The organism is Idiomarina sp. (assembly GCF_019431395.1).
Taxonomy (GTDB): domain Bacteria; phylum Pseudomonadota; class Gammaproteobacteria; order Enterobacterales; family Alteromonadaceae; genus Idiomarina.
Genome location: NZ_CP080268.1, coordinates 286,591 through 747,963, shown reverse-complemented (window position 1 = coordinate 747,963; position 461,373 = coordinate 286,591). Strand labels below are relative to the sequence as shown.

Annotated in this window: 426 protein-coding genes, 13 tRNA genes, 2 other RNA genes, 10 pseudogenes and 1 riboswitch (1 of these 452 only partly in view); of the genes and pseudogenes, 166 read left to right on the top strand and 285 right to left on the bottom strand. The window is 48.8% G+C overall.

Annotated elements, in window-relative coordinates; all coding sequences use genetic code 11:
* Window positions 1-86: 86 nt before the first annotated feature.
* Together pgl and zwf are read right to left on the bottom strand one after the other, a co-directional pair.
* Entirely contained in the window at window positions 87-782 is a 696-nt protein-coding gene (gene pgl / locus KZ771_RS03660) for a 6-phosphogluconolactonase (protein ID WP_053952284.1), read from the bottom strand.
* Window positions 783-796: 14 nt separating this feature from the next.
* A complete protein-coding gene (gene zwf, locus KZ771_RS03655) occupies window positions 797-2,266 on the bottom strand; it encodes a glucose-6-phosphate dehydrogenase (protein WP_290654376.1) in 1,470 nt (489 codons plus the stop codon).
* Window positions 2,267-2,429: 163 nt separating this feature from the next.
* On the opposite strand from zwf, the gene hexR reads away from it, so the two are divergent.
* Window positions 2,430-3,275 (top strand): transcriptional regulator HexR, encoded by an 846-nt coding sequence (gene hexR, locus KZ771_RS03650; RefSeq protein ID WP_133540457.1) that lies wholly within the window; start codon window positions 2,430-2,432, stop codon window positions 3,273-3,275.
* A gap of 12 nt (window positions 3,276-3,287) precedes the next feature.
* The gene (gene gap / locus KZ771_RS03645; RefSeq protein ID WP_290654375.1) at window positions 3,288-4,298 is read left to right on the top strand and encodes a type I glyceraldehyde-3-phosphate dehydrogenase; all 1,011 of its coding nucleotides are present in this window, start codon (window positions 3,288-3,290) and stop codon (window positions 4,296-4,298) included.
* Window positions 4,299-4,470: 172 nt separating this feature from the next.
* On the opposite strand, the gene KZ771_RS03640 is transcribed toward gap, so the two are convergent.
* A complete protein-coding gene (locus tag KZ771_RS03640) occupies window positions 4,471-5,259 on the bottom strand; it encodes an RNA-guided endonuclease TnpB family protein (protein WP_290654374.1) in 789 nt (262 codons plus the stop codon).
* A gap of 11 nt (window positions 5,260-5,270) precedes the next feature.
* Window positions 5,271-5,663: a transposase gene (locus KZ771_RS03635; RefSeq protein ID WP_290654373.1), complete on the bottom strand. Its 393-nt coding sequence runs from the start codon at window positions 5,661-5,663 to the stop codon at window positions 5,271-5,273.
* A gap of 13 nt (window positions 5,664-5,676) precedes the next feature.
* Between KZ771_RS03635 and KZ771_RS03630 the strand changes: the two are divergent.
* Window positions 5,677-5,853 (top strand): annotated as a pseudogene (locus KZ771_RS03630) (transposase); the annotation flags it as partial.
* 198 nt (window positions 5,854-6,051) lie between these two features.
* Here KZ771_RS03630 and KZ771_RS03625 read toward each other — a convergent pair.
* The gene (locus KZ771_RS03625; protein WP_133539202.1) at window positions 6,052-7,323 is read right to left on the bottom strand and encodes a sugar MFS transporter; all 1,272 of its coding nucleotides are present in this window, start codon (window positions 7,321-7,323) and stop codon (window positions 6,052-6,054) included.
* A gap of 162 nt (window positions 7,324-7,485) precedes the next feature.
* Between KZ771_RS03625 and KZ771_RS03620 the strand changes: the two genes are divergently transcribed.
* Genes KZ771_RS03620 through KZ771_RS03610 form a run of 3 tightly spaced genes read left to right on the top strand, consistent with a single transcriptional unit; the run spans window position 7,486 to window position 11,218 of the window.
* The gene (locus KZ771_RS03620) at window positions 7,486-8,874 is read left to right on the top strand and encodes a GH1 family beta-glucosidase (RefSeq protein ID WP_290654372.1); all 1,389 of its coding nucleotides are present in this window, start codon (window positions 7,486-7,488) and stop codon (window positions 8,872-8,874) included.
* Window positions 8,868-10,202 carry a glycoside-pentoside-hexuronide (GPH):cation symporter gene (locus KZ771_RS03615; protein WP_133539204.1) on the top strand — a complete coding sequence of 445 codons (1,335 nt, stop codon included), beginning with the start codon at window positions 8,868-8,870 and terminating at the stop codon, window positions 10,200-10,202. The genes KZ771_RS03620 and KZ771_RS03615 overlap by 7 nt, the downstream gene beginning before the upstream one ends.
* Window positions 10,203-10,219: 17 nt before the next feature.
* Window positions 10,220-11,218 (top strand): LacI family DNA-binding transcriptional regulator, encoded by a 999-nt coding sequence (locus KZ771_RS03610; protein WP_290654371.1) that lies wholly within the window; start codon window positions 10,220-10,222, stop codon window positions 11,216-11,218.
* A 74-nt stretch (window positions 11,219-11,292) separates the two neighbouring features.
* Here KZ771_RS03610 and katG (KZ771_RS03605) read toward each other — a convergent pair whose 3' ends face one another.
* Window positions 11,293-13,464, bottom strand: coding sequence for a catalase/peroxidase HPI (gene katG, locus KZ771_RS03605; RefSeq protein WP_290654806.1), 2,172 nt, complete (start codon window positions 13,462-13,464; stop codon window positions 11,293-11,295).
* Between the two features lie 132 nt (window positions 13,465-13,596).
* Window positions 13,597-14,016: a DUF3293 domain-containing protein gene (locus KZ771_RS03600; protein WP_290654370.1), complete on the bottom strand. Its 420-nt coding sequence runs from the start codon at window positions 14,014-14,016 to the stop codon at window positions 13,597-13,599.
* A 150-nt stretch (window positions 14,017-14,166) separates the two neighbouring features.
* On the opposite strand from KZ771_RS03600, the gene KZ771_RS03595 reads away from it, so the two are divergent.
* From KZ771_RS03595 to KZ771_RS03565, 7 genes are all read left to right on the top strand, one after another.
* The gene (locus KZ771_RS03595) at window positions 14,167-14,448 is read left to right on the top strand and encodes a hypothetical protein (RefSeq protein ID WP_290654369.1); all 282 of its coding nucleotides are present in this window, start codon (window positions 14,167-14,169) and stop codon (window positions 14,446-14,448) included.
* 211 nt (window positions 14,449-14,659) lie between these two features.
* Complete coding sequence (locus KZ771_RS03590; RefSeq protein ID WP_290654805.1) at window positions 14,660-16,282, top strand: BCCT family transporter; 1,623 nt, start codon at window positions 14,660-14,662, stop codon at window positions 16,280-16,282.
* Window positions 16,283-16,342: 60 nt separating this feature from the next.
* Complete coding sequence (locus KZ771_RS03585) at window positions 16,343-18,196, top strand: DUF294 nucleotidyltransferase-like domain-containing protein (RefSeq protein ID WP_290654368.1); 1,854 nt, start codon at window positions 16,343-16,345, stop codon at window positions 18,194-18,196.
* Between the two features lies 1 nt (window position 18,197).
* Window positions 18,198-18,947: a 3'-5' exonuclease gene (locus KZ771_RS03580; RefSeq protein WP_290654367.1), complete on the top strand. Its 750-nt coding sequence runs from the start codon at window positions 18,198-18,200 to the stop codon at window positions 18,945-18,947.
* A gap of 103 nt (window positions 18,948-19,050) precedes the next feature.
* Entirely contained in the window at window positions 19,051-20,493 is a 1,443-nt protein-coding gene (locus KZ771_RS03575) for a methyl-accepting chemotaxis protein (protein WP_290654366.1), read from the top strand.
* A complete protein-coding gene (locus tag KZ771_RS03570; protein ID WP_290654365.1) occupies window positions 20,430-21,041 on the top strand; it encodes a methyl-accepting chemotaxis protein in 612 nt (203 codons plus the stop codon). Before KZ771_RS03575 ends, KZ771_RS03570 begins: the two co-directional genes overlap by 64 nt.
* Window positions 21,042-21,136: 95 nt before the next feature.
* A complete protein-coding gene (locus KZ771_RS03565; RefSeq protein ID WP_290654364.1) occupies window positions 21,137-21,754 on the top strand; it encodes a hypothetical protein in 618 nt (205 codons plus the stop codon).
* 27 nt (window positions 21,755-21,781) lie between these two features.
* Here the strand turns inward: KZ771_RS03565 and prpF are convergent, their stop codons facing one another.
* The 5 genes from prpF to KZ771_RS03540 all read right to left on the bottom strand — a co-directional run bounded on the left by prpF (window position 21,782) and on the right by KZ771_RS03540 (window position 28,359).
* Window positions 21,782-22,960, bottom strand: a complete 1,179-nt coding sequence (gene prpF, locus KZ771_RS03560; RefSeq protein WP_290654363.1) for a 2-methylaconitate cis-trans isomerase PrpF — start codon at window positions 22,958-22,960, stop codon at window positions 21,782-21,784.
* A gap of 12 nt (window positions 22,961-22,972) precedes the next feature.
* Complete coding sequence (gene acnD, locus KZ771_RS03555; RefSeq protein ID WP_290654362.1) at window positions 22,973-25,570, bottom strand: Fe/S-dependent 2-methylisocitrate dehydratase AcnD; 2,598 nt, start codon at window positions 25,568-25,570, stop codon at window positions 22,973-22,975.
* 1 nt (window position 25,571) lies between these two features.
* The gene (gene prpC, locus KZ771_RS03550; protein ID WP_290654361.1) at window positions 25,572-26,696 is read right to left on the bottom strand and encodes a 2-methylcitrate synthase; all 1,125 of its coding nucleotides are present in this window, start codon (window positions 26,694-26,696) and stop codon (window positions 25,572-25,574) included.
* 89 nt (window positions 26,697-26,785) lie between these two features.
* Entirely contained in the window at window positions 26,786-27,664 is an 879-nt protein-coding gene (gene prpB / locus KZ771_RS03545) for a methylisocitrate lyase (protein WP_133539216.1), read from the bottom strand.
* Window positions 27,661-28,359 carry a GntR family transcriptional regulator gene (locus KZ771_RS03540; protein WP_290654360.1) on the bottom strand — a complete coding sequence of 233 codons (699 nt, stop codon included), beginning with the start codon at window positions 28,357-28,359 and terminating at the stop codon, window positions 27,661-27,663. Before KZ771_RS03540 ends, prpB begins: the two co-directional genes overlap by 4 nt.
* Window positions 28,360-28,528: 169 nt before the next feature.
* Here KZ771_RS03540 and KZ771_RS03535 point away from each other — a divergent pair, with 169 nt between their 5' ends.
* Window positions 28,529-30,703 (top strand): EAL domain-containing protein, encoded by a 2,175-nt coding sequence (locus tag KZ771_RS03535; protein WP_290654359.1) that lies wholly within the window; start codon window positions 28,529-28,531, stop codon window positions 30,701-30,703.
* 152 nt (window positions 30,704-30,855) lie between these two features.
* Window positions 30,856-32,409, top strand: coding sequence for a peptide MFS transporter (locus tag KZ771_RS03530; RefSeq protein WP_290654358.1), 1,554 nt, complete (start codon window positions 30,856-30,858; stop codon window positions 32,407-32,409).
* A 217-nt stretch (window positions 32,410-32,626) separates the two neighbouring features.
* On the opposite strand, the gene KZ771_RS03525 is transcribed toward KZ771_RS03530, so the two are convergent.
* From KZ771_RS03525 to KZ771_RS03470, 12 genes are all read right to left on the bottom strand, one after another.
* On the bottom strand, window positions 32,627-33,088 hold the full coding sequence (locus KZ771_RS03525) for a hotdog fold domain-containing protein (protein WP_133539220.1): 462 nt from the start codon (window positions 33,086-33,088) through the stop codon (window positions 32,627-32,629).
* A gap of 20 nt (window positions 33,089-33,108) precedes the next feature.
* On the bottom strand, window positions 33,109-34,929 hold the full coding sequence (locus KZ771_RS03520; protein WP_290654357.1) for a tetratricopeptide repeat protein: 1,821 nt from the start codon (window positions 34,927-34,929) through the stop codon (window positions 33,109-33,111).
* A 30-nt stretch (window positions 34,930-34,959) separates the two neighbouring features.
* A complete protein-coding gene (locus KZ771_RS03515; protein WP_290654356.1) occupies window positions 34,960-36,000 on the bottom strand; it encodes a sensor domain-containing diguanylate cyclase in 1,041 nt (346 codons plus the stop codon).
* A gap of 162 nt (window positions 36,001-36,162) precedes the next feature.
* Window positions 36,163-38,388, bottom strand: a complete 2,226-nt coding sequence (locus KZ771_RS03510) for an NADP-dependent isocitrate dehydrogenase (RefSeq protein ID WP_290654355.1) — start codon at window positions 38,386-38,388, stop codon at window positions 36,163-36,165.
* 75 nt (window positions 38,389-38,463) lie between these two features.
* Window positions 38,464-38,904, bottom strand: coding sequence for a VOC family protein (locus tag KZ771_RS03505; protein WP_290654354.1), 441 nt, complete (start codon window positions 38,902-38,904; stop codon window positions 38,464-38,466).
* A 104-nt stretch (window positions 38,905-39,008) separates the two neighbouring features.
* Entirely contained in the window at window positions 39,009-40,763 is a 1,755-nt protein-coding gene (locus KZ771_RS03500) for a thiamine pyrophosphate-binding protein (RefSeq protein WP_290654353.1), read from the bottom strand.
* Window positions 40,764-40,855: 92 nt separating this feature from the next.
* Complete coding sequence (locus KZ771_RS03495; RefSeq protein WP_290654352.1) at window positions 40,856-41,527, bottom strand: SprT family zinc-dependent metalloprotease; 672 nt, start codon at window positions 41,525-41,527, stop codon at window positions 40,856-40,858.
* Window positions 41,528-41,544: 17 nt separating this feature from the next.
* Window positions 41,545-42,354 carry an ion transporter gene (locus KZ771_RS03490; protein WP_133539228.1) on the bottom strand — a complete coding sequence of 270 codons (810 nt, stop codon included), beginning with the start codon at window positions 42,352-42,354 and terminating at the stop codon, window positions 41,545-41,547.
* A 25-nt stretch (window positions 42,355-42,379) separates the two neighbouring features.
* A complete protein-coding gene (locus tag KZ771_RS03485; protein WP_290654351.1) occupies window positions 42,380-43,177 on the bottom strand; it encodes an undecaprenyl-diphosphate phosphatase in 798 nt (265 codons plus the stop codon).
* Window positions 43,178-43,249: 72 nt separating this feature from the next.
* Window positions 43,250-44,629, bottom strand: a complete 1,380-nt coding sequence (gene lysC, locus KZ771_RS03480) for a lysine-sensitive aspartokinase 3 (RefSeq protein WP_290654350.1) — start codon at window positions 44,627-44,629, stop codon at window positions 43,250-43,252.
* 73 nt (window positions 44,630-44,702) lie between these two features.
* Window positions 44,703-44,869: riboswitch (Lysine riboswitch) on the bottom strand.
* Window positions 44,870-44,914: 45 nt separating this feature from the next.
* Window positions 44,915-45,973 (bottom strand): diguanylate cyclase, encoded by a 1,059-nt coding sequence (locus tag KZ771_RS03475; protein WP_133539231.1) that lies wholly within the window; start codon window positions 45,971-45,973, stop codon window positions 44,915-44,917.
* A 67-nt stretch (window positions 45,974-46,040) separates the two neighbouring features.
* Window positions 46,041-47,090, bottom strand: coding sequence for an NAD(P)-dependent alcohol dehydrogenase (locus tag KZ771_RS03470; protein ID WP_290654349.1), 1,050 nt, complete (start codon window positions 47,088-47,090; stop codon window positions 46,041-46,043).
* Window positions 47,091-47,236: 146 nt separating this feature from the next.
* Here KZ771_RS03470 and KZ771_RS03465 point away from each other — a divergent pair, with 146 nt between their 5' ends.
* Entirely contained in the window at window positions 47,237-50,140 is a 2,904-nt protein-coding gene (locus tag KZ771_RS03465) for a ligand-binding sensor domain-containing diguanylate cyclase (RefSeq protein WP_290654348.1), read from the top strand.
* Between the two features lie 60 nt (window positions 50,141-50,200).
* Here the strand turns inward: KZ771_RS03465 and KZ771_RS03460 are convergent, their stop codons facing one another.
* The 4 genes from KZ771_RS03460 to KZ771_RS03445 are packed head-to-tail and all read right to left on the bottom strand — an operon-like array spanning window position 50,201 to window position 55,514.
* Window positions 50,201-51,574, bottom strand: a complete 1,374-nt coding sequence (locus KZ771_RS03460; protein WP_133539234.1) for a phospholipase D family protein — start codon at window positions 51,572-51,574, stop codon at window positions 50,201-50,203.
* Window positions 51,571-52,740, bottom strand: coding sequence for a VWA domain-containing protein (locus KZ771_RS03455; RefSeq protein WP_133539235.1), 1,170 nt, complete (start codon window positions 52,738-52,740; stop codon window positions 51,571-51,573). Before KZ771_RS03455 ends, KZ771_RS03460 begins: the two co-directional genes overlap by 4 nt.
* Entirely contained in the window at window positions 52,730-53,560 is an 831-nt protein-coding gene (locus tag KZ771_RS03450; protein WP_133539236.1) for a MoxR family ATPase, read from the bottom strand. The genes KZ771_RS03455 and KZ771_RS03450 overlap by 11 nt, the downstream gene beginning before the upstream one ends.
* Entirely contained in the window at window positions 53,547-55,514 is a 1,968-nt protein-coding gene (locus KZ771_RS03445) for a PAS domain-containing protein (protein ID WP_290654347.1), read from the bottom strand. The genes KZ771_RS03450 and KZ771_RS03445 overlap by 14 nt, the downstream gene beginning before the upstream one ends.
* A gap of 91 nt (window positions 55,515-55,605) precedes the next feature.
* Between KZ771_RS03445 and KZ771_RS03440 the strand changes: the two genes are divergently transcribed.
* Window positions 55,606-56,073, top strand: coding sequence for a hypothetical protein (locus KZ771_RS03440; RefSeq protein ID WP_133539238.1), 468 nt, complete (start codon window positions 55,606-55,608; stop codon window positions 56,071-56,073).
* Between the two features lie 8 nt (window positions 56,074-56,081).
* Here KZ771_RS03440 and KZ771_RS03435 read toward each other — a convergent pair whose 3' ends face one another.
* Together KZ771_RS03435 and KZ771_RS03430 are read right to left on the bottom strand one after the other, a co-directional pair.
* Window positions 56,082-57,149, bottom strand: coding sequence for an alpha/beta hydrolase (locus KZ771_RS03435; RefSeq protein ID WP_290569378.1), 1,068 nt, complete (start codon window positions 57,147-57,149; stop codon window positions 56,082-56,084).
* A gap of 13 nt (window positions 57,150-57,162) precedes the next feature.
* Window positions 57,163-57,486, bottom strand: coding sequence for a DUF3392 family protein (locus KZ771_RS03430; RefSeq protein WP_133539240.1), 324 nt, complete (start codon window positions 57,484-57,486; stop codon window positions 57,163-57,165).
* Window positions 57,487-57,632: 146 nt separating this feature from the next.
* On the opposite strand from KZ771_RS03430, the gene xthA reads away from it, so the two are divergent.
* Window positions 57,633-58,442, top strand: coding sequence for an exodeoxyribonuclease III (gene xthA / locus KZ771_RS03425; protein WP_290569374.1), 810 nt, complete (start codon window positions 57,633-57,635; stop codon window positions 58,440-58,442).
* Window positions 58,443-58,459: 17 nt separating this feature from the next.
* Entirely contained in the window at window positions 58,460-59,095 is a 636-nt protein-coding gene (locus KZ771_RS03420; RefSeq protein WP_133539242.1) for an energy-coupling factor ABC transporter permease, read from the top strand.
* On the opposite strand, the gene yfbV is transcribed toward KZ771_RS03420, so the two are convergent.
* Window positions 59,092-59,526 (bottom strand): terminus macrodomain insulation protein YfbV, encoded by a 435-nt coding sequence (gene yfbV / locus KZ771_RS03415; RefSeq protein WP_133539243.1) that lies wholly within the window; start codon window positions 59,524-59,526, stop codon window positions 59,092-59,094. The genes KZ771_RS03420 and yfbV overlap by 4 nt on opposite strands.
* Window positions 59,527-59,663: 137 nt before the next feature.
* Between yfbV and KZ771_RS03410 the strand changes: the two genes are divergently transcribed.
* From KZ771_RS03410 to KZ771_RS03390, 5 genes are read left to right on the top strand one after another with little or no spacing between them, the layout of a single operon-like run.
* The gene (locus tag KZ771_RS03410) at window positions 59,664-60,218 is read left to right on the top strand and encodes a PTS glucose transporter subunit IIA (RefSeq protein WP_290569373.1); all 555 of its coding nucleotides are present in this window, start codon (window positions 59,664-59,666) and stop codon (window positions 60,216-60,218) included.
* The gene (locus KZ771_RS03405; RefSeq protein WP_290654346.1) at window positions 60,215-60,559 is read left to right on the top strand and encodes an arsenate reductase; all 345 of its coding nucleotides are present in this window, start codon (window positions 60,215-60,217) and stop codon (window positions 60,557-60,559) included. The genes KZ771_RS03410 and KZ771_RS03405 overlap by 4 nt, the downstream gene beginning before the upstream one ends.
* Window positions 60,560-60,573: 14 nt before the next feature.
* Complete coding sequence (gene dapE / locus KZ771_RS03400; protein ID WP_290569369.1) at window positions 60,574-61,719, top strand: succinyl-diaminopimelate desuccinylase; 1,146 nt, start codon at window positions 60,574-60,576, stop codon at window positions 61,717-61,719.
* Window positions 61,716-62,456 carry a M15 family metallopeptidase gene (locus tag KZ771_RS03395; protein WP_290569366.1) on the top strand — a complete coding sequence of 247 codons (741 nt, stop codon included), beginning with the start codon at window positions 61,716-61,718 and terminating at the stop codon, window positions 62,454-62,456. The genes dapE and KZ771_RS03395 overlap by 4 nt, the downstream gene beginning before the upstream one ends.
* A complete protein-coding gene (locus tag KZ771_RS03390) occupies window positions 62,420-62,587 on the top strand; it encodes a DUF2897 family protein (protein WP_290569364.1) in 168 nt (55 codons plus the stop codon). The genes KZ771_RS03395 and KZ771_RS03390 overlap by 37 nt, the downstream gene beginning before the upstream one ends.
* On the opposite strand, the gene purC is transcribed toward KZ771_RS03390, so the two are convergent.
* From purC to dapA, 3 genes are read right to left on the bottom strand one after another with little or no spacing between them, the layout of a single operon-like run.
* Window positions 62,584-63,297 carry a phosphoribosylaminoimidazolesuccinocarboxamide synthase gene (gene purC / locus KZ771_RS03385; protein ID WP_290569362.1) on the bottom strand — a complete coding sequence of 238 codons (714 nt, stop codon included), beginning with the start codon at window positions 63,295-63,297 and terminating at the stop codon, window positions 62,584-62,586. The two genes, KZ771_RS03390 and purC, sit on opposite strands and share 4 nt — an antisense overlap.
* A gap of 19 nt (window positions 63,298-63,316) precedes the next feature.
* On the bottom strand, window positions 63,317-64,405 hold the full coding sequence (bamC, locus tag KZ771_RS03380) for an outer membrane protein assembly factor BamC (RefSeq protein WP_290654345.1): 1,089 nt from the start codon (window positions 64,403-64,405) through the stop codon (window positions 63,317-63,319).
* Entirely contained in the window at window positions 64,405-65,295 is an 891-nt protein-coding gene (dapA, locus tag KZ771_RS03375; RefSeq protein WP_133539250.1) for a 4-hydroxy-tetrahydrodipicolinate synthase, read from the bottom strand. The genes bamC and dapA overlap by 1 nt, the downstream gene beginning before the upstream one ends.
* 168 nt (window positions 65,296-65,463) lie before the next feature.
* On the opposite strand from dapA, the gene bcp reads away from it, so the two are divergent.
* Window positions 65,464-65,937, top strand: a complete 474-nt coding sequence (gene bcp, locus KZ771_RS03370; protein WP_290654344.1) for a thioredoxin-dependent thiol peroxidase — start codon at window positions 65,464-65,466, stop codon at window positions 65,935-65,937.
* Window positions 65,938-65,947: 10 nt separating this feature from the next.
* On the opposite strand, the gene KZ771_RS03365 is transcribed toward bcp, so the two are convergent.
* Entirely contained in the window at window positions 65,948-67,030 is a 1,083-nt protein-coding gene (locus KZ771_RS03365) for an AI-2E family transporter (RefSeq protein WP_133539252.1), read from the bottom strand.
* A 255-nt stretch (window positions 67,031-67,285) separates the two neighbouring features.
* On the opposite strand from KZ771_RS03365, the gene KZ771_RS03360 reads away from it, so the two are divergent.
* On the top strand, window positions 67,286-68,608 hold the full coding sequence (locus KZ771_RS03360) for a M48 family metalloprotease (RefSeq protein WP_290654343.1): 1,323 nt from the start codon (window positions 67,286-67,288) through the stop codon (window positions 68,606-68,608).
* On the opposite strand, the gene KZ771_RS03355 is transcribed toward KZ771_RS03360, so the two are convergent.
* Entirely contained in the window at window positions 68,609-69,073 is a 465-nt protein-coding gene (locus KZ771_RS03355; RefSeq protein WP_290654342.1) for a TlpA disulfide reductase family protein, read from the bottom strand.
* Window positions 69,074-69,193: 120 nt separating this feature from the next.
* Between KZ771_RS03355 and arsC the strand changes: the two genes are divergently transcribed.
* The 3 genes from arsC to KZ771_RS03340 are packed head-to-tail and all read left to right on the top strand — an operon-like array spanning window position 69,194 to window position 70,538.
* Entirely contained in the window at window positions 69,194-69,541 is a 348-nt protein-coding gene (arsC, locus tag KZ771_RS03350; RefSeq protein ID WP_290569353.1) for an arsenate reductase (glutaredoxin), read from the top strand.
* Window positions 69,538-70,137 (top strand): NAD(P)H:quinone oxidoreductase, encoded by a 600-nt coding sequence (gene wrbA, locus KZ771_RS03345; protein WP_290569351.1) that lies wholly within the window; start codon window positions 69,538-69,540, stop codon window positions 70,135-70,137. Before arsC ends, wrbA begins: the two co-directional genes overlap by 4 nt.
* Window positions 70,134-70,538 (top strand): DUF2069 domain-containing protein, encoded by a 405-nt coding sequence (locus KZ771_RS03340; protein ID WP_365996500.1) that lies wholly within the window; start codon window positions 70,134-70,136, stop codon window positions 70,536-70,538. Before wrbA ends, KZ771_RS03340 begins: the two co-directional genes overlap by 4 nt.
* Here KZ771_RS03340 and hda read toward each other — a convergent pair.
* Both hda and KZ771_RS03330 read right to left on the bottom strand, forming a co-directional pair.
* Window positions 70,535-71,275, bottom strand: a complete 741-nt coding sequence (gene hda, locus KZ771_RS03335; RefSeq protein ID WP_133539257.1) for a DnaA regulatory inactivator Hda — start codon at window positions 71,273-71,275, stop codon at window positions 70,535-70,537. The genes KZ771_RS03340 and hda overlap by 4 nt on opposite strands.
* Window positions 71,275-72,354, bottom strand: a complete 1,080-nt coding sequence (locus tag KZ771_RS03330) for a DUF2066 domain-containing protein (RefSeq protein ID WP_290654341.1) — start codon at window positions 72,352-72,354, stop codon at window positions 71,275-71,277. Before KZ771_RS03330 ends, hda begins: the two co-directional genes overlap by 1 nt.
* A 161-nt stretch (window positions 72,355-72,515) precedes the next feature.
* On the opposite strand from KZ771_RS03330, the gene KZ771_RS03325 reads away from it, so the two are divergent.
* On the top strand, window positions 72,516-73,805 hold the full coding sequence (locus KZ771_RS03325; protein WP_133539259.1) for an MFS transporter: 1,290 nt from the start codon (window positions 72,516-72,518) through the stop codon (window positions 73,803-73,805).
* 2 nt (window positions 73,806-73,807) lie between these two features.
* Here KZ771_RS03325 and pgm read toward each other — a convergent pair whose 3' ends face one another.
* The gene (gene pgm / locus KZ771_RS03320) at window positions 73,808-75,448 is read right to left on the bottom strand and encodes a phosphoglucomutase (alpha-D-glucose-1,6-bisphosphate-dependent) (protein WP_290654340.1); all 1,641 of its coding nucleotides are present in this window, start codon (window positions 75,446-75,448) and stop codon (window positions 73,808-73,810) included.
* Entirely contained in the window at window positions 75,448-75,936 is a 489-nt protein-coding gene (gene seqA / locus KZ771_RS03315; protein WP_290569342.1) for a replication initiation negative regulator SeqA, read from the bottom strand. Before seqA ends, pgm begins: the two co-directional genes overlap by 1 nt.
* A gap of 113 nt (window positions 75,937-76,049) precedes the next feature.
* On the opposite strand from seqA, the gene KZ771_RS03310 reads away from it, so the two are divergent.
* The 6 genes from KZ771_RS03310 (at window position 76,050) to KZ771_RS03285 (ending at window position 79,582) form a co-directional block, all read left to right on the top strand.
* On the top strand, window positions 76,050-76,829 hold the full coding sequence (locus tag KZ771_RS03310; protein ID WP_133539262.1) for an alpha/beta fold hydrolase: 780 nt from the start codon (window positions 76,050-76,052) through the stop codon (window positions 76,827-76,829).
* A gap of 102 nt (window positions 76,830-76,931) precedes the next feature.
* Window positions 76,932-77,147 (top strand): DUF2788 domain-containing protein, encoded by a 216-nt coding sequence (locus KZ771_RS03305; RefSeq protein WP_133539263.1) that lies wholly within the window; start codon window positions 76,932-76,934, stop codon window positions 77,145-77,147.
* A gap of 27 nt (window positions 77,148-77,174) precedes the next feature.
* Window positions 77,175-77,498, top strand: a complete 324-nt coding sequence (gene ybfE / locus KZ771_RS03300; RefSeq protein WP_133539264.1) for a LexA regulated protein — start codon at window positions 77,175-77,177, stop codon at window positions 77,496-77,498.
* Between the two features lie 3 nt (window positions 77,499-77,501).
* The gene (fldA, locus tag KZ771_RS03295; RefSeq protein ID WP_133539265.1) at window positions 77,502-78,032 is read left to right on the top strand and encodes a flavodoxin FldA; all 531 of its coding nucleotides are present in this window, start codon (window positions 77,502-77,504) and stop codon (window positions 78,030-78,032) included.
* Window positions 78,033-78,091: 59 nt separating this feature from the next.
* A complete protein-coding gene (fur, locus tag KZ771_RS03290) occupies window positions 78,092-78,538 on the top strand; it encodes a ferric iron uptake transcriptional regulator (protein WP_133539266.1) in 447 nt (148 codons plus the stop codon).
* Between the two features lie 3 nt (window positions 78,539-78,541).
* The gene (locus KZ771_RS03285; RefSeq protein WP_290654339.1) at window positions 78,542-79,582 is read left to right on the top strand and encodes a saccharopine dehydrogenase NADP-binding domain-containing protein; all 1,041 of its coding nucleotides are present in this window, start codon (window positions 78,542-78,544) and stop codon (window positions 79,580-79,582) included.
* A gap of 72 nt (window positions 79,583-79,654) precedes the next feature.
* On the opposite strand, the gene glnS is transcribed toward KZ771_RS03285, so the two are convergent.
* The 6 genes from glnS to KZ771_RS03255 all read right to left on the bottom strand — a co-directional run bounded on the left by glnS (window position 79,655) and on the right by KZ771_RS03255 (window position 84,516).
* On the bottom strand, window positions 79,655-81,334 hold the full coding sequence (glnS, locus tag KZ771_RS03280) for a glutamine--tRNA ligase (protein WP_290654338.1): 1,680 nt from the start codon (window positions 81,332-81,334) through the stop codon (window positions 79,655-79,657).
* 62 nt (window positions 81,335-81,396) lie between these two features.
* A complete protein-coding gene (locus tag KZ771_RS03275) occupies window positions 81,397-82,335 on the bottom strand; it encodes a biotin-dependent carboxyltransferase family protein (RefSeq protein ID WP_133539269.1) in 939 nt (312 codons plus the stop codon).
* Window positions 82,328-83,041, bottom strand: a complete 714-nt coding sequence (pxpB, locus tag KZ771_RS03270; RefSeq protein WP_133539270.1) for a 5-oxoprolinase subunit PxpB — start codon at window positions 83,039-83,041, stop codon at window positions 82,328-82,330. Before pxpB ends, KZ771_RS03275 begins: the two co-directional genes overlap by 8 nt.
* A gap of 27 nt (window positions 83,042-83,068) precedes the next feature.
* A complete protein-coding gene (locus KZ771_RS03265) occupies window positions 83,069-83,845 on the bottom strand; it encodes a 5-oxoprolinase subunit PxpA (protein ID WP_365996499.1) in 777 nt (258 codons plus the stop codon).
* A gap of 1 nt (window position 83,846) precedes the next feature.
* Window positions 83,847-84,242, bottom strand: coding sequence for a hypothetical protein (locus KZ771_RS03260; protein ID WP_133539271.1), 396 nt, complete (start codon window positions 84,240-84,242; stop codon window positions 83,847-83,849).
* Between the two features lie 13 nt (window positions 84,243-84,255).
* The gene (locus KZ771_RS03255; protein WP_133539272.1) at window positions 84,256-84,516 is read right to left on the bottom strand and encodes a hypothetical protein; all 261 of its coding nucleotides are present in this window, start codon (window positions 84,514-84,516) and stop codon (window positions 84,256-84,258) included.
* A 78-nt stretch (window positions 84,517-84,594) separates the two neighbouring features.
* Here KZ771_RS03255 and KZ771_RS03250 point away from each other — a divergent pair, with 78 nt between their 5' ends.
* Complete coding sequence (locus tag KZ771_RS03250; protein WP_290569326.1) at window positions 84,595-85,056, top strand: hypothetical protein; 462 nt, start codon at window positions 84,595-84,597, stop codon at window positions 85,054-85,056.
* Window positions 85,057-85,070: 14 nt separating this feature from the next.
* Here the strand turns inward: KZ771_RS03250 and KZ771_RS03245 are convergent, their stop codons facing one another.
* The 7 genes from KZ771_RS03245 to KZ771_RS03215 form a co-directional block, all read right to left on the bottom strand.
* The gene (locus tag KZ771_RS03245; protein WP_133539274.1) at window positions 85,071-85,841 is read right to left on the bottom strand and encodes an SDR family oxidoreductase; all 771 of its coding nucleotides are present in this window, start codon (window positions 85,839-85,841) and stop codon (window positions 85,071-85,073) included.
* A gap of 6 nt (window positions 85,842-85,847) precedes the next feature.
* On the bottom strand, window positions 85,848-86,948 hold the full coding sequence (locus KZ771_RS03240) for a phosphotransferase family protein (protein ID WP_290654337.1): 1,101 nt from the start codon (window positions 86,946-86,948) through the stop codon (window positions 85,848-85,850).
* Window positions 86,941-88,176, bottom strand: coding sequence for an acyl-CoA dehydrogenase family protein (locus KZ771_RS03235; RefSeq protein WP_290654336.1), 1,236 nt, complete (start codon window positions 88,174-88,176; stop codon window positions 86,941-86,943). Before KZ771_RS03235 ends, KZ771_RS03240 begins: the two co-directional genes overlap by 8 nt.
* Window positions 88,177-88,459: 283 nt before the next feature.
* Window positions 88,460-89,692, bottom strand: a complete 1,233-nt coding sequence (locus tag KZ771_RS03230; protein WP_133539277.1) for a hypothetical protein — start codon at window positions 89,690-89,692, stop codon at window positions 88,460-88,462.
* Window positions 89,693-89,865: 173 nt separating this feature from the next.
* Window positions 89,866-91,710, bottom strand: a complete 1,845-nt coding sequence (locus KZ771_RS03225) for a hypothetical protein (protein WP_290654335.1) — start codon at window positions 91,708-91,710, stop codon at window positions 89,866-89,868.
* Window positions 91,711-91,788: 78 nt separating this feature from the next.
* Window positions 91,789-91,923: an EAL domain-containing protein gene (locus KZ771_RS03220; protein ID WP_133539279.1), complete on the bottom strand. Its 135-nt coding sequence runs from the start codon at window positions 91,921-91,923 to the stop codon at window positions 91,789-91,791.
* Window positions 91,924-91,952: 29 nt separating this feature from the next.
* On the bottom strand, window positions 91,953-93,488 hold the full coding sequence (locus tag KZ771_RS03215; protein ID WP_133539280.1) for an EAL domain-containing protein: 1,536 nt from the start codon (window positions 93,486-93,488) through the stop codon (window positions 91,953-91,955).
* Between the two features lie 118 nt (window positions 93,489-93,606).
* Here KZ771_RS03215 and KZ771_RS03210 point away from each other — a divergent pair, with 118 nt between their 5' ends.
* The 3 genes from KZ771_RS03210 to KZ771_RS03200 are packed head-to-tail and all read left to right on the top strand — an operon-like array spanning window position 93,607 to window position 96,033.
* Complete coding sequence (locus KZ771_RS03210) at window positions 93,607-94,302, top strand: GPP34 family phosphoprotein (RefSeq protein ID WP_290654334.1); 696 nt, start codon at window positions 93,607-93,609, stop codon at window positions 94,300-94,302.
* 19 nt (window positions 94,303-94,321) lie between these two features.
* Window positions 94,322-94,978 (top strand): hypothetical protein, encoded by a 657-nt coding sequence (locus KZ771_RS03205; RefSeq protein WP_133539282.1) that lies wholly within the window; start codon window positions 94,322-94,324, stop codon window positions 94,976-94,978.
* A gap of 38 nt (window positions 94,979-95,016) precedes the next feature.
* Window positions 95,017-96,033: an alpha/beta fold hydrolase gene (locus tag KZ771_RS03200; RefSeq protein ID WP_133539283.1), complete on the top strand. Its 1,017-nt coding sequence runs from the start codon at window positions 95,017-95,019 to the stop codon at window positions 96,031-96,033.
* Between the two features lie 60 nt (window positions 96,034-96,093).
* Here KZ771_RS03200 and dps read toward each other — a convergent pair whose 3' ends face one another.
* The 9 genes from dps to sdhC all read right to left on the bottom strand — a co-directional run bounded on the left by dps (window position 96,094) and on the right by sdhC (window position 106,672).
* A complete protein-coding gene (dps, locus tag KZ771_RS03195; protein WP_290654333.1) occupies window positions 96,094-96,618 on the bottom strand; it encodes a DNA starvation/stationary phase protection protein Dps in 525 nt (174 codons plus the stop codon).
* A gap of 176 nt (window positions 96,619-96,794) precedes the next feature.
* On the bottom strand, window positions 96,795-97,667 hold the full coding sequence (gene sucD, locus KZ771_RS03190; protein WP_011234743.1) for a succinate--CoA ligase subunit alpha: 873 nt from the start codon (window positions 97,665-97,667) through the stop codon (window positions 96,795-96,797).
* Window positions 97,667-98,833 carry an ADP-forming succinate--CoA ligase subunit beta gene (sucC, locus tag KZ771_RS03185; protein ID WP_290654332.1) on the bottom strand — a complete coding sequence of 389 codons (1,167 nt, stop codon included), beginning with the start codon at window positions 98,831-98,833 and terminating at the stop codon, window positions 97,667-97,669. The genes sucD and sucC overlap by 1 nt, the downstream gene beginning before the upstream one ends.
* Before the next feature lie 139 nt (window positions 98,834-98,972).
* A complete protein-coding gene (odhB, locus tag KZ771_RS03180; RefSeq protein ID WP_290654331.1) occupies window positions 98,973-100,556 on the bottom strand; it encodes a 2-oxoglutarate dehydrogenase complex dihydrolipoyllysine-residue succinyltransferase in 1,584 nt (527 codons plus the stop codon).
* A gap of 13 nt (window positions 100,557-100,569) precedes the next feature.
* Window positions 100,570-103,374, bottom strand: coding sequence for a 2-oxoglutarate dehydrogenase E1 component (gene sucA, locus KZ771_RS03175; protein ID WP_133539287.1), 2,805 nt, complete (start codon window positions 103,372-103,374; stop codon window positions 100,570-100,572).
* Between the two features lie 92 nt (window positions 103,375-103,466).
* A complete protein-coding gene (locus KZ771_RS03170; RefSeq protein WP_133539288.1) occupies window positions 103,467-104,180 on the bottom strand; it encodes a succinate dehydrogenase iron-sulfur subunit in 714 nt (237 codons plus the stop codon).
* 9 nt (window positions 104,181-104,189) lie between these two features.
* Window positions 104,190-105,956 (bottom strand): succinate dehydrogenase flavoprotein subunit, encoded by a 1,767-nt coding sequence (gene sdhA / locus KZ771_RS03165; protein ID WP_290573537.1) that lies wholly within the window; start codon window positions 105,954-105,956, stop codon window positions 104,190-104,192.
* Window positions 105,957-106,304 carry a succinate dehydrogenase, hydrophobic membrane anchor protein gene (sdhD, locus tag KZ771_RS03160; protein ID WP_133539290.1) on the bottom strand — a complete coding sequence of 116 codons (348 nt, stop codon included), beginning with the start codon at window positions 106,302-106,304 and terminating at the stop codon, window positions 105,957-105,959.
* Window positions 106,298-106,672: a succinate dehydrogenase, cytochrome b556 subunit gene (gene sdhC, locus KZ771_RS03155; RefSeq protein WP_133539291.1), complete on the bottom strand. Its 375-nt coding sequence runs from the start codon at window positions 106,670-106,672 to the stop codon at window positions 106,298-106,300. The genes sdhD and sdhC overlap by 7 nt, the downstream gene beginning before the upstream one ends.
* 364 nt (window positions 106,673-107,036) lie before the next feature.
* On the opposite strand from sdhC, the gene gltA reads away from it, so the two are divergent.
* Window positions 107,037-108,317, top strand: a complete 1,281-nt coding sequence (gene gltA / locus KZ771_RS03150; RefSeq protein WP_133539292.1) for a citrate synthase — start codon at window positions 107,037-107,039, stop codon at window positions 108,315-108,317.
* 352 nt (window positions 108,318-108,669) lie between these two features.
* Complete coding sequence (locus KZ771_RS03145; RefSeq protein WP_290654330.1) at window positions 108,670-110,016, top strand: lysine 2,3-aminomutase; 1,347 nt, start codon at window positions 108,670-108,672, stop codon at window positions 110,014-110,016.
* Here the strand turns inward: KZ771_RS03145 and kdsB are convergent.
* The 5 genes from kdsB to KZ771_RS03120 are packed head-to-tail and all read right to left on the bottom strand — an operon-like array spanning window position 110,013 to window position 116,009.
* Window positions 110,013-110,780, bottom strand: coding sequence for a 3-deoxy-manno-octulosonate cytidylyltransferase (gene kdsB, locus KZ771_RS03140; protein WP_290654329.1), 768 nt, complete (start codon window positions 110,778-110,780; stop codon window positions 110,013-110,015). The genes KZ771_RS03145 and kdsB overlap by 4 nt on opposite strands.
* Window positions 110,777-110,974 (bottom strand): Trm112 family protein, encoded by a 198-nt coding sequence (locus tag KZ771_RS03135; protein WP_290654328.1) that lies wholly within the window; start codon window positions 110,972-110,974, stop codon window positions 110,777-110,779. The genes kdsB and KZ771_RS03135 overlap by 4 nt, the downstream gene beginning before the upstream one ends.
* A gap of 9 nt (window positions 110,975-110,983) precedes the next feature.
* On the bottom strand, window positions 110,984-111,961 hold the full coding sequence (lpxK, locus tag KZ771_RS03130; protein ID WP_290654327.1) for a tetraacyldisaccharide 4'-kinase: 978 nt from the start codon (window positions 111,959-111,961) through the stop codon (window positions 110,984-110,986).
* Between the two features lie 3 nt (window positions 111,962-111,964).
* Window positions 111,965-113,710 (bottom strand): lipid A export permease/ATP-binding protein MsbA, encoded by a 1,746-nt coding sequence (msbA, locus tag KZ771_RS03125; protein WP_290654326.1) that lies wholly within the window; start codon window positions 113,708-113,710, stop codon window positions 111,965-111,967.
* Window positions 113,711-113,768: 58 nt separating this feature from the next.
* Entirely contained in the window at window positions 113,769-116,009 is a 2,241-nt protein-coding gene (locus tag KZ771_RS03120; RefSeq protein ID WP_290654325.1) for a DNA internalization-related competence protein ComEC/Rec2, read from the bottom strand.
* A gap of 83 nt (window positions 116,010-116,092) precedes the next feature.
* Between KZ771_RS03120 and KZ771_RS03115 the strand changes: the two genes are divergently transcribed.
* Complete coding sequence (locus tag KZ771_RS03115) at window positions 116,093-116,608, top strand: DUF2062 domain-containing protein (protein WP_133539299.1); 516 nt, start codon at window positions 116,093-116,095, stop codon at window positions 116,606-116,608.
* On the opposite strand, the gene KZ771_RS03110 is transcribed toward KZ771_RS03115, so the two are convergent.
* Genes KZ771_RS03110 through KZ771_RS03100 form a run of 3 tightly spaced genes read right to left on the bottom strand, consistent with a single transcriptional unit; the run spans window position 116,605 to window position 119,772 of the window.
* Window positions 116,605-117,846: a lipoprotein-releasing ABC transporter permease subunit gene (locus KZ771_RS03110; RefSeq protein ID WP_133539300.1), complete on the bottom strand. Its 1,242-nt coding sequence runs from the start codon at window positions 117,844-117,846 to the stop codon at window positions 116,605-116,607. The two genes, KZ771_RS03115 and KZ771_RS03110, sit on opposite strands and share 4 nt — an antisense overlap.
* Entirely contained in the window at window positions 117,840-118,541 is a 702-nt protein-coding gene (lolD, locus tag KZ771_RS03105; protein WP_290654324.1) for a lipoprotein-releasing ABC transporter ATP-binding protein LolD, read from the bottom strand. The genes KZ771_RS03110 and lolD overlap by 7 nt, the downstream gene beginning before the upstream one ends.
* Window positions 118,534-119,772: a lipoprotein-releasing ABC transporter permease subunit gene (locus KZ771_RS03100; protein ID WP_290654323.1), complete on the bottom strand. Its 1,239-nt coding sequence runs from the start codon at window positions 119,770-119,772 to the stop codon at window positions 118,534-118,536. The genes lolD and KZ771_RS03100 overlap by 8 nt, the downstream gene beginning before the upstream one ends.
* 95 nt (window positions 119,773-119,867) lie before the next feature.
* On the opposite strand from KZ771_RS03100, the gene KZ771_RS03095 reads away from it, so the two are divergent.
* The 5 genes from KZ771_RS03095 to KZ771_RS03075 all read left to right on the top strand — a co-directional run bounded on the left by KZ771_RS03095 (window position 119,868) and on the right by KZ771_RS03075 (window position 127,409).
* Window positions 119,868-120,497 carry a PilZ domain-containing protein gene (locus KZ771_RS03095; RefSeq protein WP_133539303.1) on the top strand — a complete coding sequence of 210 codons (630 nt, stop codon included), beginning with the start codon at window positions 119,868-119,870 and terminating at the stop codon, window positions 120,495-120,497.
* A 67-nt stretch (window positions 120,498-120,564) separates the two neighbouring features.
* Window positions 120,565-124,050 (top strand): transcription-repair coupling factor, encoded by a 3,486-nt coding sequence (gene mfd, locus KZ771_RS03090; protein ID WP_290654322.1) that lies wholly within the window; start codon window positions 120,565-120,567, stop codon window positions 124,048-124,050.
* Complete coding sequence (locus KZ771_RS03085) at window positions 124,047-125,135, top strand: CsiV family protein (RefSeq protein ID WP_133539305.1); 1,089 nt, start codon at window positions 124,047-124,049, stop codon at window positions 125,133-125,135. The genes mfd and KZ771_RS03085 overlap by 4 nt, the downstream gene beginning before the upstream one ends.
* Before the next feature lie 31 nt (window positions 125,136-125,166).
* Window positions 125,167-125,649, top strand: a complete 483-nt coding sequence (locus tag KZ771_RS03080; protein WP_133539306.1) for a MarR family transcriptional regulator — start codon at window positions 125,167-125,169, stop codon at window positions 125,647-125,649.
* A complete protein-coding gene (locus tag KZ771_RS03075) occupies window positions 125,649-127,409 on the top strand; it encodes an ExeM/NucH family extracellular endonuclease (RefSeq protein WP_290654321.1) in 1,761 nt (586 codons plus the stop codon). The genes KZ771_RS03080 and KZ771_RS03075 overlap by 1 nt, the downstream gene beginning before the upstream one ends.
* On the opposite strand, the gene KZ771_RS03070 is transcribed toward KZ771_RS03075, so the two are convergent.
* Window positions 127,364-128,389: a hypothetical protein gene (locus KZ771_RS03070; protein WP_290654320.1), complete on the bottom strand. Its 1,026-nt coding sequence runs from the start codon at window positions 128,387-128,389 to the stop codon at window positions 127,364-127,366. The two genes, KZ771_RS03075 and KZ771_RS03070, sit on opposite strands and share 46 nt — an antisense overlap.
* A gap of 46 nt (window positions 128,390-128,435) precedes the next feature.
* On the opposite strand from KZ771_RS03070, the gene msrB reads away from it, so the two are divergent.
* Window positions 128,436-129,572 carry a peptide-methionine (R)-S-oxide reductase MsrB gene (gene msrB / locus KZ771_RS03065; RefSeq protein ID WP_290654319.1) on the top strand — a complete coding sequence of 379 codons (1,137 nt, stop codon included), beginning with the start codon at window positions 128,436-128,438 and terminating at the stop codon, window positions 129,570-129,572.
* Between the two features lie 10 nt (window positions 129,573-129,582).
* On the opposite strand, the gene asnB is transcribed toward msrB, so the two are convergent.
* The 5 genes from asnB to KZ771_RS03040 are packed head-to-tail and all read right to left on the bottom strand — an operon-like array spanning window position 129,583 to window position 134,710.
* A complete protein-coding gene (gene asnB, locus KZ771_RS03060) occupies window positions 129,583-131,598 on the bottom strand; it encodes an asparagine synthase (glutamine-hydrolyzing) (protein ID WP_290654318.1) in 2,016 nt (671 codons plus the stop codon).
* Window positions 131,599-131,616: 18 nt separating this feature from the next.
* Window positions 131,617-132,684 carry an aspartate carbamoyltransferase gene (locus tag KZ771_RS03055; RefSeq protein WP_290569992.1) on the bottom strand — a complete coding sequence of 356 codons (1,068 nt, stop codon included), beginning with the start codon at window positions 132,682-132,684 and terminating at the stop codon, window positions 131,617-131,619.
* Window positions 132,685-132,688: 4 nt separating this feature from the next.
* A complete protein-coding gene (locus KZ771_RS03050) occupies window positions 132,689-132,811 on the bottom strand; it encodes a hypothetical protein (protein WP_279513220.1) in 123 nt (40 codons plus the stop codon).
* Window positions 132,811-134,232, bottom strand: a complete 1,422-nt coding sequence (locus tag KZ771_RS03045) for a sodium:solute symporter family protein (protein ID WP_290569996.1) — start codon at window positions 134,230-134,232, stop codon at window positions 132,811-132,813. The genes KZ771_RS03050 and KZ771_RS03045 overlap by 1 nt, the downstream gene beginning before the upstream one ends.
* Complete coding sequence (locus KZ771_RS03040; RefSeq protein WP_243734491.1) at window positions 134,225-134,710, bottom strand: hypothetical protein; 486 nt, start codon at window positions 134,708-134,710, stop codon at window positions 134,225-134,227. The genes KZ771_RS03045 and KZ771_RS03040 overlap by 8 nt, the downstream gene beginning before the upstream one ends.
* Before the next feature lie 216 nt (window positions 134,711-134,926).
* Between KZ771_RS03040 and KZ771_RS03035 the strand changes: the two genes are divergently transcribed.
* A complete protein-coding gene (locus tag KZ771_RS03035) occupies window positions 134,927-135,304 on the top strand; it encodes a 2-amino-4-hydroxy-6-hydroxymethyldihydropteridine diphosphokinase (protein ID WP_290569999.1) in 378 nt (125 codons plus the stop codon).
* Window positions 135,301-136,008 carry an SDR family NAD(P)-dependent oxidoreductase gene (locus KZ771_RS03030; RefSeq protein WP_290570001.1) on the top strand — a complete coding sequence of 236 codons (708 nt, stop codon included), beginning with the start codon at window positions 135,301-135,303 and terminating at the stop codon, window positions 136,006-136,008. The genes KZ771_RS03035 and KZ771_RS03030 overlap by 4 nt, the downstream gene beginning before the upstream one ends.
* A 255-nt stretch (window positions 136,009-136,263) precedes the next feature.
* Here the strand turns inward: KZ771_RS03030 and acnA are convergent, their stop codons facing one another.
* On the bottom strand, window positions 136,264-138,936 hold the full coding sequence (acnA, locus tag KZ771_RS03025; protein ID WP_133539315.1) for an aconitate hydratase AcnA: 2,673 nt from the start codon (window positions 138,934-138,936) through the stop codon (window positions 136,264-136,266).
* Between the two features lie 277 nt (window positions 138,937-139,213).
* Between acnA and tesB the strand changes: the two genes are divergently transcribed.
* Window positions 139,214-140,074: an acyl-CoA thioesterase II gene (tesB, locus tag KZ771_RS03020; protein WP_133539316.1), complete on the top strand. Its 861-nt coding sequence runs from the start codon at window positions 139,214-139,216 to the stop codon at window positions 140,072-140,074.
* 121 nt (window positions 140,075-140,195) lie between these two features.
* Here the strand turns inward: tesB and KZ771_RS03015 are convergent, their stop codons facing one another.
* Both KZ771_RS03015 and udk read right to left on the bottom strand, forming a co-directional pair.
* The gene (locus KZ771_RS03015) at window positions 140,196-141,404 is read right to left on the bottom strand and encodes a NupC/NupG family nucleoside CNT transporter (protein ID WP_290654317.1); all 1,209 of its coding nucleotides are present in this window, start codon (window positions 141,402-141,404) and stop codon (window positions 140,196-140,198) included.
* An 11-nt stretch (window positions 141,405-141,415) separates the two neighbouring features.
* Window positions 141,416-142,048, bottom strand: a complete 633-nt coding sequence (udk, locus tag KZ771_RS03010) for a uridine kinase (protein WP_290654316.1) — start codon at window positions 142,046-142,048, stop codon at window positions 141,416-141,418.
* 213 nt (window positions 142,049-142,261) lie between these two features.
* Here udk and KZ771_RS03005 point away from each other — a divergent pair, with 213 nt between their 5' ends.
* On the top strand, window positions 142,262-145,042 hold the full coding sequence (locus KZ771_RS03005; RefSeq protein WP_290654315.1) for a pitrilysin family protein: 2,781 nt from the start codon (window positions 142,262-142,264) through the stop codon (window positions 145,040-145,042).
* A gap of 53 nt (window positions 145,043-145,095) precedes the next feature.
* Here the strand turns inward: KZ771_RS03005 and KZ771_RS03000 are convergent, their stop codons facing one another.
* Complete coding sequence (locus KZ771_RS03000) at window positions 145,096-145,551, bottom strand: DUF3429 domain-containing protein (protein ID WP_290654314.1); 456 nt, start codon at window positions 145,549-145,551, stop codon at window positions 145,096-145,098.
* 74 nt (window positions 145,552-145,625) lie between these two features.
* Here KZ771_RS03000 and KZ771_RS02995 point away from each other — a divergent pair, with 74 nt between their 5' ends.
* Window positions 145,626-146,948 (top strand): DASH family cryptochrome, encoded by a 1,323-nt coding sequence (locus tag KZ771_RS02995; RefSeq protein WP_290570550.1) that lies wholly within the window; start codon window positions 145,626-145,628, stop codon window positions 146,946-146,948.
* Here the strand turns inward: KZ771_RS02995 and KZ771_RS02990 are convergent.
* The 3 genes from KZ771_RS02990 to KZ771_RS02980 form a co-directional block, all read right to left on the bottom strand.
* Window positions 146,941-147,852: a sensor domain-containing diguanylate cyclase gene (locus KZ771_RS02990; protein ID WP_290570548.1), complete on the bottom strand. Its 912-nt coding sequence runs from the start codon at window positions 147,850-147,852 to the stop codon at window positions 146,941-146,943. The genes KZ771_RS02995 and KZ771_RS02990 overlap by 8 nt on opposite strands.
* Before the next feature lies 1 nt (window position 147,853).
* On the bottom strand, window positions 147,854-149,455 hold the full coding sequence (locus tag KZ771_RS02985; protein ID WP_133539323.1) for a sensor domain-containing phosphodiesterase: 1,602 nt from the start codon (window positions 149,453-149,455) through the stop codon (window positions 147,854-147,856).
* Window positions 149,456-149,525: 70 nt separating this feature from the next.
* A complete protein-coding gene (locus KZ771_RS02980) occupies window positions 149,526-150,080 on the bottom strand; it encodes a DUF6436 domain-containing protein (protein ID WP_290654313.1) in 555 nt (184 codons plus the stop codon).
* A 273-nt stretch (window positions 150,081-150,353) separates the two neighbouring features.
* On the opposite strand from KZ771_RS02980, the gene KZ771_RS02975 reads away from it, so the two are divergent.
* Window positions 150,354-151,079, top strand: coding sequence for a nucleoside-binding protein (locus tag KZ771_RS02975; protein WP_290654312.1), 726 nt, complete (start codon window positions 150,354-150,356; stop codon window positions 151,077-151,079).
* A 1-nt stretch (window position 151,080) separates the two neighbouring features.
* On the opposite strand, the gene KZ771_RS02970 is transcribed toward KZ771_RS02975, so the two are convergent.
* The 5 genes from KZ771_RS02970 to KZ771_RS02950 form a co-directional block, all read right to left on the bottom strand.
* Window positions 151,081-151,641: a porin family protein gene (locus KZ771_RS02970; RefSeq protein ID WP_290570540.1), complete on the bottom strand. Its 561-nt coding sequence runs from the start codon at window positions 151,639-151,641 to the stop codon at window positions 151,081-151,083.
* 150 nt (window positions 151,642-151,791) lie between these two features.
* Window positions 151,792-153,972: a TonB-dependent receptor gene (locus tag KZ771_RS02965; RefSeq protein WP_290570538.1), complete on the bottom strand. Its 2,181-nt coding sequence runs from the start codon at window positions 153,970-153,972 to the stop codon at window positions 151,792-151,794.
* A 3-nt stretch (window positions 153,973-153,975) separates the two neighbouring features.
* Window positions 153,976-156,051, bottom strand: a complete 2,076-nt coding sequence (locus tag KZ771_RS02960) for a cytochrome D1 domain-containing protein (RefSeq protein ID WP_290570536.1) — start codon at window positions 156,049-156,051, stop codon at window positions 153,976-153,978.
* 143 nt (window positions 156,052-156,194) lie between these two features.
* Window positions 156,195-157,553: an MBL fold metallo-hydrolase gene (locus tag KZ771_RS02955; RefSeq protein WP_290570534.1), complete on the bottom strand. Its 1,359-nt coding sequence runs from the start codon at window positions 157,551-157,553 to the stop codon at window positions 156,195-156,197.
* Window positions 157,554-157,580: 27 nt separating this feature from the next.
* On the bottom strand, window positions 157,581-158,495 hold the full coding sequence (locus KZ771_RS02950) for a M14 family metallocarboxypeptidase (protein WP_290570532.1): 915 nt from the start codon (window positions 158,493-158,495) through the stop codon (window positions 157,581-157,583).
* A gap of 143 nt (window positions 158,496-158,638) precedes the next feature.
* Between KZ771_RS02950 and KZ771_RS02945 the strand changes: the two genes are divergently transcribed.
* Window positions 158,639-159,820 (top strand): MFS transporter, encoded by a 1,182-nt coding sequence (locus KZ771_RS02945; RefSeq protein ID WP_290570530.1) that lies wholly within the window; start codon window positions 158,639-158,641, stop codon window positions 159,818-159,820.
* Between the two features lie 2 nt (window positions 159,821-159,822).
* Here KZ771_RS02945 and KZ771_RS02940 read toward each other — a convergent pair whose 3' ends face one another.
* A complete protein-coding gene (locus KZ771_RS02940; protein WP_133539331.1) occupies window positions 159,823-159,969 on the bottom strand; it encodes a DUF3149 domain-containing protein in 147 nt (48 codons plus the stop codon).
* A gap of 88 nt (window positions 159,970-160,057) precedes the next feature.
* On the opposite strand from KZ771_RS02940, the gene KZ771_RS02935 reads away from it, so the two are divergent.
* Window positions 160,058-160,258 carry a hypothetical protein gene (locus KZ771_RS02935; protein WP_133539332.1) on the top strand — a complete coding sequence of 67 codons (201 nt, stop codon included), beginning with the start codon at window positions 160,058-160,060 and terminating at the stop codon, window positions 160,256-160,258.
* On the opposite strand, the gene KZ771_RS02930 is transcribed toward KZ771_RS02935, so the two are convergent.
* Window positions 160,255-161,121 carry a mechanosensitive ion channel domain-containing protein gene (locus KZ771_RS02930; protein ID WP_133539333.1) on the bottom strand — a complete coding sequence of 289 codons (867 nt, stop codon included), beginning with the start codon at window positions 161,119-161,121 and terminating at the stop codon, window positions 160,255-160,257. The two genes, KZ771_RS02935 and KZ771_RS02930, sit on opposite strands and share 4 nt — an antisense overlap.
* 91 nt (window positions 161,122-161,212) lie before the next feature.
* Between KZ771_RS02930 and KZ771_RS02925 the strand changes: the two genes are divergently transcribed.
* Window positions 161,213-161,599 (top strand): BON domain-containing protein, encoded by a 387-nt coding sequence (locus KZ771_RS02925; protein ID WP_290570525.1) that lies wholly within the window; start codon window positions 161,213-161,215, stop codon window positions 161,597-161,599.
* A gap of 17 nt (window positions 161,600-161,616) precedes the next feature.
* On the opposite strand, the gene KZ771_RS02920 is transcribed toward KZ771_RS02925, so the two are convergent.
* From KZ771_RS02920 to KZ771_RS02910, 3 genes are all read right to left on the bottom strand, one after another.
* Window positions 161,617-162,129: a protein disulfide oxidoreductase gene (locus KZ771_RS02920; protein ID WP_290570523.1), complete on the bottom strand. Its 513-nt coding sequence runs from the start codon at window positions 162,127-162,129 to the stop codon at window positions 161,617-161,619.
* A gap of 65 nt (window positions 162,130-162,194) precedes the next feature.
* Window positions 162,195-163,214, bottom strand: a complete 1,020-nt coding sequence (locus tag KZ771_RS02915; protein WP_290654311.1) for an NAD(P)-dependent alcohol dehydrogenase — start codon at window positions 163,212-163,214, stop codon at window positions 162,195-162,197.
* A gap of 76 nt (window positions 163,215-163,290) precedes the next feature.
* Window positions 163,291-165,246 carry a ligand-gated channel protein gene (locus KZ771_RS02910; protein ID WP_290654803.1) on the bottom strand — a complete coding sequence of 652 codons (1,956 nt, stop codon included), beginning with the start codon at window positions 165,244-165,246 and terminating at the stop codon, window positions 163,291-163,293.
* Between the two features lie 170 nt (window positions 165,247-165,416).
* Here KZ771_RS02910 and KZ771_RS02905 point away from each other — a divergent pair, with 170 nt between their 5' ends.
* From KZ771_RS02905 to KZ771_RS02890, 4 genes are all read left to right on the top strand, one after another.
* Window positions 165,417-166,307 (top strand): LysR family transcriptional regulator, encoded by an 891-nt coding sequence (locus tag KZ771_RS02905; RefSeq protein WP_290570517.1) that lies wholly within the window; start codon window positions 165,417-165,419, stop codon window positions 166,305-166,307.
* A gap of 36 nt (window positions 166,308-166,343) precedes the next feature.
* On the top strand, window positions 166,344-166,931 hold the full coding sequence (locus KZ771_RS02900; RefSeq protein ID WP_290654310.1) for a DUF938 domain-containing protein: 588 nt from the start codon (window positions 166,344-166,346) through the stop codon (window positions 166,929-166,931).
* 84 nt (window positions 166,932-167,015) lie between these two features.
* Entirely contained in the window at window positions 167,016-168,473 is a 1,458-nt protein-coding gene (locus tag KZ771_RS02895; protein WP_290654309.1) for a deoxyribodipyrimidine photo-lyase, read from the top strand.
* Window positions 168,442-168,591 (top strand): DUF2256 domain-containing protein, encoded by a 150-nt coding sequence (locus KZ771_RS02890; RefSeq protein WP_133539339.1) that lies wholly within the window; start codon window positions 168,442-168,444, stop codon window positions 168,589-168,591. The genes KZ771_RS02895 and KZ771_RS02890 overlap by 32 nt, the downstream gene beginning before the upstream one ends.
* On the opposite strand, the gene KZ771_RS02885 is transcribed toward KZ771_RS02890, so the two are convergent.
* From KZ771_RS02885 to KZ771_RS02865, 5 genes are all read right to left on the bottom strand, one after another.
* The gene (locus KZ771_RS02885) at window positions 168,588-169,031 is read right to left on the bottom strand and encodes an N-acetyltransferase (RefSeq protein WP_290654308.1); all 444 of its coding nucleotides are present in this window, start codon (window positions 169,029-169,031) and stop codon (window positions 168,588-168,590) included. The genes KZ771_RS02890 and KZ771_RS02885 overlap by 4 nt on opposite strands.
* Window positions 169,028-169,657, bottom strand: coding sequence for an OmpA family protein (locus KZ771_RS02880; RefSeq protein ID WP_133539341.1), 630 nt, complete (start codon window positions 169,655-169,657; stop codon window positions 169,028-169,030). Before KZ771_RS02880 ends, KZ771_RS02885 begins: the two co-directional genes overlap by 4 nt.
* A gap of 116 nt (window positions 169,658-169,773) precedes the next feature.
* Window positions 169,774-171,036, bottom strand: coding sequence for a hypothetical protein (locus KZ771_RS02875; protein WP_290654307.1), 1,263 nt, complete (start codon window positions 171,034-171,036; stop codon window positions 169,774-169,776).
* Window positions 171,036-171,413 (bottom strand): photoactive yellow protein, encoded by a 378-nt coding sequence (pyp, locus tag KZ771_RS02870; protein ID WP_290570503.1) that lies wholly within the window; start codon window positions 171,411-171,413, stop codon window positions 171,036-171,038. The genes KZ771_RS02875 and pyp overlap by 1 nt, the downstream gene beginning before the upstream one ends.
* Before the next feature lie 76 nt (window positions 171,414-171,489).
* The gene (locus KZ771_RS02865) at window positions 171,490-172,095 is read right to left on the bottom strand and encodes a DUF502 domain-containing protein (protein WP_290654306.1); all 606 of its coding nucleotides are present in this window, start codon (window positions 172,093-172,095) and stop codon (window positions 171,490-171,492) included.
* A gap of 77 nt (window positions 172,096-172,172) precedes the next feature.
* On the opposite strand from KZ771_RS02865, the gene KZ771_RS02860 reads away from it, so the two are divergent.
* Together KZ771_RS02860 and KZ771_RS02855 are read left to right on the top strand one after the other, a co-directional pair.
* Window positions 172,173-172,610, top strand: coding sequence for a YqaA family protein (locus KZ771_RS02860; RefSeq protein WP_290570499.1), 438 nt, complete (start codon window positions 172,173-172,175; stop codon window positions 172,608-172,610).
* A 30-nt stretch (window positions 172,611-172,640) separates the two neighbouring features.
* Entirely contained in the window at window positions 172,641-173,567 is a 927-nt protein-coding gene (locus tag KZ771_RS02855; protein ID WP_290570497.1) for a D-2-hydroxyacid dehydrogenase, read from the top strand.
* A 20-nt stretch (window positions 173,568-173,587) separates the two neighbouring features.
* Here the strand turns inward: KZ771_RS02855 and KZ771_RS02850 are convergent, their stop codons facing one another.
* From KZ771_RS02850 to KZ771_RS02815, 8 genes are all read right to left on the bottom strand, one after another.
* Window positions 173,588-174,964 carry a histidine kinase dimerization/phospho-acceptor domain-containing protein gene (locus KZ771_RS02850; protein WP_290570495.1) on the bottom strand — a complete coding sequence of 459 codons (1,377 nt, stop codon included), beginning with the start codon at window positions 174,962-174,964 and terminating at the stop codon, window positions 173,588-173,590.
* Complete coding sequence (locus tag KZ771_RS02845; protein ID WP_290570493.1) at window positions 174,955-175,617, bottom strand: response regulator transcription factor; 663 nt, start codon at window positions 175,615-175,617, stop codon at window positions 174,955-174,957. Before KZ771_RS02845 ends, KZ771_RS02850 begins: the two co-directional genes overlap by 10 nt.
* 15 nt (window positions 175,618-175,632) lie before the next feature.
* A complete protein-coding gene (locus KZ771_RS02840; protein WP_290570487.1) occupies window positions 175,633-176,292 on the bottom strand; it encodes a tetratricopeptide repeat protein in 660 nt (219 codons plus the stop codon).
* Entirely contained in the window at window positions 176,279-177,085 is an 807-nt protein-coding gene (locus KZ771_RS02835; protein WP_290654305.1) for an SDR family oxidoreductase, read from the bottom strand. Before KZ771_RS02835 ends, KZ771_RS02840 begins: the two co-directional genes overlap by 14 nt.
* Window positions 177,082-177,750: an iron-containing redox enzyme family protein gene (locus tag KZ771_RS02830; protein WP_290654304.1), complete on the bottom strand. Its 669-nt coding sequence runs from the start codon at window positions 177,748-177,750 to the stop codon at window positions 177,082-177,084. Before KZ771_RS02830 ends, KZ771_RS02835 begins: the two co-directional genes overlap by 4 nt.
* On the bottom strand, window positions 177,734-179,125 hold the full coding sequence (locus KZ771_RS02825; protein WP_290654303.1) for an AMP-binding protein: 1,392 nt from the start codon (window positions 179,123-179,125) through the stop codon (window positions 177,734-177,736). The genes KZ771_RS02830 and KZ771_RS02825 overlap by 17 nt, the downstream gene beginning before the upstream one ends.
* Window positions 179,122-179,721, bottom strand: coding sequence for a thermostable hemolysin (locus KZ771_RS02820; protein ID WP_290570479.1), 600 nt, complete (start codon window positions 179,719-179,721; stop codon window positions 179,122-179,124). Before KZ771_RS02820 ends, KZ771_RS02825 begins: the two co-directional genes overlap by 4 nt.
* A gap of 137 nt (window positions 179,722-179,858) precedes the next feature.
* On the bottom strand, window positions 179,859-180,218 hold the full coding sequence (locus KZ771_RS02815) for a diacylglycerol kinase (protein ID WP_290570477.1): 360 nt from the start codon (window positions 180,216-180,218) through the stop codon (window positions 179,859-179,861).
* A 121-nt stretch (window positions 180,219-180,339) separates the two neighbouring features.
* Between KZ771_RS02815 and KZ771_RS02810 the strand changes: the two genes are divergently transcribed.
* Window positions 180,340-182,343, top strand: coding sequence for an LTA synthase family protein (locus tag KZ771_RS02810; RefSeq protein ID WP_290570475.1), 2,004 nt, complete (start codon window positions 180,340-180,342; stop codon window positions 182,341-182,343).
* On the opposite strand, the gene KZ771_RS02805 is transcribed toward KZ771_RS02810, so the two are convergent.
* A complete protein-coding gene (locus KZ771_RS02805; RefSeq protein ID WP_290654302.1) occupies window positions 182,333-184,225 on the bottom strand; it encodes a diguanylate cyclase in 1,893 nt (630 codons plus the stop codon). The genes KZ771_RS02810 and KZ771_RS02805 overlap by 11 nt on opposite strands.
* Before the next feature lie 94 nt (window positions 184,226-184,319).
* On the opposite strand from KZ771_RS02805, the gene KZ771_RS02800 reads away from it, so the two are divergent.
* Window positions 184,320-184,784: a DUF4199 domain-containing protein gene (locus tag KZ771_RS02800; protein ID WP_290654301.1), complete on the top strand. Its 465-nt coding sequence runs from the start codon at window positions 184,320-184,322 to the stop codon at window positions 184,782-184,784.
* An 89-nt stretch (window positions 184,785-184,873) separates the two neighbouring features.
* Here KZ771_RS02800 and KZ771_RS02795 read toward each other — a convergent pair whose 3' ends face one another.
* The 6 genes from KZ771_RS02795 to KZ771_RS02770 all read right to left on the bottom strand — a co-directional run bounded on the left by KZ771_RS02795 (window position 184,874) and on the right by KZ771_RS02770 (window position 190,837).
* Window positions 184,874-185,857: a sensor domain-containing diguanylate cyclase gene (locus KZ771_RS02795; protein WP_290570469.1), complete on the bottom strand. Its 984-nt coding sequence runs from the start codon at window positions 185,855-185,857 to the stop codon at window positions 184,874-184,876.
* A gap of 81 nt (window positions 185,858-185,938) precedes the next feature.
* The gene (locus tag KZ771_RS02790) at window positions 185,939-187,357 is read right to left on the bottom strand and encodes a PepSY-associated TM helix domain-containing protein (protein WP_290570467.1); all 1,419 of its coding nucleotides are present in this window, start codon (window positions 187,355-187,357) and stop codon (window positions 185,939-185,941) included.
* Window positions 187,354-187,902, bottom strand: coding sequence for a hypothetical protein (locus tag KZ771_RS02785; RefSeq protein WP_290654300.1), 549 nt, complete (start codon window positions 187,900-187,902; stop codon window positions 187,354-187,356). The genes KZ771_RS02790 and KZ771_RS02785 overlap by 4 nt, the downstream gene beginning before the upstream one ends.
* Before the next feature lie 22 nt (window positions 187,903-187,924).
* On the bottom strand, window positions 187,925-190,123 hold the full coding sequence (locus KZ771_RS02780; RefSeq protein WP_290654299.1) for a TonB-dependent receptor: 2,199 nt from the start codon (window positions 190,121-190,123) through the stop codon (window positions 187,925-187,927).
* A 78-nt stretch (window positions 190,124-190,201) separates the two neighbouring features.
* A complete protein-coding gene (locus KZ771_RS02775; RefSeq protein WP_290570461.1) occupies window positions 190,202-190,579 on the bottom strand; it encodes a YchJ family protein in 378 nt (125 codons plus the stop codon).
* A gap of 18 nt (window positions 190,580-190,597) precedes the next feature.
* Window positions 190,598-190,837: a helix-turn-helix transcriptional regulator gene (locus KZ771_RS02770; RefSeq protein WP_290570459.1), complete on the bottom strand. Its 240-nt coding sequence runs from the start codon at window positions 190,835-190,837 to the stop codon at window positions 190,598-190,600.
* Between the two features lie 143 nt (window positions 190,838-190,980).
* Between KZ771_RS02770 and KZ771_RS02765 the strand changes: the two genes are divergently transcribed.
* The 4 genes and pseudogenes from KZ771_RS02765 to KZ771_RS02750 all read left to right on the top strand — a co-directional run bounded on the left by KZ771_RS02765 (window position 190,981) and on the right by KZ771_RS02750 (window position 196,414).
* The gene (locus KZ771_RS02765) at window positions 190,981-193,215 is read left to right on the top strand and encodes an EAL domain-containing protein (RefSeq protein WP_290654298.1); all 2,235 of its coding nucleotides are present in this window, start codon (window positions 190,981-190,983) and stop codon (window positions 193,213-193,215) included.
* A gap of 78 nt (window positions 193,216-193,293) precedes the next feature.
* Entirely contained in the window at window positions 193,294-194,670 is a 1,377-nt protein-coding gene (locus KZ771_RS02760; protein WP_290654297.1) for a M24 family metallopeptidase, read from the top strand.
* Between the two features lie 82 nt (window positions 194,671-194,752).
* Window positions 194,753-195,607 (top strand): annotated as a pseudogene (locus KZ771_RS02755) (cation diffusion facilitator family transporter).
* Window positions 195,608-195,610: 3 nt separating this feature from the next.
* The gene (locus tag KZ771_RS02750; RefSeq protein ID WP_290654296.1) at window positions 195,611-196,414 is read left to right on the top strand and encodes an NAD-dependent protein deacetylase; all 804 of its coding nucleotides are present in this window, start codon (window positions 195,611-195,613) and stop codon (window positions 196,412-196,414) included.
* A 53-nt stretch (window positions 196,415-196,467) separates the two neighbouring features.
* Here KZ771_RS02750 and arfB read toward each other — a convergent pair whose 3' ends face one another.
* From arfB to KZ771_RS02715, 7 genes are all read right to left on the bottom strand, one after another.
* Window positions 196,468-196,878: an alternative ribosome rescue aminoacyl-tRNA hydrolase ArfB gene (gene arfB / locus KZ771_RS02745; RefSeq protein ID WP_290654295.1), complete on the bottom strand. Its 411-nt coding sequence runs from the start codon at window positions 196,876-196,878 to the stop codon at window positions 196,468-196,470.
* The gene (locus tag KZ771_RS02740) at window positions 196,871-197,125 is read right to left on the bottom strand and encodes a type II toxin-antitoxin system RelE/ParE family toxin (RefSeq protein ID WP_290654294.1); all 255 of its coding nucleotides are present in this window, start codon (window positions 197,123-197,125) and stop codon (window positions 196,871-196,873) included. The genes arfB and KZ771_RS02740 overlap by 8 nt, the downstream gene beginning before the upstream one ends.
* Entirely contained in the window at window positions 197,115-197,366 is a 252-nt protein-coding gene (locus KZ771_RS02735; RefSeq protein ID WP_290654293.1) for a type II toxin-antitoxin system Phd/YefM family antitoxin, read from the bottom strand. Before KZ771_RS02735 ends, KZ771_RS02740 begins: the two co-directional genes overlap by 11 nt.
* 66 nt (window positions 197,367-197,432) lie before the next feature.
* Complete coding sequence (locus KZ771_RS02730) at window positions 197,433-197,951, bottom strand: DUF1543 domain-containing protein (protein ID WP_290654292.1); 519 nt, start codon at window positions 197,949-197,951, stop codon at window positions 197,433-197,435.
* 9 nt (window positions 197,952-197,960) lie between these two features.
* A complete protein-coding gene (locus tag KZ771_RS02725; protein WP_290570437.1) occupies window positions 197,961-198,173 on the bottom strand; it encodes a DUF1653 domain-containing protein in 213 nt (70 codons plus the stop codon).
* A 22-nt stretch (window positions 198,174-198,195) separates the two neighbouring features.
* Window positions 198,196-198,996: a class III extradiol ring-cleavage dioxygenase gene (locus KZ771_RS02720; RefSeq protein ID WP_290570435.1), complete on the bottom strand. Its 801-nt coding sequence runs from the start codon at window positions 198,994-198,996 to the stop codon at window positions 198,196-198,198.
* Window positions 198,997-199,236: 240 nt separating this feature from the next.
* Window positions 199,237-200,076 carry a hypothetical protein gene (locus tag KZ771_RS02715; RefSeq protein ID WP_290570434.1) on the bottom strand — a complete coding sequence of 280 codons (840 nt, stop codon included), beginning with the start codon at window positions 200,074-200,076 and terminating at the stop codon, window positions 199,237-199,239.
* Between the two features lie 298 nt (window positions 200,077-200,374).
* Here KZ771_RS02715 and KZ771_RS02710 point away from each other — a divergent pair, with 298 nt between their 5' ends.
* The gene (locus KZ771_RS02710) at window positions 200,375-201,661 is read left to right on the top strand and encodes a hypothetical protein (RefSeq protein WP_290654291.1); all 1,287 of its coding nucleotides are present in this window, start codon (window positions 200,375-200,377) and stop codon (window positions 201,659-201,661) included.
* A 199-nt stretch (window positions 201,662-201,860) separates the two neighbouring features.
* A complete protein-coding gene (locus KZ771_RS02705; protein ID WP_290654290.1) occupies window positions 201,861-202,556 on the top strand; it encodes an inovirus-type Gp2 protein in 696 nt (231 codons plus the stop codon).
* Window positions 202,557-202,619: 63 nt separating this feature from the next.
* Here the strand turns inward: KZ771_RS02705 and KZ771_RS02700 are convergent.
* Together KZ771_RS02700 and cadR are read right to left on the bottom strand one after the other, a co-directional pair.
* Window positions 202,620-202,772: pseudogene (locus tag KZ771_RS02700) on the bottom strand (JAB domain-containing protein); the annotation flags it as partial.
* Between the two features lie 15 nt (window positions 202,773-202,787).
* Window positions 202,788-203,195, bottom strand: a complete 408-nt coding sequence (gene cadR, locus KZ771_RS02695) for a Cd(II)/Pb(II)-responsive transcriptional regulator (protein WP_004364961.1) — start codon at window positions 203,193-203,195, stop codon at window positions 202,788-202,790.
* A 95-nt stretch (window positions 203,196-203,290) separates the two neighbouring features.
* Between cadR and KZ771_RS02690 the strand changes: the two are divergent.
* From KZ771_RS02690 to KZ771_RS02660, 7 genes and pseudogenes are all read left to right on the top strand, one after another.
* Window positions 203,291-204,187 (top strand): annotated as a pseudogene (locus KZ771_RS02690) (cation transporter).
* A 3-nt stretch (window positions 204,188-204,190) separates the two neighbouring features.
* Window positions 204,191-204,703 carry a signal peptidase II gene (lspA, locus tag KZ771_RS02685; protein WP_004863699.1) on the top strand — a complete coding sequence of 171 codons (513 nt, stop codon included), beginning with the start codon at window positions 204,191-204,193 and terminating at the stop codon, window positions 204,701-204,703.
* A 21-nt stretch (window positions 204,704-204,724) separates the two neighbouring features.
* A pseudogene (locus KZ771_RS02680) lies at window positions 204,725-204,994 on the top strand (transposase family protein); the annotation flags it as partial.
* A 69-nt stretch (window positions 204,995-205,063) separates the two neighbouring features.
* A protein-coding gene (locus tag KZ771_RS02675; RefSeq protein ID WP_290654289.1) for an IS3 family transposase occupies window positions 205,064-206,217 on the top strand; the annotation gives its coding sequence in 2 pieces (ribosomal slippage) (window positions 205,064-205,319 and window positions 205,319-206,217; 1,155 coding nt in all).
* Between the two features lie 92 nt (window positions 206,218-206,309).
* Window positions 206,310-206,618, top strand: a pseudogene (locus KZ771_RS02670) (integrase core domain-containing protein); the annotation flags it as partial.
* Window positions 206,619-206,712: 94 nt separating this feature from the next.
* Entirely contained in the window at window positions 206,713-207,069 is a 357-nt protein-coding gene (locus KZ771_RS02665; RefSeq protein ID WP_290654288.1) for a hypothetical protein, read from the top strand.
* A gap of 171 nt (window positions 207,070-207,240) precedes the next feature.
* Window positions 207,241-208,446, top strand: coding sequence for an IS256 family transposase (locus tag KZ771_RS02660; protein ID WP_290569042.1), 1,206 nt, complete (start codon window positions 207,241-207,243; stop codon window positions 208,444-208,446).
* Window positions 208,447-208,544: 98 nt separating this feature from the next.
* Here KZ771_RS02660 and KZ771_RS02655 read toward each other — a convergent pair whose 3' ends face one another.
* The 12 genes from KZ771_RS02655 to KZ771_RS02600 all read right to left on the bottom strand — a co-directional run bounded on the left by KZ771_RS02655 (window position 208,545) and on the right by KZ771_RS02600 (window position 222,731).
* A complete protein-coding gene (locus tag KZ771_RS02655) occupies window positions 208,545-208,988 on the bottom strand; it encodes a hypothetical protein (protein ID WP_011234467.1) in 444 nt (147 codons plus the stop codon).
* A 214-nt stretch (window positions 208,989-209,202) separates the two neighbouring features.
* Window positions 209,203-209,556: a cupredoxin domain-containing protein gene (locus tag KZ771_RS02650; RefSeq protein WP_034818182.1), complete on the bottom strand. Its 354-nt coding sequence runs from the start codon at window positions 209,554-209,556 to the stop codon at window positions 209,203-209,205.
* Window positions 209,557-209,593: 37 nt separating this feature from the next.
* The gene (locus tag KZ771_RS02645) at window positions 209,594-211,855 is read right to left on the bottom strand and encodes a heavy metal translocating P-type ATPase (RefSeq protein ID WP_290654287.1); all 2,262 of its coding nucleotides are present in this window, start codon (window positions 211,853-211,855) and stop codon (window positions 209,594-209,596) included.
* A 79-nt stretch (window positions 211,856-211,934) separates the two neighbouring features.
* Complete coding sequence (locus KZ771_RS02640) at window positions 211,935-212,393, bottom strand: hypothetical protein (protein ID WP_006956218.1); 459 nt, start codon at window positions 212,391-212,393, stop codon at window positions 211,935-211,937.
* Between the two features lie 27 nt (window positions 212,394-212,420).
* The gene (locus KZ771_RS02635) at window positions 212,421-212,792 is read right to left on the bottom strand and encodes a hypothetical protein (RefSeq protein ID WP_034818188.1); all 372 of its coding nucleotides are present in this window, start codon (window positions 212,790-212,792) and stop codon (window positions 212,421-212,423) included.
* A 57-nt stretch (window positions 212,793-212,849) separates the two neighbouring features.
* A complete protein-coding gene (locus KZ771_RS02630) occupies window positions 212,850-213,188 on the bottom strand; it encodes a P-II family nitrogen regulator (RefSeq protein WP_034818190.1) in 339 nt (112 codons plus the stop codon).
* Window positions 213,189-213,281: 93 nt separating this feature from the next.
* Complete coding sequence (locus KZ771_RS02625; RefSeq protein WP_290654286.1) at window positions 213,282-213,659, bottom strand: hypothetical protein; 378 nt, start codon at window positions 213,657-213,659, stop codon at window positions 213,282-213,284.
* A gap of 99 nt (window positions 213,660-213,758) precedes the next feature.
* Window positions 213,759-216,884 carry an efflux RND transporter permease subunit gene (locus tag KZ771_RS02620; RefSeq protein WP_290654285.1) on the bottom strand — a complete coding sequence of 1,042 codons (3,126 nt, stop codon included), beginning with the start codon at window positions 216,882-216,884 and terminating at the stop codon, window positions 213,759-213,761.
* A complete protein-coding gene (locus KZ771_RS02615) occupies window positions 216,877-218,406 on the bottom strand; it encodes an efflux RND transporter periplasmic adaptor subunit (RefSeq protein WP_290654284.1) in 1,530 nt (509 codons plus the stop codon). Before KZ771_RS02615 ends, KZ771_RS02620 begins: the two co-directional genes overlap by 8 nt.
* A gap of 1 nt (window position 218,407) precedes the next feature.
* Window positions 218,408-219,697, bottom strand: a complete 1,290-nt coding sequence (locus KZ771_RS02610) for a TolC family protein (RefSeq protein ID WP_290654283.1) — start codon at window positions 219,695-219,697, stop codon at window positions 218,408-218,410.
* A gap of 659 nt (window positions 219,698-220,356) precedes the next feature.
* Window positions 220,357-222,003, bottom strand: a complete 1,647-nt coding sequence (locus KZ771_RS02605; RefSeq protein ID WP_290654282.1) for a 2Fe-2S iron-sulfur cluster-binding protein — start codon at window positions 222,001-222,003, stop codon at window positions 220,357-220,359.
* The gene (locus KZ771_RS02600) at window positions 222,000-222,731 is read right to left on the bottom strand and encodes a hypothetical protein (protein ID WP_290654281.1); all 732 of its coding nucleotides are present in this window, start codon (window positions 222,729-222,731) and stop codon (window positions 222,000-222,002) included. Before KZ771_RS02600 ends, KZ771_RS02605 begins: the two co-directional genes overlap by 4 nt.
* Before the next feature lie 331 nt (window positions 222,732-223,062).
* Here KZ771_RS02600 and KZ771_RS02595 point away from each other — a divergent pair, with 331 nt between their 5' ends.
* Window positions 223,063-223,809, top strand: coding sequence for a MauE/DoxX family redox-associated membrane protein (locus tag KZ771_RS02595; protein WP_290654280.1), 747 nt, complete (start codon window positions 223,063-223,065; stop codon window positions 223,807-223,809).
* Between the two features lie 26 nt (window positions 223,810-223,835).
* Here KZ771_RS02595 and KZ771_RS02590 read toward each other — a convergent pair whose 3' ends face one another.
* The 9 genes from KZ771_RS02590 to KZ771_RS02550 all read right to left on the bottom strand — a co-directional run bounded on the left by KZ771_RS02590 (window position 223,836) and on the right by KZ771_RS02550 (window position 230,473).
* On the bottom strand, window positions 223,836-225,146 hold the full coding sequence (locus tag KZ771_RS02590) for an APC family permease (protein WP_290654279.1): 1,311 nt from the start codon (window positions 225,144-225,146) through the stop codon (window positions 223,836-223,838).
* Window positions 225,147-225,167: 21 nt separating this feature from the next.
* Window positions 225,168-225,602 carry a DUF4440 domain-containing protein gene (locus KZ771_RS02585; protein ID WP_053954065.1) on the bottom strand — a complete coding sequence of 145 codons (435 nt, stop codon included), beginning with the start codon at window positions 225,600-225,602 and terminating at the stop codon, window positions 225,168-225,170.
* Window positions 225,603-225,619: 17 nt separating this feature from the next.
* Window positions 225,620-226,468 (bottom strand): CopD family protein, encoded by an 849-nt coding sequence (locus KZ771_RS02580; protein WP_234972503.1) that lies wholly within the window; start codon window positions 226,466-226,468, stop codon window positions 225,620-225,622.
* The gene (locus KZ771_RS02575) at window positions 226,465-226,815 is read right to left on the bottom strand and encodes a copper resistance CopC family protein (protein WP_011234483.1); all 351 of its coding nucleotides are present in this window, start codon (window positions 226,813-226,815) and stop codon (window positions 226,465-226,467) included. Before KZ771_RS02575 ends, KZ771_RS02580 begins: the two co-directional genes overlap by 4 nt.
* A gap of 26 nt (window positions 226,816-226,841) precedes the next feature.
* Window positions 226,842-227,585, bottom strand: coding sequence for a copper resistance protein B (locus tag KZ771_RS02570; protein ID WP_290654278.1), 744 nt, complete (start codon window positions 227,583-227,585; stop codon window positions 226,842-226,844).
* Between the two features lie 11 nt (window positions 227,586-227,596).
* Entirely contained in the window at window positions 227,597-229,360 is a 1,764-nt protein-coding gene (locus KZ771_RS02565; RefSeq protein WP_290654277.1) for a copper resistance system multicopper oxidase, read from the bottom strand.
* On the bottom strand, window positions 229,350-229,568 hold the full coding sequence (gene tatA / locus KZ771_RS02560) for a twin-arginine translocase TatA/TatE family subunit (RefSeq protein WP_290654276.1): 219 nt from the start codon (window positions 229,566-229,568) through the stop codon (window positions 229,350-229,352). The genes KZ771_RS02565 and tatA overlap by 11 nt, the downstream gene beginning before the upstream one ends.
* A gap of 2 nt (window positions 229,569-229,570) precedes the next feature.
* The gene (locus KZ771_RS02555; RefSeq protein WP_100690648.1) at window positions 229,571-230,062 is read right to left on the bottom strand and encodes a DUF411 domain-containing protein; all 492 of its coding nucleotides are present in this window, start codon (window positions 230,060-230,062) and stop codon (window positions 229,571-229,573) included.
* 66 nt (window positions 230,063-230,128) lie between these two features.
* Window positions 230,129-230,473, bottom strand: a complete 345-nt coding sequence (locus KZ771_RS02550) for a hypothetical protein (RefSeq protein WP_290654275.1) — start codon at window positions 230,471-230,473, stop codon at window positions 230,129-230,131.
* 75 nt (window positions 230,474-230,548) lie between these two features.
* Between KZ771_RS02550 and KZ771_RS02545 the strand changes: the two genes are divergently transcribed.
* Window positions 230,549-230,749, top strand: coding sequence for a hypothetical protein (locus KZ771_RS02545; RefSeq protein ID WP_006956255.1), 201 nt, complete (start codon window positions 230,549-230,551; stop codon window positions 230,747-230,749).
* A gap of 316 nt (window positions 230,750-231,065) precedes the next feature.
* Here the strand turns inward: KZ771_RS02545 and KZ771_RS02540 are convergent, their stop codons facing one another.
* From KZ771_RS02540 to KZ771_RS02520, 5 genes are all read right to left on the bottom strand, one after another.
* Window positions 231,066-232,289 carry an integrase domain-containing protein gene (locus KZ771_RS02540; RefSeq protein WP_290654274.1) on the bottom strand — a complete coding sequence of 408 codons (1,224 nt, stop codon included), beginning with the start codon at window positions 232,287-232,289 and terminating at the stop codon, window positions 231,066-231,068.
* Window positions 232,290-232,482: 193 nt separating this feature from the next.
* Window positions 232,483-232,842, bottom strand: a transfer-messenger RNA (tmRNA) gene (gene ssrA, locus KZ771_RS02535).
* Between the two features lie 108 nt (window positions 232,843-232,950).
* Complete coding sequence (gene elbB / locus KZ771_RS02530) at window positions 232,951-233,604, bottom strand: isoprenoid biosynthesis glyoxalase ElbB (protein WP_290654273.1); 654 nt, start codon at window positions 233,602-233,604, stop codon at window positions 232,951-232,953.
* Between the two features lie 35 nt (window positions 233,605-233,639).
* Window positions 233,640-234,761, bottom strand: coding sequence for an NADH:flavin oxidoreductase (locus tag KZ771_RS02525; RefSeq protein ID WP_290654272.1), 1,122 nt, complete (start codon window positions 234,759-234,761; stop codon window positions 233,640-233,642).
* Between the two features lie 94 nt (window positions 234,762-234,855).
* The gene (locus KZ771_RS02520; RefSeq protein ID WP_290654271.1) at window positions 234,856-235,992 is read right to left on the bottom strand and encodes a peptidase C39 family protein; all 1,137 of its coding nucleotides are present in this window, start codon (window positions 235,990-235,992) and stop codon (window positions 234,856-234,858) included.
* 97 nt (window positions 235,993-236,089) lie between these two features.
* Between KZ771_RS02520 and purM the strand changes: the two genes are divergently transcribed.
* Window positions 236,090-237,145, top strand: a complete 1,056-nt coding sequence (purM, locus tag KZ771_RS02515) for a phosphoribosylformylglycinamidine cyclo-ligase (protein ID WP_290654270.1) — start codon at window positions 236,090-236,092, stop codon at window positions 237,143-237,145.
* Between the two features lie 9 nt (window positions 237,146-237,154).
* Window positions 237,155-237,793, top strand: a complete 639-nt coding sequence (purN, locus tag KZ771_RS02510) for a phosphoribosylglycinamide formyltransferase (protein WP_290654269.1) — start codon at window positions 237,155-237,157, stop codon at window positions 237,791-237,793.
* A gap of 27 nt (window positions 237,794-237,820) precedes the next feature.
* On the opposite strand, the gene KZ771_RS02505 is transcribed toward purN, so the two are convergent.
* Window positions 237,821-238,525 carry a DUF3108 domain-containing protein gene (locus KZ771_RS02505; protein WP_290573287.1) on the bottom strand — a complete coding sequence of 235 codons (705 nt, stop codon included), beginning with the start codon at window positions 238,523-238,525 and terminating at the stop codon, window positions 237,821-237,823.
* Between the two features lie 216 nt (window positions 238,526-238,741).
* Here KZ771_RS02505 and fadE point away from each other — a divergent pair, with 216 nt between their 5' ends.
* A complete protein-coding gene (gene fadE / locus KZ771_RS02500) occupies window positions 238,742-241,195 on the top strand; it encodes an acyl-CoA dehydrogenase FadE (protein WP_290654268.1) in 2,454 nt (817 codons plus the stop codon).
* A gap of 129 nt (window positions 241,196-241,324) precedes the next feature.
* Window positions 241,325-242,896, top strand: coding sequence for an AbgT family transporter (locus KZ771_RS02495; protein ID WP_290573291.1), 1,572 nt, complete (start codon window positions 241,325-241,327; stop codon window positions 242,894-242,896).
* An 8-nt stretch (window positions 242,897-242,904) separates the two neighbouring features.
* Here the strand turns inward: KZ771_RS02495 and KZ771_RS02490 are convergent, their stop codons facing one another.
* From KZ771_RS02490 to rnhB, 4 genes and pseudogenes are all read right to left on the bottom strand, one after another.
* Entirely contained in the window at window positions 242,905-244,128 is a 1,224-nt protein-coding gene (locus KZ771_RS02490) for a multidrug effflux MFS transporter (protein ID WP_290573293.1), read from the bottom strand.
* Window positions 244,128-245,918 carry a 5'-nucleotidase C-terminal domain-containing protein gene (locus tag KZ771_RS02485; protein WP_290654267.1) on the bottom strand — a complete coding sequence of 597 codons (1,791 nt, stop codon included), beginning with the start codon at window positions 245,916-245,918 and terminating at the stop codon, window positions 244,128-244,130. The genes KZ771_RS02490 and KZ771_RS02485 overlap by 1 nt, the downstream gene beginning before the upstream one ends.
* Window positions 245,919-245,943: 25 nt before the next feature.
* Window positions 245,944-246,895: pseudogene (locus KZ771_RS02480) on the bottom strand (2-oxoglutarate and iron-dependent oxygenase domain-containing protein).
* A gap of 71 nt (window positions 246,896-246,966) precedes the next feature.
* Complete coding sequence (gene rnhB, locus KZ771_RS02475) at window positions 246,967-247,524, bottom strand: ribonuclease HII (protein WP_290654266.1); 558 nt, start codon at window positions 247,522-247,524, stop codon at window positions 246,967-246,969.
* 83 nt (window positions 247,525-247,607) lie between these two features.
* Between rnhB and KZ771_RS02470 the strand changes: the two genes are divergently transcribed.
* Complete coding sequence (locus KZ771_RS02470) at window positions 247,608-249,179, top strand: AbgT family transporter (RefSeq protein WP_290654265.1); 1,572 nt, start codon at window positions 247,608-247,610, stop codon at window positions 249,177-249,179.
* A gap of 3 nt (window positions 249,180-249,182) precedes the next feature.
* On the top strand, window positions 249,183-249,974 hold the full coding sequence (locus tag KZ771_RS02465; RefSeq protein ID WP_290654264.1) for an SDR family oxidoreductase: 792 nt from the start codon (window positions 249,183-249,185) through the stop codon (window positions 249,972-249,974).
* On the opposite strand, the gene KZ771_RS02460 is transcribed toward KZ771_RS02465, so the two are convergent.
* Window positions 249,971-251,266 carry a PAS domain-containing methyl-accepting chemotaxis protein gene (locus tag KZ771_RS02460; RefSeq protein ID WP_290654263.1) on the bottom strand — a complete coding sequence of 432 codons (1,296 nt, stop codon included), beginning with the start codon at window positions 251,264-251,266 and terminating at the stop codon, window positions 249,971-249,973. The two genes, KZ771_RS02465 and KZ771_RS02460, sit on opposite strands and share 4 nt — an antisense overlap.
* A 111-nt stretch (window positions 251,267-251,377) precedes the next feature.
* Window positions 251,378-251,782, bottom strand: a complete 405-nt coding sequence (locus KZ771_RS02455; RefSeq protein ID WP_290654262.1) for a VOC family protein — start codon at window positions 251,780-251,782, stop codon at window positions 251,378-251,380.
* Window positions 251,783-251,892: 110 nt separating this feature from the next.
* Here KZ771_RS02455 and KZ771_RS02450 point away from each other — a divergent pair, with 110 nt between their 5' ends.
* Window positions 251,893-252,801 carry a DMT family transporter gene (locus KZ771_RS02450; RefSeq protein WP_290572512.1) on the top strand — a complete coding sequence of 303 codons (909 nt, stop codon included), beginning with the start codon at window positions 251,893-251,895 and terminating at the stop codon, window positions 252,799-252,801.
* A 381-nt stretch (window positions 252,802-253,182) separates the two neighbouring features.
* Here KZ771_RS02450 and KZ771_RS02445 read toward each other — a convergent pair whose 3' ends face one another.
* The 9 genes from KZ771_RS02445 to KZ771_RS02405 all read right to left on the bottom strand — a co-directional run bounded on the left by KZ771_RS02445 (window position 253,183) and on the right by KZ771_RS02405 (window position 266,982).
* Window positions 253,183-254,232 carry an endonuclease/exonuclease/phosphatase family protein gene (locus KZ771_RS02445; protein ID WP_290654261.1) on the bottom strand — a complete coding sequence of 350 codons (1,050 nt, stop codon included), beginning with the start codon at window positions 254,230-254,232 and terminating at the stop codon, window positions 253,183-253,185.
* Window positions 254,233-254,642: 410 nt separating this feature from the next.
* On the bottom strand, window positions 254,643-256,241 hold the full coding sequence (locus KZ771_RS02440) for a dihydrolipoyllysine-residue acetyltransferase (protein ID WP_290654260.1): 1,599 nt from the start codon (window positions 256,239-256,241) through the stop codon (window positions 254,643-254,645).
* 12 nt (window positions 256,242-256,253) lie between these two features.
* Window positions 256,254-257,231, bottom strand: a complete 978-nt coding sequence (locus KZ771_RS02435; RefSeq protein ID WP_290654259.1) for a transketolase C-terminal domain-containing protein — start codon at window positions 257,229-257,231, stop codon at window positions 256,254-256,256.
* Window positions 257,231-258,418, bottom strand: coding sequence for a thiamine pyrophosphate-dependent dehydrogenase E1 component subunit alpha (locus tag KZ771_RS02430; RefSeq protein ID WP_290654258.1), 1,188 nt, complete (start codon window positions 258,416-258,418; stop codon window positions 257,231-257,233). Before KZ771_RS02430 ends, KZ771_RS02435 begins: the two co-directional genes overlap by 1 nt.
* A gap of 154 nt (window positions 258,419-258,572) precedes the next feature.
* Window positions 258,573-259,616 carry a succinylglutamate desuccinylase gene (astE, locus tag KZ771_RS02425; protein ID WP_290654257.1) on the bottom strand — a complete coding sequence of 348 codons (1,044 nt, stop codon included), beginning with the start codon at window positions 259,614-259,616 and terminating at the stop codon, window positions 258,573-258,575.
* 12 nt (window positions 259,617-259,628) lie between these two features.
* Complete coding sequence (locus KZ771_RS02420) at window positions 259,629-260,339, bottom strand: DUF599 domain-containing protein (protein WP_290654256.1); 711 nt, start codon at window positions 260,337-260,339, stop codon at window positions 259,629-259,631.
* 125 nt (window positions 260,340-260,464) lie between these two features.
* Window positions 260,465-263,635, bottom strand: coding sequence for an efflux RND transporter permease subunit (locus KZ771_RS02415; protein WP_290654255.1), 3,171 nt, complete (start codon window positions 263,633-263,635; stop codon window positions 260,465-260,467).
* Between the two features lie 5 nt (window positions 263,636-263,640).
* Window positions 263,641-264,876: an efflux RND transporter periplasmic adaptor subunit gene (locus tag KZ771_RS02410; protein WP_290654254.1), complete on the bottom strand. Its 1,236-nt coding sequence runs from the start codon at window positions 264,874-264,876 to the stop codon at window positions 263,641-263,643.
* 141 nt (window positions 264,877-265,017) lie between these two features.
* Window positions 265,018-266,982 (bottom strand): monovalent cation:proton antiporter family protein, encoded by a 1,965-nt coding sequence (locus KZ771_RS02405; RefSeq protein ID WP_290654253.1) that lies wholly within the window; start codon window positions 266,980-266,982, stop codon window positions 265,018-265,020.
* Window positions 266,983-267,182: 200 nt separating this feature from the next.
* On the opposite strand from KZ771_RS02405, the gene KZ771_RS02400 reads away from it, so the two are divergent.
* Window positions 267,183-268,100 carry a GGDEF domain-containing protein gene (locus KZ771_RS02400; RefSeq protein WP_290654252.1) on the top strand — a complete coding sequence of 306 codons (918 nt, stop codon included), beginning with the start codon at window positions 267,183-267,185 and terminating at the stop codon, window positions 268,098-268,100.
* Here KZ771_RS02400 and tilS read toward each other — a convergent pair.
* The 8 genes from tilS to dnaQ form a co-directional block, all read right to left on the bottom strand.
* Complete coding sequence (gene tilS, locus KZ771_RS02395; RefSeq protein WP_290654251.1) at window positions 268,083-269,429, bottom strand: tRNA lysidine(34) synthetase TilS; 1,347 nt, start codon at window positions 269,427-269,429, stop codon at window positions 268,083-268,085. The genes KZ771_RS02400 and tilS overlap by 18 nt on opposite strands.
* A 12-nt stretch (window positions 269,430-269,441) precedes the next feature.
* A complete protein-coding gene (accA, locus tag KZ771_RS02390; RefSeq protein ID WP_290654250.1) occupies window positions 269,442-270,398 on the bottom strand; it encodes an acetyl-CoA carboxylase carboxyl transferase subunit alpha in 957 nt (318 codons plus the stop codon).
* A 14-nt stretch (window positions 270,399-270,412) separates the two neighbouring features.
* The gene (gene dnaE / locus KZ771_RS02385) at window positions 270,413-273,916 is read right to left on the bottom strand and encodes a DNA polymerase III subunit alpha (protein ID WP_290654249.1); all 3,504 of its coding nucleotides are present in this window, start codon (window positions 273,914-273,916) and stop codon (window positions 270,413-270,415) included.
* Window positions 273,917-274,002: 86 nt separating this feature from the next.
* The gene (locus KZ771_RS02380) at window positions 274,003-275,292 is read right to left on the bottom strand and encodes an NAD(P)/FAD-dependent oxidoreductase (protein ID WP_290654248.1); all 1,290 of its coding nucleotides are present in this window, start codon (window positions 275,290-275,292) and stop codon (window positions 274,003-274,005) included.
* Between the two features lie 95 nt (window positions 275,293-275,387).
* Window positions 275,388-277,580 (bottom strand): M3 family metallopeptidase, encoded by a 2,193-nt coding sequence (locus tag KZ771_RS02375; protein WP_290654247.1) that lies wholly within the window; start codon window positions 277,578-277,580, stop codon window positions 275,388-275,390.
* 183 nt (window positions 277,581-277,763) lie between these two features.
* Window positions 277,764-277,840, bottom strand: a tRNA-Asp gene (locus KZ771_RS02370).
* A 147-nt stretch (window positions 277,841-277,987) separates the two neighbouring features.
* Window positions 277,988-279,334, bottom strand: coding sequence for a TIGR03503 family protein (locus tag KZ771_RS02365; RefSeq protein WP_290654246.1), 1,347 nt, complete (start codon window positions 279,332-279,334; stop codon window positions 277,988-277,990).
* Window positions 279,313-280,023 carry a DNA polymerase III subunit epsilon gene (dnaQ, locus tag KZ771_RS02360; RefSeq protein ID WP_290572488.1) on the bottom strand — a complete coding sequence of 237 codons (711 nt, stop codon included), beginning with the start codon at window positions 280,021-280,023 and terminating at the stop codon, window positions 279,313-279,315. The genes KZ771_RS02365 and dnaQ overlap by 22 nt, the downstream gene beginning before the upstream one ends.
* Window positions 280,024-280,075: 52 nt before the next feature.
* On the opposite strand from dnaQ, the gene rnhA reads away from it, so the two are divergent.
* The gene (rnhA, locus tag KZ771_RS02355) at window positions 280,076-280,549 is read left to right on the top strand and encodes a ribonuclease HI (protein ID WP_290654245.1); all 474 of its coding nucleotides are present in this window, start codon (window positions 280,076-280,078) and stop codon (window positions 280,547-280,549) included.
* A 2-nt stretch (window positions 280,550-280,551) separates the two neighbouring features.
* Here the strand turns inward: rnhA and KZ771_RS02350 are convergent, their stop codons facing one another.
* Window positions 280,552-280,944, bottom strand: a complete 393-nt coding sequence (locus KZ771_RS02350) for a rhodanese-like domain-containing protein (protein WP_290654244.1) — start codon at window positions 280,942-280,944, stop codon at window positions 280,552-280,554.
* The gene (locus KZ771_RS02345) at window positions 280,937-281,716 is read right to left on the bottom strand and encodes a methyltransferase domain-containing protein (protein ID WP_133540245.1); all 780 of its coding nucleotides are present in this window, start codon (window positions 281,714-281,716) and stop codon (window positions 280,937-280,939) included. The genes KZ771_RS02350 and KZ771_RS02345 overlap by 8 nt, the downstream gene beginning before the upstream one ends.
* Window positions 281,717-281,777: 61 nt before the next feature.
* Between KZ771_RS02345 and gloB the strand changes: the two genes are divergently transcribed.
* Genes gloB through KZ771_RS02330 form a run of 3 tightly spaced genes read left to right on the top strand, consistent with a single transcriptional unit; the run spans window position 281,778 to window position 284,755 of the window.
* Window positions 281,778-282,539 (top strand): hydroxyacylglutathione hydrolase, encoded by a 762-nt coding sequence (gene gloB / locus KZ771_RS02340; RefSeq protein ID WP_290654243.1) that lies wholly within the window; start codon window positions 281,778-281,780, stop codon window positions 282,537-282,539.
* 53 nt (window positions 282,540-282,592) lie between these two features.
* Window positions 282,593-284,239 (top strand): LysM peptidoglycan-binding domain-containing protein, encoded by a 1,647-nt coding sequence (locus tag KZ771_RS02335; RefSeq protein ID WP_290654242.1) that lies wholly within the window; start codon window positions 282,593-282,595, stop codon window positions 284,237-284,239.
* 3 nt (window positions 284,240-284,242) lie between these two features.
* On the top strand, window positions 284,243-284,755 hold the full coding sequence (locus KZ771_RS02330; protein WP_290654241.1) for a hypothetical protein: 513 nt from the start codon (window positions 284,243-284,245) through the stop codon (window positions 284,753-284,755).
* Between the two features lie 10 nt (window positions 284,756-284,765).
* Here KZ771_RS02330 and ligA read toward each other — a convergent pair whose 3' ends face one another.
* Genes ligA through smc form a run of 3 tightly spaced genes read right to left on the bottom strand, consistent with a single transcriptional unit; the run spans window position 284,766 to window position 291,311 of the window.
* Complete coding sequence (ligA, locus tag KZ771_RS02325; protein WP_290654240.1) at window positions 284,766-286,784, bottom strand: NAD-dependent DNA ligase LigA; 2,019 nt, start codon at window positions 286,782-286,784, stop codon at window positions 284,766-284,768.
* 26 nt (window positions 286,785-286,810) lie between these two features.
* Window positions 286,811-287,815 carry a cell division protein ZipA gene (zipA, locus tag KZ771_RS02320; RefSeq protein WP_290654239.1) on the bottom strand — a complete coding sequence of 335 codons (1,005 nt, stop codon included), beginning with the start codon at window positions 287,813-287,815 and terminating at the stop codon, window positions 286,811-286,813.
* Between the two features lie 34 nt (window positions 287,816-287,849).
* Window positions 287,850-291,311: a chromosome segregation protein SMC gene (gene smc, locus KZ771_RS02315; protein WP_290654238.1), complete on the bottom strand. Its 3,462-nt coding sequence runs from the start codon at window positions 291,309-291,311 to the stop codon at window positions 287,850-287,852.
* Window positions 291,312-291,428: 117 nt separating this feature from the next.
* On the opposite strand from smc, the gene cysZ reads away from it, so the two are divergent.
* Both cysZ and KZ771_RS02305 read left to right on the top strand, forming a co-directional pair.
* Window positions 291,429-292,169 carry a sulfate transporter CysZ gene (cysZ, locus tag KZ771_RS02310; RefSeq protein WP_290654237.1) on the top strand — a complete coding sequence of 247 codons (741 nt, stop codon included), beginning with the start codon at window positions 291,429-291,431 and terminating at the stop codon, window positions 292,167-292,169.
* A 90-nt stretch (window positions 292,170-292,259) separates the two neighbouring features.
* The gene (locus tag KZ771_RS02305; RefSeq protein ID WP_290654236.1) at window positions 292,260-292,697 is read left to right on the top strand and encodes a hypothetical protein; all 438 of its coding nucleotides are present in this window, start codon (window positions 292,260-292,262) and stop codon (window positions 292,695-292,697) included.
* Here KZ771_RS02305 and rmuC read toward each other — a convergent pair.
* Both rmuC and KZ771_RS02295 read right to left on the bottom strand, forming a co-directional pair.
* Window positions 292,582-293,889 (bottom strand): DNA recombination protein RmuC, encoded by a 1,308-nt coding sequence (gene rmuC / locus KZ771_RS02300; RefSeq protein ID WP_290654802.1) that lies wholly within the window; start codon window positions 293,887-293,889, stop codon window positions 292,582-292,584. The genes KZ771_RS02305 and rmuC overlap by 116 nt on opposite strands.
* 12 nt (window positions 293,890-293,901) lie before the next feature.
* Window positions 293,902-295,425 carry a fumarate hydratase gene (locus tag KZ771_RS02295; protein WP_133540254.1) on the bottom strand — a complete coding sequence of 508 codons (1,524 nt, stop codon included), beginning with the start codon at window positions 295,423-295,425 and terminating at the stop codon, window positions 293,902-293,904.
* A gap of 145 nt (window positions 295,426-295,570) precedes the next feature.
* Between KZ771_RS02295 and pabB the strand changes: the two genes are divergently transcribed.
* From pabB to KZ771_RS02280, 3 genes are all read left to right on the top strand, one after another.
* Window positions 295,571-297,016: an aminodeoxychorismate synthase component I gene (gene pabB / locus KZ771_RS02290; protein ID WP_290573676.1), complete on the top strand. Its 1,446-nt coding sequence runs from the start codon at window positions 295,571-295,573 to the stop codon at window positions 297,014-297,016.
* On the top strand, window positions 297,013-297,627 hold the full coding sequence (locus KZ771_RS02285; RefSeq protein WP_133540255.1) for a CoA pyrophosphatase: 615 nt from the start codon (window positions 297,013-297,015) through the stop codon (window positions 297,625-297,627). Before pabB ends, KZ771_RS02285 begins: the two co-directional genes overlap by 4 nt.
* A 113-nt stretch (window positions 297,628-297,740) precedes the next feature.
* Complete coding sequence (locus KZ771_RS02280) at window positions 297,741-299,114, top strand: L-serine ammonia-lyase (protein WP_133540256.1); 1,374 nt, start codon at window positions 297,741-297,743, stop codon at window positions 299,112-299,114.
* Window positions 299,115-299,131: 17 nt separating this feature from the next.
* Here KZ771_RS02280 and cysB read toward each other — a convergent pair whose 3' ends face one another.
* Entirely contained in the window at window positions 299,132-300,106 is a 975-nt protein-coding gene (gene cysB / locus KZ771_RS02275; RefSeq protein WP_133540257.1) for an HTH-type transcriptional regulator CysB, read from the bottom strand.
* Between the two features lie 72 nt (window positions 300,107-300,178).
* Here cysB and KZ771_RS02270 point away from each other — a divergent pair, with 72 nt between their 5' ends.
* From KZ771_RS02270 to yciH, 3 genes are read left to right on the top strand one after another with little or no spacing between them, the layout of a single operon-like run.
* The gene (locus KZ771_RS02270; RefSeq protein ID WP_133540258.1) at window positions 300,179-300,889 is read left to right on the top strand and encodes a HAMP domain-containing sensor histidine kinase; all 711 of its coding nucleotides are present in this window, start codon (window positions 300,179-300,181) and stop codon (window positions 300,887-300,889) included.
* Window positions 300,890-300,930: 41 nt separating this feature from the next.
* Window positions 300,931-301,686: a hypothetical protein gene (locus tag KZ771_RS02265; RefSeq protein WP_290573677.1), complete on the top strand. Its 756-nt coding sequence runs from the start codon at window positions 300,931-300,933 to the stop codon at window positions 301,684-301,686.
* A 3-nt stretch (window positions 301,687-301,689) separates the two neighbouring features.
* A complete protein-coding gene (gene yciH, locus KZ771_RS02260; RefSeq protein ID WP_290573678.1) occupies window positions 301,690-302,025 on the top strand; it encodes a stress response translation initiation inhibitor YciH in 336 nt (111 codons plus the stop codon).
* Here yciH and KZ771_RS02255 read toward each other — a convergent pair.
* Both KZ771_RS02255 and KZ771_RS02250 read right to left on the bottom strand, forming a co-directional pair.
* On the bottom strand, window positions 302,006-303,688 hold the full coding sequence (locus tag KZ771_RS02255; RefSeq protein WP_290654235.1) for a SpoIIE family protein phosphatase: 1,683 nt from the start codon (window positions 303,686-303,688) through the stop codon (window positions 302,006-302,008). The two genes, yciH and KZ771_RS02255, sit on opposite strands and share 20 nt — an antisense overlap.
* Complete coding sequence (locus tag KZ771_RS02250; RefSeq protein WP_133540262.1) at window positions 303,688-303,993, bottom strand: STAS domain-containing protein; 306 nt, start codon at window positions 303,991-303,993, stop codon at window positions 303,688-303,690. The genes KZ771_RS02255 and KZ771_RS02250 overlap by 1 nt, the downstream gene beginning before the upstream one ends.
* Before the next feature lie 107 nt (window positions 303,994-304,100).
* Here KZ771_RS02250 and KZ771_RS02245 point away from each other — a divergent pair, with 107 nt between their 5' ends.
* The gene (locus KZ771_RS02245) at window positions 304,101-304,895 is read left to right on the top strand and encodes a response regulator (protein ID WP_133540263.1); all 795 of its coding nucleotides are present in this window, start codon (window positions 304,101-304,103) and stop codon (window positions 304,893-304,895) included.
* A 187-nt stretch (window positions 304,896-305,082) separates the two neighbouring features.
* Here KZ771_RS02245 and KZ771_RS02240 read toward each other — a convergent pair whose 3' ends face one another.
* Complete coding sequence (locus tag KZ771_RS02240; protein WP_290654234.1) at window positions 305,083-306,381, bottom strand: amidohydrolase family protein; 1,299 nt, start codon at window positions 306,379-306,381, stop codon at window positions 305,083-305,085.
* Window positions 306,381-309,461: an amidohydrolase family protein gene (locus tag KZ771_RS02235; protein ID WP_290654233.1), complete on the bottom strand. Its 3,081-nt coding sequence runs from the start codon at window positions 309,459-309,461 to the stop codon at window positions 306,381-306,383. The genes KZ771_RS02240 and KZ771_RS02235 overlap by 1 nt, the downstream gene beginning before the upstream one ends.
* Before the next feature lie 149 nt (window positions 309,462-309,610).
* On the opposite strand from KZ771_RS02235, the gene KZ771_RS02230 reads away from it, so the two are divergent.
* The gene (locus KZ771_RS02230) at window positions 309,611-310,081 is read left to right on the top strand and encodes a cytochrome c (RefSeq protein WP_133540266.1); all 471 of its coding nucleotides are present in this window, start codon (window positions 309,611-309,613) and stop codon (window positions 310,079-310,081) included.
* Here KZ771_RS02230 and KZ771_RS02225 read toward each other — a convergent pair.
* A complete protein-coding gene (locus tag KZ771_RS02225; RefSeq protein ID WP_290571532.1) occupies window positions 310,078-310,725 on the bottom strand; it encodes a cytochrome b/b6 domain-containing protein in 648 nt (215 codons plus the stop codon). The genes KZ771_RS02230 and KZ771_RS02225 overlap by 4 nt on opposite strands.
* 73 nt (window positions 310,726-310,798) lie before the next feature.
* Between KZ771_RS02225 and KZ771_RS02220 the strand changes: the two genes are divergently transcribed.
* Window positions 310,799-311,173 (top strand): response regulator, encoded by a 375-nt coding sequence (locus KZ771_RS02220; protein WP_133540268.1) that lies wholly within the window; start codon window positions 310,799-310,801, stop codon window positions 311,171-311,173.
* Here the strand turns inward: KZ771_RS02220 and tyrA are convergent.
* The 7 genes from tyrA to ffh all read right to left on the bottom strand — a co-directional run bounded on the left by tyrA (window position 311,170) and on the right by ffh (window position 316,971).
* On the bottom strand, window positions 311,170-312,342 hold the full coding sequence (tyrA, locus tag KZ771_RS02215) for a bifunctional chorismate mutase/prephenate dehydrogenase (protein ID WP_290654232.1): 1,173 nt from the start codon (window positions 312,340-312,342) through the stop codon (window positions 311,170-311,172). The genes KZ771_RS02220 and tyrA overlap by 4 nt on opposite strands.
* 38 nt (window positions 312,343-312,380) lie before the next feature.
* Entirely contained in the window at window positions 312,381-312,974 is a 594-nt protein-coding gene (locus KZ771_RS02210) for a DNA-J related domain-containing protein (RefSeq protein ID WP_290654231.1), read from the bottom strand.
* 519 nt (window positions 312,975-313,493) lie between these two features.
* Entirely contained in the window at window positions 313,494-313,859 is a 366-nt protein-coding gene (gene rplS / locus KZ771_RS02205; protein WP_290571525.1) for a 50S ribosomal protein L19, read from the bottom strand.
* A gap of 31 nt (window positions 313,860-313,890) precedes the next feature.
* Window positions 313,891-314,637 carry a tRNA (guanosine(37)-N1)-methyltransferase TrmD gene (gene trmD, locus KZ771_RS02200; protein ID WP_290654230.1) on the bottom strand — a complete coding sequence of 249 codons (747 nt, stop codon included), beginning with the start codon at window positions 314,635-314,637 and terminating at the stop codon, window positions 313,891-313,893.
* Window positions 314,638-314,647: 10 nt separating this feature from the next.
* Entirely contained in the window at window positions 314,648-315,199 is a 552-nt protein-coding gene (gene rimM / locus KZ771_RS02195; protein WP_133540120.1) for a ribosome maturation factor RimM, read from the bottom strand.
* Between the two features lie 40 nt (window positions 315,200-315,239).
* Window positions 315,240-315,488, bottom strand: a complete 249-nt coding sequence (gene rpsP / locus KZ771_RS02190; RefSeq protein ID WP_105306804.1) for a 30S ribosomal protein S16 — start codon at window positions 315,486-315,488, stop codon at window positions 315,240-315,242.
* Between the two features lie 118 nt (window positions 315,489-315,606).
* Entirely contained in the window at window positions 315,607-316,971 is a 1,365-nt protein-coding gene (ffh, locus tag KZ771_RS02185; protein ID WP_290654229.1) for a signal recognition particle protein, read from the bottom strand.
* A gap of 191 nt (window positions 316,972-317,162) precedes the next feature.
* On the opposite strand from ffh, the gene ccsA reads away from it, so the two are divergent.
* Complete coding sequence (ccsA, locus tag KZ771_RS02180; RefSeq protein WP_290654801.1) at window positions 317,163-317,957, top strand: cytochrome c biogenesis protein CcsA; 795 nt, start codon at window positions 317,163-317,165, stop codon at window positions 317,955-317,957.
* A gap of 80 nt (window positions 317,958-318,037) precedes the next feature.
* A complete protein-coding gene (locus KZ771_RS02175) occupies window positions 318,038-319,336 on the top strand; it encodes an HlyC/CorC family transporter (protein WP_290654228.1) in 1,299 nt (432 codons plus the stop codon).
* A gap of 34 nt (window positions 319,337-319,370) precedes the next feature.
* Here KZ771_RS02175 and KZ771_RS02170 read toward each other — a convergent pair whose 3' ends face one another.
* The gene (locus KZ771_RS02170) at window positions 319,371-320,006 is read right to left on the bottom strand and encodes a hypothetical protein (protein WP_290571551.1); all 636 of its coding nucleotides are present in this window, start codon (window positions 320,004-320,006) and stop codon (window positions 319,371-319,373) included.
* 134 nt (window positions 320,007-320,140) lie between these two features.
* Window positions 320,141-321,751 (bottom strand): glutamate--cysteine ligase, encoded by a 1,611-nt coding sequence (gene gshA, locus KZ771_RS02165; RefSeq protein WP_290571515.1) that lies wholly within the window; start codon window positions 321,749-321,751, stop codon window positions 320,141-320,143.
* Window positions 321,752-321,908: 157 nt separating this feature from the next.
* Here gshA and KZ771_RS02160 point away from each other — a divergent pair, with 157 nt between their 5' ends.
* Together KZ771_RS02160 and KZ771_RS02155 are read left to right on the top strand one after the other, a co-directional pair.
* Complete coding sequence (locus KZ771_RS02160; RefSeq protein WP_290654227.1) at window positions 321,909-324,506, top strand: response regulator; 2,598 nt, start codon at window positions 321,909-321,911, stop codon at window positions 324,504-324,506.
* A 13-nt stretch (window positions 324,507-324,519) separates the two neighbouring features.
* Complete coding sequence (locus tag KZ771_RS02155; protein ID WP_290654226.1) at window positions 324,520-324,693, top strand: hypothetical protein; 174 nt, start codon at window positions 324,520-324,522, stop codon at window positions 324,691-324,693.
* Between the two features lie 38 nt (window positions 324,694-324,731).
* On the opposite strand, the gene KZ771_RS02150 is transcribed toward KZ771_RS02155, so the two are convergent.
* The 9 genes from KZ771_RS02150 to KZ771_RS02110 form a co-directional block, all read right to left on the bottom strand.
* Complete coding sequence (locus KZ771_RS02150; protein ID WP_290654225.1) at window positions 324,732-325,865, bottom strand: sodium ion-translocating decarboxylase subunit beta; 1,134 nt, start codon at window positions 325,863-325,865, stop codon at window positions 324,732-324,734.
* A 7-nt stretch (window positions 325,866-325,872) separates the two neighbouring features.
* On the bottom strand, window positions 325,873-327,669 hold the full coding sequence (gene oadA, locus KZ771_RS02145) for a sodium-extruding oxaloacetate decarboxylase subunit alpha (protein WP_290654224.1): 1,797 nt from the start codon (window positions 327,667-327,669) through the stop codon (window positions 325,873-325,875).
* A gap of 44 nt (window positions 327,670-327,713) precedes the next feature.
* Window positions 327,714-327,971: an oxaloacetate decarboxylase subunit gamma gene (locus KZ771_RS02140; RefSeq protein ID WP_133540113.1), complete on the bottom strand. Its 258-nt coding sequence runs from the start codon at window positions 327,969-327,971 to the stop codon at window positions 327,714-327,716.
* A 125-nt stretch (window positions 327,972-328,096) separates the two neighbouring features.
* Window positions 328,097-328,173 (bottom strand) — tRNA-Arg (locus KZ771_RS02135).
* A 20-nt stretch (window positions 328,174-328,193) separates the two neighbouring features.
* Window positions 328,194-328,270: transfer RNA gene (locus KZ771_RS02130), tRNA-Arg, on the bottom strand.
* 35 nt (window positions 328,271-328,305) lie between these two features.
* Window positions 328,306-328,398, bottom strand: a tRNA-Ser gene (locus KZ771_RS02125).
* A 202-nt stretch (window positions 328,399-328,600) separates the two neighbouring features.
* Window positions 328,601-328,792 (bottom strand): carbon storage regulator CsrA, encoded by a 192-nt coding sequence (csrA, locus tag KZ771_RS02120; RefSeq protein ID WP_133540112.1) that lies wholly within the window; start codon window positions 328,790-328,792, stop codon window positions 328,601-328,603.
* 119 nt (window positions 328,793-328,911) lie between these two features.
* Window positions 328,912-331,515 carry an alanine--tRNA ligase gene (gene alaS / locus KZ771_RS02115; protein WP_290654223.1) on the bottom strand — a complete coding sequence of 868 codons (2,604 nt, stop codon included), beginning with the start codon at window positions 331,513-331,515 and terminating at the stop codon, window positions 328,912-328,914.
* 84 nt (window positions 331,516-331,599) lie between these two features.
* Complete coding sequence (locus KZ771_RS02110; RefSeq protein WP_243734545.1) at window positions 331,600-332,088, bottom strand: regulatory protein RecX; 489 nt, start codon at window positions 332,086-332,088, stop codon at window positions 331,600-331,602.
* A 50-nt stretch (window positions 332,089-332,138) separates the two neighbouring features.
* Here KZ771_RS02110 and KZ771_RS02105 point away from each other — a divergent pair, with 50 nt between their 5' ends.
* Window positions 332,139-332,864: an SIMPL domain-containing protein gene (locus tag KZ771_RS02105; RefSeq protein WP_290654222.1), complete on the top strand. Its 726-nt coding sequence runs from the start codon at window positions 332,139-332,141 to the stop codon at window positions 332,862-332,864.
* A 60-nt stretch (window positions 332,865-332,924) separates the two neighbouring features.
* Window positions 332,925-334,793, top strand: coding sequence for a GGDEF domain-containing protein (locus KZ771_RS02100; RefSeq protein ID WP_290654221.1), 1,869 nt, complete (start codon window positions 332,925-332,927; stop codon window positions 334,791-334,793).
* On the opposite strand, the gene KZ771_RS02095 is transcribed toward KZ771_RS02100, so the two are convergent.
* The 8 genes from KZ771_RS02095 to KZ771_RS02060 form a co-directional block, all read right to left on the bottom strand.
* Entirely contained in the window at window positions 334,732-335,736 is a 1,005-nt protein-coding gene (locus KZ771_RS02095) for an agmatine deiminase family protein (RefSeq protein ID WP_290654220.1), read from the bottom strand. The two genes, KZ771_RS02100 and KZ771_RS02095, sit on opposite strands and share 62 nt — an antisense overlap.
* A gap of 1 nt (window position 335,737) precedes the next feature.
* A complete protein-coding gene (rluB, locus tag KZ771_RS02090) occupies window positions 335,738-336,610 on the bottom strand; it encodes a 23S rRNA pseudouridine(2605) synthase RluB (protein ID WP_290654219.1) in 873 nt (290 codons plus the stop codon).
* Window positions 336,603-337,172 (bottom strand): SMC-Scp complex subunit ScpB, encoded by a 570-nt coding sequence (scpB, locus tag KZ771_RS02085; RefSeq protein ID WP_290571549.1) that lies wholly within the window; start codon window positions 337,170-337,172, stop codon window positions 336,603-336,605. Before scpB ends, rluB begins: the two co-directional genes overlap by 8 nt.
* The gene (locus tag KZ771_RS02080; protein WP_290654218.1) at window positions 337,153-337,965 is read right to left on the bottom strand and encodes a ScpA family protein; all 813 of its coding nucleotides are present in this window, start codon (window positions 337,963-337,965) and stop codon (window positions 337,153-337,155) included. Before KZ771_RS02080 ends, scpB begins: the two co-directional genes overlap by 20 nt.
* Before the next feature lie 23 nt (window positions 337,966-337,988).
* Window positions 337,989-338,612 (bottom strand): L-threonylcarbamoyladenylate synthase, encoded by a 624-nt coding sequence (locus KZ771_RS02075; RefSeq protein ID WP_133540107.1) that lies wholly within the window; start codon window positions 338,610-338,612, stop codon window positions 337,989-337,991.
* A 14-nt stretch (window positions 338,613-338,626) separates the two neighbouring features.
* On the bottom strand, window positions 338,627-339,457 hold the full coding sequence (locus tag KZ771_RS02070) for a PHP domain-containing protein (protein ID WP_290654217.1): 831 nt from the start codon (window positions 339,455-339,457) through the stop codon (window positions 338,627-338,629).
* Entirely contained in the window at window positions 339,457-341,481 is a 2,025-nt protein-coding gene (locus KZ771_RS02065; protein ID WP_290654216.1) for an NADPH-dependent 2,4-dienoyl-CoA reductase, read from the bottom strand. The genes KZ771_RS02070 and KZ771_RS02065 overlap by 1 nt, the downstream gene beginning before the upstream one ends.
* Before the next feature lie 69 nt (window positions 341,482-341,550).
* Window positions 341,551-342,303 (bottom strand): hypothetical protein, encoded by a 753-nt coding sequence (locus KZ771_RS02060; RefSeq protein WP_290654215.1) that lies wholly within the window; start codon window positions 342,301-342,303, stop codon window positions 341,551-341,553.
* A 126-nt stretch (window positions 342,304-342,429) separates the two neighbouring features.
* Between KZ771_RS02060 and KZ771_RS02055 the strand changes: the two genes are divergently transcribed.
* From KZ771_RS02055 to KZ771_RS14300, 11 genes and pseudogenes are all read left to right on the top strand, one after another.
* Window positions 342,430-343,968: a carboxypeptidase gene (locus tag KZ771_RS02055; RefSeq protein WP_290654214.1), complete on the top strand. Its 1,539-nt coding sequence runs from the start codon at window positions 342,430-342,432 to the stop codon at window positions 343,966-343,968.
* A gap of 316 nt (window positions 343,969-344,284) precedes the next feature.
* Window positions 344,285-345,895 (top strand): anthranilate synthase component 1, encoded by a 1,611-nt coding sequence (locus KZ771_RS02050; protein WP_365996498.1) that lies wholly within the window; start codon window positions 344,285-344,287, stop codon window positions 345,893-345,895.
* Window positions 345,895-346,524, top strand: coding sequence for a gamma-glutamyl-gamma-aminobutyrate hydrolase family protein (locus tag KZ771_RS02045; protein WP_290654213.1), 630 nt, complete (start codon window positions 345,895-345,897; stop codon window positions 346,522-346,524). The genes KZ771_RS02050 and KZ771_RS02045 overlap by 1 nt, the downstream gene beginning before the upstream one ends.
* Window positions 346,521-347,534, top strand: a complete 1,014-nt coding sequence (gene trpD / locus KZ771_RS02040; protein ID WP_290654212.1) for an anthranilate phosphoribosyltransferase — start codon at window positions 346,521-346,523, stop codon at window positions 347,532-347,534. The genes KZ771_RS02045 and trpD overlap by 4 nt, the downstream gene beginning before the upstream one ends.
* Window positions 347,527-348,984, top strand: a complete 1,458-nt coding sequence (gene trpCF, locus KZ771_RS02035; RefSeq protein WP_290654211.1) for a bifunctional indole-3-glycerol-phosphate synthase TrpC/phosphoribosylanthranilate isomerase TrpF — start codon at window positions 347,527-347,529, stop codon at window positions 348,982-348,984. Before trpD ends, trpCF begins: the two co-directional genes overlap by 8 nt.
* On the top strand, window positions 348,981-350,180 hold the full coding sequence (gene trpB / locus KZ771_RS02030; protein WP_290654210.1) for a tryptophan synthase subunit beta: 1,200 nt from the start codon (window positions 348,981-348,983) through the stop codon (window positions 350,178-350,180). The genes trpCF and trpB overlap by 4 nt, the downstream gene beginning before the upstream one ends.
* Window positions 350,177-350,977 carry a tryptophan synthase subunit alpha gene (trpA, locus tag KZ771_RS02025; protein WP_290654209.1) on the top strand — a complete coding sequence of 267 codons (801 nt, stop codon included), beginning with the start codon at window positions 350,177-350,179 and terminating at the stop codon, window positions 350,975-350,977. Before trpB ends, trpA begins: the two co-directional genes overlap by 4 nt.
* A gap of 19 nt (window positions 350,978-350,996) precedes the next feature.
* Window positions 350,997-351,539 (top strand): septation protein A, encoded by a 543-nt coding sequence (locus KZ771_RS02020; RefSeq protein ID WP_290571474.1) that lies wholly within the window; start codon window positions 350,997-350,999, stop codon window positions 351,537-351,539.
* On the top strand, window positions 351,539-351,841 hold the full coding sequence (locus KZ771_RS02015; protein WP_290654799.1) for a YciI family protein: 303 nt from the start codon (window positions 351,539-351,541) through the stop codon (window positions 351,839-351,841). The genes KZ771_RS02020 and KZ771_RS02015 overlap by 1 nt, the downstream gene beginning before the upstream one ends.
* An 8-nt stretch (window positions 351,842-351,849) precedes the next feature.
* Window positions 351,850-352,698, top strand: a complete 849-nt coding sequence (locus tag KZ771_RS02010; RefSeq protein WP_290654208.1) for an alpha/beta fold hydrolase — start codon at window positions 351,850-351,852, stop codon at window positions 352,696-352,698.
* A gap of 43 nt (window positions 352,699-352,741) precedes the next feature.
* Window positions 352,742-354,005: pseudogene (locus KZ771_RS14300) on the top strand (MgtC/SapB family protein).
* 176 nt (window positions 354,006-354,181) lie between these two features.
* Here KZ771_RS14300 and katG (KZ771_RS01995) read toward each other — a convergent pair.
* Entirely contained in the window at window positions 354,182-356,446 is a 2,265-nt protein-coding gene (gene katG, locus KZ771_RS01995) for a catalase/peroxidase HPI (protein WP_290654206.1), read from the bottom strand.
* A gap of 409 nt (window positions 356,447-356,855) precedes the next feature.
* Here katG (KZ771_RS01995) and KZ771_RS01990 point away from each other — a divergent pair.
* From KZ771_RS01990 to KZ771_RS01965, 6 genes and pseudogenes are all read left to right on the top strand, one after another.
* Window positions 356,856-356,933, top strand: a pseudogene (locus KZ771_RS01990) (hypothetical protein); the annotation flags it as partial.
* A 62-nt stretch (window positions 356,934-356,995) separates the two neighbouring features.
* A complete protein-coding gene (locus KZ771_RS01985; protein WP_290654205.1) occupies window positions 356,996-358,333 on the top strand; it encodes a methyl-accepting chemotaxis protein in 1,338 nt (445 codons plus the stop codon).
* A complete protein-coding gene (locus KZ771_RS01980; RefSeq protein ID WP_290654204.1) occupies window positions 358,333-360,381 on the top strand; it encodes an EAL domain-containing protein in 2,049 nt (682 codons plus the stop codon). The genes KZ771_RS01985 and KZ771_RS01980 overlap by 1 nt, the downstream gene beginning before the upstream one ends.
* Before the next feature lie 299 nt (window positions 360,382-360,680).
* Entirely contained in the window at window positions 360,681-362,171 is a 1,491-nt protein-coding gene (locus KZ771_RS01975; RefSeq protein ID WP_290571464.1) for a SulP family inorganic anion transporter, read from the top strand.
* Between the two features lie 22 nt (window positions 362,172-362,193).
* A complete protein-coding gene (locus KZ771_RS01970; RefSeq protein ID WP_290654203.1) occupies window positions 362,194-363,045 on the top strand; it encodes a universal stress protein in 852 nt (283 codons plus the stop codon).
* A gap of 10 nt (window positions 363,046-363,055) precedes the next feature.
* Window positions 363,056-363,910, top strand: a complete 855-nt coding sequence (locus tag KZ771_RS01965) for a patatin family protein (protein WP_290654202.1) — start codon at window positions 363,056-363,058, stop codon at window positions 363,908-363,910.
* Here KZ771_RS01965 and KZ771_RS01960 read toward each other — a convergent pair.
* From KZ771_RS01960 to KZ771_RS01945, 4 genes are all read right to left on the bottom strand, one after another.
* Window positions 363,896-364,528, bottom strand: a complete 633-nt coding sequence (locus KZ771_RS01960) for a class I SAM-dependent methyltransferase (protein WP_290654201.1) — start codon at window positions 364,526-364,528, stop codon at window positions 363,896-363,898. The two genes, KZ771_RS01965 and KZ771_RS01960, sit on opposite strands and share 15 nt — an antisense overlap.
* A 9-nt stretch (window positions 364,529-364,537) precedes the next feature.
* On the bottom strand, window positions 364,538-365,398 hold the full coding sequence (locus KZ771_RS01955) for a diguanylate cyclase (RefSeq protein ID WP_290654200.1): 861 nt from the start codon (window positions 365,396-365,398) through the stop codon (window positions 364,538-364,540).
* A gap of 230 nt (window positions 365,399-365,628) precedes the next feature.
* Window positions 365,629-366,105 (bottom strand): hypothetical protein, encoded by a 477-nt coding sequence (locus tag KZ771_RS01950; protein ID WP_133540088.1) that lies wholly within the window; start codon window positions 366,103-366,105, stop codon window positions 365,629-365,631.
* Between the two features lie 91 nt (window positions 366,106-366,196).
* A complete protein-coding gene (locus KZ771_RS01945) occupies window positions 366,197-366,916 on the bottom strand; it encodes an SGNH/GDSL hydrolase family protein (protein WP_290654199.1) in 720 nt (239 codons plus the stop codon).
* A gap of 80 nt (window positions 366,917-366,996) precedes the next feature.
* Between KZ771_RS01945 and KZ771_RS01940 the strand changes: the two genes are divergently transcribed.
* From KZ771_RS01940 to KZ771_RS01930, 3 genes are read left to right on the top strand one after another with little or no spacing between them, the layout of a single operon-like run.
* Entirely contained in the window at window positions 366,997-367,230 is a 234-nt protein-coding gene (locus KZ771_RS01940; RefSeq protein WP_290571445.1) for a hypothetical protein, read from the top strand.
* Window positions 367,231-367,289: 59 nt separating this feature from the next.
* Window positions 367,290-368,255: a threo-3-hydroxy-L-aspartate ammonia-lyase gene (locus KZ771_RS01935; RefSeq protein ID WP_290654198.1), complete on the top strand. Its 966-nt coding sequence runs from the start codon at window positions 367,290-367,292 to the stop codon at window positions 368,253-368,255.
* Window positions 368,256-368,265: 10 nt separating this feature from the next.
* A complete protein-coding gene (locus KZ771_RS01930) occupies window positions 368,266-369,393 on the top strand; it encodes a DSD1 family PLP-dependent enzyme (RefSeq protein WP_290654197.1) in 1,128 nt (375 codons plus the stop codon).
* Between the two features lie 5 nt (window positions 369,394-369,398).
* Here KZ771_RS01930 and KZ771_RS01925 read toward each other — a convergent pair whose 3' ends face one another.
* The 3 genes from KZ771_RS01925 to KZ771_RS01915 are packed head-to-tail and all read right to left on the bottom strand — an operon-like array spanning window position 369,399 to window position 373,510.
* Complete coding sequence (locus KZ771_RS01925; RefSeq protein WP_290654196.1) at window positions 369,399-370,286, bottom strand: TIGR01777 family oxidoreductase; 888 nt, start codon at window positions 370,284-370,286, stop codon at window positions 369,399-369,401.
* A 46-nt stretch (window positions 370,287-370,332) separates the two neighbouring features.
* The gene (locus KZ771_RS01920) at window positions 370,333-372,840 is read right to left on the bottom strand and encodes an FtsX-like permease family protein (protein WP_290654195.1); all 2,508 of its coding nucleotides are present in this window, start codon (window positions 372,838-372,840) and stop codon (window positions 370,333-370,335) included.
* Window positions 372,830-373,510, bottom strand: coding sequence for an ABC transporter ATP-binding protein (locus KZ771_RS01915; protein WP_133540081.1), 681 nt, complete (start codon window positions 373,508-373,510; stop codon window positions 372,830-372,832). The genes KZ771_RS01920 and KZ771_RS01915 overlap by 11 nt, the downstream gene beginning before the upstream one ends.
* Before the next feature lie 3 nt (window positions 373,511-373,513).
* Between KZ771_RS01915 and KZ771_RS01910 the strand changes: the two genes are divergently transcribed.
* Window positions 373,514-374,143, top strand: coding sequence for an arylesterase (locus tag KZ771_RS01910; protein WP_290654194.1), 630 nt, complete (start codon window positions 373,514-373,516; stop codon window positions 374,141-374,143).
* Window positions 374,144-374,724: 581 nt separating this feature from the next.
* On the opposite strand, the gene KZ771_RS01905 is transcribed toward KZ771_RS01910, so the two are convergent.
* The 6 genes from KZ771_RS01905 to gltX form a co-directional block, all read right to left on the bottom strand.
* Window positions 374,725-374,800: transfer RNA gene (locus KZ771_RS01905), tRNA-Glu, on the bottom strand.
* A 28-nt stretch (window positions 374,801-374,828) separates the two neighbouring features.
* Window positions 374,829-374,904 (bottom strand) — tRNA-Glu (locus KZ771_RS01900).
* A 31-nt stretch (window positions 374,905-374,935) separates the two neighbouring features.
* Window positions 374,936-375,011: transfer RNA gene (locus KZ771_RS01895), tRNA-Glu, on the bottom strand.
* Window positions 375,012-375,042: 31 nt separating this feature from the next.
* A tRNA-Ala gene (locus tag KZ771_RS01890) sits at window positions 375,043-375,118 on the bottom strand.
* A 137-nt stretch (window positions 375,119-375,255) separates the two neighbouring features.
* Window positions 375,256-375,909, bottom strand: coding sequence for a carbonate dehydratase (gene can / locus KZ771_RS01885; RefSeq protein WP_133540079.1), 654 nt, complete (start codon window positions 375,907-375,909; stop codon window positions 375,256-375,258).
* A 23-nt stretch (window positions 375,910-375,932) separates the two neighbouring features.
* Window positions 375,933-377,342: a glutamate--tRNA ligase gene (gltX, locus tag KZ771_RS01880; RefSeq protein ID WP_133540078.1), complete on the bottom strand. Its 1,410-nt coding sequence runs from the start codon at window positions 377,340-377,342 to the stop codon at window positions 375,933-375,935.
* Window positions 377,343-377,581: 239 nt separating this feature from the next.
* On the opposite strand from gltX, the gene KZ771_RS01875 reads away from it, so the two are divergent.
* Window positions 377,582-377,657: transfer RNA gene (locus tag KZ771_RS01875), tRNA-Val, on the top strand.
* 34 nt (window positions 377,658-377,691) lie between these two features.
* Window positions 377,692-377,767 (top strand) — tRNA-Val (locus tag KZ771_RS01870).
* 9 nt (window positions 377,768-377,776) lie between these two features.
* Here the strand turns inward: KZ771_RS01870 and KZ771_RS01865 are convergent.
* Complete coding sequence (locus KZ771_RS01865) at window positions 377,777-378,646, bottom strand: LysR family transcriptional regulator (RefSeq protein ID WP_290654193.1); 870 nt, start codon at window positions 378,644-378,646, stop codon at window positions 377,777-377,779.
* Window positions 378,647-378,777: 131 nt separating this feature from the next.
* Here KZ771_RS01865 and KZ771_RS01860 point away from each other — a divergent pair, with 131 nt between their 5' ends.
* Window positions 378,778-379,896, top strand: a complete 1,119-nt coding sequence (locus KZ771_RS01860) for an S-(hydroxymethyl)glutathione dehydrogenase/class III alcohol dehydrogenase (protein ID WP_290654192.1) — start codon at window positions 378,778-378,780, stop codon at window positions 379,894-379,896.
* A gap of 22 nt (window positions 379,897-379,918) precedes the next feature.
* Window positions 379,919-380,752 (top strand): S-formylglutathione hydrolase, encoded by an 834-nt coding sequence (gene fghA / locus KZ771_RS01855; RefSeq protein ID WP_290654191.1) that lies wholly within the window; start codon window positions 379,919-379,921, stop codon window positions 380,750-380,752.
* Here fghA and KZ771_RS01850 read toward each other — a convergent pair whose 3' ends face one another.
* The 4 genes from KZ771_RS01850 to KZ771_RS01835 all read right to left on the bottom strand — a co-directional run bounded on the left by KZ771_RS01850 (window position 380,753) and on the right by KZ771_RS01835 (window position 384,888).
* A complete protein-coding gene (locus KZ771_RS01850) occupies window positions 380,753-381,274 on the bottom strand; it encodes a DUF2919 family protein (RefSeq protein WP_290654190.1) in 522 nt (173 codons plus the stop codon). It lies immediately after the preceding gene.
* Window positions 381,219-381,413: a DUF2061 domain-containing protein gene (locus KZ771_RS01845; RefSeq protein WP_133540073.1), complete on the bottom strand. Its 195-nt coding sequence runs from the start codon at window positions 381,411-381,413 to the stop codon at window positions 381,219-381,221. The genes KZ771_RS01850 and KZ771_RS01845 overlap by 56 nt, the downstream gene beginning before the upstream one ends.
* A 96-nt stretch (window positions 381,414-381,509) precedes the next feature.
* The gene (uvrB, locus tag KZ771_RS01840; protein ID WP_290654189.1) at window positions 381,510-383,537 is read right to left on the bottom strand and encodes an excinuclease ABC subunit UvrB; all 2,028 of its coding nucleotides are present in this window, start codon (window positions 383,535-383,537) and stop codon (window positions 381,510-381,512) included.
* Window positions 383,521-384,888: an MATE family efflux transporter gene (locus tag KZ771_RS01835; protein WP_133540071.1), complete on the bottom strand. Its 1,368-nt coding sequence runs from the start codon at window positions 384,886-384,888 to the stop codon at window positions 383,521-383,523. The genes uvrB and KZ771_RS01835 overlap by 17 nt, the downstream gene beginning before the upstream one ends.
* Window positions 384,889-385,033: 145 nt before the next feature.
* On the opposite strand from KZ771_RS01835, the gene KZ771_RS01830 reads away from it, so the two are divergent.
* The 3 genes from KZ771_RS01830 to KZ771_RS01820 all read left to right on the top strand — a co-directional run bounded on the left by KZ771_RS01830 (window position 385,034) and on the right by KZ771_RS01820 (window position 387,170).
* Window positions 385,034-386,224, top strand: a complete 1,191-nt coding sequence (locus KZ771_RS01830; protein ID WP_133540070.1) for a pyridoxal phosphate-dependent aminotransferase — start codon at window positions 385,034-385,036, stop codon at window positions 386,222-386,224.
* 763 nt (window positions 386,225-386,987) lie between these two features.
* Window positions 386,988-387,064, top strand: a tRNA-Asn gene (locus KZ771_RS01825).
* A 29-nt stretch (window positions 387,065-387,093) separates the two neighbouring features.
* Window positions 387,094-387,170, top strand: a tRNA-Asn gene (locus KZ771_RS01820).
* A 134-nt stretch (window positions 387,171-387,304) separates the two neighbouring features.
* Here KZ771_RS01820 and KZ771_RS01815 read toward each other — a convergent pair.
* Both KZ771_RS01815 and KZ771_RS01810 read right to left on the bottom strand, forming a co-directional pair.
* Window positions 387,305-388,195: pseudogene (locus KZ771_RS01815) on the bottom strand (glycosyltransferase family protein); the annotation flags it as partial.
* Between the two features lie 23 nt (window positions 388,196-388,218).
* On the bottom strand, window positions 388,219-388,746 hold the full coding sequence (locus tag KZ771_RS01810; protein WP_290654188.1) for a phosphatase PAP2 family protein: 528 nt from the start codon (window positions 388,744-388,746) through the stop codon (window positions 388,219-388,221).
* Between the two features lie 202 nt (window positions 388,747-388,948).
* On the opposite strand from KZ771_RS01810, the gene rsxA reads away from it, so the two are divergent.
* The 7 genes from rsxA to nth are packed head-to-tail and all read left to right on the top strand — an operon-like array spanning window position 388,949 to window position 394,832.
* The gene (rsxA, locus tag KZ771_RS01805; protein WP_133540068.1) at window positions 388,949-389,530 is read left to right on the top strand and encodes an electron transport complex subunit RsxA; all 582 of its coding nucleotides are present in this window, start codon (window positions 388,949-388,951) and stop codon (window positions 389,528-389,530) included.
* Window positions 389,530-390,132 carry an electron transport complex subunit RsxB gene (rsxB, locus tag KZ771_RS01800; RefSeq protein WP_290654187.1) on the top strand — a complete coding sequence of 201 codons (603 nt, stop codon included), beginning with the start codon at window positions 389,530-389,532 and terminating at the stop codon, window positions 390,130-390,132. The genes rsxA and rsxB overlap by 1 nt, the downstream gene beginning before the upstream one ends.
* Entirely contained in the window at window positions 390,133-391,758 is a 1,626-nt protein-coding gene (gene rsxC, locus KZ771_RS01795; protein WP_290654186.1) for an electron transport complex subunit RsxC, read from the top strand. It begins immediately after the preceding gene.
* On the top strand, window positions 391,758-392,834 hold the full coding sequence (gene rsxD / locus KZ771_RS01790) for an electron transport complex subunit RsxD (protein ID WP_290654185.1): 1,077 nt from the start codon (window positions 391,758-391,760) through the stop codon (window positions 392,832-392,834). Before rsxC ends, rsxD begins: the two co-directional genes overlap by 1 nt.
* Window positions 392,824-393,492, top strand: a complete 669-nt coding sequence (gene rsxG / locus KZ771_RS01785) for an electron transport complex subunit RsxG (protein WP_290654184.1) — start codon at window positions 392,824-392,826, stop codon at window positions 393,490-393,492. The genes rsxD and rsxG overlap by 11 nt, the downstream gene beginning before the upstream one ends.
* Window positions 393,485-394,177 carry an electron transport complex subunit E gene (locus KZ771_RS01780; protein WP_290654183.1) on the top strand — a complete coding sequence of 231 codons (693 nt, stop codon included), beginning with the start codon at window positions 393,485-393,487 and terminating at the stop codon, window positions 394,175-394,177. Before rsxG ends, KZ771_RS01780 begins: the two co-directional genes overlap by 8 nt.
* 19 nt (window positions 394,178-394,196) lie before the next feature.
* A complete protein-coding gene (gene nth, locus KZ771_RS01775; RefSeq protein WP_290654182.1) occupies window positions 394,197-394,832 on the top strand; it encodes an endonuclease III in 636 nt (211 codons plus the stop codon).
* On the opposite strand, the gene KZ771_RS01770 is transcribed toward nth, so the two are convergent.
* Window positions 394,829-395,764, bottom strand: coding sequence for an OmpA family protein (locus KZ771_RS01770; RefSeq protein ID WP_290654181.1), 936 nt, complete (start codon window positions 395,762-395,764; stop codon window positions 394,829-394,831). The two genes, nth and KZ771_RS01770, sit on opposite strands and share 4 nt — an antisense overlap.
* A 144-nt stretch (window positions 395,765-395,908) precedes the next feature.
* On the opposite strand from KZ771_RS01770, the gene rnt reads away from it, so the two are divergent.
* Window positions 395,909-396,544: a ribonuclease T gene (gene rnt, locus KZ771_RS01765; protein WP_133540060.1), complete on the top strand. Its 636-nt coding sequence runs from the start codon at window positions 395,909-395,911 to the stop codon at window positions 396,542-396,544.
* A 72-nt stretch (window positions 396,545-396,616) separates the two neighbouring features.
* Here rnt and KZ771_RS01760 read toward each other — a convergent pair whose 3' ends face one another.
* Together KZ771_RS01760 and KZ771_RS01755 are read right to left on the bottom strand one after the other, a co-directional pair.
* A complete protein-coding gene (locus KZ771_RS01760; protein WP_133540410.1) occupies window positions 396,617-397,222 on the bottom strand; it encodes a peroxiredoxin C in 606 nt (201 codons plus the stop codon).
* A gap of 116 nt (window positions 397,223-397,338) precedes the next feature.
* Complete coding sequence (locus KZ771_RS01755) at window positions 397,339-397,680, bottom strand: Grx4 family monothiol glutaredoxin (protein WP_133540409.1); 342 nt, start codon at window positions 397,678-397,680, stop codon at window positions 397,339-397,341.
* Window positions 397,681-397,900: 220 nt separating this feature from the next.
* Between KZ771_RS01755 and KZ771_RS01750 the strand changes: the two genes are divergently transcribed.
* Window positions 397,901-398,482 carry a Fe-Mn family superoxide dismutase gene (locus tag KZ771_RS01750; protein WP_290654180.1) on the top strand — a complete coding sequence of 194 codons (582 nt, stop codon included), beginning with the start codon at window positions 397,901-397,903 and terminating at the stop codon, window positions 398,480-398,482.
* Between the two features lie 70 nt (window positions 398,483-398,552).
* Here KZ771_RS01750 and fadR read toward each other — a convergent pair whose 3' ends face one another.
* A complete protein-coding gene (fadR, locus tag KZ771_RS01745) occupies window positions 398,553-399,263 on the bottom strand; it encodes a fatty acid metabolism transcriptional regulator FadR (RefSeq protein ID WP_290654798.1) in 711 nt (236 codons plus the stop codon).
* A 139-nt stretch (window positions 399,264-399,402) separates the two neighbouring features.
* Here fadR and dsbB point away from each other — a divergent pair, with 139 nt between their 5' ends.
* Window positions 399,403-399,921, top strand: a complete 519-nt coding sequence (dsbB, locus tag KZ771_RS01740; protein WP_290573142.1) for a disulfide bond formation protein DsbB — start codon at window positions 399,403-399,405, stop codon at window positions 399,919-399,921.
* Between the two features lie 4 nt (window positions 399,922-399,925).
* On the opposite strand, the gene KZ771_RS01735 is transcribed toward dsbB, so the two are convergent.
* The 11 genes from KZ771_RS01735 to KZ771_RS01685 all read right to left on the bottom strand — a co-directional run bounded on the left by KZ771_RS01735 (window position 399,926) and on the right by KZ771_RS01685 (window position 409,537).
* Window positions 399,926-400,357: a YcgN family cysteine cluster protein gene (locus tag KZ771_RS01735; protein WP_290573144.1), complete on the bottom strand. Its 432-nt coding sequence runs from the start codon at window positions 400,355-400,357 to the stop codon at window positions 399,926-399,928.
* A 10-nt stretch (window positions 400,358-400,367) separates the two neighbouring features.
* Window positions 400,368-401,411, bottom strand: coding sequence for a lytic murein transglycosylase (locus tag KZ771_RS01730; protein WP_290654179.1), 1,044 nt, complete (start codon window positions 401,409-401,411; stop codon window positions 400,368-400,370).
* On the bottom strand, window positions 401,408-401,653 hold the full coding sequence (locus KZ771_RS01725) for a YcgL domain-containing protein (RefSeq protein ID WP_290654178.1): 246 nt from the start codon (window positions 401,651-401,653) through the stop codon (window positions 401,408-401,410). The genes KZ771_RS01730 and KZ771_RS01725 overlap by 4 nt, the downstream gene beginning before the upstream one ends.
* Before the next feature lie 34 nt (window positions 401,654-401,687).
* Complete coding sequence (gene rnd / locus KZ771_RS01720) at window positions 401,688-402,851, bottom strand: ribonuclease D (protein ID WP_290654177.1); 1,164 nt, start codon at window positions 402,849-402,851, stop codon at window positions 401,688-401,690.
* Window positions 402,848-404,518 carry a long-chain-fatty-acid--CoA ligase FadD gene (gene fadD / locus KZ771_RS01715; RefSeq protein WP_290654176.1) on the bottom strand — a complete coding sequence of 557 codons (1,671 nt, stop codon included), beginning with the start codon at window positions 404,516-404,518 and terminating at the stop codon, window positions 402,848-402,850. Before fadD ends, rnd begins: the two co-directional genes overlap by 4 nt.
* 82 nt (window positions 404,519-404,600) lie before the next feature.
* A complete protein-coding gene (locus KZ771_RS01710) occupies window positions 404,601-405,500 on the bottom strand; it encodes an alpha/beta hydrolase (protein ID WP_290654175.1) in 900 nt (299 codons plus the stop codon).
* Window positions 405,500-406,081 (bottom strand): Slp family lipoprotein, encoded by a 582-nt coding sequence (locus KZ771_RS01705; protein ID WP_290654174.1) that lies wholly within the window; start codon window positions 406,079-406,081, stop codon window positions 405,500-405,502. Before KZ771_RS01705 ends, KZ771_RS01710 begins: the two co-directional genes overlap by 1 nt.
* A gap of 62 nt (window positions 406,082-406,143) precedes the next feature.
* Window positions 406,144-406,446: a hypothetical protein gene (locus KZ771_RS01700; protein ID WP_290654173.1), complete on the bottom strand. Its 303-nt coding sequence runs from the start codon at window positions 406,444-406,446 to the stop codon at window positions 406,144-406,146.
* Window positions 406,447-406,534: 88 nt separating this feature from the next.
* Window positions 406,535-407,281: a tRNA (adenosine(37)-N6)-threonylcarbamoyltransferase complex dimerization subunit type 1 TsaB gene (gene tsaB, locus KZ771_RS01695; RefSeq protein WP_133540399.1), complete on the bottom strand. Its 747-nt coding sequence runs from the start codon at window positions 407,279-407,281 to the stop codon at window positions 406,535-406,537.
* A complete protein-coding gene (locus tag KZ771_RS01690) occupies window positions 407,274-409,193 on the bottom strand; it encodes an ATP-dependent DNA helicase (protein ID WP_290654172.1) in 1,920 nt (639 codons plus the stop codon). The genes tsaB and KZ771_RS01690 overlap by 8 nt, the downstream gene beginning before the upstream one ends.
* An 86-nt stretch (window positions 409,194-409,279) precedes the next feature.
* Window positions 409,280-409,537 (bottom strand): hypothetical protein, encoded by a 258-nt coding sequence (locus KZ771_RS01685; RefSeq protein ID WP_290654171.1) that lies wholly within the window; start codon window positions 409,535-409,537, stop codon window positions 409,280-409,282.
* 392 nt (window positions 409,538-409,929) lie between these two features.
* Here KZ771_RS01685 and hisG point away from each other — a divergent pair, with 392 nt between their 5' ends.
* From hisG to hisIE, 8 genes are read left to right on the top strand one after another with little or no spacing between them, the layout of a single operon-like run.
* Complete coding sequence (hisG, locus tag KZ771_RS01680; protein WP_290654170.1) at window positions 409,930-410,823, top strand: ATP phosphoribosyltransferase; 894 nt, start codon at window positions 409,930-409,932, stop codon at window positions 410,821-410,823.
* 11 nt (window positions 410,824-410,834) lie between these two features.
* Window positions 410,835-412,148, top strand: coding sequence for a histidinol dehydrogenase (gene hisD / locus KZ771_RS01675; RefSeq protein WP_290654169.1), 1,314 nt, complete (start codon window positions 410,835-410,837; stop codon window positions 412,146-412,148).
* Window positions 412,145-413,218, top strand: a complete 1,074-nt coding sequence (hisC, locus tag KZ771_RS01670) for a histidinol-phosphate transaminase (protein WP_290654168.1) — start codon at window positions 412,145-412,147, stop codon at window positions 413,216-413,218. Before hisD ends, hisC begins: the two co-directional genes overlap by 4 nt.
* Entirely contained in the window at window positions 413,215-414,291 is a 1,077-nt protein-coding gene (hisB, locus tag KZ771_RS01665; protein WP_290654167.1) for a bifunctional histidinol-phosphatase/imidazoleglycerol-phosphate dehydratase HisB, read from the top strand. Before hisC ends, hisB begins: the two co-directional genes overlap by 4 nt.
* Window positions 414,288-414,881 (top strand): imidazole glycerol phosphate synthase subunit HisH, encoded by a 594-nt coding sequence (gene hisH / locus KZ771_RS01660; RefSeq protein WP_290573167.1) that lies wholly within the window; start codon window positions 414,288-414,290, stop codon window positions 414,879-414,881. Before hisB ends, hisH begins: the two co-directional genes overlap by 4 nt.
* Complete coding sequence (gene hisA / locus KZ771_RS01655) at window positions 414,875-415,612, top strand: 1-(5-phosphoribosyl)-5-[(5-phosphoribosylamino)methylideneamino]imidazole-4-carboxamide isomerase (protein WP_290573169.1); 738 nt, start codon at window positions 414,875-414,877, stop codon at window positions 415,610-415,612. The genes hisH and hisA overlap by 7 nt, the downstream gene beginning before the upstream one ends.
* The gene (gene hisF, locus KZ771_RS01650; protein WP_290654166.1) at window positions 415,594-416,379 is read left to right on the top strand and encodes an imidazole glycerol phosphate synthase subunit HisF; all 786 of its coding nucleotides are present in this window, start codon (window positions 415,594-415,596) and stop codon (window positions 416,377-416,379) included. The genes hisA and hisF overlap by 19 nt, the downstream gene beginning before the upstream one ends.
* A gap of 9 nt (window positions 416,380-416,388) precedes the next feature.
* Entirely contained in the window at window positions 416,389-416,997 is a 609-nt protein-coding gene (hisIE, locus tag KZ771_RS01645) for a bifunctional phosphoribosyl-AMP cyclohydrolase/phosphoribosyl-ATP diphosphatase HisIE (protein ID WP_290654165.1), read from the top strand.
* Here the strand turns inward: hisIE and KZ771_RS01640 are convergent.
* The 17 genes from KZ771_RS01640 to KZ771_RS01560 form a co-directional block, all read right to left on the bottom strand.
* The gene (locus KZ771_RS01640; protein ID WP_290654164.1) at window positions 416,994-418,370 is read right to left on the bottom strand and encodes an MATE family efflux transporter; all 1,377 of its coding nucleotides are present in this window, start codon (window positions 418,368-418,370) and stop codon (window positions 416,994-416,996) included. The two genes, hisIE and KZ771_RS01640, sit on opposite strands and share 4 nt — an antisense overlap.
* 13 nt (window positions 418,371-418,383) lie before the next feature.
* A complete protein-coding gene (locus tag KZ771_RS01635; protein WP_290654163.1) occupies window positions 418,384-419,169 on the bottom strand; it encodes an alpha/beta hydrolase in 786 nt (261 codons plus the stop codon).
* 9 nt (window positions 419,170-419,178) lie between these two features.
* On the bottom strand, window positions 419,179-419,583 hold the full coding sequence (locus tag KZ771_RS01630) for an MAPEG family protein (RefSeq protein WP_290654162.1): 405 nt from the start codon (window positions 419,581-419,583) through the stop codon (window positions 419,179-419,181).
* An 86-nt stretch (window positions 419,584-419,669) separates the two neighbouring features.
* The gene (gene adk / locus KZ771_RS01625) at window positions 419,670-420,317 is read right to left on the bottom strand and encodes an adenylate kinase (RefSeq protein ID WP_290654161.1); all 648 of its coding nucleotides are present in this window, start codon (window positions 420,315-420,317) and stop codon (window positions 419,670-419,672) included.
* 116 nt (window positions 420,318-420,433) lie between these two features.
* Complete coding sequence (htpG, locus tag KZ771_RS01620) at window positions 420,434-422,347, bottom strand: molecular chaperone HtpG (RefSeq protein WP_133540384.1); 1,914 nt, start codon at window positions 422,345-422,347, stop codon at window positions 420,434-420,436.
* Between the two features lie 87 nt (window positions 422,348-422,434).
* Window positions 422,435-423,046, bottom strand: coding sequence for a recombination mediator RecR (gene recR, locus KZ771_RS01615; protein WP_290654160.1), 612 nt, complete (start codon window positions 423,044-423,046; stop codon window positions 422,435-422,437).
* Between the two features lie 23 nt (window positions 423,047-423,069).
* Entirely contained in the window at window positions 423,070-423,396 is a 327-nt protein-coding gene (locus KZ771_RS01610; protein ID WP_133540382.1) for a YbaB/EbfC family nucleoid-associated protein, read from the bottom strand.
* A gap of 12 nt (window positions 423,397-423,408) precedes the next feature.
* Window positions 423,409-425,268 (bottom strand): DNA polymerase III subunit gamma/tau, encoded by a 1,860-nt coding sequence (gene dnaX / locus KZ771_RS01605; RefSeq protein WP_290654159.1) that lies wholly within the window; start codon window positions 425,266-425,268, stop codon window positions 423,409-423,411.
* A gap of 22 nt (window positions 425,269-425,290) precedes the next feature.
* Window positions 425,291-425,818: an adenine phosphoribosyltransferase gene (locus KZ771_RS01600; RefSeq protein WP_290573235.1), complete on the bottom strand. Its 528-nt coding sequence runs from the start codon at window positions 425,816-425,818 to the stop codon at window positions 425,291-425,293.
* A gap of 6 nt (window positions 425,819-425,824) precedes the next feature.
* On the bottom strand, window positions 425,825-426,202 hold the full coding sequence (locus tag KZ771_RS01595; RefSeq protein ID WP_290654158.1) for a response regulator: 378 nt from the start codon (window positions 426,200-426,202) through the stop codon (window positions 425,825-425,827).
* 51 nt (window positions 426,203-426,253) lie between these two features.
* Complete coding sequence (locus tag KZ771_RS01590) at window positions 426,254-426,376, bottom strand: hypothetical protein (protein ID WP_279513248.1); 123 nt, start codon at window positions 426,374-426,376, stop codon at window positions 426,254-426,256.
* Between the two features lie 125 nt (window positions 426,377-426,501).
* Window positions 426,502-427,788: a hypothetical protein gene (locus KZ771_RS01585; protein ID WP_243734572.1), complete on the bottom strand. Its 1,287-nt coding sequence runs from the start codon at window positions 427,786-427,788 to the stop codon at window positions 426,502-426,504.
* A 15-nt stretch (window positions 427,789-427,803) separates the two neighbouring features.
* Window positions 427,804-428,418, bottom strand: coding sequence for an energy transducer TonB (locus tag KZ771_RS01580; protein ID WP_133540376.1), 615 nt, complete (start codon window positions 428,416-428,418; stop codon window positions 427,804-427,806).
* Between the two features lies 1 nt (window position 428,419).
* On the bottom strand, window positions 428,420-428,821 hold the full coding sequence (locus KZ771_RS01575) for a biopolymer transporter ExbD (protein WP_290573197.1): 402 nt from the start codon (window positions 428,819-428,821) through the stop codon (window positions 428,420-428,422).
* A gap of 12 nt (window positions 428,822-428,833) precedes the next feature.
* Complete coding sequence (locus tag KZ771_RS01570) at window positions 428,834-429,358, bottom strand: MotA/TolQ/ExbB proton channel family protein (RefSeq protein WP_133540374.1); 525 nt, start codon at window positions 429,356-429,358, stop codon at window positions 428,834-428,836.
* A 4-nt stretch (window positions 429,359-429,362) separates the two neighbouring features.
* A complete protein-coding gene (locus KZ771_RS01565; RefSeq protein ID WP_290573201.1) occupies window positions 429,363-430,733 on the bottom strand; it encodes a MotA/TolQ/ExbB proton channel family protein in 1,371 nt (456 codons plus the stop codon).
* Window positions 430,730-431,518 carry a DUF3450 domain-containing protein gene (locus KZ771_RS01560; RefSeq protein WP_290573205.1) on the bottom strand — a complete coding sequence of 263 codons (789 nt, stop codon included), beginning with the start codon at window positions 431,516-431,518 and terminating at the stop codon, window positions 430,730-430,732. Before KZ771_RS01560 ends, KZ771_RS01565 begins: the two co-directional genes overlap by 4 nt.
* A gap of 499 nt (window positions 431,519-432,017) precedes the next feature.
* Here KZ771_RS01560 and priC point away from each other — a divergent pair, with 499 nt between their 5' ends.
* Together priC and KZ771_RS01550 are read left to right on the top strand one after the other, a co-directional pair.
* Window positions 432,018-432,524, top strand: coding sequence for a primosomal replication protein PriC (gene priC / locus KZ771_RS01555; protein ID WP_290654157.1), 507 nt, complete (start codon window positions 432,018-432,020; stop codon window positions 432,522-432,524).
* Between the two features lies 1 nt (window position 432,525).
* Window positions 432,526-433,428, top strand: a complete 903-nt coding sequence (locus KZ771_RS01550; protein WP_290654156.1) for a histone deacetylase — start codon at window positions 432,526-432,528, stop codon at window positions 433,426-433,428.
* A 29-nt stretch (window positions 433,429-433,457) separates the two neighbouring features.
* Here the strand turns inward: KZ771_RS01550 and ffs are convergent.
* From ffs to KZ771_RS01535, 3 genes are all read right to left on the bottom strand, one after another.
* Window positions 433,458-433,554, bottom strand: an RNA gene (gene ffs / locus KZ771_RS01545) — signal recognition particle sRNA small type.
* Between the two features lie 92 nt (window positions 433,555-433,646).
* A complete protein-coding gene (locus KZ771_RS01540) occupies window positions 433,647-434,393 on the bottom strand; it encodes an enoyl-CoA hydratase (RefSeq protein ID WP_290654155.1) in 747 nt (248 codons plus the stop codon).
* A 60-nt stretch (window positions 434,394-434,453) separates the two neighbouring features.
* Complete coding sequence (locus KZ771_RS01535) at window positions 434,454-435,542, bottom strand: ketoacyl-ACP synthase III (RefSeq protein WP_290654154.1); 1,089 nt, start codon at window positions 435,540-435,542, stop codon at window positions 434,454-434,456.
* 157 nt (window positions 435,543-435,699) lie between these two features.
* Between KZ771_RS01535 and KZ771_RS01530 the strand changes: the two genes are divergently transcribed.
* From KZ771_RS01530 to KZ771_RS01515, 4 genes are read left to right on the top strand one after another with little or no spacing between them, the layout of a single operon-like run.
* Window positions 435,700-436,263 (top strand): YajG family lipoprotein, encoded by a 564-nt coding sequence (locus KZ771_RS01530; RefSeq protein WP_290654153.1) that lies wholly within the window; start codon window positions 435,700-435,702, stop codon window positions 436,261-436,263.
* Window positions 436,264-436,297: 34 nt separating this feature from the next.
* Window positions 436,298-436,909: a peptidylprolyl isomerase gene (locus tag KZ771_RS01525; protein ID WP_347813156.1), complete on the top strand. Its 612-nt coding sequence runs from the start codon at window positions 436,298-436,300 to the stop codon at window positions 436,907-436,909.
* On the top strand, window positions 436,909-438,240 hold the full coding sequence (locus tag KZ771_RS01520; RefSeq protein WP_290654152.1) for an MFS transporter: 1,332 nt from the start codon (window positions 436,909-436,911) through the stop codon (window positions 438,238-438,240). The genes KZ771_RS01525 and KZ771_RS01520 overlap by 1 nt, the downstream gene beginning before the upstream one ends.
* Window positions 438,230-439,174 carry a 2-dehydropantoate 2-reductase gene (locus KZ771_RS01515; RefSeq protein ID WP_290654151.1) on the top strand — a complete coding sequence of 315 codons (945 nt, stop codon included), beginning with the start codon at window positions 438,230-438,232 and terminating at the stop codon, window positions 439,172-439,174. Before KZ771_RS01520 ends, KZ771_RS01515 begins: the two co-directional genes overlap by 11 nt.
* Here the strand turns inward: KZ771_RS01515 and ribBA are convergent.
* Genes ribBA through glyA form a run of 4 tightly spaced genes read right to left on the bottom strand, consistent with a single transcriptional unit; the run spans window position 439,117 to window position 443,090 of the window.
* On the bottom strand, window positions 439,117-440,229 hold the full coding sequence (ribBA, locus tag KZ771_RS01510; protein WP_290573221.1) for a bifunctional 3,4-dihydroxy-2-butanone-4-phosphate synthase/GTP cyclohydrolase II: 1,113 nt from the start codon (window positions 440,227-440,229) through the stop codon (window positions 439,117-439,119). The genes KZ771_RS01515 and ribBA overlap by 58 nt on opposite strands.
* Before the next feature lie 8 nt (window positions 440,230-440,237).
* A complete protein-coding gene (gene ribD / locus KZ771_RS01505; protein ID WP_290654150.1) occupies window positions 440,238-441,365 on the bottom strand; it encodes a bifunctional diaminohydroxyphosphoribosylaminopyrimidine deaminase/5-amino-6-(5-phosphoribosylamino)uracil reductase RibD in 1,128 nt (375 codons plus the stop codon).
* A complete protein-coding gene (gene nrdR / locus KZ771_RS01500) occupies window positions 441,358-441,807 on the bottom strand; it encodes a transcriptional regulator NrdR (RefSeq protein ID WP_105306918.1) in 450 nt (149 codons plus the stop codon). Before nrdR ends, ribD begins: the two co-directional genes overlap by 8 nt.
* Before the next feature lie 26 nt (window positions 441,808-441,833).
* Complete coding sequence (gene glyA, locus KZ771_RS01495) at window positions 441,834-443,090, bottom strand: serine hydroxymethyltransferase (RefSeq protein ID WP_133540363.1); 1,257 nt, start codon at window positions 443,088-443,090, stop codon at window positions 441,834-441,836.
* A 196-nt stretch (window positions 443,091-443,286) separates the two neighbouring features.
* Between glyA and ettA the strand changes: the two genes are divergently transcribed.
* Window positions 443,287-444,951 carry an energy-dependent translational throttle protein EttA gene (gene ettA, locus KZ771_RS01490; protein ID WP_290654149.1) on the top strand — a complete coding sequence of 555 codons (1,665 nt, stop codon included), beginning with the start codon at window positions 443,287-443,289 and terminating at the stop codon, window positions 444,949-444,951.
* Between the two features lie 11 nt (window positions 444,952-444,962).
* On the opposite strand, the gene KZ771_RS01485 is transcribed toward ettA, so the two are convergent.
* Genes KZ771_RS01485 through radA form a run of 4 tightly spaced genes read right to left on the bottom strand, consistent with a single transcriptional unit; the run spans window position 444,963 to window position 448,856 of the window.
* Window positions 444,963-445,721: an ABC transporter ATP-binding protein gene (locus KZ771_RS01485; protein WP_290654148.1), complete on the bottom strand. Its 759-nt coding sequence runs from the start codon at window positions 445,719-445,721 to the stop codon at window positions 444,963-444,965.
* A 1-nt stretch (window position 445,722) separates the two neighbouring features.
* Entirely contained in the window at window positions 445,723-446,697 is a 975-nt protein-coding gene (locus KZ771_RS01480) for an iron ABC transporter permease (RefSeq protein ID WP_290654147.1), read from the bottom strand.
* Window positions 446,681-447,499, bottom strand: a complete 819-nt coding sequence (locus KZ771_RS01475) for an ABC transporter substrate-binding protein (RefSeq protein ID WP_290654146.1) — start codon at window positions 447,497-447,499, stop codon at window positions 446,681-446,683. Before KZ771_RS01475 ends, KZ771_RS01480 begins: the two co-directional genes overlap by 17 nt.
* The gene (radA, locus tag KZ771_RS01470; protein WP_290654145.1) at window positions 447,489-448,856 is read right to left on the bottom strand and encodes a DNA repair protein RadA; all 1,368 of its coding nucleotides are present in this window, start codon (window positions 448,854-448,856) and stop codon (window positions 447,489-447,491) included. The genes KZ771_RS01475 and radA overlap by 11 nt, the downstream gene beginning before the upstream one ends.
* Window positions 448,857-448,918: 62 nt before the next feature.
* Between radA and KZ771_RS01465 the strand changes: the two genes are divergently transcribed.
* Window positions 448,919-451,444, top strand: coding sequence for a PilZ domain-containing protein (locus KZ771_RS01465; RefSeq protein ID WP_290654144.1), 2,526 nt, complete (start codon window positions 448,919-448,921; stop codon window positions 451,442-451,444).
* Here the strand turns inward: KZ771_RS01465 and serB are convergent.
* Window positions 451,433-452,080, bottom strand: coding sequence for a phosphoserine phosphatase SerB (gene serB / locus KZ771_RS01460; RefSeq protein ID WP_290654143.1), 648 nt, complete (start codon window positions 452,078-452,080; stop codon window positions 451,433-451,435). The two genes, KZ771_RS01465 and serB, sit on opposite strands and share 12 nt — an antisense overlap.
* Window positions 452,081-452,107: 27 nt before the next feature.
* On the opposite strand from serB, the gene KZ771_RS01455 reads away from it, so the two are divergent.
* The gene (locus KZ771_RS01455) at window positions 452,108-452,749 is read left to right on the top strand and encodes an AhpA/YtjB family protein (protein ID WP_243734570.1); all 642 of its coding nucleotides are present in this window, start codon (window positions 452,108-452,110) and stop codon (window positions 452,747-452,749) included.
* Here KZ771_RS01455 and KZ771_RS01450 read toward each other — a convergent pair.
* Complete coding sequence (locus KZ771_RS01450) at window positions 452,735-453,502, bottom strand: TatD family hydrolase (protein ID WP_290654142.1); 768 nt, start codon at window positions 453,500-453,502, stop codon at window positions 452,735-452,737. The genes KZ771_RS01455 and KZ771_RS01450 overlap by 15 nt on opposite strands.
* 6 nt (window positions 453,503-453,508) lie before the next feature.
* Window positions 453,509-455,104 carry a peptide chain release factor 3 gene (prfC, locus tag KZ771_RS01445; protein ID WP_133540354.1) on the bottom strand — a complete coding sequence of 532 codons (1,596 nt, stop codon included), beginning with the start codon at window positions 455,102-455,104 and terminating at the stop codon, window positions 453,509-453,511.
* Between the two features lie 216 nt (window positions 455,105-455,320).
* Between prfC and KZ771_RS01440 the strand changes: the two genes are divergently transcribed.
* Window positions 455,321-457,012, top strand: a complete 1,692-nt coding sequence (locus tag KZ771_RS01440) for a methyl-accepting chemotaxis protein (RefSeq protein ID WP_290569837.1) — start codon at window positions 455,321-455,323, stop codon at window positions 457,010-457,012.
* A gap of 6 nt (window positions 457,013-457,018) precedes the next feature.
* On the opposite strand, the gene KZ771_RS01435 is transcribed toward KZ771_RS01440, so the two are convergent.
* From KZ771_RS01435 to KZ771_RS01405, 7 genes are all read right to left on the bottom strand, one after another.
* Entirely contained in the window at window positions 457,019-458,224 is a 1,206-nt protein-coding gene (locus KZ771_RS01435; protein ID WP_290569838.1) for a phosphopentomutase, read from the bottom strand.
* Window positions 458,225-458,239: 15 nt separating this feature from the next.
* A complete protein-coding gene (gene deoA / locus KZ771_RS01430) occupies window positions 458,240-459,574 on the bottom strand; it encodes a thymidine phosphorylase (protein WP_290654141.1) in 1,335 nt (444 codons plus the stop codon).
* Between the two features lie 3 nt (window positions 459,575-459,577).
* Window positions 459,578-460,306 carry a deoxyribose-phosphate aldolase gene (gene deoC / locus KZ771_RS01425; RefSeq protein WP_290654140.1) on the bottom strand — a complete coding sequence of 243 codons (729 nt, stop codon included), beginning with the start codon at window positions 460,304-460,306 and terminating at the stop codon, window positions 459,578-459,580.
* Between the two features lie 15 nt (window positions 460,307-460,321).
* Window positions 460,322-460,777 (bottom strand): ribosomal protein S18-alanine N-acetyltransferase, encoded by a 456-nt coding sequence (gene rimI / locus KZ771_RS01420; RefSeq protein WP_290654139.1) that lies wholly within the window; start codon window positions 460,775-460,777, stop codon window positions 460,322-460,324.
* Between the two features lie 7 nt (window positions 460,778-460,784).
* Window positions 460,785-461,123: a hypothetical protein gene (locus KZ771_RS01415; RefSeq protein WP_290654138.1), complete on the bottom strand. Its 339-nt coding sequence runs from the start codon at window positions 461,121-461,123 to the stop codon at window positions 460,785-460,787.
* Window positions 461,124-461,199: 76 nt separating this feature from the next.
* Window positions 461,200-461,275: transfer RNA gene (locus KZ771_RS01410), tRNA-Trp, on the bottom strand.
* An 88-nt stretch (window positions 461,276-461,363) separates the two neighbouring features.
* Window positions 461,364-461,373, bottom strand: the end of a protein-coding gene (locus KZ771_RS01405) for an HDOD domain-containing protein (protein WP_290654137.1). It continues 851 nt past the right edge of the window; the window shows 10 of its 861 coding nt (coding positions 852-861); its start codon lies beyond the right edge, outside the window; the stop codon is at window positions 461,364-461,366.

Sequence of the window (461,373 nt, the reverse complement as noted above, 5' to 3'; positions counted from 1 at the left end):
ATCTTTTTTGGTCGCTTGCGTGCGAGTAGCTTGCGCCTCAGGCGCAAGTTACATGGCTATCTGGTAGCTTGCGCCTCAGGCGCAAGCTACGCTGCGTAGTAAACCTCAGTGGGGACTTGCTGCTGGTGCAAGAATTCACCGATAGGCAAAATAGCCTTTCCACTCTCTTCGACCTGTTTAAACACTTGCAGCTTGTTTTCGCCACAAAAGTGCAAATAAATATTGCGACTGTTCATGATACGTGACTTGGTTAAACTAACCCGTGCATACGGCGCCTTAGTTGGCTGCGTTGCAATAACCGCATCATTAGCCGTTAAGCCTTGTTGCAGCTCGGCGCAATCCGGAAACAGCGAAGCGGTATGACCATCATCGCCCATACCTAAAATAATCACGTCAAACTCAGGCAGTTCGTTTAACTGTTCAGACAAAACAGGGGCTGCATTCTGAGCCTTTTCATGACCCGTATACAAGCTAATATAATGCGCTTTAGCCGCTTTGTTTTTTAATAGCACGGTCTTGATTAGCTTATCGTTGCTGTCATTAGAGTCGGGTAATACCCAACGCTCATCGGCCAACATAATGGTCACGTGCTTCCAGTCGATGTCAGTTCGGGATAACTTTTCGAATAAAGGCTTAGGTGTATTGCCACCCGAAACCACGAGATAGGCATGCCCGCGCGCTGCGATAGCATCACTGAGTTGCGCACTAACGCGTTGGCAAAGCTGTTCAGAAAGTTGTTCGTTACTGGCAAAGGTTTTCACTGATTTGTCCTCGTTATTCATCTTTTTTAATCTCTTTATTCGTCCCATTCACGACCATCTTGTGCCAACAGACTCACCGAAGCGACCGGACCCCAGCTTCCCGCAGGGTATGGCTTAGGTGACTCGTCGGTGGTCTCCCATGCAGCAATAATGCCGTCAATCCAATTCCACGCTTGTTCGACTTCCTGGCGATGCACGAATAAGTATTGATTACCGTGCATCACTTCCAGTAATAAGCGCTCATAGGCATCCGCGATACGCCTTTTCTTGAAGGTTTCGTCAAAGCTCAAGTCCAGGGTGGTCGCTTTTAGCTGCATCTGCTTACCCAGCCCCGGTATCTTGTTGATCATCTCAACTTCTACACCTTCGTCGGGCTGTAAGCGGATAACCAGTTTATTTGGGGGCAAGTCAGGCAATGTTTCGTGGAAAATATTATGTGGTTGCTTTTTAAACGTAATAACGACTTCACTGCGTTTTTGCGGCATGCGTTTACCCGTACGCAGATAAAACGGCACACCGGACCAACGCCAGTTATCGATATAGGCTTTTAACGCGACAAAGGTTTCGGTTTCGCTGTTCTCTTTAGCACCCTCTTCGTCCAGGTAACCGGGTACTTTCGTTTCGCCGGCAAAACCTTTCGCGTACTGGCCTCTTACGGTCAATTGCTGACTATTGCTGGCATTAATAGGTCGTAACGACTTCAGTACCTTGAGTTTTTCGTCGCGGATGCTCTCGGCGTCCAAACGCGACGGTGGCTCCATAGCAATAAGCGATAACACCTGCAGCAAATGGTTTTGTACCATGTCACGTAACTGACCGGCATCATCGTAATAACTCCAGCGGCCTTCCACACCAACCTGCTCTGCTGCCGTTATTTGAATGTGGTCGACCGCGTTATGATCCCAGTTGTTGGAAAACAACGAATTGGCGAACCGCAACGCTAACAGGTTAAGTACGGTTTCTTTACCCAAATAATGGTCAATACGATAAATCTGGGTTTCGTTAAAATACTGGCCGACTTCTTCGTTAATGTCTTTTGATGACGACAAGTTATGACCGATGGGCTTTTCCAGTATCACCCGCGTTGGTTCAGCAGTCAGGCCTACGTTGTGTAGCCCTTTACAAATCGTGGCATAAAGCGCAGGCGGCGTGGCCAGGTAAAAGATGCGCTGATGCTGTTTTTGCTCAAGGCATTGCTGCAGCGATTGATAACTCGCGTTATCCGAGAAATCCATGCAGACATACTGAAAGCGCTTACAGAAGCGCGCCATCGAATCATCGTCACGCTCGTTTTCCGCCACAAATTGCTTCAGCACGTCGCTAACACGCTCGGTAATTTGTGCCGCCGGCATGTCTTCGCGGGCGACCGCAATAATGCGGCTTTGTGGTTCGATAAGTTGAGCACGTTCCAGCTGATACAAGGCCGGGATTAACTTACGCCGGGACAAATCCCCAAGCGCTCCAAAAAGCACCATGTCACAACAGTTCGGGCAATCATTTGGCATTGCTTTTGTCCACTTTCAGTTGAATGGTTTGAAATCGTTTTTTATTAATTTTTGTAATTTTACTACATTTCTATTCACACTTTAGCAACGTTTAGGTTAGCATGGCAAATATTAATGTAATTAAATTACAAAAACGAACAACGCTTTGTTGGAGCTTTTGCCCATGAATATAGTGCAAACGGTGAAGGATCGCCTGTCAGACTTGAGTAAAAATGAATATAAGGTAGCGCAGCAGGTATTGCTCGATCCCGAAGCTATTATTCATGTATCGACGGCGACGCTGGCTAAACAGGCCAATGTCAGTGAGCCCACCATTAACCGCTTTTGTCGCCGCATTGGCTGCAAGGGCTACCCTGACTTTAAGTTGCAACTAGCACAGCAACTGGCTAAGGGCGCCTCGTACGTTAACTCGCAAATTGACGATGACGATAACGTATCCACGGTTACCGATAAGATATTTTCGTCGACACTTTCTGCGCTTGCCAATACCCAGCGCACTTTGGACCACGCAGCCATCGAAAAAACCATTAGTTACCTAAAGGATGCTCGCAAGATCTCGTTTTTTGGATTTGGCGCATCAGCATCGGTCGCTCATGACGCACAGAATAAGTTCGCCCGTTTTACCACGCCGGCGATTTTCTCTGATGATGTATTGGTGCAAAAAGTCGCTGCCCTGAACAGCTTACCGGGCGACGTTATCGTTTGCTTTAGCCACACCGGACGTACCAAAGCGCTATGTGAAATTGCGCAGCTGGGCTATGACAATCAGGCCACGGTTATTGGTATTACTGCCAAAGGCAGTCCCCTGGCTAAGTACTGCCATGTCGTGGTTAGTACCGAAGTCCCTGAAGATACCGATCAATATATGCCCATGGCATCTCGTATTGCGCAGATGGTGCTGATCGATGCCATCGTCGCCGGCTTTGCGCTTGCGCATGGCGAGGAAATTAAACAACAACTAGCCCGGGTTAAAGCCGGGCTCAAAGATTCACGTTTTCCACCGCAGTAAGAAGGATTCATTATGACAATTAAAGTTGCAATTAACGGTTTTGGCCGTATCGGTAAAAACATCGCCCGCGCTATCTTTGAAAGTCAGCGCAATGATCAGTTTGAGGTTGTCGCCATTAACGATTTGGGCGCTCCTGCTACGCTGGCACATTTATTAAAATTTGATACCGTGCATGGCCAGTTTAATGCTGACGTTCGTGCCGACGAAAACGCCATCTATATTAATGACCACAAAATTAATGTTTATGCCGAGCGTGACCCTAAAAATTTACCCTGGCAGCAATTGGGCGTAGACGTGGTGATGGAATGCACCGGCTTATTTACTAATCGTGACGGCGCCGGACAACACCTGACAGCGGGAGCTAAAAAAGTAATAATTTCAGCGCCGGCAAAAGACGTTGACGGTCTGTTCGTGTATGGTGTTAACCATCAGGATATGAAGCCTGATATGTCTATTATTTCTAATGCGTCTTGCACCACCAACTGTTTGGCGCCGATTGCTCAGCCGCTTAACGAAGCCCTGGGTATTGAAAGCGCACTGATGACAACGGTTCACTCATACACCAATGATCAATGTCTGCTGGATGCCTACCACAGTGATTTACAGCGTGCCCGTGCCGCTGCGCAGTCAATGATCCCATCAAAAACCGGTGCAGCCGCAGCCATTGGTAAAGTTATTCCAGAGCTTGATGGCAAGTTCGACGGCCTTGCTGTGCGGGTTCCAACACCCAATGTGTCACTCGTAGACCTTAGTTTTATTGCCAATCGCGACACCAGCGTTGAAGAAGTCAACAAAATTGTACAGCAAGCGGCTGCAAAATCGCCTCTGAGTGCTGTACTCGATGTTAACGAGTTACCTTTGGTGTCGAGCGATTTTAACCATAACCCGGCATCCAGTGTTTTTGATACGCACCAAACCCGGGTCAACGGACGTTTAGTTAAAGTGATGGCTTGGTATGACAACGAATGGGGCTTTAGCAACCGTATGCTGGACAATGCAGCCCATTTGATGTCGATCAGTTAAGTATTTATTAAGGTTTTTTATTGTAATAATTTGTGCTGATTCATTGACCATGTTAATTTCTTGTTCTACTTTATAAAAGCGCTTACATTAAAAAATGTAATATTCGTCTAAAATAGCTAACAACAAGAATGTGTGACTGCTCCCCGCCCTAACGGGCGAGGCTTCCAAATTCTCAGGCAGCAACCGGCGCGTGGCCGGATTTACGCAAGCCTCCATTGGCAGGAACCGACAGTCCTTCGGCTCTTAGTTTGATAACACCCTGCTGGCGGATATTGATCGCGGCGTTTACGTCGCGTTCAAGCTCTGCTGTACAAGCAGGGCACGACCAGTTACGCACCGACAACGGCAAGGTGTCTACCTTGTGCCCACAGCAGGAGCAGGTCTTGGAGCTGGCGAACCACTGGTCGATTTTGACCAGATGTTTGCCCTGCTCCTTCGCTTTGTATTCCAGTTTCTCCAGTTTCTGAATCAGGCCGGACCAGCTTGCGTCTGCGATGTGCTTGGATAGCTTCCGGTTCTTCAACAGGTTCTTCACTTTCAATGTCTCGACCACCACCGCTTGGTTTTCGTCAATGAGTTGTCGGGACAGGTTGTGCTGAAAATCCGCACGGGTATTCGCTAGGCGCTCATGCGCCTTAGCCAGTTTCAGGCGTGCTTTCGTACGTCCTTTGCTACCTTTCTGGCAACGGGATAAGGCTTTCTGCTTGCGTCGCAAATTAGATTGGGCGCGTTTCAGGAAACGGGGATTCGCCGTCTTGTTTCCTTCGGAGTCGATAGCAAGATGGGTTAGCCCCATATCAACGCCCAGCACGGTATCAACGCTATGCAATGGGGCCGGTGTTTGCAAGCCATCTTCAACCAACAGCGAGGCGTAGTACTTCCCTGTTACCGAGCGCGACAGCGTTACGCTCTTGAGCTTTCCGTTTAGCTCACGGTGAACCCGCGCCTTAAGCGGCTTCATCTTCGGCACTTTTATCCAGTTCTCTCGCCAGCACTCACACTCGTGCAGTGGTAGCTGGATTGTTTACCGTGTTTGCGCTTGAACCTCGGGTAACGGGCGGGAAGCTTCGGGTCAAAAAAGTTCTGGAAGGCTTTATCAAGGTTGATGCACGCTTGCTGGAGTGCAATCGAATCAAAATCCTTGAGCCAATGATACTTGCGAGATTTTTTCGCCACCGCCAACAGCGGCTTAAGGTCTTTCTTGGCTTTGAGCTTCAGGCCGTGACGTTTGTACTGTGAGCTGATGATATGCAACGCCTTGTTGTACACGAACCGCATAGCACCGAACTGGCGGTTGAGAAATTCCGCCTGTTCAGGTGTCGGATATATGCGTACCTTCGTGGCCTTTAACATTTCAGCGCTCATTGGTATGGTTCAATTATTATAATCCAGTAAATCGGTTTCATCACGCCGGATACGAATACTCAATGCCCACATACCCCGGCAAAGCAAAAGCGCAGCGCTCTGGTCACGCTCTTACTTTGCCTGTAGTGCAGGCGGGGCAACTATCGAAACACTGAGAGAGTATGTGCAGAGTCAGAGTACACCAGAATAGAACCGCTACGCGGTTCCCGCTTGTATACCCAAAGGGCACACTGTCCCCGCCCGATTGGGCGAGGGTTTACGCGGAGTTGTGCTAACTTAGGCCAAATTTTGTTTTGTTCAGCCGATGTTGGCTGTTGATCCGAGGCGGGCGAACAGCCCACCGCAGTTGATAGTGCAAGCGCAATAGCGGTGGTAAGGTAAGCGCGTTTCATGAGTCGGCCTCCTGTTTGCGTGCAACAGATTTAAACGCTTGGGGTTTATAGCCGCGCAAGCCATAAAATGCGATATAGACATAACACAGTAGCGGCAGAATAAAGGCGAGCTGGACGCTGGTTGCATCAGCTAAGGCGCCCTGTAGCAGTGGTATAATTGCGCCCCCGACAATGGCTAAACACAAAATGCCAGAACCCTGCCCCGTGCTTTCTTTAAGGTTTTGCAGCGCCAGGCTGAAAATGGTTGGGAACATAATGGAGTTACACAAGCCAACAAACAGCAGCGACCACATGGCTAACGCGCCACTCGTGTTAATGCTGGTGGCGACTAATACAACCGCGACACTTGCGTTGAACAGCAATACTTTATTACCAGCAAATTTCTGCATCACCGCCGCGCCAATGAAGCGCCCTACCATGGCACCACCGAAGTACCAGGAGATATAGTGGGAAGCCTGCGACATGGACATGTTGCCGATATCAGATTGTGACAAATATATCGCCAGGAAACTACCGATAGCCACTTCGGCGCCGACATACACAAAAATACCAATGGCGCCCAGTACCAAGTGACGTTGCCCCCAGGCACCGCCTTTGGTTGGTAATGGTGCGGCAGCATCAACTTTACCCATATTCGGTAATTTCAATGCGGCAAAAACAATCGCCATAATGATCAGGGCTGCGGCTAAAATAAAGTACGGTGTTGAGACCGTATCTTTACTCACACCCGTTACTTCGGGATCTGCCACGCCACCAAAGATAAGCCATGCACCAAACAATGGCGCGACGGTAGTGCCGAGCGAGTTGAATGCCTGCGTCATGGTCAGGCGGCTTGAGGACGTTTCCTCTGGTCCCAGGCGGGTTACATAAGGGTTGGCAGCGACCTGTAGTATGGTTACGCCGGACGCCAAAATAAATAGCGCGAGCAAGAATAAACCGTAGATTTCGAGCATAGCAGCCGGGTAAAACAGGACACAACCGGCACCAGCAATTAGCAGACCGGTAACGATACCCATTTTATAACCAATTCGACCCACCATCAGACCAGCCGGCACTGAGATAATAAAATAGGCACTAAAGAAGCAGAACTGAATCAGCATGGACTGGGTGTTATTCAGATCGAATAACAGCTTTAGATAGGGTATCAGAATGTCGTTGAGACTGGTGATGAAGCCCCAGATAAAAAACAGCGAAGTAAGCGCGGTTAGTGCAAAACGATAGTTGGTATTGCCCCCGCCCACTGTCGCTGAGGTTTGCGGCGTTGTCATAATTCCCTCTTGTTTTATTTTATTTTTGACGATGGCTTGCAGACCATCTAGTATGATGTAAGCGCTTTCATTTGTAACGCACTTTATAACATAGTTTATGGGTTTAGCAATGGAAAACCAGCTTTTAATGATGACTACGTATGCAACCCAATTGAGAAAAAAATGATAAAACTACAACTCGACAAACATTCGCCTTTATACTCACCGGATTTTGTTTTTGGCGTAGCCACTTCGTCATTCCAAATTGAGGGCGACCGCCATGGTCGCGCTGATTGCATATGGGATACCTTTTGTGCGCAAGAGGGAAAGATTCATGACGGCAGCAATGGCGATCGTGCCTGTGAACATGTAAAACACTGGCAACATGACGTGGATATTATTGCAAGTCTGGGCGTTGACTCATACCGGCTTTCTGTGGCCTGGGCTCGGGTTATAAATGCGGATGGCAGTGTTAACCAGGTGGGCTTGCACTTTTACGAGCGGTTAGTTGATGCGCTAACCGAGCGCGGCATTAGCACGCATATCACGTTATACCATTGGGATTTGCCACAGTACCTTGAAGATCAGGGCGGCTGGCTTAATCGCGATACCGCTTATCGCTTTGCTGAGTATGCCGCTGTTGTTGTTGGCGCGCTCGGCGACAAGGTTGCCAGCTATTCCACCATAAATGAACCTTTTTGTAGCGCTTATTTAAGTTATGAGGCTGGTATTCATGCGCCGGGGCCAAATCCAGTCAGCCATGATTCGGGCAATCGCCGTAAAAATGGCCGTCAGGCAGCGCATCATTTATTGTTGGCGCATGGGTTGGCGTTGCCGCGCATGCGGGAACTCGCACCCCAGGCTGAACACGGCATTGTACTTAATTTCAGTCCCTGCCACGGCGCTTCTGATGCAGCCGCTGACCAGGCCGCTGCTGCAACCGCCCATGATTATCATAACCGTTGGTATCTACAGCCACTGCTGCAGGGTTCTTACCCTGATTTACTAGAACGCCTGGCCGCAGATGAACGCCCGCATATAGAGCCCGGTGATTTAACACTAATGTGCCAACCACTAGACTTTTTAGGCGTTAATTACTATACCCGAACCACCTTCAAAGCCACCGCAGATGGTTGGTTTAAGGATGTTCCGCCTAGGGGTGACGAATTGACCACCATGGGCTGGGAGGTTTATCCACAGGGCTTGACAGAAATCCTCACCAAGCTTAAAAAGAGTTATCCTAATCTGCCACCGATCTATATTACAGAAAATGGTGTGGCTTACGATGATATTGTCGAGAATAACCACATTCATGACAACAATCGTATCGATTATTTTCAGCAACACCTGAACGCGGTTGAGGACTGCATAACGCAGGGCGTTGAAATCAAGGGTTACTATATTTGGAGCTTAATGGATAACTTTGAATGGGCCGAGGGCTATACCCAACGCTTTGGTATCGTCCATATCGATTTTGATAGCGGCGAAAGACAGCTAAAAGACAGTGCTAAAGCGTGGCAGCAGCTGCTGCGTTCGCGGCAACAAGTTATTGCACCCGCAAGTTCATGTTAAGCCGTCGCGAAAAGGTCGCTTACGGCCTGGGAGATACCGCCAGTAACATCATTTTCCAAACGGTTATGTTGTTCCTGGCTTTTTTTTATACCGACATCTTTGGTATTCCGGCAGCCGTTGTTGGCACCATGTTTTTGGTAGTGCGCTTAGTCGACGCCATCACAGACCCTTTAATGGGCTTAATTACCGACAAAACGCGTTCTCGGCATGGCCAGTTTCGGCCTTATTTAATCTGGATGGCACTGCCGTTCGCCTTTTTTAGCGTGATGGCTTTTACCACGCCCGATGTCAGTGTCGACAGTAAAATTCTTTACGCCTACGTCACCTACTGCTTATTAATGTTGGCATATACCGCCATTAACATCCCCTACTCTGCCCTCGGCGGCGTGCTAACGGCCGATCCGCTGGAACGCGTGTCAGTGCAATCTTACCGGTTTGTGTTTGGGATGTTAGGTGGATTGCTGGTAACCACCACCACCTTGCCATTAGTAGAATGGCTGGGCGGTGGCGACAGCGTCATAGGTTATCAGCTGACCATCGGTGCGCTAAGTGTTCTCGGCATATTGTTGTTTACCCTTTGCTTTTTAGGTACCAAAGAACGCTTAAAAGCCCAACAAACTCGGCATATGGGCCTGAAGGACGGCCTCAAAATCCTCTGGAAAAACCCTCAATGGCGCCGTTTGTCTTTAGCTGCTGCCCTGGTTTTAACCGGAATCGCGCTAAAAAACACCCTCGCTATTTACTATGTAAAATACTACTTATTACGCGAAGACATGGTTACTGTGTTTATCAGTATTGGTATGGTGGGTAACATCTTAGGCTGTGCCATTGCCCAGTATGTCACGCGTTACATCGATAAAGTCACTGCCTATGTCAGTATTCAGGTGATTGCCGCTTTCGTTTGTGCCGCCGCCTTTTTTGTGCCGGCACAGGATATCGTATTAGCCACAGTGCTGTATTTTTTCTGGGGGTTCTTTTTGCAAATGGGTACTCCCATGCTGTGGGCGAAAATGGCTGATGTCGTCGATTATGGGTTTTATAAGTTCGGTGTGCGCGCCACTGGTATGGTTTATTCATCCATCATCTTTTTTATTAAACTGGGCCTGGCTTTAGGCGGCGCTATTGGCGGTTGGTGGCTGGCATTTTATGACTATGTGCCGGACCAAGCCCAAACAGCAACTACCCAGCAAGGTATTCTAATCGCGTTTGCGCTGTTGCCGGCATTGGCTTCATTATTAGTAGCAATTGTGATGCGTGGCTACACCTTAACGCAACCACGGGTACAGGCAATAAACCGGGAATTACAACAAACCACAGCGGGTCAGTAACAGGAGTTTAAACAACAATGGCAACCATCTACGAGGTATCAAAATTGGCGGGCGTATCGCTGGCTACGGTATCTCGCGTGTTAAACAAAAACACGCCGGTTAAAGAAGAGACCCGCCTCAAGGTATTGGCGGCAATGGAACAGCTAGGCTACCAACCTAACTCTGTTGCCCAATCGTTGGCTTCTAACCGCTCAAATAGCATCGGTATCGTGGTGCCCGAATTGAATGGTCCGTTCTTCGGTACCTTACTCAGTGACATCGAAAATCAATTTCGCCAAGCCGGCAAACACGTCATTATCGCAGCCGGCCACAGTGATGAAAAATTAGAGCAGGAAAGTATTAGTTTTTTGCAAAGCCGTAACTGCGATGCACTGATTTTGCATGTTGAAGCGGTCAGCGACGATTATTTGGTCGAACTGATGCAGAAGAAAGTTCGGTTTGTGCTGATTAACCGTTTTGTCGCACCGCTTTACGATCGCTGTATTACCCTAAACAACCAACATGGCGGCTATTTAGCAACGCGCCATATTTTGGAGCATGGCCATACTCATATTGGTTATATTTCAGGGCCTATGTGGAAGCACGACGCCGACCAACGCTACAAAGGTCATGTTCGTGCCCTAACCGAATTTGGTATCGAGCCATCAGAGCAGCTGGTTTACGAGGGCGACTACCATGAGTCCAGCGGCGCGAAAGGCGCGCGTGTGCTACTGCAAAACAACCCATCGATAACGGCGCTGGTTTGCGCCAATGACGAAATGGCTGCGGGCGCTATGACTGCCGCCCGCGAGGCCGGCCGAACATTGCCGGATGACCTGTCAATTATGGGCTTTGATAACGTTAACTTCTCCCACTATACCTTCCCCAAACTCACGACCATCGACTACCCGGTTGGCGGTATGGGCGAAATGGCCGCACAATTAATCTTAAAACGCGTTTACCAACAAAAAGTGGATGCCATTCAAACCGTATTCGAACCGAGGTTGGTAGAACGCGACTCGATACAACATGTTTGAGCGTTTTCAATAAAAAAGTGCGCCGAAGCGCACTTTTTTGTTTTTTCGTTAGTTTGTCGATTAACGCGACAGCTTTAGATATCAAAGCGGTCGGCATTCATCACTTTAACCCAAGCTTTGGCGAAGTCGCGAACGAACTTCTCCTGGTTATCATCTTGCGCATAAACTTCTGCGTAAGAGCGTAAGATTGAGTTAGAGCCGAACACCAGATCCACCCGCGTTGCCGTCCATTTAACGTCGTCAGTTTTGCGATCGCGGACTTCATAATGGTCACCCGCTTTTTTCCAGACATTGTTCATGTCCGTCAGGTTAACAAAGAAGTCATTACTCAACACACCGACGCGATCCGTAAATACACCGTGTTTAGACTCGCCATAGTTTGCGCCTAACGCACGCATGCCGCCCATAAGTACCGTCATTTCCGGTGCGGTAAGGCCCATCAGATGGGTGCGATCCAGCAGTAATTCTTCCGCCGGCACATCGTAATCCTTTTTCAGGTAGTTACGATAACCATCGTGCAATGGCTCGAGTGGTTCGAAACTTTCGGCATCGGTTTGCTCATCAGTTGCATCGCCACGACCCGCCGCAAAGGGCACAGAAATATCGTAACCCGCTTCTTTAGCCGCTTTTTCGACCGCTGCGGTGCCGCCGAGTACGATGAGGTCAGCGATACTAACCTTCTTGTCCAGCCCGCTTTGGATATCTTCTAACTTAGCTAACACCTTCTGCAGTTTTTCCGGTTCGTTACCGTGCCAGTCTTTTTGCGGTGCTAAGCGAATACGCGCACCGTTGGCGCCACCACGGTAATCGGAGCCACGAAAAGTGCGAGCACTATCCCACGCCGTTGTAATCAGCTCGTAGGACGTCAGGCCACTGTTTAGCAGCTTCTGTTTAAGTTCTTCGACTTCGCTGTCGCTTAGGCTGTAATCCACCTTAGGAATCGGATCCTGCCAAATTAAATCTTCGTCCGGCACATCAGTACCCAGATAACGATCTTTTGGTCCCAAATCACGGTGAGTTAGTTTAAACCAGGCGCGTGCAAAGACTTCAGCAAAATAGTCGGGATCGTTATAAAACTTTTCGGCAATCTTGCGATAATCCGGATCCATTTTCATTGCCATATCGGCATCTGTCATAATAGGGTTGTGACGGACCGACGGATCTTCAACATCAACGGGTTTGTCTTCTTCTTTAATATCGATAGGCTCCCACTGCCACGCACCTGCAGGACTCTTTTTAAGCTCCCACTCATAGTTAAACAGCAGATAGAAGTAACCATTGTCCCACTGGGTCGGATTAGTCGTCCAGGCACCTTCGATGCCGCTGGTTACCGTGTCACGCCCCATGCCTTTGCCGCCGCTATTGCGCCAGCCAAAGCCTTGCTCTTCGACGTCAGCCGCTTCTGGCTCTGGACCTAAGTTTTCCTCTTTACCATTACCATGACATTTACCTACCGTGTGGCCACCCGCCGTTAGTGCGCAGGTTTCCTCATCGTTCATTGCCATGCGCTTAAAGGTTTCACGCACGTCTTTAGCGGTGCGTAAAGGATCGGGGTTACCGTCTACACCTTCCGGGTTTACGTAAATCAGACCCATTTGTACAGCTGCTAAGGGGTTTTCCAGCGAGTCTCGTTTGTCGTCAGAGTCATATCGGTTCTTGGTTGCATCCAACCATTTCTTCTCACTACCCCAATAAATATCTTCTTCCGGGTGCCAAATATCTTCACGCCCACCGGCGAAGCCAAAGGTTTTTAAGCCCATTGATTCGTAAGCCATGTTACCCGCAAGGATAAATAGGTCGGCCCACGACAGTTTGTTGCCGTATTTTTTCTTAATCGGCCACAACAGGCGACGTGCTTTGTCCAGACTCACGTTGTCAGGCCAACTATTGAGAGGCGAAAAGCGCTGGTTACCAGTACCACCACCGCCTCGACCGTCGGCTAAACGATACGAGCCCGCAGAGTGCCATGCCATACGGATCATCAGACCACCATAGTGACCCCAATCGGCTGGCCACCAATCCTGGCTGTCGGTCATCAAGTCTTTAAGGTCTTGTTTTAATTCTTCCAGATCGATTTTTTTAAATTCTTCCGCGTAATTAAAATCTTCATCCATCGGGTTAGCTTTAGTGTCGTGCTGACGCAAAATCTCCAGCTTCAGCGCATTTGGCCACCAATGGGTATTGCTTTTGCCTTCGTTGGTCATGCTGCCGTGCATGATTGGGCACTTACCTGAACTCATATCAATATCCCTTCCGTTCATTTTTTGTTTAATTTAATCGTTCTACAGCTTACGCCGTTTTCCACTTATTAGATTTATAGCAGGCAGGTGAAGATTGACAAAGGTCAGATTAGCGGTCGTTTTAATCGGTTTAAGCGATTAAACTTCGTCACATATTAAAATTTCCGCGCGAAAACGTGGCTCCTGAAGCCAGACGATGGCGTGTTGCGAAAATTCCTGCCCCAACGCTAATGCATCTTGCTTGCTCAAGTTAGCAACCAAAAAACCCCGTTCATCAGGCCATTTCTGTTGAGGATCCTCTGCCACCGTTTTAGCACACAGATGCGCGTCAGACATCGATTTAAGTCGTTGCAACAAACGTTGACTCGCTCGGCGGTTGTCAGCTTCAGGCGTTTTCTTACTCTTAGGGTTGTATGCGGTTACAATACAGAAGCTGGAGTAGCCGGGATAAATTTCTCTCAGCGCAAGCTCTGCTTCGCCGATGCGGACGCACAACACCGGACTGGTTAAAATCGTGTAGTCAGTATTCTTATAGGCCTTTAACAGCTCACTATCCAAAGTTAACCTCAAACGTTACAAAGTAAGTTACAAAGTAATTAGTCAAAACGTAAAACTTTCGTAATCTAGCACATGTCTATTAAACACTGCGCTACACTCATCTGTATGAGTAGAATAAAACTAACACAGTTTTTACTGATAGTATTATCGATGTTAACCCTAAGTGCCTGCGGCTTTCCGCGGGCAGCTGATGATTACCTGGAAAAACTCGAATCATTAGCCGTTAAAATCGAACAACTGGCGCAACAACCTGCGGTATGTCAGTCACATGTTGACCAAATTGAATATCGCTATGGCCACTTAGCCCCCGGAAAGAACACCTTTCTGGAAGCTGATTTCACCCCTGACGAGTCGCATCAATTTCAGCAGCTAATCGAGCGCATTGAAGCCGCTAATAAAAAGATCATTCGCAAAGGTAACCCTGACTGTTAATTGTTAACAAATTGTATAAAATTGCTTCAAAACCATTGTTTTCCCTGCCCCGCCTTCTATACTAGTTTTGTAAATCTATGTAATCTATTTAAAATATTCTGCGTAGTACTCTTTACACTTATTACAAAGGGGATAAGGAATGACCAAAAAAGAAGAAGACGTACTCAGCGGTAAAAAGGACGTTGAGCGCGAGCGTCAAGCCGATGACCCGATGATTCCGGATGGTGAAGTTAATCCCATCAATACGGATTATCAGGTAGGGCAAGACAATGTGGTCATGAAAATCGGTCCGTTTGGATTGGATTTCCATAACCGCGTTTTTGCTATTTCGGGCTTACTCATTGTCGCGTTTGTTTTTATTACGCTGGCTTTTCAGAATCAAGCTGAGCCAATCTTTACCGGCATGAAGGATTGGTTGACCGCTAATCTAGACTGGTTTTTTATAAGCGCCGCTAACATTTTCGTTATTGTCGCGTTAGCCTTGGTATTTTCACCCTTAGGCCGAGTAAGAATAGGCGGCACCGAAGCTAAACCTGATTTTTCGTATTTGGGTTGGTTTTCGATGCTGTTTGCCGCCGGTATGGGTATCGGACTCATGTTTTACGGTGTGTCAGAGCCTATTACCCATTTCAGTACCGCACTTGGCGGAACTGAGACAGGTGCCGACGGGCTACGTACCGACTGGGCGCCCTTAGGTGGCGCAGAAGGGAACGAAGCTAAGGCAGTTGCTTTGGGCATGGCCGCGACTATTTTCCATTGGGCGCTGCACCCATGGGCAATCTATGCGATTCTGGCGCTTGGCCTAGCCATATTCTCGTTTAACAAAGGTTTGCCACTAACCATCCGTTCAATCTTTTATCCTATTTTAGGTGAACGCGTTTGGGGCTGGCCTGGTCACATTATCGATATTATCGCGATATTGGCGACACTGTTCGGCTTAGCCACTTCGCTGGGGCTTGGTGCTTCGCAAGCGGCATCAGGTTTTAACTTTTTGTTTGGCTGGGATGAAGGAAATACCACACAAGTACTGTTAGTTGTTGGTATTACTGCCGTAGCGCTTGTGTCGGTGCTTGCAGGGTTAGAGTCAGGTGTACAACGTCTGTCGCAGATCAATATGTCGTTAGCGGCAATACTGATGCTGTTCGTCATTATCGTAGGCCCTACGGTTGCGATCCTGACAGGCTTTGTCGATAACCTGTATAACTACATCGTTAACCTGCCCGCGCTATCCAATCCTATTGGCCGTGAAGACGCAAATTATTCACAAGGCTGGACAACCTTCTACTGGGCGTGGTGGATAGCATGGTCGCCGTTTGTTGGTATGTTCATCGCACGGGTTTCACGTGGCCGTACCGTTCGTGAATTCCTCATCTCTGTGCTATTGATTCCATCGTTAGCCTGTGTGTTCTGGATGAGCGTATTCGGTACTGCCGCCATTGAGCAATTTCTGTCAGGCGCTGAGGAAGTTGCCAACGTCGACTTGTCGTTGCAGCTGTTCGTTATGCTGGAAGGCTTACCCTGGACCGGTATCACCTCGTTTGTTGGTATCATTTTGGTGATGGTATTCTTTATCACCTCATCGGACTCGGGTTCGCTGGTTATCGATACCATCAGTGCCGGTGGTAAAGTCGAAGCTCCCGTACCTCAGCGAGTATTCTGGTGTACGTTCGAGGGCTTGGTTGCCATTGCATTGATTCTTGGCGGTGGCTTGGTTGCACTACAAGCTATGTCAGTGTCAGCCGGATTACCCTTTACCCTGGTACTATTAGCTGCGACTTATGCACTAATTCAGGGCTTGCGCTCTGAGCCCCGGGTTGGTAAAACCTCAAAATAACTAGCTTATGATAAAGTGGCACCTGTTTAGGGTGCCACTTCCTACCAAAAAGGTGCTTTTATGGAAGCTGAGCACGTCGAAATACTCAATTTTTTACGTCAGTATTCTCCCTTTAACCAACTACCGGAAGAGGAATTACAGTTAGCTGCACAACATACATCAGTAGCTTATTTCCGTGCCGAAACACAAATTCTTGAATTTAACCAACCCATCGATTCGCTGCATGTTATTCGTAGTGGTGCAATAGAAACTTACCAGCGCGATGGCTCCTTATTTAACCGGCTTGATGAAGGCGGCTTTTTTGGCGAAGCAGGCCTGTTACGTAAGGGGCGGGTACGTTTTCCGGTAAAAACAATCGAAGACACCCTGCTCTATTATATTCCCGGCGAACTGTTTAACCGCTTTTACGACGAGTATGACGCCTTTGCTGATGCCGTCGAGGTTGAAGAGAACCGTCGTGTGAGTCATGCAGTAAAAGAAAAAAATACCCATGGGTCGTTGGCGGCCCGGGTTGAGAAACTGGTTGCTCGCGAAGCCGTAGCCATTGATATGCATGCATCGATACGCGATGCAGCATTAAAAATGACGGACGAAAAAGTCTCGTCACTACTCATCTATGACGAAGCTAAACAAGACAAACCAGTAGGTATTATTACTGATAAGGATTTGCGCAAACGGGTGCTGGCGGCTGACAAAGATCCGTCCGCGCCGGTGGCTGACATTATGTCGTCCGATTTGGTTTTTATTCCGCACAATAAGCGTGTTTTTGAAGCGTTACTAACAATGCTACGCACCAACCTGCACCATTTGCCGGTACTTAAAAACACCAAGGTCATGGGCGTTATTGCCTTGTCGGATGTGGCACGACACGAATCGCAAAGCAGTTTATACGTGGTATCCAGTATTTTTAAACAAAACTCCATCGAAGAGTTATCGCAGCTGGTACCTGACGTCTACAAAAGTTTTGTGCGGATGGTCGAAGAAGATGCTAATTCCAGAATGATCGGCTCAGCAATGGCAACCATCGGACGTACTTTTAAGCAACGTCTATTAGAGCTAGCTGAGGAACGCCTCGGTCCGCCACCAGTGCCCTATTGTTTTTTGGCTTTGGGTTCAATGGCGCGCGATGAACAGACTATCGTTACGGATCAGGACAATGCCTTGGTGCTGGATGACAGTTTTGACCCCAAGCAGCACGACGACTATTTCTTGCAACTCGCGCAGTTTGTTTCTGACGGTCTGCATTCTTGTGGTTATACCTATTGCAGTGGCGATATCATGGCCACCAACCCGAAGTGGCGACAACCGTTATCGCAATGGAAGGCCTATTTTAACGACTGGATTGATAATCCATCGCCGGAAAAATTATTGCATTCGTCCATCTTTTTTGATCTCGATGGTGTTGGCGGTAATAAGCGTTTTGCCAACGAACTCAACAAATTAATCCGGCAAAAGGCGCCTCGTAATAAGCGCTTTTTAGGCTCGATGGCACGTAATGCGCTAAATCGCACGCCTCCACTGGGCTTTTTTAAAGACTTTGTGATGGAAAAGGATGGCAAGCATCGCGACAGTATCAACACCAAACGCCGTGGCACTGGACCCGTTGCCGACCTTATTCGCGTGCACTCACTGGCGATTGGTGCCAAGCGTCAAAATTCGTTTGCACGGCTGGAAGAAATCATCGACTCAGAAATACTACCTAAAGGCCGGGGACCGGATTTACGTGATGCGTTGGAGTTGATTTCTATGGTACGTATTCGACATCAAGCGCTCGCACTGGAGGCAGGTGAAGTGCCCGATAATAATGTAGCCCCGGAAGATCTTTCTGATTTTGAAAGGAAGAACCTAAAAGATGCCTTTCAGATCTTAAGTAACGCGCAAAAATACCTGCGCTACCGTTACTCGGGAGCATAACATGCTGTACCTTGCCCCTGGCCAGGAAAAAAGACAACAGCGTGATCAGATAGACTGGCCTGAGCGGTTTAAGACTTTGGCCAACCAGGCTAAAACGCCCGCGCTAAAACGCTACTATGAAGCAGGTATCCCTGCACCGGACACCCCCATTGCCGAAGCCCCTATGGTTGCGGTTGATTTCGAAACCACCGGTATGGACGTTAGCCAGCACGGTATTGTCAGTATCTCTGTTATACCGATGACACGCGACCGTATACACCAGGGCGCAGCAAAAACCTGGCTGGTAAAGCCACGTCGCGTTCTCACTGAGCAGTCAGTTACCATCCACGGCATTACCCATAGTGCGATAGAACAGGCGCCTGATTTAGAAGAAGTTATCGAGCCGTTGCTGGAAGCCGTTGCGGGCAAGGTGTGGGTAGTACATTACCACGGTATTGAACGGCCATTTTTACAAGATGCGTTGCTAGAACGACTGGGTGAGAGTATCGAGTTTCCACTGATTGATACCATGGAGATCGAAGCACGCTTTAGACGCCAGCAACGGGGCATTATCGATCGACTGATAGATAAGTTTAAAGGCCGCCAGCCACCCTCCATTCGTTTGGCGGATAGTCGTGAACGCTACCACCTACCCTTTTATGCGCCCCACGATGCCATGACCGATGCGCTCGCCTGCGGCGAGTTACTGCAAGCTCAACTTGCGTATCATTTTTCTGATAACAGTTTATTATCCGACGTTTGGCTACCTTGAGCAGAAACTACTACTTAGTAGATACCCATTGAACGCAAAGGATTTTCAGTTTCACTTTTTATAAAATAACTGTTGGAAATTTCTCCTTAGGATGAGAGTGCTTATGAGCTGGTTACGAAATCTATCGATGCGCAATAAATTGTTGCTGTTAATTCTTCCCTCGCTGTTTATTATGCTGTTACTGGCAGCGGCAAACTTATGGACGAGTTATAGCGATTATCAGGAAGCGCATCGTATTGAACGTTTAGCCGAAATCACTTCAGCCAGCGCACCCGTAGTGGTCGAGCTACAACGGGAACGTGGCATGAGTGCACTTACCATGGCCTCAAATTATGCTGACAGCAATGTTCGCCAATTACGGCAACAGCGCCAGGCCAGTGATCAAGCAATCAGTCGTTTTCTAACCACCGTTAAATCCGTTCAGCAAGAATTGGCATTGCGCCAATCAACCGTTGACCGTGTGGCAACACTCAAACGTAATGCGTACGAACAGTGGCGCAGCCGCATCGATAGCAAGCAAATGAAACGCCCACAAATGATGCAAAACTATACCGGCTTAATCAGCACCATGATGGGGTTAATTGATGACGTTGTTGCTGAATCATCGCAGGCACAAATAACCCGGTTGCTGGCGGTCTATTCGTTAACCGCAAACGCCGCAGAATCTGCAGGTCAGGAACGAGCCGCTATTGCAGCATACCTGGCGGGAGGTCAGTTTAATTTAGACGATTTAGCTGCAATTCAGCAGTTCTCCGGCCAGCAACAAGCGTTGCTTGATAACGCATTTTATTCTGCCAATTCAGCGTTAAAACCAACCATCGATGAGTTACGTCAGTCCTCAGCGTTAAGCAGTGTAAAAACCGTGCGTTCGCAACTCGTTGATGAAAACGTATTTTCGAATGTTAGTAGTAATGACTGGTTTAGCACCAGCACCCGTTACATTACTGCGATTAACGAAGCTAAAAGTGAGATTTTGAACACCGTTACGCAGATGGCAAAACGGTTAGCGGCTGATGCCTTTAGCGCGTTATTGATTATGTCGCTGGTTACTGCCGCCGTTATCGCGGTAATAGCTGTTCTGGCAACATTGATTCTGCGCGGCATCTACAGTCAGGTTGCTGAACTACTGCACGGCATCGATTTTGTGATGACTAACAAAGATCTTAGTCGCAAAGTGGACAGTAAAAGCTCTGACGAGTTAGGCCGTATTGGCAGCGCCTTTAATGAGCTGCTGACCAAATTCAGTGAGTCATTACAAAAGATTGACCAAATGAGCGTGCAGTTGGCGACTGCTACTGAGGAAACCAGTTCCACTGCCGAGCAAAATGCCGAGCAAATTGGCAAACAACAAAAACAAATCGAGCAAGTTGCGACCGCAACCGAAGAAATGAGCGCGACCGCAGCGGAGATTAGCGAGAATATCCAACGGGTTGCTGATGCCGCTGATAACTCACTGCAGAGTAAAGAAAAGGCGCAGCGGCCGTGCGCGAGAGCATTACCTCCGTACGAGCGCTGGCGGAGGCTATTGGTAACGTTGGTCAGGTAATAAGCCAGTTGCAAGAACGCAGCGTTGATATAAATCGCGTTATCGATGTTATCAATAACGTTGCCGAACAAACTAACTTACTGGCGCTTAACGCAGCTATTGAAGCAGCTCGTGCGGGTGAACACGGCCGTGGCTTTGCGGTAGTTGCCGACGAAGTCCGTCAATTAGCCAGTCAAACGCATAATTCGACCCAGGAAATTGCTGACATGTTGTCTAATTTCCGCTCGCTGTCTGATACTGCTTACAATGATATTAATCAAAGCCAGTCTATTGCCGAAGCTACCGAAGAACAGGCTCAGGAGTTGGATCGGGCATTCCAGGTGATTGCCGAAGATATCAACAGTATTTCTGAAATGTCGACACAAATTGCTACTGCATCAGAAGAGCAGGTAAACGTCGCCAAAGATATTGCCGGTAACATGGAATCAGTAAACGAGGTATCGTTGTTAACCCTGACCGGTTCTCAAGAAATTAAAGCCGTGACACAAGAGCAGGCTAAATCTGCGCGGGAACTGCAGGATCTGGCGATGGAATTTAAGACCGCATAAATTGTTCGTAAAGCGAGTGGTATCTTTGTAATGTTCGTGTCAGCGTATAACATCTCACAAAATCGGTAGAATAAATATTAGCTAATGGTCTAACTATGAAAAATATTGTTTTAACGTCAATTATCGTCGCGGCAGGTATCACGCTCGGATCGAACGCTGCCGTAGCCCAGTCGGTTGTAAAGCCGGCACCACAGGTGACCACTCAGGCTCAGGCTGAATTTTTTGCCGCAATAAACAAGCATTGTGGTAATTCATACGCGGGCGAAGTAACCGTTGATACGCCCGTAAGTGACGGCTTCGAGGGGCCATTGATAATGCATGTGCGTAAATGTGGCGAACAGCGTATCGAAATTCCGTTTCATGTTGGCGATGACCATTCACGCACCTGGGTCTTAACGCAGACAGGCTCGGGCATTAGCCTTAAACATGATCACCGCAAACCCGACGGCAACTATGACCCGCTAACCATGTACGGCGGCCATACGGTCGATAAAGGCTACCCGACTGCACAGTCGTTCCCGGCTGACGCCTACTCAAAAGAATTATTTATTGAATTAGGTGTGCCGCAGTCGAATACCAATATTTGGCAAATGTATATTCATGAAGACACATTTACCTACCGCTTAATTCGCGAGGGCAGAGAGTTTCGGGTGGATTTTGATCTGACAAAAACCGTCGACACTCCCCCTACTCCATGGGGTTATGCCGACTAACAAGGTAAGCTCGTGCCGAGGCACGAGCTACAGAACATCTCCCGGAATACGCACGTTACCTTCCATTAAAACGCGTGCGCTACGGCTCATAATGGCTTTTATGGCTGTCCATTGACCATTAACCTGCTTACATTCGGCGCCCACTTGCAAGGTACCCGAAGGGTGGCCAAAGTTAACCATGGTACGGTCATTACCACCCGCCGCCAGGTTAACAGTAGTGCCCGGAATGGCTGCGGCAGTTCCGATAGCCACTGCGGCTGTGCCCATCATGGCGTGATGCAGTTTGCCCATCGACATGGCTCGCACCAACAGATCCACGTCACTGGCGGCAATTTTCTTACCACTGGAAGCGATATAGTCTTTTGGAGGTGCCACAAAAGCCACTTTTGGGGTGTGTTGGCGGTTAGCCGCTTCAGCGACATCGTCAATCAACCCCATTTTCACTGCACCATGCGCGCGAATGGTTTCAAAACGCTCCAAAGCCGCAGGGTCGCCGTTAATGGCTTCCTGCAGTTCGGTGCCATCATAGCCAATTTCTTCTGCATTCAGGAAAATGGTCGGAATACCGGCGTTAATCAGCGTTGCTTTTAGGGTGCCAATACCGGGAACTTCTATATCATCGATCAGGTTACCGGTCGGAAACATCGACTCGCCGTCTGCTGACGGGTCCATAAACTCTACCGGCACTTCCGCTGCCGGGAAGGTAACACCATCCAGCTCAAAATCACCGGTTTCCTGCACTTCACCGTTGACCATAGGCACTTTATTGACGATAGTTTTGCCAATATTGGCCTGCCAAATCCGGACTTCGCAAACTCCGTTTTCAGGAATGCGTTCAGGCGCTACCAAACCGTTGGCAATGGCAAAAGGCCCCACAGCAGAGGACAAGTTACCGCAGTTACCGCTCCAGTCGACAAATGGCTTGTCTATGGACACCTGACCAAACAGGTAATCCACGTCATGATCCGGCTGTTCGCTTTTAGATACGATGACCGTTTTACTGGTGCTGGACGTCGCACCCCCCATGCCATCGGTGTGCTTGGCGTACGGATCCGGACTACCAATGACACGCAATAAAATGGCATCGCGCACTGCGCCCGGTTGCTGTGCTGCTTCAGGCAAGTCCTGCAAACGGAAAAATACGCCCTTTGAGGTCCCGCCACGCATATAGGTGGCGGGAATTTTGATTTGTGGTTTAAACGCCATAGCTCGAACTCCTTAGCTTGCTTCCGCTTCTAAAAAGTCCTGGGCAAAGCGCTGTAATACACCACCAGCCTCGTAAATCGAGACTTCCTCTTTGGTATCCAGGCGACAAATAACCGGTACTTGCTGTGACGACCCGTCCTTACGGTGAATGGTCAGCTGCAATACGGCCCCCGGTGCTGGTGTGCCTTTCACGTCGAAGGTTTCAGTACCGTCAATATTCAAGGTTTTGCGCGTGGTGCCCTCTTCAAACTGCAGTGGCAATACGCCCATTCCAATTAAGTTGGTACGGTGAATACGTTCAAAACCTTCGGCAACAATAACTTCAACACCCGCTAAGCGAACACCTTTCGCTGCCCAATCGCGCGATGAGCCCTGACCGTAATCAGCGCCGGCCACGATAATCAGCGGCTGCTTATTGTTCATGTAGTGCTCAATAGCTTCCCACATGCGCACGACTTTGCCTTCCGGCTCAATACGCGCCAGTGAACCCTGAATCACGTCACCATTGTCGTCACGTACCATTTCGTTAAACAACTTCGGGTTAGCGAAGGTGGCACGCTGTGCGGTTAAATGATCGCCGCGGTGGGTAGCATAAGAGTTAAAGTCTTCTTCCGGCACGCCCATTTTAGTCAGGTATTCACCTGCAGCACTGTCAGCCATAATGGCGTTGGATGGCGACAAATGATCGGTAGTGATGTTATCACCCAGTACCGCCAACGGACGCAGACCGGTTAACGTATTCTCTGCGGCTAATTCACCTTCCCAATAAGGGGGACGACGAATATAAGTGCTCATTTCGCGCCAATCATACAACGGATTGTTCTTCTCGCCGTAGTCGACACTCAGATTGAACATGGGGTCATAGACCTTGCGGAACTGCTCAGGCTTAACGCTCTCTTTGACGATACGGTCAATTTCTTCATCGCTCGGCCAGATATCTTTAAGCGTTACCGGGTTACCATCGTGATCATACCCCAGCACGTCTTTTTCGATATCAAAGCGGATAGTGCCGGCAATCGCATACGCCACAACCAACGGCGGCGATGCCAAAAACGCCTGCTTAGCATATGGATGAATACGTCCGTCAAAGTTGCGGTTACCCGACAATACCGCGGTTGAGAACAGATCACGGTCGATGATCTCTTGCTGAATTTTCGGATCCAGCGCGCCACTCATACCATTACACGTGGTACAGGCAAACGCCACCACACCGAAACCTAAGTCTTCCAGTTCAGGCAGTAGCTGCGCCTCTTCCAGGTACATCTTTACGGTTTTAGATCCCGGAGCCAATGACGATTTAACCCATGGCTTACGCGTTAGGCCAAGCTTGTTAGCGTTACGCGCAATCAAACCCGCTGCAATCATATTGCGTGGGTTACTGGTGTTGGTACAACTGGTAATCGCCGCAATAATTACTGCGCCGTCAGGCATTTTGCCCTCTTCCGGCTGTTCAATATGTTTGGCTACGCCGCGCTCGCTGAGCTCAGCTGCCGGTAGTAAGGCATGCGGATTAGACGGGCCTGCCAGGTTACGCTCGACTTTTGACAAATCAAAACGTAAGACACGACCGTATTCGGCAGTTTTCAGGCTATCGCCCCACAAGCCGGTTTGCTTGGCAAACTTCTCGACCAACTCTACCTGGTCATCGTCACGACCGGTCAGTTTCAAATAATCGATAGTTTGGTTATCGATATAGAACATTGCCGCGGTGGCACCGTATTCCGGTGTCATGTTAGAGATGGTGGCACGGTCGCCAACAGTCAATGCCTCTGCACCTTCACCGAAGAACTCAAGGTAAGCGCCAACCACTCGTTCACGACGCAAAAACTCAGTCAGCGACAACACTAAATCGGTGCCGGTAATGCCCGGACGCAATTTGCCCGTGAGTTCAACACCTACGATATCAGGCAAACGCATATAAGAGGCGCGGCCCAGCATCACGCTTTCGGCTTCCAGACCACCCACGCCCACAGAAATAACGCCTAAAGCATCAACCATCGGCGTGTGGCTGTCGGTACCTACACAGGTATCAACAAAAGCAACGTTGTCACGAACCTGCACCACGGGCGACATTTTCTCCAGGTTAATCTGGTGCATAATGCCGTTACCCGGCGGTATCACGTCGACGTTTTTAAACGCCGTTTTAGTCCAGTTAATAAAGTGGAAACGGTCGTCGTTACGGCGATCTTCAATCGCGCGGTTTTTCTCAAACGCGTCTTTTTCGAAGCCGGCATGCTCAACCGCCAGTGAATGGTCGACAATCAGCTGCGTTGGCACGACCGGGTTCACTTTGGCCGGATCGCCGCCTTTTTCGGCGATAGCATCGCGTAGACCGGCTAAGTCCACCAGCGCTGTTTGTCCGAGAATGTCGTGGCAAACGACGCGTGCCGGGAACCACGGAAAATCATGCTCTTTCTTGCCGTAAATCAGCTGCTCTAACGACTGCGTTAAAATCTCCGGCGGGCAGCGACGTACCAGGTTCTCTGCCAGTACCCGAGAGGTGTATGGCAGTTTGTCGTAAGCACCCTGTTCAATGGCTTCAACGGCTGCCCGAGTATCGAAATACTCGAGCGTGGTGCCGTCTAGTTTTTTACGGTATTCATTGTTCATATTAACGGTCACCAATAGCTGGAACTGGACGCGCCTCTGGACCGGTGTAGTCCGCAGACGGACGAATGATACGGTTGTTGGCACGCTGTTCTTTAACGTGCGCGGTCCAGCCGGTTACCCGTGATATAACAAAAATTGGCGTAAACAGTTTGGTTGGAATGCCCATGTAGTTGTAGGCAGAAGCATGGAAGAAGTCCGCATTCGGGAACAACTTCTTCTCGCGCCACATGACTTCTTCACAGCGTACAGAAACATCGTACAAACGGCTGTCGCCGACTTCTTCAGATAATTTCTTAGACCATGCTTTGATGATGTCGTTACGCGGATCAAACTCTTTGTAAATGGCATGACCGAAGCCCATGATTTTCTCTTTACGCTCTAACATGCCCATCAGCGTTTGCTCGGCATCGTCGGCGTCTTTCATGTCTTCGATAAGTTCCATTGCTGCTTCATTCGCACCACCGTGCAGTGGGCCACGCAGTGAACCAATCGCACCGGTAACACACGAGTGAATGTCAGACAATGTTGAGGCACAAACACGCGCAGTAAAGGTCGACGCGTTAAATTCATGCTCTGCGTATAGAATTAGTGAGGTGTTCATCACGTCAGCATGCAGCTGTGACGGTGTTTTGTCGTGCAATAAACGCAGGAAGTGCGCGCCGATAGACTCTTCTTCTGAGTCCGTATCGATACGAACGCCGTCGTGAGTAAAGCGATACCAGTACAGCACGATGCCAGGGAAAGTAGCTAGAAAACGTTCAATATGGTCATCGGCTTCGTCGAAGCTCTCTTCTGTTTCCAGGTTACCCAGCATTGAACAGCCGGTACGCATAACATCCATTGGGTGTGCTGACTTTGGAATACGCTCCAATACGTCTTTGACTTCCTGTGGCAATACGCGCAGTGACTTTAAGCGTTTACGGTAGTCGTCAAGTTGCGACTGAGTTGGCAATTCGCCTTTTGCCAGCAGGTAGGCCACTTCTTCAAAGCTGACTTTTTCGGCCAGTTCTTTAATGTCATAGCCGCGATAGGTTAAGCCTGAACCACTTTTACCTACTGTACATAGCGCCGTTTCGCCGGCTGATTGTCCGCGCAAACCTGCGCCGCTTAGTTTCTTCTCTGCCATGGTAATTTCCTTTTTTCAATCTTGTTTGACTTGCGCCAGAGGCGCAAGCTACTGGCCCTGGTAACTTGCGCCTTTGGCGCAAGATCGGGTTATTTTTTAAATAGCTGATCGAGCTTTTCTTCGAAGTCGTGATAGTTCAGGAATTCATACAATTCCGCTCGCGTTTGCATATCATCGACAACCTCTTTCTGGTCGCCGTTCGCTAAAATACTATTGTAGACGTTCAGTGCGGCTTTGTTCATGGCACGGAATGCACTTAGTGGATAAAGCACAATTTCCACGCCCACATCGGCCAGCTCTTGTTTGTTAAATAAAGGCGTTGCACCAAACTCGGTGATATTGGCCAGCACCGGCACATCGAGTGCGTCAGTAAAGGCCTTGTAGTGTTCCAGCGTGTGCACGGCTTCGGCAAAAATTGCATCCGCACCAGCTTCGACACAGGCTTGTGAACGCGCAATCGCTGCCTCGATACCTTCCTGCTGGAACGCGTCGGTGCGAGCCATGATATAAAATTGATCATCGATACGTGCATCAACAGCCGCTTTTACACGGTCAACCATTTCCTGCTGGCTCACAATTTCCTTATTAGGACGGTGGCCACAACGCTTTTGCGCAACCTGATCTTCGATATGAAAACCTGCCGCTCCGGCACGACTCATTTCTTTTACCGTACGGGCAATGTTAAACGCCCCACCCCAACCCGTATCGGCGTCCACCAACAAAGGCAAGTCGCTGGCACCGGTAATACGACGAATGTCTTCACACACGTCGTTCAAAGAAGTCATGCCTAAGTCAGGTAAACCAAACGACGCATTTGCCACGCCTGCACCCGACAAATACAATGCTTTGTGGCCGACTTTTTCTGCCATCATGGCAGTGTAGGCATTAATAGTACCGACAATTTGCAATGGCTTTTCATCGGCAACGGCACGGCGCAATTTCGCGCCCGGGCTTTGTAATTGACTCATGATACTTCCTTATGTGCTTGTAGTTTTGTTTCAATGTTTTTGCGTGATGCGCTGATATGGCGGCGCATCAACAAATCGGCAAGTTCGCCATCACGGTTAGCAATAGCGGTAATAATCGCTTTGTGTTCGTCAAAGGCCCGCGACACCCGCGGGCCGTTCATACCCAGCTGCACACGGTACATGCGCACCAAAAAATACAACTCGTCACAAAGCATATTAATTAAATACTGATTTTTACTGGCCAGAATAATGCGATAATGAAAGTCCACATCGCCCGCCTCCTGATAATAACTTTCGCCTTCACGGACGCGCTGATCTTTAAGGTGTTGCTCTAATAACTTAGACAACGCATCGATTTCCTCGTTTGCCATTTTTTCCGCAGCTAAACGACAGGCTAACCCTTCTAATTCTTCGCGTATTTGATACAAGGCAATGAGGCTTTCATAACTTAAGGTCACTACTCGCACACCTGCATTCGGCGTCCGCTCAACCAGGTGACAGCGCTCCAGCCTTGCCAGTGCTTCACGCAACGGCGCGCGGCTTACATTAAATTGTTTGGCTAGGCCCGTCTCGGTTAATTTACTACCGGCGGCAATATCACCCTCGACTATGGCTTGTTGCACGGCATACAAAACCCGATCAGCCGACGTTACCGGTGATCTTAATGGGTTTTGTGGATCGTAAATTACTGTCATAATTAGCCGTTTTTTATGATGAAAGAAATTCGACAGCATTATGTCGACAATGCGAAGGATATTAGCGCCAAATGGAAATTTTTTCAATGACAACTCTAAATATTGTCGACAATGTTGACGCGATAGCAAAAAACTCACCTGCTAGCTCTTATTTGCTACACTGCCCACTATGAACGATTTATTGGCACAGTTTTTTGATCTGAACCAGTTTAGCCAGGTCCCTTTGGCCGGCGAGTATAATAATTGGTTAGTCGCACTATCATATATAGTTGCGTTTGTTGCCTCTTTTGCTGCACTTAAAATTTTTGCGCGCGCTCTGGGACAACGCAATGCGCTGCGGCGTGAAGGGTGGCAACTTGCTACAGCATTCGTCGCCGGCATTGGCGTTTGGAGTATGCACTTTATCGGCATGCTTGCCTTTGAGCTGACTGTGGTGATGAATCACGGAGTTGCACTCACGCTGCTGTCTATCCTGCCGGCCATCGCAGGCAACTATGCAGCTTACTCGCTGCAACTCCAGATCAAACGCTTAGGCGAGCGCAAACGTTTGTCCGCGTTGCGCGAAAAATCATTGATTGTCGTATCTGGTAGCTTGCTGGGTGCGGGCATCGGCTTGATGCATTACATTGGTATGGCAGCAATGCAGCTACCCGCTGAGCTGCGTTATGATGTCGGTTGGTTTGTAACCTCAATCGTGGTCGCTGTAGTCTTAGGTGTTATCGCGATGACTACTTATCGCCATTACCTGCTGTCCGGCAGTCACGGAAAACGCTCGAACCGACTGCAGTTGAGTACGGCCCTAATCATTGCCGTAGCAATTTCTAGCATGCACTACATCGCCATGATTGCTGCAAGATTTTACCCGACATCCGCAACAGCATTGAATACAGGTTCCAGTCATGCTCAACATCAGTGGCTTATCTACGCGATAGCGCTGTCGGTCATCTTAATCGCTTTATTTGCGTGGCTTTCCTCGGCGTTGGATAAACGCTTACAGAATACCAGTCGCGCGATTCGACAGTCTGATCGTAAAATTCGTGAGCTTGCCTTTAATGATTCGTTAACAGGCCTGCCCAACCGTCGCTCGCTACTCGAGTATTTAGACAGCCAGCCGGCACAAAATCAGCAAGGCGAATGCCTCGCATTATTTTTACTGGATATCGATAAGTTTAAGGTGCTTAACAACACGCTCGGGCCAACGCTCGGCGACTTGCTGTTGCAGTCAGTAACACACCGGCTAGAGCGTATCCCGATGGACGTTCATATGGTGGCGCGCCCTAGTTCTAATGAATTTGCCGCAGTCGCTCGAATCCCATACGATGGCAATCCTGCCTCTGCCCAATCAAAAGCGTTGGAATTAGCGCGTTTAATGCAGGACAACCTGCAGCAGCCCTATTCGTTAAAGGATTACCGCCATCGTTGCTCACTAAGTATGGGACTCACCTTACTCAACGACAGCGCAGTGTCGGCGGAAAACCTGTTAGTACAAGCCGCCTTGGCGCTCTCCGAGGCCAAACGTTCGGGCTTAGGTCAAATACAGCTATATCATCGCGAAATGGCTGAGGCCATAGAAAAGCGCGTGCGTATTGAAGCTGACTTACGTTATGCAATTGAAAACAACGAACAGCTAGAACTATACCTGCAGCCGCAATTAAACGCGCAGCGTAAGGTCATCGGCGCGGAAGCTCTGATTCGCTGGCAACACCCCGAGTTTGGTTTTGTGTCGCCGGCAGAGTTTATTCCACTGGCCGAAGAGACAGGATTAATCATTGGTCTGGGTGACTGGATTAACGAACAAGCCTGTCAAATTATTAAGCAGTGGCAACAACTTGGCTTTAATCATTTAGTGTTATCAATTAACGTTAGCGCGCCACAGTTCCAACAATTGGACTTTGTCGACAAGCTCAACACACTCATTCATCACTACCAATTACCGCAGGGCAGTTTAAAGATCGAGTTAACGGAGAGCGTATTGATGCAAAACGTTGACGATGTAATTAACAAAATTGATGAACTCAAGCAATTGGGCATTCAGTTTGCGCTCGACGATTTTGGCACCGGTTACTCATCACTATCCTACCTAATGAAATTGCCATTCGATGTGCTCAAAATCGATGTGTCTTTTGTGCGTGACATGTTTGAATCGCCACAAAAAGAAGCCATCGTACAAACCATCGTTCAGCTGGCCCATAATCTGGGCTTAAAAGTCGTTGCCGAGGGTGTCGAAACGGAAAAACACTTTGACTACCTTTCGTCGTTAGGTTGCGACTATTTCCAGGGCTACTTGTTTAGCAAACCGGTGGCAGAGTCTGAGTTCAGGTCCCATTCGCTGATACTCGAATAGCTAGCGCAAAAATAATTCATTTTATCGTTTTTGGTTCCAATCTGTGGCCTTGCCTTGTAAAGTAAGGCCACTTTTTTCGACTGCGACTTTAGTCGAAATACGTTGCTAGTTAAATAAACAGTTGTTTTTAAATAATAAAATGGATAACAAGAATGGATCCTAAAAATATCGTCGATAAAGACGCAAGCTTCTTTGGTCAACCCGGCGGCTTGCAAACCCTGTTCTTTACCGAAATGTGGGAGCGCATGAGTTATTACGGCATGCGCGCGCTGTTAGTACTATTTATGACGGCTAGCCTGCAAGAAGGCGGTTTAGCTATCACGGTAGCCTCAGCCACCGCCATTTACGGCCTGTATACCGGCGCAGTCTATTTTATGGGCTTACCCGGCGGCTGGATTGCCGACCGCTTACTTGGCGGCCAACGGGCAACCTGGTATGGCGGTATTATCATCATGCTGGGTCACATCGTGCTGGCTATTCCTTCTGTGGCCAGTTTTTATATCGGTATGATTTTGGTAGTTCTGGGTACTGGCCTGCTGAAACCAAACATCACTGCCATGGTAGGCCAACTATACAGCTCTAACGATGATCGTCGTGACGGCGGTTATACTCTGTATTACATGGGTATCAACATTGGTTCAATCATCGGCTACTTTGTTACCGGTTATTTACAAGAAAATGCAGGTTACCACTGGGGCTTTGGTGCCGCAGCTGTTGGTATGGCACTAGGCTTGATCCAATACAAAATAACGCAACCTAAATTGAAAGGTGTCGGTGCCGAGCCACCCAAGCCATTATCACCGCAAGGTGCAAAACGCAGCTGGGGTATCATCGTTGCGCTACTCGCCGGCTTAACTGTATTCACCGTGGCTGCATTAAAAGGCATTGTCACCATCAACCCGGTTATCGTTGCCGAGAATGTTGCCATCGTATTCACCGTTATCTTCTTCGTCTACTACCTGTCGATCTTCTTGTTTGGTAAGTTAACAAAAGACGAAATGAAGCGCCTCGGTGCCCTGTTCCTGGTCTGTATTGCATCGACTATGTTCTGGGCAGGCTTTGAGCAAGCTGGTTCATCATTCAATTTGTTCGCTCGTGATTTGACCGACCGCGTTATCGGCGACTTTACTATTCCAACCACCTGGTTCCAGTCGCTTAACTCGATATTCCTGGTTACCCTATCGCCGTTTTTTGCCGCGTTATGGATTAACTTGAGTAAGCGCATGATCAACCCATCGTATGGCTTTAAGAGTGCGCTGGGTCTGATTATTATGGCAACCGGCTTTATCGTGATGTTCTTTGCCTCACAAGCCGCTGCCAGCGGCCTGAAAGTAGCGCCTTATTGGTTGGTAGCGGTTTACTTCATTCACACCGTCGGCGAGCTTTGCTTAAGCCCTGTTGCATTAAGTGCGGTAAGTAAACTGTCACCAAAACGTATGGCCGGTCAGTTGATGGGTGTGTTCGTTTTAACCTACGCTATGGGTAACGTTATCGCCGGCTTGCTGGCAGGCGGGCTGGACCCTGAAAACCCGCAGGCGATGCCGGAACTATACTGGACCATATTCGTATTCGGCGTCAGCGTCGGTGCAGTAGTTTTTGTCCTGGCATTCTTTACCCGTAAGTGGGAGAAACTTGCGCCAGACGACGGCGAAGACGACCACCCTGGTGCGGTTATCGACGCCAACGAACCTGTCGGTAAGCCTTAGCCTTTAATTCTGCCCGCGACCCCTTCGCGGGCATTTAGGCCGAATAGCCATCGGCCTGGTTGATATGGGCACCTCTCGCCCAAGAATGTTGGAGGGCATGGATGCCCGGAAACAAGCCACACGGACGTGCTTGGAGCGGTTCTTGGGCGAGAGGTGCCCGTGTCAAGCAAAAGCCGATGGCTACTCGGCCTCGCCTCACTTGCGCCAAACGCGCAAGCTACTTTTTATTTGATACGTAGATGGTGATGTGGCCTTTGGCGACGACGGTGTCGTCAGCTCGGCGGGCGACAACTTCAATCAATTGGTCGCCGGGGTGCCAGGTTTGTTCGCTGGCTTTTGCTTCGATGGTAACGTCACTGGTTGTTTTCGCCAGATACTCAACGTTCATGCCTTTTGGCAACCAACGCAAATGCTTGGGGATTGATGCTTCGGCAACGGCTCCCATGGCCATTTCCATGCCGTTGCAAACGGCAATAGCATGCACCGTACCAATGTGGTTTTGCACCGCTTTGCGTTTTTTAAACGTTAACTGACAAAAGTTAGGTTCGAGTACCTGAATACGCGGTTTGATGGTAGCAAAGTACGGTGCTTTGCGGGCAAACATGGTCGAAAAAAGCCAGCGGCCGCCGGGATATTTCAGGCACTTTTTATACAATCTAAGTAAGTAGTTATCAGTCACTTTTCATTACCTGTATGCGGTTAAGACGGCATAATATCGCATGGAATGGTGATACGTTCATCATCCGCGTCAAACGGGATGGTGCCGTGCCAGCAATAACTCGGAAAAATCACACACATGCCCGGTTGCGGACAGACGGCTTTATCAATCTGTTCTTTTCCTTCCAGACCCAGTGAGGTTTCGCCAAACTTTATCCAGCCCTTTTTATCAGGGTCATCTGCGCTGACTTGCTCAGGCACACTTAAATAAGTACACATCGAAAGCCACCCTTCCGGGTGAACATGATTGGTATGAAAGCCCGTTTTGAATAGCTTAACAGACCAACTACCACTAAAATGATAGCTTCCGGTTTTACGTGCGGTGACGGGGTGGGTCTTATCATCAGGCAAAGATGCTAAATAATCATCGATATAACGCGTCAGACTTTGTTTATAGGCGTTAATGACAGGGTCATCCATTGCCAATAGTGAGCCGACGGTTTGTGTGCCGCCCCGCACAGACTGGTCCAGTGGTTGATGTTTAGTTTTATGCAATTCTCGAATGCGTTGCGTTAACACATCCCAAAACTGTTCCAGCGAATCATAACCATCAGGTGTTGGTAAAAATCCAACCTTAACGTAGCGCTGGTAATCGTTCAGGTAATCAAATTTTTGGGTGTCGCCACTGAGTTTCCAGCACAAGCCTTTGTAGGCGTGCACCTCCTGATCTAACGGCTGGTTTTCGTGCGCACGATCGAGTAATGCTAATGCTTCCTGATAACGTTGTTGACGCAGGTATAAATTGGCCTGGTCAATCAGGTAGCGTGGATGGCGCGGTTGTTGCTGTAACGTTTTGTCGTAACAGACTTCTGCTTGTTGCCAATCGCCGGCACGAAGCAGCGCGCCACCTTTTAGGTGCAACAAGCTGTGTACTTCGCCAAAGCGCTGCAGAAATTCATCAAGCAAAGCATTAGCCTGTTGTTCCTGCTGCGCCCTGTATAAATGCGATAAATAGGAATAAGCCAGCGCCAGAGAGTCGGGCTGGCGACTTAGCGCCTGGTTGAATGATTGTAAAAATAACTCGTTGTTACCATGCTCCCAGTAGAGTTTATTGAGTGCCTCATGCGCGGGAACAAAATCATTTTGTAGCTCTAATACCTGTCGTAAGATTTTTTCTGCTTGCTCGTAATCACCATCGTCGTAGGCTAGACAACCGATCTGGAACAAGCGTTGTGGCTCATTAAATCTCCCTTTGAGCTCTGCATAAATTTTACGCGCCTCTACGGTGTGTTCGATATAGCGGTAAACCAACGCCAGATTGAATAATAACGTTGGCTCGTCCGGCCAGCGTTTCAGTGCTGTTCGGATAGTTTTTTCGGCAGCGTCAAACAATTTGTAGTCAAGCTCAGCACGCCCTTTTAACAAGTAGGCTTTTAAATAGTCAGGCTTTTGCGAAACCGCTTTTTCAGTCGCATGTGCAGCAGCCAAATAATCACGAGACTGATAATGCACTGACGCCAGGTTGTACCAAGCATCAACTAAACTGCTGTCTAATTGCAATGCTTGCAGATAATAACGCTTAGCTGCCCGCAGCTGCTGGCTGGACTGCAAAAAGTTGGCAAAATTCGATAGCACCGAGGGCTGCTTTGGATTGAGTTTTAAACTTCGCTCAAAATAACCCAGAGCTCGGGCGGGCGCTGCCTGTTTTGTTGCTAACGCCAGTAAATGCAAAATATCAGGATGATTGGGTGATTGCTTATCCAGTTGCGTTGCTATTTGCTCCGCGACTGAAAACTGCTGGTTTTGTAAGGCACTGACCGCTTGCTGAAACTGCTGCGCCAGAGTTGATTGATTTTGCGCCATAACGCCTATACTGCCCGCTAGCTAACATTATTATAAGAATCTATTTACAATAACATAACTTTTAACGCTGTTGCTTACGTCGCGATTTTTTATTTGATACATCGCTTGGTCAGCGAGCTTCAGCCAGTCTTCAAGCCTTCGATTTTGTTCGTTAGCCGTGACGATACCAATACTCGGGCCAGCATAATCAATAACTCTGTTGAGCGTTCTAAACCGCCCGCTAGTTAGCGACGCAAGCAACTTATGCAGGATCACCTCGGACTGCTGTGCGTCATCTGAATCTGCCTCTTGCACCACCGCAAATTCATCACCACCAATACGAGCGACGATTGCCGTTGTCGGTAAATGCGATATCAGCGCTTGTGCAATGGCGATTAAAAAGCGATCGCCCTCGTCATGACCGTATAAATCGTTAATCGCTTTGAAACCATCAAGATCAATATAGGCAACGTGCAAAGGTCGTTTAACGGTTTTCTGTAACTCTATTACCTGGCTGGCTAAACCGCGGCGATTCCATAACCCGGTCAGTGGGTCGGTATGAGCGCTTTGGCGCAGCTCGGTTTGTTCGTGTTGCAAGCGTTCGATCATTAAATCCCGCTCGACTTGCCGGGCGATCAGTGAAGTGAAAATATCAAATAATTGGCTGGTTGCTTCTGATGGTTTTTGTTGTTCGGTACTTGCTGCACATAACGTACCGTAAAGCTCTTGTTGCTCGCCAACGTATACCGGACGGCTAACGTAACTTGTTATGCCCAACTCACTGGCAGCTTCAGAGTCGCCCCAGCATTGGCTTACGTCGTCGGTCTCGTATTGTCTTTGTTCGATTGCTCGCCGACACAAGGTATCGCTCCAGGGGACTTCTAATCCCTCAGGAATAGACAAACTGCCTGAATTGATGGCATGCATGATTGACTGCACACCGCGCTCCTCGTCAACTCGAGTCAAATAAACAGACTCAAACGAGGTCACGGTCTGTAAAATTCTAAGCAGCGACGGCGCCAGGCTGTCTGTTTGCTTGGTGTTACGCAACGCCTCAGCTAAATCTGCCAACGCCAGTTTTTCATCAACCAAATCAACGCGCCTATAACGTGAAGTTCGTTATGATGGTAGCAAAGTTATCCAGTATGTTCGAACTGAGTCGGATAGACGGATATATAAAGGGCGCGGTAGCGCCGCTCGATGAGCGAACACAAACCACGCCTCAGGAGTTACCTAACGGCTTTTGCCTAAAAGTTACAGGCTGGCAAGCGCCTCGTTAAGGATTGAACAAGGACGCATTGCGGCTGATACTTTTTCAGGGTTTGGCTGGTAGTAACCGCCAATATCAACTTTTTTACCCTGAATGCTGTTCAGCTCATCAATGATCGCCTGCTCGTTACCGGAAAGTTTCTCCGACAGCTTAGCAAAACGCTCTTTAAGTTCAGCGTCATCGTTTTGATTCGCTAACGCTTCTGCCCAGTACATGGCCAGGTAGAAGTGTGAACCGCGGTTATCAATTTCACCCGCTTTACGCGATGGTGACTTGTTTTCTTCCAGGAACTTCGCCGTAGCAACGTCCAGACTATCCGCCAACACTTGCGCACGTTGGTTATCAAAAGTACGGCTCAGGTGTTCAAGCGAAGCAGCCAGTGCCAGGAACTCGCCTAACGAATCCCAACGTAAGTGGTTTTCTTCTACAAACTGTTGCACGTGTTTAGGCGCAGAACCACCCGCTCCTGTTTCGAATAAGCCGCCACCGTTCATTAACGGCACAATAGACAACATCTTAGCTGATGTACCCAGCTCCAGAATTGGGAACAAGTCAGTCAGGTAGTCACGCAGCACGTTACCGGTAACCGAGATGGTGTCCTTGCCGTCTTTTACCCGTTGCAGGGTGTGACGAGTGGCTTCTACCGGCGCCATGATTTGAATATCAAGCCCATCGGTATCGTGCTCTTTCAGGTATTCTTCGACCTTTTTGATTAACTGCGCATCGTGAGCACGGTTGCTGTCTAACCAGAACACGGCCGGCATGCCACTTAAACGAGAACGGTTTACTGCCAACTTAACCCAGTCACGGATTGGCGCATCTTTAACCTGACACATACGCCAGATGTCACCCTTCTCAACGTTGTGTTCAAAGACAACGTCACCCGCTTGGTTCAATACTTTGACAACGCCGTCTGCGGCAATTTCAAAGGTCTTGTCATGTGAACCGTATTCTTCGGCTTTTTGCGCCATCAAGCCAACGTTCGGTACCGTACCCATGGTTGCTGGATCAAAAGCACCGTTTTCTCGGCAGAAGTTAATGGTTTCCTGGTAAACACCCGCATAACAACGATCAGGGATCATAGCTTTAGCGTCTTGGCGACTGTCATTTTTGTCCCACATTTTGCCCGAATCACGAATCATTGCAGGCATTGACGCATCAATGATGACGTCACTCGGTACGTGCAGGTTAGTAATACCTTTGTGCGAGTTAACCATAGCCAGCTCAGGCTGTTTCGCGTAAACCGAGTTTAAATCTGACTCGACTGCGTCACGTTGCTCTGCGGTTAACTTATCCAATTTGTTGTAAAGGTCACCAATACCATTACTTGGATCAAACTCGATTTCTTTCATCAGGTCGGCATGTTTTTCTAATACGTCTTTAAAGTAAACACGCACCGCATGACCGAACATGATCGGATCTGACACCTTCATCATGGTGGCTTTTAAGTGCAACGACAGCAGTACGCCCTGCTCTTTGGCCGCCGCCGTTTCTTTTTCAAAGAACGCCTGTAACTGCTTCTTGCTCATAACCGCCGCATCGACAACTTCACCTGCCAGTACCGGTACGGATTCTTTTAATACCTGCTGCTGACCATTGGCTTCTAAAACAATTTTAAAGCTGTCATCTTGTGCCGAAGTGGTTGACTTTTCGCTACTGTAAAAGTCACCGTCATTCATGTGTGCAACGTGTGACTGCGAATCTTTCGACCACGCGCCCATGCGGTGAGGGTGTTTCTTCGCATAGTTTTTAACGGCACTCGGTGCACGACGGTCAGAGTTACCTTCACGCAACACCGGATTAACCGCACTGCCTTTGACTTTGTCATAGCGCGCACGAATGTCTTTTTCTTCGTCGGTTTGCGGATCAAACGGGAAGTCAGGTAACTTGTAGCCTTGTTCCTGTAATTCTTTAATACATGCCGTCATCTGTGGAATAGACGCACTGATGTTTGGCAGCTTAATGATGTTGGCTTCTGCCGTTTTCGCCATTTCGCCTAATTCTGCTAATGCGTCAGACTGACGTTGTTGCTCGGTCAGATACTCGGGAAATTGAGAGATAATACGACCTGCCAAAGAAATATCACGGGTCTCTACCGCAACGCCAGCGGCCTTAGTAAAGGCTTCAATAAAAGGCAACAGCGAATATGTTGCCAGACGCGGCGCTTCGTCCGTCTCAGTGTAAATAATCTTTGCTTTATCAGTCGACATAGTCATTCCTATTCGTTGGACCAAAGTAAAAATCGTTAAATAAGTGGCGCGAATTATAGAGGATTTAGGGTCTAATTACCATTCGCCCGTATTTTCCATCGACGCCCAAGGCTCTTGTGGCGCAAGATGTTCGCCTTCCTGTAACAACTCAACAGAAATATTATCCGGTGACCGCACAAAAGCCATATGACCGTCTCGCGGCGGCCGGTTAATAATCACACCGTTGTCCATTAGCCGTTGACAAGTTTCATAAATATTAGCGACACGGAATGCCAAATGACCAAAGTTACGCCCGCCGTCATAAGTTTCCGGATCCCAGTTATAAGTCAGTTCCAGCATCGGTGATTTGGTTTCCTCCGCCCGTTCTGCATCGTCAGGCGCAGCCAGAAAAACCAGCGTAAAGCGGCCTTTCTCATTCTCTTTACGGTACATTTCTTGTAAGCCGAGCAGCTCACAATAAAAGTGCAACGACTGTTCTAAATTATGCACTCGAACCATGGTGTGTAAATAACGCACAGTTAACTCCTTTTCTGTTTTGTTACCGCTGTTACGAATTTCTCTAACTGTTAGATTAGTTAGCCACCTCAAGTCTCCAACAAATAACCCTAAGCCAGCCCCCGTTAACTGAACTTTCGCATTACTGCGCGGGTGCCGATACGCAACTTTTGCGCTAGCGGAAAGCGCTTAAAGGTAGACTTTGCCGTACCCGACGTGAAGGCCGTTTGTTTGCTGTAATCAATGGCAGCGTCGACGATAACGGGTTTGCCCTCTTCGGCAAATCGCACGGCGTTTAAAATCCCATCATCGATTGCTTCATCGTTGTTAATTAATACGTACTCTGCGCCAACACCTTTTGCTATTCCTTCGAAGTCGGCACGGCCCAATGTCGTGCAGGGCTTACGGTTGTACGGCATGGCCTGCGCCTGGGCAATTTGCGACAGTTCGCCGTCATTAAAAACGAAATACATGACGCCGAGCTTGTGCTTTGCTGCGGTCAGAATTTCCATACAGGTCATCATAAAACAGCCGTCACCGACGATGGCGAAGACTTGTTTTTCGGGATGGCTAAACTTAGCGCCAATAGCTGCCGGCACCGCATACCCCATCGCATTAAAATCAGTCGGCGTCAGTAAGGTGGCAGGCTCTGCTAAAGGATAAAGCTCGGCGGTTAAGAAGGTATGGTTGCCGTCGTCCAATACGGTGATGGCATCGTCGTCCATGTGCTGTCGCAGGTGATTAAAAAAGCGTGCGGGATTAACACGGCCATTACTGTCGTGATCAAGCCATTGCTGCTGATAATCTGCTTTGCGCTTCTCGATACCGTTAACCAAACTAATGTTTTTTTCGCGTTTTTTGTCAGCTTTCAATTGTTCTAATAGTTCATCCGTAAACGCTTGCGCATCGGCGACGATAGCCACTTTAGCGGGATAATTTTGGTTAAATACGGCGCCATCGATGTCCACGTGAATTAATTTATCGGGCACTTCGGCACTAAAACTGCCGGTCGGTATTTCGGAAAACCGCGTGCCGATGGCCAGTAACGTGTCACATGAGTCAAATGCCCATTGTGCCGCCGGCACGGCTGATGGGCTGAAGCCAAACCCAGCGTGTAGCGGATGATTATGAGGGAAGGAAGATAACCCCTGTAGCGTCGTCGCGACCGGCATTTGCAGTTGTTCGGCTAGCTGTATTAATTGTTTTTTTGCATGGCGCGCGCCCCAACCAATAAACATCGCCGGGTATTTGGCTTCGCGCAGCAGCTTTGCAGCCTTACTAACTAACTCCGGTAGATCGTCATTTGCGAGAACCGGTTGCTGCTCTAAAAAGTCCGCATACGGAATCGGTTTTGGCACTCGGTCAGTAAACAATTGTAGGTTAACCGGTATTTCGACCAACACCGGACCCGGCTTGCCGCTAATCGCTTTTTGATAAGCGCGGTAAATGGTTTCCACGATTTCGTTTTGATGGCCCACCCGGTACGCCGCCTTAGTCAGCGGTTTAGCAAGCTCCATTTGGTCAACACCGTGCAGCTGAAAACGGTTACCCGTATCGGTACGAACGCCACCGGACAGGATCAACATGGGTATGCCGTCTAAGAACGCTTCGCCAATGCCACTTGCAGCATGCGTAAAGCCGGCTGCGGGGACAATCGCTAACACACCAATTTCGCCACTTCCTGCTTTAGCTGCACGACTAACACCGTCAGCCATGAACGCCGCGCCGCCCTCGTGAGTCACCAACACCGGTTCGATTTGCTCGCTGCTGTTAAGCGCGTCATAAAGCTCAGTATTATGCACGCCGGGTATGCCAAAGGTGTGTTTAATGCCCAATTGTTCCAGTGCAAATACCGCCAACTCTGCTGCATTTTTTTTCATCGTTATTGCTCCAGGTGCTGTATGCTTAAATCGAATCCAGCGCCCGGTTCGATAAATCGTTTCATGATTTACTGACGACGGTTCAGCTATTTTTATTCGTTGTGATTTAGCCGATGCCGTCTTTCACTCCAGTCAGGCAAGAATTTATCCATCAAAGCATAAAATCTTGCATTATGGTAGCGTTCGTACAGGTGAGTTAGCTCGTGCACCACGACGTATTCGAGGCTTTGCGGCGATTTTTTAACTAAGTCAAAGTTAAGCCAGATTTTCTTTGTTCGAATATTGCAACTCCCCCAGCGCGTTTTCATTTTGCGCACGCCAAAATCACTCGCTTGCACCTGCATTATGGGTTGCCAATGCAACAATAGCTCACTAATTTGCTGTTTCAGCTGGCTCCGGCACCAGCGCTCAAGTCGTTGTGTGACTGCGCTTTCGTCATCGGGCTGCGCTAGCTGTACGATGATTTCATCGTCAACGATAGTCACCTTGCTTGCACCTTGTCTTAATGCCAGCCGATAATCACGGCCGCGATAGGGAATCATTGCGCCATCGACGAGCGGTGCAGAAGCCAACTCCGGGCGCTCGGCAAACCGTTGCTGTTGTTCTGTTATCCATTCACTGCGGGACTCAATAATGGCGACGATATCTTCGTGTGGCCACTGCCGGGGCGCAGATACATGAACCTGGGTTGCGTTTTTGATCTTTAAATAGAGGTGTTTTGTGCGCTTTCGCTCAATCACAACCTGATGCGGTCCAATTTGCAAACTTCACCTCCGTTTAACTAGCGATCTTTTAACAACGCTTTGAGTTCCCGTATCTCACGTTGCAAATCAGCCATGCTCGGTTCCGGCTCCTGTTCACTGGCCAGTTCTTCGCGTAAGCGGTCAGCTTCGGCACGGCTCTCTTTATCCATCACGTTAACGACAATACCTATCACCATGTTTAAAAATGCAAACGCCGTTAAAAAGATAAACGACATGTAAAACATCCAGCTGAGTGGATACACTTCCATGGTTTCGTACTGAATATCAGTCCAGTCTTCGAAGGTCATCACCCGGAACAGCGTCAACATGGATATCGCGATGTTTTCCCACAAAAACGGATTGATATCAGCAAACAAATAACTGCCAACCGCTGCGTAAATGTAAAAAATGATGAACATTAACAGCACCACATAGCCCATCTGCGGCAAGGCTTTTAGCAGTGATGTAATCAGCGTGCGTAGTTCAGGGATTATGGAAATCATCCGCAGCACCCGGAAAATACGCACTAAGCGCGCTAACAGGGCTAGCTCAGAGTCGTTAACCGGAATTAAACTAACCACCACAACCAGGGTATCGAAAACATTCCAGCCGTTTTTAAAGAAATTACGTTTATCGTGGTCAGCAATAAAACGGATGCTAATTTCAACCACAAAGAATACCGTAATAAACCAATCCAGGCCGAGCAGCAGTTGGTTCATGATTCCCGGTAGTTCGTAGGTTTTCGCGCCAATTTCTAAGGCTGAAATAATAATCACGCTAATGACCGCAAATTCGAACAAACGGTTACTCTTTAGCGTTACCAGGCGACTTTTCAGATTCTCGTACATTAGCTTCTATTCACCTGCTTGGTAATCACACAAATAGCCAATACAACACACCGGCTAGCATTAGTCGGTAAATCACGTAAGGCCACATACCGAAAGCATTGAGCCACTTTAAAAATAAGTGAATTGCAGTAATGGCGGTAATAAACGATGCGATGCCACCAATTAAAAAGCCTGTCCAGTCAACCGCTATCGACTCGCTCCAGATGGTTAACAATTTAATTGATGCAGCCGCAATGGTTATCGGGATAGCCATAAAAAACGAAAATTTAGACGCCGTTTCGCGGTCTAACCCCATAAACAAGCCCGCAGTGATGGTAGCGCCTGAACGAGAGGTGCCCGGAATTAACGCCAATGCTTGAGCCAGCCCCACAATGATTGCATCTAACCAACCAATATCGGTGAGTTGCCGCTGGCCTCTGCCCCAACGATCGGCCGCTGCTAGTAGCACAGCGAAAACAACTGTGGTGGTAATAATCACACCCACCGCACGTAACACAGAGTCAATGTAATCAAGCAAGAACACGCCGGCAACGCAGGCGGGTATGGTGGCCATAACAACCATCCAGCCCAAGTGGCTTTGGCCGAGGTTACGCCGCGCGGGAATTGAGCGAAGCCCGTCAACAAGCAATGTTGCAACGTCTTTTCTGAAGTAAAGAACTACCGCAAGCAAGGTGCCGACATGCACTGATAAATCAAAACCGACGCCTTGGTCGCTCCAGCCCGTCAGCGCGGGCATTAAAATGAGGTGTGCCGAACTCGATATCGGCAAAAACTCAGTAATTCCCTGCACAATCCCTAGTATAATGGCTTGCCACAAATCCATGAGATACCCTGTAAAATCACGTGATACTGCAAAAATTTAGGCAGGCATTATAGACTGAATAAACAGCCAGCGTCATAGCTTTGCATGTAATTTTTTTACCACCGTATCGGCAGCTTTATCGTCCACTAAAAAGCAAAGATTATGATGACTAGCTCCCTGACACACCATACGGATAGTTGCCGGCGAAGCGGCTTGCAGAACACTCGGCGAAATATCGCCGAAATGACCGATGTCATTGCCGATGACAGCGATAAGAGTGAGTCCCGATTCAATATTAACGTGGGCAAACTGCTGCAATTCAGTCAGCATAGCCTCCGCTAACACGGTATCGCCATTAGCTTTAGAGCCTTCTTCATCCAGCGTAATGGCAATACTCACCTCAGACGTAGTAACCAGATCAACACTAACGTCGTAGCGCGCTAAAACATCAAATAGCCGCGCCAAAAAACCAGTAGCATGCAACATATCAACGCTATGCACAGTCAATAGTGTTTGATTTCTGCGCAGCGCCAGCGCTCTAATCGACGGCCTTTCAACCGGGGTGGCAGAAATCAAGGTTCCGCCCTGCTCGGGTTTGCGGCTATGACCGACAAAAACATCAATACCATGCTCTATAGCAGGCTTTAAGCTTTTAGGGTGTAACACTTTTGCGCCAAAAGTCGCCAGCTCAGCGGCTTCAGCAAAGCTGATTTCAGCTAATGGACGGGCATCTTCGCACACACGTGGATCGGTGGTGTAGATGCCTGCGACATCTGTCCAGATATTGAGGCGTTGCGCTTGCATAGCGGCCGCAAATAGCGCCGCGCTGTAATCACTGCCACCTCGACCCAACGTGGTGGTATAGCCCTCAGGCCCCGAACCAACAAACCCTTGCGTAACCATTGCATCACCCGCTTGCAAACGTTGCTGCAGTGGCTGACAGGCTTGTTGCATAGCAACCCAATCAGGACTTGCCTGACCATGGCGTCCATCGGTAGGTAAGAAGTCACGCGCGTCAACGCATGTTGCGCTGCCGTTGTACTGACGCCAGATTGCCGCAAACAACTCACTGGAACAGCGCTCACCAAAGCTTAAAATGAGATCGCGCCGGCGTAAAAGCGCTATTGTAGATGTCGGACACGGAGCGACAATAATGTCGATGAGTTGCTGATGCAGTTGCTGTAAAGCCTCGGTACAGCGCGTATCCACATGAGCCTGTTCGGCTATGTGTTGATGCCGCTGGATGATTTCATCAGCCAGCCGCTGACGTTCCACCAGCGTTTGTGATTCACTTATTGCAATAAGGCGATTGGTAATGCCTGCGCAAGCACTAACCACCACCAACGTAGGTGCTTTTTCTGCACAAATAATAGCGACGCATGCGCGAATCGCATCGGCATCGGCCATACTGGTGCCGCCAAACTTTGCGACTTGAATAATAGCGACCTGTTTAGATATGGGGGTTACTGACATGATCTGACCCTGAACAAAACAACACAACACAACGTTCAGAGAGCTTGCAACGATATACTGGCTACGTATAGAGGACTGCAGAAGCTCTCCACCAAATGGTGACAGCTACAGGTGTTCAAACCCGATAGCCGATAGCAACTTACCCCACAATTGCTACCTCGGCGGCCACTCCCCTGATTGAGTCACCCCGGGTGGGTTATTCTGACTCAACGACCTGAGTGCCGCGCCTCTTCCTGCGCTTAGTAAATCACAAATACTCTGCAAAAATCAATTCAAACTAACCGTTCAGGTGTACATTTCGATACGATTTCGACCATTATCTTTAGCTTTATAAAGTGCTTTATCGGCATGACCAAGCAGGGTTTCTGCATCGTAGCCCGGACGCCAAACTGCGATACCCCCACTAAAGGTTACCTCATGCTCACAAATTGGCGTGTCCGCAATAAGTTCCCGTAGCCGCTCGGCTAATTGGTATGCTTGCCGGCTACTGGTATTGGGCATCAGTACGGCAAATTCCTCGCCACCCCAGCGTGCCAGAAAGTCCTCACTACGTAGGTTTTGCTGTAAATAAGTTGCCAATGACTGCAACACAGAATCACCAAATAGATGCCCAAACTGATCATTTACGCGTTTAAAATGATCAATATCGACAAGCAGCAACGCAAACGGCTGTTGTTTGCGCTCAGCATCAACAACGTATTTATGTAACTGTTGGTCGAAACGCTGACGGTTGTTCAACCCTGTTAACTTATCCGTGTTAGCGATGATTTCTAGCTGTTCACGGTTTTGCTGTAACTGCAACATAGCATCAGCTCGGGTACGTTCATAAAACCTGAACAGCATGATGTGTGCAATCAGCACTTCAATAACGTTCAATACACCGCCAAGTGATAGTTGGTATGTGAGACCCGCCTGAACATGCCCGTATACGATATAGGTGGCATAGCTAAAGAATACGATGGATACCAGGGTTCCCATGCTGCGGCCAAGCAGAAAAAATGCCACGGGCGGTATTAACGTTGCCCATACGATACCGTAGTTATTACCACTCCAGACCGTCAGGAACGCCCAAATAATTGTGATGAACAGGATGGTTACTGCCCAGCCTGCCACTTTTACATTCCCTGTTTTACGAAAATACCAGTAAATACAGAGCGATAACGTTAAGCCGATAGCATCAATAAAGGCGATTTCTTTAGCATCGAAAAGAAATAGGTTCAGCGCGGTAACAACGCCGGCAAGTATGCAGACAAATAGAAGTAAGTGATAAATGAGCTTGGCACGGTGAAAGTCGCCGTGATGGCGTGGAATATGAGAAAAGTTTTTATACCAAAACGACAACATAAGATACTGATACCTCGATAGAAGTATCAGTATCTTTTAGGTATTTGAGCATTAAGTCAAATAAAACTTATTTCTTTTTCAGTGAATTCATATCAATTACAAAGCGGTATTTTACGTCGCCTTTCTTCATTCGCTCATAAGCTTCATTGATGTTCTCGATATCAAGCATTTCGACATCACAGTGAATGCCATGCTCACCGCAAAAGTCGAGCATTTCCTGAGTCTCAGGTAACCCACCGATTAACGATCCAGCAATGACGCGACGCTTTAAGACCAGCGCCCCCGCCTCTAGCGGCGGTTCAACTGATTCAAGTAAACCAACAATGATGTGTGTGCCATCATACTTCAAACAGTTTAAATACGGGTTCAGGTCATGTTTTACCGGCACCGTATCAAGCATGAAGTCAAAGCTTTCAGCAACATCCTGCATTTGTTGTTCGTCAGTCGAGATCACCACATGATCAGCGCCCTGCTTTTTCGCTTCTTTCACTTTAGATTCAGAGCGAGTAAAGATGGTCACTTCTGCCCCTAATGCCTTAGCAAACTTAACGCCCATATGGCCTAAGCCGCCCATGCCAATAACGCCCACTTTGTCACCTTTTTTTACACCATAATGACGCAGCGGTGAATAAGTCGTTATACCGGCACATAGCAATGGCGCGGCTTTAGCCGGATCAAGCGACTCCGGTACTTTTACGACAAAACGATCGCTGACGACGATACCTTCTGAGTATCCACCATAAGTAACCGAGCCATCGTGCAGGTCTTCGCCGTTATAAGTTGGTACCATGCCGTTTAAGCAATACTGCTCCAAGCCATCATGACAAGCTGAACAGTCACGGCATGAATCAACCAGGCAACCTACGCCAACCGTGTCCCCCGGTTTGTACGCTGTCACCTTAGCGCCTACCTCAGTAACCCGGCCGATAATTTCGTGCCCGGGTACGACAGGATAGACAGAGACACCCCAGACAATTTCAACATAGTGAATATCGGTGTGGCAGACACCGCAATAATCAATCTCAATCGCGACGTCATCATCTCTCAATTGACGACGCTCAATCGGATGCTCGGCCAGACCTGAGGTTTCCGATTTTGCTGCATAAGCTTTTACCATAATGAAATTCCTTATTTGAGGGTGTAACTGAACACAACTGCAATGTAATACTAATAAGGCATGGCAATGGATCCATAGCAAACGTTGCATCTAGCTGCATCGCGGCATACTATGAAATCTTTACAATAAAAATAATAGTGTTTCACATGCGTCAGGTGTTCTTCTTTTTTACTGTTTTATCCATTGTTTTAGCGGTTACCAGTTCGCCGCGCGTTCATGCGCAATCCGATGCACAGTATAACTTACCTGACCTGGCAGACAGCAATTCGTTACAACACTATGTACGGCAGGTTTGGACGACTCGTGAAGGGTTGCCGCACAATTCAGTCAATGCCATGGTACAGGATCAAAGCGGCTACCTGTGGCTGGGCACCTGGCAAGGCCCCACGCGCTTCAATGGCCGGGATTTTGAAATTTTTGACGATGTAAGAGTTACCGGCCTACCTGATATTGGTATTTATACCGTCGCACTCAACCGATGCAATGGCAGTTTGTACGTGGGTGGTGCACGCGGCGGCATCAGCCGTTATGACGAGGGTAGTTGGCGCGAACTGGAGCCGGCTCCGCCCTTTATCAACCAGCTTTCAATTGATGACCAATGCAACTTATGGGTGGCGAGCAGCGAACAAGGATTGCTGTTTTATGAAAATGACGAACGCTCGGTAGCTTTTACCACAGAGCACGGACTGCCCTCCAATGCGGTTTACCAAAGTGTCATCGACGCTAACGACAACCTTTGGGTCGCGACCAATAAAGGACTCGCTGTAAAAACAGCCAACAGCACACAGTTTACTGTAATTGATTCAGTGCCGGGTAACTTGATCCGAGAGTTGCATTTGGGTCCTGATGACAAATTGCTGGTCGGCACAGAACAAGGTCTTTATCGACAACAATCAGATAACGACTTCGTACCTTTTATACCAGAGTTGAAAGCAAGTATCAGCACCATTCACCACAGCCCTGATGGCTACCTATGGATCGGCACCTATCGTCAGGGTGTATGGCGCTATGACGGTCGTAGGCTAGATTCACTCAACGTTGAAAACGGTTTACCAAACAACCACGTGTTGGATATACAAAATGACCATGAGGGAAGTATCTGGGTATCTACCCACGGTGGTCTGGTTCAATTTCGTGATGCGTTATTCAACACCTACTCTAAAGCCCATGGCTTAGCTGGCAACTACGTTAGAGCCGTTTATCAGTGGCAAGGTGCCTTGTATGTTGGTACCAGCAATGGTGTCAGTCGTATCGATGCCGAGGGCGTTCACACTGTTGGCCCTGCTACTGACATTCCTAATCAATCGGTTCTATCGCTGGCAGAGTATCAGGGCAACCTGGTTATCGGTACCTACACTGGCGGAGCATATGTCTGGAACGGAAACACGATAGTTGAGCATTGGCACAGCGAAAACATTCTGCCGGACAATGAAGTTCGGCAAATCGCAGTGCACCCGGACATAGGAATTGTAATGGGCGGCCCCGGTGGCCTAACCCATATCCATAACGACAATATCAGCTACGTCACCCAGGTTGATGGCCTTAAAAATAACTACACCACGGCACTATCGTTCGATCACCAGGGCCAGCTTTGGGCAGGCTCTGTCAGCGGGGTTGTTAAGATAGCCTTGCAGAATAATGGCGATCACTTTAGTTACCAAATTGAACCGGTAGACCTGTCGACATTAAATGATGCCGAATTGGTGTTTCAAATTCAGGAGTACCAGGGGTACCTATGGTTTGCCAGCGATCGAGGGCTTATTATCTACAACGCGGATGACGATAGTTGGCGTATTTTTAATCGCGATACTGGTTTACCTTTTGATAATTATTTATCCGTCGCCTTTGATGGAGCCGCAAATCTGTGGTTGGGAACTAACCGCGGTGCACTTTTAATCCCCCATGATGCGTTTACCGCGACTTTGAGCAATCCGCAAAAGCCACTCATCTATCACCGCTATACCGAGGTCGATGGCATGAGTAACTCACAGGTCAATAGCGGTGGTCCCGCCCTGTTTAGAACCAGTGACGGGAATTTATGGTTTGCCACGGCGACCGGGGTATCTGTAATTGACCCGGGCTCGATCAGTAAACTTGCGGCAACGCCTCCGCCAACCGTTATTGCTACTGTTACCGCGGATGGCGAGACACTGAGCTATGGCGAGCGCGTGGCAGCCGACACCCAGCGTCTTGCTTTTGATTACGCAGGGCTGGGTTACTTGATGTCAGAACAGATACGCTATCAAGTACGATTGGTCGGTTTTGATCAAGATTGGGTAAACAAAGGTCGTTTTACTACCGCAGAATACACCGCCCTGCCAGCCGATGATTATTTATTTCAGGTGCGAGCAGCCTACCCCGGCGGAGAATGGAGTAAACCCGCGACATTTGCATTTAGCCAATCAGAACACTTCTGGCAACGACCAATGACCTGGCTATTATTAGGGCTAGGCACTCTCTTGTTGGCCGGGTTTATTGTTCGCGCTCGACTGCGTTATTTGGATCGCAGCCGACAGCGGCTTGAAGCAATGGTAAAAGAAAAAACCACGGAGTTAGAAGCTATCGCACGCCAGGATCCGTTAACAGGATTGGGCAACCGCCGCGCATTTGATGAGCGTTTAAAACTCGAAGTTAAACGCAGTGCCCGTTCTGGTGGCTTACTATCCTTAGCCATTATCGACGTAGATTATTTTAAACAGGTTAACGACGAGTTTTTACATACCATTGGTGACCAGGTACTGATAGAGCTTGCCAGACGCTTGCGGCGAATACTTCGGGATATTGACTACGCTGCCCGCTGGGGTGGAGAAGAGTTTGCCGTGCTGCTGCCCGATACAGGCTTAGAACAAGCCTATGATGCAGCAGAGCGAATACGACTGGCGATAGAACGCCATGATTTTTCACACTTAATCGGTGATAAGCAATTAACTGTCAGTATTGGCGTTGCAAGTAATCAACACTATCCCGATCACAGCAGTCTGCTTGTTGCTGCCGATAAAGCGCTTTACGAGGCCAAGAATAAAGGCCGAAACCGAACCGAGAAGAAATAAAAGCGCGGTACCTCTGGCCACCTGGAGCAGCAAGTACAGCGCCGGATTATGTAACGAGATTCATAGTAAATGTTCTACCGGCAGGCGCGCTGTAAGCCACACCATCAAACGGCGCGCCACACCAGCTTTGGGTTCGCGGTAGTAACGCCTGGCCGGCACACAGCTTTTATCCAGCCAGTAAAGTTTATAAAAGCGGTTGAGCCGTGGTTGAAAGGTTTTAAACGGCAACTCATTGGCAAACATAGCATTGATTTGTTTGGCTATAGTTGCCGAGGCAATTACCAGTCCGGCCTCGGTGTTTATCTGCGCCGAGCGTGGGTCGAAATTGAACGAACCGACAAACACCTGGCGTTCATCGACAGTGATAGTTTTTGCATGCAAACTGGTCGCTGAGCGGCGAAAATAGGGCAGGACTTTCTTCTGCTCCTGTGTATCTTCCAACCGCCGTAACTCATAGAGTTTTATGCCTGCCATTAATAAACGCCGACGACTGCGTTGATAACCGGCATGTACCGCCGGCACATCGGTAGCAGCCAGTGAGTTGGTCAATACCTGAATATCAACGCCCTGCTCGCTCAACTGCTCAAGCTCCTTCACGCCGTTGGAAGTAGGAACAAAATAAGGAGATACCATGCGCAGTTGCTGTTTTGCCTGACCCAAAACGCGTGTCATCTGTTGTGTGACCAAACGTAACGGTTTGCGGTCGATACTGGCCTTCAGCGGGTCGTCACTAACCCAGTTAGCTTGCGCCTCAATCCATTGACGTTGCGTCAAATTGGTACTCAAGGGGTCGTTTAGTACATAATCTCGCAATTGTTGTACTTGTATCTGTTGCTGATGGCGTTGCCAACGTTGCAGAAAGGCTTCGGTCGGACTGCGACCGGGAATATTTGCAATATCAACCGCCAGGTCGCAACCCCAGTAACTTGCCCAGTCTTGCTGTATTTGCCTTACGACGTCGCCCTGCACGAGTACATCTAAATCCGAAAATAACTCGCCCGCATGCACACCAAAGTACTCATCACCGACATTGCGGCCGCCGACAATTGCCATGCTGTTATCGATAACCATCGCTTTGTTATGCATGCGTCGGTTAACCCGTTTAAAATCGAGAAAGTAATTGAGCCAACGTAACCGTCGGTGGCGTAACGGGTTAAAAAGCTTAACCGCAAAATTGGGTAAACGCTGCAAATCACGAAGCAGCCGCTCGACGGCACTACTATGAAAATCATCCAGCAATAAGCTGACCTTCACGCCACGGCGACTTGCTTTGACCAATTCATTCAGCAACGTAAGCCCGCTTAAATCATCGCGCCACAAGTAGTATTGCAGATTAATACTCTGCTGCGCCTGTCGGCACAACCGTATCCGCTCAAGTAAGCTTTCATGCGCTGTCTCCAGCAGTAAAAATTGCGCCGCCAGCATTTTCGTCATTTGATTAACTCGGTCGCACGTTGCAAACCCGCCAGGGTAAGCGGTTGCATTCGTCCCTGCATGATTTCATGAAGCATTTGAATTGAAGGATAATAGCGCCAATGTGACGACGGCTGCGGATTAAGCCAGACGGCGTTAGCGAACTTCTTCAGCAGACGTCGCAACCATACTTCGCCGGGCTCCTCGTTCCAATGTTCAACACTTCCGCCCGGATAAGCAATCTCGTATGGGCCCATGGTAGCATCACCGACCAACACCAGTTTGTAATCCTCGCCGTAGGTTTGGATAACTTGTTCAGTCGGCACTTGTTCACTACGGCGCCGGCGATTAGTCCGCCATAAGCCCTCATAGGGGCAATTATGAAAATAAAACAGTTCAAGATGCCTGAACTCATTTTTAAGTGCAGTAAACAGTTGTTCTACCTGGTAAACGTGGTCATCCATCGAACCGCCGACATCAATTAGTAGCAATAATTTAATCGCATTGTGCCGCTCAGCCTGCCATTGCAGATCCAGCAGCCCACCCTGACGAGCTGTAGCCGTCAATGTCGCATCAATATCAAGTTCGGTTGGCGCGCCAGTGCGGGCAAACTGCCGTAAATTACGCAACGCAATTTGGAAGCCGCGCTGCTCAAGTTGCGCCTCGTCATCAAGATCGCTGAATTCACGTTTGTCCCATACTTTTGCCGCGCTACGATTACGGTTACCCTGCTGCCCGACTCGAATACCGCCCGGGTGATAGCCATAAGCTCCAAACGGTGAGGTTCCGCCTGTGCCAATCCATTTAGAGCCCCCCTGATGGCGCTCCTGCTGCTCTTGTAAGCGCTCCTGAAATGTTTTTAATAACTCATCGAGCGACCCGAGTTGCTTAATTTTTTCTTTGTCCTCAGCCGAAAACTCACGTTTTAGTGCATCTTCGAGCCACTCTTTGGGTATACTTTCTGCGATATCCGTATTTTTAACGCGCTCAACATAAGCCGCAAAGGCACGATCAAAACGATCGTAAAAACGCTCGTCTTTAACCAGTATCATGCGACTCATATGGTAAAACTGATCAACATCGGCAAAAATCACGCGTTGCTCAAGTGCCTGCAATAAATCGAGCCACTCGGTGATCGTTGTTTTTACCCCTGCTCCACGCAGCAGCTGAAAAAACTCAATTAACACGACGCAGCCGTTCGATTAACTCAACATCCTGCTCGTGTTTTAATAACGCGCCGGTTAACGGCATGGCACTTTGTCGTTGTCGAGACTCAGCCAGTTGTTGTGCGCTGATATCTTCAGCAAGTAACAACCGCAACCAATCCAGCAGTTCTGATGTTGATGGTTTTTTCTTTAAACCCGGCGTGTGTCGCAGTTCAAAAAACATTCCCAGCGCTTCATTCAATAACTTTTGCTGTAGGTCGGGAAAATGCACCTGCGCAATTTGCGCCAGCGTGTCCTCGTCGGGGAACTGAATAAAATGGAAAAAACAACGCCGTAAAAATGCGTCCGGTAAGGCTTTTTCATTGTTTGACGTTATCAACACGATAGGACGTTGCTTTGCCTCGATATGCTCACCCGTCTCGTAAACGTGAAAAGCCATTTGGTCGAGTTCATGTAATAAGTCATTCGGAAACTCAATATCGGCTTTGTCAATTTCGTCGATGAGTAGCACCGGTCGCTGTTCGGCGGTGAACGCCTGCCACAGTTTGCCCGGACGAATATAGTTGCTGATATCATGCACCTTATCGCTGCCAAGTTGACTGTCGCGTAGCCGTGAAACCGCATCATATTCGTACAATCCCTGTTGAGCCTTAGTGGTCGACTTTATCGACCACTGAATAAGATTGGTGCCTAATGACGTTGCCAGTTCCTGCGCCAGCCGGGTTTTGCCGGTTCCCGGTTCGCCTTTTAACAATAGCGGTTTTTGTAAGGTTACAGCGGCATTGACTGCGCTGGCTAACTGCTCAGAAACGATATAGCTATCGGTGCTACGAAATGCCATGTTGAGTCCTGTTTTTGGTGGTACTAATGCGCGTTAGTACACGCGCGAGATCTTCTTTCACAAAAGGTTTCGTTACGTAGTCGTCCATCCCCGAATGCAGCGCCTGGGTGCGTGTTTCCGGGAATGCATTCGCGGTTAACGCAAAAATATGCGGTTGTTTAACATCCGTTAATTGGCGTATTTTTCTGGTCGTTTCCATGCCATCCATCACCGGCATGTGCAAATCCATAAAAATGGCATCGTAGGCAGTCTGCCCTAATCGCTCAATCGCCATTGCACCACTGGTCACCGCATCAACTTGCTGTCCCAGTGTTCGCAGCATCTCACAAACAATCATTTGATTAATGGTGTTATCGTCAACCACTAAAATAGCAAACTTTTCTATCTCTGGTAGCGGCAGTTCTGACAGCTCCTGCTCATTAGGCGCCGCGCCAAGGTGCACACTCATTGGCAGGCATACGGTAAAACAAGATCCCTCGCCTGGTTCGCTGTCTACCTGAATTGTTCCGCTTAGTAACTGCACCAGATTACGCACAATAGCCAAACCCAGGCCGCTGCCTTGTTGCGATCGGGTTAAGCCATCGTCCTCTTGTTCAAACAGCTGCCAGATCCGCTGGGTATCGCGAATACCAGCACCGCTATCGATAACGCTAATTTCCAGCTCGCCCCGACGCTGAGTTTCCGGTAGCCAACGTGCCCGCAAACAAATTTGGCCCTGTTCGGTAAACTTAATTGCGTTGCTGACCAGGTTACTAATAATTTGAATAATCCGGGTATGATCCATGATGGTTTGCTTGGGTAACTGATCACTGATATCCAGCTTAAATTGCAAACCTTTCTCGCTAACTCGTTGCTCAAATAACGAAGCCACGTGCTGCAAAATCCGTTCAACGCTGTGGGTTCCGAGCTTAATTTTTAATTGCCCTTCCTCTGCCCGGGTTAAATCTAATAAGTCGTTGAGCGTATTTAACAGGTAGTCTCCGCTGTTTTTTATGGTTTTTAATAATCGCTTCTGATAATCCGTAACCTGTGTATTTTCCAGTACTGACGCTAAGCCGAGAATACCATGCAGCGGTGTTCGAACCTCGTGAGACATATTGGCCAAAAATACGTTTTTTGCATGCGCTACGCGACGCGCATCGATCTCGGCTTGTTTTTGCTCAGTAACATCAGTCACAGTGCCCGCGTAACGTGTCGCCCGCCCCTGATTGTCACGTTCGATAATTCGGCCACGATCCAGTACATAAACCCAACGGCCGGAGCGGTGCAATATACGATGCTCACTCTCGTAAAACGGCGTAATACCATCTAAGTGGTCTTTAATGGAACGCCATACACGGTCATAGTCATCGGGGTGCAGGCGGCTTGACCAGGTTTCCACCTGTTTCTCTAGCTCATCGGGTTCATAACCGAACATTTTTGCCCAACGCTCGTTAAATCGCGTTTCATTGGTCTGTGGATTCCACTCCCAGGTACCCAGCCGTGTTGCATCGAGTAGTAACGACAAGCGGTTGCGTTCTGTTTCGAGTTTTAATTCCAGCGCCTTGCGCTCGGTAATATCAATTAAATAGCCAAACAGAACATTAATGCCCTTCTGCTCGTCACGTTTAACCACTGTGGTATCGGTTACCCACACATAATGCCCGTCTCGATGACGTATACGGTAGTCCTGATGAGTAAGGCGATAATCGGTTTTTCCTGACTTCAGCAATTCGACTTCGTCATTAACACGCGCTAAATCATCCTCGTGGATAAGGTATTTAAATTGCACCTCGCGGTTAAGAAACTGCGCCTTGCTGTAGCCAAATACGGTGGCAACGTTATCCGAAACATAACGTACCGGCCATAGCTCGGTATCTTCCCAGACAAACAGCGTCAACCCCGTACCAGCATTGATCAGCTGTTCAAGGTTTTGATTAGTAACGGGTTCAGGCTGGCCTATTGATTTACTCATGGCTGATATGTTGCTTTACTCAACAACTGCGCTAAGGGTACACTGAGATTAACAATAAAAATAACGAACATACAGTTTACGATAAAAATTCATGGCAACGGACGTCAATCAGTGGCAAACACAGCTTCTAGAACAAGTCGATAAGCTCATCGCTGTCGCACGTCAGCAGCTGGTGCAACAACAACCGCGCGATGTTAAAGTGCGGGGGCCCGAGTATTGGCAGCGTTATGCCAAACATCATTATGTAAAAGCTGCCGAACTGATTAAACACTCCCCTTTTGACGCCGCTAAACACTTTCGTCGTGCGGCTTTGCTGGGTCACGGTAAGGCGATGCTCTATCTCGGCCAATTGTTTTTACAGGGTGAACACTTACCGGCAAGTCCTTTTCACGCATGTTGTTGGCTAACGTTAGCCGAAAAAGCAGGACAGCCGACAGCCTCTAAACTGCTCGAGCAATTAACCCCGCGCCTGACCGCACATGAAATCAATCTTGCCCGACGCCTAGCTGCCGAACGCTTCGAACAACTCTGCGACGCCAGCTTTACTCATAGCAACTAAATCCAAGGCTACTGCCACAATTGTAAGCGCTGTTTGATTTTGCCACTGGCAATCAGTTCGGCAAGTTCTTCACCCAACGCCTGCCCTGCCGCTATTGCTTTGCGCCAATAGTCAATACGCTCCGCCACCGGCAGTTTCTGAAAATCTGTACGATCCGGTATTTTGCCGTAAGGCAGTGACCGTACAAACTCATCCGTGGGAGATATAAAAACAACGTTTGGCCACTGCTTGCCGCTGGTGCGACGTTTTTTTAGACGCTTATCAAACCACCCCGGGATCGCCTCGGAATGAAAGTGCGGATAAAGCACCAAGCCGTTAACCCGCGACAAGTCGAGGTCAAAATGATAGTCGGTAATACCGCCATCACGATACATACCCGCCGGCGCTCCCGGTATATCCTTAACGCCCTCTAACACTAAAGGAATCGAACCCGTTGCCAATAAAGCCGGGGCAAAATTTTGCTGACTCAGCGACACAAAACGTGTAGGTAAATCATCCCAGTGCTTACAAAAATCGAGATCCGACTGGGGATGATGAAACATCACGCGTTCGTAATATCGACCCAGCGCGCGCCGATTAACCGAGTTAGCCAACGCTGATGATAATAATCCCCATAGTTGTCGACGACCTTCTGAGGCAGTACTCCGTAAACAGCGAGCGACAATAAAGTGATGCTGTACGTTAGTCTGGTTAAGGATCGAAGTCACCGCATGGTCAGGGACGTATTCCGCCAACAGCTTTTTGGCCTCGGTAGTAATTTCGGCGCGATCCGGGTTTTCACTATAGGTCTGGGTGCTATACAAGCGCGCAAACAATTCGCTGGCAGCTACCGGATCAGGCTGTCCCAACGCCGCAAAACGCCAAGCGCCCGCCGACGTCCCCAGGGTCTTTAACGGTTGCTCCTTGCCGGCAAAAAAATCGCCAAATAAAAACCGATCTAATCCCTGCAATATAAACCACTTCGGCCCACCCGACGCGCCTAATAATAAGTCTACATCGTTGGCCTGCAGACCCTGCTGCTTGATATGTTCGTAGGCGCTTGCGCCAGCTCGTATAGTTAACAATGGCGTGCTCATAACATCCTGTCTTTTATAATTGTTTTTTACGTTCGGCTAAAACACCAAGTAGTAGTAAAATGGCGAGCGTTGCAGGTGCAGTTAGATGCAACGGAATACCGTGCAACCATGACGACAACAGTGGTGTAAACCAAATCAATAAATAGCCATAGCCAAAGGCACAAACCAACACAAAGATAGCCGCACGAAACACAAAATGTAACCCTGATATTTGCCGGCGAATCACCTGATTGACTTCGTTGCCATAGATAACCAGTAAGGTCGCAACAATCATAGTGGCGATTTGGTATAAATGAGGCCGAACCATTAGGCCTAGCTCGTTTAATAACTGCAACACGTTGTATCCTATTACTTATTGTTACTTTCTCTGCGCCAGCGAGTATACGATTTTTTAAAACATGACGCATCTAAAGCTGGTCGCACGTAACGACTGGGTTTGTTATTATCGGCACCATCGTAGCCATTATATGAGTTAACCAACAGATGAAATTTATTTCTTTTAACATCAACGGTATTCGCGCTCGCCTTCACCAATTACAGGCGTTAATCGAAAAACATCAGCCTGACGTTATCGGCTTACAGGAAACCAAAGTCCACGATGACCAGTTTCCACTTAGCGACGTTGAAGCCATGGGCTATCACGTTATTTATCATGGTCAAAAAGGCCATTATGGCGTCGCCTTAATGAGCAAAAAGCCATTGCAAAATCCGCAGTTTGGTTTTCCTACCGACGACGATGAAGCCCAGCGTCGAATGATTATGGGCGACTATCCGTTAGACGACGGTCGCAGCGTTCGCGTGCTCAATGGTTACTTCCCGCAAGGCGAGAGCCGTGACCACCCAACTAAGTTTCCTGCTAAAGAAAAGTTCTATCAGGACTTAATGGCGTATTTAGAAAACTCACTGGATGCCAGCGAGCCGGTCATTATCATGGGTGACATGAATATCTCTCATCAGGATATCGATATTGGTATCGGTGAACAAAACATGAAGCGCTGGTTAAGAACGGGTAAATGTAGCTTCTTACCTGAAGAACGTGACTGGCTTAACCGTTTGCTTGATTGGGGGCTAACCGATACTTATCGTAACCAGTACCCGGACGACACCAATGAATACAGCTGGTTTGATTATCGCTCACGTGGCTTCGACGATAACCGTGGCTTACGTATTGATTTGATCCTCGCCACCCGGGCATTGGCCGAAAACTGTATAGATAGCGGTATTGATTACGAGCTACGCGGCATAGAGAAGCCGTCCGATCATGCGCCGATTTGGAGTTCATTTAGCGTCTAAACGGCGGTAACCATCAAATGACCTGGGTCATTCATGGGGCGGCGCTACTCGTTGTCCTCCTCAGCATAATGAACAGCAACTGGGCTTTGCTTCGGCAGAGCTCACTGTTGCAGCATCTCAGCCTGGGAGGTATGGCGGTACTCAGCTTTATCTGGACGTTTTCGGCCGAGCTAGAGCAAGGTCTTAGCATTCACTTCCTTGGAGTTACCGCATTAACCTTAATGTTAGGTTTTCGCCGTGCTGTGGTAGTCGGAGCGGGCATCGTGTTGCTAAACCTTTGGGTTAGCTCCTATTCTTTAAGCAGCATTTCTGCACTTTACTTAAGTCATATCGTTGTTCCGGCACTTGTAACTTACGTGGCGTATGCGATTGTGTACCATCGGCTCCCCCGCCATCCGTTTGTTTATATCTTCGTAAATGCCTTTATTACCGCAGCTAGTGCGATTGCTGCCGCGCACATGGCACACGCAACCTGGGCACTGAGCAGTGGTTATCTGAGTTGGGATAATATCTGGCAAAACTATTTGGTCATCACGCCACTCGTTATGTTCCCGGAGGCACTACTGAACGGGATGGCAGTTACGCTGATGGTGGTTTACAAGCCAGAGTGGCTAAAAACCTTCAGTGACCCAGTCTATATTGACGGCAATTAGTGCTCATGAGGCGGCAGGGTGTCCAACGCCTTACGAATAATAACACCCAGGTCATAATAGTCGGGGCCTTTTCTGCCCTGCGGCTGACACACCTCACCACTAGCCTTTAGCTTGTTCTGTAGCTCTTTATACCAAGCTTTTAAGCGCGGTGATAACGGTTGCCGCGCGCGCCACCCCAGCCAGTAGACCCCCTGTAGCGGCAATGACAGCATGATAAGCGAAAGCAAAATCCCCTGCGCCAACTGCTCTGTGGGCATAAACTGATAAAACAATGCACTATTTAATACTGCAATCGCAGGTGTCCAACGTTCACCTAATCGCGTAACTGGAATAACACGCGACTCTGTGAAAGCTGCGGTGACAGAATGGTGTGGCCAAACCTTTGCGTAATCCCGACCGTCTTTTAACACCGTAATAAAACTTCGCTTCATAATACCTCGCACTCATTGTGGCGTTATTATAAACAATATCGGAATGATTGTACGATTACTGCACAAAAGATTTTTTCTTTAAAATTCAATGATATAACAACTTACATTACCGTAGTGCACAAAGATATCCACAGATAATGTGGATACAGTTGCAGGGACTGCCAAGGTTTGCCAATATACCGTTTTATTCTGGTACTAAGCGAGTGATGACGTTGCCAACTGAGCTACTACCGATCACATCCCCTGCGAATGGTCGATTCTGCACGGTCGATGAACATGCATCCGCGTTTTCACGCAATCAGCTATTTGGCCAGGGTCCAATGATTGACGTCACCAGCAACCAAATCGTTGCGCCTTTTAACGCCACCGTTAAAACAATCAGCAGCAGCGGCGACTTTATGCAGCTCATGGCAATGGGTGTCAGTGCAGCAGTCACATTAACGCTCATGTTTGGACATGGCGAACACTTTCAGGTACATCAAGCGCTTAGCCGGCACGTCCGCGACGGTGATACGGTGAACAAAGGTCAGTCGTTATTAACCCTCAACCAGGCGCTTTTGCGCGCAGGAGAGCCACACCAGTCTCGCTTAAGTCTTTTTATACAATGCCCGGCAACCTTAACCTGGCCAACTTCCGGCACAGCCACTGCGCTGGACAGCATTATTTTTGAAGAGGAACAAGACAAATTATGATGACGGTTTTCGGTATTAAAAACTGCGATACAGTTAAAAAAGCAACCGCCTGGCTCGAGCAAAATAACATTGCTTACACCTTTCACGATGTTCGCCAGCACCCTGTAGATGTTGATACCGTATTGGCGTGGCTGCAACAGGTGCCCGCCGAGAAACTCGTGAATAAGCGCAGCACAACCTGGCGCCAACTGACGGATGAGCAACGCCAACTGAACAGTGATGACGCCGCGGCGCAGCTTATTGTCGATAATCCAACCTTGTTTAAGCGGCCGCTGGTTGAAGATACCCAGGGTATACACGTTGGCTTTAAAGCAGACGACTGGCAAACTCGATACCAATAATCAGGAATCACGTTATGAGTGAAACGTTAGCGCTGGCAAAAGACTTAATTGCCAGACCCTCGATAACACCGGCTGATGAAGGCTGCCAACGCGTGATTGCAGAACGGCTGGCTGCATTGGGCTTTGATTGCGAAACCTTGGTTTTTGAGGACACCACAAACCTGTGGGCGCGTCGCGGAACCGGCAAGCCGGTTTTTTGCTTTGCCGGCCATACTGACGTAGTCCCACCCGGTGATCCGAATGACTGGGACACGCCTCCGTTCGAGCCAACGCTAAAAGACGGAATGCTTTATGGTCGGGGCGCGGCAGATATGAAAGGCAGTCTGGCGGCAATGGTAGTCGCCGTTGAGCAGTTTCTGGCCAAAAATCCGCAACCATTGCCCTTCGATCTTGCCTTTTTAATTACCAGCGATGAAGAGGGTCCGTTTATTAACGGCACTAAACGCGTCATTGAGACACTGGAGCAGCGCAACGAAAAAATTACCTGGTGTATTGTCGGTGAACCGTCCAGTACCGATCGCGTTGCCGATATTATCAAAAATGGTCGTCGTGGCAGTTTAACAGGTGACTTAGTAGTGCATGGCATACAAGGCCATGTTGCCTATCCTCATATGGCACAAAACCCGGTTCACGAAGCAGCGATCGCACTGCATGAGCTGGCATCTGAACAATGGGATAATGGCAACAGCTATTTTCCACCGACAACGTTTCAAATATCGAATATTCATGCGGGTACCGGTGCAGGCAACGTCATTCCCGGCCGCTTAGACGTGCAATTCAACTTTCGTTTTTCTACTGAGTTAACTGCAGCACAAATTAAGCAGCGGGTTAGCGAGCTTCTTGATCGCCATAAGTTGAATTATCAACTTACCTGGAAACTCAATGGACCACCCTTTTTAACTGAGCCCGGCACCCTCGTTGACGCTGTGCAAACGGCAATTAGCCAGCAGTGTCAGCAACCGGCAACGTTGTCCACCGCCGGCGGCACATCAGACGGTCGCTTTATCGCGCCAACCGGCGCGCAAGTTATCGAGTTAGGCCCCGTCAACGCAACCATCCATAAGGTCAATGAGTGTGTCAACGTCGATGACCTGGACAAGCTAACGGCTATTTACTGCCATACACTGGTTGCGCTTAATCAAAGCCTGGATCAATCATGACCATGCCCCAGTTGTCATTGTCAGTACAGCAACTCTGCGGACAAGATCAGAGCCATGTGGTTGCTATACCCGCAGAGAATGGCTTGCTTCACCCGTCAACTGTATCGGCATACCTTGAGATGCGTGCCGCGGCGAAAAGTCAGGGCATAATTTTAGCAATCGCCTCCGGCTTTCGCTCATTTGAACGCCAACTGAGTATTTGGAATCGGAAATGGTCGGGAGCGCTCATGCTTCGCGATCAATCTGGCCGGGAGCTGGACGTAACTGCATTAACAGATGATGAAAAGTTGGCCGCGATCCTTCACTGGTCGGCATTGCCGGGCTCTAGCCGTCATCATTGGGGAACCGACCTAGACGTTTATGATCCTACTGAATTTACCAACACCGATCGTCAATTACAGTTAGTCCCGTCTGAATATTGCGACCCGCAGGGGCCTTGCTTCTCGCTTTGGCAATGGCTGACAGAACACGCCAGTGAATTTGGCTTTTTCTTCCCTTATGCGCGGTATCAGGGCGGCGTTGCGCAAGAGCCCTGGCATTTAAGTTACCGGCCGCTCAGTTGCCGGCTATTACCTCAGCTGACACCAGCCGTACTCAAACAGATAATAGCATCGACAGACATCGCCGGGCAGTCAGCGATTTTGGCTAGTATCGATCAAATTCACCAACAATACATTGATAACATTTGCGAGGACAACGGATGGACCAATACATGGTGTGGCTACTCATCCTTTTAGTGATTGGCGTAATCGTAAGTAATTTGATGGTGCTTAAATACACCAGTAAGTTCAAATGGCCGGGCAATAAAAAGCCGGATGAAAAAAATTCACCCGGCAATAACAGCGACGAAAATAAAGGTGACGACTAGCTAAGTTCTACACCCAGACGCTGAGCGACTTCACGGTATGCCTCAACGACACCGCCCAAGCCCTGACGGAAGCGGTCTTTGTCGAGTTTTTCGCGTGTTTTAGCGTCCCACAAGCGGCAGCCGTCTGGGGTAAATTCATCGCCCAGCACCAACTGCCCGTCGACTACACCAAATTCAAGCTTGTAATCCACCAACAGTAAACCAGCCTGTTCAAACAGCGATTTAAGTACCGAATTGACTTTGAACGTGAGGGTTTTCATTTGCTCTATTTGCTCTTTGCTTGCCCAGCCAAAAGCCTGTATATGATACTCGTTAACCATCGGGTCATGCAGCGCATCGTTCTTCAGGAAGAACTCAAACGTTGGTGGATTCAGTTCCTTACCTTCCTCTACGCCCAAACGGCGAACCAGAGAGCCTGCCGCAATATTGCGAACAACGCACTCAACCGGGATCATATCCAGTTTTTTAACCAGTGACTCATTGTCACTCAACAGTTTGTCCAGTTGCGTCGGAATACCCGCCTCTTCCAGCCGCGTCATAATAAAATGATTAAAGCGGTTGTTCACCATGCCCTTGTCGTCGAGTTGCTCGACCTTCTCGCCATCAAAGGCTGAGGTGTCGTTGCGAAACTCTAAAACCAATCGGTTGGGATCATCGGTTTGGTAAACAGTTTTTGCTTTGCCGCGGTACAACTCACTGCGTTTTTCCATGACTGGACAGACCCTTATATTAACGTTGATTTTGCTCTTGCAAGGCAGTTGCAAAAGCGTCTTCGATAGCCTGTAACCAGGCTGCTGGTACCACTTCGCCATCTTTGACGACAGTCATCGCGGTATCATCATTATATTCTACCAAACGAACTTCGTATTCGCCTTCTTCAACATCAAGCGCATCGTAATCATCGCCGCCCATAAAGAGGAAGCCGCTGTCAGGTGCACTGTATTCGACAAAATACGTTCCTGCATCACGGTTAAGGTCATCAACAGTCAAGCCGATAGCCTCTAATGCTAGTCCGGCAAGCGGCCAGGCATTCTCAAAGTTCATGCCGATAATAAAGGCAGGTTCCTGATTGTTATTAGAAGCCAACGATAAAGGCACGACCTGATTACCCTGATCAAGCACCGCTTGTTGCTGCAGACGATTGACCTCAGAGATGATTGCGTTGAGCAGCATGACTTCGGTATTGGTTTGGCGAATGTCTGACATTGCCACCGTCTGGCCATCTTGTTGCTCTGTCGCGTCAACTAGATCAATGGTCAGTGAGGTTGTACGTTGATGTTCTGCCGGCTGCTGTTGTAACTGGTAGCGGAACGAACGCTGTAACTGACGCGTTTCACTATCAGTAAAGTCCCAGAAGCTGGTATCGTCATCAATCTCCACGGCACGGCTTACAGGTTCAGTTAACCAGCGATGTTCCGCTTGCTGTTGCCAGCTAATGCCACGACGCTCTAAAACACGCTCCGCCGCTCGCCAGACGAAATCAGCAACTGAACGTCCCATACCGTCGACGACATCAAAATACACCGTAGATTGTTGTTCATTCTCCAGCACGCGACTACCCAAGGCTACCGGTCGCACTAAACGCGGGGACATGACATTGACGTTGCCACCAACAGCACCGGGATACTGCTTCTCGGTTTCTACGCGATAGTCTCCAGGGTTAGCTGGCTGTTCTAATTGTCCGGGAATGGTTAACGACGCTGACTGATTGATTTCAACATAATCAAAGTCACCACTAGCCTGCTCTTTTGGCCCACTTGAACACGCTGAAACAGCGATGGTTGCGGCTACAACAGTAGCAACGCGCGTAAATTTCATTATGACTCCTGAGAATTTAATAAATCGAGGTCGGCAAGTACCGCTTCTATTTTTTCTTGGCTATGCGCTTCCGGTGGTGTTAATGGCAGTCGGTAATTAGCGCTACACCAACCCATTAGCGCCAATGCCCACTTAACCGGTATCGGGTTAGATTCAATAAATAGCACCTGATGCAACGCGTCCAGCTCAGCATCGATTTGCTCAGCAGCACTGCGGTCTCCCGAAGTGGCAGCACTAACCAGCGCTTTCATCTTAGCCGGAACAACATTGGCGGTTACACTGATGACCCCATCACCACCGGCTAACATAAATTCACGCGCAGTTGGGTCATCACCACTTAGCAATATGAACTCATCACCACAGCGCTGTCTTAATTCCTGCACGCGCGCAACATCGCCGGTGGCCTCTTTGATACCCACGATGTTGTCGATTGTTGCCAACGCTTCAATCATATCGGGTGTCATATCCAATGCGGTACGACCCGGCACATTGTACAAAATTTGCGGTTTATCGCTTGCTTCAGCGCAGGCTTTGTAATGCGCAACCAGCCCCGCAAGCGAGGGCTTGTTGTAATAAGGGGTAACGTTTAGAAATCCGTCGACGCCCAGGTGACTCATCTTCTCCGTCAACTGAACCGCTTCACTGGTCGAGTTAGAACCGTTTCCGCCAATGACGCTAATGCGCCCATCAGCCAGCTCGACCATTGCGCTGACAACATCAATATGCTCTTCATGGCTTAACGTCGTCGATTCTCCGGTGGTCCCTACCGCTACGATAGCGTCGGTGCCTGCCTCACAATGGCGATTAACTAAATATTCCAGCTCGCTGTAATCGATATTCCCATATTTGGTAAAAGGCGTGACCAACGCGACGATACTACCCTTTAGCATATCTGCTCCGTTTAAAAATTTTCGGCTTCTAATGGTAAAGGTACACCACCATAAAGACAAGACTAGGAACATAGCTAAGCACTTTGGTTCCATCTATTTTTAATCCAAAACCTGCTAATGTATCCTATAACAAAAAGCGGATATGTAATTGCAACCAAGGAGTAGTCTATGGAACGTTTAAAATCAGGTGATAAAGCACCGGCATTCGAGTTGTTGAATGCAAATGAAGAAAAAGTCGCTCTGGCTGATTTATTAAATCAATACCGGGTACTCGTATATTTTTATCCAAAAGCAATGACCCCTGGCTGCACGGTTCAAGCTCAAAATCTTCGGGATGCCAAAGAGGAATTAGCAAAACATAACGTTATTTCGGTAGGTATTAGTCCGGATGCTCCTAAACGACTGGCTAAGTTCACAGAGCGTGACGAACTTAACTTTACCCTGCTAAGTGATGAGGATCATAAGGTGGCTGATCAGTTTGGCGTGTGGGGTCCGAAAAAGTTTATGGGTAAGGAATACGACGGCATTCACCGCATTAGCTTTTTGATTGAGCAAGACGGTAAAATTAGCCACGTGTTTGATAAATTCAAAACAAAAAATCACCACGACGTGGTTCTCGAGGCGTTAGCCGACAACAATTAATTTGTCGGCATTAATTTGTTGACTTAGCCTCGTATATTGTATTTTCTATGCCACTGGACCACGCCGTTAATACCGCTTTAACCAGGCTGGCCAGTGGGATAGCGAAAAACACGCCCCAGAACCCCCAAATTCCGCCAAAAACCACCACAGCGGCAATAATGTAAACAGGATTAAGGCTAACGGCCTCTGAAAACAGTAGCGGAACCAACACGTTTCCATCCAGCGCCTGTATTATAAAATAAGCCACCGCAATCCAGGTAAACGTAGAGCTGGGCCCAAACTGAAAAAACGCCACCAACAAAACAGGAATGGTAACCAGTGCGGCACCAATGTATGGAATTAGCACCGAAAACCCAACCATGATTGACAACAGGGCTGCATAGCGCAAATCAAAGCTAAAGAAAGTAATAAAACTAACTATCGCGACCACCACCACTTCAATCGCTTTACCACGAATATAATTCATGATTTGCAGGTTCATTTCCTGCCCCACCTGGCTGATTAGCTGGCGGTTAGAAGGCAAGGCGCGGCTAAGATGAGACATCAACTCGTCTCGATCTTTCAACATAAAAAAGACCAGTAACGGTACTACGATTAGGTAAACCAGTACTGACATAGCGCTACTTAGTGAACTCAGCGACAACGTGACTAATTGTTCACCCAAACCAATCGCCCGCCTGCGCATGCCCGCCACCAGCTCGTTAATTTGCGCCTGATCGACAAACGCGGGAAACAACTCAGGTAGCTTATGTAACCAGATCTGCAGATTAGTCAGCATCTCGGGTAATTCAGTAATTAGTGTGGTGCTTTGCTGCCAGATAACTGGGACCAGGGTGACCACTACCAGTAACGCAATGGTGACAAACAACGTAAAGGTTATGATACTGGCTGTTAGGCGCGATAACCCCATATTCATTAGTCGCGACACCGGCCAGTCCAACAGGTAAGCCAAAGCCAACGCAATTAGTACCGGTGCGAGCAAGCTGCCAAAGAAAACAATGGTAGCAACTGCAAATACTAACAGTAAAAATAAGGTAACCGCATTCGGGTCAGAGAACTTGCGATTATACCACTGCTTTAAATAGTCCAGCATCGTGACACGACTCCTTTACGTAAGACTAAATCATATCAGCCCTTGCATTCTTTCCATAACCCCATAGAGTAAAAAGGAACTATTTTTTATTTGTTTACTCATAGCAACAGATTGTTGGTTACACAAGAGCGGTACATGCCATCCTTTCGTCTTCTATTCACGACACTACTTAGCACATTGCTAATGTTTAGTGCTGCGGTCGCAGCGCAGGACCACTCACGCCTACCCCAAATGGGAACCACCGGCGCGGGATTTATGACTATTGAACGAGAGCGAGTAGTTGGTGATTATTATATGCGACAGGTTCGGGCGCAGGCACCTATTATAAGTGACCCGGTATTAGACAGCTATCTGGCTGACCTGGGTAACAGTCTGGTGGTAAATTCAGATAACGTCCGCTACCCCTTTAATTTTTTCTGGATTAATAACGCCGAGATCAATGCGTTTGCATTTATGGGCGGTTACGTCGGCGTCCATACGGGGTTAATTCAGGAAGCGCGCAATGAATCAGAAATCGCGGCGGTGCTGGGGCACGAAATAGCGCACGTAACCCAACGCCATATTGTGCGGCGCATGCAAGAGCAGCAGCGCAGTATGCCAATGACTATTGCCGGGTTGGTCGGCTCAATTTTGTTGGGCATGGCCAGTGCGGATGCAGGCGCAGCAGGACTGTATGCCACCATGGGCATGAGCCAGCAGTCACAGATTAGTTACACCCGTTTGTACGAGCAGGAAGCTGATCGAATCGGCATGTCGGTGTTGGCAAGTGCTGGTTTTGATCCTGCCGGCGCACCCAGCTTTTTTGGTCGTTTGGCAGAAAAGTACCGCTATGTCAGTAAGCCGCCGGAAATGTTAATGACCCACCCGCTCCCTGAAGCGCGCATTGCTGATACCCGTGCCCGGGCTGAGAATATGCGCCGCGTTGACGTAGCCCCTAGCCTGGACTTTCACCTGGCCAAGGCGCGAGTCGATGCCCGCTACACGCGCGCAAGTACGCAGTCGGAATTACTCGACATGGCGCAAAGTGATAATCCGATGATGCAGCGCTACGGTCAATATGCGTTAGCTATCCGGGCATTGGACAGCGGCGAAGCTGAAAAGGCTGAACGACTCCTGCGACCATTGCTACAAGAGTCGCCGCGCAACCGCTTTTACCTTGACGTACAAACCGATATTTTATTGCAGCAAGAGCGTTTCGACGATGTCTTAACACTACTGCGAGAGGCTTATCAACGCAGTCCGAATGAGCAGGTGATTACGCTTAATTTCGCTAATGCGGCAATAGAAGCTGGTGAAATTGGGCTAAGCATTGATCTGTTGCGCCACTTTTTGCTGCAGAACCCGGAGCACGTGCTTGCCCTGGACTTATTGACTGCCGCTTACGAGCGCAGCGCAAATCGTGCCGCAATGTACGAAACCCGAGCGGAAGCACTCGCTCTCAGAGGCAACTTTAAATTAGCAATTGACCAATTACATACTGCGCATAACCACACTAACAGTGACATCACGCACAAACGACTTAATGCCCGCATTGATCAGTTGCGGGCGCAACTCGAGCAAGCACAAAACCTGATGTAATCACTGTTTTACTGCTTCACGTAGCGAGGCTAGTGTCTGTTCCCCCATCATCGGTCCCTTAACGCTCCCGTCGGCAAAAATGACGTAGGTAGCAGGTAGCATTTTAGGACGTTCGAATGGGAATTTTGCGGTAGGTTGTGCTAATGCCAATGGATAATCGATGCTATGCCGTTCCGCCAGCGCTTTAATTTGCTGGTTATCCAGCGGATCAAAACTAACCCCTACTAGCTGCAGATTTGATGTGGATTCTATGTCCTGATGATAAAACTCATTTAACTCCGGCAGTTCGCGCAAACAAGGAGCGCACCACTCGGCAAAGTAATTGACCACCACCGGCCCTTGTAAATTATTCCAGTCTAATTCTTGTTCATGGGTAGTAACGACATCCGGTGCTTTTGAACACCCCGCTAACAATGTTGTTAAAACGATTGCTGTGCCGGCCAACGGCTTTAACCAGTTTTTCATTATTATTATCCTGTATTGTGCAGTCTTTGCCTTGAGTTAAAGCTTTGCGGTACTATCTACCGTAAGTACACTAACATCGTTACGCTAGCTTGCCTTAAAAAACGGAGAACAGTCAATCCTATGAGCACCGTTACTATTTTTCATAATCCGCGTTGTTCCAAGTCACGCCAAACCCTCGAAATAATTAAAGATAAAGGGATTGAGCCGGAGATCGTTGAATATTTAAAGACGCCCCCTAATGCCGCTGAAATAGAACGTATTCTGACGCTGCTGAATAAATCACCGCGCGAGTTAATGAGAACCAAGGAGTCCGTTTATAAAGAATTAGGTCTGGCGGATGAAAATGACAATAACAAGTTAGTTACCGCCATGGTCAATAACCCGAAGCTGATTGAACGCCCTATTGTTATTGCCAAAGATAAAGCCGTTATCGGGCGTCCTCCGGAAGCCGTATTGGATATTATATGACCACAACTACTGAGCCTTGTAACGTCTTAATACTCTATTTTAGCCGTGGCGGCGCCACCCAACAACTTGCTGACGCAATTGCCGAAGGTGTCGCACAAGCCGGCGCTGAAGCGCTACTGCGAACGGTTGCAACGGACAATGACGCAGCCTGTAGCAGAGATTTAACCGTGTCGACCGACGACTTGGCTACTTGCGATGCGCTGATACTCGGTAGTCCGACGCGTTTTGGTCATATGGCCTCGGCTTTACAAAAGTTTTGGGAGTCTACCAGTAATCAATGGCTTAAAGGCGTCCTTATCAACAAGCCCGGCGCCGTATTTACATCAACGTCATCGCTGCACGGTGGGCAGGAGTCGACGTTGCTGTCGTTAGCTCTGCCGTTATTGCACCATGGCATGTTGTTAACCGGTGTGCCTTATTCAGAGCCGAGTATTCATGGTCGGGAAGCCGGCGGTTCGCCATACGGTGCAACGCTGTTTAACGAAGATGGTAAATTACATACCAACGAGCGAAAGACCGCCACAGCACTTGGTAAACGCATAGCTCAAATCGCGCTTGCCTGCCGCCAGACTCAGTTTGAGGACAGTCACTCATGATGCCTACACAACCCGGTTTTTATCGTGTTCTAACGCAGCTTTGCTATTGGCCGTTGCTGGCATTTGTGGTCCTATGGCACACAATGCTGACACCAGATAATTCTGTATCGCTGCCACTACCACTGGCATTACTGTTCTGGGTCATACCTCTGTTACTGCCGTTACCCGGACTGGTCAAAGGCAAACCTTACACCCATGCGTGGTTTAACTTTATCCTGATGTTTTACTTCTTACACGGTTTAACAGCCATTTATACGCACCCGAATGAATTCTGGTATGCCGTAACTGAACTGCTGTTAACAACCGGTGCGTTTATTGGAGCAACAGGCTTTGCCCGAGCTCAAGGGCGCGCCCTGGGGTTAGGATTAAAGAAGCAAAAGAAAAATAATAGCGACGACTAAATAGTCAGAGCCTGCTTAACAAACGGAATTGTTAAGCGCCGTTGTGCTGCAATTGAAGCGGTATCCAAGGTATTGAGCGAGCGCAACAAGGCTCGCATATCCCGGCCCAGCCGGTGCAACATGAATAACGCGACATCCATAGGTAAATCTAATCCTCGCCAGTGAGCCCGCAATATGAGCGCACGCGCTTTGTCATCATCACTGAGCGGCTGTAATTGGTAGGCTGTTGACCATTGCAAACGTGATTTAAGATCAGCCAGTTCCACATCCGTCTGCACAGCCGCCTGAGAAGCAGACATCACTACTCGGGTGGTGCCGCGATCCAGTACGCTATTAAGCAATGCGAATAATTCAAAGCACCAGTCAGATGCCGTCAGCACATGATCAATATCGTCTAATAGCAGTAACTGAAAGTCATTGGCGCCATCTAGTAACGAACGGGGTTCAGTCACATCAGCAAATTCAGCAACCGGCAGATACATAACCCGGGTTCCCGCAGCTGACGCAGCGGCAACTGTTGCATGTAATAAGTGACTTTTACCACTCGCTACCGGCCCTGACAGCCAGCTAAAACGGTCAGTACTGTCTGGCTCATTGGTTTGCGAGGCTAACTGCTTTAACCAGGCAACCGCTTCGCCATTGGCTCCCGCAAAGTAGGTACTGAACAGTTCATCGTCAGGTAGCTGCACCTGAAGCGGTAGCTGTTGCGGATGATGTCGGGCCGCTCTTGCCACCATTAATCTCCCACCCATTGGTAAATCGTTTGCTGGCGAAGTTCGGGATTTACGAAGGGGCTAATTTCTTGTGTTCTGAGGCGTCCATCCAGTTGAATACTCTGCAATAAGTTATCCTCGCTACCACGAACTGTTACCACAAAATCAGTTTGTTCCCTGGCATAACGATCCAGCTTTATCGCATCGACCGACGGGATCGATTGCAGAAACGATTCTACCGCCAACACCTGTTGCCAGTTCTCCAGACCGGCAATCGATAACGGTACTTGCACCAGTGATTGCTGATCTGAATTTATCACGCTGTACTCGGCAGCCAGTGTTTGCGCCAGCTCAGCAATAAAAGGCTCGGCCAGCCAATCGGTGCTGGACGCATAAACGATACCTTGCAAACGTTTGTCATCAACATCAACACGCCAGTCAAGTTGATAGCGCTTATCTGCATCTTCTGCCTGCGGGTTTTCAGTAACTCGCACCACCGCAAAACCATCCGTTGCATAGCGTGTACTCGCGGTTTTTATGGGACCAATAAAGCGTCCCCAAACGTCCGTTACACTAACTTGCATTGAATCGGTTAAATCCAGTATTGGCAACTGAATAGGTATCGCTAATTGTTTAGCCTTTGAACGCAGTTGCTGAGTAAAGACCGATTCGTCAGAACTCCCTATCATCTCGCGCTTACCGCGTGTATCAGTCGCCATCCACAGTAATAATTGTGGTCGCCGACTACCCCAGTAGGGCATCGAGTGCGCCGCGAGTAGGTCGCGTAATTTTTGCCCGTCGAACGTTGCCGTTAATTTGGTTTGACTGCCTTCACGCTGATAACCATATTGCACCAACAAGTCGTTGACATTGCGACTGGCTGCATTAATCGCGGGGTCATCAACCAGTGCAGGTTGGCCGGTCACTTTGATAATAACCTGGCGGAATGCATCGGTAAGCGCTTGCTGACGTAATCGCGAGTTTTGCGAACCGACATCGACTGTCGCAGAATATAAGTTCTCGATAAGCTTAGCCTGCACATTGCTGCTTGCCAGCAACAAGGCCATCATCATCGCTACCAGCACGCCAGTTAATCGATCCATACCCTACCTGTAATTACTCATCTTTGTGTGCATCTTAAACAGCCCCATTACTTACGGCAAGTGACAACTTGTGGATAAGCCTGTGGGAATCGTAAAACCTTGCTAGTCAAACCGGATCAGGGTCGCTAGAATAGCGATAAATTCTCTAACCAGGGTCGGCCATGCTTAAAAAGCAACTTCGAGGGATCAGCTCTTTACTAACCAGTGTCAGTTTGATTGGTGTCTGCGTCGGTATGACCAGCACCCTGCTTAGTTTGCGCGCCACAATAGAGGATTTTGGCACCCTGGTTACCGGCTTTATCATGTCGGCATACTTTATCGGTTATCTGTTTGGCTCCACGCGAGCACCAAAAGATATTCGTCGTGTCGGCTATATCCGTTCATTTGGTGGGCTGGCAGCGCTGGCTGCCTTCAGTGTTTTAGTGCAAGCCATTTGGGTGGACCCGGTGGTTTGGTTTGTGATGCGTTTTATAACTGGTTTTGCCATCTCCGGCGTGTTTGTCATTGCCGAAAGTTGGCTCAATACCATGGCCGATAACCGCAGTCGCGGTACCTTGCTATCGATCTATTTGGTTATCATCTATGCCGGACTTATCGCTGGCCAATTGATTTTGGGGGTTGCTGATCCAGCCGGCTTTATTGGATTCGCCATTGTCGCACTATTAATCAACCTTTCTTTGATACCTATTTTGGTCAGTGTGACCGTTGAACCCACAACTCATGAAAACAAAAAAGTTCCAATCAGCATGCTGTTTAAAACGGTACCCCTGGGTGTCGTTAATGCTTTTATAATGCAAGCCTGCTATGCCATGTTTTATGGTATTGGACCCATGTACGCCTCTTATATTGGTCTTAGTATCGTACAAATCACCTTTTTCATGTCTGCATTTATCGTCGGCGGACTGCTTTCACAAGCCCCCTTCGGGTTATTATCGGATCGTATCGACCGGCGTTTCGTTATTACCATTTGTGCCGGCGGCGGCGCGATCAGCGCAGTCATCCTGTCGCAGTTAGGAGCGGGTAATGCCATGCTTATCTACCTGGCAGTGGGAATATTAGGCGCCTTTATTCTGCCGCTTTACTCACTGGGTATGGCACATACCAATGATTACCTGGAGAGAGACCAAATGGTTGGCGCCACTGGTGCCATTATCAAAATTGGTGGAGCAGGTTCGATTATCGGTGCGCCTGCCGTAGCGGCTTTGATGCAGTTCGGTGCGATAAACTTTTTCTTCTTACTATTGGGTGCGTTGACCGCGTTTGTCGGGTTGTATTCACTCTATCGCATTACTCGCCGAGCCAAAGCCGAAGACCAGTTGCACAGCAGTTTTGCGGTATTGGCACCATCGCAAACGTCGGATGAATTGTTAACTTCGATGGCAGAAGAAATGCCGGAAGAAGAAGAGCAGGACTCGGACGACGTTGATGGCAACGCCGTCCTTAAACGTTAACGTTATTTATTAAGAAGCTCGGTAACCCATTGCTGAGCTTCTTCAATAATTTGTGTTAGGTGTTCCTCGCTAACAAAGCTTTCCGCATATATTTTATACACGGGCTCGGTACCCGATGGGCGTGCAGCAAACCAACCATTACCGGTGTTTACTTTTATGCCACCAAATTGCGCATCGTTACCTGCCGCTTTAGTTGCGATCGACTGGACGACTTCGCCGGCAAATTCGGGTAGCTTAATTTTGTAAGCTCGAATACCGGCAAACGCTTTGTTTTGCTCGGCAGTTGATGGCGTATCCACACGACCATAAAACGACGTACCGTGCTGCTGGCAGAGCTCATCGTAATATTGTGCCGGGTTTTTGCCTGTTTTAGCCAAAATCTCGGCCGCCAGTAACACCATCACGATGCCGTCTTTGTCGGTAGTCCAGACATCGCCCCGGCGATCCAGCAAGGTTGCACCGGCACTTTCCTCTCCTGCAAAGCCGATCGTGCGGTTAGCCAGCCCCGGCGCAAACCACTTAAAGCCCACCGGCACTTCCAGCAATTGTCTGCCACGTGCATTAACCACCCGGTCAATCATCGCACTCGATACCAGGGTTTTGCCTATTGTAACGTCAGCGTCCCAGTCACGATGCTGGCATAAATAATCGATAGCGACCGCTAAATAATGGTTCGGATTCATCAAGCCGTGAGTCGGTGTGACAATACCATGACGATCGTAATCAGGGTCATTACCGCCGGCAAGATCGTACTGTTGGGCGTGTTTTAGTAATCCGGCCATTGCCGAAGGCGATGAACAATCCATGCGAATTTGGCCGTCTTTATCCAGCGTCATAAAACTAAACGCAGGGTCAACATGGGCATTGTGTACATCAATGGTTAAACCATAATGTGTGGCTATCTGCTGCCAATAACGAGCCCCGGCGCCACCCATCGCATCAATCCCCAATCGCAGGCCGGCGTTTTTAATAGCCTGCATGTCGATAACCGTATCCAGTTTAGCAATATAGTCAGCACGCCAGTCACAAAAAACGAGTTTTGGATGCTCAAGTACGTCCTCGGATTCGCAGGTATTAACCCCCATTAGTCCTGACGACAACAACGCGTTGGCATATTTCTCGATACGCTTAGTCACTTCACTATCTGCTGGTCCGCCATGCGGTGGGTTGTATTTAAACCCGCCGTCTTGCGGCGGGTTGTGCGACGGCGTAATCACCACGCCATCGCATTGATGCGCGGTGTTCTCGCGGTTATAGCTCAAAATGGCATGCGATATTGCCGGCGTTGGCGTGTAGTCATGATCGGTTTGTACGCGAACTTCTACGCCATTACCCAGGAACACATCCAAAGCGCTTAAATAAGCAGACTCTGACAGCGCATGGGTATCTTTACCCACCAGAATAGGTCCGGTTATCCCCTGCTCCTCGCGGTACGCGCAAATCGCTTGCGCAATTGCCAGTATATGCGCTTCGTTAAAGCTTCTTTTTAGTGCGCTGCCACGATGACCCGAGGTACCAAAACTGACTTTTTGCGCAGGGTTACGCGGATCAGGCTCATACACATAATAGGCACTGGTTAACTGTGCAATGTTAATTAGATCATCCGCCGTTGCCGGCTGACCGGCGCGTTCATGCATAACCATTACAAAAAGTCCCTTATTTTTTCAGCATCACTAACATCATAACCGAGTTGCTCGGCAACCTGCGTTAACATTGATTTTTTCTTGGTGGTGTTGTTATTCGTCACCACCCAAAACGGCGAGCCCGGTATGGGTTTTGGGTTAGTGCTGTTGCCGGTCGTCAGTAGTTCGTCCTCAGAGCGGCCAAAGTACTGACGGTCCCGACCTCTAATCGACAATACCTGCTCAAACTGGCTTGGGTGACTACGATACAGCATGCTCAGGATATGTAAGAATCGTGCGACAACGCTTTTTTGAACATTAACATCCTGCTTATTTAAGCGGTCAAACACGCTCTCTGTGTTAACCGTCTGCGACCTTTGCTCCGGAACATCTGCAACAGCCGATAAGCCCAACAAACGGCGCAGAATATCGGAGGCGCTCTCGCCAATCTGCTGTGTATGACCGGCGATGTACGCGTATAAATCGTCTTCGACTTCAATCCGTTTCATGAATGGCACTACCCTCTACTCTATGTCCCGCTTGCCGTTGTTTACTTTATAAAGTGGCAAGTCCAGTATAAACTCGCAAAATTACCGCAAAGTTTAGCATTAAAGGCAGACGGATGGCAGAGTCAGTAACACTAGAATATCAAACCCTGGGCGACGCTCAGAAACCCGCAGTCGTGCTTATTCATGGCTTGTTTGGCGATAAAGATAACCTGAAGAGTTTGGCTCGCGACCTACAAGACGATTATTACTGCATCATGGTCGATGCCCGCAACCATGGTGACTCTCCTCATTGTGCTGAAATGACCTACAACCTAATGGCTGCAGACGTTCTGACGACGGTGGATGCGCTTGATGTCCAACAGTTTGCTGTAGTGGGCCACTCTATGGGCGGCAAAATTGCCATGCAGCTGGCTATGGATAACCCGAACCGCGTAACCCGCGCCGTTTTTGCCGATATCGCGCCGGCTGATTACGATGGTACCCATGACGATATTTTAACGGCCCTGCAGCAGGTTGATCTGCAACAGATTAGCAGCCGCAGTGACGCTGATAAACAATTAGCAAAATCCATTTCGACGCAAGGCGTACGACAATTTTTATTAAAAAATCTACGCAAAACCGACGCAGGCTATGAATGGCGCTTAAATATTAACGGCTTGATTGACCAATACAGTCGTATTGCAGGTAATGTCAGTGACGGCCAGTACGATGGCCCGGTACTTTTTATCAAGGGTGGTGACTCAAATTACTTAACCGAAGCTCACCGCGACGCCATTACACAACGCTTTAGTGACGTCGACGTTAAAGTCATCGAGGGTACCGGGCATTGGTTACATGCCGAGAAACCTCGTATTTTCAATCGCCTGGTGGCTGACTTTTTAGCCGCTGATTAACCCGTCAGCCGGCATCAGAATCCCCCGTAGCGGGGTCGCCAGCTACGCCCCGCTATGCTAAACTATGTGCGTTTTTAACCAGCCTTGGGTGGTACATTAACGATGTTGGCTGAATATTACGAAGAAATTGAGATTTTGGTGACCAACATAACGTTGGCCATTTTATTCTTATTAATTGGCCTTGCCATCCGCGATGTTCTGAAGCGCTCTGCGGTGCCAAAGTTTGGCCGATTTATCGTATGGCTGGTGTTGTTCCTAGGTTGTTTCGGCTTTATTGCCAAGGGCATTATTCAAGTTTTTTGGGAGTCCGGTCTGTAATACAGTTAACCGACTAATCAACGAGACATGGCAAAAGCAAACAACGATAAAGTAACGATCGATCTTTTCGTCGATCAGCCCCGCCGCGGTCGGCCTCGCACCAACCCACTGCCACGCAGTGAACAGTTGCGAATTAATAAGCGTAAACAGTTATTACGCGACCGCCAGCAGGGCAAAAAACGTATTGAATTAAAAACCGATCAGCAGTTGCACCAACAACTGACCAAACTGGCCGAATCCGTCGGCTGTAGTCGTGGTGAGTTCGTTGAGGCTATTGTGAAAGTCGCGCTGGCAGATACACAACAAGTATTGCCAGCTGTCGTTAACCTTATCAACTCAGGTGAAAATTGATTTATGGCAACCGTTGGCATTTTCTTTGGTAGTGATACGGGAAACACCGAAGCTGTCGCTCAGATGATTCAAAAAGAGCTGGGTAAAAAGCTTGTTGATGTAAAAGATATCGCCAAGTCCAGTAAAGAAGATATTGCAGATTATGACCTGCTACTTTTTGGTATTCCGACGTGGTATTACGGCGAGGCTCAGTGCGACTGGGATGACTTTTTCCCGGAATTGGAAGAAATTGATTTTACTGACAAACTCGTGGCCATCTTTGGCTGCGGTGACCAGGAAGATTACGCTGAGTATTTTCTTGATGCCATGGGTATGGTTCGCGATATCGTTGAAGCGCGCGGTGCTGTAGTCGTTGGTCATTGGTCAACTGAAGGCTATAACTTTGAAGCATCAAAGGGTATGGCAGACGATAATCATTTTGTCGGTTTAGGCATTGATGAAGATCGTCAGCCCGAACTAACCAAAGAGCGTGTTCAAAAGTGGTGTGCTCAGGTTTACGAAGAAATGTGTCTGGCGGAACTAGCAAACAGCTAGGCCTTCAGGGTATGCTGACTTGTAGCAGCTAACAAAAATACGGATTGGCGACTCAGATTATGGCAACTAACGACGAACAGCTTAAAAAAGCCGGGCTCAAGGTGACTTCACCGCGGATGAAAATCCTCGAGATCCTTAAAAAGCCGGAAAATCAGCATATTAGTGCAGAAGATGTCTATAAAATTCTGCTAGAGCAAAAGGACGAAATCGGCCTGGCGACAGTGTACCGGGTTCTGAACCAATTCGATGACGCCGGTATCATTACCCGTCACCACTTTGAAGGCGGCCGCTCAGTATTTGAATTGAGTGCCAAAGATCACCATGATCATTTGGTCTGCCTGACTTGTGGTCATGTTTTTGAATTTGAAGACGACATTATTGAAGATCGCCAGGTGCGCATTGCAGAGCAAAATAAAATTAAGCTAACCAACCACAGCTTGTATTTATATGGCGAATGCCAACGCGGCGAAAGCTGTGAATACAAGCTAGCCGCCGAGGCTGATTAGTTTATGGCATTGCGCTGGATGATCTACGGCGCTTACGGCTACTCGGGCAAGTTGATTGCCCGACAAGCCAAAAAACGCGGATACTCCCCTATTCTCGCAGGTCGTAATGGTGATGCATTAGCCGAGTTTGCTCAACACCTGCAGTTGTCTTTTAAAGAATTCCCCCTTAACGATGTTAACAGCATCAAAGCCCAACTAGCCGACGTTGACTTGGTTGTTAACTGTGCCGGCCCGTTTAGCCGCACCGCTGCGCCGCTCATGCACGCGTGCATTGCCAGTAAAACGCATTACCTGGATATAACCGGCGAAATTGATATTTTTGAATACGCCCACAGTTTAAATGAACAAGCCAAGCAAGCCGGTGTGGTGTTATGCCCGGGTGTCGGCTTTGACGTGATCCCCACTGACTGCGTTGCTGCCCGACTCAATGCACAAATGCCGGATGCAACCCATTTAGCATTGGGCTTTGACTCCGGCTCGCGCATGAGTCGCGGTACAGCAAAAACCAGCGTCGAACGTCTCGGCCAGGGTGGTGCAGCTCGCATCAATAGTTTAATCGAAACCGTGCCACTGGCATGGAAAGATCGTGAAATCGACTTTGGCTCAGGCAAAAAGAAAGTCGCGATGACAATTCCCTGGGGTGATGTATCGACTGCGTTTTACACTACAGAAATCCCCAATATCGAAGTTTATATTCCGGCCAGTCCTCGTTTGGTCAAACGTTTACGTCGCCTTAATTGGGTACGCTTTATATTCAACTGGCAATGGGTGCAGAAAAAACTCAAGGCAAAAATTGACGCACAGAGCGAAGGCCCTGACGACAAAGAGCGAGACAAGAACCCAACCTATGTTTGGGGAGAGGTTAGTAATGCCCGTGGCGACCGCAAAGAAATGCGGGTAAAAGTTAAAAATGGTTATTCCGTTACTGCCGAGGGGGCTGTGGAAATGGCTATTTACACGCTTGAGCACGCTGATAAAGGCGGCTTCTATACGCCTTCACGGTTGTATGGCGCAAAATTGCTGGATCAGTATCTTATTGATTAGGGTTTAGAAAAAACGGTTTATAAAAAAACGGCCTGGCGGCCGTTTTTTTGGTTTAGGGAGCAAATATAGCTATTAGGCGGTTTGTTGTTGCTCTATTTTTGCCCAGCTATCACGAAGACCCACGGTCTGGTTAAAAATCAAGCGACCTTCTTTTTCCGCATCCTGATCTAAGCAATAATAACCTAAGCGTTCAAACTGATACGCTTTCTGCACTTGTGCGTCAGCAAGGTTAGCCTCAACATAACCGTTTTTAATAACCAACGACTCTGGGTTCAATGTCGAAAATAAGTCCTCTTCCGCCGCTGGATTAGGTACCTGAAACAGACGGTCGTAAACGCGGAATTCTGCCGACTTTGCGGTTTCGGCAGAAACCCAGTGAATAACGCCTTTTACCTTACGTCCATCAGCCGGGTCTTTGCCCAACGTATCCGGGTCATAGGTACAGTAAACCGTTGTTACGTTACCCTCTGCATCCGTTTCTACCCGATCTGCGCGGATAACGTAGGCATTACGCAAACGTACTTCTTTGTCCAGCACTAGCCGTTTAAATTTCTTATTGGCTGACTCACGAAAATCTTCACGCTCAATGTAAACAGTTTTGCTAAAGGTCACTTCGCGTGAACCCATCTCCGGGTTGTTCGGATGATTTGGCGCGTTCAGTGTTTCGGTCTGCTCTTCCGGATAATTCTCGATCACGACTTTAATCGGATCCATTACTGCCATCGCGCGCGGTGCATTCTCATTGAGGTCATCGCGGATACAGGCTTCCAGCATGCCCATTTCGACTTGGTTGTCCATCTTGGTCACGCCGATACGACGGCAAAACTCGCGAATTGATGCTGGTGTATAACCACGGCGTCTCAGGCCGGCAACACTGGGTACGCGTGGGTCATCCCAACCCGTGACTTTGCCCTCTTCAACCAAGGTGTTGATAATGCGCTTACTCATTACCGCGTATTGCAGGTTTAAACGGGAAAACTCGATTTGCTGTGGGTGACAATCAATACTGATGTTGTCCAGCACCCAGTCATACAGGCGTCTATTATCCTGAAATTCCAACGTACACAACGAGTGAGTTATGCCTTCCAACGCATCCGAAATACAGTGCGTAAAGTCATACATAGGGTATACGCACCACTTGTCACCCGTCTGATGATGATGAGCAAAGCGGACGCGATAAATAACCGGGTCGCGCATACACATAAACGGTGAGCTCATGTCAATTTTCGCGCGCAAAGCGGCTTTGCCCTCTTCGTATTTACCTGCCGTCATATCGGCAAAATGCTTGAGGTTATCCTCTACAGCGGTGTCACGATAGGGGCTATTCGTACCAGGTTCTTTAAGCGTGCCGCGCATTTCGCGCATTTGCTCCTGGCTGGAGAAGTCAACGTAAGCCAAACCTTTTTCTATCAGTTCAACGGCGTAGGCGTGGAGCTGATCAAAATAGTTTGAGGAATACTTGGGCTCGCCGTCCCAGTCATAACCCAGCCAGGCCACGTCTTTTTTGATTGATTCGACGTAATCGACTTTTTCTTTCAGTGGATTGGTGTCGTCAAAACGCAGATTACAGGTACCCTGGTAATCTTCAGCAATACCGAAATTAAGCACAATCGATTTGGCGTGGCCGATATGCAAAAAGCCATTCGGTTCCGGCGGAAAACGTGTTTTTATTGCGGTATGTTTACCCGATGCCAAATCTTTATCGATAATTTGACGAATAAAGTTACTCGGCCGGTGCTCGGTATCTGTCATTTGACTGAAATCTCCAACTACAACATCATTGTGAAAGTTAATAGCGCGTATGATCGCAGTTTCTAATCATTCTGACAAGCTAGCTGCACATCAAAAAAACGGTAATAACGCGCTAATTGCTGTTGTACCTGGTCAATCTCGACTCGACTGAAGCGCACTTTATCGCCGGGACGACACTGCGCCAAACGACTAATATCAAGCGGGCTGATGGTGCCAAGTTTAGGGTAGCCACCCAGGGTTTGTCGATCACACATCATGATAATAGGTTCGCCATTAGGGGGTACCTGCACCGAGCCAATATTAATTCCTTCGGACACAATACCTTTGCCCTCATAGTTTAGTGCCTGCCCTTTTAGGCGCACCCCCATGCGATTACTGCTACTATCGACGGTATAGTCATGAAAACAAAAGTTTTCTCTGACTGAAGTTGGGAACTGGTCATACTGGTTGCCCGGCAACAATCCCAGAGTAGGAGTCTTACTGTAGTCCGGTTGGTACTTCCAGCTTACCCGGCGACTGACAAAACGCCCCGCCCGCGGCGCCGACAGCGTTTGCCCGGCCTGCACCGGACTGCCGTCTTGCTGAGGACCACCAATTTTTTCCCGCATTACAGTCGCAACACTGCCCCACTGCGGCTCTGCGCTAAAGCCACCGGCAACAGCCAGATAAGCTCGTAAGCCGTGCTTCGCCATACCGACTTTTAATACTTGTCCCGCCTTGGCCTGATAGTTTTGCCACACAGCAAGAGGCTGCTCGTCCAGTGTTAACGGAACTTCTGCGCCGGTAATAGCAAATTGGGTGGGTTGCTCAAACTGCAACGTTGCGCCACCGAGCGTAATCTCAAGTTGTGCAGCGTCAAAGCGATTATCCAGTAATTTATTAGCCCACAAAAACGCGTTTTCGTCAGCGGGACCGCCGCGTGTTAAGCCTTTGCTTAAGTAACCAAAGCGCCCAAAATCTTGCAGCGTCATCAACAATCCGGGTTCAAGTACCTTAATCATTTAGCGCCTCCAGGCTTCCACCGGCCTCTAAAAAAGCCGCTTTGGAAATCGCTTTGAATTGCACCTGATCACCCACGTTGAATGCACTTAATATTCCCTGTTCAGGTTGGTAAAGAGGGGTCGCGGTACGCCCGATAATATTCCAGCCACCGGGGGAGTCGACCGGATAAATTGACGTTTGCTGTTCAGCAATAGCGACACTACCAGCAGGAATTTTTTCGCGCGGCCGCTGTAGCCGCGGTGTTACTAAGTCGTCTGGTAATATTCCCATGTAGCCAAAGCCGGGAGCAAAACCCAGTGCAAAAACGCGAAACGGCGCGGCCGTATGGCGCTCAATAACGTCGTTTTTACTCAATCCATGCTGTTGCATAACACGCTGAATATCAGCGCCAACTTCGTCACCATAGTAAACCTCAACGGTATGCAGTTGGCCCTGTTCGTCCGTGTCATCCACAATAAGTTCTGTTAATAAATCATTCACTGACTCACGCAATACCGTTTCGGACAGCTGCGTTACGTCATAATAGATCAGTAGCGTCGAATAGGCCGGCACCAAGTCCGTAATCGGCAACGCCGACTGCTGAAGAAGCTGTTGTAATGCAATAACCTGTTGATTCGCCGGCAAACTGATGACATCAGAAAACTGCACCATCAATGCATCAGCTCCTGCGTTTAACAAACGTGGAAATTCACCCTCATCAGTCATCGGAGTTATACCCTTTGCTCTGTATCTTTAAACGTTAGCACAGCCACTGTCAGTTAATAGCTCTCGCAACTTTTTAATCGTCGAAATGGCATTGGGGTTATCGCCATGTACGCATAAGGAGTCAATTTTAATGTCGAGCGGAAAACCGCCGACGCTAATAATTGAATCCCCACAACTGAAGCGCCTGGCTTGCTCAACAATATCTTCATCTGCACCATAAACCGCGTCATCATAACGACGCGAACGAATGCGACCATCGTCATCGTAGGCACGATCTGCAAACCCTTCAAATAATAGTTGCACACCGAACTCTTCAGCCCGCGACTGCCAGGCGTCATTATCGGGAGTCGCCATAATCATCAATGGTAATGCGTGCGCACGATTATTCTGTAATGCCTTAATCGCCTCACATACCGCATCAAAGGTTGCGCCATCACTCAACATGTCGTTGTATAGCGCACCGTGTGGTTTAACGTAGTGCACGCTATCTCCATGACCCTGCGCAATAGCCTGCAGTGCGCCTACCTGGTATTGCACCAGGGCGGTAATTTCTTCTGGTTTACAGGCCATATGACGACGTCCGAAGCCAACCAAATCCGGGTAGGCAGGATGCGCACCAATACGAACCCCATGCTTTTTAGCTAGTTTGACGGTTGTCGACATAGTCAGTGGGTCCGATGCATGAAAACCACAAGCCACGTTTGCCCAGTCGATGTGGGGCATAATTAACTCATCAGCCCCCATCTGCCAGGGGCCAAAGCTTTCGCCAATATCAGCGTTTAAATGAATCGTTTTGTTGGTCATACTACTCAGTCTTTTGTCGCGCTTCCACGTCGCCCAATAAACGCGTAAAGCTGACACAAAATATGTAAAGTCCGATACCAATGGTCGCGATTTGTAGTGAAGGTAGCATCAGTACCAGTAATTGATGTTTTGCGAATATAGCCGCCGAGCCGGTAAGACCCATGGTCGTTACGCCCTGTGCGACTAACGTAACCGGCCCCAGCCAGGATTCCAGTTTGCGTAGTTTTAACAAGGCAAAGATTCCGCCTAAAACTAACCCCCAGGCAATCGGAACGCCGAGTTTGTACCAACCTAATTGGTAGTCAGCAATCGACGCCACGAGTTGATCTTGTGTTGCGGTGTAAAAGAATAAGCCGACCGCGCCGGCTAAAATTACAATTCGTTTAGATAAATTCATTGAGCGTTGGATCCTAGATTGCCAAGCTAATTAAAAACAATACGATACCGATAATCGGTACCCATAAAATCGGCGACTGGTACCAACGCAACGGTGGTACATCATCGGGCGATTTAGAGCGTGGTGCCGGCTGGCGATAAAGCCAGATGATGCCCACCAGCATAATCACTGCACCCACTGCACGTACCGTGGTATCCTCGTCACTCACTACGCCGAGAACTGCTAACAGTAATCCCGTAATAGTGACCAAAATGGCCAACACACGTTGCCACATAAAGACTCCTTGTTGTTATTGTTCTTTGGTCGTAGCATTACCTTAGCGTCTTTTCCGTTACCATAAAAGTTACAACGCATGAGTCTGTTAAAAAAAATCGCTTTAATCTTAATGGCCGCTGGTGCTACTTTTGCATTAATTGTGGTTAGTGTCATCGTTTATCAATACACAGCGATGGAGCCTCCGTTACCCAACGATACCGACTGCGAAATGCAGCGCTTATTACAAACCTCAGAAAATGCTGCCGAGATTCATCACTATTATTGCCAACGCGGTGCAGGTAAAGAATGGCAAGGACATGAACTGTGGTTAGTTGAGCCGGCCAGTGATCGCTGGCAACGGATGCTAACAACCGCATCTCCCCAATGTCTGGCACTGACGATTGAGCGCCAGACACTGTTGGTTGACCACGATGGCGACAAAGGAGAAATGAATCTGGCTGAGCCGGTTTTTATTTATAAGGATTTAAACAGTCAGAGTCAGACGCTGGCCGTCGATATTAACAATAAGCCGACAGCCAACTGTAGTGAAAATAACTGAGAATTAACTGAGAATTAACTCAGTTTAAGCACCCACTTAAGTGGCAGGCGCTTCATCAAAAATGCCATCAATGCCCATGGCCAGCGGGGCACGTAGGCTTTCACCGGCTCTTTATTGATAGCTTCTGCCAGTAATCTGCAGCCGGTTTCAGTATCGACCATAAACGGCGTATTTTTTACCTTTTCGTTTATTTCCGAGCGAATGTAGCCAGGATAAATGGTTGATACCTTTATCGGACTATTACTACCATAAGTTTTCATTAAATCAGCACGAATGCCCTCGGTTAACGAGGCTAAACCCGCCTTGGTTGCCGCGTATACCGTCATTGCCCGCGGCATGCCGCGGAACGCGCTCATCGACGATATCGTAACTAAGTGGCCCTGCTGTTGCTCTCGCAAAATGGTCATGGCCGCTTCACATTGTGCCAGCGCGGCAACAAAGTTGGTTTCAGCGGTGGCTTTGTTGGCATGAAAGTACCCGGTGCCTAACGCTGCACCTTTGCCCATCCCGGCATTGATAATAAAGCGATCAATACTGCCAAATTCCTGCTTAAATTCATTAAAAACGCTGAACACGTCATCGTGTTGATTAACATCCAGTGCTTTAATCGATACTTTTATGTTAGCGTTTTGCTGCTCCAACTCGGCTTTTAGTGCTTCCAACCGGTCAACTCGACGCGCACAGAGGCATAGGTTTCGGCCTTGCTTTGCAAATTCCCGCGCCATGCCCTGCCCCAGCCCTGAACTGGCGCCCGTGATCAAAATCGTATTTCGTTGTTGTGCCATAACAGATTACATCGCTTTTTTATGTTGTTTTATGCGTTTGCGGCAGCGCCACAGGAGGTAATTAACCAAGAACCAAAAATTTTTAAAGGTCTTGTTAGTGGTTTGCTTGTGGTGATAACGGTAATAAATTTGCTGCGCAATAACCGCAAGCCGGAACATACCGAACACCTCGTAAAAAACAAAGTCGTCGACATCGACGCCGGTTTTTTCGCAGTAATAATCGATGATTTGTTGACGCGTTAACATGCCCGGATAGTCACTGGGTTGACGTTTAGTTGCCCGCGCAATTTTATCATCGTCAGCCTGGATCCAATACGCCAGAGCATTGCCGAGATCCATTAACGGATTACCCAGAGTTGCCAGCTCCCAGTCCAGAATGCTAATGATATCGGTCGGATCGTCGGGGTTTAAGATTAAGTTATCCAGCCGAAAATCATTATGCGTTAAGCAAATCGTTTCGCTATTGGGTTTGTTGTCCTTTAGCCAACGCATGACCGGTCCCGCACCAACTACATTCCAGGTTTTCGCCTTTTCGTAACGACCACACCAACCACTGACCTGACGGTCTGTATAGCCTTCGCCTTTGGCTATTTTGCGCAAACCGGTACTGTCGAGGTCAACGTGATGCAGTTCAATTAACTTATCCAGTGCATTGGTATTAAGCTGCTTTGCCTGTTGCGGACTGAGTTCCAGTTCGCGGGGGAAGCGTCGTCTGGGGATAATACCAGTGACGTGTTCCATCACGTAAAATTCCGCGCCAATCACCGACTCATCGGTGCAATGAGCCAACATGCGTGGCACATAAGGAAAAGCCGGCCGCAGTTTCTTCTGCAGCCGATATTCGCGTCCCATGTCATGCGCAGACTTTGCTTTGGTACCTGCCGGCGGACGTCGCAATACCAATGTTAAACCGAGGTAATCCAACCGATAAGTCCAGTTAGAGGCGCCGCCGGTGTATTGGGTTACCTTTAACTCGCCCCGCTCGTGCGGCAGTTCATCTGCAATGTGCTCAGCCAACCAAGCGTCTAATGCGGCAACCGGCAACGCTTCCTCGTCACGCACTTGGCTTGCCTTGTCTAACACAGAGTCCAAAACAGCATCAGTCATGGCGCCGTCCCTGCCATTGTTTGAGTTCAGTTTTTGCAATCGTTGCACGATGCACCGCATCAGGACCATCGGCGATGCGTAAGGATTTTGCTACTGCCAGCAATCCCGGCAACGGCGTGTCATGGCACATCGAGGCACCACCAAATAACTGCATGGTTTCATCCACAACCTGTTGCAACACATTCGGTGCAACCAACTTAATCGCAGATATTTCTTTAATGGCCTTTAATGCACCGATATTATCGATTTGCCAGGCAGCATAGAGTGTCATTAATCGCGCTTGATCGATGGCAACACGCATATCCGCTAACCGTTCGGTATTACCGCCGAGTTTGAGTAGCGGCTGGCCAAAGGCAATTCGCGTCGCACCGCGCTCAATGAACAGTTCCAATGCACGCTCCGCCGCACCAATGGCGCGCATGCAATGATGAATACGCCCCGGCCCTAAGCGCCCCTGAGCAATCTTAAAGCCTGCCCCCGGGCCGACGATGATGTTTTCTTTGGGTACCCTGACATGATCAAATATTACCTCGCCATGACCGTATGGTGCGTCGTACTCTCCTAGTGCCGGTAGCATCCGTTCAATGTTGACTCCGGGCGTGTCTAAAGGCACCAGGATCATCGTGTGGCGCTGGTGTTTATCCGCGTCTTCATCAGTGAGCCCCATCACAATCGCAATTTCCGCCTGCGGGTGGCCCAACCCCGTACTCCACCATTTACGTCCGTTAATTACCCACTCATCACCATCTGCGACAATCGTGGTTTGCATATTAGTCGCGTCCGATGACGCCACATCCGGCTCCGTCATACAAAAAACTGACCGGATCTCACCATCCAGCAACGGCTGTAACCAACGGCGCTGTTGGCTTTTATCACCAAAATGATAAAGCACTTCCATATTGCCGGTATCCGGCGCATTGCAGTTAAAAATTTCCGGCGCCAACAAGCTTCTGCCCATGCGTTCGGCCAGCGGCGCGTATTCTAGTGTGCTTAACCCGGCGCCCAGCTTGTCATCTGGCAAAAACAGATTCCATAAGCCCTGCTCACGCGCCATTTGCTTAAGCTCAGCCACGCGCGGCGGCACCTGCCACTCGCGCCAATTCGGGGTACCATTTAAGCGAAAATTTTCTTTCTGGTACTGGCTCTCGTACGGCTCGATAAATTCACGCATGAAGGTATCGAGGCGCTGTAAATAATCCGCAGTCTTAGCACTGTAAGAAAAGTCCATAATGTCCGTTCCCAACTATTCGTTAACAGCATTGTAGACTTGAAAGTGTGAGTGGTACAACCAGAGTTGGGAATAGACTTTCATCATAAATTTGTCGGAGCTGAAAGCTTATCCATGAGTATTTACCTAAATCTCTTTTACTAGGCTTTTCTTTAGCTGAAAACTGCGTTGCGAACACCCTACAGTTAACTTACTTATAATAGCTTTTAGGTAACCAGTTCTAGCCCCCGGAAAAGTCTAAAATCAAATGTCGTCATTTGGGTCTTACCCCAATCAGTGACTTTTATTCAAGTGACTCTGTGTGTAACACCTCGCCTTCAACATTCGTTACTTTTATTTGACTACTGGACGGCGAAATAAAAATACCTGAAGCTTCATTCTCCGTTGAGATGACTATGCGATCGGCGGGAACCTCATCGTCTTCACCGACTCTGTAAACCTCGACAGTACAAGGGTAGCTTTCTTCACACCAACTCATATCAACGCGCATCAACTCCCGACCCAGACGAGCCCAGTCTGGGCGGTTTAAGCTATACTCTGTTCTCGGCCAGATCACATTAACGTCGTATTTTTCAGGATTATGTGACCAAAATCTCTGTTCACTATCCATTAATAAAACGGGTGCATCAAAAGAATGATTCTCCACAAGCCATGTGTAAGTCTCCGACTCAAATTTCTTCTCGCTTTTTTCAGCAATCTCGGTCTGGTTTATCGTTAATGGATCCAGCTCTAATGATTCCTTTAAATAATATGCGAGCCAGCCATCTTCGTTAATATGATTATAACCGACGTGGATAATAACTTTAGCGTCTGGAGTATTGTCGAATATTTTCTCGCGAAGGTTCTTGGCCGCACTTTTTTCTCTTGCTTCCGTTCCCCCTTGCATTTCAGAACCATAGTCATAAGAAACCAACTGAAAACCCAACTGCTGAGCATGCAATAGCAAATTTGCAAAGACGGGTTCTACCGTGTAAAAACCAGCCTTCTCAAATACATATTCCTTAGCCATTTCATTTTCTGCATTTTCCGATAAAGCTTCTAGCGCTAAATAACGATACCCTTGTTCCCACAATCCCTCTAGTAATCGATACGTCAATACACGGTGCTGAGGAATATGATGCGCTTCATTGATCATTACAATTTGATGTTCAGCTGACTTTTTTACAATCGCATCCACTGCATTTGGGATGCTTAAGCCCTTTATCTCTTCATGCAATTTTTTAGGTGTTGAGTCGCGCTTATCAAATGCCGCCAACGCTTGCTGGTGCTGACCTATAAATGAATACGTGGTACCACGCTCTTGAAGTAGCATGTCATACACCGCTTCATTATCTGCAAACTCTACGGAAAGCTCTTTGAGCGCATTAATCTGCTGGCTCAACGTTTTTCCATTTGTGGCCTCGAAAACTCTATCGAATGCCTTGTTGACTTCTTTTATATACTCTTCGTGAGATTGTTCGTCAGCAGAGCATGTGAAGCCCGTAAGCAAAGCGGCGACAAAAAATAAAGTTCTCATGATCTATCCTCCATGAATGGCTACTTTACATATATTGAATTGAATTAAGTTAATTTAGTCTAGTCGGTTAGTCACTTTGACTACTTTCTAAAGCAGCAATTCAAGTATCTCTCAGCCACTAAACCAGTTATGATGAAAATTTAGTAACTCCGGTGCCCAAATTAGGAACAAATTCATATATTCTTAGCAATCAAATCCGCTTTCAAAAGCCCGCCTTTGGTAAACAATTTGGCTGAAAATTTAGGGTTCCTGCGTGACTTATACGCCTCCAGTATTTTCTTCAGGCCAGCGGCTTCCAGCAGTGAGATGTTCACTTCGGTATCCATTTCAGCAGACTCAACAAAGTCATTAGAAAAGCTGGGGGCAACAATGAGCACTTGTGCAACCCGCTTACCCGCGCCTTCGCAGCGTGTGACATAGGCTTTCACTTGGCGGGAGGTCGTGGAGTACTTAGCAAAGTCCCCTTTCTTTGAGGTTTTCGCTTCACCGATAATAATATCGTCTTCACTCAACGACAGAAGAATGTCAGCTTTATCTTTGGCGGTATTGATGTCGCGTCGTAAGTCTTCGTCAACTGTTAAGCCAAGCTCTTCGAATATGGCTTTGGTGACCTCTTCAAACTTAATGCCTATGTCAGCCTCGGCTATTTCAATGTTCTTCTGCTTTAAAGCGGCTAAGTCTCGTCTTGCCAGGGCTTCGTAATTTTCTACCAGCTTATCTGTCGCATCAGCAAAGCTTTCAAGAATAACCTGTCTCGGGTCGCCTCTGCGCGTTATGCCCATGTCAGACTTCAGGCTCTTAACCTGCTCGTTCGACAGCATAAATAGTATATCGTATGGGGTTATTGCAAGAGCACGAAGCTTCTCAACGTCTATATCCTGATTAGGCTCAAGTTCAAACTCTTCCTTTAACATTTTCGGCAATTGAGGAAGGTGCTGACTAAGCGTTGAAAACAGCGACTTGTACCCTGTTGCCGATAAAATATTAAATTCATGCTCTGTAGAGGAGTTCAGCGCCCCAATAATTAGGCTGCAACGCTCCTCGAGCGTAGTGCCAAGCTTGTCGAGTGCGAGCTGCAAGTCCTCAATGAGTGTCTTCAGACGCTCTTTTTTCTCAGTCACGCCGGACTGTTCGCCGTGCATGTCATCACTCAGAATTTGACTGACCGATAAACCCATTTTGAAAACGGTATCAATTTTTTCATCACGGCTGACACCGCGAATACGCTTGTCATGGCTTTTCAGAATATTGGAGAGCTCGGCATCAGAGAATGTCCGCAAAATTCGTAGAAGATGCTTGTCTGCAAGCTCTTTAGATTGGATACGGTGTAACAACGCAACTATTTCATCGGGCACATAAACGGTCTGATGCTTCTTAGATACGAAAGCAATGCCTATTTCACGTAGCTGATTCAGACAGTCAGAAACGCCCGTTTTGGGAATGGGATCGATTAAATGCTCAATGGCAACACGGTTGTCGGCTGTTACATCCAGTTTATGCGCGAGCACATTCAGTATTCCACGCTCTTCATCAGTAATTTTACCTTCGCGGTTCGAGCGTTCATCATTATGCAGTGCTTCGTACAAACAGGCGTAGTAAATGCCCAGGCGTTTCGGTTCGTCATAAACCTCTGTTTGTTCAGCTGCTTCAAACAGTGATTTCAGACTTTTCGCCTGCGCGTCAATTTGTTTCCATTCTTTTTCATACAGATGCTCGACCCACGACAACCTCGCTACGCAATTACCATCGCGACTGAGGATATTAACCAAAAGCGCTGCCTGTGCACCACTTAGCGCAAGCTGAGACTTTACTTCCCGTTGGAAAAGCGGCTGAGCCAGTCGAAATAACTGAGTAACTTCGCCACTAGGCGCGTTTTTAATTTCCCCGTCAATGTTTTTAAATTGCTTAGCGACCTGCTTATCATGTGAGCTCGCCTCCGTGCAGATGCGATCCAGAAAATTAATAAACTTAGACTTCTCAATCTGGTTAACAGTAGATAGAACGCTGGAGAGTTTCATTACATACCATTCCTTGGTTAGATAAAAATACTACTAACTAACTTACTACCGTATAACAATATTGCAACCCTGCAATCTTTACGAAAAATAGCGCTCAATACTCTCAGCAGGCTTACCAAACAAATAACCTTGAAAATGCTGGCAGCCCATCTTTTGCAGACGCTTGAATTGCTGTTCGGTTTCCACGCCCTCGGCAATGACAGTGAGATTCATACTGCGACCCAGGCTAATAATAGTCTCGGTTAGTAATGCACCTTTGCTACTGCATCTAAATCACGTACAAAAGCCCGATCTATTTTTAATTCGTCAAGCGGTAGCCTTGTCAGATAAGCTAACGAGGCATAACCAGTACCAAAGTCGTCAAGCGAAATCGATACACCCAGTTCACGCAAACTAGCCATTTGTTCAATAATAAAGTTAATGTCGTCAGCAATAAGGCTCTCTGTCAGCTCAAGACATAAGTTTCCGGGGTTAGCGCCGGTGCTTTGCAGAATATTTTTTACCCACGCGACAAAGTCCCCCCGGCGAAACTGAACAGCGCTGACATTCACTGAGATTTTAACGTTTTTACTGTAATGTTGAGCTGCCAACTTCACCAGCTTTTTACAGCTTTTTTCTAACACCCAATCGCCCAAGGCGATAATACTGTCGTTGGCTTCAGCAATCGGAATAAAGTCATTCGGTGAGAGTGATTTGAACTTAGGATGTTGCCAGCGAAGAAGCGCTTCAAAGCCAATAATACGTTGATTTTGATCGACCTGTGGCTGTAACGCTAACGTCAGCTCTTCATTTTCGACAGCATGATTAAGCGCTTGTGAGATTTCCAAACGCTTCTTAACCAATGATTCCATCTGTGAGTCGAAAAAACTAATCGCATTGGTATTAGACCTTTTCGCCATTTTAAGTGCGATATCCGCCTGGCGCAAAAGTTCGTCTCCAGATAATGTTCCGGGACACTGAAAAAGCGTGATTCCACTACAAGCTGTTAGCTGGTGCGAGCGTCCTTCCAGGATTAATGGCGCTTTTAATTTTTGAAGAATCTGAGTTGCCATTAACTCGGCTTCTGCAGCAACAGCATCCAGTGAAGATGAAGAACAAGGTAACAGAAGCGCGAACTCATCTTTACCCAAACGAGCAAGGTCATCCGGAGATGAACTGAATTTCTGCAAAGCCTCCGCGCAATTTGTCAGCACCCGATCACCAACACTGTAACCCAGGCTATCGTTAATACTGTGAAACTTGTCTATATCGACAATAAGTAACGCAGCGGCGGATTTTTCACTGCTGGTGCTGCGCATAACACTGGTTATTCGCTCAAGTAGCAAACGACGGTTTGGCAAACCTGTCAGTGAGTCATAATACGAAAGTCGCTGCACTTCCGCCTCGGCGATGTCTAATGAACGCATATCCGCATCCATACAGAACATAATAGGCTCGTCATTCGGCAGCGACACAACAGTATGGCTTGAATAGACAGGCACTGTGGAGCCGTCTTTATGCTTGAGGTTCAAACGAGCTGGCGGAATCCCTTCTTCATTGTCAAACATCCAGGCAACGGCCTGCTTGACCTCGTCACGCATATCCTGAGGGATAATTAAGTCAAAGAGGCTACGCCCAATCGCTTCGCTCGCTGAATAGCCGTATATTTTTTCTGAAGCCGCATTCCAATAGACTACAGAGCCATCCACACGATAGCCTTGAATAGACATAGCTTGCGTATCATCGAAGAGCTTATGAAACCGTGCCTCGCTAATTTGCTTGTCGCGGTCATTCGTCATAAAAATTGGCCGTTGCTTTATTTACCAATGAGAATTAGAACTTAACATAAGTATAGAAGATGATTGATAAATTTGTTAAAAATGTTCTGTCAACAGGTATAAAGCGATAGGTAACACCATGCCAGAAAAATTAAAGCTCTACGAAGCCATTATGCTGCTCGCATTGTGCGAGGAAAAAGGCACCATGAATGGCATGTACGTGGAGTATGCCACCGCCGGAGCTATAGCTGCTGAGTTATTAATGTTGGGCCGGATTAAGGCTGATGAAGCAAATAAAAACAAAGTCATGGTGCTCAATGACAGCCCGACGGGCGATACGTTGTTAGATGAAGCCTTAGCGATGATCGCTGAAGCGAAGCGCCCGCGTAAACTCAAAGACTGGGTACAAAAAATCGGCGGCATTAAAAACCTGAAACATAAAGTTGCACAAGCATTAGCTGATGACGACATTGTGTCTCATGAAAAAGAGAAGGTGTTGTGGCTGTTCGAGCGCCAGGTTTACCCCGAAGTAAACCCGCAACCAGAGCAGGAATTGCGTCAGGCCATGCGTGATGCGGTACTCAGTGATAGCGAAGATATTGAGCCTCGCATCGCTATTGCCGTTGCATTAGCCAATAGCGCCAAGCTACTGCCACAGATTTTTAGTAAGCAAGAGCTGAAAGACCGCAAGCAGCGCATCAAACAACTAGAGAATGGCGAACTGGTATCTAAAGCCGCCAAAGAAGCGGTTCAAGCGATTGAAGCCGCTGTTATGGTAGCTGTTATGATGCCCGCCATCACTGCTGCAACGACGCCCGGCACTGGTTCCTGTTAGTCAATTAAAAGGAATTTGCATGACACTTCTTAAAAACCTCCGTCTCTGGCAGGCGGTATTAATCGCTGTCGCTTTCAGTTTTGCTGTCAGCTTTACGGCTTTCAACCTGCAGACACGAGTCACCGAGATCGCGCCGGATGCCCAGAGTGGCATTGTCATCATGTACTCACTTATCTTAAACACGGTGCTGTGGTTAGTTTTGTCCTTTGCCATGTTCTACTTTCTACAAGGACTCGCACAGAAGTACTGGTTTAAATCCTTTGTCAGCGGTGCATTGTCGCTTTTATTTATCGGCTACGCGGGCTATATGAGTGTGAGCGCGATGCAGCTAAGTAACGCTCTCATTGCGGCAGCCGATCCATCGACGCCATCGCAGCGCCTGGCCTCCCTCGCTGATGCCAAATTGGGCTATGGCTACGAACTAGACAACAGACTCGCAGCAAATCCATCAACGCCCGTCGACACGCTGCGGGCACTATATCAACGAGAGAATCAAATCGGCACAGACATAAAACTGGCACGCAACGCCAATACACCTAATTCGATTTTGATTGAACTATCTAAGCGTAAAGACACTAATCAGCGCAATGCCATTATCAGAGCACTCGAAGCCAACCCAAAGGTCATTAATGGTGAACTGCGTTTTGACGCTGCGATGACACTGCAGGTTAAATAGCTTCATAAAACACAGCCCGTTAATAGGAATCCGCGTCAATGCGCTTTAGAAAACCTTTAAGCACTATTTGTATTGCTTTGCTACTCAGCATGGCCTCGGGTTGTGCGCACTTTATCGAGCAAAAAATACTTTATCCTGGCGACGGCGGCATGGTTGTTGAAGGTGTTAGCGACCGCGAGCTACTCGAAATTTATCATCTGCAAGCGCGTGAGATTGCCGGCCAACGACGTTTACCCTTTTACTTCGGCGATGCCGAAGCATTAACGGCTGATTTTATGCCGCCAAAGATGGATTTCACTTTTCGCTATACCAACGCGCCAAAAGGCATCGAACCAGTACGTAAATACAAACTAGAACTTGAGTCCCCTCCAAAGGATTTTCCATCTGCCAAAGGTATTATAATTCTGCTACACAGCTACAGCACTAATGCCCAATCGGTTTTCTTTGACAGCGTGGCGCTGCAGCTTCAGGGTTATCATACCGCCAGCTTTGACCTGCTTGGGCATGGTCAAGCAGGTCAACAGCCAGTGAGCTTTGGTGCGGCAGATCTAAAGCGTTTACATCGTTTAATCACGACGCTTAAACAACAGTATCAGTTACCGGTCATTCTCTATGGAAAATCCTATGGTGCATCTATTGCCGCGCAGTATATTGCGTCGTATGGCAGTATCTCCGGGTTTATTGCTGTCGCGCCGATGACTGATTTTACGCCCGCAGCCACGCGAGTGGCCAAAAGCTCAAGTCCTTTGCTTACTAAGCTCGTTTCTGACCAGTGGCTGCAAACTACCTTCGAGAACGTGCTGACTGAACGGCAAACGAATTCACGCCAGTTATCAACGCCGCGCATTTTATTACGCCAAACGACCGATTCTTTACCCCCAACGCTCATTTTAGCCGGAGGGCTAGACAAGATTAGCGATCCCGAGCAAATTAAAGCGCTTGCCACCATTGATGCCGTCAAAGTCAAATACTTCGACAATCGTGGCCATATTGAGATGATGATTTTTGATAATCAACTAAACGACAGTATTAAACCGTGGCTGAACAACCTCTAGACAACAAAAAACCCAGCACAACGGGTTGCTGGGTTTGGTGCGTTGTCTAGAGCAGTTATATTAACGGTTAAGTTCACCGCTTGCCGATTCAATGTGAGCGCGAACAAACCACTGGAATTGCTCAAGATCACCCAGTTGGCCGGTTAACAGGTCTTCTGATACGGGATCAAGCTCGGCGAGTTTATCAATTGCCTTACGATGGTCTTCGTTAACGCCATTATAGACTTTATCGAGTGCACCTAAATGATCTACAACAAGTCCTCTGCCAATATTGTATTCATCCCAGCGACGACGGTCGACGATTGATTGCGGTGTGCCAACAGGTACGCCGCCCATGGTTGCGATACGCTCGGCTATGGTATCGGTCATTTCACGCACAGCATCAACCTGTGGATCGAGCATTTCGTGCACACCGATAAAGTTCGGGCCGACAACATTCCAGTGCACATGCTTAAGGGTTAATTGTAAATCGAGAAGTGCAACCAAGCGGTCATCGAGTAGCGCGATAGTATCTTTTGCCGACTGGCTATCAACACCCGGAGCCGTAAATTCGGCAACTTTCGTTGATGCATTACTCGAGCTCATTATTCCTCCTACTCAGTATGTATGTACTATTACCTACGCACAAATTTACTGAGTAGATCGGTAACTCAGCCAAAGCAATTAACGATAGAACACAAAAAAGCCGACGTTCGTGCAAGCGTTTAGCTTGTTTGAACGTCGGCTTTTGTACTTGCGCCAGAGGCGCAAGCTACGGGCTATTACCAGCCTGTTTTCTCTGCTACAGCTTTGCCGATGTCGGCCAGGCTGCGTACAGTTTTAACGCCTGCAGCTTCTAGTGCAGCGAATTTCTCGTCAGCAGTACCTTTACCGCCGGCAATGATGGCACCAGCGTGGCCCATGCGTTTGCCCGGAGGCGCAGTAACACCAGCAATGTAAGAAACAACTGGCTTAGATACATTGTTTTTAATGTACTCTGCCGCTTCCTCTTCTGCTGTACCGCCGATTTCACCGATCATTACGATAGCTTCGGTTTCTGGATCTTTTTCGAACAGTTCCAGAATATCGATGAAGTTAGAACCCGGGATAGGGTCGCCACCGATACCAACACAGCTAGACTGACCAAAACCTGCGTCAGTAGTCTGCTTAACCGCTTCGTACGTCAATGTACCTGAACGCGATACGATACCCACTTTACCTTTCTTGTGGATGTGGCCAGGCATGATACCGATTTTGCACTCGTCCGGCGTGATAACACCCGGGCAGTTTGGACCGATCATGCGCACGCCTTTGTGCGTCAGATATTCTTTAACGTAAAGCATGTCCAGCGTCGGGATACCTTCGGTAATACAAACAATCAGTTCGATACCAGCGTCTGCTGCTTCGATGATTGAGTCTTTACAGAAAGGCGCTGGTACGTAGATAACTGATGCTGTCGCGCCAGTTGCTTCTACTGCTTCACGTACAGTATTGAATACAGGCAGGCCTAAGTGTTCTTGACCACCTTTACCAGGGGTTACACCGCCAACCATTTGCGTACCGTAAGCAATTGCCTGCTCAGAGTGGAAAGTACCCTGACCACCAGTAAAGCCCTGGCAGATTACTTTGGTGTTTTTATCGATCAAAATGCTCATTATTGACCTCCTGCCGCAGCAACCACTTTATCGGCAGCATCAGACAAGCTCTCTGCAGCGATAATGTTCAGGCCACTTTCTTTCAGTTTATCTCTACCCAGTTCAGCATTGTTACCTTCAAGGCGAACAACTACTGGTACTTTAACGCCGACTTCCTCAACCGCGCCAATGATACCTTCTGCGATCATGTCACAACGAACGATACCACCGAAGATGTTAACCAATACGGCATTAACAGAGCTGTCAGACAGGATGATTTTGAACGCTTCAGAAACACGCTCTTTAGTCGCGCCGCCACCAACGTCAAGGAAGTTAGCAGGTTCGCCACCGCTCAGTTTAACGATGTCCATAGTACCCATCGCCAAGCCTGCGCCGTTAACCATACAACCGATGTTGCCGTCTAACGCTACGTAGTTAAGTTCCCATTTCGCTGCTTGCGCTTCACGCTCGTCTTCTTGTGACGGATCGTGCATTTCACGCAGCTTCGGCTGACGATACATCGCGTTGCTGTCGATACCAACTTTAGCATCCAGACAGTGCATGTTGCCTTCGTCAGTGATAACCAACGGGTTAATCTCTAACAGTGCCAGGTCGTATTTTTCGAACATTTCGGCAAGACCCAGGAAGATCTTGGTGAACTGCTTAACCTGGTCCGGGTTTAGACCCAGTTTAAAACCTAACTCACGACCTTGGTATGGCTGTGCGCCAACGGTAGGGTCGATTTCAGCTTTTAAGATTTTTTCTGGTGTTTCTTCTGCTACTTTCTCGATTTCAACACCACCTTCGGTTGATGCCATGAACACGATTTTACGTGAACCACGGTCAACAACTGCACCCAGGTACAGTTCGTCAGCGATGTCAGTGCAGCTTTCAACTAAAATCTTAGCAACCGGCTGACCTTTTTCGTCGGTCTGGAAAGTTACTAAGTTTTTACCTAACCACTGCTCGGCGAATGCGCGCACGTCATCCAGGCTTTTAACCAGTTTTACGCCGCCCGCTTTACCACGGCCGCCTGCGTGTACCTGACACTTAACAACCCAAGTGTCACCGCCAATACGTTTTGCCGCGTCGACTGCTTCATCAGCAGTGTCACAGGCAAAACCTTCAGATACTGGCAAACCAAACTCTTTAAAGAGTTGCTTACCCTGATACTCATGCAAATTCATGATGCTCTTCCGATTCGTTGAAACAACAAAAGCAGCTTACCTGCTGCCTACCCGAATACCGCGCCGAATTTTAACAGAAAACGGCACAAAAAATAACAGCCGCAAGTCAAAATGACGTTGCGGCTGTGGCTCAGCGTCTTTAGATATCCAGGATCAGACGTTGAGGATCTTCTAATAGCTCTTTAACAGTGACCAGGAAGCCAACCGATTCTTTACCATCGATAATGCGGTGGTCATAAGACAGAGCCAAATACATCATTGGTAAGATCTCAATCTTACCGTCGACAACCATGGGGCGCTCCTGGATTTTATGCATACCCAGAATCGCACTTTGCGGTGGATTAAGAATAGGTGTTGATAACAGTGAACCAAACACGCCACCGTTAGTAACGGTGAAGTTGCCACCTTGCATCTCATCCAACGTTAGCTTGCCGTCACGTCCTTTAATTGCCAGTTCACGGATACCTTTTTCCATGTCCGCGATCGACATCTTGTCGGTATCACGCAGAACCGGTGTTACCAAACCACGTGGCGTTGATACCGCAATGCTGACATCAAAGTAGTTGTGGTAAACGATATCATCACCGTCGATTGACGCGTTCACATCAGGGAAACGCTTAAGTGCTTCAGTCACAGCTTTGATATAAAAGCCCATGAAGCCAAGGCGCGTACCGTGTGTTTCTTCAAACACGTCTTTGTACTTTTTGCGTAAGTCCATGATCGGTTTCATGTTGATTTCGTTGAACGTGGTCAACATGGCCGTGTCGTTCTTCGCTTGTAACAAACGTTCTGCGATACGCTTACGCAAACGTGTCATTGGTACACGTTTCTGGTCACGATCACCTGCCGCTGCTGGTTGCGCAGATTGTTGCTTGCTGCTGTCTGACGACTTAGACGCTGACTTAGATGCACCGTCTTTAACGTGCTTTTCAACGTCTTCCTTGGTGACACGTCCGCCTTTGCCGGTGCCTTTAACATCACTTGGCTTGAGGCCGTGCTCGCCTAATAAACGACGCACCGCAGGGCCAGCGACTTCGCTGTCACCGCCGTCATCTTTACTTTCAGCAGAAGACTCTGACTTGCTGTCGCCTGATTTGCTTGCACTGCCGCCTGAAGAGGCGCCGGCTTCCACAACACCGATAACGTCATCAGCGCCTACCGTTGCACCTTCGTCGTGTTCAATCTTAACCAAAACGCCGTCTGCTGGTGCTACAACTTCAAGCACTACTTTGTCGGTTTCAATATCGACTAGGTTCTGGTCACGCTTAACTTCGTCGCCTTCTTTAACATGCCAGGCAGAAATAGTTGCGTCAGATACTGATTCTGGTAATTGCGGAACGGTAACGTTCATTTTCTCGCCTGAGCCTTTCTTATCGGCAGAGCCAGAGTCTTTACTCTCGCCTTTGTTCTGGTCTTGCTTATCAGCTTTTTTATCGCTGTCGTCTGACTTCTCTTCTTTGCCAGAGTCACCGCTCGCTGCACCGTCACCTTCTTCAATTTTACCGATGACTTCTTCAGCAGTAACAGTGGTGCCTTCTTCGGCAGTAATCTCACCCAGCACGCCGTCCGCTTCTGCGACGACTTCCAGCACTACCTTGTCGGTTTCGATGTCAACCAGATTCTGGTCACGCGACACTTTATCGCCAGGTTTTACGTGCCATGTTGCGATGGTGGCATCGGCAACAGATTCGGGTAATTGAGGAACTTTAATATCAATCGCCATGGTTCATCTTCACCTATTTAGTGGTTAGCGCTTCGTCAACGAGTTTTTGTTGCTGTTTGTTGTGTTCAGTTAAATAACCCACTGCCGGAGCCGCAGAGGCATCCCGACCCGCGTAGGTAAGCTGAGCACCGGAAGGAATTGCAGCCCAGAAATGGTGTTGGCTGTTATACCAAGCGCCCTGGTTCTGAGGTTCTTCCTGACACCAGACAAAATCTTTGACGTGCTGATAGTCTTTCATGATCTCGGCCACTTCTTCGGCCGGGAACGGATATAATTGCTCGATACGGATAATGGCAACATCGTCTTGCTCACGCTTACGACGTTCCTGCAGTAAGTCGTAGTAGACTTTACCGGCACACATTACCACGCGTTTGACCTTCTTCGGATCCATTTCATCGATTTCCGCAATCGCGTTCTGGAAGCCGGTATTAGCCAGATCATCCATCTCTGAAACGGCTAATGGATGGCGTAATAACGATTTTGGCGTCATTACAATTAACGGACGACGAACCGGCCGTAACTGTTGACGACGAATCATGTGGAATACTTGTGCCGGCGTAGTCGGCACACAGACAGACCAGTTATGGTCGGCTGATAACTGCAGGAAGCGTTCTAAACGCGCCGAGGAGTGCTCTGGCCCCTGCCCTTCATAGCCGTGCGGCAGCAACAATGTCAGACCACAGAAACGTCCCCATTTTTGCTCGCCCGAGCTTAAGAACTGATCGATGACAACCTGAGCACCATTAGCGAAGTCACCAAATTGTGCTTCCCACATAATCAATGATTTAGGCTCGGCTGTCGCATAACCGTATTCAAACGCCAAGACTGCCGCTTCAGACAACACTGAGTCATAAATTTCGATCTGACCCTGCTCGTCCTTTATATCGTTTAATGGCATGTACACGCTGCCATCGTCTTGATTATGCAATACTGCGTGACGATGGAAGAAGGTACCACGGCCAGAGTCCTGCCCGGTCAAACGAATGTGAATATCGTCGTTAACCAGGGTTGCGTAGGCGAGACTCTCAGCGAAACCCCAATCCATGGATTTGTCGCCTTTGGCCATTTTTTGACGTTCCTGATAGACCTTAGCCACTCGTGAGTTTAGCTTATGTTCTTCCGGGTACGATGAAATCTTCTCACCTAATTGTTTTAACGTTTTCGCACTGACCTTGTAGTCGTACTCAACATCCCAGTCGTTACCAATATATGGTGTCCAGTCAACTGAATGCTGACGCATTGGACGATGCTCATCAACTACCACTTCGCCTTTATCCAGCGCATCGCGGTAATCCTGAATCCATTGCTTGGCATCGTCTTCGCTAACGGTATTTTTACCGGCTAGCTTTTGTGCGTAAAGCTCGCGAGCCACTGGGTGCTTTTTAACTTTGGCATACATCAGCGGCTGTGTTGCACTCGGCTCGTCGGCTTCGTTATGACCGTGACGGCGATAACAAACTAAATCGATAACAACGTCACGTTTAAAGGTATTGCGATAATCCAGTGCCAGCTGTGTTACGAAAACCACGGCTTCAGGGTCATCCGCATTAACGTGGAAAATCGGCGCCTGAACCATTTTTGCAATATCTGTGCAGTATTGGGTTGAGCGCGCGTCTTCGCGTTTCGACGTGGTAAAACCAACCTGGTTATTAACAACGATGCGAATTGAACCGCCAACTTGGTAGGCGCGAGTTTGCGACATGTTGAAGGTTTCTTGCACTACGCCCTGGCCCGCAATCGCCGAGTCGCCATGAATGGTAATCGGCAGTACCTTTTTACCTTCCGGATCTTTGAGGCGATCCATGCGCGCACGCACTGAGCCCATCACTACCGGATTAACGATTTCAAGGTGCGACGGGTTAAAGGCTAGCGCCAGGTGAACATCGCCACCCGGTGTTTCAAAATCTGATGAAAAGCCCATGTGATACTTAACATCACCTGAGCCTTTGTTGTTGCTGTGTTTACCAGCAAATTCGTCAAACAAGTCTTGTGGCTTTTTACCCAAGACATTGACTAATACGTTGAGGCGTCCACGGTGAGCCATACCGACGACTACTTCTTTAGCACCCTGCTCACCTGAGCGAGTAATCAGTGCTTTTAGTAGCGGCACCAGGCTATCGCCACCCTCTAACGAGAACCGCTTAGCACCCGGGAACTTAGATCCCAGATACTTTTCAAGACCATCTGCGGAAATCAGTTCACGTAAGATCTTGACTTGTTCTTCTTGACTAAATTTAGGTTGTCCGAGCACGCCTTCTAAGCGCTGCTGGATCCAACGTTTTTCTTCAGTCGAGACGATATGCATATATTCCGCACCGATCGAGCCACAGTAAATCGACTCCAGTGCGCTATGAATATCTTTTAACTTCATGGTTTCGCTGCCGGCGGCAAGCGAACCCACATTAAACTCTCGCTCCAGATCGTCTTTGGTCAGGCCATGAAAATCGAGCGATAAATCAGGAACATTCTCCTGCTTCCACAATCCAAGCGGGTCTAGATTTGCGTGTTGATGACCGCGAAAACGGTACGCGTTGATCAGCTGCAGGACTTTAACTTGCTTTTGGTCAGCGGGAGCACTTCCAGTGCCAGCTTGCTTAAGCTTATTCTTAGCGAGTGTTTTAAACTCGTCACGAACATCGCTTAGCTTTACATCAACTGCACTATCAGTTTTAGGCAGCGAATCGAAGATATTACGCCACTCATCACTCACTGCAGTTGGATCATCGAGGTACGCCTCGAACAATTGTTCGATATAGGCGACGTTTCCTCCGGCTAGATGCGAAGATTCTAGCCACTCACGCATTACACCCTCTTGCATTGCGTTTCCTTTCCACTAAATTCTGCTCAAACTATGAAAGAATAGCCACCCTAATCCAGAATGGCTATTCACAACATCACCCGTTTGTCCTGTTACACCGCCCGGCTTAGCAACATCGACTTGATGTGGCCAATGGCTTTGGTCGGGTTTAAGCCTTTAGGACAGACGTTGACACAGTTCATGATACCGTGACAACGGAATACACTGAAGGCATCATCCAGCTCGTCCAAGCGTTCCTCTGTCGCCGTATCGCGGCTATCGATCAAGAATCGATACGCATGCAACAAGCCAGCAGGACCAACGAACTTATCCGGGTTCCACCAGAATGATGGGCATGAAGTTGAGCAACATGCACACAAAATACATTCGTACAGGCCATCAAGCTTAGCACGGTCTTCAGGTGACTGCAGACGCTCGCGCGCTGGTGGTGTTTTATCGTCATTGATCAGATACGGTTTAATCTTTTCGTACTGCTGATAAAACTGACTCATATCCACGATTAAGTCGCGAATAACCGGCAGGCCCGGCAATGGACGAATAACGATCTTATCTGACTTTAACGACGACAAGTGAGTAATACATGCCAAGCCGTTTTTGCCGTTGATATTCATGCCATCAGAACCACAAACACCTTCACGACACGAACGACGGAATGCCAGTGTTGGATCCTTCTCTTTTAACTTAATCAGCGCTTCCAGCACCATTAAATCCTGATTATCTTCAACTTCCAGTTGATACTCTTTCATGTGTGGCTTGTCGTCCACATCAGGATTATAACGATAAATTGAGAACGTATAGGTTTTCATAAACCCCCCTTAATAAGTACGAGCTTTCGGAGGGAAAGCTTCACGCAGCTTAGGTGCCATATTGACTTCACGCGTAACCATGTCTTCTTTCTCTGGACGGAAAATGGTGTGAACCAACCAGTTTTCGTCATCACGGTCAGGATAGTCAGCACGGCTGTGCGCGCCACGGCTTTCGGTACGGAACGATGCCGAAACTGCCGTAGAGTAAGCTGTTTCCATCAAGTTATCTAACTCAAGACATTCAACACGCTGAGTATTGAACTCCTGCGAACGGTCATCAAGACGTGCACTTTGCAGACGTTCGCGAATTTCGCGAAGCTCTTTTAGACCTTCCTGCATTGCGTCGCCTTCGCGGAATACCGAGAAGTTCATCTGCATGCACTGCTGCAAGTCTTTCTTGATTTGCGCCGGATCTTCGCCTTTGTCGGTGCTTTCCCAACGGTTATAACGAGCCATTGCCTGGTCCACATCATCACTTGATGCTTCACGAGCCTCGACGTTAGCTGCCAGATGTTCGCCCAGGTGCATACCCGTAGCGCGTCCGAATACAACCAAGTCAAGTAGCGAGTTACCGCCAAGACGGTTAGCCCCATGCACTGATACACAGGCAATTTCGCCACAAGCAAACAAGCCCGGTACATGCGCAGTTTGACCATTATCATCAACGCTCAGTACCTGACCGTTAACGTCGGTAGGAATACCGCCCATCATGTAATGACAGGTTGGAATGACCGGAATCGGTTCTTTAACCGGATCGACGTGTGCGAAGGTACGTGATAAATCACAAACACCCGGCAAACGACTTTCCAGGGTTTCTTTACCCAAGTGATCCAGTTTCAGTTTGATGTGTGTGCCCCAAGGACCTTCACAGCCACGACCTTCTCGGATTTCGGTCATCATCGCACGTGAAACCACGTCACGTGATGCCAAATCTTTAGCGTTAGGTGCGTAGCGCTCCATAAAGCGCTCACCGTCTTTATTTAACAGGTAGCCACCTTCACCACGGCAACCTTCGGTTACCAGAGAGCCAGCACCGGCGATACCCGTTGGGTGGAACTGCCACATTTCCATGTCTTGTACCGGTACACCCGCACGCAATGCCATACCAACACCGTCACCGGTATTGATGTGTGCGTTTGTGGTTGAGGCATAAATACGCCCTGCACCACCGGTTGCCAACACAACAGCCTTAGCTTTTACAAAGTAAACCTCACCGGTTTCGATGTTCATGGTCGTTACACCACAAACCGCACCGTCTTGGTTCTTCACGATATCCAGTGCATACCACTCAGAAAATACCGTGGTCTTATTTTTTACGTTCTGCTGATATAGCAGATGCAACAGTGCGTGACCAGTACGGTCAGCTGCTGCCGCAGTACGTGCCGCTTGCTCGCCGCCGAATTCTTTCGACTGACCACCAAACGGGCGTTGGTAAATTTTACCGTTTTCGAAGCGCGAGAAAGGCAATCCCATGTTTTCCATTTCTAAAATGGCTTCAGGACCTGCCTTACACATATACTCGATTGCATCCTGGTCACCGATGTAGTCTGAACCTTTAACGGTATCAAACATGTGCCATTGCCAATCGTCCTCGTGAGCATTACCTAAAGCAACGGTAATACCACCTTGCGCAGAAACTGTATGTGAGCGCGTTGGAAACACTTTCGACATCAACGCACAGCTCATTCCCTCTTGGGAAATTTGCAGCGCCGCTCGCATGCCTGCACCGCCGGCACCGATAACCACTGCATCAAATTCTAGAGTTTTAACGTTCACTTAAACACCCCACAGTACAAACAAGCCAGTGAGCCAAACGACGATTAAACCGACGCTGAACACGAATTGAATGAAAGCACGTACGCCTGACGCCTTTACATAGTCCGTCAGTACCTGCCAAATTCCAATCCAACCATGGATCAGCACTGCCGTCAGGGTTAATAATGTGAACACTTTCATCCACACATTAGAGAACAATCCGCTCCAGTTTGCGTAGGTGACATCCGCAGTTGATACGAAGAAACCTGCCATAAACAGAGAGAATAAAAAGATGATAACGGATGAAGCGCGCAATAAGATGTAGTCATGCGAGCCGCTACGTCCGAATGTTCCAGCTGCGTTTACCATAACCATACTCCTACCAAAACTGCCCAGACAATCGACAGTACGATAGCGATGTTAGCACTGCTGCGGCCCGATTCGAGCTCTTCCCAGTAGCCTAAGTCCATCACCCAGTGACGAATGCCAAGAATTATATGGAATCCTAACGCTGTCAAAATACCCCAGCCAATGAACTTAGCGATAAAGCCAGTCATTAAGCTTTCGATTTGCATGAAGCCTTCCGGACCACTCAACGATGTCGCGAATGCCCAGGTAAGAAATGCCAGTGCAATCAACATAACAACACCGGAAACACGGTGTAAGATGGATGCTTTGGCAGCGGCAGGAAGTTTGATGGTTGATAAATCTAAATTTACAGGTCTTTCTTTTTTCACGATAGATTGCCTTTTAATAAAGCAGTAAAGAAATGTAAAAGAATGCCCGGCGCATCGATAGAGTCCAAATGCTACCTCGACGGCAGTGAGTATATCTAGCCTGCCAAGCAATTACAATGACAAAACTAGTAACGTAAAGAGACAATTTTTGGATTATTTAAGTAAAACCATAGCAAATGCGACTAAAGTCTAATGCGGTTAAATTTCCTCAGCGCAATGTAATCTTTAGTTAACCAATTGACCGTATAAAAAGGTTGAGTTAACGCAAGCGCCTCTTTACAAAAATTGACATTTGGCACCATTTTCGAGTTAAATTAGCGCACTTTTTAAAAGTATATCAACGTAGAAGCAAGGAGAATTCCTTATGGCTGATCGTAAAGCCACCTTACAGATTGATGGACAGTCAATCGAACTGCCGGTGTTGTCACCCAGCGCAGGCAAGGATGTAGTCGATGTCCGCACTCTTGGAAAACATGGTTATTTCACCTTTGATCCAGGCTTTCTGGCAACGGGCTCTTGCGAGTCGGCTATCACCTACATCGACGGCGAACAAGGTATGTTGTTGCACCGTGGGTACCCTATCGGCGAACTAGCAACACAAGCAGACTACCTGGAAGTTTGCTACATGCTGTTACACGGCGAAGCACCGAGCTCAGACCAGTATCAAGAATTTAAAAAGACCATTACCAAGCACACTATGGTGCACCAGGGTCTGCATAACTTCTTTAACGGCTTCCGTCGCGATGCTCACCCAATGGCGATGCTTTGTGCAGTAACCGGCGCTTTATCATCGTTTTATCACGATGATCTGGACATCCATGACCCGGACCAACGTTTACGTAGTGCCTATCGCCTGATTGCCAAGATCCCGACTATTGCGGCAATGGCATATAAGTTCAGCATTGGCCAACCGTTCGTTTATCCGCGCAACGATTTAGGCTATGCCGAAAACTTCTTAAACATGATGTTCTCGGTACCTGCAGAAGATTACGAAATCAGCCCGGCAGTTGCCAAGGCAATGGATCGTATCTTTATCCTGCATGCGGACCACGAGCAAAACGCATCAACCTCAACTGTGCGTTTGGCCGGTTCATCAGGTGCTAACCCGTATGCATGTATCGCAGCCGGTGTTGCTTCTCTGTGGGGTCCTGCTCACGGCGGTGCTAACGAAGCTTGCCTGCGCATGCTGGCAGAAATTGGTTCGGTAGAGAATATTCCTAAGTACATCGAAAAAGCTAAAGACAAAAACGACCCGTTCCGTCTGATGGGCTTTGGTCACCGTGTTTACAAAAACACTGACCCGCGCGCTACAGTAATGCGTGAGTCTTGCCACGAAGTACTGAAAGAGCTAAACCGCGACGATCCATTATTGGATGTTGCAATGGAGCTGGAACGTATTGCTCTGGAAGACGACTACTTTATCGAGAAAAAGTTGTTCCCGAACGTAGACTTCTACTCAGGCATCGTACTAAAAGCGATCGGTATCCCAACTAACATGTTCACGGTAATCTTTGCATTATCTCGCACAGTAGGCTGGGTATCTCATTGGCACGAAATGATGAGCGAGAAGAGCCAGAAGATCGGCCGTCCTCGTCAGCTTTACACAGGCCACACCGAACGCAAATTCGACCCAATCAAAAAGTAAAATTCACCTTACTTTTAAAAAGCGCCCACGCGGGCGCTTTTTTTATGTCTGCGTGCCGCAATATAAGCTGAAGGAGGTTCGGGGTGGATGCGGCGACAAGGGGATTTGAAGCCCTGTTTGAGAAAGTGTCTGGCGCCATGGATGGCGCCAGTCAAGCCCCCCAGGGATGGGTTCACGGGCGTCTTTCGCAAACAGGGTTCAAATACCCCAGCCACATCCCCCCTCCGGACCTCCTTCAACGGCTTATAATCATTCGACATCAAACTATTCTATCGCACTGTTTTCGTGCAATATCGCTTCGATTTAATTATAATACAGCGCAATTTTAGAGAATAACGAAACAGAGAGGCTTATGCAGCAAGTAGTCAACGTACAGGAACCCGTCATTACTCCGCGTCGCTTCAAAGTTTACCAACATCGCCAGTTGGACAAAATTGAAGCACTGAACAAAGTGCCTGAAGATATGCGCTTCGAAATGAAAGTTGTAGCCAATGTGCTGCCCTTTCGGGTTAATGAATATGTTTTCAACGAGCTCATTGATTGGGAAAATGTACCTAATGATCCGCTGTTTCAACTGACCTTTCCGCAAAAGGATATGTTAGAGCCGAGTGCGTTCCAGCGCATGGCTGATTTGATGTCCGGCAAACACAGCACCAACGAGGTGTTTGATCTGGCGACACAACTGCGGCAGGAAATGAACCCGCACCCTGCCGGACAAATGCAGATGAACGTTCCGCACGTTGACGGAGAGCCGTTACCCGGGATGCAACACAAATACCGCGAAACGGTATTGTTTTTTCCCGCACAGGGCCAGTACTGCCACTCTTATTGCACATTCTGCTTCCGCTGGGCCCAGTTTGTCGGTAAGGCAACCCGATTTAATTCTAATGATGCCGATCAGTTACACCGTTATTTAGCACAGCACAAAGAAGTAACCGACTTACTGGTTACCGGCGGTGACCCTATGGTAATGCGCACGCGCAAGCTTCAACATTACCTGGAAGACCTGCTCAAGCCCGAGTTTCAGCATATTAAAACCATCCGCATAGGCACCAAAGCGCTGACGTTTTGGCCCTATCGTTTTATCACCGACCCGGATGCTGACGACTTACTGCGTCTATTAGAGAAGCTGGTTAATGGCGGTAAACATATTTCCATTATGGCGCACTTAAACCACCACAACGAATTGCGCACCGAAGTTTGTCAGGAAGCGATCCGCCGTTTGCGCAGTACTGGCGTACAAATTCGTTGTCAGGCACCCTTGTTACAGCACATTAACGATGACCCGGATGTATGGGCCGAGATGTGGCAAAAACAAGTCAGTCTGGGCATGATTCCGTACTACATGTTTGTTGAACGAGATACCGGAGCGAAGCGTTACTTTGAAGTGCCGTTAGAACGCACCTGGGAAATATTCCAGAAGGCGTACCAACAGGTTTCCGGTATTGCCCGTACCGTGCGGGGTCCGTCAATGAGTGCCGGACCTGGTAAGGTGGAGATTCAGGGCGTCACTGAGATCGCCGGTGAAAAAGTTTTCGCACTGCGCTTTATTCAGGGTCGCAACCCGGACTGGGTGCAGCGTCCATTCTTTGCTAAGTACGACCCTGATGCGACCTGGCTACATCACTTAAAACCGGCTTTCGGTGAAGAAAAATTCTTCTTTGAAGACGAATACGCCAACATGTCAGCGATGGACTAGGCACCATCGCTGCTTAAACGCCGGGCGGCCTCCAGGTCTTCCGGCGTATCAATGCCGGCTAACGGTGTTTTAATCGCTTCAGCAACATGGATCCGTTCACCATTCCACAACACCCGCAATTGCTCTAATGACTCCAGCTGCTCAAGCGGCGATGCCGGCCACTCGATATAACGCCGCACAAATCCAGCTCTATACGCATAAATGCCAATGTGACGATGGTAGACATCCGGCCGTAATGTTTCTGCAGTACGGTCAGCATTAAAATGCTCACGATCCCACGGAATAGCAGCGCGACTAAAGTACAACGCATAGCCCGCCGCATCCCGCACCACTTTAACCACGTTAGGGTTAAAAATATCGCTACTCTCGTCAATCGGCACCGACAGCGTTGCCATTGGCGCTTGCCGCTGATTAGCTAAGTTGTCGGCAACCTGGCGAATAATCTCTGGTGGTATAAAAGGCTCGTCACCCTGCACGTTCACCACGATTTCGTCTTCGGCCAGCGCTAAATGCTCAATAACTTCGGCTAACCGCTCAGTTCCTGACTGATGATCAGAGCCTGTCATCATCGCGCGTCCGCCAAAACTCTCCACCACGTCTTTAATTCTGACATCATCAGTTGCCACAATGACTTCTGCGGCACCACTTTGCTCTGCCCGCTCTACCACGTGCTGCACCATAGGTTTTCCGTTGATGTCGGCTAATGGTTTACCCGGCAAGCGTGACGACTGATAACGTGCGGGTACTATTACGGTAAAGCTCATTTTTGCACCTGCTCCAGTTCGTCGGTATCCAGACTGCGCGCGCGATCGGCAATTAATACCGGTATGCCCTCATCAATCGGATAGGCCAGGCGTTCACCACGGCAAACCAACTCATTATTCTGTTCTGCAAAAATTAATTTGCCCTTACAGTTCGGGCAGGCAATGACTTCTAATAAGCTTGCATCAATCGTCATCTTATTTCCTCAGGCAGCAAGTTTTCGTAAGCGTTGTTCCAGTTTAGCGCACAAAGCGTCTGGTAGCTTCGCGGCAATAGGCTGATAAAACCAATTCTCACGCGCAAAGTCACGGCATTTGGCCGCGTCTTTTTCTGTCATTAATACCGGTTTTTCACCAAAACGGGTTAAATCCTCAGCTCGGTACTGGTGATGATCAGGAAACTCGACACACTCAAGCGGGCTAATACCCTGTTGCCTCAGTCCATGAAAGAATCGGTGCGGATTACCAATACCGGCTAACGCATAGCAATCCTCACTCGGCGGCTCCGCCTCTGCATCGTCGATAACGCGTCGCCAACCCGTTGGTTCAACTTCACACACGTATTGCGCGAAGGGGTGCTGAGCATACAATGATATAACCCACTCAGCCCCTTTAAGGCGCCATGGTCCCTCACGTAGCGGTCCACACGGCAATAGCCAGCCGTTACCCACACCACGTTCGGCATCAATTAAAATCAATTCGATATCACGCTGCATAGCATAATGCTGCAGCCCGTCATCGCTGACAATCACATCCACCGACGCGTCCGAATTGCATAAGGCTTTGATCGCCGCAGGCCGATCCGGTGATATCACCACAGGGCATTGTGCCTTGCGCTTGATCATTAAGGGTTCGTCGCCAACAGTCTGCGCAGAGTCGCCTGCGCTGACCGTATGGGGAAAACTCGTGTTTGCGCCGTAGCCACGGCTGACAATACCCGGATGATAGCCCTGCGCTTTCAAGTACTCGACCAGCGCCAGCGTCAACGGCGTTTTACCGGTGCCGCCGACACTAAGATTGCCGACCACGATCACGGGAACCGGGGCTTTATGCATCTTTAAAATGCGGAATCGATATAACGAGCGACGCAGGTTAGTAACCAGCCAAAACAGCAGTGATAGCGGCGTTAAAAGATACAACAACGGATGTAACCGCTTGTCGTACCAACGATGCTGAAGCCACATCAATTACACCCCGCTAAACTGCAAGTTGTAAAGCTGATAATAAGCGCCTTCTTGTTGCAATAATTGTTGATGATTACCGCGTTCGATAATACGCCCACTATCCATTACCAGTATCTCGTCAGCGTTTTCAATAGTCGATAACCGGTGTGCAATAACCAGCGACGTACGATCTTTTCGAAGCGCACCAAGCGCCTGTTGGATATGACGCTCAGACTCGGTATCCAGCGCCGATGTCGCCTCATCCAAAATCAAAATTGGCGCATCCTGCAGCAACGCCCGCGCAATCGCAATCCGCTGTCGCTGACCGCCTGATAACATCACGCCGTTTTCACCAACAATGGTATCCAGCCCTTGTGGCATATTGTCAGTGAACTCGGTTACATAAGCCTGCTCAGCGGCGTTGATGATATCGTCGCGCGATACCGTTTTAGCAGCGCCATAGGCAATATTATTAGCTATGCTATCGTTAAATAAAGTGACGTGTTGCGATACCAATGCGTATTGGCGCCGCAAGCTTTTTAATTTGTAGTCCTGAACGTTGTGCCCATCGAGTAGGATCTCGCCTTCGTTAACGTCATAAAAGCGGGTTAACAGACTGGAGATCGTCGACTTACCGCTACCGGAGCGTCCAACTAAGGCAATGGTTTTGCCCTCGTTCAAGTTAAAGTTAATGTCTTGTAGTGCTGGCTCGTCACCCTCTTTATAACTAAAGGTCACGTTTTTAAATTCGATATTGCCATGCGCCCGGTTTAACTGGCGGGTACCATTATCAACCTCAACAGCCGTATCCAGCACATCAAAAACGCTGGCCGCAGCGGCAATTCCACGCTGGAAATCACTGTTAATATTGGTTAGCTGCTTAAGGGGACGCAACAACATGATCATCGCGGTTAACAAGGTGGTAAATGCGCCCGGCGAGAGTTTCTCCAGCATTTCCGGGAAGCTTGCTAAAATCAGCACCATGGCGAGGCTAAGCGACGCAATAAACTGAATAATTGAGGTGCTGATAGCGCGGGTATTTACCAGCTTCATGTTTTGATTGCGGGTGTTGTTATTAATGTCGGCAAAACGTTTTGATTCGACTTTTTGCCCTTCGTGCATGACCACAACTTTGTGCCCGTTAATCATTTGTTCTGCGGTAGTGGTAACGTTACCCATCGCGGTTTGAATACGACTGCTAACTATACGGAAACGTTTAGAGACGATTCCGACAATCTTCGCGATTAACGGCCCGACCACCAAAAACACCAGCGACAACTGCCAACTGTGATAAAACATCAAACCCAATAAACCGATCACAAACGCACCATCTTTGACCAGTACTAACACCGCCCGGCTGGTCGCTTCTGCCACCTGCTGGGTGTCGTAAGTAATCTTCGATATCATTTCGCCGGTCGAGTGCTGGTCATGAAATGAAACCGGCACCTTTAGCAAATGGTCAAATAACTGCTGCCGCATACGCGTAACCACTTTAAAACCGACGTAGTTGAGAAAGTAGTTGCTGGCGACATTAAACAGGCCGCGAATGATAAAAAATACCGGTACGATCAAGCCACCGATAAACAGGATGCGGGAGTTACCCTGGCCTAAACCATCATCGATAAGTGTTTTGATTTGCGAGAAAAACCACGTATCGACAGCGGAAAAACCAACCATTCCTAAAATCGCAATGGCAAAGGTAAGTTTGTAAGGCTTTATATAACTCAGTAAACGTTTAAACGTTTTCTTTTTTAAACTCTGAGAGTCCATGCAGTCTCGATAAGTTGCTAAATACCCCCGCATTCTACCCGTTTTATGGTACTGGTGGCTAGTCATGTGTCTGATACAGGCGTCGTTGACGTTTTGCGGCAAAAGGCAACCTTAACCGCCAGCGGGAGCCATCACTTACCACCGTCATTTGGCCTACATCTTTGCTGTTAAACCATGGCCTTTGCATATGATTAAAACGGCTTACGGTGTAACGGTGCGGAAAATTAAAGCCTTTGTGCTCACCGTTACTCATGAGTATCAATGACGGTCGCGTTTGTTTTAGCATTAGCCAACCACTGGAGGTTTTGCTGCCGTGGTGCGCAGCAACTAACACATCGACGGCGGGAAAACCGACTGACTCAGCAATTTTTCGCTCAGCCGCAAACTCAATGTCGCCGGGTAGTAAGAGTCGGAAGTTTTTATACTGCAGTACCATTACACAGGATTGGTCATTCGACTTGGTAATGGCGTGATCCCGTCGCGGCCATAATACCTGCCACTGGATATCATTCCAGCGGCCCTGCATGCCCTGTTCACAAGGCTGTCGGGTTAGTGCACCAAAGCGACTGACCTGGCTGTAATGTTGCTTCAAATACGCTAACCCACCACTGTGATCGCGGTCACTATGGCTAACCCAGATCCCTTCAAGTTGCAGTTGTCGGTACTGCAAAAATGGTTCAATGACTGTAGCGGCCAAACTATAGCCACTGCCATAGCTATTGCCGGTATCAATAAGCCAGGCTCGCCCTTGTCGCTCAACTACCACAGCCTGCGCCTGACCGACGTCCAACACATGCACAAATAAAGACTCACCCCGTGTTCGGCTTTGATAAAACGCCAGTAATGTCAGTGGTAGCGTTGTCAGCAGGACTAGTTTTAATAACCGACTCGATAGCGGCAACAGCACCAGCAAAAGTAACAAAAACAGCACGTAGACCGGCAGCTCAATTGGCGGTTGCCACCAACTCCACGACCACTGCGTTATGACTTTTAACAAGGGGGCCGCAAGGGACAAAGGCAGCGTAGCCAGATACCACAAGTTGTCAGCAAACTGATGAGCAAACGAAATTTCTGCGACCGTCCCAATCAAGGTCAATGGCAGCATCCACAAGCTGATCACTGGTAACAGTATTAAATTAGTTAACGGAGCTACCAATGAAACCCCGCCAAACCAATGCAGTGACAGCGGCGCCATGACCAACAAAAACATACATTGTAGTCGCAGCAGAGCCAGGGTTTTAGATGATTGAGGGCGGTGTCGCCAGCGCCACAGCGTGGTCAGAATGGTAAACAACGCCGTTACCGATAGCCAAAAACCGGCGTCCAGTAGTGCCAGTGGATCAACTAACAACAGCAGCGCCACCGTGCGTAATAACAGTTGAGCAGGCGTGACGTGCACTGCAACCAGCCGGTGTAAAACAACGACGGCAAACATGATTAAGGCTCTAACCGTAGCAATTGAAAAATCAGCTAACCAAGCGTATGCCGCCGCAATTAACAACGCCAACAGCCAGCTCAACGCCTGCACCGACTGCTGTTCCAACGCCATCCCGGGCCTTATTATCGGTAACAAACGCGACACCCCTACGCGCCCGAGAATCAGACCGGCCCAACCCACTAAACTCAGGTGTAACCCCGAAATTGCCAGCGCATGCATTAAGCCAGCAGACTGCCATTGGTTGCGCTGCTGCTCGCTCAACAGTTCGCGCACACCGATTGCAAGCGCCGCCAGCACACCAGCGTGTGGACTATCAAGAGCATTAAAGGTGCGTACCAGGCGGGCGCGAATATTGCTGGCGTTGGCGATCAGTTCACTGGTTTTAACTGAGCCCCGTGCGATAATATTCTGGCGCTGCATGGCTGCCAGATAGTCGCGACTGCCCTCATTCCAATAATTTTTAAAGCGTTTAAGCGATACCGTAAATCGCCATGTTTGCCCTAAGCCAACCTGTTTCGCACGATCACCATACCAGCTGAGCAGAAGCTTACCGTGCGGCAACGAATTTTCCTCATCGCCATCAATCAACTCGACGACAAAACGTGTGTAGTGCGGGTAGTGTCGGGGAATTTCGACAACCCTTACAGTTACCTGCTGTGCCCCTTCCAAATCAGTCAACTGCGCACTGCGTTCAGCATAAGAATTTAAATTTGCAGTTACTACCCCAATACCGCAAAATAGCGCCACAATCGCGGTTGCAACAAACCGTGCAGGCGGTAACATAGTACCTATTGCCAACGCCAGAACACTGGCAACCACCGCCCAGGTGGCGGTTCCGGAAGTCGGCAGGTATAAACTCATTGCGACTCCCGCAATAAAAATGAGTAGACAACGGTCCATCGTTGCTCCTGATCAGTGGTCATCAATTAGTAACAGGTAGGTGCATGGCTCGACGGGTCATTAAAAAAATGATGCCGGATCACGACAAAATCCGACGCTCGCGAGCAATTAAACTGTTCGGCAGTTTGTTGCACGATGGCAACTTATGGCATTTGAACCGTCGCTCTGCCTCCGGAGCCTTTGCAGTTGGTTTGTTTACCGCTTTTATTCCGGTGCCTTTTCAAATGTTGCTGGCCGCCGCCGCGGCAATCATTTTTCGGGTCAATTTGCCGTTGTCAGTCGGGTTAGTCTGGATTTCTAATCCCATTACCATGCCGCCGTTATTTTATTTGTGCTACCGGCTGGGTAACTGGCTATTATCGGCGCCCCCGCATCCTTTTACCTTTGAATTGAGCTGGGAGTGGTTGATAGGCAGTATCTCCACTATTGGCCCGGCTCTCATTACTGGTTGTTTAGTGTTAGGAACGCTTGCCAGTGTCAGCGGTTATTTGGGCATCCGTTTGCTCTGGCGGCAATCGGTGGTCAAAGCCTGGCGCCGTCGCCCCGGCGCTCGTCGTTAGTGACTGCTATGTAATGCCCGGGCAGGTTGTACACGGGTGGCTCGCCACGCCGGATACAAGGTTGCCAACAAGCTCATCAGTAAGGCGACACCGGTTACCAGGGCAACATCTTTCAGCTGCAGTTCAGAGGGTATGCGGCTGACAAAATAGACATCATCATCCAGAATTTTCATGGCAAAAACCGATTCTAATATCGCCATAATATCCGGTAAACTCCAGGCCAAACCAATACCCAACAGAGCACCCCAGAACACACCAACAAGCCCGTTTTGCAATCCCTGCCAGACAAATGTAAGTATGATTTTGCTGTCTCTTAGCCCCATGGTTTTTAACATCGCAATCTGCGACTGTTTTTTAGTAACCGTCAGCACCAGGGTCGAAACGATATTAAAACAGGCCACCGCCATGACCAGTACCAGCACCAGGTAAATAACAGTACGCACTAATTCAATATCGCGATACAAATGCCCATGCGTCCGCATCCAGTGACTGACATAAACCAAAACCGGCAACTGGTTACCCACCCGCTGAGCTACTTGGTCGGCGTTGAATACATCGGCCACGCGCAAACGAATTCCGCTAACTCCACTGGGTATTGAGGCCAGCGTTCTGGCCGTTTCTAATGAGGTGTAAGCATTCTGATGGTCTATTTCACCACCAAATTCAAATAACCCCACCACGGTTAGACGGTGTCGCTTGGGTGCCTGAAACGCCTGTTCCTGGTGTTGCGCTACCAGCATGGTCAACGCGTCTCCCACCTCAACGCCCAGATCCTCAGCCAGTCCACGTCCCAGCACAACACTCGACGGTGTTGCATAGAGTGAGGATAGCGCCTGTGGGGAGATAAAATCATAAACGCCGCTTAGTTTATCGGGCGTTGAACGAGGTTCAGCAATGCCCTGCAACACAACACCTTTAAAGGTGTTACCAACCTGCACCATGGCTGTTTGCTGAATGACCGGTGTTACCTCTAAAACCTCAGGGTCACGACTAATGATATCAGCAATCGCTTGCCAGTCATCGAATTCACCTTCTACACGCTGGTACTCAACATGCGGAACCACGCGCAGTAGTTGGTCCTGCAGCGCTGATTGAAAACCGTTCATCATAGATAACGCAGTAATTAAAACCGCACAACCCAACACAATTCCCAGCGTTGATGACGCCGAAATAAAAGAAAGAAATCCGGTCTGTTTACTTTGGCCCCGAAAACGACGCGCCAGTATCCAACTTAACACGGCGCATCCTCATGTACATCTGTCACCAAGTGGCCGCGGCTTAATCGTTCAGTACGCTGTAATTGAGCGGCCAGATGTTCATCGTGGGTCACGATAATGAATGCCGTACCCTGTTCTCGATTCAATTCCAGCATAAGTTGGTAAACGGCCTCTGCGGTTTCTCCATCCAGGTTGCCCGTGGGTTCATCAGCAATGACCAATTTAGGTCGGTTAGCAAACGCTCTGGCAACCGCAACCCTTTGCCGTTCGCCGCCGGATAGTTGTGCGGGACGATGTTCCAGGCGATGTGCCAGACCCACCCGCTCGAGCAATTCAGTCGCACGTTGTTTTGCTTCTGCGGTTGGCCGACCTTGTATCAGCAGGGGCATGGCAACGTTTTCCAGCGCATTGAACTCAGGTAATAAATGATGAAACTGATAAACAAAACCGACGTTCTGGTTGCGCCACTTCGCCAGTTGCGATGCAGACCATCGCGTCACGTCCTGACCGTCAAATAGCACCGCGCCTGAGGTTGGCCGATCCAAACCCGCCAAGATGTGCATCAAGGTACTTTTGCCCGACCCCGACGCACCAACAATCGCAACCATTTCGGCAGCATCAATGGTAAAGTCCACGTCGTTTAACACTTGAACCTGACCACTTCCGTCATCATAGACTTTATTAATGTGTTGCCCCTGCAATAACACCTTAGTCATAGCGCAACGCCTCCGAAGGTTGAGTCTTTGCTGCCACTAATGCCGGGTAAACACTAGCCGCCAAACATAAAATTAATGACGCCACCGCGACGGTAATAACATGTACCGGCTCGATAACAACGGGCAGTCCGGCGGGGCTAATCGCCATAAGATTTATGCCCAGAGCCAGCAGGATGCTATCAAGATAATAACTAACGGCCAGCCCGGCGCTTACCCCAACCAGTGTGCCCAGTATGCCGTTATAGCTGCCTTGTAACAGGAATACCCGGCGCACCTGTGCCTGCGACAGCCCTAAGGTTTGTAAAATGGCTATATCCTGGCGTTTTTCATTGATGACCATAACCAATGCAGACAGCGTATTAAACGCGGCGACGGCTATAATGAGTGCCAACATTAACCACATCATGCGTTTTTCCATCGCTACCGCATCAAATAACTGACCAAACTGTTCGCGCCAGTCCGTTACCTGATAATCCGTTGCCTGACGAAAGTCAGCCGCAACCCCGGGCGCAGCAAAAGCGTCATCTAACTGCAGTTGAAAGCCCTGTACCGATTCTGCCGGTCTTCGCATTAGCCGATTGAGATCGCCGGCAGCTGTCACCACCAGGCCGTTATCAACCTCTGACTGTAATGAAAAAATACCGCTGACGCGGAATTGTCGTTGCGCAGGGACCATACCGAATGGCGTGTAAACCGCGCCTTCTGCAGTGATAAGGCGTACACTGTCGCCCAGGGTGACGCCTAATTTATTAGCCACTCCCTGCCCTAAAACGATATTGTAATTGCCCTGTTTCAGACTTTGCCAGTCTCCTGCCCGCAACGATGACGTTAAGCGTTCAGGTAGTCCGGAATCTGCCCCTGATGGTTCAGAACTTGCTAAACGTCCACGAGCGGCTACCACCACCATATCTGTGCGGCCTTGCAATACCGCTTGTGTCTGCACCAGTGGCAATGATTGTTGCACGTGAGCGTGAGCCGGCAGCGCCTGCCGGGCTTGACGCCAGTCTGTTAAGGGGTGTGATTTAACCAGACTAACCTGCGGTACCGCGCCCAGAATACGGTTCTTTAGTTCGCTTTCGAAGCCATTCATTACCGACATTACCACCACCAACGCCATGATACCCAGCGCAATGCCGCCGAGGGCGAACCGGTTAATAAATCGGGTAAAAGCCGAGCTCTTTTGTGCCCTGCCATAACGCCAGGCCAGAAACAGCGTAACCGGTCGAAACATCAGCCTCTCAAAATCTATTGTTGCTTATTAATTACGAGCAAGGATAATGAGTTGTGATAAGCCTGACAACAAAAAGGGCAGAATAAGGGCAGAACATGGCAAATTCCCCGTTATCTCAGACACAACAAATCGGCGATTTCTTTACCGTCGCTGAATCGTTCCCCGTCAATCTTCATCAGCTTGAGGAAGCTGCCGTGGTGCCGGACGAGTGGGAATTTGAATCAGAGATGCCGGAATTATTTACTATGGCGTCTAATATGGCCGGTAGTGATCAGGATTTACTACAACAACTAAAAATGGACAGTCATCAGTCGCCTGTTTTAGTGCAAGTGCTTGAACAAATGAACCAGCGCATGATCACCATGCTGGGCTATTTGTTGCGTTACGAAGATGACCCCAAACACCGTTTTCAGGGCACCGAATTCGGCGGCGGCGGGATTCGCTTAATAACTCCGGATCCTATCGATAACGACACCCTGTTCCGGGCAAAATTATTTTTTAAAAACGAGTCTCTGGCTATCTACTGCTATTTGCGTTGCAGTGCCTGCGAGTCACTCGCCGACGAACCGGGTTACAGTGCCACCTTTGAGTTTGAGCGGATTCTGGAACAGGATCAGGAACACCTAATACGCGCAAGTCTGCACTCACAAAGTCGCCAGTTAAAACGTCGCGCCCAAGAGCGCGACCAAAGTAAGAATAACAGCGACGACAATAAATCTGACTAAACAGACATCCAAAAGCGTTGCCAAATCGGTATAATGCCCGAGTCTTTTCATGGGTAGTTGGAATATCATGGCTGAAGTTTCTGTATTTAATCCTCCGTTTCCAGACACCAGTGAGCGCGATATCAGTTGGGTCAATTTACGCGGCAGTAGCGAGGCACTGGCACTTGCCCGTTTAATTGATCTGACCCCCGGGCGCGTTTTAATTGTCACCGCCGATGCCAATCAGGCTCACCGCCTGGAGCAGGAGGTACGCTATTTCGCTGGTGAGAACACGGAATACCATGACGACATAACGCTGTTCCCTGACTGGGAAACACTACCGTATGACAGTTTTTCGCCACACCAGGATATTATCTCGGAACGTTTGAGCGTGCTGGCAAGGTTACCCAGCGCTAAGCGTGGCGCACTCATCGTTAGTGTTAACACGCTAATGCAACGCATCGCGCCAACAAACTTTGTAAAAAGTCAGGCACTTAACTTTACCGTCGGCCAGACACTCAATGCACTGGCCTTACGCGAGGAGCTGGAGAAAGCAGGTTACCGCAGCGTCAACCAAGTGATGGAGCATGGCGAATTTAGCTCCAGGGGCTCGATTCTGGATTTGTTCCCGATGGGCAGTTCAACGCCTTACCGGCTGGACTTTTTTGACGACGAAATCGACAGCATTCGGCCATTCGACCCTGAAACACAATTATCGCAGGAGCCCGTCAACCAAGTAAGATTACTGCCTGCACATGAGTTTCCATTAACCAAAAACGGTATCGAACGGTTTCGTAGCCAATTTCGCGAGCGCTTCGAGGTAACCACCGAACGTGATTCGGTTTATCAACAAGTCAGCAAATCACAATTACCCGGCGGTATTGAATACTATTTGCCATTGTTCTTCGAACAAACAGCATCGTTATTCGACTACCTGCCTGACGACACCGTACTGGTATCTTTTGGCGATATTCAGGGCGCGTTAGAGCGTTTATGGACAGACATCAGCCATCGCTATGAACAACGCCGCTACGACAAGCTCAGGCCGCTGCTGCACCCGAATGAATTGTTTTTGCCAGCCAACGAGGTGCATGCTGGGTTCAAGCGTTTACGACGTATCCGTAGCGCTATCCCTGCAGATAAACCCACGCCGGGTGCGATTCAGTTTACCACCGAGATGGTTATCGACATTGCCGCGGATCATCAGCAAAAACAACCTTTTGCCAAACTCAAACAACGTATCGGCGAAGCACTGGATAATAACGAACGTTTGGTATTTTCGGCGGAAAGTGCCGGGCGCAAAGAAACACTGCGCGAAACCGTTGCACGACTCGGTTGGCAGCTGGCATCGTTTAGCAGTTTTGATGACTTCATCGCCTCCGGTGAGCCACTTGGGCTGATCGTCAGCCCGGTCATTAATTCGTTTTATTTACCTCAGGATAGTCTGTGGTTTATTACCGAAACGGAATTATTCGGCAATAAAGTCGCCCAGCGACGCCGCCGTGACCAAAAAGCCACGATTAGCCCAGACACACTCATTCGCAATTTGGCCGAACTGCAGGTTGGACAGCCCGTGGTGCACATCGACCATGGTGTCGGTCGTTATCAGGGTTTGACTACCTTAGACGCCGGCACAGTAACCACCGAGTTTGTCACCATTGAATACGCCGGCGGATCAAAGCTTTACGTACCAGTATCATCGCTGGATGTGTTAAGTCGTTATAGCGGCGGTGAAGACAACCATGCCCCGCTGCATAAACTCGGCAATGACAGCTGGGAAAAAGCCAAAAAGCGTGCAGCAGAAAAAGTTCGCGATGTAGCTGCCGAATTGCTCGACGTCTATGCCCGTCGCGAGGCCAAGCCCGGCTATGCATTTGCCATTAATGACGAAGACTATCGCCGTTTTGCCGATAGTTTTCCGTTTGAAGAAACCATTGATCAACAACAGGCGATTGCCGCCGTCACTGCGGATATGCGCACGCCAAGAGCGATGGACCGACTTATTTGTGGCGACGTTGGCTTTGGTAAAACCGAAGTTGCCATGCGCGCTGCGTACATTGCCGTTAACGACAGCAAGCAAGTGATGGTGTTGGTACCTACCACCCTGCTGGCGCAGCAACATTATGAAAACTTTAAAGACCGTTTTGCCGACTGGGCTGTTCGGGTAGAAGTCTTGTCCCGCTTTAAAACAGCAAAGCAATCTAAGCAAATACTGCAGGACTTAGAGGACGGCAAGGTTGATATTGTTATCGGCACCCACAAATTGTTGCAGGACAACATCAAATGTCACGACTTGGGGCTATTGATTGTCGATGAAGAACACCGCTTTGGTGTTCGCCAAAAAGAGACCATAAAACGGCTGCGCGCTGATGTCGACATACTCACGTTAACTGCAACGCCAATACCCCGGACCCTGAACATGGCGATGAATAACATTCGTGATTTATCGATTATCGCTACCCCGCCGGCTAAACGACTAGCGGTGAAAACCTTTGTCCGCGAATACGACGACAGCACCGTACGCGAGGCTATTCTGCGCGAAATCTTGCGCGGCGGTCAGGTTTATTTCCTGCACAACAACGTCGAGACCATCGAAAAAACCGCCCGCGATATTGAAAAGCTGGTTCCCGAGGCTCGTATAACGGTGGCACACGGGCAAATGCGAGAACGTGATCTCGAACGTATTATGTCGGACTTTTATCACCAGCGCTTTAACGTGCTGGTATGTACGACCATTATTGAAACCGGCATCGACGTGCCCAGCGCCAACACCATTATCATGGATAGAGCGGACCACCTGGGTCTGGCGCAAATGCATCAACTGCGGGGCCGTGTCGGCCGCTCTCACCACCAGGCATACGCTTATTTGTTAACGCCTCACCCCAAGCGCATGACAAAAGACGCGGCCAAACGCCTAGAAGCTATTTCGCAGTTGGAAGACTTAGGTGCCGGCTTTATGCTGGCAACGCATGACCTTGAGATTCGTGGCGCCGGTGAGTTACTGGGTGACGAACAAAGCGGGCAAATTGAAAGCATTGGTTTTACCCTCTACATGGACATGCTTGAGCAAGCAGTACAGGCCCTTAAAGACGGCAAAGAACCGTCGCTGGAGGGCTTAACCCGCCACCGCTCGGAAGTTGAACTGCGCGTGCCGGCGCTGCTACCGGATGATTACATTCCCGATATCAACAATCGGCTGAGCCTTTATAAGCGCATCGCCAGCAGTGATACTGAACAGCAACTGGAAGAGATCCAGGTCGAGCTCATCGATCGCTTTGGCCTGCTGCCTGACGCTGCTAAAAACTTAATCCGTCAAACCAGCCTGCGTAATCACGCAGAAAGGTTAGGAATTCGTAAAATCGATATGGGAAATCAAGGCGGTGTGATTGAATTTACTGATAATACCAATGTAAAACCGGAAGTTATTATCGGCTTAATGCAAACAGCGCCTAAGCACTACAAACTGGACGGCCCTAATCGACTGCGGATTACCCAACCGCTGGAGGATACTCAAAGCCGGCTAAAACTGGTAGAGTCGTTGCTTAGCGATTTTTCTCAGGAGCAAACCGAATGACGCGACGGCAGATACTGACCACCCTGCTTTTGCCCCTTGGGCTGTTAGCAAGCGCAGGTTCAGCCTTTGCAAAACTACCGGACCACAATTACTGGCGCTGGTTTGAGGTAGAGGTACTGCTGTTTAAACACACTGTCGAGCAAAACATCAACGAGCAGTTTCCGTTGGCTATTGAGCCAATTGCAGTGTCGTCAGCTAATGACTTGTTAGGTGCGCACTACAACCGTGACTTTACTGCGCTGCGCACTGGGCTGGGTGAGTGTGACTCATGGCCTGAGTTCGGTCAGTTCAATGATTTTTCCTGGCGTTTTGACTGTTACTACAGCGACGAAAATCAATGGGTAACTATACCCGGCAACCCGTTTGCACCGCCCAGTAACTTGTCCTTAACCGATACTACTGCGGTTGTCGTTGACGGCAACGGCGGTAATATAGAAACCGCTCGAAGCGCATTTCTATTACCCTCTGCAACCCACGTTCTTTCTGAGACGCGCACCGAACTGGCCCGCAAAGGACTCGCCAAGCCGCTGTTACATGTCGCCTGGCGGCAACCCGTATTTACCGAAAAGCAAAACTACAAATTCCGATTATTCGGTGGCAAACAATTCAGTGATGAGTTTCGCTATGATGGCTACAAAAAAGAAGCGACAACAGGTACTGATAACAACATGGAGCGTTCGCTAATAGAGCGCGTGCAAACGCTGTTATCTCAGGTCGATAATAATCAGCTACGGTTTAAAACTGACGTACCCGAAAACCCACCACGACTGGACAATTCCTCTTATCCGCAAAGCGTATGGGAGCTCGATGGATTGCTGCATATATTTTTAATTGGTAATTACCTGCATATCGACAACGAATTTAACCTGCGCGAGGTTGCACAAGCTGAGTTGATACCAGAGGGTTTATCACAACAAGCGAAACACGCATTGTCGGGTGAATCTGTTGAACAGTCTTTTTTGCGAGCATTCAATTTTGATCAACGCCGCCGGGTAATCAGTCACGAAACACATTACTTTGACCATCCAAAAGTTGGTATGGTAATACAAATTCGCCGCACAGATTTATCAGCGCCGCGTTACTGAACTTAATTTATTCATACTTAGGGATTGGGTTATGGAAAAATACGAAGAACTCTTGCTCGCCTTGCGTAAAGTGATTCGGGCCATTGACCTGTATTCAAAACAACTCAATAAATATTCCGGACTGACTGCTCCACAGCTACTGATTTTACGTGAAATTGTCGCCCGCGACGGCATCACCGCCAGTGAAGTCGCGCAAAACATCACGCTCAGCCCGGCAACGGTATCTAACGTGATTGAGCGTATGGAGCATCGTCGTTTGATCCACCGCCACCGTAGCGACACCGACAAACGGCGGGTACTTTTATACTTAACTGAAGAAGGCCGTTCGCTGCTGCAAAAAGCACCACAACCATTGCAGGAAGACTTTATAGAAAAGTTTCAGGCCCTGGACGAGTGGGAACAGTCGCTACTGTTATCTTCGATGCAACGTATCGCGGCCATGATGGATGCAGAACGCTTAGACGCTGCACCGGTATTGGAAGTCGGCAGCTACCATAAAATGGACACTGAATAATGAAGAACTGGATTTATGCTACAGCCACCGTTGCCTTGTGTGCCCCGGTTGCAACATTGGCGCAAGAAAAAAACTGCGATATCAGTGAAGAACTCACCTCGATATCAACAATTCAGGGCGCTAATGACCAGTCGGACAAGATCGGTGAGCAACTCACGACAATGGGTATCGTAACCCAAAACCTCGCCGCGCCCGAACAGCTCGGTGGCGTTTACATTCAGTCACCTGAATCGCTACAAGACGATGACCCAAAAACATCGGAAGGTCTGTTTGTTAGCGCCAACAGCACCACCTTTGCCGACCTGAAAGTAGGCACTTTGGTCAAACTATCAGGACAGGTCAGCGAACAAAATGGTTTGACTCAGCTGACCGACGTCACTGAATTATATGAATGTGGTCAACAACCTCAGGTTGCACCGGTCACTGTTACACTGCCCTTTTCATCACGGCAGCAAGCAGAAGCTCACGAGGGGATGTTGGTAACCGTAAATGGGCAAAAGCCGCTGACCATATCGGGTCATTACCCGTTAGCCCGCTATGGCTATTTTGACGTATCTTCAGGCCGTTTATTTACACCGACTCAGGTAGCTTTGCCCGGCTCTGAGGCGGCTGCAGTGGCAGAGGCTAATGAACTCAACCGACTGCAGATTGACGATAATAGTCAGTTAGAGCCAAAGTCGTTGCCGCACCAACAGCTATTCCACGGCCCCCAACAGAGTCTGCGCAGTGGCGCCACCCTTAAGCCACTGTCTGGTGTTTTGTCGCAATTTCGTGATGACTACCGACTGCAACCAACAAAACCACCGCAACTGGCGCAACGTTCACGTATCACGGCGATTTTACCTAAACGCAAAAACGAGGTGCGAGTCGCCAGCTTTAACGTCTTGAATTACTTTAATGGTGATGGCATGGGTGGTGGCTTCCCCACCGAACGAGGCGCCAAGACCCCGCAACAATTGCAACGCCAGCAAGCTAAAATTGTAGCTGCCATTGACGCACTGGATGCGGACATCGTTGGCCTGATGGAGGTCGAAAATGATGGCTTTGAGCAGCACAGTGCAATACGGCAGTTAACCGATGCGGTAAACGCAGTAAGCGACATTAATTATGCCATTGCACAGCCGCACTCGGCCCGTGTTGGCACTGACCAAATCAGTGTCGGCATTTTATATAACGCCGAACGCTTCAAAACCTCGACCCATGCACTGACGTTAACCCAGGGGCCTTTCCGGCGCGGCAGCCGGGTGCCGTTAGCGCAAGTATTTACCGATAAAATTACCGAGCAAACATTCACCACAGTGGTCAATCACTTTAAATCCAAAGGTAGCTGCCCCGATGACGGCGTTAATGCTAATCAACAAGACGGACAGTCCTGCTGGAACGCTCTGCGAGTTGAATCCGCAGCGACACTGCTAGACTGGATTGAACAGCAACAAATGCCGCAACCGATTCTATTGGGGGATTTTAACGCGTACTATTACGAAGATCCGATGCGCTATTTCACCGACAACGAATATCAAAACGTATCCGAAGCAGATGACTATTCCTACGTTTATGACAGCCAGGCCGGTGCGCTTGATCACATCATAATACACCCTGAGCTGGCACCAAAGTTAACACGCGTGCAGCACCTTAACTTTAATGCTGACGAGCCGATAAGTTATGACTACCGTGATGATCAGTACTACCAACCCGGTCCTTATCGTGCGTCCGATCACGACCCACTGTTAGTTGATCTGGTTTTTGCGTCACCGGATTGATCAGTACGCGGCAAATAGGCGTTGGTGGTGCCAAAGTGCACCTCCAACTCCAGCCCCAGCATCCAGTGACCCTGCCGCCGTTCAGCCAGATACTCACGCGGCCAATGATAACCAACCCAGGTCTCAACAAATAACCACTCACGTAAATAACGTTGTCGGTTTAAAAAGCGTAAGCCGTAGTCGTTAATTGGTACCTCGTAGTCAGTTTGCCCCTCGATCCAGGTTTCTAGTGCCAGCGCTTTGTCTTCGCCATACAATTTGTAGGCTCGCATAGTCGAACTCCAGCGTAAGCCATTAGTTTCTTGTGCAAAGGTAGCTAACGACGACCAACGCGCTAACATGCTGTCAGTCAAACTCGCTTCAAGATCAACTCGTTGCGCCACGCCAAAACCATCGCTATCCCGCCAAAACGCCGAGCTCTGAAACCGCGCCAACGCCGATTCACCCAGCGCAACATCGGTCATGTAACGGCCGCGAACGTAGGTATCGAAGTCTAAACCACCCCGAATACCGACACTGTAAGAGACGCGATGTCTCTCGTTCATGTGTGGATCAAACCCCAACCCAACCAACCATTCCTCGTCCGAGCTGGGGGAACGAATAATCGATGGACGCCCTGCTGAGCCCTCGTCGATAAACTCATCGCTGTCAACTCGTCCAATAAAGGCTGACAGCTCTTCTTTTGCATGGGGTAAATTAACCCGGGCACGAAAACGTGATTTGACTTCAAAGCCATCGTAGCCGCTCCATTGCGGTGCGATTGATAGACGGCCGTAGGAGGAATAAGGTTGCTGGAAACGATCTTCAGCAAAGAAGCCGTCAATCCAGCGTGCGGTTTCATCAACCGAGATCTCCAGTCCCGCTCTAAACCCATCCAGCCAGGCATCCTGCTCTTGCTCATCTGTTTGCGTCTGCGCTCCGGCAACAAATGCAGACGAGCACAAGGCAAAAAAATTGATTGCCAAAGCAAACTTTTTCACTGCTTTGTACCTATAAACTTAGAGTAGTTCCAACGTTGGAGGTTGTATGCGCTACCACGTAACATTAGGTGCCTGTCTGCTGTTCTTCAGTAGTTTCAGCATGGCACAAAACTCAGCAACAGAAAAGCAACAAAATGAACAAGTTGCAACGCTCGCGGGCGGTTGCTTTTGGTGTGTAGAAGAAGCTTTTGAACAATTAAACGGTGTCCGCGAAGTCGTGTCTGGCTATGCCGGCGGCACTGAAAAAGACCCGACTTATAAACAAGTATCTGGCGGTCAAACCGGCCATACCGAAGCAGCTCAGATTTATTACAATCCTAATATCATCAGCTACGCAGGCATTTTGCAAAAGTTCTGGCGCATTATGGACCCGACCGACGCTGACGGTCAGTTTGTTGACCGCGGTAAGCAGTATCGCCCGGAAATATTCGTACATAACGAACAACAGCGGCGTATTGCTGAGCAATCCAAACAATGGCTTATCGAAAACGGTCCGTTTAAAGACCCCATCGTTGTGCCGATAACCGAGTTCACCAACTTTTATCGTGCCGAAGAATACCATCAGGACTACTACGATAAAAATCCGATACGCTACAAAGTCTATACCTACAATTCCGGTCGTTATGACTTTGTCGAGAAGCACTGGGGCGATACCAGCGATATTGATTATCAGCAGTTCACTAACGCTAACCCCGGCGGTGAGGATACAGCTTCGTCTCAGTCGGCTAGTGACAAACCGTGGGTGAATTTTAATAAGCCAGCTACGCAGCAATTACGTGAGCAGTTGACCCCTATCCAGTATGCCGTCACACAGGAAGACGAGACTGAGCCGGCGTTCGACAACCGCTATTGGGATAACAAAGAGCCCGGCCTGTATGTTGACATCGTCAGTGGCGAACCACTTTTTTCTTCAAAACATAAATACAAATCCGGAACCGGCTGGCCAAGCTTTACCCAGCCGATTACCAGCAATGCAGTGGTGGAAAAAGAGGATAACAGCTGGTTTTACACGCGCACTGAAATTCGCAGCCGCTATGCCGACTCCCATCTGGGCCACGTATTCGAAGATGGACCACAGCCAACAGGGTTGCGTTACTGTATGAATTCCGCCGCGCTGGAATTCATTCCGTTAGCTGAAATGAAGCAACGCGGCTATGGTGAGTATATTAAATACGTCGAATAAGCTGCGTAGCCTAAGCTATCCAGCCTAACTCCTGCGCCCTTTGTGCCGCTTGCTGCGGTACATCGGTCGCAACAAAGTGGTGATGTAGTACCTGCACGCCCAACATATGGTTGATGACGGCATCTAGTTGAACTTGTTCCTCAGCAGGCACATCGTCATCCTGATGTCGCTCAAAGGTTCTGACGACCTGCTCGTAATCCAGCAAACCTGCCGACTTTACCGCCTCTTCGTTTAAAAACTGCTCGGCCAGCTTTTCTACGGCCTGCCACTTTTCCGGGTCGGTGTGGGCCGGCGGCGCCATAAAGGCGAACTTCTCGCGCTTGTACAAAGTTTCAGGAAGAAGTCCTTTCATTGCCTCGCGCAACACGTATTTTTCTTTATTACCTTTAATGCGCAAATGCGGCGGTACGGTAAACGCATATTCGGCTAAATGATGGTCAAGGAACGCCGGTCGCGCTTCCATTGAGTTTGCCATATCAACGCGGTCACCACCCCAGGTCAGTATTTGCCCTTCCAGCATGGTTTTGATCCACACATACTGTGCCCGATCTAAGGGGTGACGCCCGTCTAACATGGTTTCGTCAAGCGTATCAGCTATCGCTTTGCTGGGATCGTATTCGCTTACCTGCTCGCGCATTGTTGCAGACATTAACGGTAACGCGACGCTGCTGCACGACAGCCACGGCTGCACACAACTGGGGGTAAAGCCCATTTTCTGATTAAACGCATCGCTGACAAACTCTTCCCGTGCCAGCATCGCGCCTTTAAACAGTTTATTGTTCTTCTCTAATAGCTCTTGCCATTCTACCCGCTCGACTTCCGGCAAATGATCAAGGCCATGTAAAAACATGTCTTTACGAAACGCTGGGTAGCCGGCAAAAAGTTCATCCGAGCCCTCTCCCGTCATTACCACTTTGTATCCGGCTTCGTGCACTTCCTTACTCATCAAGTATTTCGCCACGCCCAACGTGTTATAGATGGTGCGTTCGGTATGCCACAGTGTTTTTACAAAATGGTCATATAAGTCATTGGCTTTAAGCGCCATGATATGGTGGTCGGCATCAGTGGCCTCTGCCATTTCGCGGGCAATCGGGGTTTCGTCATAAGCGTCAGAGTCAAACCCGATGGTAAACGCTTTTACCGAGGTTTGTGTCGATGCTGATGCTAAGCCCAGAATCGCACAGGAATCGATACCTCCCGACAAGTAACAACCGACCGGCACATCAGCGGTCATCCGGTGCTGTACGGCTTCCAGTAATTTAGCCCGCACACCTTCGATATACTGTTCTTCGTCGACGTCATCGCCTGGATAATCATGTTCGTTAGGAAAGTTCACGTCCCAGTATTTATGTTCAGAAATACTCAATTTACCGTTGTTTCGTTGTATTTTTACCACATAACCCGGCTGCACTTGATTGATTCCGGTAAACGCTGTGGACCCCGGTACCATCACTTGAATCAACTGGTGATATAGCCCTTCGGGAGAAAACTCGCGCTTAACATCAGGGTGCGCGAACAAAACTTTTAGCTCTGAGCCGAATACAACGCCGTGCTCGGTCTCTGTCCAGTATAAGGGTTTAATACCAAAGCGGTCGCGCACTAGATAAAGACTATCGTCCTGCTCGTCAAACAAGCCAAACGCAAATTCACCACGCAGTTCACTTAGCGTATGCTCTAGCCCATAGCGTTCAAATAAGTGTAAAACAATCTCAGAGTCACTCTTTGAACGAAACGCTGCTCCCCGTGCGGTCAAGTCTGCACGAATACGTTTAAAATCATAGAACTCGCCATTGTGTGTCAGCATCAGTCGTTTATCCGCAGACATAAAAGGCTGACGACCTCGTTGTTCATTCAGGTCAATAATCGAGAGTCGGGCATGACTAAAACCAACGCCGTGTTCCTGTTTAACTTGATAACCATAACCATCAGGGCCGCGATGATGCATAATCGCGGCCATATTCACTAACGTCTGCGCGTCGATTGAACGATCCGTTTGGTGATGAAAAACTCCAGCAATTCCGCACATTCTTTGCTTTTCCTTTTATTAAACGACATCAATAACGCGCTCTGCGCGCTGCACCATACAAGTCAGTAACGCCATCCGTAAAAATACCGCTCCGCGAGCCTGGCTGAAGTACCAGTTATGCGAAGTATGATCGAGATCGGTATTCAACTCAGCACCGCGAGCCAACGGATGTAAAATAATGGCATCTTCTTTTAGCGGCGATTGGGCGCTTAACGAGAACGTTTTACCATAGGTATTAAAGGTCTCACCCTCCCACGAAATCGCATTAATATAAACCACGTCAAGATCCGGTAACACGCTATTTAGATCAGTCGCTGTGGCTACCTTAATACCCGCCTGCTCTATTTGCTCACGCTGAGCCTGACCAAATAACTCATCGGTTACCGTCTGGTCATGAATAATCACCAGTTCCTTCACTGCATTAGGGAATTTACAGAGCAATTTTATCAGGCTGCGCACGGTACGCATTTTATCCGGCACGCCAATAATGCCGATGCGTACCGCATGCTCTGCCGCTTGCTCAGTCACCAGTTCAGGCTTCCACTTGAACATCGCATACAAATCCGCCATCGCCTGCGTCGGATGCTCATCACTACCGTTACCTGCGTTGATAATCGGAATGCGCAGCGAATCGATCATTTCCTCCAGCGAGCTTTCATTATTATCCCGTAACACCACACAGTCGCCGTAGTTATTGAACATTTCAGCAACGTCGGCCAGACACTCGCCTTTAGCGATACCAGTGGTAGAACGATCGGTAATCGACATGATGTCACCGCCTAAGCGATGCCAGGCACTTTCAAACGATAGCCGCGTACGCGTGCTTGGCTCATAAAATGCGGAAATTAATATCTTGCCCTGTAGCGAGGTGCTGAAACGCCGTGGATTCGCTTCATATTTTGCCGCCAGTCGAAACAACTGCAGCAACCCGTTCTGGGTAAATTGGTCTGACGACACTATGTGTTGATTCGCCAGCTTTAACAGATAGTCGCCATCTTCCTGAATGACTCTGAGTAATGCCTTGGGGTGTGCATCACCGCAGACATCCGGCCGCTCCCTTTCAAACGACACATCTTTTATGTTCATAGGGCTACCATATTGTTTTAGAAAAATAATCTTTTACGAACAGCGCCAGCAAAATGATCGGTGTTAAACACGATAATGCCAGCGCAGCGATAATCAAAATAGCAAAAGCGAGTTCCGGTAATTGCATTACCCGCCCTCCTCGTTTAGCTGTTGCCAGTCAAATAACGACTGAGCGCGCCATACTCCCAGCGCACAAATTAATCCGGATACGGCGCAGGAAATAAGCGCAGCAACATAAAAACCGACCATAAAATAGCCAACCAACCCCAGTCCGGTGCCTGCCGCCATCGCCAGCGCTGCATATCCGCCACTAAGCCGGCGACTATAAAGACCCAGTACAATGGGCCAAATGGTGCTGGCGACAAATGCACCAGCAAAGTTCAATAATGCGCCCAGCGTAGCGATTCGGGGTAAGCAAAACAGCCAGGTCATTACACCCAAGCCTAAAATACAGTAACGGTTAAAGCGTAACAGGCTTTTGTCAGACGCATTCGGACAGAGCTTTTTATGGAATAAATCCTGCGTGACAAGATCCGAGGTTGCGGCTAACAGTGAATCGAGACTGGACGCCAAAGCTGAAAAAATAACGATAAAGACCAGCACAGCGCCCGTCGTACCCAGTACTGCAGCCGCTACCGTTGGGCCAATCATGTCAGCGCTGGGCGGAAAAATTCCCAGTTGCGGCGCAGCTAAGGCAATGAAACCTGTCACAATGGGAATCGGCAACCACATCAGGCCGCCGGTAAGGTAAGCTTTGTATGCCACGCCTTGTTTGAACGATAAAGCCCTTGACCACCAAACGTTCGAATGGAAGATCTCGCCTAGCCCGAAAAAGATATTGTTAAATAAAAACATGACCGCTGCCGGAAACAGCAAATCCAGCAGTTGCGGATGCTCGGCGGACAAGTTTTGATGAATGCTGTCCAGGCCGACATTGTTGATCAACCAGAACGCAATGGCGCTAATGCCGACGATAATAATCAGCGCCTGAATAAAATCGGTAGCAATAACAGCACGCATACCGCCGAATAAGGTGTAGCCGACGCAAATAATCAAAATTGCCGTCATGCCAATGTGGTAGTCGAGGCCACTTAATGACTCGAGTAAAATGCCGCCGGCCATGCCTAAACTAATCAGCCAGCCAAATGCATAAACCACTGAAATGATGATAAACACCCACCATGCTGCCTGACCATAACGTAGCCGCACAAAATCGCCCGAGGTATAGCCATTGGGCAATAACTGCTTGATGCGTTTAGCCATAGGCGCAAACAGCAGTAACCCCAATGCCGCGAAGGAGTACCCAATCATTCCCCAAATGCCAAATTGGTAGGTCAACTGCGGCGCTACCAACGTGGTATTACTGGTGACCCAGGTTGCCATAGCGGTGGCCGCAGCAAAAGCGAAGCCAACGTTACGACCGGCTAAGGCAAAGTCCTCATGGGTTTTGTTTTTGCGCCCGAGCCAAAAACCAAAAACCACCCAAAAAATACCAAACAGAACGACAATGGTGAGTCCTACCGAGGTATCCAGAGCAAACTCAGTCATGAGTAGCACCTCGCTGAACCCGGCGGTGAAAGGTCAACAAGACGACCACCAGCACGATGAACAACAGCAAACCGACAAAAAACAGGCCCAGCGCTTGCCATAAGGGATAATGATTCACCTTAACTTGAATTACATTGCTGGGGGCTTCGATATTGTCCGCCCGGGCTCGGAGGTAATAGGTGCCGTTACTGAACCCTGTCAGCGATAGTTGTTTAAAATCGCCCAGCGCGGGAAAGTGCGTTACGGCCTGATCAAAACCGGCAGAAGTCGATGATTCGATGACTAGATTCTTAACCACCTCGCTATTTGATTCACTGACGGAAACCGTAAAATAGCCTTCGCGGACAGTATCTTCAGGACCAGACAGGGTCAGTGATTGCGCAGACACAAGCCGCGGCAATAGCAGCAATAAACACAAACTCAACAATGTAACAACGCATTTAGCGATGCCAGGCTGTCTGGTTTTCAGGCTAACCATAAAGTCCGCTTTGGCTTGCAGTACATGAATTTCAGGCTATCAGCCCCCCACGTTTATTTCAACTTTAGTCATAATCGCGCCTATACGCATGCAAACTTTAGTTAACAATCGCGAATAAACATTGCAAACAAAAACCATTTTTCGCAGGCTACCGTAGTAATATGACTAATTAACTCATACGACTAAGCCACCGGCGGATCAGGGAACAACAACAGCATGAAGTATCTTTGCAGCCTCGGCTCAAATATCGAACCCGAGCTTCACTTTTCTCGCGCTAAACATTATTTGGCAAAACTGGCAGACGAACTGGAATTCTCCAGAGACATCACCACCAAGCCCGTCGGCATGAATACCAATCACCCGTTTTTAAACGCGTTATTCATACTCGAAACAGCACTTACGCCGACCGCACTAAAAGCGGAATTTAATCAGATTGAAATTCTGCTGGGCCGCGATCGTTCCGATCCACTTTGCAGCGTTAAAGACCGTCCAATTGATATTGATATTTTGGGCGAACTTGGTGATAACCCGGAAGTGCCCGACTATTTGCAACAGCTGATCCCGGATTTAACAGCAGTAGGAGAAACAAAGTGAGTAAGGTCGCATTGATTACCGGCGCCGGCCGGCGGTTTGGCTATGAGCTCGCCAATGATTTATTGGATCAGGGCTATACGGTGTATGCCCATTATAATTCGTCTAAACAGGGTGTTGAGCAACTAGAGCAGCGCGGTGCCATCGGCCTGCAAGCTGACTTCAGTGATAGTGCAGCCATCGACGGCATGATTGCCACGGTAAAAGAGCAAGCTCAGCACATCGATCTGTTAGTTAATAATGCCTCGTGCTTTTTTAATAACAGCGATGTTGACGATGACACTGATAAGTTACAGGCTGTCTACGCGGTTCATGCTATTGCGCCCTACAAATTAATCACGGGCTTACAAGACTTACTGTCAACAGCCAACGACGGCTTGGTGATCAACATCACCGATATCTACAGCGAGCGCCCATCAACCGACTACATTGCCTACTGCGGTGCCAAAGCAGCACTAGCCAACATGACCCTGGCATTTGCCAAGTCGCTAGCCCCTAATATCCGTGTCAATGCCATCCAGCCAGGCCCAATTCTGTTCCTCCCGGAACACGACAGCGACCACCGTAAACAAGTCCTGGCAGAAACCCCACTGACCGTCGAAGGCGGCCTGCAACCCATGATCGACACCGTCAAATTCTTCCGCGACAACCCGTTCCTCACCGGCGAATCCATCAAAGTCGACGGCGGCCGCGCGCTGAAGATCTGAACAGGTGTCGGTGGGGACGTTGGGCGGCGGTGATGACGTTGCGAGAAATGCGGCTGGTGATTGACCGCAGCGACGAGGATGGCTTTTTAGTGCTTCAGCACCCCCATCTCAGGGGGACGCTGCAAGTACGTCCCCCCAGAATAGGCGTGCCGTGAAGTCTAAAAAGCCCTGTTGTCACCCTTTCGCCATCCGACGGCAACAAAAAAACCGGCGCGAGGCCGGTTTTTGTTTGCTCTCGCGCCCTAGCGCGAGCGACTAGTTTTTGAGCATTTGGCGGAGTACGAAGTGCAGGATACCGCCGTTTTTGTAGTACTGCATTTCGTTGCCGGTGTCGATGCGGCATTTGACTTTGAACTTAACCTCTTCGCCATTCTTGCGTTTGGCGACGACGTCGAGCATTTGTCCTGGTTTCAGGTCTTTGCTCAGGCCGTGAATTGAGATCTGTTCTTCGCCGGTTAAGCCGTGGGCTTCGACGCCTTGACCGTCTTCGAATTGTAACGGCAGTACGCCCATACCAACTAAATTAGAACGGTGAATACGCTCATAGCTCTCGGCGATAACCGCTTTTACACCTAACAGACGCGTACCTTTGGCAGCCCAGTCACGGCTGGAGCCGGTGCCGTACTCTTTACCGGCCAGCACCACCAACGGTGTATCGTTCTCCATATACTTCATGGCGGCATCGTACATCGACATTTGCTCGCCAGTTGGTACATATTGAGTAAAACCACCCTCAACGTCGTCCAGCATTTGGTTTTTAATGCGGATGTTAGCGAAGGTACCACGCATCATGACTTCGTGGTTACCACGGCGCGAACCGTAAGAGTTAAAGTCTTTAACCTCGACGCCGTTTTCCTGCAAGTATTTACCTGCCGGTGAATCCGGCTTAATCGCGCCAGCCGGCGAAATGTGGTCAGTGGTGATCGAATCTGCAAATACCGCTAATACGTTGGCATCGTTGATGTCCTGCGGATCTTGCAGCGGCTGATCAATACCGTCAAAGAATGGCGGGTTTTTCACATAGGTTGAATCATCCTGCCAGTCGTAGACTTTACCTTCGGCAACATTGATCGCACGCCATTCGTCGTCGCCTTTAAAGACTTCCGCATATTCTTTACGGAACATCTCGTTATCGACGGTTTTAACCGCTTCGGCAATTTCAGCGCTCGTTGGCCAGATGTCTTTTAAGAACACAGCGTTGCCATCTTTGTCCTTACCCAGCGGCTCTTTGCTTAGGTCTGTACGCGTGGTACCGGCCAGTGCGTATGCAACGACTAACGGCGGTGATGCTAACCAGTTAGCTTTTACATCGGGGTGCACGCGACCTTCGAAGTTACGGTTACCCGACAATACTGAAGAGACCGTTAGGTTACCTTCGTTGATTGCATCGCTGATTTCGTCATCCAGTGGACCCGAGTTACCGATACAGGTGGTACAGCCATAGCCGACCAAGTGGAAGCCGAGGTCTTCCATGTACGGCGTAAAGCCTGCTTTTTTCAGATAGTCAGTAACAACCTTTGAGCCGGGCGCAAACGATGACTTAACCCAGGGTTTACGATCCAGGCCTTTTTCTACTGCTTTCTTGGCCAGCAAGCCCGCAGCCATCAATACACTGGGGTTGGACGTATTGGTGCAAGAAGTAATTGCAGCAATGACCACGTCACCGTGCGACAAGCTGTAATCTTTACCTTTAACCGGTACTTCTTTGTCTGTTTCGTTGGCCTGACCGTTGGTTTCCAGAATCAGGTCAAAGTTACTACCCAGCTGTTCCATATTGACCCGGTCTTGCGGGCGTTTAGGTCCTGCAAGCGATGCTGTCACGCTGCTTAAGTCAAGCTCCAGAGAGTCAGTAAATTCTGGCTCGTTATCATTGGAACGCCATAAACCCTGCTCTTTGCAGTAAGCTTCGACTAGTGCCAGTGTTTCGTCATCACGGCCTGACAGGCGCATGTAATTGATCGTTTCATCGTCAACCGGGAAGAAACCACAGGTTGCGCCATATTCAGGTGCCATGTTTGAAATCGTTGCACGGTCAGCCAGAGGCAGGTTATCAAGACCCGGGCCGTAGAACTCGACGAATTTACCCACTACGCCGCGTTCACGCAGCATTTGCGTTACGGTCAATACCAAGTCGGTCGCGGTCACGCCTTCCGGTAGTTTACCGGTCATGCGGAAACCAACGACTTCGGGGATCAGCATTGAAACGGGTTGCCCAAGCATTGCGGCTTCGGCTTCGATACCGCCGACACCCCAGCCCAGCACGCCAAGTGCGTTAATCATGGTGGTATGAGAATCTGTACCAACCAGGGTATCAGGATACGCTACGGTGCGGCCGTCCTCTTCTTTGGTCCATACACTTTTACCCAGGTATTCCAGGTTAACCTGGTGACAAATACCGGTGCCGGGTGGCACGACACGGAAGTTTTCAAACGCGCCTTGTCCCCACTTAAGGAACTCGTAGCGCTCCTTGTTACGATCCATCTCCATCCGCACATTCTGTTTAAACGCTTCTGGTGTGGCATATTTATCGACCATCACCGAGTGGTCAATGACCAGGTCAACAGGTGATAACGGATTGATGATTTCAGGATTGTGACCGGCTTTATCGACCGCATCACGCATTGCAGCTAAATCCACAATGCCCGGTACGCCGGTAAAGTCCTGCATCAGGACGCGCGCCGGGCGGTACTGGATCTCGCGGTCGATTTTCTTTTCTTTTAACCAGTCGACCATCGCTTTCAGATCATCGCCGGTTACGGTTTCGCCATCTTCGTTACGTAACAGGTTTTCCAGCAACACTTTCATTGATGCCGGCAATTTATCGATATTTCCTAATGACTTGGCTGCCTTAGGCAAGCTGTAATAGTCATAACTTTTGCCCTTAACATCCAATGTACTTAACGTATCCAGACTATTTTTGCCTGACATAGTACTCTCCCATTCGCATTGAGCGTTGTTTTAGCCAATAGATACCATCAACTATAGTCAATGCAAAATCAATCGGCCATTGATTTTGTTGTTAATAGTCAAACACAATCAACAAAAACTCGCCAGCCCTGACGGTTATGTATTATTCGATAAGCATTTATTTTTACTATTAATTGTTTCTATAGAACATAGTCGATAAAGACGAAATCAGATCAATTGGGTACACTATTACTCATTGTATCAATGAACACTTAGTAAAGCACAGGGAAGCAAGGCAATGAGCCAAGTATTAGATAATTTGTTAAACCTTCTGCAGTTAGAAACTATCGAGCAAGGTATTTACCGCGGCAATAGTCAAGATTTGGGCTTTGGCGCTGTGTTTGGTGGTCAGGTTATTGGCCAGGCCCTGTCGGCAGCTAAAGAGACACTGCCTCCTGAACGTGGCGCGCACTCGTTTCACAGTTACTTTTTGCGCCCGGGTGATGCTAAAAAGCCAATTGTATACGATGTAGAAGTCATTCGTGATGGCAAAAGCATCTCCACGCGTCGCGTCAAAGCGATACAAAACGGCAAACCCATTTTTCATATGACCGCTTCGTTTCAGGAAGACGAGGTCGGCTTTGAACATCAGGACACCATGCCGGAAGTCCCCGGTCCTGAGGGGCTGGTATCAGATATTGATATCTACAAAGAGCATCAGGATTTAATTCCTGCGCCGATCCGTAATAAGTTTATTTGCGAAAAGCCAATCGAAATGCGCTTTGTGACCGCCTACAACCCGTTCAAACCGGAAAAAGACGAACCCAAGCGCTACGTTTGGCTTAAAGCCAACGGCGAAATGCCGGCTGACCTGCGCGTGCACAAATACCTATTGGCGTACGCCTCAGACTTTAACTTTTTGCCCACGGCATTGCAGCCACACGGCATGAGCTTTGCACAACCGAACATGCAAGTTGCAACCATTGATCATGCCATGTGGTTCCATCGCGATTTCCGCATGGACGATTGGTTGCTCTATGCTATCGACAGCCCATCGGCGAGCGGTAATCGTGGCTTAGTCAGAGGGCAAATCTATACACGTGACGGCACACTGGTTGCGTCTACTATTCAGGAAGGTGTGATGCGGCGCCAACGCTGACGCGTTGGCTTGCTTGGCGCTGCCGTGCAGCTTGCTTGGCAGCGCTTCGCGCTTTGCTTGACATGGCCTGTGGCCATTTGCCTGGCGGCACCGTTGGTGCCTTGAACGCCGTGACCTTGGCTTAGGTCAGTGACACGAAGAAGCCAGCGATTGCGGCGCTCATCATGTTTGCCATTGTTGCCGCGAGTAAAGCGCGCATGCCCAAACGAGCTATATCATGGCGTCGACTTGGCGCCATACCGCCTAACCCACCGAGCAGTATGGCGATTGAGGAGAAGTTGGCAAAACCACACAACACGAAAGTAATAATGACTTGCGCGTGTTCACTTAGCTGATCTTTGTAGTTAACAAAGTCCAGGTAGGCGACAAATTCGTTAATCACCAGCTTCTGGCCAATAAAGCTACCGGCAATTTGTGCCTCGTCCCAGCTGATACCCAGCACATAAGCCACCGGCTGGAACACATAACCAAAAACTTCCTGCATGGTCAGTCCGGGGTAACCAAACCAGCCACCGACCCAGCCAAATATACCATTCACCAAAGCGATTAACGCAACAAAGGCTAACAGCATCGCACCAACGTTCATGGCAAGCTGAAGACCACTGGAAGCCCCTGATGCGGCTGCATCAATTACGTTGGCAGAGTTGTCCTCGACTTCAACTTCTTCCAGATCATTACGCGGAGTTTCGCACTCCGGAATCATCATCTTAGCCATCAAGAAGCCCGCGGGCGCAGCCATGAAGCTTGCTGCAATAAGGTATTTAAGCTCAACTCCGACTCCTGCATAGCCGGCCAATACCGACCCGGATACCGAGCTCATACCACCGACCATGACAGCAAATAACTCACTACGGGTCATGGTTCCGATAAAGGGTCTGACCATCATCGGCGCTTCCGTTTGGCCGACAAAAATATTAGCTGCCGCCGACATCGACTCGGGGCGGCTGGTATTCAGTAATTTTTGTAAGCCGCCACCCAGAATACGAATAATCCACTTCATGATACCCAGGTAATAAAGCACCGAAATCAGTGACGAGAAGAAAACAATAACGCTGAGTACCTGGATAGCAAAAACAAAGCCAAATTCTTCTGATGCCAGGCCGCCAAACAAAAAGTTAATACCGGCGGAGGTGTAGCCAATAACCGCCGAGACGCCTTGAGCAAAGCTAAACAGCATCTCGCGCCCAAGGGGCACGTAAAGCACAAAGCCGGCAAGTGACATTTGAATAGCAAACGCACCGATAACGGTGCGCCAGCGAATATTCTTGCGATTGGTTGACAGTAAGTAAGCAACCAGAAGGATAACGGCAATGCCGAGTAAACTATTCATATAGGACCAACTTATTCTGCCAGCAACTGGCGTATTTTTGTTTTTATAATGTCGATAGCGATCTCGTTTTGACCACCGCGGGTGACAACCAGATCAGCGTACTGCTTGGACGGAAAAATGTGGTCGAAAAATGCCGGACGCACATACTGCTCATATTGTTCTGCAACTGACTGCAAAGTACGGCCACGCTCTTCTATATCACGCTTGATGCGGCGCAGCAGACAAATATCTAAGGGCGTATCCATAAACACCGCAATATCGAATTCCTGCCTTAACGCGGGGTCAGTTAACAGTAATATTCCTTCTACCATTATCACTTTAGCAGGAGCAACACGAATACTTTCTGGTAGGCGGGTGTGCGTTGTATGGCTGTACTGCGGCATGTCAACGGCCTCTTCGCGGCGCAGTTGCTGGATATGCTGCAATAATAAATCATGCTCAAACGCCGAGGGCTGGTCATAATTGGTCAGCACTCGCTGCTCCATGGTCATATGACTTTGATCCCGATAGTAGGCATCCTCGGCAAGAATAGCGATACCATCACTACCCAGTTCCTCGACCAGTTCGTGATAAACCGTCGAAGCAAACAAGCTTTTACCCGAGGCTGAGGCCCCTGCGATTGCAATAACTGTCGTCTTACTCACAAGCGTGTGTTTTCCCTTAAGCTTTTCTGACCGCGCGCAATTATCCTTGATTGTTATCACAATTAAAAGCCTAGTGTCCGAAATGCTTTGTCTAATTTCGTTACAATTTTGTAACGCATCTTGCTACAGCTCTACAAGTAGTCCCGCTATAGTAGCTTGGCTATTTATTGTATGACGTTATGTTCGAGAGAACGTTCTAAGGAACTTTTACGAATGAAAATGATAAAAACTTTAACGGCAGTGGCTGTTAGCGCAGCGTTACTTGGCGGATGCCAAATGACACAAAGCGCCAATGCTACGACCCAAACTGAACAATCGGTAAATCAACAACAGTTTCCTGAAATCGAGGTAAGCTACGAAACATTCAAACTGGACAACGGCTTAACAGTAGTTGTGCATGAAGACCGTAAAGCCCCTATCGTTGCCGTCAACGTGTGGTATGCAGTGGGTTCTAAAGACGAGAAACCCGGCAAAACCGGCTTTGCTCACCTATTTGAACACCTGATGTTTAATGGCACAGAAAACTACGACGACGAATACTTTGGCCCGTTTGAGCGCGCTGGTGCAACAGAAATGAACGGCACCACCAACAATGACCGCACCAACTACTTCCAAAATGTTCCCACCCCGGCCTTAGATATGGCGTTGTGGATGGAATCTGACCGCATGGGTCATTTGCTGGGGGCAGTCACTCAGGAAAAGTTAGACGAACAGCGTGGCGTTGTACAAAACGAGAAACGCCAGGGCGAAGCACAACCTTACGGTCGTGTCTGGGGCTACTTAGCAGAGCAAACCTTCCCTGAAGGTCACCCCTATTCATGGTCCGTTATTGGCTCGATGGAAGACTTAAACAATGCTTCGTTAGATGATGTCCACCAGTGGTTCAAAGACTATTACGGCGCCTCCAACGCAGTATTAGTGTTAGCCGGTGACATTGATGTCGAAACCGCTAAAGAAAAAGTAGAAAAATATTTTGCTGATATTGCACCCGGTAAACCGCTGCAAAAGCTTGAAGCCTGGGTTGCTAAGCGCGAAGGTACTAAACGTGCCACCATGCAGGATGACGTGCCGGCTGCGCGTATTTATCGTATCTGGAATACCGCTCAGTTAGGTACTGCAGACCATGAATACCTCAGCTTACTGTCAGATATTCTGGCTAATGGCAAAAACTCGCGTTTATACGAGCGCTTAGTATACGAAGAGCAAATTGCCAGCTCAGTTGGTGGCTTCCAATTCGGTCGTGATTTGGCCGGTCAGTTCTTTATCACTGCTGACGCCAAAGCAGGTGTCGACCTGGACCGCGTAGAAGCCATTATTGACGAAGAACTTAACCGCTTGTTAACTGAAGGTCCGACACAGGAAGAGTTGCAACGCACCAAGTTCAGCACCACCGCAGGTTTTGTGCGTCGCGTCGAAAAAGTGGGTGGTTTTGGTGGTAAATCTGATTTACTTGCCTCAGGCGAGGTTTACCATGGTGACCCCGGCTTTTATGCGAAAGAAATGGACTGGCTTAAAAATGCCACCGTTAGCGATTTACAAGCAGCTGGTAAACGTTGGTTAACTGACGGCGACTTCATTCTGCACGTACAGCCACAACCTGGTTATCAGGCCGGCGAAGCGCAGGCAAGCCGTGACCAACTTCCGGACGTTGGTGATCTGCCAACACTTGAGTTACCGGAATTAAATACCTTTACGCTGTCCAATGGTCTGGAAGTATATCTTGCCGAACGCCACGATACACCTACCGTTGAAATGCGTTTGGTTGCTGACGCCGGTTACGCAGCTGATGCAGGCACTCACGCCGGTACCGCCAGCTTTGCCATGTCGATGCTTAAAGAAGGCACCGAAAATTACGGCCCTATGGAGCTTGCCGCAAAACTGGAAAATCTGGGTACGGGTTTGAATGCATACGCCAGCTTAGACACCTCAACCATTAGCCTGAACAGCTTGACCGTTAACCTGGAACAAAGCTTAGGCTTGATGAGCGAGATTATTTTGCGGCCGACCTTCCCACAAGCGGAAATCGATCGTAAACGCTCTAACTGGCTTGAAGACATTCGCAAAGAACAGGCTCGTCCGCAAACTCAGGCTCTGCGCGTTGTACCCGGTTTAATGTTTGGTGAAGACCACGCTTACAGCCAGCCGTTAACGGGCTCAGGTACTGTTGACTCAATCAACGCGTTAACACGCGACGATTTAGTCGACCATGTACAAACCTGGTTACGTCCGGATAACGCCCGACTGGTTATTGTTGGTGACACCACAGAGGCGCAGATTAAGCCGTTACTGGAGCAGCAACTGGCAGACTGGCAGGCTCCGGCGAGCGCTAAGCCGAGCAAAGTCTTAGAACGCCCTGCTGCGCAGGAACAAGCGCGGGTATTCCTGATCGATAAACCCGGCACACCGCAATCATTGATCATCGCAGGTCAATTAGCCCCATCGGGTACGGTAGATAATGCTGATACTATCGATGTCATGAATACCATTTTAGGCGGTAGCTTTACCAGCCGCTTAAACATGAACTTGCGTGAGGACAAAGGTTGGTCATACGGAGCGCGCTCCATGTGGTTAGACAACCTGGGTCCGGGTCTGTTGATCGCCTTAGCTCCGGTACAAACGGATAAAACCCAGGAGTCAATTGAGGAAATTGTTAAAGAATTTACTCAATACGAGGGTGAAAATCCTGCTACTGCTGACGAGTTAGCGAAAGTAAAAGCTAATAAAGTAGCTAAATTGCCGGGCGCTTACGAGACCAAAGGTCAATTGATCAATGCAGTCAGTGACACATTGAACAAAGGCAAAGACATGCAGTACTTAGAAGCCTATGCGCAACGTGTTTCAAATATCGATTTGGATAGCGTTAAGCAAACTGCTGATAGTGTGCTGCGTCCCGACGCCATGACATGGGTTATCGTTGGTGATTTAGAGCAAATCGAAGAGAAAGTACGTTCGCTAAATCTGGGCGAAGTCACGATTCTTGACGACGTAAAATAACAGCACCTTAAAACTGAAAAGTGCAGGACCCGTGTCCTGCACTTTTTTTGTGTTTAAAAGATATGATTACCCAGCACCAACAGCTGACAAACAATAACGCCGGTGGTAAGAATAAGACGCATGGGGTAATAGCCTGACTGCGTTGTCATTAGTGTGCCTCGGGCCAATGTACGCTCAAACACAAGCACCAACGCAAAACCGACCATCTGCACCAACAATGCCCAAAACACGCTGTCGAGCAATAATGTTAACCAGGCCAGCAACGCAAATAGATTACTGAGTAACAACAAGCTATTAGTCGCTTCACTATCCGCCCTGTGAATCGCTCTTCCCCAGAGCGTGCCCGACATAAAGCTTAAAATGATGGCACCATAAGTCAGTAGCAGCGTCATCGGTGACACCGGTATCGGTAGGTTTAGTGCCATTAATTCGGCCAGTGCAGAAATCAAGAACGGAACAAGCCCGGCATAACCCAAAAGTTGCATCAGTTTTGTTTTTGCAGATTCCATCAGAACACGTCCATTTTGTTAGTTTTTGCGTAATTGACTGTTATAACGAGAATTAACCTGGTTAAGTTTAGTTGATGAGTAAAACTTATTCCCGTTCGCTTTATTGGTTTACCCATGACCTGCGCTTATCGGATAATATCGCTTTGCAAACCGCACAACGTCAATCAGACGCACTGTGCTACTGCTATGTTATTGATAAAAATAGCCTATCGCGCGGCCGCTATGGTATGCCCAGTCTTGGTCAGCAACGCCTCAGTTTTATTTGGCAGTCACTGCAAGATCTAAAGCACCAATTAGAACAAGCCGGCCACCAACTGCTGATTCGTGTGGGAGAACCACTGGACGAAATCAGCCAGTTAATCAGCCAATACCAACCAGAAGCGGTATTCGCCGGGCTTCAAAACGGCGTCTATGAGCGACGCCGGTGGCAACAACTGCAAAAGCAGTTTCGGTTTATTGCATTCAACGCATCAGCCAATAGTACCCTGTTGAGTGAACACCACCTGCCCTTTGACGAGCAACAGTTTCCCGCTTCTTATAGCCAGTTCCGGCGGCGTCTCGAGCCTTTGTCATTAAGCATTACTGCGAAGCCGGAGCAGCCAACAAATTTTGACCACAAAGCAATGGGCGGCTCGACGGCGCCCCCACTTGAGCTTACCCAAAACCTGTCTGACACCTGGCTAAGCGGGGGGGAGTCTGCGGCACAACGTCACCTGCACAGCTATTTTAGCAGCGCGGCACCGGCAACCTATAAACAAACCCGTAATGCTCTGGACGGTTTTGAACAATCGACCAAGTTGTCAGCCTACCTTGCTCACGGCAACCTTTCGCCACAGCAAGTGATTAACCGATTACGCAAGTACGAAGCAGAGCACAGCGAAAACGAATCGACCTACTGGATTGTCTTTGAATTACTGTGGCGGGAATATTTTTTCTGGTATCTACGGCATTACCAGGGGCGTGTCTTCGCCGTCGGTGGCATTAATAATATCAAGCCGCAGACGACATTTTATCCTGCCCGGTTTAAACAATGGTGTTGCGGCACTACCCCCTTCCCATTAGTTAACGCCTGTATGAAGCAACTCAACCAGACCGGTTATATGTCCAACCGTGGCCGTCAAATCGTCGCCAGCTGTCTGGTTAACGAATTAGCTATTGATTGGCGCTATGGTGCCGCCTATTTTGAACAACAATTACTGGATTATGATATAGGTTCAAACTGGGGCAACTGGCAATACATTGCGGGAGTTGGCGCTGACCCACGCGGCGGTAGGCATTTTAACCTGGACAAGCAGACTAATCAGTTTGACCCGGATGGCGAGTTTATTGCACGTTGGCAAGGCAATACCACGCGCTCGATGGACAGTACTGACGCTGCAGATTGGCCGATTAGTTAGCCGGCTTAGCCAACACCACCGCGTTTTTACCTGCGCTTTTTGCCTGATACATAGCCTTGTCAGCCATATCGATAATGCTTTCGACCGTATGCCCCTGAGAGAGTTGGTCGCACTGGCATAAGCCGATAGATAAAGTAACAGGCAAGTGTTCTGACGCGATACCCGAGACTAATTGTGTGCGTAACCGCTCCATCATCTGTTGGGCATTTTCTGCTGAAATCATCGGATGAATGGTGGCAAACTCATCGCCACCAATACGGGCAACATGATCAGAGTGACGACTGCACGAGGTAATCATCTTACCAATAGCCTGCAACACCTCATCGCCATATTGATGACCAAACTTGTCATTCACCTCTTTAAAGTCATCCAAATCGATAAAACCGACCGCGAAAGGCGTGCCATGCTCAGCTAGCTGTTGCAGTTCTTCATTCAGTTGAGCCACAAACGCACGGCGGTTCATCACGCCGGTTAAGTGGTCGGTTAAGGCCTGGCGCTTTTCAAATTCCAGCTCGCGGCGGATCTTCTCTTCGGCTTGTTGCTGGAGGGTATAATCGCGAACAATGGCAACGCCGTAAAGCGCACCGTCGACATCCATTTGATTAAGCATGATATCCACGTAAAACGTGACACCGCTGCGTTTTACCGCAGGAAACCGCAGGCCATTGCCCATAGAGCGTTTACCCGGGTGCTCAAAAAAGTGCTTTAAATGCCCGGCATGCGCCTGTCGAAACTCGACCGGAATGAGTTGATCAAGCGGCAAATCAATCAAGCCACTTGAACTATAATCAAACATAGTTGCTGCGGCTATATTGGCGGCGACAATAGTCCCTGTCTGGTCAATGACCAGTGCACCATCCGGAATGATTTCTAAGAATTCACGAAAGGTCTTTTCAATTTCCATATTAATTCAACCACTGCGATATGTGCGGCGCCGGCCTACCGATGTAATAACCCTGCAAGTATTCTATTTGTTGCTGAGTCAGATAGCCGTTAATGGCTTCGTTTTCGACAAATTCAGCCACCATCGGGATATTCAGTTCGCGGCAGATACTGATCATGCCATTTAAAATACTGGCATTGCTTTTATCTTCCAGAATGTTCTTGATGATACTGCCGTCAATTTTTAAATAATCAGGATGCAGTTGAATCAAACGCGAAAAGTTTGAATAACCCACACCAAAGTCATCAATGGCTATTTTAGCTCCTCGCTGACGGACTTGCTGTGCAAATTCCTCGACCGCCGAAAAATCCTCGGTCGATTCGGTCTCTGTGATTTCAAAAATCAGTTGCGCTGCGGGATGTTGGTCGAGAGTTGTCAGGATGAATTCCACGGTCTGCGGATTAAGGATATCCTCGATAGAAACATTAACCGATATCGCAACCTGATGACGTTCCGATTGCACCATCGCCTGTTGCACAACCGAGCGGGTGATTTGACTGTAATAACGCGTGGTTTTCGCTTTGTCTAGAAACAAGCCTGGCGGTAGGTCATTTTTACCGTCACGTAAGCGCACCAGCGCCTCATAATAATCCACGTGCTGACCATTACTACTCTTTATCGGCTGGTAATAATTAACAAAGTTATCATTATCCAGCGCAGCCTGAATCTTCGGCATCCAATTAATTTGGTGCGAATGGCTAAAGTCACGCTCTTTAACACACTCTATTTGGTAACCGGAGAACACTTTTTTAGCTTTAGCCAGAGCGCTCTCCGCCAGTTGAATAAGCTTTTTGCGGCCAACTCCCATACCCAGTGCAATATCAATTTCAACATCGCCGCCATCAACTGTGAACTGCGCTTTGGCAAGCGCATCGTAGTATTGTTGCAGGTGAACTTCAAACAGGTTTGGGATCATTCTAAAATCGGCGGCAATGGCAAACTTATCGCCATAGAGTCGGTAAATATTCAACCGACTCTCGGATAAGTACTGAGCTGACCAATTGCTGAATGCGCGCAGTAACTGGTCACCAAACTCGAGGCCATAAAAGTCCACAAACGAACGAAATTTGCGAATATCTAATATCGCTAAACATTGTGCCCGAGCTTTTTTCAGGTCATTAAGCAAATCAACACGGGTTGCCAACCCGGTTACTGCGTCAAAACGCGTTTCGTTGAGGAGTTCATCCAGATAGACTTCGCGGGAGATATCCTGTAGCAACAAGACAATTTCTGACAACTGTTCATTTTCGAATAACGGAATAGTCAAGCACTTAAACCAGGCACCGCTGTCCTTGTCAGTTGTCGTTGCGGAAACCAACCGCACAATGCCATTCCAGCTCTGCTTAAACTCAATCGCGTAGTTTATCCGATCGGTTAATTGGTCACGGTTGGATGGCTCAATAAATTGCGTAAAACGTGTGCCAATAACGGCAGCATCAGTGTGTAACTGCTTCTGAAGTGACTCGCTGATAAAGACAACTCGCCCGTGCGCATCCAAGCGTGCACACAATGCGGAAGATTCTAATGCCGCAACATATTGCGAGAGCAATTGTTGATTATGCACCAACGACCCCTTAACAACGACTGTAATGTGAATTTTTTATTATTATCGTTCTACTCTAACCCGACTGGAATTAAATTGCGACATTGCAATAACAACCATTTGCAACTGTGTTTACCCAGCCACCGTTGGCTTTTAACTTGTTGCTGTTGATTTCGGGTAGCAGTTGTTCGACAAAGCTCGTTTCAGTAGTACAAAACGCGCCATCAGCGTATGGTCCCAAATACACTAACTGCCGGTTAGCGTTATAAATAATCACCGCTGGTGTTGACGGTAGCAGTGTTTTTAATTCGGGGTATTGATCGATATCAATGGTGATATTGTGACCTCCTTGCACATTGACTGAACGTTCTATGGCTTGCTGGTGCCCGCGTGTACGCCAGTTGCACTGGCAACTCTGCGCGAACACGTGAAAAACCGATGAACTCAGGTCAGGCGCAATGTGTTGTAACTCGCTAGCCAGCCGCTGCTCAAAGTCATTACTACTGACCTGCTGCTGTAAACGGCCCTCGGCATCGAACCATACCAAGCGCGCCTCCAGCAGCCACCAAAGACCAACCAGAACGGCACCAAACCAAGCTACGATCAACAGCCACAGGCTGCGCTGACGCCAGCGTTTAGACAGCAAAGCGCTCCACCTGCTGACGCAACCGTTCTGCCGCCTCAGCCATTTGCTGCGCTTTGCGATCGTTACTATCGACCAAACGCTGCTCCTGATCGGATACCATGCGCAAGCAAAACACCGGTAAACACGCGGTGTGCGGAAAGAACCCAGGGGTAGGCGGCCATGAAAACCTCTAATACAACAAAGACAGACGCTATTACGTTAATCACTCTGTGACTGGATTAATCGTCTGAGATAAATATAATGACGCCTTTTTAGACAATTGGCCACTTTTTTATGTATGAACGTTCAAAAATAGTTAAGCGCATCGCAACCCCGTCAATCGCTCTGTCGGCTTTGTTGGCCACCACGCCGATAGCGGCAGAACAATATTGGTCTGATACCAGCTTAACTTACTTGTATGGCGACGATTACGAGGTTGGCGATAGTGATCGGCAAGTGCTTACCCTTGAATACGTCTCGGGCTATAGCTGGGGCAAATTGTTTAGCTTCGCTGATCGGTTAGAATCGGGAAATGGTGATACCGAAACCTATATCGAGGTTTCACCCGAAGTTTATCTTACTGAGTACAGCGACAGTTGGGTTAGTAACATCAGCGCTACTACCACGGCAGAAATCGGAGATGGCTTTACCCACTACCTTTATGGTTTGGGTGTCGCTTTCAATGCCCCGGGGTTCGACTACCTAGAGCTGGACGCTTATCGCCGCAATAACGACGGGTTCGCCAATAACTACCAGTTAACGGCAACCTGGGCCACCTCCTTTAGCTTAGGTAATAGCCGCTGGTTATATGATGGTTTTATTGACTATGCTTCAGGAATTTCCGGCGTTGGTCCGGCAAACCTTAACTTCACCTCGCAGCTGAAACTGGATATTGCCCCCTACCTGGAATTAAAAAGCCCACTTTACGTGGGCCTGGAATATGTTTACTGGCGCAACAAGTTTTATATTGAGGGAGTAAACGAGCATAATCCGAACTTGCTGCTAAAGTGGCACTTCTAAGCTAAAAACGGTAAGTCATGCCCAGGTTAATGGACGATAATTCAAAGTAATCTTCGTCCATTAGCCTCAACCAATCCAAGTAAAAACCCAGCTGTTGTGATGTTTTTACTTCAAAGCCGGCACCCACACTCAAGCCGCTCTCTGCACCCGATGTGCCACCACTGCTAATTTCGCTGCGTGACCAACCAGCCAACGCATATACCGACAATTGATTGGTTAACTGCGCCTGCGGTTTTGCCAATAAACTGACCGCGTAATCTAATTCCACTTCGCTATTAATCGACGTACCCGGCATAACTTCATAACTGATGGTGTCGTTGGCTACGCCAAAACCTAAACGTGCCTCGACCGCCACATTAGGATGAATCGTCTGCCCAACCGCAAAGCTCAGCACATTAGGTTTAGCAGTCGGAATGTCCGCCGCTCCCGAATCCGCACTGAACTGGCTACCCTGCACCGCAATGTAATAATCATTCCATTGCATGGGTTGTTGCGCCAAAGCGGACGTTGACGCCAGCGCAGACAAAGTAACCAATGATAGCTTTTTAAATATACCTTGCATTATTTCCTCTTCCTTAAGGGGCCAAAAGTTTCCCTATGATAGCACTCCATATAACAAACAACAGGTCTGTCCGGCGAATTCCTTTGTCAGAGATAAACGACTAACTTAAGGAGATTTAGCCTGCTGTTACAGTCTAAATTTGGTAAAGTCTTAAAAGTTCAACGCGAAGTTGAGTGCCAGATGTCTTTCAGCAGCCTTCAGTCCGCTGATAGCAGGGTTATCGGGCTCGTAACCCTGAACACTGCTGTAATGCCAATAGTCACGATTAAACACATTAAACAGCCCTATATTTATATCGATATTATTAGCCGGATACCAACTCACTAACCAGTCTACCGTCGCGTAACCCGCGCTTTCATACAAAGGTTCGGCATCACTACTTTCAAGCTCGGGTTGTCCATCATATGCGGTGAGTACCCAACGGCTTTGCCAGTCACCAGAACCGGGCTTATAACTTAGTTCAAACACGCCATGAGCCGGCGCAACACCGGCTAACTCTCTGCCGCTTCTGTCATCTTCCCCGGTGCTGTAAGAAAGTGCGACCTTGCTTGCCCAGCGAGGGTTCCAATTTTGCTGCCACTCTAGTTCAACTCCTTTGATAGAAACACGATCCCGGTTAACGGATTGAAAAATCAACAACCCCTGCTGCGGATCAACCCCCTGCGGCGCCCGTGACTCGATAAAATCCCTGTAGCTGTTGTCGTAAACGGCTAACTGCCAGCGGCCCTCATCAAAACGTTGTCTAAATCCAGCTTCCAGGCTGTAGCCACGTTCTGCCTTAAGATCAGGATTGGAGATAGCCAACACCCCAAACTGAGGATAATACAAGCCGACATTCACGTCGGCAAAAGGTGGCGCGCGATAGCCTCGAGCGTACTGTGCAAAAACTTCGCTACGCTTGCTACTCTGCCATAATAACCCAAGTTTTGGCAGCCACGCATCCTCGCTTAAATCGGTTACGTCGGCTTGCGGGTAGCGCTCAGCGAACAAAGCATCGGGCTGGTTTTCTAACTCATAGTATTCATAGCGCAGCCCTGGGATTAACGTCACGTTGGGCATTAATTTGGGCATTAATGCAATCTCGTTATGCACGTAAACGCCCAGTTCTCGAACTTCGGTGGTAGGGAAGTCACGTAACGGGAATTGTTCACCCAGTAATACTTTTGTGGATTCGGCAGTCTCCAAGTTTAGTTGCTCAGCATCACGTAGATCAGTATACGTTGACTTTAGCCACTCAAAACCGTAGCCCAATTGTTGATCAACATCACCGATACGCAAGCTACTGGCAAAGTCTGCGCCAACACCATACAGCCGATGTTGGTAGGAAAAATCGCGCTCAATAAATAATGCGGGATCCGCTGACAGTCGCTGTTCATCCGTGTATTGTTGCGCCTCACTGTTTTGTATGAACAACCGTGACTGCATCGAGTCAGCAAAATCCAGATCCCGGATGTCATATTCAAGTAATGCGCGCCATTGCTCTCGTTGATCATCAGCCTGCATCGCTGTGGTGTTAGTAAGCCTTCCGGTACCGATGATTGATTCAATTTGGGTGTCACGTTCATCATTAAGCGCATCAACACTTAGCTTTATTTCACCAGCGGCTAAACGCGATTCAAAACTCAGTAAAACCGCTTGTTGGCGATGATGTTGAGGATCAACATGGCGTTCTTCACCATATTGAGCAGCGGCACCTAATAACCAACGATTTCCGTCTTTTTCAGCTGCAACAGCTGTCATCAGGCGCGCCTGATTTTTATCGCTATCAAAACCGCTACGAAAAACACCGGCAAACGATTCACCCAATAGCAAGTCATCTGCATCCAACAATTCAATCGCAACTACACCGCCTAACGCCTTACTGCCATATAGTGTCGATGCCGGGCCACGCAACACCTCGACTTGGTTAACTAAGCCTAATTCAAGCAATCCTCGCCCACTATTAGAAAAGCTACCTACAGCAAACTGCTCCGCTACAGGAACCTGGTCGACAATAATTGATGTGCGATTTCCGCCAATGCCACGCACTCTAAAGCCGTCATTGCCAAAGCGTGTACTGCTCTCATCAACACTAACACCAACTTGGTAGCGAACCATATCTGCCGCATCAATGACCAGATTTTGTTGCAACTGTTGCTGATCAATTATGCTGACAGTTCCTGCAACGTCAGAAACTGCCCGCGGCTGGCGTGTTGCCACCACGGTAATACGCTCAATCGACGCATCATTAACTTGTTGGTTGTCTGTTTGCTGCGCAAAAACAACGGGGCTAAATAGCCCCGTTGTCACAGCAAACAAAACACCCGCTAAACCCATGTGTTTTTGCTGCATCGTTTAATACACCTCGTTTCGTGTATTGTAGTTATTAAACTTACCGGTCGGTGTAACAATCTTCTCACCTTTGATGACGTGCTTAAGTTTGCGCGTTTTATCATCAACAATGACGATTGCTGATTGTTCTTCCATGCCACTCCAAACAGAGAACCAAACTTCGTCACCTGCCTTGTTGTATTCCGGCTGTACGATACGTTTTGGTCCCGAACCCAAATCCGCCCACTTGGCAATTGGCAGCACCTCATAACCAGCATCGAGATTATTGATATCAAAGACGGCAACCGACTGAGAAACTTCTTCATCTGGATTCAACGGTGTATCAACCCAAAGGTTAGACGATTTTGGATGGGTTTTTATAAATAGTGAACCACCGCCCTGACCTTCTAAGATGCGGGCTACTTTAAAAGCGTTGTCAGGATGACCTTCCGGGTCGGTGCCGATCAAGGTGATGTTGGCATTACCCAGTGCGCTTGTTGCCCAAACCGGACCATGTTCAGGATCGACAAAGTTTGCGCCCCGTCCCGGGTGTGGAATACGTTCAACGTCAACCAGTGCTTCGAGTTCACGTTCCAGCGCATCCACTACGGCAATTTTGTCATTCTCGTTAGCAGCGGTTAAAAAATAACGACCACTCGAATCCCAACCACCGTCGTGTAAGAAAGGTGCGGCATCAATGGTAGTTACCTGTAAGTTATCCATGTCTGAATAATCGACAAGTTTAATCTGACCGGTTTCTTTAACGTTAACGATAAATTCCGGGTGTTTGTGTGAACCCACAATCGCAGCTACCCGTGGTTCCGGATGATATTCCTGGGTATCAACCGTCATGCCGCGAGTCGATACTATTTTATGCGGTTCTAGTGTCTGTCCATCCATTAACACGTAATGGGGTGGCCAATAAGCGCCGGCTATCGCAATCTTGTCTTCATAGCCCTTAAAACGAGAGTTTTCGACTGAACGCGCTTCTAAGCCAATTTTTATTTCAGCAACAACAGACGGGACTTCCATGTACAAATCAATCAAATCAATCTTGCCATCGCGGCCAATGGTCGTGAAATAGCGGCCTGAACTGGATGCGCGCGAAATATGCACTGCATAGCCGGTTTCTACATAGTTCAGTACTTTTTTGCTATCCCCATCTATAATTGCGACTTGTCCCGCGTCGCGCAGAGTAACAGCGAACATGTTGTCGACATCATAATCGTGTTGCGGTTGTTGAGGACGATCCTCTGGTGCGACATGTACCACCCAGCTGTCCTTCATTTCCGGCATACCCCATTCTGGCGGCACTGGCGGTTCGTGCTGAATAAAACGCGCCATCATATCGACTTCTTCCGCAGTCAATTCGCCGGATGTTCCCCAGTTTGGCATACCAGCAGGCGAACCATAATTTATAAGCGCTTTGAGGTATTCAGTACCTTTTTCCTGCGTAATATCGGTTGTCAAAGGAAGCCCTGTTGCCCCTTTTCGTAAAACGCCATGACAGCCAGCGCAGCGTTGAAAGTAAATTTCCTGCGCTTGGGCGAACTCGTCCTCAGTCATTGGCGGCGCACCCGGAGTTACCACTTGCTTACCACCTTTCATCGCAGTGGGCGCACCTTTATACTGCATCTCAGCGGCTGTTGCTTCGGCATGAGGGTTTCCCGCTGCGCGGTCTTTTAAGCCCAACTCAACGCGCATAGCATCGACATCTGCCACGCTCACCGAGCCAAAATCATTACCCCAACTCGACAGCACATGGTTCGCAATGGCCGCTATCTCATCATCTGATAAATGCTGCATTGGCGGCATCATGGCGTTGTATTTGTTGCCATTCACCTCGAGAGGGCCCGACATACCTTTTAATACCGTTCTTACCACATGCATTTTGTCGTCAGCTAAGTGCGGGTTATTTGCTAACGGAGGAAAGGCACCGGCTAAACCGGTTCCATTTGCCTGGTGGCATGATTGACAATTTTTTGCGTAAGCCTCTTCGCCATCTTGAGCTGTTGCTGGCGTTACCAGCATAAAGGTCGCGCTAATCGCGACCGACATCATTGAGAGTTTGGGTAGGTATGTTTTTATAAAAGTCGCCATTGATAGCCCTCCTTTGGACCTGGACACGGCATCTAGCAATAGATTTGTGTTATTCCCAGACCCAAATTAGGCGACTTTTTATTCTTTAGCTATTAACTAAAGTGAGTGTTTTCAGGTTCTTATGTGATATCCACAAGTGGGTATCACAGGTGATAAACGCCCTGATAGTCCGCAATGTCGACGTCAAAGTTAGTTGTCTGCGACAAGTGATCACGAAACGCTTCCATCGCGTCAGGTTCGCCATGAACCAATTGAATCGGCGTGTCAGCACGCAATTCAGATGCTTTCAGCCAGTCTGTGAGTTCACTGTAGTCAGCATGCCCTGACAAGCCGTCAAGTTGCCGCACACGTGCTTTAACCGGCAGCCAGCTGCCATGTACCTTGATTGATTCCACACCTTGCAACATCTTCGCACCGCGTGTGCCACCTGCCTGGTGCCCGCTAAATAAAACTGTGGCGCGATGGTCGGCCAGCCAGCGCTTAAAGTGATGCAAGATACGACCACCGGTGGCCATGCCGCTACCGGCAATAATAATATGCGGTCCATTTTGCGACGCGATAGCCTTTGACTCATCCACACTGCGAGTATAGATAACGGTGTTAAAGGCACGTTGACAGTCATCATTGCTTAACCGATGGAGTTGGTGATGCCGCCGATAGATTTCAGTCACGTTAATGGCCATCGGCGAGTCAAGAAAAATAGATTGTTTAGGAACCCGCCCTTCTGCCATCAGCTTAACTAATAGGTGTTGCATTAGTTGCGCTCGGCCGACAGAAAAAGCCGGAATCATCAGTACCCCGCCGCCCGATGAGCATTCGTTAACGACTTCAGCCAGCTGCTGCTCGGCACTATCTGTAGCTTCATGGCGACGATCACCATAAGTCGATTCAAGTAATAACAGATCAACTGCGGGTAGTTTTTCGGCAGGATACATCATGATGTCGTTGGGCCGGCCTATATCACCGGAAAAGGCAACCCGTTTACCTTCTGCCTCTATAATAACGCTGGCCGCACCCAGAATATGACCGGCCGGTTGCAAGGTAACCTGGATATCACCAATCGCAAACTGCTGATGGAACTCAACACTTTTAAATAGTTTTATACTGGCATTGGCTGTTGCTTCGTCATATAGCGGTTGTGGATCTTTATGCTTACTCAAGCCATGCTTACCCAGGAACTTGGCATCTTCTTCCTGAATCCGACCACTGTCAGCCAACATTATCTGGCAAAGTTCGGTGGTTGCCTGATGCGCAAACACAGGACCTCGGTAGCCTTCTTTGTAGAGCACTGGGACAAAGCCGGAGTGATCCAAATGCGCATGCGTTAGCACCACGCCGTCGACGTGGTTTATGCCCATCGGCAAAGGCTGCCAATTGCGTTTGCGCAGCCATTTATAGCCCTGAAATAACCCACAATCGACTAAAATACGTGTGTTTTCGGTCTCGACTAAATACTTGGAGCCGGTGACTGTTTCTGTACCACCTAAAAAAATGATTTTCATAACCGGCCTCCTCAGCCTATTTGCGACCTACTGTAAAAACTTTAACCCGCCGACTACCGCTGCAACCTGCGCCTGATTGCATTCTTGCGGTGTAGCACGGGCGCTATCAGGATAAACCTCAGTAGTGGTGGTGTACATCGCATTGGTCATGCTAATGCATAAACCCAACGAATTAACCGGAAAGCTGATTAAACCCTCGGTATCAACCGTTGCACCAATCAGTTTGCCATCCTCATCGGCATCGGCAATGTGGGTCACCTGCCTGACTTCGTTTAATACCGCTCGCTGAAAATCCAGTTGCAGGTTTTCTGAGTCACCCACCAGGTAAAAGCCATCCGGAATGTTCCAGTTAGTGTTGACCTCGCCCTCGCGCGCCGCTTTCGCTGGACGAAACTCCGAGTTATCGCTGTCAGTGGTTTCATGCAAATCTATATGTGCCAGGATATCGACATCTGCCTGTTCCAGGTGCTCCATTACCAGTGCACATTCTTGCGCCGGACTGTCACCAATAAACGAGCGATTCGGATCGACTGCATCAGGATTCCAGCGATTAATGGTTTCGTATCCCCAGGGACTCAAGCAGGGAAACACCACAAAATTAAAGTTCTTGCTGTAGTTTTCCAATTCGGTATCGATAAACTGCAACGCGCCCTGTACACCGCTGGTTTCGTAACCGTGCACACCGCCAGTAACTAACACCGTTGGGTTTTCGCTATTCCAGTTTTTATTACGCACAACAAACAACGGATACTGCCCTACCGAGTAATCCAGGCTGCCATATTGTTGAATATCAAAGCGTGGCGCCATGGCCTCCAGTTTTAGCAGTACCTGTTCGCGATAATCGCGTTTTTTAGTTTGTGCCTGTAACCACTGGATCTTTTCTTCTTCACCCCAGGGCTTGCCTGGCGTACCAATAGGATAAATACGGTTTTGCTCGGTCATGTTCACTCCTTATTCAACGACGTTGGCATGCTACCAGACTAACATAAATCACCTTGGTGATAGCGATATTTACCCGCTTAAGGTACTATGCCAAGGCCTGATTATCCTTGTTTCTTTCAGCTGCAAAGAGATCCACGAATCCAATGTCGTATTCCAGATTGCAAATTTATACTGCAATATTCGCCATGGCCATCGGTACTTTCGCTATTGGTATTGGCGAATTTGTAATGATGGGATTGTTGCCCAACATCGGCGCTGATTTCGGCACATCATCCCAGCAAACCGGGCATTTAATCAGTCTTTACGCGCTCGGTGTTGTGGTTGGCGCGCCAGTAATCACGCTGTTGTTTTCCCGGCTTGCCAAAAAGCCGCTGCTAATTGCCTTAATGAGCCTGTACGCCGTCAGTAACATCGCCAGCGCTTACGCCGAAAGCTTTACGCAATTGCAGTGGTTACGCTTTATTAGCGGTTTGCCACACGGTGCCTACGGCGGCATTGTATGCCTGTTAGCAGCCGCAATGGTCAGAAAAGATCAGCGCGGTATGGCAGTGACTCTGGTGATGATGGGATTAACCATTGCCATTTTAGTAGGCAACCCACTGGCAACCTGGTTTGGTCAGCTGCTCGACTGGCGTGTTGTATACCAGGGCGTCGGTATGACCGCACTGGCCGCTGCGATGCTAATTGTTGTGGCCGTGCCCGCTATCAATGCCGGCGAGTCCACTCGCACGCGAACTGAGTTAACTGCGCTAAAAAATAAACAAGTGCTGCTGACTCTGGCTATTGGCAGTATTGGCTTTGGCGGCATGTTTTCCGTATTGAGCTATTTGGCCCCCACCTTGTTAGAAGCGACTCAGGTTAACGAAGGCTGGATACCTATCGCTTTGCTCATTTACGGCGTGGGTTCTTTTGTTGGCAGTTTAGTCGGCGGCTGGGCTACTGACGTCAATATGAAGTGGGCTATTGGCGGTGCGCTCGCCTGGGCAACCGTGGTGCTGTTTATTTTTCCGTTCAGCATCAATGAGCTGGTAACTATTTTACCGATGGTATTCTTACTTGGCACCACCGCTGCGTTAGTACCAACCTTGCAGGTTAGGCTAATGGATGTTGCCGGACAAGCGCAAACTCTGGCGGCGTCACTTAACCATGCCGCATTTAATATCGCCAATGGCGTGGGCGCCTATTTAGGCGGCCTCGCCATTGTATCGCCATTGCAGTGGCAGGGTACCGGATGGGTCGGGTGCCTGCTGGCAGCAACGGGTTTGCTGGTATTTTTTGTCACTAAACATCACAGCCGTAAAGTTAATTACGCCGAAAGCCTTTAAAATTACGAGTGCCGCTGTTTATTTTCTGCGGCAACCATTTTCTTATAAAAGAAAATAGCGTAAAAAATACAAAGGCCAATAACGATTCCAAGGCCCACAAAAGAGATAAAGATTACCGGGTCTTTAAAAAATTCCTGCCATAAGCTCATGACGGTACTCCTTGTAAATTACCCTATTGAGTTTATGGTTTTAGTTTATAAAACTTACTCACTTAACCAATTGATATGGATCAATCTTATGAGCGAACAGAAACCCAGTGAAACCGACCCTATGGGCGTTGCTATTGGTGTTGGCGTGGCCGTCGGCACCGCCATTGGCGTGGTGATGGATCAAATTGCTTTAGGTGTCGCGCTAGGCATAGCTTTTGGTGTGGCTTATGGGGCTACCCTTAAACGCAAACAAAGTACAGAAAAGGCTAAGGATAACAACGACGATTAAGTTGTCGGAATAATTCGGCTAAAATCATTAGCACTAAAAACATCGCTGAGAATACTTTGTTCGAGCCAATTGCGCCCTTCTGCCCGGGTGGGCACACGTACTACCAAAGTAATGTCTTCCGGGTCCTCAACCTGCAATGTTACCCGTGGTTCAACTGCCGGTGTGTCCAGGCCGGTACGGTAACTAATGCGGTCAAAATGTCGTTTTACGTCGGCAATATAGTCTTTACAGTAAGCCTGTGACACTCGCAGCAACTCCTGCTGTGCAAGCTGCCAGTTATCGGTTCGCTTAAAAGGGACGGTAAAGGTATGCAGCACATAGTCTTTACTGTAGCTTTCGTTAATCACCGGCTCCGTAGCAAATAAAGAGTTGGGAATAACAATCATGCGGCCACTGCGCTGTTGCATGTATTTACCCGGCCCAACCTCTAAAATCGTAGTCGTTAACAGGTTTTGGTCAATCACATCGCCGCGATATTCTTTTATTTGAATACGATCGCCTAAATGAAACGCGTGCGCGCCACCTTTGATCAGAGTACCACTAATACAAATAATCAGCTCTTTGGTCGCGATAACCAAAGCCACCGCAATCGCAACCAATGACAACGCAAAGGTTCTGAGTTCATTACTCCAAATCATGAACAGCCCGAACAACAGCACCAACAATAGCCCATTCCTTAACTGCACCAGCCAGCGGCGGCGTAAATCACTGGAATTGACGTTACGGCGAATAAAGCGGCGCAATACCCAGCGTGCAAACACCACCACAGCGATTAAAACCGATGTACTGAGTAATAGCCGTAAAAGGGAATCTGAAGCCTGAAGTTGCTCCACAATTTGGTTAACGATTTGCTGTAAGTTCATGACTCTCTAAGTAAATTGTCGTAAAGATGGTGGCGAATTCAATGACTTGAACTATAGTTTTTATTGGGTTTCAAGGAAAGGAGAATTTGTAATGAAAAAGATGACTTTAGCGACAGCGACGTTATTGGGTTTATTTACTATCGCCGGTTGCAGTCAGGAATCTGCTGACAGCAAAACCGAAGATGCAATGGATTCGGCGTCACAGGCTGCCGAGGATATGGGCGAAGCGGCAAAAGCACAAATGGAGCAAGCTGGTGACTACCTTAGTGATGCGCAAATTACTGCAAAAGTTAAAACCGCACTGTTCGATAACGGTGGTATTGACAGCGCCAACGTATCGGTAGAAACCCGCGACGGTACGGTCTACCTATCCGGCACGCTTGCCAGTGATAACGCTGTAGAAACCGCGGGGCAACTGGCTGCGGGAGTTGAAGGTGTTGAGGACGTCGAAAACGATATTGTTGTCGGCGGTAATTAAGACGAGTAATAGCTGTATTAGCGAGCCAGCATCAGTCTGGCTCGCATGCCTAACGACGTGGTTAGCCCGGTCGTTACTGACTGAACCTCACCATCACGAATAATCAGTATGGTGGGTGTTACCGATACGCCCCAGCGCCTTGCCAGCACACCTGTCTGATCATTAACCGTGGCAAACTCATAACCTTTTTGTTGCGCAAATTGCATAACTTTTTCGTCAGCACCGGAGGAAAAAGCCACAGTAACAACGTCGTAATCCTCCGCAATACCATCAACCATCGGTGAAACAACCTTGCAATAAGGGCACCAGGTCGCCCAAAAATAAACCAACACAGGCGCTTCCTTTGAGCGTTCAATAATATCGACGGTGTCGCCCTGCAATGTCCTCAATGTGGCGCTTTGCTCAGGGACTGTGGTCTCTATATCTGTAGAGCGGTACCAGTCGACAAGCATCGCGATAATAAATATCGCAACAAAATAACCCACCGTTTTAGCGATGCGTTTAGCCCATACTGAATTTTTAAAGGCCACAAACAACTCCAACTACCTGTAGTGCACTTGTTGTGGCCTAGCTTATCACTAATTAACGATCTGTTTTAAAACGAAATGCAAATTTTACCAAAGTGTTTGCCCGCTTCCTCATAACGAAATGCGTCGGCTAGTTCATCCAGTTTGAAGGTCTTATCAATGACCGGCTTTATACCGTTGACGTTAAGCGCCCGCACAAAGTCTTTCTGATTGTCACGACTGCCCACAATAAGTCCCTGTAAGCGTGCTTGCTTAGCCATTAACCGCGTCGTCGGTATTTCACCCTCGTTACCGGTTAGCACACCAATCAGGGCGATATGACCGCCAATCGCCACGGCGTTTATTGATTGCGGCAAGGTGCCCGGACCGCCGACTTCGATAACATGATCAACACCACGACCATGGGTTAACTTACGCACCGTTTTGCCCCATTCGGGATCGTCTTTATAGTTGATGAGGTAGTCGGCGCCCAGCTTTTTATACTGTTCTAATTTTGCATCCGACGACGAGGTCGCAAAAACGGTGGCGCCCAGACTTTTTGCGATCTGGCAGGCAAACACCGACACCCCACCACTACCTAACACCAGTACCGTGTTGCCGGGTTTGATATTGCCATCAACCACCAAAGCACGCCAGGCAGTTAATCCGGCAGTGGTCAATGTCGCTGATTGCTCGTGACTAAACCCCTGCGGCTGCTCAGTAAAAAAGTGCGCCGGGCAAACCACAACCTCGCGGGCATAGCCATCGACTCCATCTCCCGGCGTTGTGCGAAAATCACCAATCGGCGCCGGCCCGCTGAGCCAGTATGGGAAAAACGTCGATACCACGTTATCGCCAACGGAAAAATCCTCGACGCCCTCGCCGACGGCTTCAATCACACCCGCGCCATCTGACAGTGGAATGCGCCCCTCTTCGGTTGGAATAAATCCGGCAGCGACGCCAAAATCGTGAAAATTTAAAGAGCTCGCTTTGATACGGACGCGAACTTCACCCGCCCCCGGCTGGCCGGGATCGTCTATTTTTGTCGCTTCGATATTATCCAGGCCGAAGGGTTGTTTAAGTTTTAACGCAGTAATTTGCTCAGCCATTAGGTTCTCCCCATCGCATAAAAAGGTCACGCCTTACTATAATTGCGTGACCCGCTTTTAGATCAATAAGGTTACCTTAAAAACTTACCGCAGCCGACAGCCATAAGCGCCGCCCGTCTTCAACGTATCCATAGTCCGCAACCATGATCTGTTCGTTAAAGACGTTGTAAAGACCGGCGCTTAATTTTACTGCGGGCGTTAGCGCATAATTCACTCCCAGGTCAGTCAACGTATAAGATGGCGCAATCAAGCTATCTTGCGACGGCCCGGTCACCGGCTGGCTCTCTTCGCCGCGATAATGCACACGTATCCAACTGTTGGTCTGCTTATTCCAGGCATAATCCATAGATAACTGAATCAGATGTTTCGGTAATTGATTTAACGGACTACCGGCATATTCGCCGGTTTTTTGTTCTGAATCCGTATAGGTATAGTTACCGGATAACTTCCAGCGACGCGTAAATTTGTGGCTGGCACTCAATTCCACCCCTTGCGTCACCGCTTCATCCACGTTAACTCGCGTAGTCGGTAAACTACCGAATTGATTCGGCCCGGCATCACAAATTGTCTGGGGACACGCAACGCGAGTAATTTTATCCTTAAACTCGTTATAAAAAACGGTGATATTACCGCTACCATGGCGCCATTGCCGGTACCAACCCAGTTCATAATTTATCGACTCTTCCGGCTGTAAGTCAGGGTTACCGTAGACGTTACCACCGCGGCTGACCTGTCCCCATTGCGGCGTGATTTCTCGCAGTCCGGGAGCTCTGAAGCCGGTCGAAATACCGACTTTAAGCGTGCTGCGGTGATTTGCCGTCCAAACCCCATAAATACGCGGGCTCCAATGACCACCAAAGGTTTTATCCTCGTCGTAACGCGCGCCAACCGTTATTGCAAACGCTGGTGCCAGTCGCCATTCATCCTCCGCAAACAGTGACCACTGATAACCGTCAACAAAGGTTAAATCGCTAATCTGATTGGTGGTTAAATCGGTCAGTTCTTCTTTATAGTAAGAGCCGCCCAAACTCAGGCTATGTTGCTCATTTAGCGGTAGTGACCAGAGTGTTTGAAAATCCAGGTTATCGACGCTGATCAAGCGTGACTTATTATCAAATTCGTCTTTTTTAAGGTAACTCCGCGAGCTACCAAAATCCCAAAATGCATTGTGCGCTAAGGAAATTGACTGCCCCTGATAATCGGTTGTCGATGATTCAGGACAACCGCGACGACCACACTCCTCGCCTGCTGCCAGCGGTTCAACGGTTTTACCTAAGGTTGCATCCAGGGTTTGATTCTGGCTGACTGCTTCCAGTAAAAACTCGTGGGCTTTGCTCGGTGTGAACGCCAGTTTAGCCGTAATATTATCTGCCTCACGGCCGCGGAACCCCTCGTATATGGCATCTTCTTCACGTTTGCTGAACTGCCCGTATAACTGAACCCCAAGCACGTCGTCAATCAGAGAGCCAGAAGTGAACAAGTTCGTTTGGTAAATATTCCCCGACTCATCACGTTGTTGCAGGGTGGCGTCAAAGCGAACTTCTGAGCGCCACTCGTCAGGCGTTTTACGCGTGATAATATTAATAACGCCACCAATGGCATCAGAGCCATAAAGTGACGACATCGGTCCGCGTATAATCTCAATTCGTTCGATAGCAGCCAGCGGCGGCGTCCAGGCACCCTCTACCCCGGGACCATCGCTATTGGGGCGCGTTTCACGCGATGTTTGCCGCTGTCCATCCACTAATATTAAGGTGTAATCTCGCCCCATACCGCGAATAGAGACATCCTGACGGTCTCCACCTCCGGTTACGATAACGCCAGGTGCGTCTGTTAGTGCATCGGTTAGATCGCGGTAGAAGCGTTTAGATATCTGACGCTTATCAATAACGCTAATCGATGCCGGCGCATCCTTTAACAACTGCTCTCCGGCCGACGCGGTTATCACCATGGTTTCCATGACCTTTTCCTGCTTGTGGTGATGCCGCTTATCCTGGGCATGAGCCGGTAAGGCCACAGTAGCTGCCGTCATTGCCATGGTTATTGCTGCAGCAATTCTTGTCTGCGTGCATCGCGCAATTGACATTTCTCATTCTCCTGATAAGTTGTTAATGCGAATTATTCGTGTTTGCTATAATACGCATTGTAAACACGTAAACCATCGCAATCTGTTAAATTCAGGATTAAGGAACACTTAAAGGAATGAACCAGCGCCTCTTAAAAGCAGTACGGGTATTTAACCAAACAGCATGTACCGGCAGCATGAGCCAAGCGGCACGCGAGCTCAATATGACGGTATCTGCCGTCAGTCAACAGTTACAAAAATTGGAGGAGGAAATTGGCCTGTCGCTTTTTGTTCGTAACACCCGCTCGATGTCATTAACCGAGGCCGGTGAACTGTATTACCAAACCACCCGAAAAATTGCAGACGAAGCCGAGTTGATGCAGTCAAAATTGGCGATGCTGAAACAACAACCGCAAGGCGTTATCAAGTTAGTCGCTCCGGCCGGTTTTGGCGGCGGTTTGCTGAGTGGGCCGTTAAAGCAATTGATGAGCGAGTTTCCCGACATGGGTGTGCATTTAACATTAACCGATGAGCCCTGTAATTTAGTACGCCAGGGAGCCGACCTAGGCCTGTGTATCGGCCCGTTAAGTGACTCGCAGATGGTGGCAAGACAATTAGCTGAATGGCAGATGTGCTTGTGTGTGAGCCGCCAACACCCCCTGGCCGACTCTCCGCCTAAACATCCTTCACAGTTGCACGCTCATGATTACATTAGTCATATTCGCGAACAAAACATGATTAGTCAGCTATCGCACCCGGGTGGCGAGTTATTTGAATTAAAACAACGCCGACTGATGGTTAATAATATGCAGTCACTTATTCAAATGATAAAAGATAACGTGGGTTTCGGCTTAGTGCCAAAGATCGAGGTTGAACAGGCACTTGCTGACGGCGAGCTGGTTGAGTTACTGACTGACTGGACTGTACCTAACTATACTGTGCATGCAGTGACGCCTCAGCGCGATTTTATTCCTGCTAAAACACAAACCGCGATTAAGCTGTTAAAGGCGCACTTTGATAGTCTATGATAGGCCTAGTCATTGATTTGAAGAGCAAGGTTACCTATGTCGCTGCCATTTTCTCAAGCCTGTGAAAATAACAAAGACCCGATACTGAGTGTGCTGCGAGATGCTTTTATGTACTCATCGCGGGTGCTCGAAGTCGGCAGTGGCACGGGTCAACATGCGGTTTTCCTTGCCCGTCAGTTGCCCCACCTTAGCTGGCAACCCAGTGATCGAGGTGACTATTTAGCAGCGGTTAAGATGCGTGTTGCGGCAGAGCCCGCAAAGAATCTGAAATCACCGGTTCACTTTGATGTCTTTGACGACGCACCAACGGGTGACTACGACGCAGTCTTTACTGCAAATACCTGCCACATCATGCCTAAGCCTGCCGTAGCCGCATTTTTTAAACACTTTAGTACTGATTTACCCGCCGTTAGCCAACTGTGCATTTATGGTCCGTTTATTGTTGATGGTAGCCACACCAGTGACAGTAATTTTCGCTTTGATTTATCTTTACGCAGCCAGAACCCGGCAATGGGAATTCGTCACCGCGAGTGGATTACAGCACTGGCTGCAGAGCAAGGCTTTGAGCTTGCTCAAGTACACCCTATGCCGGCCAATAATCAGTTGCTGGAATTCAGGCGTTAGTTACCCACTCGATACCGGTTATCTGGCGTTTGATCTGTCGACTTAACTTGTACGTTATAGTGTTTTTATCCGAACAAGTTTTCTATGTCTCTATCTGTTGTCTGGCTAAAACGTGATTTACGTTTGCACGATCATGAACCTTTGCAACGTGCCATAGCGAGAGGCCGGCCGGTCTTGTTGTTGTATGTATTTGAGCCCGCTATGATGCGCGACCCGCACTTAAGCGAGCGGCACTTTCGTTTTATTACGCAGAGCCTGGATGACCTCAGGCGTCAGTGTCCGGATATCGCGCTGTGGGTAAAACGTGCGCCGGTTTTAGAGGTGTTAAAAGCGCTGCACCAGGAATTCGGTATCTCAGCACTATTTAGCCATCAGGAAGTCGGCCTGGATTACACCTTTAAACGTGATCTCGCGGTTGCTGAATGGTGCAAAAACCGCGGCATTGATTGGTCAGAGTCGCCAACCGGCGCCGTTGTCCGCGGCTTAACTCATCGCAGAAATTGGGATAAACACTGGCATCAGGTGATGCGTGCTAAAGCCCAGCATCCCGATGTAAATAATGCCCAATGGTTAATTGATGTGCCGACATCAGACACTCTGCCGACCGAATGGCAGCAACCCGACGAAAATTTTCAAACCGGTGGCGAAACTAGCGCCTGGGCAACGCTTAACGACTTTTATGCCGGCCGTGGCCAGCATTACTTCCGTCAGTTATCCAGCCCATTAACCGCCGAAACAGCCTGCTCGCGGCTGTCACCCTATTTAGCCTGGGGTAACATCAGTTTACGGCAGGTTTACCATACTGTGCTCAAGTCATGGAAACGTCCGGGCTGGCGGCGCACGCTCATGGCTTTCAGCTCCCGACTGCATTGGCATTGCCACTTTATTCAAAAATTTGAGAGCGAGTCCGAAATGGAATTTCGTCATCTTAATCCCGGCTATAACGATATGCCACTCACCACCGGCGACCAGGCACAACAGCACCTGAAAGCCTGGCAACAGGGGCAAACGGGTATACCAATGGTTGATGCTTGTATGCGCTGCCTGCAGACCACGGGGTATATTAACTTTCGTATGCGCGCCATGCTGGTGAGCTTTCTGACTCATCACCTGGCGCTCGACTGGCGCTTAGGGGTTACCCATTTGGCACGATTATTTTTGGATTTTGAGCCCGGTATCCATTATGCCCAGTTTCAGATGCAAGCAGGCGTTACCGGTATTAATACCATTCGGCTCTATAACCCCATTAAACAAGGGCAGGAAAAAGATCCCGAAGGGCAATTTATCAGTCGCTGGTGCCCGGAACTGGCAGAGTTGCCGGTAAATTTTATTCACCAGCCCTGGGAACTTACCGCCATGGAACAGCAACTCTATGATTTTAGCCTGGGTAAGGATTACCCTGCCCCCATTATCGATGTCGATGCGGCGGCAAAAACGGCCCGCGACAGACTCTGGAGTTGGCGTAAAAAACCACAAGTTCTTGCGCATAAAAAAAGGATACTTAATCGCCATGCCGCACCAAAAACAAAATTTACCAAGTAAAATTTGCCCGGTTTGTGAGCGTCCTTTTGTTTGGCGCAAAAAATGGCGGGATTGTTGGGACGAGGTGAAGTATTGCTCGGAACGTTGCCGACGACAACGCCACAAACAGACGAATTAAAGCTGTTTACTCATTATTAAGCGGTCTTCGCCCTTGCCAAGGTAGTCAGCAACTTCGTCAAGCACACTAAAGCCGGCTTTTTGATACAGACCTACCGCTTTGGTGTTAGTTGGCGCAACACTCAGTTCCATAGTCTCATAGCCCTCTTGTTTGGCAACGACCATACTGTGTTGCAACAGCGCTTTGCCCAGCCCCAGCTGTTGGAAGTCTGTTGCTACCAATAGCGACATCAGCATCACGCGTTGTGGATCCAGTGGCACCATCATACTGTACCCCGACGCAACGTCGTCGTTCTGCGATACCAACAGCAACTGCGGCCACTGCCGATAAGCCTGGTAAAACAACAGTTCTGGATATCCTTCGGCACCATAAAGCTGCCGCTCATAAAGCGACAGCTTGTGCAGATCGGTAACCTCCGCCAACCGAATTAAACTGCTCATTGCTGAGTATTCGGAATGATTTTCAGCTCGACCCGACGGTTTTGCTCACGCCCACTGGCCGTATTGTTGTCAGCAATCGGCTGATTTTCGCCATAGCCATAGGTCGTTAAGCGGCGCTGATCGATACTATTACCGACCAGATAGTTGCGTACTGCCATAGCGCGATTTAACGACAACTGTTGGTTGTAGGCCGCATCACCCGTGCTATCGGTGTGACCCTCAACCATCATGGTGGTTTTTTCGTATTTTTTCAGCACTTTAGCTACGTCATCCAATACCGGATAAAAGTTCTGTGAAATACTGGCACTGTCCGTTGCAAAGGTAATGTTACCGGGTAACTGCAGGCGTATATTGTCACCCTCGCGAATAACCTGCACGCCACTACCGGATAATTCGTCGCGGAACTCTTGCTCCTGCTTATCCATGTAGTTACCGATGGCGCTGCCGGCCAAAGCCCCTACTGCAGCCCCCCATACATAGCGGCTTTTATCATGATCACCAGTACCCTTACCAAGTAACGCACCGGCTACTGCACCAATTGCCGCACCTTTTTGAGTGTTGTTCATGTTGGCACAACCGGCAACAACAAACGAAGATAATGCAGTCACTAAAATCAGTTTTTTCATTGCGACACTTCCTTCTTGCCTAAACTGATAATCACTTTAGCATAATCAAAAATTTTCGCTGTAATGGTTTACAGCATCTTTACAGACATTAAATTTTAGGCGTTGTCACGCGCTACTTAGCGGCTCATTAAATCCGCTTGCAGATCCCAGTCAATCTCTTTACCCATGTCATTAACAGGCACATCGCCGGAGACTGCAAATTTGCGTGGCATTTCAGCATCATCAAGCTTTTCTGCAAGCCACGACTGCACCTGGGCGATCAATGCTTCCGTCGGCATATTCAACGCTTGTTGCTCAGCCACAATTAGCGCTTTTAAACCGCTGTCACTGTCACTTTCGATTAATCGAACCCGCGCCTCTTTAATACTCGGATGCTCTGCCATCAGCGCAGCGATGCGCTTAGGGTAAACGTTATAGCCGTTAACTTGTACGGCATGGTCCTTGCGCGCTAGCGGTTTAAAATGACGCTCGTCAAACCATTCAAGTTCATCCGGAACTGCAACGCTGTCATTGGTCGAAATATCGACGACATGCTCCAGATCCCGGCGCTGCCAACGTGGCAATAATTCATACCAACCGTCGCGCATAATGCGCACGCCCAAGCCCGACGTCTCGCTACTGCCATAGACTTCGATTATTTGACTCAAGCCCTGCTGGTGTAACTGTTGTAAAACATCTGACGCCACCGGCCCGCTGGAACAAACCGCATGTGCTTGTTGCGGGAAGCCCACATTGGCTTGTGCTAACTGCCGATACCAACCTGGGAAACCAACTAAAAAGTCACCGTTAGTTAATCGCTGACCCTGCGTTAACGTGAATGCTTTTAACCCTCTGATGACGGGGACATGCATCACTTCCGGTAATAACACAGAAAAGATAAAGCCATAGATATGGTGAGGGGGAACGGCACTTATAACGCGCTTTATCTGTGCATCGTTGTCACCTAAGTTATCACCTAAATAGCTCGCAAAATATTCAGCTTCACGGTAAAGGTCATCCCAGCGCTGGCTACATTTCTTAGGCTGTCCGCTCGAACCTGACGACGAGAAGGTAATATCCTTGCTGCCCTGCTCTCTGCTGGTCTGTACCACCTCAGCCCACTCGCCCAAACTAGACACACGGAGCAAGTAATCTTCCAAACCCGTGCTATCCAGCTGAAAAAAGTCAACCACGCGACTGGCAATCGACATCCACTCAAATGAGTCGACTTTAACTTCGTTATCATTGCCCTGAGCACGCGACGCGGTAGTGATAATCGTATCTGACTTCCACTGACGCCCCTTCCAGAGCTGGCTGTCTTTTTTACGGATCTTGGCCAGTTCATCGGCGGTCAGCGCGCCGATGATGGCAATAATTGAAGCCTGCGATAAGGTACTCATTACAGACGCTTCACAAAAACCCAGTAGCTATCGCCTGACAAGGCTTTCTTCATGTGCACTTTTACTTTAGTCGGCTTCATTTCATAATCGAAGGTGTATTCGAACATGGTGTTTAAGTCACCGTTCTTAACACCCTCATCAAACTTACCTTTAAACTCTTTACTGTTCGTACACGGCGCTACGTCAGTAAAAAAGTTCTTGCCCACTACCGCTGATGGATCACGGCCGGTGATATCACCTTCGGCAGCGTTGTACTGAATAATCTTGCCGTTGCCATCCAGTTGAATAGCGCCAAATGCAACGTCATCTAATTGACCTTTATCCATCGACGCTAGTTTATTTTCGATATCGTTAGATCCAAACTGCACGATTTCCATTCAATTCTCCTAATTTTGCGAATGCTCACCTTCTTTTAGAAGAACGGTTGCCATTTAGATCAGCGGTTAAAGGAAATTAGTTTGATTTATGATCGCGATTTTTGCCTAACCCGGCACTAATTGTCATTTGCAGCGCGTCCGCAGGCTTAAGATCGATAGATTCGACGCAATTTTTCGGCACCATAATCATATAGCCACCCACGTTGTAACTCATCGGTAAAAATACCGCGACTTGATCATCGTTGAGCATCTTCGAGAGGCGGTCATCGTTGTCACCACTTTTTTTCGTCACAATGCCAATGAGACGAGTTTCACTGTTTGGCAATGTCACCAACACCACCGACTCTTCAGCAAAATCTTTACCCGACATCATCTCAAAGACATCGTTAACGGTGCCGTATAGACTACGCAGCAAAGGCAACTTGTTCATCAACATTCCAGGCAGTTGCCATACCCAGTTCATAAAACGCCAGCGGGTACTAAAACCGATTAATACGGTTAACACCAAAAAACTGATAAATGCCAGTCCCGGAAAGTAATAGGTCTCGCCCAGTACCGCCTTCCAAATAGGTGATAGCCAGGTTTCTATTGTTACCAATAGCCACTGCACCAGGTAAACGGTGACAATAATCGGCAACAGAATCGCAAGTCCTTTTAATAACGACTGAATAATAATTTTCATGGCAATGAGTCCGTCCTCTGACGAGTTGCTGTTACTATAAACCTAGCTAAACGCTATCACTGAAACCACGGATTTGCATGGAATTTACAGATACCTTGTTATCATTTGGCTACCTAGGTCTGTTTTTGTCGGCCTTTATTGCTGCCACATTATTGCCGATGGGCTCAGAAGCGGTGCTGTTGACGCTGGCTTACCAGGGCGGCGAGCCATTAAGCCTGTTAGCAGTTGCCACCACCGGTAATGTACTCGGTTCCTGTGTTAATTACGCCATCGGGCGCTGGGCTCATAACCGACTGGTTAAATCCCCTGCAGATAAGAGCCAGCAACGGTTAAAGCAAGCCGAGAAGGTTTTCAATCGTTTTGGCTGGTGGTCATTACTTTTTGCCTGGCTGCCCATTATCGGTGATCCACTGACCTTGGTGGCGGGCGTATTAAGAACACCAATCAGTTTATTTATCATGCTGGTAACACTGGGTAAACTGGCTCGCTATGCGGTTGTTTTAAGCTTGGTTTAATTAAAAACACATATTTTAGAGGACGTTGCTATGAAAGCAGTAATTCTTGACGCGGATTCATTGGGTGAAGGCATTGACCTGTCGCCACTCGAACAACAGGTTGATGAATTGGTATGTCATCCACTAACCGCGCCACACGAAGTTAACCAGCGCATAGCTGATGCGGATATCGTCATCACTAACAAAGTGGTACTCAACGACGACACGCTGCGCACTGCTAACCAAATTAAACTTATCTGCGTGCTCGCGACGGGGATGAATAACATCGATCGCGACACCGCCAACGAGCTCGGTATTGCAGTAAAGAATGTCGAAGCTTACGGAACCCCCAGCGTGGTTCAGCATACCTTGATGATGATGCTGTCTCTGGCAACTAAAATGCCCATTATGCAAAAACGGATGGCAGCGGGTGACTGGCAGCAGTCACCGTTATTTACCTTGCTGGATCCGCCGACCTATCAACTGGCCGGCAAGCATTTAGTTATTGTGGGCTCAGGCGAACTGGGACAAGCAGTAAAAAAACAAGCCGAAGCTCTTGATATGCGCGTCACCTTTACTGCACGACCGGGTAAAACAGACGACTCACGCCCAAGTTTTGATGCACTTTTGCCTGAAGCTGACGTTATTTCGCTTCATTGCCCGCTAACCGAGGACACAAAAGGCTTGCTTAACCGCAATAATATCAAGCATTGCCAGCCTCATACTTTAGTCATTAATAATGCCCGGGGTGGCGTTGCTAACGAGCACGACGTGCTGGAGGCCTTACGTAAACGCCGGATTGGCGGCTATGCAACGGACGTTCTTCCGCAAGAGCCGCCAAAAGAAGGTCATCCGTTGCTGGATGCGTTAAATGAGCCCTTGAACCTCATTGTGACGCCGCATAACGCCTGGACATCTCCAGAGGCACGGCAACGGATTATTGAATTAACGGCTGAAAATATCTCAGCGTTAGAGTGATAGGGCACTACTAGCCCACATTAGGGTTTTCTGGAGATTACAGGCTTTTCAACCAATGCTTGATCAACCTCAACTTTTGCAACAAAGCAATCGTCTTCAAGCGCAAGAGTCAACTTTAACTCTAACTGTTTAGCTAAATTACTGACAATACTCAGGCCTAACCCAGCACCGTCCTCTCTTAACTGCCCACCACGATAAAAGCGCTCGGTCAGCCGTTTAGCGTCAACGTGGTGGGATTTTTCAATACGATTGCGTATTGTAAAAAGAGAGCCATCACAGTTAATGTCAATCGACGATTGAGGTGCTGCATATTTAATTGCATTATCAACAAGGTTACTGAATAACATCGTTAGATAACGCTCTTCTGAACGCCATAAAACGGTGTTGGGAAGATTGACATCCATTACTAATCGACGCGCATCAGCCCACTGATAATAATCTGAAATAACCTGCCGAAGAATAGCGGCAGCATTAACCTGCTTCCAATGCTGCGGCGGTAGCTCCGTCTTCGAGAGTAAAAGCAGACTTTCAACCAAACTCACTAATCTATCCGTACTGGCTAACAGAGATTCCAGCTCTTCTTTTTGCTGTTGAGTTGAAGCCTTTTGCCATTGGTTTTGCAACTGCGCTTTCAGGCTCGCCAGTGGGGTTCTGAGCTCATGCGCGGCATCCGCAGAAAATTGTTTTTCCCGCAGGAATGTTTGCTCAATACGCGTCAGATAATGATTTAACGCCCCTTTCACCAACGACACTTCCTCAGTGTCATTCGACTCAATAAACGGCCTATAATCGTCTGAGCGCTTGCGCCTAAGTGCTTCTGCCAGCCTTCTGAAGCTGGCAAAGTTTTGGTTTATGGTCCACCAACCTAACCACAACATTAATGGCAATAAAGTTAAGATAGGCACAACCATATCGGTCGTCAGATCACCGCGTATTTCAGAACGAAATTCATCTTGCTGCAAAAGAAGAATTCGATAATCTCTAGCCGGCGAACTCAAACCGAAGCTATGCCAAAGTTCATTATCTACCGTCTTAACTGAAAAACCTTCTTTAAAAGAGATAACGGAGGGATCCAAAGATCCTTTCGTTTGCATTATGCGCTTACCGTCAATCGTCTCAATACGATAGGAGAGCTTGTCTTCGTATGAATGCGCATTTATACGACTAATCGTTATATCACGCGCTACACTAGCTCCATCACTCGGCAACAATGCCAATAGCGTTTTTGCCTGCTGAACCATCTCTGCATCAAATAACTCATCAACCTCGTGACTTATTTCTGCGTAAATCCATATGGCAGATACCGTCGCGCTTAACAAATAAACCGCAGAGACAGCAACAAGGATTCGCCGGCGTATGGAGTTAAGTTTCGTTTTTACCCTACTCGTTAGCCACATGCTAAACGATATCCTACGCCGCGAATGGTCTGAATCCAGCCCTTATTGCCAAGCTTTTTGCGCAAGTTGTGGACATGCACCTCCAGGGCGTTGCTCTCTAACTGTTGTTCGTTACGAAACACAACCTGCTCTAATTTATCACGACTATGCACGCGCTCAGGTGACGCCATCAATGCGCGTAATAACTCAAACTCCCGTCGGGATAAATTAACCGGTTGCTCTTGTACCCATACCTGAAAATTTGCCTCATCAACGCGGATAGGTCCAACAACTAATTCAGGGATAGCATAGCCTCGTTGACGTCGCACCAGTGCGCGCAAACGTGCCCCGAGTTCATTCATATCAAAGGGTTTGACCATATAATCATCCGCGCCGAGATCTAACAGTTTGACGATCTCCGAACTGTCATCACGGGCAGTCAGCACTAATATCGGCATCACTTGCCCTTTTTTACGCAGTGCCGACAGCACCCGACTGCCATCTAAGTCAGGTAGCCCTAAATCCAGAACTACCACGTCATAAGATGTGCGCTGGCTCTCACTAATAGCGGCAGCACCGGTTCGTACCCATTGCACTGAAAATTGCCGTTCAGACAATCCGATTTCAACGGCCTGTCCCAACATGGCATCGTCCTCTACCAACAATAAGTCCATGCACTATCCTTGCTATTATTTTTCGCCGTTAATTCGCGCCAACAGCTGTTTAATTTCTTCTCGGCGGAACTCGTCCGCGAGCGGTCTATCAGGTCTCGGTGCCGCAGCGAGTGCTTTGTTAGCATAGTGTTCAGCTTTTATATAATCGCCCTGTTCAAACCAATAATCGGCGTAAAAGTAATTCGGGTCAATGCCATCCGGATTTATTGTTAAGGCTTGTTCTAACAGTTCCTGCGCTTTGTCCTCATCGCCAAACCCAAACGGCCACCCCGGTACCTTATAATACAGCGTGCCCAGCGACGCGTAGGCCGAACCGTCCAGTGCAGTAGGTTCTAAATCAAGGGCTTTCTGCAGCGATTTACGCGACTCTTTTGCCAGACTCAATGCGCCTAAGCCACCTTTGGCCCCGGCATACGTACTTTTGATAATACCCAACCAAATATGTGCAGGCGCTGAACTGGGCTCCTGTGTTACCCATTGCTGGGCATCAGCAACTAATTGTTCAAACGCTTTTTCCTGAGCATCGTCTTTTAGCTCATAATTGACCGTTGCCCAGCGTTGCTGCAGGTCATGTAACCGTTGCTGACTGCTATCACTAAGCTCCAGCGCGGATGAAGATACCGGCAAGCTTAAAAAGCCGGCAACGACCAGGGCAGTAAAGTTAATTTTTTTCATGACGGTATTCCTCGATGAGTTGATACAACATATTTCGTGTTTTGCCTAAACTGCGACTCACTTGTTCCGGCCATAGCCCGTTTAAACGCACCAATAAACGCTCCGGCCAACCGAGAGTTTGCAGTAACTGTTGTCGCTCAATTTGTTTAACTAATTGCTGCGCAACCTGTTGCGGCTGATCTTGTGCTGTATTAAGACGCTGATTTAAGCGATTTAGTACGCCGTGATTAAGCGACGTTTTTAAAGCTCGTGGCGCTGCATACATGACGCGTACATCAGATGGTTTTAATTCGCGTTGCAGGGCTTGCGTAAAACCACGCAAACCAAACTTACTAGCGCAATACAACGCTTGCCCCGGAAAACCTATAGCACCGAATACCGAGCCCACGTTTAATGCCCAGCCCTGCTCATTACTAAGCAACGGTAACAGCTGATGGGTCAGCGCCACGGGCGCGGTTAAATTGGTACTAATAACTAGCTCGATATCCTCTGCAGACGCATCCCGGAATAATCCCTCATGCGTTACTGCAGCATTATTAATAAGCCCGGTCAGAGGGCGCGCCTGTTGCTGTATGAACTGGTATAGCCGCTGCCGTTCGCTGTGTGCGGTTATGTCAGCAACAAAGGGAGTCTGTTGCAGCCGGGCTGCCAATGCCTCTAGCTTTTCCGCAGACCGCCCCACCAAAATTAAGTGCGCCCCCTTCTTGCCAAACGCTTCTGCCAACGCTTCGCCCAGCCCTCCGGAGGCCCCCGTTAACACGATCGTTTGCCGGGACCAATCAATGCTTTTCATGCTGATTCTCCGGCCAATTCAGGTAACGCCCGGAACATGTCACCGTAAAGTCGATAGACATGCTTTGCGGTCTGGATAATGACCTGTTGTGCTTTTTCATCGGTGACTTTATTCATCAGCTGTTCAAAGAACTGAACGTGCTCGAGGTCAAGGTCGCCATGCGATAACAGATAGCTAAAAGCCGAATGAGGTAATCCCAGCGCTGCTTTAATTTTACCCGCCGCTTGTGTCGCCAGCTTGACGCTGGTTCCTTCCAGCACATGCGCCATACCAAAAAACGCCGCCGGATGATCATCATCGATAGCCTGATAAACCAATGACACCATTGCCCGTGTTGCAGTGTGCGGTACGCTGCTTTGGGCAAGCTGCACATCACCACCAGCCGCTTTAATATCATTGAGGATCCAACGCTCGTGACCGTACTCCTCATTGATATACTCAATAACCGCTTTACGTAACCACTCATCATTGAACGAGAGTCTGCTACCACAACGCATCAGTAGCGGCGTGGTGTGCTTAACATGATGATAGGCCTGCGTTAAAAAGGCACGATAGCGATCCAATGTAATGTCACCTTGCAAGGCCTGCTGAATTGCCGGTGCGTTCAGTAAATAGCGTTGTTCATTCTGCGTTTGGTCACATAAGGTGTTAAAAAATTTCATCACGTACCTCGTTAATCGATGATTTATGTTGAGCACCAAAAAGCTGTTGCGCTAATGTCTGGAGAGCCTGACGCCGCAGGCGCCCGGTTCCCGTTAACAAGCCATTGGTTACAGTAAAAGGTTCAGTCAGTTCTATGTGGCGCTTAACACGGGCATAATCCGGCAACAGTCGATTAACCCGATCAACCGCAGCATCGACCTGTGCTTTGGTAGTGGAAGGCATTAATACCAGTAAGGCGGTCAAAGGCATTTGTTCATCGCCTATAACAGCGCTCTGATAAATACCCGGCTGGCTGCACAACTCAGACTCAATCCATTCAGGATCAATATTGCGGCCATAGTCGGTCACAATAATATGTTTGCGCCGGCCTAATATTGTTAGTCGGCCCTGGTCATCAAATTCGCCCAGATCACCGGTATAAATTTGGGTCGGAAACCAACTGCTTTGATCATTCCAGTAACCCAACATGGCATTGCCTTGCACGACCAATTCACCGTTATTCAGCGTTACCTGAGCATGACTTAGCGGTTTACCGACAGTTCCCGGAGCAATTGACTCGGGAGTATTAAGTGATACCACCGAACCGAACTCTGATAGGCCATAGCCCTGTACGATGGGAAGTTTTAACGCTAATGCTCTGTGCTCCAACGTGCGGCTTAAACGCGCACCGCCTACGGCCAATAACTTAAACGATTTGGCATTGATGAAGCCGCGTTCCAAACCGGTAACCACGGCATCCAGCAAGGCGGGCGTCAGGATTAAACTATCGGGCTGATATTGCTTAAGCGCCGCGAAAAAGGACTCTAACTGTAGCGATGACGATCCTTTTAAACCGAGTGTCTCGTTACTTAGCAGCACCACTTCGGCACCTAGCCATAACGCCAGGTAAACGCCCGCAACGTTTTCCAGTAAAACTGCGAGCGGCATAATAACCAGATGCCGTTTAACATCAGCACCAGCAACTCGTTCGGCTAGCGCCGCCACCGTGGTTAATTGGTTCTCGACCGAAAGGCACACGCCCTTGGGATCTCCAGTACTTCCGGAAGTAAAGGTAACCTTGCTGGTAGCAGGTGGCAGCGGCTTAGCGGAATTGGCTTGTTGCTGTAAATACTGTTGTTGTCGTTGGCTAAAAAATGGCGGTACCGGAATACAGACTTTATTGGCCAGCATTAACGCTAAGTCTTCTATCACCCAAGTCATTGGCTCAGATACGGCCAGCAGGAATATCTGCTGCGACCGTTGATGTAGTTGCTGCGCCCGCAGTTGAACTAACCTTACCAATTCGGCATAACTCAGTTGTTTAGCCTCTGAGCGAATTGCAATGGCGTTAGGGTTGGCCTGCGCTTGATAGTGCAAGCGTTCAAATAGCGCGTTCATACTCTGGCCTCAGGCAGTTTGGTTGCAGCAGCCACTGGTGTTGTCGCCAGTTGCTCAAACACACTGCCTTGCGTTAACCAACCGGCCAGCACAACCGGTTGGTGTTGGTAATAACTTCCCCAGAGCTCTCGTACTGATTCGGGCAACGCACTTATTTGTGCTGTCTCCAATGCAGTCAACGCAACACCAATGCGGCGGAAATATTTCTGCAAAGCACGGGTTGCAGTAAAAATAACCGCGCTGCGCTGGATATTGCCTAATAGCTTCACCACTGCGCCAAATAAATGCGGTAAGTAACTTGCTGCCAGTGCCGCCATGGAGCCGACTTCGGCTAGTTGTTCTGCTGCAGGTAATGGTCGGCTACTCACTTGGTACGCGTGCAGTGGCTGATTCAAATACGTTTGCGAAAATAAACGTTGCTCGTCGGCTAGTTGCACCCCGCATGCTGCTACCAGCACCTCATCATCAAACACGGCAATCAATAAACGCGGCAGTGTTCGCAGGCAGGCATTAAAGTTCAACCAATAACGGTTACAAATAAACGTTTCTACCTGCTCACGTAACGGATGGTCCGGCAAGATCCAGCAGTGATGCATAGCGATACTCCTTAAGTCAGTCGGGCGACTGCAACAGCGTCAATGGCATCACTTTATTAATCGAGACTTAAGGAAAACTTAAATTGGGTTTAAGAATTGTGGTTTGTGTGGTTGGTTAAAAGTTCCAATTTATTTAATCAGAAAAACAAAATACTTATCCAGGTTATCATCAACAGTAACAAAGCAAAAAATACCGCTGCTGAGGCGATATCTTTGGCACGCCCGCTGAGTTCATGGAATTCAGCGCCAACTCTGTCAACAACGGCTTCTACTGCAGAGTTTAATAACTCGGTAATTACCAAAATAAATAACGTCATGAGCAGTAATAACCGCTCAGCGGTTGATGCATCGACGAGGAGTGCAACCGGAACCAATAACGCACAAAGCAGTGCTTCTTGCCGAAATGCAGCTTCATAGCGCCAGGCGGTTTTAATCCCTCTTAGCGAGTTAAATGTTGCTTTCCAAATGCGCGTCACACCGGTGTAACCTGATTTCATGCTCTATCCTTTAATTGCATTACCTGCAGGGCGTATAGATATTATTAAAACAGTCTTAAGATTATCTTAAGACTTGCTTGTTAGCGTCGTCTTTCTTTAATAAAGAGAAAGACTTGTTTATATGCGCGCAATAAAAAACTTAAGCCGCTCGCTGGCACTATTTAAACCACTAGGTTATTTCACCGTAATCGCGTTGGTGCTGTTAAGCGTGTCACGCCTAATTCTCGCGAGCCTTTATGTCAATCGTGTCGAAAATGCTGTCAGCTGGTCAGAGTTTTTTCTATTGGGCCTTCGTGCCGATATCATACAAGTCGGCTACTTTACCCTCATCCCCTTGCTGGTTTTATTGCCGTTTATTACGATCTTGCACAAACCTGCGGCGCAACGCTGGTGGCGACGGCTGCTTACCCTTTGGGTATTATTCGATACACTCATCTTATGGTTTATGGAAGTATCCACGCCGGCATTTTTGGCGCAATATGATACCCGCCCTAACCGTCTGTTTTTTGAGTACCTTGCGTATCCTAAAGAAGTTTTTTCAACACTAATCCACGGCTTTGCCGGATGGCTTGCTGCCGGTATTGTGTCAACGCTAATCTTTATTGTCATTAGCTATCGTTGCTTCCGAACAACAGAGTATCGCTTTAAACCGCGTGCAGTGAGTCGTCGATATGTAATGCTAATATTGCCTATACTCGTTGTCAGCTCGGTATTGGGTATTCGCTCAACATTGGCCCACCGTCCTGCAAACCCCGCTTTTTTTGCCGTAACGTCAGATGCGATGGTAAATTCACTTATCCTGAACTCAACCTACACCGTTGAATATGCGCTATATAACTTAAAGCACGAAGCCGCAGCAAACACGGTTTATGGCGATCTAACGCCCAAGCAGGTGGTCGAGGAAATCAGGCAGACACCCCATTTAAAACAGCTAGAGTTTCCATTTCCTGACTACCCTACGGTGCACTATCAACAGGCCACACGCACGCGCTTGCGCCCCTTGAATATCGTCATTATATTGCAGGAAAGTCTAGGTGCTACCTTTGTTGAGTCGCTCGGTGGCCTGCCCGTCACACCTAATCTTGAGCGCTTAAAACAGCAAGGTTGGTGGTTTGAAAACCTCTACGCGACGGGGATTCGTTCGGTGCGTGGTATCGAGGCCGTTATTTCCGGCTTTTTGCCAAGCCGTGCCCGTTCAACCGTTAAACTATCGGCTTCACAACGGCAATTTTTCACCCTCGCCGATTTACTTAAGCGCAAAGGCTATCAAACCGAATTTATCTATGGCGGCCAATCGCACTTCGACAATATGGCCAACTTTTTTGTTGGCAACGGCTTTGACTCGATCATTGATCAAGATGACTACCCTAACCCTAAATTTGTTGGTAGTTGGGGCGTCAGTGACCAGGACTTACTGAATAAATTACACCAACGGTTATCGCAAACGTCAGCTGATAAACCTCAGTTTACCCTGGCTTTTACCTCTTCCAACCACGAGCCTTTTGAGTTTCCTGATGATCAAATTGTACTTGCTGAACAACCCAGGAACACGGTGAATAATGCGGTTAAATATGCCGACTATGCATTGGGCGAATTTATTAATCGCGCACAACAAAGTGACTATTGGGAGAACACCTTGTTTTTGGTCGTTGCCGACCATGACACGCGAGTTTACGGCGATGAACTGGTTCCCGTTAGCAAGTTTCACATTCCGGGATTAATCTTAGGTGCAGACATCGAGCCCCGAAAAATTTCCGCTGTTAGTAGTCAAATAGATCTTGCACCGACGATGTTATCATTGGCAGGTGTCTCTGCTTATGTGCCAACCGTAGGGCAAGACCTGAGTGCGCCAACGATGCAGCCAGCGAACCGCGCAATGATGCAGTTTGGTGATAATTATGGTTGGCTCGAACGGACTAAAAGCGGTGAGCAGTTGACCGTCTTACAAGTTGATCGTTCGATACAACAATTCGAATATAGCCGATCGTCACATAGGTTAACGCCGATAAAGCAACGTCCAGACACAACACAAATAAAAAAAATCACCGCGTATGCCATGCTACCGTCAATTCTCTACCAACAGCGCGCCTATTTTGTTCCCGAACTGGCAATTGCTAGTCAATAAAAAAGCAATTTTTGCCGGCACGCTTAGCACGGTATAACTGGCGATCGGCCTGTCGGATAACATCTTCGGCAGAGCAATCTGTCGTCAGTGGCGCGGCGCCCATACTGACTGTAAGCACATGGGGTTCAGTCGCTTTAAACTCGTGTTCAATAGCTTGGTTGACGACACATGTGCGCCAAGCCTCCAATAGTTCACGAACCTCATTGATATCACTCGTGGGGATAATCGCAGCAAGCTCTTCACCACCGTATCGGTAAACTCTAAAATCAACGTTCTTACTCAGGCAACCGGCAATTTTCTTTAATGCCTGATCGCCCGCTTCGTGACCATAGTTATCATTATATGGCTTAAATTCGTCGATATCTGCCATCATTAAGTAGGCCGGTTCCCCGATTCTGATAGCTGCCGCCAGATCCTGGTCAAACGCGCGGCGATTAAACAGTCCGGTCAGGCCATCTAAGTGCGCCAGGGCATCTAATTTTTTGTTGGCTTCGGCCAATTCTGCTGTGCGCATCTCGACTTTTCGTTCAAGCTCGTTCTGCGCCTTGATAAAACGCGACGCCATCGTTTTAAAGCCATCCAGCGCCTGCTTTACTTCGCCGCGTGCGTTAATATCAGCGGAGCGATGCTGTAGCGCTTGCTGGTAATCACTACGTCCTATCATCGATGCCATCGTTGCAACTTCCTGTAACGGTTTGGTTATCTCGCGGCGAATCAGCCAATAGGTCATCAGCAGGATTAACAAGACTAGGCCAACCCCGGCAAAGATTAAACGCACGGGCAATACCATTGCCTCGGCACGAATATCTGCTAATGGATAGAGTGTTACATGCCACCAATCGGGCCCTTCGATCTGATCGATGATCAACAGTTGCTCTTCAACACCACGCTCAATAACAACCGGCAATTGGGTAAATGAATTTGCATTAATAACCTCGCTGACCGCTTGATAAATCGGTTCCTGATAGGTGTCTTTTGTCAGTGTGCTGCGACTTTGCATGGCTTGCTGCGACAAGTTGGACGCCGCTATCAAGTCACCCTTAGCATTAAGTACCAGATGTTCAGAGCTTGAACGTTTTTTTGCGGTCAAATCTTCCAGCAAGCGACCTAATGCCACATCGAAGCTGGCGTTGACTAAATGCTGACCATTACGATCCACCGGGCGCTGGTAGGTAATAGTCCAGACATCGGCTGAAATATCATAATATAAGCCGGTCCAGTTAGGCCGTCGTTCAGGGTTTTTACTCTGTAAGGTCGACTCCACTACCGAAAAATCCGTAATAACCAAGTCCTTGTCGGCTAATAACCCCCAGGGCGACTCTTTTGAGTACATGACAATAATATTTTCAGGCATCGAAAAATGCGTATTACCGACCACGTTTTGCCATGCAGGCCCTACTGCATCGAGCGTATGCTGCGCTGCAATCACGCGAGTTTTCAATTCATCTGTTATCGGCTGCGTGCGCGGACCTAAAAATGCGCTCAAGTGTTGAAAGTACTCACCGCTTTGCAAGGTACCCTGATCAAATTCAGGTTTAAGTCTGAGTACGCCTGGTGATGTTTCCTGATACCAACGATCAAACTGCACCATTCGTTCAGGTTGGTTTTGCATCAGCTGGTAGCGCTCCAGAAATTCCTCACTGAGCACTTCAGCATGCCTTTCGATACGTTCAAAGAGCACCTGGTTGCGCTCTAACGTCGGTGCTAGATCCTGTTGCATCAGGTCGATGACGCGTTGCCGGGCGTTTTGGTAGGTTGCGGTAAAAGTAACCGCTGAGGCGATAATGACAATTGAGATTGCCCACAAGCTGATTTTTACCAGTAATGCGGTGGTCAGTCGCTCATGCCGTTGTAATCGTCGATGTTGGTGACGTCGTTCCATTTAGAGCAATCGTTATTTTTCGCTTAACTTAACAAAAGTTTTAAGCTGATGCTATCATACACATAAAAATAACAATAATTTATAGGTAAGCACAATGAAAGAAATCAAGTGGGGTTTAGTTTTTATCGTCGCCATCATCGTTTGGATGGTCATCGAAAAAGCAACCGGATTACACGGCGAACACATTCAATATCATGCGGTATTTAGTAATGTCTTCGCTATTGTTGCTATTGTTATCTTTATTTTTGCACTGCGCGATATTCGCCGGGCGCAGCCTGAAGGTCCGGTAACCTGGTTAAAATTATTCCTGGCCGGGGTAAAAATATCGGTGGTTATTGCGGTACTGTCACCACCAACACAATTTCTCATCCATTCGGTTATTTCGCCGGAGTTTTTCCCCAACATGCGTGAGTACGCCATTACTTCTGGCATGATGAGTGAAACACGCGCCAACGAGTACTTCTCGTTAGTCGCTTACATGTTTCAATCGGCAGTATTCGCCTTTGGTATGGGAGTGATTACCAGCGCCGTCATTGCGTTTTTCTTAAAGCGCAAGTAGCAGGCTTACCGCTAACGAGTGCGGGGTTGGGCTGGTGATTGATACTCCTTACCCAATCCCGCACTCGTTGGCTTCGTGTTTTATGTTCATTATACTGCACGAGTCATGTAAGTATTACGACCCGCGCGTTTGGCTTCGTACAACGCATCGTCAGCAGCTTTTAATAAGGCATCTGCGTTTGCCGGGAGGGTTGTTGCGGTAGCAACGCCTGCGCTGATTGTAATTCGATGGTCATAGTTATCGATGTGAAAATGTGCCGCAGATATATTTTCTAACAGCCGCTTTACCTGTTGCTGGGCATCTACCTCCTCCATTTTAGGCAGCAATACCACAAACTCTTCACCACCATAGCGGGCTACCAACGCGTCTTGCGCCTCAAAAAAATCCGCTAGTTGGCCAGCTACAAGCTGCAAACATTTATCGCCCAAACTATGACCAAATTGATCGTTAAACTGTTTAAAATGGTCGATATCCAAGTAAACCAGTGATAGCGGTTCCTGAGTCGTATTTGCCTGCGCTACGGCTTGGTTAAACTGCTGATCAAAATGGCGCCGGTTCGCCAATTCGGTCAGGTCGTCGGTAATCGACAGCCGTTCGAGTTTTTCGACTGCTGCGTTGAGCTGCTGCGTGCGCTCCTTTACCTTTTCATCCAACAACTTGTTCATTGCAAGCAACTCTTTCTGCGGATCAAGAAAATCCGTCAAATTATGTGCACTTCCCCAGATATGGGTAATTTCTCCCGCGGCATTCTTTATTGGCACGATGAGTGTTCGAAATAAGTATTCTTTACCGTTTACCCAAGGGCGTTGCTCAAACTGCAGGGATTCGCCAGTTTTTACCGCTTGATAGTACCCCGCCAGTAGTTCATCAGCATTACCTATACTCTCGGCTAATTGCCGAATAGAGGCGCCGGCAACCTGTCTTGGCTCGACCCGTTGTGCGGCCGGATTAGCAATAATAATGATGAAGTCGTTATCTACAACTTCTGCGATCCAAAATGGATTAAGTGACTTTTCATAAAGCTGTTCAAAAAAATGCTGAAGCTGTTCCGTCTGCTGAAATAAAGGTTCCATCGGCGTGAGTTCTTGAATAATCGTTAAATGTTGTTTTACCACCGTTATCGTTAGCGGGCAACGTTCGATTTTTTGAAGAACTCATAACTTTACGCGTTTTAGCCTTAGCAATAGTAACACTGCACTTACGAGTAAGCCGCCGTTTATCCAGATTGCGGCAGGCTGCGCGAGGGTAACCCCAAACGTGACAACATGAGCGGTGACCAATGCCAACAGCATAGTGAACGTCGCTACTAAAAACTGTTGCGTTACCTGCTGTGGCTGTTTGCGCCAGGCGCTGTAGACAACACTAAGCAACAGCACCACCCAAAATGTCAGCGTTGCAGATACTCCGCCAACGATACTTAACAACGCTGTCAACGTCATAGCGAGGGGTGTTCCCCAAACTATCGCGGCCCAGTAATCATTTAACGCATCTTCATGCTGACGTTTTTTCAGCCATATATTAACGCCCGACACACAGATAACAGTCAGTGCCAGGCCCAATACACCATAAACAATCTTCATCCATTCACCGGCAAAATGACCGAAGTGCAGGCGATAGACCGAGAAGATAGCCTCCTGACCCGCTTTGCCATCAGCATAACCGACCGCATCAATATAGTTACCCATGGCGTCAAACCGATATTGTTCGGAGTAGATTAACTTATCCTGGTGTTGAGCCCCCATCAGCAAATATTGATCAGCCTCACCCGGACGTTCAAAGGTAATAAATAGCGGCTGGGCTTCCGGCGCTACGCGTTTAAGTTCTGTCAACGCACGCGGTAAATCCATCTCCCCGTTATAGCTTTCGACCTCTGGCGTAGCACCGAACACATCCGCAAATAAGGCCATTTCATCGCCTTTGTACTGTGTCTCAGCATAAAAATTCGTCATCAATAAGGCCAAGCCAAAGTAGGCTCCGGTCAAGGCTATCATCAAATGAAACGGCAGCCCCCAAACGCTCAGTCGATTATGCAAATCCGCTTCACCCTGCTGGCCGTTACCGCCCCGGCGCCAGCGAAACGCGTCTTTAAACATACGGCGATGCGCAAACACGCCGGTCAGGATCAAGCCGGTCAGTAGTGCTCCGAATACACTAACCACAATCATTCCGAAGCTGTGAGGTAAGTGCAGCTCCGCATGTAACTCAGCAATCATGTTGGTAAACGGATGCTGCTTTGGTGGACCTAAGGTCCCGTCTTCATTGATATACCAGGACTGTCCATTGGCATTAATATATAACCGCGGAATATCCACGGTCGGTAAGCGCATCGTGGTCAGACCCTGAAATTGATCCTGCTCAGCTAACACCTGTTCGTAAGCACGCTGCAATGCAGCGGCATCATAATCCAGGGTTTCCTCAATGGTAGGCTGTTCCCATCGAGTAAGCTCCTGGCTGAACACCGCAAGTGTGCCCGATAAACAAATCCAGTAAAGTAACACCGCACTTAACAGTCCAAGCCAGGAGTGGCTTTTAAGTGAACGTTGACTAAATGCTCGCGTTATCGAAAAGTTCATCGGTAAATACCCCAGCTACACAACGCAACAATTGCTACCATTACCAGTATCGGCCGCCACCAGCGACTATCTGCCAGCACCCAAAAGCTAAAGCCAGCCCAGACAACCGGCATGATATAAATTCCAAGCGCCATAAAGTCAACGCGAGCCCACGGCAACAAGCCCGTCACAAGCGTCGTTGACTGCATCGCAGTCAGGCCAGCCAACGGTATCGTTGCCAATGCCAACACCAGGTGTTTAGGTAATGCTTTGGCCGCCGCACCAAAGTTTAACGGTAAGCGGGGTCTGCCGGGAGCTGCTTTCAGTGGCTTATTCTGGCGATTTAACACTACCAACAGCCAAGCTAACGGCGACAGCGCTAACAGCGCAAAGCATACGGCAAAAATAATACCGTGTGAAATTGCCCATAGCGGCACACTGGCTGCTAAAAGTATCCACCCCAATAACGTTAATAAGGGGTGTGAACGTGATTGGCGCCAGCAATAATAAAGCAGCGTCACTGACGCTGCTGCAAGGGTAATGGCAAGCAGTGAAAACACTGACATTCCTTAATCTTTAGGGTAATAATTAAAAATCGACTGAGACCGATAACTTAACATTACGAGGCTCGCTTAACACCAGATAATTTGAGCCCGGGAAGCCACCAACAGATGCCCAGTAATTCTCGTCAAATAGGTTTTCTACCCGCAACAGTACATCAATTTCGGTTACACCGACCAGAAAGCTATAGCGTCCGCCTACGTCCCAGCGCTGCGATGAGTCAACAGTGTACTGATTAGCCGCGTCGGCATATTGCTCACCGGTGTATATTGCACGCGCATCTAAGGTAAGTCCCGGTAGGGCTTGGACATCCCACTCGGCATTTACATTGACCTGAAGATCCGGCACACCAATGGCGTCATTGCCGTCGTAAATACCATTTTGCGTGCGCGATTGTTCCGCATCTGTGAATACCGCCCCACCCAATAATCGTACGTGGTCAGTCAACATCCCGAAGGCGGACAATTCAATACCCTGGTTGGTTTGTTCGCCGCTTACCGTAAAACGATTATCGACAATCAATGAGCTGGGCTTTTTGGTCGAGTAGGCACTCAACGTGCCGCCAAATCGGCCACTATCATATTTAACGCCCGCTTCGTATTGTTTGCTGCGAAACGGCTCAAACACCTCGCCGGCATTCTCAATAGCAGTTCCGCCGCTATTTGCCGGTGCAATAGCGCCCGGCTGCAAACCCTCGATATAATTTGCGTATAACGACCATTGTTCAGTCGGTTTTACCACGATACCGGCCATTGGTGTTAAACGCGAATCATCGTAGCCAGACAATGGCGCACCGGTGTTGTAGTCATAGCTCTGTGTATCAATCGTCTGCTGCCTTGCACCTAACGTCACCAGCACCTTATCCTGGTTAAACGATAAAATATCAGCAATCGCAAAGCTTTGATTATCCGTACTCTCGGTAACTAACGGTGCCGCCAGGTCACCACCAACAAAAAAGTCAGCGGCCGGCTGTGGTGCCGTTTGTGGTTGATAGAAATTACCTGCAAATCCTGCGAAGGAAGAGAACGCATAAGCGTTTTCAGAATCGGACGAAAACCAGGAGCCGGACAATACCAGTTGATGGTTAATAGCCCCGGTCACAAATTCACTGCGCAAACCCAGCTCGTATGAGCGGACATTGTCTTCTCGCACGTTATCAAAACGATACGCGCTAAAGTCTCCGTCAGCAGTGGCTGTCGGGTTAGCGAGCACATTGTCCTCTTTGCCGTTACGAAAACCGGCTGCAGCCCACGACGTCATCGCAGGTGTCAGGTCATATTCCGCTCGCACCGCGCCAAACAGCTGGCGTTCATTAGAAAATGTCCAGCTTTGCGCAAAGTTAACGTCAGCTTCAGGTGGTTCAGGTATTTCTGCAGTCGGCGTCACGCTTGGACGCGGTGCATCAATGTGGTGATCCTGATAGCCCAGGTCCGCCGATAAGCGCAATTTTTCGCTATCATAATCAACACCCAGAGACACCACCGATAAATCCCGACCCTGGTCCTCAATCGCTGTTTCACCATCGCGTTCAACAACATTAACCCGCACGCCCGTGCTTTCGTTTTTATCACCAAAGCGGCGTCCAATATCAACCGCACCGTAAACATGGCCATTGCCTTCAATACCGGTGGTTAAGCGAGTAAGAGGCTGTTCGCCCGCTCGCTTCGGAACCACATTAACCGAACCACCTAAGCCACTCCCACCGGGGGCTGCGCCGTTTAGGAAGGTGTTAGCACCACGAAAAACTTCTACGCGTTGCAGTAGCTCAGCCGCAACGTACTGGCGCGGTAAAATGCCGTACAATCCGTTGTAGGTCATATCATCCGAATAGACCGGAAAGCCACGCAAAATATAAACTTCCTGGAAGTTGCCGAAGCCTTTAGCGACTCTAACTACCGGGTCATTTTTCATCACGTCGCCCACGCTAACCGCCTGTTGGTCACGGATTAGCTCTTCGGTAAAGTTTAATGCGCTAAAAGGTGAGTTCATCATATCAAGGTTGCCAAGAATGCCGGCACGACCGCCGCGCGCAACCTGACCACCAGGATACACATCATTCAGTTGCACTTGCGAACCATCGACTTTGATACGCTCAATCGCAACGCTATCATCAGCGGTTTCTGTTGTGGACTGTTCCGACTCTTGTGCAACGACCGTCAACGACAACAAACTAACAGCAAGGGCAAGCGACAAACGTGACAATGAAAACGAACCAAAAGATGACATGACACAACTCCGTAAAGACAATCTGAAATTGCGTAAATGCTATTCGTTCTCATTTATATTTGCAAGTAGGAATTGTTCTTATTTCACTTTGCCACTAACATAAAACCACTGACCGTTTTCGCAGATGAAATCAGATAGTTCTTCCATAAACCCGATCTCGCCCTGTTCATTATAAAATGCGCGGAAATGAACCTTACCACTATTGGCTGTTTTTTCGCTGCTGAGTATCTGCAGTTTTACCCAGTGCGGTTGGTCATCAAGGTTTAATGTTTTTGGTCGAGTTTGTGGGTGCCACGTTTTAAGCAAATACTGATTCAACTTCAGCACGAAAGCGCTATATCGGGATCGCATCAGTTGTTCTGGGGTTTGCGCTAGCTGAATGTTTTGGTGCAAGGGTTGGCAGCATGTTGAATAGCCCTTTGAACTGCCGCATGGGCATAATTCATTTGAGGTCATTATGGTTGCACGCCTATCTTACGGCTTTTTAGACAAATACTGCTCTGCCCGTAACCACAGTTCCGACGGCAGACACTCCAGCGTATCAGCAATTTTCCTCACTGACGAGACGGATGGATTAGCCGTACCCCGCTCTACCCGGGAAATAAACGAACGCGCCATGTCAGCACCGTTTGCGAGCTGTTCCTGCGACAAACGCTGCTCGACACGCTTAACTTTTACCGCCATACCAAAAGCTGTCTTAATATCAATTGCCATAAAATGAAATATAGAAATAAACTATGGTTATAGTGACATTAAAAGCCTGTTTATAGAACACTCAATGAGATACCGCTTGACTCATATAATCATCAGTGCAATTCTCTTGATCTTAGTCAATAATTTTACGCGGAATCAATAAGATGAGATCACTTTTTGCAGTCGGTCTTATCGTTGCAGTAACGGCATTTGTGGTACCGAGCTCAGCGAATACAGATAATAGTGAGGCGTCGCAGACACAGGTTATCAAACCTGCCCCACACTACAAAACCATCCGCTACGCTGGTTCAAAATATTATCCCCCACTTGAATGGCTAGACAGTGACGACTTACCGCAAGGCTTTATCACTGACCTACGCATCGCTATGGCGGCCACCGACGGTTCTTCGGCCTCATTTGATCTGATGTTGTGGCAAAATGCGCTTAGCGCAGTCAAAAATGGTGACGCTGACGCAATAGCACTGATCCCGTCTAACCGCCGGGCAAAGGATTTTGATTTTACTCAGCCCTTTCACTACGTCGCTCATGGTATTTTCTCGCACGAAGATGGCGTGCAATATACCCAGATTGACCAGCTAACCAATAAAATCATTGCCGTTGCCAGCGGTGCCTATGCTCAAACACAACTGCAAACAATGGCGGGCGATTATGAATTGCTTAACACAGCGGATGAACTCGACTGTTTAAAACAGGTGGCGTTAAAGAACGCTGACGCCTGCATCGAGGTATCAACAACTTCTGATGAACTGATTGCGATGTATGATCTACCAGTGCAATTATCCAGCGGCCCTTTTTGGCCTCAGCCCTATGCATTCGGGGTAAAAAAAGGTAATACCAAGTTACTGTCTCAGCTAAATCAGCAACTCGCCACTGTTATTGTTAATGGCGATTATGAGCGAGTTTATAAACAGTGGGCACATCAGATTGAATCGAAACCGCATGGCCTGCTCGATATCATTTACCACCATGCCCTTTGGTTTTTTGTACCACTGGCCTTATTAGCCACACTAACACTGTGTTGGTCATTTACATTACGTAAAAAAGTCGCACAAAAAACCCGGGCATTACGAGCGGAACTTGATCATAACCGCCAGCTCCAACAGCAAATCGAATTTAACGCAGCGCATGACAACATAACCGGACTGCTCACTCGCACCGCTTTTTTTAATGAGATTGACCAGCAACTTCAGGCTCAGCAAGACAACGCTGAAGTCACCTTAATTATCACGCAAATCAGTAACCTGGAATCGATGATTACGGTATTTGGTTATGATACGGCATTTACCACGGTTGCCCGGCTTGGGGAGCGTTTAAACACGCTGCCTAATGCAATCAGTGCGCATTTTGGTTCAGGCCTGTTTGCGATTGCCGTCAATGATTCCGAACAAGTTGAGCAGGTTATTGATAACATTGTCGAACCGCTGTTTACTGATGCAGCCGAAATCGAACCTCATTTGGTGTTTGGTTACGCAGACACTCTTTGTTCAATTGACTCAATAAAAGCGGCTGAGCTGGTACGTCGAGCGATAACTGCATTAACCTATGCGCAGCGTAAAAAACTGAAAGTATCGCATTACCGTGATTCGATTGAGCCTGACGCCAACAACCTGCGCCTGCTTAACGATTTTCAAAAGTTTGGCTGCCGACAGTTTGTGCTGCATTTTCAACCACAGCTTGATCTGGCCAAACAATCCGTATCTCACGTAGAGGCGTTAATTCGTTGGCAGCACCCCGAATTAGGCTTAATTCCGCCGTATCAGTTTATTCCGCTGTTAGAAGAATCCGGCGGTATCAAGCAATTGACTCGCTGGGTTATTCAACAGGCCGTTAAGCGGCTCAAGCAGGGTGAAAGCGCTAACGCGTCAAAGCCACTAATGATTAGCGTCAATATCAGCTCGCACGATTTAGTTGATGAAGATTTTCTACCCTTCGTGCGTAAAGTTATTGGTGATATCAATCCATCCCACTTGGTTTTCGAGATAACCGAAAGTGAATTGATTGAAGAGTCTGAGCGCGCTCGTGAGGTTATTCAAAAACTGGCCTCTATGGGCATCGGCTCGGCCGTCGATGACTTTGGCACCGGCTACTCATCATTGGCCTATTTAAATGATTTATCGGTGCAGGAAATTAAACTGGATCGCTTGTTTGTTAAAAACATCTGCAGCAACAAGCGCAGTTATAAAATCGTTAAATCAACCATCGACCTGGCGCACGATCTGGGTTTATACACGGTCGCAGAAGGCGTCGAGGACAAAGAAACGCTCGAGCAACTTAAACAACTGGGTTGTGACCGCATCCAGGGCTACTACATCGCCAAACCCATGCCGGAACAGGAGTTGAACCTGTTTTTGGAGTCGTTTAAATCGCCCGGTTCCTAGATTCAATTAACGACAGCGCTACTCAGATACGCCAACTTGTGCAAAACTAGCCAATAAAAATAAAAAAAGGAATGGCTTATGTTTACCCGTATGTTGGCGCCAATTGCCGGTGTGCTGTTACTACTACCTACGTCAACCCAGGCAGTTCAGGCTCAGGGCCGAGTCATAGAATCTGCCGGGCAGTACTCTGTAGTATCCCATCGAGAGCGAGTTGCGCCTGTTAATGACATGACGGAGAAGCGTTTAGCTACGTTGCTGCCTAAATTAATGGAAGAAACTGAGCTTGATATGTGGCTGGTCATCAATCGCGAATATGCGGAAGATCCGGTTTATTTCTCGCTGGTACCGCAGCCAACCTTTGCTGCACGTCGCACTACCATGCTGATTTTTAATCGGCTGGCGGATGGTACCGTAGAAAAACTGTCGGTTAACACCTACCCATTCGGGTCGCCGTACGAGTCGGTTTGGTCCGGCGGCGATTTAGACGAGCAATGGCGGGCGTTGGCAAAACTGATTGTTGAGAAGAATCCACAACGTATCGGCATCAACGTATCCCGCGACTGGCCGGTAGCTGACGGACTAACTAAGGGCTTGCACCAACGTTTGCTGGATGTCTTACCTGTTGATTATGCATCGCGGTTAACCTCTGCCGAGGAGCTGGTGGTGCGTTGGGTTGAAACCCGCACAGCGCAAGAAGCCAGTATTTTAAGTACAGCCGTTGCGCTGGCCCGCGGTGTCATTGCTGAAGCGTTTAGTAATAAAACCATTACTCCCGGAGTCACCCACACCGACGACGTCGCGTGGTTTATTCGCCAACGCTTTGAAGATCTTGGTTTAGACGCATGGTTTATGCCTTATGTGACCTTCCAACGCGAAGGTAGCCAATGCACCGATGACATGCCCTTTTGCAGTAACGGTAAAGGCGTGATTGAGCGCGGTGACGTGCTGCACACCGATGTGGGAATTTGCTATCTGACCATGTGCACCGATACCCAGGAAATGGCTTACGTGCTAAAGCGCGATGAGACTGATGCCCCCACCGGCCTTAAAAGCGCCCTGGCAACCGGCAACCAATGGCAAGATCTGTTAACCACTGAATTTACTGTAGGCCGAACCGGCAACGAAGTATTAGCAGCCACCATAGAAGCCAGTCAAACCACCGGTATTAACAGCAGCACCTATACTCATCCCATCGGTTTTTACGGCCATGCGCCCGGTCCAACCATCGGCATGTGGGACAACCAGGGCCCGACGCCGGTGCGCGGTGACTGGCCATTACACGCCAATACTGCGTATGCGATAGAAGGTAACATCAAGCAGTCAGTGCCCGAATGGGATGATCAAACCGTACAAATTATGTTAGAACAAACGGCGTTCTTTGCCGGCAATAAGGTTGACGGCAAGAAGGTTACATATAGTGCCGGCCGGCAAACGCAGTGGCACTTGATTCGCTAACACGATTTGACTGACAAACAACGGAGTTCTTTTGAGTCATCACCACAATCATTCGCACGGCCATAGCCATGATCATAGCCATTTGCCATCGGAGCGGTTGGGCTGGGCCTTTGTGCTCAATTTTGTCTTTACCATCATTGAGTTTATTGGTGGGGTATTAACGAACAGTACCGCCATCTTAGCGGATGCCGTGCATGATTTAGGCGATAGCATCTCGTTAGGGCTTGCCTAGATTTTGAGCAAGTTGGGCAATAAACAAGCCAACCACCGCTTTACTTATGGCTACAAACGCCTGAGTCTGGTCGGTGCATTTATCAATGCCGTGGTGTTAATTGCCGGCTCGGTGTGGGTATTAACAGAAGCAATCCCGCGCCTGTGGAACCCCACCATGCCAGTAGCCGAGGGCATGATCGGGCTGGCGATATTGGGCATCGCCGTTAATGGCTTTGCGGCCTATAAATTATCTGCGGGTAAAACGCTCAACGAACGAGTCATCAACTGGCACCTGTTAGAGGATGTACTAGGCTGGGTCGCCGTCTTAATCGTCGCCATTGTGTTGCTGTTTGTCGACTGGCCGATTTTGGATCCACTGCTATCCATTGCCTTCACGCTGTTTATCCTGGTTAACGTGCTACGTAACCTTTGGGCAACCATCAAATTATTCGTACAGGCCAACCCTGACCATGCACTTTACCGAGATGTCGAGCAGGTGTTAGCGGACCTGCCGGACGTCACCGATATCCACCACCTGCACTTTTGGTCACTGGATGGCGAGTCCCACGTATTAACCGCACATTTAGTGGTCGCGCGCGATTTAACCGCCGCCGAATACAGTGAATTGAAAGCTCTGATCGACCATCGCTTAGCAGCCTATAAACTCAGCCACACCACCATCGAGCTGGAGTTTCCCAGCGAGAACTGCCGGGATGAGCTTTAACCGATGTTGGACGACCGAGAAAAACTTCAGCAGTTTTTAGCAAAAAACAAACCGTTGACCGTATTGACCGGCGCCGGTTTAAGCACCGCGTCGGGGATCCCTGACTACCGTGACCATAACGGCAACTGGAAAAGCGCTCCACCGATGCAGCATCGTGACTTTATGACCGACGAAGCGTTGCGCAAGCGCTATTGGGCGCGTTCGCTGCACGGCTGGCCGGTGCTTTATAATGCACAGCCGAATCCAGCACATAAGGCACTTGCACAGATGCAGAATGAGGGGCTAATCGGCACCATTATTACCCAAAACGTTGATGGCCTGCACCAAAAAGCAGGTGCCACAGACGTCATAAATTTGCATGGCTACGCTAACGACATGATTTGCATGGACTGCGGCGCTCGCTCGCCGCGCATCGACATGCATGAGCGCTGCCTGGCGCTCAATCCGGAGTTTGCCGACCTCGATGCCACTGCATTACCCGACGGCGATGCCGACATCGACGTGGATTTCTCCCGTTTTTCGATTGCCGACTGCCTTAATTGTGGAGGCCTACTCAAACCGGATGTGGTGTATTTTGGTGATACCGTACCCAAAGAACGCGTCGCCAAAGCTCGACAAGCGCTAGCCGAAAGTGCCGGATTATTAGTAGTCGGTTCATCACTGATGGTGTTTTCCGGTTACCGCTTTGCCCGACAGGCAAATGAACAAGGCCAGCCCATTGGCATACTAACCCGCGGCAAAACCCGCGCTGATGAGCTGGCAACCTTGAAGATCGACGCAAATATCAGTGATGTACTGGTCACGTAAATAACTAGTCTCTCGCACCATTAACGTTACCAGCATTTAAATAAGTCAGCGCGTTAAAAGTCTTTCTTCCGCAGGGCCTTCTTCTGGCCCTGTTGTTTTTTCTTCTGTATACGCTTTTCTTTCGCCGCACGACTGGGCTTAGTGGCAATACGTTTTTTCTGCACCCGCGAGACGCTGCGAATGAGCTCAATCAACTGCTCCAGCGCCAACTCACGATTACGCACCTGACTGCGCGTTTCTTGCGACTTAATAATGACTTTGCCGCTTTGCGTAATACGGTGATCAGCGCGTTTTAACAGCCGCTGTTTATAAAAATCCGGTAACGAAGACGCCTGAATATCGAAAATCAGCTGCGCGGCGGTGGCAACTTTATTGACGTTTTGTCCACCCGCACCGCTGGAGCGAATAAACTGCCACTCAATTTCATGCTCCGGAATTTCGACGCGTTGTGAGACTTTAATCATGGTATTGCCATCGTGTTGAAAGTAAAATGTAAATTAACTCATCATCGACTACCTCATAAACTAACCGGTATCCCGCTGACCGCAGCTTAATTTTGTAGACAGCGTCGTAACCACTTAACTTATCAGCTAAAACTCGCGGCTGCTTCAAACGATCTGCCAACTTTTTTTTGAACTGGCTCTTAACCGCCGAACCCAGCTTATTCCACTCTTTTAAAGCCGCTGGAATAAATTTTAACTTATAGGTCATCCAACGATACCGAGACGGCTTGATCTTTATCGTTACGACGCTCCTCTACGAGCTTACCAAGTTCGTAATCCTCGATGGTATCCATTAACGCTTCATAGGTTGCGGCAGGAATCAGATAAGCAGCCGGCTTGTTGTGATTGAGTACTGCGACCGGTGAGCCGCTTGCCTCTGCAATCAAAGCCGATGGGTTTTTCTTTAATTCTGAAATACTGACAGAAAAGTCAGCGAGTACTTGACGCATTATGACCTCTATTTAGATCTATATTATGGTCATATAATAGCCTATATTTTGGGCCGTCACCACACTTTAAGGTAACGGCTGGTAGCCCTTCCAGTCCGGCACTAACGCCTGCTGCTGGCCATCGTGATGCAAGTGGACGTGATAATTATCGACGAGATCCACACACAGGCAATCATCCACCGCAATTAGGTCATCTTTGTGTAGCTGCTCTGCGCCCGCAAGTCCGGTGGCCATGACCTGCGCTTTCGCTAATTGTTTTGCCGTAGCGGCAGAATCAGCAACCACCACCGTAAAATCATGAAACTCCGCTAATTTACCGTCGAAATAGCCGCCAAAGTTTACGAAATAGAGTTTTCTAGTCGTATCAGACTGAGGTTCTTCTGCCAATTCAATGCGGTAGCCATCGACATGGTGAAGGTGCACATAACTGTCCAGATGTAAGCCTTTTTGCGTACCGAACCAGCCGGCGCGAATGGCCGGATACGTTTGTTCGATACGTTCACCCACCACAAAGCGTACATCGTGTAGTTCAATATTAGCGCCCGGTGCAGTGCCACCAATATAGGTTAAATATAATTTTTGCATGCCGCTCGACTATTCCTTTACTAACCGAAACCGAGGCACCGATTGCCCTTCAACCTCGACCGATTCGGTAAACATATCATAGGGCCGCACCCACAGTTTTTGCTCACCATAAAGCGGCTGGTAAAGTACCAGCGTTTCTTCGGTTTCGCTGTGGGTTACCGTATCAATGACGCGATAACGGTTACCTTTGTAGTGCGCGTAAATACCTGGAGTTATTTTCATAGGTTAAGGTAAATCATTCCTATTAGGTTAATTGCCAGTAACACATCCGCGCCTCTTTATGCAGCGCGCTGACAGAAATTACTTCATCACAAGCTCTGCCTGCCGCGCCATAGCAAACATGCAGAGGTAATAAATGCTCTTCACGCGGATGACAAAACCTCGCGTGAGGTGCCTCATGCCAATGGCTCAGCTTTTCCGAGCGTTGTTGCTCCGTCAGCGCACCACTGCTACAGACATACTCAAGCCATTGCTGGAATTCCGCATTTTTACGATCGGCGCCGGTATCACCCTGGGCAAAGAACGCTTTCATATTATGAAATGAAAAACCGGAGCCGAGAATTAGCAAGTTATCGTAATCAAGATGGGTTAGCGCATTACCCAATCTGATATGAGCTTCAGCATCAAGTGTATTCATCAACGACAGTTGCACGCAAGGGATGTTCGCTTGCGGGAACATCAGCTTCAGCGGCACAAATAGTCCATGATCAAAACCACGTTCTGGCTCGCCCACCGACTCAATACCGGCTGCGGTGATTGCACCCAGCAGTTCCTTCGCCAGACCCGGTTCGCCGGGAGCCGGGTAACTGATTTGATATGATTCCGGTGGAAAGCCATAGTAATCATAAATCAACTCGGGCTGCTGTGCCGTCGTTACATGCGGGATATCGGCTTCCCAATGCGCGCTGACCACGACAATCGCATCGGGTGTTGGCATCCGCGCTGCAATATCCCGCAACGCGTTGTTAAGGCTATCATGACTATCGTCTTGCGCTAATAACGGCATGGGCCCACCGCCATGGGCAATGTAGAGAATTTGTCGCATGTGAACGTCCTCCTTGTTATCGACACCGAGCAGCACGGCGGGTTAACCCCAATGCTGCTTAAACCACCTGATCATCTGGGCCACGATTTGTTCTGGTCGAGGTACCGAGCTTTCTAATTGCTAATTCCCACTCGCGCCAGAGGCGCGAGCTACGGATACGACACAGGTAATAAATCATTTAATATAAAGCAGACAAGCTTTGGAATACATAATGGAATACTAAAAGTCGAGCTTGATGAATCAGCTGTCTCCTCGTTCCTTATTCAGCTTTTTCTCTTGCCTCTTAGCTTTCTTTCCGAGCTGCTCACTTGACTTATTATAGTCATCGAGCTCACCTAGGTTAGTGATTTTCTGCAAATTACGATACTTTTTCACAGTACCATACATCTGCTCAATATTTTCTTCTAAGGCACCTGCGACCAGCTTAAAATTATTGCGAGTGTCCTCATCAAATTCTCTGTCAATCAGGCCATCTAGATCCTTCGCCAATGCCTGTAATGCAATACCTCGAGCTATCGCTTTCGCTGAGTACTTGTCAATGAACTCATCTAACACAAATTTCCGTATTCTCTTCAGACTTTGATTCTCTCGATTACGCTGTGTTGTATTGATGTCCTTTGCTTTCTCGAGGCGCTTCGCATATTCCTCCTGAATATGCTCTTTATGCTTTTGAATTTCATCCTCATAGTAATCACGAAAGTTATCAATACCCATTTTTATAATTGAGTCTAAGCCATCCGAAATCAAGTAACCTTTGGACACCATAAATCGATCAAATTCGCGTCGTGTGCTATGTTCGATCCAAGCCGATATAGCCACTTTATTTTGCTTTTTTTTCTTTCTATTACGCCGACTGGTTAATGCACTTTTTATTCTTTTAAATCGTTTTTCTCTTGGGTCATTATGAGCCGTGCTCTGCTCCCAAAGTTTATTACCAGTAACTAAATAAGTAACCATTGCGTTATCTAAGCCAACAGTAGATTTCAAATAATTGGATAGCCACTGCTGCTCTTCATCATTTCTTATTCCTAACGCGTGGCATAAGTCAAAAGACTCTTTCTCTATCTGTTCTTCATTCATTACGTCCACACCTTCACTTAAATAAATATAGATGCTATTTTAACACTTGTCACTTAGTGATGTCACTTCGTGATTTTTAATAAATACATATAGGTAGCTATTTAAACACATGGACCAAAGCGCGAATACAATATTAGACCGTTTGTTTCATCAAAATCCACAAGACCGAACTATATCAAGCGATAGTCAGCGGCCGTTGACGTCATACGCTAGGTTAGTGCTTTATATACTTCATTATAGGAAAGCAGACGGGATACCAACTAAGAACTACTATAACGAATTCGGTATTAGCTACCACTTGGTTAAGCAAGCAATAGAAAGCCTGACCGAACGCAAAATAATAACCACATATCATGCTAATGGTACTTCTGAAGTCTTGGTTAAGTGCTTCCGAATAAAAGGCAACCCCAAGTCTAATCAACTAATAAAACCACCTAAGCCACTTCACGAATTTATAAAATCTGGAAGGCTTTCTTTGCCTAACAAGAAGCCTGAAAAACTCAGTGTCCCCGAACGAATGGTCTTAGCCTTCCTTGTTTATAAGTCTGATACAACTGGAGTGACTCAGGGCTTTTTTAATAGTGACATCTGCAATTCGACAGGCGTATCACGGGATCAACTTCTTCGTATACTCAAAAAGCTGAAAGCGAAAAAAATCATCATCAAAACAATTCCCGGCTACAATGGCAGCCGCTCTTTAAAGCGTCTACCCACCGTTTACTTCATTAACCGAGCATATCGTTTTGTTAACTCTAACCATTCTTCATATTGGAAAAACGAACAGCTTTTAGCGGCCAATCACCCTTTTAGCTTATCGTCAGCAGCAGAATGCGTTCGTACTAACTCATATCAAGCATGGATAGCGTGGTTTGACAAATTGGCTCATAAGCTGGGCTCTGTAGACATGCTTCGTTATGTCACTAGTAATAGCAATAGTAAGCACCGCCTAGCACTCATTTTACTGGATGAGCGCAGGACGCTAGACGATATTGATAGACAGCATATTAGTTGGGCTGTTATGGAGACCGCAGAAATAATCTTAATTAACGAATTCAGACACTCCCCTGGGTTAATAGAGCAACTAAGAAAGGACCCCAACTCATTGCAACAGGGAGAAAGAAAGAGCTTACGCGATATGCTAAACAATCGACTCCTGGAGATTTTTCTTGACGAAGAATCCCATTATCGGAAAGTGAGCAAGATATTTCTTCGTATCGCCAAGCGAGTCAAAATTCAACAGAAAGCATTAGAAGCGGAGAGTACCGAAGCGGCCCAATCTGCTATCGCTGACGATCAGTATGAATCTGAGGCAAGAGAGCTGTTAAGAAGCGCTCGAGACTATTTAGCTGAATGGTTAGTCAAATCAGCCGTTGAGGTTGCGTTTAATACTCAAAGGTTCATCACCGACCAGGACTTGTTTAACGCCGAAAAAAAGAATCCGCAATTTGGATGCCGCTTGTTACTTACTCACAGCACTAATGCCGAACAGTCAGACGTGACGTTGTTATTAGGCGAGGTTGATCATAGTGCTCCTGCTAAGTTAGCTGTGCACCCTCTTCCGCCAAGTCATAGGGAACCACTGTGATTTTAATTACAAAACACCGCGTAGCCGAGTAATGTGCTTGGCTGTAATAGTAATATAAGTAACCAGTACATCATTCATTGGTACGTCTAGTAACCAATGCTTAGCCAGTGATAGGTAAGCCCCAAGCTTACCGTCTGACTTATGGTTAAAGATTACAGGATCAGATCTCCTATGAGCTTAACTGCAACTGGAGGTCTAAATGACAAATCGTAAGCGTAGTAAATACAATCACAACCTGAAGCTCTACCATGAACCAACATACAAAGGGTTTAAACTTAAACGAAGCAATGCACCTTACATTGAACAGAACCTAGACGGGCTCTATGCAACGATGATAAGTGCGTTAAACCATCATCACAGAACACTAGCGGTTCGTTTTGACCTTAAGGTTCCTTTATCAGGGATACCTATTGAAGTAGATAACCCCATCAAACGCTTTATTGACGCTGTAAGAGCTCGCATAAACAGGCATCTAAAACAGAAATTTAAACGGGAAGGTCGTTTTCGTTCATGCAGGCTTCGCTACGCCGTGAAAGTGGAGCAAAAAGTAATGGCACTACACGAGCATTACCACGTCATTCTCTTCGTTAATAACGACGTTTTCAGGTGTATAAAAAACCTTGGGCCCAACGACGACTCGGCTCTTGGAAAAATGATAAGAGACTCGTGGCATTCGGTGGTCAAATTGGATGAGCGTTCAACAGAGGTACTCATACACAGTTCACCAACGCCCAACCGCCACTTAACAGGTGACGTCTCCAGCGACAACCCAGTTATGAGAGCCGCATTCGAGCATTACAGCTATATCTGCAAGGAAGACACCACGCTATACAGAATGAATCGCCCATCGTTTTATTCGAGCTCTAAGCTGGCAAAAAATAAAGCGCCAGCATAAGGCACCAAGCAACGTAGCAGAGGCCCAGGGAAAACCTCTGCTACGTGCTTAGTTGCATTACATCTACAACAACCCCCTTTCAGCAAACGAAACCGTGTCTTGACCTACTACGATGTGGTCAAGCACGGGGACGTCTATGTGATTGAGTGCATCCTTGATACGCGTGGTCACACGCTTGTCAGCTTCCGATGGTTCAGTCAGGGTAAGCGGATTATCTGGTTGATGCTTCACCTACTGCTGGTGCATGTTTCCTTCGCTAATTCCAGCAAGAACCCCACACGCCTCAACTTCCCGGTCATCGTTGCAACTCGCTCTCAGTGAAACGAGTTGTTTCTCAAGCGCTTGCAGAGCGGTTATCTGCGACCGCACATGAGAGATGTGATCATCGAGCAAGGCGTTGACGGCGGTACAAGGCTGATGAGGGTCGTCCTGATAGCTCTGTAGTTCGTGAATCTCAGCCAGTGACAGGCCCAGGATTCTGCAGCGACGGATGAAGGCCAGCCCCTCACCATGCTTCTCGGTATAGACACGGTAACCGTTGTCCTGCCGATCAGGCGGCGGCAACAAGCCCTGCTGTTCATAGAAGCGGATCGTCTGTGTTTCGACCCCTACCAACTGCGCCAACTGACCAATGCGCATCAGCCTCCTCCCCAACGGATTCTTTACTCTATTGACCTTATAGTAGCTTTATAGTTTAAAATGGTACCACAACATTGTTCAAGTGGAGTCGTATCATGAGCAAATCCTGTGGTGGCGCCTGTGGCGGTGATGCAACGTCCGCAGCGGATACCGATATACAGGCCTCCTCCGAGGCGCCAGGGAGATGGGTCAGTGTTTATGCCGTGCCGAAGATGGACTGTCCATCAGAAGAACGAATGATTCGCCTGGCCCTGAACGGCTTTGAGGAGATTCGGGCGCTGTCCTTCGACTTGTCGAACCGCCGGCTGAAGGTCGTGCATGATGGCGAGTCGAGCCCGTCACCTCGAAACTGAAGACCTTGGGGCTAGGCGCCTCGCTTCAGGAAACCGTCGCTGCAAATCCGGAGACCATCAAGGCCGCCGAGTTGTCGGCAGCTTCTGCTAAGCAAGACTCCGGGACCCCTGCGCTGGTTGCTCGGCATCAATGCACTTCTGTTCGTGGTGGAAATGACTGCCGGTCTGATCGCCCAGTCCACCGGCCTGATTGGAGAGTCCCTGGATAATTTTGCCGATGCGGCCGTGTACGGGCTTGCCCTTTATGCGGTTGGTCACAGCGTGAAAATGCAGCTACGTGCTGCCCATCTTGCGGGTGTCCTGCAACTGATCTTGGCTGTTGGCGTACTCATAGAGGTGGTGAGACGCTTTGTATTCGGTAGTGAGCCTGAATCGCTGGTGATGATGGCTATCGCATTCGTCGCATTGATTGCCAATACCAGTTGTCTGCTGCTCATATCCAAACATCGGGAAGGCGGGGCGCACATGAAGGCAAGCTGGATATTCTCGGCCAACGACGTGGTGATCAACCTGGGGGTCATCACCGCCGGCGCCCTGGTCGCGTGGACCGGTTCCAATTATCCGGATCTGATTATCGGCACCATCGCGGGGGGCATTGTACTTAACGGTGCCAGACGCATTTTGGCGTTGAAGGGTTAAATAATGCTCATTATTGGCAAAAAGCTCTCGCCGTATGCCCTATTGTCCATATCGGGCCTGCTGGCAGCGTCTGATCAGGCTGTAAAGTGGCTGGTGCAGCAATCAATGGCCTATGGCGAGTATGTTTCGGTGACCCCGTTCTTTAACTGGGTGCACCTATGGAACACCGGTGCCGCATTCAGTCTTTTTGCGAATGGTGGAGGCTGGCAGCGCTACTTTTTTATCGGAATCGCGGTAGTGGTCTCGATTTTTCTGATCAAGCTGATCCTTGAAAATCGTCATAAAGGAGAAGCCATCGCTTACAGTCTTATCCTCGGTGGCGCCATGGGCAACCTGATTGACCGGGTCTTTCGCGGCTATGTTGTGGATTCCTTTGATTTCTATTGGCGAGACTGGCATTGGCCGGCCTTCAACCTGGCTGATATTGCAATTGTCCTCGGTGCCTTACTTTTCGTTTCCAGCAGCTTGTTGGGTAAAAAAGCAAACACCAATGCCGAGCCGGATGGATCTGACTGACACCTACGCCTATACAACACCATGACCGAACTTCCCGACAACATCCTTCACCTGCCGCAATACCAAGTACTGGGCTGCAAATCAACCGACGACGAAATGCACTTCCAGGTGGACGTGCCCGATCCCATCGCCTGCGAGGAATGCGGCGTGCAGGGTGAGTTCGTGCGGTTCGGCAAGCGTGATGTTACCTATCGTGATCTGCCCATCCACGGCAAGCGGGTCACTCTCTGGGTGGTCCGCCGCCGATACACCTGCCGGGCCTGCAAGACAACATTCAGGCCCCAGCTACCGGTGGTAAGGCCTGAGACTTCCCGACACCTTTTATGGTAACAATGTAACTTAAACCATAAGAGGAAAAACATGGGTAAAGGTATTCGATACTCAGATGAGTTTAAACAAGAAGCAGTGAATCAGGTCTCGGTCCATGGTTATAGCGTTGCCGACGTTTCAGAACGTTTGGGGATCAGCACAAAGACGTTGTATGGCTGGCTAAAACGCTTCTCTAAGCCAACCGAAAAGCGAGAAGAAGAGGAAGACCTTCGTGCCGAGAACGCGCGGCTAAAACGGGAGCTGAAACGCTCCGAGCAAGAAAGGCATATATTAAAGGAAGCAGCGGTGTTCTTTGCCGGCGAGTCAAAGAACGGTACCGATTCATAAAATCTCGTTCATCACGCTATCCTGTCAGGATCATGTGTCGTGCGTTGAGCATTCACCCCAGCGGCTACTATGATTGGCTTAAGTCGCCGGTCAGCAAGCGTGAGCGCGAAGACCAAAAGCTATCACAAAAGATAAAGCAGTTTTGGATTGAGAGCGGTGGCTTTCACGGCTACCGGAATATCTATCTGGATTTTCGTGATGCCGACGAATACTGCGGCCGCGATCGAATTTTACGACTCATGCAAAAAGAAGGCATCTGCGCACAACGCGGTTATAGCGTACCAAGCGGTTACTACGGTGGTAAAACCGACATCGTTGCTGATAACGAGCTAAACCGAGAATTTAATGTCGATCATCCCAATCAGTGGTGGGTAACCGATATTACCTATATCAAAACCCACGAGGGCTTCTTGTTCCTGGCTGTCGTCATGGATTTATTCGCACGGAACATAGTTGGCTGGTCGATGAGCGACAGAATGACTGAAGATCTGGCTATGCAGGCGATAACCGCTGCGTACTGGCGTCGAAAACCGAAGCAGCAGGTAAAACTTCATTCCGACCAAGGCTCTCAGTATTCCAGTCGCCAGTTCAGAAAGTTACTTAATGCATACGATATTAAGCCAAGTATGAGTCGACGTGGTAATTGCCATGACAACGCAGTGGCAGAAAGCTTTTTTAGTAATTTAAAGAAGGAAAAAATACGCCGTCGTATTTATCCAAACCGCGCCGAAGCAAAGCAGGCGGTATTTCATTATATCGAGATGGTTTATAATCCAACTCGACGCCATACGAAAAATGACAGAATGTCACCGAACAACTTCGAGCGTGAATATTTTAGGCAGGTAGAAGGTGTCTAGAAAAATCAGGCCTTACCATTACTACCTATTAAAAAATAGAAATACGATTATAACTAGTATTCAAATAACGACTTGACACTTAGAAGGGCATCCAGGGCAGCCATTATACGAGCAGGAAGTTCCGTCAGACGCTCTGGAAATGCCAGATAAAACAAAGCTTAAGCCGACGGGGCAACTGCTGGGATAATGCGCCAATGGAGCGCTTTTTCAGAAGTCTGAAGATAGAATGGATGCCGACATATGGTTATCGTTCATATACTCAGGCACAAAATCATATACTGAAATATTTAATCGGGTATTACAGCCAACTTCGGCCGCATCAGCATAATAACGGTTTGAGCCCGAATCAGGCAGAGCAAAAATACTGGATTAACTATAAACCGGTGGCCAGTTTTTCTTGACCACTACACCCTTTTCGTTTAAATAGTAGTCAGGAATTATCTATGACTCTCGTTCCACCCATGATCAATTTTTAAATTCAGACAGAGAAATACTATGAATAACTTAAACACACAAATTAGATTTTTTTTAATAGTACTTACGACACTACTTTTAAGTGCTTGCAGTAATACGGGCATAAATCATGACGTTTTTATGAGAGGTCAAATTGTTGAAAAAACGGATCAGAAGATCGTTGTTTGCGTTGGCAGTAAGCATGGCGCATCAATTGATCAAGAATTGAATGTAATTCGATTTAATCCTAAGCTTTCAACTATTGAGGGAGAAGATCCCTATAAAATGGAAAGGGTAGGTAGGGTTCGTATTAAAGAAATTATCAACGAGCATTTTGCTAGTGTTGAGCTAGTCTCTGGCGAGGTTAAAGTTAATGATATGGTTGAATTAAAAAAGTAAACTACCAGTTCCAGAGTAGCTCTGCTCAGAGCTACTCTTTTCATAAAAAGTGAAGTGACCAAAATACAAAACTGAAATTCCACTCGAAACCAGAAAATTTACCGTGAACCAGAGAGTGTAAAAATATCTGTGTAAATGGCATTCTTAGCAATATCGAAGAAGGATATCAGAATGCCAATATCAGACAAACTCATCGATCAGCTGCTTGATGGCTGTGACTCACCCGACGACATTTTAGGTGAAGCTGGGCTGCTCAAGCAGCTTACCAAGAAGGTCGCTGAACGCGCTTTAGAAGCCGAGATGCAAGCCCATTTAGGCTACGCCCCAAATGATGCGGCCGGCAATAACAGCGGTAACTCCCGCAACGGTAAAACCAAGAAGGCTGTTCGTAGCACCAACGGTGACGTCGAGCTGGATATTCCCCGTGATCGCAACGGTAGCTTTGAGCCTAAACTGGTTCGCAAAGGTGAACGTCAGCTTAACGGATTCGATGAGCGCATCGTCGCGCTCTATGCCAGAGGCATGACTACCCGGGATATCCAGGCTTACCTTGAAGAAGCCTACGGTGTTGAAGTATCTCCCACATTCATATCTCAGGTTACAAACGAGGTGATGGACGAAGTAAAGGCCTGGCAACATCGACCACTGGCAAAGCTTTACCCGGTCGTTTACCTTGATTGCCTGGTGGTTCGCAGCCGTGACTCTGGCGTTGTTCAAAATAAGTCAGTCTACCTGGCGCTTGGTATTAACACCGACGGTGAAAAAGAGCTCCTTGGCCTGTGGATGGCGCAAACCGAAGGCGCTAAATTCTGGTTATCTGTGATGAACGAGCTTAAAAATCGCGGCGTCGATGATATCTTTATCGCCTGTTGCGATGGCCTGAAGGGCTTCCCCGAAGCCATTGAAGCGGTTTACCCGAAGACTCAGGTACAGCTGTGCATCGTGCATCAAATTCGTCACTCTCTGCGTTACGTAAACTGGAAGCAACGCAAGATCATCGCAGCTGACTTAAAGCTAATTTATGGTGCTGCCACCCGCGCTGCAGCAGAGCAGGCGCTGGAAGAGTTCGCTGAAAAGTGGGATGAAGAGCATCCGACCATAAGCCGCTCATGGCGGGCAAACTGGGAACGCTTAAGCGTATTCTTCGAATACCCGGCGGAGATACGTAAGGCTATCTACACCACTAACGCCATCGAATCGCTGAACGCGTCATTGCGTAAAATTACCAAGACTCGCCGGTCGTTCCCGAATGATGAGGCCATCATGAAGGTATTGTACTTAGCCTTGCATCAGGCATCGAAAAAGTGGACGATGCCCATACGCAACTGGAAACCGGCCATGGCGCAATTCGAGATCATGTATCAGGATCGGATTTAACAGTGCAAACAGCCATTTACACAAAATTTTTTACAGTCTCGCGGCTACTTATTCCTATAAATAACCGCACTTAATCTTAAGCGAATGCCTTATATCGCTTAACTACCCTGCTTCATTTCCTCACTTTGGTGTTCCATCATTTGCTCCATCATCTTTTGCATCATATCCATTCGATGCTCCATCATTTTCATTTTATTCATCATATTCTCTTTGCCCATTTGCTCTGCTTTGTCTCCCTTTTTATGTTCTCCTTTGTTCATGCCTTTATCCATCCCATGGTTCATCATTTGCATTCCCTTCTGCATTGACTTCATGTGTTCTTCCATTAGTTTTTTACGTTTCTTGGGATCGGATTCGCTTTTTATTTTTTCCATAGCTTCGCGCATTTCTTGCATGTGCTCATTCATTGATGTCATTTTTTCATGATGCATCATTCCACTCATTGAACCTGTTTTATCATCACCATGTTTATGCTGAGCATCAGCAAAGACAGGAGAGGCCATTAAAGCTGTGATAGTTAAAGCTGAAAGTACTTTTTTCATTCTATTACCCTCTTGATTATGACCAAATTGTATTGGTTTCATTAATTTGACGTTATTTCACTATAATTAAATCTTGGAACCCACGCTGACGTAGATCCCATATAACGGCAGTATTCATCGCCGAATTCTTCAATGCCTTCGATGAAATTGAATTTCATCGAATCTAACGGGAAACTTTTAAAGCTCATATTGTGACCTGGACGTTTTAAGCCATTTAACCGACAACTAGCTTTCCCCGATACATTTGCATCTGGCAATGAAAGTCGTACTCTCCGGGTTCCAGCGCTGGTATTTGAATTGGCTTTAATTTGTTAAAAGGCAACGTTTCACTGATTTCCAGGTCAGGGATAAGCAGAGTTTCAGAGCAAGGCGATTGATCCTTCCGCAGAAACCTGAGTTCAACCGGCTTACCTTCAGGTACGTTTATTCTCGAAGGCGAGTAGGTGCCGTTTTCGACGGCAATCACCCAATCACCTTCTCCCAGCTTCATCTGCTTGGGCGTGTAAAGCCAAAACCACCAGACGATCAGTGCGATCAGAGCGATACCAGCAATATTAATAAATAACATATTTATTCTCCTGAATGCGCCAATGTTAAAAGGTGCATTAATATTTCTTGGCTTTGAAAAAGCGTAACCGGTTAGCGTTGCTCACTACCGTAAGCGAAGAAAAAGCCATTGCTGCACCTGCAATAACCGGGCTCAACAGCATTCCAAAAAATGGATACAGAACACCTGCGGCAAAAGGAATACCTGCTACGTTGTAAATAAAAGCACCAAATAAGTTTTGTTTAATGTTGCTCAGTGTGGCCTTGCTCACCGCGACCGCATCGGCAAGCCCGTGCAACGACCCGCGCATCAATGTAATATCAGCACTTTCAATAGCGACGTCCGTTCCCGTGCCAATCGCGAAGCCTACATTGGCAATAGCTAGTGCTGGCGCATCATTAATACCATCTCCCGTCATGCCAACGATTTCGCCTTCCATCTGCAGCTCCTGAACCTTTTTTGATTTTTCTTCCGGCAGAACTTCAGCGAAAAATTCTTTAATTCCTACTTTTTCAGCAACTGCTTCTGCTGTCGCGCGATTATCACCAGTAAGCATCACTACTCGCACACCGTTATCTTGCAAACGTTTAATGGCGGCTACGGAGTCGTCTTTTATCGGGTCGGCAACTGCAATAATTGCAGCTAACTCATTATCAACGGCAAAGTACATAGGCGTCTTAGCTTCAGCAGCTAAGCCTTGGGCTTTTTCAACAAAGTTACCGAGCTCAACTTGACGTTCACGCAACAGCTTTTCATTACCGAAAAGGAGGGACTTCCCGTCAACTTCTGCCTCCACGCCATGACCAGCGATGGCGTTGAAGTTCGAGACCTTACTTGTCTTAATCCCTCTTTCCCTGGCTGACTCAACTATCGCCTGTGCTAGCGGATGTTCAGAGCCAGACTCAAGTGTCGCTGCAAGTTGCAGTACGGTTTGCTCATCGTACTCACTCGCTACTAATACGTCGGTGACTTTAGGAGAACCAAGTGTAATGGTGCCCGTTTTATCCAGGATCATAGCCGATACTTTCGACGCTGTTTGCAATGCTTCGCCATTGCGAATCAGCACACCTGCCTCTGCGGCTTTTCCTACACCCACCATTACCGACATAGGCGTCGCCAGGCCTAATGCGCAAGGGCAAGCAATAATCAAGACAGTGGTCGCTGATACCACAGCAAAGGCCAGTGCCGGCTCAGGCCCAAAGTTAAGCCAAGCTAGAGCACTGATAACAGCGATAATCATAACGACTGGCACAAAGTAAGCTGAAATAATATCGGCAAGACGACCGATTGGGGGCTTAGAGTTTTGCGCCCGTTTCACCATGTTAATAATTTGAGCAAGTGCTGTATCTTTTCCGACTCTTGTCGCTTGAAACAAAAAGGAACCACTTTTATTTATCGTGCCCGCCACAACGTCATCACCAACTGATTTTTCCACGGGCATGGGTTCACCCGTTAGCATAGATTCATCAACGGTGGTACTTCCCTCTATAACTTTTCCATCAACAGGGATTTTTTCTCCGGGACGAACACGTACTACGTCCTCCTCGAGTACGTCTTCGATAGCGATATCCAATTGTTTATCGTCACGAATCACCCTTGCGGTTTTCGCCTGCAAACCAATGAGACGTTTTATGGCTTCGGACGTGCGCCCACGAGCTTTCAGTTCAAGTGCCAGCCCCAAATTGATCAAACCGATAATCATTGCGGTCGCTTCAAAGTATACGTGACGCGCCATTTCCGGAACCAGGTGCGGAACCAATACAACCACCATGGAATACAACCAGGCGGTACCAGTACCAAGTGCGATCAGCGTATCCATATTAGCGGAATGATTTTTCAAAGATTGCCAGGCACCGACGAAGAAGTGTTTGCCCGAAAAGTAAAGTACACCTAACGTTAGAATACCTACGACTAACCATGTCACACGCTCTGTGGCAGTGGTCACCGTCATTTCACCAACAAAAAGGCTATAAATCATGAGAGGTACACCTAACGACAGCGCAACGGTCATCTCCCGCATCAGCCGCTTGTAATAAGCCCAGTCGGCTTGCTCTTTTTCTGCCAACGCGTCACCGTCACTTTCGGACGTGGCTACTTTAGCGCTATACCCCGCCCTCTCTACTGCTTTCACTAAAGCGCTCGGATTTGCTGTTCCAGTCACACTGACCGTTCGCTGGGCAAAGTTCATCTCTGCATTTTCCACGCCGGATACAGACTTTAATGCATTTTCGATTTTGCCAACACAACTCGCGCAACCGGCTCCCTCGATAATGAGTTCCTCAATGGAACGACTACGAACGTCCTCAGTTTTTACACCCATACCAGTGCTCCTTATTGACGGGAAACGAGCCAAGCAACAGCTATTTCCCGCAAAGTACCAACGATAAAACCGTCACTCACTACATATCCGAAAATCGATTCGCAGTTTGCACCATTCGTTTAATTTCATTTTCTTCAACGTTCTTTACCGTTTCTAGCAGCTCTTTTGCGCTATCTATATCAACACGGGAATATAGGTGTTCATACAGTTCTATGACTTGCTCATGATGGTTTACAACCTTCTCCATAATGTGATCGGTATCTAACTCTTTAAAAGGCGAATCACAGTGTCCATGCTCAACGATGGGATGTTTCCCAATATAGTCATAACACCAAGTGTCTAATGCATTTAGGTTGGCTGTATTCAAAAAACCTTCAACCATTCGCTCTAAGCTAGCTTCATGACCCGACACGTAGCTTAGAATCATCCGAGCTCGTTCATCTTGGTTTTGTTTAGAGCAGTGAGTCACACACTCCTTCAGGTTTTTGTGGAAATCAACGGTCCAACTCAGTACATCTTTGATTGTTTCTATTTGCATTTTTTACTCCTTACCTATAATTAATTGTTACTTTCGTTTGCTTTTGGTACGTGGCGGGCTTCTGTGGCAACTCCACGGTGTATGCTCTGCATTATCTTTAATATTTTGATCAATAAATTTGTAGTATTCCTCTTTCAAGTGAGTCCACCAGCCACTATTTATTTCAACACCAAATATTCCGAGCTTTTCCTCTATCATAGTCAAATCGACTTTAGAGGCATCATAAGCGACCGATAACAAGTTCTGGTCAGAGTCGTAGGCAACGCTATCAAGACCAACCAAGCGATCGATTTCGTTAATCGCTTCGCGAACTTTTTTCACACTCTCAGTGTTTAGCTTTAACGTGCGATTGACTAAGTTAATTTCCCGCACTCCGGCTCTATGATCGTTAGTTGACATCAGTACTGTCCTATTTATTAAAACTACCAATATGCTTCAGTCGACGTTGCCGCGATATTAACGTTGTAACGAGAGTTCTTTATCAGTCGCTGCTCGTTTGTCGTGAACCCAAAGCAATTCATCTATTGGCGAGATACAGACTAAGCCCTCGTTAGATACCCCGGTATGGGCCGCTTCAACTACCAAAAACGCAACGTCACGCGCGTCATCACTGTTCACATAAACTTCGAGCTGTACGTGCTCAACTAAGTGATCATCGTTATAACTATCGAAGTAATAGCCTCGACCTCGAACAGGAAACAATGTAAAGCCGCTAACGCCACACCCAACCAGAGTCTCCTCCACTGCGTCTTGCCGAAGTTGATCAAAAATAGCGGTGATTTTAGATAGGTTCATATATTCTCCTACAAGCCTTAAGTCACTTAACTTAAGAGCTCTATCTAGCATGATTAAATTTCGAAAAAAGTTTTAATTGAAATTCAGCAGGAGCTATTTCGGAGGATTAAAAATATCAAAAGACATTTGCTTAACATTCCCTTCATATGAAAGAGGATGCTGCAAGTAACCAATTGACTTTATTGGCAAATTGAACGGAATTAATACTAAAGGTGAGCTTGCAGAGTTGCACCCCGCATCCATTAAACATGTATCAGCAGAGTCAGTTAAACAATAACAGCACGTTTTACTGGCAGGTTGTTCGTCGTCATCACAATGAATGTTGCTTTTTCTCTCGTTTGCAACATCTGCCTGATTAACGTTGATTACGTGCTCTGCGCTGGAGGCAGTATTATAGACAGGAGCAGCTGGGAAGGATAGTTGAATCACTATTCCTAGCATAAGCACAACTAAAAATTTTGTTTGAGCCATATGTGTGTCCCCAATCCCGAATTTTAACCTAGCATACTTGTTAGCGCACATCATTGATCAAGATCAATGATGTGCGTCTCTTAACTAAAATAATTGGTCTTATACACGCTTAACCTTTTGCCCACGCCACAAGTAGTAAACAGCGGGTAACACGAGCAAGGTTAGAATAACAGCGCTGATCATTCCTCCAACCATCGGGGCGGCTATTCGGCTAACCACTTCAGCACCAGTTCCTGTACTGAACATGATAGGCAATAGACCAGCAATTGTAGAAACCGCCGTCATCATGACAGGACGAACACGAAGCCCAGCCCCTTCCATTACAGCGCGAGAAACACCGTCTTTAGTCAAAGCTTTACCTTGCTCTAGTTGGCGTTGTTCGTATTCGTTATAGGACTGATTAAGATAAGTCAGCATTAATATCCCTATTTCTACAGTGACACCTGCTAGAGCTATAAAACCAACCGCTACAGCAACTGAGAAATTATAATCTAAAAGATACATTAGCCAGATTGACCCCACCAATGCGAGAGGCAAAGTTCCCAATATAATGGCTATTTCTGTAGCGTTTCGAAAGTTCATATATAAAAGAACGATAATAATCGCGAGCGTTAACGGAATCACGTAAGTCAGTTTTTCCTTTGCCCTTTCCATATATTCGTACTGCCCGGACCAGGTAACTGAATACCCTGCTGGCAACTCGAGTTCTTGTTCTACAACCTTCATTGCTTTTTCAACATAAGTGCCGACATCAACTCCCTCAATGTCGACAAAAGTCCAGCCATTAAGTCTCGCGTTCTCACTTTTAATTGCCGGTGGTCCGAGTTCAACGTAGACATCAGCCACATCCGCCAAACTAATACGCTGCCCGTCTGGCGTAACTAAAGGTAGCGTCTTTAATTCTTCCGGTGAATCGCGGTAATCTTGAGGGTAGCGCAGGTTTATCGGGTAACGTTCGAGCCCTTCAATGGTCTCTGAAACATTCATCCCGCCAATAGCCGTGGCAACAACCTGCTGAACATCTTCAATGTTCAAGCCATAACGTGCAGCCTGCTCTCTTTTTATGTCAACTTTGACATAACGTCCACCTGCCACTCGCTCTGAATAAACAGAAGCAGTGCCATCTACATCATCAAGTATTGCTTCAAGCTGCTGGCCGATCGCCTGAATTTCATTAAGATCAGCTCCGGCAACTTTTATACCTACCGGCGTTTTGATACCTGTCGATAGCATATCAATGCGAGTTTTAATGGGGTAAACCCACGCATTTGTCAGCCCCGGAAACTTTACAAGCGCATCCAGTTCTTTTTTCAACTTCTCAGTGGTCATACCGTCTCTCCACTGATCTTTCGGTTTCAGTTGAATAAAGGTTTCAACCATCGTTAGGGGTGCCGGATCAGTGGCGGTATCCGCTCGACCAATTTTGCCAAAAACCGTCTTCACTTCCGGTACCGTTTTTATGAGCTTGTCGGTTTGCTGCAACAGCTCCCTTGCTTTACCAATTGATAATCCGGGATAGGTAGTGGGCATATACATCAAATCGCCCTCATCCAAATCTGGAATAAATTCACTACCAATTTTGTCAATCGGCCAGACACCAACGGCCAGGATAACAAGCGCTCCGACAACTGCTGTCTTGGGGTATTTCAAAATGCCTTTTAAAAGCGGTTTATACCCGGCAATCAATAACCGGTTAAGCGGGTTTTTCCCCTCAGGTGTTACCTTTCCTCTGATAAAATATCCCATCAACACGGGGATAACGGTAACCGCTAAGGCTGCACTGGCTGCCATTGCGTAAGTTTTCGTGAAAGCAAGCGGAGAAAACATCCGCCCTTCCTGGGCTTCTAAGGTAAATACCGGCATAAAGCTGACGGTAATAATGAGCAAGCTAAAGAAAAGAGCAGGGCCCACCTCTGAAGCAGAGGCGGCAACCACCCGCCAGCGGTTCTCTGCTGTCAGTGGCGTTTTTTCCATATGCTTATGCATATTTTCAATCATGACGATGGCACCATCGAGCATAGCGCCAATAGCGATTGCGATCCCTCCAAGTGACATAATATTCGCGTTAATTCCTTGCCAATACATGACAATAAACGCGGTTAAAATACCCAAAGGCAAGCTGATAACGGCAACCAGCGAGGAGCGGACATGGAAGAGAAATATCACACAGATAAACGCGACAATAGCGAGTTCTTCTATTAAACTTTTCCAGAGACTTTCCACGGCATCCGAGATAAGCCCCGAACGATCATAGACAGTGACTATATCGACACCTTCTGGTAGCCCAGACTTTAATTCTTCCAACTTTTGTTTAACGCCATCAATCGTTTTTTGGGCATTTTCTTCGAAACGCATTACCACAATACCACCCACGGCTTCTCCCTCACCGTTGAGTTCGGCGATACCGCGTCTCATTTGGGGGCCCACACCCACATCAGCAACGTCTTTAAGCAATAATGGCGTGCCATTTTCATCAACGCCAAGCGGGATACTCTCTAAGTCTGACACACCATCAATATAGCCTGAGGCCCGGACCATATACTCAGCTTCCGCCATTTCAACCACCGACGCCCCCACTTCCTGATTACCTCGCTGGATAGCATTTTGTATGTGAGCAAGAGGAATATCGAATGCGCGCAGCTTCTCCGGATCCACTTTCACCTGGTACTGCTTTACCATCCCGCCGAGGGCGGCAACTTCCGAAACCCCCTCGACCGTTTGCAGTTCATACTTTAAAAACCAATCCTGCATACTGCGTAACTCACTCAAATTGTGGTTACCCGTACGATCAACCAAGGCATACAAATACACCCAACCAACCCCTGTTGCATCAGGGCCTAATTGCGGTCTTGCATTAGAAGGCAGTGTCGGAGCAACCTGAGACAAATATTCCAGTACTCGCGAACGCGCCCAGTAAGCGTCTGTATCTTCGTCAAAAATGACATACACATAGGAGTCGCCGAAAAACGAATATCCACGGACGGTTTTAGCGCCGGGGACAGACAGCATAGCGGTTGTTAATGGATAGGTTACTTGATCTTCTACCACCTGCGGCGCTTGACCCGGATAGCTGGTTTTAATGATCACCTGGACATCCGACAAGTCCGGCAGTGCGTCTACGGGCGTATTCTTAACCGCAAAAGCACCAACACCCACGAGGATTAATGTCGCCAGAAGAACGAAAAAACGGTTACTCACTGACCATCGAATGACTGACTTAATCATGGTTATGCTCCTGCTCTGTCACTTGTTTTTGCTCAGGAATATGAATCGATGTGAGCTGGTACTGTTGCTTCCCGACTTGCGTTATTTCCGCATGCAAGGATAACCCCGTGCTAAGCTGAGAAAGTTCAACATCCGAAGCAACATCGAAGTCCATCGTCATTGCAGGCCAGTCCCATTCAGAAATCTCACCGTGCTCCAGCGTAACCATCGAGTGCTGAGGCATAACATTTTTAACGGTTGCTTCAACCCAGACAGCTTCGACTGATACAGCTTCATTTAACATAGTGTCGTGGCTCTCGCTATCAGTGTTAGAGTCGTGGTTCATACGTTTAAAGTCGGAAGATTTACTGGACTCAGAATCAATCAAAAACTGAGCTGAAGTAACGATGTCATCACCTGCCATAAGACCCGATAAAATTTCAACTCGCGAGCTCCCTAACCGCCCAACGTCAACATTAACTGATTTAAATTTCCCATCACCCAGTGCCAGTACAACTCGGTTCGAACCACCCATTCGGATAAGCGCTTCTTTAGGGATGATTAAGTTTTTGTCGCCTAAACCAGCCTTAATGTTAAGATTCGCAAACATGCCCGGTTTTAAAAAACCATCTGGGTTGTCGAAGAGAATTCGAACTTGTCCCGTCCGAGTTTTAGGGTTAAGTGACGGATAGACATAATCAACCTTTCCTTGCCAGTCTTTACCTGGAGCATACTCAAGGTTCATTTGAACGTCATTGCCTACCTCAACCTGGTTCAATTGCCTCTCAAAGACTTCTGCAATAACCCAAATTTTATCCAGTTGAGCAATGGTCATTAAATTCATACTCGGCGTTACAAACGCACCTTCACGCACAGTCAGTCTATCCAATACCCCGGACTGCTTTGCTTTTACCGTGATTGTTTTCTGAATTTTACGAGTTTCTTTTAACTTCTTAATCTCAGATTCAGAGACTTGCAGAGCTCTTAAGCGTTCTTCAGCGGCATCAATTAGCACCTGATTACCTCTTTGCGAGGCCAATACAAGCTCCTCTTGCGCATTAACCATTTCAGGAGAGTAAATACTGTATAAAGGCTCGCCGGCTTTAACCGAGTTACCAACCGCTTTTACGAAAAGCTTCTCAATCCAGCCTTCAACACGGGGATTTACTGTTAATACTCGGTCCTCATCAAACTGAACATAGCCAACTGTTTCGATATCTAGGTTGAGTCTCGAGGACGTGACGGTTGCAGTTGTAACCCCAAGGTTATTAATAACGTCGGGATCAATTCTCACCGTACCAGGTGAACTCTCTTCTGCATCATCGCCATAGTAAGGAATAAGGTCCATCCCCATTGGAGACTTTCCTGGTTTGTCTCGACGATAATTGGGATCCATCGGAGCCACCCAATATAACGGCTCTTTTTCTGCATTGCCCGATGAACGATCAGACACTTCAGTCGATTGCATTACATAGCCAATAGCGCCAGCGCCAACTGCAAAGCCTACAGCTAAACTTATAAGAGATTTGGTGACTGTTTTCATTTTACACTCCTGAAAGTAATAAGTAGTTTGCTTCGGCAATCAATTTTTGGCGGTTGATGGCGATTGCTAATGCATCAATTTTTGCGTCGATTTCCGCAATCTGTGACCGTACCGCCTCGGCAAAGTCGCCATCATCATTGTTGTAGGCAGTCAATGCGGCTTCAGACTGGGCGGACATTTGTGGAAGTAGCTCTTCGTGATATAGGGCAGCACGTTCATTCAAACGGTTCAGTTGTAAAAACGTACTGCGTAAATTGGCTATTAACTGCCTGGCAATCAATAACTTCTCAGTTTTTTTCGCTTCCGTTCTAAACTTTGCTGAGCGTACCTGCTTATCCTGTTTGTTATCAGTAAATAAAGGGACATCGAACGTAACCCCGGCTGACAGCAAGTTGGCACGGTCATTGCCGCTTGGATCGTCGTTTCTATGGCCATATTTCAGATTGGCTGACCATTGCGGTTTATAACCTTGCTGAGCGAGCTCGACAGACGTCTCCGACGCCAAAATGTCTTGATCGGTCGCTTGCAAAACCGGGTGTTCTTTTATCAATTCGTACAAGGCTTGTTTCGGTATTGTCGAAGGTGATAGCAATGTATTCTTCAGCGTAAGACTCGGAAGGTCATCCGGTAACCTTGATTTCGCTATAACACCTATCCATTCCGACAATTCGCTTTGAAGTCGCTCCTCTTTTTGTCGCAGTGACGTCAACCTATCATCCAGGCGTGTAAGCTCAAGTTGGGCTCTAACAACATCTTGCTGCCGTGCCTTTCCCTCGGTACTGGTATAACTCGCCTTAGCCGTCGACACTAACTGTTCAAAAAGCGCTCTATCCGATTCAAGCAAGCGAATACTTTGCTGAGAGAAAAAAACATCTAACCACAACTTGGTGACCGTTGTTTTGACTTTAGCAATGCGATCCGCTCTCAAAAGCGGTTGTTTTTGAGCTAATTGGTTTTTCTGCTTACGAGACAACGATAAAGTGTCTCCTCTGGGAAATGCTTGTGAAACACCGACGACTAACTGGGTCATTCCTTCCTGTCTTGAACTAAAACTGTCAACCGGGAAACTGGCAGCCGTGAGCGATATTTGAGGGTCAGGCAAACTGGAAGAGGCTATTGCTTCACTCGCGAATGCCTCTTGGGTTTGCTTACTTGCCGTTAACCAAGGATCTTCTTGTACAGCGATACTCACTGCTTCTTGCAAATTCAAAAGCGGCTCTTGTGCATTAACGACATTTGGCACCACTACAGTCAGAACACTTAAATAAGCCATTCTTCTTAAAAGTTTCATATTGTTACTCTAAAAAACTGTGAATTTTTAAATTAAACACAGACCAAGTTATGAGTCGGACCGTAACGAGGACGACGAACGACGTCGTAACGACAATGACCGAACCAAAGCTTATAGCTGTGCTTTTACCTGGACGATAAACGCGCCAGGAGCGAGAAATTTAGTACTTTTTAAGAGTAGATTGGGGGCCGAAATAGCGAGAGAGAGTGCTTTTCTTTAATATTCGTATCTAAGAATGAGGAAGCGTTAAAAACCAGCTTCTCAATAGGCGGAACGGTGGATTGCTCAGAATAAACGACAGTAATTGACGGGCTGTAACAATGACGCATCATTGAATCAGAGCAACAGTTATCGGTAAGAGAATGTGACACTTCGCAATCTGCAAGATCGCAAACCTGCTCAGTAGAATCGTGCATACATGCCTCTTCCGTACTGATAGTTTGTGAAAATGACATTGTTGTTACTGCCAATAGCAATAGAGCAATGATTAAACGATACATGCGAAGCTTTACTGTAAAAACATGTTAAAATAATATCTCTTTGTCTGATAAAGATCAACCGATTAAAGGAAGTACCCATAACGAGGTAATGAATCTAAGTGATAATACAGCTCCCATATCACCACCCAGATTCATCTTTAATTCAGGCATTTTTACGCGCTAAATCCCAAAGTCATCGAACCTTACTTGTTCTCGCGGAACGCCAAAGTCAGCAAGAGACTCTAACGTCGCTTTCAGCATTGGTGGAGGACCACACACGTAAACGTCCAATGTGTCTTTGTTTTCATCTGCCAACCATTTCATTGCAGTTTCGTGCACAAAGCCAGTGTGCCCGGCCCACGCATCTGATTTAGCAACCTCTGAAAGTACCGGTATATAATTTAACCGCTCATCTCTTTCGAACTCATCCCTATAACAGAGCTCTTTTTCATATCGTGCGCCGTAAAAAAAAATACAGCGACGAGGAGAGCCTGCTGCTAATTCACTTTGTATTAACGCTCTCAACGGTGCAATACCCGCGCCGCCTCCGATAAAGACTTGCGTGTGATTATTTTGTTTCGTCAGCTGAAAGTCACCAAATGGTCCAATAGCATCGACATGAGCGCCAGGCTCTAAATTACACAAGTAGTTTGAACCGATGCCTGGGGGCACCCCTTCACTTGGCGAGGGCAGTTGTCGTACGTTAAACACAAATCGAGTCGGGTGAGGCCGCGTAGCAACAGAGTAATGTCGTGACAATATTTCGTTTAAGTGTGGAATACGAAACTGCATAAACTGCCCGGCCTCATAATTAACGGGCTCTGAACTCACAAAGGTAAGCTCCATAATGGATGGAGTCAGTTGACGCTTTGAATCGAGTGTTAAAGCTATATCACTAACCCCCTCATTATGTAACTTTACTTCATAATTTGTTGAGGTTCTGTGTTGGCAAGATAACCGCATCCCCGCGTCTAATTCATTGGCGCTCAATAACGCTTTTTCAGCGGCTTTAGGACTAGGTATATCGCTGCCTTGTAGTGTTACTTTACATAATCCACAAGTTCCACCTCCACCACAGCTGCTGGCAATTGGTTTCCCTTTCTGTTGAAAGTATTCTAGCCATGTTTTTTTCCGATTTGGATTAAAGTCACCGTTAGTAATATTTCGGCCTAAAAGAATTAGCCCGGATAACGAAAACCAAAGAGCGAATAACCCGGCACTCCAAATCAATAAATGATTAAAGCTTCGGCCACCAGTGTAATCCATAAAATGCAGACGAAATGCCCAGTCAGCTATTGTCCATGGTGTATTGCGATGCTCCACAACCCGGGATGACGCTTCATCGATATATATTCGGGTATTAAGATCATCCTCGATATCAATGCGGAATCCTGAGGCATTCCAGCCATTCACTTCATCGCTTCCCTTGACTCTTTCAACCCTTTCAACCTGGCCCGGTCCATTGTAGCTATTCAGCGCTAGCTGAGTCGCCAAAGCTTGGTCCGTAGACCACCGTTCACCGGTATCTGCGTTGAAGTAAAGCAAACGTCCATCTGGCAGAGACACCTGATACTGACCTACCCCGGCAACACTGACCAGTTCAATGGAGTGAGCTAAGGGGAATCGTTGATGCATTTCAGTAACATCGATTTGAGGCGCTATTTTTTTAAGTGGGGGTTCAGAGTTTTTTGAGACCATATATTGGTGGCCTGACATTCCGTGATGTCCGGTTAAGCTAAAAAATAACCCACTCACTAGCCACAAAGCGACTTGAATCACTAAAACCAAACTCACCCAACGATGAAGCCATTGCATAAACCTTATCATTGAGCACCCCCAGTCGATTTTCTCTTAAACGTAATCGTATAAAAAAGCAGGACAGTGCCCGTTATCATTAAAATAAACGTACCGATAATAAAGCCCTTTAACCACCAGGTCTCGATATCCACACGCTCGTCGTAGTCCATTATGTGTAACATCCAGGCGATATCAAACCCCCGCCAAAACGTATGTCGCTTTACCAAAAGCTCCCCGGTCGTTTCAGATAAATACAGACTGGTATTACCGAAATCGTCATAATTTACCTGCCAAATCGGTAACAAAGCACCACTCACTTCTGTTGGTGGGTTATCAGTCATGTAAACGACCGATTCAATAGCGTCGGGATCCTTCGTGTAATATTGATTCGCTAACTCTTTAATGTGTTGTTCGGTTATATCAATACGCTGCAGCGACTCCGCATTAACTAAAAACGCTCCCTCGTTACTCTCTATTTTATACACCGGCTGTAACTTCTGATTCAGCCATACGCTTTTTAACGACGTTTTTCGTGTTTCTGGATAGCGGTTCAACAGGTCATTTAAGCTTGATATTTCAACACCTTTCGGTATTGGCTGGCTTATATCCTGAACTAAGTGATCACCATGAATATAATCCAAATCGAAGAACACCATGTAAGCGCCACTGATTGTCCAAATAACCATTTGCAGGCCAAAAACCAAAGATAGCCAACGATGCCAAACTCGCCAGCTACTGGAGCGTTTCTTTTGAGTCATACCCTACCTCAAATTTAATAAAACAAAGCTGCCGCTCCCAGGGAAAAGCGACAGCCAGTCTAGTCTTTAAAAGCTGTAACGTACCTTCAGATATAACTGACGGCCTAACAAGTCATATGTCATAGTGTCAGTATTGGCGTCCGTCCAACTTTTAAAATAAGCTCTTCAAGATGACTAGAAAAGCTATAAAAAAAGTTGTCCACTTTTTTCAAAATGAAAATAATTTTTCATTTTTAATGAATTTTTACCCTTTCTGATTATTGATGCTTTTAATCTTTTGCCGACTATAATGCGTACACGAATACATAACTTTTACGTAAGGAACTTGGCTATGAGTCAATCAACTAAAAAAGCCACGCTTTACAGAATGTCGACACCTGACCACCAATGCCCTTTCGGTTTAAAAACCCGGCACTTACTTAAAGCCAACGGTTACGATGTGGACGACAACCTACTGGAAAGCCGCGAGGAAACCGACATATTCAAGGAAAAACACAACGTCGATACCACTCCACAAGTGTTTATTGGTGATGAACGCATCGGTGGGTACGAAGAGGTTCGAGCCTTTCTTGGAAAACCTCTTCCTGACCCTGACGCAACCAGTTACCGACCCGTTATTGCATTATTTATTATGACAGCGCTCCTCTCCGTAGCCACGTCGTGGTTGTCTTTTGGTCGCGCATTTACCGGACAAACCATCGAGTGGTTCATCAGTTTCTCGATGGTGGTTCTGGCCTTGCTCAAACTCCAGGACGTAGAGAAATTCTCTACCATGTTTCTCAACTACGATCTTCTCGCCAAAAAATGGGTGCCTTATGGCCGTGTTTACCCCTACGCCGAAGGCTTGGCGGGTCTGTTAATGGCAGCGGAATTTGCTCATGTCATTTCCATCCCTATTGCGTTATTCATAGGCATCGTGGGTTCTGTCTCCGTTTTTAAAGCCGTTTATGTCGACAAACGTGAGCTAAAATGTGCCTGTGTCGGTGGCTCAAGTAATGTGCCGTTAGGCTTCATTTCGCTCACTGAAAACCTCATGATGGTCGCTATGGCTATCTGGATGTTTTTTATAATGAACTAGAAAAGGAGCGCTATGCGCTCTTTTTCTTAACGCTTTTTACGTAAAAACAAAATCTCACCAGCGGCAATCAATGCCATACCGATAAGAGACGCCCAAATCACCAGCGGATCGCTCGTCCATTTCACCCATATAAAAGCGACTAAAACGATGACGTCTAGCGTGATTGCGCTGACAAGTATGTAAATATTGGCATTCACCTTTTGCCTTAGATGCCGTAATACGCCCCAGTGGATCGCAATGTCCATCACGATATAAAAAATAGCGCCCAGTGACGCAATTCGACTCAAATCGAAGAATGCCGCTAAGATCATAGCCATAACAATGGTGTAAACCAGCGTATGCTTCTGAATGGAACCTGGCATGCCAAAATGACTGTGTGGAACAAGCTTCATATTGGTCAACATGGCTAACATTCTTGAAACGGCAAACGCGCTGGCAATCACTCCTGATACCGTTGCTACAATTGCAAAAGCGACCGTCACCCATAGTCCGGTCTCGCCATAGACGGGTCTGGCTGCTTCAGAAAGCGCGTAGTCTTTCGCTTTCACAATCTCATCTATGGACAGGCTCGAGCCAACCGCCAGAGTGACCAGAACGTATATTAACGCGCAGATAATCAGCGAAATAATAATGGCACGCCCGACATTTCTCTTAGGCTCAACAATTTCACCGCCACTATTGGTTATTGTTGTAAACCCTTTGTACGCAAGTATGCTTAAAGCAATCCCCGCTAAAATACCGCCACCCGTAGCTTCTTCTGGAATAGCCGATATCGATTCAAACTGAATGCCTGAGGCCCACAAACCACCAGCCGCTAAAATGACCAACCCTAAAGTCTTAACAAAGGCCATAAAAAACGAGAACGTTTGAATAAACTGATTACTCAAAATATTGATAAAAAACGCAAAGACCAGCAAACCCACCGCCAACAAAGGGATAAGCCACTGCGCTTCAAAAGAAATTAACTGGCTGGTATAAGACGCAAATGTCCGAGCGACTAAACTTTCATTAATCACCATAGAAAAGTACATCAAGAGTGCGAATATCGCCGTCACACTTCCTTTTCCATAAGCTTTACTGAGGAACATCGCAATACCGCCCGCTGACGGATAGGCTTTCGCCAACTTAACGTAAGAGTAAGCGCTAAAGCCGGCAATGATACCGCCGCACACAAACGCCAGGACAAACCACTCTCTTGCCAGCTGAGCAACTTGTCCGGTCAGTGCAAAAATACCAGCGCCAATCATCACACCAGTCCCCAGCGACACCGCCCCCCAAAGACTCAGGCTGCTTTTCTGATAATCCTGATGTCCGTGTTCATGATCGTGTTCTGCCATAATCAGCTCCTGTGATTGAACTCAGTTGGACCAATGGATCCGGATAATTTTCCAGCCAGACTCAGTCGTATTTGATACGGTTACGGTTTCATTCATCGTTAAATCAACCTCACGCCCGTTATACTCCCCGGAAACGCTATACCGAGAAGTGATCACAGCAAGGCCATCGGCTTCTTGTACTGTCCTTTCAAGCAACTGTGAAGGAACCGCCTGGCTAAACTTAATATCTGACTTAAGGTGATGAGCACTGTACTCGGCCAAGGATCGTTCAACACCACCACCTTCAAAGATAAACACATCATTGGAAAGCACATCTTTAACGACTTCCGTGTCACCTTCAGTCAAAGCCGTTCGAAACCTATCAAGCACAACTGTCGGTTCAGATACTTCCTCGGCGCTACTGGGCGCTGAAATAAACATTACCGAAACCATAAAAACACTCACAAGTAATTTCATTCTTCTTATTCCTTACATTAACCGGGGGAAAACGCGCTGCTTAGCGCAGAGGCCAGGGTAAAAATAGTGACAGCCAATACCATTTCCGCCGTTATGGAGTTTTTGAGTCGCTTGGCGGCCGCGTTATCATTTAATTGCGGTACGAACTTTAATTTATGCAATGCGGCAACAAGGAGAATCAGCGCCACAAACACAAGTTTCGCTAGTAGTACCGTGTCATACGACGTAAGCGGCAGCTCTGGCATCCATCGCCCTGTTGCACTACGATACATAACCAAGCCCGCAATAAGGAGTATTGGAACCGCTGCAGACATATGCACACCAAAACGCTCCATAATGGCTTTCGCTTTAGCAAGCGGTACCGACGTTGCCAGCTTTCGCAATGAGTTAAGACTGCCGAACCAAACCCAAGCGACTAACAAGTGTGTTAAAAGCGCTAGCTTTCCCCACCAGACGGCGTCACTGCCGTGACCAATACTTAAAAAGCTCCATCCCATGAGTCCAATGGCGACAACATATAGCACCCACTTTATACGTTTTAGCTTAACAACGGAGTAAACAATCCAAGCAATAGCAACCGCTATCTGAAGTTGGATGAACAACCCAACAGGGCCGGTCCATATAAACTGCATGTAGGTCGTGTCAATCATGCCGGCAAAGCCTTCAGCAGCAAAACTACCGACTTTCAGAAAAAAATACAGAAGGCTTGCCAGTAATAGAAGCAACGCAACAAGGCTATTCTTTCGTTCAGACTGCTTTTTTAAACCGGACAAATAAACGATATAAGGCGAGGCGGTCATCACCGCGTTAAGCCAGAATATAAAGGCCAACGTTAAAACGCTGGCCACACTCCAAAGGGTCATCATTTCACCTCAAAGCTAAAATCACCCGATATTTTATGACTGTCCCCACCCATTGCCGTCCAATAAACCGTATAACCACCTGACGCCAAATTGTTTTTAACAGCAATTTCGTACGCTGCTTTGGGAGTCATGCTCATCGAAAAGTCCAGCGGATGCATTTTACCGTCATCTGAGTGCAGCATAATTTTAGCCAGACGAACATCACCGGAAAAATTCATCGTAATTTCCGTTGGTGACTCGGACAAAGTCGCACCGTCCTCCGGGCTACTGGATGTTAGGCCGACGTGAGCGCTGGCCCATGCACTAAAAAATAACGTGGTACCGAAGGCTAACTTAAGTATGTTTTTCATGTTGTTTCCTCTTTGTTTATTATCAATTAAAACCAAACTCTGGCCCCAAGGACCACGCCTGTTTCTGTGGTGTCCTCACCCATTCGTTTCATTTCATCTGCCGTGTTGCCTAACGCGCCGTTCCAATAAACACCAATGTAGGGTGCAAACTCACGACTGATTTCGTGACGATAACGCAACCCCACACGCAAGTTGCTCAAGCCACTTTGCCGTTCATATTTGTCTGAATCTGTCAGGTTGGCTGTTAACTCAATGCGAGGTTGTAAGTACGAGGTTTGTGTTAACTGCCACTCGTACTCGGTTTCGCTAACAAATTGGACATCGCCTTCTTCGTTCATCATCAAAGAATTATCCATTTCAAACCAGTACGGCGCCAAACCCATAAAACTTAAGACCGCATAGTTTTCCATCGAGGCATCCGACGATAAGGTACCTCGCGTACCAATACCGGCCTGAAACGACCAAAACGGAGACACCAAGTATCCATACAGCAGTTCGGCACTTTCCAAGTCAGTGGGCTCACCGTCGTCTTGAACATTCTCCCCTTCACTCTTGAAAACAGCTCGGTGATAGTCACCGCCATACCAAGCCATCATGTCCCAGACGGCTAGGTTCTCTTCCTCGTTGGTTCGCGTTAACTCCAACCGATCGAACAGTACTTGCCCGGTGTAATATTCTTTGACGGGTTCAGGCCAGTCCTCTTTCGCATGTCCGGCGACTGCTAAACCTGGCAACAACGCCGCACCCACTAATAATGATTTACCGTACATAATTGTCCTCCTTATGCGACATTGACCACACGGAACATACCCGCTTTCATGTGATACAACAGGTGACAGTGGAACGCCCAACTACCCGGCGCGTCTGCCGTTATCAATAACGACACTTTTTCGCTCGGCTTCAGGCTAATCGTATGTTTGCGTGGGCGTGGATACTGTCCGTTTTCAAGTTCCATCCACATACCGTGTAGGTGTATGGGGTGGTCCATCATCGTATCGTTTACCATCACCAACCTCAGTCGTTCTCCATGATGAAACTGAACCGGGCCATCCACTTCGGTAAACTTCTTCCCGTCGAAAGACCACATGTAACGCTCCATATTACCCGTTAAGTGCAGCTCTATCTGTCGTTCGGGCTCCCGCGTATCCGGCCATTCATGCGCGCCGACCAAGTCGGTATACACTAAGACTTTATGATCAACGTCTTCCAATCCAATCCCGGGTTCATGCAAACGGCTTACCGGGTTTGTAGCAATCATAGCCGCCCCGGCGCCATGTCCGGACTCACGGTGTTTGATTTTAATGTTTTCGACCGGGAGCTCTTTTTTGTGTGTCATTTTATGCGTCATATGGCTGTTATTGCCGCCCATATGCTTCATATTCATGCTATTCCCTTTCATATCACCGGACATCGCCATCGCTCCCATGCCCATAGCGGCCATGCCTCGCTCAGGAACTTGCCGTAGTTCAGGCACTTCAGCCTCAAGACCAAGTTCCGGCGTTAATGTACCTCTGACATAACCACTTCGATCAAAGCTCTCAGCATAAATAGTGTAAGGCTTGTTTTGCTTAGGCTGGACAATTACATCGTAGGTTTCCGCCACACCAATGCGGAACTCGTCAACTGGCACTGGCTTCACAGGCTGCCCGTCAGCGGCCACTACCGTCATTTCCAACCCAGGGATCCTCACATCGAAATAACTCATTGCCGAACCATTAATGATACGCAGGCGTACTTTTTCACCAGGCTTAAACAATGCTGACCAGTTCATCTGTGAATCGCGGCCATTCATCAGGTAGGTATAAGTACTGCCCGTCACATCCGCAATATCACGGGGGCTCATTCGCATTTGCCCCCACATTTCTCGTTGCTTCCAGGTTTTCTCTAACCCTTGCTGTCGCACGTCCTCGAAGGTCTCAAATATCGTACGTTTTTGATAGTTATAGTACCCCTCCGCAACTTTCAAGTTACGAAACACGGTATCCGGATCTTCGAATGTCCAGTCGCTGAGAATAATGGTATGTTCTCGATCAGCACCAATGTCTCCGTCTTTCGGTTCAATCACTAACGGCCCCAGGTGTCCCAATTGCTCCTGCAAACCGGAATGGCTGTGATACCAATAAGTTCCGTTTTGCTCGACATCGTAGCGGTATTTGAACGTTCGTCCTGGCTTTATCCCTTCGAAAGATACGCCAGGCACGCCATCCATATTCTCCGGCAATATAATTCCGTGCCAGTGAATTGACGTGTCTTCCGACAACCGGTTAGTCACATTTAGCTTTGCTCGCTGCCCTTCTTTTAAACGAATCAAAGGGCCCGGCATTTGGCCATTGATGGTTATTGGTGCTCCTACTTTATTTCCCACGAGCAGTGGGGACTTTGCAATGGTCAGATCAATCTCATCGTTTGTCAGGATCTGATCTTTAAAACTGCGTCCCTGAGGAGCAGCCCAAGTTGGGGCTACTTTGGCGATTGCTAAAGCAGACGCCACAGTGAATGCAGATTTAATAAACTTTCGACGCCCTTTGTTAAACTCATTGCTCATTATGACGCTCCTCTTTTGAGGTTAAATTTTGATAACGTTGAACGTCCTGTTCCTTATCAGACGGCTCATCAGAAACCGATGATTTAAACCCTTTAATCGCACTACCAAGATCGGAGCCCAGGGTTCGTAGCTTTTTGCTACCAAAAAGAAGGATGACAATAACTAGTAAAATTCCTAGCTGAACCATACTCAAGCCGCCAAAACCCATATCTAAAGCCCTCCATTTGAGAGTGCTTGCTGCTGCTCTAAACTTGCTATCTGCTTATAAGGTGTAATTGAACCGTCCTCTTTGATTTCATAGACCGTATACGGTTGAAACCGAGTACCCATTTCCATACCAACAGACCCTACCGGCATGCCAGGAACAGTTAATCCAATGCCATTGGCTGACTTTTTCCCAGCTAAATAATGAGAAACCAATGTAGGAGGAACGTGCCCCTCAAAGACATAGCCATTACTAGAAATAGCGGTATGACAGGATTGGACCTCGGCACTAATACCGGAGTCACGTTTTCGTTGGGTCAGGTTGTTCGGATGTTGTACGGACACACTAAAGCTATCGGGTAAAGCTTGTAACCACTTTTCACAGCAACCGCAGTTGGGATCTTTTAGAACGGTTAGTTGCTGCTCTTCTACATCGGTTGCAGATACAGACACGGAAAATAGCATCGCCAAAACAGCGATATTGCGTTTGATAGACATAATTATTCACCGATTAATAAGTTTTAAGGAAACACGCCGAGCGTGTGTTAAATTTCTAGTAACTTATTAAGCGGTAATTATTGGGGGACGGAATAAATTAGACGCGTGTTTAGCACGAATGGAGGTGTCAACGGGCGCATCGACTTTGGCAGAGAGATTAACTGCAGTGGCATTAACCGAAGAAGACTGTCCGACAAACAAAACCGAGCCGCCGGAGCAATGCCGAATGGTCATGTCAGCACAGCACGAGTTATGCTTTTGCGCCTCATGTTCACAATCGCTTGCGTCTGCTTCCTGCATCATGCTGTGCTGCATTTGGCTGTTATCATGGCATGCGTGAGCATCTGCCGTTTGCGAAAACGACATCGACACCAATAGCACTGTCATTAATAACAGAATTCGAATTAGCACGAGCACCCTGCTTTTTGCAATTTAATAAACTTTAGTCTAACGTCATTTTTACGCATGTCAAATAAGGAGCAGATAATGATGAATCACGAAATGTTCGCAGGTATGGGCTTTCTATGGATGCTGATTGTGGGAGCTATTTTTATTGTTCCCGCATGGCGTATCTGCCAACGAGTTGGCTACCCTGGTCCATTGGGTCTTCTGATTGTTATCCCTATCGCAAATATCATTCTTCTTTACTTTATAGCGTTCGGCCCATGGAAAAATGTTGATAAATAGCTAATTCACTTTAACCAAAGCAACAAGTATAGCTTTTCATCTCTGATCAGAAGCACGAATTTATTTGCCACTACACGTTCACAAGTTGCAGACCACTATAGCTATGTTCAACGTGTTAAGCGAGTATTGGGCATAGCCAAAAAGTTAAAAGATTCATTTGTGAAAAAGCTTTCAATCAAAAAACTAAAGCTGAAGTTTTAGTAACAAGGTAAGTAACACGCTTGAATCTTAATATTTTTTATCCACTATAAAACAATAAGTTATTAGATCTTATCGATTCCGCCTCCGAGCTAAAAAACAGCAGACACCTTCTAAGTTAAAAGCTGCCGGCATCTTTTCTAAAAGCCTCATCCAAATACCCCCCCCACCACTGCATCAATTCACGGCGACGCTCAAGGTAATCCGCACGGTTATAAGCACTTCGCACTTGGTTAGGATCACCATGCGCCAGCGCTGATTCGATCAGGTCAGGATCTTTGCCCTCCTCGTTCATAATGGTGCTGGCTAAAGCCCTCAAACCATGGCTAACGAGTTTATCCTGGTAACCCATACGTCTTAACGCCATATTGGCTGTTTGGCTGTTAATGGACGTTTGTGGCTTTCGCAGTGAGATAAATATATGTTCGTATTGATCGCTTACGCTCTTCATGTCCTCCAGCACCCTCAATGCCTGTTCACACAGTGGAACTGTGTGCTGGCGACGCTTTTTCATCCGTTCAGCCGGAATCAACCAATTAGCTTGGCCGTCATCAAGCCATTGGATCTCACTCCATTTAGCGCCAGCAGCCTCAGATGGCCTGGTCATTGTTAGTAACTGCCATTTAATAACCTGCCGAGTAATATACGTAACGTTGGTTTCATGGAGCTTTCTTAGGAAGTCAGGGAGCTCTTTTGCGGTAATTGTCGGTAAATGCTGCTTCTTGGGCTTCTTGAAAGCAGATTTGATGGCAGCGATTGGATTTCCAGTAATTAATTTTTTAATGACAGCGTAATTCATTATCTCGTTTAACCGCTGAATTACACGTTTAACGGTTTCCAACCGCCCTGTTTTCTCAACCGGTCGTAATACATCAATGACCGTTTGAGCACTTATCTGGCTAACCGGCGTTTCACCTAAACGGTTAAATACATGTAGCTCTAACGATCGCCAAATATCATCAGCGTAGTCAGCAGTCACCTCACTTTTTTTGACCTCGAACCATTCTTCAGCAACTTTTCTCAAAGTCGCGTTCTCTGAGTAGCGTTGTGCCGCTCTTTCTTCCTCTCTGGCAAGCTTAGGGTCTACCCCTTCAGCAACTTGGCTTCTAGCAGCTTCTGTGAGCTCACGGGCTTTTTTAAGGCTCATATCGGGGTAGCTACCCAGCCCCATATTCACGCGCTTCTTTGTCGTCGGGTGAATGTAATTGAAGTTCCAAAGCTTAGAACCATTCACTCTCACTCGCAGCTGTAAGCCTTTCCCATCGGACTTAACGTAGTCCTTGTCTTTAGGTTTGAGTTGTCTGACGGCTGTATCCGTGAGCCCAATAGTAGAGCACGCCATAAGCATATCTCCCTTCGATGTATTCCAAAGAGTTTACCCAAAATCGCTTGGAATACAAATTGGAATACTAAAAACTCAGGCTGGGGCTGGTTTTCTTGGGATAAGCTGGGAAAGCAAACGCCTATGAAAACCTTATTTTACGTGGCTTATAAAGAAAAAAGGGGATGTCGTGAGACATCCCCTTTTATGGAATTGGTGGAGCTGGCGGGAGTTGAACCCGCGTCCGCAATACCTACATCCTCGGTCCTACATGCTTATTCAGTCTTTTTATTAACCAGCATGACGCCGACTGACAGGCTTCAACTACTGGCGAGTCCGATTGAGTTTAACGCTTCAGCTCCGGACAAAGCATCCACGCGAGTCTATCTTAGGTCGAGCCGTCCTGATCCAGTCTCGTAGACAAAGCGCTGGGGGACGGGCTTAGCGGGTTATTAAGCCGCTAGAGCGTAGTTGTCGTCGTTTGCAACTATAAAGTTGAGGCTTTTTACGAGGCCAGCCTCACCTCGGCATGCACCTTGGGTTTCGTGTATCCCGTCGAATCCTGATCAGCCCCAAAGTTTTCTGTCAGTTCTTAATGACGTGATGTTGTTACTATACCTGAGACACCGTTTAAGCGCTATAAGTTCCGCACTTAAACGGTTATTTATTACCCGATAGCGACTTATGCGGCCATATACAGCACTTTTTCGACCAATTTACTGATACCAGCTTCGGCATCCGGTAAATTTTCGGCCAGCATATAAGCCGGTGTGGTCACCAAACGGTGATTATCATCGACCACGATATCGCGTACATCACAGTCCACGTGTTCGCCGCCCATTTTATTAATGGCGGCGGCAACATCCGCGTCGTTACCCACGGTCACACGCACGCCCTGACCGTATATGTACGGCAACATGACCGGTGCAATACACAAATAGCCTGCCGGTTTACGGGCGTCTTTAAAGGCTTTTCCGACGTGCTCAACTTGCTCGTTCAGCATCATTTGGTCGCCTTTAAAAGCGAAGTCACAAAAGTTTTTCGCAACACCAAACCCGCCGGGTACGATTAGCGCATCGAATTCACTCACGTTAAGTTCGCTTAACGGCTTAACGTCACCACGAGCGATGCGAGCCGCTTCTTGTAAAACGTTGCGCTTTTCGCTGCTTTCCTCACCGCTTAAGTGATTAATCACCTGAGTCTGTTGCGTATCTGGTGCAAAACACTGATACGAAGCGCCCTGCTTGCTAATATGCAGGAGTGTTAACACCGCTTCATTCACTTCGGCGCCATCAAATACGCCTGAACCTGCTAATAACACTGCTACGTTTTTCATCACAATACCCTTTTGATTCGTATCCTTTTATGTACTTAGTCCGCTTCGATGTGCTTGTCGTGCTCATCGCGCCACTTCCATTCGTTTTCCAGTGTGGCGGTTGGCTGCAGCATCGCAAACTCCAAATCCTCAATGGTTTCGCCGTCTTTCAAGCGCTTAGGCATATCAGGATTAGCCAACGCTTTCTTGCCCAACGCCAGCAACGCATTGGGATAATGCGCGGCAATATGCTCATAGTTACTTTCGTCGATACCGCCATTTACGATTAACGGGATATCGCTAAATTCCTGCACGATTTCAGCCAGCGTCTTGTTGCTACCGCCTTTAAATGGCTTACGGCTAACCTCTGTGTCTGTGGTATGAATATAGTCGATGCCGGCTTCTTTCAAGGCCTTAACCAGCTTTATCATGGCGTCTTCCCCTTCCGACCACTGATAATCCGGATCGGTGACGGTAATCTGGCTGAGTCGAATACCGACAATAAAGTTGTCACCTTTAGCCGCGTCTTTACAAGCCTTAGCGACCATCGCCACAAATTTTAACCGGTGGCCAATGTCACCGCTCCACTGGTCACCGCGCTGATTAAAATGTTCGCTTAAAAATTCATTCAACAGATAACCATTAGCCGCGTGCAGCTCGACACCATCAAAGCCGGCTTCTTCCGCCCGGTTAACAGAGCCGACAAAACCCTGCATCACTGCATCAAAGTCGCTTTCATCCATCGCTTTGGGTGTTTTCCAGCCGTCGCTTTCACCGTATAATGCCAGCGGTTCGCCTTTGGGTTTTACTTCGCTCGGCGCGATCGGCGTATCCGTGTATTCGTTGTGTTGAAACTGTGCGCCGGCATGCATTAATTGCATAATGAATTTGGCGCCGTGCTTGTGCACGCGCTCAACGACTTGCTTCCAGGCATCGGTTTGCGGTGCATCAGTAATGCCCGGCTGGTTAACATAGCCCTGACTTGCCTGGCGGTCGGTATACACGCCTTCGCTGATAATCAGCGGCCAACCGCCCTCAGCAAAGCGCGCATAATAGTCACCCATCAACTCGGTAGGTTTACCCTTGCTGTCAGCGCTGGTGCGCGTCATTGGTGCCACCACAAAACGGTTACCTAGTTTATGACCTTTTAACTCGAAATCATCAAATGCAGAGCTCATTCTTCAATCCTTATACCATCGCTATTGTTATATGCCCATAAGCATAGCTGTTGTGATGGGTTACGCTTAAATCAAGCGGTTTTGATCACTTTGCTCACTTAATCGCCTGTAAAACCACCGCTGCTTTTTGCTTACGACCACCGTAGCCAAAAGCCTTGTTAAAGGTAGTGATGGGTATAGGCAGATACTGTCGCTGGGTCGATGACTCCCAGGGCAAGGTATCGTAATCGGGATCGTTGATATAAACGAAGTCGTCGTCTGCCGCACAAATCAGCACCCAATGCGGTGCCCGCACACCATCAAACTGATAGGTTGATATCAGTGCCATAACCAATGCGCCATTGGCGAGGTCTTCTTTTAGCAGTTCGAGCGTGTAATCCCGCACATTAATCGGCACGCCCTGTGCCTGCAAAAAGTTCATGTCCGCGGCCTGAATACGCTGCATAACATCTTTTTTTTGCACTTGCCGAACGGACTCAATAAATAGTGGACTATCGGTGTTCACCTCGACTCGTGCCGACAACCCACGATGATAAGCCGCCCGGGCCAAACCATGCGGGCCACAGCCTCCATGTCCGGAGGTCATGTAAATGGTGGTCGCTTCACGCCAGATTTCTAATTCTTCCGCGGCGGGGTCAGTACTTGGCCGATCAAAATAATCCATAGCCATCAGCAAGCTAGCCGGGCCACAGGTAAATTCAGTAGTTTGCGTTAACATGGGAACATATTCATCGGTAGCGCCGACGCCGCTGTCATCGCCCAACTCGTAACGCGGCAATAGTTTTTGCATGACCAGTGCGTCGGTCGACTGACCGCTACTGGGGGGATAATAGGCTTCACGCAATTCTATCAAGCGAAATCCCTCGCCACGGAATAGCTGCTCGGCGCGCTGGTTAGATGTAGCTATTTCTGTGCGTAAAAACAAGCAATGGCGTTCATCGGCCAAGTGCTCCGCCCACTGCAAAAGTTTTTGACCATAACCCATGCCTTGTACTGCAGGTGCCAACACCAGCGCATACAAGCGGGCAAGATTGGTGCTGTTGCGGTACAACAATACCGTGTAACCCTGCACCTTTTCATTAGCATCAACAGCAACGTAAAAGTCAGCGCTGGGCGCATCAATAAAGCGTCGAAAGCTACGCCGGCTAATCGCATCATCAGGAAACGTACCCTGTTCCAGTGCAACAACGGCGTCAAGGTGCGAAACTTGGGCGGGAATAAAGTTAATCAAGGCACAATCCCTAAAATGAAACCGGTTTTACAGTACCTTTTTTACCACATTTCGTGCTAAACTTGCGCGCAAATTTTGAGCCTGTTAAGGAATTTTCGTGAGCGATAACAAACCCTCTCTAAGCTACAAAGACGCAGGCGTCGATATTGACGCTGGTAACGCCCTGGTTGACCGTATCAAAGGGGTCACAAAACGGACGGCGCGCCCTGAAGTGATGGGGAGCATTGGTGGTTTTGGCGCGCTTTGCGAACTGCCCGAAGGCTACAAAAAACCGGTATTGGTATCCGGCACAGATGGCGTTGGTACTAAGCTCCGCCTGGCGATTGACTTAAAACAGCATCGCGGTGTGGGTATCGACCTGGTCGCTATGTGCGTTAACGATTTAATCGTACAAGGTGCAGAACCGCTATTTTTCCTTGATTATTACGCTACCGGCAAACTTGATGTCGATGTAGCCGCTGACGTTGTCACCGGTATTGGCGATGGCTGCGAACAATCAGGCTGCGCACTTATCGGCGGTGAGACGGCGGAGATGCCGGGCATGTACGAGCACGGTGATTACGATTTAGCCGGCTTCTGTGTTGGCGTGGTCGAAAAAGAAGACATTATCGATGGCTCAAAAGTTGCCGAAGGCGACGCGCTGATCGCGCTGGCCTCCAGCGGCCCGCACTCTAACGGCTATTCTCTGATCCGCAAAATTATTGAAGTCAGCGGTGCTGATTTAGAATCAGACTTGCACGGCCGTACACTGGCTCAGCACTTGCTTGAACCAACGCGTATCTACGTTAAATCGGTGCTTGAATTAATAAAACAGGTGCCGGTGCACGCGCTATCACACATAACCGGCGGCGGTTTCTGGGAGAATATCCCACGAGTTTTGCCAACCGGTGCTAAAGCGGTAATCGATGGTAACAGCTGGGACTGGCCGGTCATTTTTGACTGGTTAAAAGAGAACGGTAACGTCAGCATGAAAGAGATGTACCGCACCTTTAACTGTGGCGTAGGCATGGTCATTGCGGTTCCGCAGGAGCATGCTGAGCGCGCCGTTGAAGTGCTGACCGCGGCCGGCGAAACTGCCTGGAACATTGGTCATATTGCCAACGCCGATGATGCCGACGAGCAGGTTGAAATTCTGGCTGACGAGACTCGTTAAGGCGCTTTGATGAAACGTATTGTAGTTCTGATTTCGGGAACCGGCTCTAATATGCTGGCTATTCAGCAGGCCTGCGAAGAAGGCCGTATTGCCGGGCAGATCGTTGCAGTTATTGCCAATAAGGCATCGGCAAAGGGTCTGGAAAAAGCCGCTGCTAAAGGTATTGATACAGAAGTGCTGTCGCACAAGGCGTTTGCAAGCCGCGAAGCCTATGACGCAGAACTTAATGTCCTGATCGACAGCTATCAACCTGATTTAGTCGTATTGGCCGGCTTTATGCGTATTCTGACCGGAGAATTTACCCGCCATTATGAAGGCCGCATGCTGAATATTCACCCGTCTTTGCTACCTAAGTATAAAGGTGTCAACACGCACCAGCGGGCGCTGGATGCGGGCGATAAAGAGCATGGTGTAAGTGTACATTTTGTTACCGAAGAGCTTGATGGCGGACCGGTTGTACTGCAAGCCAAAGTGCCGGTGTTTGATGGTGACACGGTTGATGATTTGCAGGCGCGTGTGCATGAACAGGAACACCGTATTTACCCGCTAGTGGTTAATTGGTTCTGTCAGCAACGACTTAAACTTGAAGGCGGCCGCGCGACACTCGACGGTCAGCCATTAGGTGAACACGGCTACGCGGCAGATTAATAATGTAGCTTGCGCCTGAGGCGCAAGTTATCTATTCAATTTTTCCAACGTCATGGTGGCTTGTTCGTCACCCTCTTTGAATTGCTGCATTTTCACCAGCAGGTAGTCGAGTTCGGGTGCGAACCAAAAATAGGTTTGGCGCCGGTTATTTTCGCGTACCCTTTCGACTTTTACCGTATCTAACTGACCGTATGGCGTGCTGATCTGCTCTTCGCCAAGCACCGCAAAGCGGTATTCATCCGCTTGTCCTTTTTCATCGATAATGTCATACACGTAGGGCGCATTATCGGCTGCCACGTCTAAACGTAGTTTTTCAATTACGCTGGCTTCGTCATATAGCGCCCCCTGCCAATCGATGTCGACCAGCCGCCCGCTATCAACATTCTTTACTTCCTGCTCATCAGCATCAAAACTGGCATGAAACGATTTATCAGACCCTGTACCTGTGCGCATGTATAAAAACTCGATCGGATCAAAACGCTGGTGTTCTTCATTATAGGTAAACACCGAGCGGGTCTCGCGAACGTCAGACAAAATAAACCAGGAGATATCGGTTTTACCCCGCAGCTGCCATTCACCATTGGGCGAGGTTTCGAGCATCCTGTAGCCTTCGCCGTAGTCACTGCCACCACGAGTTACTTTGTAATGGGCTTCGTACGGGGCCAGTTTAACCGGCTCCGCGACAGCGGCGATTGCGGTAAGCGCTAAAAACATCGTTAACGCTAGTTTCATTGAATACTCCTTATCGATTGCGCTCGCGCAAAATGCGCGAGTTACATGCTTGAGGGCTCTCGGGCACGATGCGCGAGTTACATAGCATGCAAAGTACAGTTTCCACTCAATCTGACCATTATTTCAAACGCTTGTTCAATTTTCACTTGAAATTGCAATCCGTCTGATCTACTTTGCACGTATTACTGGTCAGACCTCTAAAAATCGGAGAAAGCTATGAGTGTCGCACTGTGGATCATCGCAACGTTAGTTGTTGCCGGTGTATTAGTATACAAACGAACCAGCCTGATGGCGTTTAGCCTGGGCATGGTCGTCATGTTCGCCATTGGTGGACTGTTTGACATTGTTGGCCCCGTTTTGTGGATCCTGTTGGCGATTGCCCTGGTACCGCTTAACGTAACATCAATTCGTCAAAACTTCCTGACCAAGCCCATTCTTAAGGCTTACCGCAAAGTTATGCCAGAAATGTCTGACACCGAGCGTGATGCCTTAGAAGCAGGTACCGTTTGGTGGGATGGTGATTTATTCAGCGGTGCCCCCGACTGGAAAAAACTATTAAACGTACCTAAAGCAGAACTCAGCGCAGAAGAAAAAGCGTTTTTAGACGGTCCGTGTGAAGAAGTTTGCAAAATGCTGGACGACTGGGAAGTCACGCACGAACTGACCGATATGCCCGAAGACGTCTGGCAGTATCTGAAGGACAATAAGTTCTTCGCCATGATCATTAAAAAAGAATACGGCGGTCTGGAGTTTTCTGCTTACGCGCAATCGCGTGTGCTGCAGAAGCTAGCCGGCGTAAGCACCGTACTGGCATCAACCGTTGGTGTACCTAACTCATTAGGTCCGGGCGAGTTGCTGCAACACTATGGTACTAAAGAACAGCAAGACCATTACTTGCCGCGCTTGGCCAGTGGCGACGAAATCCCGTGTTTCGCGCTGACTAGCCCGGAAGCAGGTTCTGACGCGGGCGCTATTCCTGATTCAGGCGTGGTCTGTAGAGGCGAATGGAACGGCGAAGAAATCGTCGGCATCAAACTGAATTTTAATAAGCGCTACATTACCCTTGCACCTGTAGCTACTGTTCTGGGTTTAGCATTCAAGATGTACGACCCGGATGGCTTGTTAGGTGAAACCAAGGAATTAGGCATAACTTGTGCGCTAATTCCGCGTGATACCGATGGCGTAGAAATTGGCCGTCGCCACTTCCCGCTAAACGTACCATTCCAGAATGGTCCAATCCGCGGTAACGACGTGTTTGTACCACTGGATTACATCATTGGTGGCGCTAAAAATGCCGGTAAAGGCTGGCGCATGCTGGTTGAATGTTTGTCAGTCGGCCGTTCAATTACGTTGCCTTCTAACAGTGCCGGTGGCATCAAGCAAATGGCCCTGGCTACAGGTGCCTATGCCCGCATTCGCCGCCAGTTCAAACTGCCTATCGGTAAAATGGAAGGCGTAGAAGAGCCAATGGCTCGCATCGGCGGTAACGCGTACTTGATGGACGCCGTTACAACACTTTCTACCAAAGGTATTGATTTAGGCGAGAAACCCGGTGTTATCGGCGCTATTGCCAAATACCACATGACCGAGAAACTGCGTGCTTGCATGGATGATGCGATGGATGTACACGGTGGTAAAGGTATTTGTTTAGGTCCGAATAACTATCTGGGTCGCGGTTATCAGGGGATACCTGTTGCGATTACCGTTGAGGGTGCAAACATCCTGACTCGTAATATGATGATCTATGGTCAGGGTGCAATCCGTTGCCATCCATTCGTATTAAAAGAGATGGAAGCGTCAGCTAAAGACGGTTCTGCAGCACTTGCCGAGTTTGATGAAGCAGTATTCGGCCACATCGGTTTTGCAGCCAGTAACTTTGTTCGCTCATTATTTTACGGCTTTGGCGGTTATCGTCTGAGTACCGTACCGGGCGGCAACGCAACTAAGCGTTACTTCCAGCAAATGAACCGCTTTAGTGCCAACCTGGCGTTGTTGTCAGATGTTGCAATGGGCGTGCTGGGCGGCAGTCTTAAGCGTAAAGAGCGTATTTCTGCTCGTTTAGGTGACATGCTGAGCTACCTGTATATCGGTTCTGCAGTTCTGAAGCGCTTTGAAGACCAGGGTCGTTTAAAAGATGACGAGCCACTGATGCATTGGGCAATGCAGGATACCCTGTATAAATTACAGGAAGCACAATTAGCGATGCTCGATAACTTCGGTGGTGTTGGTAGCGCGATGCGCGCCATTATGTTCCCGTTAGGTCGCATTGCTAAGCGTCCAAGCGATAAAAATGACCATAAGATTGCGCGTATGCTGATGGAACCGGGTGAAACCCGTTCACGTCTGGGCGAAGGCCAGTTCTTAAGCGCTGAAGGCCACTTTGGCTTCTTAGAGCAGACCTTGCAGGACATGATTGCCTGTGAGCCTCTGCACAGCAAAATCTGTAAAGCAGCCGGCGAGCGCTTTACCTTTACGCAGCTTGATGCATTAGCGGATCGCGGTCTGGAACTGGGCGTTATCAGCGATGACGAAGCGGAGCTATTGCGTCGCACCGAAGTCGGACGCCTGCGTACCATTAACGTTGACGACTTTGATCCGGCCGATTTACTGGCTGGTCAGGCAGCGTTTGATTACGCACTTAAAAATCTAGCTAAGGGCGAAGCTGCATAAGCTACGCGTAAAAATTAGCCAATTTAAAAAGCACCTTTCGAGGTGCTTTTTTTATGCGGTTTTTTTAGCAATAAAAGTTCGGTAGAATCGAGCGCTGATTTTTAAATTATTATAACAAGAGTCGTCTTTATGCAGTCTTCGAATAACAGTTACGACGATACCAGCAAACGCGGTTGGTTTACCCGCTTTCTTGATGGTGTTGAATGGTTAGGTAACCTCCTGCCCCACCCGATTACGCTTTTTGCCATGTTCTGTGTGTTCATCATTATCGCCAGTGGCATCGCGGCCTACTTTGGCGTTAGTGCAATTGACCCGCGCGATGGCGAAACCGTGATCGAAGCGGTCAGCCTGATGACCGCCGAGGGTGTGCAAAAGATGGTGACAAATTTAGTCACTAACTTTACCGGCTTCACGCCACTAGGCACGGTGTTGGTGGCATTACTGGGTGTGGGTGTCGCCGAGCGCTCCGGGCTTATTTCAGCTGCCATGCGTGGCCTGGTAATGAAGGCACCGCCACAATTGATTACGGTTACCGTAGTGTTCGCCGGTGTTATCTCGAATACCGCCTCAGAGCTTGGCTACGTCGTTTTAGTGCCGTTAGCTGCGATGATATTTTACGGCCTTGGACGTCACCCATTGGCCGGACTTGCGGCAGCCTTCGCCGGGGTCTCTGCCGGTTACAGCGCTAACTTGTTAATTGGTACTGTCGATCCGCTGCTTTCCGGTATCACCGCCGAGGCCGCACGTATCATCGACCCCGAATACAGCGTCGGCGCTGAAGCAAACTGGTACTTTATGATGGTGAGTACCTTTTTAATTGCCATTTTGGGCGCGCTGATTACCGATAAAATCGTTGAGCCCAAACTGGGCAAGTACAACGATGAAGAGGCCTCTATAGACTTATCCGATCAATCATCGATGGATCCGCTCTCTAAACAAGAGAAAAAGGGCCTGATATACGCCGGTATTAGCGTACTGATCATCAGCGCCATTTTGGCTTTAACTGTTGTGCCTGAATGGGGCATTCTGCGCCACCCGGAAACCGGTGAGGTTAAAGGTTCGCCCTTCTTAAAAGGCGTGGTCGTTTATATTTTCTTCTTCTTTGCGATTCCTGGTTTTGTCTACGGCCGGGCAGTTGAAACCATGAAAAATGACCGCGATGTCATTGATGCCATGTCGCACAGCATGAGTACCATGGGCATGTATATCGTGCTGGTATTCTTCGCTGCGCAGTTTGTTAACTTCTTTAAGTGGACTAACTTTGGCACCATCTTTGCCATTAACGGCGCCGAATTCCTTACCAATATGGGATTAACCGGACCGTTGCTGTTTGTTTTCTTCATTATGATTTGCGGTTTCGTTAACCTCATGCTGGGCTCGGCTTCGGCACAATGGGCTATTACCGCGCCTATCTTCGTACCTATGCTGATGTTGGTCGGTTACGCACCGGAAGTTATCCAGGCGGCTTATCGTATCGGTGATTCAGTAACTAATGTTATTACGCCAATGATGAGCTATTTTGGCCTGATATTAGCCGTTGCCGCCCGTTATAAGAAAGATTTGGGGATTGGAACGCTGATCGCGATGATGCTGCCCTACTCGATTATTTTCTTTATCGGTTGGACTATTCTGTTCTTTATTTGGGTATTTGCCCTGGGTATGCCGGTTGGCCCCGAAGCGCCAACCTACTATACGCCCTAATTCATCGATTATGCGCCGGCTTCGGCCGGCGCCTCGGGTCTACGCATAATCGTGTAACAAGCGACGGCAACTAACCCCGCGCCACTGATCACCCAGGCCATGGCATAATCACTGAAGCTACTCACGTAATTAACGCCCATCGATACCAGCCCCGCAATCAGAAACTGCAAACTACCGGTTACTGCAGATGCCGAACCCGCCCGCTCCTGGTGATTTGTCAGCGCACCTGCCATGGCGTTAGGGAACACCAATCCGAGCGTCGAAATATAGGCAAACAAAGGAATTAACACGCCCCACAGTGGCGCCTGCAACAATGCCGCAATACCCATACTAACCGATACCATGGCCAGTAACGGCAACGACACATTCAGTATTTTGCGTGACGCATAACGTTTAAGTAACCAGCCATTGAGTTGCGCAAAACCGATAATGCCGATGGCGTTAGCACCAAATAGCCAGCTATAAAGCGTGGGGCTTAAGCCAAACACTTCGATAAATAGCATCGGTGAGCCCGTGATATAAGCAAACAATCCCGACTGTGCAATGCCGCCGGTTAGCGAGTAGCGTAAAAACTCGCGATCTTTAAAAACCTGCCAGTAAGTTTTGCCGCTATGCCGCATGCGCACGTCATAACGACGCCCGCGAGTTTCCGGTAAGGTCAGGTGAATAGTGAACGCACAGGCCACACCCAGTGCAGCGACAATCCAAAATAGCGCGCGCCAGCCCATAAACTCAGTAACATACGCGCCGAATAAGGGCGCTAGTATAGGTGCTACACCCATGACTAAAATAAGAAACGAGAATACCCGCGCCGATGCTTGCGGTGTATACAGATCCCGCACCACGGCCCGGGCAATTACGATACCCGCACAGGCACCGATAGCCTGGAAAAAGCGCATCGCGATCAACCATTCAATATTAGGCGCCCAGGCACACGCAATTGAGGTAACGACATAAATCGCCAGCCCTACGTATAACGGCTTTTTACGACCGAACTTGTCGGTGGCTGTACCATACAGTAATTGCCCAATGAACAGCCCAAAAAAGAACGCCGTTAGTGATAATTCCACACCATGCGTATCGGTCGCGTAGTCTTCGGCTATGGCGGTGAATGCCGGCAGGTACATGTCAATCGATAAGGGTGCGAACGCCGTTAACAGCGCCAGCACCACGACAATAAAGTCAAATCGGGCGTTATCTGAAGGAGTGACAGGCTCGTAAGAACGAGCCATTAGTTATTCTCGGTATTTTTATTGACCGGCACATAAGATTGCGTGGCAAAGTCCTCAGGCCGTTCCAGCACCTTTAGTTCGCGTGCATAATTGGCCATTGCTTTGGCGTAATCGATACCAGTATTGGTTGCCCGGCCGCGTTCAGCCAGATTATAAAAGGTTTCGTAACCGTCCTGTCCGCCAGCGATAAAACTATTAGTGACAACGACATAGTTTTCGCGTGGACGCACTGGCTGCCAGTCATCTAATTCTTTATTCCAAACCTGCAGGTTAGCTACGCGATCGCCGAAGTTCTTCGTTAAGTCGACACTATAACGGATACCCGCGCCATAAGGATAAGCACGCGTCGAACCGCCATCCGAAACCGAATAAGCAATGCCCTCTTCCATCACCTGCTTGAGCTCAGAACCGGTGATGTCGATTTTTACCAGGGTGTTGGCAAACGGCAACAGACTGAATGCATCACCACGGGTAAAGTCGCCCGCTTCGATATCACCACGAATACTGCCACCATTATTTAACGCAAAGTCAGCTTCCGGTACTGCATGTAAAAAAGCTTCTGCGGTTAGACGGTGAGCGCCCGAACTCAGAATGTCGGCACATCCCGGTCGCCGTGGTAGATCAATTTCCTGGTTACAAATAAGTTCAGGAACGTCCGCCAGTACCTCCGCAGAAAAGGTCTCAACCTTCTGCTGGTAGCGTTCCAATAAACGTTGTAGCTCCGGCGCTGGCTCTACCATGCTGAACACACCACTTTCGCGCAACGCATTTTTAACTGGGTTGAGGGTGGTCACCACACCTTCGGCCGGGCTAATATCAGACCCCAACAAAAAGTGGGGGCGGCCACCGCATTGTGCTATGTCATCGCCGCTAAACTCCACCTGCAGTTCGCCAACCACCTGTGAATATTGATACGCGTGCGCTAAACATACCGGAGTGCCATCTGCATTAGTCAACTCGGTAGGATATGGGCCGGCAGACTGAAGTCCGAAATCATTAAAGTCCCCAAGCAAGGTGTGAGAGTCGCCGCCGATAACGATATCGACTGCCGGCAGCTGACCAATCAAATCGATATCACGCTGGTATTGAATGTGGGATAACAGGATAATCTTCTCGACACCCTGAGCCTGCAGCGCCGAAATTGCCCGGCGGGTTGCCGTTAATTCATCCTCAAACTGAGTCGTTTCGTCCGGCTGAGATGACTTCTTGGTTTTAGTTGCAATGGTTAACCCGACAATACCAATCGATTCCCCACCCCGTTGTAACACCGTATACGGCGAGAATGAGTCAGTCATCGAGGTTGGCTTTAACGGTGACACGCCCAATTCAGGCTTCACATTCGCCGACAGCTTCGCAGTAGGGCATGCAGGTGTTCCCAATTGCTCCAAAAAGGTCTTCAGCCCTTTGTCGCCGTTATCAAATTCATGATTACCAATAGTAAAGGCATCAAAACACACCTGATTCATCATCACCGCATCGGGTTCGCTGCCAAACAGAGTAAAGAACAAGCTTCCTGTTATCGCATCCCCCGCATGCAGTGTTAGTACATGCTCGTTTTGCTGACGTAAGGCATCGATTTGTGCCGCCACCCGCGGGAAACCTCCACTTTGCACTTGCCAGTCCTGGCCGCCCCAACTTAGCGTCCGGGTTTTGGGCGCTAAATTGGAGTGATGGTCATTAACGTGCAACACCGTCAATTGAAAATTTTCCGGAGGCTGTGGCGCTTGTGTTGCGCACCCTGCCAATAATGCAAATGCTGCAGCAACCGCTGCCAGGCGACCTAAAGCCATGCTTAACGTCCTATGCGTTGTATTCTTAATTATCTTTAACTAAGCCGATTTCGCGTAAACGTTCCATCAGGTAATCATCTGCGGTTATCGGCTCGTCACGTTGTGGATTATCTTCGGTAATACAGGTAGATAACGGTGTAATCATGACATCCGGATTAAAATGCAGGAAAAACGGAATCGAATACCGTGACTTAGCGTTATAAGGAGCCGGCGGATTAACGACTCTGTGTGTGGTCGAACGCAATACGTGATTGGTCATGCGTTGCAACATATCACCGACATTACAGATAATAGCACCCTCAATAATAGTGACCGGCACCCAGGTACCATCTTTGGCCAATACTTCCAGCCCCGGCTCGCGTGAGCCCACCAATAACGTTAACACGTTAATGTCTTCGTGTGCGCCGGCGCGAACCGATGGTGTGCCTTCGTCAATAATCGGCGGATAATGCAGTGGCCGTAAAATCGAGTTGCCGTTGTTCACTTTATCGCGGAAGAAATCGCGTGGCTGCCCCAAAAAAACCCGCAATGGCATCCAGTACCTTATTACCCAACTTATCCAGCTCGCGATAAACCGCCGTCATGTCGCGTTTAAATTCCGGTAACTCTTGCGGCCAAACATTGGGCAACAGTTGCGGGTATTTCGGTTCGCCCTCGACTTCGCGGCCAACATGCCAGAACTCTTTTAAGTCGACATGCTTGGCGTCTTTAGCTATCTCAGTACCAAATGGCGTGTACCCCCGGGCGCCGCCCTGACCGGGACGATGATATTGCTTTTTAACGTCCTCAGGCAAAGCAAACAAATCGCGACAGGTGTCTAGCGCGCGATCAATCAGATCGGGATCCACACCATGTTGCGTCAAGGCAATAAAACCATATTGCTCGTAACCATTACCGACCGCTTTTGTAAACGCATCAAAGTTTTCATCGTATTGGCGCATATCCACGTGAGGGATTGAATGAGAGGCAGACTGCATGCGGTTTTCCATTGCTTAATTAATCGTAAAAATGTATCAGTATTTTATGCTTTTATCGGCTTTTTCACAAGTCAGGGTAGCAGTTCACGCACTGGTCTAAAGCTCTTGCGGTGAATGGGACATGGCCCGTGTTGTTTGAGTAACTCGATATGCTTAGCCGTGCCGTAGGCTTTGTGCTTGTCAAACTCATATTGGGGATAACGCTGGTGCCACTCAATCATTTGCCGGTCACGTTCGACTTTCGCCAGAATTGACGCCGCAGCGATACATTGTTCGCTGGCATCACCACCAACAATAGCCTCTGCCGGCACCTTTAATTGCGGTACGCGGTTGCCATCAACTAACACTTTGCTCGGCTGCACCGGTAAGGCTTCGACCGCCCGCGTCATCGCATTCATTGATGCCCAAAGAATGTTGATACGGTCAATTTCTTCAACATCTGCCTGTGCGATGGCCCAGTAAAGTGCTTTGTCTTTAATTTCGGCACTTAATCGATTGCGCTTTTTTTCGCTCAGTTTCTTCGAGTCATTCAGCCCTTCGATGGGATTTTCCGGGTCTAAAATTACTGCTGCCGCAACCACCGGACCGGCAATCGGTCCCCGACCCGCTTCATCGGTGCCACAAATCATGCATTCTCTCTTGGTTAGTCAGTTAAATAATGGTTATGATACCTGTTGAATCGAACATTATATAATAACAACCAGAGGTTCTCATGGCAGATTCTCCGCAACCGGATCGCGAGGCAATGGAAGAGCCGCGTGGGTTGCTAAACCGACTGCTAGACGGCGTCGAACGTGTCGGCAACAAACTCCCTGACCCAGCCGTCATGTTCTTCGGCTTACTGTTAATTGTTTGGGTCATGTCGTGGATATTTTCCAGTGTCTCGTTTGACGAAAAACACCCGTTAACCGGCGAAGCCATTAACGTTGTTAACCTGTTAAGTGGCACCGAAATGGCCGACTTTTTGGCCAATATGGTCGATACCTTTATGGGCTTTGCGCCGTTAGGGGTGGTGTTAGTTGCCATGTTAGGTGTCGGCGTCGCCGAGCGTTCCGGGTATATCAACGTTGCTATCAAATTGATGCTAAACGTGACTCCTAAAATGCTGCTAACACCGGTACTGATTTTGGTTGCGATTGTCAGCCATACAGCGGTGGACGCCGGTTATGTGTTGGTTATTCCGTTAGGTGGGGTTATCTTCTACGCTGCCGGGCGTCATCCTTTGGCCGGTATTGCTGCGGCGTTTGCGGGCGTATCCGGTGGTTTCAGTGCCAACTTTGTGCCGTCAGCCATCGACCCGTTATTGCAGGGTTTCACCCAAACGGCAGCGCAGTTAATTGATGCGGACATGCAGTTAAACCCGTTAAATAACTACTTTTTTACCGCCGCCTCATCTATTTTAGTGATTGCGGTGGGTTGGTTCCTTACCGATAGAGTGGTTGAACCGCGCTTACGCGGAACCGAGCTGGATGGTGATCAGGAAGAAATGCCGGCACTTGACGATGTCACGCCGCGCGACCGCAAAGCCTTTTACGCCGCCTCGGCAACTATGGTTGTGGGCTTAGTGCTGTTGTACTTTACCGCAACCATGGAAAACTCACCATTAGCCGATCCGGTAACGGGCGAGCTAGCCTCGTTTGCGGCACCGTTAATGGGCATGATCGTACCATTGATTTTCTTATTGTTTATTATTCCCGGTATCGTCCACGGCTACGTCTCTGGTAACTTCACGAATTCACAGGATGTTATCGGATCAATGACCAAATCGATGGAAGGTATGGCCTACTATATGGTCATGGCGTTCTTCTGTGCCATGTTCATCAAGGCTTTCGGCGACTCACAGCTGGGCACCCTGATATCAGTAAAAGGCGCAAACTTCCTCGCCAGTCTTGAATTGTCCGGTGGTGTCACCATGGTCGGCATGATCATGCTGGTCGCCTTCATTAATTTGTTTGTTGGCTCAGCATCGGCCAAGTGGGCCTTAATTTCACCCATTTTTGTTCCCATGCTGATGCAGCTGGGGTATTCACCTGACCTTACTCAAGCTGCGTATCGCGTCGGTGATTCAAGCAGTAATATCATTACGCCGCTACTCCCCTACTTCCCGCTGGTTGTTTTATATTGTCAGCGCTACGTTAAAGGCACCGGTATCGGTACCCTGGTGGCGATGATGTTGCCATTTACGGTATCACTATTGGTACTCTGGTCAGCCTTCCTGATTGTTTACTGGACACTGGGTATACCGCTAGGTTTCCAGGCCAGCTACAGCTACCCGGCGGGTTAATCAATGACCGCCATAAAGGATAAAACCATCTGGCTAACCGGTGCTTCTTCGGGTATCGGTTTAGCCTTGGCTAAACAACTGGCTGACGCGGGCGCGGCATTGATTCTGACATCGCGACGCGAACAGCAACTGGAAGAGTTGCGTCAGGCACTGCCTAATAGCGAAAAACATCGCGTACTGGCGCTGGATTTAGCGCAACCCGAAACCGCGCAAGCAGCCGCCGAACAGGCATTAGCTGATACGCCGGTCGACATCCTCATCAACAATGCCGGCGTATCACAACGCAGCAAAGCGTTGGATACCGACTTATCCGTTTATCGCCAACTGATGGAAATTGATTATTTTGGTGTTGTCGCACTTAACCAGGTGGTGATGCCTAAAATGATTGAGCAAGGGGCCGGTCACATTGTTACCGTTGCCAGTGTCGCGGGTAAAGTCGGTAGCAAGTTACGCAGTGGTTATTCTGGCGCTAAGTTTGCGGTAGTAGGCTACATGGATTGTTTGCGCGCCGAAATGGCCGAACACAATGTGCAGGTCACCAGTATTTTGCCGGGTTTTGTGAATACACAGATTGCTATCAATGCACTACAAGCGGACGGCAAACAACAAGGTCATAACGACCCTGAAATTGAGCAAGGCATCAGTGCCGACGAATGCGCCGCGGGTATTATCCAAGCAATCCAGGCCGATAAAGCCGAAGCGATTATTGGTAAAGGATTAAGCGCATTAGCACCAACACTAAAACGCTTTTTTCCGGGATTGGTCAGGCGGATTACCGCCAAACGCGAAGGCTAGCTTAAGCGGCTGACGGCATCCACAACGTCAGTCGCGCCTTGATCAATCTCATTCATAATGGCGTGCACTTTACCAACCTGCTCTTTGCTCATTAGCGCCTGTTCCTGTATCACATCGATTTGTTGCGAAACCGCGTTAGAGACTTCAGTGCTCTGCTGCATAACCTTCGATATACCCGAGGTAGCCTCTGTCGTACGATTGGCTAAGTTGCGAACCTCGTCAGCAACCACCGCAAACCCACGACCATGTTCACCCGCCCTAGCGGCTTCAATAGCCGCATTCAAGGCTAATAGATTAGTCTGGTCGGCTAATCCATTAATGGTTTTAACAATGTCTTCGATGCTGTCAGCTTGGCCTTGTAGCCGCTCAATCACCGCATCAGCTTTTGCGCTTTCTTCTGCGATACGCATAGAAGTTGCGACCGATTGCTGAATTTTATCAAGGCCGTCTTTAACAATCATAGCCGTTTGCAACGAGGTACTATGAGCAATCTCTGCCGCCACCGTCGTTTTATCTGCCCGCTCAACGCCATCAGTGACATCACTCGCAAATTTAATCACTTTAACCACTTCACCCAAGTCATTGAAAATAGGGTTATAGGTTGCCTCTAGCCAAATCGCCTGACCATTTTTATCAAAACGCTTAAACTGACCTGTTTTGTATTCACCTGCCGCTAACTCCGCCCAAAAGTCAGGATATTGCCCATAAAAATCATCATCACAAAATATTTTATGATGAGCACCACGAATATCGTCTAATTGGTAACCTACGGCATTAAGAAAATGCTCGTTCGCCCAAACAATTTGCCCATCTGGTGTGAACTCTATGGTCGCCATCGAACGTTGTATCGCTTCACTAATGGCTCGTTGATGCTCAAGCGCTTTCACCTCATCAGTAACGTCTTTGGCTATTTTGGTGATTGACTCAACCCGGCCCTGGGCGTTGAGAACCGGAAAATAACTCGCCTCTAGCCAAATTTCATTACCGTTCGCTGTCAGCCGCTGGAACCGGCCATGATGTGAGTTACCAGCCGCTAGATGACGCCAAAACTCTTTGTATGCTGGCGAGCTAATATAGGATTCGGTGCAAAACAAACGATGGTGTTTAGCAACAATATCATCAAACTCATAGCCCATTGTCGCCAAAAAGATGCGATTGGCATTAATAATATTTCCATCCGGGGTGAAATCTATGCGTGCGATGTTGTTATCAATCGCTTTGACCAACTGTTGATAGCTGGCAAGTTGTTGTTGCGTTTGTTGTAGCTCAGTGCGGACTTTATTACAGAGCATAAGCAGTCGTTTTCCTGTTGTAGAACCAATTCGATAATTTTTGATATTACGTTCAAAAATAATGAACTGATCATATACTCTGCAAAATCTTTAAGCTATATCTTTTGTTGATTACTTATACTTTGGATTGTAGGTGATCTCCCACAAGTGGCCGTCAGGATCTTTAAAGTAGGCACCGTAGCAGCCCCAGGGTTGCCAGTGCGGTGATTTCAACAGCTCTGCACCCGCTTGCTCTGCTGCGCTTGCCAACTCATCGACTTGTTCTTGTCTCGAAACATTGTGGCTCAGCATATGTCCAATACCTTTGGGCGTGATACCGAGTTGATTAGCCAAACTCCGACGCGGCCAAATCGCCAGTTTCAGGTTGTCATTAAGGTTAAAGAACGCCACTTGAGTATCCGTATTGACATCCCCCACAATACCTTGGGTGGGCAAACCCAAGCCATCACGATAAAAACTAACCGCCCGCACTAGGTCATCGGTTATCAGCGTAATCACGCTAAGGGTTGGTTGCATAACAGCTCCCCGTTTTTCCTTAACCATAACAATTTTAAATACGCATAAACGCACTATTTGCGTTATGCTCCGCGCTACCTGAATGATTTTAACGGTTGCGAGGAGCCATTGTGTCACTAACTGCCAATGACAAAAAAGCCGTCGGCTACGCACTCACCGCGGTATTGCTTTGGTCCACCGTGGCAACCGCCTTTAAAATCACCCTAAATTACTTAACCCCGCTGCAAATGGTCACCGCAGCAACTGCGGTATCTTTTGCTATTTTGTTTACTATTGCGTTAATCCGCGGCAAACAGTCACTGATATTACTCGAACTGCGCCGAATGCCGTTATATTATTTGTTAGTAGGCGCAATTAATCCGGTACTCTATTACCTGGTGCTATTCGAAGCCTATTCACTGTTACCCGCATCCGAAGCCCAGCCGCTAAATTACACCTGGGCAATCGCACTCACCTTTATGGCTGCCATCATATTAAAGCAGCCGATTCGTAAACGCGACTGGGCAGCAAGCGCGCTCGGCTATTTAGGCGTACTGGTCATTGCCACCCGTGGCGATGTACTCGGGTTAAGCTTTTCTAATCCAATCGGTGTGTTTTGGGCGCTGTTATCAACATTTTTGTGGGCCGCCTACTGGATCATCAATACCAAACGTAACGCCGAGTCCATCGTTCAGTTAGTGCTGGCATTTGGCCTTGCACTACCATTTTTAATAATCTGGAGCTTCATTAGCAGCGATTGGTCAAACATCCCCTGGCAAGGCTGGGTGGCAGTCACCTACGTTGGTTTGTTCGAAATGGGTATCACTTTCCTGTTCTGGATGATGGCCATGAAAACAGCCACCAACACCTCGCTTATCAGCAATCTGATATTCCTGTCACCATTCGTCTCGCTGCTACTCCTAAACCAAATCCTCGGCGAAACCATCTACCCCAGCACCATCACCGGCCTCATCCTCATCATCACCGGCCTGATCCTGCAACGCCTGCGCTTTGGACGTGAGCGTAGCGCTAGCCGGTGAGCATGCTGTCATTGGATTTGGTGCTGCGAGGCTCACTAGCGGGCTTTGTCCTGTTATCGGGCAGGGAATTCAAAGGGACGCTGCAAGTACATCCCTGTACGCTTGTTTCCGGGCATCCATGCCCTCCAACATTCTCGGGCGAGGGTATAGCAGCCAATCACGCCGATAGCACTTCAGCCGTAAGGCGAGTACAAAAAAGAAGGCGCCAAGGTGATTGACTAACCTCTTAAGCAAGGGTGTCTGGCGCCATGGATGGCGCCAGTCAAGCCCTACAGGGACGTACTTGCGGGCGTCCCTTGATTAAGAGGTTTCAATCACCCAGCCGTCTTTTTTGTACTCGGCGCAACGGGTGTGTCGCGTCAGGACGCGACCTACATCAGGTTAACGCACCTGCTGGCGGAGGTTGCGGGCGAGCTCTTGGTCGGCGGCGTCGGGTTCTGGGGCATCTGTAGGGCTGTTGAGTTCCGGCTTTAGGGCGAGCTCGGTGAGTAGAGGGAAGTGATCGGAGCCAAACGGGGGCAAGCGTTCGACCTTTACCAGGGCAAAGTGGTGGCTGTGGAAAATATGATCTAATGGCCAGCGGGCAAACCAGTAATTAGCATGAAAGGTATTAAACATGCCCCTGCCAATGCGCGGATCGAGCAAGCCACTCATTTTGCGGAACAAAAGCGTCGTCCGCGACCAGGCGACATCGTTAAGATCACCTGCAACCACCGTCGGCGTGTGCTTTTCATCAATTTCTTCCGCCAACCGCAAGAGCTCCGCATCGCGCTCAGTCGATTCTTCATTTTCGGACGGGCTTGGTGGTGCCGGATGAACAAAGTGTGCTTTTATACGCTCACCGGATTCGAGTTCTATCCAGCTATGTATCGAGGGTTTATCGTTTTCGACGATATATCGCACTTCACTGTTATGCAAAGGCAGCCGCGAGTATAAGTGCATGCCGTAAAGATTATCCAACGGCACCTTTACCGAATAAGTATAAACCTCTTCGATCGCAGCCAATTGTTGCTGCCACCAGTTGTCTGACTCCAGTGTAATAATCACATCTGGCTGATTATGCTTAATAAGGCGTATCAATTGTTCGCTGTTGCGGTTAGGCGTTAGCACGTTAGCTGTCATTATCTTGATATGCGCCACGCTCTTGTCGCTAGTAGCCTCCACCTCGACCGGAAACAAGCGGGTATACGGAATAATCCACCATAACTGACGCGCCAGGGTAAGCCCCAGTATCGCCATAGATAGCGACTCTGTCAGAGCGAATGATTCGAAATAGAACAGCCCAATCAGCAACCAGAAAGCCAACAAAACCGCTAACTGAAAGCGCGGAAAATCCAGCCCGCGAATGAGCCAATGTTGAACACGCAATAACGGCGCTAACGATAGCAGCGCGAGAATCACAGAAACGCTAAGATGAACAGACTCAAACATCAGTAAATCCCTTTATACACTGACTTAACGCTACTGCACGAACGGATAAACTGCAACAAGTAAAGGGGTTGAAGTGCTATCGGCTTTCTGCTTGGCTGCTATACCCTCGCCCGAGAACCGCTCCAAGCACGTCCGTGTGGCTTGTTTCCGGGCATCCATGCCCTCCAACATTCTCGGGCGAGGGTATAGCAGCCAATCACGCCGATAGCACTTCAGCCGTAAGGCGAGTACAAAAAAGAAGGCGCCAAGGTGATTGACTAACCTCTTAAGCAAGGGTGTCTGGCGCCATGGATGGCGCCAGTCAAGCCCTACAGGGACGTACTTGCGGGCGTCCCTTGATTAAGAGGTTTCAATCACCCAGCCGCCTTTTTTGTGTTCGCCGCAACGGGTGTGTCGCGTCAGGGCGCGAACTACACCATGTTGACGAGCATGCTGGTGGGGTCTTCGAGGTATTCCTGCCAGCGTTTGTTAAAGCGGGCTATGGTGCCGCCGTCGATAATACGATGGTCGCCTGACCAGCTTACCGTCATTATCTTACGAGCTACGACGTTGCCGTTTTCGTCAAAGCGCGGTAGTTCCTGCACTTTGCCTAAGGCAACAATGGCTGCTTCCGGCTTGTTAATGATAGGAGTTGCCACCGTACCGCCGATAACACCAATGTTCGAAATACTAATAGTACCGCCTTTCATGTCAGCCTGAGGCACTTTGCCTTCTCGAGCAGCCTGCGTTAAACGAGTCACTTCATTGGCCACATCGATAATACTCTTGTTTTGTACCTGTTTTACGTTAGGCACTAACAAGCCAATTTTGGTATCGACTGCCATGCCGATATTGTGGTCATCAAAGTAGGTAATTTCAGTGCAGTCTTCGTTCACCTGCGCATTCATTACCGGGAACTCTTTTAGAGCCAGCGACAACGCTTTAATAAAGAACGGCATGACGGTTAAGCGTACGCCTTTCTCTTTGTATTGTTCTTTCAGCTTTTCACGCAGCGCAATCAGGTTAGTGAGATCAAATTCATCGGCATAAGTGAAGTGCGGAATAGTGCTGACAGAGTTCATCATCTGCTTAGCCATAGCCGCTTTGACGCCACGGATAGCTTCGGTGCGTGTGCCGCCGCTAGTACTAGTAGCTGCATTGGCACTGACATCTGCGTTATTACTCGAGCCAGAGGCACGAGCTACGTTGTCACCCGACTTGAAGGCTTCAATGTCTTTTTTCAAGACACGACCTTTCTTACCAGAGCCAGAAACGTCAGCGATATTAATATCATTCTCGCGCGCTAAGCGACGCACTGCAGGGCTGGCAATGGCTTTGCCCTGGCGCGCTTTCGCTGGTGGCTCAGCCTCTGCCTTTGCAGTTGCTTGCGGCTTAGACTCTGCACTGTTTTGCGAAGCGCTGCCTGAAGCAGTCTCAGCAGAGCCTGAAGCCTGAGCGCCGCCGGCTGGTTGCAAAGCAAATAACGGCTTATGGACTTCGGCGATATCGCCTTTTTTGTGATACAGCTTAACGACTTTGCCGTCTTCTTTCGCTGGAATCTCAACCGTGGCTTTGTCGGTCATCACCTCAACCACGGGTTGGTCTTCTTTCACTTCATCGCCTTCAGCGACCAACCACCTGACGATTTCACACTCGACGATACCCTCGCCGATATCGGGGAGGATGAAGTCGGTGGTTTCGTTACTCGTGCCAGAGGCACGAGCTACGCCAGAGGCACGAGCTACGTCGTCTTCTTTTGGTTCTTCGGTTGCAGCAGCGTCGTTTGAATCGCCTTCAGCATTAATGCGGAATAACGGCTCGTGGACTTTAGCAATATCGCCTTTTTGGTAATACAGCTTTTCAACCACACCATCGTCTTTCGCCGGTATCTCAACCATGGCTTTGTCAGTCATGACCTCAACAACAGGCTGATCTTCTTTAACTTCGTCGCCTTCGGCTACCAGCCACTCAACGATTTCGCACTCTACGATCCCTTCGCCGATATCGGGCAGAATAAAATCTTTACTCATGTCGATGGGTCCTTAGTAGTTCATTGAGCGTTTGATGGCTTCGTAGATCTTCAAGTGATCAGCCATGTACTCTTTCTCGTGACACAACGGATATGGCACATCAATACCTGATACGCGCGCGATTGGCGACTCAAGGTATAAGAAGCACTTATCCTGCACCGTTGCTGCAATCTCGCTAGCAAAGCCGCCGGTAATTGGGGCTTCCTGAGAAATAACCAAACGTCCGGTTTTCAGTACCGACTGAGTGACAGTTTCAACGTCCCACGGCAAAATAGTCCGTAAGTCGATCACTTCACAAGACACGCCGTCTTGTTCGGCTTTCTCGACCGCTTTTTCGGTCACTTCCATCTGCGCGCCCCAGCCCAGTACAGTAATATCCGTACCTTCTTTAACGACGTCAGCTTTGCCTAATGGAATAGTGTATTCTTCTTCAGGAACCTCACCCGTCGATGCACGATACAGGCGCTTCGGCTCCATAAATAATACCGGGTTTTTATCAAAAATGGCGCTCAGCAGTAGACCCTTAGCTTCGTATGGGTTACGCGGCGTTACAATTTTGATACCCGGCGTATGCGCAAAATACGCTTCCGGCGACTGCGAGTGATAGTGACCACCGGCAATACCACCACCGTAAGGCGTGCGAATGGTTAAGCCGCCCACATCAAACTCGTTGCCCGAGCGGTAACGAAACTTAGCCGACTCGTTAACGATCTGGTCAAACGCCGGGAATATGTAGTCACCAAACTGAATTTCCGCAACCGCATAGCTACCTTGTGAAGCCAGGCCGTTAGCGAAGCCAATGATGCCCTGTTCAACCAGTGGTGTATTAAAGTTGCGGTGCTTGCCGTATTTCTCGGTCAAACCAGAAGTTGCACGGAATACGCCGCCAAAGCCACCGGTGTCTTCACCAAAGCTGTAGACATTGTCGTGTTTGGCCATCGCCAGGTCGAGTGCGCTGTTGATGGCTTGTAATAAATTCATTTTAGCCATTAGTCGATTCTCCCTGACGTGTTCGGATACGCATCCGGATACTTACGGATATGCTCTTTCAACTCTTCCAATTGCTCTTTCAGCAATGGCGTCGGTTCGTCATATACGTCATTAATCAGTTCATCGATATGTGGCGCTGGTACTTTTTCGGCTTCTTTTAACGCCGCCAGAACCTTAGCTTTGACTTCTGCATGATGCTCTTCAACATGGTCTTTATCCAACCAGCCTTCATTCATCATCCATTTTTGCAGACGATCAAGCGGATCTTTTACTTTCCAGTCGTCTTCTTCTTCGCGCGTACGGTAACCCGTTGGATCGTCCGACGTCGAGTGACCCGACATACGATAAGACATGGCTTCAATCAGTACCGGCTCGTTCTCTTCTACTGCCAGGCGACGTGCTTCCTGCGTCGCTTTTAGCACGGCAAACACGTCGTTACCGTCTATACGGATGGTTTTCATGCCATAGCCAATACCGCGTGGCGCAATGCCGTCACCGCCATACTGCTCGCCTTGCGATGGCGTTGATATGGCGTAACCGTTGTTACGACAGAAGAAAATAACCGGTACTTTATAAACCGATGCCATGTTTAGGGCAGCGTGGAAGTCACCTTCAGAAGCGGCACCTTCGCCAAAATAGCAAATTGTGCACTTACCGGTTTTATCCATCTTCTGCCCGAAGGCATAACCGGTTGCTTGTGGAATTTGAGTACCCAGCGGCGAGGATATGGTCATAAAGTTTAAGTCAGCACAGCCATAGTGAACCGGCATTTGGCGACCTTTACCTAAGTCTTTTTCGTTCGAGAACAACTGGTTCATGAACTGTTCAACGGTAAAGCCGCGATACGCCAACGCACCCTGCTCGCGATACTGTCCCATGATCATATCGCCGTCATCTAATGCGGCTGCAGAAGCGACACTTTCTGCCTCTTCTCCACGCGAAGCCAGGTAGAAGCTAATACGCCCCTGACGCTGCGCTGCAATCATGCGCTCGTCCAGCGTACGAATAAACTGCATGGTGTCATGGATTTTTACGATAAGGTCTTTATCGTACTCTGGCATGTCAGCATTTTTATGGAAGCTACCGTCCTCTTTGAGGATTTGCAGCATCGGAATTGTGACTGATTCACCATCAAACCATTGAGGTTTTGTCACAATCTCTGTGTTGTGTTTTTTATCCTTGGCCATAACCTTCTCTTTCGGTTGTTAGCAGGGTGGAAAATTGCCGCTACTTTACCTTTACGTAAAGTGCTATGCAAATAGCCCACTCAACCCATTGCACATTAATCAATGGGCTAAGTGTAAATAGAAACGAACAGTTTTAACAATGATTCAACGCAGATTAGACCAGCTCAAGTGAATCGGTCGGCACTCGCACAACCGTAAGCAATGCGCGCTGCCCTAATGCGACCTTAGCGTTGGGGAAAATAATGTGTTCAGCGTCATGTTGGGCGTAGATCGGCTCGCCACCATCCGTGGCCAATAAATCACCCTTTTCAAACGCGGTAAAGTTGGCCACGTCATCAGCAAAATTAAGTTCAAAGTCCTGATTCATGCGGTTAATAGTTTGTGCTTCTGCAAAAATAAAGTGCTGTTGCGGATCAAAATTCGGTAACTGCGGCTCCGGCTGAGCTATTAATTGCCGCAAGCTTCGCTCCGCAGCGGCAAAACTGTCGCGGTTATTCTCACCAAAGGGTCGTACCTTACCGAGCTCGACTGTAAAGGCATCAGCGCCAAACTCATTGACCGAAAAGTATGAGAACGTGGTTGTCGCTGCTTTGTTCAGTAACACCGTGTCGACCCCGCAGGCCAATAAAAATAACAGCTGGTCTTTTTTATAAGGCTTACCGTGAGTAAATGGATAAACCGCAAATTTTTCACGCTTAGAATCACGAATCGCGGTATGCAGGTCGTAGTGATAACGGCGACGGTTGGTTCCCTCAACTTGCTGGTAAAAACGTTTAACGTACTGTTCCAGCTTAGCGGCCCGCTCACGTTCGGGATTACTTATTCCGCCTTCGCTATGAGCGCCACTGAACAGCCGGTTCATATTTTCTTCAACAAAGCGTCGGCCAACGTTTATCGACGCAGGGTTGGCTATTAAAAACAACGTACGGTGTATTACCGGCTGTTTCTCAGCAATAATGTCCTGAATAATGTCACGGCAGATCTCAATGGGTGCGGTCTCGTTACCATGCACAGCACAGCTAATCACAATATCTTTGTCTGTCGTCTTTGCCGGCTCAACCACCAGCACACCGCTATCCCAAACCGTTAGCTGAGTACCATCGCTAAGGCGAGTTTCGAAGTGACCGTTGTAGCCCCACTCGTTATCACGAGTCCATTGCAAAAAGTCGTTAAACACCGTTGACTGTGTTGTGTTCAAACCTTACTCCTGTTATTTCTTGCCGGGTTCAAGTCCGTGCGTAGCCAGTAAATGCCTGAGTACTCGCGAATTGTATTCACGGCGATAGAGAATAAAGACAACAATACTGCTGGATAAAATCAGCATCAGAGGATGTAAAAACCAGGCCAGGTAGGCGAGTGCAAAATAATAGGTCCGCAGTCCCTTATTGTACTCATGACCGGACTGATCCAGTACCCGCGCCGCGTGATTCGCAAACGCAACACGCTCCTCTTCACTGCGGTTCTGTTGCTGATATTTAACCGATGCACCCAATAATACCGAGACAAAGCCGAACTGTCGTATCGACCAGGTAAATTTGAAAAAGGCATAGATAAAGATCATCGCCAATACAGCCAATTGGAATTGCACCATAACCGCACTAGAAGCCGGCGTTAGCGGTAATTCATTAAGTACTTGGACGACTTCTTCAGAATGCGCGAGTACGGTAATTACACCAGCTAGCACCAGTACCGTCGAGGAGGCAAAAAACGTGACTGTGCGCTCGACGTTGCCGATAAGCGACGCATCGGCAATCTGATTATCCTTGTGCATCACCGTTTGCATCCAATCGATACGCAAGGTACACAAAATACTGGATAAACAGTGCGTCGTTCGAGCTCGCTTGCGTGCGAATAACGAATAGCCAATCCAGCAAAAAAAGAAAAATGCTAACGCAATAAAATCGAGCAGTGATAGCAACATGATGCCTGTGCCCTGACAGTTTGTTTTAGTTTATGTGCTCTATATTAACAAATTATGACGACTGCTAAGTAAAAAAGCCGCAGTTTTTTACAAAACTGCGGCTCATGAATCGAGGCTATTGGGGGTTAGTAGTTTTCCAGTGCCTCTTTTGTGCTCATGTCTTTAGGTTCAGGTGGTTTAGCTAACCCATACCAGGACAACATGCTGCGCATGCCGCGTTTAAAGTCACTCAAGATCAAGTACAGACACGGAATTAACAGCAGCGTAATAATCGTTGCAAAAATAATCCCGAACGCCAGTGATATCGCCATCGGAATAACCAGCTTAGCCTGCATACTCTTTTCCAGTACAATAGGTAACAGACCAAAGAAGGTCGTTAAAGATGTTAACGTTATCGCGCGGAAACGGCGGCAACCGGCATCCAATACCGCATGGCGTAAATCGGTACCGACTTCACGCGCTTTGTTAACGTAATCCACCATCACCAGACTGTCATTAACAACCACCCCGGACAGCGCGATAATACCGAATAAGCTCAAGATGCTGACCGGCATACCTAATATCCAGTGACCGATAACCGCACCGATAATACCAAACGGAATTACCGACATAATGATTAACGGCTGGCTATATGACTTAAGCGGAATCGCCATCAGCGCGTAGACCGCCAGCATTGCCAGTAAACCACCTAACGCCAGTGAGTCAGTCGCTTCGGCTTCATCCTGGGTTGCCCCCTGCAGTTTAAAGCCAACGCTTGGGTATTTTTCCAAAATTTCCGGTAGTTTCTGACCCCGAACTTCACCGACAATTCGGAATGGCTCGACACGGTCTTTGTCAGCCCGTGCCCGCACGTTCACAGAACGTTCACGATTGATACGGGTAATCGTAGAGTAACCTTCAGCAAACTCGATATCAGCAAGTTCCGTAAACGGAATTTCCGAGCCATCTGCCATGCGTAACTTCATATCCTGCAAGTTACCCACCGATTGGCGCTGTTCTTCCGGATAGCGAACCATGACTTTGACTTCTTCGTCACCGCGTTGTATGCGCTGTGCTTCGGCGCCGTAGAATGCATATCGAACCTGCGTAGCCAGCTCGGCGAGGTTTATACCCATTGCCTCAGCTAGCGGTTTGGTGGTTACCAACACTTCGTCTTTGCCATCACCAAAGGTATCCTCGATATCGAACACACCATCATATTCACCCAGCACCGCTTTTAACTCATCTGCGGCTGCTTTTAGCGCGTTAAGATCATCACCAACCAACTGGAATTCGATGTCGAAGCCGCCACCGCCGCCAATACCGCCCTGGAAGTTAATCGCGCGCACGCCAGCAAGTTCCGGCACTGATTCACGCCATTGGTTAACAATTTCATAGCCGTCGATATTGCGATCTTCGCCTTTTTTAAGTTCGGCGAAAACCGTGCCTGATTCAGTACCATTCAGCCAAATATTGGTGTGACGAACAACGCCATCACCTTCCGACTGCTCGGTTTCTTCGTCAACGTGTTGCAGTCCTTTGGCGACGCTTTCAAGCACTTCAATAGTGCGTTCTTCTGAGCTACCAGGCTGCATTTCAACGTTAGCTTGAATAAAGTCACTGGGGATATCCGGGAAGAAAACCCAACGCACGATACCGCCACTGAGCAGACCGATCATTAAAATCATCATGCCAACAAAGGTAGCCAACGTGGCATAACGATAGTGCAGACACTTCTTCAAAAACGGACGGTAATAATTGGTCACGAATCGCTGAATAGCATCGGCAAAACGGTTACGAAAACGTTGAAACTTATTTGGTTTTTCCAAACCATCTTTGGAGTACTTCATCTGTGCAATATGCGCGGGCAAAATCCATTTTGACTCGATTAAGGAAAACGCCAAGGCGATGATTACCACAAACGCAATCGACTCCCAAATAGCCCCCATGCCGCCTTCTACCATCAGCATAGGAATAAACGCTACCATGGTGGTTAAAACCCCAAACGTTGCCGGTATCGCAACGCGTTTGGCGCCAGCGACGACATTGTCAACGCTTTTGCCTTTTTCCTCTATTTCTGTGTAAGCACTCTCGCCGATGACTATCGCGTCATCGACCACTATCCCCAGTACCAATATAAAGCCAAACAACGAAATCATGTTGATAGAAACATCAACAATCGGCAATAGCGCAATGGTACCCAAGAAACACACCGGAATACCGATCATAACCCAGAACGCCAAGCGCAATTGCAGGAACAATGACAGCATTAGGAATACCAATAAGCCACCGATCCACATATTGTTAAGCATTAAGTCCAGGCGACCTTGCAGATAGTAGGATGAGTCACCCCATGATGCGACCTGGATCTCGTTTGGTAACTCTTGCTGTTTCTCTGCTACGTAGTTCTTTACATACTCAGCGATCTTCAGGTCGTTTTGGTCACCCACTGAATTAATACGGACAAACGTTGCCGGCTTGCCATCAAAACGGGTAAAGGCCTCTGTTTCGACAAAACCATCCTCAACTTTTGCAATATCGCCTAGCGTTATGCGGGTACCATCGGGGCGGCTGACTAAAACAATTTTTTCAAACTCATCGCCGCGATAAGCCTGATTGTTAGCACGTAATAAGATGTCGCCATTAGGCGTCTTGATTGAACCACCAGCCACATCAATGGAGGTACCGCGAACCGCGTTAACAATTTGCTGGAAGGTTAAGCCGTAACGCTCCAAATCCTGCTGCGAAATTTCAATCGCAATTTCATAGTCGCGGGCACCAACCACTTCGACTTTGGTAATACCGCCAACCGTTTTTAGCTCATCGCGGATGGTTTTTGCTAACTCTTTACGGGTGCGTTCGTTGGCATCACCAAATACGGTGACCCAGATGACGTCACGATTGGGTCGTACCCGATAAATATTGGGTTTTTCAATTTGCTGCGGAAAGTTGGGAATAGCATCTACCAGCATTTTGACCTCGTCCATGACTACTTGCACATCGTAGTCAGGCTCCACTTCGAGGGTCACACTACCAATGCCTTCACTGGAGCGGGAGGTCATTTCTTCGATACCGTCCACATCCTCAATCGAGTCTTCGATAAGCATGATCACGCCCTGCTCGACTTCCTGCGGGGCAGCACCGGGGAATGGTACTTGAATGCTGATAATATTCAGCTCAATTTCCGGGAACATTTGCTTGCGCACCGTAAAGATAGATAGTGCGCCGGCAACCAAAATCACAATCATGAGAAGGTTTGCCGCAACCGGGTTATTGCCAAACCAGGCGATTATCCCTTTTTGCTTTTCGTTAGCCATGGTTATTACTCACTCTCACCGTTCTCGTTAGCAGCGACTTGCTCTTGCTCATCATCGCTGTCGGCTTTGGCTGCAGTTTCCATTTGCTCCGGCAACGGGTCCCCCTCAAGGCGAACTTCCATGCCGTTTAGTGCATTTTTCAGTTGCGTCAATACGACAAGGTCACCCGCTTCCAGACCATCGCTGACAATACTGGTATTAGCCTGCGTGCGAATCACTTCGATAGCTTTTTTCTTTAATCTACGGTCTTCTGCAACAGTCCAGACACTGCCATCAGGATTAATAGCGTAAGTGGGCACTTCCATTACGCCACTCACCTGCTGCCCTTCTATTTGTGCCTGAACAAAGCGTCCGAACCGCAATGGTTCTGGGTGTGACTGCCCGTTCAGATTGTACGGGTCGGAAACCTGTACCACGCCATAAATAACACGACTGGCTTCGTCTAAAACCCCTTCTGTACGAACCAATTTGCCCAACCACTGTGTGTCTACACCCGATACCTGAGACTCCAGCAACACCTTAGGTTGGGTATTGGTCTCATCCGGCAGATTCAGGTAGGTTACGTCCAAGTCGCTCAACGGCAGTCGCACTTCAGCAACGTCAGTACCAAATAAGGTGGCAATTTGCGAACCCGCGCCAACAAACTGCCCGAGGTCGGCTTGTTTATTCCGTAATACTGCGGCATAAGGCGCACGAATCGTGGTGCGCTCCAGATTCCGCTCTGCCATTGCCAGGTTGGCTTCGGCTGACTCAAGTGCAGCAAAAGCACTGGCTAACTGAGGCTTGCGCAAGCCCAGCGCCGGTGCTTCACCGTCAGTGAATTGCGACCACTCTTCTTCGGCAACTCGTGCGCGGGCTTTTTCTTCTTCTAAGGTTGCTTGTGCCTGAAGTAATTGAGCCCGCGCTTGCTGTACCGCAACTTCGTAGTCAGAAGGGTCTATTTGTAACAGCATTTCGCCTTTGTCAAAAAAGCCACCGGCATTGTATTTGTCTGCCACATCGACTATTTGCCCGCTAACTTCCGCAACCAGCGTGGTCGAAAATTTAGGTGCTGCGGTACCCTGTGAATCGACCAAAAAGGTCATTTCCTGGGTTTGAACTTCTTTTACCTCGACCATAACCGCTGGCTTTTTTTGTTGTTTCATTTGCGGCGGTTTTGCAGCCATGCTTGCTAATACAGCCAGCAAAATGGCAACAACAATAATTAATGGTGGGATAAACGCTCGTTTCTTTAATTTCATCACAGTTCGCTCAACAGTTTGAAAATTCACTGACTATATTATCCGCCTAACAAATGTAAATTGTTAGGCTTTGTCTGTTGCGAACTGTGATTTTTGCCGGTTAAGTTGTAACGGACTATTACAAAAGCACTAGAACGGCAGTTAACCTTCTAACAACCAACGTTCTGCAGACTCCACATAGCGGGGTTTCCCACTCAATAGCACCACGTCGCCGGCGCGTAACGTTATCTGCGACGAGGGATCCTCAACTTCGACATCATCGCGACGCAACGCTTTAAGTTTTACCTGATAATCACTCCAATTGAGCTCCTCTACCGACTTACCCACAGCCCACGCTTGTTCAGGTAGGTTCACCGCATGCAAAAACTCCAGCCGATCCGCATTTTCTGCGTCGACGGTGGTCTGGGACCCCGGATAAAAGCCATGCATGTCGCCATAGTGATTACGACGCTCCTGTTCCAGTCGTGACAAAATGCGCCGAATTGGAATACCGCTATGGCTTAACACATGAGAGATCAACATCAGGCTTGCTTCGAGAGTATCCGGAACAACTTGCGAGGCGCCGGCGTCAGTAAGTCTATCCAGGTTTAAATCGTCGCGACTGCGGACGATAACAAAAGCCTTATCGTTCATTGAGCGAATTTCTTTTAATACGTCAATCGCCCGTGGGTCATCAGAAAAACTGATAATGATCAGAGGGACGTGAGCCGCCCCGACAGCGCGTAAAATATCCCGTTTAGCACTATCACCAAAGTAAACCGGTGCGCCACCGGCAACAGCTTCCTGAACACGTAGTGGGTCATTATCCACGGCAATATGTTTTATTCCTTCCGCATCTAAAAAGCGGCTAATCGTTTGACCCACGCGGCCAAAGCCACAGATTAACACCTGCTGTTCACGACCTGAGTTTTCGACTTTCTGCGCAATATCGGGTTCTTCGGTGGGTTCGCGAATAAGCAACGATACTAATGGCTGCAACTTTTGGATAACAATAGGTGTTACCGCCATACTGAAGACGCCCACACCAATCAGAATTGATGACACTTGGTCAGTTAAGAGATTATAAGTGCCGGCCAACGAGACAATAACAAAACCGAACTCACCCATTTGAAACAAAGATATGGCACTGCCCCAGGCATCCCGGTCGCGCTCACCTAATGCTTTCGCAACGTAACGTATCAGTACCAGCTTGACCGCTGCCATACCCAATATAATCAGTAGCACCCAATGCAACGACTGAATAAACGTTGTCAAAGCCAGCTGCATACCTACCGTGGTAAAAAACAGCCCCATCAGAATATCGCGAAAAGGCCTAATATCAGCTTCTAACTGGTGTTTGTATTTGCTTTCGCCCAGCATCATGCCGGCCAAGAAGGCACCCAATGCCATAGACAAACCAAATGCGTGTGTTAAGCCACCGGCGACTAAGGCCACCAGCAATGTTGCCAGCACAAACAGTTCGTCGGTGCGTTGGTTTGCAATTTCACGGAATGCATAGGGAAGCACCCATTTACCCACCGCCATGAGCACCGCTATTACGGCGGCTCCTTTTACCAGCGCCATCAATAAACTGTATGCGATACTGCCGTCGCCGCCCCCAGCAAGCAGAGGAATAATAATTAACAACGGCACCACGGCGATATCCTGAAACAGCAATATTGCCACGCTAACCTGGCCGCGCCGCGTGGCCGTTTGCGAACTCTCACTCAGCTGCTTAATGACTACCGCTGTTGACGACAATGCCAGCGCGCCAGCAATGGCTAGCGCTGCCGCCCAATTGCCGAGCAACAAAAAGCCAACCACTAAAAATATCAGTAGCGAGCCCAAAACTTGCGCGGCGCCCAAGCCAAACACCAGTCGCCGCATGGCAATCATTTTTGGCAAGGAAAATTCTAAGCCGAGTGAGAACAGCAACAGTACGATACCTAATTCAGCAATCAGGTGATATTCGTCTGGATCCGAAATCCATCCCATAACATGGGGGCCAGCGATTATGCCGGCGCACAGATAAGCAAGAATTGCAGGTAACTTGATTCGGCGAAACGCCCATACCAACACTACGGCGACGCCGAGTAATAGTAATAAACTGGTAAAAGTTCCGTACATCCTCTGCTCCCTGACTATGTTTGGCGGCCGGTTCTCAGTTGCCGTGTGGCTTAATCATAACACCGTCTAGATGACCTTAACACGACTTTAATAGCCGCAGAATTGGTTTCTTAAATGGTTTTGGCACACTTTTTGTATGTTTCTGGCATAAGTAAAGCATTGTCAATTTTGCGTCACACAAATAACGCCGGGAAGTAACCATGCTAACAAAAGTTGCATTTGGAAAAGTTAAACAGCCGCAGCCTGTGCGCTCACAGTCACAGATGAGTCAACTGACCAGTAGCCGCGACCTGTCGCGTTCCAATACCTTGACCGAGGTATTGCAAACGACGCTGGATACCCATCAGTTACTATCAGTTTATGCTGAATTTTTAAAAACCCGGCTCGATATTGAGGCGCTACAATTTGTGTCGGATGACCAGCTGTTCAGTCTCATCGGCGATTTTGACCAAAGCCAGATACAGCATGCGGTGATGTTGTATGCGGATCAGGCCTACTTGGGCCAGTTGGTTTATGGTCTTAAACGGCCGTTAACCGTTACCCAAAAGTTGCGCCTGGAGCAGTGGCACCGGGAGCTGACTTTTCCGTTGCGCAATGCGCTAAAATTCTCACAGTTACATCGTTTGGCCGTGCGTGATCATTTAACCGGTCTCGGCAACCGGGCGTTGTTAGAGGAAGTTCTGGAGCATTTGCATATTAAGCAGCAACGCCAAAAAAATGGCTCTCACTCGGTCATGTTACTTGATTTAGATGGCTTTAAAGATGTCAATGATGAGCACGGCCACCAGCAGGGTGACGACATTTTACGCGTGTTTGCGGAGTTATTACGCACAACGGTACGCGACAGTGATCAAGTGTTCCGTTTTGGCGGTGACGAATTCGTTATTGTAATGGAAGATACTAATCTGTATCAGGCTCAGGACGTCTACAACCGTATTCGAACCGCTGTCGATAGCTGCGATACGCTTAGCCGTTATGGCTTGAGTACCAGTGCCGGTACCGCACAGCTGGAATGTTTTAATACCGTTGAACAAAGCTTAGACGAAGCAGACCAGCGCCTCTATCAGGCCAAGCACGGCGGTAAAAACCGTCATTGCGGATCAGTCGGTTGCGCTTAACCATTGCGGCTGTGGTGGCGGAGTCATTGCCGAGCCAGCGTTAGCATCTTGATGTAGCCACCCAACCCCGGGTAACCATGCCCATATAGAACCCTTTTGTAAGCAGGGCGCGCACTGACGTAACCAGGCAGGCACCTGCGCCTGCTTTAGCCAGTCGGCCATGGTTTTACGGCCTTTACGCTGCGGATGTTGCCATTTACCGGGCAGTAATCCATAACCAAGCGTTAAGTCGGCCTCGTTAACCAACGCTTCAGTAATAATCAACTGACCCCAAGGGCTTGCCAGACTATAAGTTCCTACTTTTGTAAGCTTAACGTGCGTTGCTGTTTGCTTATTCTGTTCCTCGATACACCAAAGCGCCATCTGATAAAAACGCACCTCATAATCAGCACAGCTCACACACATACGGGTATCCGCACGGGCATCACTTGCCTGCTGTCTAATTTGCTCAAGCTGCTGAAAGCTCGGTAAAGACGCCGACTCGCACGCAGCAATTTCCAGCCACCGGCGCAGTATCGCACGTTGCATTGCTGCTGACTGCCGACGCAAGGTATCCACCGGCAAACCTTTGCCTAATAGCGGATGCTTGACCCATTGCTGCGAGAGTTTTTCGCTCAACAAGTCATCCAATACCTGCTGCTGTTCCGCGCAGAGCCGCGCCGACCGCAACACACTGTCGCCAAACGTTGGCCAGCGTTGCTCCAGTAACGGAATTACATCATGACGCAAAAAGTTACGTTCAATTCGCGTATCGTAGTTGGTGTCATCTTCAATCCAGGTCAACTGACGCGCGTTTGCATAGTCGTAAATGTCCTGTTTGCTTACCGCCAGTAACGGCCGTACCAGGCGCCGCTGATCGTACCAGCAATGCACTTCAGCCATACTGGCAAGCCCTTTTGGACCACTACCTCGGTTTAACTGCAGTAAAAACGTTTCGATTTGATCATTACGATGCTGACCCAACAAGATGATTGCATCGTTATCGCTCAGTTCACGCAAACGCTGATAACGACGTTCCCGGCCTGCGGCTTCTTTCGACTGCCGTGATTCGATTGGTACCGTCAGTGGTTCGAAGTGTGTGGTAACGCCATAAGCTTTAGCAGCTTTTTGGATTGTTTCTGACCAAGCCGCTGAGTTGGGGTGAAAACTGTGATCGAGGTGCACCGCCAGGTAGCGATACTGATCATGCTGCTGATGATAGCGCATCGCGCAATCCAGCACCGTTTGTGAGTCAGCACCGCCACCCAGGGCGATAATTATTTGCTGCCCGGGCCTGAGCGACAAGCCATCCATAACCGTACAAAAGCGGTCAAATAACGCGTCGCTCATTAACGTAGCTGCCTAGCAATAACCAAATGACATGAGTTTTTGATAGCGGCGATCGAGCAGTTCGCTACGCTCGAGTCCTCGCAATTCGTTTAAATCAGTTATTAAGCGCTGCTTAAGCGCCGAAGCCATATCGTCCATATTGCGATGAGCGCCACCCAGTGGCTCGGCAATAACTGTATCAATTAAACCTAATTCTTTACTGCGCTGCGCGGTAACGCCCATTGCCTCGGCCGCAAGTGGCGCTTTACTAGCGCTCTTCCACAGAATCGACGCGCAACCTTCCGGCGAGATAACCGAATAGGTGCTGTACTGCAGCATATTAACTTTGTCGCCCACGCCAATAGCCAATGCGCCGCCGGAGCCGCCCTCACCGATGACGGTACAAACGATGGGTACACCCAAACGCGACATCACTTTAAGATTGCGGGCGATAGCCTCACTCTGGCCGCGCTCTTCGGCGCCAATGCCCGGATAAGCTCCCGGCGTATCAATAAAGGTGACAATTGGCATTTTAAAGCGTTCTGCAGTTTCCATCAGGCGTAATGCTTTGCGATAGCCCTCAGGCTTCGGCATGCCAAAATTACGGCGAATTTTATCTTTTGTTTCGCGGCCTTTTTGCTGACCAATAACCATCACCGGCTCGTCATTAAGTCGCGCAATACCACCAACAATCGCTTCGTCATTGGCATAGGTTCGATCCCCCGCCAATTCATCAAACTCGGTAAAAATACGCGGAATATAATCTAGCGTATAGGGCCGCAACGGGTGCCGCGCTAACTGCGCAACCTGCCACGCGCCTAACTCAGAAAATATTTTTTCGGTAAGCTCACGGCTTTTGTTCGTCAGACGTTGAATCTCTTCTTCAATATTGATGTCCAGCTCACCACGTTCGCCGACGTTTTTTAGTTCGTCTATCTGCGCTTCAAGCTCGGCAATTGGCTGTTCGAAGTCTAAAAAGTTCAAGCTCATTCGCTACCCATTCCTTAAAATTCTAACGAGACCCACTGTTCACCCAGCAGCTCCCTTAAATTATGTATCAGTTCGTCAGCCGGTCGAATATACCATTGCACGCCGGCTGTTAACGTCGCGTTTGCCTTGTCACCCTTAAAGTGAATAATTAACGGGCAGGTACCTTCGGCATAGGGTTGCAATTCGTTTTGCAATTTAGCTGCCATCCCCTGTTGCAGCTGTTCACTTGTTACGGTTATGGCGACATGCCGTAAAAAACTTTCCCGCGCCTGATCGATACTCATCACTTCTCGGGCTATCATTCTATTACCACCAGAGAAGTTATCAAATCGTACCTCCCCTTTTGCCCACAAAATTCGGTCTTTTTCGAGCAAATGTTGGAAGCTTTCATACTCATTACTATAGAGCATGACATCCATTCGTGCGCTTTTATCGTCCAACGTGACCACGGCAAACCGCTGTCCCCGTTTATTTACGATAACACGAACATCAATCACCAACCCGGCTATTGCAACCAGCTCATTCTTTCGGGTTTCGTTAATTTCGGACAAAAAACCGGCGACGTAATGGCGCAATTCCTGGCGAAAACGATTAATCGGGTGACCGGTTAAATAAAGCCCTAATGTTTCCCTTTCACCTTCAAGCCAAACGGCTTCAGGCCAGGGTTTTACGTTAACAAACTCGTGTTCAACCGCTTCCGGCTCCGTGGTAAGCACGCCAAACATATCACTTTGGCCAATACTTTCTGCCTGACGATGCTGCTCAGCCTGGCGCATAGCTTTTTCCAGCGATGCCATTATGGTAGCGCGGTGCGGTCCAAGCGTGTCCATTGCACCACCACGTATCAGTCGCTCCATCACGCGTTTATTGAGCCGTTTTAGGTCGACCCGGCAACAAAAATCGAACAGATCGGTAAATTGACCACCTTCCTGACGTGCTTCGATAATTGCCTCAATGGGCGCCTCACCAACTCCTTTTATGGCACCGATGCCGTAGACAACACGACCTTCCTCATCAACGGTAAACTTATACTGGCCCTTATTAACATCAGGCGGCAGCAACTTTAGGCCCATGCGCTCGCATTCGTCAGCCAGGGTAACTATCTTGTCGGTATTATCCATATCGGCTGACATTACTGCCGCCATAAATTCAGCAGGGTAATGCGTTTTCATCCACAACGTCTGATACGACACCAACGCGTAAGCAGCCGAGTGTGATTTATTAAACCCGTATCCGGCAAACTTCTCCACCAGGTCGAAGATTTTCATCGCCAGTTCGGGGTCAATGTTATTTTTAGCCGCGCCCTCGCGGAAAATATCGCGCTGCTTGGCCATTTCTTCAGGCTTTTTCTTACCCATGGCGCGCCGTAGCAAATCAGCGCCACCTAGTGAGTACCCGGCCATGACCTGAGCCACCTGCATAACCTGTTCCTGGTACAGGATAACCCCATAGGTTGGTTCGAGGATTGGCTCCAGGCATGCGTGTTGATATTGTGCATCCGGGTAGGATACTTCTTCGCGACCATGCTTACGGTCGATAAAGTTATCTACCATGCCCGATTCCAGTGGTCCGGGCCGAAATAAGGCGACCAACGCGATAATGTCTTCGAAGCTATCCGGTAACAAACGCAGAATAAGCTTTTTCATCCCCGCTGATTCTAGCTGAAACACCGCCGTGGTCTCGGCGCGTTTTAAAATTCGGAAGCATTGCGGGTCATCCAGCGGAATAGCATTGATGTCAATCAGCGCTTTGCCTTGTTGTTGATGGCGTGCATTGACCATATCCAACGCCCACTGGATAATCGTCAGCGTACGCAGACCCAAAAAGTCGAATTTAACCAAACCGGCCGACTCGACATCGTTTTTATCAAACTGTGTAACTGGGTTTTTGCCCTCGTCATCGCAATAGAGTGCAGCAAAATCGGTAATCGTGGTGGGTGAAATCACTACCCCACCCGCGTGTTTGCCGGCATTGCGGGTCACGCCCTCGAGAATCCGGGCAAAATCGATGAGCTCTTTGACTTCTTCGTCAGCATCGTACCGTTCGCCCAACTCAGGGACCTCTTCAAACGCCTTCGCCAGGGTCATGCCCGGCGTTCCGGGCACCAGCTTGGATATGCCATCAACGAAGCCATAAGGGTGGCCAAGCACACGACCGACATCACGGATGGATGCTTTTGCCGCCATGGTGCCAAAGGTAATAATTTGCGATACCGCATCACGGCCGTAAAGCTCGGCCACGTGATCAATGACCTCATCACGGCGATCCATACAAAAATCGACATCAAAGTCCGGCATGGATACCCGTTCGGGGTTCAAAAAACGTTCGAATAGCAGATCAAACTCAAGCGGATCAAGATCCGTGATTTTTAACGCATAGGCGACCAATGACCCGGCACCAGAGCCCCGCCCCGGCCCGACCGGGATATTATTGTCCTTACTCCACTGAATAAACTCCATGACGATAAGGAAGTAACCGGGAAAGCCCATTTGGTTAATTACATCAAGCTCGATTTTTAACCGTTCATCATAGGCAGGACGTTTTTCTTTCCGTTCCTGCTCGTCGGGGAACAAAAACGCCAGCCGCTCTTCTAATCCTTCCTCTGACACCTTAACCAGGTAATCACCTTCGGTTAAGTTGCCGGTCGGGAAAGCTGGCAGAAAGTATTCGCCCAGCCGGATAGTCACGTTACACCGTTTTGCTATTTCAACCGTGTTTTGCAACGCTTCCGGAATATCAGCGAACAATTCCTGCATTTCTTCGGCGCTGCGAAGATATTGCTGTGGCGAGTATTTTTTCGGTCGGCGTTTGTCACCAAGCTGAAAGCCATCATGGATGGCAACACGAATTTCGTGTGCTTCAAAGTTATCGGCTTCTAAAAACACCACTTCGTTAGTTGCCACTACCGGAATATCGCGTTCTGCGGCCAAATCGACGGCAGCATGCAGGTAGTCTTCTTCCTGTGGTCGGCCGGTGCGGGTTAACTCAAGATAATAACGGTTAGCAAAATGCTGTTGATAAAATGCCAGGCACTGCTCTAAAGCATCTGCATGGCCTTTTAATAAGGCCTGTCCGACATCACCCTGACGTGCCCCCGATAACAATAAAACACCGGCATTGTGCTCGACCAGCCAGTCTTTATCGATAACTGGCTTGCCTTGTACATGGCCGCGAAGATATGCTTTTGAAATAAGTTGGATAAGACTTTGGTAACCATCGTTATCCATAGCCAGCGCCGTCAGACGAAAAATCTCGCCTTCGGGATAGTCGCCCTGCACCCAGAGGTCTGCGCCGACCAAAGGTTTAATGCCCTGCTTGTGAGCCGCACCGTAATATTGCACCAACCCACAGAAGTTCATCTGATCAGTTAGCGCCATGGCCGGCATGCCAGCTTCCGCCACCGCTTCGCAAATAGGCCCGATTTTTGTCAGGCCGTCAATCATAGAAAAATCACTATGTATGCGCAGATGAACAAAAGGACTATCGTTAGCTGTGGTGCCGGTCAGGTCGCTGGTCATAATAGCAGTAGCTTTACCATTTTTAGTTTTTATAGTAGCGCGTATTGTGCCTCAATCGCTGCTGGCAGTCGAGTAGCCGCAAACTATCAATGTAACTTCAAACGCGGTTTAACCGCGTGGTTAAGTTTATCCACAATAATAATTAACAGCATTTTCCACCACCCGTGTAAGGCCCGTTGATGCATTCGATAAAGACTCGCATAAGCATACCGAGCCAGTGTTCCTTCAATCGACATGGATAGACTCTTACTCTGCATCAAATTTCCCACGGCCGAGAAACGACTGAGCGATACCAGCGAGCCGCGATCTTTATACTTAAATGGCTTTGCTGCTCTGCCTTTTAACTCACGCTGGATATTAGTGGCCAGACAAGCGGCCATTTGATGTGCTGATTGCGCCCGCGGCGGTACAAAGCGATCATCGTCGATGGCACAGGCGGCGCAGTCTCCTAACGCATAAACAGATGGGTCATCGATGCTTTGCAAATAGTCATTTACCAGCAACTGGTTATTTTTGCGGTGCGCCAGCCCCAGCGACGCTAAGAAGTCAGGTGCCCGAATTCCTGCCGCCCAAACCATCAGGTTAGCATCGATATGCGCGTCATCTTTTAACGTCAGGCCGTCGCTACCGGCTTTTACTGCCGGATTGCCGGTTATCACGTTAACCCCAAGTGATTCGAGCTTTTGCTTAACCCGATGTGCCAGGCCCTCAGGTAAAGCAGGTAATAATCGTGGACCGGCCTCGACCAGGCTGACTTTCAGGCGCTCACGAGTTAAATGCGTTAAGCCGTAAATATTTAACAAGGATACCGAGTGCACCAGTTCTGCCGCAAGTTCGACCCCGGTTGCGCCACCACCGACAATCGCGATATCCAATGTTTGCTCGTCGCCATCTTCCAGCGCCTGGTTAACCCGCAAAAATTCGTTAAGTAATTCGTGATGAAAATTATCGGCTTGCTGCGTCGAGTCCAGAAAGTAGCAATGTTGTTTAACACCATCGACGCCAAAGTCGGCGGTGACGCTTCCTACCGCCAGTATGAGCCGGTCATAGCGAATAGAACGTTCGGCTAAGACCTCTTCACCGTCGTCAACGATCGGGGCAAGCTGTACCTGCCGATTATCCCGGTCAATTCCGGTTAAAGTACCGACTAGAAAACGAAAGCCAGCCCTGGCGCCCTGCCCCCGATAATCTAGCTCCGCAAGTCGCGAGTCCAAAGCTCCCGATGCCACCTCGTGTAACAATGGTTTCCACACGTGGGTACTGTTTCGATCAATCAAAATAATTTCTGCTTGTTTTTTCTTACCTAACTTTTTCCCGAGTTCGGTAGCCAGTTCAAGCCCTCCGGCACCACCTCCAACCACTACGATACGCTCCATCGTCGTTCTCCCTTATAAAATAAAAAAGCCACTGACGATAATAACGCCAGTGGCTTTGTTTCGCATCCGTACTAACGGATTAAATTGCTATAAGCTTAGTCAATTGACGGGTCAGTCAAACCACGACGTTCCAGCAAGGCTTCAACCGTTGGCTCTTGACCACGCCAGTTGATGTACTGTTGCATTGGATCTTTACTGTTACCCTGAGACAGGATTTCTTTACGAAACGCCTGGCCATTTTCCAGCGTCAAACCACCGTTATTATTCATGTGTTTAAACGCATCAGCCGCTAATACTTCGCTCCACATGTAAGCGTAGTAGCCTGCTGAATAACCACCGGCAAACACGTGCGCAAAATAAGTCGAGCGATAACGCGGCGGCACCGCTTCTACCAGTACGCCATTGCGTTCAAGGGCTTCTTTTTCAAACGCTTGTACATCGTCAATTTCTGTACCCGGCTCTACCGTGTGGTACTCAAGATCAAGTAGTGCTGCAGCAACATATTCCAATGTATCAAAGCCTTGGTTAAAGTTACGTGCGGCCAATACTTTATCTAACAGCTCCTGAGGAATCTGTTCACCGGTTTCGTAATGCTTAGCAAAGTTGTTGATGACTTTTTCGTTAAGCATCCAGTCTTCCTGGAACGTTGAAGGGAACTCAACATAGTCTCGCGATACCGATGTGCCGGCCAGTGATGGATATTTCACGTCTGAGAACATACCGTGTAACGCGTGGCCCATCTCATGGAACATGGTAGAAACTTCATCAAAGCTTAAGAACGTTGGTTCACCGTCAGGCGCTTTGGTGATGTTCATGTTATTAAGAATAACCGGCTTCTGATCCATCAAACCAGACTGGCTGCGGAATGAACTCATCCAGGCACCACCGCGTTTACTATCACGCGCATAGTAGTCAGCATAGAACAAACCAAGACTGCTTCCGTCTACGTCAAACACTTCGTAGACTTCAACGTCTTCCTGATAAACCGGAATATCATTACGCTCTTTAAAGGTGATCCCAAATAACTCACCCATTGCGTAAAACACACCATCTTCCAGTACGCGGTTAAACTCAAAGTATTTTTTAACCTCGTCGGAGTCCAGCGCGTACTTCTCAGCACGAACTTTCTCGGCATAGTAGAACCAATCCCATGGTGCCAGTTCAAAGTCCTTACCGTCAGCAACGATAGCCTGTTGGATTTCTTCTGCTTCGCGGTTTACGTTAGAAACCACAGCTGGTACCAGGTCACGTAGCATTTTCTTAGCCGCGTCAGGGTTGCCTGCCATGTTTGTTTCTAAGACGTAGTCACCCCAGCTGTTGTAACCCAGCAATTGTGCTTTATCAGCACGTAGTTTAACGAGTTGCTTAACCAGTGGGTTTTGATCAGTCTCGGTATTACCGGTACCGCGGTTAGCTGATGCTTCCCATACCCGCTGACGCAGTTCACGATTTTCTAACTCAGCCAAAATTGACTGGCGTGTGGTGTTAGTTAACACAATCGCATACTGGCCTTCTTTATCACGGCTTTCTGCTGCATTTGCTAAGCCCTGAATACGGCTGTCACTTAAACCTGCCAACTGTGATTTGTCTTCTACAAAGATCACGTTTTCCTGAGTCAGTGACATCAGTCCGTCACGGAATTCATTGGTCAGACTGGATAGTTGCTCGTTGATGTCACGAATTTGCGCTTTTTCTTCGTCATTTAACAATGCACCCGAGCGCACAAAGTCTTTGTAGGTTTCTTCCAGTAAACGCTGACTTTCATTATCCAGGCCTAAGTCTTCGCGTTGCTCATACAGTGATTTAATGCGAGCAAACAAGTTGGCATTCAGGCTGATGTTATCACCATGAGCGGCCATTTTAGGGGCAAGCTCCGCCTGCAACTCTCTAATTTGGTCATTCGAGTGAGACGATGACAGATTATAAAATACCGAGCTGACGCGATTCAGAATTGCGCCTGACTTTTCCATTGCAACAATGGTATTTTCGAAAGTAGGCTCTGCTGAATTATTAGCAATGGCTTCAATCTCTGCCATATGCTCTTGCATACCCTTTTCGAATGCCGGTTTGAAGTGTTCAAACTCGATTGCATTAAAATCAGGAGCCTGATATTGCAACGGGCTTGGCTCATAGAATGGGTTTTGTGAAGTTGCAGCCTGCTGCGACTGTTCTGATTGCTGCTCTGCTTGTTGTTCTGCTTGGTTCGCTGTCGCTTGCTGCTCATTGTCACTGCACGCGCTCAGTGATACAGCTGCGCCAATGGCAACTGCAACTAATGTTTTACGCATTGGTTATCTCCCGCTGGATTATTTTTTAAATGCGCCATTACTCTAGACGCGGATTGCGTCAGGCTCAATAGCTACACGGCAGAAAAACCTAAATATTCGGTAAATGGATGTGTCTGAAACAGGGAAACTGGGCCGATTGACCCATAAAAACAAAAAAACACGCTCGAAGGCGTGTTTTAATGATGGCGGAGCGGACGGGACTCGAACCCGCGACCTCCGGCGTGACAGGCCGGCATTCTAACCAACTGAACTACCGCTCCACACTTAACCGCTGTTGAGGCTCTCCCCTCAACGCGGCGTGAATATTACGAGCGACCCGCTAAACAGTCAACCCTTTTTTTCATAAAATTTTAAACAAATGCTCTGTTTGACTGAATAATATGCAGATCACTGCTTTTTTAATCAGTTTACTCGCTTTTAGCAGCTTTTTTTTGCGCCTTCTTCTGCGCTTTCTGCTCAGCTTTCTCTGCATTCTTTTGTGCAGTTGCCGGATCATTATTTAGCCGCTTACTACGACGGCGCCACCAAACAAAGCCTATAGCACCAGCAATCAACACAACATTTACGGCCGCAACGATAATTAGATTAACGATTAACTGCTGTTCTTCAGCTTCACGTTGTTGTCGCTCCAACTCGGCTTTGCGGGCTGCCTCCTGACGCGCCTGCTGGGCAAGTTCTTCTGCTGTAGGTTCTGCAATTGGCTCCACCGAAATAAAACTTAAGTTGTTAAACTGTAACTCAAACTCTCGTCCCTGCTTTGATGTCGCAAACACGGAAAGTTCCACCAAATGTTTGCCATAAGCAAGGTTATCTAACGGAATAACATGCGGAAAGGAGTCTATTTTTGTTACTGAAAAGCGTCGTTCTTCGCCGTTGGGATAACTCACGCTACCGTTAATGGCAACGCTCGACGGGTTGACCAGCTTTTCGTCGAGACTAACCTCAATACCATTGTCTGCGCCACGCTCTTCCGCCAACTGAAAATCAATAGTTACCGGTTGGTGCTCTACCACCACCGCTTCGTCCTCAAAACTCCGCTCATATAACGGTGTTTCCAGCTGATACGTTGGTAAATATTCGCCGGGCACCACATCTAATGCAAACCGGCCGGTAAAAACACCATCGCCGGCTCGTTCGTCATGACCCTGCCCGTTGTCACTGAATTCTGCAACGCGCTTAGGGTCTGCGCCAAAGTTATCAAAATCAGGATTGTTGCTACTAACAAACAACACTTCCAGCACCACGGTTTCTCTAAACCTCGCCGTCGACACAGTCGTATTACCGTTATAAAGAGTGCCCTCCACTTTAAGTCTTTCATTTTGGAATAACTGTTTAGGCAGTGGCTCGGCTTCAAAACGGACTTCCGATACAATGATTGCCTTGTTTTGCTTGTCGACCCGGCCAGCCACTTGCCAGGGACCCGGCTCCGGATCAACAATTTTAATCATGTCGAAGTTTGGATCGGTATACCAGGTCACCCGTTCTAATGGGTAATCGCTGTCATACCACTTACTGCCATCGGGCTTAATCAGTATCAGCGGCTGGCTATTAGGCTCGCGAAAGAACAGCAGCGTAATTTCTTCTATGCCGGCGTCAATGCGAAACCGCTGCCCTTCGATTGGCAGCATATTATCCATCGGCCCATCCATCAGCTGCATCGGCTGATTTTGTTCCGTTTGTTGCTGAGCATTTAGCGGGAGTGCGGCACTAACCAAGCACACCCACAGTACTATCAGGAATCGAGCCAAAGACACTTACCACCCTCGTTTTTAACTAGCGCCAGCCGTTGTTGATGCTGTTCTAATTCATCGGCCGTTGCCGTCAAAACCTTTAGCGGGCGACGATTTTTTATCGGTTTATGCTGCACGTCACCGGGGCCATTAGCATTACCGCGCTGCGCATTATTGTGCAGGTTAAGGTCAGTCTGCCCGCCGGTCATAGCCAGGTACACGTCAGCCAGAATTTCCGCATCCAGCAGCGCTCCGTGCAACTCACGGGCGGAGTTATCCACCTCGAACGCCTTACATAACGCATCCAGACTATTACGCTGCCCCGGCCGCATTTCTCGCGCTAACTGCAATGAATCCAGCACCGAACAATAATCAGTGGTTTGGCCATATCCCGCTTGCAACCGGCTAAACTCGGCGTCCATATGGCCGACATCGAATGGCGCATTATGGATAACTAATTGTGCGCCTTTGATAAAGCCAAGAAAATCATCAACAATTTGCGCAAACACCGGCTTGTCGGTAAGGAAATCATTGGTAATTCCGTGAACCTCGATAGCTTCCTGCTCGACCACCCGTTCAGGATTAATGTAAACGTGGTAATGCTTGCCCGTGGGTTTTCTGTCGATTAACTCAACACAACCAATTTCAATGATCCGATGTCCTTCGGCTGGGTTAATACCTGTAGTTTCGGTATCCAGTACCACCTGACGCATGCTAATTTCCTGATATACTCTGTGCTAATTTGAGCTAATAGTAGCAATATTTATGACCAACACAAACGCTGTTCACTTATATACAGATGGCTCCTGTCTGGGTAATCCGGGTCCGGGCGGCTACGGAGTGGTACTGGAATACAATAAACACCGCAAAGAATTAAGTCAGGGCTTTAAATGCACCACCAATAACCGTATGGAGATGCTGGCCTGCATAGAAGGGTTAAAAGCCTTAAAACGCGACTGTGAGGTCGTTATAACGACCGACAGCCAGTATGTAAAACAAGGTATCGAACAATGGATGCATGGCTGGAAGCGTAATGGCTGGAAAACATCAGCGAAAAAGCCCGTTAAAAACCAGGACTTATGGATAAAACTGGATACCGAGATACAGCGCCATAAGGTTCGCTGGGACTGGGTAAAAGGTCACTCAGGTCATCCGCAAAACGAGCGATGTGACGAGCTCGCCCGCGAGGCGGCGAGTGGCTCGTCACTACAGGAAGACGGCGGCTATAATCCGTTATAACACTAACTTTCGCCAGCGACGACCGGGCGCTTTTCTTCGGCCCAGGCACTCATCCCGCCGGTTACACTATACACTTTATCAAAACCCATGCGCTCGAGGCTTTCGGCAGCTAACGCCGAGCGCCCGCCGGTCTTACAGATAAGGTATAACGGTTTATCAGCAATGCGCTGCAGCGCATCATCGTAACCGGCTACATCAGGGTGTTGATTAAGTTGCATCTCCAGCACGCCCCGGGGCATATTCACCGCTTCCCGAATATGGCCCTGGGTATATTCGGCTGGTTCGCGCACATCGATCACGCGCGCGCCATCTCTTAACGCTTGTTGGAGCTGTTCGGTGGTCACTTCGTTAACGTTATTTTTTGCCATTTGGCAAAGCTTCATTGCATCAATCATGCAGTACCTCTTTGCTTGTCGTTAAACTACTTCTGGTTGTTGCCGTGGCGACCGGCCGTTGACTAAGCGCGGCGCCGCTTGGCACTCTCATTCTGGGCGTTTTTAATATAACGCATTTACGTGCCAGTATGGCATAACCACTGTGTAATAGCGGAATTTTCTGACACAGTTTTTCTGTCCATACGGGGCTTGGTGAGGTTTTAGATCGGTTACTGTCGGTAGCTAAAAAGCGTCCCATATAATAATCATGCTGGACAATTTCATAGCCCAACAGCTGCAGCCAGTCTTTTATGCGAAAGGCACTAAAATAACGCCCCGACCATGGCAGTCGTTTTCGATTAGCAGGTAACCAGCCACTTAACATGGCAGGACTCAAGGGATTAAAACCACAAATAAATAAGTAACCATCGTCCATCAGCACGCGGTTTACCTCGCGCAGTACTTGGTGCGGATCGCGGCTGTACTCAAGTACAAACGGCATCACCACCTGATCAACCACAGCATTCTTAATCGGCAAGTGCTCAAGTTTAGCCTGAATAGTATTCGCTTTAGCAGCGGGACTTACTAACACCGGCGCAGTCAAACTAAAAGCCTGATAACTTAACTCTGCCGCTAAGCCCCCTAAACCCAAAGTCGTTCCGCAACGCAGCCGGCGCCCATAGTCATTCATTAACCACTGCGTATGCTCACGCATGTAGTCGCCGCAGACAAACGATTGCCAGCTGTCAGGTTGCGGCAATTTGGCGGGGCTATACGCTGGCTTAATAAGCACTCGGGTATCCTTTATGGTAGGCTGTTGGCTATAATTCTATGCTAGCGCTAATGAGGTCGATATGCGAGTGCATCCAATCAAAGCATACAACGATAATTATATTTGGCTTATTCAACCGACCACAGAGCCGTCGGTCATCGTGGTAGACCCCGGCGATGATAAACCTGTGCGGCAGTGGCTTAGTGATAACAATGCCACTATCGACAGTTATTTAATCACTCACCACCACTGGGATCATACCGATGGTTTAGCGCCATTACTTAATGATTATCCGGCACCTGTTTTTGGTCCTGAAAATAGCAACATAGCCGCAATTTCCGAGTCTCTGTCAGAAGGGGATAAATTTTCCCGACTCGGTTTATCATTTGAGGTATTTGAAACGCCCGGACACACTTTAGACCACATTAGTTTTTACTGTAACGGCTATTTATTTTGCGGTGATACATTATTTTCAGGTGGCTGTGGACGCATGTTCGAAGGTAACCCGGAGATGTATGTCGAGTCGTTAAAAAAGCTTCGTCTATTACCGGGCGACACGCGAGTGTTCTGCGCGCATGAGTACACCCAGGCAAACTTAACCTTTGCGGTGTTGGTAGAGCCCGACAATGCGCTGCTAAACAGTTATCTGGAAAAAATAAAGCTCATGCGTCAGCAAAACGAAATCACTTTGCCCAGCAGTCTGCAGCTGGAGTTGGCAATGAATCCATTTTTACGTTTTGACCAGCCCACCGTTAAAGCCGCTGCCGAACAGCACGCCAAGCAAGACTTAACGAGTGATGCCAATGTATTTGCGTGCATAAGACAGTGGAAAGACAACCTGTAATTCATTAAACTTGACGCGTTTTTAAACAAAAACTTTAACGAGACGTTACTTGCATGAAGTTGACGAAAGCCCCTTTTGCCATTGCTCTGGTCTCTGCCCTTGTATTAAGCGGCTGCCAAAGCACATCGCCACAGACATGGTTTGTGTCTGAGTCAGAACCCGAAGAAACCAATAAAACTGTCGCCAAACGGGCACCTGACAACTCAGCTGAAGTAGAGCCGAAATCCTTACAAACCGTGCCAGAAATTGCATTAGGTACAGCGGAGTTTCATCAACAACCTGTTGCTGAAGAACCTTTGCCCGAGCAGGATCTATGGCAGCGTATTCGGCAAAATCTGCAATTTGAGGCACCGGACAATCAACGTTTACGTTCTCAACGCAATTGGTATGTTAGTCATCCTGAATATCTGCAGCGTGTCGGTAAACGAGCAGAGCCTTTTTTACACTTAATTGTAGAAGAGATCGAAAAGCGTAAACTGCCGATGGACTTGGTGCTTCTGCCCATTGTAGAAAGTGCTTTTGATCCCTTCGCATACAGCCATGGCAGTGCTGCCGGAGTCTGGCAGTTTATTCCGGGGACCGCTCGTCATTACGGTTTAGATATCAACTGGTGGTACGACGGCCGTCGTGACGTTTATGCGGCTACTCACGCAGCGCTAGACTACCTGGAAGATTTGTATGCCTATTTTGACGGTGACTGGTTACACGCATTAGCGGCCTACAACTCAGGTCAGGGGCGCGTCGGCAATGCCATCCGCAAAAACCAGCGGGCCGGCAAACCGACTGACTTCTGGTCACTTGATCTGCCCCGCGAAACGCGCGCTTACGTGCCTAAACTGCTGGCATTATCTGATATTTTACGGAATACCGATGAATACGGCATCGTTTGGTATCCCATTGAGAATCAGCCCTCTCTGAAAGTTGTTGAACTGCCGGCACAAATTGACCTGGCTAAAGCCGCCGATATGGCGGCTATGCCATTGGCAGAACTGCACCGCTACAACGCCGCGTATAACCGTTGGTCTACCGCTCCGGGCGGCCCGCACCGACTATTACTGCCGCAACAAAATGCCGATACCTTTGAGCAAGCCATTGCAGCAACTAATCCCAAACAATGGTTAAGCTGGCAACGTCACCAGGTTCAATCGGGCGAGAGCTTGTTAACTATCGCCAAAAAGTATCACACCTCCGTTGATGTCATTCAGCAGGTTAATGATATTAGTAGTCATATTATCCGAGCTGGTGAGTTTTTGCTGATCCCCGTCGCCAGCAACGATTTAGATGACTATACCCTGTCACAAGGGCAGCGACTGTTGGCTACCCAGACGCGACAGCGGCAAGGAGAAAAATCCGAGTATGTGGTGCAGTCCGGAGACACGCTCTGGGATATCAGTCGCATCTACGATGTCGGTACTCGTGAACTAGCCAAGTGGAACGGCATGGCCCCGGGGGATTTCTTGCGCCCGGGTCAAAAACTGGTAATCTGGAGTGATAGCAAAGCGCCGAGTCAGCGCAGTGCAAGCTTAATCAGAACAGTGACCTACCAAGTCAGAAACGGTGACTCGCTGGCTCGCATTGCGAATAAATTTAATGTCACTATTGGTGATATTGAAAAATGGAATAATATAAATCGCAGCCGCTACCTGCAACCCGGGCAACGTCTGACCCTAAAAGTTGATGTTACAAACGTAAGTGGTTAACCAATGAAAAATCTCACGTCAGTTGTTTTAATCGTTTTAGCAGCGCTGTTTTTATTACCCAATAAATCCGTAGCGCAGGAATGGGATGCCTCAGGTGAAGGTAAAGTTACCTACCCCAGTGGCCGCACTGAACCGCTGACGTTTGGCTTTTCCTATCAAAAAACCTTTGGCACCTTTGTTTTTAAGGCAGGTAACGCCAAAATGCGGACCGATGAGCCGCCACCGAATTACATTCTTAACGTTATCGTTAATGATGAAGGGCTGTTATACATTGCTGAATTTGCCGACGGCTTTTTTGAATCATTTGAGTTAGCGTTAGGCGGCCACAAGGTGGCTATAAAGCCGCGCCGCGAATTTGATGAAGATGAGCCGATCAAACATCTAGTAGTGCACATTGATGATATGAGCTATTTACTGGATACCACACACCCGTCGTTAAAGTTTTCGTTTGACGAAGATGGTATCAGCGAGATTGACGGTAACGGCCTAATCCGTGACCTGAGTTCAAGGCGTTAACTTCGAGGCGTCAAAGCAACGCCTTTAATTCATCCTCGGACAACACCGCTACGCCTAGTTTTTCTGCTTTCGCAAGCTTCGACCCGGCGGCTTCGCCGGCAATAACAGCGGTGGTCTTTTTAGACACTGAACCGGTAACTTTAGCGCCCAACGCTTCTAGCGCCTGTTTTGCCTCATCCCGGGTCATTGAACTCAAGGTTCCCGTCAACACGTAGGTGTTGCCTGCCAAACGGTCATCGACGGGTCCTGCGGCTTCGCCTTCAGGCCATTCAATAATCTCCCGTAGCTGCTGCACTACGGTTTGGTTATGCGGTTCGGCAAAGAACGCATGAATATGCTGCGCAACCACAGTACCAATGTCATCGACCTCCTGCAGTTGTTCAACTGACGCTTCAGTAATCGCATCCAATTGTTGAAAATATGACGCTAAAGCGGCCGCAGTCGCTTCGCCAACCTCGCGAATTCCCAGCGCATAAATAAACCGTGACAGGGTTGTTTCGCGCGTTGCCGCAATCGCATTAACCAGGTTTTTGGCTGACTTTTGACCCATCCTCGGCAACGATGCCAGCATCGGTTCAGTTAATTTATACAGGTCTGCCGGTGACTTTATCCAGTCGCGCTCAATCAATTGCTCCACAATTTTATCGCCCAAACCATCGATATCCATGGCTTTGCGGCTAGCAAAATGTTTTATCGCTTCTTTACGCTGCGCAGCACAGATCAAACCGCCGGTACAGCGCGCAACAGCTTCTTCGGCCACCCGTTCGATCTCCGAGTCGCAAACCGGACAGCGCGCCGGAAACTCAATTGCCTCGGTATGTTCAGGGCGTTTTTCCTCGACCACACTGACCACTTGCGGGATCACGTCACCCGCCCGGCGGATACTGACCACATCACCAATACGCACGCCCAGCCGCGCAATTTCATCGGCATTATGTAAGGTCGCGTTAGAAACCGTGACGCCACCGACGTTAACCGGCTCTAACCGAGCTACCGGGGTTATGGCTCCGGTTCGGCCAACCTGAAAATCGACGCCGGTAATGGTGGTTAACTGTTCTTGTGCGGGAAACTTTCTTGCGATTGCCCAACGCGGGGCTCGTGCCACGAAGCCGAGATCCTGTTGCAACGCAATAGCGTCAACTTTGTAGACGATACCATCAATTTCGTAGCGTAATTCATCACGACGCGCGAAAATATCATTATAAAATGCTTCACACTCAGCAACACTTGCCGCTGTTTTCACTTCGTCGTTTATGGGTAAGCCCCAGCGCGCCAATTGCTGCAAACGTTGATAATGACTATTCGGCAATGCCTGCTCCGCCTGCTCATCAATAACCCCCAGGCTGTAGGCATAAAAGTGTAATGGTCTCTTCGCGGTAACGCGCGAGTCGAGTTGCCGCAGGCTACCGGCAGCTGCATTACGGGGGTTAGCAAAAACCTTTTGCTCGCGCTTTCGCGCTTGTTCGTTAAAGGCCTCAAACGCAGCTGTGGGCATAAACACTTCGCCACGCACTTCCAGCCGCTGAGGTGCTTCAGACGATAGCTCTAACGGCACGTTACGTATCGTTTTAACGTTTTCAGTGATGTTTTCGCCACGGTAGCCATCGCCGCGTGTCGCAGCGCGCACCAACTTGCCATTCTCGTATAAAATACTCACCGCTAGACCATCGAGTTTTGGCTCGCAGCAGTAGGTGATATTGTTTGAACTATCCAGCCGTTCATTTACACGTAGAGTAAACGCCTCGAACTCATCCTCATCAAAAGCGTTATCCAGCGACAGCATAGGTACTTCGTGCGCCACGGTATCGAATTTATCCAGCGGTTTACTGCCAACCTTTTGAGTCGGCGAATTGGCCGATGCTAAATCTGGATAGTCGCGTTCTAACTGCTGTAGCTCACGGAATAGAGCATCGTATTCGCTATCGGGTACCGATGGCTCATCCAACTCATAATATTCACGGTTATAGCGGGTTAATAGTTTTTGCAGCTGCTGAATACGCTGTTTTGCTTGTTGTTCGTGTTCTGACATCTTAAAAACGGCTCACGGTTGAACGCTCAGACACTACCGGCCTGAGCCTTTTCAAATTCACGAATAGTTTGGTGTACTTTTTGTATGGATTGACGCGATAATACCTGTCGCTGGCCATCGAGCACCTGGCCTTGTGGAATTTCCATCGCCAGTTTTTTAGCGGCATTAAGCATCATGTTAAACGCCTGCTGGCCGTCATAATCCAGTGGTAACGTCATAAACAACGCTACCCCTTCGGTTTCAAAGTTTTCGATGTTATCTAAGTCAAAGGTGCCGGGATTAAACATATTGGCAACGCTAAAAATTAACGGTCCGTTACCTGAGGTTTGCTCGTAACGATGAAAAATTCCCATCTCACCAAACTTGCAACCCAGTTCAGTCATCATTTGCAATAACACAGCGCCCTGCACTGAACCTTTAACAAATAACGAAATAACTTCCTGCGCCGGCGGCGGTGTTGATTTTTGCATGGTGGGTTCAGCAGCAGTCGACTCTGGTTCTAACTCTGGAGCGGGTCCAGGCACAGGGTCATGCTCGGGTTCAGCTTTTGCTTTTATATCCGGCTCAGGGGCTGCTTCTGTTTGCTCGTCATTATCGTTTGCCGTTAATTCGAACTCTGCCTGTTGCAGTGCATCTGCTTCATCTTTGTTAACCCGCATCGAAGGCAACGGTGTATTGTCGTCCTCAAGATCCAGGTTCATCGACATTTGCTCAATCTCATCGTCTGCGCTCGGCGCCGTATTTACTTTTGAGCTTTTGGATTCATTCCGATTAGGCTTATGAGTACTAGCCCCCTTGTCATCAGTTTCTGGCTGCGCGTGCTCGCGTTTTTTAACAACCCGAACTTCGCCGACTCCATCATCATCAAACCCGGCATTCGTTGCCGAGGCACGCTGGCGCTTAGCAGCTACCTGTTCTTTTTGTTGCGTCATTTTTTGGCTGTTACGGCGCATCGTCCACAAGCCGTGGCCGATGATTGCAATAATCAGCAGCACACCAACAATGCTTAACGTGATCTGTAGATTGCTCATTCAGTTGCCAACCCTTAGTTATTTTAATTCTTGCTTAGCTTTCGGTCATTGCGACCGCTTGCTCTACATCAACAGCGACGAGTCGTGATACGCCGGCTTCCTGCATTGTCACACCTGCCAGGTGCGACGCCATTTCCATAGCCACTTTATTATGACTTATATAAATAAACTGTACTGATTCTGACATTTCACTGACCAAACGGCAAAAACGAGCAACGTTGGCATCATCCAGCGGCGCGTCCACCTCATCCAGCAGACAGAAAGGTGCCGGATTAAGTCTAAAAATAGCAAAAACTAATGATAAAGCGGTTAACGCCTTTTCACCACCACTTAGCAGATGAATGGTGCTATTTTTCTTGCCCGGAGGCTGCGCCATTATGGCAACTCCGGTCTCCAATAAATCGTCATCCGTCAATTCAAGTCTCGCACTGCCCCCGCCAAACACCTTGGGGAACAACGTTTGTAGATCCGCGTTTACAGCATCAAACGTCTGCCGGAATCGTTGTCGGGTCTCTTTATCGATCTTTCGAATCGCGGCTTCTAAGGTCTCTAACGCCGAGGATAAATCATCAAACTGCTGGTCAAGGTAGTCTTTTCGTTCTTTTTGCGTTTCAGCTTCTTCAATAGCCGCCAGATTAATCGCGCCCAGCCGTTTGACTTTATTTTGCACGTCGTCCAGTTGTTGCTGCCAACGACTTTCCCGGGCATCTTCAGGTAAGGTCTGCAATAACTCTTTTAAGTTACTGTTATTGTCTGCTAACGCCTGCACCACCGATTGCGTGCGTTCCTGCAGTTTTGCCAGTTCTATTTCAGTGCTTTGCATCTGTTGCTGCAATTGCGCTACTTTCTCACGCAGGGTTGCACTGCCCTGACTTAGCTCATGCAACTCGTTTTCTAACTGCGCTAATTGGTCGCGCGACTCAGTCAGCACTTCTTGCTGTTGCTGCCGCTGTTCCAGCAACAGCTGTAATTGTTCTCGTTGCTCAGCTTGCTGCTCGGTAGACTCCAGGTCTTCGGCTAATTGTTCTAACTCCTGCTGCAGTGCCTGGTAGCGATCATTATGCCGTTGATGTAACTTTTGTTGTTGCTGTTGCTGCTGAGTTAGGTGTTGTTGTTGCAGCATGAGTTGCTGTTTTTTACTCTGTAACTGCTGTTGCTGTTGTTGCTGATCGCGAAGCCGCTGTTGTAAATCCTGCAATTGTAGCTGGTCCGTCTCGGGTAACTCGTCAAGTTGATGCTGCGTTTGTGCCAGCGTTTGTTGCACATCGTCTAGCTGTGCAATTAATTGTTGCTGCTGCTGTTGTAATTGCTCGCGTTGCTGCAGAGCTTGCTGTTGGCGCTGCTGATCAAGCTGATATTGCTGTCGCGCGTACCGCAGCTGTTGCTCGTTAGTTGCTTTTTGGGTCGCTAACGCATGCAATGCCTGTTGTTCTGTTTGTTGTTGCCTTTGCAGCTGCTGTAACTCACTTTTGCTTTGCTCAACCTCGCTGCTAATTTCACTCAACGCCTGCTGGCTTTGCTCGATTTGCTGCTGCAGATTGTCGACTTCAGCTTGCATTACCAACACGCTGTCTTCATCACTAACCGTTTCGCAATCTGCCGACCAACGACTAAACCAATGGCCTTGCTCTGTTAAGGCGATGAGTATATCGGGTTGTTGTGCAAAGGCGCTGTCAGCCTCAGCTTTGTCAGCCACTAACGCGCAATAATTCAGCCACGGCCACTGCTTAAGAGCTCCGGTTACCACCGACGATGCGCGCGGGCTTTGACCGCTTGCCGTATCGCTATCGTCTGGCCATGCAACGCTGACACCTTCAGGCACAGCTTCCTTCGGTGCGGTGTTCAACCAGTATCCACTCAGCCAGGGCCCGGCGACACGCTCAATAGCTGCCTGCCATGGCGCCTCGACCTGCAACATTTCACGCAGCGGTTTGGCGCCGTGACGCTCAAGCCATTGTCGCGCATTGCTAGTTAATTGGGGCTGTTGCCGTTGCAGAATTTGCAGCAACGCAGCACGGCGCGCATCTAGCTGGTTTTGCTGACGCTCTGTCGCAGTATATTGTTGCTGCTGCTCGGCTAACTGACGCTGCTGCTTGTCATATGTCGCATTGGTTTGCTGCAACGCTTGCTCGGCAGCCACATAATCCTGCTGTACCTGCTCGAGTTGTTGTTGCGCCTGCTCGCATTCCTGTTCAGCTAGTTGCAACGATTCACTTAACGCATCGATAGACAGGCTTTGTAACTGCTCTTGCGTATGTTCCAGCTGCTGTTGCAATCGCTGTTGCTGTAACTGATGTTGCTGAACTTGTTGTTGCAACTGTCGTTGCTGGTGCAGCGCGTCATTTTGTTGATGCTGTAATCGGTCGTATTGCTGCTGGGTTTCATCTAATTGTTCGTCCACTACCAGCAACTGCTCTTCTACCTGCTCAGTTGCCGGCAGCAACTGCTCAATTTGCACTTCGATGTGTTGTAATTCTGACTGATCTTCGCCGGCTTGTTGTTGCAACTGCTGCAGCTCACCCTGCAGTTGCCCGCGGCGTTGCTGCTGTTGTTGATAAAGTTGTTGCTGGTGTTGGAGTTGCTGTTCTAACCGCGTAATTTGATTAGACACAGTAAAAAGTTGTTGCTGCTGGTCATCGACCGTCTGTTTTAACTCCTCAGCCCGCTCGCGGCGTTCAATGACGCCACGTTCATCGCCCGTCTGTTCGGTTTGCCAGCGTTCAAGCTCGGTTTGTTGTTGCGTTAATTGTTGCTGTAATTGTTGACGCTGTTGTTCCAGCTGAAGCCAGCGAATGGCATACAGCTCGCCTTTGAGTTGCCGTTCTTTGGTTTTAAGCTCTTTATAGCGCGTGGCAGCGGCGGCCTGGCGTTGCAGTTTTTCCAGCTGCTGGCCTAATTCCTCGCGTACATCGCTGATACGCTCCAGATTTTCGCGGGTGTGTCCGATACGGTTTTCTGTTTCGCGGCGGCGTTCCTTGTATTTAGAAATGCCTGCTGCCTCTTCGATAAATACGCGCAGCTCTTGCGGCTTCGACTCGATTAACCGCGAGATCATGCCCTGTTCTATGATGGCGTAGCTACGCGGACCCAGGCCGGTTCCCAGAAATAAGTCGGTGATGTCGCGACGACGGCATTTGCTGCTATTTAAGAAGTAATTGGACTGGCCATCGCGGGTAACCTGGCGCTTAACAGAAATTTCTTTAAATGCGGCAAACTCACCCTGAATACGGCCGCTGGTGTTATCAAAAACAAGCTCGACACTGGCCTGTGACACCGGTTTACGCGACGACGAACCGTTAAAAATAACGTCAGTCATAGCATCGCCACGCAAATTCTTTGCCGAGCTTTCGCCCAGCACCCAGCGCACGGCATCAATAACGTTGGATTTGCCACAGCCATTCGGCCCGACAACACACGTCATTTGATCCGGAAAAGGCACTTTTGTTGGGTCGACAAAGGACTTAAAGCCGACCAGCTTTATATGTTTTAGCCGCATTTATGTTGTTATATCGTTTTTTGTAACAATTTCAAGGATGCATCCACTGCCGCCTCGGGCTACCATCTTAGCATTAAAGGTACTGATATACGCTAGTCAAAAAAGGGTGATGTTAGCATGCGTAGTGCAATTTACAGCGACAACGGCCTGGCCTATCTTGCAAGAGGTCTAAAGCTTATTCAAACCAAAGGCTTAAAACGCTTTGTACTGATACCAATTGCGATTAATTTTCTGCTATTTTTTGGCGCAATTTACTGGCTTATCGTAAAGACCCAAGCCTGGACTGACAAGGTTATGGATTGGTTACCCAGTTACTTTCAATGGGTCGAGTATCTTATCTACCCATTACTGGTAATTTTAATTTGGGCGATGTTTTATTTTTTATTTACCACTATCACTAATCTGATTGCCGCGCCATTTAACGGCTTGTTATCGGAAAAAGTCGAACGCTACGAGAGCGGTCAAACCGTCGGCGATGAGGGCGTTGCCGGGCTCATCAAAGATATTCCCCGCACTCTGGGGCGTGAGTTGCAAAAAATGTGGTACTTCCTGCCACGCGCAATCGGATTCTTCTTGTTGTCTTTAGTGCTACCGGTTATCGGTCAGGTTATTTGGTTTTTCTGGATTAGCTGGATGATGGCCATCCAGTACCTGGACTACCCGTTTGATAATCATAAACTACCATTTGACCGCATGCGCTTTGAACTGCGTGCGCAAAAGGGCAAGTCACTAGGCTTTGGGTTCGGCATTATCGTGTTAACCATGATTCCACTGGTTAATTTAATCGTCATGCCACTTGCTGTCGCGGGAGCGACGGCTATGTGGGTCGATCACTACCGGGATAAGGCGCTTCAGTAAGACGGCGGGGTACGTCTTACCCCGCTAGAAAATTATATCGCTGTTTTTAAACTGGATTAAATCCGCTTTAATTCACTTAAGGACAGCGTTATGACATCAATCCCTAATGCCAGAACCCAAGCCTCATTAGTCTACTTATACCACCCGGATACCGGCGTTCTGCTGATGAGTCGGGCATTACAACAACTCTATGCACTGCCTAATGAGCAACGGTTATCGCCCCCTAAACGCTGGTTTAACTGTCACCCGCCGGAAGCACAGCGACAATTGCAACATGCCTTTGCTGCGCTTTGCTTTGCGAATGACGATAACCGTATGACACTGGCGCTAAAACTGCATTCCACCAGCTGCTCGGGTCAACACCATGACGTTGAACATCGCCTCTGTATGGTCGTTATTAACGAACAACGCTTTATTTGCGGTCAGGTGAGTCCGATTTGGAACCCTCACTGTCATCGTCCAGCAAGTTATCCGCAATCCGCTTGCTGGTCTGCACGCCCATTTCGCGAAACTTTTCGATCCGGCTAACCAGGTTGCCACGGCCGCTGGTTAGCTTTTTCATGGCTTCTTGATAGCGATTATCGAGGGTTTGTAAACTACCGCCTATTTTTTCCAGGTCTTCGATAAAACCCACGAACTTGTCGTACAACTTGCCCGCTTCGATCGCTATTTTCTCGGCATTGCGGTTTTGGTACTCGTATTGCCAAATATTGTGCACCGTACGCAGGGCCACTAATAAGTTGGTTGGACTGACCAACATAATTTGTTCATCCAGCGCCAGTTTTATAAGCTCGGGTTCACGATCGACCGCTAGTAAAAACGCCGGTTCGACCGGCACGAACATCAATACGTAGTCCAACGTCCGCAACCCTTCCAGCTGTTGATAGTTCTTTTTACCGAGTTGCTTTATATGCTGTTTCAGCGACTGTACATGGTCATTTAACAAGCGTTCGCGCTCGCTATCATCATCACTGTTAAAATAACGCTCGTAAGCCGCCAGGCTAACCTTCGAGTCAATAACCACGTCTTTTTGGTTCGGCAAGTGCACGATGACATCAGGTTTAAAACTGCGGCCATCTTCGTCGCGGTGATGGCTTTGGGTTTTATATTCATGCCCCTCGCGTAACCCGGATTGCTCGAGAATGCGTTCCAGCACCAATTCGCCCCAATTACCTTGTTGCTTGGTGTCTCCCTTCAGCGCTTTTGTTAACGCTTCGGCCTCGTGCGCCATTTGACGGTTAAGCTCGCGCAGACTCATCACCTCTGACTTTAATGCACTGCGTTCTTTGGCCTCGTCCGTGTATTGCTGGGTTACCTGCCGCTTAAAAGACTCCAATTGCTCTTTAAATGGTGCCAGCGTGGCGCTCAGAGTTTGTTGATTTTGTTGCTGAAAGCCCTGTGATTTCTGCTCAAAAATCTTATTAGCCAGATTCTCGAATTGTTGCGTCAGGCGCTCCTCAGACGCTTGTAATAAACGCAGTTTATCATCTGCATTGCGACGCTCCTGCATCGCCGTTGCACGCAACGTCTGTAGCTGCGACTCAGCGTACTGTGCCCGCTCACGTAATTCGTCTGCGCGTTGTTGCTGTTCAGTCAGTTGCTGTTGCAATTGCTGGTTTTGTTTGCGCGCATTCACTAACAGGGTCAATGCGACAGCTGCTAGCAGTAGCACAAAAAATAAGGGTATTGCCCACAGGACAATACCCTCTTGTGTCAGCATTTCTGCCACCGTTTACGCTCCTGCTTTGTCATGCATATCGGCAATTTTAACTTTCCAGATAGCAGGACCCTCGGTATGCGCGTTAGTGCCATCACTATCGACCGCTACGGTCACCGGCATATCTTCTACTTCAAACTCGTAGATTGCTTCCATGCCAAGATCTTCAAACGCAACGACTTTAGCTTGTTTGATCGCTTTAGCAACTAAATACGCAGCACCGCCGACCGCCATCAAATACACCGCTTTGTGTTGGCGAATACTTTCAACCGCTTGCGGACCGCGCTCGGCCTTACCAATCATGCCAATGATGCCGGCTTGCTCTAACATCATATCAGTAAATTTATCCATCCGCGTCGAGGTGGTAGGACCGGCCGGGCCCACAACTTCGTCGCCGACCGGATCAACCGGACCAACGTAGTAGATAAAGCGATTATTAAAGTCGACCGGCAGCGATTCGCCATTTTCGATCATACCCTGAATACGCTTATGAGCGGCATCACGGCCGGTTAGCAATTTACCGGACAGCAATACCGTCTCGCCCATTTTCCAATCCTGGATGTCTTCTTTAGTGACTTCATCCAGATTCACTCTGCGCGCGTCATCACCGAGTTCGAAGGTGACGTCAGGCCAGTCTTCCAGTTTCGGCGGGGTTAAGTCTGCCACACCCGAGCCATCCAGCGTGAAGTGAACGTGCCGCGTTGCCGCACAGTTGGGTATCAGGGTAACGGGTTTCGACGCAGCGTGAGTTGGCAGCGATTTGATTTTTACATCGAGCACGGTAGTCAAGCCACCCAAGCCCTGCGCGCCAATACCTAAATCGTTAACCCGGTTAAATATTTCCAGGCGTAGCTCTTCTTCAGCTGTTTGCGGGCCGCGCTCGATCAGTTCGTGAATATCGACCGGATCCATCAGTGATTCTTTTGCCAGCACAGCAGACTTTTCTGCGGTACCACCAATCCCGATCCCCAGCATTCCCGGCGGGCACCAGCCTGCGCCCATTTTGGGCAGAGTTTCGACAACCCAGTCAGCGATAGAGTCACTGGGGTTGAGCATGACCATTTTTGATTTGTTTTCTGAGCCGCCGCCTTTTGCAGCAATCATAACCTCAACGGTATCGCCGGCAACCATGTCCAGGTGCACAACAGCCGGCGTATTATCACCGGTGTTTTTACGTGCGCCGGCAGGATCTGCAACAATCGACGCTCGCAGCGGATTATCCGGGTTGGTATAGGCACGGCGAGTGCCCTCGTCCACCATTTGCTGCACGGTGAGGTCAGTTTTATCCCACTGCACGCCCATGCCGACTTTTACAAAACAGGTGACGATACCGGTGTCCTGACAAATCGGACGGTGACCCTGCGCTGACATACGCGAATTCGTCAGCACCTGAGCAATCGCATTTTTAGCCGCTTCACTCTGCTCACGTTGATACGCCTCATCCAGTGCCTGAATAAAATCCAACGGATGATAATAAGAAATATATTGCAGCGCGTCCGCGATGCTCTCGATAAAGTCGCTTTGACGAATAGTAGCCATCCAACAACACCTCATGGTTAGGGCTTGTAGCCGTAAAATCAGAATAACATCGCGCATAATAGCGTTTTAAGCGCACGCTGACCAGTCGCTGAAGTGCTGTGATATAATCGCCGCATCCGTCAGTGCAGAGAGAGACTGAACGCCAGTGACTAACGTGTTAAACCAGCGTACAGAAAACCTGAGTTGGAACGCCTTTGACCACATTTTACCGGCCGCTAACGCTGAACTTGATGTTTGGCTGGCCGATGTCATGGCCAGACATCAACACAAGGACTACAGCCTGTGGCTAGACTCGGCTGCCGACGAACACGTTAACAGCCGTTTTCATATTTTACTAAAGCAGCCACGCTGTTTTTTGCAGGCAACGGATTGCGGTGCCGAATTGCAAGTTTGCGATCCTGAGTTAGCGCAACAAGGCCTTGCATCCAGGCTGGCATCGGAGCCTTCGTTTTTAGCTGCAGCAAAACACCTTAACCAGCTTATGCAGCAACGTTTTAATGTAACCCCACATGCTGAAATACCTTTTAATGGTGGTATGGCTGGCTATTTGAGCTACGACTTGGGGCGCCAAATCGAGCATTTGCCGGCAACAAATGAAACCGAGTACCAGACAGCTATCGCAGGACTTGGTTTTTATAGCGAGGCGTTGGTCGTGGATAAACGCCATCACCGACTTTGGATCTTAGCACCGGATAACAGCCATCAGCAGGTGCTCGACTCATGGCTGGACGCGCCTTTGCCTGAGCATAAACCATTTTCGTTGAGTTCCGGCTGGCAAAGTAATATGGACCGCAGTGGTTATGAACAACGTTTTAATCGTGTCCATGACTACCTGTTAGCCGGCGACTGTTACCAAATAAATTTGGCACAACGATTTAAAGCACGTTATTGCGGCGACGAATACCAGGCCTATTTGCGTTTGCGGCAACAAAATGGCGCGCCATTCTCAGCGTTTATGCGCTTACCCGGCAGCAGTATTTTAAGCGTATCACCGGAACGTTTTTTGTCGGTTGACCAACAAGCACGGGTAGAGACCAAGCCGATAAAAGGAACACGCCCGCGTTTTAGTAATGCGGATGCTGATCAACGCTCGCGCGACGCACTGCAAAACGCTGAAAAGGACCGTGCCGAAAACCTCATGATCGTAGACTTACTGCGTAACGACCTGTCGCGAAGTTGTCTGCCGGGAACTATCGACGTCCCGCATCTGTTCGCCATTGAAAGTTTTCCGGCGGTACACCACTTGGTATCAACGATACAGGCACAGCTGGATCCGCAAAAATCGCTATTCGATTTGTATCAGGGCGCCTTCCCCGGCGGTTCGATAACGGGCGCGCCTAAAGTGCGGGCGATGCAAATTATCGAAGAGCTCGAGCCCAACCGCCGCAATATCTATTGTGGCTCGATGCTTTACTTGTCGCTTTGTGGTAGCAGTGACAGCAGTATCACCATTCGCACCTTGTTGGCCGAAAACAATGACTTGTATTGCTGGGCCGGCGGCGGTCTCGTGGTTGATTCTGACAGCGATGCCGAATACCAGGAAACACTGGATAAAGTCGCGCGTATTTTGCCCATACTGGAGTCATCATGAGTATCAAAAACCGCGCCGACTTTATCCGTCGTTTTAATCTGCACCCTCACGCACCGGTAACGCGTCGGGTCGATGAGCCATTACGCAAGCGTCTGCGCCCCGCGGCCGTGCTCATACCGCTGATTGAACGTCCGCACGGATTATCGCTTATTTTGACACAACGCTCGGCAAAGCTGCGCCAGCATGCCGGTCAAATTAGTTTCCCCGGTGGTCGCTATGAACATCATGACCGCAATTTACTGACTACGGCACTACGCGAAACCGAAGAGGAAATCGGTTTACCGAGACAACAAGTCGAAGTCATTGGTCGCTTGCAGGATTATCCGGTGCTGAGTAATTTTATGATCCGCCCCTATGTTGGCTTTGTCCAACCGCAACAAGCGTTAGTGGCTGAAGCTGGTGAGGTGGCAGAAATTTTTGAAGTTCCACTGGCAGATATCCTCGATCTGAACAATCATTACGCCTACCGTATTAAAAAATTTATTTACGACCGTGTTTATTTTATCCCCTGGCAGCACCGCAATATTTGGGGCGCCACTGCGGGTATTTTGCGTGAGCTTGCTGAACAGTTACAACCCGAGGCTCGCCACAAAGTCCGACCACTCAATTAGTTGCGGCCGGTATAAGATAGGCGAATTAATTATGTCGAAATGCTTGCCAACCCCCTGGCTCTGCATGCGACAATAAGTTGTAAATACATTTAAGTGAAACAGGTTAATCACTAATGATCAGTGTTTTTGACATTTATAAAATTGGTATTGGTCCTTCAAGCTCTCACACCGTAGGGCCTATGCGCGCTGCCTACGACTTTTTAAATGCAGCTAAGGACGCAGGACACCTACAAAACGCCGATGCGGTCGAAGTCGAGCTATTTGGTTCGCTTGGCCAAACGGGTAAAGGCCATGGTACCGGCAAAGCCGTTATTCTGGGACTGGCCGGTGAACTGCCGGAAACTGTTGATACTGATAATGTCGATAACTTTCTGGCTGAGACTAACGATACGCAAACACTTAATTTGCTGGGCGAGAAGCAAGTCAAGTTCCCGCGCGAGGGCGCTATTGTGTTCCATCGCCGTAAAACCATGCCCAAGCATGCGAATGCCATGGAACTGCGTTTACTAAAAGACGGGGAAGTTCTCTACAAAGATTTATACTACTCAATTGGTGGCGGCTTTATCGTTCGCGATGAGGACTTTGACGAAACTCTGGAAGAAGCCATTGAGCAGTCCAGTAAGCCGATCCCCTACCCGTTTGATACAGCCGCACAATTACTCGAGCACTGCGAAGAAAATAGCATGCGCATCAGCTCGTTAATGATGGCGAATGAAAAAGTTTTTCGCAGCGAAGAGGATATTCGCGCAGGTCTGATGAAGATCTGGAAAACCATGCAGCAAAGTATTGAGAACGGCATCAGTACCGAGGGCATTCTGCCGGGTGGTTTGAAAGTGCGGCGCCGCGCTTCGGCGTTATATCAGCGCCTGAAAAAAGAAAAAACCACCGAACCGATGCAGTTTATGGACTGGGTCGATTTATTTGCCCTGGCTGTAAATGAAGAAAACGCCGCCGGCGGGCGCATCGTTACCGCGCCAACCAACGGCGCCGCAGGTATTATCCCGGCGGTTATGAGTTATGCCGATAAGTTTATCGAAAAACTCGACGAAGATGCCGTGGTGCGGTTCCTGCTTACTTCCGCAGCCATTGGTATCCTGTATAAAAAGAACGCGTCAATATCAGGTGCAGAAGTGGGTTGTCAGGGTGAAGTTGGCGTAGCTTGTTCAATGGCAGCCGCCGCCTTGGCTGAATTCACCGGAGGTTCACCCAGAACTGTTGAGAACGCGGCTGAAATTGGTATGGAACATAACCTGGGGCTGACCTGCGATCCGGTGGGTGGATTGGTTCAGGTTCCCTGCATTGAACGTAACGCTATGGGCGCCATTAAAGCCATCAACGCTGCACGTTTAGCTATGCGTGGTGATGGTAACCACAAGGTATCGCTGGATAAAGTGATAAAAACCATGTGGGATACCGGTAATGATATGAAGACCAAGTATAAAGAGACCGCGCGCGGCGGTTTGGCGGTCAATATTATCGAATGCTAGTTAACACATTGCCGGCACTATAGTGTCGGCAATTCTTGCTTAGCAAACAGTTGTTCGATTTCCTCGTGAGTCTTTAACCGCATCGCTTCCTCAACCTTGGGCTTGGTTAGGTGCGGGGCAAAATTTTCTATAAAGTCGTACATGTAGGTACGCAAAAAGGTGCCGCGACGAAAACCGATTTTGGTGGTGCTGGGCTCAAATAAATGGTGAGCCGGAATAGCGACAAGGTCGCGATCTTCATCAGCGTTGTAAGCCATCGAGGCAACTACCCCGATACCTATCCCCATACGCACATAGGTTTTTATCACGTCCGCATCGGTTGCAGTAAACACGATACGTGGTTCTTTACCCGCTGATGCGAATGCCCGGTCTAACTCAGAACGTCCGGTAAAACCATGTACATAAGTAACCAACGGGTAATCTGCAATATCTTTAATCGATAACTGGCTAATTTGCGCTAACGGATGATCCTTGGTGACAATAATCGAGCGATTCCAGTGGTAACAAGGCAACATAATCAAATCTTGGTACAAATGCAGGGCTTCAGTTGCAATAGCAAAGTCTGCACGCCCTTTAGCTGCTGCCTCACTTATTTGTTGCGGTGATCCTTGATGCATATGCAACGATACTTTGGGATACTGCTTAATAAAGCGCTGAATCACCGACGGTAACGCGTAACGCGCCTGAGTGTGCGTGGTGGCAATATTCAGCTTGCCACAGTCCGGTTGGTTATGTTCCGCAGCTACCGCTTTAATGGCATTAACTTGTTCCAGTACCTGCTGTGCAATATCAATAACTTCGCGCCCTGCCGGCGTAATATGTGTAAGGTGCTTACCGGTGCGCCCAAAAATTTGAACGCCCAGCTCATCCTCCAGCATGCGTACTTGTTTGCTGATGCCCGGCTGCGAGGTAAACAAGCTTTCGGCAGTCGAAGACACATTTAGATTGTGATTCATCACTTCGACAATGTATCTTAATTGCTGTAACTTCATAGTCATCAACCTGTTTATGCAAGCATTCAAAAATGGGTATTATAAAAAAATAATATAGTAAATTGATTATTTATGCCAAACACTAAATTACCTGAATCCTGCTCTGATCGCGGTATCGACTTTTCGACGGTGCTCGCAAGTACCGTGCATGACATGAAAAATTCACTCGCTTTAGTTCTGCAGCAACTGGAATCCGTCATCGACCGAACTCAGGACACAACGCTGGGTAACGACATCGCTCACGTACATTACGAAGCTCAACGTATTAATGCCAACCTGGTGCAGTTACTGCAATTATACCGTCATCAGCAAAATGGTCAGGCGCTGAATATTGAACACCAATACCTGGATGAAATTATCGAAGAAGTGGTGATGAACAATGAACTATACCTGGAGCAACGCGGCATCGAATTGACGCAACAAGGTATTGAGGAATGCACCGCATTTTGCGATCGCGACCTGACAGTTAACTTGTTAAACGACATAGTCATTAATGCCATGCGCTATACCGCCGATAAACTGGTTATTACGGCGCAGCAATCTAAAACCGGCGGGGTTACTCTGAGCATCAATGATAATGGTCCCGGTTATCCGCAAGAAATGCTCGATGCCGTGCCGACACTGGGCGCAACTCAACCCAATGAAGACTCACGTACCGGGCTGGGTTTATACTTTGCACAACAAATTGCAGAAGCGCATGAACGCAATGGCAAAAAGGGTTATATTGAATTGCAAAATGGCGGACAGCTGGGCGGTAGTGTGTTTAAATTGGTATTGCCCTAACAAAAACTGATAATAATACGGGTCTAACAACCGGAAATCGCATGTTATACACCATTATAATTTCGCTGATTATTTTGCTGGCCATATTAGCGGTCATGATTGGCGCTGTGCAGCAGCATAAGCAAAAACAGGACATCGCCCGACGCCAAAAATTGGCAAAATTTCGGGCTGCGCTGGAGCAAGTCGAGGATTTGCTCAACATGGCCAGTTACTTCCCCATCGGCAAGTCGATGTTAGCCGTACTCAACGCTCGTGCCCGTGAGTTATTAGCGGGAATGGATGAAGTCAGCCCCAGCGACGATTACAAAGCACGCATAAAAGATTATGACCAACGCCTGCAGCAGATGGATCGTAACGACACCTCGCTGATCACAGAGGAATTTGAGTTACCACATAACGACAAACAAATTATCGCCATGATCAACGCACTCAAGCGGCTTCGCAGTGCACTGCGTTCAGAACATGCGCGCGGTAAAGTTGACAGCCATGTTTACACCACAGAAGATGCTCGTTTACAAAAGCTGCAACTAAAAATTAGCGTTGAGACGTTAATTCGACGCGGCCAAAATGCCTATCAAGGTCATATGTTAGGATCAGCGCGTCAGTACTACGAAAAAGCCCAACGCACGCTCGAAGATCAGAGCTACAACGATGACTACATCGAATCACGTTCGGCAACGATTAGCCAGGCACTCGAACAAATCACCAGCGAACTGCGAGACGTCAATACCCGTGACGCAGCTAACCGCAAGCAGGACGAACTGGAAGAATTGTTCCAACCGAAGAAAAAGTGGTAAACCATGACCGATTGGAAAGACCAATTAAGCCAATTAGTTTATTCGACAGACAGCGGCAAAGTGGATGCTGAACCGGAGCCTGAAGTAATTCCTGAAGGCGATGGTATTGTCCGCATTCAACGCCAGACTAAAGGCCGTAAAGGCAAAGGCGTAACCATTATCACCGGTATCGGCGCTCCCGAAACAGAATTGAAAGCAATAGCGAAAAAATTAAAACAACACTGTGGTGTTGGTGGCGCCGTTAAGGATTACACCATCGAGTTACAAGGTGACCAGCGACAAGCTGCAAAGCAATGGCTGGAAAAACAACAATACCGGGTTAAGCTGGCGGGCGGCTGAGATCGTAGTCGACAAATAAAATACGTCCCTGTTCACGCCACTCTACTTTATCTGCAAAGTTCTTAACCAGTTCCAGGCCCCGACCAAAGAGTTGTTCATTAGTGGCAACGGACTCGCCTGTGCGGTCTACCGGAAAGGGGCATTCGCCGTTTGAGCTAATAGCAAAACTTATCCGCTCCTCGACCGGTGTGTAATGAATATCAATTTGAATGGCGAAGTCCTGGTTTTGCCGCAAGCGCTGCTGACGCTCTACATAATAACGTTCAAATCCCAGCACCTCCTTCATATCTGAATCCAGCTGCAGCACGTTATGATCTAAAATATTGTTAAAGCACTCTGCAAATAATAAATACAACGTTGTTTTATGGCTTTTCAACGCTTCCATTTTGCCAAGCGAATCGACCAGGTGTTGCATCGGGTCGAGCTTTTCCATCTCTCGCTGTCCGATTGTCACCGATAACTTAAATGGCAAATGGTTATGCTCGGTTAACTGTTTACTATCGACCGGAGCTGTGCGTTTACAGTCAAGCGCAACTAATGACAGGTCATCATGTATTTGTTGATTTGCATCCATCATTTGCTTGAGCTGCTGGCAAATCCTTTCAAAAGCGTGCTCAGGATCGCGTTGCCACGCTCGCGACACCATTTGCGTAAATCCGGACTCTCCCAGCATAGCCTTATCAGCTAGCTGCATCTCTACCACGCCATCGGTAAAAGCGATAACGCTGTGGTCGTGACTAACAAATAAGTGTTCGACCTGATTATCAAAATCGTCAGTCGATAGAATACCCAGCGCCATATGGCGAGAAGGAATGTGGTGCTGAACCTCTCCTGACGAGTTGATCACCAACGCATCAGGGATACCACCGTTCCAACACGTTAAGCGCTCGCCGCCCGGCGACAACTCAATAATAAGTGCAGCGCAAAACATGTCATCAGGTAACAAATTTAATAGCCGCTGATTAAATTCAGCCGCCATATCGCTTACCGATAAACCGCGTGACGCCATCCCAAAAAATGCTTGTGAAAGAGGCAAGGTACCGGTGGCGGGAGCCAACCCATGACCAGTGAAGTCGCCGAGAAACAGGTAGTAGTTACCAAAAGGCCCCTCCTTGCCAAGGCACAAATCACCATTAAAGGTGCTGACCGAGCGCAAATAGCTTTTTATGTAAGGCTTATTAAGTTCATTTTCTCGCAGGGCATTGTGCAACATGTGCTGCACCACGCTTTGCTCACGCTCCATACGATTAGAATGCCAGTTCAATGTTTTATTTTTTTGCGCCAGCGAATAACTTAACTCTCTAACGCGACCATGGGCACTGATTTTTGCCTGCAGTACCACCGGCTCAAACGGCACGCTCAGGAAGTCATCGCCACCCACCTGCAGACACCGTAGCAAGGTATCTTTAGCATCCAGGGCGGTAATAAAAATAATAGGCAGGTGTACGTTGCCACTCAGTTCTTTTAGACGGGGAGCCGTCTCAAAACCATTTAGCACCGGCATCATCACATCCAACAGCACGATTTGCGGTTGCACGCTGTTAAACACTTCCAGGGCACGTTGCCCATTGTCGACACAAACCACGCTATGCCCCATGCCTGTCAGCAAACCCTCGAGCATGATTTGGTTGGCTTTTTGGTCGTCTACAACCAGAATTTTCATTAATTGATAGTAAACATTTTATCGAAACGTGAAATATCTAAAATACGCTTAACATCCGGGCGCGCATTGATAAGCTGAATGCCTTTTACACTGCTACCCAACGACTTACGCATATTAATCAGCATACCCAAAGCAGAGCTGTCCAGGTACTCGGTTTCGCGCAGATCGATAATGACCAGCGGCTGGGTATCGCCAACATGACTGTACGCTTGACGAAACTCCTGCACTAAACTGAAATCAAACTTGCCCTTAATCGCAATAACCAGCTGTTTTTGATCGGCCGAAAACTCCCGCGTAACACCCATATAAACCTCTTTTTTGATTGTTATTAAGCTAGGATATATTTTTTTGATTGTGTTTGTCTGCTAAATCCCATAATCTTTTTGCATCACTAATCAAAGCCTAACCTACTATGTCCGTAGCGCTAGACCAACTAAGAATTTTGTTGGTAGAACCCTCTGATGTACAACGCAAAGTCATTTCTCAGCATTTAAACCAAGCTGGTTTAGATCAAACCCGCGGCGCTGCAACATTAGCTGAGGCCAAACAGTTGATCCAGAGTTGGCAACCCGACATCGTTACCAGTGCCATGTATTTTGCTGACGGCACTGCTCACGAGCTTATTGAGCATATTCATGCGCAGCAATTACAGGACACGATACATTTTATGCTGGTATCCAGTGAGCATCGTGCCGACCAACTGGAGCAATTCAAACAGTCGGGTATAGTCGCCATTCTACCCAAGCCTTTTACCCCTGAACAACTACAACGAGCAATAAAAGCTACCGTCGATCTGCTTGACCCCGAACATCTGGAGTTAGATCTCTACGATATTGAGGACTTGCGGGTACTGATAGTTGATGACAGCACCACCTCGCGTCACGTCTTGCGACGGGTACTGGAAAACATGGGCGTTGAACATTGTGTTGAGGCTGAAAATGGCCAGCAGGCTATTGATATTTTGGCCGACCAACAATTTGATTTAATCGTGACCGACTTTAACATGCCGGAGATTAACGGTAGTGAGTTAGCGCAGTATGTTAGAAACAACACCGCTCACGCCCACACCCCACTGCTGATGGTAACCGCACGAGCCAACGAGCCACAACTGGCCAACGTTAAGCAAAGCGGCGTCGACGCCCTCACCGATAAGCCGTTCGAACCGGAAATTCTGCGCGGTATTCTAAGTAAGCTACTGAGCCAATAAAAAAGGGCCGGTGAGCCCCTCGGCAATTAGGCTGGGGCTTTTGAACCCCGCTTGAGAAAGACGCCCGCGAGTACATCCCTGTAGGGCTTGACTGGCGCCATCCATGGCGCCAGACACTTTCTCAAACGGGGCATTCAAAATCCCTATCGCCTAATTACCGAGGAGCTCACCGGCCCATTTTTAAGTATTACTTCTGTTGATATTTTTCGTATAGCTCAGTGTGACGGCTTTCCAGTTCGACCGCACGACCATTGATAAACAAGTGCGTTAGGTCTTGTCCGATTGGATCAAGCAAGTCACCTTTTGACACGCTCAACGACGCGCTTTTACCCACTTCCAGTGAGCCCAGCTGATCGTCAAGACCCATAAACTCAGCGGGCTTCAAGGTGATTGCTTTGACCGCTTCGTCGACATCCAAACCGAATGCAACAGACTGACCAGCGGCAAACGGCAGGTTGCGTACATCCCAGTAGCCAGGGTACGAAATGGCAAAGTTTACGCCGGCTTCAGCAAGCTGTGCCGGTGTTGAGAAGGCCTGATCGTAACCTTCGTCATCACGGGCGGGTAAACCAAATGGTGAACCGAACACAACCGGCGTTTGTGTTTTAACCAGTCGTTCGGTTAAACGCCAGGCGTCAGCTGCGCCCATCAGCACCAGGTCAAAACCATATTCCTGTGCAACATCCAGCGCCTGCTCCATTTGACGCTTATCCTGCGCATGCACAAACAGCTTCTTAGAGCCATCGTACAAACCAAGCATAGCTTCCCAACGCTGATCTACGGCAATGTCAGGGTTCGCTTGTTTTGCGTCATAATAAGCTTTTGCATCGGCTAATACGTCTTTAAGACGCTTAAGCGCTTTAGCATTAGCTTCGCGCTGTTCTGCCGGGGTGCGGCTTTCCCACCAGGTATCAACTACATAGGTGCGTGGCCAGCTAATGTGAACACCGATTTCGCCGGCAACCAGACTGTCCTGGTAATTCCAGCCATCTAACTGCATCAGCGACGACTGGCCATTAACCAGCGATCCTTCCGGTACCACCTGAGCATGAGTAATGCCGTGGTAGCGCACCGTCGGGATAATTTCGGAGTCGGCATTAAACGCGATATGACCGGCGACTTCCGGGGTTACACCTCCGACTTCACGAGAGTCACGGGTCGCGCGCACCGCGCCAATTTCATTCAGACCGATGGTTGTATCCATGGCAATAACACCCGGGTACACGTGCTGACCAGAAATATCGACCACTTTAGCGCCTTCGGGAATTGCTACGTTACTGCCAATAGCGGTTATTTTTCCGTCAGCGAAGACTAAGTCGGTATCGGTTAATGTACCCTGAGTAACGGTATGTAACGTGCCACCTTGCAGTACAATCGGTTGCTGCTGTTTTTCGCCAGGCACCTGGTCATGCGCCTGGCCTGTCGTTGAGGCGACTGCCAATGCTCCGATCACCGCCGCGGCTAGGGTTTGAGTTAAAGCTTTCATTAGTGTTTACCTCCGTGGCTGTGAGTACCTGCCAGAAAATGGTCTAACCAAACATCGTGATCAGTATCGCAGTGCCAGGTCGGTTGTTCTTCTTTGTACACGTCCTCGGCGCCGATATAAGCTTTATCGCCTTCGGCAAGAACTTTCTGAATCAGGGCATTTTTTTCTGCCTGCACGCGCTGTTGACGTTGCTGATCCAATTCACGGTCAAAGAATTTACGGCCGTTAATCCATGTTTGCTGCGCCTGCGCATAAGCACTTAACGGATAGTTATTCCACAACACAAAATCTGCGTGTTTGCCTTCTTCCACGCTACCGACATACTGGTCAACTTTAAGCTGTTTAGCCGGATTAATGGTAACCATCTTCATCGCTTCATGCGGTTCCATACCACAGTATCTGACCGACTTCGCTGCCTCGGTATTTAAGCGACGCTGCAGATCGTTACTGTCCGAGTTAATGCTGGTCAGTACGCCACGGTCATGCATTAAGCAAGCGTTATGCGGAATTGCATCGTAAACTTCAAACTTGTAAGCCCACCAGTCAGCAAAGGTTGAGCCTGAAGCACCGTGCTCTGCCATTTCGTCAGCCACTTTGTAGCCTTCCAAAATGTGCGTGAAGGTATCCAACGTAAAGCCAAAGTCTTCGGCGACTTCCATCAACATTAAAATCTCCGACGCAACATACGAGTGCGCATGCACAAAGCGGTCGCTATTTAAGATTTCAATGAGCGTATCCAGACGATAGTCCGGACGCGGCGGTGCCGTACGTTGTTTTTCGGAACGGCTCAAACGGTCATAAGCACGCTTTTGTTGCTGATATTCAAGTGCAGCCTGGAAGCCGTCACGCATGATCGTTTCTACACCCATACGTGTTTGCGGGTAACGGATAGTCATGTCGTCACCCCAGTTGCTCTGCTTAACGTTTTCGCCAAGTGCAAATTTAATGCTGGCAGGTGCTGCATCAAATTTCATTAAATCGGCATTAGCGCCCCAGCGTAGTTTAATCACTTGCGCCTGACCACCGATTGGATTTGCCGAGCCATGTAGCAACTGCGCCATGGTGGTGCCACCGGCTAACGAACGATAAATATGAATATCATCCGGATTGACTACATCACCGATTCTAACTTCTGATGTAATAGCCTCAGAGCCTTCGTTAACGCCCCGATCGATGGCAATGTGCGAATGCTCATCTATGATCCCCGGCGTTAGGTGCATCCCCGACCCATCTATTACGGTGGCGCCGCGAGGTGCTGAAAGATCATCGCCGATATCGGCAAACTCACCGTTGCGCACCAACACATCGGTATCTTCTAGAATACCTTCGTCGGTCGCAGTCCATACCGTTACGTTACGGATAAGAACATCCTGGCGTTCCGGCAAACCGTCAACGCCATAGGCAACGTTAGGGAAGGTCAGATCGCCAACATAAGCCACTTGCTGATCGCTTTCCTGAACTTCGTCAGCGCTGCCGGCACTATAAGACGCGATCATATCCTGCGCACTGCCGTCAGGTGCTTTAGCCGTTAGGGTAAACTCATTTTGGGCGCTGGGTACTAATTTAAAACGCCAGGTTCCCGCAGGCGTCGCCTGTGGCAGGTCAGCAACAAATGCCATGGCATCATCGCTGGCATTAACATGACGCAGCTTAATAGTGTCCTCGCCCCAGCTCAGCTCACCGGATGCGGTTGGCTTAGCAGTGATATCCAGCGTTACTGCGGTACCCTGCCAGTCCAGGCTGTACTGCCCCGCAAAATCAACCTCGTGACGAGATAACAGTTCCACTTCATCACCCTGCATCCAGACAGACTGGATTACACCATCGTCGAAAAGGTCTCCTTTAACCATGACAAAATCGGCCATGTAGCCGCTGGCTAACTTACCAGCTTTGTCGCTAACCCCGGCAATTTCAGCCGGGATCGTGGTTAACGCAGCCAATGCCTCGTCCTTGCTCAAACCATGTTTTACCGCTTTACGCAGGTTCGCCCAAAACTCATCGGCTTTATCCAAACCATGCATGGTTAAAGCAAAATCGACATCAGCACTGGCTAACATTGCAGGGTTAGCAGGTGCTCGCTCCCAGTGGCGCAGTTTTGCTAAATCAACATCCAGGTGTGCATCAACGCCCGAAACATCCGGAGCAGCCGGGAAGTTAAGCGGCAAAATTACGCGGCTACCCGCTTCTTTTACATCATTAAGACGAGCATATTCATAGCCTGAGCCAACGTAGACCGTGGGCACGTTAAATTGGTCAAAAACCGCATCCGCGCGCAGCAACGACTTGTCATCTTCAACTTTAAAAATAATGCCCGTCGACTCAATATTCGCCAGCGATTTTAGCGCCGCATTAAACTCTACCGGGCCGTTATCGGCTTGCTTGCCGTAGGCCTGCTCATACCAGTTTGCATCCGACAATGTTTGTCTAACCAAGGCAATACTGCCCATCAATGAACTCGGATACTGTTGTTGAGATGAGCCTTTGTCAAATGACCCGAAGTGGCGCGTCTCGGCATTATAGATGACATCATTGGCAATCTTATCTGCCAACGATACGGTTACACCGCGGCCCTGAAATATGCCATCAAGACGCGCTGACTGAACACTGGTAAAGCCTGCATCGATAAAGTTTTTGCCGGCATCTGAATCGGTTTTAAAAGCGCTGTACCAATTTTTATCGGCATGAATTGCATCATTTGCGGCATTACCACCTTCGCGTTCGTTGTTATAAATGGGGCTATCCGGGCGTTCAGTTTTTTCCGCAGCGGGAACTCCGTAATTTGCGTAGGCGTCAATAAAGCCAGGGTAAACGGTGTAGCCCGTAGCATCGATTATACGAGCGCCCTCTGGGGCACGATTATTTTGTTGTACCGAAATAACTTTGCCAGCGTCGATAACCAACGTTGCGTTAGTCACCTGCTTGCCTGGCTCTGTAACAATTGTGGCATTCTGAATAGCGATCAGACCTGGTGTGTTATCGCGCATACCATTAGTACGCGACGTCTGATCAGCTATTGCGGCTGACGTAAACGCTGTCGTTAACGCTAACGCCAAAGCACTTAACTGATGCTTTGTTTTCATTATGGATTCCCCGTTTTGGTTATTAAAAGTGTCTTAATTAACCCTAATATCCAAATTATTCGTAATGAGTTAAAGTAACAAGTGTTAACCGACAGAAAGTGTAAATTTATCGTTAAGTTTCGTTACAATACAAAAAGAAGGGCGTTACGATGAAAAAACTCATAGTGTCATTGGCCAGTACCGCGATATTGTCATTAGGTATCAGCGGCAGTGCATTAGCAGATAAGCACGCATTTAACGATGCTGAGTCGGCGGTTGATTACCGCCAGAGTGCGTTTTCTATCATGCGCGCAAACTTTGTCGCGATGGCTGAGATGGTCAAAGGTGATGTCGATTACGATGCCAGCATCTTTGAGCAACGCGCTGAGGACTTCGCTCGCTTGAGCCAAATACCATGGGCAGGTTTTACTACTGAAGGCGCGATGCCTGGCGACAATACTGATGCGTTGCCGGAGATTTGGGACAACTGGGATGACTTCAAAAAACGTTCTGAAGATTTGATAGCCGACGCAAAAAGCCTTGCTGAAGCATCGACCAGTGGCTCACTGGAAACTATCAAGCCAGCGTTTATGGCAGCCGCCAAAAATTGCAAAGGCTGCCACGATAACTATAAAGATTAAGTCAGCAGTAGATATAAGATAAACCAAACTGCGACAGTTAACAGCATTGCCTGCCAACCTGGCTTCAAGTCAGGTTGTTGGGCTTTACTGTTTCGATAACCACTAATCATCGCCCCGAGTAGCGGCACGCCAAACCAGCGATACAAAATAACCGCTGCAACATGGATACCAATCAAGGCAAGTACCACATCAAACTGGGTTTTGTGCCAATCGGTCGCCAAATCAACCCGGTCAGAGCTGGCATATTGACTCAACGGCCCCGAAAACAAAATACCATCGCTACTGAATAAGCCGGTCAGGATCTGCAACACTAAAATTAATAGCAACGCCAACACGGCCCAGCCACCGGCTGCACTATGGGTATCGGAGTTACGATAGCGGCGTGTAAACAAGGCATGCAAATGAGCCGGTATTTTTGCCGGCGAACGCACAAAGTAAACAAACCGTGTATTTTTACTACCGAAAAAGCCCCAGCCAATACGCACAATTAACAACGCCGCAAGCGCAATAGCAAAATTAAGATGTAGCGACATTTCGCCATTGTCGCCACTCCACCACAACGCCCCGACTAAGCCCACCATGACCCAGTGATATAACCGAATAAAGCTATCCCACACCTTAATCCGTGGTGCCTGCGTGCTCATTGTTGGGCTCCTCTCTAGGCAAATTCGCGTTACAATGCTAGGGTAAAGCTATTGACGCGAAAACGGTAGTACCATGAGTGATAATAATCAATTAACCGTGCTGGTCGCAGACGATGACATGATCAGCCTGGAAGTGTTTAAGGCCATGCTCAGCCAGCACCAGGTCGAAGTAATAACCGCTGAAAGCGGCGAGCAGGCACTAGCGGCGTTGCAGCACAAGCCCGATCTAATTTTTCTTGATTTTGAAATGCCTGATATGTCCGGCGCCGACGTGTGTCGACAATTACGCCAACAGCCGGCATTCGCCACTACGCCGGTGATTGCAGTGACCAGCCACCAAAGTGCCAGTGAAATGGACGAATGCCGCAGTGCCGGTATGAACGCAACATTGCACAAACCTGTCGCGCCCGACGCATTAGCGGAGTTACTTAATCAATACAGCGGCTAGTCAGGCTGCTGACGAAAACGCTGATCATCGGCCAGTTGCACCATTCCCTCGCTTTCGTCCAGAAACTGCTCGGCATACTCGCCAAAATAGCGTTTAACCTCTTCAAACTGCTCGATAAAACGCTGTTTATCGCCTTGTTGTAATTGCTGCAGCGCCTCACTAAAGCGCTCTAAGTAGCGCGCAATAGTTGGGAACTGTTGGTGGTTAGCCATAATAATATCAGCGTACAGCTCCGCATTCTGTGCAAATAACCGGCCTACCATCATTAACTCCATTCGGTAAATAGGCGAGCTGACCTGCAATAACGCCTCGATATCTGCATTTTCCTCGGCCATATGCAGGCCATAACTAAAGGTACTTAAATGCCGCATCGCCTGCACCCATCCCATCGCTTTATCGTGGTCTTCGGCCGGCAATGTTTCAATATGCGCGCCCCAGTTAACGAATTGCTCGATAAGCCACTGACATTGCGCGTCGTCACGACCCGGCGTTACCACCACCAACTGTTTAGCCAAGTTATGCACGGATGGACCAAACATAGGATGTAAGCCCACCACCGGCCCCTGGTGTTGCTCCAGCATAGCCTGCAATGGTGCCGACTTAACACTGGTTACGTCTGCCAACACACAGTCATCAGCCAGTTTCGGTAGCGCATTAATTGCCGCTACGGTTTGGTTAACCGGTACCGAAACAATCACCGCCTGAGCCTTTTGCGCAAGCTCCGCCGTAAAGCTGTCGTGTTTATCAATCACCTCGACACAATAGCCCGTGTTAGCAAATAGCTTGCCCATTAACTGCCCCAGCCGGCCCGCCCCGCCAACGATAACAACGGGACGTTCCAGGGTTTTGGAAGTCGATGTTGCCTGCATCGTTTGAGTACGATAAGACTCACGGATGATACGGCGTAGCACGTCTTCAATTAAATCAGCCGAAAGACCTTTAGCCTCGGCATAATCGCGTCGTCCCTGAATCAACGTCTGCTCGCGCGATGGCACGTAGAGTGGCTGCTTTAGTTCTCGCTTTACAGCACCGACCTGAGCCGTAATAGCCGCCCGCTGGGCAATAAGCTCGACCAATTGCGTGTCGACGCTATCAATGGAATCACGCAATGCACGTAGTTGCTGTTCAGGATGTTGCTGAGATTGGTTCGGGGTATTTTCATCTGCCATGGTTTACTGCTCACTGACCATTTTATTAATTAAACGACTCACATTTGCCTTGCCAACGTATGATAGGCTTTTTTGACATCTTGCATTTTTTTAAGGCTACCGCCTTTATCCGGATGATGACGATGGATCAGTCGACGATATTGGCGCTTAAGCGTCTGCTGACACAAAGGCGGCGCGACATCCATTAACTCACAGGCAGACTCGAAATCCATAGTATCCTGGCCACCACGACGACCCGCCGACATGTTGTCCCAAAAGTCATTCAGTAACGCCTCAACACCTGCTTCATCTGTACCTGTTAGCTGGGTCAGATCCAGATAGTAATCAGCCAGGGGATCGTGCGATTGCAAACCAGACTCACCTGCCTGCCAGGGCAATACTTGAATCCGCAGCGTATTAATTTCTAAATCCGCTTTAGCTGCCGCCAACCAGTCGCACCGTATGCGATACAGGCAGTGAAAAATCAAAAAGTGGGTCTGAAACAACGATAAAGGTTGCCGCAAAGCATCAGCCTCAAACAGTTCATACGGCGGAGCCTGCAAAACCTCAATAAGCTCATGCTCCGTCCACACCGACCTCTCAGTCAATAACTGCTCCAGCGCAACCCGCAAAATCTCAATATCTTCATCCATCGCGCCAGCTTAGCATCAACAAAAGCCCCGCGCTAGCGTGGGCTGGGCCGGTATTCAGCTCGGAGGGGAGCGCTGGTGCCAATGCGCGGCTGAGCCGTGGGGGGAAGCGACAAGCAAAATGGCAGACTTTATTAGGGTTCAGCCTCCCTCCGTCAAAGGGACGCTGCAAGTACATCCCTGTACGCTTGTTTCCGGCCATCCATGGCCTCCAACACCCTTTGACGGAGGGAGGCTGAACCCTAATGCCTGCCATTTCACTTGTCGCAAGTAAGAGTTGCTAGCCGGAGAGCAGATTTAGGACGGGACGCGCTAAGTGATTGAGCAGCTCCTTATTCAAGGGTGTCTGGCGCCATGGATGGCGCCAGTCAAGCCCTACAGGGACGTACTTGCGGGCGTCCCTTGAATAAGGAGTGTCAATCACCAGCGTATCCGTTCTAAATCTGCTTTCCGGCTAACGACCACTCCTTGTTTAAAAACAAAAAACCCGGCCGGAGCCGGGTTTTTCGAAAGCGGGGCGACTTATTTGTTGCCGAGCTTTTCGCGGATACGTGCAGATTTGCCTGAACGCTCGCGTAGGTAGTAAAGCTTGGCGCGACGTACTGCACCGCGACGCTTCACGTTGATGCTGTCGATCAATGGGCTGTGGGTTTGGAACGTACGTTCTACGCCTTCGCCGCTTGATACTTTACGTACCGTGAATGCAGAGTGCAAACCACGGTTACGAACACGGATAACCACACCTTCAAATGCCTGAAGACGCTCACGGTTACCTTCTTTAACTTTTACATTTACACTAACCGTATCGCCCGGAGCGAATTCCGGTAAATCTTTTTTCATTTGCTCTTCTTCAAGAGCCTTAATGATATTTTGGCTAACTTTTGCCATGGTATTTCTCCTTTCCTAGGTAAACTGTACGTTAATCTTCAGAGTCTTGTGCGGCGATAAATTCGCTTAACAAGCGCTCCTGCTCGTCAGTCAGAGCTAGGCGATTAATTAAATCCCGACGCTGCAACCAGGTTTTACCCAGTGATTGTTGCAAACGCCAACGACGTATTTTCTCGTGGTCACCACTCAGTAACACTGAGGGAACCTGCTGATCGTTGTATACCTCCGGGCGAGTGTAATGCGGACAGTCCAGTAAACCATCAGCAAAAGAATCTTCTGCTGCTGAGTCCTGGTGACCCAATACCCCGGGAACTAGGCGTGCTACTGCATCGATAACGACCATTGCCGGTAGTTCTCCACCGCTTAGCACATAATCCCCGATTGACCATTCAGCATCGACATATTGCTGAATGACTCGCTCGTCGATACCTTCGTAACGACCGGCTATTAAAATCATTCGATCATTTTGGGCTAACTGTGTTACCCCGTGATGATCCAGTTTTTGCCCTTGAGGTGACAGATAAATAACCGGTGTATCAACACCTAGTTCAGCTTTTGCTGCTGTGATGGCATCCACTAGCGGTTGCACCATCATCAACATGCCCGGTCCCCCACCATACGGTCTGTCGTCTACCGTGCGATGTTTGTCATGCGTGAAATCACGCGGGTTCCATACTCGAATACTTAACAGTTCGTCCTGAATTGCGCGTCGGGTCACACCATATTCGGTGATTGCCGCAAACATTTCAGGGAACAAACTGATAACGCCTACCTGCATGGCGAGGCCGTTAAAAGTCTGCGGGCCAGTCCACCTGAATTAGCTGATTGTCGCTATCCACATCGAGAATATACTCGCTCTGGATAAACGGAATCAGTCGTTCAGACTTTCCAAACGCGTCATTCGAGTTAGCACGAACAACCAGCACATCATTGGCTGGTGTTGGCATCATCTGTTCTACCACACCCATATCGTAGCCTTGTTTGTTTTTTACTCGCATGCCAATAAGGTCACGCCAGTAAAACTCATCTTCGGCTAACGCTGGCAACTCGTCAGCAGTTATGCTGATTTCCATTCCAGTAAAGCGACTGGCCTGATCGCGGTCATTAACACCGTCGATACGCGCAATTAAACCTTTATTATGACGACGCCATTCGGCGATAGTCACGGCTTGTTCGCTTTGCTGGCGGGTTGCAGCTGACTGCAACGTCCAGGGGCTATAACTAAAAATATCTTCCGGGTCGCCGGTGTATGACTGAATTTTCAACCATCCCTTAACGCCATAAACTGCACCAATTTGGCCGATTACAACAGGGGCTGATTGTGAGTTACTTGCTGTCATATGTTACCGATAACCCTGTGACTTAATTAAGTCGTTATGCTTACGCCGCAGCGCGAGCATCTTTTACTAATTTCGCTACGCGATCTGATAAAGATGCGCCTTGACCTACCCAGTGTTCAACACGGTCTAAGTCGATGCGAAGTTTTTCTTCCTGACCACGAGCTACGGGGTTAAAGAAGCCAACATTTTCGATAAAGCGACCGTCGCGGGCATTGCGACTGTCAGCAACTACCATTTGGTAGAAGGGGCGTTTTTTAGCGCCGCTGCGTTGTAAACGAATGGTTACCATTGCGTTCCTCGATTTCAATTGTGTAAATGTAAAACGTTTCTGTTAAAAACAGCAAAGCCCTCCGACACGGTCGGAAGGCTCGGCAATTCTACTGATTTTTTCTTCAAATGCAAGTTTATTAGCGTCCCGGAAACATTCCTGGTGGTAGTTTTCCGCCCATGCCTCGCATCATTTTCTGCATGCCACCGCCTTTCATTTTTTTCATCATTTTTTGCATCTGCTGAAATTGCTTCAGCAACTTATTGACGTCCTGCACCTGGGTGCCGGAGCCTGCTGCAATACGGCGTTTGCGAGAACCTTTAATGACATCCGGATGGTTACGTTCCTGTTTGGTCATGGAATTAATAATGGCTTCCATGCGCAGCGTCACTTTATCATCCATTTGACCTTTAATTTGATCCGTCATTTTGCCCATGCCGGGTAATTTATCCATTAACCCCATCATGCCGCCCATGTCGCGCATCTGGGCTAATTGATCACGGAAGTCCTCCAGCGAGAACTGACCTTTTTTCATCACCTTCTTAGCAACTTTCTCGGCCTTTTCGCGGTCAACTTTACGCTCGACTTCTTCGACCAGCGAAAGGACGTCACCCATACCCAGGATGCGCGATGCGACGCGATCAGGATGGAAGGGTTCTAAAGCATCGTTCTTTTCACCAACTCCCAAAAACTTGATGGGCTTGCCGGTTATATGACGAATCGACAGCGCTGCACCACCGCGCGCATCACCATCGGTTTTGGTCAGGATAACCCCGGTTAAAGGCAGCGCATCGTTAAAGGCTTTGGCGGTGTTGGCCGCGTCCTGGCCTGTCATCGAATCGACCACAAACAAGGTTTCGATGGGGTTAATGCTGGCATGCAGTTGTTGGATTTCCTGCATCATGTCTTCGTCAATACTTAAGCGACCCGCAGTATCAACCAACACCACATCAATAAACTGCTTTTTTGCTTGTGCAATGGCAGCTTTAGCGATGTCTTCCGGTTTTTGATCGGTGCTTGACGGAAAGAACTCAACACCGGTTTGTTCAGCCAGGGTTTCCAGCTGTTTAATCGCTGCCGGACGGTAAACGTCGGCACTGACAACCATCACCTTTTTCTTTTCGCGCTCTTTCAGGAACTTCGCTAACTTACCAACACTGGTGGTTTTACCGGCACCCTGCAGACCCGCCATTAACATAACAGCAGGTGGCTGGGTATTGAGATTAAGCGGCACATTGGCTTCACCCATAGCCGCTTCAAGTTCGCTTTGAACTATTTTGACAAAGACCTGACCCGGCGTAAGGCTTTTATTAACCTCGGTGCCAACAGCACGCTCTTTTACCTTAGCGATAAACTCTTTTACCACTGGTAATGCAACGTCGGCTTCCAGCAGCGCCATACGCACTTCGCGCAGCGTATCTTTTATATTGTCATCGGTTAGCCGACCGCGGCCGCCGATATTGCGTAGCGAGTGTGACAGTCGTTCGCTTAAATTCTCAAACATAAGGGCGATCTCTTCCGTTGTTTTCTTCTTTAGCGGATAAATTGCTAAATCGAAGCAGCAGCACGTTATAATTCATGGGGTCATTATATCTGATTTGCAAGCAACTTTCGCCCTCTGATACTTGGGTTTACACGATCATGATCGTATACTCGCTGTCATTCATCGTTTCAATTGAGGATTGCGAGCCCGTGATGCTCACGATATTACTGCTGTTAGCTATTTTGGGGTATGTTGCCAGTGCTGTTGTGGTACTGCAAAACATACTGCAAAACCGGCTGTTAAATCCGGCGTTCCAGTTAATCCCTGCAGTTATTGCCATTGTTAGTCATGCGGCACTCATTTTTAATGAATTTTCTGCGGATAACTTTTATCACATTAATATCGCCTCAAGCCTGGCCAGTGTCGCTTGGCTAATCGCATTATTCGCATTATTGCGGGGTCAACATGCCGGCGCGATGATGCTAAAACCCGTGGTTTATTTGTTTGCTGCACTCAGCTGTATCCTGCTGGCCTTTGCCCCGGCTCGTTGGGGCACCTACCTGAGTATGGATGTGGGCCTGTTGATACATATTGTATTGTCGTTAGTCGCCTATGGCATCCTTGCGCTGGCAACCCTATATGCTATTCAAAGTGCTTATGTCAGCAAGATCCTTAAGCAACGCAAGAACCCGGTAATCTTTAGTAAACTGCCACCGTTAATGACACTGGAAAGGTACTTTTTCCGCTTGCTGTTCAGCGGTACCTTACTGTTACTGCTTGCACTTGCCTCAGGGTTTGCGTTTTTAAATGATATGTTCGAGCAGGATGTTGCCCACAAAACGATACTGAGCATTGCCGCGGCGGCAGTCTATATCGTGGCCAACGTGATCCACCGGATCAGCGGTGCGCGTGGTCGCCTTATGGTTGTGTTAACATTGGTTGGCGGCATTTTATTAACCTTAGGCTATTTTGGCAGTCGTTTTGTCAAAGATATTTTGCTCAGTTAACCGGGCACCACTTGACAGCACAGTTCAACAATTTACATTGTCTGTTTCTGTAACAACACTAGAACGATAGGATTTACATCTTGGACGATATCTCGACGAGTACGTTACTCGTTAGTTTAGTCATTCTCATTGCATTATCAGCATACTTCTCTGGCTCAGAAACCGGCATGATGTCAATCAACCGGTATCGTTTGCGGCATTTGGTGCAGAACCAGCACAAAGCGGCTACACGAGTGCAATACTTGCTTGATCGTCCGGATCGCTTAATTGGCCTTATTCTTATTGGTAACAATCTGGTCAACATCGCAGCATCGTCTATCGCGACCATTTTGTTTATGCGCTGGCTGGGCGATCTTGGGTTATTGCTGGCCCCCTTTGTACTAACCCTAATCGTACTGATTTTCGCAGAGGTAACGCCTAAAACCATCGCCGCGCTGCATCCTGAGCGAGTCGCGTTCCCGAGCTCTTTTATATTGCGGCCTCTTCTAACTCTGCTGTACCCGGTTGTCACCTCGGTTAACTTTATTACTAATGCTTTTATGCGTTTGTTAGGTGTTGACCCTAAGCGGGCTCATGTCGGTGATGCGCTGAGCTCTGACGAATTGCGTACCGTCGTTAACGAAGCAGGTAGCCTGATACCCACCTCACACCAGGAAATGTTAACCAGTATTCTGGACCTGGAAAAAGTTACTGTAGAGGATGTCATGATCCCGCGTAATGAGGTTATTGGCATCGACATAAATGATGATATCAGCCGGATTACTAAGCAAATTGAACAGGCACAACACACTCGTGTGGTGCTATATCGTAATGACATTGACGATGCGATAGGTTTTTTACATGCTCGCGACGTAATGCGGTTGATGAGTAAAAACCGCTTTGAAATTGACAAAGCATTGCTGGTTCGCGCGGCTCGCGATATCTACTTTATACCGGAAGGCACGCCGCTTAACGTGCAACTACTTAAATTTCAGCGGCGCAAAGAACGCATTGGCCTGGTGGTCGACGAATATGGCGATATTCAGGGTCTGGTTACACTGGAAGATATTCTGGAAGAAATCGTTGGCGACTTTACCACCTCGATGGCACCACCGCCCAGCGAGACGGTTACCGCACAACCCGATGGCAGCTATCTGGTTGAAGGCAGTGCTAACCTACGTGAATTGAATAAAGAGATGGATTGGCATTTTCCTACTGACGGCCCTAAAACCCTGAGCGGCTTGATAATTGAGCAGTTTGGCGATATTCCACAAGCACGGATGAGTTTACGATTAGGGGGCTACCCGGTAGAGTTGATTGAGGTAGGCGATACCATGATAAAACAGGTTCGGGTATTACCTGGCTTCTACCGTTCAAACAACAGCTCAGTAGAAAATTAAGGCCTTTATTTACATTAGTTAATCAAACAGCTGATTAGCCGAAAAACAGGTTATAAAACCAACCATGCTGGAAGTCCTCTTCACAGGTTTTTAACTGTGCAGCGTAACGCAATGAACGTTGTTTAACGGTCTTTGAAGTGCGAACCAGCCAAGGCTTCTGTAAGTAGGTTTTGCGCTGATATCCGCCCCACCCTTCGTGATAATTAAGGTATTGTGCGTAGGCATCCCACTTTGAAACACCATTGATCTTATAGGTTTTAGCGATAAACCATCCCATAAAATCAATTGCATCTTCAAAATCACTGCGGCTAGCCCAACCGTTACCTGTCTCGCGTTGGTAGTCTTCCCAAGTCATAGTTTTCGCTTGAGAGTAGCCGTAGGCACTACTAACCCGTCCCCAGGGAATAAAACCTAGCAAATAGTCCCGTGGAGGAATCGCATCGTGCTTAAACGAGCTCTCCTGGTACATCATTGCCATCGGTACATGAATGGGAACTCCCCATTTATCCCGAGCATCGGCGGCAGCGTGATACCAATCTTCTTTTTCTTCAAATATGTGACAAATATTCTCAGGGGATGCCGGTGGCGCCGACGCACAACCTGCCAGTATCAACGCACTGACGCCGATTAAAAAAGGATGCTTTAGTTTTTTTAAATTTTTTTGCTTCATCATTGAACTTTCATTACACAACCGACTCAGAATAAGTGAGCAGCGATGTTGTGTTCATCCCCTGAATATTATTTTTGGCGCGGTCAGTATTGGCCGCGCTTTTTTATTATCTGTAGCAAACTATCGATAGGCTGTTATGGAGCCCCGGATTTTGCCGCCGCAGTAAAATAATCACGTAAGAAGTGGTCAAAATCAACAACATTGTCCTGCTCTTTACGTTCTGCAAATGCTTGTTCTGATTTTTCCTTCCAGTCAGCAAAGTCTTTGTCCTGATATAACTCAAGTTCAGAACGCGTAAACTCATCGCGGTAGCGGTGCGCCAGGTCCATTCCCAATTGGCTAAAGTCCCAGTCATTCTCTTTCAGAGTGCTCATAATTTGACCCGATAGCGTTAGCTCCGGGTTAAGCACACATTGGTAAAGCTCAGCGATAGCTTGCTGGTAACCGCCACGATTATCAGCGTATTGATCCAATGATTTAGCAATCAGGGTAAAGTCTGCAAATAACTCTTCCAGCCAATCAGCCATTAGTCGCTGCTGGCCGTTTTGCCATAGCTCCAGGCTTGGGTTACGCCCTTCCATTACTACTTTGGTAAAGTTCTTGTCATATTGTTGCTGTTCGTCCCAGCTCATAGTAGGACTATCAGTCAGCAGACAATACATTAATAATGTATCCAGGAACTGGATTTGCTGTTCTGTAATACCAATACCGCTAAATGGATTGACGTCCAGTGCGCGAATTTCAATATACTCCACTCCGCCTCGCTCCAATGCCTGGCTTGGCGTTTCGCCTTTTTGAGCGGTGCGTTTCGGTCTCACCGGGGAATAAAATTCATTTTCAATTTGTAAGATATTGGCATTGAGCTGGTTATATTTACCGTCAACCTTCACACCAATCTTCGCAAACTGCTGCGACGGTGTCGTGATGGCTTTGCGCAGACCCGCAACATATTCGTGCAGCGAGTTATAGGTAATGCCCAGGCTTGCTTGTTCTTTGTTGGTGTAGCCCAGGTCACTCATGCGCAGCGACGTAGCATACGGTAAATAAGCCGTTCCCTTACCCAGGCGCTGAAAGTTCCAGTCAGTATCTTTTTGTTCGGTGCCCGTTTGTCGAAAGAACGACTGGCAGAATGCCGGCGAGGCTCCAAATAGATAAGGAATCACCCAGGCAACTCGTTTAAAGTTGCGGATAAGGTCAAAATACTTTGCCGAGCGAAATGCCGCGTCATCCTCGCACTGATTTTGTTCGGCTAGCTGACTCCACATTGCTTCTGACACAGAAAAGTTAAAATGAACCCCCGAAATCACCTGCATGGTCGCGCCATAACGATGTGTCAAACCCTGGCGATACAGGCTTTTCATGCGGCCTGAATGTGAATCGCCATACTTGGCAATACGGATATCCTTATCAGAGCCAAGATAGCAAGGCATACTCAAAGGCCACAATAATTCGTCGCCGATAGCGTGGTACGTAACCCGGTGTATATCGCGAAGCTGCGCTAGCGTGGCTTTAATGCCGCTCGCAACAGGAGTAATAAATTCCAGTAAATTCTCAGAATAATCGGTGGTAATCGTCGGATGGGTAAGCGTTTTACCCAGGCTCTCCGGGTGATCACTGGTAGCTAGTGTACCATCAGCTTTTATCCGCAGCGCTTCGCGCTCAATGCCACGATGAATACCTGACCAGGCGGCACCCTGCTTGGCCTCGTTTAACTCCCTGACGCAATCAGCTAATGACTTTTGCAAAATACGACTCCATGAACCTTTAAAAACTGGCGTGTGCCAAGCTTACTGGTAATTTGATGTAACGTCTACGATCGCAGCCGCCAACTGGTTTAACCGCTTGGCGTTTTTATAGTCGCGTGGCACACTAATCACCTAATTTTTAGGGATGTAATTGTTGATGACTTCAATTTGGACATTTTTGCAGATCACCATTATTGCGTTGCAATCAATAAGTTTGATTCTCTACGCAATTCTGCCTCCGCCATGGAACGGCACGGTGCTACTGGTTACGGTAATACTAAGTTTATTGGTAGCCTGCGGCGTTTGGATATGGACCCACCGCACTTCGCTAACGTCGCCATTGCAGCAACCATTTTTGTCATCTAACTCGCTGAAGCTGTTCGAACAAGTATTTAATGATCTACCGACCCGTGTTTACTGGCGTGACAGTGAGCTTAATTTACTGGGCGGTAATCATGCTTTTTGCCGCGATATTGATATCGATGATGATGAGCTGAGTGGCAAAAGTGATGACCAAATTACCTTACTAGCCAAAAGCCGTATCCTGTTTGACCGCGATCAACAAACATTAGCCAATCAACACCCTTCCTGTAACGAGGAAATCGAACTTGAACTCAGTAGCGGTAAACGCTGGGTCGAGCACTCCAGTGTGCCCTTATATGACGAAGACGGGCATGTCATCGGTATTCTTGGCAGTTATTACGATATCAGCAGTATAAAGTCAGTTGCTGAGCAAATGGAACGGGCCAAAGAAACTGCAGAACAAGCAAACCAGGCTAAGGGCGAGTTTTTAGCCAACATGAGTCACGAAATTCGTACGCCGATCAACGCCATTGTCGGCATGGCTAACTTGTGTCTTAAAACCGAACTGAATCAAAAGCAAAAACGCTACCTTAGGGTGATTGACTCGTCGTCACAGGCGCTGTTGGGGGTTATCAACGATATTCTCGACTTTTCTAAAATTGACGCAGGTAAGTTATCAATTGAACGTATTCCTTTTGATTTACAAGATGTTTTGACGTCACTGGCGGATATGTTTGCGTACAAAGCTTATGACAAAGACTTAGAATTTATTATTAATCTTCCGGCTAATATTCCAACCCGGCTACTAGGGGATCCGCTGCGTTTGAATCAGGTGTTAGTTAACTTGGTGAGCAATGCAATTAAGTTTACCGAGGACGGTGAAATTAATGTTGCCGTCACCCTGTTAGAAAAATCGGAGCAACAGGTTTGGTTGCGTATCTCGGTTAGCGACACCGGCATTGGTATGGATGAAGAACAGCGCGCCAACTTATTTCAGGCTTTTACCCAGGCTGATACATCCACCACGCGTAAGTATGGCGGCACCGGCTTAGGCCTGGCTATTTCCAGACGCCTAATTACCTTGATGGGCGGTGATATTGGGGTGACTAGTGGCGTGGGTCAGGGCTCTACTTTTTATATTGAGCTAACGCTACCGCTACAAGATGAACAAGATACGTCACATCATCAATACCTCATGCAAAAACTTGAAGGCGTGCGAGTGCTTGCTATCGACGATAACCTGAGCACGCGTGAAATGTTACAAGAAATGCTTCGCAGTTACCGGGTTGACGTGCGCGTGTGCCGCACCGCCGAGCAAGCACTGACGTTGTATCAAGAATCCTTAGAAGAACAACAACCGTTTGACTTAATTTTAGTCGACTGGCGCTTACCGGGTATGGATGGCCTCGCTTTCTGTCAAAAAATACAGCAACAGTACAGTGATGAGCAACATCCCAAGCTGGTGCTGGCGACGGGCTATTACGTGGAAGAGTTAAACGATAAAGCACGACAAGCGGGCGTTGCCGATATACTGTCTAAGCCCTACACTGCGGCAACACTGGGTAGAAGCTTAAGCGCCACACTCTCCCCTTCTGCCGAGCAACCGCGTGCTGTTGGTGAAGCCCATGTGCGTGTGCCTGACAGTATTCGACACGCACCTGTGTTGGTGGTTGAAGATAACGAGATTAATCAACAAGTAGCACGCGAGCTGCTTACCTCGCATCAATTTAAGGTCGATATTGCGGAGCATGGCCAGGCTGCACTCGATGCTATCGCACAAAAACGTTATGCGATTGTACTGATGGACATTCAAATGCCGGTGATGGATGGCCTTACAGCGGCAGCCGCTATCCGCGCACAATACAATTACCAACAACTACCAATTCTGGCTATGACAGCGAATGCCATGAGCGGTGATGAGGAACGCTCGTTAGCAGCCGGAATGCAGGGGCATATTGCTAAACCGATCAACGAAGATCAGTTATTAAAAGCGATCGTTAAGTGGTGTGTACCCGGTGATTATTCCGCTGAACCTGCGGATGATGCCGCGGATTATCCGGTTGCAGACACTGCAACACAGACAAAAGTCCGTTATCCACAAACTAAGGGGATCGATTTTGATGCGGCACTAGCGCGTCTTGGCAACAACGTCGAGCTGTATCTAAAATTAGTCGCGCAGCTGCATGAACAATATCAAAATTCAGCTATGAAAGTGTCTGACTTTATTACCCGCGGTCAGCATGACAGTGCACGACGCTATTTTCATTCACTCAAAGGTGCTGCCGGTAACCTGGGGCTGGAGTCATTACAGGCCAAAGCCGGCGAACTGGAAAAGTTTATGGCAGAAGGCAATATCGACAAAGTTGCCGATCAAATCACTGTGCTGGAAAAACGCCTGCAACATGCACATCAGGCGGCAAGTGATTTAGACGCAATTCAACATCATCAGTGACAAAGGCGCTACCATGATTCGATTTATTTTCTTAATTCCGCTGGTTTTAAGTCTGGCCTGGATTATTTATTTACAACTAAATGGCTGGACCCTAAAACAAGGGCTTAAAGGCTTTGGCTATATTGCGATTTTCAGTACGGTTATCGCGGTGTTTTATACGCTAATGATGTGGCTAACCGGTCGTTAACAAACCGGTTAGCCAAGTGTAGGTGCTTTGTCAGTGAGTTAAGGACCAACCAAGGCTAACAGTACCCCGGCCGCAACCGCCGAACCCAGTACGCCGGCAACATTAGGACCCATAGCATGCATTAGCAGGAAGTTGCTTTGGTTCGCATCCAGCCCTACTTTGTTAACCACTCGTGCCGCCATCGGTACGGCAGACACACCTGCAGCTCCAATTAATGGGTTAATTGGACTGCTACTGAATTTACCCATCAGCTTAGCCATTAAAATACCACTGGCGGTACCAATCGAGAAGGCTACCGCTCCCAGGACCAAAATGCCCAGCGTGGTAAAGCTGAGGAATTGCTCCGCCTGAAGTTTTGAACCCACAGCCAGCCCCAGAAATATGGTGACAATATTGATTAGGTCGTTCTGCGTGGTTTTGGTCAATCGTTCGACCACGCCCGATTCGCGCATCAGGTTACCCAAGCAAAACATGCCTACTAACGGCGTGGCGCTTGGCAACAGCAATAAAGTCAGCAGCACCACCGCCAACGGGAAAAATATCTTCTCGCGCCGGCCTACCGGACGCAGTTGCTCCATTTTTATTTGTCGCTCGGCTTTATTGGTTAGCAACTTCATTATGGGTGGCTGAATAATCGGCACCAATGCCATATATGAATACGCGGCCACCGCTATTGCACCAAGTAAATCAGGTGCTAGTCGCGAGGCAAGGAATATCGCCGTCGGACCATCGGCACCGCCGATAATGGAAATCGCCGCAGCATCGGCCATAGAGAACTCAATTCCCGGGATCACGTTCAGCGCTATTGCACCAAACAAGGTCGCGAAAATACCAAACTGAGCCGCGCCCCCTAACAACATCATTTTCGGGTTAGCAAGTAACGGTCCAAAATCGGTTAATGCCCCCACCCCCATAAAAATAAGCAGCGGAAACATACCGGTATCGATACCCACAGTGTAAACGTAGTAGAGCACGCCACCCGGCTCGTTAAAGCCACCCAACGGGATATTGGCCAGAATGGCGCCAAAGCCGATAGGCAGCAGTAACAAGGGCTCAAACTTTTTAGCAATGGCAAGGTACAACAGAATACCCCCTACCACTATCATACCGGCCTGGCCCGGCGTCATGGCAGAAATACCAGTGGTCTGCCATAAGGTCAGTAATTTATCCATAATTTATTTAGCCCAGCGTTACCAGTTCATCACCCACAGAAACAGCATCACCCTCTTTAACCTGTAAAGAGGTGACGGTGCCGTCAGACTCAGCTTTAATATCGGTTTCCATCTTCATGGCTTCCATAACGATGACGACATCACCGGCTTTAACTGATTGACCCTCTTTTGCCACGACTTTAAAGATATTGCCGGCCAATGGGGCTTTAATCGTATTACCGCCCTCAGCTGCTGAACCAGAACCTTGCTGGTCGTTGCTTTGGTTAGACGGAGCCGGCTGTACATCGTTAAGTTCGCCTGCCGGACCAACCGTCACGCGGAAGCGCTGACCGTCGACATCAATATCGTATTGTTCCGGGCCAGCTGTAGAGGCATTAGTTGTCTGGGCTTTATCCTCAGCCTGCTGTTCTTTTGCTTCGGTTGGCGCAGGTTCAAAGGCATCCGGGTTATCACGATTTTTAAGAAACTTCAGACCGATTTGCGGGAACAATGCATAGGTCAAAACATCATCAACAACGTCGTCGGCCAGGCGAATATCCTCGTCCTTAGCTTTTTGCTTAAGCTCATCAGTTAACTGATCGAGTTCGTTATCAAGCAAATCAGCAGGACGTTGAGTGATAGCCTCGGCACCATCCAATACGCGTTTTTGTAATTCTTCGTTGACCGGAGCTGCGGTCGCACCATATTCGCCTTTTAACACCGCAGCCGTTTCTTTAGAAATATTGGCGTAACGCTCTCCGCTTAGTACATTTAATACCGCTTGTGTGCCAACGATTTGGGAGGTCGGCGTCACCAGTGGAATGTAACCAAGGTCTTCACGTACTTTTGGTATCTCTTCTAAAACCTGATCAAACTTATCAATTGCACCCTGCTCTTTTAACTGGTTTTCCATGTTGGTTAACATGCCACCCGGAACTTGAGCTAACAAGATACGCGCATCAACCCCTTTGAGTGAACCTTCGAACTGGGCATACTTCTTACGCACATCACGGAAGTAACTGGCTATTTCTTCCAAAGCAACCAGGTCCAGTCCGGTATCGCGCTCGGTGTTCTCTGTCATCGCTACCAGGGTTTCTGTCGGTGAATGACCATAGGTCATACTCATTGACGAGATAGCAGTATCCAGCATATCAATGCCGGCATCGATCGACTTTTGGTAAGTCGCAACGCTTAGACCCGTGGTGGCATGGCACTGCATAGCAATAGGTAAGTCAGTATTTTTCTTTAATGCAGAGACTAGTTCAAATGCATCGTTAGGACGCAACAAGCCTGCCATGTCTTTGATACACAATGAATCGCAGCCAAGATCTTCAAGCTGCTGTGCCATCTCAACCCATTTTTCCAGCGTGTGAACCGGACTCACCGTATAAGACATGGTGCCCTGCGCATGCCCATCAACATCTTTCGCCGCTTTAATTGCGGTTTCTAAATTGCGCACGTCGTTCATCGCGTCGAAAATACGGAAAACATCGACGCCATTTTCCTTAGCCCGCTCTACAAAACGTTTGACCACGTCATCGGCATAATGACGGTAACCCAACAGGTTTTGTCCACGCAGTAGCATTTGTTGTGGCGTATTCGGCATCGCTTTTTTAATTTCGCGGATACGTTCCCATGGGTCTTCACCCAAATAACGGATACAAGAGTCAAAGGTTGCGCCGCCCCAGGATTCCATTGACCAATAGCCAATTTTATCGAGTTTTTCAGCCATCGGTAGCATGTCATCTAAACGAAAACGCGTTGCTAGCAAAGACTGGTGTGCATCACGAAACACAAGCTCCGTCAGTTTAAGCGGGTTACTCATGGAAAATTCTCCTTGTAGTTTTTGTTCGGACTGGCTGGCTACCGTTATTTTTTATGATTTTGGTTAGTCGAACGATAGCGATGCACCGCAGCACTGATCGCTGCAACGACTTTAGGTGATACGTTATCGCCTGTCGTTGTGGATCCTTGCGCTGTGGCGCTCTGGCGGGATGTCGTTGGCTCGGGGTGTGGGATCACCTTTGCCATTAGCATCATAGCAGCGATCAATAGCAGCAAGAACGCCAACACAGCGCCCATGCCGACCAGCATAATTTCTGCGGCATTACTAAATAAGTCAGTCACGACAACTCCTGCAGATAAAGCCTAAATGTTATAAAAAGATTAAAGACTATGGTAGCAGGCTTAGCAAGTAGATAAAGGGGAATATAGTGACTATAAAGAAATAAAATAAAGGAAAATCAAAGAAATGGCGCGCTCGGAAGGATTCGAACCTTCGACCGCCTGGTTCGTAGCCAGGTACTCTATCCAGCTGAGCTACGAGCGCGCAGTAGGCAGTGTTGAAAGTGGCGCGCTCGGAAGGATTCGAACCTTCGACCGCCTGGTTCGTAGCCAGGTACTCTATCCAGCTGAGCTACGAGCGCGCATTTCAAACTTACTTTAACAACAAAACGTTACGTGGCGGAGAGGGAGGGATTCGAACCCTCGATAGGGCTACAAACCCTATACTCCCTTAGCAGGGGAGCGCCTTCAGCCACTCGGCCACCTCTCCGTAACGTTGTGGCGAGCATTCTAGCGATGTTGGCTATAATGTCAATTGCTTTTTTAGTATCTAGCGTTCAAGTGTGGGATATTTAACCATCTCGACTAGATTTCAGGCAAAACCCTGTAAAAACACAAAAGCCAGCACTAGCTGGCTTTTAGCAACTTTAAACAATAGGCCAGTAACTTACTACTGGCCTATATGCTAATCGTTACTCTTCGTTAGACTGTTCGTCGTCTTTTTCTGACTGAATGCGCATGTAAATTTCTTCGCGATGCACGGAAACTTCTTTCGGTGCATTAACGCCTATGCGCACTTGATTACCTTTTACGCCGAGCACCGTTACGGATACATCGTCGCCAATCATCAGTGTTTCGCCTACCCGGCGTGTCAAAATCAACATAACTTGCTCCTTCAATACTGTTCCGCTTCACCGCGAATTAGAACGTTTCCCTAAGTTATTGATTGGCAGTCTAACAACATCCGCAACAATTACACTATAACGGAACATATAAATGCACGTTAACTTTTGAGTGTTTGCTCCAACCAAGTTGTTGCGGTCGCCAAGGCTTCACTTAGATGTTCAGGTTGCGAGCCGCCGGCCTGAGCCATATCCGGACGTCCACCACCTTTACCTCCGACAACGTTTGCGGCTTGGTTCACAAGTTCACCGGCCTTAACCTTTGCCGTCAAATCTTTGGTTACACCAGCAATCAGGCTAACTTTATTAGCCTGTGCTGTTCCAAGTAATACGATACCTGATGATAATTGGTTCTTAAGATCATCAACTAATCCACGCAACGCCTTTGCATCAGTGTCCTCGAGTGCTGCAACAATGACTTTGATGCCGGCGATATCGGTAGCCTGGTTAATAAGACCGCCGCCAGCCTGCTGTGCAAGCTTTTGTTGTAGCTGCCCTTTGTCGCGTTCAAGTTCTTTATTCTTGTGTTGTAACTGAGCAACTTTTTCACCGACTGAATCACGGTCCGTCTTAAACTCGGCCGCTAACTGATCCAGCATTTTCTGCTGCTGTTGCGTGTAATTAATCGCTGCCGCGCCGGTCAAAACTTCAATGCGGCGCACGCCCGATGCGATACCCGTTTCGTTAATAATACGGAACAAACCGATATCACCCGTCGCACGAACATGTGTACCACCACAAAGTTCCATCGAAAAATCGCCCATACTGACAACCCGGACATCATCGTCGTATTTTTCGCCAAATAACGCCATCGCACCAGCCTTTTTGGCTTCTTCGATGTTCATTAGTTGCGTTTTCAGGTCAACATTAGCGCGGATTTGCGCGTTAACTTCACGCTCTAATTGCGCCAATTGATTCGCACTCACCGGTTCAAAGTGAGAAAAGTCAAAACGCATACGCTCGGCTTCAACCAAAGAACCCTTCTGGTTTACGTGCTCGCCCAATAAATTGCGCAGCGCAGCATGTAACAAATGGGTAGCCGAGTGGTTGCGACGAATATTATCTCGACGCTCAGCGTCAACAATGGCAGTGACTGTTTGATTAACCTTTATGTCAGCTTTAGCGGTACCGTGATGTGCGATCGCTTTACCGACATACTGGGTATCGTTAACCTCAAACTCTCCGTCAGCGAGCAGCAGCCGCCCGGTATCGCCGACTTGCCCACCGCTTTCAGCATAAAACGGTGTCGCCGTCAGTACCACAATGCCATTGTCGCCCGCAGCTAATTGCTCAACCTGCTTACCATCCTTAAACAGCTCGACCACGTTCGACTGACCCTGGTCTTCGCTATAGCCGAGGAATTCGCTTTGCTGCGATGATTTAAGCTGACTGTTGTAATCAACACCGAATTGCGAACTTTGCTGAGCGCGTTGACGTTGCTCCGCCATCGCCTCATCAAAACCGGCTTCATCAATGGTTAATTCTTGCTCGCGCGCGATGTCAGCGGTTAAGTCCATCGGGAAACCGTAAGTATCATACAGTTTAAAAACTACTGAGCCGGGAATAACACCGTCGCTTAACTTGGCTATTTCTTCGTTTAAAATCACCAGCCCACGTTCAAGGGTTTTAGCAAACTGCTGTTCTTCGCGTTGCAATGCCTCTTGGATAACTTGCTGTTTTTGCTTCAGTTCAGGATAGGCATCGCCCATTTGGTTAATCAGTTCATCGACTAACTGGTAAAAGAACGCTTGCTTAGCACCCAGTAAGTGGCCATGGCGCACTGCGCGGCGGATAATCCGACGCAACACGTAACCCCGGCCTTCGTTTGAAGGCATCACGCCATCCACGATTAAAAATGAACAAGAGCGTATATGGTCAGCAATAACGCGTAGCGATTTGCTTTGCAGATCGTCCGTGCCTACCGCTTTTGCTGCCGCTTTTATCAGCGCCTGGAAGGTATCGGTTTCGTAATTGCTGTGCACACCTTGCAAAATAGCGGCAATGCGTTCCAGGCCCATGCCGGTATCGATTGAGGGATCAGGCAGCGGCTCCATGGTACCGTCCGCTTGACGGTTATATTGCATGAATACCAGGTTCCAGATCTCGATAAAGCGATCTCCGTCTTCTTCCGGTGTTCCCGGTGGGCCGCCCCAAACCTCGGGGCCGTGATCATAAAAGACTTCAGAGCATGGCCCACAAGGACCAGTATCGCCCATCGACCAGAAGTTATCTTTCTCGCCAATTCGCGAGATGCGATCTTCCGGCACGCCAATTTCTTTTGCCCAAATATCGTAGGCTTCGTCATCCTCGGTAAATACCGTAACCCAGAGTTTCTCAACAGGTAATCCGAGCTCTTCGGTCAAAAATTCCCATGCGTACTGAATAGCCTGGCGTTTAAAGTAATCACCGAAACTAAAGTTACCCAGCATTTCAAAGAATGTATGGTGACGCGCGGTGTAGCCGACATTTTCCAGATCGTTGTGCTTGCCGCCGGCACGCAGGCAACGTTGCGCTGAGGTGGCACGTGTGTAGCGACGTTTGTCAGTACCCAAAAAGACGTCCTTGAATGGCACCATACCAGCATTAGTGAATAATAACGTAGGGTCATTGCCCGGAATCATAGACGCTGAGGGGACGCGCTCGTGTCCTCGGTCAGCAAAAAACTGCAGAAACTTCTCTCGAATTTGGGCGCTATTCATGCTCATTTAAGATCCTATAGAACGTTTGCCGCCACGGGCGAATTTCAATCAAAATATACGCGTAAGATTAGCATGAACAGAATCCTACGCCTAGCGCTCGAGCTCGCCTAATACGGCAAAAATTTCATCGCTGTTAAAACCCCGTTGCTGTAAATAGCGCACTCGTTTAGCCCATTGTTTTTTATCTTCGGGCGGTTGTTCGCCGAATTTACGGGCATGCACCTCACGACACTGCGAACGCCAGTCTACTTCGTGTTGAGCCAGTACCTGCTCCAACAATTCTCTATCAAGCCCGCGTTGTTGGGTTGCCTGCGCGATAATTTTCAAGCGCCCCTGACGCTGCATGAGTTTGTCTCGAACAAAGCTTTGCGCAAACCGTTCATCGCTTTGCCAGCCCTCTTCGGCCAGCCAATTAACCAGTTCCACAATCCAGCTTTTAGGCCAGCCTTTTTGCGCCAATTTTTGGCGCAACTCAAATTGGCTGTGTTCGCGCCGAGCCAGTAATCTAAACGCACTATCTTTTAGTGTTTGTCGTTGTTCTTGTTCGCTTTTTTCGCCCATTGTGGAACTTTTATCCATGTAGTGACTCCAATTTGGCAAATTCGGCAGACCTTAGGTAAAGCATAATAATGAAACACTCCGATCCATTTTGGAAACCTACCCTGTTGCTAACGGTCGGTTTAGCATTGCTTATGTCGTTTACTGCGTACGGCCAAACGTTTGATCGTGGCCAGCAATCAGGTATCAGCGTTACCGGGGCAGCCAGCGTAAGTGCGGTACCTGACCAAGCCTCGATAAGCTTCGCTATCGAACAGCGCGGTAACAAACTTAGCGCATTAAAAACCCAGGTTGACCAATATACCACGCGCTTAATCGATGATTTACTCGATCACGATATTCCGCGCGATAATATTCAGTCATTCCAGCTCAGTATTTATCCTCAATACGAGACGGATAACGATGGCAAGCGCGAACAACGTGGCTTTATAGTAAGCCGAAATATCGATGTTACGCTGCCCAGTTTAGCGCTATATGATCAAATTATCGATTTAGCCATTGCACAGGGTGTGACCCGCGTCGGCCAGGTGCGTTTTGAAGTTTCAGACCAGCAACAGCTGTATCAACAAGCATTACAGAAGGCCTTCGAAAATGCCCGCAATAAGGCCGAGTTTATCGCCACTACAGCAGGACTCGAGATCGTATCCGTGATGAGCGTCCAGGAGCAATCTATGGCGCGTCCGGTAATGTTCGAAATGGCAGCTATGGATAGTCGCTCTAAATCCCCATCGCTACCCGGAGCGCAAGAGATCGAAGCGCGTTTAAACGTGGTTTTTAGTGTTGCTGCTAAAAACTGATAGGGACAAGCCGCGATCGTTGTAATACACTCACTTTATAACCTGTTATATGAGTAAATCGTGAAGCTAACATTTCGCGCTCTCATCATTTTAAGTTTTTTGCTCTCCAGCCTACCCGGTCTGGCATCTGAGCCGTGGCAGCAATGGCGGATTGATGCCAGTAGTGACCCCGACAAATGGTTAGAAACCAGCCAGCAGTGGATAGAAACCTACGACAGTCAGCGTGATTTTTCCAAATTAGCTATGGCCTACGCCCTGCGCGCCGAAGCGCTGCGCTATTCCGGTAATGAGGATCAAGTTCAGTCTACTATAGAGGAAGGGCTTCGCTTTGCGAACATTGCTGATGACCCTGTAGCCACAGCGTTACTGCGGATTAACCAAGGCTGGTACTTTTTACAGCGCGGTATTTTAAATCGCGCCGCAGCAAGTGCCAGCTATGCGGTAGAAGCAGCTAAAACTAGTGGCAATAGCAACCTGTTTATAGAGGCAGAGATACTCGAGGCGCAAGTTTTTCATGATTCAGGGGACGTTGCCCGCGCACTGGAAATACTGGAGTCACTGGAAGCCGAACAGCGTTCCGATTTGCCGCGCCTGCAACTTGAGTTTCATAGTCTGATTGGTGCCATTTATCTGGATGTTGGAGCCACAGGGATCGCCTTAGAACACATTCGGGATGCTTACGAAATAGCAAGGGATGCACTCGGTGCCTGGGATCGTTCGGTGGCAGAATACAATCTGGCCCGCGCCTATGCCCGGACAGGAGAACTTTCGCGAGCACGTGAATTCTTTGAGCAGGCACTGCAAACCAGTCGCAGTATCAATGACGGCCTCGGTGTCGCATACGCCCAAATGCGACTGGCAGAAATAGAACATCAGCAAGGCAATAATGATATTGCTCTAACCTTACTCGATAAAACCCTACCCGACTTTCGCGATGCCGCAGCTCATCCAATGGAAGCACAGTCGCTGCTACTGAAAGCAGAGATTTTATTGGCCGAGGCACGATTAGCATCGGCAAAAGGTGTTATTGACACCATGCAGTCGCTTATTAACACGCTGCAAGACGTAACCCTGAAGCAACGGCTATATGAAATTATTTCCGACTATCATCAGCAACAGGGAAACGATAGACAAGCGTTAGAGGCCTACAAAACCTCCGTAGACTACTTACTGCAAGAGCAGGCCGCGTTACAAAACAAGCAAATACAGGAAATTATGGTACGCCTGGAAATCCGCGAGCAGGAGGCAACCAATGAGTTGCTGCAAAAGGAAAACCAGCTACAACAACTGCAATTACAGGAACAGCAGACATCCAATTACCTGATGCTGTGGCTGTTGTTTTCAGGGGCTGCCATTGTGCTATTGATCAGTTACTTTTTGTACCAACAAATGCGCTCCAGACGCCGCTATGCAGAGTTAGCACTTAAAGACGATTTAACCGGCGCACCGAATCGCCGCGCGGTTGTTCGCCATTGTAAATTGGGTCTTGAGCAAGTTCGTCAGAATAAGGCTGCACTGGCATTGGCTATTATTGATTTTGATTACTTTAAACAGGTCAATGATTCCTTTGGGCATGACGTAGGCGATGCCGTACTCAAGCGGTTCGCAGATGTTACACAGGAATGTTTGCGACGTCAGGACCATTTCGGCCGCATGGGCGGAGAAGAGTGGTTATTAGTGTTATTCGATGCGTCAGAAAATGATGCCGAACTGATTTTTTCACGCATTCTTAATCGCATGAACGAGGTTGAAATCAAAGGATTGCCCAGAGATTATCGGGTAACTTTTTCGATGGGCTTTGCCGAAGCGACTGCCGATGATACCTTCGAGCGACTCTATAAGCGTGCTGATGACGTGCTGTACGCTGCTAAAGAACGTGGCCGTCAGCGATTACAGATTGCGCCACTGCCGCCGGCACAGAATGGCTAATACAATGCAGTCCCCCGCCGCCGAGCACAAACTCGCGCGCGGCCGCCGACACTATCGTTTTACCCGGCAATGCCTGCTGTAAACAGTGTAACGCAACGACATCGTAATCAATTTGATAGTGCGGCAGCACAATGACGTTTCCTATGGCAACAACATTAACGTAGCTACACAACAATTTAACTGCGGTGGTGCGCTGCAACGCACCCGTTATGCAAGCCAAACCACGACGTTCTGCGACTGTCGCTGACTGCGGATAGGGTAGCGGCATAGCCACTTTGTTAATGCTATCCGGAAGTTGATCAAGTGCTTTCTCTAATATCCGGCACGCCTGATAGTCAGGATGATTCGGATCATCGGTAGTACAGAAAAGCAGCGTGTCATCATCAATAAACAGCGCCATGTTATCAATATGTCCGCCGGTTTCGTCAGCACTCAAACGGGTATCAACAAATATCGGTTTTAACGGGCTAAAATTATTGCTAATCAGGTTCTTTAAGTACGCTTCAGTCATGCCGGGATTGCGTTGCTTTAAACACGCCATCCCCACCAGTAACCACTCGCCGTTATGACTGAACATACCGCCTTCACCACACCAGCACGCAGCACTTATTGGATAGTCGAATAAACGCTGCGCTAGTGTTTGATCGGCGTTTATCTGATGCTGTATTCCGCCCCATCCATCAAAAGCAGGTAAAATCCCCTGCCAGCCAGAACTGCTAGCCTGTTTAAACCATAACGGTAAGGTATCGCGAAGCCAAATATCGTTATAGGCGATGTTATGATAATCAAGACAGTGAACATTAACCGAGGAAGAAAGTTGTTGCTGTAGCTGTTTTATGGCTTTTTGCGCCGGCTCGCCGGACGCGCGCCATACATCGCTGAGATAAGGTAAAGCGAGCAATAGGTGTTGCTCGCTGCTATACTCTTTAAACCACCAGCGCATGTTACTTTTTAGGCTTACTGGCGCGCGGTTTTTGTTGTCTTAACTGTTGTTTTCTTTTAGCGGTAACTTTACGGATTTTGCCAAACCGACGCTGCTTCGATTCCTGATTACGTGGGTCAATAAACGACCGTGTTTCAGGCGCCAACTTCACTTGCTTGCGTAAATAGTTAACATCTTCCAGCGCCAGTTCTGCCCAACCACCCTGCGGTAGGCCTGATTCAAGCGGAATGTTGCCGTAGCGAACGCGAATCAAGCGGCTGACCTGAACTTCCTGCGACTCCCATAAGCGTCGTACCTCGCGGTTACGCCCTTCGCTCAGGGTGACATGAAACCAGCGGTTGATGCCTTCGCCACCGGCTTGCTTGATGGTATTAAATTTGGCCGGGCCATCTTCTAATTGCACGCCTTTAAGTAAGCGTTGCAACATCGCTTCGTCAACTTCACCAAAAATGCGCACGGCATATTCCCGCTCTACCTGCTGGCTTGGGTGCATCAGGCGATTAGCGAGTTCGCCGTCGGTAGTAAACAACAACAGACCTGAGGTATTAACGTCAAGACGCCCCACGGCAACCCAGCGCGCGCCGGACATTTTCGGCAACCGGTCATAGACCGTTGGACGCCCTTCGGGATCCTTACGCGTACACAGTTCGCCCTCAGGCTTATGATACATGAGTACACGGCAAATCACCGCTTCTTCCGGCTTTATTTGTGCTTCATGGCCATCAATACGAACCTGCGCATCAGCGTCGATACGCTCGCCAAGTCTTGCCACTTTGCCATTAACACGTATGCGTCCGGCTGATATTTTGGCTTCAATCTCCCGACGTGAGCCATGGCCGGAGCGTGCTAATACTTTTTGTAACTTTTCAGTCATTCAGGTCTCTCTCGTTAATCGCTGTCTCAGCGGTACGTTCATCTTCCGGCACATCAATTGCCGGCAATTCATCTAATGTTTGCAGGTTAAAATCGTCTAAAAACTCGGCCGTGGTTGCATAAAGTTGCGGTCTGCCCGGTACTTCTTTAACGCCGACCACTTTTATCCAGCCACGTTCCTGCAACGTTTTCATGATGTTACTACTAACACTAACACCACGAATTTGTTCAATCTCACCGCGGGTAATCGGCTGGCGGTAAACAATCAAAGCCAAGGTTTCCAACAAGGCCTGCGAATAGCGTGGTGGCTTTTCCTGCCACAGTCCGGCTAAACGCTGGCCCAAATCGGCACGTGTTTGAAAACGATATCCTGATGCAACTTTCACCAGCTCGATACCGCGTTCCTGATAATCGTGCTGCAATTCCTGCAGGGTCGCCTTTACTGCTGCTAACGAGGTTTCTCCTGCATTGAGCACAAGCTGCTGCAACTGCTCAGCCGTCAACGGCTGTGGATGTGCAAATAACGCGGCTTCTAGCAATTGTTTAAGCTGGGTCGAATTCATCATGTTGACGTTTTAACCTAATATGAATGTCGCTCATTGGCTCCATCTGCGTCAATTCTATCATTGATTCCTTCACAAGTTCCAAAATTGCTAAAAAACTAACCACGGCGCCCGCGCGGCCTTCGCTGCGAGTAAACAATTTGCTAAAGCTGATATATGATTTTTCTTGCAGCAATTCAATAACTTGACTCATTCGTGCACGGGTAGAAAGCTGCTCACGTTTAATTTGATGGTGCGCCTGTAACTTTATTGATTGCAGCACCCGGCTAAACGCTAAGGTGATGTCTTCCAACGTGACTTCCGGCGGTGGTGTCGTCACATACTCGCGGGCATCGGTATGAATTTCGCTCAGCCAGCTGTCGCGACCTGTCTGCGGCTGTGCGTCAATATATTCTGCGCCACGGCGAATCGCTTCATATTCCTGTAATCTGCGCACCAGCTCAGCTCTGGGATCCGCTTCCTCGTCATCCTCCTGAGGCGCTTTAGGTAATAGCAAACGACTTTTAATTTCTGCCAACATTGCCGCCATAACCAAATAATCCGCAGCCAACTCCAGCTTAAGCTCTTTCATCATTTCGACGTATTCGACATACTGTCGCGTGATAGTCAGCACCGGTATATCGACAATATCCAGTTTTTGTCGACGAATTAAATAAAGCAACAGATCCATGGGCCCGGAAAAGGTTTCCAGGATAACTTCCAGCGCATCCGGTGGAATATACAGATCCTCCGGTTTTTCAATGACCGGTTCACCACGAACAAAACCCAGCGGCAATGATTGTTGTTCAGCCATGGCCACGCTTAGCGCTCAGGGAATTAAAAGCTAAAGGGTTCAATGTCACCGGCACCTTCGCGTCGAATAGTGGGTGCACCATCGGATAAATCCACTACGGTAGTCGGATGTTCCGCTTTATTACCGCCATCGATAATCAAATCCACCAATTTTTCTAATTGCTCCCGAATGCGTTGCGGGTCAGCTTCCGCTAACTCATTATCACCAAGAATTAAACTGGTCGACATCAGCGGCTCATCGAGTTCTTCTAACAAAGCCAAGGCAATTTTATTAGTGGGAACACGAATACCGATAGTTTTTCGCTTGGGGTTCAATAATCGCTTAGGTACTTCCTTGGTGCCTTTCAGGATAAAGGTATACGGCCCCGGCGTATTATTTTTTAACAGTCGAAAAGCATCGTTATCGACTCGCGCATAAATGGATAACTCCGACAAATCACGACACATCAGGGTAAAGTTATGTTCTTTATCGATATCACGGATTTGGCAAATCCTGTCAACGCCCTGCTTATTGCCTAACTGGCAACCTATCGCGTAACCTGAATCGGTTGGATACACAACCACGCCGCCGCGATGAATAATATCGACGGCTTGTTGCACTAATCGCTTTTGCGGATTATCCGGATGAATGTCAAAGTACTGGCTCATGTAAGCCTCCTGAGTTAGGTGGGCGACCATGCACTCCATATTGGCACACAGTGTTCGGGCAGACAAAGGTTTTTGCCTAAATCGCGCCAGCCATTGGGATGATGAAAATCTGAACCTTGTGACGCTTTTAAATCATAATCGGCGGCAAACTCAGCCAACGCTTTACGATGCCCTTCGGGTTGCTGGCTAATACTCACTTCAATGCCATCCAGGCCCCAGGCTTTGGCTTCCTGACAGAGCTTGCGTAACCACTTATTTGATAGTTTATAAGCATGCGGATGAGCAAGTACCGCACTGCCACCGGCGGCATGGATCGCTGCTATCGCCGTTTCGATATCACACCACTGCGCCTTAACGTAAGCACTATTGCCTTTGCCGATATACCGATCAAAGGCTTGCTGCGGATGCTCGACAATGCCTTTTTCGACCATCGCATCGGCCAGGTGTTTGCGCGTTGGCATACCCGTTATGCGGCATTCTTCGCGGCTTAACATAACGGCACGCTTGGTCAGCTTATCCAACATTTGTGCAAAGCGCTGTTCGCGCGCCTGCTGTTGCTGTTGCAGCAAGTCATTCAAGCTTGCGTTGTCTAAATCGACGTTTAACGCCACCACGTGAATCTCGAACGCATGCCAACTGCAACTAATTTCGACACCAGTGACCAGTTGCAGCGGCAGCACATTACGCTGCAGATATTCAGTCGCAACGCGACTACCACTGAGGGTGTCGTGATCAGTAATAGCGAGCACATCCACCCCCCTCTCAACCGCACGCAACAGCAGTTGCTCAACACTTAACTGGCCATCAGAGTGATTAGTGTGGCAGTGCAAATCGTAGTGTGGCATTACAGCGCAGCAGCCAATTCTGTACCCTGGCGAATCGCACGTTTAGCGTCCAGCTCTGCCGCTACGTCCGCGCCACCAATCAGATGAACCGACTGGCCAGCGTCAACTAACTGCTGTTGCAGATCACGCATCGGCACCTGACCAGCACAAATCACCACGTTATCGACCTCTAGCACCATGGTTTCGCCGTCGCGTTCAATTTCAATGCCATTCTCAACTATGCGTTTGTAACTAACACCATTCCACATGTTCACGTTTTTACTCTTTAACTCGGCTCGGTGTACCCAACCGGAAGTTTTACCCAGGCCTTTACCGACTTTGGTTTCTTTACGTTGTAACAACCACACCTGACGTGCAGACGGTTCCGGCTGCTGCGGTTTTAAGCCACCACGCTGCTGATAATCTTTATCAATACCCCAACGCTCGGACCATTCCTGTTCCGCCACCGTTAGTGACTTATCGGTGGTGAGGTATTCTGACACGTCAAAACCGATTCCGCCGGCGCCAATCACAGCGACTTTTTCGCCTACCGGTTTATGGTCACGCAATACATCTAAGTAGCCCAGTACGTGTGGTAGCTCAATGCCGGGTAAATCCAGTCGTCTTGGCACCACACCGGTTGCCATAACTATCTCGTCGTAGTTACCCGCAACTAATCCGTCGGCCGATTGTGTTTGTCCCAGTTTGACGTTTACACCGGTATCTTTTAAGCGCTCACCAAAATAGCGTATGGTTTCGTAAAACTCTTCTTTGCCGGGAATTTGTTTCGCATAATTAAACTGCCCGCCAATTTCGCTGGCTTTGTCATAAAGATCGACCTGATGACCGCGTTCAGCGGCGGTACAGGCGAAGGCCAAACCCGCAGGACCGGCGCCCACTACGGCAATGCGTTTTTTCTGCTGTGCAGGTTTAACCACTAATTCGGTTTCGAAGCACGCTCGCGGGTTAACCAGACAGCTTGCACGTTTGTTTTCGAAAACATGATCAAGACAAGCCTGATTACACGCAATACAGGTATTTATTTTATCAGCCTGCTGACGCTGTGCTTTGTTAACAAATTCAGGGTCAGCCAATAACGGCCGCGCCATCGACACCATATCGGCCTGCCCTGATGACAGAATGGATTCTGCTATTTCCGGCGTATTAATGCGGTTAACCGCCACCACCGGCACCGTCAGTTCTCGCCTAACCCGTTCAGTAATCCAACTGAACGCGGCTCTGGGAACCGAGGTCACAATGGTAGGGACACGCGCTTCATGCCAACCGATACCGGTATTAATAATACTCACACCGGCTTTTTCCAGCGCTTTACCCAACTGCAACACTTCGTCCAGCGTGTGTCCGTCTTCAACCAGATCCAACATGGATAAACGAAAAACAATAATGAAGTTAGCGCCCACTTTTGCTCTCACTGCATTGACGATATCCAGCGCAAAGCGCATACGGTTTTCAAAGCTCCCGCCCCAATCATCGGTACGTTGGTTAGTTCGTGGACATAAAAACTGATTAATCAGGTAACCTTCAGAGCCCATGATTTCGACACCGTCGTAACCCGCCTTTTGTGCCAGCCGTGCCGCCCGCGCATAGTGCCTAATGGTGATTTTTATTTGCCCGTCGCTCATGGCCTTGGGCTTGAATGGATTAATCGGCGCCTTTATCGCGCTCGGTGCCATGCTAAAAGGGTGATAACTATAGCGTCCGGCATGCAGTATTTGCATACAGATTTTTGCACCATGCTGATGGACACGCTCGGTTACCTTGCGGTGCTTCGCCACGTGCCAGGGCTTAGACATTTCGCTGCCAAAGGGCGCTAAGCGGCCGCGCGTGTTGGGACTAATACCGCCGGTCACGATCAGCCCAACGCCGCCTTTTGCACGCTCTTCATAGAAGGCAGCTAGCTTGTCAAAGCCACCTTTTTCTTCCTCCAGACCGGTGTGCATTGAACCCATTAACACACGGTTGCGAATTTGGGTAAAGCCTAAGTCGAGCGGCTCAAAAATATGCGAATACGATGCTTGTGTCACAACAGCCTCTTTTTAAACGGGTGTTTGATTTTATCTACACTTTACGCCGAAAGGCAGGCTCGCTCAAGTTTAAAACGCCAATGCCTCGCGCATCAAAAAACGCGTCAACGCGGGTCCGTCAATCTGAATGTTGTCAGCACCCGATGACTGCCCTTGTCGCCATTGTCGTAACAGCTGTTCGATAATCGGGAAAATGAGCCCATCGACCTGGCCTTCGGTGCTACGCCCTTGGTTTAATTCGTTTAACTCCAGGCTGGGTACGTGAACGCTGGCAATGGGCTCGCCGCGGTCGAATAAGTTTATGGTGACATCGGTAAAACGTAGCGTCTGTAATTGCCAGTCGATTGCATTATCCAGTGATGCCAATGATGCCAGTGATGCCGGCTGAAAACGCACCGCCTGCTCTTGTATTTGCTCAATCAGCGTATGCAGGTTTGATTGCCCGGTAGCATAATAAGCCACCGTTAACTGCGCGCCACTCAGGCTGACTTCATTAATGCTGACTTGCCGCTGACCTAACACCTGCCAATTGCCCGACATACGAATGGTATCTGCAATGATCAGCTGATTTAACGGCTCTGACAGAGCCTCCACCCGCGTCGCTAACCTAACGTCATCAGCACTGAGCTCGTCAGTCAATGCGTTTACCTGCAGCTGCGCTAACCATAAATCTGCATTTAATTGATCTGCCGCCGAGCTTTGCAGCTGCTCTGCCAAACGCTGCGATACGCTCTGTTGCGCCGACACCGGCAACGCCAATATCAGCGTCAGGGCAAGCGACAGGTAGACCATGCCCAATAATTTCAAGTTAATTAACCGCATTGCACACTCATTTTCAGCTGCGTTTATTCCACATATCGTAAATCATCCGACAATAATCGCATAATCTTTGACGCCCACCTGTAAAACTTTGTTAATGTTAGACAACAAAAACACAGGAGAAACACCATGAAGACCTCGTTTGCTCTTATTGCCGGGCTGTCGCTGGCCGGTGCCATGTTGACGACGCCCAGCGTTAACGCACAGCAAAACATCAGCGAACACATGCGCCAAATACCGATAGAGACAACTTCGGTAACAGAAAGCAGTGTCGAAATTAACGGTGAAACGGTCGATTACACAGCAACGGCCGGAACATTACCGGTTTGGAATGACGAAGGTCACCCAACCGCGACACTATTTTATACCTACTATCAACGCGATGATGTTGACAACCGCGAAGAACGTCCAATCGTTTACTCATTTAATGGCGGCCCGGGCTCGGCATCCGTTTGGATGCACCTGGCCTACACCGGCCCTAAAGTTCTCAATCTGAGTGACGAAGGTTACCCGGTTCAGCCTTACGGCGTGCAGGACAACCCGCACTCTATTCTGGATGTTGCCGACATTGTCTTTATTAACCCGGTCAATACCGGCTACTCACGGGTATTACCTAACGAAGATGGCGAGATGCCCTCTAAAAAACAACAGCAAGAGATGTTTTTTGGCGTTAATGCGGATGTTGAGTACCTGGCAGAATGGATGACGACCTTCACCAGCCGTTACAACCGCTGGCAATCGCCTAAATTCTTAATTGGCGAAAGCTATGGCACCACGCGCGTATCCGGGTTAGCCAACGCCCTGCAAAACCGCCAATGGATGTACATAAACGGTGTTATCCTGGTTTCACCAACGGATATCGGCATAGACCGTGATGGTCCGGTAAAAGAAGCCAATCAATTACCTTACTTCACAGCCGCTGCGTGGTATCACGAGGCGCTGCCCAGCGACTTGCAGGAACGCGAACTATTAGACGTATTGGCTGAAGTTGAGGACTACACCTTTGACACCTACTTACCGGCGCTAGCTCAGGGTACGCGTTTACCGGATGCGGAACGTCAGCAGGTAGCGGCAACGGTTGCCCGCTATTCTGGTTTGTCTGAAGAGGCTGTCTTGTCCAATAACTTAGCGCCAAGCACCTGGTATTTCTGGAAGGAGCTACTGCGCGATCGTGACCGCACCATTGGTCGCCTGGACTCACGTTACCTCGGTATTGACGCCCGCCGCGCCGGCGACCGCCCAGATTATAATGCAGAGCTAACCTCATGGTTACACTCATTTACGCCGGCCATTAATTATTACTTGCGTGAAGAACTCAACTTTATTACCGACGTTAAATACAACATGTTTGGTCCGGTACATCCCTGGGATCGTTCAAATAACAATACCGGTGAACAGCTACGTGAAGCGATGGCAGCTAACCCTTACATGAATGTATTGATTCAGTCGGGCTATTTTGACGGCGCAACCAATTACTTTGATGCCAAATACAACATGTGGCAATTAGACCGTAGTGGCCTGATGAAAGATCGTATCTCGTTCAAAGGCTATTTTAGTGGCCATATGATGTACCTGCGTCGCGCCGACTTAGAAAAATCCAATGACGACTTACGTGAGTTCATTGGCAATTCACTGCCGGGTAAAGGCGTACCAGCAGAATATAAGTAAGACAATTAATCGGCAGCACCGACTTGACAAGCTAGCCAGTTCTGGTTAGTTTGTCATTTATTAAAGGCGCCTTGGGAACTATACAAGTTCATAGACAAGCGTTGAATTTATTGCAAAACGATGAGAACAACATGTTTACCAAAACTAACGTACAACATTGGTGGTGGCACATCTCGCAAGAGCGGGCTGTGACGTCGTGCGTGTAAAACACTCATCGTAATCGTTCAGAAACCCGCTCCATCGAGCGGGTTTTTTTATGTCTTCTCGATGGTGCGGAATTAATTAAAAGACATAATTTTTCGGGTGGAAGCAAGTTGTGAAGACGATTGATAATTCAAAATTAGGTAACCAAGGCAAAGTAGAGAGTATTCGGGTTCAAATTCCCTATCAAGCCGACACCGACAGCGTGTTTCGCTCGCTGTGCACGGTCGATGGGCGCCACTTGTTACTCGACTCAGCGGATATCGGCACTAAACGCGCGGTAAAAAGTTTACTGCTGATTGATTCTGCACTAACGATTACTTGCCGCGGGCAACAGGTGACGGTGCAGGCGGACAGCGATAATGGCCGCCAGTTACTCGATTTTTTAGCGGGTAACCTGCCCGACAGCGTTAACCTGGTCGCTGACACCCAGTCGTTAACATTGACCTTCGCCGCGCCGGCTAACAACTTAACCGAAGATCAGCGCCTTAAAGCCGTATCGAACGTCGAGCCACTGCGCATTTTGCAGCAACGGCTTGGCAAGGATAATGACGAAGCACGCCAGCACCCCTTTGCGGTATTTCTGGGGGGTGTTTTTGGTTACGACTATGTTGCCACTTACGAATCCTTACCTGAGGTACCCGCAGGCGACAACGACTGCCCCGATTACGTTTTTTACCTGGCTGAAACGCTACTCGTTATTGATCACGAACAGCATCGCAGTGAGTTACTCGGCAGCTTTTTTCGTGGCGCCGACGAACAATCCCGCTACCAGCAGTTAACGCAACGTATTGGCGCCATTGCGGCGCAGTGCCAGATGCCGGTCAGAGCGGATACCAGCGAGCGGCCGGCAAACCAAACCACCGAGTCGGTCGATGCAACGCCCTCGGCAGAGCAATTTAAACAACAGGTCGCCCAGCTTAAAGAACACATTCTGGATGGTGATATTTTTCAGGTGGTACCGTCACGACAATTCAAATTACCGTGTCAGAATGCGGTGACAGCCTATCAACAACTGAAAATCAATAACCCGTCCCCCTACATGTTTTTTATGAGTCACCCGGATTTTTGCCTGTTTGGCGCATCACCCGAGTCAGCGCTTAAATACGAACAGCAAACCAATCAGGTCGAGCTGTATCCGATAGCCGGTACGCGCCCTCGCGGTCGAAACCCCGATGGGTCGATTAACCTGGATATCGATGGACGACTCGAACTGGAGTTGCGGCTGGATCAAAAAGAGCTATCTGAACACTTAATGCTGGTCGATTTAGCCCGTAATGACCTTGCCCGCATTTGTCAGCCCGGCAGCCGCTATGTTGCGGACTTATTAAAAGTCGACCGTTACTCGCAGGTTATGCATTTAGTTTCGCGTGTTGTCGGTCAATTACGCAACGACTGCGATGCGCTGCATGCTTACCGCGCTTGCATGAATATGGGCACCCTAACCGGCGCTCCAAAAGTCAGTGCAGCCAGCTTGATTCGACAGGTCGAGCAACAAGGTCGCGGCAGTTACGGCGGCGCGGTAGGATACTTAGCCGGCAATGGCGATATGGATACCTGCATTGTGATTCGTTCCGCCTTTGTTAAAAACAATCAGGCCATCGTGCAGGCAGGTGCCGGTGTTGTGTATGACTCCGATCCTGATGCCGAGGTCGCCGAGACCGAGAATAAAGCCAAAGCAGTGATTCTGGCGATTCAACAGACACAAACAACGGAGGTTGCGTAATGACTGAACTCACTTATGCTCCCCGGATTGTGTTAATCGACAACATTGACTCGTTTTCCTACAACCTGGTCGATGAACTGGCACAGCTTGGCTATGAATTAGTGGTTTATCGCAACACCGTTGCTGCACAAACCATTATTGATGACCTCAGCGCTTACCCGGGCAAACAGGTTGTTTGCCTGTCACCGGGTCCGGGTCACCCGAGTAAGGCCGGTAACCTGATGCAGGTTATTAGCCATTGTCACGGTCGCTACCCCATGCTCGGCATTTGTCTTGGTTTTCAGGCGTTGATTGAATTTAATGGCGGACGAGTGGCGCGTTGTGGCGAGGTCGTGCACGGCAAAACGGCACAAATGAGCACCGTTGAGCATCCTATTTTTGATGCCGTCAGCAACAATCACCGTTGTGTTATTGCCCGTTATCACTCGCTCAGCGGTTATGACTTACCCGACACCATAGCGGTTATTGGACAGGTCAACAAAATTCCCATGGCAGCCGAATTTAACCAGGGCCAGGCGCTGGGTTTTCAGTTTCACCCCGAATCACTGTTAACACCCAAGGGCAAACAGCTTTTGGCCAATAGTATGCAATTTTTGCTCGCGCAGCAGTTACAGGATCAAGCCGTATGAACAGTTTAAATCAACTTTTAGAAGGTAAAACGCTGTCGCAGCAAGACAGCAAAGGTTTCTTTCAACGTCTGGTTAAGGGCGAACTTAACGATACCCAAATCAGTGCTGCGCTGGTAGCAATGAAAATGCGCGGCGAGACGCCGGCAGAGTTGGCAGGCGCCGCAGAAGCGGTACTGGATGTCTGTAAGCCCTTTAATCGTCCCGATCAGGTCGTTGTCGATAGCTGTGGTACCGGCGGCGACGGTAGTAATACCATCAATATTTCCACCACCGCTGCACTGGTTTCTGCCTCCATGGGCCTGTGTGTTGCTAAACACGGCAACCGCAGCGTGTCATCGCGGTCGGGCTCTGCCGATGTACTGGAAAGCCTGAAGCTACGCACCAATTTGGATCCGCGTGATGCCGCGACTCAACTTGCGGAAAACCATTTTTGCTTTTTGTTCGCACCGCATTATCACCCCGGTATAAAATACGCCATGCCGGTGCGTCAGACGCTGAAAACACGTACACTATTCAACTTGATAGGACCACTGGTCAACCCGGCTCGTCCCGATGCACAGTTGCTGGGGGTTTACAGTCCGGAATGGGTTAAACCGATGGCAGAAACGCTGCAGCGGTTGGGGGTTAAACGCGCCATGGTTGTGCACGGCAGCGGCCTTGACGAATTAGCATTGCATGGCCCCAGCCAGGTTGCCGAACTCAACAACGGTGAGTTAAGTGAGTACAGGCTAACGCCGGCCGACTTTGGCTTAAACGAAGCGCCGTTAAGCGAACTTAAAGGCGGTGACGCCGACTTTAATACGCGTGCGTTGCAACAGGTTTTGCGGGGTAAAGCAAGTTCTGCGCAAACCCAGGCGGTTGCCATGAATGTTGCCGCCATTCTTTACCTGGCCGGCCAACACAGCGACCTCAAATCTGCCACCGAAGCGGCCCTGGCGCACATCCATAGCGGTGTAGCAAGCGAACACCTTGAGCGGGTACAACAGGCACAGGAGACGTATCATGTCTGAGAATGTATTACAGCGTATTGTAGATGATAAGGCACAGCAAAATGCCGAACTCGCGGCCCGCTACCCGATAGCCAGCTACAAAGACCAATTGCAGCCGAGCGACCGTAGTCTTTATGACGCGCTGTCGCGACCCGAGGCCGGCTTTATTCTGGAATGTAAAAAAGCATCACCGTCGAAAGGACTGATTCGGCCCGATTTTAACCCGGTCACTCTGGCGCGTGCATACCAGCCCTATGCCGCTGCTATTTCGGTGTTAACCGAGCCCGACTATTTTCAGGGTAGCCTTGACTATCTGACAGCGGTGCGCGCTTCGGTACATCAACCGGTGTTATGTAAAGACTTTTTTGTCGACGAAGAGCAGGTTTATCGAGCCCGATATTTTGGTGCCGATGCCGTATTATTGATGTTGTCGGTACTCGACGATGCCCGGTATCAGCGCCTGGCAAAGATAGCCGACGCGCTTAACATGGATATTTTGACGGAAGTTGCCAGCGAACAGGAAATGCAACGTGCGGCTAGTTTGGGAGCCAGTATCATCGGTATTAACCACCGCGACCTGACTAACCTGACGATTAATCCGCAACGCAGTGCGGAACTGGCACCATTGGCACCGGCAAATGCACTGTTAATTGCAGAATCCGGTTTTTCGTCGCATCAGGACATTCGTCACGTCGCACCACACGTGAATGGCTTTTTAGTCGGCAGCGCACTGAGCGCGCAAAATGACGTTGACGCCGCCTGCCGTTCATTAATTTTTGGCGACAACAAAGTTTGTGGCCTAACCCGTGCCGAAGATGCCTTAAATGCAGCAGTGGCAGGCGCCCGTTATGGTGGCCTGATATTCGCCGAGCGCTCACCACGCTGTGTTGATACGGCGCAGGCGCGGCAGGTGATGGCTGCTACGCAAGACTTGCGGTATGTCGGCGTATTCTCAGATCAACCTTTAAATGAAGTGGCGCAAACGGCGCTGGACTTGCAGTTGTATGCGGTGCAACTACATGGCCACGAGGACATCGACTACGTTAGTCAGCTGCGCCAAAAGCTTAAGCTTGCCGGTGCAGAGCACATTCAATTATGGCAGGCCATCCGAGTCGACAGCGCCGCCGATTTGAATCATTTACCTCATGCTGACCGTATTGACCGGTTAGTGCTGGATAACGGCAACGGCGGCACCGGCAAAACCTTTGACTGGTCGGCACTTGAACAACTCGGCCTGGGCCAGCGCCAGCGCTGCTTACTGGCTGGCGGCATCAGCCCGGACAATGTGGCCAGCGCCCTTGTCTGCGGTGTAGCCGGGGTGGACAGTAGTTCAAAATTAGAAGTTCAGGCAGGCGTAAAAGACGCCGCCAGGATTCAGCAATTATTTTCCGAAATTCGTCGCTACGGTCGTTTTGCTAGTTCAGAACACCACAACGACACCCATTTTACCCGTACTCAGGAGGCTGTATGAGTCGCACATTTCCCGCCTATTTTGGCGATTTCGGTGGCCAGTTTGTACCCGAAATTCTGTTGCCTGCATTAGATCAGCTCGAACAGGCCTTTGTGGATGCGTTAGATGACGAAGAGTTTCAGGCTGAATTTCGTGGTCTGCTGAAGAATTACCTCGGCCGGCCGACACCACTGAGCTTATGCCGCAATCTGCCGCTAACGTCGCCGAATAACACAAAAATTTATCTGAAACGCGAAGATTTACTACACGGTGGTGCCCATAAAACTAACCAGGTTCTGGGTCAGGCACTGTTGGCCAAGCGCATGGGTAAAACCCGTATTATCGCCGAAACCGGTGCCGGTCAACATGGCACTGCCACCGCCCTTGCCTGCGCGTTGCTTGATCTCGAATGTATTATTTATATGGGCAAAAAAGACGCGGAACGGCAGCAGCCTAACGTTTTCAGAATGGAATTAATGGGCGCTAAAGTGGTGCCTATTGATACTGGTAGTGGCACCCTCAAAGACGCCGTTAACGAGGCTTTGCGTGACTGGACTGCCAGCTACCCAAATACCCACTATTTACTCGGCACCGCTGCCGGCGCACACCCGTTTCCGACTATTGTACGCGAGTTTCACCGTATGATTGGCGAAGAAGCTAAAGCACAAATCATTGAGCAAGCCGGACGTTTGCCCGACGAAGTGATCGCCTGTGTCGGCGGTGGTTCAAATGCCATTGGCATGTTTGCCGACTTTATCGACGAACAAGACGTCGCCCTGGTTGGCGTAGAGCCTGCCGGTAAAGGCGTAGAAACTGCTCACCACGGCGCTACCCTGACCGCCGGCAAACCGGGTATATTACATGGCTGCATTTCGTTTTTGATGCAGACTGACGAGGGTCAGATCGAGGAGTCTTACTCCGTTTCCGCCGGGCTGGATTACCCCGGCGTCGGCCCACAGCATGCGCATTTAAAAGCTATCGGACGCGCGCGCTATGAATCCGTCACTGATGACGAAGCGCTGGAGGCATTCCAGTTATTGTCTCGCCATGAGGGTATTATCCCGGCACTGGAGTCAGCTCATGCTCTGGCCTACGCACTAAAACGTGCGGCTGAGCCCGATGCACCCGAAATTCTGTTACTTAATTTATCCGGCCGTGGTGATAAAGACATCGACCATGTCCGTAAAATTTTTGCGCAACAGGAGGCGCAGTCATGAGTCGATATGAATCGATGTTTGCCCAACTTAAACAAAACGGCAAAGGCGCATTCGTCCCTTTTGTAACCATCGGCGATCCCAATCCGCAACAAAGTTTGGCGATCATTAAAGCGTTAATCGATGGTGGCGCTGATGCGCTGGAGCTGGGACTGCCGTTTTCTGATCCCGTCGCCGACGGGCCGGTAATCCAGCGCGCCAACCTGCGCGCGTTAGATGCCGGCACCCGATTTGACGACATATTAACGATTTTACGCGAAGTTCGCGCCTATGCACCGGATATCCCCATTGGTTTGTTGGTTTATGCAAACTTAATTTATGCCAAAGGCGCTGAAAATTTTTATGCCAAAATGCAGGATGTTGGCGTCGATTCGGTACTGATCGCCGACGTTCCCACCAAAGAAGCCGCTCGTTTTGCCGATATTGCCAAACAGCACCAGATTGATGCCGTGTTTATCTGCCCGCCCGATGCCAGCGACCGATTGCTGCAACAAGTCGCCGAAAATTGTTCGGGCTATGTGTACTTATTAAGTCGTGCTGGGGTAACCGGCGCCGAAACGCAAATGCAGGCACCTGCTTCTGAGCTAATCGATAAACTTGCAGAACATGGCGCACCGCCGGTGTTACTGGGCTTTGGTATTTCACAACCAGAGCATGTGCAAAAGGCGCTGGGCGCAGGTGCCCATGGTGCTATCAGTGGCTCGGCAGTGGTTGCCATTATCGAGAAAAACCTCGACAATGAAGCGCAGCAAACCGAACAACTTAAGCAATTTGTCGCGCAGATGAAGTCTGCCACCTAAGTAGTCGTAGGAGAATTAGATGGCCCTGGTATTAGAGTATTTGCCAATCATTGCATTTTTTGTGTTCTATAAATTGGCGGATATTTATGTCGCCACCGGCGTTTTGATGGCCGGTACGGTGCTACAAATACTGGGGCTGAAACTACTGAAACAGCCCGTAACCAACCGCCACTGGATCATTTTAGGGGTGGTGATGGTGTTCGGCGCAGTCACGCTTTTTTTGCGCGATGACTGGTTTATTAAGTTAAAAGTATCGGTGGTTTATGTCGCTATCGCCGCGCTACTACTGGGTGGCTTGTTATGGAAAAAACGCAGTCCGCTACAAGCCATGATGGGCAAAGATATTAAGCTACCTGAACACGCCTGGAACAAATTAACTTACGCCTGGATTATTTTTTGTGGTGCGTTGGCAGCGTTGAATCTGTATATCGCTGAATATTGGAGCCAGGAAGCCTGGGTAAACTTTAAGGTCTTTGGCATTCTCGGTATTACCCTGGTGTTTACTATCGGCACCGGCGTGTACATGTATCGCCATGCAGAACAGGAAGAGCAAACACAATGATGTGGTTCGTTATTTTTGCCGAAGATCATGAAAACTCACTGGAAGCCCGTAAGCAGGCGCGACCTGATCATCTGGCCCGGCTTAATGCGCTGCAGCAGGACGGGCGCTTGTTAGTCGCCGGCCCCTGCCCTGCCATTGCCGAGAAAGATCCCGGCTTACTGGGCTTTACCGGCTCAGTGGTGATTGCTGAATTTGATTCGTTGCAACAGGCGCAGCAATGGGCTGACGAGGATCCTTACTGGGCGGCCGGAGTTTATAGAAAAGTCACCGTTAAGCCATTTAATGCTGTTCTCCCTAATTAATAGCTGCCATGCAAAGTATTGAATTGACGGCCAACGACCGTTATGTGCATTGTGTTCGCTTTGCGCCCCAGTCAACCCCCATAGCAACCGTGGTTATTGCCGCGGCATTGGGTGTTAAGCAACGGTTTTATCAGCCATTAGCAAAGTGGCTGAGCGAACAGGGCTATCGCGTTATTACCTTTGATTATTACGGCATTGGCCAGTCACTGGATAAACCGATACAGCAAATTGATACCGATATCTTTGCCTGGGCAGAACAGGATATTGATGCGGTGTTAGCTTATGCTGCCGAGTGCAAGGGCGAACAACCCTTGTTTTATCTGGCACACAGTTTAGGTGGGCAACTGCTGGCACTGGCAGATAACGCAGTACACATCGATAAAGTCGTCACGGTAGCCAGTGGTACCGGCTATTGGCGTAATGCCAGCAAACAGGTGCGCCGCACGTCCTGGTTGCTGTGGTACTTTGCAGTGCCCATTTCAACGCCTATTGCGGGTTACTTTCCGGGTAAAAAACTCAGAATGGTTGGCGACATGCCGGCTAATGCGATGCGTCAATGGAGCCGCTGGTGTCGCAGTAAAGATTATTTATTCGACCACCTAACGCCGGAGCAAGCCAAGCGCTACCGGAACTTCACCGCGCCTATTCAGGCTTTTCACGTAAGCGATGACGAGCTATTAAAGCGCGAAAACATCGAAAACCTGCTGGCTCACTACCCCAATGCCCCTTCGACATTGATTGACCTCACCCCGTCAATGACACCGTTAAAAGGTATTGGCCACTTCAATGCATTTCGGCGTGAATTCCAATCCAGTCTTTGGCAAAACTATTTGCTTCCCGCACTGCACCTCGATTAAAGTCGACTAATACATAGATTCGAACCGCGGTTAAGGACAAACCATGCACTATCAGTTGGAGCTGGCATTATCGTTGCTCGCTGCTTTGGCTATTGGCCTGATGATTGGTATTGAGCGCGGCTGGAGCGGCCGCGATAGTAACGACGGCGATCGCGTCGCCGGTGTACGCACCTTTAGCCTTATAGGCCTGGTTGGCGGCGTCTTTGCGGTGTTGGGGCAAGAGTTTGGTAATGCACTGATCATCACCGGTTTTGTCGTCACTACCTTGTTAATCGCGGCATCCTATCTGGGCCACACCCGAATGTCAGATGACTCCGGCATTACCACTGAATTTTCGATGCTGATAACCTTTGCGCTGGCGGTGTGGGCAGCCTCTGACCATCCATTACCTGCGCTTAGTGTCGCCGCCGTGGTGGTCGCTTTACTCGGCCATAAACAACGTTTGCACGCGCTATTGCGCAAAATTTCACCTCAAGCCTTTTACTCCGGCATTACCTTGCTATTAATCTCCATCGTTATACTGCCGTTGCTACCCAATCAGGGATACGGCCCATGGCAGGCGTTAAACCCTTACTGGACATGGTGGATGGTGGTCCTTATTTCGGGGCTATCCTTTGTCGGTTATTTGTTTACCCAGCTGTTGGGGCAAAACCGCGGTACCCTCATCACTGCCATTGCCGGTGGCCTGGCGTCATCGACCGCGGTCACCGTTACCATGGCGCGTTTCGCGCAAAAGCAACAAGGCAATACCCTCGACGCCGTCGCTATGCTGTTGGCTTCTGCTGTTCCCGAGGGTATTGATCGAAGTGTTTGTGGTCAATCGCGCTTTACTGGCCAGTGTGTGGCTGCCGGTGGTAGTCATGCTCACCGGCCTATTGCTCGTATTGCTATGGCTAAGACGCGAACAGCAAAAAAATGGCCATCACGATGCACCAGAGCTAGAGCTTAATAATCCGCTGCAGTTATCAACGGCGTTAAAATTCGGCCTGTTTTTAGCACTGATATTGCTGCTGGCTGAAGCCATGAAAGATTGGTTTGGTGATGCGGGGGTTTATAGTTTGGCACTTGTATCCGGCTTGATGGACGTCGATGCCATAACGCTGTCGTTGGCTAAATCCGCACAAACCGATTTATCGCACAACGTCGCTGCCTTGGCTATCGTGCTTGCCTGTGCCAGTAATACAATATTAAAAGGCGTGTTATTTGCCAGTATTGCAGGCTTTAAAAATAATGCCCGTATTGCGGTGTTAATGGCGCTGGGCGTTTCGCCGGGAATTGTCACTGCGCTGATCCAATTGGCGGTTTAAAAAGTAATCAATAAGTGAATGGATTGTTTTTTTCTCTCTGACAACCTGTGGCGTAGTAATTTTGTCACATTACCGAGGTAGTATTTACCTCGTCAAAACAATCCACTCCCTGGATTAGACCTATTCGCCCCTCACCGTTTGTGAGGGGCTTTTTTATGCTCTTGAGCAATCAGTTATTAAGACTTATTCAAGTCGAAACGGTCTAACTGCATGACCTTAGTCCAGGCCTGAACAAAATCTTCGACAAACTTCTCTTTACTGTCATCCAGTGCATAGATTTCAGCAACTGCACGCAGTTCCGAGTTTGAACCAAAGATTAGATCGACCGTTGTTGCGGTGTATTTCTGTTCACCACTGGCGCGGTCACGTCCAACAAAAATAGACTCATCCTCTTCTGACTTAGACCATTCGGTATCCATGCTTAGCAAGTTAACGAAATAATCATTGGTCAGCGTGCCCGGTTGGTCAGTAAATACACCATGCTTCTGACCTTTGTAGTTGGCGTCTAATGCACGTAGCCCACCAATCAGGACGGTCATTTCCGGTACGGTCAGATCCAGCGTATCCGCCTTATCAACCATCATTTGTGCCGGATTCAGACGACTTTCTTCACTGTAATAGTTACGGAAAGCATCAGCTGTTGGCTCCAGGAACGAGAACGAATGCTCGTCTGTCATGTCTTGTGTGGTATCGTTACGACCGACCACAAACGGAACCTCAATCTCATGGCCTGCATCAGCCGCTGCTTTTTCGATTGCCGCTGCGCCTGCCAGCACGATGGTATCCGCCAGCGATACTTGTTTGTCTCCGGATAAATCGTCGTTAAAGTCAGTGCGAATGTCTTTTAGTTCCGCCAATACCCGCTTCAGTTCGTCCGGATTATTAGCTTGCCAGTTAATTTGTGGTTCTAACGCAATACGTGCACCATTAGCGCCACCACGTAAATCGGTCGCACGGAAGCTTGATGCTGCGGCCCAGGCCGTACGCACCAACTCTTGCACTGTTAAACCAGAATCCAGGATACGCTCTTTCAGGTCAGCTACGTCATTGTCGTCAATCAGGGTATAGTCGATTTCAGGGATTGGATCCTGCCACATAAAGTCCTGTTGCGGAGCTTCGTCACCCAGGTAAACCGCTTTCGGACCTAAGTCACGGTGGGTCAGTTTAAACCAGGCACGAGCAAAGGCTTGTTCAAATTCTTCCGGGTTTTCTTGGAAGCGTTTTGAAATTTTGCGGTACTCAGGATCAAATTTCAGCGACAAGTCGGTAGTGAACATGATTGGCGCTGAACGTTTGCCTTCGACGTGCGCATCAGGAACCAAGTTTGATGCCTGGCCGTCTTTCGGAATCCATTGAATGGCTCCAGCCGGGCTGCGCGTTTGTTCCCATTCAAAGTTAAACAGGTTGTTCAGGTACTGCATGGTCCATTGGGTCGGTGCAGCAGACCAAGCGCCTTCTAAGCCACTGGTGATGGTATCTTCAGCATTACCCTTGCCACAGTTGTTTTTCCAGCCCAGGCCTTGTTGCTCGACCGGCGCGGCGGCAGGCTCTGCTTCTAAACACTCTTCGGGGCTGTGCGCGCCATGTGCTTTACCAAAGGTATGGCCACCGGCAATCAGTGCGACCGTTTCTTCGTCGTTCATTGCCATGCGGGCGAATGTGTCGCGGATGTCTTCTGCCGCTAACAACGGATCCGGGTTACCGTTAGGTCCTTCCGGGTTCACATAAATTAGCCCCATTTGCACTGCAGCAAGCGGATTGTCTAATTTGCGATCGCCTTTATAGCGATTGTCACCCAGCCATTCCGACTCAGGTCCCCAATAAACAATGTCCGGTTCCCAGGCATCCTCACGACCACCGGCAAAACCAATCGTCTTAAAGCCCATGCTTTCCAGTGCAACGTTACCGGTTAGGGTCATCAGGTCACCCCAGGAAATCGCACGACCGTACTTTTGCTTGATTGGCCATAACAAACGACGCGCTTTGTCCAGACTCACGTTGTCCGGCCAGCTGTTTAGCGGTTCAAAACGTTGTTGCCCGCCAGAACCACCACCGCGACCGTCTTGCACACGATAAGTACCGACACCATGCCAGGCCATACGAATAAAGAACGGTCCATAATGACCCCAGTCGGCCGGCCACCAATCTTGTTCGGTGGTCATCAGCTCTTCGATGTCCGCTTTTAACTGTTGCAGATCGATTTGATTAAAGGCCTCGGCGTAGTCAAAGTCCTCGTCTAACGGGTTTGATTCCGGGCTATGCTGACGCAATGGCTCCAGGTTGAGTTTATTGGGCCACCAGAAGCTGTTTTCCTTAGCTTCATTCATGTTTTTGTTGACGTGATAGGAATGTTCACCCTGCGCGTTAGCCACGCCCGAGGTCATCGCCATAGAAACCGCCAGCGCAACCGCCGACAGCATCGGTATTTTTGTTTTCATCATGGTTTAAAACCCTTTCGTTAATTGTGTTCATTACAACAACGTTACAGCAGCGCATATACTATAGACGACCTACAAAAATATGAGACATCGGAATTCATTGGAAAAACAGATTGTCTTAATCGAAACTTTGTAACGTTTATACCTCCCAAACTACGGCGAGTTAGTCCCTGGCAGGCGTTAAGTCGTCATCGTTTTTACCTAACCCAAAACCACTTATTAAAAGAACATTATGAATGCATCTAAAATATTGTGATACATTGCCGATCAATTGCTAAAAGTAAAGTGATTCAGATCTAAAATAGGAAATCGGCCTTTGAGAAATAATCACCCCGTCACGCAAAACGAGTATCGTTTTCCTGATCATCAGCGCTTAATTTCATCCACCGATAAGCGCGGCCACATACAGTATGTGAACGATGCCTTTATCGAGGTGAGTGGTTTTACTCGCGATGAGCTGATTGGCCAACCTCACAATATTGTTCGCCACCCCGACATGCCACCCGCTGTTTACCAGAATATGTGGCAGACCATTAGCAAGGGAAACCCTGGATGGGACTGGTTAAAAATCGTCGCAATAATGGTGATTTTTATTGGGTTAGTGCCTATGTCACGCCTATTTTTGAAGGCAGTGCCATCTGTGGTTATGAGTCTGTTCGTGTGTTGCCGACCGAAGCTCAAAAGCAACGCGCCGATCGCGTCTATCAGCGTTTGCGCAACGGCCATGCGCCGTTTTCTGCACTGCAGTTTGCACAATACTATGCAAAACAATTAATGCCGATATGGCTGCCTGCGCTGCTTGGCATGCTGGCGGCATTTTTTATCGCCGGTTGGCCGGCTGCATTAACGCTGCTTATTACCGGTTTAGTTATTTGCGTCAGTACCTGCTGGCATCATGAAGCATCATTTAAAGAACTAATTGAACTGCGTCCTGATGCCTTTACCAATAATAAAGTCGTTGCCTATACCTATTCCAAAGATGGCGGCGCTAAGGCGCAGCTCGAAATGATGATTTTGAGTGAAGCGGCCCGTTCCCGTACCGCGATTACCCGGGTCGAGGACTCGGTTGCAACGCTTGACTCAATAGTGCGTGCCACCCGCGAGCAGGCGAACGCCAGTAACACCTTGATAGAAGAACAGAACAGTAAGACGCAGGACGTGGCTTCTGCGATCAACGAAATGTCCACTTCTATCCAGGAAGTAGCCGATAGTGTTGAAAACAATGCCGAAAAATCCGAGTCCGCAGCACGTAACGTCGACACCGGCGTGGAAGTCGCTGCACAAGCCTTACAAGCCATTAACCAACTCAACGAGTCGGTGGCTACCATTGCCGAAACCGTCGAAGAGCTGTCTGTGTCGACCGATGAAATTGGCAAGGCCGCTGACCTGATTACCGCAATTGCTGAACAGACGAATTTGTTGGCCCTTAACGCTGCCATCGAGGCCGCCCGTGCAGGCGAGCATGGCCGCGGCTTTAGTGTGGTTGCCGACGAAGTTCGGACACTGGCAACTCGCACTCGGGACTCAACGGATAGCATTCATAAAATCATCGAAAATTTGATGCAAAAAGCGCAAAATGCCGTACAAGTTTCGCAACAAGGCGAACAAGCCGCGCAGCAAGGCGTGCAAATGGTTGGCAAAACCGAGAGCGCGTTGGAAGAAATTCGCCAGGCGGTTGCTTCTATCAACGACATGACGATTCAAATGTCATCGGCGGTTGAGGAGCAAAGCAATGTCGCCGAACATATTAATCAGCAGGTGACTGATATTGCCGACAGTTCACGTACCGCCAGCGAAAACGCCAACGAAACATCTATATCCAGCGAGCGGTCGCAGTCAACAACGGATGAACTCTATAAACTCATTCAACGTTTTAGTAGCAAACATTAATGAACAACAGTCGTACCTGGCCGGTTACCGCCGAACAATTACTGAAACAAACCGAAGTACTGACCGACAGTGGCTCCTGGTGTCTGGATTTAACCTCCAATCAATTGCAATGGAGCGAACAAACTTACGAGTTGTTCGAGCGCGATATTAATCAACCGGTTACGCTCGAAGAGGCCATTAATTACTATCCGGAACCGCACCGAACCAGCGTTGCAGATGCTATTACGCGGGCAATGACGTCGTTTGTGCCCTGGCAACTGGAAGCAAAAATTATTACCCAACAAGGCCAGCCCAAATGGGTTAGAACTTGTGGCGCCATCTATAAGACCGATGACGGTAAACCCTATTTATTTGGTTCAGTTCAGGATGTTACCGCCAATCACGAGAGCGTCGACCAACTCAAACAGCGCACTGATGCGTTAAACGCGATTCTCGATAATCTGCTGGACGGCGTCATCACCATTGACGAGCGCGGCATTATTCAGGCCTTCAGTCGACCGGCAGAACGCATATTTGGCTATACCGCCAACGAAGTTATTGGCAGAAACGTTAAAGTATTAATGCCTGAACCTTATGCCCGGGAACACGACGGTTACCTGGATAATTACCTGAGCACCGGCAAACGAAAAATCATTGGTATCGGCCGGGAAGTGCAGGCTAAGCGCAAAAACGGCTCGGTGTTTCCTATCGACCTCGCGGTTTCAGAAACCGATACGCCCGATGGCAAACGTTTCATTGGCATGGTTCGTGATATTACCGAGCAAAAACAGACCGCCGAGCACATTGAGTTTTTATCCTACTTTGACCGCCTTACCGGCCTGCCTAATCGTGTGCGCTTACTGGATCAGCTCGAACACTGGCTGGCAGAGGCCGATGCGACAATAGCCTACCTGAACATTGACTATTTTCGGCGCATTAATACCGTGTTTGGTGAGTCAGCCGGTGACGAGGCTCTTCAGCAGGTAGCTTCAAGAATTAAAAAAGGCGTGTTGAGTGACGCCATCGTTGCTAAAGATCTGGGTGATCGCTTTATTATTGCCTGTCGGCAACCACCCTGTACTCCAGAGGGCAGCCTGGAACGAATGCAGAATCTATTAGCGGCAATAAGAGCGCCTATGCAACTGCGCAATGGTACCCGTATTCATCTAACCGCAAGTATTGGCGTCGCCTTTGTCGAGCAAAACAAAAGCGCCAGTGACGCGCTGCTGAATGCTGAATCAGAGCTGGAAACGGCGCGAGCTAACGGCCGTGACCAGCTGCAACCCTACCGCAATAAAATGATCTCGTCGATTCAGCAAGATTATCAGATAGAGAGCGCACTGCGGCACGAGCTGGAAAATATCGAGGCCGGCAAAGCTACCGGCTTTGAGTGCTGGTTACAGTCCAAAGTTGACCACTGCTATAACGTTGCCGGGGCCGAAGCATTAATTCGCTGGCGTCATAACGATAACCTGATTCGACCCGATGAGTTTATTCCGGTTGCCGAGCGGCTGGGCTTAATTGTCCCTATCGGGGCGTGGATGTTAAAGCAGGCCGCTGACGTGATAAATACAACCGGGTTGCCGATTGCAGTCAACGTCAGCCCTAAACAATTTTTGCACGAGGACTTCGTTGCCACGGTCGTTGATACCTTGCGCGATGCTGATGCACCCACACATTTATTGTTTATCGAAATTACCGAAAACCTGCTACTGCATGATCACGAGGCGGTAACCGGTGTTATGAAGCAGCTTAACCAGTTAGGCGTCAACTTTTCTATTGATGACTTTGGTACCGGTTATTCCAATTTACGCCGCTTGCAGCTGTTACCGGTAACCGAGCTTAAAATTGATCGAGAATTTGTACAGAATGCGTTTGAAAGTCATCGCGACCGCAACTTGCTGGATTCAATGATCCTGATGGCTCGTCATATGCGTTTGTCTATCGTTGCCGAGGGCGTCGAAGAAAAGCGTCAGGCGGATTACCTGCGCGATAGCGGCGTTGACCAACTGCAAGGTTTTTACTTTCACAAACCCAGCCCGATAAGCGAGTGGCTCAAGACGTTTTAACAGTGCTTAAAAAATAGCCAAAGTTTTACTTTTGAGCCGTATCGCTGTATTATCCGCGCGAATTTCGATTTTTACACCTTTTCTGGTTTGTTTTAGCCAGTAACGGTTTACCAACTAAAGACGCATCAATCATGAGCCAGCAAATTGCTAATAACAATTTGATTACGCCACCCTAGGCGCCCTCTCCTTTTCGCCTCGCAAAATGGTCTCATGCATTTGATTGCGTGGCTCAGTGCTACGCGCAAAAAACCTGACTAGTTTACTTTCTGATTTTTAATCGAGCTGGAATCCGTCTATCTATGTTTAAGTATTTAAAAGAGCATTGGTTCTTTAACACCAAAAATGACCTCCTATCAGGGATTGTGGTTGCACTGGCCCTGATCCCGGAAGCTATCGCGTTTTCTATTATCGCCGGCGTTGACCCTAAAGTTGGTCTGTATGCCTCGTTTTGTATTGCCGTAATTATCGCTATTGTGGGTGGTCGACCGGGCATGATTAGTGCTGCAACCGGCGCCATGGCGTTGTTAATGGTTACCCTGGTCCGGGAACACGGACTGGAGTATCTGCTAGCGGCCACCTTGTTAACCGGTGTGCTGCAAATCGTCGCCGGCTACCTTAAGTTGGGTGAGCTCATGCGTTTTGTCTCGCGCTCGGTTGTTACCGGCTTTGTTAATGCGCTGGCGATTCTGATTTTTATGGCACAGTTACCCGAATTAACCAACGTAACCTGGCATGTATATGCCATGACTGCGGCAGGGCTTGGCATTATTTATGGCTTCCCATACCTTCCGGTAATCGGCAAAGCCGTACCTTCACCGCTGGTCTGTATCGTTACCTTAACCATTGTTGCCGTTGCACTGGGTCTGGACATCCGCACGGTCGGCGATATGGGTCAATTGCCGGATACATTACCGGTATTCTTGTGGCCGGACGTGCCGCTCAACTTAGAAACACTGTGGATTATTTTACCCTACTCCATTGGTCTAACCGTGGTTGGTTTGCTTGAATCCATGATGACCGCAACCATCGTCGATGACCTAACCGATACCAGCAGCGATCGCAACAAAGAGTGCCGTGGTCAGGGTATCGCCAATATTGGCGCCGGACTGTTCGGCGGTATGGCCGGTTGTGCGATGATTGGTCAGTCGATTATTAACGTTAAATCCGGTGGCCGTGGTCGCCTGTCAACGCTGACCGCCGGCGTGTTCTTGCTCATTATGATTTTAGTGCTGGACCAGTGGCTTAAGATCATTCCAATGGCGGCGCTGGTTGCGGTGATGATTATGGTATCCATTGGTACCTTCAGTTGGGGATCGATTCGCGATCTGAAAAAACATCCGCTCTCTACTAACATCGTTATGGTCACCACCGTGGTCGTAGTCGTCGCCACACACAACCTGGCTATTGGCGTTGCTGTCGGGGTATTGCTGGCTGCGCTGTTCTTTGCCAACAAAGTCGGTCATTACATGCACGTGCGCTCAACCATTGATAACGATGGCACCACGCGCCGTTACGACGTTATCGGGCAGGTGTTCTTTAGCTCCTCAGAAAAGTTCATTGCTTCATTTGACTTAAAAGAAGCCGTTGATAACGTAGTGATTGATTTAACCCATGCCCACTTCTGGGATATTACTGCCGTTGATGCGCTGGATCGGGTGGTGGTTAAATTCCGCCGCGAAGGTGCAGAAGTCGAAGTCATTGGTTTAAATGAAGCTAGTGCCACCATTGTTGATCGCTTTGGTGTACATAATAAAGCCAACGCCGAAGATATTCTTGACGGCGGCCATTAGCACTCGAAACAAGGAGAACACTATGAGTAACGTAATTGCATGTATCGATGGTTCGAGTGCTATGGCAGCGGTCGTTGAGTCGGCAGCCTGGGCTTCGTCACGCTTAACCGCGCCGCTGACGTTATTACACGTTATCGAAGAAGGGCACGCCAGTGCCCGGCAAGACATGACCGGTAATATTGGTCTTGGCAGCCGGGAAAAATTGCTGGAGGAGCTAGCAGAACTGGATGCTAAGAAAGGCAAACTATTGTTAGAGCACGGCCATCAGTTACTTGACGAAGCCAAGCGTCAAGTACTGGAAAAAAGCCCGGTGACTGACGTGGCGATGCGCCAGCGCCATGGCGAATTAGTTGAGTCGCTGTTAGCGTTAGAGCACGAAACACGCTTACTGGTAATGGGCACTCACGGTGAAGATCATGGTGATGGTTCACATATTGGTAGTCAGCTTGAAACCGTATTGCGCCGTGTGCACAAACCCATTCTGCTGACACCTGATACTTTTGCTGCGCCCCAGTCTGTCATGTTGGCCTATGACGGCAGCGCGTCGACTAAAAAAGGCATCGAACTGCTGGCTAAAAGTCCTGTATTCAGCGGGTTACCGGTACACGTTGTGATGGTGGGAGCCGAGTCCGACACCAATAAAGCAACCTTAGACTGGGCACGCGATGCGCTGCAGCAAGGTGGTCATCAAGTTGAAACCGCCATTGTAGCAGGCGACGTCGAACCGGCGTTGCATCAGTATCAGGATAAAAACGATATTGGCATGATGGTAATGGGTGCTTACGGTCACTCCAAAATTCGTCAGTTTTTAGTCGGTAGCACCACAACCGCTATGATCGAAGCGAGCAAAACACCACTACTCATCTTACGGTAAGGAGTAACGCATGGCGCAAACAGCACTGATTTTAGAAGGCGGCGCCATGCGCGGTATTTTTACCGCAGGTGTGCTCGATGGCTTTATCGCGCAGCATTATAACCCGTTTGATTTCGTCATTGGCGTATCTGCGGGCTCAACCAATGGCATTGGCTACCTCTGTGGACAAAGTGGTCGTAGCCATAAAATCATTACTGAGTTTGCCACCAGCGATCGTTTTATCGATATGGTGCGTTGGCTGCGGGGTGGCCATTTTTGTGACGTCGACTGGTTATGGCGGCAATCGTTTGATGACGTCTGGCTGGATCTCGATTACTACGAACACCATCAGGTGCCTTTTTACGTTGTCACCACCAGTATTTTAACCGGTAAGCCTCACTACATCCGCATGACCCGCGATAACATGCATGAAGTGTTTCCGGCATCCTGTGCTATTCCGCTGGCGTACCGGGACTTTCCGCTGGTTGGCGACGAGCCGATGGCGGATGGCGGCATTGGGGATTCCATTCCGGTTATAAAAGCTTACCAGATGGGCGCACGCGATATGACGGTGGTGTTATCCCGTCCGTTGGGCTACAAAAAGAAAGTCAGCAATAACAGCGTCCTGGTGCGCACGTTATTCAAAGAGTATCCACAGTTACAAGAAGCCATTATCAAGCGCAATCAGGCCTATAACGATGCGCTTGAGTTTATTCGCAACCCGCCTGATGATTGCCAGTTGCGCGTCATCGCACCGCCTGATGATTTTAACGTGGGTCGTTTTACTCGTGATCTGGAACGGCTAGAGGCAGGCTATCAGCAGGGTTTAACTATCGGACGCCGCACTGCTGCCGATGCAGGAGCTCAAACCCTAACAACGAAATAGCATCACTCTTCCATTAACGATTTCGTAATCGGCTTGATAGCGTTCCGCCAGCCAATTTATTGTTTGCCGGGAATAAAAACTGACATGAGTTGGATCGTTTTTATAATTCCAGTTTTTAAACGAGGCCGTCGTTTTAAGCTCGTTAAGGGATGTCATCACAGCTAACCAGCTCGCTGGCTTTATCAGACTAAACAGCTGTTGCCAACTGCGCGCGGGGTGAGCAAAGTGCTCGACGACTTCGCTCGCGGTCACAAAGTCGTAACGCTGCTGTAGTTTTGCCTTATCGGGATAATAATACAAGTCATACAGCTCCACCTGCATGCCCTGCTCCTCCAGCATCAGATTTAATGTTGGCCCGGGACCACAGCCAAAGTCTAAGCCGCGCATGCCTTTTTTAAGCTTTGTTAACAAGGGTTCAGAAAGTTGCGATAAAAATTGACGATAACGCTCATCATACGGGTCATTTTCGTGAAAATCGTAAATGGCTTTTTCGTCCGTTTCAGCAATTAGCGAATCAGGATCAGCAAACACCAAATCGCAAGTCAGACAGCGATAATAGCTGCGTTTGCGATCTGCGCAATAAAACTCGGAATGCTCAGAACAAAGGGTACACTGCATAGCGCAATACTATGATAATTCCGTTCGTTGCGCTAATTTCATTGCATACATATCACGGTCTGCCTCCGATAGGAGCGCCTCCCGCGTCTTATTACCATCGGCGATCGAGTAACCAATGCTCAACGACGGATAAATTAACTCGCCGTGGTATTCAAGTGGTGTCCGTTCGATATCAATTTTGAGCTTTTCGACAAAGCGTTTAATTGCTGCTTCGTCGCGAACACGGCCCAGCACAATAATGAATTCATCACCGCCAATGCGAGCTACAAAATCAGTTGCGCGAACACGCGACAACATGTGGTTGGCAATATGTTTCAGCAGTTCGTCACCGGCGTCATGACCTAAGTCGTCATTAACTTTTTTAAAGCGGTTTAAATCCACGTTAACCACGGCAAAACGTGGTGGTTGCCCCCAACGAGTGAGCAAGCCGTCAATAACCAGGCTGCCGGTACGTTTAGCGGTCATTACCGAGGCAAATTGTTCCGGCCGACTTTGATACTCGAAGCCCAGAGCCCTCTCATTACCGGCTAACGGGTAGATAAATTGAATAGTATCGTCAGGCGCCATGGCTACATTGCGAACGTGCGTAGACTGCGCCATGAGTTTAGCCGAGATCGACTCCCAGTTATCAATAGCGAACTGTGGTTCGATATTAACCACGGTAGCGAGACTGTCAGCCAGATAAATATCTTTAAATATGATCGCTTCGAAAGTTGATTTGGCCAGTGACACCTGTTGGCGGGCTTGTTCTTTTTGGGCATCAAAACGCGAATTAACGTACGCCTGGGCAGCGTATTGCGTGACCAGATACCAGGCAATAGCATAAGCGCACGATGCTATGATAATCAGTAATTTCGTGCGTTTAGTCATGGCGTCAGTCACCTCATTGTCGCTTGAATGAATGTTAAGGCAAAATCAACATTTAAGCAACAAACGAGGCGTCGACGCTTTAGGGTTGCCGAGATTTTTTGAACAAACCAAACCAGAAAGCGAGTTCAAACACAGCCCCGGTAATTACAAACCCGAGCGCGCCACTCGCCATGCCTGCAAAATAAAAACCGCCAGCAGCGAGTAGACACAATGCCAGGGGCAGCCAACGTTTAAGCATGAGCGTAATATCCGTGCGATTGTTGCGAATTAAGGTGCTTCATATGTGAATAAATTCGCTGGTAATAAAACACTTCAGCAACCACTGAGAATACAAAACCAAATACGGTTAACTGGTAATGACCCTCACCGTAAGCAATGGTTCGCAAAATAACAACGACCAACCCCAGGATAAAAAACACCGGTATCACCCGCCAAAAAACGACCCACGACAGTGCTAAAAAACGTTCCAGAAACTGCGTGCCCTGCGCCCCGCCGTTAGCCCGATAAGCTATAACGGTACCGCCAATAATAATGGCTAACGACGCCCAAAACGACGCATAATCCCAACCGTTATCACCATTGCCGATCCAACCAATGGGTAAGTACCACAATAGCGTCAAACCCAATAAATAAAAGAGCGCATGGGCCTGATTAAACTGCTGTTCGCGCAATTGCTGTTTTAGCGCGTCAATGTTGAAAACATACATACTGATTTTCCCTGTCAGTAAAATCCATCGTTCAGGCTAGTACAGCTGCAACAAAATTACTGCCGATAATTGTAAACATTTGTGACTACCTTTAGAAGTTAGCACCAGACTGATTCATAACCACGACAGCTTGCTCTGCCCAAAGCCTGGCGGCTTGTGCTGAAGGGTGAAATCCATCTCTGGCCATGAGTTCTGGTGAAAAAGGTAGATTCAGTGGCAGATACGCTACGCCGTTGTGCGCAGCGCAATGTGTTTTAAGGCTGTCGTTCAGCTGCTGAGCCCTGCCTCCAATGTACCAGCGCAAGGGTTGCGGCAACGCAGGAAATTGATGCATCAGCGGCAGTCCGGTGTAGATAACCTGTCGCGCATGGCAGTGTTGCTGCAAATAGCCGGTCAGTCGGATTATCGCAGCATGCCAGTCTGTCGGGCTAGTACCTTTAGTCACATCGTTAACGCCGGCCGAAATTAATACGGTATCAACGCCATCCAGTTTGAGCTGGGTTGCACGTAGTAAACTAAGAATTCCGCCACAGGTCAGTGATGACTGTCCTATCAACTGCCATTCTACATAAAACCGATCGCTAAGCATCGCCACGAACTGACCGGCAACGGACTCTTCAAGCGTGTCACAACCCACCCCGACAGCAGCAGAGTCACCCACGATTAAAACCCGCCGCAACGGCTTGGACTTATCGCCTGCTTCACCATAGCGACCCCCTTTAGGTTCAGGTAAACGCAGCGTTTGGCTGCGCACGCGGCGCCGCTGATATAACAGCAGTGGTCCGATAATAGGCAATAACCAATTATTCATGTGATGAATTGAACCTTTATCTTTTATGTCTCTCTACAGTGTATTACTCTGCAATAACTTAACAACAAGGAAGTCTTTGTATGCGCAGCTGTATTAAATTAACCAGCGCTGTATTTTTCGCCATAACCTTAACCGCCTGCTCGTCTAACTCCTTCGGTGACAGTGCCGCCACAGCAGGCAAACGAACGCTTGAGAATCAGCAACAGAATGACCAGAGAGATCATCAGCGGAGCTCTGACATCGACAAGGAAGCAGCCCGCAATGGCGGCATTGCTTTCCTCTGGTGTTGGTTTGGCCTTGCTGATTGTGGCTAAAACCAAGGTTCAGCTGTTAGTATGGGCACATTGTTGGTAAAACCTTATCAGAGATTTCAATGAGCCTGACTTTACCCACCTATAAGGACGTTCAAGCGGCTGCTGCGCGTATCGAACCTTATATTCGACGTACGCCCGTAATGACCTCACGAACCGCCGATGAAAGCTTAGGCGCTGAACTATTTTTTAAGTGCGAAAACTTCCAGCGCATGGGAGCATTTAAATTTCGCGGTGCCATGAACGCACTGTTGCAATTTTCTGACGCGCAAAAAGCAGCTGGAGTACTGGCGTTCTCGTCCGGTAACCATGCCCAGGCCATTGCGCTGGCAGCAAAGCAGTTAGCTATTAAAGCGACCATCATCATGCCGGAAGACGCGCCTCAGGCCAAAGTAGAGGCCACACAAGGCTATGGCGCGGCTGTTATCCGTTATGATCGCTATACCGAGGACCGTGAACAAATTGGTCGCGAATTGGCGGAAAAGGAAGGTTATACACTCATTCCGCCATACGACCACCCCCATGTGTTAGCCGGTCAGGGCACCGCGGCCGATGAGTTATTTGAGCAGGCAGGTCAACTCGATGCCTTGTTGGTTTGTCTCGGCGGTGGCGGTTTGCTGTCAGGCTGTGCGCTGGCCGCTCGCCACCATAACGCGGCTTGCAAGGTATACGGCGTCGAACCCGAAGCCGGTAATGACGGACAACAATCGTTCCGACGCGGCGAAATTGTTCGTATCGATACGCCAAAAACGATCGCTGACGGCGCTCAGACTCAATATTTAGGGCAATATACCTTCCCCATTATACGCGACAATGTTGACGATATTTTAACGGCAACGGATAACGAGTTGGTTGACGCCATGCGCTTTTATGCCGAACGGATGAAACTAGTGGTTGAGCCGACCGGCTGTTTAAGCCTGGCGGCTGCCGAAAAAATCAAACCTGAATTGGCGGGCAAGCGCGTCGGCATCATTATCAGCGGTGGTAATGTCGATCTAACGCGCTACGCAGAACTACTCAAACCGTAAAGGAACCGCAATGACGCAGATACCCGCCTGGCTGGCTCAACTCGACACGCCCTATTTGTTAATTGACGAGGCAAAACTAAAACGCAATATCGACCGGCTACAATCTCACATAAAAGCACAAGGAAGTCAGTTGCGGCCGCATTTAAAAACTTTGCGTACGCTCGAAGCAGCGGATTACCTGTTGCCTGGAAAAAGTGCGCCGGCAACCGTTTCCACATTAGCCGAGGCAGAAGCTTATGCTAACGCCGGTTATACCGACTTACTTTACGCCGTGGGTATTGCTCCTGCAAAGCTTGCCCGGGTAGCTCAATTACGCCAGCGGGGCATCAGTTTACATATTCTGTTAGATACCCCCGAACAGGCTACCGCAGTGGTGAATTTCGCCGAGCTACATCAGCAGGACTTTTCTGTGCTAATCGAAATCGACAGCGACGATCATCGTGGTGGCATAAAGCCTGATGCATCACAGCTTGTAACTATTGCTGCACAACTCGGCAGCCATTTTAGCGGCTTAATGACCCATGCAGGCGGGTCTTATGGTTGTAACACGCCCGCTGCTTTGCAGGCGTTTGCACAACAAGAGTGTGACGCCATCCGACAGGCCAGACAGCGCCTGGCAGAAGCCGGCATAGATTGCTCTATCACCAGTGTCGGTTCTACACCGACTGCGCATTTTGGTACCGACTTTAATGACATCAGTGAAGTGCGGGCAGGTGTTTTCACCACCTTCGACCTGGTGATGAAAAATATCGGAGTATGCACAATGGATGATATTGCGATGTCGGTGGTGACCACCGTTATTGGGTACAATAAAGAAAAACACTGGTTGCTTACCGACAGCGGCTGGATGGCTGTGTCCCGTGACCGGGGCACAGCAAATCAAGCTGTCGACTACAACTACGGACAAGTCTGTCGGCTGGACGGGACTGTTATTAACGGTTTAACGCTGACCGGTACTTCACAGGAACACGGCGTTATTGAACTGCCACAAGACTATGCCGTCGATGATTTTGCCATCGGTAAACAGCTACGCATTTTGCCTAACCATGCCTGTGCCACGGCCGCCATGCACCCCGTTTACCACATACTTAAAAGCGACGACAGCCATGAGCAATGGCAACGTATAATAGGCTGGTAAGCTGACTAGGTAACGTCTTTTAACGCAGCTCTGATAGTCGGGTAGTTAAATTCAAAGCCGTGGTTGCGGAGTTTATCCGGCACCACAGCCTGGCCCTCCAGTAACATAGACGACATTTCCCCCATCGCCGTTTTCAATACCACTGCTGGTACCTTAAAAATATGCGGCCGCTTAAGCACCGACGCTAATGTGCGACTGAATGCCTTATTCGTCACCGGCCCGGGTGCCGTCATATTAACCGGTCCCTGAATGGTATCATGCTGCAGGATGTACTCGATGGCACGAACCATATCGTCGATATGAATCCACGACATCATTTGTGTGCCGTTACCCAACGGCCCGCCTAAGCCCATTTTGTAGGGCAATATCATTTTAGCCAAGGCGCCGCCTTGTGCTGACAACACAACGCCGGTTCGCAATACCACGACACGAGTTTGTTCGCTCACCGCCAGTGCTTTTTGCTCCCATTGTTGGCAAAGTTCAACCGCAAAATCACGCTGCTTAGGTGTCCCCTCTTCGTTTACCGGTTCGGCATCGCGCGGCCCGTAATAACCAATGGCAGAGCCACTGACAAAAAGCGGCTTTTTGTCAGCGGCCGCGATCATCTCTGCGAGTTTCTCGGTAACCTGCCAACGACTGTTCTGCAACCTTTGTTTTCGCTGGGCACTCCAGCGTTTATCGGCAATACCCGCACCCTGCAAATTAATCACCGCGTCAAAGGCGCTGATATTATTAATCTCATCCACCGATTTGACCACAGTCACCGCGCCGCCTAACTGACGACGCGCTTTGTCCGGTGCACGCGAAGTCACCGTGACCGTGTGCTGGCTGCTGTATTTTTTAATAAAATACGAGCCGATTAAGCCAGTTCCACCGGTTAACAATATGTTCATGGTGACCTCCTCATTAACGGCAAAAGACTCGCGCAAAATACGCGAGCTACGCCAGTTTACGAATTAATTGTGCGGTGTTTCGACGGATTAACCGCGAGCACGACAGACGACCCAGTACACCCACGACAATAGCGCCGGTTAACGGCCCGACAAGCCATAACCGCCAATGCCAGGTGGCATCCATATTGAAAGCCTGGGTCTGCAATATCAGCAACGAAATATCCATGGCGATGGTCGCAATCAAACCGCTAATTCCCCCAAGTACCAGGAACTCATAGGTAATACTGCGACTTAAAAGCTTACCCGGCGCACCGAGTGTGCGCAGAATCACAAGCTCTTTCTGACGCTCTTCCATGCTGGCCTGTACTTGGGCAATTAACACCAGCGCACCGGCGACAATCACTAACACCAGGACAAATAGGATAGCCAGGCTGACCTGCGAAATAACCTCACGAATTTGATCAATGATGGCATCGAGATCGATTAAAGACGCCTCTGGGAAGGGCCGGAACAACTGGTAAAGTTCGTCTTTGCGATCGTCGTCCAAATGGAAGCTCGTGATATAGGTTGCCGGAAAGTCCTGCAATGTATTGGTGTTAAACACCATATAAAAATTCGGCTGCAAGGTACTCCAGTCGGCCTCACGCAAACTGGTCACCGGCACGGTAAACTCTTCGCCACCGATATTAAAGGTCAGTTCATCGCCAACCTGAATATCTAATCGCTCCGCCGCATTCAACTCGACAGATACTTGCGGTTCTGCGTTATCACCCCACCAGCTGCCCTCAACAATCTCATTGTTTGGGGGCACAGTATCGCGCCAGGTCATCGAAAGCTCACGGCCAAAGCCTTCACGCCCCTCTTCGCGCTCTTCGTCATCACGATCTTCTTTGGTGACTTCGGCTAACAAGCGTTCACCGTTGTGATAGGTAACACGCCCCGGCACAATCGGGTACTGGTCTGTCGCTTCGATATTCTCGCGCTCAAACATTGCCTGTAGGTCAGGTACTTTTTCCTGCGCAATATTAAGCGCAAAATAATTCGGCGCATCTTCCGGCAGCTGCCGTTGCCAGTCGGCAAGCAAATCGTTGCGTAGTACGATAACCAATAGCAACAACATAATAGCCGTGGAGAATGCCAACATTTGCACACTATTGGCCGCTGCACGGCGTTGTAATCCTGCCATTGCCAAACGCCAGGCGCTACCTGCCTGCATACCCGCTTTGCGACTGGCATTAATTAACAAGCGCCCGATACCGAGGAGTAACACTGCCGCAAATACACCCCCGGCAAACAAGGCCGTCGATAACCACCATTGCTGAGAATAAAGCACCAGTAAGCCGTAAATGGTACCGCCACTTAATATCCATTGCAGCCAACGTACTGCTTGCGCCCCTACCAACTGGCGGTGGAGTACCCGCAGCGGCGGGATCGCAACCAACCGGAACAATGGATAAAGAGTGAACATCACCGCACTAATAATCCCCGTTGCCGCCGCCAGTAAGTACGGTTTAACTGTCGCCGCCGGTAACTCCGCATCCAGTTGTTGCGCTACCCAGTCGATTACAAATGACTGGATCAACCAGCCCAGGATCATACCGATACCAACGCTCAATGCCGTTAACAGCAACAAGTGCAGGATAAAAATACGGCGGATCTGCTGGCGACTCGCACCTAAGGTTTTGAAAATAGCCACGACGTCGTAGTTACGCTGACAATAACGCTGCGCAGCAACCGCAACAGCCGTCGCAGCCAGCACCACACCTAACAGACTGGCCAGCATCATAAAGCGCTCGGCACGGTTTAACGAACGCGCTAACGGACTATCACCGTCCTCGATACTGCGCCAGCTGTGTGTATCATCATTCAACTGCGGCAGTAACCATTGCTCGTAGTCCGCCAGCGCATCTTGCGAGCCTGCCATGAGAACGTTGTAGCGTACACGACTGCCGGGCTGGATTAGCCCCGTCTGCTCTAATTGAGAATACGGAATAATTACATTAGGGCTGTCAGTAAACACCGAAAAGCCGACATCGGGCTCATAAGTAACAACCTTAGTCACCTTAAAGGCACTGTTACCGACCTCAATCGAGTCGCCCAAATCGATTTGTAATGCCTGAAATAATGAAGATGCAACCCACGCCTCCCCTGCGGCAGGCAACCCCTTGGCGACCTCACCTTCGACAAACGGCGTATCAGCAATACGCAATTCACCGCGCAACGGATAGCCATCGGATACCGCTTTTACGTCAATTAACTGCAACTTATCGTTAGCAAATGCCATGGAGTTAAAAACCACCCGCCAGGCCGTTTTTATATCGCGCGACTGAGCCTCTTCAAGCCAGTCCTGATTAATGTCCCGACGTGAACTCAAGACCCGATCGGCCGCTAAGAACTCACTACTGCGTTCCAGCAATCCCGACTGCAGACGTTCGCTGAATAACGACAATGACAAAACCGCTGTTACCGACAGGATGATGGCCAGCGCCATGATGGTCAGTTCACCCCGTTTCAGCTCCTGCTTTAATAACCGAAACGAAATTTTATGCCACATCGCGCGTTGCCTCCGCCAGCTCACCAGCTTCCATCCGCAGCACACGCTGGCACTTCTCTGCCAACTGATTATCGTGCGTGACCATGATCAAGGTAGTGCCGTAGTCCTTATTCAGGTCAAACAACAACTGCTCAACCTTATCACCGGTATGGGTGTCCAGATTACCGGTCGGTTCATCAGCAAATAAAATCTTTGGCTGGCCAACAAAGGCTCGGGCAATCGCCACACGCTGTTGTTCACCGCCGGATAATTGATTGGGATAGTGATGCCAGCGATCTTCCAGACCCACTTTGGCTAGTAGTTCACGCGCTTCCTTTTCGGCGCCTTTATGTCCGGCAAGCTCCGCCGGCAACATAACGTTCTCCAGGGCGCTTAAACTGGGTACCAATAAAAACTGTTGAAAGATAAAGCCAACCTTATCGGCACGGACTTTTGCCCGCTGCTCCTCATCCAATTCGCTAAGTTTTTCGTTATCTATAAGAACTTCACCAGACGTCGCAAGGTCCAATCCGGCAAGTAACGACAATAATGTGGATTTACCCGAGCCTGACGCGCCAACTATGGCGACGGTCTCACCCGCATTGATTGCTACGTTAATAGGTTGCAGAATTTGCAATGGACCTTCTGAGGTCTCGACGATTTTTTCCAGTTGTTGGGCTTGAATGAGCATATGATGAAATACTTCCTTTTGAAATTAAGTCTTGTAGTCGTTCTGTTACTGTCTATACGTACGGTTTCAGCAAATGTTTCACTTGTTGTTTTAGGCGATAGCTTAAGTGCCGGCTACGGCCTGTCCAGCCAACAAACCTGGGTAGCCGAACTTGACCGCCGCTGGCAGCAGACATACCCGCAATATGCCATAATCAACGCTAGTATTAGCGGTGAAACCACCACTGGCGGTTTACGTCGCCTAGAAGGCGTTCTCGAACGCCATAACCCTGATGCATTATTCATTGAACTCGGCGGCAACGATGGCCTGCGCGGTTTTAACCTCAGCACAGTACGCAGCAATTTGGAACAAATGATCGATAAAGCCCAGGCTGAGGGCGTTAAAGTGGCATTAAGCCAAGTTATGGTGCCACCCAACTATGGCCAACGTTTTGCCGAACAGTTCACCAGCCTGTATAAAGAAGTCGCTGAACAGAAGAACGTTCCACTGATCCCGTTTTTCATGCAACCCCTAATCGAAGAAAGCACCGACTACGTGCAGAATGACGGCATCCACCCCACCGCCGAAGCACAACCCAAAATCGCCGACTTCCTCGAACCGCACCTAGTCGACCTACTGCAACGCGCACAGTAGCTCGCGCCTCCGGCGCGAGGGGGGGGCAGCGAATTAAATGACGTTGTGTTGCAAACTCAGAGAAAGCAGTGGAATGGCTAATTGCTTTTGGCAGGCAACCGAGGGGCGGTAGCCAGAAACCGCTCCAAGCACGTCCGTGTGGCTTGTTTCCGGCCATCCATGGCCTCCAACATTTCTGGCTACCGCCCCTCGGTACCTACCACGCAATTAACCATCCCATTGCTTTGCTATTTCTGTTAATAACGCCATTTAATCCGCTACCACAAATCCGTAATACGATAACTTTTTGGGGTAGCTTAACCAACAAGACACAGAATAGCGGCCCTTTGGGATGGGCGAGCGTCAGGATTTGCGTTCTCGTTTTCAAAGGGTGTTGGAGGCCATGGATGGCCGGAAACAAGCGTACAGGGATGTACTTGCAGCGTCCCTTTGAAAACGAGGACGTAAAGCCTGATAAAGCTCGTCCGTTCCAAAGTGCAGCTATGCCGTCTTGTTGGTTAAGCTATCCCCACCCTCGCGCCAGGGCGCGAGCTACGGATTTTGGGTACAAAAAAACCGCCTAAATGGCGGTTTGTGCAGTATGGCGTCCCCTAGGGGATTCGAACCCCTGTTACTGCCGTGAAAGGGCAGTGTCCTAGGCCTCTAGACGAAGGGGACCCGGACTGTGGTTTGATGCGTTACGATTTGGCGTCCCCTAGGGGATTCGAACCCCTGTTACTGCCGTGAAAGGGCAGTGTCCTAGGCCTCTAGACGAAGGGGACGCAATATCGTGTTGCATCGCTGTGATTGAAGTGGCGTCCCCTAGGGGATTCGAACCCCTGTTACCGCCGTGAAAGGGCGGTGTCCTAGGCCTCTAGACGAAGGGGACGCAGTTCATTCACAAACGCTGTTGGTAGTTTTGGTGGAGCTAAGCGGGATCGAACCGCTGACCTCTTGCATGCCATGCAAGCGCTCTCCCAGCTGAGCTATAGCCCCTCTACCGAAGCAGTAAAACTGCCCTGACAGCGGGGCGCATTCTATTGCGAGCAGCGTTAATGTGTCAACTGTTTTTTGAAAAAATTCATCCGTTTGGTGAATTTTGTCGCAATCTGCACAATTAACGTTCAACTGACTCAGCGGGCGCGTTTCGGCAGATTCTGGTGATACACATGATAGACCTGCTCCAGTCCTTCCCGGCTGGAAACCGACACGTTCATATCGTTAACCAGACCATTGTCCAGCCGATAGACCCAACCATGAATATGCAACTCTTCGCCGCGGTCCCAGGCTTCCTGGACCACATTAGTCTTTGCCAGATTTTTGACCTGCTCGATAACATTTAATTCGCACAAGCGGTCGATACGTGTAGGCTCGTCGAGCTGCTCCAGCTCTGTCGCGTGTTCACGGTAAACGTCACGGATTGGATACAACCAATGGTCGACCAAACCGTGGGGCTGTGATTCAACCGCTGCTTTTACACCTCCGCAACCATAATGCCCGACCACCAGTACGTGTTTAACCTTTAGTGCTTCAATGGCGTATTGGATAACCGATAAGCAATTGAAGTCGGTTTGTATCACCTGGTTTGCGACATTGCGGTGTACAAACAATTCACCGGGGTCCATCCCGACAATCTGATTTGCCGGCACGCGGCTGTCAGAACAACCAATCCATAAATATTCCGGCGACTGTTGACCCACTAACCGATGAAAAAACTCCGGGTCGCGCTCGGTTTGCTGGCGCGCCCACTCCCGGTTATTGTCGATCAAATGTTTAATTGTTGGCATGGGACCTCGGTTAAGCCAGTAACCTAGCTATTCGCTTCTCGTTCAGCGATAAATTCTAAAGCAAGGTCGATACGCTGCAAGACACTCTGTTGGGGTATTAATTCCAGTGTCACGTCTAACGAAGGAGAGTTACCTCCGCCGGTTGCAGCTACTCGCAATGGCATACCTACTTTGCCCATGCCCACTTCCAGCACGTCAGCTGTTTGATTAATCGCAGCTTGAATATTCTCAGCGTTCCAGTCAGTGACTGCACTCAACAACTCTTTAGCCTTCTGCAATGGCTCTTTAGCTACCGGGCGTAAATGTTTTTTCGCGGCTTTTTCTTCAAATTCAGTCACTGGTGCAAAGAAATAACGGCTGATATCTGCCATTTCTTTCAGAGTTTTTACGCGGTCTGCCTGTAACTCAACGATTTTTTCTAACGCCGGTCCCGTGCTGGTATCCACATCCAGCTGATCAAACTGCCATTGCAATTGCGGTGCTACCTGCGCTGCAGGCAGTGTTTTCATGTAGTGCTGGTTCAGCCAGTTTAACTTTTCGGTATTAAATGCTGATGCCGCTTTGTTAACGTCATCCAGCTTAAAGTACTTAACCAGTTCATCAACACTAAAGATTTCCTGATCACCGTGCGACCAACCCAGACGGGCTAAGTAGTTAATAACCGCTTCCGGCACATAGCCATCATCGCGATATTGCATGACACTGACAGCACCATGACGTTTTGACAATTTCTTGCCGTCGTCACCCAGAATCATCGACACGTGTGCATATTGCGGTACCGGGGCACCCAACGCTTTTAATATATTGATTTGACGCGGGGTATTATTGATATGGTCTTCACCGCGCACAACGTGGGTGATTTCCATGTCCCAGTCATCAACAACCACGCAGAAGTTGTAGGTAGGCGTGCCGTCAGTCCGGGCAATAATCAAATCATCCAATTCCTGGTTAGAAAATTCGATACGCCCGCGGATGTGATCATCAAATACCACACTACCCTCTTGTGGATTACGGAAACGAATCACGTATTTGTCGCCGCCCACATTGGGATTGTCGCGACAATGGCCGTCGTAGCGCGGCTTTTGCCCGGCTGCCATTTGCTCTTCACGCATTTTTTCCAGGCGCTCAGCAGAGCAATAGCATTTATACGCTTTGTCTTCGTCCAACAATTTGTCGATAAGCTGTTGGTAGCGGTCAAAGCGCTGGGTTTGGTAAAACGGTCCTTTATCCCAGTTTAAACCTAACCACTGCATGCCCTCTAAGATGGCGTCGATTGCAGGCTGGGTTGAGCGTTCACGGTCGGTGTCTTCAATACGCAGCACAAATTCGCCGCCCTGCGCTTTAGCCACTAACCACGAATACAGGGCAGTCCGAGCACCACCAACATGCAAATACCCAGTAGGACTGGGTGCGAAACGCGTTACCACACTCATGCTTTGTTCCTTTACAATGAATTCATTCAGATAGGCCGGACGCGATGTCCGTTATTGGCGCGAAGTGTAGCAAGAACTCCGCCTTTTCGCATCTGCTACAACCGCAACAACGTACAGAAATTAGCAAAAGCGGTTATTTTCTCAGCAGTTAAACAAAACTTTCAATTTTTTGTTTGACAGTTTGATTCATCGCCCTATAATGCCACCTCGCAACGACGCAGAAGTGTCACAGTGAGAATGGTTGCTTAGCTCAGTTGGGAGAGCATCGCCCTTACAAGGCGAGGGTCACTGGTTCGAGCCCAGTAGCAACCACCACTCTCTTCTATCCCCTTCGTTGTAACCTTTGAGTGGTTGCTTAGCTCAGTTGGGAGAGCATCGCCCTTACAAGGCGAGGGTCACTGGTTCGAGCCCAGTAGCAACCACCATTTCTTTTTTTATCGCAGTTTTTCAATTAAAAAATCTAACAATACCCTGACCTTTGGTATTTGCTGCCGGCTTTCCGGATATAGCGCCCAAATTCCGTCATCGTCCTGTCGATAAGCTGCCAGCACTTCTTCAAGCTCGCCCTTGGCAAGCGCTTCGCTAACATAGTAATCCGGTAACATCGCCAGCCCCAGGCCTCTGATTGCGGCATCTCGTAATGCCAGGCCATTATTACAATGAATAAAACTTTCCGGTACCAGCGACTGAGTTTTGCCCTGTTGTTGAAAGCGCCACTGCCGCACCGTTCCGGTAAAGCAGCGGTGTTGTGCTAGATCATCAATAGTTTGCGGCTGGCCATAGCGTTTAAAATAGTGTGGCGAACCAACGATATAATGGCGCCGGCTGCCCAGTCTACGCGCACGCAAACGCGGGTTACCCAAATGCCCCAGCCGTATTGCTAAATCATAACTGCCCTCGATCAAATCTAAGGTGTCGTTAGTTAAATTAAGATCCAGGCGCAGGTCATCGTAGCGTTGTAAAAATTGATTAACTAACGGCGCGATAATTTGCTCGCCATAGTACACCGGTGCGGTTACCCGAATCAGACCCTGTGGTTGTTCATTGCGTTGCTGAATGAGCTGGTTAGCTTCGCGCAGTGACGCAACTAGATGCTGGCAATGGGGTAAATACAATTTCCCCTCTCCGGTTAAACTGACACTGCGGGTTGAACGGTACAGCAGCTGCATTTTTAATCGGCTCTCTAATGCTGCGACATTACGACTGACTTGTGCCACCGACATATCCAGCCGCTCAGCTGCAGCAGAAAAGCTATTAGTTTCTGCCGTCGCGACAAATTCACTGATCCCCTGCCACTCTTTCATTGTCCCTCTTGATTATTTCATTAATGCAAAAGTAATTTGTATAAACCCAGATTACCTTTAAATGAGAAAAAGTTAAACTTTCGCTATCATTACACGTACTAGACATTATTGATTAAACAAACGGAGTCATCATGGAAACGATTAAGTCTCGCGCAATGGTAGCCTGGGGTCCAGGCGAACCTTTAAAAGAAGAAACTATTGATGTCGCACCACCTAAAAAAGGTGAGGTGCGCGTACGTATCGTGGCTACCGGTGTTTGCCATACCGATGCTTACACACTGTCCGGTAAAGATCCCGAAGGTATCTTCCCGTCGGTGCTGGGTCATGAAGGCGGTGGTATTGTCGAAGCGGTCGGTGAAGGGGTCACCTCGCTGCAGGTTGGCGATCACGTGATCCCACTCTACACCGCCGAATGTGGTGAGTGTAAATTCTGCACATCGGGTAAAACCAATTTATGCCAAGCGGTTCGTGCAACTCAAGGCAAAGGCTTGATGCCTGATGGTACCAGCCGCTTCTCTAAAGACGGTGAAACAATTTATCATTACATGGGCACCTCGACCTTCTCTGAATACACGGTGCTGCCGGAGATTTCTTTGGCAAAAATTCCTAAAGAAGCGCCGCTTGAAAAAGTCTGTTTGCTGGGTTGTGGCGTGACCACAGGCATGGGCGCGGTTAAAAACACCGCTAAAGTAAACGAAGGCGATACCGTTGCGGTATTTGGACTCGGCGGTATTGGTCTGGCGGTCATCATTGGTGCCGTACAAGCCAAGGCGTCACGCATTATTGCGGTGGACGTTAACGAAGATAAATTCGAAATCGCTAAAGAATTGGGCGCCACTGATTTTGTTAACCCGAGCAAACACGACAAGCCCATCCAGGAAGTCATTGTCGATATGACCGACGGCGGTGTCGACTTCTCATTTGAATGCATCGGTAATGTTGATGTTATGCGTGCTGCACTCGAGTGTTGCCATAAGGGCTGGGGCGAATCCGTTATCATCGGTGTCGCCGGTGCCGGCGAAGAAATCAGCACTCGACCGTTCCAGCTGGTAACCGGACGTGTATGGCGTGGCAGTGCCTTTGGTGGCGTTAAAGGCCGTACCGAACTGCCGGACTACGTAAAACAATACATGGACGGTAAGTTCGACCTGGATACCTTTATCACGCATACCATGCCATTAGAGGACATCAATAAGGCATTTGAGTTGATGCACGAAGGTAAATCGATACGTTCCGTGATTCATTATTAATCCGCTAACAACGGAGCCGAACATGAAAAAGATAAGTGAAGTTCGCAGTTTTGGCGGTCGCCAACTGCGTTACGAACACGACTCAAAAGTACTGAACTGCACTATGCAGTTCAGTGTTTTTCTACCCCAGGCGGCAGCAAAGCAATCAGTACCTGCGGTCTATTTTTTGTCCGGGCTGACCTGCACCGATGAAAACTTTTCTACTAAAGCAGGCGCACAGCGCGTAGCAAATGAATTAGGTCTGGCACTAGTAATACCCGATACCAGCCCGCGCGGTGACGATGTTCCCGATGATCCCGAAGGTGCCTACGATTTTGGTAAAGGCGCCGGTTTTTACCTGAATGCAACGCAAAGCCCCTGGTCAACTCACTATCACATGTATGATTACATCGTTGACGAGTTACCCGCCCTGGTCGAGCAGGAATTACCGCTAACCGCGCAACGCGCTATTGCCGGTCACTCGATGGGCGGCCATGGTGCGTTGGTCATTGGCCTCCGCAACCCTGAACGTTACACCAGTATTTCGGCGTTTTCACCGATCACAAACCCGACCGATTGTCCGTGGGGGCACAAAGCCTTTTCGAACTATTTGGGTGATGATAAAGACAGCTGGAAACCTTACGATGCGGTAGAAATTATCAACGCTAAGGGTCAGTCATTACCGATTCGCGTTGATCAGGGCTTAGCTGATGGCTTCTTAGAAGAGCAGTTAAAACCCGAGGCTTTAAAATCGGCCATCACGGCAGCTAACGGTGATGGCGAGGTGCATTTGCATGAAGGCTATGATCACAGCTACTACTTTATCGCTAGTTTTATCGAAGCGCAGCTGCGTTTTCACGCCAAGCATCTTAACTAATTAACTATCGTCACTTTCGTCTTTTTCAGGCGCTTCACGCGTAGCCAGGTGGTTGCGGTAGAAGCGCCAGTGACGCGACTTAACTAAATACCATAAGGTAATAAACCAGCCCATCACAATGGCAGCGCGGCCAAACGAAAAGTGCCCCTGATGTTCAATAAACAGCCAGAAGATCAGGAATGCATCGAGAAACAGCGAGAATAACAGCAATGGCTGCGCAATCACCATCATTCGATTGCCCAGGTTACGATCATCTTCTGCTGCGAAGGTCGAGCTCAATAAGACAATTAACGAGGGTAAACCGACCAGCAACATCAACCCAAACTGCTCGGTATTACTGTAAAAAAGGTTAAGCAGACGGGTACGGTCTTCCGAAAATGTCAGCGACACAATGCCGGCAAGGTAGCCGCGCATCTGAAAGAAGATAACCAGCATTAAAGCGAGCGGGACACTTGCCCGCCCCTCTTTATCCAGATAACGCACTTTCTCCACGAACGCTGTTGCGCTGCCAGATTTTTTCATGGAAATAATAACCTACTGTATTTGCTAACGGTTCAATTAAAGCAATTGCGCCACCTAAAACCATGTCTCCCGTCATCAACCAGACAACGCCGAACGCGATGGTAAAGTGCATAAGCGCAAAAGAAAATGTTTTTTTCATGGTTCTGTTCCCTCTTCAGATACCTGTCTAGGGAACAGTATTTACGATTAATATTTACTTATCTAATTAGTATTTTAGATTAACCTATTCGATACGCTAAACGGCGCGCTTTAACTGCTCACGCAGTTTAGCGACATCGTCACGCAGCTGTGCGGCTTTTTCGAATTCTAAATTCTGTGCGGCCTCGTACATGGCTTTTTCTTTGCTTTCCAGCTCTTTGGTCAGGGCTTTCACGTCTTTAACTACAGTAACCCGCGGATCATAACCCGCTGCGACCTCGGCAATTGCATCCGCTGATTTAGATTTACGCGCAGGCCCCTGGCCTAAATCCATCACATCGGTAATCGATTTATTCAGCCCTTTCGGCGTAATGCCATGCTCTTTGTTAAAGGCAATTTGCTTTTCGCGGCGCCGATCGGTTTCGTCAATGGCCCGTTGCATCGAGCCGGTAATACGGTCAGCATATAAAATAGCTTGTCCGTTAACGTTACGCGCGGCGCGGCCAATCGTCTGTATCAACGAGCGGTCAGAGCGCAAGAAGCCTTCTTTGTCCGCGTCCAGTATCGCCACCAGAGACACCTCCGGCATATCCAGACCCTCACGCAGTAAGTTAATGCCAACCAGCACGTCAAACTTACCTAAGCGCAAATCACGAATAATCTCCATTCGCTCCACGGTATCAATATCGGAATGTAAATAGCGGACTTTTAGGCCATGTTCGTCCAGGTAGTCACTTAAGTCTTCCGCCATTTTCTTAGTCAGTGTGGTGGCCAGTACCCGCTCACCCTTTTCAACACGAATGCGCACTTCTGACATCAGGTCATCAACCTGTGTTGCCACCGGCCTAACCTCAATGGTTGGATCAACCAAACCTGTGGGCCTAACCACTTGCTCGATAATCTCACCGCTGCTGCGTTCGAGCTCATACTTGCCGGGAGTTGCAGACACGTACAACGTTTGTGGTGCAATCGCCTCAAACTCATCGAATTTCAACGGTCGGTTATCTAACGCCGAAGGCAGTCGAAAACCATACTCGACCAAATTCTCTTTACGCGAACGGTCGCCTTTATACATGGCACCAACCTGCGATACCGTCACGTGCGACTCATCAATAACCAGTAACGCATCGTCCGGTAAATAATCCATCAACGTTGGTGGTGGCTCGCCCGGTGCGCGCCGTGACAGATAGCGCGAGTAGTTTTCAATGCCCGAGCAGTAACCTAATTCCAGCATCATTTCGATATCAAACTGAGTACGCTGGGCAATACGTTGTTCTTCGATCAGCTTGTTTTGCTTAAGCAGAATATCGCGGCGGTCTTTTAATTCCTCCTTGATGTGTTCAATCGCGTCCAGCAACACTTCCCGCGGCGTAACATAGTGTGTTTTTGGGTAAATCGTCGTACGAGCCACATCGGCATCCGTCACCTTGCCGGTTAACGGCTCAAAATAACTGATACGATCGATTTCGTTATCAAATAACTCAACCCGCACCGCCATGGCTTCAGATTCAGCCGGGAAAATATCGATAACTTCGCCGCGCACGCGGTAAGTCGCCCGTTCAAACGCCGCATCATTACGTTTATATTGTAACTGCGCAAGACGCCGTAAGATGTCGCGCTGGTCGATAATATCGCCCCGACGCAGGTGCAACATCATTTTCATATAGGATTCAGGATCACCAAGACCGTAAATTGCTGATACTGACGCCACCAATACCACGTCACGACGTTCCATCAGTGCTTTAGTCGCTGATAACCGCATTTGTTCGATATGATCGTTGATGGAAGCATCTTTTTCGATAAATGTATCGGTGGTCGGTACGTAGGCTTCGGGCTGGTAATAGTCGTAGTACGAGACGAAGTATTCCACCGAGTTATTCGGAAAATACTCTTTCATTTCGCCATAGAGCTGCGCTGCCAGCGTTTTGTTGTGCGCCAAAATTAAGGTTGGTCGCTGCGATTTCGCAATCACGTTAGCCATGGTAAAGGTTTTACCTGACCCCGTAACACCCAACAACGTTTGATGAGCTAAGCCGGCATCCAGGTTATCTAATATTTTTTCGATCGCCGCTGGCTGGTCACCGGCCGGCTGATACTTCGAAAAAAGTTCAAACGCCTTGCTCATCGAACCTCCTTAACTCACGCGAGAACCAAAAATAGGCAATTGCCGCGGTAATAAAATTGGCAACCACGCCACCAATAAACAGCCCGGTTAAATCCGCCATCAAACTGCCTAAGTACGACAAGGGTACGAAAAATACAAACAAGCGGATGATGCTGAGCCATAACGCATGCATCGGCTGATGGATGGCGTTAAAGCTGGAGTTACTCAAAATAATCCACCCCTGTAGCCCATAACCCAGCGGCATAATGTAGATAAACAGCTCAACAATTTCTGCAACCTTTTCCTCTTCAGCAAACGCCGAAGCTATCCACGGCGCAGTTAATACCATCAATAGGTAGATGCCAGCCTGAATAATTAATACCGCCTTTAACGCGGTATTATAGGCATAACGCACGCGCTGGATTTTGTCGGCACCAAAATTCTGGCTAATCAACGGCGGTAGCGACATCGATAACGCCAGAATAATGATACTCGCCAACGATTCCAGCCGCGTGCCGACCCCGAAGGCGGCGACTGCAGGCGCACCGTAAGCGGCGATAATCGCTGTCATCACCGACATGGCTAGTGGCGTTAACATGTTGGCGCCTGCCGCCGGCGTGCCTATTTTTAATACTTCACGGGACGACTTTACCCAGGCTTTTGCGAAGCCGAGTCCATTGGCTGGCCTGAACGACACCAGTTGTTTACGCTTTAATAACCAGAAAATCAGGATCAGGCCACTCGCCCACGAAATAACGCTGGCCAATGCCGCGCCCTCGACCCCCATCGCAGGAATCGGGCCCCAGCCAAAAATTAAAATGGGATCAAAAATCGCATTAGCCAAGCCCCCGGACGCCATAATAATGGAGGGCGTTCGCGTATCGCCTGAAGCTCGCAGAACGGCATTGCCGACCATGGGTGTAACCAGCATCACACAACCGGCGAACCACAATGTCATGTACTCGCGGATTAATGGCAGTAATCGGTCGTGTGCCTGCAACAGCAGGAAAATAGGATCCATCAACAAGTAGCCGATCAATGCCAACACTAACACCAGCAAAGCCGACACGGATAATGCCCCAAAGGCATCAAAATGCGCTTCTTCCGGCCTGTCGCTGCCGTACTTTCGGGCAATCACAGCGGATGTTCCTATGCCCAGGCCAATGGTTAGCGAGACTACCGTAAAGGTAACAGGAAAAGTGAAGCTTACAGCCGCCAGTGGATCGGTGCCCAGCAGACTGATAAAGAAGGTATCGACTACGTTAAAGCTAATCAGCGTGGCAACGCCGAAGATAACAGGCCATGTCATTTCCCACAGGGTTTTACCAACCGGCGCATGAATCAAACTGCGTGAAGCGTCGGCTGATGACATGGATACCTCCTCTTAAATAAAGAGGGTTAGTGTACCGCATTAGCCCCTGGCTTGGCTATTGAGGCGTTAACTCAAATAGACTTTCCGGCGCTGCATCCGTATCATAAACAGCTATTATAAACCGACACTAAATAAGGGATTTGCCGTGGACTATCAACTGTCGGATCGCGTCAATTCGATCCAACCCTCGCCTACGCTGGCGGTAACGCAAAAGGCCAATGAACTGAAACAGCAAGGCCATGACGTCATTGGTTTGGGTGTTGGTGAGCCTGATTTTGATACGCCGCAATTTATCAAAGATGCTGCGATTAAAGCGATTAATGAGGGGCATACCAAATATACCGCTGTCGATGGCATCGCTGAACTTAAACAAGCAGTTATTGCTAAATTCAAGCGCGATAACCAACTCGACTATCAAGCCGATGAAATTATTGTTTCGGCAGGTGGCAAACACAGTATCTTTAACTTGCTAAGTGCTTGGCTTAACCCGGGCGACGATGTCATCATTCCGGCACCTTATTGGGTATCCTACCCGGATATGACCAAGTTAGTCGGCGCCAATCCCATTATTGTCAGTGCAGGCATCGATCAGCGTTTTAAAATTACTGCAGAGCAATTGCGTAAGGCGATAACACCAAAAACCCGATTGATGTTTATTAACAGCCCGTCCAACCCCAGCGGCACCGCATATACCGCTGAAGAGTTAAGCGCGCTGGCCGAGGTGCTACGTGACTACCCGAATGTATTGATCGCGACCGATGACATGTATGAGCATATTCTTTGGCCGGGTAAAGCATTTGCTAACCTGGCCATGGTAGCGCCTGATCTTAAAGATCGTATTGTTATCCTATCCGGTGTCTCTAAAGCATACGCCATGACAGGCTGGCGTATTGGTTACGCTGCAGGACCTAAAACAATTATTGCAGCAATGAAAAAAATTCAGTCACAAAGTACCTCCAATCCGGCCAGTATTAGTCAGTATGCTGCCGCCGCAGCTCTCGATGGTGATCAGTCCTGCATTGATACCATGATTACTGAGTTCAAAAAGCGCCATGACTATCTTGTTGATGCGCTGAATGCCATTGACGGTATTGAGTGTGTCGCTGGTGACGGGACATTTTATGCATTCGCACATATTGATGTTTTAATGCAAAAAGCCGGCGTTAGCACTGATGTTGAGTTGTGCGAGAAATTATTAACAGAAGCGAAGGTGGCGTTAGTACCTGGATCAGCCTTTGGCGCAGACGGCTACTGCCGTTTATCATTTGCAACTAGCATGGATGTATTACAACAAGCGATAAAACGCATCAGCGAATTCGCTGCATCACAGCACTAGCAAACGGTAGAAAAGTTGAGAAAATAACGATAGCGGGCTTGTTTTGTCATCAACAGCCCGCTTTTTTATTGTTGATTGATCATTAAAGCTCAAATCCAATGCTTTTACCCACTTTTTGTTCGCGACATTTTTATTACAAATCGAAACAGATCAAATGCTCCTAACACCGATCCCTTGGCTACGCAATACTTTATCGACAGATAACATGAGTGCAAAAAACGCGCCTATAAACCCACCAATTCTGCTAAGAAATACACAAGTTGCTGAAACTTCATGCAAACTTGGCTGAATTGCTCTACTGTCAACCCCGGCAAAGTCATTTATTTTATAAATTATTGATTTTATTAATTATTTTTTGAATTAGCCAAATTATAACCAATAGCAAATTAACCCGCAAAACCGCACCATTAGGGCAATTGCACAGACTTAAACACAGGGTTATCCACAGATTCCGTGGATAAGATCGTGTAGGCTTTAACAGACAAAGGATGTAGCCGACTGTGGATAATCAGCTAAAATTTTTTATATATCATTTGATATAAATTTAATTGTGACAAGTTATTGACATTGCCTTTGATACGGAGTAGCGACCTATTAGCCTGACAAGTCACTAAAATAAACAAGTAGATAGCAACCGCACTGGCCGATGTTTCGACAAAATGGATAAATTATCAGCGATTAAACCTGCAAGCTAAAAAAATCCGAGCCTAACAGTTGACACCCCCGCCCAACCTCTTTAATATTCGCGGTCGTTAAGCGCTGTTCCCCAGTAGCTCAGTTGGTTAGAGCGGTGGACTGTTAATCCATGTGTCGTTGGTTCGAATCCAACCTGGGGAGCCAACTAACGCTTAACAGCATACAACCTCAATTCCCCAGTAGCTCAGTTGGTTAGAGCGGTGGACTGTTAATCCATGTGTCGTTGGTTCGAATCCAACCTGGGGAGCCATTCCAAAGGCTATTCCTTAATTCATCTTTTGTTTGTCTACAACCATCTACTAACCATTGTGCTATTGGCTCTGCCACATTTGACCAACGTAATGGCGCCGGCCGTTCGCCACTCAATCCATTAGCTAACCAATGCCCAATGTCGTGCTCATCTATCGATGGTAATACCGCTGCACGCTGTTCCTGTGCTAATAATTTTGCATTCCAGTGTTGTTCGAACTGTCCGGCTAACGGTTTTACCGCCAGGTGCTTGGCCTGATTCAATGCCTCGCAGGTGGTCTCGAACCCGGCATTAGCGATAACGCCGTCCGCCAGCGCCAACTGCTCAGCGAATGCATGACGGGACGGTGGTAACCCCAAAACATGATCGCTGGCAAAATACTTAGCACGATTAATAGCAGGATGGAAAATGGTGAAAGAGAACCCGCTAAAGGGTAATAACGCATCAACAATGTTGTATAGGTTCTCAAATGGCAGGTATACCAACACCTGTTTCGACGACAGTGCGCCAACCTGGTGCTCTCTGACAACCGGCGGCAGGCAACCCGACAGGGGTTGCCAATGCATACCCAGCCACTCGTCGGCAGGGGCAAAACGGTCAATAATAAATCGCTGCCAACATGATAGCCTGGAATAAAGCGCGGCATCTTTAAACGCATATTGTCGGCCAATGCCGATACAGCGCTTACCAGCAAGCTTAGCAGCCCAGGCAGTTACTGGCTCGAAATCGGAAACCACCAGGTCATAACCGCTCACATCTAACTCCCGTACTTCACGCACGAAGCCAGGCAACGAGTTTTTGGCTAATGTTTTGACTGGCCGGACGCGACCGTTTTCGGTGATAAAGGTAAGCCCCGATTTGGTTTGATAGTTGCCAAAGATAGCCGTATCAAAAAGTGGGGTCGGGCGACGCCCGGAAATAACATAGTCTACCTGTACCGGCAGCTTAGCTAGTTCACTGGCGATGCGGTAACAACGACTTAAATGCCCGTTACCGGTGCCCTGAATGCCAAAAAGAATTCGCATGCACCATCCTCTGTACGGTTAGATTAAATAACAATAAACAGCACTAATTCAGCCAGCGCCATGCCAAGGCAAGCGCCGGCAATAACATCAGTGGGGTAATGAACACCTATCGCTACGCGAGAAATGCCAACGCCACAGGCCCAGAGCCACAACACGATGTTTAGCGCGGGAAAATAGAAAATTGAAATCGCGGCAAATAAAAATGCGGCGCAAGTATGGCCGGAAGGAAAGCTAAACTTGTCGTGAGCTTTTAATAACGCATCGATGGTAACCCAGGAGCCACTGGGCCGGTCACGCCTAAAACTATTTTTTAAAATCCAATATACCGGCCGTTCGATAGCAAAAGCCAGCGCCAGCGTGTAGAAGTAACTCCATGGCAACCCCAGGCTAAATGTGGCTACCAGAGCGGTTAATGCATACCAGTAGCCATCACCGGATGCGGACATCAACCGCATGAACAGTGCGAATAGTGGTCTGGTTCGCCATCTTGACAAGCGTCGATAGAGTTGCCGATCCCACTGTGTAAGCCGCTGCTGAAAGGTCAAAAGCATCCCTTGATCCTTGCGCTGATTGCATGCCCGCTTAGCTACTATGACCAACTGATATTGCAGTCGCGCGACAGTTAATTGACAAAATGGTGACAAATCCTCGTAATTAGCCGTAAAAATCTACAAACCCCTACCCTCTGTCTGTTGTTTATCGATGCTAAAACACCGATAATACGCACTGCTTTTTTAACGCACGGAAGGAGCCATGACGGACTATTTACTGCTGTTGGTCGGTACCGTACTTGTCAATAACTTCGTCTTAGTGAAGTTTCTGGGCTTGTGCCCGTTTATGGGCGTGTCTAACAAACTAGACACCGCCATTGGCATGTCTGCGGCAACCACTTTTGTGCTGACGCTGGCATCCGTGTGTAGTTATTTGGTCAACCAGTATCTGCTGGAACCGCTGGGACTGATGGCATTGCAGACCCTGAGTTTTATTTTAGTCATTGCCGTGGTGGTGCAATTTACCGAGATGGTGGTGCACAAAACCAGCCCCACGCTTTATCGTCTGCTGGGTATTTTTCTGCCCTTGATTACCACCAACTGCGCAGTACTCGGTGTGGCGTTGCTTAACATCAACGAGCAACATAATTTTGTTCAGTCTATTGTGTATGGGTTTGGTGCCGCACTCGGTTTTTCATTGGTATTAATTTTATTTTCTGCCCTGCGCGAACGGCTTGCTGCAGCCGACGTACCTCAGGTATTTAAAGGCTCAGCCATTGCGATGGTTACCGCGGGACTGATGTCGTTGGCGTTTATGGGCTTTAGCGGTTTGGTGACAAGTTAATGAGTATTGTTGTTGGACTTATTGCCATTGGGGTTTTAGCGCTGATTTTTGGCGTTATTCTCGGCTTTGCAGCGGTCAAGTTTAAGGTCGAAAGTGATCCCATTGTCGAGCAAATCGATGAAATTTTACCGCAAACACAATGCGGTCAATGTGGTTACCCCGGTTGCCGTCCTTATGCTGAAGCTATCGCTAATGGTGATGAAATTAATAAATGCCCACCGGGCGGTGAAGCTACCATTAAACAGCTTGCTGATCTGATGGGGGTTGAAGCAAAACCTTTAGACTCAGCGCATGGCGAAGAAGACGTTAAAAAAGTCGCGATAATTCGCGAAGACGAGTGCATTGGTTGTACCAAGTGTATTCAGGCATGTCCGGTCGATGCGATACTCGGTGCGGCAAAACAAATGCACACAGTGATTGAGCACGAATGCACCGGCTGTGACCTATGCGTTGAGCCATGCCCCGTCGACTGCATTGACATGGTGCCGGTTAAAGCCAAACCAGAAACCTGGCAATGGGATTTAACCAGTATCAAACAAAATGTCGCTCAGGCGAAAAATATTTCGTCTGCTGACACTATTCCGGTCAAGGTGGTGGAATAAATGCGGGATATTAAGTCATTTGTTGACGCAGGCGTCATCGGCCACTTCCCCGGCGGAATTCACCCGCCGGAACGTAAGTCGCCGGCAAACACGGTGGCGCTGCGCCGCCCTCCACTGCCGTCGGAACTGATTCTGCCATTACGACAGCACATAGGACCGTCCGGACAATGTACGGTCGAAGTTGGCGATAAAGTCTTAAAAGGGCAACAACTTACCGAAGCCCAACTAAGCCAGGGTCTGCCTTTGCATGCCCCAACGTCCGGCACCGTCAGTGCCATAGAAGAACGACCGATGGCACATGCATCAGGCTTGCCTGAGTTAGCCATTGTCATCCAGCCCGATGGCGAGGATCGCTGGATAACACGTCAGCCCTTGCCTAACTATCGCGACTGTGACCGTGCAACGCTGATAGAAACGATTCAAAAAGCAGGTATTGCCGGGCTCGGCGGCGCAGGCTTCCCTACAGCACAAAAGCTTGCTTCACAAAAACCGATACAATACCTGATAATTAACGGCGTAGAATGCGAACCCTATATTTGTGCAGACGACCGTTTAATGCGTGAACATGCCATCGACATTGTAGCCGGTATTGAAATCCTGCAGTTTATTAGTAATGCCGGGCAGGTATTATTAGCGATTGAAGATAACAAGCCGGAAGCGATCGCTGCGATGCGGGAAGCCATTGACGGCTCAGACAGCATTAAACTGCGGGTCATACCCACTAAATATCCATCCGGCGGCGAAAAACAACTGATTGAATTGCTAACCGGGCAACAGGTGCCACAAGGGCAACTACCGCTGGATATCGGCTTATTAATGCAAAATACCGGCACCGCGTATGCCGTTAAACGCGCGGTAATTGATGGCGAGCCGTTATTAGAGCGCGTGGTGACGCTAACGGGTGACCTCATGTCACAGCCCGGCAATGTCTGGGCTTTATTAGGTACCCCCATCGCTCACCTGTTAGCTGAAGGCGGCTTTAATGCAGATGATGACGCGCGCGTCATCATGGGAGGCCCAATGATGGGCTTTACCTTGCCATTAACCGACGTTCCGGTTATTAAAACCACGAATTGTATTTTAACGCCGAGTTTGCAAGAGCTACCGCCGGCTGCCGACGAAATGGCCTGTATTCGCTGCGGTGCATGCGCTGATGTCTGCCCGGCGACATTACAGCCACAACAGTTGCAATGGTTGGCTAAAGCTAAAGATTACGACGCACTTGAGAGCAACGATTTATTTGATTGTATCGAGTGCGGTGCCTGCGCTTACGTTTGCCCTAGTGAGATTCCGTTAGTGCATTACTATCGCAAGGCCAAAGCAGAGATCCGCAATATCGCCCGCGAAAAGGCTAAAGCCGAATTGGCACGGCAACGTTTTGAACGCCGTCAGGAACGTCTGGAACGCGAAAAACAAGAGCGCTTAGAACGTCACCGCAAGGCCGCCGAGGCGCGCAAAAAAATGCAGCAGGAAAAAGCCGCGACGGAAACCTCAGACGCAGCTTCCGCTGCCAACAAGCCGGCACAGGACAAGTCCAGTGCTGTAGCAGCAGCTATTGCCAGAGCTAAGGCTAAAAAAGCGGCACAGCAAGCGGCCAATAACACCAGTGATGAGGAAAACAGCTAATGACTTTTCGCGTTGCAGCAGCCCCGCACGGGCATAGTCAGCAAAACACCGCGGATATGATGCGCTGGGTTTGCTATGCGTTGATACCGGGCGTGTTGGTGCAAAGTTATTTTTTCGGCGCCGGAGTCTACTTTCAGCTGTTTTTAGCCATTGTTACCGCTTACGCGACTGAGAGTTTATGTATGCTGGCCCGCAATCGCAATGCGAGATCAGCGTTACGTGACAATACAGCCCTAGTTACCGCAGTGTTGTTGGCAATTTCTATTCCGTCGTTGGCGCCCTGGTGGCTCACAGTGATCGGCACGGCATTTTCTATTGTCGTGGTTAAACAAATCTATGGCGGTATGGGGCAAAACCTGTTTAATCCGGCAATGGCTGGTTATGTTTTGCTGTTGGTTTCGTTCCCGGTACAAATGACCAACTGGCTGCCTCCATCAACGTTGTCCAACTATGAATTAAGCCTGTGGCAAACCCTGCACACCATCTTATTCGAATATACTCCTGCCGGTTACAGCGTCGAACAACTGCGTACAACCGTTGACGGGGTTACCATGGCGACGCCGTTAGACACCATTAAAACCGCGTTGTCGCAAGGTTATACTGTGGCCGAGGCCTACCAGCAACCGGTATTGTCAGCCATTGCCGGTGTCGGCTGGCAATGGGTTAACCTGGCCTTCTTGTTAGGTGGTTTTATTTTATTGCAGCGCCGCATCATTAGCTGGCATATCCCGGTTGGCTTGTTAGCGGGTCTATTAATTCCAGCGTTAGTCGCCAATCTGTTTGCGCCGTCAGTTATGCCGGGACCGGTATTTCACGCACTCAGCGGCGCCACCATGCTGGGGGCTTTCTTTATTGCCACCGATCCGGTCTCTGCTGCAACATCGCCCCGAGGCCGGTTGATATTCGGTTTGCTTATTGGTTTTCTGGTATGGGTGATTCGTAGCTGGGGCGGCTATCCCGATGCCGTCGCCTTCGCGGTGCTACTGGCTAACTTGAGCGTACCATTAATCGATCGCTATACACGCCCTACCGTTTATGGCCATTCGCGCAGTCACGGAGGCGGTGATGGCCAATAAAAGTATGCAGAAAAACGGCCTGTTACTGGCATTATTCGCGGTTATCGCAACCTTTTTGGTGTTAGCGGTAGAAGCGCTAACCGCCGACCGTATTAAACAACAGTTGCGTGAACAGACGCTGCGCAGCCTTAACGAAATCGTAGCGCAGGAATTGCATGACAACGACCTGTATCAGTCTTGTCGTCTGCTACAGGCCGACGCCTTGGGCAGTAGCCAGCCACAGCCACTGTATCGCGCTTTTGTTAATCAACAGCCCAGTGCACTTGCCGCAGAAATCGTAGCTCCCAATGGTTATTCGGGTGCGATCCGACTGTTAGTTGCGATTAAACCTGACGGCGAAGTGCTCGGTGTGCGCACGCTCGAGCACAAAGAAACACCGGGTTTAGGTGACAAGATAGAAACTAACAAAAGCGACTGGATCTATTCTTTTGCCGACAAAGTCGTCCGCTCCGAAGAAGATGACCGCTGGGCGGTGCAACGCGACGGTGGTATGTTTGACCAGTTTACGGGCGCTACCATCACTCCCCGGGCTGTGGTTCAGGCAGTAAAACGCGCCACGCTGTATTTAAACGAGCACAGCGAACGTCTGTTTACCCAGGCGTTGCCGCAGTGCCAAGCCACTGCCGAAAATAATGCGACGGAGGCCAATTATGAGTGAATTTAAAGAACTCACGCGCCAGGGACTATGGGAAAATAACCCGGCATTAGTGCAGCTGTTGGGACTCTGTCCGCTGTTGGCGGTAACTGCCTCAGTCACCAATGCGCTGGGCCTGGGTCTGGCTACATTGTTTGTACTGATGGGCTCAAACATTACCGTGTCGCTGGTCAGACAATGGGTGCCGTCAGAGATACGTATTCCCGTGTTTGTCATGGTAATAGCGACCTTTGTAACCATTATTCAATTACTCATGAACGCCTACGTCTATGAGCTATACCAATCACTCGGCATTTTTATTCCGTTAATTGTAACTAACTGCGCCATCATTGGCCGCGCCGAAGCGTACGCCTCTAAAAACCCCTGGCAGAAGGCCGCCTTTGATGGCTTTATGATGGGCTTAGGCTTTGCCTTGGTGTTAGTACTGCTGGGCGGTATGCGCGAGGTTATCGGTAATGGCACGCTGTTCGACGGCGCCGAGTTACTATTGGGTGACTGGGCCGCACAGTTACGGATTGAGTTATTCGAGGTCAATTACCCGTTGTTACTTGCCATTTTGCCTCCGGGTGCCTTTATTGGCTTAGGTTTTATTATCGCCGGCAAAAACTGGGTTGATGCTAAACGCGCAGCCAAGGCAGAAAAAGTCGAAAAAACAGTAACGCGCGCACGCGTCACTGCCGAATCCTAACTAATTAGCATAGTTAACGATGAATAAAGAAAAACGTTACCAAATACTCAGCCGATTACGCGAACACAATCCAAATCCCACCACCGAGTTGGAGTACGGCAGTCCGTTTCAGTTATTGATCGCGGTACTGCTGTCGGCACAAGCGACCGACGTCGGCGTAAACAAAGCCACGCGCAAGTTATTCCCGGCAGCACCAACAGCCGAAAAAATGCTGGCATTGGGCGTTGATGGTATCAAGGACTACATTAAAACCATCGGGCTATTTAACTCCAAAGCAGAAAACGCCTATAAAACCTGCAAAATTCTGGTAGAGAACTATGCCGGCGAAGTACCGCAAGACCGCGCTGCATTAGAAGCGCTGCCAGGGGTCGGCCGCAAAACCGCCAACGTGGTATTAAATACCGCTTTTGGCTGGCCGACCATTGCCGTCGACACGCACATATTCCGGGTTTCGAACCGAACAAAGCTGGCACCGGGAAAGAACGTTAAAGAAGTTGAGGAAAAGCTCATTAAGGTGGTGCCAAAAGAATTTAAAGTCGATGTACACCACTGGCTTATCCTGCATGGACGTTATACCTGTGTCGCACGAAAGCCGCGTTGCGGCTCTTGTATTATTGAAGATTTGTGTGAGTTTAAAGACAAAACCAGCGACTAGAGCTGAATACCCGACGGCTTGGATAAACGCACCACGACGCGGCGGTTTTTAGCCCGATCAAGTTCGTTAGCGTTGCCGGCAATCGGGCGATCTTCGCCATGACCCACGGTTTCGATACGATCTTCGGTAATACCGCGTTCGACAAAAAAGTTTTTAATCTCGTCAGCGCGTTGCTCCGATAATTGCTGGTTGGGTTCGCGGGCACCCAACGCATCGGTATAAGCGTTAACCAATACCAACTCGAGATCGCTGTCTACTGCCAGATACTGGCTAATTTGTTCCAGTTTACGCTGCGACGCAGTAGTTAGCTTTTCGCTGTCTGCCTGGTGATTAATGACCGTATAGGCAATGTCGTCAAAGCTAAACGGCAGCAACGCATTCACACAACCACGGAAGGCATCGTAAGCGGAGCGAAAGTTAACCGATGATAGCGCCACCGCTACCGTGTCCGTTGCGTTATACCAGTCTTGATAATAAAAGGTAGGGTAACGGCCTTTTTCAAGTTCACTTAACAAACGCCACGCCATCTGTTTTTGCAGCTCGCCGTCGAATTGCTTATAAAATTGCATATCGCCCAGTGCGTATGTCGCCTGACCTGGTTGCCAGCGGGGCGCTACCGACTCAATTTTGGCTACGCCGTAGCCGTCGGGTAACTGATGCATGTCCAATTGCATGCGGAGGTTGAGCTCTTTACTCGCCTCGCTATGGAACTCGACCTTGCCGTAGCGCGGAATGGTATGTTCAAGACCACATTCCAGCCGCGAATTTTCTGCCAGATGCCACATTGAATTGTCTAGATTGGCACTGTAATGACGCACTGAGTTAGCCTCAACCGCCGGGCTAAGTGCACTAACAGCAATACCCAACAACGCGCTGGTAATTAAGGTCAGCTTGAATCGCTGACTCACCTGTTGGTGTGTATCGATAGGCATAACTTCCCCTAAGTGGCTACTAAGAACAACGTTGTACGTTTAAGCTATCGGCATTTTTATTGAATCCTTTAGCGCTTAAGGCGACAACCGGCAGTGATTTTTGGCATACTGTAGCTTAATTCAGGAAAACGTTATGGAGTACCCATGGCTGACTCGAGCGAGTCTTTAATGAAACAGCGTTTTCGTGGCTATTTGCCCGTTGTCATAGACGTTGAAACCGGTGGTTTTGATGCTAACCGCGATGCCCTGTTAGAAATTGCAGCTGTGCTGGTGGATTTTGATGACGACGGCTTGCTCAAGCCCACCGAAACCCTGCATTACCATGTTGAACCTTTCGAAGGTGCCAATATAGAACAGGCGGCGATTGACTTTAATGGTATTGATCCCAGTTCACCGTTGCGCGGCGCCGTAAGTGAAGATGTTGCGCTGAAAGAAATGTTTAAACCCATCCGTAAAGCGCAAAAAGCTGCGGGTTGTCAGCGCAGTGTATTGGTTGGTCACAATGCCAACTTCGACCATAGCTTTATGATGGCCGCAGCCGGGCGTGCACAGCTCAAGCGCAATCCATTTCATCCATTTGTGAGCTTTGATACGACTTCTTTGGCTGCCCTAACCTTGGGTCAAACGGTACTGATTAAAGCCTGTCAGGCAGCTGGTATTGCGTTTGATCAGCAACAGGCGCACTCGGCTATATACGATACTGAGCGAACCGCGGAGCTGTTTTGCTGGATGGTTAACGAGTGGCAGGTTTTGGGCGGCTGGCCGCGAAATAAAGAGTAGCTGCCCCTAACGAGCAATAAAAAAACGCCGCTATGACAGCGGCGTTTTTGCTTTCTGCTATTAAACCATGACTTACAGTTTGTCAGCGTTCTTAGACAGGTATGCTGCAACGCCTTCTGCGTTTTCTTTCATACCTTCTTTACCTTCTTCCCAACCTGCAGGGCAAACTTCGCCGTGCTTCTGGTTAAAGTTCAACGCATCAACCATACGCAACATTTCGTCGATGTTACGACCTAATGGCAGATCGTTCACTACCTGGTGGCGAACAGTACCTTCTTCGTCGATCAGGAAAGAACCACGGAAAGCAACGCCCGCTTCAGGGTGCTCTACGTCATACGCTTTACAGATGCTGTGACGTACGTCTGCAACCAGTGGGTATTTAACCTGACCAATACCGCCGTCGTCGGTAGAGGTATTACGCCATGCGCTGTGCGTGAATTGAGAATCGATAGAAACACCGATAACTTCTACGCCACGCTTTTTGAATTCGTCAAGACGCTTGTCAAAGGCGATCAACTCAGAAGGACAAACAAAAGTGAAGTCCAACGGGTAGAAGAAAAGTACCGCTTTCTTACCTTTGATTTGGTCAGAAAACTTGAAGTCTTCAACGATTTCGCCTGAACCCAAAACTGCTGCGGCAGTGAAATCAGGTGCCTTACGACCTACTAATACAGCCATTGATTCTCTCCATTTGTTGATTTCAAAAAAGCTTTAATTAAAGCAATAAACCTACTCACTACGTACTTGCGGCCAACCCGGATCGATTTCAAGGTCTGACGCAATAACAAATAGGATTATTCTTTTTCGCTGGGCTCCGGATGACGTTCAGCGACTTCTGTAATCAGCTGTTGCAATTCGCCATTCTGGAACATCTCGACAATAATATCACATCCACCGATTAACTCACCTTCTACCCACAGCTGCGGAAAAGTTGGCCAATCAGCGTATTGTGGTAATTCCGCGCGAATATCCGGATTTTGCAAAATGTCGACATAAGCAAATGCCTGACCGCATCCCATCAATGCTTGTGAGGCCTGCGAAGAAAAGCCACAACTCGGTAATTTTGGCGAGCCTTTCATATACAAGAGAATGGGGTTTTCAGCGATCTGCTGTTTAATTTTGTCGATGGTTTCCATAGTACCTCTACTTTTACACGTCTGTGTGAGTGCTAATGGTTGATTAAAATACTCAAGTATTATAGCAGACGCAAGTTCGAATTTCTGCCCGAAATTTCTGCCTTGAAAACAGAACCAATAGCCCCTATATAACGTAAGTAAGGTTACATAAGTTGATACCTGAGCTTGCACAACAGATTGTGTAAGTTGCTTTTAAAAAGAAAACTATGGAGAGGACACTATGGCATTTGAACTTCCTGCTCTTCCTTATGAGAAGAACGCACTGGAACCACACATCTCAGCAGAGACGTTGGAGTACCACTACGGTAAACACCATGCAACCTACGTCAGCAAGCTCAATGATGCGGTCAAAGGGACTGATTTAGAAAGCAAGTCTCTGGAAGATATCATCAAGTCTGAAAAAGGCGGCCTGTTTAACAATGCTGCACAGGTTTGGAACCACACCTTCTACTGGAGCTGTCTAGCACCCAACGGCGGTGGCGCACCAACAGGCGCTGTTGCTGATGCGATTAACAGCAAATGGGGTTCTTTCGAGAAGTTTCAGGAAGAATTTAACGCCAGTGCTGCCGGTAACTTCGGCTCAGGCTGGACCTGGCTGGTTAAGAAGGCAGACGGTTCTGTTGAGATCATGAATACTGACGATGCAGATACGCCTGTCGCACACGACGGTGTGACGCCGTTACTGACAGTTGACGTTTGGGAACATGCGTATTACATCGACTACCGTAACTCACGTCCTAATTACTTAGAAGCTTTCTGGAAGCTGGTAAACTGGGAATTCGTGAACAAAAACTTCGCTTAATCAGCGATTTATACCGTAGCTTGCGCGCCCAGCGCAAGCTACCTATACCGCGAAGCCCATATCCCGAAACCTAATCCACCAAATCCTCTGGCATATCACCCCGCAGGCTATGCCAAATTTCAGCCGACTCGTAACCGTAACGACGCACTAAGTTAACCGACTCGTTATAATCACCTTTGCGTGCAACATCAGCAAGGTTGGCATAATAATCACGCGCCAACTGACGCGCTTCAGGCGACGAGAAATAATATTGCCCAATACGTGAATATAATCCTTTAAAGCCATTAAGTATCAACACGTAGATAGGATTTTCAGCAGCCATTGCCATGTCGTGATTCAACTGATAGTCGAACTCTGCGAACACGGTTTCGTCATCTTTTAGTTCTGCTGCCTGTTCAAGCAGCCGCAGCGCTTTATCCGGGTTGTGACGAATTGCTGCGCGAATATAAATCGCACTAATGTTGGTACGGGCAGATAGCAATTGATCGACCAGCTCCGGCATACCGTCTTCATCCAGGCGCGCCAGAGTTTCCAAAATATTAAGCCCGGAAGTTTCCCAAAAATTATTAACTTTAGTGGGTTTACCGTGTTGTATTGTCAACCAGCCATCGCGCGCCAAACGTTGTAGCACTTCGCGTAAGGTTGTTCGAGTTACGCCAATCAATTCAGACAGTTCTCGTTCCGCGGGTAGAATAGTTCCTGGCGCAAAATGGCCATTCCAAATGGATTTAACGATATATTCTTCGGCAAACCCCGCAGGGCTTTTAGCTTTTATGATCATCATTCTACCTGGCTCAAAAACAATAGCTGGATTCTACCAGCCTTCTATGAGGTCGGACAAGCTAGCTGACGGCTTTATATCGACATCTTGACGTCATTTCGGTATGATTTAGCCGCAAAAATCCCGATAAGGAACTCAAATGACCGCAATTTCGCAATGGCCTACACGACAAACACCTTGGCTGTTATTGTTTTTAGGCAGTACCTTACTGTTTATCCTGGCTTTGTACTTTCAGCATGCTATGGCACTGGAGCCCTGTGTTAAATGTGTGTATCAACGCGTTGCGGTTGTCGGTGTGATGTTGTCAGCACTGGTCGGCGGCTTCGGTTGTAAATTTTGGCTAACCCGTTGGCTTGGTATAGTGGGTTGGGGTTACTCATCCTTTGAGGGCCTGCGCGTCGCCTATGACCATTGGGATTTACAAACATCCAAAAACGCATTTTTTGCTGTCTGTGAGAGCGCCCCAAACTTTCCGGACTGGGCACCATTACACCAATGGCTACCCGGATTTTTTGCCGCGCCCGGGCTCTGTGGTGACATTGACTGGGAGTTTTTAGGCATCGGAATGCCGGGCTGGATGACATTTATTTTTGGCGGCTTTTTGCTCATTGCTGTTATCGTCGCCTTACTACATTTAAGCAAAGGCAAACGCGGCTAAGCGATTAGCCCAGCGGCCAGGTAACAATACGGTCCTCTAATTCACCGCGGTATTCAGTCTCGCTGATACAATGGCCGGCAACATGATAGCCGGCCTTTTTCATCGCCGTTTTATCACCGTCATGACGTAAGGGATGCCAATCGGGTAAGGGCTGCCCCTCGGCACGTAACCGATAGGCACAGCTGCGTGGCATAAAATAGACTTGCTGCAGGTTGTCAGGAGTCAGCCTAACACATTCCGGTACCCGCTGCGTTCGGTTCTCGTAGTCACTGCAACGGGCTGTCTTGGTGTTCAGTAGCCGACAGGCAACATCGGTTTGATACAGGTGATCTTCGTCGTCCAGTAACTGGTTTAAGCAGCACTGGCCGCAACCATCGCAAAGCGCCTCCCATTGCTCATGGTTAAGGCGCTCCAGCGGTTGGTCATACCAAGCCATTAGCACGCGTTTAGCGGGGGAAGCGGATACGATCGGATAAGTAGCCGACCGCGGCCACAAAGTAATGTGACCGGTTCCAGCGCATCAACGCATCATAGTTGGCATAAGCCAGGTAAACGCGACCTTCCTTATCATCCGGAATCACAACCGAGGCTTTAATATCATCACGGCTGGGTAACTCACTGCCATCCATGCGGGTAATGCCCATGGCCTGCCACTCATCCAGCGATTTTTTAACATCAAGATCTGCTAACGTTTCGTCAAACTCAGCCGGTAACTGTACTTGCCGTCCCCAGGTCACGTCATCACGCCAGCCAACCGACTTCAGATAATTGGCTGCTGAGGCAAACACATCGCCGTAACTGTTCCAAATATCCTTTTTACCATCACCATCATAATCGATGGCATAGCTCATAAAGGAGCTGGGCATAAATTGTGTCTGACCCATGGCCCCTGCCCATGAACCTTTCATCTGTTCGGGCTTAATATGGCCTTCTTCGATAATAGTCAGTGCTTCCCACAACTGATCCTTAAAAAACGCTTCGCGGCGCCCGTCAAAGGCAAGCGTGGTTAGTGCAGATACCACTTTAAAGCCACCGGTAAATGAGCCGAAGTTGGTTTCGATGCCCCACAAGGCCACAATAAAGCGCGGTTGTACACCGTATTCCGAACCAATCTTTTCTAGTAGCTGCTTGTGTTCATTATATTTTTCGATGGCTTTATCGGCTTTCCACTCGGGCACAGCACGGGGTAAATAGGTATCCAGGGTTAGCTTAAACTCAGGTTGGTTCTTGTCCAGCTCAACCGCGCGTTGATAATACTCAATATCGGCAAATGCCTGATCCAGCGTCTGCTGTTGGTAGCCTTTGTCCAGTGCTTCTTGCTGCAGCGCACTCACGTAGTCATCAAACTGTTGCTGCACTTGCGCCTGGTCTTGTTCGTGACTGTGTTCTTTGCCATCTTCAGGGTCGTGATAAACGGCCTGAGCCGGGTTAGCCAACAACAGCTGACTGGCAACTAAGGTTGCACTAGTAAAAGTTAGCATTCGTTTCACTTGAGTTTCTCCTGTGCAGGTGGTAGCTGCAAATAAAAGCCGGGGTCGTTGAGATGACGTGTAAGTTCGGCGCTAGAAATACGTGCCAATTGTTCGCGCTTCGCCAAGTTTACTGTCAACACTTTAACCGGAGTGCCGAAGCTTTCTCGCAGCGCCTCGGGGACCTCTTCAAAGTCGCCTCCATGGGGTAAGTAAAGATACGTATCGGCTTTACGACGACTACTAAACACATCGCACAACATGGTATTTAAACCCTCAAAACAATAGCGACAATCGCTAAATTAATGGTGTTAATTCTGCCTCAAGATAGTTCCAACGCCAACCCTGTTTTAAGTCAGGCTGCGGCAAGCGCTGCTGTTGCTGCGATGAAAACTGCCAATGGAAATTCAAAAAATCGTTAATTTGCTTGCGTGAAGCAATTAATACCGAGTCAACATCCAGTTGTTCCGCAACCTGTTGAATAGCGGCTTTGATGGTTTTTACTGCGGCTTTATAATTTGGCATATCATCCAGTCGTTGCAACGGCTGCGGCAAATCTTGCTGCGAACGCTGTTGCGCCTGTTTAATAACGCTGGTAATTTCACTCCCGGAATATTTACGCGTTAACGGTGGTAGCCCGTCGATAGCAAACAGCTGTTTTTCAGTGAGGGGTTGGCGCCGGGCCAGATCAAGCAAAATACCGTCTTTAAACAAAAAGCCCAACGGCATATCGCGATCTTTCGCTTTTTGCAGGCGCCATGCGGCCAAGTCTTGTAATACCCCAAGTTGTTGGGCATTAAGTTGCCAGGTATTGCCCACATAAAGGTAGAGCAAATCGGTCGGAATTGACTGCGTCCGCTTGGCAACTTGTAAGCGGCTCTCGGCTTTTACAATGTCAAGCACCTGGCGTTGTTCACACCGTTGGTACAAATAAGGGTACATAGCCGACAGGTAGCTCGCATCTGCCGCAGCATAATCCAGTTCTTTCTCTGCCAGCGGTCGACGCAGCCAATCAGTGCGCGACAGGCTTTTATCTAATGTTACCCCACCACATAATTGCTCTACCAATTTAGCATAACTGATGGCAGTACCTAGGCCACAAAAACCAGCAGCAATTTGGGTATCAAAAAGATCTTTAGGTTGTTGCCCTGATTGTGTGTAAAACAGCTCTATGTCTTCGCCACCAGCATGTAATACCGCAGTGATTTCCGGGTTAGCAATTAACTGCCAGATTGGCGCTAAGTCGAGGCTTGCTGCCAGTGGGTCGATAATAACCGTGCTACCGCCGGCATGGGCCTGTAACAGGCCGAGTTTGGCAAAATACGTCTTTTGTCGAACAAACTCGCTATCAATAGCAAACCAGCCCGCAGAGCGGGCCAGTTGACAAAATTGACTGAGGGCGTCGGTGGTGCTAATTATCTGGTAATTGAGCACCGCCTGTGGGACCGAAACGATACTCAACTTTGCTCCTCATCACGTAACTCTTTGCGCAAAATTTTGCCGACATTAGACTTTGGTAACTCTTCTCTAAATTCAACCAATTTCGGTACTTTGTAGCCGGTCATGTTTTCGCGAGAGAAGTCGATCACTTCACGCTCGGTTAACGATTGATCCTTAGCCACAATAAAGACTTTGACAACCTCGCCAGAGGATTCATGCGGTACGCCAATGGCGGCAGATTCTAATACTTTCGGATGCTCTGCCAAAACGTCTTCAATTTCGTTGGGATACACGTTAAATCCAGAGACCAGAATCATATCTTTTTTGCGATCAACGATTTTAAAGTAGCCTCGCTCATCATAAGTTGCCATGTCACCGGTTGCGAACCAGCCGTCTTTTAATGACTCTGCCGTCGCATCAGGTCGGTTAAGATAACCCACCATCACTTGTGGCCCTTTTACGTACAGTTCACCCGCTTCACCCTCTGCCAACTCTTCACCACTGTCAGGATCACAGATTTTCATTTCTGTACTAGGCACCGGCAGTCCAATGCTACCTGTGTAGTGTTCGATATCGTATGGGATTACCGTCACCACTGGAGAGCATTCAGTTAAGCCGTAGCCTTCTAATAAACGTGATTTAGTCACCCGTTCCCAATGCTCAGCAACAGCTTTTTGAACGGCCATACCGCCGCCTAATGCCACTTTTAAATTAGAAAAGTCGAGATCTTTAAAGCCTCGCGTGTTGAGCAGACCATTAAATAACGTATTTACGCCGGATATCATTGAGAATTTATATTTGCTTAACTCTTTCACAAACCCAGGCATATCACGCGGATTAGTGATTAAAATATTACGCCCACCATGCTTAATAAAAGTTAAGCAATTAGCGGTTAAAGCAAAGATATGATAAAGCGGTAATGCGGTAATTATAATTTCTTCACCGTCACTCATAATCGGTGTAATAACTGATGATACCTGCTCTAAGTTTGCTACCATATTGCGGTGAGACAGCATGGCTCCTTTTGCAACACCGGTCGTGCCGCCGGTATATTGTAAAAAGGCTATATCATCACCGGTTACTTCTGGACGCTGATAGCTAGCGCTCGCTCCTTTGTTTAAGGCACTATTAAAATCGACCGTTTTCTTTAAGTTATGGCCTTCTACCATCCGTTTTACGTATTTAACAACAAAGTTCACGAGCCAACGTTTGGGGGCTGGCAATAAATCACCAATTTGGGTGGTGATGACTTGCTTTAAATCAGGAACTTCACTGGTTACTTTATCCAGGGTATGGGCAAAGTTTTCTAAAATGACAATGCCTTTTGCTTTAGAGTCGGTCAACTGGTGCTTAAGTTCACGCGGGGTATACAATGGGTTGACATTAACCACGGTCATACCCGCAGACAATATACCGAACAATGCCACGGGGTATTGCAACAGGTTCGGCATCATCACAGCCACGGCATCGCCTTTTTTCAGGCCTGTACTCTGCAAGTACGCAGCAAACTGAGTCGCTTTTTTACCCAGCTCAGCAAACGTCATCTCGTGGTCCATATTAACGAATGCTACTTTATCCTGATACTTTTCAACACTCATTTCTAAAATATCAACGAGTGATGAAAAATGATCAGGATCAATCGTTTCTGGCACTCCCGCAGGGTAATTTTTCAGCCAAATCTTGTCCATATGAGGCTCCGAATCAAATAGTTTCTTTTATTATGCTTATAATTGTACGCTAATCATCGCATATCCGACCAGTTAATCCTAGTCACGCGGTTGCGTCAATCGTCGCTATAGCCTGCGCCAACTGTTGCGGGTTTTCCATATGCACATGGTGACCGCCCGCTATAACCTGCACCGATAAATCGTCAATACAATGCCCCCAGCGTGCTATAGCGGGCGCTACCTTGTCGTAGCCTTTATCCCCTCGAATCAAGGTGATAGGCGTTTTAACCTGAGTTAGAATTTGCTCCACCGTACTGGCTGGCAGACGATAAGGCGATGTCGCTTTTACTCTCGGATCAGCGCGCCATTGCCAGCGCCCCTGTGCATTCCTGTAACAGCCGCGCTGCACCAGAATTTCGACCAACGGTTTAGAAAAATCGGCAGATTTCAGTCGTGCATCGACCGCAGAGCTTAGTTCACTGTAATCTCGCCACTTAGAATGAGTGAGCTTTTGTCGCGAGCTAAATCCGCTTTGTAGCTGCTGGTGCGCGTCTTCGCCATCGCTGACAAATAACCCAAACGCCTCAATGAGCACCAGGTGACGCAGTCGTTCACCACATAAACTGGCTGTCACATTGCTGACAAAGCCGCCCATCGAATGCCCTACCAACACGATATCCTGCCACTTTTGTTGCTCTAACAGCGACCACAGGTCGTAGGCGTAATCGATAAAATGATAATGCGTGCCAGCAGGACGATGGTCGGACAAACCGTGTCCTGCCCAATCTAACGCCAGCAGTCCGCCTTGCGTTCGCATTGCGTTATTTCTGAGATATTGTTGTGCTAATGGTAAAAAACTGTGGGCATTGTCAAGCCACCCGTGGGTACAGACATATTTGATATCTTTAGGGTTACCCCAGCACAATCCCTTTATCGTGCCCCAGGGCATTCGGTAGCTCACCGCAGAGGCTGCGGCGAGCGTTTCACTAAACTGACCCGGCATTACTGCTTGCTTTTATCCGGACTACCCGAATTGTTTGACGGGCGCACAACAGGGCGCGGAACGTAATACGGCCGGTAAGGGTAAGGCGCATAAAAATTGTGTCTAAACCACAACGGAGCGAAGTCAATTTGCGTTTCTACTCGCGGCTTTTCTTTCTTCCACAAATAATAGCCTGAAGCTTCCAGCACCGGGTAGGTATAGGTGTAGTCATCGATTTTACCGGTACGCACTTCTTGCACGGTACCGAGTATTGTCAAACTGCGGCCTTGCTCGTATACCGCAGGGTCAATAAAGCCATCGATTAGAGCAAGAAAGCGGCCATCACTGTCATCACCTACCGTCGGACGGCCCCAACTTTTCAGCGGAAAGTTGACCATTTCGATAATGGTGTAGTCTTCGCCGTTGCGAACGTCAGCGATGACGCCGCCCCAGCGCGCCTGCTGACCGACAAACTGTTCGGGATTATTAGCCACGCCCTGGTAGCTCGCTAAGGAAGTGTCATCAGACGTGTTAATGGGTTCAGGAATTGTACTACAGCCAGTCAGAAGAAGTGCTGCGGACAACATAAGGCCAAGTTTCATAAATATCACCGCCTGCTATTGTTAGGTTGATTTACTATCACAGTAAGATAATACGGCCTACCTTACGCGTATAGGTCAACCCCGAACATGGATTTTACTTCCTCTTTGCGTTCGCTTAACTGAACTCCCTGATAGGCTTCCAGCGCGCGACGCGAAGATTGAGGTGGTTCATCATAAACAGTATTTAGCTGCTGCCAACGCTGCGCGCGCTGACGACTGTCCTCAGCGCTAACAACAATAGGTGCAGAGCGCGCGTTTTCCCGCTGTTCCGGGTTGCCCGCTGTTTCAGGCACGCGTTGACGCTGCGGCGCTTGCGACGCATAGCGATCAACCGATTGAATGCCTAAACCGTTTATATTAACCACGTTACTTAGTGACGCTACTTAATCAGTAGTCTCCATGTTTATGACTGCTTTTATTATGGCGGGTTCAATTAAAATTGCCAAGCCTTTGTTAATTTCGCCCAGGTAACTTTTTCCAGGTGACCTCATTGCGAACGTATAATGGTTCCAGCTGCTCTGCACTAACCGCTTTACTTTGTCCGGCCTGCGCCAGCGTCAGCATGTCCTGTGCTTCGGGTAAACGGCATGAATGCGATAGATTAACCGTTACCGGCAAATCCTTAGCCAATAAGTCGCTATAGTTATCCCAGCCGGTGCCAGCGGCGGTAACTCTAACCGAATCACTAATATTTAGCGCCGCCAGTGCCGCCTTAAACGGGTTTTCTTCCGGCCTGGTGACAGCGGGTTCGGTTATCGCTACAGCTATACCGTTTACATTTTCGTAAACCGCGTAGTAAACCTCATTCATGCGCGCATCAATTGCTGCCAGAATAAGTTCTGGTGGCTGCTGCGCATCGGTACCAGAAGCGGCCGCATTTAAGCGAATACATTTTTGCGCCAGCGCCTGCAAGCTAGGTATCGGGTATATCGCAAGGTTGCCACTAAATGCCAGGCCCTGCCCAACCGAGACGCCAATACGAACGCCGGTAAAACTGCCGGGGCCGCAGCCAACCACCAATCCCCCCAGCTGCGACAATTCAATACCAGCCTTGTGCATTACGTCATCAACGAAGGGCAATAGGCGTTGCGAGTGCTCACGCGGACTCTCGGCCACACATTGGTAGAGTTGTTCATTGGCATAAACTGCCGCAGAACAGTTTTCGGTAGACGTATCGATAGCTAGCAGCGGTTTAGTCATTGTCTTTCTCATCTAAAAAAGTTAACGCATTGGTGAGATCACGGGTGCGCCGCATTGGCGGCAGGCTTTTAAGGAAGCGCGCACCGTAATAACGATTAACCAGGCGGTTATCACAGACCAGCAATACGCCACGGTCCCGCTGATCGCGAATCAGGCGCCCGGCACCCTGCTTAAGCGCAATAATAGCCTGCGGCAGTTGAATGGTATTAAATGCATCTACGCCACGCAACTTGGCATCTTCAACTCGGGCATTCAGTAGTGGATCGTCCGGCGACGCAAACGGCAACTTATCGATAATTACGCAGCGTAATGCATCACCCCGAACATCCACACCTTCCCAAAACGACGAGGTACCTAACAGCACCGCGTTGCCCGCTTCGGTAAATTGATTAATCAATTCAGTTTTACCGGCATCGCCCTGCACCAGCACCTTACGATCTAATTTGTCACGCAGCAGCTCAGCCATCTGCTGCAGCATCCTATGGCTGGTAAACAACAGAAAAGTACCACCATGATTGTGCTTTATACACTGACTGGCAATATCCGCTAATTGTGTATGCCGGTGGTAGTCATTAGCCTCGGGTAAATAACGTGGCAAACACAACAGCGCTTGTTGGGCAAAGTCGAATGGACTCGGCAACAGTAGCGTCTCGGCATCATAAATACCCAACCGATGGGTAAAGTGTTCAAACTTCTCGTTAACAGCGATAGTTGCAGAGGTGAACACCCAGGAACGTTGACTATGCCGCACCAGACCGCCAAACTTTTTTGCCACACTTAAGGGAGTCTGGTGCACCACAACATGCCTGGCGGTAGTCTCGAACCAATAGCTATAGCCTGTTTCACTGGTATTCATGAGTTGTTGCCACAGAGCCAAAAACTCTTCTGCGCGCTCGATCAGATTATCCATGTCTTTATGCCGACCGCGTGCAGTGCGCAGTACATTGACTAAAAGTTCCAGCTTTTCACCCAGCCGATCAGTGGCTTCGACCATCGCCTCTTGTTGTCGCCAGTCACGCCAGTTACCGCGCATGGGATCTCGCGGAAACTGCAGCCGCCAATCCTTCACAACCTGTTCGAACGTCCGTGCCATTTGCGTAGCCTGCGACAAGTCTTTCAGTTCAGTAAGACACAAACGAATAACTTCTTCCGAGAGTTCAAGCAGTTGCCGCGACGACACGGCGTCACCAAAATACTGACTGGCGATGTCAGGCACCTGATGCGCCTCATCAAAAACCACCACCTCACTGTTCGGAATGATCTCGCCAAAACCCGTATCTTTAACCGCCAAATCTGCAAAAAACAGGTGATGATTAACCACCACGATATCCGCTTTTTTAGCTTCCTCACGGGCCTGGACTAAATGACAGTCTTCATAAACCGGGCAATCACGACCCAGACAATTGTCTTTGGTACTGGTGACCAGCGGCATAACTTGTGCGTCTTCCTGCAATTCATTGAGCTCACCGATATCACCACTGCGTGTCATAGTCGACCAACGCTTGATTTTGACGAGTTGATGCTGGGTGGTTTTGGGCAGTTGGCCTGCTTGTATCTGTGCCTGCTCTAAACGATAAAGGCACAAATAATTCGCGCGACCTTTCAGCAATGCGATGACTTTTTTAGGCGCCAGTATTTTACGCAAGGTAGGTAAATCGCGATGGAAAAGCTGTTCTTGCAGGTTTTTAGTACCGGTGGAGACAACCGCTTTGTCTTTAGCCAGTAATATAGGTGCGAGATACGCAAATGTCTTGCCGGTGCCGGTTTCGGCCTCAACCACCAGTTGCTTACCGTTACGGATTGTTTTTTCGATGGCACTCGCCATCTGCAATTGCGCATCCCTAGGCTGAAACCCCGTCAAAGCGGCCGACAAGGCGCCACCCGGCTTAAATACATCGGCGACTTTGCTCATGACTGACGCGGTTCCTTTTTACGACTTAAATAAAGCGTCTATTATGACACAGCCGCAAGGCGGGAGGAAAGAATGACTAAAAGCGGCTAGGCGTAGGTATCGATATGACCATCACTATCGGTTTCGTCATCAGGAGCCTGTTGCGATTGCTCCGATTGTTGCTGTTTTTGTTGCTGCTGGCGACGCGAGTCGTGTTCGGTAATGGTATTGGTTTCTTCGTCGCTGATTTTTTCGACTTCTTTTGTTTTTTCTACCTGGTTAACCCGCAACTGGTCACGCTCGTGATCAACCGGAACCCGCACATCGCGGGGGATTAGAGGTACCATTGCATCAAAATTAGCCATTTTTACACTTCTCTGACAGTCATTAGCCGAGTGGCCTTCATACCTCTACTGACCACGGTTGGTTATACAAGTTCACTGGTATTGCCTAATTATTGCACAGTTATTAAACAGTGTATCGTCAGCATCGGTAATAACTATAGGGTTGCATTTACATTTTTTATTGGTATCATGCTATACAAGTTTTGAAGAAAAACCCTATTTCTACAAATATTACGAATTCAGGAGTTATGCAATGCAAGCCGAAATGCGCCAGCAGCACCATCATCATTGGTTCTACATGAGCTAGCCATCGGTTTGTTCGTGGGCTAGCCTGTTATACGCTAGCCTTTCGCATGACTATACAACCCTTCGAAAGGCAACTTTCGAAGGGTTTTTTACATTTAGGAGCTTTTATGACTGAACGTTTAACCATTGCAATTCAAAAATCAGGCCGTTTGAGTAAAGAGTCGTTAGCGCTATTAAACGCGTGCGGCGTTAAGTTCAGCATAAACGAGGCGCGTCTCATCGCTCACAGCACCAGCCACCCTATCGATTTACTGCGCGTTCGCGATGACGATATACCCGGCTTGGTTATGGACGGTGTGGTCGATTTGGGATTAGTAGGCGAAAACGTGCTAGAGGAAGTTCGTTTAGAACGCGAAGCTGTTGGTGATGCAGCGGATTACAAGAACTTGCGCGCGCTGGACTTTGGTGGCTGTCGTTTATCGATTGCGGTGCCGCGCGAGACACCTTTTAATAAACTATCTGATTTAAATGGTAAACGCATCGCCAGCACCTACCCTTATTTGTTACAGCGCTATTTAAAAGAAAATGGCGTAGCGGCTAAGAACGTTAACCTGACAGGATCGGTAGAAGTAGCCCCCAGAGCTGGGCTCGCAGACGCTGTCTGTGACCTGGTTTCAACGGGGGCTACACTCGAAGCCAACGGACTCGAAGAGAAAGAAGTTATTTTCCGCTCAACCGCACAGCTAATCCAGTGTAACGATACCTTGAGCGCCGATAAACAAGCGATGATCGATCAGTTATTACCGCGTATTGATGGCGTACAGTTAGCCAAAGAAAGCAAGTATATTATGCTGCACGCACCTAAAGCATCGCTGGACGAAGTGATTTCGTTATTACCTGGTGCCGAAACGCCAACCCTGTTGCCACTAAGCCACACTGATGATCAGGTTGCCGTGCACATGGTCAGCACCGAAAAGCTATTCTGGGAAACAATGGAAGATCTAAAAGCGATCGGTTGTAGTTCGATTCTTGTATTACCTATCGAAAAAATGATGGGCTAAGGAGACAGATAATGTCGACGTTAGACATTAAGGTTCAACGCTGGAATGAGCTGAATGAAAGCGAGCAACGACAACAGCTAGCCAGACCACAACAAAGTCGGTCAGCTGAGCTAAAAAGCATTGTCACCGATATATTGTCACAGGTTCGAAATCAGGGCGATGACGCGGTTATTCGGTTAACGCAACAGTTTGATTACCCGGCGGCGCAGTCGCTGGCACTAAGCTCACAACAACGTGCTGAGCTTATCGAACAGCTTCAGCCCAAGGTGAAACAGGCGATTGATACCGCCTACGCCACCATTACCCGTTTTCATGCGGCGCAAACACCGCAGGACTTGATGGTAGAGACCGCGACTGGGGTGGTTTGTGAATCTCGTTACGCGCCACTAAAGTCCGTGGGCCTTTACATCCCCGGCGGCACCGCTACGCTGCCATCGACGGCTTTAATGTTAGGCGTACCTGCCCAGCTCGCCGGTTGTAGCCGCAAAGTTCTGGCCACACCGCCGGCCAAAGATGGTTCGATTCCGGCTGCCATTGCCTACGTCGCCGAGCTGTGTGAAATTGATGACATTATTCTATGCGGTGGCGCACAAGCTATTGCCGCACTCGCCTACGGCACCGAATCTGTTGCGCCGGTCGATAAAATATTCGGCCCCGGCAATGCCTTCGTTACCGAAGCAAAATTACAGGTCAGCCAGGATGATTCGGCTGTTGCCATTGATATGCCTGCCGGCCCATCAGAACTGCTGGTTATTGCCGATGACACGGCGAACCCTGCGTTTGTAGCTGCCGACTTGTTATCTCAAGCTGAACACGGTGCAGATTCCCAAGTGATCTTACTGACGCCATCGGCCAACATGGCTGAACGAGTGCGCGAGCAATTACTTGCGCAATGCGCGCAGCTTTCACGCAAAGACATCGCCGCACAAGCGCTCGCTAACAGTCGTTTGCTGGTAACCACTGACTTAATGCAGGCACTTGATGTATCCGAGCGCTATGCGCCGGAACATTTATCCCTGCAGTTTGATAACGCCCGCGATGCATTGCCACAATTGACCCGCGCGGGCTCTATATTTGTCGGCCATTACACGCCCGAATCCGGTGGTGACTATGCAACCGGCACTAATCACGTGCTGCCCACTTACGGTTATGCGCGCAACTACAGCAGTCTGGGGCTGACCGACTTTTATCGTCGTTATACGGTACAAGAAGCAACCGCCGACGGGCTTAAGCAGTTAGCTGATGCCATTACCACCTTAGCGGAACTTGAAGGTCTGGATGCGCACAAACGCGCTGTTACCATTCGCACGGAGGACGTGCAATGAGCATAGCCGAGAAATTGCAACGCCAACACTTGGCAGAACTGGTTCCCTACGCGTCCGCTCGTCGCAGTATGAGTGGCGGTACCGTGTGGCTAAACGCAAACGAGTCGCCCTATAGTAATGAATATGCGATCGACTCGAGTCAGCTTAATCGTTATCCGTCATTCCAGTCGACAGCGCTTAATCATGCTTATGCTGACTATGCCAACGTTGATATTGAACAGGTCATGAGTTGTCGTGGCTCGGACGAAGCTATTGAGCTGTTAATTCGCGCTTTTTGTGAGCCGGCGACGGACCGCATTGTCATTTGTCCCCCCACGTACGGGATGTATGCGATCTCAGCACAAACCCACGGCGCGCAGGTGGACCAAGTTCCGTTACGCACCGACGATTGGCAACTTGACCTTGATAACGTCATTGCGGCCGCGGGTAAGGCAAAACTGGTGTTTTTATGCTCACCGTCTAACCCCTTAGGTAATCGGCTCAATGCTGACGATATCAAGGAGGTATTGGCTGCCTGTCCCGACACGCTCATCGTGGTTGATGAAGCCTACATTGAGTTCTGTCCGGATAGCAGCGTCAGCAGCTGGCTGAATGATTTTGCCAACCTGGTGGTGTTACGCACGCTATCCAAAGCGTTTGCGCTGGCAGGAGTCCGCTGCGGATTTGCGCTTGCCAACACCGATATTATTAGCGTGCTGAAAAAGGTTTTAGCGCCTTATCCATTGCCTGATTTGACGGTACAGGTTGCCATCCAGGCATTGAGCAGCTCAGGTTTAGAGCGCATGCGAGGCCAGGTACAGCAATTGCTTGAGCAACGCACCCGCTTAACCACCGCACTTGCCGAGTTGCCACTAACGCCTATTGCTAACAGCGATACCAATTTTCTGTTATATGCCACCGAGCAGGCCGACGCCCTAATTAAGCAATTAAGTGAGCAAGGCATTCTTATTCGCAACCAGTCGGCCCAACGTAACTTACCCAACTGCGTACGCATCAGTGTCGGTGATACCGAACAAAATGACGCACTGATCACCGCACTACAATCATTCTTTGCTGGAGTAGCACAATGACCCAACAACGCTGGCTATTTATTGACCGCGACGGCACCTTAGTCGAAGAACCGCCTGTCGATAAGCAATTAGATCGTTTCGATAAGCTGGTCTTCGAGCCTGCCGTGATCCCGGCTTTATTAAAATTACAACAAGCCGGTTACCAGTTGGTTTTGATCAGTAATCAGGACGGCCTGGGCACCGATAGCTTTCCGCAGCAAGATTTTGACGGGCCTCACCAACTGATGATGGCTGTTTTTGAATCACAAGGCGTGCGCTTTAAAGAACAGTTGATTTGCCCACACTTCGAACAAGACAACTGTAGCTGTCGCAAGCCTAAACTCGGCCTGGTCAAAGACTATCTACAACAGGGATTAATTGATTTTACCGATAGCTATGTCATTGGCGATCGCGAAACCGACATGCAGTTGGCCGAAGCAATGGGTATTCAGGGACTGCGTTATGACCGCGAAAACCTTAACTGGGATGCGATTACGCGTCAGTTAATTAGCCGCCCTCGTACGGCTCAGGTTACTCGCACAACGCGCGAAACCGATATTAACATTAGCGTTGATTTAGATGCCTCAGGCCCGCATAAATTTGCCACCGGCATTGGTTTTTTTGATCATATGCTGGAACAAATTGCCACCCATGCCGGTTTTGCCATGCGAGTTGAAGTAACCGGTGACCTTCACATTGACGACCACCACACGGTGGAAGATACGGCCCTGGCATTAGGTCAGGCCTTGCGTCAGGCGTTGGGTGATAAACGCGGTATCGGTCGGTTTGGTTTTGCCCTGCCCATGGATGAATGCCGTGCCGAGTGCTTGATCGATTTATCGGGCCGTCCTTACCTTAAATGGGAAGCGGACTTCAATCGGGATAAAGTCGGCGAACTATCCACTGAAATGGTCGAGCACTTTTTCCGCTCGCTGACCGACGCCATGGCGATGAGCCTGCACCTGTCAACTACAGAGGGTAACAGCCACCATCAGGTCGAAAGTCTGTTTAAAGTGTTCGGCCGGGCTTTGCGTCAGGCAATTGCCCGCACCGGCGATGACCAGTTACCGTCCAGTAAGGGGATGCTGGCATGAAGCTAGTCATTGTCGATACTGAGTGTGCCAATTTGACCTCGGTTCGTTTTGCCTTTGAGCGCTTAGGTATCGAACCGGTGATCACCGATGATATTGCCGAGATACAAGCCGCTGAACGGGTGATTTTGCCCGGCGTTGGCACCGCCGCCGCAGCTATGCGTAATTTGCAGCGCAAACAACTGGTACAGCCGCTACGCGAATTGACTCAGCCGGTGCTGGGTATCTGTCTGGGTATGCAGCTGATGACGTCGCACTCCGAGGAAGGCGATGTTGATTGCCTTGGTGTAATTCCGGCTCAAACTAAGCGTATGCAGGTTGGTGAGTTGCCGTTGCCACACATGGGCTGGAATACCATCGAGCCGGCCAACAACAACCCGTTGGTTAATACCGATGAGTCACCTTATTGCTATTTTGTACACAGTTATGCGGTTGCCGAAGACCAGTTTACTATCGCCCGCTGCCGCTACGGTGATAGCTTTGCTGCGATGATTAAAAAAGACAATTTTATCGGCGCGCAATTTCACCCCGAACGCTCAGGCGCAGCGGGCCGTGCAATACTTAAACGATTTTTGGAGTCAGGCACATGTTAATTCCGGCATTGGATCTGATTGATGGTCGCGTGGTGCGACTGTATCAAGGCGATTTTAATCAAAAAACCGAGTATCCACTGGATCCCGTAGCGCAGGCTCAAAGCTATCAAGCGGCCGGCGCAGAGTGGTTACACTTAGTCGACTTAGATGGTGCCAAAAACCCGGATAAACGTCAGCAGGCATTGCTAAAGCGGATAACCCAGGAATCCGGCCTGCGCTGCCAGGCGGGTGGTGGTATCCGTACCCAGCAGGACCTCGACGATTTGTTTGCAGCGGGTATTGAACGTGTTGTTATTGGCTCTACTGCAGTCAATAACGCCGACCTGGTTCGGCACTGGTTTGCAGAATACGGCACCGATGCCATCGTGCTGGCATTAGACGTAAATATCGCTGATGATGGCCGCGCTATGGTGGCCACGCACGGCTGGCAGGAAAGTAGTTCACTGACCCTGGATGATGTTCTCAACCGCTATCTGGAGGTTGGCTGCCGCCACGTGCTATGCACCGATATAAGCAAAGACGGTACACTCACCGGCACCAATGTCGAACTTTACCAACGCTACAAAGCACTCTACCCGAATATACAATGGCAAGCGTCAGGTGGTGTTAGTAATCTTCAGGATTTAATTGACTTAAAGCAGGTTAATTGCGATTCCGTCATTTTGGGCAAATCCTTACTTACCGGACAATTTGAGTTAGCGGAGGCCATCAAATGCTGGCAAAACGCATAATTCCATGCCTTGACGTACGCGATGGCCAAGTGGTTAAAGGCGTCAAGTTCCGCAACCACGAGATTATTGGAGATATTCAGCCGCTGGCTCGTCGCTATGCCGAAATTGGTGCCGACGAATTGGTTTTTTATGACATTACGGCTTCAGCCGATGGCCGCACCGTGGATAAGTCCTGGGTTGAACGTGTTGCACGCGAAATTGATATTCCGTTCACCGTAGCCGGTGGCATAAAAAGTATCGAGCATGCACAAACATTGCTTTCTATGGGCGCTGATAAAATATCGATTAATTCGCCGGCACTGATGAACCCGGACTTAATCAATGAACTGGTCGATGAGTTTGGCCAACAATGTGTGGTGATCGGCATCGACAGTTTTTACAATGAGCAAAGCGGTGAATACGAGGTGCATCAATTTACCGGCGACGAGACTAAATCCCGGCGTTCGACCTGGCAAACCAAAGATTGGGTCAACGAAGTGGTGCAGCGCGGCGCCGGCGAAATCGTTTTAAACTGCATGAATCAAGACGGTGTGCGCCAGGGCTATGACGTCGAGCAACTCGCTGCTATCCGTGCGCATTGTAATGTGCCATTGATTGCCTCCGGCGGTGCCGGCTCAATTGCGCACTTTGTTGACGTGTTCAAGCAGGCAAACGTGGACGGTGCGCTGGCCGCTTCGGTATTTCACAAAAACATCATCGCCATGGCTGACCTTAAGCAAACGCTGAGCGACAAGGGTATAGCGATTCGACCGATTGAATCATTTTAAGGAAATTGAATGCAAGTTACTCGAGAGACGATTTCCCAGTTGGCCTGGGACAAAATGGATGGTTTGCTTCCCTGCACGGTGCAGCACGCGTTAACCGGCGAAGTTCTGATGCTGGGCTACATGTCAGCGGATGCGGTATCAGAAACTCTGCAGCAGCAATGCGTTACCTTTTATAGCCGCAGCAAGCAGCGTCTGTGGACCAAAGGCGAGAGTTCGGGCAACACGCTGCAGCTTCAGGGGATATACAGCGATTGTGACCTTGATGCCTTGTTAGTTACTGCCCTACCCAACGGCTCGACATGCCATTTAGGCACCCGCAGCTGCTTTGCTGATGCACCGGCGCCCTTGTTGCAGCAGCTGAATAACGTGATAGCGTCACGTAAAGACGCTGATCCGCAAAGCAGTTATACAGCCAAGCTCTTTAATGCCGGCGTTAAACGGGCTGCCCAGAAAGTCGGCGAAGAAGGCGTCGAAGTCGCACTTGCAGCTGCGGTTAAGGATATCGACGAACTGCATAACGAAAGTGCCGACCTGCTGTATCACTTGCTGGTGGTTCTGCAAGCCTCAGACACGGACCTGGAAGCGGTGCTTAAGGTATTGCAACAGCGTCAGGGTTAACCTTCGTTTAGCTGTTGCTGAAACTGACGCCGTTCATAATGGCTGGCGATATAGCGCAAGCGTATCGTCAGCAGTACCGCCGCCACCGACAAACCACTAATAAAGCCTACCCAGAAGCCCGCGGCGCCCATCGCCGGCACCACTAAGTCGGTACGCCCTAATACATAGCCTACAGTCAGGCCGAATGGCCAATACGAAACAAATGCCATCAACATCGGATACTTAGTATCTTTATAGCCGCGCAGAGTACCCATTGCGACCACCTGGAAGGTGTCTGATAAGGTGAAAATAGCGGCTAGCCCCATCAACGTGCCCGCCAGCTCAATGATCTCGCGATTTGGAGTATATAAGCTGGCCAGCCATTGCCCGCCTAACCACATGATTAAGCCATTGACCGCGGCAAAGACACCCCCAATCCACATCGCCATTTTAAAGCTCAGCATCGCGTTTTTAGGGTCGCCCGCGCCTAAGGCAAAACCGACTCGTAGCGTGACGGCCATGGCAATACTTAACGGCACCATATACACCAGCGACGAAATATTCAGGGCAATTTGGTGAGCGGAGACCACCGTTGGTCCCAATGGTGCAATCAACAGCGCAACAGCGGCAAATAAACTAACTTCAAAGAACAACGACATCGATATCGGAAAACCCAGCCGACTGATATAGGTGACGTCATCAAAGTTAGGCGGATACCAGCGTCTCAGTAAGCGCAGTTTTTTGTAGCGTTTGGCAGTAAACACATAAACTGCCATAGCAATCGCCATACCCCAGAAAACTAACGCAGACGCAAGCCCGCAACCGGCGCCGCCAAGTTCCGGCGCGCCAAAATGGCCATAGATAAAAATGTAATTCGCCGGAATATTGATCATCAGCCCGACGAAACCAATCACCAGCGATGGCATGGTGTTGGAAAGTCCCTCACAGAAGTTCCTTAATACCGCGTAAAGTACGAATGCGGGAATGCCCCAGGCGATATAAAATAAGTACTCCAGGGTCGTTTCCCGAAACTGTGGCTCGACTTCCATCATATCGAGTATGTACGGCGAGCCACTCATCAACAGTAATGTGATCACACCAATCATGGCGCAAGCATAAAACCCTTGTTGCAGCATGTTGGCAATACGCCGATGACGCCCGGCACCATCGAAGTGAGAAATAATGGGCGCTAACGCCAGCGCTAAACCAAAGATCAATAGCGTCATTGGCACAAATATACTGCCACCGACAGACACCGATGCCAGGTCGATCGCGCCTTTTCGGCCCGCCATCACGGTATCAACTACGCTCATTAACATTTGCGTTAATTGCGCGATAAGGATGGGGCCGGTCAAGCGACTTAGTTTAACGATCTCGGTAGTGCGGCGTGTCATTTTTAATGGTCACTTACTGAATAAAATCAATGATTAACGGGTTAACTTCGGCAGGGTGAGTTAATGGTCCCATGTGTCCCGCAGGCACTTGCTTAACAGTCGCGTTAGTCAGTACTGTCGTTAACGATCGCACTACCGCCTGAGCACTGCGCCGGGTAAACTCTCCGGTCATCAATAATAACGGCTGCTGCAAACGCGCGTAGTCTTTCAAGCTCAATGGTTCATTTAACAAGGCGTCAAAGTCTAATGCAACTTTTGCCGCCTGCCTTACCATCAGGCCCTGAATCTTTGCCGGCAGTGCGTCGAAGTAACCCGGCTGATTCCAGTAATCAACAAAGGTGCGTGTACATTCGGTTGCATCCTTGCCATGCATGGCATCACTGACGGTTCTAATCTCCTGCATGCCTGGCGAATCGTCCGGCAACACATGAAAGGATACCGGTTCGTATAGTGCCAGTTTACTGACAGCAATCGCCCCTTCGGTCGCCAGTTTTAATGCTAACGCACCGCCATAGGAATGACCCACGACTATCACCGGTGTTTGAATATTAGCCGCCTGCAGCGCCTGCTGCACGCGCGGCACCTCTGTAGCCAAACGAAAATGTGCGCTAGCCTCGGGTTGTGGCGCATTACCGTAGCCGAGTAAATCCACGGCCAACAGATTCACCTTACCCTGCAACTGCTGCATTAGCTGCCGCCATTGCGAGCTGGCACTTTGCGAACTGTGCAGCAGTACCACGGTATCGGCGTCAGCCGCTTCAGCGGCGATAAAGTAACAACCGGCAGTGATTTCCTTCATTATTGACTCCTATACCAGGGTTGCGATAAACCGGCCCAGCAAGATCCCCGCAGCCAGCAGTAACACCGCAAAAGTACCTAACACGCCGATAGATCGTGGCAACGATACCCCAACTGATAAAGTTAAACCAATGGCATGTGCAATGCGCGCAATCAACAACGCGATACCGATAACATGCACCCAAACTACAGCAACACCGCTGAACTCTATGATACCCAGCAGAATAAGTGCCAGTGGTACATACTCAATAAAGTTACCGTGAACGCGCACCGCCGCCTTTAATTCTTCGGCTGCGCCTGAACCTATTCCTACACGGTACTTCCAGCGTAAACGTATAATTCGTACCGCCAGAATAATATAGAGTAGCGTCAGTAACGCTGCGTACAATCCGGTATAAGTTAACGAAGGTGCCATAAATTATCCTAGAGTTATTATTGTTAGAATGAAAAAGGCTCACCAAAGGGTGAGCCTCAATCGCAATGGAGTATGCATTAACTCGACTATTGCTTCAACAAGCTGCCGAGTTCCTGGCTAACTTGTTCAACTGGCTTCGTACCATCGACCTTATGATACTCAGTATCGGTCTCTTGAGCCAGTTTTTGGTAGTACTCTACCAGTGGCTCAGTTTGCTCATGATAAACCGCTAAACGCTTGCGTACGGTTTGTTCCTGATCATCAGGACGGATAACCAGCTCTTCACCGGTTTCGTCATCCTTACCTTCTTGCTGCGGCGGGTTATGCTCAACGTGATAAACACGGCCGGAACCGGGATGTACACGACGACCACTCATGCGCTTAACGATAACATCATCCGGCACGTCAAATTCCAGTACGTGATCAACCTCGATACCATGTTCACGCATCGCATCTGCTTGTGGAATAGTGCGAGGGAAGCCATCCAGTAAAAAGCCATTTTGGCAATCAGGTTCAGCAATCCGTTCTTTAACCAGCTCGATGATGATTTCATCAGATACCAGCTGACCTGCATCCATAACCTGTTTAGCTTTTTTACCCAGTTCAGATCCTGACTTGATTGCCGACCGCAACATGTCGCCGGTAGAGATCTGCGGAATACCAAAAGTATTCATCAAAAACTGAGCTTGTGTTCCCTTCCCTGCTCCGGGAGCGCCTAGCAAAATGATGCGCATATACAGCCTCATTGTTTAATTTGAAAAAGTTTGTTCGGAACTTTACCCCGATGAGGGCGTTTTTACAAGCCAGAAGGGCCGTGGCAGTGGTCCGAACTGCCACGGTGTCAGTAAGTTTAAGCGTCCAGCATCAAGCGGTTTAGCTTACTGACAAATGACGCGGGATCCTTAAGGCTACCGCGTTCCGCAAGGGTTGCCTGGTCGAGCAGAACCTCTGCCCACTGCTTAAATACATCGTCGTCTTTTTCAGTCACTTTTACGACTAAAGGATGACTTGGATTAACTTCTAAGATGTATTTAGTTTCGGGCACCTGCTGACCCGCTGCTTCCATCAGCTTAGCCATTTGTGTGCTCATATCGTGTTCATCAGTAATAATACACGCCGGCGAATCGGTTAAGCGGTGTGTTACACGCACCTTTTTAACTTTATCGCCTAAGGCAGTTTCGAACCGTTTAAGCTGATCTTTAAACGCCTCTTCGGCTTTTTCCTGCTCTTGTTTGTCTTGTTCGTCATCAAGCTCACCCAAGTCCAGGTCGCCGCGAGTCACAGACTGAAGTTGCTTTTCTTTAAACTCAGTTAAATGACTCATTAACCATTCGTCGATGCGATCTGACAACAGCAGCACTTCAACGCCTTTTTTACGGAATATTTCCAGCGCCGGGTTGTTTTTCGCTGCTTCGTAGCTATCCGCAACAATATAGTAAATCTTGTCCTGGCCTTCCTTCATGCGCTCAAGATAATCATCCAGGCTGACTGTCTGCGCAGAAGAATCGCCATGGGTTGAAGCAAACCGCAACAATTCAGCAATTCGCTCACGGTTGCCGCTATCTTCAGCCGGACCTTCTTTTAGGACGTTACCGAAAGTATCCCAGAATTGCTGATACTGCTCGCTGTCATCTTTGGCCAGTTTTTTCAGCATCTGCAACACTTTCTTGGTGCTACCGTTGCGCATCGCGCGGGTCACTTTATTGTCCTGCAGAATTTCCCGCGACACGTTAAGTGGCAAGTCGTTGGTGTCGATTAAACCTTTTACAAAACGCAGGTAAGTCGGCATTAACTGTTCCGCATCATCCATAATAAAGACGCGTTTTACGTACAGTTTTACACCGTGTTGCTGTTCACGATTCCACAGATCCCATGGCGCACGCTTAGGGATGTACAACAGGCTGGTATACTCAGTAGTACCTTCGACTTTATTGTGGCTCCACAACAGCGGATCATCAAAATCGTGAGCAACCGTCTTGTAAAACTCCTTGTATTCGTCATCGCTGATGTCAGCTTTATCGCGCGTCCATAACGCTTTGCCCGAGTTAACGGTTTCCCATTGGCCCGGTTCTGCCGGTGTCTTTTCACCGTCTTCGTTTTCTTGTTCAGGGACCGGTTCTTTCCACATTTGTACCGGAATACTTAAGTGCTCAGAGTACTTATTGATGATACCGCGCAGGCGGAAGTCATCTAAAAATTCATCCTCACCTTCTTTTAAGGTCAGGATGATATCGGTACCACGACGGGCTTTCTCGGTCTCGCCTAACTCAAATTCGCCGTCACCTTTTGAGTGCCATTGTACCCCAACACTGCCTTTTTCCAGCGCTGAACGAGTACGCACTGTCACTTCTTCGGCAACGATAAAGGCTGAATAAAAGCCCACGCCAAACTGACCGATTAGCTGGCTGTCTTTAGCCTGATCACCAGAAAGTTGGCCGAAAAATTCAGCGGTGCCGGATTTAGCGATAGTACCCAGGTTATTCATGACTTCGTCACGGGTCATACCGATACCGTTGTCACTAATGGTGATAGTACGGGCTTCTTTATCAACCGAGACGCGCACATGCAATTCGCTGTCATCGCCATACAGCGAGTTGTCGCTTAACGCTTTAAAACGCAGCTTATCTGCCGCATCTGAGGCGTTAGAGACCAGTTCCCGTAAAAAGATTTCTTTATTAGAATAAAGCGAGTGGATCATCAAGTGCAGCAGTTGCTTTACTTCTGTCTGAAATCCATGCTTTTCAGTTTGACCGGCTTCCGCCATAGTGATGTTCTCCTATCATTCATTTCACCCAATATGCTTAAGAAATGGGGATCGATAGGAGAATTTCAAGCACTTACCTGTGCTGATTTATCGAGAAAATTGTTTGCGCCCGCTAAACGCATGGCCAAGTGTTGTCTGATCCACGTAGCCCAGCTCACCACCCACCGGAACACCGTGAGCAATACGCGTGGTGTTTATACCCAGCTGTTCGGCAATATCGGCAATGTAATGGGCCGTAGCGTCGCCTTCTACGGTAGGGTTGGTAGCCAGGATAATTTCTTCAACCGGACCTTCCTTGAGTTGCAGTTCAAGCTCATCCAGCCCTATATCTGCAGGACCGATACCATCGAGCGGAGACAGGTGCCCCATTAATACAAAGTAGCGCCCTTTAAACTGTGATGTCTGCTCAATAGCTAATACATCGGCAGGAGTTTCGACAATACAGACAACCCCGCTCTCACGTCGTGCGGGGTTAGCACAAATCCGGCACAGAGCTTCCTCGGTTAAGGTTCGGCATTGCTGACAATGACCTACACGGTCAGCGGCCTGCTGCAGGCTAGCGGATAAGGCCATCGCGCCTTGTCGGTCGCGTTCCAGCAAATAAAAGGCCATTCGCTGCGCAGTTTTCTGGCCAACACCCGGTAACCTTTTCAGGTCATCAACGAGCGCGTCAATTGCAGGACTTAAACCCTGTGCCATGTATTACTCCACCCCGTATGCGATTAAAATGGCATTTTAAAACCCGGTGGTAATCCCATACCGCCGGTAACATCACCCATTTTTTCTTTACTGGTTTCTTCAACGCGACGGACCGCATCATTGGTTGCTGCAGCGATTAAGTCTTCCAGCATTTCCTGATCGTCATCCATCAAGCTTGGATCAATTGAGACCCGCTTAACATTATGGTTGCCCAACATAGTTATCTTAACTAACCCTGCGCCCGCTTCACCGGTGACTTCCATGTTAGCGATTTCTTCCTGGGCTTGTTGCATGCGCTCCTGCATTTGCTGCGCCTGCTTCATCATATTACCCATACCACCTTTAAACATTGTAATTTCCTCTTAGTAAACCGCTGTTATTGATGCGTCGTCTATTTCCGCCGCGAAACGTTGTTTAAGCTCCGCAACGGCTTGGTTCTGATGTATCCATTCTACCGCGAGTTGATGCTGATACGCATCAATCCGTTGTTGGATCATTAATGGGGTCGGCACCCGGGGTTCTTCAACCGTAAACTCAAAATTTCCATTGCTGGATAACACCTCAGTCAGTGCATCGCGAACCGTCTGCTCGGTCGCAGCACTCAATAAACTCTGTTGATCAGGCGCGACAACAACTCGCCAATGATTATCAGCAATCTTTTCCAGGTTAGAATTTAACAGTAACTGCCGTGCTAAACCGGTGACTTCGGTCGCGACAATAAGCGCCGCCCATTCATCGAGCTGTTCTGCGCGGCGAATATCCGGCGTCAGCTCGGCGCCGGCTTCAGGCATTGTGTTGGGTTCTTGGCGCTTGCCCAGGGCTACTACAGGAGTTAATTCGGCGTTTGGCGAGTTTTGTTCTGCTGATGGCTCATTGGTGTTTTTTTTTTCGCCTGCCGGTGCCGGGCTAGTCGATGTGTCGTTGCTCTGCTGCAACAATTGCTCCCGCGTTTTAAGCAAATCATCCAGGCCTGAATTATCTGACGCCTGCGGCGCTGGTTCGGGTTCGGGTTCTGGCTGCGGCTGCGGCTGCGGCTCTGGTTCCGCCGCGGGCTCGATTGCGGGCGCTGGCTTAGTGACAGGCTCTGGTAATGAGGTAGGCTCGGCAGCAAAGTCTGCTGATGGTTCAACATTCAAGCCCTCGGTCGGTCGAAATGCAAGTAATCGCAACAATGTCATTTCTACGCCGCTACGGTCGTCAACACTGTACGGAAGCTCTTTTCGCCCCTCCAGTACGATCTGATAATAGAGTTGAACCACCTCTGCCGGAACTTGTTGTACCAATGTATTAAAGCCGGCGGACTGTTCCTCATGGTTGGCTAGTTCAGGTAACTGCTGAACTAACGCCAAACGGTGTAATAAGGCTTGTAATTCAGTCAGAACGACACTGATGTCCGGCAATAACGCAGTCATTTTTTCTAGCTGCTCGAATGCGCCGTTAGCATCATTTGCGACAATGTGTTGCAACAGTTTCTGCACGTCAGCGACGGGCAAGTTACCCAGCATCTGCTGCACGCTTTCCAGCTGAACCTGGCCACGCCCCTGCGCTATCGCCTGATCGGTAAGACTCAGCGCATCACGCATGCTGCCCCTCGCTGCACGGGCTAATAACGGTAATGCCCTGGCATCATACGGAACGGTTTCGGCGCTTAACACGTGTTCAAGTTGACCACTGATGAGATCGCTGGTCAGTGCCCTTAAATTAAACTGCAAACAGCGGGAAACGACAGTGATTGGAAGCTTTTGCGGATCGGTAGTGGCCAGTAGGAATTTAACATGCTCCGGCGGCTCTTCCAGCGTCTTTAACAGCGCATTAAAACTATGCCGGGATAACATATGCACTTCGTCAATCAAATAAACTTTGAAGCGCCCCTGCGTTGGCCGATACTGGACATTATCTAACAGTTCCCGGGTGTCTTCGACTTTGGTGCGCGATGCCGCGTCAATTTCCAGTAAATCGACAAAGCGCCCCTGGTCAATTTGCAGGCAACTTTCACATTCACCACAAGGTGTCGAGGTAACGCCCTGTTGGCAGTTCAGTGCTTTGGCCAGAATGCGAGCGATGGTGGTTTTACCGACACCGCGGGTTCCGGTAAATAAATACGCGTGATGCAAACGGTCATTTTCGAGGGCATGGCGTAAAGGTTCAAGCACATGAGTCTGGCCAACAACTTGGTTGAATTGCGCCGGGCGCCACTTTCGTGCCAGTACCTGATAACTCATGATGTCGAAACCTACCTAGCCATTAAAAACGACACAAGGTATAGCATGCTACCCCTTGTTGCTGCAATTTTTGTTCACCCGGTAATTGATCTAAGGTAACCAAAAACGCTGCTTCCTGGATAGATGCCTGGGTTTGCTGAATTAGCTGCACCGCTGCCGCCACGGTTCCTCCGGTAGCCAGCAAGTCATCAATAATCACCACGTGATCGTTTTTATCCAAGCTATCAGCCCGAATTTGCAGTTCATCGGACCCGTATTCTAACTGGTAACGCTGACTAAGGACTTCGCCCGGCAGTTTGCCCGGTTTGCGAAGTAACGTTAAACCACAGTTCAATGCTTTTGCCAGTGCCGCGCCAAAAATAAAACCACGCGCCTCAATTGCAGCTATTTGGGTAATTTGACTATCGCGATAACGCTCAGCGAAATACTCTATGCTAGCAGCAAATGCATCGCCATCCTGTAGCAAAGGGGTAATATCTCTAAAAGTGATACCCGGTTTCGGGTAGTCAGGTATCGACGCTATGGTCGCTTTAATCTGCTCAACCGTCATCATAACCTAGGCAACCGAACGTTCTATATTGGCAAGAAGGGTTTTCCGCACTTGTTCACCATCCAGCGGCTTACTAAAGCACTGCGTCGCACCAGCCTTTAACGCTTGCGGCTCGGCCTCAATCAGATCCTGGGTGGTCATAAAGAATACCGGTGCATCCTTATACACGGGTAAGTCACGCAAGTTTTTCAACAGCGTAAGACCATCCATAAGCGGCATTTTGTGGTCAACCAAAACCATATCAAAGGCGCTGGATTTCGCTTTACTTAAGCCATCAAGCCCATCCCGGGCAAAGGTTAGATTAAAATTTAGTGGGTTAATTTCAGCTTCTAATTGCTGACGAGTTCGCTCTTTATCCTCGACCACGAGTAGAGAGACGGACATACTAATCTTCACCTTTATTGTTCGCCAATCCTGGCGCTAATTATTCTGCTACTAAGCAGAAAAGAACTGTACAATCCGCAGAACCAGCGGCAGACAACTAACGCCTACAAACAGAATTAAGCCCGCTAGCAGGTACTTAAAACCCGCTGGCTCTTTGTAATTTTCAGCAGCCATAATACATCCCTCTGTTTAAAGTCGGCGCAGATCATACTCCAGAAACCGTAAATTCACAAATATCGGTGACAATAAAAAACCCTGCTCAAAGGCAGGGTTTTTTGCGAGTCGAAACTGCGCTTAAGTTACAGGCTAACGCCCCGACGTTCTGCTGTTGACTGGATATACCCACGCCAACTGCGAGCACTGCGGCGTTGACCGTCAAACTCTGCAGCACGGTTTACCGCACGAAGAGCTTCCGGGTACTGTTCACTATAGAAGTAAGCTTCCGCCAGCGACATGTAGACACGGCCTTCATCATCGCCTTCCAGGTAGTCCAGTGCATTACGCAAAGGCTGCACGGCATCAGCATAGCGCTCTGCTAACATCAGCAAGTTACCACGTTTGCGGTAATACTCGCCTTTGTCATCAGCATCGTCTGTCGCTTCAGCTGCACGAAGGTACCAATCAGTCGCTTCATCGAATTCTTTAGCGCGGTGATAACTATTAGCAACGGTTGCAAAGTTTTTTGCAGTTGCTTCGATATCACCCTCATCGATGTGCTTCGCCATAGTGATCGCTGCACGGTAAGGAATACCTGCATTGTCATAAAGTTGAACCAACATTTTGTATTGGTTTTCTTTATCCAGGTAACCCGCCAAATAAGCAGTTTCCATGGTTGCCAATGATTTATCGAAGTTCTCTTCAATCATGTAGAACTGCGCAAGTTGTGGCCACCATGAAGTGACTTCCGGCAGTAGGTTAATACCTTCTTCCAATACCTCAATTGCTTGTGGATACATCTTACGTTCATAGTAAGACGCCATCAGCAATGTGTAGATATTCTTATCCGCTTCTTCCGCATTATTCAGAGCAGCGCGCGCAAAGGGAACAACCTGAGCGAACTCTTTCTTCTGGTAATACGCATTAGCGACAAAAGTCAGAACCTGTGGATCAAGATCACCGGTGAACTCAAGCCAGCGCGACAAGTAGTTAATCGACATGTCATATTGTTCTTCCTGCAACGCCAACTGACCTACCAGCTTCAATACCGCGGCTTGGTCATTCCAACCCAGAACATCTTGGTCGGCTGAGCTTTTGAGGATATCCAATGCACGTTCGATCTGCTCATCTTGCGCATACAAGGTTCCTAAAAAACGCCCCATGTAAGCGCGGTCATAGGTACCTTGATCAAGATCCGGATACTCTTCTTCAAGAATCGTAATCGCTTCCTGAAGTTGCTCTTGCTCGTATAGCTCAAAAGCATCCATAATCGCACGCCCGGTACTTTGACCTGCAGCTTGGTTTTTACGGCTTTCCTTTTGAGCAGCTACGGTTTCTTTGCTGGGAATGTTTAGTCCCAAATCCTGTGCCGCGACCGATGTGGTCGCAAGCACTGATGCAAAGGCAAGGGCACTAACAAATGTCTTCATTGCTGCTTTCATTTCTTATTGCCCATCCATAGTAAAGTCGAGCTGAACGGTCATACCCGGTTGGGCGATAGCTTTGCCATCGACAACCTTCGGCTTGTACTTCCACCGCAACAACGCGCGGCGAGCCTCTCGGTCAAACACTCGACGAGGTTCAGAGTCAATTACTTCGACGTCAGTTACGCTACCATCAGGTGCAATAGTGAAACGCAGTTGTACCCAGCCTTCAGTGCCGTTGCGGGCAGCAGATGGCGGGTAACGCGGTTCAATACGCACGATTGGCGTTGCGTCACCGTCTTGGTTCAGTAGGTTACCAGGTCCGGATAAACCGGTGTCTGCACCACCTACGTCTACGTCAAAGCCCATGTTCATGTTCATGCCGCCACTATCGCTAGTGTCAGGTTCTGCCTGAGGTGTCTCAGGTGGAGCCTCGGGCGGCGGTGGCGGTGGCGGTGGTGTCCGCTGCCGCTGTTGAACGTCGGACTCAGGAGGCGACGTTACGATCTCAATGACCGGCGTTGGGGGTGGAGCTTCGTTACTCTTCGCCCCTCCGCCGATTAAGTAAGCCATAAAAGCAAACAGAGCAAACGTAACGGCCGCACCTAGTAGTAAAGATACTAAAAAGCGAACCATATTAGTTGTTCTCCGCTGCTATGGATATCTTATCGATACCCGCTTCCTTAACTTGGTCCATAACTTCGACAACACGACCATGCTGAGATTCTTTGTCAGCCTGAATAACGACCAGGTCGGTTGGTTGCTCTGCAAGCATACGTTCTAAGTTTGCTCCAACGCGCTCAACATCCACCTGACGTTTATCCATCCAGACTTCACCGTTATCGCGGATCGCGATAAAGATGTTAGCTGAAGGCTCCTTGGTCGCTTGGTTGGCTTCAGGTTTGTTTACCTGAATACCCGCTTCTTTGACGAAAGAGGTCGTTACGATAAAGAAGATCAACATGATGAAGACGATGTCCAGCATCGGCGTCATATCGATCGCCGCATCTTCCTCTTCGCGAATACGATTACGTGCCATAATTTTACTCTCTTAGTGATGTGGCAGACTGTCGACCAGGCTCTGCTTCGCACGACGCACTTTACTCTCTAAACGTGTCGCGAAAAACATACCGGATAACGCTGCAACCATTCCCGCCATCGTAGGGATTGTTGCCATCGAGATACCCGATGCCATCAAACGGGGGTTACCCGTACCCTGCACTGCCATGATTTCAAATACCGTAATCATACCGGTCACAGTACCCAATAGTCCTACCAGAGGACAAAGTGCAACACAGGTTTTAATCAACAGAATACGTGCATTCAGTTTATCGTTAGCTTCGGAAATCCATGCTTCACGGATTCTATGTGCGTACCATGAGGTGGTATCTTTCCGGGCGTCCCACTTCGCAATAATACTCTTGCGAAGTTTAGGGAATGCGCCAGACAGGAACCAATAACGCTCAATCATCAGTACCCACATTAGAAAGAGTACCGCCATGACGACGTACAGGACGTCGCCACCGGTCGCAATAAAATCCCTGATAGATTCCCAAAGTTCCATCAGGTAAAGCATGGGATTACTCCTTCTCCGAGTGAGCCGCTACGATACCAGCCGCCTGTTCGTCCAGGATGTGAACGATTGACTTGCTGCGGCCTGCCACAAAACTGTGAGCCAAAATCAACGGGATTGCCGCGATAAGACCCATAGCTGTTGTTACCAACGCCATTGATATATCGCCCGCCATGATTTTCGGGTCACCGGTACCGAATAGAGTGATTGATTGGAAGGTTCCAATCATACCCACTACCGTACCCAATAGACCTAACAACGGTGCAATTGCTGCGAAAATCTTAACGACGTTGATACCGCTTTCGATCTTAGGTGTCTCTTTCAGAATTGCTTCATCAAGTTTCAGCTCAAGATTCTCAGCATCGCTGTTTTTGTTCGCGTGATATACCTTCAATACACGACCCAGTGGGTTTTTGTCTGAAGGATTATCGATGTTCTTAAGCTGCGAACGCATCTTGCCGCCGACAGCAGTCAAAGTAACTAGCTTGTACACTGCAATCAGTAGACCGATGATTAACACCACGGTAATAACGTAACCGACTGTACCACCTTGGTGATAACGTTCTTCCAGAGTCGCTTTTTGCGTCAACAGACCCAAAATTTGGCCGCGAGAAGGGTCAAGATAAAGACCTTCATAGCCTTCGCCTGTGCCAGTGAACTCACTGTTTTGGCTAACGATATAACCTTCAGGCTGACGACCCAGAGGCTGAACCTGCTCAGTGGTATCATTGTAGGTTAAGTATTCACCATTCTGATCGATAAGGTTAAATACACCAACACGGGTTACTTCTTTAGACTCTGCACCACCATCCAGCTGAAATACTTCGGTGTTGTAGGTCACTATTTTACCCGATTGAATCATCTCGGTAAGCAACGCCATCCAAAGTTCTTCAAGTTCAGGTAATGTAGGAAGTTCTTTAGCTTCAGCTAAGCTTTCCAGAACGTCTTCACGACCAGGGTACTGCGAGCTAACGATAGAGGTTGCGATACGACCGATAGTCTCGGTAGCTGCACCACGAACCACACCGAACATTTCGCCCAATGTACCTTTCGCGTTTTCTAGCTCTTGTTCTTTATTAGCAAGGGTAATTTCGTTTTCAGAGAATTGACTCTGCAAACGCTTACCACGTGCTTCTTCGTCAGCCAATTGCTGTTTAGCTTGGTTTAACAAAGCTTGCTTGTCAGCACGTGCGGCAGTGAATTCAGCTTCACGCTCGGCACTTAATTGACGCGACGATACACGATTTTTTTCTACCAACTGCATCAGCTCTTCCAAGCTTTTTGCGTTGGTATTGTCCTGCGCATTGGCAGCGAGAGTCGTACCTGCAGAAAGGCTGACTGCTGCCGCAATCATTAACGATTTAACTAGTTGTTTCATTCTGCACTCTCCGCTGCGAATACTGGTAGTTTCACAAGATCGAAAGCTGTTTGCTTACGAGACATACGAATCGCTGTCGTCAGAGGGTTAAGGTACTCATCTTCAAGCGCTGTCCACTCGTTGGATTCATTGTTATAAATCCAAGCGTTTTTAAGGTCCAATGATTGTGCTAAGAAAGCCACACGACCCATGTGGAAGAAATCAACAGCTACTTCCTGACCATCGATATTCAGGTTGCCCTGATACGAGATAAGGCCAGAACCGTAGTCAAGCTCGGCTTGGTACGCTTCAACGATCTGACGGAACTTCTCTGAAGTAGAAACGTTTGAGTTACCCATCAAGTCTTCCAAGCGAGCAACGCGGTCTAAACGCTTCTCTTTCTGGATTGGTAGGTCAAGTTCAACAAATTCAGCTAATGCGTCGATCATTTCATACATCAATGGAACGACGCCTTGCTTGGTTTCTTCGATACCGTCGATCTGACGCTGCAGCGAGTCGATAGTTGCCTGTTGGTCAGCGACCAAACCAGCAACGTGGTCGTTATAGACCTTCAAGTTCTCGTACTCTGCAACAACTGAGCGATACTCGATCAATAAGTCCTGGCTTTGCTCGAACAGCGAGTCAATCTTTTGTTGCGATTGCTCCTGTGCGTTCAGGATCTTTTGTTCTTCGTTCTGTAGCTTCGCTACATCAACTTGCTGAGCAGCGGCGACGCCGGTGCTCGCAAACGCCATCACACCCATCAGGGTTGCAGCGAGTTTGGTTCTCTTGATTACTTTGGTCATAGTTCCCAACCAATTTTAATTAACTTCCGCTTCAACGTCTGAGACGACGCGAAACACCAGTTTATGAGTGACGAAAAGATCAAATCCAACTCTTTGCTTGCCTTAAACAAACAAGCAATAACCCACGAATATTCCCACGATGGCTATACGCTGTCAACCTGGCCGGAGCCAGTGTTCACTGCGTTATAACAGCCGTGGATTGCGCTTTTCGCGTCGTTATTGTTGTATTTAAGAGCAGCTGAAGACAACATCCTGTCATCTTTATTCGGTAACATTCCCGGCACAAAACAGCATAAAAACTGCCCATTTCGGGATACTACCCCTACTCGCATAGTATCACTTTTTGATCCGCGAACAACAGCCTGTTATAAATTTTAACGTATTTTAAACATCTCTGGTTTAAACCTATGCCGAATGTAAAGAACGCTTTGTTTAGTTACCATCGTCATATAGTATAATTCACCACAGTTCGCGCACTAATCACGTAAGGAAAGAGGGTTTGCAACAACTCGACAACATTGTCGCCAGGCTTGAGCAACAAGCGCAGCAATTTGATGCTGAAAACCGCAAAAGGCAACGTAAATTGCGCGAGCAATGGTTTTCGCAGTCGCTGTTTCATAGTCGTTCTAACCTGGCTGTCGACTATGTACAGGAGCTAAAACAACTCATTGCCAAGCTGAGTGATGCAAACCGACCCGAGGTGCGAAACTTTTTAGCTGAACAGGTTAGTCAGCAACTTATGGCGTTGACCACAGCCCTGAATGGGTCTTCACTACCCGTCGAGAAAAAAGATAAACGTCTGGTTCAGCAGTCACGTTTAGCCCAGATGCATCAGCAGTTAACTACCTATCGCGGCTATGAACAGCGCTTACTAATAAATATCGACAACTGTCGGCGCCAGCATGACAGTATCGGCGCACAACAACAGGAAAAACGACTGAATCGCTGTCAGCAGGCATTAGCTGCGCTGGAAGCTTCTATTCAACAACTCGAAGAAGGCCGCTAGTTTGGTTCCGTTTGTATATCACCCGCGTTACAGTCGATTAGAGTTACCCCCACGCCACCGCTACCCTATCCAGAAATATGCCTTACTTAAGCAGTGGGCCGATGAGCACGGGGCCAAACCAGAACAATGGGTACAGCCAACACCGTTGCACTGGAGTGAAGTAAAGCGTGTGCATTGCCCCGACTATATTACCGCTTTAGTTAATAACAGAATCGACAGAAAACAATGGCGGCGGGTCGGCTTCCCCTGGTCTGAGCAACTGTTGTTACGCACTCTGACATCTGCCGCAGGAACCCGGGATACTGCCATGTTGGCAATGCAATATGGTTGCGCAATTCATTTTTCCGGCGGTTATCACCACGCGCACTATGACTGGGGAAGCGGCTTTTGTTTACTCAATGACCTGGCGATTGCAGCAAAATCGGTGATTGATGCTTGTCCACAAAGCAAAGTGCTTATTTTTGATACTGACGTGCATCAGGGCGATGGCACCGCAACACTCTTTGCTGACGAACCTCGCGTGGTAACTTGCTCATTGCACGGCGAAAAGAATTTTCCTTTTACTAAGTCGGAATCTGACCTTGATATTAAATTACCCAAAGGCACCACCGACGACGACTATCTGGCGGTAGTCGATGCAACGCTTGAGCAACTAATCGTCAGCCATCAACCTGATCTTATTTTGTACGACGCAGGCGTCGACATCTACCGACAAGATGAACTGGGTCACTTGTCGATTAGCTTAAATGGAATTTTTAACCGCGACTACAGGGTCTTGAGTACCGCCAGAAAACACAACATCAGCTGCGCGGCAGTTATCGGCGGCGGCTACCAGCGTAATTTGGCGCGTTTAATCAAGGCGCATGCGCAACTATTGCGGGCGGCCTATCACGTTTGGAAGTAGTTATTTAAACGAATAAAGATGGGTGGCGACTCCACCAGCCACACCCCGGCACCCACATCCCTGACTACGGCTGCTCCCTTCCGGGCCTGACCGGGTTCGCCAGTTAGTGTTGCGAGGGGACCCGCAGAGTCACCATAACGCTTACGAATAAGCCCGTGCATTATGGCGTAGTCACGGGCTTGATACAAGCTCTGTCTCAGCTAGAACGGATTAACTGATTACTTTTTCTGCAGCTTTGCTGCTATTGCCTGTTTCGCTTCATCTGAACTTAAGGCTTTAGCAAAATACCCGGCTTCGTGGCTTATCCGATCAGCAACTGATTGCTGCGGCGATTTAATCAATTGCTTGCTAATCCGAAGTGCCTGACGCGACTGTGAGGTTAACTTAGCAATGACGTTGTCGACGTGTTGATCGAGCTCGTCTGCGGCCACGACCGCGTTAACAAAGCCAAACTGTTGTGCTTGTCGGGCACTAAAGTTATCGCCGAGCAAGAGCAATTCAGAGGCCCGTTGATGACCGCACAAACGCGGTAATAACAGACTTGAGCCCGCTTCCGGTAACAGACCAAGTTTTACAAAAGGAAGTGCAAAGGTGGCGTTTTCACTGGCGTAGACTAAGTCGCAGTGCAGTAATAGTGTAGTCCCAATACCTATTGCTAAGCCGTTAACCTTTGCCACGATCGGCACAGTGACACGGTTGATGGTATGCAGAAATTTAAATGGTGGCGCGCTTTCGTCCAGGTTTTCGATGGCAAGGAAGTCGTTTAAGTCGTTACCGGACGAGAAACTGTCACCTGCTCCTTCAAAAATCACGACAGATACCGACGCATCATTGTCAGCTGCGATTAACGCCTGTTCGCACGCCGTATACATTGCCTGGGTAAAGGCATTTTTCTTTTCCGGTCTGTTCAATTTTATCCGGACAACGCCGTCCGCGTGGCTTACTTCTACCTGTGGAGTATCCATGTAAAAAACCTCGTACTTAACTGGTTGTACCTGTTAAGCACGAGCCTATCAGCTTTTTACTTATTGTTCACGCTTTTGCCAGGCTGCTGCCGTTTTTTCGTGCAGCGGAACAATCATTTCCAACGCAGACAAATCGCTGGGCTCCAGCTGCATTTGATTATTCTGTTTTGCTGTGACGCGCTCGCCCCATTGGATCAAACCAGCACCACAGGTAAGCCCGCCGCCAAATACCGCCGACATAATCTTGTCGCCGGGTTTAATAACGCCGGAGTCTGCAGCCTCTGCAAAGGCAATCGGCAAAGTAGCCGACGAAGTATTGCCGTATTTTTGAATATTAATGACCGTCTTTTCGCTGGGCACTTTACAAAGTTTGGCCAGATAATCGATTAGCCGTTTATTTGCCTGATGAGGAATCAGCGAGTCAATGTCGTCAGTCGTTAAGCCGGTTTGCGCAAATACATTTTCAACCGCCGCATTCATACCTTTTACTGCGCGCTTGAATATTTCCTGACCGATAAAGTCAAATTGCATGATGCCGTCAAAACCAAAGCGATCAAAGCTTAAACCAAAGTCCAGACTCAATACATCGCGCGCATCGGCATCACAACTAATATGGCTGGCTAATAGACCGCTTTCCTGGTCAGAAGCCTCTAATACCATTGCCCCCGCACCGTCACCAAATAGCACCGCACTCTCGCGTTTAGTCCAGTCCAGAATACGCGTTAACCGTTCTGCACCAATAAGTAATACGCGCTGATGAGCCCCGGTACGAATAGCCTGGGTCGCCATATGCATGGCATATAGAAAGCTACTGCAGGCGGCATTCAAATCAAACGCGGCGGCATTTTTCGCGCCAAGATCACGCTGCACTGCTGACGCGACATTAGGAATAATTTCGTCAGGGGTACAGGTACCAACAATAATCAGGTCAATTGACTCCGGCTCCAGATCGGCTGCCGCTAACGCGTTTTTAGCCGCTACGGTGGCAAGCTTAGAGGTACCAACATGACTTACCCGGCGTTCAGAAATTCCCGTTCGCGAGACAATCCATTCATCGGAGGTCTCTAAAAACGTCGCTAAATCATCGTTGGTCATAACCGCGGGAGGGAGACATTTGCCCCAACCGGTAATTTCTGCGTATTTATTCACAATGAACCCTTTTACCTCTGGCTGCTGCGACCTCAGTCACCGCACAGCTTTTAAACACGGCGTAAAAAACCTGCTAAAGCGTTTTAGCAGAAGCCCTTTTTACCGTATCATAGCACGAATGTTAGTCTGTTGAATGCTCGTCTTAAAGGTAACGCCAATGATCGGATCTGTAAAAGCCCGTTTATCTAACGCCTTGCTCATTGCGCTAACCAGCTTACTGCTCAGCGCATGTGCCAGTGCACCACAGCCGTTAATTATTAATCTAAACCCGGTAACCAATAAGCTGTCGCAATCCGTGCAACAAATCACGGTTAACGACCAGCGTTCACACAGCTATTTATATCGCCAGTTAAAAAGTGAAGACAAAGCACGGTTCACGGCTCCCTCCGTGCCGCTAAAAGCTACCATTGAGGGAGCTCTTCAGACGCTGGTAAAACCAACCACTAATGGCAACTTACAATGGATTATCACTATTGAAGAAGCAATGGTTGAAGGCACCAGCAGCGCATTGAAGTATCAGCTGAAACATGAAATTGAGTTGCGTGTTACGGCAATTAATAATAACCGACGTTACAGCAATGTGTATCGTGGTCGGGCAGAGTCCAGCGCCATAGGACGTGCCGATGAAGCGGTTATCGAGCGCGAATTCTCTGCATTACTGGCGAGGGTTCTGACTGACATCAGTAACGACCCTAAATTGCGCATCAGAGATAACGAATAGAAACCAAGAAGAAAAAAATCATAGGGAGAATAACATGGTGATGACGAGGTTCTCGACAGTTAAAAGTTTCCTTGCGTTGGTCCTGCTAACGGCAAGTATTGTCGCTCCGGCAGCGGCTCAGGTACAACCTGATAACCCATTCCCGCGTGTTGTTTTTGTCACCAGCGCCGGTGATATTACCGTAGAGCTTAACCGCGAAGCAGCGCCGTTAACCGTCGAGAATTTTTTCCGCTACGTTAAAAAAGCCCAGTACAACGGTACTATCTTTCATCGCCTGGTGCCTGATTTTGTCTTGCAGGGAGGTGGTTATGATGCTGACTTCCAGGCTAAGCCAACCTTCGAAACCATCGTAAACGAATCCGGCAATGGCTTGCTTAATACCTATGGCACCATTGCTATGGCCCGTGAACGAAAACCGCATACGGCGACGCGTCAGTTTTTCTTTAATCTGAATGAAAACACCTCACTCGACCCGGACAGTGGCGATTGGGGCTATACCGTTTTCGGGCGCGTTGTTGACGGCTTAGATGTATTAGAGCAGCTGGCTAAAATCGAATCTCTTCCCTACGACAAAGAGACCGGTTGGCGTGATGTCCCCGCTGAGCCGCCGGTATTAAAACGCATTGAAGTAGTGCCGGCAAACTGATGGCAGCTTCGGCGTCCTTCGGTCAGGATTTGCGGGTATATTTACAGCCCCGGGTGCTGGTCATTTTTATGCTCGGCATTGCCAGTGGTTTTCCCTGGGTGATGATTGGCTCAGCGCTGTCCGCGTGGCTGCAGGAAGCCGGCATGACACGCTCAGTCATTGGCTACTTTGGTGCCGTTTTTAGCGCATACTCGATTAATTTTTTGTGGTCGCCGTTAGTCGACTCCTTAAAAATTCCCTTATTGGCTCGTTGGTTAGGGCAGCGCCGCAGTTGGATCTTACTGTGTCAATTAGTCATTGTCGCCGCCTGCTTTGCGCTTTCCGGACTGGATGTTACCGATAACGTACACCTGGTTGGCCTGTTAGCAATGGCTATCGCCATTAGTTCTGCAACTCAGGACATTGCCATCGATGCCTACCGCATTGAATCATTCGCAGTAACCGAAGGCCGTTTGCAAAGCGCCGGTGCTGCTATGGCTACCGCCGGTTGGTGGACCGGCTACGCCGGCTTGGGGGCGATACCCTTCTTTATTGTCGATAGTACCGAAGTATTATGGCAGCATGCCTACGCCGTGTTGGCAGGTATCATGCTGGTCATTGGCATCATGGTGTTAGTGGTGCGCAAGACAACATACCATCAACAAGACAGTCTCGGCGACAAAGCCCGGACCAACTGGCTGGAACGGCTGCAGCATATCGTGATCGCGCCTATTCGCGAGTTTTTTATGCGGAGCGGCATTAAGTTTGCAGTTTCTGTGCTGCTGTTCATCTTTTTATTTAAAATCGGCGAAGCCTTTTTGGGCCGTATGTCGATTGTTTTTTATAAAGAAATCGGTTTTAGCAACGAGCAAATTGGCACTTACTCAAAGCTGGTTACCTGGTGGGTGACTATCGTGTTTGCTTTATTGGGAAGCGCCGTTAACCTGCGCATGGGCATAGTTAAAGGCTTATTCCTGGGTGGATTAGCCATGTCTGCGTCCAACCTGATGTTTTCCTGGATTGCTTTTGCCGGACCTAGCGAATCGCTGTTTTTGAGTGCGGTAATTATTGACGGCTTTACCAGCGCCTGGTCAACAGTCGCCTTTGTCGCCTTTATCAGCCTACTTTGTAATCGCACTTTCACTGCCTCACAATATGCGCTGATGGCATCCTTGGGAACCTTAGGCAGAACATTGTTATCCACATACAGTGGCGCGGTTGTCGATGCACTGGATGGTAACTGGGCGTTATTCTTCTTCTTAACCGCAATTATGGTGTTACCCAGCCTGGCATTTTTGTGGCATATCCGCCATACCCTGACTCACTTAGAGAGCTTGCGCGATGAACGCTGAAACAAGCTCAAAGTTGAATTGGCTGGTGACAGGTCCCGGGGCAATCAGTGGTTTGATCGGGGCAGGCCTGCTTGAACAGCAACAGTCAGTGCATTGGTTGACACGAACAGCAGCGCAGCACACTTGCATCGATTGGTCGTTGACTAAAGGAAGCAGCTGCCGGCATTACCAAACTCCGGTTTTTTCGGCCGGGCAACGCATCGATGCGGTTATACTGGCAGTTAAATCTTATGACCTCAGCAATGCATTGCAGCGCCTCGACCAGCTCAACATTGATGCTAATTGCCCGGTAATTATAAGCCACAATGGCATGTCAGATATTGCCAGCAAGCGTCCGCTGTTTGCGCTATTGACCACACAGGCCGCAAGCCGCGATGGTTACGCGATAACAAAAAACGGCGATGGCGAGAGTTGGTTGGCTCAGTCTGCGGTTAATCAGCAACAATTATTACCCGACACAATTCAGCAGCTGCTCAAAACTGCATTTGCCCCCTTATCTGTGGTTGAAGACATTCAGCGACGCCAGTGGCAGAAGCTACTAATTAACTGTGTTATCAATCCATTAACGGCAATATACCGGGTTAATAACGGCGCGCTGGCGGAATCACGCTTCCGGGCTGAGAAAGATGCTTTAATTGAGGAGTTTATAGCAGTAGCTGCCGCTGAGGGTCAGGACATTGATTTTGATTCGGCCCAACAGAGGGTGGATGCGGTGATTAACGCCACCGCCAAAAATCGCTCATCCATGCTGGTGGACGTTGACAATCAACGTCCTACCGAAATTTACGCCATGAACGGCTTTATCGTAGAAAAAGCAGGCCAGCATGGATTAAGTGTTCCCTTGCACAAGAAGGTGACTTGCGCCTTAGGCGCAAGTTACTTGTCTTCGATAAAGTCGACAACCTCAAGACCAAAACCTGACAACGCCGAATAGCGTTTAGGTGAGCTCATCAAGTGCATTTGGTGAATACCCAGGTCGGCAAGGATTTGCGAACCCAGTCCTACGTTGCGCGACGCATTAGAAGCTGACGCTGTCGGTTGATGCTCGCCGTGGTCCTGCGCTTCGAACTCTTTTACCTGTGCGATGATATCATCAGCGCTTTGCTGACGACCAATAATCACCAGCACGCCATCGTTTTCTGCCAGGTATTTCATCGCTTTGTAAATTGGCCAGCTGCGTTTTGCGGCACGCTCGGTTAGCAAGGTATCATGAAAGGTGTCCTGCAAATGCACTCGCACATTGGTCGGCTTGTCTGCGTCAATGTCGCCATGCACCAAAGCATGGTGAACCTGTTGATCAATCGAGTCCTGATAAGTTACCAGGGTAAACTCACCGGCACTGGTCGGTAACCGACATTCAGCAACCCGGGTTACGGTTTTTTCTTTCATCGAGCGATACTCGATCAAATCTGCGATGGTGCCGATTTTAATATCATGCTCTGTGGCGAACTTTTCTAAATCCGGGCGACGCGCCATGGTGCCGTCTTCGTTGAGTACTTCAACGATAACCGAGGCCGGCTCAAAGCCTGCCAGCCTGGCCAGGTCACAACCCGCTTCGGTGTGACCGGCGCGGTTCAATACCCCACCCTGCTTGGCTTTTAGCGGAAAAATGTGACCCGGCATCACCAGATCTTCAGGTTTCGCATCTTTGGCCACCGCATCTTTAACCGTTTTAGCCCGATCGGCCGCTGAAATTCCGGTGGTCACGCCTTCCGCAGCTTCGATAGAAACCGTAAAGTTAGTCGCATAAGGTGCGTTATTTTTGTCGACCATAAGTGGCAGGTTCAGTTGTTTACAACGCTCTTCCGTTAACGTCAGGCAAATCAAACCGCGGCCGTAGCGTGCCATAAAATTAACCGCTTCGGGTGTAACACAGTCCGCTGCGATAATTAAATCACCTTCATTTTCACGGTCTTCGTCATCCATCAGGATAACCATTTTGCCCTGACGAATATCTTCAATAATTTCTTCTGTGGTATGCAGTGACATAGTTACCCTTATTTTTGTTCCTGTTTTGGCGTCGCAATAATACGATTATCGCTGCCAATAGTGCGCCGATCTGTGATGATAAATTGCGGCGCTTGAGACAGTTCTGTAAATTCCCCGAGCTCCAAAGCAGCCCTGGCAGTCGGGCCTAATAGCTGCGTGGATTGATATAAAAATAGTTGCTGCACCAGCTGTTGTTGCAACAACGCACCGGCCAGGCTCGCACCACATTCAGTCCAGACTAAATTAACCTCGCGCAGCGCCAGCTCCAGCATGGCATCATGTAAATCTATTTTATTATCAGCGCTCTTTTTAACGATGACCTGGTGACAATGCGGGTGGCGGCTGGCATTAGCCTCAGTATGGCGTATTAACCATACCGGTGCCTCCGAGGCAAATAATTGCAAATCGTCATGAATACGATTCTGGCCGTCAATGACTACCCGAATCGGCTGTTTTAGCGGCGTCGGCAGCTCTCTCGTCGCCGGCCACTGTTCTGCCCGCACCGTTAACCTTGGATTATCTGCCAGTACCGTATCAGCACCGGTCAAAATTGCATCGGCCTGGGCACGCCAAAATTGTACATCTGAGCGCGCGGCCGCTGAGGTAATCCACTGACTTTTGCCATTGGCTAATGCGGTTCTGGCATCTAACGACGTTGCCATTTTTAATCGTAACAGCGGCAATTGGGTCGTCATGCGGTGAATAAAACCCGGATTTAAGGCTTTAGCGGCGTCCTCTAACACACCAACCTGCACTTCAATGCCGGCCTTCCGCAAATTGGCAATACCTGTTCCCGCAACCTGCGGGTTAGGATCCTGCATCGCCACCACCACACGCTTAACCTGAGCATCAATCAATGCATTAACGCACGGTGGGGTGCGGCCAAAGTGACTGCAGGGTTCAAGGGTGACATAAGCGGTAGCACCTTTCGCCTCGACGCCGGCCGCAGTGATGGCATTCACCTCGGCATGAGCTTGCCCGGCTTTTTGGTGCCAGCCTTCGCCGACAATACGGTTATTTTGCGTTAATACACAACCGACTGCTGGATTTGGCGACGTGGTCAGGATGCCGCGACGTCCGAGTTCCAGCGCCCGATGCATCATCTGGTGGTCAAGCTGACTTTGCTCGCTAATCATTAAGGCGCGCTATCTCCTCGCCAAACTCGCGAATATCCTCAAACGAGCGATAGACAGAAGCAAAGCGAACATAAGCCACTTTATCAATTTGCTTAAGGTTATCCATTACCTGATTACCAATGAAGTCGCTACTGATTTCGCGTTCACCGGTAGCACGTATGGCTGACTTAATTTTATTAATCGCCTGTTCCATCAGTTCCAGGCTTACCGGACGTTTTTCCAGTGCCCTTAGCAAGCCGTTGCGAAGTTTATCTTCGTTAAAAGGTTCCCGGCTGCCGTCAGATTTGATCACGCGCGGCATAATCAACTCAGCTGTTTCGAACGTAGTAAAACGCTCCTTGCAGTGATTACACTCGCGCCGCCGGCGCACCGATGCTCCATCCGCGACCAGTCGCGAATCAATCACTTTTGTGTCTTGGGTGCCGCAAAATGGACAGTGCATCGGTGTTCTCCGTTTAGCTTGCCGCGTTATTTATAAACCGGAAAATTTGCACACAGCGCTTTAACCTGCTCACGCACTGCGTTGATCGTGTCTTCGTTGTTAATATCGTCTAAGACATCACAAATCCAGTTTGCCACCTGTTTTGCCTCAGCATCTTTAAAACCGCGACGGGTAATGGCCGGTGTTCCCAGACGTAACCCTGAGGTCACAAACGGCGACCGCGGGTCATTAGGCACAGCATTTTTATTGACCGTGATAAACGCACGACCTAAGGCCGCATCAGCATCTTTACCGGTGATATCCTTATCGATCAAATCGACCAGGAACAGATGATTCTGAGTACCGTTTGAAACAATTTTATAACCACGCTGCTGCAGTGTTTCGACCATCACGTTGGCATTTTTCAGCACCTGCTCTTGATAGCTCTTAAACTCAGGCTGCAAGGCTTCTTTGAATGCGACCGCTTTAGCCGCAATCACGTGCATCAGTGGACCACCCTGATTGCCCGGGAATACCGCACTGTTCAATTTCTTGTGCAGTTTTTCGTCGTCTTTACCCGACAAAATCAGGCCGCTACGCGGTCCGGCTAACGTTTTGTGTGTGGTGGTGGTGACCACGTCTGCGAATGGTATTGGGCTAGGATAAACACCTGCGGCAACCAAACCGGCAACGTGTGCCATATCAACCAATAAATAGGCGCCGACTGCATCAGCAATTTCGCGAAAACGCTGCCAGTCGACAATACCGGAATAGGCTGAAAAACCTGCAACAATAACTTTAGGCTGGTGTTCTTTAGCTAAACGCTCAACTTCTTCGTAATCAATTTCGCCAGTCTCTTCGGAAAGACCATAAGCCACCGCGTTATAGAGTTTGCCCGAGAAGTTAACACTTGAACCGTGAGTTAAGTGGCCACCATGCGCCAGGCTCATACCCAGAAAAGTATCACCGGCTTCCATCAACGCCATAAACGCAGCCGTGTTGGCTTGTGAACCCGAGTGCGGTTGTACGTTAGCGTACTTGGCGCCGAATAGCTCTTTGGCGCGCTCAATCGCCAGGTCCTCTACGATATCAACGTATTCACAGCCACCATAGTAGCGTTTATGCGGATAACCCTCGGCATACTTATTCGTTAACTGCGAGCCTTGAGCTTCCATCACACGCTGGCTGGTGTAGTTTTCTGATGCGATCAGTTCAATGTGTTGCTCCTGACGCTCGACTTCTTTGCTCATAGCGTCCCAAAGTTCAGCATCAAATTCAGCGATATTGTGTTGCGATTTTTGCATTACAGCTCCCACTTAACGGTTTGCGATGGCTAACTTCCATCATGACTGCGAATCTTAACGACTCAATAGTGCCGCCATTTTAACCTAAAACGACAACTAATGCCTAGTTAGACTCATCAAACAAATTTGGGCATTTACCCCATTTGGCATTAAACTAGGGACAACTTTTTACAGCAATGCAAGGATTGTTCGTCGCATGGCGCAATACATTTATTCTATGTCGCGGGTGAGCAAGGTTGTTCCCCCCAAAAAGACGATTCTAAAAGATATTTCATTATCATTTTTCCCGGGCGCTAAAATCGGCGTACTCGGTTTAAACGGTGCTGGTAAATCAACGCTACTGCGCATTATGGCCGGCGTTGATCAGGACTTTGAGGGCGAAGCGCGCCCGCTAGCCGGTATTAAAATTGGCTATCTGCCGCAAGAGCCGCAGCTGGACGAAGAAAAAACCGTAAAAGCAACGGTTGAAGAAGCCGTTGCCGATGTTAAAGAGGCGCTAACCCGGCTGGATGAGATTTACGCTGCCTATGCGGATGAAAACGCTGACTTTGACGCACTATCAAAAGAACAAGGCGAGTTAGAGGCATTATTGCAGGCGAAAGACGGCCACAATATTGATAACATTCTGGAGCGTGCAGCGGATGCCCTGCGGTTACCACAATGGGATGCTAAAATTGGCAACTTATCCGGTGGTGAACGTCGCCGCGTAGCCATTTGCCGCCTGCTGCTGTCCAAACCTGACATGTTGTTGCTGGACGAACCAACTAACCACTTAGATGCTGAATCTGTAGCCTGGCTGGAGCGCTTCCTGCACGATTACAACGGTACCGTGGTAGCCATTACCCACGACCGTTATTTCCTCGACAATGTTGCCGGCTGGATCCTGGAGCTGGACCGTGGTTATGGCATCCCCTGGGAAGGCAACTACTCCAGCTGGCTGGAGCAAAAAGAGAAACGCCTGGAACAGGAAGAGCGCCAGGAAAAAGCGCGCCAACGCACCATCAAACAAGAGCTGGAGTGGGTACGCACTAACCCGAAAGGCCGCCAGGCTAAAAGCAAGGCACGTCTTAACCGCTTTGAAGAATTGCAAAGCGGTGATTACCAAAAACGTAACGAAACTAACGAACTGTTCATTCCGCCCGGTCCACGCTTGGGTGATAAAGTTATCGACGTTAACGGTATTAGCAAAGCCTACGAAAACCGTCAGCTTATCGACAACCTGAGCTTTAGCGTACCGAAAGGCGCTATCGTCGGTATCATTGGTCCAAACGGTGCCGGTAAATCAACCTTATTCCGCATGATCAATGGTCAGGAACAACCGGATAGCGGCTCCATCGAGATAGGTGAAACCGTTGAATTAGCCAGCGTTGATCAGTTCCGCGATGACATGGATGACAGCAAAACGGTATTCCAGGAAATCACCGACGGTAACGATATCCTTAAAATTGGTAACTTTGAAGTTAATGGCCGCGCCTACGTTGGTCGCTTTAACTTCCGCGGTACCGACCAGCAAAAACGTATTGGTGAGTTGTCGGGTGGTGAGCGCAACCGCGTCCACTTGGCTAAGTTATTGCGAGCGGGTGGCAACGTGCTGTTGCTGGATGAGCCAACCAACGACCTCGATGTCGAAACCTTACGCGCGCTGGAAGAAGCGATTCTGGAATTCCCGGGTTCAGTCATGGTCATCTCGCACGACCGTTGGTTCCTTGACCGTATCGCAACCCATATTCTGGATTACCGTGACGAAGGCGAAGTGGTCTTCTACGAAGGTAACTACAGTGACTATGAAGCCTACATGAAAGATAAGTTCGGTGAGCAGGCAATGGAGCCACACCGCATTAAATATAAGCCGATTGGTTAATTAAGCGCTATTCACAGCGGCTGTGGCAACCAGGCCACGCCGCTGTCTTCACAAAACCACTGTGCTTTTATGCCAAACACCTGCGCTAAATTATCATCTGATAACACCTTAGCCGGCGCGCCAACGTCAATCAATTTGCCTTCGTTTAATAACACCAACTGATCACAAAAACGTGCCGCTAGTGGCAAATCATGCAGACAGCAAAGTACCAACTGGCCCTGGCCGCTGCGTTGTTGCAGTAATTGCATAGTATGTAGCTGATGATTAATATCCAGCGCACTGGTCGGCTCATCGCACAATAACAATTTCGGTTGTCCGACTAACGCCCGTGCCAGCAGTGCGCGTTGCTGCTCGCCACCCGATAAAGTAGATAATGCACGCGCTGACAAGTCCACTAAGTCACATTCAGTGACGACCTGGTCAATCCTAAGCTGTTGCTCGCTGCTGCTCAGCCGGTGCTGCAATAAACCAATTTTTATCAATTCAATAACGCTGACATCCCACTGCGGCTGTTCCCGTTGCGGTAAGTAAGCCATAACTTCAGCTTTTTGCCGGGCAGACATTTGCTGCATCGGCTGCTGGTCGATAGCAACGTGACCCGTGGCAGGCGTCAACAGCCCGGCGATAGCTTTTAGCAAACTACTCTTGCCGGCTCCATTGGCACCGATAACACCAACTAACTGTCCGCTGTGCAGGGTTAGATTGATACTCTGCAGCCGCGGTGCCGACAAGCCCTCTACACGAATATCGGAAAGTTCGAGTAACGCCATATCAAATGACCTGCTGTCGATATTGACGCATCAATAGCGCAATCAGCAGCGGCGCCCCCACTAATGCAGCGACTATACCGACGGGCAGTTCGCGCGGCCCACTGATCACGCGCGTGATAATATCCATACTCAATAGCAACAAGGCACCGGCAGGCGCACTTAACCACAGCACTCGCTGTGGGTGCTGCTCACCCAACAAACGAATACAATGGGGCGCCAGCAAACCGATAAAGCCGATGATACCTGCACTGACCACGCTACCGGCCACCAGTAGCGCGACAGCCAGTAAAATCATATTGCGCTGGCTGACCAGCTTAAAACCCAGCGTTGCAACCGTCTGCTCGGATAAGGTTAAGGCGGTCAATAAATGGCGGGCACTGGCAAGTAGCGCCACACCAAGCACCAGGCAAGGGAGCAATAACAATAAATGTGACCAACTGCGGTTCGCGAGTGTACCCAGGGTCCACAAACTCCATTCCTGAAACGCGAATGGATTGGGTGCCAGATACAGAATAAGCCCCATCAGCGCGGCAGCCAGTGATGACACCGCTACGCCGGCCAAAATAACCCGGTAAACATCGTGTTGTCGCCACGCCAACAACAAAATCACCAGCAACCCGAGTAAGCCGCCGGCAAGCGCCACCAGCGGTAATAAAAAAGAGGACATTCCCAGCATACCAAAATATAAAACGGCAACCGTGGTCAGCGCTGACATTGACGAAACACCAATGAGCCCCGGCTCTGCCAGTGGGTTACGCAGTAGCAGCTGTAACGTCGCTCCGGCAAGCCCCAGTGCCATGCCATTGCCGATAACAAGAAGCCAACGAGGCAGTCGAATATCCAGCAGTATGGTTTTCTGTAACTGACTTAACTCGGTAATTTGCAACGTTACCGGCCCCTGGCTAAGGTGCCAGGCACTCAATAAAATAAAGCTGAACGCTAGGATCAGCCAACGGCTGTCAGGTAGTCGGGTCATGGCTAACTCGTTGTTGTTGAACTTGTTCCAAAGCATCCAGATACAGCCCTATGTTAACTACGGGGCATGCCGCTTTATCACTATCGATGACGGTAACGCGTTGTTGTTGCAGCCACTGCTTAAGCAGTGGGTGGTGGCGCCAGCTATTGGCCAGGGCAAAGCTATTTTCGCTAAACCCCTCTAAAATCACAGTATCCGGTTGCCATTGCAGCAATTGCTCCAGCTGCAGGGCAACAAGCCCACTCCCTTCGGCTGCACTCAGATTCTGCCAGCCGGCCTGATTAATTAATGTATCTGCCCAGCTGCCTTCACCCCAGCTCCACTGATTCGGCATAACAAAAACCACCTGTTGTGGCTGACTCTTCAGGCGTGCCAGCTGAACCCGTGTTTTAGCTGCGTGTTGACTGACCTGTTCTTCCAGCCCCAGCTCAATCAGCTGTTGCCGCCAGCGCTTATAATCAGCCCAACTCTGCGGTTGAGCTAAGCGCGTGACTTGCGTGTATTCGCGCAATTGCTTAACCAGGCGGGGATCAGTAAATGCGGTGGCGATAACCCGCGAGGGCTGCAGCGCTAATATAGACTCCAGCGTGCCGTTGTGAGCAGTAACGTGGGCTGCTGTTGTTTTTAGCAGCGGCTCGGCAGCGCTCAGGTAAGTAATCCCAACCAGTTGTTGCGGCGCCCATCGCAACAGCAACTGATCAACACATTGATTGAGCGATACCCAGCGCTGTTGCTGCGCTATGCTGGTGTCGGTTGTAACAACCAACAGCAGCGCCAGCAATCCGTATCGTTTAAATCGCATCCAGCGCTTCTTGTAAGTTTTTAACACCGACGACAGTCATGCCCTCAGGCGCATTTTTCGGTTTATTTGCCAGTGGTACAATCGCCTTTTTAAAGCCATGTTTAGCCGCTTCGTTCAGCCGCTCCAGGCCGTTGGGTACGGGCCGTATTTCGCCCGCCAGGCCCACTTCGCCAAACACAATTAGCTCGCGCGGCAGCGGTTCACCTTTAAAACTCGACACAATGGCCAACAGTAACGCCATATCCGCTGAGGTTTCGGTTACTTTTACGCCACCGACAACGTTCACAAACACGTCTTGATCAGAAATTTGCAAGCCGCCGTGACGATGCAATACCGCTAACAACAGCGCTAACCGCGTTGGTTCCAAACCTACTGCAACCCGGCGCGGATTGGCCAATGCCGAATAATCGACCAAGGCCTGGATTTCTACCAGTAGTGGCCGCGTGCCTTCCCATACCACCATAACAACTGAACCATTGCCCTGTTCTTCGCCACGTTGCAGGAAAATAGCTGAGGGGTTGGATACTTCTTTAAGGCCGCTGCCGGTCATTGCAAAAACACCCAGTTCGTTAACCGCGCCAAAGCGATTTTTGGTACCCCGCAAGGTGCGGTAACGTGAATCTGACGAGCCATCAAGAATAACCGAACAGTCGATGCAATGCTCCAGCACCTTAGGCCCGGCCAGACTGCCGTCTTTGGTAACATGACCCACCATAATAATGGCAACGCCATTTTGTTTCGCATAACGCGTCAAAAACGCGGCTGTTTCGCGCACTTGCGAGACACTGCCGGGAGCTGACGTGACATCCGACAGGTGCATGACCTGTATCGAGTCAATCACCATCACTTCAGGCTTTTCCTGATCCGCTAACTGACAAATGGTTTCCACCGAGGTTTCGGCCAGCATGCGCAGCTTATCCATCGGCAGCGACAGCCGCTGAGCGCGCATCGCGACCTGTTGCAACGACTCTTCGCCAGTAACATATAGGGTGCGTTTACCTTCGGCCAGGCGGCACAAGGTTTGAAGTAACAGCGTACTCTTACCAGCGCCGGGCGAGCCACCGATTAAAATAGCAGACCCCGGCACCACGCCGCCGCCCAGTACCCGATCAAATTCTTTAAAGGTGGTGCTAAAACGCGGTACTTCTTGCAGTGACACTTCGTTAAGGGTTTGCACACGCGCCTGTGTGGCGCCGGCAAAGCCGCTACGCTCGGCCACCCGCGGATGCGTTTTAGGATTACTCAGGCGTACTTCAGTCAGACTGTTCCAGGCTTTACACTCCGTGCATTGCCCCAGCCAACGCGGAAAGTCTGCACCACAGTCATTACATACATACGCCGTTTTTGTTTTTGCCATTACCCGCCAACTCGTTCTATGATGCTAAATAAAGTCATCTATTATAAGAATAAAATACCATAATGCCGAATGCCCATTTTGAGCAACTCATCGAACAATTAAAACCTGTTGTGAATGAGCCCGACTTCGATAAAATTTTTCGTGCCTTAACCGAGGGCGAAGATGGGCCTACTCGTTTTCAGTTAAAAATGGAGCTGCGCCGTTTAGCTTCGCCCTGTCTGCTGACGGTTGATTTGCGTAATCGCGTTAGCGGTCGCTGTGAACCTTATGACTTTTTAGGCCGCCGTCATTACCTGGATGAAGTAGCAAAAGACATTTTTGAACGTGGTTTACGCATTTATAACGGCGTTTTTACTCAGGACACCTACGAGCAAATTCTCACTGCCGAAAACAACAACCGTGTGATTCAGGAAAAAGAGCGCGAACAGGCCTTAGAGCGAAAAAATCAACATGCTGAGCGAGTTGCGACGCGCGAAGAGTATACCGCAGATGACGAAATCCAGTCACCCTATCTAGTCGATACCTTCCACTTTGGCGATTATCCCTATCGCGCTGAAGAACGGATGAACTTTAGCGTTGAAGTACGCCTGGAAGACGACCAGCTAACCAGTAAAAAGGCGATTACCAGTGATATTTCAGTTACCGGCTTAAGAGTTCGCGTGGATGTTGCCTGGCAGAAAAAAACCGGCGACAAACTGAATGTTTATTTTACCGGCTTAGCCAAAGAGTTTACGCTGGATCCCCAAATGGCTATTCCATACACCATCGTAGCCGTGCAGCGCCAGGGGGATAAAACCTACCTCAGTTTAAATCGCTCAAGTGAGTTTAGCTCCGATTCGTTGGATAAGTTCCTCAAGCAGTTTATTAATGGCTACAAAAAACGTTACCGCGTGAATATCGATAATACTTATCACGCGTTGATGAATAAGGGACATGAGCAGTTTCTGATGCCGCGGCTGGGGGTATTGCCACTTTATTTTGCTTACCGTGACAAGCAGCTACAAGCCGATTACGTTCTGACCACCGATAATAACCGTCATATCATTGAAGACTGGATTAACGAGCACAACCAGATCTCGATTGGTTCACTTTTTAACCCCAGACGCTCGGCACATTTTATTAAGCGTTTAGCTGAACACCCCGAAGCCAGCGTAACCTTCTTGACCTTTAGCATTACCGCCCGCGGCAAAATCTACTACTACTCGGCGCTGGCGGAAGAGCTTTTAAAAAACGACTTGTGGGACACCTTTGTCAATTTTGCCGCGCAGAAGTCGTCTTTCCGGGTTTATCAGTTCCGCTTGCGTAAACTTGACCCTGAGCAAGCCTGGCAGCCGCAAGCGGTGCCACTTGAGGTACAAATTCCATTTCGGCTAAATCCGCCCAGTCCACGCGTAAAACAGGCACTGGCGCCTCTCAATTATTTAGGTACCTTAACCGATGTTACCGACAGCATGCGGCAATTTGCAGGCAATGAATTTGATAAGAGCCAGGTCAAAGCATTAAAAGTATTTTTGCATCCTCCGGCTGTTCCTATTCGCACCAAAGACGTGCGGCTAGAGTTTGTCGACTTGCGTAAAGAACAACGTTTTAGTTATCGCAGCCGTTGCCGACTGCGCATTGGTAAGACGATTCGCGAAGGCATGATTCTGGACCTCTCAGTGCATGGATTAAAAGTGCAACTCGACGATGCTGTCGATACGCAGGTCAATGATACGGTGTTGCTTTCGTTGACCGGTTTCGAGAAAAAACACACAAAATCCAGCCTGCGCGATATTCCATACCTTGTAGTAAACAGTGACGCTAGCAAGACAACGCTCAACCTTAAAATCCCTAAACCAAAAACCGATGACAAAAAACAAAGCCACGCTGGTGCTGAGTTTTTCCAGTTTTTGATTAAAGAACATCGAGATCAACTCAAGCTGCTGCACGAAAACACTTCGTTGAATGGTATCGAACTTTGCCTGCGCAACCTCTACTGCGCCGCACCGCCGTCCGTTCCCCTGTATTTGTATCAGAACAAAAAACGACAGGTCACCTTGCGCCGCGCTGGCGTGTCGTCGTGGCGTTCCGGCTGGGCCAGACTACTGGCCAACCTACCCGGCAGTGGCGCTGACAATCTGAACATTCAGCCAGTATTGCGCGGTAGCAGTCTCAATACTGAAATATTACCCCCATTACAAGCGCTGAGCCGCTCCGACCGGCCACTCAAAAAACTGTTGTTGGTTAAGTTATATCAGGACCAGGACGAGAGCGTTCTGCAAACTCAGTGGCAGACGTTTGACTCATTAGACACTGCAACCATATTGTCGTTTGCGGACCAGTGTCTGCCCGACGCCGTGTTTTTTGCCGTGCAAGTCGAATTAAGCCGCACCGGGCGGCCGGATATTCAATTTGTTCAGGCCGAAATGAGTTATTTATCACAATATGCCTCGCACCGCGCTAACGAGCTAGAGGAAGAGTTGTGGCAGGTTTACGCGGTCGCCGACACCCACGATATAACAGCAGAGGTGTTAAAGTTTGCCGATGTCAGCCTGGAAAACATCAAACAGCAGCAGCAGCGACTTAACTCCTGGCTGTCAGCTGATTAACCCAAGTTTTTTCAGTTCGGGCAGCAGCAGGCTTAAATCAGGCTGCTCGATGCAGATATCCGCAACCCTGCGTAGCGCCGGTTTCGCACAAAATGCGACCCCCAGATCGGCAGCCTCCAGCATCGCAATGTCGTTGGCACCGTCACCCACTGCCACAACATGCGCTGCCTGCTGCTTTAATCGCGATACCTGCATTGCTTTATAGTTAGCATCGACTACCGGTTCACCAACATCACCCGTCAGCGTCATAGCTTGTGTCACTAATACATTGGCATAATACTCATCCAGCTTCAGGGCTGCGGCAACACGCTCGGCAAACCATTCGAAACCGCCGGAAACCAGCACCGTGCGCCAGCCGGCCTGCTGCAATGTGCTAATTAATAGTTCTGCTCCTGCGGTCAGGGGCAACGGATTAAAGATTTTTTCGAACTCGTTCACTGACACGCCTTTTAAGCAGGCGACTCGCTCGCGTAAACTCTGTTCGAAGTCTAGTTCGCCGCGCATCGCTCGCTCAGTAATTGCAGCGACTTGCGCACCTGCCCCTGTTAAAGCGGCAATTTCATCGATACACTCTATTTGAATTAAGGTAGAATCCATGTCAAAGACGATGACATTATCGGCTCGCGAATTGGCCATTTATAACTCCGGTAGGCTAGTAACATTATGCTAAAAGTGATGTTCAACAAAGGAATAACAGCGCTGCTTAACCCGGCAACACAAACCCGGGCGTGGGTGCGACTAATCACCAAACGGTTATTGCGCCTGGCAGTTGCTGCTGCGTTATTGTTGGTCATTTACAATGTATGGAATATTGCCAGTTTGAAGTCACAACAGCAACTTACCCAGCATACCCGTCATTTAGCGCAATTGTTGTTATCGCAAGTAGAACATCAAACGCTGCAGTTGCTGCGGCAACAAGATGAACAAGCGCTTGCTGAAACTGCGCAACACCTGCAACAGCACGCCGAAGTTGTGGCCGTAGTTATCCGTAGTCCGTTGGGCGAATCAATAGCTGCCAGCGGCAGTTATGATAGCGTCATCGACTGGCCCGCTGATGCACCGGCAACGCCCTGGTTTATGACCAGAGAATTGCGGGTAGATGGCGAAACGCTGGGCTATCTGCAGGTTACCTTTGATCAGGCCAAATTATTGCAGGGGAGCACCCTTGCTCACGATGGACTGATGCAACAGGGCCGGGTACTGCTGCTACTTGCCATGTTGGCCGGGGTGTTTATTATGTTGGGCTTTAACCGTATTCGTGACCGCTTTTGGCAACGCAATATTAATGCGTTACAACGAAAATAACCGCTTTGTATTCGTGTAGGTAATGCTTGCCACCTCTGCTTGCTCGCACTGCTTAAGTTCTGCCAGCGCAGCTAAGGCGTCAACGAGCCGCGCCGGCTCATTACGCTGCCCCTGGTAGCCACACATAGGCATATCGGGACTATCGGTTTCGAGCACCATCGCATCCAGCGGCAAACGCTTAATGGCGTCACGTGTTTTGTTCGCCCGCGGATAGGTGATAGTTCCGCCGATCCCCAGATAATAGCCTTGATCGACCCATGCACGGCCTTGTTCATAGCTCCCGGAGAATGCATGTATTACACCGCGCTCTGGCCCCGACTCACGAACCAGTTTAAGCAATTTATCGAGCGTTTTTCGGTGGTGTAAAATGACCGGCAGGCGAGCATCCTTAGCCAGTCGCAGCTGCTCACGCAGCAACACTAACTGTAAATCCATATCAGCACACTCGGCATCTAAACCGATTTCGCCAACCGCGCGCAGCCGAGGGTCATTGCCACACCGATCGAGCTGTGCAATCAATTCATCGATGTGTTCGGCATGATGCTGCTGGATAAAATACGGGTGCAGTCCGAGCGCATAATATCCACCGTCTATGCTACCCGCCATCGAGATCAGCTTTGACCACTGACTGGCGCAAACACCCAACAGCATAAATTTTTCGACAGCCGCTGCGCGGGCATTCTCAATAACCAGCCCCCGGTCCTCGTCAAAGACATCGAAATCCAGATGGCAGTGACTGTCGAATAATTGCATTCGCCGTTAGTGCTCGCGCGTGTGGCTGAAGGTAATATCCGGATAACGCTCCTGCGCCAGTGACAAATTCACCATGGTCGGCGCGATATAACTCAGGTTGTCGCCGCCATCCAGCGCCAGGTTGGCTTCCGCCTTGCGACGGAACTCGTCAACTTTACGCTCGTCACCGGTTACCCAGCGTGCCGTTGCTACGTTAATATTTTCGTACATAGCATCCACTTTATACTCGGTACGCAAGCGGTGTACGACAACGTCAAACTGCAGCACACCTACCGCACCAACAATAAGATCATTGCTGATCAAGGGTCTGAACACCTGTACGGCACCCTCTTCGGATAACTGCACCAGGCCTTTTAACAACTGCTTTTGCTTAAGCGGATCTTTAAGACGAATACGGCGGAACAACTCCGGCGCAAAGTTCGGAATACCGCTGAACTTGAAGTCTGCATTAGCGGTAAAGGTATCGCCAATTTGAATGGTGCCGTGGTTATGCAAGCCAATGATATCGCCGGGGTAGGCCTCTTCAACATGCTCGCGGTCACCGGCTAAAAAGGTCAGCGCATCACTTATACGCACGTCTTTACCGGTCCGTACCTGACGCATTTTCATGCCTTTTTCATACTTACCGGAAACAATCCGCAAAAACGCAACGCGGTCGCGGTGACGCGGATCCATATTCGCCTGGATCTTAAAAATAAAGCCGGAAAAGTCGCTATTGTCAGCACTGACCAACTCACCTTCGTTGGTCTCACGCGGCTGCGGTTGTGGTGCCCAGTCGACCAAGCCATCCAACATGTGATCGACACCAAAGTTACCCAGCGCGGTACCAAAATAGACCGGAGTTAATTCACCGGCTAAAAACAACTCTTTGTCGAACTCATTAGACGCGCCCTTTACCAGCTCGATTTGTTCACGCAACTCTTCAGCCCAAACACCGAGTCGCTCGTCCAGCTCCGGGTTATCCAGACCTTTAATTACGTCAACTTCCTGAATTCGGTGGCCTTGCCCGGTTTTGTATAAAACCGTCTCATCGTTCAGTAAGTGGTATACGCCTTTAAAATTTTTGCCCGAGCCGATCGGCCAGGTAATGGGCGCACACATAATTTTTAGCACATCCTCGACTTCGTCCAACAACTCCAGCGGATCGCGGATATCACGGTCAAGTTTGTTCATAAAGGTAATGATGGGCGTATCACGCAGGCGAGTTACTTCCATTAATTTAATGGTTCGGTCCTCAACACCTTTAGCGCCATCAATAACCATCAAGCATGAATCGACAGCCGTCAATGTGCGGTAGGTGTCTTCGGAGAAGTCCTCGTGCCCCGGCGTATCCAGCAGGTTGACCAAGCGATCACGATAAGGAAACTGCATCACCGAGGTGGTTACCGAGATACCCCGCTCCTGCTCCATTTCCATCCAGTCAGATTTAGCATGTTGGCCTGACTTCTTGCCTTTTACCGTGCCCGCCTTTTGGATTTGTTGACCATGCAACAAAACTTTTTCGGTGATGGTCGTTTTACCTGCATCGGGGTGAGAGATAATGGCGAAAGTTCGACGTTTGGCGACTTCGTCCGCGATTTTCTTACTGCGTGCTTCTGACATGGAGCTACTCTAGTTTCGTTGCGCTAAGTGTAATGCCCGTTATTTTCGCTGATTTACTAAGGATTAACAACGTTATGGCCGATAAAGGATTTATTCACTACGCTTAAACAAACTACATTTAACGTAGTTGTAAACTTAACTATGCAAATGTCTAGCTGCTATTCGAATGCAGTTGTATTAGACTCGCGCGCTTGCTGACTTGTTGCCGGAGCTCAAATGAACCTCACCATCAAAGCTAAAGTTTTTTTACTGGCGTTAGTGCCTCCCGTCCTCATTGCAGTGTTTTTAACCTGGTTCAATGTTTCACAGTCCAATGACATCGGTCGTTCCGCTGTTACTGATTTTAAACAGCAAATGGAACAAGACGCTGAAAACGCTCTATCTAACTATTTGCAGCTCGCCATGAGTTCGATTGAGCATCTGGTTAACGACACCTCGTTAGGCTCTTTGCAGGAGCGGCAACAGCGAGCAAAACAGATTCTGCGCCAACTGCGTTTTGATGATTCCGGCGATGTCGGCTATCTGTTTGTCTATGACACCGAAGGCGTCAGCATCGCACACGGTGTTAACCAGTCACTGGAAGGCAAGAATCTTTATGATTTTCAGGACCCCAACGGCACCTACCTTATTCGTGAGTTAATTGACGCAGCACAAGCCGGTGGTGGTTACGTTAATTATGGCTGGCAGAACAACCAGGATAGCGTCGCACCCAAGCTGGGCTATGCGCAATTACTGGAAGACTGGGGCTGGGTCATTGGCACCGGTTTTTGGATAGAAGGGTTAGAGCGTCAGGCAAATACGTTAGAAAACAACGTTGAGGACGCCATTAGTTCTGCATTAATTCAGACCATAATTGCGTCTTTGATCGCCTTGGCCATTATAGCAGCACTGGCTTTATTTGTTGTACGCAGTATCACACGACCATTGGCCAATGCGTTATCCGCTATGGACGATATCGCCAAGGGTGATGGCGATCTTAGCCGCCGGCTAAGTACCGATAGTGACGACGAGATGGCCGAGCTGGGTCAGGCATTTAATTACTTTGCTGATCAAGTTGCCGATATGGTTAATCAAATCCGTCATTCTGCAGTGTCCGTTAACCAATCCACGCAGCGCCTGGATGGCGTACTGCAGCGTGCCCGCAGCGGCGTTAACGAACAACAACAAGAAAGCGAACAAGTTGCTACTGCGGTTAATGAATTAGCGGCTGCCTCGCATCAGGTCGCGCAAAGTGCCGGCGAAGCCTCACATGCCGCCGAACAGGCTGAGCAATTAGTTCACAGTGCGAATGAGTTGCTGGGTCGAGCAGTCAGCGTGATCAATGGTTTGGCAACGCAAGTTGAACAAGGTAATCAGTCCGTCGAGCGGCTTGCTGATCAGTCAGCACAAATAGGCAGTGTGTTGGATGTAATTCGGGGCATTGCTGACCAGACTAATTTACTCGCCCTGAACGCAGCCATTGAGTCGGCACGAGCCGGTGAAGCCGGTCGAGGCTTTGCAGTCGTTGCTGATGAAGTACGTACGCTGGCCAAGCGAACCCAGGACAGCACCCACGAAATAGAAACCATGATTGAAAAGCTGCAGCAGGGTTCTGCGGATGTGTCTGCCGTTATGGATGCAATAAAACAAGGCAGTAACACCAGTGTTAAAGAGGCAGCAGAAGTTGAAGAAGCTTTGCGCCAGGTATTAGCCTCGGTTAATACTATCAATACCCAAAACGCGCAGATCGCAACGGCAGCCGAAGAGCAAACCTCGGTATCAGAAACGATTAATCAAAATATGACCAAAATTGTTGATATCGCTACCGATACTGCCGCCGGCACCGAACAAGCCGGCGACCATATGCGCGAACTGGTCGATACCGCGAAACAGCTTGAGGCAACAGTGCATCGCTATCGTATCGATTAATTTGGGTTAGTTACGGTCTAACACCATGGCACAACCTTCTTCCATTGGTGTTAGGCCGAATAGCTCACACAAGGTTTGTCCCAGATCAGCAAACGAATCACGAGCACCGTAACTGCCCTTTTTAAGCATCTCGCCGGCCATTAAAAATGGCACAAATTCACGCGTGTGGTCAGTTCCCTGCCAGGTGGGATCGCAGCCGTGGTCAGCAGTCAGCACTAATAAATCGTCGCCGCGCATGGCGTCAAGCAGCTGCGGTAAGCGGGCATCAACTTTTTCTAACTCGTTGGCATAGCCTGCGGTATTACGACGATGTCCATAGACCGAGTCAAAATCGACCAGATTGGTGAAGATCAAGCTATTGTCCGGCGCTGACTCCATCGCTGCTAGTGTTTCGTCCAGTAAGGCGTCGCTGCCCGCTGCTTTGATGGTTTTACTGACGCCGCGATGGGCGAAAATATCTGCGATTTTACCAATGGCGATGACTTGTCCCTTGGCAGCAGTCAATTTATCCAGCACGGTTGGCTTGGGCGGCTCAACTGCGTAGTCTTTACGGTTGTGAGTGCGCTCAAAATTATCTGCCTTGTCACCAACGAAGGGGCGCGCAATCACCCGCCCGATATTATATTCGTCTAGCAATTCGCGGGCGATCTCACAAACTCCATACAAACGCTGCAGACCAAAATGCTGTTCATGTGCGGCAATCTGAAACACCGAATCAGCTGAGGTGTACACGATCGGCTTACCACTACTTATGTGAGCTTCTCCCAATTCGCTTAATATGGTGGTACCCGACGCATGGCAATTACCTAAAACCCCCGGCAGCTCCGCTCGTTCAATTAACTCATCAAGCAGTTCGCGAGGGAATGATTGGTCCGGCTTGGCAAAGTATCCCCAGTCAAAATGTACCGGCACACCCATCAGTTCCCAGTGCCCCGACGGTGTGTCCTTACCCGACGAACGCTCTGCTGCCCAGCCAAAACTGAACTCTGCCGTTTTATTCTCGAAGCCCTTTGCCCAGTTTCCGGTTGCGCCGTAATGCGCTTCTGCCAGACCCAACCGGCACAAGTTAGGCAGTACTAACGGCTGCCCCTGCTCGGCTCGATAAGCAGCAATATGCCCAAAGGTATCAGCCCCTTCATCACCAAACTTTTTAGCGTCCGGCGCACTGCCAATACCAAATGAATCTAATACGACCACGATTGCACGGGGCATGGTTAACTCCTGAGATTAACTAATCGTCTGATAAATAACTGGGTTTGCCGCTGGTTGGCTGTCGCCAACCTGATACGCCGATGCTAATTGTCGGGCAGCTTGTTGCCAGCTATCCTCGGTATCAGCGTGGATAAACGCTAGCGGATGATCAGCGCTTAATTGTTCGCCCAAACCCGTTAACTGCGTTAAACCGACCGCAAAGTTTAGCTGGTCGGTGGCGACCCTGCGGCCCCCGCCAAGCTCAACGACTGTCATACCAACTGCACGCGTATCAATGGCATTAACATAACCCCCAGGGCTCAAGCTAGTATCTTTTACCAACAACGGCTTAACTATCTTCGCCTGAGCCAAATGCGCACCCGGCTTATCGAGCAGGTCCTTTGGCCCGCCTAACAGGGCGACCATTTTTGCAAAGCGTTCGGCCGCAGCACCACTTTCAAGCGCCCGGTCAACACGTTGCTCTGCTGCTTCTGTCGTCTGACATAACTTACCTTGTAGCAGCATTTCGACAGCAAGCGCTTTAGTCACTTGATGAAGACGTGAATCGCGATGTGCACCGGTTAAGTAATCAATCGCCAGATTAACTTCAACGGCATTACCGGCCGCACTTGCCAACGGCTCATTCATATCGGTAATAATAGCTGAGGTGCTAACTCCTACGCGATTAGCGACAGAGGTAATGCTCTTCGCCAACTCAATAGCCTGGGCGTGTTCAGCCATAAACGCGCCAGAGCCGGTTTTTACGTCAAGCACTAAGCCATCCAGGCCTTCGGCCAGTTTTTTCGCCAGAATCGAAGCGGTAATTAGCGGCACGGATTCAACCGTGGCGGTAATATCACGCGTCGCATAAAAGCGCTGATCCGCCGGTGCCAGCCGGCCCGTTTGGCCAATGATGGCAACGCCCGCTTCTTTGACCGTGCGCGCAAACAACGCATTGTCCGGCTTAGTCTGGTAGCCGGGAATGGCATCAAATTTGTCCAGGGTGCCGCCGGTGTGACCCAATCCGCGCCCGGAAATCATCGGCACGTAGCCACCACAGGCAGCCACAATAGGCCCCAACATCAGGCTAACCACATCGCCAACACCACCGGTGGAGTGTTTATCCAGTACCGGGCCGTCGAGCGCAGCAGACTGCCAGTCCATAACGTCACCTGAATCACGCATGGCCAGCGTTAGCGTCGCTTTTTCAGGGTCACTCATGCCCTGAAAATAGATCGCCATTGCCATCGCGGCAATTTGCCCTTCGCTAACTGATTCGTCCGTAATCCCCCGAACGAAGGCGTTAATTTGCTCTTCGCTAAGCTGTTTACCGTCACGTTTGGTGCGGATGGCTTCCTGCGCTAAAAACATAAGTTATCCCAATCGTTGCTTAAGATCACTAACCAGGCTACTTGCACCAATACGAAAATGCGATGCGGTTACCCAGTTATTACCCATAATACGTTCAGCCAGCGTAATATAGTTCTCTGCGTCTTCCAACGTACGAATGCCGCCGGCCGCTTTAAAACCACACTCCTGACCGGAGTTTTTAATGGCTGTAAGCATGATTTCAGCGGCTTGTAAGGTCGCGTTTTCAGCCACTTTGCCGGTTGACGTTTTAATAAAATCGGCGCCTCCCTCAATGGACAGCTCGCTTGCTTGTTGAATCAGCGCTGCAGTTTTTAATTCGCCCGATTCAATAATGACTTTTAAATGCGCATTATTGGCACAAACCGTTTTTACTTCTTCAACCAGTTGTTTCGGCAGTTTTGCATCGCCTTGCTGCAAGTTACGGTACGGTAAAACCACGTCAATTTCGTCCGCCCCGACGGCTATAGCCCGCTCTGTTTCGGCCACAGCTCGCGCAATATTGGCATGCCCCTCGGGAAAATTAGTGACCGTTGCCACGGGTAACGACAAACCGCGTGTCGATAACGCTTGTTTGGCCGCCAGGATAAGCTCCGGAAATACACACAGCGCTGCAACCTGGATACCGTGAAAACTTGCGTTATCGGCCAGCTGTTCAATAGATGCCGGCGTATCGTTGTTGTTTAAACTGGTTAAATCAATTAGCGAAGCAACATTAGCGATTTTCTCGCGCATAATAATTCCTTTAAGTTATTCGTTAGGTGCTGTTGCGGCCCAGCGCATCACCAGCGCATCTTCCCGCTGGTTTTTGCCCGGGTAATAATTCGGCCGCCGACCAACCACAGCAAAATTAAGTGACTGATACAGCCCAATGGCAACCGCATTTGATTGTCTGACTTCAAGGAATACCATCAGCGATTGCTGCCGGGCGTAGTTCAACACGTCTTCGAGCAGGCGTTTACCATAACCACTGCCCTGCGCAGACGGCGTTACGGCAATATTGTGCAAGGTTAATTCGTCAGCAATTTGCTGGCATATGCTAAACCCCTGCGGTTGTTGGTTAGCAATTAGCTGACGCCAACGGTAACCCGGGCCAATACTTTGCATAAATACGGACTCTGACCAGGGTATCGCATGTGCTTGCCGCTCAATCTGATATAAATCAGCATTGGGGCTGCCATCCACAATCGAATAAAACTGGCTCATGCCATAATCAACCAAGGGCTTGCAGTTGCTGCCATAGCTGCCGTTTGCCGGCTGCTGAGCTTAATTGTTGCTCTAATTGCTCATAGCCGAGCACCACCGCGTCGCTAGCCGGTGCTTTGACCGCTACCGGCTGGCTATCCCAAATCAGACAAAGGTCACGCAGCCATCGCGGAGTTTCTATCGGTAACGGCGCAGAAGACTGTAAATAAATAGGGCCAATGCGATAACAAAACGAAGCACAGGTGGACGAATCCGAGCTCAGCTCAGATGATTTATTTAAACTGTAAGCCGTGATTCCGAGTGCTTGCAGTACTTGTTGCTGCTGTTTTCGCCATCGTGCCTGCATAAGGTAATGCCATCGTTTATCTAACAAAGAGTAATAAGTGTAAACGAAGCGGATTGCGAGTGCTAGCGAGGAAAATTGGCAGGGGCGGAGGGATTCGAACCCCCAACCGTCGGTTTTGGAGACCGCTGTTCTGCCGTTGGAACTACGCCCCTGCATCAGGACTCCGAATTATACCGAGCTGACGCCCTTGCGCAACCAGAAACTGCGCTTTTCCCTTCTGACTGCGGATAAAATAGGCAATTAAGCTTGT

Coding starts and splice junctions, on each gene's coding strand:
- rsxC (WP_290654186.1), top strand. CDS start 390,133: ATGCGGGATATTAAGTCATTTGTTGACGCAGGCGTCATCGGCCACTTC.
- rimM (WP_133540120.1), bottom strand. CDS start 315,199: ATGACAGCAAGTAACTCACAATCAGCCCCTGTTGTAATCGGCCAAATT.
- trpB (WP_290654210.1), top strand. CDS start 348,981: ATGAGTCGCACATTTCCCGCCTATTTTGGCGATTTCGGTGGCCAGTTT.
- KZ771_RS03615 (WP_133539204.1), top strand. CDS start 8,868: ATGTTAAGCCGTCGCGAAAAGGTCGCTTACGGCCTGGGAGATACCGCC.
- KZ771_RS02610 (WP_290654283.1), bottom strand. CDS start 219,697: ATGAAACTTTTAAGAAGAATGGCTTATTTAAGTGTTCTGACTGTAGTG.
- KZ771_RS03135 (WP_290654328.1), bottom strand. CDS start 110,974: ATGACGATTGATGCAAGCTTATTAGAAGTCATTGCCTGCCCGAACTGT.
- KZ771_RS01525 (WP_347813156.1), top strand. CDS start 436,298: ATGGTGATGACGAGGTTCTCGACAGTTAAAAGTTTCCTTGCGTTGGTC.
- fghA (WP_290654191.1), top strand. CDS start 379,919: ATGAAAAAGATAAGTGAAGTTCGCAGTTTTGGCGGTCGCCAACTGCGT.
- KZ771_RS02955 (WP_290570534.1), bottom strand. CDS start 157,553: ATGAAAATCATTTTTTTAGGTGGTACAGAAACAGTCACCGGCTCCAAG.
- fadR (WP_290654798.1), bottom strand. CDS start 399,263: ATGATCATAAAAGCTAAAAGCCCTGCGGGGTTTGCCGAAGAATATATC.
- KZ771_RS02940 (WP_133539331.1), bottom strand. CDS start 159,969: ATGAGCTTATGGCAGGAATTTTTTAAAGACCCGGTAATCTTTATCTCT.
- KZ771_RS02660 (WP_290569042.1), top strand. CDS start 207,241: ATGCCAATATCAGACAAACTCATCGATCAGCTGCTTGATGGCTGTGAC.
- KZ771_RS03115 (WP_133539299.1), top strand. CDS start 116,093: ATGGCTCGACGGGTCATTAAAAAAATGATGCCGGATCACGACAAAATC.
- KZ771_RS01685 (WP_290654171.1), bottom strand. CDS start 409,537: ATGGCTAATTTTGATGCAATGGTACCTCTAATCCCCCGCGATGTGCGG.
- KZ771_RS03475 (WP_133539231.1), bottom strand. CDS start 45,973: ATGTTGTCGTTTTGGTATAAAAACTTTTCTCATATTCCACGCCATCAC.
- rsxG (WP_290654184.1), top strand. CDS start 392,824: ATGGCCAATAAAAGTATGCAGAAAAACGGCCTGTTACTGGCATTATTC.
- KZ771_RS03470 (WP_290654349.1), bottom strand. CDS start 47,090: ATGGTAAAAGCTTATGCAGCAAAATCGGAAACCTCAGGTCTGGCCGAG.
- KZ771_RS02600 (WP_290654281.1), bottom strand. CDS start 222,731: ATGACTCAAAAGAAACGCTCCAGTAGCTGGCGAGTTTGGCATCGTTGG.
- KZ771_RS01710 (WP_290654175.1), bottom strand. CDS start 405,500: ATGCCGGGTCAGTTTAGTGAAACGCTCGCCGCAGCCTCTGCGGTGAGC.
- trpCF (WP_290654211.1), top strand. CDS start 347,527: ATGTCTGAGAATGTATTACAGCGTATTGTAGATGATAAGGCACAGCAA.
- KZ771_RS02405 (WP_290654253.1), bottom strand. CDS start 266,982: ATGTACGGAACTTTTACCAGTTTATTACTATTACTCGGCGTCGCCGTA.
- KZ771_RS01975 (WP_290571464.1), top strand. CDS start 360,681: ATGTTTAAGTATTTAAAAGAGCATTGGTTCTTTAACACCAAAAATGAC.
- KZ771_RS02855 (WP_290570497.1), top strand. CDS start 172,641: ATGAAAGCAGTAATTCTTGACGCGGATTCATTGGGTGAAGGCATTGAC.
- KZ771_RS01925 (WP_290654196.1), bottom strand. CDS start 370,286: ATGAACATATTGTTAACCGGTGGAACTGGCTTAATCGGCTCGTATTTT.
- KZ771_RS02350 (WP_290654244.1), bottom strand. CDS start 280,944: ATGATTGATGCAATGAAGCTTTGCCAAATGGCAAAAAATAACGTTAAC.
- mfd (WP_290654322.1), top strand. CDS start 120,565: ATGGCTGAAGTTTCTGTATTTAATCCTCCGTTTCCAGACACCAGTGAG.
- KZ771_RS03095 (WP_133539303.1), top strand. CDS start 119,868: ATGGCAAATTCCCCGTTATCTCAGACACAACAAATCGGCGATTTCTTT.
- KZ771_RS01945 (WP_290654199.1), bottom strand. CDS start 366,916: ATGAATAATTGGTTATTGCCTATTATCGGACCACTGCTGTTATATCAG.
- KZ771_RS01600 (WP_290573235.1), bottom strand. CDS start 425,818: ATGACGGTTGAGCAGATTAAAGCGACCATAGCGTCGATACCTGACTAC.
- KZ771_RS02375 (WP_290654247.1), bottom strand. CDS start 277,580: ATGCGTAAAACATTAGTTGCAGTTGCCATTGGCGCAGCTGTATCACTG.
- KZ771_RS02875 (WP_290654307.1), bottom strand. CDS start 171,036: ATGAGTACCTTATCGCAGGCTTCAATTATTGCCATCATCGGCGCGCTG.
- KZ771_RS03405 (WP_290654346.1), top strand. CDS start 60,215: ATGATGACGGTTTTCGGTATTAAAAACTGCGATACAGTTAAAAAAGCA.
- fldA (WP_133539265.1), top strand. CDS start 77,502: ATGGCAACCGTTGGCATTTTCTTTGGTAGTGATACGGGAAACACCGAA.
- KZ771_RS02625 (WP_290654286.1), bottom strand. CDS start 213,659: ATGGCTCAAACAAAATTTTTAGTTGTGCTTATGCTAGGAATAGTGATT.
- KZ771_RS01595 (WP_290654158.1), bottom strand. CDS start 426,202: ATGTCCGTCTCTCTACTCGTGGTCGAGGATAAAGAGCGAACTCGTCAG.
- tsaB (WP_133540399.1), bottom strand. CDS start 407,281: ATGACTAAACCGCTGCTAGCTATCGATACGTCTACCGAAAACTGTTCT.
- pxpB (WP_133539270.1), bottom strand. CDS start 83,041: ATGACTGATGAGGGTGAATTTCCACGTTTGTTAAACGCAGGAGCTGAT.
- KZ771_RS02580 (WP_234972503.1), bottom strand. CDS start 226,468: ATGATGACCCTTTGGAGTGTGGCCAGCGTTTTAACGTTGGCCTTTATA.
- hisD (WP_290654169.1), top strand. CDS start 410,835: ATGTCGACGTTAGACATTAAGGTTCAACGCTGGAATGAGCTGAATGAA.
- KZ771_RS01540 (WP_290654155.1), bottom strand. CDS start 434,393: ATGGATACTCCACAGGTAGAAGTAAGCCACGCGGACGGCGTTGTCCGG.
- rpsP (WP_105306804.1), bottom strand. CDS start 315,488: ATGGTAACCATTCGTTTACAACGCAGCGGCGCTAAAAAACGCCCCTTC.
- glyA (WP_133540363.1), bottom strand. CDS start 443,090: ATGCAAAAATCGCAACACAATATCGCTGAATTTGATGCTGAACTTTGG.
- KZ771_RS02295 (WP_133540254.1), bottom strand. CDS start 295,425: ATGGCTACTATTCGTCAAAGCGACTTTATCGAGAGCATCGCGGACGCG.
- ribD (WP_290654150.1), bottom strand. CDS start 441,365: ATGATTAGCGAGCAAAGTCAGCTTGACCACCAGATGATGCATCGGGCG.
- KZ771_RS01435 (WP_290569838.1), bottom strand. CDS start 458,224: ATGCCCCGTGCAATCGTGGTCGTATTAGATTCATTTGGTATTGGCAGT.
- kdsB (WP_290654329.1), bottom strand. CDS start 110,780: ATGAGCTTTACCGTAATAGTACCCGCACGTTATCAGTCGTCACGCTTG.
- KZ771_RS01630 (WP_290654162.1), bottom strand. CDS start 419,583: ATGGCACCTTCGTTAACTTATACCGGATTGTACGCAGCGTTACTGACG.
- KZ771_RS02825 (WP_290654303.1), bottom strand. CDS start 179,125: ATGAACGCGCTATTTGAACGCTTGCACTATCAAGCGCAGGCCAACCCT.
- KZ771_RS02465 (WP_290654264.1), top strand. CDS start 249,183: ATGACCGCCATAAAGGATAAAACCATCTGGCTAACCGGTGCTTCTTCG.
- KZ771_RS03000 (WP_290654314.1), bottom strand. CDS start 145,551: ATGGAATCTGCAAAAACAAAACTGATGCAACTTTTGGGTTATGCCGGG.
- KZ771_RS01455 (WP_243734570.1), top strand. CDS start 452,108: ATGCTAAAAGTGATGTTCAACAAAGGAATAACAGCGCTGCTTAACCCG.
- nrdR (WP_105306918.1), bottom strand. CDS start 441,807: ATGCACTGTCCATTTTGCGGCACCCAAGACACAAAAGTGATTGATTCG.
- serB (WP_290654143.1), bottom strand. CDS start 452,080: ATGGCCAATTCGCGAGCCGATAATGTCATCGTCTTTGACATGGATTCT.
- KZ771_RS03305 (WP_133539263.1), top strand. CDS start 76,932: ATGTTGGCTGAATATTACGAAGAAATTGAGATTTTGGTGACCAACATA.
- KZ771_RS02240 (WP_290654234.1), bottom strand. CDS start 306,381: ATGAAAGCTTTAACTCAAACCCTAGCCGCGGCGGTGATCGGAGCATTG.
- KZ771_RS03490 (WP_133539228.1), bottom strand. CDS start 42,354: ATGTACGAGAATCTGAAAAGTCGCCTGGTAACGCTAAAGAGTAACCGT.
- KZ771_RS03035 (WP_290569999.1), top strand. CDS start 134,927: ATGAAGTATCTTTGCAGCCTCGGCTCAAATATCGAACCCGAGCTTCAC.
- KZ771_RS03610 (WP_290654371.1), top strand. CDS start 10,220: ATGGCAACCATCTACGAGGTATCAAAATTGGCGGGCGTATCGCTGGCT.
- KZ771_RS01910 (WP_290654194.1), top strand. CDS start 373,514: ATGAAATACTTCCTTTTGAAATTAAGTCTTGTAGTCGTTCTGTTACTG.
- KZ771_RS03330 (WP_290654341.1), bottom strand. CDS start 72,354: ATGGATCGATTAACTGGCGTGCTGGTAGCGATGATGATGGCCTTGTTG.
- KZ771_RS01845 (WP_133540073.1), bottom strand. CDS start 381,413: ATGAAAAAAACATTTTCTTTTGCGCTTATGCACTTTACCATCGCGTTC.
- KZ771_RS02435 (WP_290654259.1), bottom strand. CDS start 257,231: ATGGCTAAAATGAATTTATTACAAGCCATCAACAGCGCACTCGACCTG.
- fur (WP_133539266.1), top strand. CDS start 78,092: ATGGCAACTAACGACGAACAGCTTAAAAAAGCCGGGCTCAAGGTGACT.
- KZ771_RS01980 (WP_290654204.1), top strand. CDS start 358,333: ATGAACAACAGTCGTACCTGGCCGGTTACCGCCGAACAATTACTGAAA.
- xthA (WP_290569374.1), top strand. CDS start 57,633: ATGAAATTTATTTCTTTTAACATCAACGGTATTCGCGCTCGCCTTCAC.
- KZ771_RS02735 (WP_290654293.1), bottom strand. CDS start 197,366: ATGCGTCAAGTACTCGCTGACTTTTCTGTCAGTATTTCAGAATTAAAG.
- KZ771_RS01515 (WP_290654151.1), top strand. CDS start 438,230: ATGAACGCTGAAACAAGCTCAAAGTTGAATTGGCTGGTGACAGGTCCC.
- hisA (WP_290573169.1), top strand. CDS start 414,875: ATGTTAATTCCGGCATTGGATCTGATTGATGGTCGCGTGGTGCGACTG.
- KZ771_RS02840 (WP_290570487.1), bottom strand. CDS start 176,292: ATGAAAAAAATTAACTTTACTGCCCTGGTCGTTGCCGGCTTTTTAAGC.
- hda (WP_133539257.1), bottom strand. CDS start 71,275: ATGGTGGCAAGAGCGGCCCGACATCATCCGCAACAGCTACCGCTTCAG.
- rplS (WP_290571525.1), bottom strand. CDS start 313,859: ATGGCAAAAGTTAGCCAAAATATCATTAAGGCTCTTGAAGAAGAGCAA.
- msrB (WP_290654319.1), top strand. CDS start 128,436: ATGCGCTACCACGTAACATTAGGTGCCTGTCTGCTGTTCTTCAGTAGT.
- ccsA (WP_290654801.1), top strand. CDS start 317,163: ATGCTCACGATATTACTGCTGTTAGCTATTTTGGGGTATGTTGCCAGT.
- KZ771_RS03285 (WP_290654339.1), top strand. CDS start 78,542: ATGGCATTGCGCTGGATGATCTACGGCGCTTACGGCTACTCGGGCAAG.
- wrbA (WP_290569351.1), top strand. CDS start 69,538: ATGACCACAACTACTGAGCCTTGTAACGTCTTAATACTCTATTTTAGC.
- KZ771_RS02045 (WP_290654213.1), top strand. CDS start 345,895: ATGACTGAACTCACTTATGCTCCCCGGATTGTGTTAATCGACAACATT.
- KZ771_RS02055 (WP_290654214.1), top strand. CDS start 342,430: ATGAAGACCTCGTTTGCTCTTATTGCCGGGCTGTCGCTGGCCGGTGCC.
- dnaQ (WP_290572488.1), bottom strand. CDS start 280,023: ATGCGTCAGGTGGTACTGGATACCGAAACTACAGGTATTAACCCAGCC.
- KZ771_RS02555 (WP_100690648.1), bottom strand. CDS start 230,062: ATGTCTATCAAACGCAATATCGCTGTTTTGGCGATGCTATTTTCCGTG.
- arfB (WP_290654295.1), bottom strand. CDS start 196,878: ATGATTAAAGTCTCACAACGCGTCGAAATTCCGGAGCATGAAATTGAG.
- dapA (WP_133539250.1), bottom strand. CDS start 65,295: ATGCTAAAGGGTAGTATCGTCGCGTTGGTCACGCCTTTTACCAAATAT.
- KZ771_RS02740 (WP_290654294.1), bottom strand. CDS start 197,125: ATGACCTATAAGTTAAAATTTATTCCAGCGGCTTTAAAAGAGTGGAAT.
- KZ771_RS02015 (WP_290654799.1), top strand. CDS start 351,539: ATGTGGTTCGTTATTTTTGCCGAAGATCATGAAAACTCACTGGAAGCC.
- KZ771_RS03390 (WP_290569364.1), top strand. CDS start 62,420: ATGGACCAATACATGGTGTGGCTACTCATCCTTTTAGTGATTGGCGTA.
- sucD (WP_011234743.1), bottom strand. CDS start 97,667: ATGAGCATTTTGATCGATAAAAACACCAAAGTAATCTGCCAGGGCTTT.
- KZ771_RS02060 (WP_290654215.1), bottom strand. CDS start 342,303: ATGCGGTTAATTAACTTGAAATTATTGGGCATGGTCTACCTGTCGCTT.
- fadD (WP_290654176.1), bottom strand. CDS start 404,518: ATGGACAAGATTTGGCTGAAAAATTACCCTGCGGGAGTGCCAGAAACG.
- KZ771_RS03530 (WP_290654358.1), top strand. CDS start 30,856: ATGGATCCTAAAAATATCGTCGATAAAGACGCAAGCTTCTTTGGTCAA.
- KZ771_RS02915 (WP_290654311.1), bottom strand. CDS start 163,214: ATGGCTGAGCAAATTACTGCGTTAAAACTTAAACAACCCTTCGGCCTG.
- KZ771_RS03235 (WP_290654336.1), bottom strand. CDS start 88,176: ATGGACTTTTCTTACAGTGCTAAGACTGCGGATTATTTACAGCGCCTC.
- KZ771_RS03620 (WP_290654372.1), top strand. CDS start 7,486: ATGATAAAACTACAACTCGACAAACATTCGCCTTTATACTCACCGGAT.
- KZ771_RS02400 (WP_290654252.1), top strand. CDS start 267,183: ATGCTAACAAAAGTTGCATTTGGAAAAGTTAAACAGCCGCAGCCTGTG.
- KZ771_RS02945 (WP_290570530.1), top strand. CDS start 158,639: ATGTCGTATTCCAGATTGCAAATTTATACTGCAATATTCGCCATGGCC.
- ribBA (WP_290573221.1), bottom strand. CDS start 440,229: ATGTCACTGCATACCACAGAAGAAATTATTGAAGATATTCGTCAGGGC.
- ettA (WP_290654149.1), top strand. CDS start 443,287: ATGGCGCAATACATTTATTCTATGTCGCGGGTGAGCAAGGTTGTTCCC.
- KZ771_RS03240 (WP_290654337.1), bottom strand. CDS start 86,948: ATGACTGATGCTGTTTTGGACTCTGTGTTAGACAAGGCAAGCCAAGTG.
- trpA (WP_290654209.1), top strand. CDS start 350,177: ATGAGTCGATATGAATCGATGTTTGCCCAACTTAAACAAAACGGCAAA.
- sdhD (WP_133539290.1), bottom strand. CDS start 106,304: ATGGTAAACGCAGCTGGAACATTCGGACGTAGCGGCTCGCATGACTAC.
- KZ771_RS01760 (WP_133540410.1), bottom strand. CDS start 397,222: ATGGCTGTATTAGTAGGTCGTAAGGCACCTGATTTCACTGCCGCAGCA.
- KZ771_RS01780 (WP_290654183.1), top strand. CDS start 393,485: ATGAGTGAATTTAAAGAACTCACGCGCCAGGGACTATGGGAAAATAAC.
- KZ771_RS02075 (WP_133540107.1), bottom strand. CDS start 338,612: ATGAGCCAGTACTTTGACATTCATCCGGATAATCCGCAAAAGCGATTA.
- dnaX (WP_290654159.1), bottom strand. CDS start 425,268: ATGAGTTATCAGGTACTGGCACGAAAGTGGCGCCCGGCGCAATTCAAC.
- KZ771_RS02410 (WP_290654254.1), bottom strand. CDS start 264,876: ATGAAATTAAAGAAACGAGCGTTTATCCCACCATTAATTATTGTTGTT.
- KZ771_RS02705 (WP_290654290.1), top strand. CDS start 201,861: ATGACAAATCGTAAGCGTAGTAAATACAATCACAACCTGAAGCTCTAC.
- KZ771_RS02810 (WP_290570475.1), top strand. CDS start 180,340: ATGCGCGCAATAAAAAACTTAAGCCGCTCGCTGGCACTATTTAAACCA.
- KZ771_RS02630 (WP_034818190.1), bottom strand. CDS start 213,188: ATGAACCTATCTAAAATCACCGCTATTTTTGATCAACTTCGGCAAGAC.
- KZ771_RS02665 (WP_290654288.1), top strand. CDS start 206,713: ATGAATAACTTAAACACACAAATTAGATTTTTTTTAATAGTACTTACG.
- KZ771_RS02635 (WP_034818188.1), bottom strand. CDS start 212,792: ATGTCAACTAACGATCATAGAGCCGGAGTGCGGGAAATTAACTTAGTC.
- KZ771_RS01575 (WP_290573197.1), bottom strand. CDS start 428,821: ATGGCACGTAATCGTATTCGCGAAGAGGAAGATGCGGCGATCGATATG.
- KZ771_RS02020 (WP_290571474.1), top strand. CDS start 350,997: ATGGCCCTGGTATTAGAGTATTTGCCAATCATTGCATTTTTTGTGTTC.
- KZ771_RS02770 (WP_290570459.1), bottom strand. CDS start 190,837: ATGGCAATTGATATTAAGACAGCTTTTGGTATGGCGGTAAAAGTTAAG.
- KZ771_RS03565 (WP_290654364.1), top strand. CDS start 21,137: ATGAAAAATATTGTTTTAACGTCAATTATCGTCGCGGCAGGTATCACG.
- bcp (WP_290654344.1), top strand. CDS start 65,464: ATGGAACGTTTAAAATCAGGTGATAAAGCACCGGCATTCGAGTTGTTG.
- KZ771_RS01480 (WP_290654147.1), bottom strand. CDS start 446,697: ATGACCCGACTACCTGACAGCCGTTGGCTGATCCTAGCGTTCAGCTTT.
- KZ771_RS01850 (WP_290654190.1), bottom strand. CDS start 381,274: ATGAAAAAATCTGGCAGCGCAACAGCGTTCGTGGAGAAAGTGCGTTAT.
- KZ771_RS02430 (WP_290654258.1), bottom strand. CDS start 258,418: ATGGCCAAGGATAAAAAACACAACACAGAGATTGTGACAAAACCTCAA.
- KZ771_RS03365 (WP_133539252.1), bottom strand. CDS start 67,030: ATGCTGGACTATTTAAAGCAGTGGTATAATCGCAAGTTCTCTGACCCG.
- cysZ (WP_290654237.1), top strand. CDS start 291,429: ATGCGTAGTGCAATTTACAGCGACAACGGCCTGGCCTATCTTGCAAGA.
- KZ771_RS02655 (WP_011234467.1), bottom strand. CDS start 208,988: ATGAAAAAAGTACTTTCAGCTTTAACTATCACAGCTTTAATGGCCTCT.
- msbA (WP_290654326.1), bottom strand. CDS start 113,710: ATGGACTCTCAGAGTTTAAAAAAGAAAACGTTTAAACGTTTACTGAGT.
- smc (WP_290654238.1), bottom strand. CDS start 291,311: ATGCGGCTAAAACATATAAAGCTGGTCGGCTTTAAGTCCTTTGTCGAC.
- KZ771_RS03170 (WP_133539288.1), bottom strand. CDS start 104,180: ATGAAAACCTATACGTTCTCAATTTATCGTTATAATCCTGATGTGGAC.
- KZ771_RS02170 (WP_290571551.1), bottom strand. CDS start 320,006: ATGAAGCAAAAAAATTTAAAAAAACTAAAGCATCCTTTTTTAATCGGC.
- KZ771_RS02725 (WP_290570437.1), bottom strand. CDS start 198,173: ATGAAAATAACTCCAGGTATTTACGCGCACTACAAAGGTAACCGTTAT.
- rnhB (WP_290654266.1), bottom strand. CDS start 247,524: ATGATTTGTGGCACCGATGAAGCGGGTCGGGGACCGATTGCCGGTCCG.
- KZ771_RS01915 (WP_133540081.1), bottom strand. CDS start 373,510: ATGCTCATTCAAGCCCAACAACTGGAAAAAATCGTCGAGACCTCAGAA.
- KZ771_RS01835 (WP_133540071.1), bottom strand. CDS start 384,888: ATGTCATCAGCCGACGCTTCACGCAGTTTGATTCATGCGCCGGTTGGT.
- KZ771_RS03080 (WP_133539306.1), top strand. CDS start 125,167: ATGGAAAAATACGAAGAACTCTTGCTCGCCTTGCGTAAAGTGATTCGG.
- htpG (WP_133540384.1), bottom strand. CDS start 422,347: ATGGCGGAAGCCGGTCAAACTGAAAAGCATGGATTTCAGACAGAAGTA.
- KZ771_RS03640 (WP_290654374.1), bottom strand. CDS start 5,259: ATGAAGCCGCTTAAGGCGCGGGTTCACCGTGAGCTAAACGGAAAGCTC.
- glnS (WP_290654338.1), bottom strand. CDS start 81,334: ATGACAGATACCGAGCACCGGCCGAGTAACTTTATTCGTCAAATTATC.
- KZ771_RS03220 (WP_133539279.1), bottom strand. CDS start 91,923: ATGAATCTCACTGTCATTGCCGAGGGCGTGGAAACCGAACAGCAATTC.
- deoC (WP_290654140.1), bottom strand. CDS start 460,306: ATGCGCGAGAAAATCGCTAATGTTGCTTCGCTAATTGATTTAACCAGT.
- KZ771_RS02605 (WP_290654282.1), bottom strand. CDS start 222,003: ATGATAAGGTTTATGCAATGGCTTCATCGTTGGGTGAGTTTGGTTTTA.
- KZ771_RS02540 (WP_290654274.1), bottom strand. CDS start 232,289: ATGGCGTGCTCTACTATTGGGCTCACGGATACAGCCGTCAGACAACTC.
- KZ771_RS03360 (WP_290654343.1), top strand. CDS start 67,286: ATGACTATTGAACGAGAGCGAGTAGTTGGTGATTATTATATGCGACAG.
- hexR (WP_133540457.1), top strand. CDS start 2,430: ATGAATATAGTGCAAACGGTGAAGGATCGCCTGTCAGACTTGAGTAAA.
- ybfE (WP_133539264.1), top strand. CDS start 77,175: ATGGCAAAAGCAAACAACGATAAAGTAACGATCGATCTTTTCGTCGAT.
- KZ771_RS03635 (WP_290654373.1), bottom strand. CDS start 5,663: ATGAGCGCTGAAATGTTAAAGGCCACGAAGGTACGCATATATCCGACA.
- rnhA (WP_290654245.1), top strand. CDS start 280,076: ATGACCAACACAAACGCTGTTCACTTATATACAGATGGCTCCTGTCTG.
- KZ771_RS02250 (WP_133540262.1), bottom strand. CDS start 303,993: ATGGGTGTTACGCGGGAGTTTTCGGCCGATCAAAAACAGCTGGTTATT.
- KZ771_RS01635 (WP_290654163.1), bottom strand. CDS start 419,169: ATGAAGGAAATCACTGCCGGTTGTTACTTTATCGCCGCTGAAGCGGCT.
- KZ771_RS01485 (WP_290654148.1), bottom strand. CDS start 445,721: ATGGCGTTACTCGAACTTTCCGATATTCGTGTAGAGGGCTTGTCGGCA.
- hisF (WP_290654166.1), top strand. CDS start 415,594: ATGCTGGCAAAACGCATAATTCCATGCCTTGACGTACGCGATGGCCAA.
- KZ771_RS02495 (WP_290573291.1), top strand. CDS start 241,325: ATGCAGTCTTCGAATAACAGTTACGACGATACCAGCAAACGCGGTTGG.
- KZ771_RS03045 (WP_290569996.1), bottom strand. CDS start 134,232: ATGACTGAGTTTGCTCTGGATACCTCGGTAGGACTCACCATTGTCGTT.
- KZ771_RS02805 (WP_290654302.1), bottom strand. CDS start 184,225: ATGGAACGACGTCACCAACATCGACGATTACAACGGCATGAGCGACTG.
- ligA (WP_290654240.1), bottom strand. CDS start 286,784: ATGTCAGAACACGAACAACAAGCAAAACAGCGTATTCAGCAGCTGCAA.
- KZ771_RS02620 (WP_290654285.1), bottom strand. CDS start 216,884: ATGATTAAGTCAGTCATTCGATGGTCAGTGAGTAACCGTTTTTTCGTT.
- KZ771_RS03325 (WP_133539259.1), top strand. CDS start 72,516: ATGCTTAAAAAGCAACTTCGAGGGATCAGCTCTTTACTAACCAGTGTC.
- rnt (WP_133540060.1), top strand. CDS start 395,909: ATGGCTGACTCGAGCGAGTCTTTAATGAAACAGCGTTTTCGTGGCTAT.
- KZ771_RS02245 (WP_133540263.1), top strand. CDS start 304,101: ATGTCCGTAGCGCTAGACCAACTAAGAATTTTGTTGGTAGAACCCTCT.
- KZ771_RS03040 (WP_243734491.1), bottom strand. CDS start 134,710: ATGGTTAGCCTGAAAACCAGACAGCCTGGCATCGCTAAATGCGTTGTT.
- KZ771_RS02995 (WP_290570550.1), top strand. CDS start 145,626: ATGAGTAAAACTTATTCCCGTTCGCTTTATTGGTTTACCCATGACCTG.
- KZ771_RS02415 (WP_290654255.1), bottom strand. CDS start 263,635: ATGGCTAACGAAAAGCAAAAAGGGATAATCGCCTGGTTTGGCAATAAC.
- KZ771_RS01970 (WP_290654203.1), top strand. CDS start 362,194: ATGAGTAACGTAATTGCATGTATCGATGGTTCGAGTGCTATGGCAGCG.
- trmD (WP_290654230.1), bottom strand. CDS start 314,637: ATGCAGGTAGGCGTTATCAGTTTGTTCCCTGAAATGTTTGCGGCAATC.
- KZ771_RS03145 (WP_290654330.1), top strand. CDS start 108,670: ATGCAGCAAGTAGTCAACGTACAGGAACCCGTCATTACTCCGCGTCGC.
- alaS (WP_290654223.1), bottom strand. CDS start 331,515: ATGAGCATGAATAGCGCCCAAATTCGAGAGAAGTTTCTGCAGTTTTTT.
- KZ771_RS01580 (WP_133540376.1), bottom strand. CDS start 428,418: ATGGTTCGCTTTTTAGTATCTTTACTACTAGGTGCGGCCGTTACGTTT.
- KZ771_RS03485 (WP_290654351.1), bottom strand. CDS start 43,177: ATGGATTTGTGGCAAGCCATTATACTAGGGATTGTGCAGGGAATTACT.
- purN (WP_290654269.1), top strand. CDS start 237,155: ATGAAACGTATTGTAGTTCTGATTTCGGGAACCGGCTCTAATATGCTG.
- KZ771_RS03015 (WP_290654317.1), bottom strand. CDS start 141,404: ATGAATAGTTTACTCGGCATTGCCGTTATCCTTCTGGTTGCTTACTTA.
- pgl (WP_053952284.1), bottom strand. CDS start 782: ATGAATAACGAGGACAAATCAGTGAAAACCTTTGCCAGTAACGAACAA.
- KZ771_RS01965 (WP_290654202.1), top strand. CDS start 363,056: ATGGCGCAAACAGCACTGATTTTAGAAGGCGGCGCCATGCGCGGTATT.
- prpB (WP_133539216.1), bottom strand. CDS start 27,664: ATGAGTCAATTACAAAGCCCGGGCGCGAAATTGCGCCGTGCCGTTGCC.
- scpB (WP_290571549.1), bottom strand. CDS start 337,172: ATGAATTCGACCCAGCTTAAACAATTGCTAGAAGCCGCGTTATTTGCA.
- KZ771_RS03445 (WP_290654347.1), bottom strand. CDS start 55,514: ATGAGTAAATCAATAGGCCAGCCTGAACCCGTTACTAATCAAAACCTT.
- KZ771_RS01955 (WP_290654200.1), bottom strand. CDS start 365,398: ATGACTAAACGCACGAAATTACTGATTATCATAGCATCGTGCGCTTAT.
- KZ771_RS02775 (WP_290570461.1), bottom strand. CDS start 190,579: ATGACCTCAAATGAATTATGCCCATGCGGCAGTTCAAAGGGCTATTCA.
- KZ771_RS02935 (WP_133539332.1), top strand. CDS start 160,058: ATGAGCGAACAGAAACCCAGTGAAACCGACCCTATGGGCGTTGCTATT.
- yciH (WP_290573678.1), top strand. CDS start 301,690: ATGACCGATTGGAAAGACCAATTAAGCCAATTAGTTTATTCGACAGAC.
- KZ771_RS02455 (WP_290654262.1), bottom strand. CDS start 251,782: ATGCAACCAACCCTTAGCGTGATTACGCTGATAACCGATGACCTAGTG.
- KZ771_RS02445 (WP_290654261.1), bottom strand. CDS start 254,232: ATGTTTGAGTCTGTTCATCTTAGCGTTTCTGTGATTCTCGCGCTGCTA.
- KZ771_RS02420 (WP_290654256.1), bottom strand. CDS start 260,339: ATGTTGCTATCACTGCTCGATTTTATTGCGTTAGCATTTTTCTTTTTT.
- prpC (WP_290654361.1), bottom strand. CDS start 26,696: ATGGCAGAGAAGAAACTAAGCGGCGCAGGTTTGCGCGGACAATCAGCC.
- radA (WP_290654145.1), bottom strand. CDS start 448,856: ATGGCAAAAACAAAAACGGCGTATGTATGTAATGACTGTGGTGCAGAC.
- KZ771_RS02970 (WP_290570540.1), bottom strand. CDS start 151,641: ATGCAAGGTATATTTAAAAAGCTATCATTGGTTACTTTGTCTGCGCTG.
- KZ771_RS02585 (WP_053954065.1), bottom strand. CDS start 225,602: ATGAAATTACTTGTGAGTGTTTTTATGGTTTCGGTAATGTTTATTTCA.
- KZ771_RS02800 (WP_290654301.1), top strand. CDS start 184,320: ATGAAAGAAATCAAGTGGGGTTTAGTTTTTATCGTCGCCATCATCGTT.
- gloB (WP_290654243.1), top strand. CDS start 281,778: ATGCGAGTGCATCCAATCAAAGCATACAACGATAATTATATTTGGCTT.
- KZ771_RS03075 (WP_290654321.1), top strand. CDS start 125,649: ATGAAGAACTGGATTTATGCTACAGCCACCGTTGCCTTGTGTGCCCCG.
- odhB (WP_290654331.1), bottom strand. CDS start 100,556: ATGGCGATTGATATTAAAGTTCCTCAATTACCCGAATCTGTTGCCGAT.
- KZ771_RS01690 (WP_290654172.1), bottom strand. CDS start 409,193: ATGAGCAAAGTCGCCGATGTATTTAAGCCGGGTGGCGCCTTGTCGGCC.
- rsxB (WP_290654187.1), top strand. CDS start 389,530: ATGAGTATTGTTGTTGGACTTATTGCCATTGGGGTTTTAGCGCTGATT.
- KZ771_RS03500 (WP_290654353.1), bottom strand. CDS start 40,763: ATGAAAAAAAATGCAGCAGAGTTGGCGGTATTTGCACTGGAACAATTG.
- KZ771_RS03245 (WP_133539274.1), bottom strand. CDS start 85,841: ATGGCACAACAACGAAATACGATTTTGATCACGGGCGCCAGTTCAGGG.
- gltX (WP_133540078.1), bottom strand. CDS start 377,342: ATGAGTGTGGTAACGCGTTTCGCACCCAGTCCTACTGGGTATTTGCAT.
- cadR (WP_004364961.1), bottom strand. CDS start 203,195: ATGCGCATTGGTCAGTTGGCGCAGTTGGTAGGGGTCGAAACACAGACG.
- KZ771_RS02095 (WP_290654220.1), bottom strand. CDS start 335,736: ATGCGCTGGTGGTTTAAAGAGTATAGCAGCGAGCAACACCTATTGCTC.
- KZ771_RS02285 (WP_133540255.1), top strand. CDS start 297,013: ATGAGTATCAAAAACCGCGCCGACTTTATCCGTCGTTTTAATCTGCAC.
- KZ771_RS02505 (WP_290573287.1), bottom strand. CDS start 238,525: ATGAAACTAGCGTTAACGATGTTTTTAGCGCTTACCGCAATCGCCGCT.
- KZ771_RS02990 (WP_290570548.1), bottom strand. CDS start 147,852: ATGGAAATTGAAAAGACCTTTCGTGAATTCTTAGAAATCATTCCGGAT.
- KZ771_RS02235 (WP_290654233.1), bottom strand. CDS start 309,461: ATGAAAACAAAGCATCAGTTAAGTGCTTTGGCGTTAGCGTTAACGACA.
- KZ771_RS02750 (WP_290654296.1), top strand. CDS start 195,611: ATGTTGGACGACCGAGAAAAACTTCAGCAGTTTTTAGCAAAAAACAAA.
- KZ771_RS03410 (WP_290569373.1), top strand. CDS start 59,664: ATGTGGATACAGTTGCAGGGACTGCCAAGGTTTGCCAATATACCGTTT.
- KZ771_RS03535 (WP_290654359.1), top strand. CDS start 28,529: ATGAACGATTTATTGGCACAGTTTTTTGATCTGAACCAGTTTAGCCAG.
- KZ771_RS02575 (WP_011234483.1), bottom strand. CDS start 226,815: ATGAAAAACATACTTAAGTTAGCCTTCGGTACCACGTTATTTTTTAGT.
- sucA (WP_133539287.1), bottom strand. CDS start 103,374: ATGCAAGAGGGTGTAATGCGTGAGTGGCTAGAATCTTCGCATCTAGCC.
- KZ771_RS03435 (WP_290569378.1), bottom strand. CDS start 57,149: ATGAGCACGCCATTGTTAACTATACGAGCTGGCGCAAGCGCCTACGAA.
- seqA (WP_290569342.1), bottom strand. CDS start 75,936: ATGAAACGGATTGAAGTCGAAGACGATTTATACGCGTACATCGCCGGT.
- lpxK (WP_290654327.1), bottom strand. CDS start 111,961: ATGTGGCTTCAGCATCGTTGGTACGACAAGCGGTTACATCCGTTGTTG.
- dsbB (WP_290573142.1), top strand. CDS start 399,403: ATGACCGCAATTTCGCAATGGCCTACACGACAAACACCTTGGCTGTTA.
- hisC (WP_290654168.1), top strand. CDS start 412,145: ATGAGCATAGCCGAGAAATTGCAACGCCAACACTTGGCAGAACTGGTT.
- KZ771_RS02490 (WP_290573293.1), bottom strand. CDS start 244,128: ATGGCTCGTTCTTACGAGCCTGTCACTCCTTCAGATAACGCCCGATTT.
- KZ771_RS01860 (WP_290654192.1), top strand. CDS start 378,778: ATGGAAACGATTAAGTCTCGCGCAATGGTAGCCTGGGGTCCAGGCGAA.
- KZ771_RS02785 (WP_290654300.1), bottom strand. CDS start 187,902: ATGTCAGTGTTTTCACTGCTTGCCATTACCCTTGCAGCAGCGTCAGTG.
- KZ771_RS02305 (WP_290654236.1), top strand. CDS start 292,260: ATGACATCAATCCCTAATGCCAGAACCCAAGCCTCATTAGTCTACTTA.
- KZ771_RS02255 (WP_290654235.1), bottom strand. CDS start 303,688: ATGAAAATTCTGGTTGTAGACGACCAAAAAGCCAACCAAATCATGCTC.
- KZ771_RS03625 (WP_133539202.1), bottom strand. CDS start 7,323: ATGACAACGCCGCAAACCTCAGCGACAGTGGGCGGGGGCAATACCAAC.
- KZ771_RS01640 (WP_290654164.1), bottom strand. CDS start 418,370: ATGACACGCCGCACTACCGAGATCGTTAAACTAAGTCGCTTGACCGGC.
- uvrB (WP_290654189.1), bottom strand. CDS start 383,537: ATGAGCAAGGCGTTTGAACTTTTTTCGAAGTATCAGCCGGCCGGTGAC.
- hisIE (WP_290654165.1), top strand. CDS start 416,389: ATGCAAGTTACTCGAGAGACGATTTCCCAGTTGGCCTGGGACAAAATG.
- KZ771_RS02910 (WP_290654803.1), bottom strand. CDS start 165,246: ATGACGGCAGCTACTGTGGCCTTACCGGCTCATGCCCAGGATAAGCGG.
- KZ771_RS01565 (WP_290573201.1), bottom strand. CDS start 430,733: ATGAAACAACTAGTTAAATCGTTAATGATTGCGGCAGCAGTCAGCCTT.
- KZ771_RS02815 (WP_290570477.1), bottom strand. CDS start 180,218: ATGAAATCAGGTTACACCGGTGTGACGCGCATTTGGAAAGCAACATTT.
- KZ771_RS02150 (WP_290654225.1), bottom strand. CDS start 325,865: ATGGATAAATTACTGACCTTATGGCAGACCACTGGTATTTCTGCCATG.
- KZ771_RS01725 (WP_290654178.1), bottom strand. CDS start 401,653: ATGTTGTGCGATGTGTTTAGTAGTCGTCGTAAAGCCGATACGTATCTT.
- KZ771_RS01570 (WP_133540374.1), bottom strand. CDS start 429,358: ATGCTTTACCTGATGGAACTTTGGGAATCTATCAGGGATTTTATTGCG.
- KZ771_RS03200 (WP_133539283.1), top strand. CDS start 95,017: ATGCGCTTTAGAAAACCTTTAAGCACTATTTGTATTGCTTTGCTACTC.
- KZ771_RS03050 (WP_279513220.1), bottom strand. CDS start 132,811: ATGCAATTACCGGAACTCGCTTTTGCTATTTTGATTATCGCTGCGCTG.
- KZ771_RS02845 (WP_290570493.1), bottom strand. CDS start 175,617: ATGGACTTATTGTTGGTAGAGGACGATGCCATGTTGGGACAGGCCGTT.
- KZ771_RS02720 (WP_290570435.1), bottom strand. CDS start 198,996: ATGCGACAAATTCTCTACATTGCCCATGGCGGTGGGCCCATGCCGTTA.
- KZ771_RS02070 (WP_290654217.1), bottom strand. CDS start 339,457: ATGCCACACTACGATTTGCACTGCCACACTAATCACTCTGATGGCCAG.
- pyp (WP_290570503.1), bottom strand. CDS start 171,413: ATGGAAATCGTGCAGTTTGGATCTAACGATATCGAAAATAAACTAGCG.
- KZ771_RS01810 (WP_290654188.1), bottom strand. CDS start 388,746: ATGCTTTTGACCTTTCAGCAGCGGCTTACACAGTGGGATCGGCAACTC.
- zipA (WP_290654239.1), bottom strand. CDS start 287,815: ATGAGCAATCTACAGATCACGTTAAGCATTGTTGGTGTGCTGCTGATT.
- rmuC (WP_290654802.1), bottom strand. CDS start 293,889: ATGCTGACACAAGAGGGTATTGTCCTGTGGGCAATACCCTTATTTTTT.
- KZ771_RS01705 (WP_290654174.1), bottom strand. CDS start 406,081: ATGAAACTTGGCCTTATGTTGTCCGCAGCACTTCTTCTGACTGGCTGT.
- KZ771_RS03395 (WP_290569366.1), top strand. CDS start 61,716: ATGACCATGCCCCAGTTGTCATTGTCAGTACAGCAACTCTGCGGACAA.
- KZ771_RS02590 (WP_290654279.1), bottom strand. CDS start 225,146: ATGGCAGAACACGATCATGAACACGGACATCAGGATTATCAGAAAAGC.
- KZ771_RS02570 (WP_290654278.1), bottom strand. CDS start 227,585: ATGTACGGTAAATCATTATTAGTGGGTGCGGCGTTGTTGCCAGGTTTA.
- KZ771_RS03225 (WP_290654335.1), bottom strand. CDS start 91,710: ATGAAACTCTCCAGCGTTCTATCTACTGTTAACCAGATTGAGAAGTCT.
- KZ771_RS02440 (WP_290654260.1), bottom strand. CDS start 256,241: ATGAGTAAAGATTTTATTCTGCCCGATATCGGCGAAGGGATCGTAGAG.
- KZ771_RS03595 (WP_290654369.1), top strand. CDS start 14,167: ATGTTAACCCTAAGTGCCTGCGGCTTTCCGCGGGCAGCTGATGATTAC.
- KZ771_RS02565 (WP_290654277.1), bottom strand. CDS start 229,360: ATGAGCAATGAGTTTAACAAAGGGCGTCGAAAGTTTATTAAATCTGCA.
- KZ771_RS03465 (WP_290654348.1), top strand. CDS start 47,237: ATGCGTCAGGTGTTCTTCTTTTTTACTGTTTTATCCATTGTTTTAGCG.
- KZ771_RS02155 (WP_290654226.1), top strand. CDS start 324,520: ATGATTCGATTTATTTTCTTAATTCCGCTGGTTTTAAGTCTGGCCTGG.
- KZ771_RS01960 (WP_290654201.1), bottom strand. CDS start 364,528: ATGCAGTGTACCCTTTGTTCTGAGCATTCCGAGTTTTATTGCGCAGAT.
- KZ771_RS01985 (WP_290654205.1), top strand. CDS start 356,996: ATGGGACTGGTTAAAAATCGTCGCAATAATGGTGATTTTTATTGGGTT.
- pgm (WP_290654340.1), bottom strand. CDS start 75,448: ATGGTTATGCATGAACGCGCCGGTCAGCCGGCAACGGCGGATGATCTA.
- KZ771_RS01520 (WP_290654152.1), top strand. CDS start 436,909: ATGGCAGCTTCGGCGTCCTTCGGTCAGGATTTGCGGGTATATTTACAG.
- rsxA (WP_133540068.1), top strand. CDS start 388,949: ATGACGGACTATTTACTGCTGTTGGTCGGTACCGTACTTGTCAATAAC.
- hisG (WP_290654170.1), top strand. CDS start 409,930: ATGACTGAACGTTTAACCATTGCAATTCAAAAATCAGGCCGTTTGAGT.
- dps (WP_290654333.1), bottom strand. CDS start 96,618: ATGAGCTCGAGTAATGCATCAACGAAAGTTGCCGAATTTACGGCTCCG.
- KZ771_RS02225 (WP_290571532.1), bottom strand. CDS start 310,725: ATGAGCACGCAGGCACCACGGATTAAGGTGTGGGATAGCTTTATTCGG.
- KZ771_RS03005 (WP_290654315.1), top strand. CDS start 142,262: ATGAAAATGATAAAAACTTTAACGGCAGTGGCTGTTAGCGCAGCGTTA.
- hisH (WP_290573167.1), top strand. CDS start 414,288: ATGAAGCTAGTCATTGTCGATACTGAGTGTGCCAATTTGACCTCGGTT.
- rsxD (WP_290654185.1), top strand. CDS start 391,758: ATGACTTTTCGCGTTGCAGCAGCCCCGCACGGGCATAGTCAGCAAAAC.
- KZ771_RS03540 (WP_290654360.1), bottom strand. CDS start 28,359: ATGACAGTAATTTACGATCCACAAAACCCATTAAGATCACCGGTAACG.
- KZ771_RS02230 (WP_133540266.1), top strand. CDS start 309,611: ATGAAAAAACTCATAGTGTCATTGGCCAGTACCGCGATATTGTCATTA.
- KZ771_RS01440 (WP_290569837.1), top strand. CDS start 455,321: ATGAACCTCACCATCAAAGCTAAAGTTTTTTTACTGGCGTTAGTGCCT.
- sucC (WP_290654332.1), bottom strand. CDS start 98,833: ATGAATTTGCATGAGTATCAGGGTAAGCAACTCTTTAAAGAGTTTGGT.
- KZ771_RS02105 (WP_290654222.1), top strand. CDS start 332,139: ATGAAACACTCCGATCCATTTTGGAAACCTACCCTGTTGCTAACGGTC.
- KZ771_RS02330 (WP_290654241.1), top strand. CDS start 284,243: ATGAAAAATCTCACGTCAGTTGTTTTAATCGTTTTAGCAGCGCTGTTT.
- KZ771_RS02265 (WP_290573677.1), top strand. CDS start 300,931: ATGTTATACACCATTATAATTTCGCTGATTATTTTGCTGGCCATATTA.
- KZ771_RS02860 (WP_290570499.1), top strand. CDS start 172,173: ATGGAATTTACAGATACCTTGTTATCATTTGGCTACCTAGGTCTGTTT.
- KZ771_RS02110 (WP_243734545.1), bottom strand. CDS start 332,088: ATGGATAAAAGTTCCACAATGGGCGAAAAAAGCGAACAAGAACAACGA.
- deoA (WP_290654141.1), bottom strand. CDS start 459,574: ATGTTTTTAGCGCAGGAAGCCATCCGCACCAAACGTGACGGTAAACAG.
- KZ771_RS02640 (WP_006956218.1), bottom strand. CDS start 212,393: ATGCAAATAGAAACAATCAAAGATGTACTGAGTTGGACCGTTGATTTC.
- KZ771_RS02795 (WP_290570469.1), bottom strand. CDS start 185,857: ATGGAACCTTTATTTCAGCAGACGGAACAGCTTCAGCATTTTTTTGAA.
- trpD (WP_290654212.1), top strand. CDS start 346,521: ATGAACAGTTTAAATCAACTTTTAGAAGGTAAAACGCTGTCGCAGCAA.
- KZ771_RS03520 (WP_290654357.1), bottom strand. CDS start 34,929: ATGGCGCAAAATCAATCAACTCTGGCGCAGCAGTTTCAGCAAGCGGTC.
- katG (WP_290654206.1), bottom strand. CDS start 356,446: ATGATGAAAACAAAAATACCGATGCTGTCGGCGGTTGCGCTGGCGGTT.
- acnA (WP_133539315.1), bottom strand. CDS start 138,936: ATGTCAGGCAAAAATAGTCTGGATACGTTAAGTACATTGGATGTTAAG.
- KZ771_RS02210 (WP_290654231.1), bottom strand. CDS start 312,974: ATGGATGAAGATATTGAGATTTTGCGGGTTGCGCTGGAGCAGTTATTG.
- KZ771_RS03355 (WP_290654342.1), bottom strand. CDS start 69,073: ATGAAAAACTGGTTAAAGCCGTTGGCCGGCACAGCAATCGTTTTAACA.
- tyrA (WP_290654232.1), bottom strand. CDS start 312,342: ATGGCAGATGAAAATACCCCGAACCAATCTCAGCAACATCCTGAACAG.
- KZ771_RS01585 (WP_243734572.1), bottom strand. CDS start 427,788: ATGAAGACATTTGTTAGTGCCCTTGCCTTTGCATCAGTGCTTGCGACC.
- dapE (WP_290569369.1), top strand. CDS start 60,574: ATGAGTGAAACGTTAGCGCTGGCAAAAGACTTAATTGCCAGACCCTCG.
- KZ771_RS03255 (WP_133539272.1), bottom strand. CDS start 84,516: ATGTGGCAACGTGTGTTGGCCATTTTGGTCACTATTACGGGATTACTG.
- lspA (WP_004863699.1), top strand. CDS start 204,191: ATGCTCATTATTGGCAAAAAGCTCTCGCCGTATGCCCTATTGTCCATA.
- KZ771_RS03585 (WP_290654368.1), top strand. CDS start 16,343: ATGGAAGCTGAGCACGTCGAAATACTCAATTTTTTACGTCAGTATTCT.
- rimI (WP_290654139.1), bottom strand. CDS start 460,777: ATGAGCCAGTTTTATTCGATTGTGGATGGCAGCCCCAATGCTGATTTA.
- KZ771_RS02950 (WP_290570532.1), bottom strand. CDS start 158,495: ATGACCGAGCAAAACCGTATTTATCCTATTGGTACGCCAGGCAAGCCC.
- can (WP_133540079.1), bottom strand. CDS start 375,909: ATGCCAACAATTAAACATTTGATCGACAATAACCGGGAGTGGGCGCGC.
- gltA (WP_133539292.1), top strand. CDS start 107,037: ATGGCTGATCGTAAAGCCACCTTACAGATTGATGGACAGTCAATCGAA.
- rluB (WP_290654219.1), bottom strand. CDS start 336,610: ATGACTGAAAAGTTACAAAAAGTATTAGCACGCTCCGGCCATGGCTCA.
- csrA (WP_133540112.1), bottom strand. CDS start 328,792: ATGTTGATTTTGACACGCCGGGTAGGCGAAACACTGATGATTGGCGAC.
- KZ771_RS01770 (WP_290654181.1), bottom strand. CDS start 395,764: ATGCCTATCGATACACACCAACAGGTGAGTCAGCGATTCAAGCTGACC.
- dnaE (WP_290654249.1), bottom strand. CDS start 273,916: ATGACCAGCGACCTGACCGGCACCACAGCTAACGATAGTCCTTTTGTT.
- prfC (WP_133540354.1), bottom strand. CDS start 455,104: ATGTCAGAAGCACGCAGTAAGAAAATCGCGGACGAAGTCGCCAAACGT.
- KZ771_RS02380 (WP_290654248.1), bottom strand. CDS start 275,292: ATGGAGCGTATCGTAGTGGTTGGAGGTGGTGCCGGAGGGCTTGAACTG.
- KZ771_RS02790 (WP_290570467.1), bottom strand. CDS start 187,357: ATGAACTTTTCGATAACGCGAGCATTTAGTCAACGTTCACTTAAAAGC.
- KZ771_RS01465 (WP_290654144.1), top strand. CDS start 448,919: ATGCCGAATGCCCATTTTGAGCAACTCATCGAACAATTAAAACCTGTT.
- KZ771_RS01865 (WP_290654193.1), bottom strand. CDS start 378,646: ATGAAAGAGTGGCAGGGGATCAGTGAATTTGTCGCGACGGCAGAAACT.
- KZ771_RS02960 (WP_290570536.1), bottom strand. CDS start 156,051: ATGGCGACTTTTATAAAAACATACCTACCCAAACTCTCAATGATGTCG.
- elbB (WP_290654273.1), bottom strand. CDS start 233,604: ATGAAAAACGTAGCAGTGTTATTAGCAGGTTCAGGCGTATTTGATGGC.
- KZ771_RS02890 (WP_133539339.1), top strand. CDS start 168,442: ATGCCGCACCAAAAACAAAATTTACCAAGTAAAATTTGCCCGGTTTGT.
- KZ771_RS02335 (WP_290654242.1), top strand. CDS start 282,593: ATGAAGTTGACGAAAGCCCCTTTTGCCATTGCTCTGGTCTCTGCCCTT.
- KZ771_RS03420 (WP_133539242.1), top strand. CDS start 58,460: ATGACCTGGGTCATTCATGGGGCGGCGCTACTCGTTGTCCTCCTCAGC.
- KZ771_RS02645 (WP_290654287.1), bottom strand. CDS start 211,855: ATGGGTGTAAAAACTGAGGACGTTCGTAGTCGTTCCATTGAGGAACTC.
- KZ771_RS03265 (WP_365996499.1), bottom strand. CDS start 83,845: ATGACCAACAAAACGATTCATTTAAACGCTGATATTGGCGAAAGCTTT.
- KZ771_RS02975 (WP_290654312.1), top strand. CDS start 150,354: ATGTATGAACGTTCAAAAATAGTTAAGCGCATCGCAACCCCGTCAATC.
- KZ771_RS02080 (WP_290654218.1), bottom strand. CDS start 337,965: ATGGCTGAACAACAATCATTGCCGCTGGGTTTTGTTCGTGGTGAACCG.
- KZ771_RS02895 (WP_290654309.1), top strand. CDS start 167,016: ATGTCTCTATCTGTTGTCTGGCTAAAACGTGATTTACGTTTGCACGAT.
- KZ771_RS01560 (WP_290573205.1), bottom strand. CDS start 431,518: ATGACCAAAGTAATCAAGAGAACCAAACTCGCTGCAACCCTGATGGGT.
- KZ771_RS01920 (WP_290654195.1), bottom strand. CDS start 372,840: ATGTGGCATAAAATTTCGTTTCGGTTATTAAAGCAGGAGCTGAAACGG.
- KZ771_RS01935 (WP_290654198.1), top strand. CDS start 367,290: ATGAGCCTGACTTTACCCACCTATAAGGACGTTCAAGCGGCTGCTGCG.
- cysB (WP_133540257.1), bottom strand. CDS start 300,106: ATGAAGTTACAGCAATTAAGATACATTGTCGAAGTGATGAATCACAAT.
- KZ771_RS02905 (WP_290570517.1), top strand. CDS start 165,417: ATGAACCAGCGCCTCTTAAAAGCAGTACGGGTATTTAACCAAACAGCA.
- KZ771_RS03310 (WP_133539262.1), top strand. CDS start 76,050: ATGGCAGAGTCAGTAACACTAGAATATCAAACCCTGGGCGACGCTCAG.
- KZ771_RS03230 (WP_133539277.1), bottom strand. CDS start 89,692: ATGAGAACTTTATTTTTTGTCGCCGCTTTGCTTACGGGCTTCACATGC.
- fadE (WP_290654268.1), top strand. CDS start 238,742: ATGAGTGTCGCACTGTGGATCATCGCAACGTTAGTTGTTGCCGGTGTA.
- KZ771_RS02545 (WP_006956255.1), top strand. CDS start 230,549: ATGATGAATCACGAAATGTTCGCAGGTATGGGCTTTCTATGGATGCTG.
- KZ771_RS02865 (WP_290654306.1), bottom strand. CDS start 172,095: ATGAAAATTATTATTCAGTCGTTATTAAAAGGACTTGCGATTCTGTTG.
- KZ771_RS02715 (WP_290570434.1), bottom strand. CDS start 200,076: ATGAATGAAGAACAGATAGAGAAAGAGTCTTTTGACTTATGCCACGCG.
- KZ771_RS02925 (WP_290570525.1), top strand. CDS start 161,213: ATGAAAAAGATGACTTTAGCGACAGCGACGTTATTGGGTTTATTTACT.
- KZ771_RS01755 (WP_133540409.1), bottom strand. CDS start 397,680: ATGGAAACCATCGACAAAATTAAACAGCAGATCGCTGAAAACCCCATT.
- KZ771_RS02885 (WP_290654308.1), bottom strand. CDS start 169,031: ATGAGCAGTTTAATTCGGTTGGCGGAGGTTACCGATCTGCACAAGCTG.
- KZ771_RS01590 (WP_279513248.1), bottom strand. CDS start 426,376: ATGGCTGCTGAAAATTACAAAGAGCCAGCGGGTTTTAAGTACCTGCTA.
- KZ771_RS01735 (WP_290573144.1), bottom strand. CDS start 400,357: ATGGCTTGGTATGACCAACCGCTGGAGCGCCTTAACCATGAGCAATGG.
- KZ771_RS02485 (WP_290654267.1), bottom strand. CDS start 245,918: ATGGCTTTAGGTCGCCTGGCAGCGGTTGCTGCAGCATTTGCATTATTG.
- acnD (WP_290654362.1), bottom strand. CDS start 25,570: ATGAACAATGAATACCGTAAAAAACTAGACGGCACCACGCTCGAGTAT.
- KZ771_RS03275 (WP_133539269.1), bottom strand. CDS start 82,335: ATGATTAAGGTACTTGAACCCGGATTGTTGATGACGCTGCAAGATTTT.
- KZ771_RS02835 (WP_290654305.1), bottom strand. CDS start 177,085: ATGAAAAGCATTGATTGGTCCCGGCAAACGATCGTGTTAACGGGGGCC.
- KZ771_RS02880 (WP_133539341.1), bottom strand. CDS start 169,657: ATGAAAAAACTGATTTTAGTGACTGCATTATCTTCGTTTGTTGTTGCC.
- KZ771_RS03460 (WP_133539234.1), bottom strand. CDS start 51,574: ATGACGAAAATGCTGGCGGCGCAATTTTTACTGCTGGAGACAGCGCAT.
- adk (WP_290654161.1), bottom strand. CDS start 420,317: ATGCGCATCATTTTGCTAGGCGCTCCCGGAGCAGGGAAGGGAACACAA.
- asnB (WP_290654318.1), bottom strand. CDS start 131,598: ATGTGCGGAATTGCTGGAGTTTTTCATCACCAAACGGATCGTTCAATC.
- KZ771_RS01930 (WP_290654197.1), top strand. CDS start 368,266: ATGACGCAGATACCCGCCTGGCTGGCTCAACTCGACACGCCCTATTTG.
- KZ771_RS02220 (WP_133540268.1), top strand. CDS start 310,799: ATGAGTGATAATAATCAATTAACCGTGCTGGTCGCAGACGATGACATG.
- KZ771_RS02615 (WP_290654284.1), bottom strand. CDS start 218,406: ATGAAAACAGTCACCAAATCTCTTATAAGTTTAGCTGTAGGCTTTGCA.
- KZ771_RS01940 (WP_290571445.1), top strand. CDS start 366,997: ATGCGCAGCTGTATTAAATTAACCAGCGCTGTATTTTTCGCCATAACC.
- KZ771_RS02730 (WP_290654292.1), bottom strand. CDS start 197,951: ATGCAAAAATTATATTTAACCTATATTGGTGGCACTGCACCGGGCGCT.
- KZ771_RS02650 (WP_034818182.1), bottom strand. CDS start 209,556: ATGTTATTTATTAATATTGCTGGTATCGCTCTGATCGCACTGATCGTC.
- purC (WP_290569362.1), bottom strand. CDS start 63,297: ATGGAAAAACGCAGTGAGTTGTACCGCGGCAAAGCAAAAACTGTTTAC.
- gap (WP_290654375.1), top strand. CDS start 3,288: ATGACAATTAAAGTTGCAATTAACGGTTTTGGCCGTATCGGTAAAAAC.
- KZ771_RS03340 (WP_365996500.1), top strand. CDS start 70,134: ATGATGCCTACACAACCCGGTTTTTATCGTGTTCTAACGCAGCTTTGC.
- KZ771_RS03205 (WP_133539282.1), top strand. CDS start 94,322: ATGACACTTCTTAAAAACCTCCGTCTCTGGCAGGCGGTATTAATCGCT.
- KZ771_RS02010 (WP_290654208.1), top strand. CDS start 351,850: ATGCAAAGTATTGAATTGACGGCCAACGACCGTTATGTGCATTGTGTT.
- KZ771_RS03215 (WP_133539280.1), bottom strand. CDS start 93,488: ATGACGAATGACCGCGACAAGCAAATTAGCGAGGCACGGTTTCATAAG.
- KZ771_RS01750 (WP_290654180.1), top strand. CDS start 397,901: ATGGCATTTGAACTTCCTGCTCTTCCTTATGAGAAGAACGCACTGGAA.
- KZ771_RS02280 (WP_133540256.1), top strand. CDS start 297,741: ATGATCAGTGTTTTTGACATTTATAAAATTGGTATTGGTCCTTCAAGC.
- KZ771_RS02470 (WP_290654265.1), top strand. CDS start 247,608: ATGGCAGATTCTCCGCAACCGGATCGCGAGGCAATGGAAGAGCCGCGT.
- KZ771_RS01950 (WP_133540088.1), bottom strand. CDS start 366,105: ATGTATGTTTTCAACATTGACGCGCTAAAACAGCAATTGCGCGAACAG.
- recR (WP_290654160.1), bottom strand. CDS start 423,046: ATGGCACAGGGTTTAAGTCCTGCAATTGACGCGCTCGTTGATGACCTG.
- KZ771_RS01530 (WP_290654153.1), top strand. CDS start 435,700: ATGATCGGATCTGTAAAAGCCCGTTTATCTAACGCCTTGCTCATTGCG.
- ffh (WP_290654229.1), bottom strand. CDS start 316,971: ATGTTTGAGAATTTAAGCGAACGACTGTCACACTCGCTACGCAATATC.
- KZ771_RS02270 (WP_133540258.1), top strand. CDS start 300,179: ATGCCAAACACTAAATTACCTGAATCCTGCTCTGATCGCGGTATCGAC.
- bamC (WP_290654345.1), bottom strand. CDS start 64,405: ATGAAATTTACGCGCGTTGCTACTGTTGTAGCCGCAACCATCGCTGTT.
- KZ771_RS03575 (WP_290654366.1), top strand. CDS start 19,051: ATGAGCTGGTTACGAAATCTATCGATGCGCAATAAATTGTTGCTGTTA.
- lolD (WP_290654324.1), bottom strand. CDS start 118,541: ATGACTAAGGTGTTATTGCAGGGGCAACACATTAATAAAGTCTATGAT.
- hisB (WP_290654167.1), top strand. CDS start 413,215: ATGACCCAACAACGCTGGCTATTTATTGACCGCGACGGCACCTTAGTC.
- KZ771_RS03120 (WP_290654325.1), bottom strand. CDS start 116,009: ATGAGTTTATACCTGCCGACTTCCGGAACCGCCACCTGGGCGGTGGTT.
- tesB (WP_133539316.1), top strand. CDS start 139,214: ATGAGCCAAGTATTAGATAATTTGTTAAACCTTCTGCAGTTAGAAACT.
- KZ771_RS02160 (WP_290654227.1), top strand. CDS start 321,909: ATGACTTCAATTTGGACATTTTTGCAGATCACCATTATTGCGTTGCAA.
- oadA (WP_290654224.1), bottom strand. CDS start 327,669: ATGAGTAACCCGCTTAAACTGACGGAGCTTGTGTTTCGTGATGCACAC.
- KZ771_RS03100 (WP_290654323.1), bottom strand. CDS start 119,772: ATGTTTCGACCGGTTACGCTGTTTCTGGCCTGGCGTTATGGCAGGGCA.
- KZ771_RS03510 (WP_290654355.1), bottom strand. CDS start 38,388: ATGTCGACTGATAAAGCAAAGATTATTTACACTGAGACGGACGAAGCG.
- KZ771_RS01610 (WP_133540382.1), bottom strand. CDS start 423,396: ATGTTTAAAGGTGGTATGGGTAATATGATGAAGCAGGCGCAGCAAATG.
- KZ771_RS02760 (WP_290654297.1), top strand. CDS start 193,294: ATGTTTACCCGTATGTTGGCGCCAATTGCCGGTGTGCTGTTACTACTA.
- KZ771_RS02850 (WP_290570495.1), bottom strand. CDS start 174,964: ATGTGGCTAACGAGTAGGGTAAAAACGAAACTTAACTCCATACGCCGG.
- KZ771_RS01475 (WP_290654146.1), bottom strand. CDS start 447,499: ATGCGATTTAAACGATACGGATTGCTGGCGCTGCTGTTGGTTGTTACA.
- KZ771_RS02820 (WP_290570479.1), bottom strand. CDS start 179,721: ATGCATCACTGCTGGATCTTGCCGGACCATCCGTTACGTGAGCAGGTA.
- KZ771_RS03250 (WP_290569326.1), top strand. CDS start 84,595: ATGAGTCTGTTAAAAAAAATCGCTTTAATCTTAATGGCCGCTGGTGCT.
- KZ771_RS02780 (WP_290654299.1), bottom strand. CDS start 190,123: ATGTCATCTTTTGGTTCGTTTTCATTGTCACGTTTGTCGCTTGCCCTT.
- tatA (WP_290654276.1), bottom strand. CDS start 229,568: ATGGGTTTTGGCGGCTTGAGTATGGTTCAGCTAGGAATTTTACTAGTT.
- tilS (WP_290654251.1), bottom strand. CDS start 269,429: ATGAGCGACGCGTTATTTGACCGCTTTTGTACGGTTATGGATGGCTTG.
- lysC (WP_290654350.1), bottom strand. CDS start 44,629: ATGTCAGTAACCCCCATATCTAAACAGGTCGCTATTATTCAAGTCGCA.
- KZ771_RS01450 (WP_290654142.1), bottom strand. CDS start 453,502: ATGCAATTATTCGACAGTCACTGCCATCTGGATTTCGATGTCTTTGAC.
- KZ771_RS02965 (WP_290570538.1), bottom strand. CDS start 153,972: ATGCAGCAAAAACACATGGGTTTAGCGGGTGTTTTGTTTGCTGTGACA.
- arsC (WP_290569353.1), top strand. CDS start 69,194: ATGAGCACCGTTACTATTTTTCATAATCCGCGTTGTTCCAAGTCACGC.
- KZ771_RS03580 (WP_290654367.1), top strand. CDS start 18,198: ATGCTGTACCTTGCCCCTGGCCAGGAAAAAAGACAACAGCGTGATCAG.
- KZ771_RS03210 (WP_290654334.1), top strand. CDS start 93,607: ATGCCAGAAAAATTAAAGCTCTACGAAGCCATTATGCTGCTCGCATTG.
- nth (WP_290654182.1), top strand. CDS start 394,197: ATGAATAAAGAAAAACGTTACCAAATACTCAGCCGATTACGCGAACAC.
- prpF (WP_290654363.1), bottom strand. CDS start 22,960: ATGGCGTTTAAACCACAAATCAAAATTCCCGCCACCTATATGCGTGGC.
- KZ771_RS03450 (WP_133539236.1), bottom strand. CDS start 53,560: ATGGCATTTCGTAGCACCGATAGCTATATCGTTTCTGAGCAGTTAGCC.
- KZ771_RS02460 (WP_290654263.1), bottom strand. CDS start 251,266: ATGCTCTGTAATAAAGTCCGCACTGAGCTACAACAAACGCAACAACAA.
- KZ771_RS03055 (WP_290569992.1), bottom strand. CDS start 132,684: ATGAACATAAAAGATGTGTCGTTTGAAAGGGAGCGGCCGGATGTCTGC.
- KZ771_RS03440 (WP_133539238.1), top strand. CDS start 55,606: ATGGCAACGGACGTCAATCAGTGGCAAACACAGCTTCTAGAACAAGTC.
- zwf (WP_290654376.1), bottom strand. CDS start 2,266: ATGCCAAATGATTGCCCGAACTGTTGTGACATGGTGCTTTTTGGAGCG.
- accA (WP_290654250.1), bottom strand. CDS start 270,398: ATGAGCTTGAACTTTTTAGACTTCGAACAGCCAATTGCCGAGCTTGAA.
- KZ771_RS02595 (WP_290654280.1), top strand. CDS start 223,063: ATGAGTCAATCAACTAAAAAAGCCACGCTTTACAGAATGTCGACACCT.
- yfbV (WP_133539243.1), bottom strand. CDS start 59,526: ATGAAGCGAAGTTTTATTACGGTGTTAAAAGACGGTCGGGATTACGCA.
- KZ771_RS03590 (WP_290654805.1), top strand. CDS start 14,660: ATGATTCCGGATGGTGAAGTTAATCCCATCAATACGGATTATCAGGTA.
- KZ771_RS02930 (WP_133539333.1), bottom strand. CDS start 161,121: ATGAACTTACAGCAAATCGTTAACCAAATTGTGGAGCAACTTCAGGCT.
- KZ771_RS02525 (WP_290654272.1), bottom strand. CDS start 234,761: ATGAGCTCTGCATTTGATGATTTCGAGTTAAAAGGTCATAAACTAGGT.
- KZ771_RS02765 (WP_290654298.1), top strand. CDS start 190,981: ATGAGATCACTTTTTGCAGTCGGTCTTATCGTTGCAGTAACGGCATTT.
- KZ771_RS01415 (WP_290654138.1), bottom strand. CDS start 461,123: ATGCAGGCACGATGGCGAAAACAGCAGCAACAAGTACTGCAAGCACTC.
- KZ771_RS03260 (WP_133539271.1), bottom strand. CDS start 84,242: ATGAATTTATCTAAACGAATTGTAATTTTAGCCGGCGCGGTCGGCTTA.
- KZ771_RS03085 (WP_133539305.1), top strand. CDS start 124,047: ATGACGCGACGGCAGATACTGACCACCCTGCTTTTGCCCCTTGGGCTG.
- KZ771_RS02900 (WP_290654310.1), top strand. CDS start 166,344: ATGTCGCTGCCATTTTCTCAAGCCTGTGAAAATAACAAAGACCCGATA.